This is a genomic window from Pseudoflavonifractor phocaeensis, assembly GCF_038439875.1.
Lineage (GTDB): Bacteria > Bacillota > Clostridia > Oscillospirales > Oscillospiraceae > Vermiculatibacterium.
This window is the reverse complement of sequence record NZ_JBCDMT010000001.1, coordinates 54,836-503,999: the sequence shown is the minus strand read 5'-3', so window position 1 is coordinate 503,999 and position 449,164 is coordinate 54,836. Positions and strand designations below refer to the sequence as shown.

Annotated in this window: 426 protein-coding genes and 1 other RNA gene (2 of these 427 cut by a window edge); 160 read left to right on the top strand and 267 right to left on the bottom strand. The window is 63.4% G+C overall.

Going from position 1 to position 449,164, the window contains the following annotated elements; genetic code table 11:
* The 8 genes from rimO to AAEU42_RS02405 form a co-directional block, all read right to left on the bottom strand.
* On the bottom strand, positions 1–1,063 hold the 5' portion of the coding sequence (rimO, locus tag AAEU42_RS02440; RefSeq protein WP_342231934.1) for a 30S ribosomal protein S12 methylthiotransferase RimO. The gene continues 257 nt to the left of window position 1, outside the view; the window shows 1,063 of its 1,320 coding nt (coding positions 1–1,063); it begins with the start codon at positions 1,061–1,063; its stop codon lies beyond the left edge, outside the window.
* A 77-nt stretch (positions 1,064–1,140) separates the two neighbouring features.
* A complete protein-coding gene (locus AAEU42_RS02435) occupies positions 1,141–1,785 on the bottom strand; it encodes a regulatory protein RecX (RefSeq protein WP_342231933.1) in 645 nt (214 codons plus the stop codon).
* Positions 1,772–2,944 (bottom strand): recombinase RecA, encoded by a 1,173-nt coding sequence (gene recA, locus AAEU42_RS02430; RefSeq protein ID WP_342231932.1) that lies wholly within the window; start codon positions 2,942–2,944, stop codon positions 1,772–1,774. The genes AAEU42_RS02435 and recA overlap by 14 nt, the downstream gene beginning before the upstream one ends.
* 45 nt (positions 2,945–2,989) lie before the next feature.
* Positions 2,990–3,853 (bottom strand): peptide chain release factor N(5)-glutamine methyltransferase, encoded by an 864-nt coding sequence (gene prmC / locus AAEU42_RS02425; RefSeq protein ID WP_342231931.1) that lies wholly within the window; start codon positions 3,851–3,853, stop codon positions 2,990–2,992.
* Between the two features lie 36 nt (positions 3,854–3,889).
* Complete coding sequence (locus AAEU42_RS02420) at positions 3,890–4,873, bottom strand: DUF1385 domain-containing protein (RefSeq protein WP_342231930.1); 984 nt, start codon at positions 4,871–4,873, stop codon at positions 3,890–3,892.
* A 91-nt stretch (positions 4,874–4,964) separates the two neighbouring features.
* Positions 4,965–6,386: a sensor histidine kinase gene (locus AAEU42_RS02415; RefSeq protein WP_342231989.1), complete on the bottom strand. Its 1,422-nt coding sequence runs from the start codon at positions 6,384–6,386 to the stop codon at positions 4,965–4,967.
* Positions 6,387–6,450: 64 nt separating this feature from the next.
* Complete coding sequence (locus AAEU42_RS02410) at positions 6,451–7,140, bottom strand: response regulator transcription factor (RefSeq protein ID WP_342231929.1); 690 nt, start codon at positions 7,138–7,140, stop codon at positions 6,451–6,453.
* Positions 7,141–7,158: 18 nt separating this feature from the next.
* Positions 7,159–8,529: a hypothetical protein gene (locus AAEU42_RS02405; RefSeq protein WP_342231928.1), complete on the bottom strand. Its 1,371-nt coding sequence runs from the start codon at positions 8,527–8,529 to the stop codon at positions 7,159–7,161.
* 154 nt (positions 8,530–8,683) lie between these two features.
* On the opposite strand from AAEU42_RS02405, the gene AAEU42_RS02400 reads away from it, so the two are divergent.
* Positions 8,684–8,884 (top strand): hypothetical protein, encoded by a 201-nt coding sequence (locus AAEU42_RS02400; protein WP_342231927.1) that lies wholly within the window; start codon positions 8,684–8,686, stop codon positions 8,882–8,884.
* 50 nt (positions 8,885–8,934) lie between these two features.
* Here the strand turns inward: AAEU42_RS02400 and AAEU42_RS02395 are convergent, their stop codons facing one another.
* The 4 genes from AAEU42_RS02395 to AAEU42_RS02380 form a co-directional block, all read right to left on the bottom strand.
* Entirely contained in the window at positions 8,935–9,384 is a 450-nt protein-coding gene (locus AAEU42_RS02395) for a NanQ anomerase/TabA/YiaL family protein (protein WP_342231926.1), read from the bottom strand.
* A 254-nt stretch (positions 9,385–9,638) separates the two neighbouring features.
* Entirely contained in the window at positions 9,639–10,826 is a 1,188-nt protein-coding gene (locus AAEU42_RS02390) for a hypothetical protein (RefSeq protein WP_342231925.1), read from the bottom strand.
* Positions 10,827–10,890: 64 nt separating this feature from the next.
* Positions 10,891–12,159, bottom strand: coding sequence for an L-cysteine desulfidase family protein (locus tag AAEU42_RS02385; protein ID WP_342231924.1), 1,269 nt, complete (start codon positions 12,157–12,159; stop codon positions 10,891–10,893).
* A 19-nt stretch (positions 12,160–12,178) separates the two neighbouring features.
* Positions 12,179–13,195 (bottom strand): uroporphyrinogen decarboxylase family protein, encoded by a 1,017-nt coding sequence (locus AAEU42_RS02380; protein ID WP_342231923.1) that lies wholly within the window; start codon positions 13,193–13,195, stop codon positions 12,179–12,181.
* 146 nt (positions 13,196–13,341) lie between these two features.
* On the opposite strand from AAEU42_RS02380, the gene AAEU42_RS02375 reads away from it, so the two are divergent.
* Positions 13,342–14,310, top strand: a complete 969-nt coding sequence (locus tag AAEU42_RS02375; protein ID WP_342231922.1) for a LysR family transcriptional regulator — start codon at positions 13,342–13,344, stop codon at positions 14,308–14,310.
* 59 nt (positions 14,311–14,369) lie between these two features.
* On the opposite strand, the gene AAEU42_RS02370 is transcribed toward AAEU42_RS02375, so the two are convergent.
* From AAEU42_RS02370 to AAEU42_RS02355, 4 genes are all read right to left on the bottom strand, one after another.
* Positions 14,370–15,461: a glycerol dehydrogenase gene (locus tag AAEU42_RS02370; protein ID WP_342231921.1), complete on the bottom strand. Its 1,092-nt coding sequence runs from the start codon at positions 15,459–15,461 to the stop codon at positions 14,370–14,372.
* Positions 15,462–15,579: 118 nt separating this feature from the next.
* Positions 15,580–18,807 carry a peptidase gene (locus AAEU42_RS02365; RefSeq protein WP_342231920.1) on the bottom strand — a complete coding sequence of 1,076 codons (3,228 nt, stop codon included), beginning with the start codon at positions 18,805–18,807 and terminating at the stop codon, positions 15,580–15,582.
* Positions 18,794–21,205, bottom strand: coding sequence for an efflux RND transporter permease subunit (locus AAEU42_RS02360; RefSeq protein WP_425288192.1), 2,412 nt, complete (start codon positions 21,203–21,205; stop codon positions 18,794–18,796). The genes AAEU42_RS02365 and AAEU42_RS02360 overlap by 14 nt, the downstream gene beginning before the upstream one ends.
* Positions 21,206–21,240: 35 nt before the next feature.
* Positions 21,241–21,828, bottom strand: a complete 588-nt coding sequence (locus AAEU42_RS02355) for a TetR/AcrR family transcriptional regulator (protein WP_342231918.1) — start codon at positions 21,826–21,828, stop codon at positions 21,241–21,243.
* Between the two features lie 194 nt (positions 21,829–22,022).
* Between AAEU42_RS02355 and AAEU42_RS02350 the strand changes: the two genes are divergently transcribed.
* From AAEU42_RS02350 to AAEU42_RS02340, 3 genes are read left to right on the top strand one after another with little or no spacing between them, the layout of a single operon-like run.
* Positions 22,023–22,436: a DUF3842 family protein gene (locus tag AAEU42_RS02350; protein WP_342231917.1), complete on the top strand. Its 414-nt coding sequence runs from the start codon at positions 22,023–22,025 to the stop codon at positions 22,434–22,436.
* Entirely contained in the window at positions 22,433–23,536 is a 1,104-nt protein-coding gene (locus AAEU42_RS02345) for a uridine kinase family protein (protein WP_342231916.1), read from the top strand. Before AAEU42_RS02350 ends, AAEU42_RS02345 begins: the two co-directional genes overlap by 4 nt.
* Entirely contained in the window at positions 23,533–24,144 is a 612-nt protein-coding gene (locus AAEU42_RS02340; RefSeq protein WP_342231915.1) for a sugar O-acetyltransferase, read from the top strand. Before AAEU42_RS02345 ends, AAEU42_RS02340 begins: the two co-directional genes overlap by 4 nt.
* A 168-nt stretch (positions 24,145–24,312) precedes the next feature.
* On the opposite strand, the gene AAEU42_RS02335 is transcribed toward AAEU42_RS02340, so the two are convergent.
* The gene (locus AAEU42_RS02335; protein ID WP_342231914.1) at positions 24,313–24,858 is read right to left on the bottom strand and encodes a DUF6199 family natural product biosynthesis protein; all 546 of its coding nucleotides are present in this window, start codon (positions 24,856–24,858) and stop codon (positions 24,313–24,315) included.
* Positions 24,859–25,083: 225 nt separating this feature from the next.
* Between AAEU42_RS02335 and AAEU42_RS02330 the strand changes: the two genes are divergently transcribed.
* A complete protein-coding gene (locus AAEU42_RS02330; protein WP_342231913.1) occupies positions 25,084–25,629 on the top strand; it encodes an ECF transporter S component in 546 nt (181 codons plus the stop codon).
* A gap of 221 nt (positions 25,630–25,850) precedes the next feature.
* Here AAEU42_RS02330 and AAEU42_RS02325 read toward each other — a convergent pair whose 3' ends face one another.
* Genes AAEU42_RS02325 through AAEU42_RS02310 form a run of 4 tightly spaced genes read right to left on the bottom strand, consistent with a single transcriptional unit; the run spans position 25,851 to position 28,994 of the window.
* On the bottom strand, positions 25,851–27,734 hold the full coding sequence (locus tag AAEU42_RS02325; RefSeq protein ID WP_342231912.1) for a heavy metal translocating P-type ATPase: 1,884 nt from the start codon (positions 27,732–27,734) through the stop codon (positions 25,851–25,853).
* A 13-nt stretch (positions 27,735–27,747) separates the two neighbouring features.
* Complete coding sequence (locus tag AAEU42_RS02320) at positions 27,748–28,368, bottom strand: class I SAM-dependent methyltransferase (protein WP_342231911.1); 621 nt, start codon at positions 28,366–28,368, stop codon at positions 27,748–27,750.
* Positions 28,368–28,586, bottom strand: a complete 219-nt coding sequence (locus tag AAEU42_RS02315) for a cation transporter (RefSeq protein ID WP_342231910.1) — start codon at positions 28,584–28,586, stop codon at positions 28,368–28,370. Before AAEU42_RS02315 ends, AAEU42_RS02320 begins: the two co-directional genes overlap by 1 nt.
* 39 nt (positions 28,587–28,625) lie before the next feature.
* The gene (locus AAEU42_RS02310) at positions 28,626–28,994 is read right to left on the bottom strand and encodes an ArsR/SmtB family transcription factor (RefSeq protein WP_342231909.1); all 369 of its coding nucleotides are present in this window, start codon (positions 28,992–28,994) and stop codon (positions 28,626–28,628) included.
* Positions 28,995–29,219: 225 nt separating this feature from the next.
* Between AAEU42_RS02310 and AAEU42_RS02305 the strand changes: the two genes are divergently transcribed.
* Together AAEU42_RS02305 and AAEU42_RS02300 are read left to right on the top strand one after the other, a co-directional pair.
* Positions 29,220–30,164 (top strand): L-lactate dehydrogenase, encoded by a 945-nt coding sequence (locus AAEU42_RS02305; RefSeq protein WP_342231908.1) that lies wholly within the window; start codon positions 29,220–29,222, stop codon positions 30,162–30,164.
* Between the two features lie 124 nt (positions 30,165–30,288).
* Positions 30,289–31,116: an SDR family NAD(P)-dependent oxidoreductase gene (locus AAEU42_RS02300; protein WP_342231907.1), complete on the top strand. Its 828-nt coding sequence runs from the start codon at positions 30,289–30,291 to the stop codon at positions 31,114–31,116.
* A 228-nt stretch (positions 31,117–31,344) separates the two neighbouring features.
* Here AAEU42_RS02300 and udp read toward each other — a convergent pair whose 3' ends face one another.
* A complete protein-coding gene (gene udp / locus AAEU42_RS02295) occupies positions 31,345–32,109 on the bottom strand; it encodes a uridine phosphorylase (RefSeq protein ID WP_342231906.1) in 765 nt (254 codons plus the stop codon).
* 166 nt (positions 32,110–32,275) lie between these two features.
* On the opposite strand from udp, the gene AAEU42_RS02290 reads away from it, so the two are divergent.
* A complete protein-coding gene (locus AAEU42_RS02290; RefSeq protein ID WP_342231905.1) occupies positions 32,276–32,947 on the top strand; it encodes a hypothetical protein in 672 nt (223 codons plus the stop codon).
* Positions 32,948–32,992: 45 nt separating this feature from the next.
* Here AAEU42_RS02290 and AAEU42_RS02285 read toward each other — a convergent pair whose 3' ends face one another.
* The 3 genes from AAEU42_RS02285 to AAEU42_RS02275 form a co-directional block, all read right to left on the bottom strand.
* Positions 32,993–33,646, bottom strand: a complete 654-nt coding sequence (locus tag AAEU42_RS02285) for a helix-turn-helix transcriptional regulator (RefSeq protein ID WP_342231904.1) — start codon at positions 33,644–33,646, stop codon at positions 32,993–32,995.
* Between the two features lie 153 nt (positions 33,647–33,799).
* Positions 33,800–35,185: a sodium-dependent transporter gene (locus tag AAEU42_RS02280; RefSeq protein WP_342231903.1), complete on the bottom strand. Its 1,386-nt coding sequence runs from the start codon at positions 35,183–35,185 to the stop codon at positions 33,800–33,802.
* Positions 35,186–35,290: 105 nt separating this feature from the next.
* Complete coding sequence (locus tag AAEU42_RS02275) at positions 35,291–36,685, bottom strand: tryptophanase (protein ID WP_342231902.1); 1,395 nt, start codon at positions 36,683–36,685, stop codon at positions 35,291–35,293.
* A gap of 413 nt (positions 36,686–37,098) precedes the next feature.
* Between AAEU42_RS02275 and AAEU42_RS02270 the strand changes: the two genes are divergently transcribed.
* Positions 37,099–39,237: a sodium-translocating pyrophosphatase gene (locus AAEU42_RS02270; protein WP_425288190.1), complete on the top strand. Its 2,139-nt coding sequence runs from the start codon at positions 37,099–37,101 to the stop codon at positions 39,235–39,237.
* A 77-nt stretch (positions 39,238–39,314) separates the two neighbouring features.
* Here the strand turns inward: AAEU42_RS02270 and AAEU42_RS02265 are convergent, their stop codons facing one another.
* Positions 39,315–40,004 (bottom strand): GntR family transcriptional regulator, encoded by a 690-nt coding sequence (locus AAEU42_RS02265; protein WP_342231900.1) that lies wholly within the window; start codon positions 40,002–40,004, stop codon positions 39,315–39,317.
* Positions 40,005–40,224: 220 nt separating this feature from the next.
* Here AAEU42_RS02265 and dpaL point away from each other — a divergent pair, with 220 nt between their 5' ends.
* Positions 40,225–41,439, top strand: a complete 1,215-nt coding sequence (gene dpaL / locus AAEU42_RS02260) for a diaminopropionate ammonia-lyase (protein ID WP_342231899.1) — start codon at positions 40,225–40,227, stop codon at positions 41,437–41,439.
* Between the two features lie 44 nt (positions 41,440–41,483).
* On the top strand, positions 41,484–42,869 hold the full coding sequence (locus tag AAEU42_RS02255; protein ID WP_342231898.1) for an alanine/glycine:cation symporter family protein: 1,386 nt from the start codon (positions 41,484–41,486) through the stop codon (positions 42,867–42,869).
* An 89-nt stretch (positions 42,870–42,958) separates the two neighbouring features.
* On the opposite strand, the gene abc-f is transcribed toward AAEU42_RS02255, so the two are convergent.
* Positions 42,959–44,443, bottom strand: coding sequence for a ribosomal protection-like ABC-F family protein (abc-f, locus tag AAEU42_RS02250; protein WP_342231897.1), 1,485 nt, complete (start codon positions 44,441–44,443; stop codon positions 42,959–42,961).
* A 407-nt stretch (positions 44,444–44,850) separates the two neighbouring features.
* Here abc-f and AAEU42_RS02245 point away from each other — a divergent pair, with 407 nt between their 5' ends.
* Genes AAEU42_RS02245 through AAEU42_RS02235 form a run of 3 tightly spaced genes read left to right on the top strand, consistent with a single transcriptional unit; the run spans position 44,851 to position 47,399 of the window.
* Entirely contained in the window at positions 44,851–45,786 is a 936-nt protein-coding gene (locus AAEU42_RS02245) for a metal ABC transporter substrate-binding protein (RefSeq protein ID WP_342231896.1), read from the top strand.
* Complete coding sequence (locus AAEU42_RS02240) at positions 45,783–46,550, top strand: metal ABC transporter ATP-binding protein (RefSeq protein WP_342231895.1); 768 nt, start codon at positions 45,783–45,785, stop codon at positions 46,548–46,550. The genes AAEU42_RS02245 and AAEU42_RS02240 overlap by 4 nt, the downstream gene beginning before the upstream one ends.
* The gene (locus tag AAEU42_RS02235) at positions 46,551–47,399 is read left to right on the top strand and encodes a metal ABC transporter permease (RefSeq protein ID WP_342231894.1); all 849 of its coding nucleotides are present in this window, start codon (positions 46,551–46,553) and stop codon (positions 47,397–47,399) included.
* Positions 47,400–47,437: 38 nt separating this feature from the next.
* Here the strand turns inward: AAEU42_RS02235 and AAEU42_RS02230 are convergent, their stop codons facing one another.
* The 10 genes from AAEU42_RS02230 to AAEU42_RS02185 all read right to left on the bottom strand — a co-directional run bounded on the left by AAEU42_RS02230 (position 47,438) and on the right by AAEU42_RS02185 (position 59,218).
* The gene (locus tag AAEU42_RS02230) at positions 47,438–48,157 is read right to left on the bottom strand and encodes a response regulator (protein ID WP_342231893.1); all 720 of its coding nucleotides are present in this window, start codon (positions 48,155–48,157) and stop codon (positions 47,438–47,440) included.
* Positions 48,150–50,834, bottom strand: a complete 2,685-nt coding sequence (locus AAEU42_RS02225; protein WP_342231892.1) for a DUF4118 domain-containing protein — start codon at positions 50,832–50,834, stop codon at positions 48,150–48,152. The genes AAEU42_RS02230 and AAEU42_RS02225 overlap by 8 nt, the downstream gene beginning before the upstream one ends.
* A 106-nt stretch (positions 50,835–50,940) precedes the next feature.
* Complete coding sequence (locus AAEU42_RS02220; protein ID WP_342231891.1) at positions 50,941–51,831, bottom strand: hypothetical protein; 891 nt, start codon at positions 51,829–51,831, stop codon at positions 50,941–50,943.
* 1 nt (position 51,832) lies between these two features.
* Positions 51,833–52,432, bottom strand: a complete 600-nt coding sequence (gene kdpC / locus AAEU42_RS02215) for a potassium-transporting ATPase subunit KdpC (RefSeq protein WP_342231890.1) — start codon at positions 52,430–52,432, stop codon at positions 51,833–51,835.
* A gap of 143 nt (positions 52,433–52,575) precedes the next feature.
* Positions 52,576–52,791, bottom strand: a complete 216-nt coding sequence (locus AAEU42_RS02210) for a hypothetical protein (protein WP_342231889.1) — start codon at positions 52,789–52,791, stop codon at positions 52,576–52,578.
* 19 nt (positions 52,792–52,810) lie between these two features.
* On the bottom strand, positions 52,811–54,889 hold the full coding sequence (gene kdpB, locus AAEU42_RS02205; protein WP_342231888.1) for a potassium-transporting ATPase subunit KdpB: 2,079 nt from the start codon (positions 54,887–54,889) through the stop codon (positions 52,811–52,813).
* A gap of 19 nt (positions 54,890–54,908) precedes the next feature.
* On the bottom strand, positions 54,909–56,705 hold the full coding sequence (kdpA, locus tag AAEU42_RS02200; RefSeq protein WP_342231988.1) for a potassium-transporting ATPase subunit KdpA: 1,797 nt from the start codon (positions 56,703–56,705) through the stop codon (positions 54,909–54,911).
* Positions 56,706–56,983: 278 nt separating this feature from the next.
* Positions 56,984–57,295, bottom strand: a complete 312-nt coding sequence (locus AAEU42_RS02195) for a heavy metal-binding domain-containing protein (RefSeq protein WP_342231887.1) — start codon at positions 57,293–57,295, stop codon at positions 56,984–56,986.
* A complete protein-coding gene (locus AAEU42_RS02190; RefSeq protein WP_342231886.1) occupies positions 57,276–57,500 on the bottom strand; it encodes a hypothetical protein in 225 nt (74 codons plus the stop codon). Before AAEU42_RS02190 ends, AAEU42_RS02195 begins: the two co-directional genes overlap by 20 nt.
* A gap of 89 nt (positions 57,501–57,589) precedes the next feature.
* Positions 57,590–59,218, bottom strand: coding sequence for an N-acetylmuramoyl-L-alanine amidase (locus tag AAEU42_RS02185; protein ID WP_342231885.1), 1,629 nt, complete (start codon positions 59,216–59,218; stop codon positions 57,590–57,592).
* A gap of 230 nt (positions 59,219–59,448) precedes the next feature.
* Between AAEU42_RS02185 and AAEU42_RS02180 the strand changes: the two genes are divergently transcribed.
* Positions 59,449–61,677, top strand: a complete 2,229-nt coding sequence (locus tag AAEU42_RS02180; RefSeq protein ID WP_342231987.1) for a hydratase — start codon at positions 59,449–59,451, stop codon at positions 61,675–61,677.
* 36 nt (positions 61,678–61,713) lie between these two features.
* Here the strand turns inward: AAEU42_RS02180 and AAEU42_RS02175 are convergent, their stop codons facing one another.
* The 3 genes from AAEU42_RS02175 to AAEU42_RS02165 all read right to left on the bottom strand — a co-directional run bounded on the left by AAEU42_RS02175 (position 61,714) and on the right by AAEU42_RS02165 (position 64,764).
* On the bottom strand, positions 61,714–62,211 hold the full coding sequence (locus tag AAEU42_RS02175; protein ID WP_342231884.1) for a GNAT family N-acetyltransferase: 498 nt from the start codon (positions 62,209–62,211) through the stop codon (positions 61,714–61,716).
* A 33-nt stretch (positions 62,212–62,244) separates the two neighbouring features.
* Positions 62,245–63,912 (bottom strand): formate--tetrahydrofolate ligase, encoded by a 1,668-nt coding sequence (locus AAEU42_RS02170; protein WP_342231883.1) that lies wholly within the window; start codon positions 63,910–63,912, stop codon positions 62,245–62,247.
* An 81-nt stretch (positions 63,913–63,993) separates the two neighbouring features.
* Positions 63,994–64,764, bottom strand: coding sequence for an SDR family NAD(P)-dependent oxidoreductase (locus AAEU42_RS02165; protein WP_342231882.1), 771 nt, complete (start codon positions 64,762–64,764; stop codon positions 63,994–63,996).
* Positions 64,765–64,929: 165 nt separating this feature from the next.
* On the opposite strand from AAEU42_RS02165, the gene AAEU42_RS02160 reads away from it, so the two are divergent.
* The 3 genes from AAEU42_RS02160 to AAEU42_RS02150 are packed head-to-tail and all read left to right on the top strand — an operon-like array spanning position 64,930 to position 66,848.
* Positions 64,930–65,946 carry an FAD:protein FMN transferase gene (locus tag AAEU42_RS02160; protein ID WP_342231881.1) on the top strand — a complete coding sequence of 339 codons (1,017 nt, stop codon included), beginning with the start codon at positions 64,930–64,932 and terminating at the stop codon, positions 65,944–65,946.
* 1 nt (position 65,947) lies between these two features.
* Positions 65,948–66,349: a NusG domain II-containing protein gene (locus AAEU42_RS02155; RefSeq protein ID WP_342231880.1), complete on the top strand. Its 402-nt coding sequence runs from the start codon at positions 65,948–65,950 to the stop codon at positions 66,347–66,349.
* A gap of 4 nt (positions 66,350–66,353) precedes the next feature.
* The gene (locus AAEU42_RS02150) at positions 66,354–66,848 is read left to right on the top strand and encodes a Gx transporter family protein (protein ID WP_342231879.1); all 495 of its coding nucleotides are present in this window, start codon (positions 66,354–66,356) and stop codon (positions 66,846–66,848) included.
* A 56-nt stretch (positions 66,849–66,904) separates the two neighbouring features.
* Here the strand turns inward: AAEU42_RS02150 and ftsZ are convergent, their stop codons facing one another.
* The 20 genes from ftsZ to mutY all read right to left on the bottom strand — a co-directional run bounded on the left by ftsZ (position 66,905) and on the right by mutY (position 88,958).
* Positions 66,905–68,011, bottom strand: a complete 1,107-nt coding sequence (gene ftsZ, locus AAEU42_RS02145; protein WP_342231878.1) for a cell division protein FtsZ — start codon at positions 68,009–68,011, stop codon at positions 66,905–66,907.
* A gap of 47 nt (positions 68,012–68,058) precedes the next feature.
* Positions 68,059–68,445: a small basic family protein gene (locus tag AAEU42_RS02140; RefSeq protein WP_342231877.1), complete on the bottom strand. Its 387-nt coding sequence runs from the start codon at positions 68,443–68,445 to the stop codon at positions 68,059–68,061.
* Positions 68,446–69,171 (bottom strand): DUF881 domain-containing protein, encoded by a 726-nt coding sequence (locus AAEU42_RS02135; protein WP_342231876.1) that lies wholly within the window; start codon positions 69,169–69,171, stop codon positions 68,446–68,448.
* A gap of 13 nt (positions 69,172–69,184) precedes the next feature.
* On the bottom strand, positions 69,185–70,114 hold the full coding sequence (locus AAEU42_RS02130) for a cell division protein FtsQ/DivIB (RefSeq protein WP_342231875.1): 930 nt from the start codon (positions 70,112–70,114) through the stop codon (positions 69,185–69,187).
* 70 nt (positions 70,115–70,184) lie between these two features.
* On the bottom strand, positions 70,185–71,453 hold the full coding sequence (gene murA / locus AAEU42_RS02125; protein WP_342231874.1) for a UDP-N-acetylglucosamine 1-carboxyvinyltransferase: 1,269 nt from the start codon (positions 71,451–71,453) through the stop codon (positions 70,185–70,187).
* 110 nt (positions 71,454–71,563) lie between these two features.
* Positions 71,564–72,685: an undecaprenyldiphospho-muramoylpentapeptide beta-N-acetylglucosaminyltransferase gene (gene murG / locus AAEU42_RS02120; protein ID WP_342231873.1), complete on the bottom strand. Its 1,122-nt coding sequence runs from the start codon at positions 72,683–72,685 to the stop codon at positions 71,564–71,566.
* Positions 72,686–72,780: 95 nt separating this feature from the next.
* Positions 72,781–73,968: a putative lipid II flippase FtsW gene (gene ftsW, locus AAEU42_RS02115; RefSeq protein WP_342231872.1), complete on the bottom strand. Its 1,188-nt coding sequence runs from the start codon at positions 73,966–73,968 to the stop codon at positions 72,781–72,783.
* A gap of 60 nt (positions 73,969–74,028) precedes the next feature.
* Positions 74,029–75,039: a phospho-N-acetylmuramoyl-pentapeptide-transferase gene (gene mraY, locus AAEU42_RS02110; protein ID WP_342231871.1), complete on the bottom strand. Its 1,011-nt coding sequence runs from the start codon at positions 75,037–75,039 to the stop codon at positions 74,029–74,031.
* Between the two features lie 69 nt (positions 75,040–75,108).
* Positions 75,109–76,542: a UDP-N-acetylmuramoyl-L-alanyl-D-glutamate--2,6-diaminopimelate ligase gene (locus AAEU42_RS02105; RefSeq protein ID WP_342231870.1), complete on the bottom strand. Its 1,434-nt coding sequence runs from the start codon at positions 76,540–76,542 to the stop codon at positions 75,109–75,111.
* Between the two features lie 213 nt (positions 76,543–76,755).
* A complete protein-coding gene (locus AAEU42_RS02100) occupies positions 76,756–79,161 on the bottom strand; it encodes a penicillin-binding transpeptidase domain-containing protein (protein WP_342231869.1) in 2,406 nt (801 codons plus the stop codon).
* 265 nt (positions 79,162–79,426) lie between these two features.
* Positions 79,427–79,966, bottom strand: coding sequence for a hypothetical protein (locus AAEU42_RS02095; protein WP_342231868.1), 540 nt, complete (start codon positions 79,964–79,966; stop codon positions 79,427–79,429).
* A 156-nt stretch (positions 79,967–80,122) separates the two neighbouring features.
* A complete protein-coding gene (gene rsmH, locus AAEU42_RS02090) occupies positions 80,123–81,061 on the bottom strand; it encodes a 16S rRNA (cytosine(1402)-N(4))-methyltransferase RsmH (protein ID WP_342231867.1) in 939 nt (312 codons plus the stop codon).
* Positions 81,061–81,477, bottom strand: a complete 417-nt coding sequence (gene mraZ, locus AAEU42_RS02085) for a division/cell wall cluster transcriptional repressor MraZ (protein WP_342231866.1) — start codon at positions 81,475–81,477, stop codon at positions 81,061–81,063. Before mraZ ends, rsmH begins: the two co-directional genes overlap by 1 nt.
* Positions 81,478–81,807: 330 nt before the next feature.
* On the bottom strand, positions 81,808–82,326 hold the full coding sequence (locus AAEU42_RS02080) for an ATP synthase subunit B family protein (RefSeq protein WP_342231865.1): 519 nt from the start codon (positions 82,324–82,326) through the stop codon (positions 81,808–81,810).
* Entirely contained in the window at positions 82,326–82,823 is a 498-nt protein-coding gene (gene coaD, locus AAEU42_RS02075; protein ID WP_342231864.1) for a pantetheine-phosphate adenylyltransferase, read from the bottom strand. Before coaD ends, AAEU42_RS02080 begins: the two co-directional genes overlap by 1 nt.
* 36 nt (positions 82,824–82,859) lie before the next feature.
* Positions 82,860–83,411: a 16S rRNA (guanine(966)-N(2))-methyltransferase RsmD gene (gene rsmD / locus AAEU42_RS02070; RefSeq protein ID WP_342231863.1), complete on the bottom strand. Its 552-nt coding sequence runs from the start codon at positions 83,409–83,411 to the stop codon at positions 82,860–82,862.
* Between the two features lie 732 nt (positions 83,412–84,143).
* Positions 84,144–85,967, bottom strand: a complete 1,824-nt coding sequence (gene uvrC / locus AAEU42_RS02065) for an excinuclease ABC subunit UvrC (RefSeq protein WP_342231862.1) — start codon at positions 85,965–85,967, stop codon at positions 84,144–84,146.
* A 117-nt stretch (positions 85,968–86,084) separates the two neighbouring features.
* Positions 86,085–86,540 carry a hypothetical protein gene (locus AAEU42_RS02060; protein WP_342231861.1) on the bottom strand — a complete coding sequence of 152 codons (456 nt, stop codon included), beginning with the start codon at positions 86,538–86,540 and terminating at the stop codon, positions 86,085–86,087.
* A gap of 105 nt (positions 86,541–86,645) precedes the next feature.
* Positions 86,646–87,230, bottom strand: a complete 585-nt coding sequence (locus AAEU42_RS02055) for a thymidine kinase (RefSeq protein ID WP_342231860.1) — start codon at positions 87,228–87,230, stop codon at positions 86,646–86,648.
* Positions 87,231–87,932: 702 nt separating this feature from the next.
* Positions 87,933–88,958, bottom strand: a complete 1,026-nt coding sequence (gene mutY, locus AAEU42_RS02050; protein WP_342231859.1) for an A/G-specific adenine glycosylase — start codon at positions 88,956–88,958, stop codon at positions 87,933–87,935.
* 136 nt (positions 88,959–89,094) lie between these two features.
* Between mutY and AAEU42_RS02045 the strand changes: the two genes are divergently transcribed.
* The 3 genes from AAEU42_RS02045 (at position 89,095) to AAEU42_RS02035 (ending at position 92,361) form a co-directional block, all read left to right on the top strand.
* Positions 89,095–90,534 carry a DUF975 family protein gene (locus tag AAEU42_RS02045; RefSeq protein ID WP_342231858.1) on the top strand — a complete coding sequence of 480 codons (1,440 nt, stop codon included), beginning with the start codon at positions 89,095–89,097 and terminating at the stop codon, positions 90,532–90,534.
* A gap of 101 nt (positions 90,535–90,635) precedes the next feature.
* Complete coding sequence (locus AAEU42_RS02040) at positions 90,636–91,118, top strand: sigma-70 family RNA polymerase sigma factor (RefSeq protein WP_342231857.1); 483 nt, start codon at positions 90,636–90,638, stop codon at positions 91,116–91,118.
* Entirely contained in the window at positions 91,102–92,361 is a 1,260-nt protein-coding gene (locus AAEU42_RS02035; protein WP_342231856.1) for a DUF4179 domain-containing protein, read from the top strand. Before AAEU42_RS02040 ends, AAEU42_RS02035 begins: the two co-directional genes overlap by 17 nt.
* A 70-nt stretch (positions 92,362–92,431) precedes the next feature.
* On the opposite strand, the gene AAEU42_RS02030 is transcribed toward AAEU42_RS02035, so the two are convergent.
* The 5 genes from AAEU42_RS02030 to AAEU42_RS02010 form a co-directional block, all read right to left on the bottom strand.
* Complete coding sequence (locus AAEU42_RS02030; RefSeq protein ID WP_342231855.1) at positions 92,432–92,860, bottom strand: hypothetical protein; 429 nt, start codon at positions 92,858–92,860, stop codon at positions 92,432–92,434.
* Positions 92,861–93,092: 232 nt separating this feature from the next.
* Positions 93,093–93,842 (bottom strand): NYN domain-containing protein, encoded by a 750-nt coding sequence (locus tag AAEU42_RS02025; protein ID WP_342231854.1) that lies wholly within the window; start codon positions 93,840–93,842, stop codon positions 93,093–93,095.
* 13 nt (positions 93,843–93,855) lie between these two features.
* Entirely contained in the window at positions 93,856–94,662 is an 807-nt protein-coding gene (locus AAEU42_RS02020; RefSeq protein ID WP_342231853.1) for a M55 family metallopeptidase, read from the bottom strand.
* Positions 94,659–95,411: an NTP transferase domain-containing protein gene (locus tag AAEU42_RS02015; protein ID WP_342231852.1), complete on the bottom strand. Its 753-nt coding sequence runs from the start codon at positions 95,409–95,411 to the stop codon at positions 94,659–94,661. The genes AAEU42_RS02020 and AAEU42_RS02015 overlap by 4 nt, the downstream gene beginning before the upstream one ends.
* A gap of 138 nt (positions 95,412–95,549) precedes the next feature.
* Positions 95,550–97,004 (bottom strand): GntR family transcriptional regulator, encoded by a 1,455-nt coding sequence (locus AAEU42_RS02010; protein WP_342231851.1) that lies wholly within the window; start codon positions 97,002–97,004, stop codon positions 95,550–95,552.
* A gap of 206 nt (positions 97,005–97,210) precedes the next feature.
* Here AAEU42_RS02010 and AAEU42_RS02005 point away from each other — a divergent pair, with 206 nt between their 5' ends.
* Positions 97,211–99,607 carry a response regulator gene (locus AAEU42_RS02005; RefSeq protein WP_342231850.1) on the top strand — a complete coding sequence of 799 codons (2,397 nt, stop codon included), beginning with the start codon at positions 97,211–97,213 and terminating at the stop codon, positions 99,605–99,607.
* Positions 99,608–99,675: 68 nt separating this feature from the next.
* Here the strand turns inward: AAEU42_RS02005 and hpf are convergent, their stop codons facing one another.
* From hpf to AAEU42_RS01950, 11 genes are all read right to left on the bottom strand, one after another.
* Positions 99,676–100,212, bottom strand: coding sequence for a ribosome hibernation-promoting factor, HPF/YfiA family (gene hpf, locus AAEU42_RS02000; protein WP_342231849.1), 537 nt, complete (start codon positions 100,210–100,212; stop codon positions 99,676–99,678).
* Positions 100,213–100,605: 393 nt separating this feature from the next.
* Positions 100,606–101,448 (bottom strand): fumarate hydratase, encoded by an 843-nt coding sequence (locus tag AAEU42_RS01995; protein ID WP_342231848.1) that lies wholly within the window; start codon positions 101,446–101,448, stop codon positions 100,606–100,608.
* A 187-nt stretch (positions 101,449–101,635) separates the two neighbouring features.
* Positions 101,636–102,958: a S1C family serine protease gene (locus AAEU42_RS01990; protein WP_342231847.1), complete on the bottom strand. Its 1,323-nt coding sequence runs from the start codon at positions 102,956–102,958 to the stop codon at positions 101,636–101,638.
* A gap of 258 nt (positions 102,959–103,216) precedes the next feature.
* Positions 103,217–104,665 (bottom strand): HAMP domain-containing sensor histidine kinase, encoded by a 1,449-nt coding sequence (locus AAEU42_RS01985; RefSeq protein WP_342231846.1) that lies wholly within the window; start codon positions 104,663–104,665, stop codon positions 103,217–103,219.
* Positions 104,662–105,354 (bottom strand): response regulator transcription factor, encoded by a 693-nt coding sequence (locus tag AAEU42_RS01980; protein ID WP_342231845.1) that lies wholly within the window; start codon positions 105,352–105,354, stop codon positions 104,662–104,664. Before AAEU42_RS01980 ends, AAEU42_RS01985 begins: the two co-directional genes overlap by 4 nt.
* A gap of 78 nt (positions 105,355–105,432) precedes the next feature.
* Positions 105,433–106,590, bottom strand: a complete 1,158-nt coding sequence (locus AAEU42_RS01975) for a cation diffusion facilitator family transporter (protein ID WP_342231844.1) — start codon at positions 106,588–106,590, stop codon at positions 105,433–105,435.
* A gap of 178 nt (positions 106,591–106,768) precedes the next feature.
* Positions 106,769–107,533: a 4Fe-4S binding protein gene (locus AAEU42_RS01970; RefSeq protein WP_342231843.1), complete on the bottom strand. Its 765-nt coding sequence runs from the start codon at positions 107,531–107,533 to the stop codon at positions 106,769–106,771.
* Positions 107,534–107,718: 185 nt separating this feature from the next.
* The gene (locus AAEU42_RS01965) at positions 107,719–109,047 is read right to left on the bottom strand and encodes an APC family permease (RefSeq protein WP_342231842.1); all 1,329 of its coding nucleotides are present in this window, start codon (positions 109,045–109,047) and stop codon (positions 107,719–107,721) included.
* Between the two features lie 47 nt (positions 109,048–109,094).
* The gene (locus AAEU42_RS01960) at positions 109,095–110,264 is read right to left on the bottom strand and encodes a MalY/PatB family protein (RefSeq protein ID WP_342231841.1); all 1,170 of its coding nucleotides are present in this window, start codon (positions 110,262–110,264) and stop codon (positions 109,095–109,097) included.
* A gap of 132 nt (positions 110,265–110,396) precedes the next feature.
* Positions 110,397–110,852: a MarR family winged helix-turn-helix transcriptional regulator gene (locus tag AAEU42_RS01955; RefSeq protein WP_342231840.1), complete on the bottom strand. Its 456-nt coding sequence runs from the start codon at positions 110,850–110,852 to the stop codon at positions 110,397–110,399.
* Between the two features lie 110 nt (positions 110,853–110,962).
* Positions 110,963–111,736, bottom strand: coding sequence for a sensor histidine kinase (locus AAEU42_RS01950; RefSeq protein ID WP_342231839.1), 774 nt, complete (start codon positions 111,734–111,736; stop codon positions 110,963–110,965).
* 246 nt (positions 111,737–111,982) lie between these two features.
* On the opposite strand from AAEU42_RS01950, the gene gap reads away from it, so the two are divergent.
* The gene (gene gap, locus AAEU42_RS01945) at positions 111,983–112,996 is read left to right on the top strand and encodes a type I glyceraldehyde-3-phosphate dehydrogenase (RefSeq protein WP_342231838.1); all 1,014 of its coding nucleotides are present in this window, start codon (positions 111,983–111,985) and stop codon (positions 112,994–112,996) included.
* A gap of 758 nt (positions 112,997–113,754) precedes the next feature.
* Positions 113,755–114,360 carry a pentapeptide repeat-containing protein gene (locus AAEU42_RS01940; RefSeq protein ID WP_342231837.1) on the top strand — a complete coding sequence of 202 codons (606 nt, stop codon included), beginning with the start codon at positions 113,755–113,757 and terminating at the stop codon, positions 114,358–114,360.
* A 2-nt stretch (positions 114,361–114,362) separates the two neighbouring features.
* Here the strand turns inward: AAEU42_RS01940 and AAEU42_RS01935 are convergent, their stop codons facing one another.
* Together AAEU42_RS01935 and AAEU42_RS01930 are read right to left on the bottom strand one after the other, a co-directional pair.
* A complete protein-coding gene (locus AAEU42_RS01935; protein ID WP_342231836.1) occupies positions 114,363–115,106 on the bottom strand; it encodes a helix-turn-helix domain-containing protein in 744 nt (247 codons plus the stop codon).
* 66 nt (positions 115,107–115,172) lie between these two features.
* Positions 115,173–116,642 (bottom strand): AAA family ATPase, encoded by a 1,470-nt coding sequence (locus tag AAEU42_RS01930; protein ID WP_342231835.1) that lies wholly within the window; start codon positions 116,640–116,642, stop codon positions 115,173–115,175.
* 158 nt (positions 116,643–116,800) lie between these two features.
* Here AAEU42_RS01930 and AAEU42_RS01925 point away from each other — a divergent pair, with 158 nt between their 5' ends.
* The 9 genes from AAEU42_RS01925 to rpiB all read left to right on the top strand — a co-directional run bounded on the left by AAEU42_RS01925 (position 116,801) and on the right by rpiB (position 128,762).
* The gene (locus AAEU42_RS01925; protein ID WP_342231834.1) at positions 116,801–117,931 is read left to right on the top strand and encodes a cysteine desulfurase family protein; all 1,131 of its coding nucleotides are present in this window, start codon (positions 116,801–116,803) and stop codon (positions 117,929–117,931) included.
* A 48-nt stretch (positions 117,932–117,979) separates the two neighbouring features.
* Complete coding sequence (locus tag AAEU42_RS01920; protein ID WP_342231833.1) at positions 117,980–119,344, top strand: MATE family efflux transporter; 1,365 nt, start codon at positions 117,980–117,982, stop codon at positions 119,342–119,344.
* Positions 119,345–119,958: 614 nt separating this feature from the next.
* Positions 119,959–121,020, top strand: coding sequence for a heat-inducible transcriptional repressor HrcA (gene hrcA, locus AAEU42_RS01915; protein WP_425288189.1), 1,062 nt, complete (start codon positions 119,959–119,961; stop codon positions 121,018–121,020).
* Between the two features lie 37 nt (positions 121,021–121,057).
* Positions 121,058–121,624 (top strand): nucleotide exchange factor GrpE, encoded by a 567-nt coding sequence (gene grpE, locus AAEU42_RS01910; RefSeq protein ID WP_342231831.1) that lies wholly within the window; start codon positions 121,058–121,060, stop codon positions 121,622–121,624.
* 233 nt (positions 121,625–121,857) lie between these two features.
* Entirely contained in the window at positions 121,858–123,723 is a 1,866-nt protein-coding gene (dnaK, locus tag AAEU42_RS01905; protein WP_342231830.1) for a molecular chaperone DnaK, read from the top strand.
* Positions 123,724–123,788: 65 nt separating this feature from the next.
* Entirely contained in the window at positions 123,789–124,958 is a 1,170-nt protein-coding gene (gene dnaJ / locus AAEU42_RS01900) for a molecular chaperone DnaJ (RefSeq protein ID WP_342231829.1), read from the top strand.
* Positions 124,959–125,017: 59 nt separating this feature from the next.
* Positions 125,018–127,273 (top strand): phospholipid carrier-dependent glycosyltransferase, encoded by a 2,256-nt coding sequence (locus AAEU42_RS01895; protein ID WP_342231828.1) that lies wholly within the window; start codon positions 125,018–125,020, stop codon positions 127,271–127,273.
* Positions 127,274–127,498: 225 nt separating this feature from the next.
* Positions 127,499–128,302: a histidinol-phosphatase HisJ family protein gene (locus AAEU42_RS01890; protein ID WP_342231827.1), complete on the top strand. Its 804-nt coding sequence runs from the start codon at positions 127,499–127,501 to the stop codon at positions 128,300–128,302.
* Between the two features lie 25 nt (positions 128,303–128,327).
* Entirely contained in the window at positions 128,328–128,762 is a 435-nt protein-coding gene (gene rpiB / locus AAEU42_RS01885; RefSeq protein WP_342231826.1) for a ribose 5-phosphate isomerase B, read from the top strand.
* 73 nt (positions 128,763–128,835) lie between these two features.
* On the opposite strand, the gene AAEU42_RS01880 is transcribed toward rpiB, so the two are convergent.
* The 4 genes from AAEU42_RS01880 to AAEU42_RS01865 all read right to left on the bottom strand — a co-directional run bounded on the left by AAEU42_RS01880 (position 128,836) and on the right by AAEU42_RS01865 (position 133,515).
* Complete coding sequence (locus AAEU42_RS01880; RefSeq protein ID WP_342231825.1) at positions 128,836–129,873, bottom strand: Ig-like domain-containing protein; 1,038 nt, start codon at positions 129,871–129,873, stop codon at positions 128,836–128,838.
* Positions 129,874–130,065: 192 nt separating this feature from the next.
* Positions 130,066–130,776 (bottom strand): polysaccharide deacetylase family protein, encoded by a 711-nt coding sequence (locus AAEU42_RS01875; protein ID WP_342231824.1) that lies wholly within the window; start codon positions 130,774–130,776, stop codon positions 130,066–130,068.
* Between the two features lie 108 nt (positions 130,777–130,884).
* On the bottom strand, positions 130,885–131,565 hold the full coding sequence (locus AAEU42_RS01870; protein ID WP_342231823.1) for a DUF2461 domain-containing protein: 681 nt from the start codon (positions 131,563–131,565) through the stop codon (positions 130,885–130,887).
* A 27-nt stretch (positions 131,566–131,592) separates the two neighbouring features.
* Positions 131,593–133,515, bottom strand: a complete 1,923-nt coding sequence (locus AAEU42_RS01865; RefSeq protein WP_342231822.1) for a VanW family protein — start codon at positions 133,513–133,515, stop codon at positions 131,593–131,595.
* 199 nt (positions 133,516–133,714) lie between these two features.
* On the opposite strand from AAEU42_RS01865, the gene AAEU42_RS01860 reads away from it, so the two are divergent.
* Positions 133,715–134,947 carry a 5-bromo-4-chloroindolyl phosphate hydrolysis family protein gene (locus AAEU42_RS01860; RefSeq protein ID WP_342231821.1) on the top strand — a complete coding sequence of 411 codons (1,233 nt, stop codon included), beginning with the start codon at positions 133,715–133,717 and terminating at the stop codon, positions 134,945–134,947.
* A gap of 707 nt (positions 134,948–135,654) precedes the next feature.
* On the opposite strand, the gene AAEU42_RS01855 is transcribed toward AAEU42_RS01860, so the two are convergent.
* The 3 genes from AAEU42_RS01855 to AAEU42_RS01845 are packed head-to-tail and all read right to left on the bottom strand — an operon-like array spanning position 135,655 to position 137,485.
* Positions 135,655–136,269: an ABC-2 transporter permease gene (locus AAEU42_RS01855; RefSeq protein ID WP_342231820.1), complete on the bottom strand. Its 615-nt coding sequence runs from the start codon at positions 136,267–136,269 to the stop codon at positions 135,655–135,657.
* Positions 136,266–137,105 (bottom strand): ABC transporter ATP-binding protein, encoded by an 840-nt coding sequence (locus AAEU42_RS01850; RefSeq protein ID WP_342231819.1) that lies wholly within the window; start codon positions 137,103–137,105, stop codon positions 136,266–136,268. Before AAEU42_RS01850 ends, AAEU42_RS01855 begins: the two co-directional genes overlap by 4 nt.
* A gap of 5 nt (positions 137,106–137,110) precedes the next feature.
* Positions 137,111–137,485 (bottom strand): GntR family transcriptional regulator, encoded by a 375-nt coding sequence (locus AAEU42_RS01845; RefSeq protein ID WP_342231818.1) that lies wholly within the window; start codon positions 137,483–137,485, stop codon positions 137,111–137,113.
* A gap of 253 nt (positions 137,486–137,738) precedes the next feature.
* Between AAEU42_RS01845 and AAEU42_RS01840 the strand changes: the two genes are divergently transcribed.
* Positions 137,739–138,035 carry a Dabb family protein gene (locus AAEU42_RS01840; protein WP_342231817.1) on the top strand — a complete coding sequence of 99 codons (297 nt, stop codon included), beginning with the start codon at positions 137,739–137,741 and terminating at the stop codon, positions 138,033–138,035.
* A 70-nt stretch (positions 138,036–138,105) separates the two neighbouring features.
* On the opposite strand, the gene AAEU42_RS01835 is transcribed toward AAEU42_RS01840, so the two are convergent.
* Entirely contained in the window at positions 138,106–139,275 is a 1,170-nt protein-coding gene (locus AAEU42_RS01835; protein ID WP_342231816.1) for a phosphoglycerate dehydrogenase, read from the bottom strand.
* A 14-nt stretch (positions 139,276–139,289) separates the two neighbouring features.
* The gene (serC, locus tag AAEU42_RS01830; protein WP_342231815.1) at positions 139,290–140,375 is read right to left on the bottom strand and encodes a 3-phosphoserine/phosphohydroxythreonine transaminase; all 1,086 of its coding nucleotides are present in this window, start codon (positions 140,373–140,375) and stop codon (positions 139,290–139,292) included.
* Positions 140,376–140,593: 218 nt separating this feature from the next.
* Here serC and AAEU42_RS01825 point away from each other — a divergent pair, with 218 nt between their 5' ends.
* The 3 genes from AAEU42_RS01825 to AAEU42_RS01815 all read left to right on the top strand — a co-directional run bounded on the left by AAEU42_RS01825 (position 140,594) and on the right by AAEU42_RS01815 (position 142,753).
* The gene (locus tag AAEU42_RS01825; protein WP_342231814.1) at positions 140,594–140,938 is read left to right on the top strand and encodes a DRTGG domain-containing protein; all 345 of its coding nucleotides are present in this window, start codon (positions 140,594–140,596) and stop codon (positions 140,936–140,938) included.
* A gap of 2 nt (positions 140,939–140,940) precedes the next feature.
* The gene (locus AAEU42_RS01820) at positions 140,941–141,360 is read left to right on the top strand and encodes an ATP-binding protein (RefSeq protein ID WP_342231813.1); all 420 of its coding nucleotides are present in this window, start codon (positions 140,941–140,943) and stop codon (positions 141,358–141,360) included.
* Between the two features lie 70 nt (positions 141,361–141,430).
* Positions 141,431–142,753: a [Fe-Fe] hydrogenase large subunit C-terminal domain-containing protein gene (locus AAEU42_RS01815; protein ID WP_342231812.1), complete on the top strand. Its 1,323-nt coding sequence runs from the start codon at positions 141,431–141,433 to the stop codon at positions 142,751–142,753.
* A 91-nt stretch (positions 142,754–142,844) separates the two neighbouring features.
* Here AAEU42_RS01815 and rpsR read toward each other — a convergent pair whose 3' ends face one another.
* The 3 genes from rpsR to rpsF are packed head-to-tail and all read right to left on the bottom strand — an operon-like array spanning position 142,845 to position 143,893.
* Positions 142,845–143,084 carry a 30S ribosomal protein S18 gene (rpsR, locus tag AAEU42_RS01810; protein WP_342231811.1) on the bottom strand — a complete coding sequence of 80 codons (240 nt, stop codon included), beginning with the start codon at positions 143,082–143,084 and terminating at the stop codon, positions 142,845–142,847.
* A 36-nt stretch (positions 143,085–143,120) separates the two neighbouring features.
* Positions 143,121–143,579 (bottom strand): single-stranded DNA-binding protein, encoded by a 459-nt coding sequence (locus AAEU42_RS01805; RefSeq protein WP_342231810.1) that lies wholly within the window; start codon positions 143,577–143,579, stop codon positions 143,121–143,123.
* A gap of 14 nt (positions 143,580–143,593) precedes the next feature.
* A complete protein-coding gene (rpsF, locus tag AAEU42_RS01800; protein WP_342231809.1) occupies positions 143,594–143,893 on the bottom strand; it encodes a 30S ribosomal protein S6 in 300 nt (99 codons plus the stop codon).
* A 188-nt stretch (positions 143,894–144,081) separates the two neighbouring features.
* On the opposite strand from rpsF, the gene AAEU42_RS01795 reads away from it, so the two are divergent.
* The gene (locus tag AAEU42_RS01795; protein WP_342231808.1) at positions 144,082–145,422 is read left to right on the top strand and encodes an esterase/lipase family protein; all 1,341 of its coding nucleotides are present in this window, start codon (positions 144,082–144,084) and stop codon (positions 145,420–145,422) included.
* Between the two features lie 103 nt (positions 145,423–145,525).
* On the opposite strand, the gene AAEU42_RS01790 is transcribed toward AAEU42_RS01795, so the two are convergent.
* On the bottom strand, positions 145,526–145,930 hold the full coding sequence (locus tag AAEU42_RS01790) for a helix-turn-helix domain-containing protein (RefSeq protein ID WP_342231807.1): 405 nt from the start codon (positions 145,928–145,930) through the stop codon (positions 145,526–145,528).
* 583 nt (positions 145,931–146,513) lie between these two features.
* Between AAEU42_RS01790 and AAEU42_RS01785 the strand changes: the two genes are divergently transcribed.
* From AAEU42_RS01785 to AAEU42_RS01765, 5 genes are all read left to right on the top strand, one after another.
* The gene (locus AAEU42_RS01785; RefSeq protein ID WP_342231806.1) at positions 146,514–147,737 is read left to right on the top strand and encodes a mandelate racemase/muconate lactonizing enzyme family protein; all 1,224 of its coding nucleotides are present in this window, start codon (positions 146,514–146,516) and stop codon (positions 147,735–147,737) included.
* A 57-nt stretch (positions 147,738–147,794) separates the two neighbouring features.
* Entirely contained in the window at positions 147,795–149,216 is a 1,422-nt protein-coding gene (locus AAEU42_RS01780) for an APC family permease (protein ID WP_342231805.1), read from the top strand.
* Positions 149,217–149,254: 38 nt separating this feature from the next.
* The gene (locus AAEU42_RS01775) at positions 149,255–150,460 is read left to right on the top strand and encodes a mandelate racemase/muconate lactonizing enzyme family protein (protein WP_342231804.1); all 1,206 of its coding nucleotides are present in this window, start codon (positions 149,255–149,257) and stop codon (positions 150,458–150,460) included.
* 51 nt (positions 150,461–150,511) lie between these two features.
* Positions 150,512–151,702: a mandelate racemase/muconate lactonizing enzyme family protein gene (locus AAEU42_RS01770; RefSeq protein WP_342231803.1), complete on the top strand. Its 1,191-nt coding sequence runs from the start codon at positions 150,512–150,514 to the stop codon at positions 151,700–151,702.
* A gap of 235 nt (positions 151,703–151,937) precedes the next feature.
* On the top strand, positions 151,938–153,158 hold the full coding sequence (locus tag AAEU42_RS01765) for a DUF401 family protein (protein WP_342231802.1): 1,221 nt from the start codon (positions 151,938–151,940) through the stop codon (positions 153,156–153,158).
* Between the two features lie 71 nt (positions 153,159–153,229).
* Here the strand turns inward: AAEU42_RS01765 and AAEU42_RS01760 are convergent, their stop codons facing one another.
* From AAEU42_RS01760 to AAEU42_RS01750, 3 genes are read right to left on the bottom strand one after another with little or no spacing between them, the layout of a single operon-like run.
* Positions 153,230–153,694 carry a hypothetical protein gene (locus tag AAEU42_RS01760; protein ID WP_342231801.1) on the bottom strand — a complete coding sequence of 155 codons (465 nt, stop codon included), beginning with the start codon at positions 153,692–153,694 and terminating at the stop codon, positions 153,230–153,232.
* Between the two features lie 8 nt (positions 153,695–153,702).
* A complete protein-coding gene (gene galU / locus AAEU42_RS01755; RefSeq protein ID WP_342231800.1) occupies positions 153,703–154,572 on the bottom strand; it encodes a UTP--glucose-1-phosphate uridylyltransferase GalU in 870 nt (289 codons plus the stop codon).
* A gap of 31 nt (positions 154,573–154,603) precedes the next feature.
* Positions 154,604–155,131, bottom strand: coding sequence for a QueT transporter family protein (locus tag AAEU42_RS01750; protein WP_342231799.1), 528 nt, complete (start codon positions 155,129–155,131; stop codon positions 154,604–154,606).
* A 359-nt stretch (positions 155,132–155,490) separates the two neighbouring features.
* Here AAEU42_RS01750 and AAEU42_RS01745 point away from each other — a divergent pair, with 359 nt between their 5' ends.
* Positions 155,491–156,681 carry a mandelate racemase/muconate lactonizing enzyme family protein gene (locus AAEU42_RS01745; protein WP_342231798.1) on the top strand — a complete coding sequence of 397 codons (1,191 nt, stop codon included), beginning with the start codon at positions 155,491–155,493 and terminating at the stop codon, positions 156,679–156,681.
* A gap of 63 nt (positions 156,682–156,744) precedes the next feature.
* Complete coding sequence (locus AAEU42_RS01740; RefSeq protein WP_342231797.1) at positions 156,745–157,935, top strand: mandelate racemase/muconate lactonizing enzyme family protein; 1,191 nt, start codon at positions 156,745–156,747, stop codon at positions 157,933–157,935.
* 83 nt (positions 157,936–158,018) lie between these two features.
* On the opposite strand, the gene AAEU42_RS01735 is transcribed toward AAEU42_RS01740, so the two are convergent.
* The 8 genes from AAEU42_RS01735 to AAEU42_RS01700 form a co-directional block, all read right to left on the bottom strand.
* On the bottom strand, positions 158,019–158,960 hold the full coding sequence (locus AAEU42_RS01735; protein WP_342231796.1) for an AEC family transporter: 942 nt from the start codon (positions 158,958–158,960) through the stop codon (positions 158,019–158,021).
* An 85-nt stretch (positions 158,961–159,045) separates the two neighbouring features.
* Positions 159,046–160,326, bottom strand: a complete 1,281-nt coding sequence (locus tag AAEU42_RS01730) for a TRAP transporter large permease (protein WP_342231795.1) — start codon at positions 160,324–160,326, stop codon at positions 159,046–159,048.
* Positions 160,327–160,328: 2 nt separating this feature from the next.
* A complete protein-coding gene (locus AAEU42_RS01725) occupies positions 160,329–160,883 on the bottom strand; it encodes a TRAP transporter small permease (RefSeq protein ID WP_342231794.1) in 555 nt (184 codons plus the stop codon).
* A gap of 85 nt (positions 160,884–160,968) precedes the next feature.
* Positions 160,969–162,174: a TRAP transporter substrate-binding protein gene (locus tag AAEU42_RS01720; protein WP_342231793.1), complete on the bottom strand. Its 1,206-nt coding sequence runs from the start codon at positions 162,172–162,174 to the stop codon at positions 160,969–160,971.
* Between the two features lie 64 nt (positions 162,175–162,238).
* A complete protein-coding gene (locus AAEU42_RS01715) occupies positions 162,239–163,450 on the bottom strand; it encodes a TRAP transporter substrate-binding protein (protein WP_342231792.1) in 1,212 nt (403 codons plus the stop codon).
* 31 nt (positions 163,451–163,481) lie between these two features.
* Positions 163,482–164,690: a mandelate racemase/muconate lactonizing enzyme family protein gene (locus tag AAEU42_RS01710; RefSeq protein WP_342231791.1), complete on the bottom strand. Its 1,209-nt coding sequence runs from the start codon at positions 164,688–164,690 to the stop codon at positions 163,482–163,484.
* 48 nt (positions 164,691–164,738) lie between these two features.
* Positions 164,739–165,512, bottom strand: coding sequence for a FadR/GntR family transcriptional regulator (locus AAEU42_RS01705; RefSeq protein ID WP_342231790.1), 774 nt, complete (start codon positions 165,510–165,512; stop codon positions 164,739–164,741).
* Positions 165,513–165,552: 40 nt separating this feature from the next.
* Complete coding sequence (locus tag AAEU42_RS01700) at positions 165,553–166,752, bottom strand: mandelate racemase/muconate lactonizing enzyme family protein (RefSeq protein WP_342231789.1); 1,200 nt, start codon at positions 166,750–166,752, stop codon at positions 165,553–165,555.
* Between the two features lie 560 nt (positions 166,753–167,312).
* Here AAEU42_RS01700 and AAEU42_RS01695 point away from each other — a divergent pair.
* From AAEU42_RS01695 to AAEU42_RS01685, 3 genes are all read left to right on the top strand, one after another.
* The gene (locus AAEU42_RS01695; RefSeq protein ID WP_342231788.1) at positions 167,313–168,053 is read left to right on the top strand and encodes a FadR/GntR family transcriptional regulator; all 741 of its coding nucleotides are present in this window, start codon (positions 167,313–167,315) and stop codon (positions 168,051–168,053) included.
* A gap of 131 nt (positions 168,054–168,184) precedes the next feature.
* The gene (locus AAEU42_RS01690; RefSeq protein WP_342231787.1) at positions 168,185–168,589 is read left to right on the top strand and encodes a hypothetical protein; all 405 of its coding nucleotides are present in this window, start codon (positions 168,185–168,187) and stop codon (positions 168,587–168,589) included.
* Between the two features lies 1 nt (position 168,590).
* Positions 168,591–168,797 carry a helix-turn-helix transcriptional regulator gene (locus tag AAEU42_RS01685; protein ID WP_342231786.1) on the top strand — a complete coding sequence of 69 codons (207 nt, stop codon included), beginning with the start codon at positions 168,591–168,593 and terminating at the stop codon, positions 168,795–168,797.
* 47 nt (positions 168,798–168,844) lie between these two features.
* Here the strand turns inward: AAEU42_RS01685 and AAEU42_RS01680 are convergent, their stop codons facing one another.
* From AAEU42_RS01680 to AAEU42_RS01660, 5 genes are all read right to left on the bottom strand, one after another.
* Positions 168,845–169,960, bottom strand: a complete 1,116-nt coding sequence (locus tag AAEU42_RS01680) for a 4-hydroxybutyrate dehydrogenase (RefSeq protein ID WP_342231785.1) — start codon at positions 169,958–169,960, stop codon at positions 168,845–168,847.
* Between the two features lie 18 nt (positions 169,961–169,978).
* On the bottom strand, positions 169,979–171,256 hold the full coding sequence (locus AAEU42_RS01675) for an L-cysteine desulfidase family protein (RefSeq protein WP_342231784.1): 1,278 nt from the start codon (positions 171,254–171,256) through the stop codon (positions 169,979–169,981).
* 29 nt (positions 171,257–171,285) lie between these two features.
* Positions 171,286–172,470 (bottom strand): M20 metallopeptidase family protein, encoded by a 1,185-nt coding sequence (locus AAEU42_RS01670; protein ID WP_342231783.1) that lies wholly within the window; start codon positions 172,468–172,470, stop codon positions 171,286–171,288.
* Between the two features lie 103 nt (positions 172,471–172,573).
* Positions 172,574–173,980: a YfcC family protein gene (locus AAEU42_RS01665; RefSeq protein WP_342231782.1), complete on the bottom strand. Its 1,407-nt coding sequence runs from the start codon at positions 173,978–173,980 to the stop codon at positions 172,574–172,576.
* 92 nt (positions 173,981–174,072) lie between these two features.
* Positions 174,073–175,167 (bottom strand): M24 family metallopeptidase, encoded by a 1,095-nt coding sequence (locus tag AAEU42_RS01660; RefSeq protein ID WP_342231781.1) that lies wholly within the window; start codon positions 175,165–175,167, stop codon positions 174,073–174,075.
* Positions 175,168–175,495: 328 nt separating this feature from the next.
* On the opposite strand from AAEU42_RS01660, the gene AAEU42_RS01655 reads away from it, so the two are divergent.
* The 7 genes from AAEU42_RS01655 (at position 175,496) to AAEU42_RS01625 (ending at position 181,964) form a co-directional block, all read left to right on the top strand.
* Positions 175,496–176,008 (top strand): L-2-amino-thiazoline-4-carboxylic acid hydrolase, encoded by a 513-nt coding sequence (locus tag AAEU42_RS01655; protein WP_342231780.1) that lies wholly within the window; start codon positions 175,496–175,498, stop codon positions 176,006–176,008.
* 135 nt (positions 176,009–176,143) lie between these two features.
* Positions 176,144–176,881, top strand: coding sequence for a GntR family transcriptional regulator (locus AAEU42_RS01650; protein ID WP_342231779.1), 738 nt, complete (start codon positions 176,144–176,146; stop codon positions 176,879–176,881).
* Between the two features lie 442 nt (positions 176,882–177,323).
* A complete protein-coding gene (locus AAEU42_RS01645; protein WP_342231778.1) occupies positions 177,324–178,496 on the top strand; it encodes an ABC transporter substrate-binding protein in 1,173 nt (390 codons plus the stop codon).
* Between the two features lie 101 nt (positions 178,497–178,597).
* Complete coding sequence (locus tag AAEU42_RS01640; RefSeq protein WP_342231777.1) at positions 178,598–179,476, top strand: branched-chain amino acid ABC transporter permease; 879 nt, start codon at positions 178,598–178,600, stop codon at positions 179,474–179,476.
* Between the two features lie 15 nt (positions 179,477–179,491).
* Positions 179,492–180,508, top strand: coding sequence for a branched-chain amino acid ABC transporter permease (locus AAEU42_RS01635; protein WP_342231776.1), 1,017 nt, complete (start codon positions 179,492–179,494; stop codon positions 180,506–180,508).
* Complete coding sequence (locus AAEU42_RS01630) at positions 180,489–181,250, top strand: ABC transporter ATP-binding protein (protein ID WP_342231775.1); 762 nt, start codon at positions 180,489–180,491, stop codon at positions 181,248–181,250. Before AAEU42_RS01635 ends, AAEU42_RS01630 begins: the two co-directional genes overlap by 20 nt.
* A gap of 3 nt (positions 181,251–181,253) precedes the next feature.
* Positions 181,254–181,964 (top strand): ABC transporter ATP-binding protein, encoded by a 711-nt coding sequence (locus AAEU42_RS01625; RefSeq protein ID WP_342231774.1) that lies wholly within the window; start codon positions 181,254–181,256, stop codon positions 181,962–181,964.
* Between the two features lie 141 nt (positions 181,965–182,105).
* Here the strand turns inward: AAEU42_RS01625 and AAEU42_RS01620 are convergent, their stop codons facing one another.
* Both AAEU42_RS01620 and AAEU42_RS01615 read right to left on the bottom strand, forming a co-directional pair.
* Entirely contained in the window at positions 182,106–182,807 is a 702-nt protein-coding gene (locus tag AAEU42_RS01620) for a peptidoglycan DD-metalloendopeptidase family protein (protein WP_342231773.1), read from the bottom strand.
* A 115-nt stretch (positions 182,808–182,922) separates the two neighbouring features.
* Positions 182,923–183,267, bottom strand: coding sequence for a helix-turn-helix domain-containing protein (locus tag AAEU42_RS01615; protein WP_342231772.1), 345 nt, complete (start codon positions 183,265–183,267; stop codon positions 182,923–182,925).
* A gap of 261 nt (positions 183,268–183,528) precedes the next feature.
* Here AAEU42_RS01615 and AAEU42_RS01610 point away from each other — a divergent pair, with 261 nt between their 5' ends.
* The 5 genes from AAEU42_RS01610 (at position 183,529) to AAEU42_RS01590 (ending at position 189,467) form a co-directional block, all read left to right on the top strand.
* A complete protein-coding gene (locus AAEU42_RS01610) occupies positions 183,529–183,786 on the top strand; it encodes an AbrB/MazE/SpoVT family DNA-binding domain-containing protein (protein WP_342231771.1) in 258 nt (85 codons plus the stop codon).
* Between the two features lie 98 nt (positions 183,787–183,884).
* The gene (locus AAEU42_RS01605; protein ID WP_342231770.1) at positions 183,885–185,597 is read left to right on the top strand and encodes an efflux RND transporter periplasmic adaptor subunit; all 1,713 of its coding nucleotides are present in this window, start codon (positions 183,885–183,887) and stop codon (positions 185,595–185,597) included.
* Positions 185,598–185,600: 3 nt separating this feature from the next.
* Positions 185,601–186,350: an ABC transporter ATP-binding protein gene (locus AAEU42_RS01600; RefSeq protein WP_342231769.1), complete on the top strand. Its 750-nt coding sequence runs from the start codon at positions 185,601–185,603 to the stop codon at positions 186,348–186,350.
* Complete coding sequence (locus AAEU42_RS01595; protein WP_342231768.1) at positions 186,347–187,576, top strand: ABC transporter permease; 1,230 nt, start codon at positions 186,347–186,349, stop codon at positions 187,574–187,576. The genes AAEU42_RS01600 and AAEU42_RS01595 overlap by 4 nt, the downstream gene beginning before the upstream one ends.
* A 16-nt stretch (positions 187,577–187,592) precedes the next feature.
* Positions 187,593–189,467 carry an S-layer homology domain-containing protein gene (locus AAEU42_RS01590; protein ID WP_342231767.1) on the top strand — a complete coding sequence of 625 codons (1,875 nt, stop codon included), beginning with the start codon at positions 187,593–187,595 and terminating at the stop codon, positions 189,465–189,467.
* A gap of 56 nt (positions 189,468–189,523) precedes the next feature.
* Here AAEU42_RS01590 and AAEU42_RS01585 read toward each other — a convergent pair whose 3' ends face one another.
* The 4 genes from AAEU42_RS01585 to AAEU42_RS01570 form a co-directional block, all read right to left on the bottom strand.
* Positions 189,524–189,790, bottom strand: coding sequence for a translation initiation factor 2 (locus tag AAEU42_RS01585; protein ID WP_342231766.1), 267 nt, complete (start codon positions 189,788–189,790; stop codon positions 189,524–189,526).
* A 244-nt stretch (positions 189,791–190,034) separates the two neighbouring features.
* On the bottom strand, positions 190,035–190,577 hold the full coding sequence (locus AAEU42_RS01580) for a stage V sporulation T C-terminal domain-containing protein (RefSeq protein WP_342231765.1): 543 nt from the start codon (positions 190,575–190,577) through the stop codon (positions 190,035–190,037).
* A 138-nt stretch (positions 190,578–190,715) separates the two neighbouring features.
* Positions 190,716–191,459 (bottom strand): phosphatase, encoded by a 744-nt coding sequence (locus AAEU42_RS01575; RefSeq protein WP_342231764.1) that lies wholly within the window; start codon positions 191,457–191,459, stop codon positions 190,716–190,718.
* Between the two features lie 69 nt (positions 191,460–191,528).
* Positions 191,529–192,191, bottom strand: coding sequence for a Crp/Fnr family transcriptional regulator (locus tag AAEU42_RS01570; protein WP_342231763.1), 663 nt, complete (start codon positions 192,189–192,191; stop codon positions 191,529–191,531).
* 99 nt (positions 192,192–192,290) lie between these two features.
* Here AAEU42_RS01570 and AAEU42_RS01565 point away from each other — a divergent pair, with 99 nt between their 5' ends.
* Positions 192,291–192,986: an ATP-binding protein gene (locus AAEU42_RS01565; protein WP_342231762.1), complete on the top strand. Its 696-nt coding sequence runs from the start codon at positions 192,291–192,293 to the stop codon at positions 192,984–192,986.
* 142 nt (positions 192,987–193,128) lie between these two features.
* Here AAEU42_RS01565 and AAEU42_RS01560 read toward each other — a convergent pair whose 3' ends face one another.
* Positions 193,129–196,671, bottom strand: a complete 3,543-nt coding sequence (locus AAEU42_RS01560) for a M56 family metallopeptidase (protein WP_342231761.1) — start codon at positions 196,669–196,671, stop codon at positions 193,129–193,131.
* A complete protein-coding gene (locus AAEU42_RS01555) occupies positions 196,668–197,045 on the bottom strand; it encodes a BlaI/MecI/CopY family transcriptional regulator (RefSeq protein ID WP_342231760.1) in 378 nt (125 codons plus the stop codon). The genes AAEU42_RS01560 and AAEU42_RS01555 overlap by 4 nt, the downstream gene beginning before the upstream one ends.
* A 347-nt stretch (positions 197,046–197,392) precedes the next feature.
* Here AAEU42_RS01555 and AAEU42_RS01550 point away from each other — a divergent pair, with 347 nt between their 5' ends.
* From AAEU42_RS01550 to AAEU42_RS01535, 4 genes are all read left to right on the top strand, one after another.
* Positions 197,393–198,580, top strand: a complete 1,188-nt coding sequence (locus AAEU42_RS01550; RefSeq protein ID WP_483145450.1) for a collagen-like domain-containing protein — start codon at positions 197,393–197,395, stop codon at positions 198,578–198,580.
* 131 nt (positions 198,581–198,711) lie between these two features.
* Positions 198,712–199,143, top strand: coding sequence for an RrF2 family transcriptional regulator (locus AAEU42_RS01545; RefSeq protein ID WP_342231758.1), 432 nt, complete (start codon positions 198,712–198,714; stop codon positions 199,141–199,143).
* 3 nt (positions 199,144–199,146) lie between these two features.
* Entirely contained in the window at positions 199,147–200,574 is a 1,428-nt protein-coding gene (locus tag AAEU42_RS01540; RefSeq protein WP_342231757.1) for a redoxin family protein, read from the top strand.
* 91 nt (positions 200,575–200,665) lie between these two features.
* Entirely contained in the window at positions 200,666–201,532 is an 867-nt protein-coding gene (locus AAEU42_RS01535; RefSeq protein ID WP_342231756.1) for a DNA/RNA non-specific endonuclease, read from the top strand.
* 47 nt (positions 201,533–201,579) lie between these two features.
* On the opposite strand, the gene AAEU42_RS01530 is transcribed toward AAEU42_RS01535, so the two are convergent.
* The 18 genes from AAEU42_RS01530 to lpdD form a co-directional block, all read right to left on the bottom strand.
* Positions 201,580–202,218, bottom strand: a complete 639-nt coding sequence (locus AAEU42_RS01530) for a YczE/YyaS/YitT family protein (protein WP_342231755.1) — start codon at positions 202,216–202,218, stop codon at positions 201,580–201,582.
* A gap of 230 nt (positions 202,219–202,448) precedes the next feature.
* Positions 202,449–204,263, bottom strand: a complete 1,815-nt coding sequence (recQ, locus tag AAEU42_RS01525) for a DNA helicase RecQ (RefSeq protein WP_342231754.1) — start codon at positions 204,261–204,263, stop codon at positions 202,449–202,451.
* Positions 204,264–204,366: 103 nt separating this feature from the next.
* A complete protein-coding gene (locus tag AAEU42_RS01520; protein ID WP_342231753.1) occupies positions 204,367–205,257 on the bottom strand; it encodes a DMT family transporter in 891 nt (296 codons plus the stop codon).
* A 13-nt stretch (positions 205,258–205,270) separates the two neighbouring features.
* Positions 205,271–205,690 carry an aconitase X swivel domain-containing protein gene (locus AAEU42_RS01515; protein WP_342231752.1) on the bottom strand — a complete coding sequence of 140 codons (420 nt, stop codon included), beginning with the start codon at positions 205,688–205,690 and terminating at the stop codon, positions 205,271–205,273.
* A 2-nt stretch (positions 205,691–205,692) separates the two neighbouring features.
* On the bottom strand, positions 205,693–206,907 hold the full coding sequence (locus AAEU42_RS01510; protein WP_342231751.1) for an aconitase X: 1,215 nt from the start codon (positions 206,905–206,907) through the stop codon (positions 205,693–205,695).
* 32 nt (positions 206,908–206,939) lie between these two features.
* On the bottom strand, positions 206,940–207,611 hold the full coding sequence (locus tag AAEU42_RS01505) for an RraA family protein (RefSeq protein ID WP_342231750.1): 672 nt from the start codon (positions 207,609–207,611) through the stop codon (positions 206,940–206,942).
* An 18-nt stretch (positions 207,612–207,629) separates the two neighbouring features.
* Positions 207,630–208,244 (bottom strand): RraA family protein, encoded by a 615-nt coding sequence (locus AAEU42_RS01500; RefSeq protein ID WP_342231749.1) that lies wholly within the window; start codon positions 208,242–208,244, stop codon positions 207,630–207,632.
* Positions 208,245–208,257: 13 nt separating this feature from the next.
* The gene (locus AAEU42_RS01495; protein WP_342231748.1) at positions 208,258–209,613 is read right to left on the bottom strand and encodes a UbiD family decarboxylase; all 1,356 of its coding nucleotides are present in this window, start codon (positions 209,611–209,613) and stop codon (positions 208,258–208,260) included.
* 6 nt (positions 209,614–209,619) lie between these two features.
* The gene (locus tag AAEU42_RS01490) at positions 209,620–211,524 is read right to left on the bottom strand and encodes a TRAP transporter permease (protein WP_342231747.1); all 1,905 of its coding nucleotides are present in this window, start codon (positions 211,522–211,524) and stop codon (positions 209,620–209,622) included.
* An 87-nt stretch (positions 211,525–211,611) separates the two neighbouring features.
* Complete coding sequence (locus AAEU42_RS01485; protein ID WP_342231746.1) at positions 211,612–212,649, bottom strand: TAXI family TRAP transporter solute-binding subunit; 1,038 nt, start codon at positions 212,647–212,649, stop codon at positions 211,612–211,614.
* Positions 212,650–212,685: 36 nt separating this feature from the next.
* Positions 212,686–213,708, bottom strand: coding sequence for a TAXI family TRAP transporter solute-binding subunit (locus AAEU42_RS01480; RefSeq protein ID WP_342231745.1), 1,023 nt, complete (start codon positions 213,706–213,708; stop codon positions 212,686–212,688).
* 29 nt (positions 213,709–213,737) lie between these two features.
* Positions 213,738–215,696 carry a TRAP transporter permease gene (locus tag AAEU42_RS01475; RefSeq protein WP_342231744.1) on the bottom strand — a complete coding sequence of 653 codons (1,959 nt, stop codon included), beginning with the start codon at positions 215,694–215,696 and terminating at the stop codon, positions 213,738–213,740.
* A gap of 56 nt (positions 215,697–215,752) precedes the next feature.
* Positions 215,753–216,418 carry an RraA family protein gene (locus AAEU42_RS01470; protein ID WP_342231743.1) on the bottom strand — a complete coding sequence of 222 codons (666 nt, stop codon included), beginning with the start codon at positions 216,416–216,418 and terminating at the stop codon, positions 215,753–215,755.
* 17 nt (positions 216,419–216,435) lie between these two features.
* A complete protein-coding gene (locus AAEU42_RS01465) occupies positions 216,436–218,061 on the bottom strand; it encodes an FAD-binding protein (RefSeq protein WP_342231742.1) in 1,626 nt (541 codons plus the stop codon).
* A 30-nt stretch (positions 218,062–218,091) separates the two neighbouring features.
* Positions 218,092–219,294: a 4Fe-4S binding protein gene (locus AAEU42_RS01460; protein ID WP_342231741.1), complete on the bottom strand. Its 1,203-nt coding sequence runs from the start codon at positions 219,292–219,294 to the stop codon at positions 218,092–218,094.
* Between the two features lie 323 nt (positions 219,295–219,617).
* Entirely contained in the window at positions 219,618–220,280 is a 663-nt protein-coding gene (locus tag AAEU42_RS01455; RefSeq protein ID WP_342231740.1) for a GntR family transcriptional regulator, read from the bottom strand.
* A gap of 36 nt (positions 220,281–220,316) precedes the next feature.
* Complete coding sequence (locus tag AAEU42_RS01450; protein ID WP_342231739.1) at positions 220,317–220,898, bottom strand: UbiX family flavin prenyltransferase; 582 nt, start codon at positions 220,896–220,898, stop codon at positions 220,317–220,319.
* Positions 220,898–221,254 (bottom strand): prenylated flavin chaperone LpdD, encoded by a 357-nt coding sequence (gene lpdD / locus AAEU42_RS01445; protein ID WP_342231738.1) that lies wholly within the window; start codon positions 221,252–221,254, stop codon positions 220,898–220,900. Before lpdD ends, AAEU42_RS01450 begins: the two co-directional genes overlap by 1 nt.
* Before the next feature lie 214 nt (positions 221,255–221,468).
* Between lpdD and AAEU42_RS01440 the strand changes: the two genes are divergently transcribed.
* Entirely contained in the window at positions 221,469–222,146 is a 678-nt protein-coding gene (locus tag AAEU42_RS01440) for a hypothetical protein (protein ID WP_342231737.1), read from the top strand.
* Between the two features lie 46 nt (positions 222,147–222,192).
* On the opposite strand, the gene AAEU42_RS01435 is transcribed toward AAEU42_RS01440, so the two are convergent.
* The 13 genes from AAEU42_RS01435 to AAEU42_RS01375 all read right to left on the bottom strand — a co-directional run bounded on the left by AAEU42_RS01435 (position 222,193) and on the right by AAEU42_RS01375 (position 234,308).
* Positions 222,193–222,819, bottom strand: a complete 627-nt coding sequence (locus AAEU42_RS01435; RefSeq protein WP_342231986.1) for a bifunctional 4-hydroxy-2-oxoglutarate aldolase/2-dehydro-3-deoxy-phosphogluconate aldolase — start codon at positions 222,817–222,819, stop codon at positions 222,193–222,195.
* Positions 222,820–222,838: 19 nt separating this feature from the next.
* Positions 222,839–223,792, bottom strand: coding sequence for a sugar kinase (locus AAEU42_RS01430; RefSeq protein ID WP_342231736.1), 954 nt, complete (start codon positions 223,790–223,792; stop codon positions 222,839–222,841).
* A gap of 123 nt (positions 223,793–223,915) precedes the next feature.
* Complete coding sequence (locus AAEU42_RS01425; RefSeq protein WP_342231735.1) at positions 223,916–224,716, bottom strand: gluconate 5-dehydrogenase; 801 nt, start codon at positions 224,714–224,716, stop codon at positions 223,916–223,918.
* Positions 224,717–224,874: 158 nt separating this feature from the next.
* On the bottom strand, positions 224,875–225,717 hold the full coding sequence (kduI, locus tag AAEU42_RS01420; protein WP_342231734.1) for a 5-dehydro-4-deoxy-D-glucuronate isomerase: 843 nt from the start codon (positions 225,715–225,717) through the stop codon (positions 224,875–224,877).
* 55 nt (positions 225,718–225,772) lie between these two features.
* Positions 225,773–226,132, bottom strand: coding sequence for a VOC family protein (locus AAEU42_RS01415; RefSeq protein WP_342231733.1), 360 nt, complete (start codon positions 226,130–226,132; stop codon positions 225,773–225,775).
* Positions 226,133–226,210: 78 nt separating this feature from the next.
* The gene (fabG, locus tag AAEU42_RS01410) at positions 226,211–226,972 is read right to left on the bottom strand and encodes a 3-oxoacyl-ACP reductase FabG (protein ID WP_342231732.1); all 762 of its coding nucleotides are present in this window, start codon (positions 226,970–226,972) and stop codon (positions 226,211–226,213) included.
* A 14-nt stretch (positions 226,973–226,986) separates the two neighbouring features.
* Positions 226,987–228,000, bottom strand: coding sequence for a zinc-dependent alcohol dehydrogenase (locus tag AAEU42_RS01405; protein ID WP_342231731.1), 1,014 nt, complete (start codon positions 227,998–228,000; stop codon positions 226,987–226,989).
* 98 nt (positions 228,001–228,098) lie between these two features.
* Positions 228,099–229,073, bottom strand: a complete 975-nt coding sequence (locus AAEU42_RS01400; protein ID WP_342231730.1) for a C-terminal binding protein — start codon at positions 229,071–229,073, stop codon at positions 228,099–228,101.
* 69 nt (positions 229,074–229,142) lie between these two features.
* Entirely contained in the window at positions 229,143–230,486 is a 1,344-nt protein-coding gene (locus AAEU42_RS01395; RefSeq protein WP_342231729.1) for a TRAP transporter large permease, read from the bottom strand.
* Positions 230,487–230,503: 17 nt separating this feature from the next.
* Entirely contained in the window at positions 230,504–231,025 is a 522-nt protein-coding gene (locus AAEU42_RS01390) for a TRAP transporter small permease (RefSeq protein ID WP_342231728.1), read from the bottom strand.
* A 119-nt stretch (positions 231,026–231,144) separates the two neighbouring features.
* Positions 231,145–232,215, bottom strand: a complete 1,071-nt coding sequence (locus tag AAEU42_RS01385) for a TRAP transporter substrate-binding protein (protein ID WP_342231727.1) — start codon at positions 232,213–232,215, stop codon at positions 231,145–231,147.
* 126 nt (positions 232,216–232,341) lie between these two features.
* The gene (locus AAEU42_RS01380; RefSeq protein WP_342231726.1) at positions 232,342–233,358 is read right to left on the bottom strand and encodes a LacI family DNA-binding transcriptional regulator; all 1,017 of its coding nucleotides are present in this window, start codon (positions 233,356–233,358) and stop codon (positions 232,342–232,344) included.
* 269 nt (positions 233,359–233,627) lie between these two features.
* On the bottom strand, positions 233,628–234,308 hold the full coding sequence (locus AAEU42_RS01375; RefSeq protein WP_342231725.1) for a FadR/GntR family transcriptional regulator: 681 nt from the start codon (positions 234,306–234,308) through the stop codon (positions 233,628–233,630).
* Between the two features lie 132 nt (positions 234,309–234,440).
* Between AAEU42_RS01375 and AAEU42_RS01370 the strand changes: the two genes are divergently transcribed.
* From AAEU42_RS01370 to AAEU42_RS01345, 6 genes are all read left to right on the top strand, one after another.
* Positions 234,441–235,643: an ATP-binding protein gene (locus tag AAEU42_RS01370; protein WP_342231724.1), complete on the top strand. Its 1,203-nt coding sequence runs from the start codon at positions 234,441–234,443 to the stop codon at positions 235,641–235,643.
* Positions 235,644–235,675: 32 nt separating this feature from the next.
* On the top strand, positions 235,676–237,136 hold the full coding sequence (locus AAEU42_RS01365; RefSeq protein ID WP_342231723.1) for a sigma-54 interaction domain-containing protein: 1,461 nt from the start codon (positions 235,676–235,678) through the stop codon (positions 237,134–237,136).
* A 349-nt stretch (positions 237,137–237,485) separates the two neighbouring features.
* Complete coding sequence (locus AAEU42_RS01360) at positions 237,486–238,877, top strand: hypothetical protein (protein WP_342231722.1); 1,392 nt, start codon at positions 237,486–237,488, stop codon at positions 238,875–238,877.
* A 125-nt stretch (positions 238,878–239,002) separates the two neighbouring features.
* Positions 239,003–240,454 (top strand): 4-hydroxyphenylacetate 3-hydroxylase family protein, encoded by a 1,452-nt coding sequence (locus tag AAEU42_RS01355; RefSeq protein WP_342231721.1) that lies wholly within the window; start codon positions 239,003–239,005, stop codon positions 240,452–240,454.
* A 139-nt stretch (positions 240,455–240,593) separates the two neighbouring features.
* A complete protein-coding gene (locus AAEU42_RS01350; protein WP_342231720.1) occupies positions 240,594–240,884 on the top strand; it encodes a NifU family protein in 291 nt (96 codons plus the stop codon).
* Between the two features lie 71 nt (positions 240,885–240,955).
* Positions 240,956–242,260, top strand: coding sequence for an acetyl-CoA hydrolase/transferase family protein (locus tag AAEU42_RS01345; protein ID WP_342231719.1), 1,305 nt, complete (start codon positions 240,956–240,958; stop codon positions 242,258–242,260).
* 70 nt (positions 242,261–242,330) lie between these two features.
* Here the strand turns inward: AAEU42_RS01345 and AAEU42_RS01340 are convergent, their stop codons facing one another.
* Complete coding sequence (locus AAEU42_RS01340; protein ID WP_342231718.1) at positions 242,331–244,670, bottom strand: SpoIIE family protein phosphatase; 2,340 nt, start codon at positions 244,668–244,670, stop codon at positions 242,331–242,333.
* Positions 244,671–244,882: 212 nt separating this feature from the next.
* Here AAEU42_RS01340 and dusB point away from each other — a divergent pair, with 212 nt between their 5' ends.
* The 4 genes from dusB to AAEU42_RS01320 all read left to right on the top strand — a co-directional run bounded on the left by dusB (position 244,883) and on the right by AAEU42_RS01320 (position 250,210).
* On the top strand, positions 244,883–245,866 hold the full coding sequence (gene dusB, locus AAEU42_RS01335) for a tRNA dihydrouridine synthase DusB (protein WP_342231717.1): 984 nt from the start codon (positions 244,883–244,885) through the stop codon (positions 245,864–245,866).
* A 313-nt stretch (positions 245,867–246,179) separates the two neighbouring features.
* Positions 246,180–246,740: an RNA polymerase sigma factor gene (locus AAEU42_RS01330; protein WP_342231716.1), complete on the top strand. Its 561-nt coding sequence runs from the start codon at positions 246,180–246,182 to the stop codon at positions 246,738–246,740.
* 143 nt (positions 246,741–246,883) lie between these two features.
* Entirely contained in the window at positions 246,884–247,963 is a 1,080-nt protein-coding gene (locus tag AAEU42_RS01325; protein ID WP_342231715.1) for a zf-HC2 domain-containing protein, read from the top strand.
* Positions 247,964–248,131: 168 nt separating this feature from the next.
* The gene (locus AAEU42_RS01320) at positions 248,132–250,210 is read left to right on the top strand and encodes an elongation factor G (RefSeq protein WP_342231714.1); all 2,079 of its coding nucleotides are present in this window, start codon (positions 248,132–248,134) and stop codon (positions 250,208–250,210) included.
* Positions 250,211–250,298: 88 nt separating this feature from the next.
* On the opposite strand, the gene AAEU42_RS01315 is transcribed toward AAEU42_RS01320, so the two are convergent.
* On the bottom strand, positions 250,299–251,504 hold the full coding sequence (locus tag AAEU42_RS01315; protein ID WP_342231713.1) for an S-layer homology domain-containing protein: 1,206 nt from the start codon (positions 251,502–251,504) through the stop codon (positions 250,299–250,301).
* Positions 251,505–251,718: 214 nt separating this feature from the next.
* On the opposite strand from AAEU42_RS01315, the gene AAEU42_RS01310 reads away from it, so the two are divergent.
* The 5 genes from AAEU42_RS01310 to infB all read left to right on the top strand — a co-directional run bounded on the left by AAEU42_RS01310 (position 251,719) and on the right by infB (position 256,762).
* Complete coding sequence (locus AAEU42_RS01310; RefSeq protein WP_342231712.1) at positions 251,719–252,174, top strand: ribosome maturation factor RimP; 456 nt, start codon at positions 251,719–251,721, stop codon at positions 252,172–252,174.
* Between the two features lie 22 nt (positions 252,175–252,196).
* Positions 252,197–253,366, top strand: a complete 1,170-nt coding sequence (nusA, locus tag AAEU42_RS01305; protein ID WP_342231711.1) for a transcription termination factor NusA — start codon at positions 252,197–252,199, stop codon at positions 253,364–253,366.
* 218 nt (positions 253,367–253,584) lie between these two features.
* A complete protein-coding gene (rnpM, locus tag AAEU42_RS01300; RefSeq protein WP_342231710.1) occupies positions 253,585–253,860 on the top strand; it encodes an RNase P modulator RnpM in 276 nt (91 codons plus the stop codon).
* Positions 253,853–254,311: a L7Ae/L30e/S12e/Gadd45 family ribosomal protein gene (locus AAEU42_RS01295; RefSeq protein ID WP_342231985.1), complete on the top strand. Its 459-nt coding sequence runs from the start codon at positions 253,853–253,855 to the stop codon at positions 254,309–254,311. Before rnpM ends, AAEU42_RS01295 begins: the two co-directional genes overlap by 8 nt.
* An 87-nt stretch (positions 254,312–254,398) precedes the next feature.
* Positions 254,399–256,762 (top strand): translation initiation factor IF-2, encoded by a 2,364-nt coding sequence (gene infB / locus AAEU42_RS01290; RefSeq protein WP_342231709.1) that lies wholly within the window; start codon positions 254,399–254,401, stop codon positions 256,760–256,762.
* A gap of 259 nt (positions 256,763–257,021) precedes the next feature.
* On the opposite strand, the gene AAEU42_RS01285 is transcribed toward infB, so the two are convergent.
* On the bottom strand, positions 257,022–257,276 hold the full coding sequence (locus AAEU42_RS01285; protein WP_342231708.1) for a hypothetical protein: 255 nt from the start codon (positions 257,274–257,276) through the stop codon (positions 257,022–257,024).
* Positions 257,277–257,347: 71 nt separating this feature from the next.
* On the opposite strand from AAEU42_RS01285, the gene AAEU42_RS01280 reads away from it, so the two are divergent.
* The 6 genes from AAEU42_RS01280 to AAEU42_RS01255 all read left to right on the top strand — a co-directional run bounded on the left by AAEU42_RS01280 (position 257,348) and on the right by AAEU42_RS01255 (position 262,894).
* A complete protein-coding gene (locus AAEU42_RS01280; protein WP_342231707.1) occupies positions 257,348–257,560 on the top strand; it encodes a helix-turn-helix domain-containing protein in 213 nt (70 codons plus the stop codon).
* Between the two features lie 749 nt (positions 257,561–258,309).
* Positions 258,310–258,648, top strand: a complete 339-nt coding sequence (gene rbfA / locus AAEU42_RS01275; protein WP_342231706.1) for a 30S ribosome-binding factor RbfA — start codon at positions 258,310–258,312, stop codon at positions 258,646–258,648.
* Between the two features lie 13 nt (positions 258,649–258,661).
* Positions 258,662–259,612 carry a DHH family phosphoesterase gene (locus tag AAEU42_RS01270; RefSeq protein WP_342231705.1) on the top strand — a complete coding sequence of 317 codons (951 nt, stop codon included), beginning with the start codon at positions 258,662–258,664 and terminating at the stop codon, positions 259,610–259,612.
* A gap of 65 nt (positions 259,613–259,677) precedes the next feature.
* A complete protein-coding gene (gene truB / locus AAEU42_RS01265) occupies positions 259,678–260,553 on the top strand; it encodes a tRNA pseudouridine(55) synthase TruB (protein ID WP_342231704.1) in 876 nt (291 codons plus the stop codon).
* Positions 260,554–260,556: 3 nt separating this feature from the next.
* The gene (gene ribF / locus AAEU42_RS01260; RefSeq protein ID WP_342231703.1) at positions 260,557–261,462 is read left to right on the top strand and encodes a riboflavin biosynthesis protein RibF; all 906 of its coding nucleotides are present in this window, start codon (positions 260,557–260,559) and stop codon (positions 261,460–261,462) included.
* Positions 261,463–261,577: 115 nt separating this feature from the next.
* Positions 261,578–262,894 carry a DUF1576 domain-containing protein gene (locus AAEU42_RS01255; RefSeq protein WP_342231702.1) on the top strand — a complete coding sequence of 439 codons (1,317 nt, stop codon included), beginning with the start codon at positions 261,578–261,580 and terminating at the stop codon, positions 262,892–262,894.
* 37 nt (positions 262,895–262,931) lie between these two features.
* On the opposite strand, the gene AAEU42_RS01250 is transcribed toward AAEU42_RS01255, so the two are convergent.
* From AAEU42_RS01250 to AAEU42_RS01240, 3 genes are read right to left on the bottom strand one after another with little or no spacing between them, the layout of a single operon-like run.
* On the bottom strand, positions 262,932–263,483 hold the full coding sequence (locus AAEU42_RS01250; RefSeq protein WP_342231701.1) for an ATP-binding cassette domain-containing protein: 552 nt from the start codon (positions 263,481–263,483) through the stop codon (positions 262,932–262,934).
* Positions 263,480–264,226 carry an ABC transporter permease gene (locus AAEU42_RS01245; protein ID WP_342231700.1) on the bottom strand — a complete coding sequence of 249 codons (747 nt, stop codon included), beginning with the start codon at positions 264,224–264,226 and terminating at the stop codon, positions 263,480–263,482. Before AAEU42_RS01245 ends, AAEU42_RS01250 begins: the two co-directional genes overlap by 4 nt.
* A gap of 3 nt (positions 264,227–264,229) precedes the next feature.
* Complete coding sequence (locus AAEU42_RS01240) at positions 264,230–265,276, bottom strand: ABC transporter substrate-binding protein (protein WP_342231699.1); 1,047 nt, start codon at positions 265,274–265,276, stop codon at positions 264,230–264,232.
* 122 nt (positions 265,277–265,398) lie between these two features.
* Between AAEU42_RS01240 and AAEU42_RS01235 the strand changes: the two genes are divergently transcribed.
* Entirely contained in the window at positions 265,399–265,677 is a 279-nt protein-coding gene (locus tag AAEU42_RS01235) for a hypothetical protein (protein WP_342231698.1), read from the top strand.
* 110 nt (positions 265,678–265,787) lie between these two features.
* On the top strand, positions 265,788–266,861 hold the full coding sequence (locus AAEU42_RS01230; protein ID WP_342231697.1) for an LCP family protein: 1,074 nt from the start codon (positions 265,788–265,790) through the stop codon (positions 266,859–266,861).
* Positions 266,862–266,947: 86 nt separating this feature from the next.
* On the opposite strand, the gene AAEU42_RS01225 is transcribed toward AAEU42_RS01230, so the two are convergent.
* Both AAEU42_RS01225 and aroF read right to left on the bottom strand, forming a co-directional pair.
* Positions 266,948–267,808, bottom strand: coding sequence for a prephenate dehydrogenase (locus tag AAEU42_RS01225; protein WP_342231696.1), 861 nt, complete (start codon positions 267,806–267,808; stop codon positions 266,948–266,950).
* Between the two features lie 161 nt (positions 267,809–267,969).
* Positions 267,970–268,986: a 3-deoxy-7-phosphoheptulonate synthase gene (gene aroF, locus AAEU42_RS01220; RefSeq protein WP_342231695.1), complete on the bottom strand. Its 1,017-nt coding sequence runs from the start codon at positions 268,984–268,986 to the stop codon at positions 267,970–267,972.
* Positions 268,987–269,282: 296 nt separating this feature from the next.
* Here aroF and AAEU42_RS01215 point away from each other — a divergent pair, with 296 nt between their 5' ends.
* Together AAEU42_RS01215 and AAEU42_RS01210 are read left to right on the top strand one after the other, a co-directional pair.
* Positions 269,283–269,702, top strand: a complete 420-nt coding sequence (locus AAEU42_RS01215; protein ID WP_342231694.1) for an RrF2 family transcriptional regulator — start codon at positions 269,283–269,285, stop codon at positions 269,700–269,702.
* A 172-nt stretch (positions 269,703–269,874) separates the two neighbouring features.
* Complete coding sequence (locus AAEU42_RS01210; protein WP_342231693.1) at positions 269,875–272,577, top strand: S-layer homology domain-containing protein; 2,703 nt, start codon at positions 269,875–269,877, stop codon at positions 272,575–272,577.
* 49 nt (positions 272,578–272,626) lie between these two features.
* On the opposite strand, the gene cysK is transcribed toward AAEU42_RS01210, so the two are convergent.
* From cysK to AAEU42_RS01195, 3 genes are all read right to left on the bottom strand, one after another.
* Positions 272,627–273,544, bottom strand: coding sequence for a cysteine synthase A (gene cysK, locus AAEU42_RS01205; protein WP_342231692.1), 918 nt, complete (start codon positions 273,542–273,544; stop codon positions 272,627–272,629).
* A gap of 69 nt (positions 273,545–273,613) precedes the next feature.
* Positions 273,614–274,135 (bottom strand): spore maturation protein, encoded by a 522-nt coding sequence (locus AAEU42_RS01200; protein WP_342231691.1) that lies wholly within the window; start codon positions 274,133–274,135, stop codon positions 273,614–273,616.
* Positions 274,136–274,137: 2 nt separating this feature from the next.
* Positions 274,138–274,716, bottom strand: coding sequence for a nucleoside recognition domain-containing protein (locus AAEU42_RS01195; protein ID WP_342231690.1), 579 nt, complete (start codon positions 274,714–274,716; stop codon positions 274,138–274,140).
* 214 nt (positions 274,717–274,930) lie between these two features.
* Here AAEU42_RS01195 and AAEU42_RS01190 point away from each other — a divergent pair, with 214 nt between their 5' ends.
* On the top strand, positions 274,931–275,185 hold the full coding sequence (locus AAEU42_RS01190) for an AbrB/MazE/SpoVT family DNA-binding domain-containing protein (RefSeq protein ID WP_342231689.1): 255 nt from the start codon (positions 274,931–274,933) through the stop codon (positions 275,183–275,185).
* Between the two features lie 170 nt (positions 275,186–275,355).
* Here AAEU42_RS01190 and rsmI read toward each other — a convergent pair whose 3' ends face one another.
* The 30 genes from rsmI to AAEU42_RS01040 form a co-directional block, all read right to left on the bottom strand.
* A complete protein-coding gene (gene rsmI / locus AAEU42_RS01185; RefSeq protein ID WP_342231688.1) occupies positions 275,356–276,183 on the bottom strand; it encodes a 16S rRNA (cytidine(1402)-2'-O)-methyltransferase in 828 nt (275 codons plus the stop codon).
* A gap of 16 nt (positions 276,184–276,199) precedes the next feature.
* Complete coding sequence (locus AAEU42_RS01180; RefSeq protein ID WP_342231687.1) at positions 276,200–276,826, bottom strand: methyltransferase; 627 nt, start codon at positions 276,824–276,826, stop codon at positions 276,200–276,202.
* Entirely contained in the window at positions 276,823–277,422 is a 600-nt protein-coding gene (locus AAEU42_RS01175) for an NUDIX domain-containing protein (protein ID WP_342231686.1), read from the bottom strand. Before AAEU42_RS01175 ends, AAEU42_RS01180 begins: the two co-directional genes overlap by 4 nt.
* On the bottom strand, positions 277,419–278,045 hold the full coding sequence (locus AAEU42_RS01170) for a CatA-like O-acetyltransferase (RefSeq protein ID WP_342231685.1): 627 nt from the start codon (positions 278,043–278,045) through the stop codon (positions 277,419–277,421). The genes AAEU42_RS01175 and AAEU42_RS01170 overlap by 4 nt, the downstream gene beginning before the upstream one ends.
* Before the next feature lie 13 nt (positions 278,046–278,058).
* Entirely contained in the window at positions 278,059–278,868 is an 810-nt protein-coding gene (locus AAEU42_RS01165) for a hypothetical protein (RefSeq protein WP_342231684.1), read from the bottom strand.
* Positions 278,869–278,985: 117 nt separating this feature from the next.
* Positions 278,986–280,269: a glycosyltransferase family 2 protein gene (locus AAEU42_RS01160; protein ID WP_342231683.1), complete on the bottom strand. Its 1,284-nt coding sequence runs from the start codon at positions 280,267–280,269 to the stop codon at positions 278,986–278,988.
* A 273-nt stretch (positions 280,270–280,542) separates the two neighbouring features.
* The gene (locus tag AAEU42_RS01155) at positions 280,543–281,217 is read right to left on the bottom strand and encodes a CHAP domain-containing protein (RefSeq protein WP_342231682.1); all 675 of its coding nucleotides are present in this window, start codon (positions 281,215–281,217) and stop codon (positions 280,543–280,545) included.
* A 12-nt stretch (positions 281,218–281,229) separates the two neighbouring features.
* Positions 281,230–281,715 (bottom strand): hypothetical protein, encoded by a 486-nt coding sequence (locus tag AAEU42_RS01150; RefSeq protein ID WP_342231681.1) that lies wholly within the window; start codon positions 281,713–281,715, stop codon positions 281,230–281,232.
* 149 nt (positions 281,716–281,864) lie between these two features.
* Positions 281,865–282,323, bottom strand: a complete 459-nt coding sequence (locus AAEU42_RS01145; protein ID WP_342231680.1) for a phage holin family protein — start codon at positions 282,321–282,323, stop codon at positions 281,865–281,867.
* A gap of 76 nt (positions 282,324–282,399) precedes the next feature.
* Positions 282,400–289,575, bottom strand: coding sequence for a sbcc family protein (locus AAEU42_RS01140; RefSeq protein ID WP_342231679.1), 7,176 nt, complete (start codon positions 289,573–289,575; stop codon positions 282,400–282,402).
* A gap of 449 nt (positions 289,576–290,024) precedes the next feature.
* Positions 290,025–291,440: a hypothetical protein gene (locus AAEU42_RS01135; RefSeq protein WP_342231678.1), complete on the bottom strand. Its 1,416-nt coding sequence runs from the start codon at positions 291,438–291,440 to the stop codon at positions 290,025–290,027.
* 14 nt (positions 291,441–291,454) lie between these two features.
* The gene (locus AAEU42_RS01130; RefSeq protein ID WP_342231677.1) at positions 291,455–291,757 is read right to left on the bottom strand and encodes a hypothetical protein; all 303 of its coding nucleotides are present in this window, start codon (positions 291,755–291,757) and stop codon (positions 291,455–291,457) included.
* Positions 291,758–291,760: 3 nt separating this feature from the next.
* Entirely contained in the window at positions 291,761–293,584 is a 1,824-nt protein-coding gene (locus AAEU42_RS01125) for a hypothetical protein (RefSeq protein WP_342231676.1), read from the bottom strand.
* On the bottom strand, positions 293,584–293,967 hold the full coding sequence (locus AAEU42_RS01120; RefSeq protein ID WP_342231675.1) for a hypothetical protein: 384 nt from the start codon (positions 293,965–293,967) through the stop codon (positions 293,584–293,586). The genes AAEU42_RS01125 and AAEU42_RS01120 overlap by 1 nt, the downstream gene beginning before the upstream one ends.
* A gap of 26 nt (positions 293,968–293,993) precedes the next feature.
* Positions 293,994–294,494 carry a hypothetical protein gene (locus AAEU42_RS01115; RefSeq protein WP_342231674.1) on the bottom strand — a complete coding sequence of 167 codons (501 nt, stop codon included), beginning with the start codon at positions 294,492–294,494 and terminating at the stop codon, positions 293,994–293,996.
* A 409-nt stretch (positions 294,495–294,903) separates the two neighbouring features.
* Complete coding sequence (locus tag AAEU42_RS01110; RefSeq protein WP_342231673.1) at positions 294,904–295,080, bottom strand: hypothetical protein; 177 nt, start codon at positions 295,078–295,080, stop codon at positions 294,904–294,906.
* Positions 295,081–295,092: 12 nt separating this feature from the next.
* Positions 295,093–295,548 (bottom strand): hypothetical protein, encoded by a 456-nt coding sequence (locus AAEU42_RS01105; protein ID WP_342231672.1) that lies wholly within the window; start codon positions 295,546–295,548, stop codon positions 295,093–295,095.
* A gap of 26 nt (positions 295,549–295,574) precedes the next feature.
* Positions 295,575–295,889 carry a hypothetical protein gene (locus AAEU42_RS01100; RefSeq protein WP_342231671.1) on the bottom strand — a complete coding sequence of 105 codons (315 nt, stop codon included), beginning with the start codon at positions 295,887–295,889 and terminating at the stop codon, positions 295,575–295,577.
* 73 nt (positions 295,890–295,962) lie between these two features.
* Positions 295,963–296,334, bottom strand: coding sequence for a hypothetical protein (locus tag AAEU42_RS01095; RefSeq protein ID WP_342231670.1), 372 nt, complete (start codon positions 296,332–296,334; stop codon positions 295,963–295,965).
* Positions 296,335–296,339: 5 nt separating this feature from the next.
* On the bottom strand, positions 296,340–296,672 hold the full coding sequence (locus AAEU42_RS01090) for a hypothetical protein (RefSeq protein ID WP_342231669.1): 333 nt from the start codon (positions 296,670–296,672) through the stop codon (positions 296,340–296,342).
* A 1-nt stretch (position 296,673) separates the two neighbouring features.
* Complete coding sequence (locus AAEU42_RS01085) at positions 296,674–297,375, bottom strand: hypothetical protein (RefSeq protein WP_342231668.1); 702 nt, start codon at positions 297,373–297,375, stop codon at positions 296,674–296,676.
* An 18-nt stretch (positions 297,376–297,393) separates the two neighbouring features.
* Positions 297,394–298,425: a hypothetical protein gene (locus tag AAEU42_RS01080; protein WP_342231667.1), complete on the bottom strand. Its 1,032-nt coding sequence runs from the start codon at positions 298,423–298,425 to the stop codon at positions 297,394–297,396.
* Between the two features lie 114 nt (positions 298,426–298,539).
* Positions 298,540–298,902 carry a hypothetical protein gene (locus tag AAEU42_RS01075; protein ID WP_342231666.1) on the bottom strand — a complete coding sequence of 121 codons (363 nt, stop codon included), beginning with the start codon at positions 298,900–298,902 and terminating at the stop codon, positions 298,540–298,542.
* 15 nt (positions 298,903–298,917) lie between these two features.
* The gene (locus tag AAEU42_RS01070; protein ID WP_342231665.1) at positions 298,918–299,973 is read right to left on the bottom strand and encodes a N4-gp56 family major capsid protein; all 1,056 of its coding nucleotides are present in this window, start codon (positions 299,971–299,973) and stop codon (positions 298,918–298,920) included.
* A 31-nt stretch (positions 299,974–300,004) separates the two neighbouring features.
* A complete protein-coding gene (locus tag AAEU42_RS01065; protein ID WP_342231664.1) occupies positions 300,005–300,982 on the bottom strand; it encodes a dihydrolipoyllysine-residue succinyltransferase component of 2-oxoglutarate dehydrogenase complex in 978 nt (325 codons plus the stop codon).
* Between the two features lie 127 nt (positions 300,983–301,109).
* Complete coding sequence (locus AAEU42_RS01060) at positions 301,110–301,421, bottom strand: ribosomal-processing cysteine protease Prp (RefSeq protein ID WP_342231663.1); 312 nt, start codon at positions 301,419–301,421, stop codon at positions 301,110–301,112.
* On the bottom strand, positions 301,418–303,301 hold the full coding sequence (locus AAEU42_RS01055; protein WP_342231662.1) for a portal protein: 1,884 nt from the start codon (positions 303,299–303,301) through the stop codon (positions 301,418–301,420). Before AAEU42_RS01055 ends, AAEU42_RS01060 begins: the two co-directional genes overlap by 4 nt.
* A gap of 215 nt (positions 303,302–303,516) precedes the next feature.
* Positions 303,517–304,959 (bottom strand): terminase large subunit domain-containing protein, encoded by a 1,443-nt coding sequence (locus AAEU42_RS01050; protein ID WP_342231661.1) that lies wholly within the window; start codon positions 304,957–304,959, stop codon positions 303,517–303,519.
* Positions 304,949–305,479, bottom strand: coding sequence for a hypothetical protein (locus AAEU42_RS01045; protein ID WP_342231660.1), 531 nt, complete (start codon positions 305,477–305,479; stop codon positions 304,949–304,951). The genes AAEU42_RS01050 and AAEU42_RS01045 overlap by 11 nt, the downstream gene beginning before the upstream one ends.
* Positions 305,480–305,685: 206 nt before the next feature.
* Positions 305,686–305,844: a hypothetical protein gene (locus AAEU42_RS01040; RefSeq protein ID WP_342231659.1), complete on the bottom strand. Its 159-nt coding sequence runs from the start codon at positions 305,842–305,844 to the stop codon at positions 305,686–305,688.
* Positions 305,845–306,076: 232 nt separating this feature from the next.
* Between AAEU42_RS01040 and AAEU42_RS01035 the strand changes: the two genes are divergently transcribed.
* The 4 genes from AAEU42_RS01035 (at position 306,077) to AAEU42_RS01020 (ending at position 307,996) form a co-directional block, all read left to right on the top strand.
* Positions 306,077–306,934 (top strand): LPD29 domain-containing protein, encoded by an 858-nt coding sequence (locus AAEU42_RS01035; protein ID WP_342231658.1) that lies wholly within the window; start codon positions 306,077–306,079, stop codon positions 306,932–306,934.
* Between the two features lie 290 nt (positions 306,935–307,224).
* Positions 307,225–307,416: a hypothetical protein gene (locus AAEU42_RS01030; protein ID WP_342231657.1), complete on the top strand. Its 192-nt coding sequence runs from the start codon at positions 307,225–307,227 to the stop codon at positions 307,414–307,416.
* Between the two features lie 40 nt (positions 307,417–307,456).
* An RNA gene (locus AAEU42_RS01025) (hammerhead ribozyme type II) lies at positions 307,457–307,521 on the top strand.
* 13 nt (positions 307,522–307,534) lie between these two features.
* Positions 307,535–307,996: a hypothetical protein gene (locus AAEU42_RS01020; protein WP_342231656.1), complete on the top strand. Its 462-nt coding sequence runs from the start codon at positions 307,535–307,537 to the stop codon at positions 307,994–307,996.
* A gap of 457 nt (positions 307,997–308,453) precedes the next feature.
* Here AAEU42_RS01020 and AAEU42_RS01015 read toward each other — a convergent pair whose 3' ends face one another.
* Genes AAEU42_RS01015 through AAEU42_RS01005 form a run of 3 tightly spaced genes read right to left on the bottom strand, consistent with a single transcriptional unit; the run spans position 308,454 to position 309,112 of the window.
* Complete coding sequence (locus AAEU42_RS01015) at positions 308,454–308,651, bottom strand: hypothetical protein (RefSeq protein WP_342231655.1); 198 nt, start codon at positions 308,649–308,651, stop codon at positions 308,454–308,456.
* The gene (locus tag AAEU42_RS01010; RefSeq protein ID WP_342231654.1) at positions 308,644–308,838 is read right to left on the bottom strand and encodes a DUF551 domain-containing protein; all 195 of its coding nucleotides are present in this window, start codon (positions 308,836–308,838) and stop codon (positions 308,644–308,646) included. Before AAEU42_RS01010 ends, AAEU42_RS01015 begins: the two co-directional genes overlap by 8 nt.
* Positions 308,831–309,112, bottom strand: coding sequence for a hypothetical protein (locus AAEU42_RS01005; RefSeq protein ID WP_342231653.1), 282 nt, complete (start codon positions 309,110–309,112; stop codon positions 308,831–308,833). The genes AAEU42_RS01010 and AAEU42_RS01005 overlap by 8 nt, the downstream gene beginning before the upstream one ends.
* Before the next feature lie 204 nt (positions 309,113–309,316).
* On the opposite strand from AAEU42_RS01005, the gene AAEU42_RS01000 reads away from it, so the two are divergent.
* A complete protein-coding gene (locus tag AAEU42_RS01000) occupies positions 309,317–309,472 on the top strand; it encodes a hypothetical protein (RefSeq protein WP_342231652.1) in 156 nt (51 codons plus the stop codon).
* A gap of 206 nt (positions 309,473–309,678) precedes the next feature.
* Here the strand turns inward: AAEU42_RS01000 and AAEU42_RS00995 are convergent, their stop codons facing one another.
* The 15 genes from AAEU42_RS00995 to AAEU42_RS00925 all read right to left on the bottom strand — a co-directional run bounded on the left by AAEU42_RS00995 (position 309,679) and on the right by AAEU42_RS00925 (position 318,053).
* On the bottom strand, positions 309,679–310,716 hold the full coding sequence (locus tag AAEU42_RS00995) for a phosphoadenosine phosphosulfate reductase domain-containing protein (RefSeq protein ID WP_342231651.1): 1,038 nt from the start codon (positions 310,714–310,716) through the stop codon (positions 309,679–309,681).
* A gap of 83 nt (positions 310,717–310,799) precedes the next feature.
* A complete protein-coding gene (locus tag AAEU42_RS00990; protein WP_342231650.1) occupies positions 310,800–311,183 on the bottom strand; it encodes a hypothetical protein in 384 nt (127 codons plus the stop codon).
* Entirely contained in the window at positions 311,167–311,544 is a 378-nt protein-coding gene (locus AAEU42_RS00985) for a hypothetical protein (RefSeq protein WP_342231649.1), read from the bottom strand. Before AAEU42_RS00985 ends, AAEU42_RS00990 begins: the two co-directional genes overlap by 17 nt.
* Before the next feature lie 202 nt (positions 311,545–311,746).
* A complete protein-coding gene (locus tag AAEU42_RS00980; RefSeq protein WP_342231648.1) occupies positions 311,747–312,139 on the bottom strand; it encodes a hypothetical protein in 393 nt (130 codons plus the stop codon).
* Between the two features lie 289 nt (positions 312,140–312,428).
* Entirely contained in the window at positions 312,429–312,758 is a 330-nt protein-coding gene (locus AAEU42_RS00975) for a hypothetical protein (RefSeq protein WP_342231647.1), read from the bottom strand.
* Positions 312,759–312,805: 47 nt separating this feature from the next.
* Entirely contained in the window at positions 312,806–313,855 is a 1,050-nt protein-coding gene (locus AAEU42_RS00970) for a recombinase RecT (protein WP_342231646.1), read from the bottom strand.
* Complete coding sequence (locus AAEU42_RS00965; RefSeq protein ID WP_342231645.1) at positions 313,852–314,703, bottom strand: DUF1351 domain-containing protein; 852 nt, start codon at positions 314,701–314,703, stop codon at positions 313,852–313,854. The genes AAEU42_RS00970 and AAEU42_RS00965 overlap by 4 nt, the downstream gene beginning before the upstream one ends.
* A 7-nt stretch (positions 314,704–314,710) precedes the next feature.
* Positions 314,711–314,962 (bottom strand): hypothetical protein, encoded by a 252-nt coding sequence (locus AAEU42_RS00960; RefSeq protein ID WP_342231644.1) that lies wholly within the window; start codon positions 314,960–314,962, stop codon positions 314,711–314,713.
* The gene (locus tag AAEU42_RS00955) at positions 314,963–315,655 is read right to left on the bottom strand and encodes a lambda-exonuclease family protein (protein WP_342231984.1); all 693 of its coding nucleotides are present in this window, start codon (positions 315,653–315,655) and stop codon (positions 314,963–314,965) included.
* Positions 315,655–316,371, bottom strand: coding sequence for a hypothetical protein (locus AAEU42_RS00950; protein WP_342231643.1), 717 nt, complete (start codon positions 316,369–316,371; stop codon positions 315,655–315,657). The genes AAEU42_RS00955 and AAEU42_RS00950 overlap by 1 nt, the downstream gene beginning before the upstream one ends.
* Before the next feature lie 14 nt (positions 316,372–316,385).
* A complete protein-coding gene (locus AAEU42_RS00945; protein ID WP_342231642.1) occupies positions 316,386–316,532 on the bottom strand; it encodes a hypothetical protein in 147 nt (48 codons plus the stop codon).
* A 3-nt stretch (positions 316,533–316,535) separates the two neighbouring features.
* On the bottom strand, positions 316,536–317,066 hold the full coding sequence (locus AAEU42_RS00940) for a hypothetical protein (protein WP_342231641.1): 531 nt from the start codon (positions 317,064–317,066) through the stop codon (positions 316,536–316,538).
* Positions 317,060–317,563, bottom strand: a complete 504-nt coding sequence (locus tag AAEU42_RS00935) for a helix-turn-helix transcriptional regulator (protein WP_342231640.1) — start codon at positions 317,561–317,563, stop codon at positions 317,060–317,062. The genes AAEU42_RS00940 and AAEU42_RS00935 overlap by 7 nt, the downstream gene beginning before the upstream one ends.
* On the bottom strand, positions 317,560–317,724 hold the full coding sequence (locus AAEU42_RS00930; RefSeq protein ID WP_342231639.1) for a hypothetical protein: 165 nt from the start codon (positions 317,722–317,724) through the stop codon (positions 317,560–317,562). The genes AAEU42_RS00935 and AAEU42_RS00930 overlap by 4 nt, the downstream gene beginning before the upstream one ends.
* Positions 317,721–318,053: a hypothetical protein gene (locus AAEU42_RS00925; RefSeq protein WP_342231638.1), complete on the bottom strand. Its 333-nt coding sequence runs from the start codon at positions 318,051–318,053 to the stop codon at positions 317,721–317,723. Before AAEU42_RS00925 ends, AAEU42_RS00930 begins: the two co-directional genes overlap by 4 nt.
* 368 nt (positions 318,054–318,421) lie before the next feature.
* On the opposite strand from AAEU42_RS00925, the gene AAEU42_RS00920 reads away from it, so the two are divergent.
* Positions 318,422–318,853, top strand: coding sequence for a hypothetical protein (locus AAEU42_RS00920; protein WP_342231637.1), 432 nt, complete (start codon positions 318,422–318,424; stop codon positions 318,851–318,853).
* On the opposite strand, the gene AAEU42_RS00915 is transcribed toward AAEU42_RS00920, so the two are convergent.
* The gene (locus tag AAEU42_RS00915) at positions 318,828–319,001 is read right to left on the bottom strand and encodes a hypothetical protein (protein ID WP_342231636.1); all 174 of its coding nucleotides are present in this window, start codon (positions 318,999–319,001) and stop codon (positions 318,828–318,830) included. The two genes, AAEU42_RS00920 and AAEU42_RS00915, sit on opposite strands and share 26 nt — an antisense overlap.
* A 4-nt stretch (positions 319,002–319,005) precedes the next feature.
* Positions 319,006–319,239 (bottom strand): DUF739 domain-containing protein, encoded by a 234-nt coding sequence (locus AAEU42_RS00910; RefSeq protein WP_342231635.1) that lies wholly within the window; start codon positions 319,237–319,239, stop codon positions 319,006–319,008.
* A gap of 169 nt (positions 319,240–319,408) precedes the next feature.
* Here AAEU42_RS00910 and AAEU42_RS00905 point away from each other — a divergent pair, with 169 nt between their 5' ends.
* The 4 genes from AAEU42_RS00905 (at position 319,409) to AAEU42_RS00890 (ending at position 322,401) form a co-directional block, all read left to right on the top strand.
* Positions 319,409–320,050: a LexA family protein gene (locus AAEU42_RS00905; RefSeq protein ID WP_342231634.1), complete on the top strand. Its 642-nt coding sequence runs from the start codon at positions 319,409–319,411 to the stop codon at positions 320,048–320,050.
* Positions 320,051–320,068: 18 nt separating this feature from the next.
* Positions 320,069–320,680, top strand: a complete 612-nt coding sequence (locus AAEU42_RS00900) for a hypothetical protein (protein ID WP_342231633.1) — start codon at positions 320,069–320,071, stop codon at positions 320,678–320,680.
* A 9-nt stretch (positions 320,681–320,689) separates the two neighbouring features.
* Complete coding sequence (locus AAEU42_RS00895; RefSeq protein WP_342231632.1) at positions 320,690–321,193, top strand: Ada metal-binding domain-containing protein; 504 nt, start codon at positions 320,690–320,692, stop codon at positions 321,191–321,193.
* 137 nt (positions 321,194–321,330) lie between these two features.
* Positions 321,331–322,401 (top strand): tyrosine-type recombinase/integrase, encoded by a 1,071-nt coding sequence (locus tag AAEU42_RS00890; RefSeq protein WP_342231631.1) that lies wholly within the window; start codon positions 321,331–321,333, stop codon positions 322,399–322,401.
* 257 nt (positions 322,402–322,658) lie between these two features.
* Here AAEU42_RS00890 and AAEU42_RS00885 read toward each other — a convergent pair whose 3' ends face one another.
* Positions 322,659–323,231 carry an RNA polymerase sigma factor gene (locus tag AAEU42_RS00885; RefSeq protein WP_342231630.1) on the bottom strand — a complete coding sequence of 191 codons (573 nt, stop codon included), beginning with the start codon at positions 323,229–323,231 and terminating at the stop codon, positions 322,659–322,661.
* A 378-nt stretch (positions 323,232–323,609) separates the two neighbouring features.
* On the opposite strand from AAEU42_RS00885, the gene AAEU42_RS00880 reads away from it, so the two are divergent.
* Positions 323,610–323,798, top strand: coding sequence for a ferredoxin (locus tag AAEU42_RS00880; RefSeq protein ID WP_342231629.1), 189 nt, complete (start codon positions 323,610–323,612; stop codon positions 323,796–323,798).
* A gap of 288 nt (positions 323,799–324,086) precedes the next feature.
* On the opposite strand, the gene argS is transcribed toward AAEU42_RS00880, so the two are convergent.
* From argS to murI, 3 genes are all read right to left on the bottom strand, one after another.
* Complete coding sequence (gene argS / locus AAEU42_RS00875) at positions 324,087–325,838, bottom strand: arginine--tRNA ligase (protein WP_342231628.1); 1,752 nt, start codon at positions 325,836–325,838, stop codon at positions 324,087–324,089.
* A 38-nt stretch (positions 325,839–325,876) separates the two neighbouring features.
* The gene (locus tag AAEU42_RS00870) at positions 325,877–326,323 is read right to left on the bottom strand and encodes a YwiB family protein (protein WP_342231627.1); all 447 of its coding nucleotides are present in this window, start codon (positions 326,321–326,323) and stop codon (positions 325,877–325,879) included.
* A gap of 216 nt (positions 326,324–326,539) precedes the next feature.
* Positions 326,540–327,352 (bottom strand): glutamate racemase, encoded by an 813-nt coding sequence (gene murI / locus AAEU42_RS00865; RefSeq protein WP_342231626.1) that lies wholly within the window; start codon positions 327,350–327,352, stop codon positions 326,540–326,542.
* A gap of 205 nt (positions 327,353–327,557) precedes the next feature.
* On the opposite strand from murI, the gene AAEU42_RS00860 reads away from it, so the two are divergent.
* Positions 327,558–327,974, top strand: coding sequence for a hypothetical protein (locus AAEU42_RS00860; protein ID WP_342231625.1), 417 nt, complete (start codon positions 327,558–327,560; stop codon positions 327,972–327,974).
* Between the two features lie 67 nt (positions 327,975–328,041).
* On the opposite strand, the gene AAEU42_RS00855 is transcribed toward AAEU42_RS00860, so the two are convergent.
* Genes AAEU42_RS00855 through AAEU42_RS00845 form a run of 3 tightly spaced genes read right to left on the bottom strand, consistent with a single transcriptional unit; the run spans position 328,042 to position 331,944 of the window.
* The gene (locus tag AAEU42_RS00855; RefSeq protein WP_342231624.1) at positions 328,042–328,542 is read right to left on the bottom strand and encodes a 4Fe-4S dicluster domain-containing protein; all 501 of its coding nucleotides are present in this window, start codon (positions 328,540–328,542) and stop codon (positions 328,042–328,044) included.
* Between the two features lie 2 nt (positions 328,543–328,544).
* Positions 328,545–330,680 carry a molybdopterin-containing oxidoreductase family protein gene (locus AAEU42_RS00850; protein WP_342231623.1) on the bottom strand — a complete coding sequence of 712 codons (2,136 nt, stop codon included), beginning with the start codon at positions 330,678–330,680 and terminating at the stop codon, positions 328,545–328,547.
* Positions 330,652–331,944: an NAD(P)/FAD-dependent oxidoreductase gene (locus tag AAEU42_RS00845; protein WP_342231622.1), complete on the bottom strand. Its 1,293-nt coding sequence runs from the start codon at positions 331,942–331,944 to the stop codon at positions 330,652–330,654. Before AAEU42_RS00845 ends, AAEU42_RS00850 begins: the two co-directional genes overlap by 29 nt.
* An 88-nt stretch (positions 331,945–332,032) precedes the next feature.
* On the opposite strand from AAEU42_RS00845, the gene AAEU42_RS00840 reads away from it, so the two are divergent.
* Positions 332,033–333,229, top strand: coding sequence for a sugar diacid recognition domain-containing protein (locus tag AAEU42_RS00840; protein WP_342231621.1), 1,197 nt, complete (start codon positions 332,033–332,035; stop codon positions 333,227–333,229).
* A gap of 6 nt (positions 333,230–333,235) precedes the next feature.
* On the opposite strand, the gene AAEU42_RS00835 is transcribed toward AAEU42_RS00840, so the two are convergent.
* The 9 genes from AAEU42_RS00835 to AAEU42_RS00795 all read right to left on the bottom strand — a co-directional run bounded on the left by AAEU42_RS00835 (position 333,236) and on the right by AAEU42_RS00795 (position 342,388).
* A complete protein-coding gene (locus tag AAEU42_RS00835; protein ID WP_342231620.1) occupies positions 333,236–334,639 on the bottom strand; it encodes an MmgE/PrpD family protein in 1,404 nt (467 codons plus the stop codon).
* 21 nt (positions 334,640–334,660) lie between these two features.
* Positions 334,661–335,434, bottom strand: coding sequence for an aspartate dehydrogenase domain-containing protein (locus AAEU42_RS00830; RefSeq protein ID WP_342231619.1), 774 nt, complete (start codon positions 335,432–335,434; stop codon positions 334,661–334,663).
* Between the two features lie 10 nt (positions 335,435–335,444).
* On the bottom strand, positions 335,445–336,062 hold the full coding sequence (locus tag AAEU42_RS00825; RefSeq protein WP_342231618.1) for a nuclear transport factor 2 family protein: 618 nt from the start codon (positions 336,060–336,062) through the stop codon (positions 335,445–335,447).
* A 13-nt stretch (positions 336,063–336,075) separates the two neighbouring features.
* Complete coding sequence (locus tag AAEU42_RS00820; RefSeq protein ID WP_342231617.1) at positions 336,076–337,356, bottom strand: TRAP transporter large permease; 1,281 nt, start codon at positions 337,354–337,356, stop codon at positions 336,076–336,078.
* Positions 337,357–337,375: 19 nt separating this feature from the next.
* Positions 337,376–337,885, bottom strand: coding sequence for a TRAP transporter small permease (locus AAEU42_RS00815; protein WP_342231616.1), 510 nt, complete (start codon positions 337,883–337,885; stop codon positions 337,376–337,378).
* Positions 337,886–337,987: 102 nt separating this feature from the next.
* Positions 337,988–339,109 (bottom strand): TRAP transporter substrate-binding protein, encoded by a 1,122-nt coding sequence (dctP, locus tag AAEU42_RS00810; protein WP_342231615.1) that lies wholly within the window; start codon positions 339,107–339,109, stop codon positions 337,988–337,990.
* Positions 339,110–339,160: 51 nt separating this feature from the next.
* Positions 339,161–339,880, bottom strand: coding sequence for a maleate cis-trans isomerase family protein (locus AAEU42_RS00805; protein WP_342231614.1), 720 nt, complete (start codon positions 339,878–339,880; stop codon positions 339,161–339,163).
* Positions 339,881–339,903: 23 nt separating this feature from the next.
* A complete protein-coding gene (locus AAEU42_RS00800; protein ID WP_342231613.1) occupies positions 339,904–340,974 on the bottom strand; it encodes an NAD/NADP octopine/nopaline dehydrogenase family protein in 1,071 nt (356 codons plus the stop codon).
* 4 nt (positions 340,975–340,978) lie between these two features.
* Positions 340,979–342,388, bottom strand: a complete 1,410-nt coding sequence (locus AAEU42_RS00795; RefSeq protein WP_342231612.1) for an MmgE/PrpD family protein — start codon at positions 342,386–342,388, stop codon at positions 340,979–340,981.
* Positions 342,389–342,756: 368 nt separating this feature from the next.
* On the opposite strand from AAEU42_RS00795, the gene AAEU42_RS00790 reads away from it, so the two are divergent.
* Positions 342,757–342,960 (top strand): alpha/beta-type small acid-soluble spore protein, encoded by a 204-nt coding sequence (locus AAEU42_RS00790; protein WP_342231611.1) that lies wholly within the window; start codon positions 342,757–342,759, stop codon positions 342,958–342,960.
* Positions 342,961–343,016: 56 nt separating this feature from the next.
* Here AAEU42_RS00790 and AAEU42_RS00785 read toward each other — a convergent pair whose 3' ends face one another.
* Together AAEU42_RS00785 and AAEU42_RS00780 are read right to left on the bottom strand one after the other, a co-directional pair.
* Positions 343,017–344,186, bottom strand: coding sequence for a MalY/PatB family protein (locus AAEU42_RS00785; RefSeq protein WP_342231610.1), 1,170 nt, complete (start codon positions 344,184–344,186; stop codon positions 343,017–343,019).
* Between the two features lie 73 nt (positions 344,187–344,259).
* Positions 344,260–345,648, bottom strand: coding sequence for a Na+/H+ antiporter NhaC family protein (locus AAEU42_RS00780; protein ID WP_342231609.1), 1,389 nt, complete (start codon positions 345,646–345,648; stop codon positions 344,260–344,262).
* Between the two features lie 249 nt (positions 345,649–345,897).
* Between AAEU42_RS00780 and AAEU42_RS00775 the strand changes: the two genes are divergently transcribed.
* The 10 genes from AAEU42_RS00775 to AAEU42_RS00730 all read left to right on the top strand — a co-directional run bounded on the left by AAEU42_RS00775 (position 345,898) and on the right by AAEU42_RS00730 (position 358,667).
* Complete coding sequence (locus AAEU42_RS00775) at positions 345,898–346,575, top strand: Crp/Fnr family transcriptional regulator (RefSeq protein ID WP_342231608.1); 678 nt, start codon at positions 345,898–345,900, stop codon at positions 346,573–346,575.
* Between the two features lie 13 nt (positions 346,576–346,588).
* Positions 346,589–347,869, top strand: coding sequence for an NAD(P)/FAD-dependent oxidoreductase (locus AAEU42_RS00770; protein WP_342231607.1), 1,281 nt, complete (start codon positions 346,589–346,591; stop codon positions 347,867–347,869).
* Positions 347,862–349,985: a molybdopterin-containing oxidoreductase family protein gene (locus AAEU42_RS00765; protein ID WP_342231606.1), complete on the top strand. Its 2,124-nt coding sequence runs from the start codon at positions 347,862–347,864 to the stop codon at positions 349,983–349,985. Before AAEU42_RS00770 ends, AAEU42_RS00765 begins: the two co-directional genes overlap by 8 nt.
* Before the next feature lie 2 nt (positions 349,986–349,987).
* Positions 349,988–350,506 carry a 4Fe-4S dicluster domain-containing protein gene (locus AAEU42_RS00760; protein WP_342231605.1) on the top strand — a complete coding sequence of 173 codons (519 nt, stop codon included), beginning with the start codon at positions 349,988–349,990 and terminating at the stop codon, positions 350,504–350,506.
* 71 nt (positions 350,507–350,577) lie between these two features.
* Positions 350,578–351,939 (top strand): Na+/H+ antiporter NhaC family protein, encoded by a 1,362-nt coding sequence (locus tag AAEU42_RS00755; RefSeq protein ID WP_342231604.1) that lies wholly within the window; start codon positions 350,578–350,580, stop codon positions 351,937–351,939.
* 143 nt (positions 351,940–352,082) lie between these two features.
* On the top strand, positions 352,083–352,613 hold the full coding sequence (locus AAEU42_RS00750; protein WP_342231603.1) for an inorganic diphosphatase: 531 nt from the start codon (positions 352,083–352,085) through the stop codon (positions 352,611–352,613).
* 101 nt (positions 352,614–352,714) lie between these two features.
* A complete protein-coding gene (gene glf / locus AAEU42_RS00745) occupies positions 352,715–353,881 on the top strand; it encodes a UDP-galactopyranose mutase (protein WP_342231602.1) in 1,167 nt (388 codons plus the stop codon).
* Positions 353,882–353,889: 8 nt separating this feature from the next.
* A complete protein-coding gene (locus AAEU42_RS00740; RefSeq protein ID WP_342231601.1) occupies positions 353,890–354,918 on the top strand; it encodes a glycosyltransferase family 2 protein in 1,029 nt (342 codons plus the stop codon).
* 180 nt (positions 354,919–355,098) lie between these two features.
* Positions 355,099–356,937, top strand: coding sequence for an NAD(P)-binding protein (locus tag AAEU42_RS00735; protein ID WP_342231600.1), 1,839 nt, complete (start codon positions 355,099–355,101; stop codon positions 356,935–356,937).
* Entirely contained in the window at positions 356,931–358,667 is a 1,737-nt protein-coding gene (locus AAEU42_RS00730; protein WP_342231599.1) for a [FeFe] hydrogenase, group A, read from the top strand. The genes AAEU42_RS00735 and AAEU42_RS00730 overlap by 7 nt, the downstream gene beginning before the upstream one ends.
* 133 nt (positions 358,668–358,800) lie before the next feature.
* On the opposite strand, the gene AAEU42_RS00725 is transcribed toward AAEU42_RS00730, so the two are convergent.
* The 6 genes from AAEU42_RS00725 to AAEU42_RS00700 all read right to left on the bottom strand — a co-directional run bounded on the left by AAEU42_RS00725 (position 358,801) and on the right by AAEU42_RS00700 (position 364,602).
* A complete protein-coding gene (locus tag AAEU42_RS00725) occupies positions 358,801–359,385 on the bottom strand; it encodes a helix-turn-helix domain-containing protein (protein WP_342231598.1) in 585 nt (194 codons plus the stop codon).
* A gap of 117 nt (positions 359,386–359,502) precedes the next feature.
* Positions 359,503–360,441: an AEC family transporter gene (locus AAEU42_RS00720; RefSeq protein ID WP_342231597.1), complete on the bottom strand. Its 939-nt coding sequence runs from the start codon at positions 360,439–360,441 to the stop codon at positions 359,503–359,505.
* A 33-nt stretch (positions 360,442–360,474) separates the two neighbouring features.
* Positions 360,475–361,695: an aconitase X gene (locus AAEU42_RS00715; protein ID WP_342231596.1), complete on the bottom strand. Its 1,221-nt coding sequence runs from the start codon at positions 361,693–361,695 to the stop codon at positions 360,475–360,477.
* Positions 361,682–362,116, bottom strand: a complete 435-nt coding sequence (locus AAEU42_RS00710) for an aconitase X swivel domain-containing protein (protein ID WP_342231595.1) — start codon at positions 362,114–362,116, stop codon at positions 361,682–361,684. Before AAEU42_RS00710 ends, AAEU42_RS00715 begins: the two co-directional genes overlap by 14 nt.
* Positions 362,117–362,142: 26 nt before the next feature.
* The gene (locus AAEU42_RS00705; protein ID WP_342231594.1) at positions 362,143–363,288 is read right to left on the bottom strand and encodes a 2-methylaconitate cis-trans isomerase PrpF family protein; all 1,146 of its coding nucleotides are present in this window, start codon (positions 363,286–363,288) and stop codon (positions 362,143–362,145) included.
* A 102-nt stretch (positions 363,289–363,390) separates the two neighbouring features.
* A complete protein-coding gene (locus AAEU42_RS00700) occupies positions 363,391–364,602 on the bottom strand; it encodes a CaiB/BaiF CoA transferase family protein (protein ID WP_342231593.1) in 1,212 nt (403 codons plus the stop codon).
* Positions 364,603–364,845: 243 nt separating this feature from the next.
* On the opposite strand from AAEU42_RS00700, the gene AAEU42_RS00695 reads away from it, so the two are divergent.
* Positions 364,846–366,807: a sigma 54-interacting transcriptional regulator gene (locus tag AAEU42_RS00695; RefSeq protein WP_342231592.1), complete on the top strand. Its 1,962-nt coding sequence runs from the start codon at positions 364,846–364,848 to the stop codon at positions 366,805–366,807.
* A gap of 55 nt (positions 366,808–366,862) precedes the next feature.
* On the opposite strand, the gene AAEU42_RS00690 is transcribed toward AAEU42_RS00695, so the two are convergent.
* Positions 366,863–367,633 (bottom strand): N-acyl homoserine lactonase family protein, encoded by a 771-nt coding sequence (locus AAEU42_RS00690; protein ID WP_342231591.1) that lies wholly within the window; start codon positions 367,631–367,633, stop codon positions 366,863–366,865.
* A gap of 137 nt (positions 367,634–367,770) precedes the next feature.
* Here AAEU42_RS00690 and AAEU42_RS00685 point away from each other — a divergent pair, with 137 nt between their 5' ends.
* From AAEU42_RS00685 to AAEU42_RS00665, 5 genes are all read left to right on the top strand, one after another.
* Entirely contained in the window at positions 367,771–368,019 is a 249-nt protein-coding gene (locus tag AAEU42_RS00685) for a hypothetical protein (protein ID WP_342231590.1), read from the top strand.
* A 41-nt stretch (positions 368,020–368,060) separates the two neighbouring features.
* A complete protein-coding gene (locus tag AAEU42_RS00680) occupies positions 368,061–368,282 on the top strand; it encodes a hypothetical protein (protein ID WP_342231589.1) in 222 nt (73 codons plus the stop codon).
* Complete coding sequence (locus AAEU42_RS00675; RefSeq protein WP_342231588.1) at positions 368,279–369,763, top strand: sodium:solute symporter family protein; 1,485 nt, start codon at positions 368,279–368,281, stop codon at positions 369,761–369,763. The genes AAEU42_RS00680 and AAEU42_RS00675 overlap by 4 nt, the downstream gene beginning before the upstream one ends.
* A 90-nt stretch (positions 369,764–369,853) precedes the next feature.
* Positions 369,854–370,546, top strand: a complete 693-nt coding sequence (locus AAEU42_RS00670) for an iron-sulfur cluster assembly scaffold protein (RefSeq protein WP_342231587.1) — start codon at positions 369,854–369,856, stop codon at positions 370,544–370,546.
* Between the two features lie 11 nt (positions 370,547–370,557).
* A complete protein-coding gene (locus tag AAEU42_RS00665; protein WP_425288187.1) occupies positions 370,558–371,565 on the top strand; it encodes a GGGtGRT protein in 1,008 nt (335 codons plus the stop codon).
* Between the two features lie 67 nt (positions 371,566–371,632).
* Here the strand turns inward: AAEU42_RS00665 and AAEU42_RS00660 are convergent, their stop codons facing one another.
* The 8 genes from AAEU42_RS00660 to AAEU42_RS00625 all read right to left on the bottom strand — a co-directional run bounded on the left by AAEU42_RS00660 (position 371,633) and on the right by AAEU42_RS00625 (position 378,623).
* Positions 371,633–372,130: a LeuD/DmdB family oxidoreductase small subunit gene (locus tag AAEU42_RS00660; protein WP_342231585.1), complete on the bottom strand. Its 498-nt coding sequence runs from the start codon at positions 372,128–372,130 to the stop codon at positions 371,633–371,635.
* A gap of 15 nt (positions 372,131–372,145) precedes the next feature.
* Entirely contained in the window at positions 372,146–373,405 is a 1,260-nt protein-coding gene (locus AAEU42_RS00655) for a 3-isopropylmalate dehydratase large subunit (RefSeq protein WP_342231584.1), read from the bottom strand.
* 357 nt (positions 373,406–373,762) lie between these two features.
* Positions 373,763–374,890: a helix-turn-helix domain-containing protein gene (locus AAEU42_RS00650; protein WP_342231583.1), complete on the bottom strand. Its 1,128-nt coding sequence runs from the start codon at positions 374,888–374,890 to the stop codon at positions 373,763–373,765.
* Positions 374,891–374,996: 106 nt separating this feature from the next.
* On the bottom strand, positions 374,997–375,572 hold the full coding sequence (locus AAEU42_RS00645) for an NUDIX hydrolase (RefSeq protein ID WP_342231582.1): 576 nt from the start codon (positions 375,570–375,572) through the stop codon (positions 374,997–374,999).
* 33 nt (positions 375,573–375,605) lie between these two features.
* Entirely contained in the window at positions 375,606–376,103 is a 498-nt protein-coding gene (locus AAEU42_RS00640; RefSeq protein ID WP_342231581.1) for a dihydrofolate reductase, read from the bottom strand.
* A 2-nt stretch (positions 376,104–376,105) separates the two neighbouring features.
* Complete coding sequence (locus AAEU42_RS00635) at positions 376,106–376,564, bottom strand: 2-thiouracil desulfurase family protein (RefSeq protein WP_342231580.1); 459 nt, start codon at positions 376,562–376,564, stop codon at positions 376,106–376,108.
* A gap of 4 nt (positions 376,565–376,568) precedes the next feature.
* Positions 376,569–377,399 (bottom strand): thymidylate synthase, encoded by an 831-nt coding sequence (gene thyA / locus AAEU42_RS00630; protein ID WP_342231579.1) that lies wholly within the window; start codon positions 377,397–377,399, stop codon positions 376,569–376,571.
* A gap of 156 nt (positions 377,400–377,555) precedes the next feature.
* Positions 377,556–378,623, bottom strand: a complete 1,068-nt coding sequence (locus tag AAEU42_RS00625) for a branched-chain amino acid aminotransferase (protein ID WP_342231578.1) — start codon at positions 378,621–378,623, stop codon at positions 377,556–377,558.
* Between the two features lie 317 nt (positions 378,624–378,940).
* Here AAEU42_RS00625 and AAEU42_RS00620 point away from each other — a divergent pair, with 317 nt between their 5' ends.
* Positions 378,941–380,200 carry an HlyC/CorC family transporter gene (locus AAEU42_RS00620; RefSeq protein ID WP_342231577.1) on the top strand — a complete coding sequence of 420 codons (1,260 nt, stop codon included), beginning with the start codon at positions 378,941–378,943 and terminating at the stop codon, positions 380,198–380,200.
* A 4-nt stretch (positions 380,201–380,204) separates the two neighbouring features.
* Positions 380,205–381,314, top strand: a complete 1,110-nt coding sequence (fliB, locus tag AAEU42_RS00615; RefSeq protein ID WP_342231576.1) for a flagellin lysine-N-methylase — start codon at positions 380,205–380,207, stop codon at positions 381,312–381,314.
* A gap of 286 nt (positions 381,315–381,600) precedes the next feature.
* On the opposite strand, the gene AAEU42_RS00610 is transcribed toward fliB, so the two are convergent.
* The 3 genes from AAEU42_RS00610 to AAEU42_RS00600 form a co-directional block, all read right to left on the bottom strand.
* Complete coding sequence (locus tag AAEU42_RS00610) at positions 381,601–381,771, bottom strand: hypothetical protein (RefSeq protein WP_342231575.1); 171 nt, start codon at positions 381,769–381,771, stop codon at positions 381,601–381,603.
* 117 nt (positions 381,772–381,888) lie between these two features.
* On the bottom strand, positions 381,889–383,649 hold the full coding sequence (gene thrS, locus AAEU42_RS00605; RefSeq protein ID WP_342231574.1) for a threonine--tRNA ligase: 1,761 nt from the start codon (positions 383,647–383,649) through the stop codon (positions 381,889–381,891).
* A gap of 344 nt (positions 383,650–383,993) precedes the next feature.
* Positions 383,994–384,239 carry a hypothetical protein gene (locus AAEU42_RS00600; protein ID WP_342231573.1) on the bottom strand — a complete coding sequence of 82 codons (246 nt, stop codon included), beginning with the start codon at positions 384,237–384,239 and terminating at the stop codon, positions 383,994–383,996.
* Between the two features lie 149 nt (positions 384,240–384,388).
* Between AAEU42_RS00600 and AAEU42_RS00595 the strand changes: the two genes are divergently transcribed.
* Positions 384,389–384,715 (top strand): helix-turn-helix domain-containing protein, encoded by a 327-nt coding sequence (locus AAEU42_RS00595; protein ID WP_342231572.1) that lies wholly within the window; start codon positions 384,389–384,391, stop codon positions 384,713–384,715.
* A 59-nt stretch (positions 384,716–384,774) separates the two neighbouring features.
* Here AAEU42_RS00595 and AAEU42_RS00590 read toward each other — a convergent pair whose 3' ends face one another.
* Positions 384,775–387,009, bottom strand: a complete 2,235-nt coding sequence (locus AAEU42_RS00590; protein WP_342231571.1) for a hypothetical protein — start codon at positions 387,007–387,009, stop codon at positions 384,775–384,777.
* Positions 387,010–387,034: 25 nt separating this feature from the next.
* Positions 387,035–387,817, bottom strand: coding sequence for a 23S rRNA (guanosine(2251)-2'-O)-methyltransferase RlmB (rlmB, locus tag AAEU42_RS00585; protein WP_342231570.1), 783 nt, complete (start codon positions 387,815–387,817; stop codon positions 387,035–387,037).
* 154 nt (positions 387,818–387,971) lie between these two features.
* Here rlmB and AAEU42_RS00580 point away from each other — a divergent pair, with 154 nt between their 5' ends.
* Both AAEU42_RS00580 and ftsH (AAEU42_RS00575) read left to right on the top strand, forming a co-directional pair.
* The gene (locus AAEU42_RS00580) at positions 387,972–389,807 is read left to right on the top strand and encodes an S-layer homology domain-containing protein (protein ID WP_342231569.1); all 1,836 of its coding nucleotides are present in this window, start codon (positions 387,972–387,974) and stop codon (positions 389,805–389,807) included.
* A 137-nt stretch (positions 389,808–389,944) separates the two neighbouring features.
* Positions 389,945–392,242, top strand: coding sequence for an ATP-dependent zinc metalloprotease FtsH (ftsH, locus tag AAEU42_RS00575; protein WP_342231568.1), 2,298 nt, complete (start codon positions 389,945–389,947; stop codon positions 392,240–392,242).
* A gap of 50 nt (positions 392,243–392,292) precedes the next feature.
* On the opposite strand, the gene AAEU42_RS00570 is transcribed toward ftsH (AAEU42_RS00575), so the two are convergent.
* The 16 genes from AAEU42_RS00570 to AAEU42_RS00495 all read right to left on the bottom strand — a co-directional run bounded on the left by AAEU42_RS00570 (position 392,293) and on the right by AAEU42_RS00495 (position 406,154).
* Positions 392,293–392,706: a hypothetical protein gene (locus AAEU42_RS00570; protein WP_342231567.1), complete on the bottom strand. Its 414-nt coding sequence runs from the start codon at positions 392,704–392,706 to the stop codon at positions 392,293–392,295.
* Between the two features lies 1 nt (position 392,707).
* Positions 392,708–393,769, bottom strand: a complete 1,062-nt coding sequence (locus AAEU42_RS00565) for a type IV pilus twitching motility protein PilT (protein ID WP_342231566.1) — start codon at positions 393,767–393,769, stop codon at positions 392,708–392,710.
* Between the two features lie 12 nt (positions 393,770–393,781).
* Positions 393,782–394,177, bottom strand: a complete 396-nt coding sequence (locus tag AAEU42_RS00560; protein WP_342231565.1) for a hypothetical protein — start codon at positions 394,175–394,177, stop codon at positions 393,782–393,784.
* Complete coding sequence (locus AAEU42_RS00555) at positions 394,170–394,496, bottom strand: hypothetical protein (RefSeq protein ID WP_342231564.1); 327 nt, start codon at positions 394,494–394,496, stop codon at positions 394,170–394,172. The genes AAEU42_RS00560 and AAEU42_RS00555 overlap by 8 nt, the downstream gene beginning before the upstream one ends.
* A complete protein-coding gene (locus AAEU42_RS00550) occupies positions 394,493–394,957 on the bottom strand; it encodes a DUF4860 domain-containing protein (RefSeq protein ID WP_342231563.1) in 465 nt (154 codons plus the stop codon). The genes AAEU42_RS00555 and AAEU42_RS00550 overlap by 4 nt, the downstream gene beginning before the upstream one ends.
* A 28-nt stretch (positions 394,958–394,985) precedes the next feature.
* Positions 394,986–395,297 carry a hypothetical protein gene (locus AAEU42_RS00545; protein WP_342231562.1) on the bottom strand — a complete coding sequence of 104 codons (312 nt, stop codon included), beginning with the start codon at positions 395,295–395,297 and terminating at the stop codon, positions 394,986–394,988.
* 4 nt (positions 395,298–395,301) lie between these two features.
* Positions 395,302–396,294: a type II secretion system F family protein gene (locus AAEU42_RS00540; protein WP_342231561.1), complete on the bottom strand. Its 993-nt coding sequence runs from the start codon at positions 396,292–396,294 to the stop codon at positions 395,302–395,304.
* Between the two features lie 84 nt (positions 396,295–396,378).
* Positions 396,379–397,275 (bottom strand): transglutaminase-like domain-containing protein, encoded by an 897-nt coding sequence (locus AAEU42_RS00535; protein WP_342231560.1) that lies wholly within the window; start codon positions 397,273–397,275, stop codon positions 396,379–396,381.
* Positions 397,272–398,018, bottom strand: a complete 747-nt coding sequence (locus AAEU42_RS00530; protein WP_342231559.1) for a sortase — start codon at positions 398,016–398,018, stop codon at positions 397,272–397,274. The genes AAEU42_RS00535 and AAEU42_RS00530 overlap by 4 nt, the downstream gene beginning before the upstream one ends.
* Before the next feature lies 1 nt (position 398,019).
* On the bottom strand, positions 398,020–399,231 hold the full coding sequence (locus AAEU42_RS00525; protein ID WP_342231558.1) for an AfsR/SARP family transcriptional regulator: 1,212 nt from the start codon (positions 399,229–399,231) through the stop codon (positions 398,020–398,022).
* Between the two features lie 299 nt (positions 399,232–399,530).
* Positions 399,531–400,448, bottom strand: coding sequence for a magnesium transporter CorA family protein (locus tag AAEU42_RS00520; protein ID WP_342231557.1), 918 nt, complete (start codon positions 400,446–400,448; stop codon positions 399,531–399,533).
* A gap of 205 nt (positions 400,449–400,653) precedes the next feature.
* The gene (gene groL / locus AAEU42_RS00515; RefSeq protein ID WP_342231556.1) at positions 400,654–402,279 is read right to left on the bottom strand and encodes a chaperonin GroEL; all 1,626 of its coding nucleotides are present in this window, start codon (positions 402,277–402,279) and stop codon (positions 400,654–400,656) included.
* Positions 402,280–402,431: 152 nt separating this feature from the next.
* On the bottom strand, positions 402,432–402,716 hold the full coding sequence (locus AAEU42_RS00510) for a co-chaperone GroES (protein WP_342231555.1): 285 nt from the start codon (positions 402,714–402,716) through the stop codon (positions 402,432–402,434).
* A gap of 210 nt (positions 402,717–402,926) precedes the next feature.
* A complete protein-coding gene (locus AAEU42_RS00505; protein ID WP_342231554.1) occupies positions 402,927–403,886 on the bottom strand; it encodes a diacylglycerol/lipid kinase family protein in 960 nt (319 codons plus the stop codon).
* A gap of 4 nt (positions 403,887–403,890) precedes the next feature.
* A complete protein-coding gene (locus AAEU42_RS00500) occupies positions 403,891–405,018 on the bottom strand; it encodes a WG repeat-containing protein (RefSeq protein WP_342231553.1) in 1,128 nt (375 codons plus the stop codon).
* Between the two features lie 2 nt (positions 405,019–405,020).
* Positions 405,021–406,154 carry a THUMP domain-containing class I SAM-dependent RNA methyltransferase gene (locus tag AAEU42_RS00495; protein ID WP_342231552.1) on the bottom strand — a complete coding sequence of 378 codons (1,134 nt, stop codon included), beginning with the start codon at positions 406,152–406,154 and terminating at the stop codon, positions 405,021–405,023.
* Between the two features lie 173 nt (positions 406,155–406,327).
* Between AAEU42_RS00495 and AAEU42_RS00490 the strand changes: the two genes are divergently transcribed.
* The 16 genes from AAEU42_RS00490 (at position 406,328) to AAEU42_RS00415 (ending at position 424,441) form a co-directional block, all read left to right on the top strand.
* Positions 406,328–406,768 (top strand): NfeD family protein, encoded by a 441-nt coding sequence (locus AAEU42_RS00490; RefSeq protein WP_342231551.1) that lies wholly within the window; start codon positions 406,328–406,330, stop codon positions 406,766–406,768.
* A gap of 47 nt (positions 406,769–406,815) precedes the next feature.
* The gene (locus tag AAEU42_RS00485) at positions 406,816–407,769 is read left to right on the top strand and encodes an SPFH domain-containing protein (RefSeq protein ID WP_342231550.1); all 954 of its coding nucleotides are present in this window, start codon (positions 406,816–406,818) and stop codon (positions 407,767–407,769) included.
* A 174-nt stretch (positions 407,770–407,943) separates the two neighbouring features.
* On the top strand, positions 407,944–409,938 hold the full coding sequence (locus AAEU42_RS00480; RefSeq protein WP_342231549.1) for a DHH family phosphoesterase: 1,995 nt from the start codon (positions 407,944–407,946) through the stop codon (positions 409,936–409,938).
* A 47-nt stretch (positions 409,939–409,985) separates the two neighbouring features.
* Entirely contained in the window at positions 409,986–410,435 is a 450-nt protein-coding gene (gene rplI / locus AAEU42_RS00475; RefSeq protein WP_342231548.1) for a 50S ribosomal protein L9, read from the top strand.
* A 49-nt stretch (positions 410,436–410,484) separates the two neighbouring features.
* Positions 410,485–411,828 carry a replicative DNA helicase gene (gene dnaB, locus AAEU42_RS00470; RefSeq protein ID WP_342231547.1) on the top strand — a complete coding sequence of 448 codons (1,344 nt, stop codon included), beginning with the start codon at positions 410,485–410,487 and terminating at the stop codon, positions 411,826–411,828.
* A 75-nt stretch (positions 411,829–411,903) separates the two neighbouring features.
* Complete coding sequence (gene tilS, locus AAEU42_RS00465) at positions 411,904–413,280, top strand: tRNA lysidine(34) synthetase TilS (RefSeq protein WP_342231546.1); 1,377 nt, start codon at positions 411,904–411,906, stop codon at positions 413,278–413,280.
* Complete coding sequence (gene hpt, locus AAEU42_RS00460; RefSeq protein ID WP_342231545.1) at positions 413,277–413,834, top strand: hypoxanthine phosphoribosyltransferase; 558 nt, start codon at positions 413,277–413,279, stop codon at positions 413,832–413,834. Before tilS ends, hpt begins: the two co-directional genes overlap by 4 nt.
* Positions 413,835–413,864: 30 nt before the next feature.
* On the top strand, positions 413,865–415,715 hold the full coding sequence (gene ftsH / locus AAEU42_RS00455; protein ID WP_342231544.1) for an ATP-dependent zinc metalloprotease FtsH: 1,851 nt from the start codon (positions 413,865–413,867) through the stop codon (positions 415,713–415,715).
* 40 nt (positions 415,716–415,755) lie between these two features.
* Positions 415,756–416,877 (top strand): hypothetical protein, encoded by a 1,122-nt coding sequence (locus tag AAEU42_RS00450; RefSeq protein WP_342231543.1) that lies wholly within the window; start codon positions 415,756–415,758, stop codon positions 416,875–416,877.
* Positions 416,878–416,889: 12 nt separating this feature from the next.
* On the top strand, positions 416,890–418,038 hold the full coding sequence (locus tag AAEU42_RS00445; protein ID WP_342231542.1) for an aminotransferase class V-fold PLP-dependent enzyme: 1,149 nt from the start codon (positions 416,890–416,892) through the stop codon (positions 418,036–418,038).
* A 28-nt stretch (positions 418,039–418,066) separates the two neighbouring features.
* Complete coding sequence (locus tag AAEU42_RS00440) at positions 418,067–418,540, top strand: methylglyoxal synthase (protein WP_342231541.1); 474 nt, start codon at positions 418,067–418,069, stop codon at positions 418,538–418,540.
* A 495-nt stretch (positions 418,541–419,035) separates the two neighbouring features.
* Entirely contained in the window at positions 419,036–420,148 is a 1,113-nt protein-coding gene (locus AAEU42_RS00435; RefSeq protein ID WP_342231540.1) for a hypothetical protein, read from the top strand.
* Between the two features lie 33 nt (positions 420,149–420,181).
* Entirely contained in the window at positions 420,182–421,069 is an 888-nt protein-coding gene (locus AAEU42_RS00430) for a nitrilase family protein (RefSeq protein WP_342231539.1), read from the top strand.
* A gap of 245 nt (positions 421,070–421,314) precedes the next feature.
* Positions 421,315–421,503: a helix-turn-helix domain-containing protein gene (locus AAEU42_RS00425; protein WP_342231538.1), complete on the top strand. Its 189-nt coding sequence runs from the start codon at positions 421,315–421,317 to the stop codon at positions 421,501–421,503.
* A gap of 99 nt (positions 421,504–421,602) precedes the next feature.
* Positions 421,603–422,991 carry a sodium:solute symporter family protein gene (locus AAEU42_RS00420; protein ID WP_342231537.1) on the top strand — a complete coding sequence of 463 codons (1,389 nt, stop codon included), beginning with the start codon at positions 421,603–421,605 and terminating at the stop codon, positions 422,989–422,991.
* Positions 422,992–423,001: 10 nt separating this feature from the next.
* The gene (locus tag AAEU42_RS00415) at positions 423,002–424,441 is read left to right on the top strand and encodes an SLC5/6 family protein (RefSeq protein WP_342231536.1); all 1,440 of its coding nucleotides are present in this window, start codon (positions 423,002–423,004) and stop codon (positions 424,439–424,441) included.
* Positions 424,442–424,530: 89 nt separating this feature from the next.
* On the opposite strand, the gene AAEU42_RS00410 is transcribed toward AAEU42_RS00415, so the two are convergent.
* The 4 genes from AAEU42_RS00410 to AAEU42_RS00395 form a co-directional block, all read right to left on the bottom strand.
* Positions 424,531–424,929, bottom strand: coding sequence for an RNHCP domain-containing protein (locus AAEU42_RS00410; RefSeq protein ID WP_342231535.1), 399 nt, complete (start codon positions 424,927–424,929; stop codon positions 424,531–424,533).
* A gap of 299 nt (positions 424,930–425,228) precedes the next feature.
* Entirely contained in the window at positions 425,229–426,464 is a 1,236-nt protein-coding gene (locus AAEU42_RS00405) for a glycerate kinase type-2 family protein (protein WP_342231534.1), read from the bottom strand.
* 71 nt (positions 426,465–426,535) lie between these two features.
* Positions 426,536–428,395, bottom strand: coding sequence for an FtsX-like permease family protein (locus tag AAEU42_RS00400; protein ID WP_342231533.1), 1,860 nt, complete (start codon positions 428,393–428,395; stop codon positions 426,536–426,538).
* Positions 428,385–429,155, bottom strand: coding sequence for an ABC transporter ATP-binding protein (locus AAEU42_RS00395; protein WP_342231532.1), 771 nt, complete (start codon positions 429,153–429,155; stop codon positions 428,385–428,387). Before AAEU42_RS00395 ends, AAEU42_RS00400 begins: the two co-directional genes overlap by 11 nt.
* Positions 429,156–429,506: 351 nt before the next feature.
* Here AAEU42_RS00395 and AAEU42_RS00390 point away from each other — a divergent pair, with 351 nt between their 5' ends.
* Positions 429,507–430,742 carry a DUF401 family protein gene (locus AAEU42_RS00390; RefSeq protein WP_342231531.1) on the top strand — a complete coding sequence of 412 codons (1,236 nt, stop codon included), beginning with the start codon at positions 429,507–429,509 and terminating at the stop codon, positions 430,740–430,742.
* Positions 430,743–430,784: 42 nt separating this feature from the next.
* On the opposite strand, the gene AAEU42_RS00385 is transcribed toward AAEU42_RS00390, so the two are convergent.
* On the bottom strand, positions 430,785–431,690 hold the full coding sequence (locus AAEU42_RS00385) for a LysR family transcriptional regulator (RefSeq protein WP_342231530.1): 906 nt from the start codon (positions 431,688–431,690) through the stop codon (positions 430,785–430,787).
* A gap of 306 nt (positions 431,691–431,996) precedes the next feature.
* Between AAEU42_RS00385 and AAEU42_RS00380 the strand changes: the two genes are divergently transcribed.
* From AAEU42_RS00380 to AAEU42_RS00340, 9 genes are all read left to right on the top strand, one after another.
* Positions 431,997–433,106 (top strand): DctP family TRAP transporter solute-binding subunit, encoded by a 1,110-nt coding sequence (locus tag AAEU42_RS00380; protein ID WP_342231529.1) that lies wholly within the window; start codon positions 431,997–431,999, stop codon positions 433,104–433,106.
* Between the two features lie 85 nt (positions 433,107–433,191).
* Complete coding sequence (locus tag AAEU42_RS00375; protein ID WP_342231528.1) at positions 433,192–433,767, top strand: TRAP transporter small permease; 576 nt, start codon at positions 433,192–433,194, stop codon at positions 433,765–433,767.
* Complete coding sequence (locus AAEU42_RS00370; RefSeq protein ID WP_342231527.1) at positions 433,767–435,041, top strand: TRAP transporter large permease; 1,275 nt, start codon at positions 433,767–433,769, stop codon at positions 435,039–435,041. Before AAEU42_RS00375 ends, AAEU42_RS00370 begins: the two co-directional genes overlap by 1 nt.
* A 28-nt stretch (positions 435,042–435,069) precedes the next feature.
* Positions 435,070–436,248 (top strand): mandelate racemase/muconate lactonizing enzyme family protein, encoded by a 1,179-nt coding sequence (locus tag AAEU42_RS00365; protein ID WP_342231526.1) that lies wholly within the window; start codon positions 435,070–435,072, stop codon positions 436,246–436,248.
* Between the two features lie 26 nt (positions 436,249–436,274).
* On the top strand, positions 436,275–437,477 hold the full coding sequence (locus AAEU42_RS00360) for a mandelate racemase/muconate lactonizing enzyme family protein (protein ID WP_342231525.1): 1,203 nt from the start codon (positions 436,275–436,277) through the stop codon (positions 437,475–437,477).
* Positions 437,478–437,580: 103 nt separating this feature from the next.
* Positions 437,581–438,855: a nickel-dependent lactate racemase gene (gene larA, locus AAEU42_RS00355; RefSeq protein WP_342231524.1), complete on the top strand. Its 1,275-nt coding sequence runs from the start codon at positions 437,581–437,583 to the stop codon at positions 438,853–438,855.
* A gap of 13 nt (positions 438,856–438,868) precedes the next feature.
* Positions 438,869–439,198, top strand: coding sequence for a UxaA family hydrolase (locus AAEU42_RS00350; protein WP_342231523.1), 330 nt, complete (start codon positions 438,869–438,871; stop codon positions 439,196–439,198).
* Positions 439,188–440,357 carry a UxaA family hydrolase gene (locus AAEU42_RS00345; protein ID WP_342231522.1) on the top strand — a complete coding sequence of 390 codons (1,170 nt, stop codon included), beginning with the start codon at positions 439,188–439,190 and terminating at the stop codon, positions 440,355–440,357. Before AAEU42_RS00350 ends, AAEU42_RS00345 begins: the two co-directional genes overlap by 11 nt.
* 40 nt (positions 440,358–440,397) lie before the next feature.
* Complete coding sequence (locus AAEU42_RS00340) at positions 440,398–441,321, top strand: AEC family transporter (protein ID WP_342231521.1); 924 nt, start codon at positions 440,398–440,400, stop codon at positions 441,319–441,321.
* Between the two features lie 50 nt (positions 441,322–441,371).
* Here the strand turns inward: AAEU42_RS00340 and asnB are convergent, their stop codons facing one another.
* A complete protein-coding gene (asnB, locus tag AAEU42_RS00335; protein ID WP_342231520.1) occupies positions 441,372–443,213 on the bottom strand; it encodes an asparagine synthase (glutamine-hydrolyzing) in 1,842 nt (613 codons plus the stop codon).
* A 181-nt stretch (positions 443,214–443,394) separates the two neighbouring features.
* On the opposite strand from asnB, the gene AAEU42_RS00330 reads away from it, so the two are divergent.
* The 5 genes from AAEU42_RS00330 to AAEU42_RS00310 all read left to right on the top strand — a co-directional run.
* Positions 443,395–444,267, top strand: a complete 873-nt coding sequence (locus AAEU42_RS00330) for an EamA family transporter (RefSeq protein WP_342231519.1) — start codon at positions 443,395–443,397, stop codon at positions 444,265–444,267.
* Between the two features lie 16 nt (positions 444,268–444,283).
* Complete coding sequence (locus AAEU42_RS00325; RefSeq protein ID WP_342231518.1) at positions 444,284–446,443, top strand: Tex family protein; 2,160 nt, start codon at positions 444,284–444,286, stop codon at positions 446,441–446,443.
* Between the two features lie 133 nt (positions 446,444–446,576).
* Positions 446,577–447,245: a hypothetical protein gene (locus AAEU42_RS00320; RefSeq protein WP_342231517.1), complete on the top strand. Its 669-nt coding sequence runs from the start codon at positions 446,577–446,579 to the stop codon at positions 447,243–447,245.
* Between the two features lie 121 nt (positions 447,246–447,366).
* Complete coding sequence (locus AAEU42_RS00315; protein ID WP_342231516.1) at positions 447,367–448,812, top strand: MerR family transcriptional regulator; 1,446 nt, start codon at positions 447,367–447,369, stop codon at positions 448,810–448,812.
* Between the two features lie 50 nt (positions 448,813–448,862).
* Positions 448,863–449,164: the 5' end (the start) of an alanine racemase gene (locus tag AAEU42_RS00310; protein WP_342231515.1), read on the top strand. The gene runs 919 nt beyond the window's last position; 302 of the gene's 1,221 nt are visible here — the first part of the coding sequence; its start codon is at positions 448,863–448,865; its stop codon lies off the right edge, out of view.

Below are 449,164 nucleotides of genomic sequence, written 5' to 3'. Positions count from 1 at the left end.
CCCGCTGGGCGGCCACCTCCTCAGGCACCTGGTCCGGCATGGCCGCCGCCCGGGTGCCCTCCTCCCGGGAGTATTGGAACACCCCGGCCCGCTCGATGCCGGTCTCGGTGACGAACCGGCACAGCGCCTCGAAGGCCTCCTCGGTCTCGCCGGGCAGGCCGCAGATCAGGGAGGTGCGGACCACGAGGCCGGGGATGCGTTGGCGCAGCCGGTCCAACAGCTGGGTGAGGGTCTCCCGGGTCCCCCAGCGGCCCATGGCCTTCAGGATCTTGTCGTCGCAGTGCTGGAGGGGGATGTCCAGGTATTTGACGATCTTAGGCTCCTGGGCGATGACGTCGATGAGGGCGTCGTCCAGGTGGTCGGGATAGAGATAGTGGAGGCGGATCCAGTGGAAATCCAGCTTGCACAGCTCCCGCAGCAGCTGGGGGAGCCGCCGCTCCCCGTAGAGGTCCTTCCCATAGGGTCCGATGTCCTGGGCAATGAGGATCAGCTCCTTCGTCCCGGCGTCGGACAGGGCCTTGGCCTCTTTCAGGATGGCCTCCATGGGGCGGCTGCGGTAGCGGCCCCGAAGATAGGGGATGATGCAGAAGGCACAGAAATTATCGCAGCCCTCGGCGATCTTCAAAAAGGCGGTATAGCCGGGGGTAGTGATGAGCCGCTCCCCCTCCTCCGTGGTGGCGGAGATATCCCCGAAATCCTGGGGCCGCTCCCCCCGGGCCACGGCCTCCACCGCGGCGACGATGTGGTCGTAGCTGCCGGTGCCCATGAGCCCGTCCACCTCGGGGAGCTGGTCGAGCATCTCCTCCCGGTAGCGCTGGGACAGACATCCGCACACCAGCAGCTTCCCCAGCTCCCCCGCCTGTTTCAGCTCGGCCAGCTCCAGGATATTCTCGATGGCCTCGCTCTTGGCGGCGTCGATGAAGCCGCAGGTGTTGAGCACGGCCACGTCGGCCCCCCGGGGCTCCCCGGTGACCGTGTGCCCGGCGGCCCGGCAGAGGGCCATCATCTGTTCGGTGTTGATGAGGTTCTTGGAACAACCAAGGGAGATAAATGCGATTTTCAAGGTGAATTCTCCTTACCTGTTGATAAATCCCGCTCCACACAAAGGGGCGGCAGGCCGGTCCCCGGCCCGCCCGGGATCTACTCTTCTTCGATCTCCGCCCCGTACCGGCGCAGGCCCTCTTTGATCTCGTCCCACCGGTAGCCCCTCCGCGCCAGGGCGTCGGAGGCCCGCTTCAGCTCTTTTTCATCCGGGCTGCGCCCCTTGAAGCGGCCCCGCAGGAAAGCGTCCACCCCCTCCTCGGGGGGCTCGGCCTCTTCCAGAGCGGCATCCCACAGGGTCCGGGGAATCCCCCGGCGAAAGAGCTCATCCTTCACCTTTCGGTCCCCATAGCCCCTGGCGGAATAGTGCCGGGCCACCATTTTGGCATACTCGGCGTCGTTGAGATAACCCAGCCCCTCCAGCCAGTCGGCGGTCTCTTCCGCCTGTTCCTGGGTGGCCAGAGGGGGCTTCTCCCGGTCTCTGGGCCGGGCGGTGAGCTTTTGTATCAGCTCCCGCCGGGACATGGGCTTGGCGGCGATCAGGTCCAGGGCCCTGGAGCGCACGGCGCTGGCGCCGGCGGACTCCATCAGCCGGTCATAGCACTCGTCCGACAGCTCCATCCCGGCATAAAGGGAAAAGGAGACCACTTCCCGCTCACTGACCCGCAGCAGAGCCCCGTCGTCCAGCCACACCAGCCACCGGTCCCGGACCCGCTTGGAGGGCTCTAATTTACTGATCCGCATCCTCAAAATCCTCGGCGGACACGTCTACCGCCCGGCTGGCGGCGGCCCGGGCCGCCGGAGCGGCTGCCGGGGCAGCAGCAGGAGCCGCGGCCTGCGCGGCGGCCTTGGCGGCCGCCTTGCCCTGGCTGGGCTGGAGCTTGTAGGCGTTGGCCCGGATGTCCTCCTCCAGCTGCCCGGCCACCTCCGGATTGTCCTTCAAATACTGGCGGGCGGCGTCCCGGCCCTGGCCAATACGCAGCTCCCCCATGGAGAACCAGGAGCCGGACTTCTGCACCAGTCCCAGCTGGACGCCCAGGTCTACCAGCTCCCCCTCTCTGGCGATGCCCTCGCCGAACATAATGTCGAATTCCGCCTGGCGGAAGGGGGGGGCCACCTTGTTCTTGACCACCTTGGCCCGCACGTGGTTGCCCACCACCTCGGTGCCGTTCTTCAAGGACTCCACCCGCCGGATGTCGATGCGGACGGAGGCGTAAAATTTCAGCGCCCGGCCGCCGGTGGTGACCTCGGGATTGCCGTACATGACCCCCACCTTTTCCCGCAGCTGGTTGATGAAGATGACGATGCAGTTGGTCTTGGAGATGGAGCCGGCCAGCTTGCGGAGGGCCTGGCTCATGAGCCGGGCCAGCAGGCCCACGTGGCTGTCGCCCATGTCCCCCTCGATCTCGGCCCGGGGGGTCAGGGCGGCCACGGAGTCCACCACCACCACGTCGATGGCGCCGGAACGGACCAGGGCCTCACAAATTTCAAGCCCCTGCTCGCCGGTGTCGGGCTGGGAGATGAGCATGGAGTCGATGTCCACCCCCAGGGCCTTGGCGTACACGGGATCCAGGGCGTGCTCCGCGTCGATGAAGGCCACCTCGCCCCCCCGCTTCTGGGCCTCGGCGGCGATGTGGAGGGCCAGGGTGGTCTTGCCGGAGGACTCGGGGCCGTAGATCTCCACGATGCGCCCCTTGGGCACGCCGCCGATGCCCAGTGCGGCATCCAGGGCCAGGGAGCCGGTGGGGATGGCCTCCACCACCACGTGGGCGTTCTCCCCCAGGCGCATGACCGCGCCCTTGCCGAAGTCCTTCTCGATCTGGGCCAGCGCAGTGTCCAGCGCCTTCTTCTTGTCCGAGGCCGGGGCGGCGGTAGCCACCGTCATCTTTTTCTTATCTGCCATAGTTCTGTTCTCCTCTCGCGTCGGCGGGGCGTGCCCCGGTCCATATTATTCGTTGATGGTGCCGGCCACCACCCGCCAGATGCCCTGGGTGTCCTGGTAGCTCCGGATATCCTCAAAGCCGTTCTGGCCCAAGATAATCTCCACCTCGGGGGCCTGGCCCATGCCCACCTCAAACAGGAGGGTCCCCCCCAGCCGGAGGGCCCCCTTCCACTTGGAGGCCACGGCCCGGTAGAAGTCCAGGCCGTCCTCGCCCCCGTCCAGGGCGGCGTGGGGCTCATAGTCCCGCACAGAGCCCTCCAGCCCCGGGATGTCGGCGGAGGGGATGTAGGGGGGATTGCAGGCAATCACGTCAAAGTCCCACAGGGCGGGCAGGGGCGGCAGCTTGGCATCGGCGTGGACACAGGTGACCCGGGCGTTCAGATCGCACCGGCGGATGTTCTGCTTGCACACCCGCAGGGCCCCTTCCGAGTTGTCGGCCAGCACCGCCCGGCACTCGGGCACGTTGGCGGCCACCGCCAGGCCCACGCAGCCGCTCCCGGCGCACAGGTCCAGCACCCGGCAGCCCTCCCCCGCGGCCCGGGCGCGCAGGATGGCCTGTTCGGCCAGCACCTCGGTGTCCATCCGGGGGATCAGCACCTCCCGGGAGATGTCCAGGGGCAGGCCGTAGAACTCCCACTCCCCGATGATGTAGGCCACCGGCTCCCCCGCCAGGCGGCGGGCGGTGAGCTGGGCCACCTTCTCCTCCACCTGGTCGGAGGCATAGAGGGGCATGTCCCGGAAAAACTGCTCCCGGCTCTTGTCCGCCGCGTAACAGACGATCTCCCGGGCCTCCAGCTGGGCCCCCGGGATGCCCGCCGCCTTCAGCCTGCGCCGGGTATCCAGATAGAGATTATTGTAGGTGCTCGCCACACAAATCACTCTCCGCGTTCTCTCTTTATCTCCCGCTCACCAGCGGTCCGCGCCCTCCTGCTCGGGCAGCACTTCCTGTAGGGCCCGGATGCCCACCTCGATCATGGTGTCGTCCGGCTCGAAGGTGGTCCAGCGCTGGATGCCCATGCCGGGGGCCCGGACGGCCCGGCACACCGCCCCCTCGTGGCCGCCCACGTAGCGGTTGATCTCGTAGGTGATGGCCACCACCAGAGGCAGCATCAGCAGGTGGAGCCCCATCCGGGCGAAGGTGTTCTCCACACGGATGAAGGAGAACACCAGGCTGGACAGGATGATGGACACGAAAATGATGACAAACAAAAAACTTGTGCCGCAGCGGGGGTGGTGCTTGGGCTGGGCCCGCACGTTCTCCACCGTCAGGGGGAGGCCCGCCTCATAGCAGAAGATGGTCTTGTGCTCCGCCCCATGGTATTGGAAGGTGCGGCGGATATCCTTCATGTGGGAACACAAAATCAGGTAGCCCAGGAAGATGACCACCCGCAAAAGCCCCTCCACCAGGTTCCGCCCCCACAGGGGGAAGCCGGGAATGAAGTGGAGGACGGCGCCCCCCAGGGCGGTGGGCAGCAGGAAAAAGAGGAACACGGAAAAGGCCATGCCCAAAACCATGGAAAAGGTGATGAGCAGGCTGGAGAATTTCTCGTTCCCCAGCTTCCGGTCCAGCCATTGTTCGAATTTGGAGGGCTCGGAGGTCTCCTCGTCGTCCTCGGGAAAGAACTCGGCGGAGTACATCAGGGCGGTGACCCCGTTGTACATGGAGGAGCAGAAGTTTACCACGCCCCGGATGAAGGGCCAGGCCACAAAGGGATGGCGGGTCTTGAGGACCTTCCGGGGCTCGGTCTTGACCTCCAGCTCCCCGTCGGGCTTGCGCACCACTACGGATTTTTTGTCGGGGCCCATCATCATAATGCCCTCGATGAGGGCCTGTCCCCCGATCATGGTCTTGAATCCGCCGGCGGCGGCGAGCAGCAGTCTATGTAACATGGAATTTCTCCTTCTAAGGCGGCCCTGCCGCCGCAAACATTGTAACAGACCCGCGTCCCGTTTGCAAGGGGCGCGGGTCAAAAATTAGAACTTATGTTCCAATCGCCGGCTGACTGCCCACCGGCAGGCGGATGGTGACGATACACCCGCCCCCCTCGGCGTTGCCGATGATGAGCTGTCCCCCGTGGCGGGTGACGATCTCGTCGCACACCGCCAGCCCGATGCCAGAGCCCCGGGCCTTGGAGGAGCCCTTGTAAAACTTGGACTTCACGTGGGGCAGTTCCCCCTCGGGGATGCCGGGGCCGTAGTCCCGCAGGGTGATGACCGCCCAGTCCTCCTCCCGGCGGATGGCGGCGTCGATGCGCCCGCCGCTGCCGCCGTGCTTGGCGGCGTTGTCCATGACGTTGCAGAACACCTGCCTAAGCCGCTCGGGGTCGGCGTTCACCGGGGGGAACTCCTCGTCGGAGTCCTCATAGGTCAGCTCCAGCCCGTCCTTGCGGAAAAACTCCCGGTAGGTGTACACCGCGTCCTCGAACTCCGCCTTCAGGTCCACCGGCTCGATGGACAGGGTGAACCGGCCGTCCTCGATCCGGGAGAACTCCAGCAGCTCCTCCACCATGTTGGTCAGCCGCCGCGCCTCCGAGACGATGATCCCCATGCCCTTCTTCACGTCGGAGGCATCCCGCACCTCGCCGTTCATGATGGTCTCGGCCCAGCCGTTGATGGCGGTGAGGGGGGTGCGCAGCTCATGGGAGACCGAGGAGATGAACTCCGACTTCATCTTCTCCGACTCGTTGATCTTGGCCGACATATCGTTGATGGCGTCGGTGAGGTCGCCGATCTCGTCGTCGTGCTGCTTGTCGATCTGGATGCCGTAGCTCCCGGCGGCGATGCGCTTGGTGATCTCGGTGATGCCCGCCACCGGCTCCACGATGGATTTGACAAAGTAGAGGTTGGAGAAATAGACCAAGGCTAAAATGGCCAGCCCCACCGCCAGGGAGATGACCACGATGACCGCCAGTTGCCGGTCCACCAGCCGCAGGGAGGTGACGTACCGGATGGCGGCCACGGGACGGCCGTCGATGGTCAGGGGGGCGGAAACGGCCATGATGTGCTCCCCGGTGGAGGGGTCCTCCCCCGTCCAGGGGGTGACCTGGGGGTTCTCCCAGTCCAGGGCCCCGGCGATATCCGGGGTGCCGGGGGAGCTGAAGGCCGCCAGGCCGAAAGTGGAAAAGCGGATGGAGCCCATGGCGTCCAAAAACTGCATCTCCATCTCGTCCTTGCCCTCGAAGTTGTTGTTGACATAGGTGAGCACGTGCTGGTAATACTCGCTCTTGGTGCGGTAGTCGCTGAAAAACTCCACCGCGTACTCCGCCTTCACCTGCAGGCCGCTGGACATGGTGGCGTAGTAATACCCCCCCATAGCCACGGAAAAGGCGGTGATGGCCAGCAGGATCACAAACAGCACCACGCCGATGGAGTTGGTCATCCAGCGCTTGCGGATGCCTTTCATTTTTGCCACGCTCTCACCTTCTCTTCCCGCCGCTTCCTGTCTCGCCGGCCCCCGGCGTCACGCCTCAGAAGCCCCACTTATACCCGTACCCCCACACCGTGGTGATGTAGGTGGGGTTGGTGGGGTCGTCCTCGATCTTGATCCGCAGCCTGCGGATGTTCACGTCCACGATCTTCAGCTCGCCGAAGTAGTCCTTCCCCCAGACCGCGTCCAGGATCTCCTCCCGGCTCAGGGCCTTCCCGGCATTGTCCATGAAGAGCTTGACGATGGAGTACTCCACCTGGGTCAGCTTCACCCGCTGCCCGTTCTTTTCCAGGGTCCGGTTCCGGGTGTTCAGCAGGAAGGGCGGCTGGCTGATCTCCCCGTTGTCCGCGGGGGCGTCCCCGCTGCCCGCCCGGCGGCACAGCGCGTCGATGCGGGCGGTGAGCTCCGCCGGGGAAAAGGGCTTGGTCACATAGTCGTCGGCCCCCGTCATCAGCCCCGTCACCTTGTCCATCTCCTGGGTCCGGGCGGTGAGCATGATGATGCCGATGCGGTTGTTGCTGGCCCGGATCCGGCGGCAGACCTCGAAGCCGTCCATGCCGGGCAGCATGATGTCCAGGAGGGCCACGCTCACGTCCGGGTTCTTTTTGAGCTGCTCCAGGGCCTCCTCGCCGGTGCCCGCCTCAATGGCCTCGTACCCGGCCCGCTTGAGGTTGATGACCACAAAGGAGCGGATGTTGGTCTCATCCTCCAAAACCAGAACTTTTTTCACGCGGATTCTCCTTTCCCGTCAGCTGTTTCCAAGCCAATCGGTCTTGATGATGGCAAAGCGTTCCCGCACCTCGTCCTCCGTCAGGCCGCAGTCCCAGCCGTCCCGGAACTCGGCCGCGTAGATGGTGTTGGCGTCGTTGGCCCCCGCCAGTCCCTCGGCGGGAAAGAGGACGAACCGCCCGGGCAGGCTGGCCCGGCTCACACGGTTGGTCCCGGTGAGCTTGTAGATGGTAAGGAAGGGCTTGGGCTCCACGGCCTCGTCCCCCTCCCAGTAGGAGAAGGTCACCGCCCGTTCTCCGCCGCCGGGCAGGTCGGAACGGGCCAGGGTCAGGTTGTTCCCCAGGGTCTCGGGCAGGATGAAATACCAGCCGTCCCGGTCGTTGTGGTAGGTGGTGAACACCGGGTGGGCCTCCCCCTGGGCGTCGAACTGCCGCCAGTGGATGAGCCAGAAGTTGGGGGTGGCCGTGGTGATCTTATAGTCCACCAGGGGGGTGGGCTGGGGCAGCTCCATGATGCCGTCGTTGTTGATGTCGGTGCCGGTGACCTGGGTGTAGAACTGGACGGTCTCCCGGCTCTCCCCCATGTCCGGGTCCAGGGTGATGTTTTCCAGCTTCCCGTCCCGGCAGGTGAAGATGTCGGTGATGGTGCCGTTCCCGCCGTAGGTGGAGACGGCGAAAAGGGCGGGCACCCAGTCCATCAGATAACCCGCCTGCACCCCGCCGTCGGCCACGGCGGTGATGCCCCCGGAGAGGGGGGCGGTGTCGGTCTTCCCCAGCACCCCGTGGAAGTCGTAGAGCTCCGCCTGGGGCGGGCCGTCCGTGGGGGTGCGGAAGACCACCAGCTCCTGCTGGTTGTCCTGGTCCAGGTCGTAGAGCTTATAGCTGTTGTAGTCGGTGCGCAGCAGCTCCTCCACCTCGCCCGGGCCGATGGAGTAGGCGGCCAGGGAGTGGACCTGCTCGCTCATCTGCCAGCTGACCACGATCTCCTTGTAGGGCTCGTCGTCCATCTGCACGTAGTCCACGCAGTTGATGGCCGTGCCCGCCCCCTCGATGACGGTCAGCACCTCGTATTCTTCCCCCACCTGGCGGAAAATGTAGATCTTCAGGGGTTTTTCATCGCTGGAAAAACGGAAAAAGGCGATGGCCTCCTTCTGGCCGTCCCCGTCAAGGTCCTGGAGCTGGACGGTCTGGATCAGCTCGCCGGACAGGGGGGCGGCATACTCGCCTCCGGCGGCGATGACCTCGCTGAGCCGGACCTTGAGGGCCTCGTAATCCTTGGGGGGCTGGGGCACGGCATAGAGCTCGTCGGCGCCCCGGAAGAAGCAGCCCGACAGGGACAAAGAGAGCGCCAGGGCCAGCGCGGCCGTCCGGATCCCGCCTCTCTTTTTCATCCAAACCCACCCCTTTCTAACTATTTCATAAATTCATGGAATTTCCCAGATGCGGCCTTGCAAAACCGCATGAAATATTTTATCATAGATGTGAGGAAAATGGTATGCTTTCTTCTGAATTTTTCAAAACCCGATCTTCGGGAAGGAGGCTCTCATGCGAAAAGCTCCTACGGAACGTCCCGCCTTTCTCATCCAGATCCTTGACCGCCAGAACGACACCTGGCAGGGCGAACTGACCTGGATCAACTCCGGCGAGAAGGCTCCCTTCCGCAGTATGCTGGAGCTGGTGCGTCTCATTGACAGCGCTCTGGCCGAGTCCCCCCTCCCCTTCAGGGAGACCGCTGAAAAAGAATGAAAAGCGGCCCGCGTATATACGCGGGCCGCTTTTTTCTTCTGCCCCGGCGTTTACAGCTTTACCTTCACCACGCACTTCCGGGCTGGGGCGGGGTCGCCGGGAGCCACGCTGGGGGCGTGGGCGTCCCCGGGAAAGGCCACCACGAAGCGCCCTTCCCCCATAGGTACCTTCACCGTCTCCCCCTCGTAGAACCACACGTCCCCCTCGGGCCGGGCCTCGACCTCCCGGATCATGGCCTCCAGAGGGGCGATGCCCATCAGTTCCTCCCCGGACAGGAGATACTGGATGTCGGCATAGGCCCGGTGGGCTTCGGGGTGGACCTCCTCGGGCCGCTTGGTGGTGTACTCCTGCACCATGGCGTAGAGGTCGTCTCCGTCGATGTCGATCCGGCCCGGGGCCAGCTGGGAGAAATCGGTCTCCGCCAGGAACCGAAGGCCCCTGGCCAGGTTAGGATGAAGGCCCTCATACTGCTTGATATGCTCCAGCGTGTCGTAGATCATGGCTCAACTCTCCTTTTCTCAGGTACCCCTATTATACCGCCCCGCGCCCGCCCCCGTAAACCCCCGTTTTTACGGCCCATCCCCCCTTCTTCCGCCCTTTCCCCAGGGAATGTACGGGATATGGATACCAAGGCCGCCGGGGCTTCGCCCCCGGGTTTTCGGCCGCTTTGCTCCGACTGGACGGAAAACCGCTGGGCGGCAGGCTTACAAGCCTGCCGCCCAGCGGTTTGTTAATCGGTGAACTTTGCCTGGGATCACTCCTGGCCGGAGGCCTCTTTTTCAGCCTTGTCCTTTTTGTGGACCCGGTAGATGGAGATGAACATGGGAATGACGATAGCGAAGAGGGCGATATTGCCCAGCATGACGTAGCCCTTCTGCACGATGGCGATGAGGCCCACGCCGGAGATGAACCAGCACACCAGGAGGAAGGTCATGGACAGGATGAAGAACTTGGCCCGGTGGCTCAGCTTTTCCGTCTTCCAAACGGTGGCCCACCGGTTGGAGAAGTTGAAGGTGAAGCTGGGGGCGGTGGAGATCACGGAGAAAACCACGACCACCCAGTACACGCCGGTGAGAATGGGAGAGAGGTACTGCTGGCAGATGGTGAGGATGGGGGCGGAGTCCTTCACCACGTCGGGCATGAAGGGCAGCACGATGGAGCCGGTCATGACAAAGAGGGAGGTGACCAGAAGGCCGATCATGATGCCGGAACCGATGGCGTCCTTTTTGTTCCGGATCCGGTCCGCGTAGTTGCTCAGGGAAGAACCCCAGCTGGAGGTGGTGAAGCAGTAGGACAGGAACATGGAGAAATGGGCCGTGGTGGTGGTAATGCCCCAGTTGGGCCCCTCCTGGAAGTTGCCGATCTGGGAGGCCAGCACGTCGCCCCGGATGGCAAAGACGGCGATCATGATGGCCACCAGGCAGGCGATGAGGGAGATGGTCATGATGGTGTTGAACTTCCGCAGGAAGCCAGCGCCGTTGACGGTCAGGATTGCGAAGAGAAGCACGCCCCCGATGCTGGCGATGAAGTTGGGAATGCCGAACAGGGAGTTCATGAGCTGGGCGAAGAGGGCGATGGTGGCCGCCGTGGTGACCAGACCCATGAGCATGGTGTAGATGTCGAAGAAGATGGTGACCGCCTTCTTCAGCACCGGGTTGGAGTCGGGCTTGTGGACTCCGTAGAGGGCCAGATAGTAGGCGTTGTAGTTATTGACCTTGTAGGCCCGGATGAAATTCAGGCCCGTGGCGCAGAAGAAGGACATGATGGCGCAGAACATGACCAGCCAAACCAGGGCCCAGCCGCCGCCCAGGGTGACGATGTACTGGGAGGCGTAAACGCCGGAGGCCATGTTGGCCCCGCAGTAAGTACCGAACATCAGCGCGCCCAGGCCGAACCAGATGGAAAATGTTTTCGCGAACCCGGATTTCTCTTTCGTTTCCATAATTTCTCCTTTCTCCGCTGGGACAGAGCTTATCCACTCGGACACAGGACAGACACGGGGAGATTTACTGGGTCATGATTTTAAGGATGGTGCGGTCGGTGCCCTGCATACCCTCCCGGGCCAGCACGCCCACGTTGGTGACGGTGCTGTTCAGGTCGGGACCCAGGATGCCGTCGCCGCCCTGGAAATTGTGGCCGCTGAGGTACATCTGGTAGCCCAGGATGCCCGCGTCCACGCTCTCGGCGATTTTGGCCGCGCAGGAGGGCTTGGCCCCGTCGCAGATGGTGCCCGACAGGATGGCCACGGCGTTGACGATGGTGTGGGCGATGGCGTCGTGGCCGGCGCCCTGGAGGTAGGCGATGGCCGCCCCGGCGCCCACCCCGGCGCTGATGGCGCCGCAGTAGGCGGACAGCACGCCGATGCCCGCCTTCTGGTAGCAGGTCACCAGGTCGCTCACCAGCAGGGCCCGGTAGAGCTGCTCCTGGCTGGCGCCCAGATGCTTGGCGTAGCGGATGACGGGCAGGGAGGCGGTGATGCCCTGGTTCCCGGAGCCGGAGAGGATGACCACCGGCATCTCGCAGCCGCTCATCCGGGCGTCGGAGCCCGCGGCGGCCCAGGCCCGGGCCTCAATTTTGATGTCGTCGCCGTAATTGCCCAGCAGGGTGGAGCCGATGTTGGCCCCCCAGTTGTTCTTCAGGCCCTCCTCGGCGATGGCGCTGTTGTACTGGATTTGCCGGTCCAGCAGCTCCCGGACCAGGGAGAGGTCCACCTCGTTGGCGAAGTCCAGGATGTTCTGGAGGGTCAGCAGGCTCTTGTCCGCGCCGCCGGCGGCGGGACCCGCCAGGGGCTTTTCCAGCAGGACCTGGCCGTCCTTCTCCAGATACACCACGTTGCTGTGGTGGTCGGCGATGCGGACCGCGGCGCTGTGGTCCCCGGCCCAGCCGGTGAGCTTGATGTCCAGCAGGTGGGGGGTGTCGGGACAGGTGATGTCGATGGGGGTGGTGCCGGCATAGGCGGCGATGGCGGCGTGGAGGCTCTGGGGCACCGAGGAGATGACCTGGAGCTCCTTGTCGGCGTCGCCGGCCACGATGCCCACGGCGATGGCGGCCTTGATGCCCTTGAGCCCGCCGGTGTTGGGGACCACCACGCTCTTCACGTTCTTGAGGATGTTGCCGGAGACCTCGGCCAGCACCTTCTCCGGCGCCGCGCCAAGCACCTGGTGGAGCTTGGCGGCGGCGTAGGCGATGGCGATGGGCTCGGTGCACCCCGTGGCGGGTACCAGCTCCTCCTCCAGAATGGCCAGAAAGGCCGCCTGGACGTCGGGATTCAGCATAGCTTTGGACACTCCTTCATCATTTGGCTTTGGCGGCGTATTCCTCGGCGGCCTCCCGGACCCAGTTGAGGCGGGAGTCGTCGATGTCGTTAGGGACCGTGCAGTCGGCGCCGATCATGACACCGATCTGGCCGCACTCGTCGAGAATCTTCCAGGTGGCCGCCTTGACCTCTTCCTTGGTGCCCTTGTAGATGACGGTGTCCTGGGCGAAGCCGCCGAAGACGGGCTTGCCGCCCAGAAGGCGCTTGCCGGCGCTGAGGGACACGCCCTCGGCGAAAACGGCGATGTTGTAGGCGGCGGCGTCAAAGTCCAGGAAGAGAGCCAGGTTGTTGGCCCGGCCGTGGTAGCCGCAGATGTGCAGGAGGTTGATCTTGCTGAGCTTGTTGGCCTTGGCCATGACCTCCCGCTCGGCGGGGGCCACGTAGGTGCGGTAGAAGTCGTCAGTGAAAAAGCCGTTCTGGTTGCTGACGCTGAAGTAGATGCCGTCCACGCCGCCCTGCTTGATGAGCATCTCGTTGATGGCGGCGATGTCGTCACCGATGTTCCGGATGGCGGCGGCCACGGCCTCGGGGTCCTCGGCCATGTAGCCCAGCAGGCGGGACTCGTCGGTCTCACCGGGGACGCCGCCGCCCCCCAGGCTGTTGCGTAGCACCATGGAGGGGGAGAAGCCGGTGGCGTAGACGGGGGCGTCGGAATCGGCATAGAAGGCCCGCACCCGGGTGGTCAGCTCCAGGGTCTTTTTGGCGAAATCGGAATCCAGGGAAGGGGCGTGGACGCTGCGCAGGTCGGCGGCGCACTTGACGCCGGAGACGTCCACAGGCATGATCATCAGGGTGTCGTTCATGATCTTGATAACGTCGGGATCAAATTTTTCCCGGGCCAGCTTGTGGCCGATGATGTTGCGCTCGAAGGCCTCGCTGTTCTCCATGCCCCGGCCCCACTCATTGGGAGGGCAGAAGTGGTGGAAAAAGGCGACGGGGACACGATCCACGGGCTTGCTCTCCAGGAAGTTCATGAATCTTTCACGCTTCGTCATTTTTAAGATAACCCCTTTCTCATTTTGAGATTTTCTATTTGACATTACTGCCACATTCAGGGTATCATAGAGAAAAAGTTTTGTATAATATATAAAAATATTCCGCATATGAAAAAAAGCTATAACGGCCGAATGGGGGAAAAGCCTTGAAACTGCAAACGCTGGAATACTTTGTCGTCCTGGCGGAATCCCATTCCATCAACGAAGCCGCCCAAAAGCTTTACGTGGCCCAGCCCAGTCTGACCAAGGCCCTGAAACTGTTTGAAAATGAGATCGGCGTCCCCCTCTTTGCCCGAAACAGGTCCGGGATCGCCCTGACCGAGGCCGGAAAAAAGATTCTGCCGGAGGCCAAGCAGATCTTGGCCTATTATAACGGCTGGCTGGGGCTCTCCAAGGAGCGCGACCTCCAGACGGTGGACATCTACATCCACGCCTCCTTCCCCAATTTTCTTCTGCCCGACATCGTCCTGCGGTTCAAGAAGCTGTACCCGGACGTCAACATCAACTGTGTCGTCACGGCGATCCCGGAGCGCTATATCACCCCGGACCTGGAGAAACCGGCTCTCGCCATGTTTATCTGCGGAAAGAGCGAGCAGCTCCAGAAGTACACCGCCGCCCAGGGGAACCCGCCCGTCGTCCTGTTCCACGGCGAGTACGGCTGTCTCGTCAATAAAAACAGCCGTCTGGCCCAGCGGAGCTCGGTGACGCCGGAGGATCTGAAATCCTTTTATCTCGTCCTGCCGGAGCTCAGGATGCCCCCCGACTGCTCCCCGGCTTTCCTCACCCCCATATTGAACGACATCATCTCCACCGTCTCCCCCCACCAGGTCCTCCAGGTCGAGTCCGTGGACAGCGTGATCAACCTGGTCCACAATCACCCGGAGGCCTACGCCCTCTCCTACTACCCTGCCCTGAACCGGTACGAGGGGGTCGCCAATCGGGAGCTGATCTACATCCCCCTTCAAAGCCCCATCACCCACGGCGATTTTCTCTTGTTCTACTCCAAGAAGGCCTGCGACCAGTACCCCGCCCTCCGGGAGCTGGTCAGGTCCATCCAGGAGGCGGCCGACCGCTTTCTGGAGGAGACCACCCGCCGGACGCCTCCCCACACATAAAAAAGACCGGGCGGATCGAAATGATCCGCCCGGTCTTTTTTTATGTGATTGAAGCGCGCTCAGCCCTTACGGCCGATCTCGTCCACCTTCATGATGGCCTCGTAGACCTCCTCCGGGGTGATGTCCGCCCGGACGTTCTTGGTGGACTGGGTGGGGACGCAGGCGGCCTCGGCCACCTTGCGGATCTCCTCCTCCTTCACCTCGGTGACCCCCAGGTCGGCCAGCTTGGTGGGCAGGCCCACGGCCTTGCAGAAGCCGAACACCTCGTCCCACTCGCTCTGGGGGGCCTTCTCCAGCAGGAGCTGGACCAGCAGGCCGTAGGCCACCTTTTCCCCGTGATACATGCCGTGGGCGGCGGGGACGTAGGCGAAGCCGTCGTTGACGGCATGGGCGGCGGCCAGGCCGCCGCTCTCAAAGCCCACGCCGGAGAGGTAGATGCTGGCCTCCACCACGTTCTCCAGATGCTCATCGGCCTCCTGGCGCTTCACCGCCTCCAGGGCGGCCACGCCGTCCTGGATCAGCAGGTCGTAGCACAGCTTGCTCATCATGTAGGCGGTGTTGGAGCACAGGCCCCGGGCCATGTTCTTGGCGCCCGAGCGCTTGCAGGCCCGGGTCTCGAACCAGGTGGCCAGGGCGTCGCCCATGCCGGCCACCAGCAGCCGGGCGGGGGCGTGGGCGATGATGTCGGTGTCCACCAGCACCAGGTCGGGGTTCTTCTTGGTCAGCAGGGCCTTGACCACCACGCCCTCCTCATTGTAGATGACGGCCACGCCGGAGCAGGGGGCGTCGTTGGAGGCCACGGTGGGGATGATGACCACCGGCTTGCCCCCCAGGTTTTCGGCGGCGGCCTTGGCGGTGTCGATGACCTTGCCGCCGCCGGCCCCCACCATCACGTCGCAGCCCGCCTTCTCGAACTCCTCCATCACCCGGCTGATCTCCGCCTTGGAGCACTCGCCGTTGAAGTCGCAGAAAATATACTCCTTTTCCACGCTCTTCAAAGACTCCTCCATGATCTCCCCCACCCGCTTACGGGTGTTGGCCGTGCAGAGGAGGAAAAACTTGTTCCCCATCTTCTTCACGTTGAGCCCCAGCTTGCCGAGCTCCCCCTTCCCCTGGCTGTACTTACAGGGGGCTTTGATCCCGATAGACATGACCGACACTCCTTCACTTTTAAATTATGTAAACTAAATTTTCCCTGTTTTGATACGCAGTGATTTTATCATCTTCACGGCCGGAGTGTCAAGAAAAGAGGCCCGTTCCAAGGCGGTATTACACGGCGGCCGTCTCCTCTTCCGCCGTCTTCCGCCTTTTGCGCCCTTTCCTCCCCTTTCGGATGAGGAGCGCCGCCGCCAGCGCCGCAATCCCGCCGGCCGCCGCCAGCAGTCCCGCCGGAGCACCCGCGGGGGCCAGGATGGCCACCTGCCCGCTGGAAGGGGCGTCGAACACCAGATAGCTCCCGTCCCGGACGGCGTTCTCCACCGGGACCAGGGCCCCGTCCCGCCACAGGGCGGCCACGGCCTTGTCTCCGCCGGTCTCGGCCAGCACCCGGACCCGGAGCGTGCCCTCCACCGCCCGCTCAGAGTCGGTGACCGCGTAGCTCCAGCTGGCGGCCAGGGTCTTCCCCCGGCCCGCCGTCTCCGGCGCCCAGTCCCCCAGGGCGATGGCCGCCGCCGGGGAAAAGCTCCCCTCCGCCAGCATGGCAGGCTTGTTTCCCCCCGAGGAGATGGTGCTCTCCCAAGGGGTGTAGACCGCCTCTATGATCCGGCTGCGGCGCAGCCCGGCGGTTGAAAACTCCTCCCAGGCGGCGTAGCAGCCGTCCCGCTTGGGCACCTCGGGCACGTCCCCGGCGGAGATGCTGCCCCCATAGGAAAAGGGCACCTCCTTCACCACCTGACCCTCCGCGCGGAAGGTGAGGACAAAGCGGCGGAACACCTCAGAAAGCCCCTCCAGGGCGGAAAATTCCTCGTAAGGAAGGCCCTGGGCCCGGCCGGCCAGGTCGGTGCCGTCCACCGCCCCCAGGCCCTCCCGCACCGAGTAGTTTCCCGACAGCTCCCCGTCGGCCCACCCGGCAATGGCGCCCAGCTTCTCGCCCACGGCGTCCAGCGTCACCATGGCCCGGCAGTCGGAGAGGTCCCTGCCCTCCCCGGCGATGCCCCCCACGCCGTCCTCCCCGGTGAGGAGGCACAGCGCGCCGCTGCGGCGGATGATGCCCCGGGAGAGGCCCGCCACGCCGCCGCAGCTGGAGCCGGATTCCACCGTCACATCGCCGGTGTTGAGACTGTCCAGCACCGCCCCCATGTCGGAGCGGCCCACGATGCCCCCGGCGCACTCGTTCTTAGCGGTGACCGCCCCGGTGTTCTCACAGGCGCGCACCGCCGCCCGCACCACCGCGGTGACGTCGGCCAGCACGCCGGCCTCGTCACTATCCCAGTCCAGCTCGTCCTCCGGGTCGTCGGAGAGCTGGATGGAGATGATGCCCACGATGCCGCCCACGTTGGCGTCGCCGGTGATCTCCCCCAGGTTTTGGGCCGAGAGGACCAGCCCGTCCTCCCCGCTCTCCTGGTCGGAGCGGTCGTCCACCGTATACTCGGGAGACTCGGTAAGGCCGTTGGCCGCCAGCCGCACCGCCTCCAGCTGGCGGATGATGGCGTCGGTGGTGGTGTGGATGGACTCATTGGAGGACCGGGCCCCGCTGGTGAGCTTGTCGATCTGTCCGCTGATGGCGTCCAGATGGGCGTCGACGTCGTCCAGGGTGGCGGTGCCCACCGTGTCGATCTGGTCGGCCCAGTTTTTCAAGGTGTCCTCGATGGCGTCCATGTCGCCGTTGATGCTCTTCAGCTGCCCGGAAACCTGGTCGCTCAGGGTCTTGAAGGTCGTGTTCAGCCCCCGCAGATCCTCCGACACGCCGTCGGCGGCCCTGTCGATCTTTTTCCGGGCGGCCTGGGCGTCCGAGCTGGCGTCGCCGTAGGCGTCGTTCAGCGCTTCAGCCAGGTCCGCCAGATCCCTCCCGATGGCGTCGATGGCGGAGCCCATCCGCTTCAGATGGCTCCCCAGGTCCATGCCTTTGAGCTTCTGGGCAGCCGTCTCCAGCTGGGAGAGCTTCTCCAGCAGGCCGTCGTCCCCCTGGAGGATCGCGGCGGCGGTATTGAGAAAGCTGTCGACCTTCCCCAGGTCGGAGGACAGCCCGTCCATGGCGCCGCGGATGGCGCTGACACTGCTCTGGATGGCGCCGGTGTACCACTCCAGCTGGTCTGCGGCCTCCCCCAGCCCGCCGTCCAGAGCGTCGGCCAGGGCGTCCAGCCCGGCGCGGAGCTGGTCCATGTGCTCTGTCAGGTCGTCCAGCTGGCCGTTGGCGTCGTCGGAAAACCGCCGGAAGCTGTCGTTGACGGCGTCGGCGCCGTCGTTGATGGACTGCACCCGGTCATAGACGCTGTCCAACGCAGCCCGGGCGTCGCCGCTCCCCTGCTCCCGCCCGGCGGAGGCGGCGCCCCGCAGGGCGTCCAGCTCGCCGGAAATGGCCTCCAGGTCGTCCACCCTGGCCCCCGCCGTGTCGGACATCTGCCCCGACAGGGTGGTGAGGAGCCCGGAGAGGCCGGAGAGAGCGGAATTCAGTGCCTTTACCGGGTCCTGGCCGTAGACGATGTCGGTGTCCGGCGTGAACCGGCCAGCCACGCCGCCCACGCCCTTGCGGCCCAAAATCTCTCCGTAGTTGGAGCAGCCCGACAGGTTCCCGGAGTGGAGCCCCGCCACGCCCCCCACGTTGTAGCCGGTGTGGGGGTACCCCACCTGGGCGCGGTTCTCGCACCCGGCGACAGCCCCCGTGCTCTTCCCCACCACGCCGCCGGTGTTCATGACAGGGTCGGTCAAACTCTCGCTGGCGGGAGCGGTGTTCACCTCTCCCCGATTGGAGCAGGCAAAAAGCAGCCCGGTGTTCCGCCCGCACACCCCGCCGGTATTTTCCACGCCGGTGACGGTGACGTCGGCCCCACACCGCTCCACGGTGCCGGTGTTGACGCCCACGACTCCCCCCACGTCGCTCTCCCCGGTGACGGAGCCGGAGACGGAGCAGCCCCAGATGACCCCGGCGTTCTCCCCGCACAGCAGCCCCACGGAGGACTTGCTCCCGCCGGGGGCTGCGACGCCCTCCACGGTGAGATTTTTGACCGTCCCCGCCGCCCCGATCTCCCGGAACAGCCCCATCCGGGAGCCCTTCCCGGTGAGCCGCAGGCCGGTAATGGCGTGGCCGTTCCCCTCAAAGGTCCCCTGAAAGACGGGGATGGGGGAAAAGGGCACGGCGGTGAGGTCGATGTCGGCGGTGAGCACCACCGTCTTCCCCTCGGTCCAGGTGTCCAGGGCGCATTTTCCCGCCAGGGCCACCAGATCGTGGGGGGTGGCGATCTCCACCGTGTCCCCCGCCCCCAGGGCGGGGCTCGGCAGCAGCCCCAGACACAGCAGCAGGGCCAGAGCGGCGGCGCATATCCGTTTACTCGTCTTCATGGTCCCGCTCCTTTCCCTGATATTTGCTCTCGATCAGGGCATCCACGCTGCCGTGGATCACCCCTTTGAACTCGCCGTCCACAAAGCCCTCGATATGGCCCCGCACGTGGCCGTCCAGCCGCATGGTCCCCTGGTCGAACCGCTTGTTGCGGCTGCGGTTCAGGGTGAGGGCGGTGCGCTCGATCAGGCTGTCCCCCAGCAGCAGGAATTGGGGCAGCACGGTCATCACCAGGATAATGGAGATGAGGGTGCCCCGGCCCAGGGCCAGCCCCACCGAGGAGATGGTGGAGTCGGTGGACAGCTTGCCGATGAGGAAGCCCGCCACCGTCATGATGGAGCCGGAGGTAAACACTGTGGGGAAGGACTGGTCCAGGGCGGTGACGATGGCCTCCCGCCGGTCCCCCATGAGGCCCTTGAGCTCCAGATAGCGGTTTGTGATGACGATGGCGTAGTCGATGGTGGCACCCATCTGGATGGAGCTGACCACCAGGTAGGCCAGGAAGAACATATTGGTCCCCTGGAGGTAGGGGAAGGAAAAGTTGATCCAGATGGAGCCCTGGATGGTCAGCACCAGCAGCACGGGCAGCCCCGCCGACTTGAAGGTGAACAGCAGGATCACCATGACGAAGAGGGCGGTGAGCACCGAGATCTTCAGATTGTCCCCGGAGAAGGACTCGGACAGGTCCCGGGCGTTGGTGGAGTTGCCCACCAGGATCACGTCCTCCCCGTAATACCGGCTGGCGATGGCCCGCAGCTCATCCAGGAGGGCGAAGGGCTCCTCCCCCTCCTCGGGGGTGTCGGCGGTGAACACCAGCCGGGACCAGTTCTCCCCCTCCAGCTGGGCCAGGCCCGCGTCCAGCTGGTCCCGCAGGTCCTCCACCTTCTCCTCCTGCTCGCCGGAGAGGTTCACCACCCCCTTGTCCTTCTGCTCCAGGAGGAAGTTGAATACCTTGATGACGGGGACGGAGTAGTCGTCGGGGTTTTGGAAGATGGCCCCATACTCCTCCTGGGACAGGCCGTAGGCCTGATAGAGGAGCCGGGCCAGCTCCACGTCCACTCCGGCCAGCTCGGCGAACTGCCGGGGGTTCATCCGGTCGGTGATCATCCGCCCGTCGTCGGCCTCCACGTTGGCAAGGCCCGTGGCCGTGCGGATATCGGGCAGGGCCTCGGCCTGCCGGAGGATGGCCCCCTCTTTCTCATAGTCCCCCTTGGGCACCAGCATGGCGATGGTGTTGCTCTGGCCGAAGGTGGCCGCGATCTTGTCCGCAGCGATCCGGTAGTCGGGCAGGTTGGCCCCGTTGATGGAGTTGGTGGAAAAGACATAGGCGCAGTTGTTGGAGAAAAACACGCAGGCCACGGTGACGGCGATGAAGATGGGGGGCAGGATGAAGCGGACCTTCACCATGGCCCTGCCCCAGAGGGTGATGTGGGGCATCAGGTCGCTGTGGCGGGTGCGCTCAATGGGCTTGTTGAAGAGCATCAGCAGCCCCGGCATCAGGCAGAACACCGCGATCATGGAACAGATGATGCCCTTGGCCAGCACGATGCCCATATCGAAGCCGATGCGCAGCTGCATCAGCATCAGGGCCACCAGCCCGGAGATGGTGGTCAGGGAGGAGGATGATATCTCCACGATGGCCTTGGAGAGGGCGGCGATGTCCGCCTCCCGGGCGTCCAGGCCGTTGTCCCGCTCCTCCATGTACCGGTGGCAGAAGATGATGGCGTAGTCGATGGCCAGCGCCAGCTGTAAGACCACGGCGATGGCGTTGGTGATGAAGGAGATGGTGCCGAACCAGTAGTTGGTGCCCATGTTCATCACGGCGGCCACGGCAAAAACGATGATGTACACCGGCACCTCCATATAGCTCTTGGAGGTGAACAGCAGCACCGCCACGATGACGGCGGCGGCGATGACCAGGATGACCCCCATCTCCTTCTGGAGCTGGGCGGAGGTGTCCAGTCCCACCTCGGTGGAGATGGAGGCGTCGTAGCCCGAGACCTGCTCCCGCACCTCGTCCATGGCGGCGATGGCCGCCGGGTCGCCGGCCTCGCCGTCAAAGGTCACGTCAAAGAGGGCGGAGGCGTTTTGATAGTGGTCCTCCGTATCGTCAAAGGCCACCTCGGTGACCCCGTCGATGAGCTCCAGAGTGTCGGCCACATTGCGGGCCTGGTCGTAAGTGATGTTGGAGAGCATCACCCGGGCGGTGCCGTAGGTGACGAACTCCTCGTCCATGATGGTCAGCCCCCGCCGGGTCTCGGTGGTGTCCGGCAGGTAGGTGGTGATATCGTCGTTGACCTTCACCTTGCTGATGGAGCTGGCGCAGAACACCGCAACGATGATGAACACCAGAAAAAAAGCCTTGCGTTTGTCCACGATGAACCGGGAGAGCTTGACCATCACGCTCTCCGACTTCTTCTCTTCCTCCAGATCCGTCACCCGCGTTCCTCCTCCTGTCTGGGCAGGAGCCGCTCCACCTGTTTCACCAGCTCGGCCTCGTCCATGGTCATCCCGTTTTCCAGCCACCAGCGCACCACCGTCAGCAGGGCGCCCGCGTAGAACTGCCCGGCCAGCTCAGGGTCCAGGGTCTCCCCGGCGGTGACCCCCTCCTCCCGGAACCGGCGGGTCAGCCACTCGGCGGCGGTGTCTTCCACCATCCTCAGCTCGTGGCCGCCCCCCGCCAGGCCGGAGAGGTAGATCTGCCGGTGCTCCTTCAAAAAGCGCAGGGCGCTGTGGAATTCCGCCAGCAGGAAGGCCCGCAGATCCACCTGCCCCGCCAGGGCGGCCTGCTCTTCCTCAAAGCCCCGCTGGAGCTCCTGGAGCACATAGCGGAACAGGGCGTTCTTATCCTCAAAGTGGGCGTAAAATGTGGTGCGGTGGACCATGGCCCGCTCACAGATGTCCACCACGGAGATCTCCCGGTAGGGCCGCTCGGCCATCAGTCCCAGCAGGGCCTCCGACATATGCTGTTTGCTTCTGCGCTGCCGCAGGTCCTCCCGGGGCGTTTCCGTCACCTTTGACACGCTCCATCACATCCTTTCTGGATACAGGTTACCACGCCTGCCGCCATCCGTCAAGATACGCAACACGTGTTTTGTAACTGCTTTTTTGACGGAACTTGTGATCTTTCACCAAAAACGCATGTTCCATGATCCAGTCTTGCCCATCGGCCGGGCTTGGGATATAATAGCGTCACTGAACAAAGGAGGACACACACATGCGCATCGTCGTCATCGACGGCCAGGGGGGCGGCCTGGGGGCCACCCTGGTGGCCCGTCTGAAAGCCCGGCTGGGGGGCGCCGTCCAGCTCTGGGGGGTGGGCACCAACGCCCTGGCCACCTCCGCCATGCTCAAGGCGGGGGCAGACCGGGGGGCCACCGGGGAGAACGCCGTCTGCTGGAACGCCGCCCACGCCGACCTGATCCTGGGGCCCATCGGCCTGCTGGCCGCCAACTCCCTGCTGGGGGAGGTTAGCCCCGCCATCGCCGCCGCCGTTTCCGCCGCCACCGCCCGCCGCATCCTCATCCCCGTGTCCAGCTGCGGTATCCTGGTGGCGGGGGCCGCCGGGTGCAGGCTGGAGGACGCCCTCCAAAACGCTGTGGAACTGGCCGCCGCGGAGGTGGGGGCATGAGCGCCGCCGTGAAGCGGGTCCTGGCCCTCCACGCCCAGCGCTACCCCAAGATGGAGGCCCGGGACTACGTGAAGCTCCTCTACCAAAGCGAGTTCGGACCCGGCCACCTGGCCGGGCAGGAGGCGGAGGTCCTGGAGCGGCTGTCCGGTGAGCTCTCCCAGGCGGAGAACGAGGGTTACGCCCCCGCCTACACCGCCGAGGCCATCGGGAGCGGCCTATGCCGTTTCCACCTGGACCCCCGGCGGCTGGCCCAGGCCGACCTCCCCCTGCTGGCCAAGTGCTTCGCTCACTCCGCCCGCCCCCGGGGCACCTCCGCAGGGCTGTGGGAAAAGCTGGGCATCCTGGCGGGCATGGCCTGGGCCGGGGAACTGCCCCTGGACCGGGCCCAGCTGGAGGTCTTTCTCACCTGCTATGACGCCGCGGGATGCCCGCCCCTCCACCACAGCGAGACCTATCACGACGCCTACCATCCCCACTACCGGGTGGTGGACCGGGACCTGGCCTGCTATGCCCCCGCCCTTCAGGCGGTGGACCAGGCCCTCCGGACCGCCGGGGGCCCGGTCATCGTTGCGGTGGACGGCCGCTGCGCCAGCGGCAAGACCACCTTCGCCCGGCGGCTGAGCCAGCTCTTCCCCGACTGCAGCGTATTCCATATGGACGACTACTTCCTGCCCCCGGAAAAACGCACCCCGGAGCGGCTGTCCGCCCCCGGCGGCAATGTGGACTACGAGCGGGCGGCGGAAGAGCTCTTCGCCCCCCTGAGCCGTGGGGAGGCCGTGGAGCTGCGCTCCTTCGACTGCGCCAGTGGGGAGCTGCGGCCCCCGGTCACCGTCCCCTTCCGCCGGCTCAGCATCGTGGAGGGCAGCTATTCCCTCCACCCCGCCCTGGCGGGCTATTCCCAGGTCCACCTCTTCTTCACCTGCTCGCCCCAGGTCCAGCTCTCCCGGCTGGAGCGCCGGGAGGGACCGGAGAGCCTGGCCCGGTTCCGGGAAAAATGGATCCCCCTGGAGGAGGCCTACTTTGAGGGCCTCCACATCCCCGACCAGTGCGACGCGGCGGTGGACACCTCACGCCTCCCCGCCGGGCAGGAGGCCCTATGACGGAAAAGGAGCGGATGCTGGCGGGGAAGCTCTACCGGGCAGATGACCCGGAACTGACGGCCGACCATGCCCGAAAATGGCGGCTCACCCGGGCCATCAACACCGCCATGGAGCGGGAGGCCCTGCCGCCCCTCTTCCGGGAGCTCATCGGAGAACTGGGGGCGGGCACGTGGATCGAGCCCCCTTTTTTCTGCGACTATGGAAGCCACATCCGCATCGGGAAGCACTGCTACTTCAACTGCGGCTGTATCCTGCTGGACGTGTGCCCCATCACCATCGGGGACGACTGTTACTTCGCCCCCCGGGTGTGCGTCTACACCGCCGCACACCCCATCGACGCCGGAGTGCGCAACACCGACCTGGAATACGGCAGGCCGGTGACCATCGGTTCCTCGGTCTGGATCGGCGGAAACACCGTCATCAACCCCGGCGTCACCATCGGCAGCAACGTTGTCATCGGCTCGGGCAGCGTGGTGACCCACGACATCCCCTCCGGAGTGGTGGCCGCCGGGAATCCCTGCCGGATCCTTCGGGACATCACGGAAGCGGACCGGCGGTACTGGGAAGCCCAGGCGGCGGAATACCGTGCGGAACAGGCGGAAATCTAAGCGGGCGGCATTGGGGATCAGCACGCCCCAATAGAGCCCTTGGTTCATAACAGCAGGAGGGGGCGGGCCAAATGGCCCGCCCCCTCCTATTTCCCTTTTATTTTACGCGCCATGTCAGGCTTGTCCGGCGGCCCACGGAGAACCCCCGCCGCGCCGGAAGGCCGGACTTCACAGGAACAAAAGCGCCGCCCCCGCCACAATACCGACGCCGCCTCCGATCCGCCCCAGGACCAGGGCCGCGTCAGAAGGCTCCACATCTTTGTAGCGCCAGCCGTAGCTCAAATACCAGACGGAACGGGGCGAGGCCACGTTCCAGATCCCCAAAGCGATCAAGAGCAGGCCGAACAGGGCCATCCCGCCCCCGCCGGAGGCCTTGGGAACCTCCTGGGCCAGCGCCTCCGTCAGGACCTCTCCCGGCACCCGGGAGCCGCTCTCATAGAGGTCGTTCCAACCGGCCGTAGAGCCGTTCGTATGCCGCGCTTCAAAGTAAGAGGCCCCGTCGGGATAGGTGATCCTGATCTCGTCCCCCTCCACCGTATACCGGCAGACCTGGCCGCCACCGGAGATGGTACCGGCCTCCCGGTCCACCGTAAAGGTATTTTCGCCGACGGTGACTTCATAGGTGCCGGCCGGCTCACCGGAACAGCCGGCCAGCAGCAGGAGCAGGCCGAGCAGCAGCGGCACGAGACATTTGCAAACGCCCCGTTTTGTCATGCCAGATCCCCCCTTTGATAGGGGCATTATATCAGTTTTAGGGCCCTGTGGCAATTACAGCCGCCCGACTTGACTTTTTTCCGGCCATTTGGTAAAATTCTCAAGAACAAAAAGCCGCCATGAAGGCGGCGGGCATTCTATATTTTACGACAAACGCCACGAAGGCAGCGGCTCCCAGAAGGGGGCCCTGTTTTTGCGGCGTTTTTTGCCGGAAGGAGTTTTTCAATGAAGCAATTTTCCACCCGCCGCCTGGCCATGGCGGCCCTCTGCGTGGCCCTGGGGGTCATTCTCCCCATCACCGTCCACTCCATCCCCCGGGCGGGGCAGATCCTTCTGCCTATGCACCTCCCCGTCCTGCTGTGCGGCCTGGCCTGCGGCTGGCCCTTCGGGCTGGCCTGCGGGATTTTGACCCCCCTGCTCTCCAGCCTCGTCACCGGGATGCCCCCGGCGGCCATGCTCCCCGCCATGGTCTGCGAGCTGGCGGCCTACGGCCTCATCTCGGGCGTCCTTTCCCAGGTGATCCACACTGGGAAGCGGCCCGCCGACCTCTACATCCAGCTCATCGGGGCCATGCTCATCGGCCGGGTGGTCTACGGCGTGATGAACGCCCTGGTGTTCTCCGCCGGGAGCTATTCCATGGCCGTCTTTGTCTCCGCCGCCTTTGTCACCGCCCTGCCCGGCATCATCATCCAGCTGGTGGCCCTGCCCCCGCTGGTGCTGCTGCTGGAGAAGGCCCGGCTGCTGGAGAGCCCCTACGCCGTGGCGGCGTGAGGGGCTTTAGGGGAAGGCTGGGGGGACTTTGGAAGGTTCCCCTCATCCGTCAGCGGCGAAGCCGCTGACACCTTCTACCCACAGGGCATGAGCTGTCCGTAAGCGGCACAGCCGCTAACGGACAGCCAACCCCGGGGGAAGGCTTTCAGGCGTGATCGTAAGACGTTTCCTTGTTGGAACGGCAAAAAGGCCCCCGTCCACGAAGGACGGGGGCCTTTCCTTTATTCCTTGGTTTTCAGCGCCCGGGTGGCGTTGAGGATGGCGATGACGCTCACCCCCACGTCGGCAAAGACGGCCTCCCACATATTGGCCACACCGAACAGCCCCATGATGAGGAACACGGCCTTCACCGCCAGGGCAAAGACGATGTTCTGCCGGGCGATGACCAGGGTCCGCCGGGCGATGGAGATGGCGGCGGCAATCTTGGAGGGCTTGTCGTCCATCAGCACCACGTCGGCGGCCTCAATGGCGGCGTCGCTCCCCAGGGCGCCCATGGCGATACCCACGTCGGAGCGGGAGAGGACGGGGGCGTCGTTGATGCCGTCCCCCACGAAGGCCAGGGTGCCCTTGGGCGCTTTCTGGCCCAGAAGGGCCTCCACCCGCTCCACCTTTCCGGCGGGGAGAAGCTGGGCGTGGACTTCATCCAGCCCCAGTTCCTTTCCCACCGCCTCCCCCACGGCCTGGGCGTCGCCGGTGAGCATGACCGTTCTGCGGACCCCGGCGGCCTTCAGGGCGGCGACGGCGGCCTTGGCGTCGGGTTTGACCTCGTCTGAGATAACGATATGGCCCAGGTATTCCCCCTCCGCGGCCACGTGGACGGTGGTGCCCACGTGGTGGCAGGGGTGCCAGGAGACCCCCATCTCCTCCATCAGCTTATCGTTGCCCACATAGACGGTCCTGACGTCTCCGCCCTCCCCCGCGGCGGGACCGATCTCGGCTTTGACGCCCCGGCCTGCGATCTCCGCCACGTGGGTGACCCGGCTTTCGTCCATGTCCATGCCGTAGGCGTCCCGGAGGGAGCGGGCGATGGGGTGGCTGGAATAGCTCTCGGCCAGGGCGGCCAGCTCCAGCAGTTGGGGCTCGGAGCACCGGTCGGGGTGGATGGCGGTGACGTTGAAGACCCCCCGGGTGAGGGTGCCGGTCTTGTCAAAGACCACGATATCGGTCCGGGCCAGGGCCTCCAGGTAGTTGCTCCCCTTCACCAGCACCCCCTGCTTGGAGGCGCCGCCGATGCCGCCGAAGAAGGTGAGGGGCACCGAGATCACCAGGGCGCAGGGGCAGGAGATGACGAGGAAGATGAGGGCCTGCTCGATCCACTTGCTCCAGTCCCCGCCGGTAACCAGAGGCGGGATCACCGCCAACAGGACGGCCCCAATGACCACCACGGGGGTATACCACCGGGCAAAGCGGGTGATGAACTGCTCCGCCTTGGCCTTCTTGCTGCTGGAGTTCTCCACCAGATCCAGGATCTTGGAGACGGTGGAGTCCCCGAACTCCTTGGTGGTGCGCACCCGCAGCAAGCCGGTGAGATTGACGCAGCCGGAGATCACATCATCCCCCGGCTGGACGTCACGGGGCAGGGATTCGCCGGTGAGGGCGGCGGTGTTGAGGGCGGAGGTCCCCTCCAGGATCACGCCGTCCAGGGGCACCCGCTCGCCGGGCTTGATGAGGATGGTCTCCCCCACGGACACGTCCTCGGGGTCCACCTTCTCCTCCCTGCCCTCCCGCTCCACGTTGGCGTAGTCCGGGCGGATGTCCATGAGGGCGGCGATGGACTGGCGGGAGCGGCCCACCGCCCAGCCCTGGAAGAACTCGCCCACCTGGTAAAAGAGCATGACGAACACGCTCTCCGGGTACTCCCCGATGGCCAGGGCCCCCACGGTGGCCAGGGCCATGAGGAAATTCTCGTCAAAAACCTGGCCGTGGGCGATGTTGCGCGCCGCCCGCCAGAGGATATCCCAGCCGATGACGAAATAGGGGATCAGAAAGATCAGAAGCCTTCCCCAGCCGGGGAGCGCCGCCGCCCGGGTCACCAGCTCCGCCGCCACGAAGAGCACGGCGGCGGAGACGATCCTGGCCAGCATCTTTTTTTGTTTTGGGGTCATGGGTATCCCTCCTCTATATAGTAGCGGGCTTGGTCAGGACCGCCAGTCCCACCGGAAGCCGCCCCTCGATTCGGGTGGGGGCGGCTTCCGGCAGCCCGCAGCGGCGGAGAAATGTCTCATAACCGCCCAGCGTAAATTGGACCTTGGGAGAAAACCCCGCCAGCCGGTAGAGCCGGATCAGGAACCGGAACCCCGGCCCCGCCTCCCCCTGCAGGTAGGTGGGCAGGATCAGCTTCCCCCCGGGGCGCACCACCCGCCACAGCTCCGCCACCGCCTGCTCCGGCCGGGACAGCAAGTGGAGGACGTTGGCGGCGATCACGGCATCGAAGGCGCCGTCCCGGTCCGGCAGGCACAGCAGGTCCCGGACCTCAAAAGCCAGGTTGGTCCGGCCCAGGCGCTTGGCTTTGAGGAAGGCCCGATCCAGCATAGCCTCGGACAGGTCGGTGCACAGCACCTTCCCCGCCCGCTCCGCCGCCGCCAGGGAAAATTTCCCCGTGCCGGCGGCGCAGTCCAGCACCCGGGCGCCGGGGGATATCTCCGCCGCCACCCGCCGGACCGCCTCCGCGTTGGCCCTCCGGTTGCATCGCCCCGCCAGATCATAGAGTCCCGCGATCCGGTCCCAGAACGTGGCCATCACATTTCGATGACGCAGTCCGGCTCCACCCGCTTACAGGCCTTCACCACCTCCGCCATGATGGCGTCGAACCGGGCGTCGTCGGCCTCGATGGTGAGCTTCTGCTGGATGAAGCTGACGGTGGCGGCGGTCACGCCGTCGATCTTGTTGATGGCGTCCTCCATCTTGGCGGCACAGTTGGCACAGTCCAGATCGGTCAGTTTGTAGCGCTTTTTCATAGTAGTTCCCTCCAACGATTCAATATAGGGTGTCCCCGTTTACTCGCTCACATGCTCCATGCCCTGGTCCAGGATCGTACGCACATGGCTGTCCGCCAGGGAATAGAAAACGGTCTTTCCGTCCCGGCGGCCCTTCACCAGCTTGGACTGCTTCAGGGAGCGGAGTTGGTGGGAGATGGCGGACTGAGTCATGCCCAAAAGCTGGGCGATATCACACACGCACATCTCCGATTCAAACAGGACATACAGGATCTTGATGCGGGTGGAGTCGGCAAAGATGCGGAACAGGTCGGCCAGGTCGTAGAGGGTCTCCTCGTCGGGCATGTTCTCGTTCACCTGGGCCACGATCTCCTCATGGACATGGATGTACTCACAGCGCTCCGGCTCCATCAGCTCGTCTTCCGTCATGGTATCTCCTCCTTTTCTGAACATATGAGCTATTGTTCATATGTTGTATTATACACTTCCTTTTCCCTGTTGTCAAGAGGGGACCAAACTATTTTCAGCCGCTTTTTGTTTTGTGAAAAATTTTCCTTTTCAAATTCATAGTATTGTGCTATGATTTAAGGGATGAATGGCGGCATCTTCCGCCGGACATACTGAAAACACTGTCTTTGAAAGGAGTTTCATCCTATGGTCAACATTCAAAAGGCCGCCGTCATCGGCTGCGGGTTCGTGGGCTCCTCCACCGCCTTCGCCATGATGCACACCGGCGTTTTTTCCGAATTGGTCCTCATCGACGTCAACCGGGACAAGGCCCAGGGGGAGGCCATGGACCTGTCCCACGGCCTCCCCTTCGCCCGGCCCATGAAGATTTACGCAGGAGACTACTCCGACCTCAGGGAGTGCGCCCTCATCGTCATCACCGCCGGGGCCGCCCAGAAGCCCGACGAGACCCGGCTGGACCTGGTCCACAAAAACGTGGGCATTTTCCGCTCCATCATCCCGGAGATCGTCAAGTATAACAAGGAGGCCGTTTTGCTGGTGGTCTCCAACCCGGTGGACATCCTCACCTACGCCGCTCAAAAGCTCTCCGGCCTGCCTTCCCGGCAGGTATTGGGCTCCGGCACCGTGCTGGACACCGCCCGGCTGAAGTATCTGGTGGGGGAGCACCTGGGGGTGGACAGCCGGAGCGTCCACGCCTTCATCATCGGCGAGCACGGGGACAGCGAGCTGGCCGTGTGGAGCGGGGCCAACGTGTCGGGGGTGGATCTGGACCACTTCTGTGAGCTGTGCGGCCACACCCGGCACCGGGAGAACATGGAGCGCATCTACACCGACGTGCGGGATTCCGCCTACGAGATCATCGAGAAAAAGGGCGCCACCTACTACGGCATCGCCGCCGCGGTGGCCCGCATCGCCCAGTGCATCGTCCGGGACGAGCACTCGGTGCTGCCCGTATCCACCAATCTCCACGGGCTCTATGGGGTGGGCGACCTGTGCATGAGCGTGCCCACGGTGGTGGGCCGCCGGGGCGCGGAGAAGGTGCTGGAGATCGAAATGAACGACGAGGAGCGCGCGGAGTTCCGCCGCTCCGCCGCCACCCTGGAAGAGGTGGCCCGGACCCTCCAGCTGTAAATTGTGTTAAAAATTTCACACTTTTGTTGACAAAGCCTCCGGTACAGCGTAGACTTTCCATCATAGTTTGCGCTGTGCCGGGATAGAAGGGCACAAAATCAAAACAGGGAAAGGAAGCGTACATATGAAGACATTTGCCGGAAGATTTGAGGGCAAGACCATGCTGGTGACCGGCGGCACCTCCGGGATCGGCAAGGCCGTCTGCCTGCGGGCGGGGGCCGAGGGGGCCTACGTCATCGTGGCCGGCCGGAACGCCGAGCGGGGCGGCGCCGTGGTGGACGAGATCGTCAAGGGGGGCGGCAGGGCCATCTTCCTGGCCGCCGACGTGACGAAAGAGGAGGACATCAAGGCCCTCTTCGCCGCCATCGACGCCAAGGTGGGCGACCTGGACATCGCCATCAACAACGCCGGCGTGGTAGGCAACGGCGAGCGCATCGACGAGATGCCCACCGAGGAGTGGCACCGGGTCATCTCCACCAATCTGGACGGCATCTTCTTCTGCTGCCGGGAGGAGGCCAAGCGGATGATTGCCCGGGGGCAGGGCGGCTCCATCGTCAACGTGGGTTCGGTCACCGGCCTCACCGGTTTCTACCGGGCCACCGCCTATGTGGCCTCCAAGCACGCCGTCAACGGCCTGACCAAGGCCATGGCCAGCGACCTGGCCCCCTTCGGCATCCGGGTTAACTCCGTGAACCCCGCCAACACCACCACCCCCATGACCGACGCCTCCGCCGTAGCGGTGAAGGAGAAGATCCAGGCGGCCATGGCGGCGGGCAAGACCCTGGAGGAGGCCAAGGCCGACACTATGATCGGCGGCAAGACCCAGGCCCTCCTCAAGCGCAACTCCACCCCGGAAGAGCAGGCCGCGGCCATCCTCTTCCTGGCCTCTGAGGACGCGGGGTATGTCACCGGTGTGCCCTTCGCCACCGACGCCGGCTGGACGGCGTACTGAGTTTCTCCTATACATTAATACAAAAACCCCCGGCGGCCCTTTCGGGCCGCCGGGGGTTCTCTTTTGGGGCGTTCACTAGTGGGATGGTGATAAAGGGAGGCTGTCCTTGGCGGTAGGTTCCCCTCATCCGCCCCAGCGTGCGCGCTGGGGCACCTTCCCCCAGGGGAAGGCTTTTAAGGGGTGCCAACGGGGACATAGACGTTACGGGCGGGGGGCCTTTCCGGCTTTTTAGGCCTTGTCCTGCTGGATGAGGAGCTTGACGGCCTCGATGCCCACCTCGATGGCGGCGGCAAGGTCGTGGCTCTCCTTCTGGTCCAGGCCGGCGGCCTCCCGCTCCTGGTTCCAGATCACGTGGAAGCAGGAGCCGCAGCGCACGTCCAGGGCGGCGGCGCAGCAGAAGAGGGCGGCGGACTCCATCTCGGAGGCCAGGACCCCCAGGCGCTTCCACGCCTCCCACTTGGCCAGCAGCTCGTAGCTGACGGGCATCCGCTTGGGGTCGTGCTGGCCGTAGAAGGAGTCCTTGCACTGGACCACCCCGGCGTGCCAGGGTTTGCCCAGGTTCTTGGCCGCCTGGACCAGGGCGGACTGCACCTGGTAGTCGGACACCGCCGGGAACTCGATGGGGGCGTACTCTCGGGAGGCCCCCTCATGCCGGACGGCGCCGGTGGCGATGACCACGTCGTCGGCCTGGACCTTCAGGTTGATGCCCCCGCAGGTGCCCACCCGGATAAAGGTGTCCGCCCCGATATTGTGGAGCTCCTCCATGGCGATGACGGCGGAGGGCCCGCCGATGCCGGTGGAGCAGACCGAGACCTTCGACCCCAGAAGGGTGCCGGTGTAGATGGTGTATTCCCGGTTGGAGTGAACCAGATGGGGATCGTCAAAATAGGCGGCGATCTTCTCGCACCGGCCGGGGTCGCCGGGGAGGAAGCAATAGCGGCCCACGTCGCCCTTTTTACACTGGATATGGAACTGCAGCTCGTGTTCCTGCATTTGTGTCACCTCATTTATTTTTTGGAGAACTGTAAAATGATTATACTCCTTTTTCCTCCCCTTTGCAAGTTTCCTACAAAGGACGGGCGCGGTCTGTAACCTTTTGTTGTTGTTTTTTCCTCTCCCATCGGCTAAAATGTATACTGCCCAAAGGAAGGAAGATCCTATGAAAAAGACCGTGCCCCTTTGTCTGCTCTCCCTGGTCCTGGGTTCTGCCCTGGGCCTGGGCGTGGGTCAGGCTCTCCCCGCCGCCCTGCCCCTCCAGACGGCGGCCGCCGTGCTCAACATCGCCCCCACCCCGCTGCCCGCCGGAGCCGCCCCCCTGGACACCAGGGACAACGGCCCTCTGCTGGAACAGGGCCAGGCCGTTCTGGATGCCCTGAAACAATCCGATTACGCCGCTCTAGCCCAGCTGGCCCATCCGGAGCTGGGGGTCCGCTTCACCCCCTATTCCACCGTGGACATCGAGAGTGACCTGGTGCTCTCCCCGGAACGGCTGGCCGCCGCCGGAGGGGACAGCCGCTCCTACACCTGGGGCGTGGTGGACGGCAGGGGCAGCCCCCTGGTGGCCACCATTGCGGAATACTTTGCCAGCTATGTCTTTAACGCCGACTACACCCAGGCCCCCATGATTGGGGTCGACCAGGTGCTTGAGACGGGCAACGCCCTGGAAAACGCCCCGGACGCCTATCCCGGCGACCGGTTCGTGGACTACTATTTCCCCGGCCTGGACCCGGTGAACGAGGGCTTCGACTGGTGCTCTCTGAAGCTGGTATTCCGGGAATACCAGGGGACCTGGCGCCTGGTGGGCGCCATCCACAGCCAGTGGACCATCTGAACCAAAGCCGCCCGGCAGACCAATGTCTGCCGGGCGGCTTTTCCTTTACTCCTTCTCGGCGGAGTTCAGCTTGTTCAGATAGCGGTAGATGGTGGTCTCGGTGGTGTGCAGGCACTCGGCCAGCTCGGCGATGGCCCCTTTGACCAGGAAGATGCCCTTTTGGTCCAGACTGCGGACGATCTCCAGCTTTTCCTGCTGGGAGAGGCGGATGGGGTCCAGCTGGTACTTGTCCAGCTCGTCCCGGATCGTGTGGGAGACCATCCCCTCCACCGAGATGTCGAAGCTGTTATAAAAGGAGGTGCCGGGCTCGGCGTCGTAGGGGTGCTGGCCGGAAACCATGACGTTCAGCAGGTCCCGCAGCTCCACCAGCCGGTCCACATTTTGGTTTACCGTGAGGACCGCCATCAGCTCATGGGCGTCGTTGCGGAGGAACAGGGTGGCGGACTTGAGCTTGTTCTTTCGTTTGGACAAAGCCCGGTAGTTGACGATAAAGTCGTTCCGCTCGTAGCGCCGCTCCTCCAAAAAGCCGCGCTCCAGGGAACGCATTTCACTGCCCACCACCATCTCCTCGTCAAAGGGATTGACCACATGGTAAACCGAACGGGTCTCCACCTCATAGAGGATAACCTCCGTGTCCGGCCCCATCATTTCGGCGATAAATTGGGTCAGCGGCAAAAAGCGGTCCATATTCTCCGACATAGGCTCTGTCTCCTCCCAACGGGCGTTCCATATCCACGCGGAATTTTTACTAATTATACTATAAATGGATGGAAAAGTCTAGGGGATCAAAAAGAGGCCGGCGGCCCGCGCGTAACGCGCGGGCCGCCGGCCGGAGAGAGGAAGAGCGATGGCTCAGGCAGAAATCAGGTTGACGACCAGCTGTACAAAGACCGCGGCAATGACCACTGGCACGATGTACTTGACCAGGACGACATACAGGCGGTTGAACTTGATGCCCTCACCCAGGTTGATCTCATCCACAAGGACTTTGGGCTTGATGACCCAGCCCACCAGGATGATCATCATCAGGGCGCCCAGGGGCAGCAGGATGGCCGAGACCAGCACGTCGTTGGTGAAGTCGAAGATGCTGCGGCCGAAGATCGACACGCCGGACAGCAGGCCGAAGGAGAGCATCATCAGCACGCCCACGGCAAAGACGATAAGGGCCACGATGATGGTGGCTTTCTTCCGCTCGATCTTCAGCTCGTCCGTGAAGAAGCCCACGATGGCCTCCATGATGCAGATGGTGGAGGTGAGGCAGGCGAAGAAGAGCAGCAGGAAGAAGATGGTGGAAAACAGCATGCCGAACTTCATCTGGGCGAAGATGGTGGGCAGGGTGATGAAGACCAGCGGGGGGCCCATGCCGGCCTCGATGCCGAAGGAGGCGCAGGCGGGGAAAATGATGAAGCCGAAGAGGATGGCGGCCATGGTATCGCCCAGGCCCACCATGATGGTGCTGCTGCCTAGGCTCTTTTTCCGGTCCAGGTAGCTGCCGTAGATCACCAGGTTGCCGGCGCCCACCCCCAGGGTGAACAGCGCTTGTCCCACGCCGGCCACAATGGTTTCGCCGTTGAGGTTCTCGATCTTGGGCATGAGGTAGAATTCCAGCCCCGCACCGGCGCCGGGGAGCAGGACGGAGCGGATGGCCAGGAAAATAATCATGACGAACAGGACGGGGAGCAGGACGTTGCATACCTTTTCAATGCCGCCCTTCACCCCCCGCACAACGACGAAGGTGGTGATGATCAGCATAAACGCCAGCCAGAAGATGACCTGGACAGGGTCGGCGATGAACTCGCCGAAGACCCCGCCCACCTGGGCGGCATCCATCCCGACAAAGGCACCGGTGACGGACTTGATCAGGTAGGCCGCGGTCCAGCCGGCGATCCCGCCGTAGAAGCCCAGGGTCAGGGTCAGGGCGATGACGCCGATGATGCCCAGCAGGTACCACTTGGTGCCCGGAAGGAGCTGTTTGAGGGCGCTGGTATAGCTGGTGCCGGTCTTCCGGCCGATGGCGAACTCCGTCATCAGCACCGGTGCGCCGATCACGAGCAGGGCGATGATGTACACGACAATGAACGCTGCGCCGCCGTAGCGGCCGACCATGTAGGGGAACTTCCAGACATTTCCCAAGCCGATGGCTCCGCCCATAGAGGCCAGGACGAAGGCGATGCGGCTGCCGAATTGCTCCCGTTGACCAGGAGGCGTCACTTTGGCTGTGGATACTTCTTTTGACATGGGTTCCCTCCCTTTCCCGACGTCCGCCCCTGACGGAGGGGGCACCCTTCCGTCAGGAGGGACACCATTACACACAGGTCCGTTCTTACCTGGGGACGGCTTCGATCAGAGCAGCTCGAAACCGGCGGTGAAGTGGCGCAGAGCGGTGATGGGGCCTTCGTAGATCATCTTCATGCCCTTGTACTCGTCCCGGTGGGCATAGATGTACTCCATGGCGTTGACGATGCAGTCCAGGTGGTTGTTGGTGTACACCCGGCGGGAGACCGAGATCCGCATGAGCTCCAGCTCAGGCCAGATGGGGTTGCCCTCGGCGTCCTTGCCGCCAAAGGCGCAGGCGCCCATCTCCACGGCCCGGATGCCGGCCTCCTCATAGAGGGCCACCACCAACCGCTGGGCCGGGAACTCGTACTGGGGGATCTGGGGGAAGAACCGGCGGGCGTCCACATAGATGCCGTGGCCGCCGGCGGGCTCCACGATGGGGATCCCCTTCTCCCGCAGCCGGTCGCCGAGATACTTGACCTGGGCGATGCGGGTGTCCAGGTAGGCGTCGGTGGTGGCCTCCCGCAGGCCCACGGCCAGGGCCTCCATGTCACGGCCGGACTGGCCGCCGTAAGTAATGAAGCCCTCGTGGACGATGGCCTGGACGTTAGAATAGAGGTAGAAGTCGTGGTTCCGGGTGACGATCAGGCCGCCGATGTTCACAAGGCCGTCCTTCTTGGAGCTCATGGTGGCGGTCTCGCAGTAGGAGAACATCTCCCGGGTGATCTCCCGGATATCCTTGTCGGCGTAGCCGGGCTCCCGGTGCTTGATGAACCAGGCGTTCTCCGCCAGGCGGGCGCTGTCGATGACCAGGGGGATCTTGTGGGCCTTGGCGAACTCGCTGACGGCGCGGATGTTGGCCATGGACACGGGCTGGCCGCCGTTGTTGTTGCAGGTCACGGTGATGATGATGACCGAGATGGCGTCCTCGCCGTGGTCGTCCAGGATCTTCTGTACCTTCTTAAGGTCGATGTCCCCCTTGAAGTCCTCGGCGGGGCTGGAGGCGTCCAGGCCGGCGTCGATGACGCAGTCCACGGGGATAGCGCCCAGGATCTCGGCGTTGCCGTGGAAGGTGTCAAAGTGCATGTTGCCCACGGCGTACTTGCCGGGCTTGGCGTAGTACTGGGCCATAATGAAGTCGGCGCCGCGGCCCTGGTGGGTGGGCTGGACGTAGGGCATCCCAAAGACTTCCTGGGCGGAGGCCTCCAGCTTGTAGAAGCTCTTGGCCCCGGCGTAGCTCTCGTCACCCAGCATCATGGCCGACCACTGCTCGGTGCTCATGGCGGTGGTGCCGGAGTCAGTGATGCAGTCCACATACACGTCCTCAGCCTTCAGGCGGAAGGCGTTGTACTGGGCCAGCTTCAGGGCCTCTTCCCGCTGGGCGCGGGTGGTTTTCTTGATGGGTTCCACGACTTTGATGCGGAAATTCTCAGCGGTTTGAAAATCTCTGATCTCCGGCATAGTAAATACTCCCTTTCACTTGTTTCATTTTTGCAAGGTTTATTTTTTATTACCTTGTGTAATTTATAATAACATTAGGTCATATATTTTTTCAATATGTAAATATTCTAAAAATAGCCGTTCCTTTTTGTGTGAATTGACGTTACTATATGTAATTATTTCTTACAATACTGTTTTTCCGGACCCTGTTTTCTCCGCTCCGCCAGGGTTCGGCAGAGCCCGCCATACCGGCGGTCAAATTGCACATTCCCAGACATTTCCCCCGCCGTGTTTTGGGTATTTCGTCAAAAAGCGTAAGGGAAAAGGGTTAAAATCGGGTAAGACCTTGCAAAATGTGCACTGAGTTGATAAAATTGCGTCGTTGTCTATTGGACGGGGCGATGCCCCGAAACGCAAAAGGAGTTGGAAAGAAATTGCAAGTTGAAAATCTGTTCTGGATCGGCTTCATCGGCTCTGTCGTGGCCCTGGTCTTCGCCTTTGTTCAGCGCAACAAAGTCATGAAGTTTTCCGAGGGCACCGAGCTGATGCAGAAGATCGCGTCCTCCATCCGCGAGGGCGCCAACGCTTACCTCAAGCGCCAGTATTCCACCGTAATCAAGATCTTTGCCGTGGTCTTTGTGATCCTGCTGATCCTGTCCGCCACCCACATGCTGGATAACTTCTTCATCCCCTTCGCCTTCCTCACCGGCGGCATCTACTCCGCCCTGGCCGGCTTCATCGGGATGAAGATCGCCACCGCCTCCAACGCCCGGACGGCCAACGCCGCCCATGAGAGCCTGAACCGGGGCCTGAACGTGGCCTTCTCCTCCGGCTCCGTCATGGGCTTCACCGTGGTGGGCCTGGGCCTGCTGGACGTGACCGTGTGGTTCCACATCCTCAAGTACGCCGCCGGCTATGACGCCGCCCAGATCGCCCAGACCATGGTCATGTTCGGCATGGGCGCCTCCTTCATGGCCCTCTTCGCCCGTGTGGGCGGCGGCATCTTCACCAAGGCCGCCGACGTGGGCGCCGACCTGGTGGGCAAGGTGGAGGCCGGCATCCCCGAGGACGACCCCCGCAACCCCGCCACCATCGCCGACAACGTGGGCGACAACGTGGGCGACGTGGCCGGCATGGGCGCCGACCTCTACGAGTCCTACGTAGGCTCCATCCTGGCTACCTTCGCTCTGGGCGCCACCGCCTTCTTTGACGAGGGCATGGGCTGGAACGCCATGCTGCTCCCCCTGGCCGTGGCCGTGGTGGGCGTGCTGTGTTCCCTGCTGGGCACCTTCCTGGTGCGCACCCAGGAGAACGCCGACCAGCGCTCCCTGCTGAAGACCCTCCGTAAGGGCACTTACACCGCCGCCGTCCTGGCCGCCGTGGTGGCCGCCCCCATCACCTATGTGCTCATGGGCTCCTGGGGCGCTTACGTGGCCATCCTGGCCGGCCTGATCGCCGGCTGTGCCATTGGCTACTTCACCGAATATTTCACTTCCGACACCTATAAGCCCACCCAGACCTTGGCCGACTCCACCGAGACCGGCGCCGCCACCACCATCATCGGCGGCCTGTCCCTGGGCATGCAGTCCACCGCGGCCCCCATCGTCATCATCGGCATCGCCATCATCGTGGCCTTCCTGGCCGCCGGCGGCTCCCTGCACACCGCCAGCGCCGCCTATGAGGCCAGCTTCTCCAAGGGCCTCTACGGCATCGGCATCGCCGCCGTGGGCATGCTCTCCACCCTGGGCATCACCCTGGCCACCGACGCTTACGGCCCCGTGGCCGACAACGCCGGCGGCATCGCTGAGATGAGCGGCCTGGGCGAGGAGGTCCGCACCCGCACCGACGCCCTGGACTCCCTGGGCAACACCACCGCCGCCACCGGCAAGGGCTTCGCCATCGGCTCCGCCGCCCTCACCGCCCTGGCCCTGCTGGTCAGCTACGTGGACGTGGTGAACGCCAAGACCGCCGGCATGGCCGGCGCCGCCATCGACCTGAAGCTCACCAACCCCGCCGTCCTGGTGGGCATCTTCGTGGGCGCCATGCTCACCTTCGTCTTTGCCTCTCTGACCATGTCCGGCGTGCAGCGGGCCGCCCAGTCCATCGTGGTGGAGGTCCGCCGCCAGTTCCGGGAGATCGCCGGCATCATGGAGGGCACCACCGACCCCGACTACGCCTCCTGCGTGGACCTGTGCACCCGGGGCGCCCTCCACGAGATGATCGCCCCCTCCCTGCTGGCCATCATCGTCCCCGTCATCACCGGCTTGATCCTCGGGCCTGAGGCTGTGGTGGGCCTGCTGGGCGGCGTCACCGTCACCGGCTTCGCCGTGGCCGTGTTCATGTCCAACGCCGGCGGCGCCTGGGACAACGCCAAGAAGTATATCGAAAGCGGCAAGCACGGCGGCAAGGGCTCCGACTGCCACAAGGCCGCCGTCATCGGCGACACCGTGGGCGATCCCTTCAAGGACACCTCCGGCCCCTCCTTGAACATCCTCATCAAGCTGTGCTCCACCGTCTCCATCGTCTTCTCCACCCTGGTCATCAATTTCAACCTGACCTCCTTCATGGGCTGAGAGACATTTTAAAACAAGAAAAAGCGCCGTGTCCAAATTGGACACGGCGCTTTTTTACGCGCTGCCGTATAACGATGCTAGATTTGTTCTTCCCGCTCCCGGCGGAGCAGACCCTCGATCACCAGGCGGAAGTTGAGCATCCAGTTCTCCTCCGTGGCCCGGACGGCCCCCGCCCGGTCTCCGGCGGCCAGGGCGGCGATGATGCACCGGTGGCCCTCCACCGACTGGCCCCGGAAGTCCTCCCGTTTAAAGAACTGGGTCTCGGTCCGGTCCACATGAAGGCCCAGGTCGTCGATATAGGCCGCCAGATAGTGGTTCTCCGCCAGTGAGATCAGCTCCTGGTGGAAGAGACGGTCGGCCTCCTGGACCTGGGCAAGGCTCCCCTCGGCGATGGCCCGCCCCAGGGCCTCGTTGCGCTCCTCCAGCCTTCGGATGACCTCCGGGGTCACCCGGTCGAAGGCCAGCTCCACCGCAAAACCGTGAAGGTTGGACAGCAGAGGATAGATCTGCCGCATCTCCTCCAGGTTGATGGGGGCCACCCGGGTGCCCCGGCCGGGGAGGATCTCCACCAGCTTTTTTTCCGAGAGGACCTGCAGGGCCTCCCGCACCGGGGTGCGGCTCACATGAAAATATTTGGAGAGCTCCTCGTCATAGATCCGCTCCCCCGGCTCCAGGGTCCCGTCCACCATCCAGGCGGACAAGGTCTGGAGCACCCGCTCCTTGGCGTTGAGGCGCTCAATGGGGGCACTCTCTTGTGGTATCGGCATATTGGTCTGCTCCTTAATCTCTGGAAATATTGTTTTTTCAATCATAGCACACCCAAGCGCCATCGTGCAACCATCGAAGGGGGAAAAAGGCCGACACAAAAATGCACAAAAAATTTTAGTTGTGCAAAGCCTTTTTGTTTTTGTTGACGGCATCCAAAAACCATGCTATATTGTGATTGCGATATGCGATATATTGCATATCAGTTTGAGGAGGGATTTGATGGACGAGTGTTTCAAAGCGGTCCACCGCCCCAGGCGGACCCAGGGGCTCAGCGACGTTTCCGCCTTCGGTCTTGAGGCGGCGAAGCAGGCGCGCGCCTTTCACGCCAGCTTCCCGGAGTACGGCGTCACTCCCCTGGCGGACCTGTCCGGCCTGGCCGGGGCGCTGGGCCTGGGGGGCGTATACGTCAAGGACGAGAGCTACCGTTTCGGCCTGAACGCCTTCAAGGTGCTGGGCGGGAGCTTTGCCATCGGCAGCTACATCGCCGGGCGGCTGGGGGTAGCGCTGAAGGACCTGCCCTATGAGAAAATGGTGAGCGACGCCGTGCGGGAAAAGCTGGGGGAGATCACCTTTGTCACCGCCACCGACGGCAACCACGGCCGGGGCGTGGCCTGGACGGCCAACCGGCTGCGGCAGAAAGCGGTGGTCTACATGCCCAAGGGCTCCGCCCTGGAGCGGCTGGAGAACATCCGGGCCCTGGGCGCCGAGGCCTCCATCACCGATTTGAACTACGACGACGCGGTGCGCCTGGCCAATCAAGGCGCGGAACAGTACGGCTGGGTCATGGTCCAGGACACCGCCTGGGAGGGCTATGAGGACATCCCCGCCTGGATCATGCAGGGCTACACCACCATGGCCCTGGAGGCGGTGGAACAGCTGCGGGAGCATCAGGTAGAGCGGCCCACCCACGTGTTCCTGCAGGCGGGCGTGGGCGCCATGTCCGGCGGCGTCACCGGCTTCCTCAGTGACTATTACGGGGAGAAGGACCGGCCCATCATCACCATCGTGGAGCCCAACAAGGCCGACTGCCTCTACCGCACCGCCCGGGCCAACGACGGCCGGCTCCGCTTTGTCTCCGACGGCATGGATACCATTATGGCCGGCCTGGCCTGCGGAGAGCCCTGCACCATCGGCTGGAAGGTCCTGGCCGACCACGCCGACCATTTCGTCTCCTGCCCCGACTACACCGCCGCCAAGGGCATGCGGGTGCTGGGCAACCCCCTGGCGGGAGATCCCCGGGTAGTCTCCGGGGAGAGCGGCGCCGCCACGCTGGGCCTGGTGGCCGAGGTCATGCAGAACAGGAGCCTGGACTGGCTGCGGGAGGAGCTTCAGCTGGACGGAAATTCCAGAGTCCTGTGCATCTCCACCGAGGGAGACACCGACCGCGCCGGGTACCGCCGGATCGTGTGGGACGGCGCCTACCCCAGCTTTTGACCCATTGAGAGAAGAGAAAAGAGAATGTGTAAGGAGGAAAAAAGATGTTTGACTGGCTGGTAAACGTGACCGAGTTCCTTTGGGGGACCCCGTTGATGATTCTGATGATCGGCGTGGGCCTCTACCTCACCATCCGCACCGGATTCTTCCAGTTCACCGGAATCAAGACCATCTGGAAAAAGACCTTTGGGGAGCTGTTCCGCAAGGACAAGCCGGCGGACGCCGGTGAGGGGATGCTCCGCCCCTTCCAGGCCCTCTCCACCGTGCTGGCCGGCACCGTGGGCAGCGGCAACATCGCGGGCGTGGCCGCCGCCATCGCCGTGGGCGGCCCCGGCGCCGTGTTCTGGATGTGGATCATCGCCCTGGTGGGCATGATGACCAAGATGGCCGAGGTCACCCTCTCCGTGGCTTACCGCAAGAAGGGTGAGAACGGCGAGTTCTACGGCGGACCCATGCACTACATCAAGGAGGGCCTGGGTGGCGGCCTGGGCAAATTCCTGGGAGGCTTCTACGCCGTGGCCCTGTTCATCCTGGTGGTCACCGACGCCTGCTTCGTGCAGACCAACACCCTGGCCACCTCCGCACAGGACGTGTTCCATATTCCCCTGCTGGTCAGCGGCGTGGTGCTGGTGGCCCTGAGCCTGTTCATCATCCTCCGGGGCGGCGTGAAGAAGATCGGCGCCTTCTGCGGCAAGGTGGTGCCCCCCATGTGCGTCCTCTACATCGTGGGCACCCTGGTGGTCATCGTGGCCAACTTCCGCAGCATTCCCGAGGCCTTCGGCATGATCTTCCGCTATGCCTTTGCCCCCGCCCCCGCCGTGGGCGGCTTCCTGGGCTCCACCATCTCCCTGGCCGTGGCCCGCGGCGCCTCCCGGGGCATCTTCTCCAATGAGGCCGGCGAGGGCACCGCCGCCACCGTCCACGCCACCGCTCAGACCGACCACCCCGTCCACCAGGGCATGTACGGCATCGTGGAGGTGTTCATCGACACCGTCCTGATCTGCACCCTCACCGCCCTGGCCATCATCACCAGCGGCGTGTGGAGCAGCGGCGAGACGGGCGTTATCCTCACCTTCGCCGCCTTCCGCAGCGTGTGGGGCGAGTGGGGCACCTGGATCCTCTGCATCGCCGTCATCCTGTTCACCTACTCCAGCTATCTGGGCTTCTTTGTGGAGTACCGCACCAGCGTGGAATACCTCTTCGGGGAGAAGAGTGTGAAGTATCTCCAGTGGTTCTTCTTCGTGCCCCCTATCCTGGCCGTGACCATGCCTATCGAGGCCATCTGGTCCCTGGCGGATATGGCGGTGGGCTTCATCGTCATTCCCAATATGATCGCCCTCCTGCTCCTCAGCGGCAAGTTCGTCAAGCTCTTCCGGGAGTATACCGGAAAGGGCCGTCTGCCCGACAGGGCGGAAACAGCGGAGAAATAAAACTGCGCAAAAGCGCCGTGCCCCTTTTCGGGGCACGGCGCTTTTTGATGGGGACCTTTCCAGTCCCCGGCGGCAACATGCCGCCGGGCTCAGCCCAGTTCCACCGTCCGGGTGGCCACTTTCTCCCGAAAGGCCCGGTCGTGTTCCACGAAGATCAGGGTGGGCCGATATTCCAGGATCAGCTCCTCCACCTGCTGGCGGGACCAGAGATCGATATAATTGAGGGGTTCGTCCCAAACGTAGAGGTGGGCACTTTGGCAGAGGCTCCGGGCCAAAAGGACCTTCTTTTTCTGCCCCGCGCTGTATCCCGACAGGTCCTTTTCAAACTGGCGGCGCTCCAGCCCCAGCTTGCGGAGGATGGCCCGGCAGAGGACCGGGTCCACCTCCCACATCTCCATGGCTTCTTCCAGGCTCCCCCGGAGGAAGGAGGTGTCCTGGGGCAGATAGGAGACGGTGAGGCGGGCGGGACGCAGCACCTCCCCCGTGTGGTCCAGCTCCTCGCCCAGCAGGAGCTTTAAAAGGCTGGTCTTTCCACAGCCGTTTGGACCGGTGAGGGCCACCCGCTCGCCGGGGGCCAGGGTGAAAGAGACGGGCGGGCACACCGGTCTGCCGCCGTAGACGGGGGCGGCCTCCCGCAGCTCCAGAAGGCGGGGGCCCTGGAAAGTCAGGGGGCGGAGCTTCAGGGGCTCGGCCTCCTCCACGTTCCGGAGAAGGTTCTCCTTCTCCTCGGCGGCGGAGAGGCGGCGGGCTTCGATGGCCTTGGAGCGGCGCATCATTTTGGCCGCCATATGGCCCACGCGGCCCTTGTCCGCCTTCAGCCCGGAGTCTGTGGCCCCGGCGTTCTTGGTCTTTTCCACCTTCTCCGACCAGTCCCCCGTCCGGCGGGCGGCGTCCCTGAGCTGGCCGATCTCCCGTTTGAGCTGGGCGTCCCGCTGGGCCTCCCAGGCCGTGCGGCGCTGTGTGTCGGCCCACCAGGCGGAATAATTGCCCGCCTGGACCCGGACGCCGGTCTTTTCCAGGGCCAGGATGTGGTCCACGCATCCGTCCAGGAAGGCCCGGTCGTGGGAAACCAGGAGGAAGCCCCGCTGGCGCTTGAGGTAGGCCGCCACTGTTTGGCGGCCCGCCTCGTCCAGGTGGTTGGTGGGCTCGTCGATGAGGGGAAATGCCCCCTCGTCCAGAAAGAGGACGGAGAGGAGGGCCCGGGTCTGCTCCCCGCCGGACAGGCTGGAGAAGGGGCGGTAGAGGGCCTCGATCTCCACGTCCAGAAGGGAGAGCTCTCGGATGATCTCCCAGTCCTCCGCCGCGGGGCACAGCTCCCCCAGCACCTCCAGGGTCATCCGGTCCGGGCGGCGGACCGGGGCGGGAAAATAGCGGGCGGACACTCCGGTGCGGACGGCCCGCCCTCCGGAGAGCTCCCCGGCGAGGAGGCGCAGCAGGGTGGTCTTTCCCCGGCCGTTGCGGCCCACCAGCCCCAGCCGCCAGGAGGTGTCCAGGCGGAGGGTCAGGTCCTCAAACACGTTGTCGTAATTGCCCTCATAGGCAAAGGTCAGATGGTTGATCTCGATCATAGACATAGGCGGTTCTCCTTTCAGGCGCAAGTCCCCATGACAGGGGCATGTCCGCCCGTGCCACGGAGGATCCAAAACAAAAGGGGCCGCGAGAAAGCATGCCTTCTCACAGCCCCGCCCTGAAAGGGCGCAGCTGGAAGGAGCGCGTGATTTCCCGCGGGACGGCATGAAAAGAGATGGGGACGGCGTCCCCTCTTTTCCTTCCGTCGTTCAGCGAGAAATATTGCGCAAGCCTTCCAGCTCCCTTCCCATTCGATTGGCCCCATTATAGCAGACGCCGGGGGAGTCGTCAACCGGCGGACTCCCCCGCTGGGGAAAAGGCTCCAGGGGGACATATGAGCGTTCCTTCATTTTACAAACCAGGTGGAATCGGGTATAATGTGCTTTGCAATTCGGAAAAAGCGAGGTATCCCATGAAAAAACGTTCCCTGTCCGCCCTGCTGGCGGCCCTGTTCCTTCTGCTCACCTCCTGTTCCGCCCCCCAGAGGGAGCAGGACGATACCCTCCACATTTTGGCCACCACCTACCCGGTGTACCTCTTCACCACCGCCGTCACCCAGGGGGCGGAGGGGGTGGAGGTCTCCCTGCTGGTCAACTCCCAGACCTCCTGCCTCCATGACTATACCCTCACCACCACCGACATGAAGGCCATCGAGGGGGCCGACGTGATCGTGATGAACGGGGTGGGGCTGGAGGACTTCATGTCCGATGCCCTGGCCCAGTCCAAGGCCACCGTCATCGACGCCTCCGAGGGGGTCGCCCTTCTGCCCACCCTGGAGCACGCGGGACACGACGGCCACGACCACGAGGAGGAGTACGACCCCCACATCTGGATGGACCCGGACCGGGCCGCCCAGATGGTGGAGAGCATCGGCAAAGGCCTCTCCGCGCTCAACGGGGCCCAGGCCCAGACCTATCAGGGCAACGCCTCTGACCAGGCGCTCCTGCTGCGCGGCCTAAAGTCCACCCTACGGGAGGGCATCACCCCCCAGCTTCCCCACCGGGAGCTCATCACCTTCCACGACGGCTTCCAGTATTTCGCCGACGCCTTCGGCTTCACCATCCTCAAGGCCATCGAAGAGGAGGAGGGCAGCGAGGCCAGCGCCCAGGAGATTAAGGAGATCGTCTCCCTCATCGGGGAGTACAGCCTCCCCGCCATCTTCACCGAGGTCAACGGCTCTGAGGCCACCGCCCAGGCCATCGCCCGGGAGACCGGGGTGGAGGCGTGCCAGCTCTCCATGGTCATGAGCGGGACAGACAGCTCCCTGGCCGCCTATACCGACGCCATCCGTGATAATGTGAAAACCATCGTCAACGCGCTGGGCGAGGGGCAGGTGAGGATGGATTGAGCGTACGCAAGCATGAAAACTGCGCCTCCGGCTGCGCCGGGCTGTGCTGCCTGCGGGTGGACGGCATGGGGGTGTCCCTGGGGGACACCCAGCTTCTCCACGACGTGTCCTTCCACCTCCACTGCGGGGAGATCGTGGCCCTCATCGGCCCCAACGGGGCGGGCAAGTCCTCCCTCTTCAAGGCCATCCTGGGCCAGTTTCCCCATACCGGCGCCATCAATTTTCAGCGCTCCGACGGGAAAAAGTCCCGTCCCATCATCGGCTACGTGCCCCAGTCCCCCGCCTTCGATCGGGGGGACCCGGTGAGCGTGCTGGACTTCTTCGCCGCCGCCGTGGCCGACTGGCCGGTGTTCCTGCCCATCCCCGCCAAGCTCCGGGCCCGGGTGCGGGATTGCCTGGCCCGGACCCACGCCGAGGGGCTGATGGACAAGCGGGTGGGGGCCCTCTCGGGGGGCGAGGTCCAGCGGGTGCTGATGGCTCTGGCCCTGGAGCCCCTGCCCCACATCCTCATCCTGGACGAGCCCCTGTCCGGGGTGGACATCGACGGGGAGAAGCAGCTTTTGGACATGCTGGACGAGATCCGGCAGACCTACGACCTCTCCATCCTCCTCTCCACCCACGATTTCGCCACTCTGGAGCAGTTCGCCGACAAGGTCATCCTTCTGAAAAACACCGTTTTGAAGGTGGGCCCTCCCGCCGAGGTCCTCTCCAGCCCCGAGTTCCAGGACGTGTTCCATCTGCGGATGGGAAAGGGGGGACGGTAAATGGAGTGGTGGTATTCCCTGGTGGGCCTGCTCCCCTTCGAGTGGGCCCAGCCCGGCGGCATGTTCTTTATGAAGAACGCCCTGCTGGCGGTGCTGGTCATCTCCCCCCTCTTCGGCCTGCTGTCCACCATGGTGGTGCAGAGCCGCATGTCCTTCTTCTCCGACGCTCTGGGGCACTCCGCTTTCACGGGCATCGCCATCGGCACCCTCTGCGGCCTGGCCGAGCCTATGTGGGCGGCCGTCATTTTTGCCCTGGTGTTCTCCCTCCTCTTCACCTACGTCCGCCGCCGCTCCAGCATGGCCAGCGACACGGTGATCGGGGTCTTTTCCTCCACGGCGGTGGCCCTGGGCATCTTCATCGCCACCCTGGGGGGCGGGTCCTTCACCAAGTTCAACGCCCTGCTCATCGGCGACATTTTGAGCGTGGAGCCCGTCAAGATCGCCCTGCTGGCGGGCATCCTGGCCGTGATCGCGGTGCTGTGGGTGTGCGCCTACAACACCCTCCTGCTCTCCGCCCTTCACCCCGCCCTGGCGGACAGCCGGGGTATCCGGGTCTTTTGGCAGGAGGCCATTTTGAACGCCGCCATCGCCGTGGTGGTGACGGTGTCCATGACCTGGGTGGGCCTGCTGGTCATCAACTCCCTGCTGGTCCTCCCCGCCGCCGCCGCCCGGAACCTGGCCCGGAACACCCGGCAGTACCACCTTTTCTCCGTCCTAGGGGCGGTGGTGTGCGGCATCGCCGGGCTGATGACCTCCTACTACATCGGCTCCTCCGCCGGGGCGTCCATCACCCTCTATCTGGCGGGGTTCTTCGTCCTCTCCCTCCTGTTCCAGAAAAAACGGCTCTAACCATAAAAAGAGCGGACAGCATAAGCTGTCCGCTCTTTTTATTCCTCCAAATGCTCCTGGCTCTGGCGGAGCATCCGGTAGCCCACCCCGATATGGGTCTGGATATACTGGGGGTGGCTGGGGTCGGCCTCCAGCTTCTTGCGGAGAGTGGCCATGAAAACCCGCAGGGACGGAGTGTCGGAGGCGCTGGGACTGCCCCAAACCTCGTTCAGGATATAGTTGTGGGTCAGCACCTTGCCGGTGTTTTTTGCCAGAAGGCACAGCAGCTTATACTCGATGGGGGTCAGGTGGATCTCCTCCCCGTCCCGGTAGGCGCAGCCCCCGGCGTAGTCGATCCGCAGTCCGCCGTTTTCGTAGACGCTGGACGCCTGGCTGGTCTTTTCCGAATCGAACCGCACCCGGCGGAGGGCCACCCGGAGCCGGGCCAGCAGCTCGTCCACGGAGAAGGGCTTGGTGAGGTAGTCGTCCGCCCCGGCGTCCAGGGCCGCCACCTTGTCCCCATCCTCGCTGCGGGCCGAGACCACGATAATGGGCAGGTTGCTCCAGGAGCGGACCTTTTTGATAATGTCCACCCCGTCCATATCGGGCAGGCCCAGGTCTAGCAGCATCACGTCGGGCCGGTAGGACAGAGCGTCCAGCACGGCCCCCGCCCCGGTCTTGGCCCGGTGGTACTGGTAATTCTGGGTCTCCAGAGTGGTGGCAATCAGATTGCCCACCGCCGTGTCGTCCTCCACCACCAATATTTGCGGCTTATTCATACGCATTCACCTCAGATGCCCGCAGCGTAAAGCAGAATTTCGCCCCGTGGGGCGGCTGGTCCTCCACCCAGATGGAGCCGCCGTGGGCCGTAACGATGGACTTGCACAGGGCCAGCCCCAGTCCAAGGCTCCGGCGGCCGTCCCCCCGGACGTTGTCCACCGTGTAGAACATGTCGAAGAGCTTGTCTTTGGCCCCGTCGGTGATGCCGGGGCCGTCGTCGGCGATCTCCACCTGCACCAGCTCTCCCATCCGGTGGGCCGAAAGGGTGATCCGGGAGCCCTCCGGGGTATACTGAACGGCGTTGTCGACGATGTTGATGACCACCTGGACCACCAGACGGGCGTCCATGTCCGCCATCAGCAGGTCGTCGTCCAGCTGGGCGGCGATGGTGTGGCGGGCGGCAGCCCGGTCCAGATGGGCCAGTGCCTCCCCGAACACCTCCTCCAGCAGCTCGGGCTGAATGTTCAGCTTCATGGCGCCGTTTTCCATCCGGGTGATGGAGAGAAGGTTCTCCACCAAATTGATGAGCCACATGGAGTCGTCATAGATGGAGGTGTAGAGCCGCCGCTTGGTGTCCTCCTTCAGGCTGTCCCCGCTCTCCATCAAAATGCCCGCGTTGCCGGAAATGCTGGTGAGGGGGGTGCGCAGGTCATGGGAGATGGCCCGCAGCAGGTTGGCCCGCAGGGCCTCCTGCCGGGCCTGCTCCTCCACCGCCTGCTTGGCCCGGACCATGCTCTCCTTCTCCAGGGCCAGGCCGCACTCGTCCAGGATGGCCACCATCAGGTTTTTCTCGAAGGCGTCGGGCTTCCGGTCCGGTTGGATGGAGACGCCCGCCACCGCCAAAACCTGGTCCGCCCCCCGGACAGCCAGATAGAGGCACTGGGCGCTGGGGAGGGTGTTGGTGGTGGCCCCCGCATGCTTGTTGTTTTTCAGAACCCACTCCGCCACCGCCCGCTCCTCCGGGGCCAGGCAGTCCGCCATATCGCTCTCCCCGGAGATGGGAAAGACCAGGGGCTCCCCCAGAGCTTCCCCCTCCTCCACCGGGTAGAGCAGTAGATCCCGCTCCATCAGCTTGCCAAGCTGGGTGGCTGTGACGGTGAGGATGGCCCGGGCTCCTTCCGCCTTTTGGAGTTTTTGGCTGGTCTCCAGCAGGACTTCGGTGCGGTAGGCCTTGTGGGCACTCTGGGCGGCCTGGCGCTTGATCCGGGTGGTGAGGGAGCTGCTCAGCAGGGCCACGATGAACATGACGCCGAAGGTGGCCACGTAGCTGGGGTCGCTCATGAGGGTGAAGTAGGGGTGAGTAAAGAAGAAATTGAAGATGAGCACCGACAGCAGGGAGGCCAGCAGGCTGTACGCCCGGCCCCCGGTGACCATGGAGATGCCTAGCACCCCCAGGATATAGACCATGATGACGTTGGCGGTGGTAAAGCCCAGCCCCATGAACCCGTAGCCCACCGCTGTGCAGAGGGCCAGAATGGCCAAGGTCTTGAGCAGGTCGGCCCACGAAAAACGCTCCCGGGGCAAATGGCTTCGGGGCGGACGCCTCCGCCCGGCGGCCTGGTCGGGGATGATATAGATATCCAGGTCGGGGGCCAGCTCCCCCAGTCGGTCCACCAGGTTCTTGCCTCCCGCCAGAAGGCCCTTTTTCTGCGGGCTTCGGCCCAGGACGATCTTGGAGACGCCGCCCACCCGGGCGTACTCGGCGATCTGGAAGGCGGGGTCGTCCCCGTACACGGTGGTGATCCGGGCCCCCAGCTCCTCCGCCAGCCGCAGGTTGGCCCGGAGCTTGGCCCGCTCCTCCTCGCTCTGGTCCGGGAAGTCGGGAGGCTCCACAAAGAGTGCGGTAAAGGCCCCGTGGAAGGCCTCCGCCATCCGGGCGGCGGTCCGGATAACCTTGGCGTTGCTGGGGGCCCCGGACAGGCAGATAAGGATGTGCTCCCCCGCCTTGGGCCGGGGGGCGCTGTCCGGCCCGGGGACCCGCTCCAAACGGTCCGCCGTCCGGCGCAGGGCGATCTCCCGCAGGGCGGCCAGGTTCTTTTCCGTGAAGAAATGCCCCATGGCCCGGGACGCCTGGGCCCCCTGGTAAACCTTTCCGTCCCGCAGCCGCTCCAGCAGATCGGCGGGCTCCAGGTCCACCACCTCCACCTGGTCGGCGGAATCAAAGACCTGGTCCGGGATGCGCTCGGCCACCGTGACGCCGGTGATGGAGGCAACCACGTCGTTCAAGCTCTCCAAATGTTGGACGTTGACGGTGGTATAGACGTTGATGCCCGCCCGCAGCAGCTCCTGCACATCCTGGAACCGCTTCACATGGCGGCAACCCGGGGCGTTGGTGTGGGCCAGCTCATCCACCAGGAGGAGCTGGGGGCGGCGGAGGAGGGCGGCATCCAGGTCAAACTCCTTGAGCTCGATTCCCTTATAGGGGACGACCTTCCGGGGCAGCTGCTCAAGCCCCTCCAGAAGGGCCATGGTCTCGGGGCGGGTATGGGGCTCGATGTACCCCGCCACCACGTCCGCCCCCGCCTTTTGGGCCTGATGAGCCGCCTCCAGCATGGCGTAGGTCTTGCCCACCCCGGCGGCGTAGCCAAAGAAGATCTTCAGCTTTCCCGCGGGCTTCGCCTCCGCGCGCCGGATACTCCGCAGCAGCGCCTCGGAATCTGGCCTTTGATCCTCCACGCCGTACCGCCTCCCCCGCTCGTTTGGGTCTAGTATACCACACGGGCCGTCAGCTTGACATTGGCTTTTTTTCTATGGCATTAAGATCGTATAAAGGCGCCGGTGGTCAGCCGGCGCTTTCTTTGGTGTTCAGGGGAAACAGGAGCTTCAAAAACAGCTTTTCCGCCGGGCCGCCCCGGGCAAAATCAAAACGGCACTCCCGGCCCAGCGGGTCCGTTACACGGAAGCAGGCATCCCCACGCTCCACCTGGAACCCCAGATCCTCCAGCACCATGCGCAGGGCCAGCTCCCACTCCAGAAGAAATACCGCCTCCCCCGAGTAGTAGCTCTCCCAGAGCCAGTCGAATTCCATGGGCTGCTGGCCGTCCTCCAAGAAAGTCCTCCACAGGGCGGCCTTATGGCCGGCGGTGAGGGCGGAAAGGCAGGCAGGAGCTTCCACGGTTTCCCAGGCCAGGTAGGAAAACAAGCTCCCCCCGGTGGGGGCCAGCAGGCCGCAGGCGGCCAAAAGTGCCTCACAGTGCCGCTTCACCACGCCGCAGGGGGCCAAAAAGGGCCCGGAGGCGGCAATCTCCGCAATCTGGGCGGCCGTTTCGGCATCCGGGAGACGCGCCTGAAGGCCCAGCCCCTCAAGTCTCTGAATGGGGCGGCCCGACACCGAGCGGAGCCGGACCAGGACGGCCTCCCCCTCCCGCCGGGCAGTCAGCTCGGCGGTCTCCCGGGCCTGGGTGGTTCCGAAAAACCGAAGGGGCAGGCTGTCCGCCAGCCCGGCGGCGGCGGGGCCCGCCGCCGCCATGACGTCCCGCCAGGGATAGGCCACATCCCGGTAGAGGAAGGTGAGGACGGCGCTCCCTGGCAGGGCCAGCACGGCGGGGGCCGTGTCGAACAGCCCGCTCAGATCCCGCAGCAGCCTCAGAAGCCGGGCCAGGGGCGGGGCGCCGCTCTGGTCCCGTCCCACGGGCAGGGCCTCCTCAGAGATCAGCCGGAAGGGATAGAGCATTTCACGCCTCCAGGATGCCGTCCAGCATCAGGTTCACCTTCAGCACGTTGACCCGGGGCTCTCCGAAAATGCCCAGCAGGCGGCCGGTGGTGCAGGCCTCAATGGCCGAACGCACCTCCTCCTCCGGGATCGACCGGGCCTGGGCGACGCGGTGGACCTGATACTCCGCCGCCTCGGGGGAGATCTCCGGGTCCAGCCCGCTGCCCGACACCGTCACCAGATCCACCGGGACGGGCACGCCGGCCATGACCGGATCGGCCTCCTGAAGGGCGGAGACCCGCTCCTGGATGAGGGCGTCCAGCTCCTTTCCCGCGGGGGTCTTGTTGGAGGCCCAGGCGTACATTACCGGCTGGCCGTCCTCATCGGTGAAGGAGCTCACGTCCAGATTCATGGGGCGGCCCCACAGGTGGGCGGGGTCGGTAAACTGCTGGGCCAGCAGCTCGGAGCCGTAGGTCTTGCCGTCCACCTCGATGACGCTTCCGTTGGCCTGCCGGGGGAACAAGGCCTGCCCCACACCGGTGACCAGGACGGTATACAAAAACCCGCACAGGAACATCATGACCAGCAGCGTCCCGCCGGCCTGCAGTATTGCTTTTTTCATCGTCGCATCTCCTCACAGCTATATCAGGGAAGGAACCTGGCGCACCGCAGGGCCACGAGCCCCAGCGTCACCGCGCCCAGGAGCAGAAGGGTCAAAATATCGCTTTTTGTAATCGGGATCTTCTTTTTCATCGTGTCCTCCTTTCAGTACCAGCCCAGCAGGAGGCCCAGGGGAAGGACACAGCTCAGGGTGAGCAGGCAGACCGCCGCCAGCATGCCCGCCCCCGTCAGGAGGAGAGCGGCGGCCAGGGTCAGCACCGGATGACCGGCCAGCCCGGCGGCCAGCAGGTCCCCGGCGCGGAGCCGGGGGCGGGTCCGTTCCGTCCGCCAGACGAGGGCGGGCGCTTGCGCGCATGTCATGGAAATACCTTCTTTCCAATCAGAGCAGCCCCAGCAGCGGGGCTACGATCAGGTCGATGAGCTTGATGGCCGCAAAGGGCACCACGATGCCGCCCAGACCGTAGACCAGCAGGTTGTGGCTTAGCAGCCTGCCCGCCGGGACCTCCCGGTACTTCACGCCCTTCAGGGCCAGGGGGATGAGGGCCACGATGATGAGGGCGTTGTAGATAAGGGCGGAGAGGATGGCGCTCTGGGGGCTGGCCAGGCCCATGATGTTCAGCCTGGACAGGCCGGGGTACAGACCCATGAACAGGGCCGGGATGATGGCGAAGTACTTGGCGATGTCGTTGGCGATGGAGAAGGTGGTGAGGCTGCCCCGGGTCATGAGGAGCTGTTTGCCGATGCGGACGATCTCGATGAGCTTGGTGGGGCTGGAGTCCAGGTCCACCATGTTGCCCGCCTCCTTGGCGGCCTGGGTGCCCGAGTTCATGGCCACGGCCACATCGGCCTGGGCCAGGGCGGGGGCGTCGTTGGTGCCGTCGCCGGTCATGGCCACCAGGTGGCCCTCGGACTGGAACTTGCGGATCATGTCCAGCTTGGCCTCGGGGGTGGCCTCGGCCAGGAAGTCATCCACCCCGGCCTCCGCGGCGATGGCGGCGGCGGTCACCGGGTTGTCCCCGGTAATCATGATGGTCTTGATTCCCATGGTCCTGAGGTCGGCGAACTTCTCCTTCACCCCGTCCTTAATGATGTCCTTCAAGTGGATGACCCCCAGGACCTGGTGGTTTTTTGCCACCACCAGAGGGGTGCCGCCCTGGCGGGCCACTTCATCCACCAGCTTGGCGCACTGGGGAGGATAGGGGTTCCCGCTCTCCTCCACATAGGCGCGCACCGCGTCGGCGGCCCCCTTGCGGATCTCTCCCCCATCATAGTCCACCCCGGACATCCGGGTCTGGGCGGTAAAGGGGATGAAGGTCATATGCTGGCCGGACACCTCCCGGCCCCGAAGGCCGAACTTCTCCTTGGCCAGCACCACGATGGAGCGCCCCTCGGGGGTTTCATCGGGCAGGGAGGAGAGCTGGGCCGCATCGGCCAGCTCCTCCTCGGCGCAGCCGCCCATGGGCAGGAAGGCCACGGCCTGCCGGTTACCCAGGGTGATGGTGCCCGTCTTGTCCAGCAGCAGGATATCCACGTCGCCGGCGGCCTCGATGGCCCGGCCGCTCATGGCCAGGACGTTGGCCTGGTTGAGGCGGCTCATTCCGGCGATGCCGATGGCTGAGAGGAGGGCGCCGATGGTGGTGGGGGCCAGGCAGATGAGCAGGGCCGTCAGGGAGACCACCGACGTGGGATTGGCGACGGCCAGCTGGTCCGCGGAAAACTGGGAGTAGGCGTACAGGGAGGCCGTGACCAGCACGAAGATGATGGACAGAGCCACCAGCAATATCTGGAGAGCGATCTCGTTGGGGGTCTTTTTCCGGTTGGCCCCCTCCACCATGGCGATCATCTGATCCAGGAAGCTGTGGCCGCTCTCCTGGGTCACCAGGATGACCAGAGAGTCGGACAGGACTGTAGTGCCGCCGGTGACGGCGCTCCGGTCGCCCCCCGCCTCCCGGATGACGGGGGCGGACTCGCCGGTGATGGCGCTCTCGTCTACGCTGGCGGCGCCCTCCACCACCTCGCCGTCGGCGGCGATCTGCTCCCCGGCGGAGACCAGAAAATAATCCCCCTTCTTCAGCGCGGCCCCGGGGACGTCCTCCGTCCGGGTCCGGTCGTCCGGGTCGGCCAGAAGATGGGCCGTCACGTCCCGCTTGGCCGAGCGCAGGGCGTCGGCCTGGGCCTTGCCCCGTCCCTCGGCGATGGCCTCGGCGAAGTTGGAGAAGAGGCAGGTCAGCCACAGGATGATCGAGATGGCCAGGATAAAGCCGCTGGAAACGAAGCCGTCGTCAAAGACTCCTGCCAGGGAAAGGGCGAAGAGCCCGGCGGTCAGAATGGCCGAGAGATAGACCAGGAACATGACCGGGTTTTTGACCTGGTCGGCAGGGGCGAGCTTCCGGAAGGAATCCCCGACCGCTCTTCCCACCAGGTCCTTTTTCATAAAGGCGTTTTTATTTTGAACCATGATAGACACCTTCCTTTCGTCAGCCTAAGCCCAGCATTTGGGTAAACTCCGCGATGGGGCCCAGGGACAAAGCGGGGAAAAAGCTCAGCGCGCCCACAATGAGGACGATAAGGATGAGCAGGAACACGAACATTGCGTTGCAGGTGGACAGGGTGCCGGAGCTCTCCGCCACCTTCTTCTTGGCGGCCATGCCGCCCGCGATGGCCAGGGTGGCCAGCATGGGCACGAACCGGACAAACAGCATCACAAGGCCCAGGCTGGTGTTGAGGAAGGGAGTGTCGCAGCCCATGCCCGCAAAGGCGGAGCCGTTGTTGCCGCCGGCGGAGGCATAATTATAGAGCACCTCGCTCAGGCCGTGGGCGCCGGGGTTGTTGATCGCCTCCGCCGTGGAGGGGAGCAGCGCGGCCACGCCGCTGCCCACCAGGATGGCGATGGGGGTGGCCAGACATACCAGCACGGCCATGCGCATCTCCCGGGGACCGATCTTCTTCCCAAGATACTCCGGGGTCCGGCCCACCATCAGCCCCGCGATAAACACGGTCAAAATGACAAAGCCGATCATACCGTAGAGGCCGCAGCCCACGCCGCCGAACACCACCTCGCCCAGCATCATCAGGAGCATGGGGATCATGCCGCCGATGGGGGTGTAGCTGTCGTGCATGGAGTTCACCGAGCCGTTGGAGGCCGCCGTGGTCCAGCTGGCCCATGTGCTGGAGGTGACCACGCCGAAGCGGGTCTCCTTGCCCTCCATGTTGCCAAGGGTGGTATCCACCAGGCCGTTCTGCTCCAGGGCGGGGGTGGCCGCGGCCTCGCTGAAGTGGACCACCGCTATAGCCCCCATTAGCAGGAGGAACATGGCCAGGAAGATGGCGATGCCCTGGCGCTTGTCCTTGACGCTCCGCCCAAAGGTGAAGCAGAGCCCCACGGGGATCACCAGCAGGAATACCATCTCAATGAGATTGGTGATGAGATTGGGGTTTTCAAAGGGGTGGGCGGAGTTGGTGCCCAGCACGCCGCCGCCGTTGGTGCCCAGCTGCTTCATGGCCACCTGGCTGGCCTGGGGGTAGAGGGGCATCACCTGTTTGGTGATGATTTGGGCCCCCTCCACCACCGCGCCGTCCAGGGTGACAGTGTTGGCGTCCAGGTCGATCTGCGCGCCGGTGAGGACGTTGCCCTCGGCATCGGCGGCGATGGGCTCTACCAGGTCCACAGTTTGATTGCCGCCCAAGGACTGGGGGACCCCCAGCCCCACAAGGGCCACCGAGGCCACTAGGCAGATGGGGAGCAGAATGTACAGCGTGGTCCGAATCAGGTCCGTCCAGAAGTTTCCGATGCCCTTGACCTCCTTGCGGACAAGCCCCCGGATGATGGCGAAGAGCACCGCGATGCCGCAGGCGGCGGAGACGAAGTTCTGCACCGTCAATCCCATGGCCTGGGAGAAGTTGGAGAGGGCAACCTCCCCGGAATAGGTCTGCCAGTTGGTGTTGGTGACGAAGCTGACGGCGGTATTGAAGGCCAAATGCCAGCTCAGCCCGTCAAAGCCTTGGGGATTCCAGGGCAGGAACCCCTGGAGCATCAGGATCAGAAACAGGACGACGAGGCCGAAAACGTTGAACGCCACGGCGCACAGGGCGTATTTTTTCCACCCCATGTCCTCCTCCCGGTCCACCCGCAGGAGCTTGTAAAGCCCCTTTTCGCAGGGGGTGAGGATCCGGGACAGAAAGACCCGTTCCCCGTTCATGACCTTGCTCATATATTTGCCAAGGGGAATGGCCAGGGCCACCAGGATGACCAGATAAAGGCCGTATTGCAGCATGGATTCCACCGCTCTCACTCCTCCTTCAACAGCATCCATCCCAGATACCCCAGGACAGCTACTACTAAAATTCCGATTCCAGCCAAAACAAACTGCATATCGCAAACCTCCTTTGCAGTCCCTATGGTAGCGCGGATCAGGTAAGGGTGCCATTTGGGAACAGCGCCGGAGCATTAAGGTTGTATAAAAGAGCCGGGGGACGCCATGTCCCCCGGCTCTTTCTCTGCCCCAATGAAAAGTCCCGGGGCGGTGATACACCGCCCCGGGACTTCGTTTTCTTATTTAAATTTTACGGCGGTGCCGTAGGCCATGACCTCGGCGGCCCCCTGCATCACGGAGGCGGAGGCGTAGCGCATGCACACCACCGCGTCGGCTCCCTGGCTCTCGGCGTCCTCCACCATGCGTTTGGTGGCCAGAGCCCGGGCCTCGTTCATCATCTCGGTGTAGGCCTTCAGCTCGCCGCCCACCAGGGTCTTGAAGCTCTGGGTGATGTCCTTACCCAGGTTTTTGGACTGGATGGTGCTCCCCCGCACCAGGCCCAGGACCTCGTATTCCTTGCCGGGGATATGCTCAGTAGTTGTCAAGATCATCTTCTTCACCGCTCCTTATCTCTTTGATCCGCTCCAGCAGATTGTAGACGGCCACAGCCCCCAAGCCCAGGGTAATGACGCCGCCGATGGCCTTGAAGGCGAAGGGCACGCCGGGCACCAGCAGGATCATGGACAGGTAGAACAGCAGCCACAGGCATACCAGGACCGTGACGACGACGGGAGCCACCAGTTTTCCCTTTTTCATACCGGCCCCCCTTTCCCCTTTAAAATAACCCCATCCGAAATAAATGTCAATAGACATTTCGATAATTATCTAAATAATTTACCAAGTCATCACGCCGCCGGAGGAAGGACCACGTCGTCACTCCCGGGCGCGGGCGAGGCCTGGGAAGATGCGGAGGCTTTGGGGCTGGGCGAGGGGTTGTCCGTCTTGGCCGGGAGGGTGGAGAGATAGTCTGCGATGCCCTTCGCGATGCCCTGGGCCAGCTTCTCCTGATAGTCCGGGTCGATCAGCTTCATCAGCTCCTCGTGGCAGGTCATGAACCCGGTCTCCACAAGGCAGGCGGGCATGGTTGTCTCCCGCAGGACCACGTAGTCGTTGGTCAGCAGGCCCCGGTCGATGGACCCGGCGGAGGACACAAGTCCCTTTTGGACCGCCCGGGCCAGTTTTTCCCCCTCCACGCTGTCCGGGTAGTAATAGGTGAACGTCCCCTGGAAGGAGTAGTTGGAGGCGCTGGCGTTGGCGTGGATGGAGACGAAAATGTCGGCGCCTATGTCGTTGGCCACGCCGGCCCGGTCATAGAGGTCCATGTACACGTCCTCGGTGCGGGTCATGACCACGTTATAGCCCTTTTCCTTCAAGAGCTCCTCCACCCGCAGGGTGATGGGGAAGGTGATGTCCTTCTCCTTGATCTCCTCGTAGAAGGCCCCGGAGGCGGAGCCGCCGTGGCCCGCGTCCAGCACCACGGTGAAGGCCGTGGGGTCCAAAGGCTCGGCGGGCGGATCGTGGGGGGCGGAGCCACCCTCCGGAGGTTTGACCGAGATCACCACCGCCATCAGGTTGGCGTCCCCGGTGACGGTGACGTTGTCCTTGTAGGTACAGCCCTTGGCCAGGTCCAGCACCACCCGGGTGGTGTGGGCGTAGTCGGGATAGAGGTCATTGGTGTGCTGGGCATAGCGGACCGTCGGGATCACCGGGTTTTCGATCTTCTGGGAGCCGTCCTTTCCGCTGCCGATGGTGACCCCCAGCAGGTCGATGGCCACCCGGTCTCCCAAGTCGGTGACCCGGTACTGGGGGGCATGGTTCAGGTAGAGGGTGACGGTCTCGGCCTTGTCGTCCGGCGTGACCCGCAGAAGCATGCCCAGGTCGGGCTTTCCGGGGGTCACGGAGGGGGTGGGCTCCGGCGTGGGCGTGACGCTGGGCTCCGGCTCGGGGATCTCGGCAGTGACCATGGCGGTAAAAGTGTCGTTGTCCCAGTCCACGGTGGCGTGGAGCTGCTCGGAGACGAAGCGGAGGGGCACCATGGTGGACTCCGTCCCCCCCTGCTTCACCACGCCCGCGGGGACCCCACCGGGGAGCTGGACGCTCTGGCCGTTGACCACCGCCGTGGCCGAGCCCAGGGTGAGAACGATGGTGTCGGCCTCGTTGAACACCAACACCTGCCGGTTGTCCGCCATCCAGAGGACGGTGGCCCCCAGCGCTTCGGCGATGGCCCGCACCGGCACCAGGGTCCGGCCGTCCACGCCGTCCACCGTCTGCACCACGCCGGGCACGCCCATGTCCAGCGTCCTCCCGTTGAGGGTGACCCGCACCTGGTCTACCGTGGTCTCGGCGTTGTAGCGGCCCTTGCCCTCGTCATAAAACTGGACCGGCACCGTTCCGGCCGGACCGGCGGCAAAGGCGGCGGGCATCAGGGCGGCCGTCAGGGCCAGCGCGCACACAAAAGCAATCCATTTTCTCATATGTTAAAAGCTCCTCGCTCCATTCGACAAAATCAACTCTATTCTAGCCTATCCCGGCGGGGCCGTCAATGGAAGGCAAACAATCCGTGAAAAGATAAATTTTCCACCCCCATACCAGCGGGAAAAAAAGTCCCTTCCCTCCCAAAGCCCCCGCTCCCGCTCTTGCCTTTTCCCGTGAAATTTGATATTATGATTTGCAATCGAAATTTGACAGAGGAGAGAGCGCCATGATGGTAACGGTGGCCCGGGAGGGCGTCTACTATAAAAACGGACAATTTGTCCCCGGGCGGAGCGATCCGGCGGGGGCGGCCGAAGAGCGGAAGGGGACGATGGCCTACGCCATCCTCTCCGCCCACAACACCAGCGGCGACATGGACCGGCTCAAACTGAAATTTGACGCCATGGCCTCCCACGACATCACCTACGTGGGCATCATCCAGACCGCCCGGGCCTCCGGGCTGCGGGCCTTCCCCATCCCCTACGTGCTCACCAACTGCCACAACTCCCTGTGCGCCGTGGGCGGCACCATCAACGAGGACGACCACCTCTTCGGCCTCTCCGCCGCCAAGAAGTACGGCGGCGAGTTCGTTCCCGCCCACCAGGCGGTCATCCACTCCTACATGCGCGAGCGCTACGCCGCCCCTGGAAAGATGATCCTGGGCTCTGACTCCCACACCCGCTACGGCGCCTACGGCACCATGGCCATCGGCGAGGGCGGCCCGGAGCTGGCCCGCCAGCTCCTCCAGAAGACCTACGACCTCGCCTATCCCCCCGTCATCGCCGTCCACCTCACCGGGGCCCCCCGGCCCGGCGTGGGGCCCCAGGACGTGGCCCTGGCCCTGGTGGGGGCCACCTTCAAGGACGGGATCGTGAAAAATGCCGTGCTGGAGTTCTTCGGCCCCGGCGTGGCCTCTCTCTCCATGGACTACCGCTCCGGCATCGACGTGATGACCACCGAGACCGCCTGCCTCTCCTCCGTGTGGAGCACCGACGAGGTGACGAAGGCCCACCTGAAGACCCTGGGCCGGGGGAAGGAGTTCCAGGCCCAGGCCCCCGCCGAGGGCGCGTATTACGACGCCCTGGTGGAAATCCGCCTGGACGAGGTGGAGCCCATGATAGCCCTGCCCTTCCACCCCTCCAACGCCTTCACCATCAAGGAGTTCAAGGCCAACCTGGACGACCTTCTCCACCAGGTGGACGAGGACACCCGCCGCCAGCTGGAGCTGACGAGGCCCGTGCCCTCCCTCCGGGAGAAGATCGTGGACGGGGACTTCGTGGCCGACCAGGGGGTCATCGCCGGCTGCTCCGGCGGCACCTACCAAAACCTCCTCCGGGCCGCCGAGCTCTTGAAGGGCCGGAGCACCGGCTCCGGGGCCTTCTGGCTGTCCTGCTACCCCGGCTCCATGCCCATCATGCAGGAGCTGACCCGGAAGGGCTGCATCTCAGACCTGATGGCCGCCGGGGCCAGCGTGCGCTCCTGCTTCTGCGGCCCCTGCTTCGGGGCGGGGGACGTGCCCGCCAACGGGGCCTTCTCCATCCGCCACTCCACCCGGAACTTCCCCAACCGGGAGGGCAGCAAACCCGGGGACGGCCAGGTGTCCTACGTGGCGCTGATGGACGCCCGGTCCATCGCCGCCACCGCCCTGAACGGCGGCGTCCTCACCGGGGCCGACGAACTGCCCGAGGAGCTGTTGGTCCCCGACCGGGCCGACGAGCCCTACCGCTACGACGACAGCGCCTACAAAGCCCGGGTCTACTACGGCGTGGGCCGGCCCCTCCCCGACGAGGAGCTGAAGTTTGGCCCCAACATTGCCGACTGGCCCCAGCAGATCCCCCTGCCGGAAAACCTGCTCCTCACCTGCTGCGCCGCCATCTACGACCCGGTGACCACCACCGACGAGCTCATCCCCTCCGGGGAGACCTCCTCCTACCGCTCCAACCCCATCAAGCTCTCCCAGTTCGCCCTGTCCCGGAAGGACCCCCAGTACGTCCCCCGGGCCCAGGCCATCCAGGCCGAGGAGGAAAAGCGCCGCCGGGGCGAGCCCACCGACGCGCTGATGGGCCGGGAGGCGGTGAGCACCGGCCTGGGCTCCTTCATCATGGCCCTCAAGCCCGGGGACGGCTCCGCCCGGGAGCAGGCCGCCTCCTGCCAGCGGGTGCTGGGGGGCTGCGCCAACCTGGCCGCCGAGTACGCCACCAAGCGCTACCGCTCCAACGTGATGAACTGGGGCATGCTCCCCTTCATCGCCGAGGACGTGAAGGACTGGAACCTCCAGCCCGGGGACCGGCTGTATATCCCCGGCATCAAGGCCCTGCTGGAGGGGGACGGGGAGGAGATTTCCGCCACGCTCATCCAGAACGGGACCGAGAAGCCCGTCACCCTGTGGCTGCCGGGGATGACCCGGGAGGAGCGGGACATCGTGCTGGCCGGGTGCCTCATCAATTATTACGCCAAATAAAAAATGGGACGCTGCCCTCTGGCAGCGTCCCGTTTTTTAAATCAGCTTTTCGTAGGCCAGCTTTTTATCCCCGTCGAACAGGATGGTGCCGCAGTACTGGAAGCCGTTCTTCTCCAGCAGGTGCCGCATCCGCCTGTTGTCGGTCTGGGTGTCGATCTTGAAGCTGTGTACGCCTCGGTCCAGGGCCAGCTCTTCCACCAGCCGGAACACCTGGGAGGCCAGCCCCCTGCCCTTCACGGCGTTGTCCAGGGCCAGCCGGTGGACCACCACGTAGGGCTGTTCGCTGAGCCACCGGCCCTCGATGCCGCCGTAGGCGGGCTCCCCGTCGAAGTCGGCGCAGAGATAGCCCACGCTCCGGCCGTCCTCCATACACAGGTAGCCCCGCCCCGCCGCCGCGTCCGCCCGGATGACCGCCTCGTCCGGGTAGCCGTCCTGCCACTGGTCCACGCCGTTTTCCCGCAGAAAGGTCCGGGCCTGCTCGATGAGCTCCATGCTCCGGGGGATGTCCTTTTCCTTTGCTTTCACCAATTCCATTTTGTGTTCCCTCTTCCGTGTATCCGCCGCCGGTCAGAACAGACCGGTAATCCTTCCGTTCTCGTCCACGTCAATATTCTCCGCTGCCGGCACCTTGGGCAGTCCCGGCATGGTCATGATGTCCCCGGTGAGGGCCACCACGAACCCTGCCCCCGCGGACACCTTCACCTTGCGGACGGTGACGGTAAAGCCCCGGGGCGCGCCCAGGAGGGCCGGGTCATCCGAGAGGGAATACTGGGTCTTAGCCATGCATACCGGGAAACCGCCGAAGCCCAGGCTCTCCAGCTTCTCCAGTTCCTTCGCCGCCGCCGGGGCAAAGGAAACACCGTCCGCGCCGTAGACCTTCCTCGCCACCGCCTCGATTTTCTCCTTGAGGGGCAGTTCGTCGGGATAGGCGAAGGTGAAGCGGTTCTCCCCCTCCTCCATCACCCGGAGGACCTCCCGGCCCAACTCCTCGCCGCCCGCGCCGCCCTTGGCCCAGACCTGGGACAGGGCCACCTTGACGCCATAGGTGTCACAGGCCTTGCGAATGAGGGCGATCTCGGCCTCGGTATCGCAGTCGAACTGGTTGATGGCCACCACGGCGGGCAGGCCATAGACCTGGGTGATATTCTCTACGTGCTTCAGGAGGTTGGGAAGCCCCTTTTCCAGGGCTTCGAGATTTTCACGGGTCAGCTCGGCCTTAGGACAGCCCCCGTGGTGCTTCAAGGCCCGAACAGTGGCCACGATGACCACGGCGTCGGGCCTCAGCCCCGCCGCCCGGCACTTGATGTCCAAAAACTTCTCCGCCCCCAGGTCGGCGCCGAAGCCCGCCTCGGTGACCACGCAGTCGGCCAGCCGCAGGGCGGCGTCGGTGGCGGAGACCGAGTTGCAGCCGTGGGCGATGTTGGCGAAGGGCCCGCCGTGGATGAGGGCGGGGGTGCCCTCCAAGGTCTGGACCAGATTGGGCTTGACGGCGTCCTTCAGCAGGGCCGCCATAGCCCCCTCCGCCTTCAGATCGTGGGCGGTGACGGGGGCCCCGGCGCGGGTATAGGCCACCACCATGCGGCCCAGCCGCTCCTTCAAATCCGTCAGGCTGGTGGCGAGGCAGAAGACCGCCATGACCTCGCTGGCCACGGTAATATCGAAGCCGTCCTCCCTGGGCACGCCCTGCATCCGGCCCCCCAGGCCGTCGATGACGTTTCTAAGCTGCCGGTCGTTCATGTCCACGCAGCGCTTCCAGGTGATATTCTTTACGTCGATGTCCAAGGCGTTGCCCTGCTGGATGTGGTTGTCCAGCATCGCCGCCAGCAGGTTGTTGGCCGCCCCGATGGCGTGGAAATCCCCGGTGAAGTGGAGGTTGATGTCCTCCATGGGGATGACCTGGGCGTACCCGCCCCCGGCGGCACCCCCCTTGACGCCGAACACGGGGCCCAGGGAGGGCTCCCGCAGGGCGAGGCAGGTCTTCTGCCCCAGCCGGCTCAGGGCGTCGGCCAGGCCCACGGAGGTGGTGGTCTTCCCCTCCCCCGCCGGGGTGGGGTTGATGGCGGTGACCAGGATGAGCTTCCCCTTCCGGGGCTTGTCCCGGTAGGCGGAGGGCTCCACCTTGGCCTTGTCCCGGCCGTAGGGGATCAGGTCCTCCGGGGTGAGGGACAGCTTGGCGGCGATCTCTGGAATGGGGCGGAGGTGGGCGCTCTGGGCGATCTCGATGTCGGTGGGCATGGGCGTCGCTTCCTTTCTCTGTGTACTGTTCTTCCTAAGTAAGCGGGCCGGCGGAGGCCGGCCCGGGGGATCGGTGAGACGTCACACCCGGCGCAGGCCCTCCCAGGCCGCCATGGTGACACAGGAGGGCAGCACCTTTGCCCCAAGCCGCTGGACCAGGGCGATGGGGCCGCAGGTGGCCACCGCCAGGCCCAGGCCGTTCATGGTGAGGGCCCAGGCCGCCACGGCCTCGGGCCGCTGGGCCAGAAGGGTGAAGTGGCGCACGGCGTCGGCGTTCTTGGTCCGGCGGGCCACCTCCATGAACTCGGTCTTGATCCAGCCGGGGCACACGGCGGTGACCTTGATCCCCCGGTCGGCCACCTCCCAGCGCAGGGCCCTGGTATAGCGGGTGAGGAAGGCCTTGGTGGCGGCGTAGATATTGAGGCCGGGAAGAGGCTGGAAGGAGGCCGAGGAGCAGATCTCCAGGATGCGGCTCCCCCGGTCCATGTGGGGGAGGCACACCTTCGTCACGTCCACCGCCGCGCGGCAGTTGAGGGCGATCATGTCGTCGTTCTCCTCCAGGGTCATGTCCTCCGCCCTTCCGAACTTGCCGAAGCCGGCGGCGCATACCAGGATGTCCACCTGGGGCCGCTCCTCCTCCAGGGCCGCCTGGAGCTTCCCGGCGCTGGCCCGGTCCGTCAGGTCCAGGGGAAAGACCCGCCCTCTGCACCGAAGCTCCGCCGCCAGGTCCCGCAGCCGCTCCTCCCGCCGGGCGATGAGCCACAGCTCATCCAGGTCCATGGTCTTGTCGATGTGCCGGGCGAAGGCCCGGCCCAGACCGGAAGAAGCCCCGGTCACGATCCCGATGCGCATGAAACCGCCTCCTTTTTCCAATAGTATGTCTGATATCTGGCATTTTACCACCGGTGGGAAAAAGGCACAAGTGGTAACATACCCAAACCGGGTCGGGCCGGGATTGCCTTTCTCCGGTTTTTAGGGTAGAATAACATATTATGATCAGGAAAAGGTGGTTCTGCCTTGAAACGACCGCTCGCCCTCTCTCTGGCTCTTTTGCTCCTCCTGTCCGGCTGTACGTCCCAGCCGGAGGAATACAGCCGGGATACCTTCGCCATGGACACCATCATGTCCCTCTCGGCATACGGCCCCAAAGCCCAGGACGGGGTCGAGGCCGCCATTGGGGAGATCAACCGGCTCCAAAAACTTCTTTCCGTCACCGATGAGGACAGCGAGGTCTGGAAGCTGAACCACGGCAACGGGGCCCCCCTGTCCGTCAGCGAGGACACCAGGACCCTGCTGGACGCCGCCGCCCAAATGGGGGAGCGCAGCGGCGGGGCCCTGGACGTGACCCTCTACCCGGTAACCCGGGCCTGGGGCTTCACCACCGGCAGCTACCAGGTGCCCGACCCCGCCGTCCTCCAGGAGCTCCTCACCCACGTGGATTACCGGGCCATCCTCCGGGAGGGGGACACCGTCACCCTCCCCCAGGGGACCGAGATCGACTTCGGCGCCCTGGCCAAGGGCTACGCCGGGGAGCGGTGCGCCCTGCTCATGAAGGACATGGGCATCACCTCCGCCCTGCTGTCCCTGGGAGGCAACATCCAGACCGTGGGGGCCAAGCCGGACGGCTCCCCCTGGCGGGTGCTGGTGCAGGACCCCAAGGGGGACGGCGGGGACTACGTGGGCACCCTGGAGCTGGTGGACCAGGCGGCGGTGACCTCCGGGGGGTATCAGCGCTACTTTGAGGAGGACGGGGTGCGCTACTGGCACATCATCGACCCCGCCACCGGCGCCCCTGCCCGCAGCGGGCTCCAGTCCGTCACCATCGTGGGGACCAGCGGGACGGCCTGCGACGGGCTGTCCACCGCCCTTTTTGTGCTGGGCAGGGACGGGGCCGTCAATTACTGGCGGCAGTACGGCGGCTTTGAGGCCGTGCTGGTGGACGACAGTGACACCGTCTGGATCACCGCCGGTCTGGCGGACAAGTTTACCCTGAACAACGACGCCGGCTATACCCTGCGTATCGTGGAGGAATGAGATGGATCAAAAGAAAACCCTGTCCAGCCGGGTCTGGCTGATTCTGCTGGGGGCCGTTCTGGCCCTCTCCGCCCTGGCCGCCCTGTTTTTGTTTCTGCGGGCCCCCAAGGGCTCCATCGCAAATCTCTATCTCAACGGAGAGTGCATCGAGAGCATCGACCTGTCGGCGGTCACGGAGACCTACACCATCCCCATCACCGGCAAGGGCGGCATCACCGACGTGGTGGAGGTGGCCCCCGGCAAGATCCGGGTGAAGGAGGCCGACTGCCCCGACCAGGTCTGTGTCCACCAGGGGTGGATCGAGACGGGGGTGGCCCCCATCGTGTGCCTGCCCAACACCCTGGTCATTCAAATAGAAGACGCCCCCGGCAGTGAGCCGGGGGTGGACGCGGTCGTGAGGTGAGCGGATGAAAGCGAAACGGCTGACCCTCTGCGCCCTCCTCACGGCCATTGCCCTCACCATCTTTGTGGCCGAGGCCCAGATCCCCCCCATCGTCCCCGTCCCCGGCATGAAGCTGGGCCTTGCCAACGTGGTGACGGTATACGCCATGTTCGCCCTGGGGCCGGGGGACACCCTGATGATCCTGCTGTGCCGCATCTTCCTGGGCAGCCTCTTCGCCGGGGGCTCCACCTTCTTTTACTCCCTGGCGGGGGGCCTACTGTGCTATCTGGCCATGCTCCTCCTGCGGAGGGTGCTGACGGAAAAGCAGCTCTGGGTCTGCGGGGCCATCGGGGCCATCTTCCATAACATCGGCCAGATGGGGGCCGCCATCCTCATCGCCCGGACCCCCCAGCTCATCCTCTACCTGCCTGTCCTCCTGATCACCGGCATCGCCGCGGGGGCCTTTACCGGCCTTGCGGCCCAGCTGTTGCTGGAGCGGGTGGGAAAACGCCTGAAGTAAGCCCCTTCAAACACATAAAAAGACGCCGCCCTTGCACGCAAGGGCGGCGCTGTTTTTTACCGGTCCCGGTTGTTGAAGATATTGAAAATATCCTCCCAGGTCTTGTCCTCTTCCTCATCGCCGGAGGCGGTCTCGGACTTTTTCTTATCGTCCTCCACCTTTTCCCCGGCCTTGGTAAAGGGCTTGTCGGTCCCCGCCTTCTGGGCGTTCTCGTCATAGCCGGTGGCAATGACGGTGACCTGGATCTCATCCTCCAGGCTGTCGTCGAAGGCGGCGCCGAAGATGATGAGGGCCTCGGGATGGGCGGCCTGACGCACCAGCTCGGCGGCGGTCTCCACCTCTTCCAGGCCGATGTCCATAGAGCCGGTGATGTTGACCAGCACGCCCCGGGCCCCGTTGATGGAGGTCTCCAGCAGGGGGCTGGAAATGGCCATCTTGGCGGCCTCCTCGGCCTTGGCCTTGCCCGCGGCCCGGCCCACACCCATGTGGGCCATGCCGGCGGACTGCATCACGGCGGTGACGTCGGCAAAGTCCAGGTTGATGAAGCCGGTGTTCTTGATCAGGTCGGAGATGGACTGAACGGCCTGCCGCAGCACGTCGTCGGCGATCTCGAAGGCGTTGGCGAAGGTGATCTTCTGGTCGGTGGCGAACTTCAGCCGCTCGTTGGGGATGATGACCAGGGAATCCACCTTGGTCTTCAGCTCCTCGATGCCGGCCTCGGCCTGCTGCATGCGGCGGCGGCCCTCAAAGTTGAAGGGCTTGGTGACCACGCCCACGGTGAGGAGCCCCGCCTCCTTGGCGATATCGGCCACGATGGGGGCCGCGCCGGTGCCGGTGCCGCCGCCCATGCCGGCGGTGATGAACACCATATCGGTGTCCTCCAGGGCCTTGGCGATCTGGCCCCGGCTCTCCTCGGCGGACTTGCGGCCCACCTCGGGATCGGAACCGGCGCCCTGGCCGCAGGTGAGTTTCTCCCCGATCTGGATCTTCTGGTTGGCGCTGGAAATCCCAAGGGCCTGTTTATCCGTATTGACGGCGATGAAATCCACGCTCTTCACGCCCGATTTCACCATACGGTTGACTACATTGTTGCCGCCGCCCCCTACGCCGATGACCTTGATGTTGACGACAGACTCCGGGCCGGTATCCAATCCGAAAGGCATAGCTGCTCCTCCTACTGTAACATTCTTATGTAACGGGCAAAACGGCTTCATTTTGTGTCGAATTCCCCAGTGTTTTCTATATCTTGTTTTATTTTATCCTTCTTTGGCTTGGAGGTCAATAGTTCTCTGCGGATTTCCGCAAAGTTTTGGAACATTCTCGTGCCAAACACCACCACGGCCGCCAAATAGATGGGGATCCCCATCCGATTGCCCAGCCAGGTGAGGAAAACGGCAATGGCGGCGTTGCCGATGGTGCCCGACAAAAAGATGGGCAGATGGAACTCCCCCTTGAGCCGGGAGCGGAAGCCCCCCAGGGCGGAATCCAGCGCGGCCAGCAGGCCCACCCCCACGTAGAGGGTCATACCGGCGGGAAAGTGGAGGGGGATCAAAAATCCCAGCAGCAGCCCGGCGGTGAGGCCGATCAGCTCCAGCATTTACCCCACCCCCTCTTCCGCGGCGGGGAAGCTCTCCGCCGGCTTGGCGTACTGGAATTCCACCGCCCCCTGGTATTTGGGGATGGTGAGCTCCTCGCTGGCGGTCACCCGCACGTCGATCTTCCACTGGCCCAGGATGTCCACCACGCCGTTGCGCATGGTGAGGGCGTTGTAGAGGGTGCCCGAGTCCCCGATGGCCATGATGACGTAGGGGGCGGCGTGCCGCCGCCCGTTCACCGTCACCACGGCGCCGGTGCAGCGGATCTCGCTGGCGGCCAGAAGCCGCTCCCCGTTGAGGGAGATCGCCTCCGCCCCCGCCGAGCGCAGCTCGTTCACCACCGAGAGGAGGTCCGAGTCATGGATGATGTAGTCGGCCTCGTCCCCCGTGGCGTTGACGGCGGTGGAGTCGGTCATGATGACGGTGACGCCCGGACCGGTGACATCCACCAGACCGGCGGTCATCTCCAGCTTGTCCAGCTCCGCCTTCAAGGCCTCGCCCTGGGCGCTACCCTCGCTGGCCTGTTTCCGGTAGAGGGCCAGCTCTTCCTGGGTCTGTTCCAGCTGTTTCTGAAGGCCCTCGGACTTGTCCATCTCCTGGTTATAGAGCTCCTGAAGGGTCTCCAGCCGGCTGGCGTTGGCGGCGTCGGTCTGGGTGTTGGCCCACACGCTTTGCAGCTGGGAGGCCAGGAGAAAGCCCACCACGGCGCACACCAGGGCCACCGACATGCTCCCCCGGTTCTTAGTCTTGGATGCTGGGGGGCTCTGGCACGACGCTGGGCTCTGGGGCATCGGCTCCCGGCTCCGGGGCGTCTGACTGCTGGGGTTGTCCATCCTGGCTCCCTCCTTCCTGATCCTGCTGTGCCGGTGCGTCCCAACCGTCCTCGGGCATCCACCGGCTGGTGAGCAGCCGGGCCTGCTTGCCCTCGTAGGTCAGATCCAGCGTCCCGGCCACTACCTCCCCCCGCTGCTGGAAGGATTCCATCACCCGCTGGAGGCGGAAGGCCTGTTCGTTGAAGTTCCCCGTCAGGGGCATGGCCACCGTCAGATCCCCGCCGTAGCCGAAGTAGATGGCGTTGTTGGAGGTCAGATCGATGAACCCGGTCACATTCCCCGTCATGCCCCGCTCCGAGAGGGCAGTGAGCAGGCTCCTGAGGCTGTCCCGCTTGGTCTGCTCCTCCAGCGGCACCGTCAGGCGCACCCCCACGCTGGGGGTGACGGGGTGAAGGCCAAGGACCTGGGGGAAATCCGCCTTCAGCGAGGCGTCCCCCTGGTCCAGCAGCTTGCCGCCGGCGTTCATGAGCCACCAGTTCCCCTCCGCCTGGACGGCGGCCACGGCGGAGGTCTCGGTGACCCGCAGCTCCAGGGTGTCGGGGAGGACCCGGACCGGGGCCACCTTCTCCACGTAGGGCAGACGCCTGATGATGCTCTGGGCCGTCTGGGGCTTGTTCACCAGGAAGAGGTTGTCCCCCGTGTTCACCCCGGAGGCGGCCACAATCTCCTCGGCGGTATAGCGGCTGTTGCCCGTCACCGTCACCTGGTTCACCCGGAAAAAAGCCACACAGCCCGCCAGGATGGCGGCGAAGATCAGAAGAAAGGACAGCAGCTTATAGAGGAAGCCGAAGCGTCCCCTCCTGCGCCGGTGTCGATTCCGTTTGTTCCTCGCCGCCATTTTTTGGCCTCCGTTACTTCCTTTGCCGGGTATTTAAAGGGTATTATAGCATTTCAAAGTGAATAAATCGTTAAGATTCGCTTACAGTTTCCTCATTTCGGGCAATCCGTGCCCCCAGGGCGGCCAGACCGCCGGACAGGTCGGCATAGCCCCGGTCGATGTGCTCCAGGCCGGAGACCACCGTCTCCCCCTCCGCCCCCAGGCCGGCCACCACCAGGGCGGCCCCGCCCCGGAGGTCGGCGGCGGTGACCCGCGCGCCGAAGAGCCTGGGCACGCCGTATACCACGGCCACCCGGCCCTCCGCCCGGATGTCCGCCCCCATGCGGGTCAGCTCATCCACGTGGCGGTAGCGGCTGTCGAACATATTCTCGGCAAAGACCGTGGCCCCCTCTGCCTTGCACAGGGCGGCCATGACGATGGCCTGGGCGTCGGTGGGAAAGCCGGGATAGGGGGCCGTGCGCACCGGCCGGACCGCCTTCAGCCGCTTGGGCGCCGTGAGTGAGATGGCCGTGGGAGAGCTTTTCACCCGGCACCCCGCCTCCGCCAGGACGGCGGTGACGGTGGACAGGTGCCGCCAGTCCACTCCGGTGACCTCCGCCTCTCCGCCCGCGCAGGCGGCCGCGGAGAGATAAGTACAGGCCACGATGCGGTCGGCGATGACGGTGTGCTCCCCGCCGTGGAGGGGCCTTCCCCCCCGGACGGTGACCACCGAGCTCCCCGCCCCCCGGATGTCGGCCCCCATGGTGTTCAAAAAATTCTGGAGATCGGTGATCTCCGGCTCCCGGGCCGCGTTGGTGATGGTGGTGACCCCCTGGGCCGCCACCGCCGCCAGCATGGCGTTCTCGGTGGCCCCCACGCTAGGCAGGGAGAGGGTCAGGTCGGCCCCCTTCAGTTCCCCCCGGCAGGAGAGCCGGCTCCCCCGCTCCTCGATCTCCGCACCCAGGGCCCGCAGCGCGGTCAGGTGGAGATCGATGGGCCGGGGCCCCAGCTCACAGCCGCCGGGATAGGACAGCTCCGCCCGGCCCATGCGGCCCAGGATGGGCCCCAGAAAGACCACCGAGGAGCGCATCTGGCGCATGAGGGCGTCGGGCACGTCCGCGGCGGCGGGAGCGGAGGCGTCCACCGTCACCGTGTCCCCCTCCCGGCGCACCCGGCAGCCCAGGTGGCGGAGGATGGCCAGGGTGCCCTCCACGTCGGTGAGCCGGGGGCAGTTGTGGATGACGCACTCTCCTGGGACCAAAAAGGCGGCCGCCAGGATGGGCAGGACACTGTTCTTGGCCCCGTGGACCTTGACAGTCCCACCCAGGGGGCGGCCCCCCTCAATGCTGAAAACGCTCATAATTCGTCCTCCCTATGGATGGATTCCATTCAGGCCATCCTATGCGGAAGGGCGAAATCGGGTACAAAACCGGCGGGGCCGCGGCGAGGCGGGAGGGGTGTTCTCCCCCGTTACCGCAGAATCCCCATCAGAGTGTCGAAGATCTTCTCGTTGGCGTCGGGGACCGCCATGGCCGACAGGGCCCGGGCCATCCCGGCGCGGCGGCTCTGGTCCCGGAGGAGGGCCGAGGCCTCCTCGTAAAGGCGTTTGCCCGAGCACTCTTTCTCCGGCAGCAGCACCGCCCCGCCCGCTTCGGAGAGGACCCTGGCGTTTTTGGTCTGGTGGTCCGCCGTCACGTTGGGGGAGGGCACCAGGATGGAAGGCTTGGCGATGGCCGCCAGCTCGGAGATGGTGGAGGCGCCGGAGCGGCACAGCACCAGGTCCGCCGCAGCCATCACGAGAGGCATATCATAGATATACTCCCGCACCTCCACCCCGGGGTGGCAGTCCTTGGGTACGTCGGAGTCGGAGAGGATCTTCGTGATGGAGGAAAAGTCCCGCCCCGCCCCGTGGATATGTCGGAAGGGCTGGCCCTCCTGACATTCCAGGCGGATGAACTCGGCCATATAGCCGTTCATCACCTCCGCCCCCAGGCTGCCCCAGTAGGACAGGAGGAGGGGCCGGTCGTCGTCGAAGCCCAGCTTCTCGCGGGCCTCGGCCCGGGTGCAACGGAAGAAGTCCCCCCGGACGGGGGTGCCGGTGACCACCACCTTGGAGGGGTCCTCATAGTGGTCCCTGCTCTCGGCAAAGCCCACCATCACCACGTCGGCCACCTTGGACAGGGCCTTGGTGGTGAGACCGGGAACGGCGTTGGACTCGTGGACGGCGGTGGGGACGCCCCGCTTGGCCGCCGCCTTCACTACGGGGAAGCTGGCGTAGCCCCCGGTGCCCACCACCAGGTCGGGCTGGAACTCGTCCAGGATGGCCTTGGCCTGCTTATCGGAGCGGCCCATGTTGAAGAGGGTCTTCAGATTATGGCCGATGGCGGCGGGGGTGACGGAGCGGCGGAAGTTGGTGATGGTCACCGTCTTCAGCTCAAACCCCTCCTTGGGGACCAGCCGGGTCTCCATGCCGCCGTCAGCCCCCACGAAGAGGATCCGGCAGCCGCTCTCCCGCTCCTGAAACATGCGGGCCAGGGCCACGGCGGGGTTGATATGCCCGGCGGTGCCGCCGCAGGTGAATAAAACGTTCACACATATACCTCCTTTGACGTCGCTTCCTCTCCTCCTCTCGGGAGGCAGGGGGCGCGCTTTCGGGCCGCAAAAGCATCCGCCCAACGCGGCGCGCCCTAGCCCTGTTTGGGCGCCGGGATCTGCCGGGAGACCCCCAGGACGATGCCCATCTCGATGAGCTGGATCATCAGCGCCGTGCCCCCGTAGCTGAAAAAGGGCAGGGAAATGCCGGTGGTGGGCAGCAGGTTGGTGACCACGGAGATGTTCAAAAAGACCTGCACCGCCATGAGGGTGGTGATTCCCACCACCAGCAGGGAACCGAATCGGTCCCTGGCGTGGATGGCGATCCAGTAGCCCCGGACGATCAGGAGGGCGAAGAGGAGCAGGATGAGCCCCGCGCCGATGAGGCCCAGCTCCTCGCAGACGATGGAGAAGATGAAGTCGTTCTCCGGCTCGGGGAGGAAGAGCTGCTTCTGGCGGCTCTGGCCGAAGCCCACGCCGAAGAGGCCGCCGGAGCCGATGGCGTAAAGGGACTGGATGATCTGGTAGCCGCCGTCCCTCGGGTGGGCCCAGGGGTCCCGCCAGATGGCGATACGGCCGGTCTGGTAGTCCTTGCCCGACATGATGAGCAGCAGCAATCCCACCACCCCGGCGCCCCCGGCGGCGAACCAGCCCAGCCTCACCCCGCCGGCAAAGAGGATGGCGGCGGCGGGGACCAGAATGAGGATGGTGCCCGACATATGGGGCTCCAGAGCCATGAGGGCGATGATGCCCAGCAGCAGCAGCCCGTAGGGCACAAGCTCGATGAAGCCCAGCTCATCCAGCTTGTTCAGGGCGACCCCGGTATAGGTCCGGGTATTGAACTGTTTCTTTTTCTCCGTAGTCCGTTTGGACATTCGGGCGGAGAAATAGAGGATCACGCCCAGCTTGGCGACCTCCGAGGGTTGGAAGGCGGGGATCGGGCCAAACCCCCTGATCCACCGCTTCACGTTGTCGCTGCGGTTGGTATGGATGCCGGGGATCAGCACCACCACCAGCAGCACCAGGGCGGCGATGAGGATAAACACCGACATCCAGCGGAAGGCCTGGTAGTTGATCTTGGAGGTGATATACATGATGACAAGGCCCAGGACGGCGAAGATCCCCTGCCGGGCGAAATAGTAGGTGGGAGCTTTCCCCTCGCTGACAGCGGTGGCGTAGGAGGCGGAAAACACCATGATGACGCCGATGACGGTGAGCATCACCACCAGCATGAGGAAGGGCAGATCCATGGGGCCCCGGGAGAGCTGCTCTTCCATGGTCATATCACGCTTTGATTTTCCCACAGGGCTCACCGCCTTTCAGCATAGAATCTCAGTCTGCGCTCAGATCAGGTACCGTCCGGCCACGCCCAGGAAGGCCAGGACGCAGAAGAGGGCGGACACGGCGGAAAATACCGCCACCACCTTCTTCTCCTTCCATCCGCACATCTCGAAATGGTGGTGGAGGGGGGCCATCTTGAAGATGCGTTTGCCGTGGGTGGCCTTGAAATAGACCACCTGGATAATGTCGGAGAGGGTCTCGGCGATATAGACGATGCCCACCAGGATCAGGATGAGGGGCATGTCGGTGGAGAAGGCCAGGCCGCAGACCGCCCCGCCCAGGAAGAGGGAGCCGGTGTCCCCCATAAAGACCTTGGCGGGGTAGTGATTATAGAGGAGGAAGCCCAGCAACCCCCCCAGCAGGGCGGCGGAGAACAGGGTCAGCTCATCCTTGCCCCAGAGGGCGGTCACTACGATGAAAAACAGCGCCACCGGCACGGTCACCGAGGAGGACAGGCCATCCACCCCGTCGGTGATGTTCACGGCGTTGACGGTACCCACCATGACGAAGGCGGCAAAGACCATGTAGACCGGCCAGGGCAGGGGGATGGTGGTCTGGGCGAAGGGGATATAGAGGTTGGGAGACAGGTAGCCCTCGTACCGCAGCAGCACCGTCATCAAAATGGCGGCGGCCAGCTGAAGGAGAAACTTCCACCCGGCGGTGAGGCCGGTATTCTGCCGGTGGACCACCTTCATATAGTCGTCAATGAACCCGATGATGCCAAAGACCAGGGCGAAGAGGAATACGTACACCGCCCCCCGGTCCCCCCGGAGAAAATAACCCCAGCCCAGGCCCACCACGGTGACGGCCATGGCGATGATAAACATGAGCCCGCCCATGGTGGGGGTGCCCTGTTTGGCCATATGCCAGGTGGGGCCGTCCTCTTTGATGGACTGGCCCGCCTTCAGCCGCCTGAGGGCGGGGATAAGGATCCTGCCCAGGATGGCGGTCAGGACAAAACTCACCGCCAGGGCGATCAGGATCTCTGTGATCATCGACAGTTCCGACTTCATCTTTTGAACCTCCAGCTCTTTTCTCAGCGGGAAACCCGCTCGCGCACAAGCGGGTATTTTACCACACAATCACTGAGATAGCAAGAATTTAGCCACCTCTTCCCTCTCGTCCAGATGGCGTTTTTCCCCGTTCACTTCCTGATAGGTCTCGTGGCCCTTTCCCGCCAGCACCAGGGTGTCCCCCTCCCGGAGGAGGGCCAGGGCGGCCCGGATGGCCTTCCGCCGGTCCGGCTCCACCAGCCGGGGGGTATCCATGCCCTCCATCCCCTTCAGGATATCGTCGATAATGGCCTGGGGCTCCTCGGTGCGGGGGTTGTCGGAGGTCACCACGGCCAGGTCGGACATACTGGCGGCGATGGCCCCCATGAGGGGCCGCTTGCCCCGGTCCCGGTCCCCCCCGCAGCCAAAGAGGCAGATCAGCCGTCCGGGGGTGAAGTCCCGGAGGGCGGCCAGAGCGTTTTCCAGGGCGTCCGGGGTATGGGCGTAGTCGATGAGGACGGTGCCGGGACCGGGGGTGGGCACCACCTCCATCCGTCCCTTCACGCCGGGGGCATGGGCCAGGGCGGCGGCGGCCTTGCTCAGGGGGATGCCCAAAGCCTGGGCGCAGGACAGGGCGCACAGCGCGTTGTAGACGGTGAACCCGCCGGGGATGCCCAGCCGGACCCGGCAGATCTCCTCCCGGGTCACCGCCTCGAACTCCACCCGGTCGGGAAAGAGCCGCAGGTTCTTGGCGGTGAGGTCCGCCTCGTCCTTGCGCTCGGAGTAGGTAAATACCTGACAGGGGGCGGAGGCGGCGTAGCTTTGCCCCGCCTCGTCGTCCAGGTTCAGCACCGCCCTGCCGCTCTGGAGGAACAGCCGTCCCTTGGCCTGGCGGTAGGCCTCCATGGTCTTGTGGAAATCCAGGTGGTCCTGGGTCAGGTTGGTAAAGGCCCCCACCGCAAAGCGGATGCCGTCCACCCGGTGGAGGCAAAGGGCATGGGAGGAGACCTCCATCACCACGTGGGTGCATCCGGCGTCCGCCATCCGCCGCAGCCATTGCTGGACCTCCCAGCTCTCGGGGGTGGTCCGGTCCGCGGGGAAGGATTCTTCCCCGATCTCGTTTTCGTTGGTGCCGATGAGCCCCGCCTTGGTGTGGAGCACCTCTTCCAGCATGGCCTTGAGAAGGCTGGTGGTGGTGGTCTTGCCGTTGGTTCCGGTGACACCGATGACGGTCAGCTCCTCCGCCGGATGGCCGAACCAGTTGGCGGAGACGGCGGCCAGGGCGGCTCTGCCGTCGGGGACCCGGAGGGTCCCCTCCTCCCCGCTCTCACACAATACGGCGGCGGCCCCCTTTTCCAACGCCTGCCGGATATACCTGTGCCCGTCGGTCTTGTAGCCCTTCAGAGCCACGAAGAGCTCCCCGGGCCGGATGGTGCGGGTGTCGTAAGAGATGCCTTTGATTTCAACGTCCTCCGGCAGGGGGCCGGCATAGCCCGTGCCGTTTAACAGCGCGTGTAAACGCATCCTACTCACCCCTTTGTCGTCGCGAAACCTGCCCCAGACTCACCTGGGAATCTATCCCGCAAACCCCTCTCCCCATGCCTTCCCCCCGGGGGAAGGTGGCCCCGCAGGGCCGGATGAGGGGAACTGCTCAAATCCAGACTGCTTCCGTCTGTAAAACGTGCGTTCATTGGCCATCCCTTGGCCCACTGCGTCCCCCCACAAAGGGCCCCCCGCTTAATCCACCAGGGTATTGTCGGCGAACAGACACTCCACCACGGTGCCCCGCTCCACGCTGGTGCCCACGTTAATGGACTGGCTGGCCACCACGGCCTGGTCGGACATATAGCTGCTGGAGCCGCCGATCTTCAGGTAGAGCCCATACTGGGCCAAGGTCTGCTGGGCGCCGGCGGAGGTCTTGCCCCGGACGTCGGGGACGGTCACCAGGTCGGTGGGCTTGTCGGCCCCCAGGTAGAGGACCACCTCGCTGCCGCTGGGAATGACGGCCCCGCCCACCGGGATCTGGGCGGTGACGGTGTCCCCCTCCCCCACGGTGCGGACGGTGAAGCCCGCCCCCGCGGCGGCCTCCTGGCCCACCTGGGCGGTCTGCCCCACCAGGTTGGGCACGGTGACGTCGATCTTGGCCTTCTCGGCCTCGGTATAGCTCTTTTCCACCCCCATGTAGTCCAGGACGTTGGAGAGGAGCTCCCCCGCCATCATGGCGGCCATGTTGCCGCCGCTGATGTAATAGCCCTTGGCGGTCAGGTTGTTGCCGGGGGAGGCGGGCTTGGGGTTGTCGTACATCAGCAGGACGATGACCTGGGGATCGTCGGCGGGGGCGAACCCCAGGAAGGAGACGATGGTGTGGTCGATGCCCCGCCGGCTGTCCAGAGTCTCGGAGGAGCCGGTCTTGCCGCCGATGCGGTAGCCGGGGACGTAGGCCCGCTTGCCGGTGCCGCCGTCCACCACTTTCTCCAGGATGGCCCGGCAGCGGTCGGAGGTCTCCTGGCTGATGACCTGCCGCACCTCGGTGGGCTCGGTCTGGCGAACCACGTTGCCCTCCGGGTCGGTGATGGAGCGCATGACATAGGGCTCCATCAGGTGCCCGCCGTTGATGACGGCGGAGGCGGCGGTGATGAGCTGAATAGGAGTGACCTGGAGGCCCTGGCCGAAGGAGGCGGTGGCCAGATTGGTGATGCCGTTGGCGCTGGTAAACTTATCCCGGGGCCAGACCAGGTTGGGGACGGGGCTGAGCTGAGACTCCCCCTGCATATCGATGCCGGTGGCCCCCAGGAAGCCGAAGTCCTCCAGATAGTCGTAGAACTTCTCCGCCCCAAGGGCCTGGCCGATGGCGATGAAGGCGGGGTTGCAGGAATTCGCCACCGCCTCAGCCAAGGTCTGGCTGCCGTGACCCGGCTCTTTCTTGGAACAGCTGATCCGCCGGTCCGCCACGATGGCGTAGCCGGGGCAGTAGTAGGTGGATTTCTCGTTGACGACCCCCTCCTCCAAGGCCGCGGCCAGGACCATGGACTTGAAGGTGGAGCCGGGCTCGTAGGTGTCGTTGATGGCCTTGTTGCGCCACTGCTGGTTCTGGGCGCTGCCCAGGGCGGTGAGATAGGCCTCCTCGCTGGAGTTGGGGTCGTTTTTCACCGTCTCCAGATAGGTGTTCAGCACCGGATCGGTGACGGTCCAGGGATCATTGAGGTCGTAGGTGGGGGAGTTGGCCCAGGCCAGGATGGCCCCGGTCTTGGGGTTCATGGCGATGGCGAAGCCGCCGTTCTGCACGTCGAACATCTCGATGCCCTTTTCCAGGATCCGCTCGCAGTAATACTGGATGGTGGTGTCCAGGGTCAAGTTCAGGTTATTCCCGTCGGTGGCGTCATAGTAGTCCTGGAAGGAATATTTCATCTCGGTGCCCTTGCCGTTCTTGGCGGTGACCACCCGCCCAGTCTCGCCGGCCAGCTCATCCTCGTAGAGGGCTTCCATGCCGTAGGCGCCGGTATTATCCAGGTTGGGATTCACCCAGCCGATGACCTGGGCGGCCAGGGAGCCGTAAGGGTAGTAGCGTTTAGTGGTGGGGTTTGGCACGATGGAGTTGGAGAGATGCTGGTCTTTGATGAGCTGCCGGACCTGGTCGGCCACCTCGGTCTCCACCCGGGCGGCGGCGATCTCGTAGTAGCTGCCCGTCTTGCCCAGCTGCTTGAGGAGCTTTTCCTCGTCCTTCCCCAGGATCTCCGCCAGGGCGGCGGCCACCTTTTCGGCCTCTGGGCGGGGATAGTCCGCCTTCTCCGGGTGCTCCCCATACTTTTTATCCCAGTTTTCCTGGAGAGTCTTGAAGTCGTTGGGGGAGATGATGATATCGTACACCGTGGCGCTGGTGGCCAGCACCTTGCCGTTGGCGTCGGTGATCTGCCCTCGGTTGGCGGCCACCGCGTTGTCCATGGTTTGCTGGTCGATGGCCTTTTGCTGGTACATGTCGTGATCCTTGATCTGGATGGCGTAGAGCTTCCCGAACAGGGGAAGGAAGGCCGCCACCCCGAACAGCCCCAGCAGGACCAGGGTGCGGAGAAGGACCGTGCGGTTGGCCCGCCGGTCCGGCGTCTTTTTGACCGGCTCCCGGTTTTTTCTGTCTCTGTGATCCATCTTCCGCTCCCCTTTCACAATCACGCCGGCCGGCGCCCGGACATTCATCCCCACCCGGCACAGGGCCAGACACGCGCCGGCAAAAGCGATAACGCCGCCAGCGCGTGTCTGGCCGTAAGTCGGGCGTACCCGCCCCCTGTGGATCAACGCTGAAGGGCGTAAGAAAAATCCTTTTCTTACGCCCTCCTCTCTTTGAGCCGCGGTAGGGTCAGCGGCCCGCTTTTCTCTCTTTCAGGGTCCTCAGCGCAATATATGACGCTCCACCTTAGAAATATGCCAACACGTTTTGGATGATCTCCTGGACTCCGTCCACGAAGCCGCCGGTGACCTCTTCGCCCCGGTCATAGACCACCACGCTGTCCGGCTCGGTCAGGTCCACATAGACCATCTGGCTGGACTGGGGGCGGCTCATGGAGCCGTCGGCGGTCACGGCGCTCTCGATGGCGCCCAGGTCATAGGCCAGCTCATAGCGGGCCCGCAGGGTGGCTTCCTCGCTGCGCAGCCGGGTCATCTCGCTGTCCAGGCTCACCACCGAACTGGAGATGGTGGAAAGCTGGACAAAGCTCATGAGGATGAGCACCGCAAGGGCCGCCACGGCGGCAAAGCCGCTGACCGCGAAGAGGGATACATAGCCGGCCTCCCGGACCTTGACCTTGGGACGGGCCACGGTCTGGCGGCGGGGACGCACCTGGGGGCGGGGCTGGAGGACTTCCTCCCGCTCCAGTACCCGGGCGGCAGAGCCGTCATAGGCATAGCTGATGTTCCGATAGGGGTCATAGGGTCTGCGCTTCGCGGCACTGGCCATCTTTGCGTCACTCCGTTCTCTCGTCGTGGCAAACTTCGTATCGCCCCACCTTCGCAAGGCGAAGGGGCTCGTTCGCTCCGTTGCCCCTCCGCCCCAGCCCGGACCCGCTTCGCCGGGCTCTTGGCTGGTTTTGGGGGATCTTCACACACACATTTTTTACAGCTTTTCCGCGATCCTCAGCTTGGCGCTGCGGGCGCGGGGGTTTTCCGCCAGCTCCGCCTCGCCGGGGAGGATAGGCTTTTTGTTCACCAGCCGGATGGCCGGAGTCTTGCCGCACACGCACACCGGGAAGTCCGGGGGGCAGGTGCAGCCCTTGGCCAGGGCGGCGTAGCCCGTTTTCACGATCCGGTCCTCCAGGGAGTGGAAAGTGATGATGCACAGCCTTCCCCCCGGAGCCAGCCGGGGCACCGCCTGCCCGATGACCCGCTCGGCCGCCGTCAGCTCGTCATTGACGGCGATGCGCACGGCCTGGAAGGTCCGCTTGGCGGGGTGCTGCTTCTCCCGCAGGGCTTGCGGCGGCATGGCGGAACGGATCACGTCCACCAGCTGGAGGGTGGTCTCGATGGGGGCTTGTCCCCTGGCCCGGACGATGGCCGCCGCGATGGCGGGGGCATACCGCTCCTCCCCATATTGGTAGAGGATGCGCCGCAGCTCCTCTTGGGGCCACTCGTTCACCACCGCCCGGGCCGTCAGGGGTTGGGTCTGGTCCATGCGCATGTCCAGCGGGGCGTCGTGCATGTAGGAGAAGCCCCGGCTCGGATCGTCCAGCTGAGGGGAAGAAACGCCGAAGTCAAAGAGCATTCCGTGGACGGCGGGGGCGCCCGCGTCCGTGAGAAGCTCGTCCAAATCATTGAAGTTGCCGTGGATCAGCCGCACCCGGTCCATCCAGGGTCCCAGCTTGTCCACCGCGGCGTCCAGCGCCGCCTGGTCCCGGTCGATGCAGTAGAGCCGGCCGGTGGTGAGCCGTTTGGCGATCTCGGCGGAATGGCCCGCCCGGCCCAGGGTGCCGTCCACGTAGACGCCGTCCGGGCGGATGTTCAGGCCCTCGATGCACTCGTCCAGCAGCACCGGGCGGTGGGAAAACGTCTCACTCATCAGAAGCCCAGCGCCTCCATGCACTCCGACATCTTCTCCGGGGTCATCTCTTCCTCCTCCTGGGCATTCCAGGCCTCAGCGGACCAGATCTCGGCCCGGTCGTTGACGCCGATGATGACGGTCTCCTTGTCCAGGTTGGCGTACTTGCGCAGCTTCTGGGGGATGACGATGCGGCCCTGGCTGTCCAGCTCGCACTTGGCGGCGTTGGCGAAGAGGGGGCGCATGGCCTTGGATTGGCTCATGGGGAGGGAGGCAAACTTTTCCGTGAAGCGGTCCCAGGTCTCCTGGGGGTAGATGGCGAGGCACGCGTCCACGCCCATGGCCAGGTAAAAGGTGACCCCCAGCTCCTCCCGGAGCTTGGCGGGAATGAACAGCCGGCCCTTGGCATCAATGGAATGCTCGTATGTGCCGGTCATGTCCTCTCCCCCCACTTTTATGGGCTTTCATGGTTTTTTACTCCACTTTGCTCCACTTACGTTTTCTAGTATAAAGGCTGTGTAACAAAATTGCAATAGTTAATTGTCATTTTTTTCGTCGAAACTTTAGTTTTTTTCCTTGGAATATACGGGTTTTTACTACGAAAACATTTGTTCGTTTTCAATTTGTAACCACCTTTTCAGGGCAAAAACACATTTTACGGTAAGGTTTTCGCCTTTACAAAACTAGATATAGTATTTTGGCAAACTTTGGGACAAAAAAAGCGCCCCGCAATACCTCTCGGTATTGCGGGGCGCTGAGGCTCTGGTTCAGTTCTCCTCCGCCGCGGCGTCAAAGATCTGGCTCTGACCGGCGGAGCCGCCGGACATGCCGGCCGCCGCCGCCCGGAAACGGGTGCGGGACTTCTTGATCTCGTCATAGGCCTCGGCCACAGCCTCCTCGGTGCGGCGCAGGGCGTCCTCACAGTACTCATTGGCGGCCTTTTTCAGCTCCCGGGACCGGTCCTCGGCCTGGCGGAGCATCTCGGTGCCCTTCTGCTTGGCCTGGGCCAGCAGCTCGTCCTCGGCCAACATCTGCTTGGCCTTCTCCTCCGCCTGCTGGATGATGAGGTCCCCCTCCCGCTTGGCGGAAGCCAGGTAATCGTTGCGGGCGGCCAGCAGCTTCTTGGCCTCGGCCAGCTCCATGGGGAACTGGCCCCGGATCTCGTCGATCAGGTCCAGGGCCTTGTCCCGCTCCAGCATACATTTGTCGGAAGAGAGCGGGACGTTCTTCGCCTCGTCGATCATTTCAAAAAGCATATCCAGCAGTTCGTTTACCCCGGTCGCCATCACAGATTCCTCCTGCTCTTCATTTTTTCATTCACATCCCCAATGATCTCCCGGGGGACAAAATCGGTCAGCTCGGCCCCATAGGCCGCCATTTCCTTCACTACACTGGAGCTGATATAGGTGTATTTTGCGCTGGAGGGCAGGAACATGGTGTCCAGGCGGGGATTCAGCTTGCGGTTGATCATGGCCATCTGGAGCTCCTGCTCATAGTCGGACATGGCCCGCAGCCCCTTCACCAGTGTGCAGGCCCTCTTCTGCCGGGCATACTCCGCCACCAGTATGGAGGACTGGTCCACCTCCACGTTGGGGATCTTGGCCACCACCCGGCGGATCAGTTCCACCCGCTCGTCGGGGGTAAAAAAACCGGAATCCTTCTTTTCGGAATTCACCATGACGCAGACGATCAGCTTATCAAAGCACATGGCGGCCCGTTTGATCACGTTCAGGTGGCCCAGGGTGATGGGGTCGAAGCTGCCGGGATAGATGGCGGTCTTCATACGTAACCACGTCCTTCCCGCCCCGGCCCCAAAAACTTACAGCCCGGCCTGACGGCGGTAAAGTGTCAATTTGATCTTTCCGTACCGGTACTCACGGCCCCGCTCATAGGGGCCGGAGAGGTCGGGCAGCACCTTTTCCAAGGCGCTTTCACAGACGATTATACCATTTTCCGTCATAATGTCAATCGCGGCCATACGCTCCAAAGCCTGATCCAGCAGGTCGGAGGCATAGGGAGGGTCCAAAAAGGCCAAACCAAATTTCTCCCGGCAGGAGGTCAGAAAGGACATGGCGTCCCCCTGAGTCACCCGGGCACGGTCGGCAAAACCGGTGAGGGAGGCGTTCTCCTTAATGATCCTGGCGGCTTCCTTGGAGGCGTCCACAAACACGCACCGCTCCGCCCCACGGGAGAGGGCCTCGATGCCCAGCTGTCCGGTGCCGGCGAAGAGGTCCAGCACCCGGCGGCCTTCCACGTCGAACTGGACGATATTGAAAATGGACTCCTTCACCTTGTCGGTGGTGGGGCGGGTATCCAGGCCGGGGAGCTCCTTGAGCTTGCGGCCCCGGGCCGTGCCGGTGATGACTCTCATGGCGATGTTCCTTTCTCTTTTGCGTGATTGCACGTCGGGACGTGCGTAAATCTAGGGACATTTCTTTTCCCGAAGAAAAGAAATGTCCCCCAGACCCCCAAAGAAAAGTCTTAGGTGCAAACCTGCTCGCAGGTTCCCTTTTTAGTAGAAGGGCTACTGCCCGAAGCTAGGGGGGGAAAAGCGCGGGAGCGTCTGTGCGACACGTTATTCCTCTTGCGCCGCTACCGCTGACATGTTCTTGACAGAAGGATGGTCTTTAGCCTTCCCTTTGGGGGAAGGTGGCAGCCCGAAGGGCTGACGGATGAGGGGAACTGGGGATATGGGAAAGGCCCTGCAAAACGATAGGTTCCCCTCATCAGTCTCGCTACGCTCGACAGCTTCCCCCAGGGGAAGCCTAAGACCTACTCAACCCCGGACCCGTTACAGAGTAAGGGGCCGGGGTCATCCCACCCTCTTGTGGACAGCTCGGGGAGGGTTCCAAAGGAGGGGGCCCAGGGGAAGATTTGTTGGCCCTTAGCGAGGTACGAGCTTAGGGCCAGCTAATGCAGCGTAGCTGTTGAGTCGAAACTCTCCCCCTGGTGCTTTCTTTCTAGACCCGCTTAGCAAGCAAAGCGAGCTTTAGCGGGCCTTGATGCATGGGCCGCGAAGCGGCATCGTTGGGGGGTGTGGGGGGCTATTCTTACCAGAAAGAATAGTCCCCCACGTTCCCCCGTCTCCCTGGAGGCGGAACCCCTACTTTTTCTCCGAAAAGTAGTCGTACACGACCTTCCCGGTGGCCTTCCCCACCGCCTCCTCCAGCTCGGCCAGGGAGGCGGCCTTGATATTCTTCACGCTTTTGAACCGTTTTAACAGCGCCGTTTTCCGGGCCGGGCCGATCCCGGGCACCTTGTCCAGCTCCGAGCCTTTCAGGTGGGCCGACTGCTGCTGGCGGTGGAACTCGATGGCGAAGCGGTGGGTCTCCTCCTGGATCTGCCCCACCAGGGCGAAGACGGCGGGCACCCGCTGGATGCCGATCTCCCGCCCGTCAGGGGTCACCAGGGCCCGGGTGCGGTGGCGGTCGTCCTTCACCATGCCGAACACCGGGATGTGAAGCCCCAGCTTTTCTTCCACCCCCACGGCCACCCGGGCATGCTCCTCGCCGCCGTCGATGAAGAGGGCGTCGGGCAGGTCTGCGAACTTCTCGTCCCCGTCCAGGTAGCGCTGGAAGCGCCGGGTCAACACCTGCTCCATGGAGGCGTAGTCGTCGGGACCGTCCATGTCCTTGAGCTTGAAGCGCCGGTAGTCCCGCTTGAGGGGCTTGCCCCCCACGTAGACCACCATGGAGGCCACGATGTCGCTGGCGCCCTGGTTGGAGATGTCATAGGACTCGATGCGGTTGGGGGGCGCGGGCATGTCCAGCATCTTCCCCAGCAGCTCCAGCAGCTTGGACTGCCGCTCGGCCCGGGAGGTGGCCCGCTCCACCTCCTCCACGGCGTTCTTGTTGGCCAGGCGGATGAGGTCCACCTTGGCCCCCCGCTGGGGGGTGACCATCTCCACCCGCCGCCCCGCCGCCTCGGAGAGCATCCGGGTGAGGGACACCTCGTCCTCCAGCTCACAGGGGAGCAGGATTTGTTTGGGCAGGCGGGCCCGTCCCCCATAGTACTGCCGCACCAGGGCGGAGACCGCCTCCCCCTCCTCCCCCTCCATGGGGGTCTCGATGAGGTCCATATCCTTGGCGGCCAGGTCCCCCTCCACGTAGTGGAGGACCACGAAGCAGCTCTTGGCCTCCCCCCGGTGGTAGCCCACCACGTCGGTGTCCGCCAGAGAGCCCGCCACCACCTTCTGCCGCTTGCCCAGCAGCTCGATGGCCCGGATGCGGTCCCGCAGCTCCGCCGCCTTCTCGAACCGCAGGTCCTCGGCGGCCTGCTCCATCTCGGCGGCCAGGTCGGCCTGGACCTCCTTGAACTGGCCCTCCAGCAGGCGGACGGCCTGGTCCATGGCCTCCCGGTAGCGGCTCTGGTCCATCTCGGGGCGGCAGTAGCCGTCGCACAGGCCCATGTGGTAGTTGAGGCAGGGGCGCTCCTTGCCCACGTCCCGGGGGAACTTCTTGTGGCAGGAGGGCAGGCGCAGGGCGGCGCGAAGGGCGTCCACGATGGCCCAGGTGGCCCCCCGGCTGCCGTAGGGGCCGAAGTACCGGGCCCCGTCCTCCGCCACCCGGTTGGAGAGAGAGAAGTGGGGGTAGTCCGATTTCACGTCCAGGCGGATGTAGGGGTAGCCCTTGTCGTCCTTCAGGAGGATGTTGTAGTGGGGCTGGTGGCGCTTGATGAGGGAGTTTTCCAGCACCAGGGCCTCGAACTCCGAGTCGGCCACGATGACGTCGAAGTGGTCGATGGAGGCCACCATGGCCCGGGTCTTCTCCGTGTGGGAGGCCAGGTTGGCGAAGTACTGGGACACCCGGTTTTTCAGGGCCTTGGCCTTGCCCACGTAGATGACGGTGTTGTGCTTGTCCTGCATGATGTACACGCCCGGCTTCAGCGGCAGGGCGTGGGCTTTTTCTTTCAGCTCGTCGAAGGTCACTCTCTCACCTCCCTCACTTCACCTCATGGGGCTTTTCTTCGGCCAAATTTGAATTTACCATGCGTCTTATACCAACAAGGCGTACTTAAATCAGTCCGGCAAACGATAAATTAGTGGCTATCCCTTATACTGTTTCCAAATATCCGCAGGTATATAGTAAGAGGGGGAAGTGATAATTGTTCCGTCCTCTAAAACAATCATCATGTTCTCCATTTTCTCATCAATGGAGATGTCTACAATATCAAAATGTGTAAAATTGCCTGCATAATAGAAATTGATTGTCTGATAATCGGCGTACCACTTAATCTCTGCCTGCACGCCATCTCCGCAAGTTGGCTCGTCATATTCAATGGCAAAGGTGCCAACAAAACTGGTGGAGGATAGAGTTTTTTTGAAATTACCGGAAATAGTAATATCTTGTATTTTATAAAGGAACTTGTCATTCTCCTCATAAATATTAACTTGCACTGTCTTATCAACGGTTTTGTTGATGCCAATAAAATTCGCCCATACAATTACAACAGCAAGTACGCAAACAGCAGAAATAAAAATCAATTTCAACTTTTGGGGCATATACCCTTCCTCCTCCTTTCCATTTCTTCAAATTTCTACTTGCTGAGTACGCCTTCTCCGCCTAAGACGTACTAAACTCTCGATTTTTCACGGTCCTTCCCGGCCTCAGCCCAGGGGCTTGTGGTCGGGGCCCAGGTCACCGGCCTTCCAGTGCTTGCGGCACAGGCCGATGTACTGGTCGTTGGCCCCCAGGACCACCTGGGCGCCCTCCTTCAGGACCCGGCCCGTGTCGTCGAAGCGAGCGTTGCAGGTGGCCTTCTTGCCACACCAGCAGATGGTCTTGATCTCCTCGATGATGTCCGCCGTGGCCAGCAGTTCCGCCGAGCCGGGGAACAGGTCGCCCCGGAAGTCGGCCCGGAGGCCATAGCACATCACCGGCACGTTCAGGTCGTCCACCAGGTGGGTGAGCCAGCGGACCTCCTCCCGGCTCAAGAACTGGGCCTCGTCCACGATGACGCAGGCGTATTTCTGGATGTCAGGCTCCGGCATGGCCTGGAGATCGCTGAAATAGATGCAGGGGTGGGACAGGCCCGCCCGGCTGGCCACGAAACGGGCCCCGTCCCGCTGATCCACCGAGGGCTTCACCAGGAGGGTGTCTTGGCCGCGCTCCTCGTAGTTGTAGCGCACCATCAGGGCGTTGGCCGTCTTGCTGGAGCCCATGACTCCATAACGGAAATACAGCTTTGCCATCTCTTTTTCCACCTTTGTTTTTGTATATCTTTGGAGGCTCACGACGTTGAAGCATATGTCCCACACGCTGGAGAGAAGGGGAAGGGGACATTCTTTTCATGGAGAATAGCCCCCCGAGAAAGCTCCCGGGAGAGGGTTTCTGCCCTTCCCCCTTTCGTTGGAAACCTCCCCAGGCTGTCCAAAAGGGCGTAGTAAACCCCGTCCCCTCACTCCGCAACGAATTTGGGATTCGGCAGGTCTTAGGCTTCCCTTGGGGGAAGCTGGCGAGCGAAGCGAGACTGATGAGGGGAACTTGTCGGTTTGGCAGGACCGTTTCTGTTATCCACAGTTCCCCTCATCCGTCAGCCCTTCGGGCTGCCACCTTCCCCCGAGGGGAAGGCTAAGACCAACCGTCTGTCGAGAACATGTCAGCGGCAACGGCGCTGGGGGGGGGATTAAGGGCCAATGAAACAGCGTTCTCAAGCACAGAGACCCGGCCAGCACAGCTGGCCGGCCTGCGCTCGTGCCGCTCGGCAGCTTTGCAACATTGTCCCGCTTGCGCCAGAGAGATCTGCCCGGCATAGCCGGGCAGCCTCCGCTACAAATGCGCCACCGGCGCATTTGCTTCACGCTGCGGTGCCACTGGCAAGTTTTCTTCACGCTGCGGTTTTCCTCGGGAAAAGAAACCTCCCCCAGAAGAACGCACGTTTGACGTGCAAACATTCAACGCCCAAGCATTTCCTCCACGATATGTGAAAAGCTCTGAAAGGCGTTGGGCACGGCGTAGACCTTCGCCAGCTCGGCCCTGTCCGCCCAGACCCAGCCCTCGGGGAGGGCCTCCGTCTCCGCCTCCACGGTATAGGCCTTCATCAGCCACTCGATATGGGTGAAGATGTGCTTCCCCCCCCCGGCGAACTCTGTCCGCCCCGAGACGGGGCAGGGCTCGGAAGAAGGGGCGTTGGGATACTCCCACAGCCCCGCCAGCAGACCCTTGGAGGGACGGCGGCGGAGGGCCACACGCTTATCCCGGAAAATCAGCCAGACCGTCCGCTCCTCCACCCGGCGCTCCCGCTTGGGAGCCTTCACCGGGATCTCCCCCGTCAGGTCCAGGCGGCGGGCGGCGCAGAGCCCCCCCGCCGGGCACTGCTCACACAGGGGCGCGCCGTTGGGCAGGCACACCGTGGCCCCCAGCTCCATCAGCGCCTGGTTGTAATCCCCCGGTGCGTTTTGGGGCATGGTATCCATAAGGGCCTGGCGGATGGCGCTCTTCGTCTCGGGCCTCGTCACGTCCCGCCGGTCGCCGGTGACCCGGGAGACCACCCGCAGGACGTTGCCGTCCACCGCCGGGACAGGGATACCGAAGGCGATGGAGGCGATGGCCCCAGCGGTGTAGTCCCCCACTCCCGCCAGGGAGCGGATGGCGGCGTACTCGCCGGGGAACACGCCGCCGAAGTCCTCCATAATCTGTTTCGCCGCCTTTTGAAGGTTCCGGGCCCGGCTGTAATAGCCCAGGCCCTGCCACAGCTTCATGAGGGCGTCGGCCGGGCACTGGGCCAGGTCGGCCACTGTGGGCAGGGCCTCCAGGAAGCGGCGGTAGTAGTCCAGCACCGCCGCCACCCGGGTCTGCTGAAGCATGATCTCAGACACCCACACGTGGTAGGGCGTGGGGTCGCTGCGCCAGGGGAGAACCCGGGCGTGTTCCCGGTACCATATGAGGAGAGGGATGGGAAGTGCCTCCAGCTCGTTCATATCCTTCCCCCTCTTTCTACAAAGTCTGTTCTATTATACTTTGTCCCGGCCAAAATTTCAACGGTGGTTGCGCAAAGGGGAAAAATCAGGTAAACTAAAAGGCGATTTTTCATCTTGAGACAGAGGACGTGTTGCTATGTGGGATCGGAAGGCCCTCAAGCGCCAGGCCAGAGCCAGCCTGAAACGCAATTACTGGGCCGCCATCATCGTCTGCTTTCTCGTCTGCTTTGTGGCGGGCGAGTTCACCGAGTCCATGGACTTCATCCACCGCAACGCCGACTCGGTCACCAACGGCGCCCTTCTCATGGCCGTGGGCGGCGTGGCCGGGGAGTCCCCTCCGCCGGGAGACACCGCGGGACTGGTGCTGGCCATCCTCTTTGACGCCGCCACCACCTCCCAGGACTGGCTGTTCCGAATGCTGGCGGGGGGGCTCTTCCTGCTGGCGGCCCTGGTGATGCTCACCTTCCGCTTCCTGGTGGGCGGCCCCCTGCGGGTGGGGGCCCGGCGGTTCTTCCTGCGCAACCAAACGGAGAAGGCGGACTTCGGCGAGCTCTTCGCCCCCATCCGGGAGAAGCGGTGGCTCCACACCGTGTGGGTCATGTTCTGCCGGGACGCCTTCGTGTGGGCCCTTTACCTTCTCGTCATCCCCGGCATCATCGCCGACTACACCTACCGCATGGTGCCCTATCTGCTGGCCGAGCGGTCCGACCTGAGCCGGAAAGAGGTCTTTCTCCTCTCCAAACAGATGATGAAGGGCAACCGGTGGCGGATGTTTCTCTTTGACCTGACCCTCATCCCCTGGCGGATCCTCTCCTGCTTCACCCTGGGTCTCAGCGGCATTTTCTGGGCCAACTCCTATATCCTCTCGGCGGAGGCCCAGGCCTATATGGCCCTCCGCGCCGCCCTGCCGGAAAACGCCTTCCCCGTTCAGCTGGAGGCCGTGCCCGCCTTCCAGCCCATGGGCCGGGAGATCGTCCTCCCCTCCCTGCCCAAGTTCCCCATCCGGGAAAAATACCCTCTGCCCGACTATATCCTCTTTTTCTTCACCTTCTCCGGCATCGGCTGGATCTGGGAGGTGGGCTTCCACCTGGTCCAGACCGGCCAGCTGGTGAACCGGGGCACCATGCTGGGACCCTGGCTGCCCATCTACGGTACCGGCGGGGTGCTGGTGCTCCTGCTCCTGCGGAAATGGTTCCACCGGCCGGGGCTCACCTTCCTTCTCTCCACCGTGCTGTGCACCGCCATCGAGTACGCCACCAGCTGGGTGCTGGAGGCGGCCACCGGCCTGCGTTGGTGGGATTACAGCGGTTACTTCCTCAACCTGAACGGCCGGGTGTGCCTGGAGGGGGCCCTGGTCTTCGGCGTGGGCTGCTGCGCCGCCATCTACCTGATCGCCCCCATGCTGGGCCAGTGGTATGACCGGATCCCCCCCAAGACCGCCGGGGCGGTATGCGTGGTGCTCCTCACCCTCTTCGCCGCGGACGGGGTCCGCTCTGTGGTGGACCCCAACACCGGGGAGGGGGTCACCGGCTCGGCCGCCCCCCGGAAAGAGACCGCTATCCACCAAACCCTGTGACCAAGCTTGGGCCGCCCTCCCGGCGGCCCAAACTTTTTTCTGCCCCCGTGATAAAAAGAGCTCCCCCGGGCGTCTAACGGGCGAAGAGAGGAGGAAGGTCCATGACGGAAACGGAATACTGCGCCCGGGCAGAAGCGCTGAAGCCCAGGCTCTACCGAACCGCCCTTCTGTATCTGGGCGGGGAATCCGCGGCGGTGGACGCGGTGGATGAGGCGGTCTACAAAGGCCTGCTGGCCCACGGGCGTCTGCGTCAGGAGGATTTCTTCTCCACCTGGATGGGCCGCATCCTCATCAACGTCTGCACCGACGAGCTGCGGCGGCGAAAGCGGGAGCTGGCGGTGGAGGCCCTGCCCGAGACGGCGGCGGAGGAATTTGATGCCCTCCCCCTGAAAGAGGCCATCCAACGCCTGCCCGCCGAGCTCAGGCAGGTGGTGGTCCTGCGGTACTTCACCGGCCTCACTCTGGCCCAGACGGCCAGGGCCCTGGGCATCCCCCAGGGGACGGCGGCCAGCCGCCAGCGGCGGGCGCTGGCCCTTTTGAAATTAGAGCTGACGGAGGAGGAGACATATGAACCGAACGGATGAACTGGAAGAGCTCATGGCCCTGACCCCTCCCCCCGCCCTGGAGGACACCCTCCGGCGGGCCAGGCGCCGCCGGGCCGGGCGCAGAGGGAAGATCCTCGGCATCCCCGCGGCGTCTTTGGCGGGGATCGCGGCGGCTTTCGTACTGCTGGTGAACACCTCCATCCCCTTTGCCCTGGCCTGCGGACAGGTGCCCCTCCTGCGGGGGCTGACGGCGGCGGCGGCCCAGGACCCCAGCTTGAAGGCGGCCCTGGAGAGCAGCTACTACCAAATCCTGGACCAGGAGTACACGGAAAACGGCATCACCCTGAGGCTCTACTGCGCGGTGGCCGACGAGCACCGGGTGAACGTGTTCCTCACCGTCAGCGAGGGCCACGGGTGGCTGTACCGGGTCTTTCCCGGAGACGGCTCCCAGCTCGGCTATTCCGCCAAGCTGGACGACCTGGACGCCCGGCCGGGCGAGCTGCAATACTTTACGGTGGACTTTGCCGGGGGGACCACCCCCCAGGAGCTGACCTTCCTCTACCAGGTCACGCCCGACGACCAGCCGGACGGAGAAGTCCTCGCCCAGTTCCGGGTCTCCCTGTCCCTGGAGCGTCCCTTCCTGGAGAGCAGGCGGACCGTGGAAGTGGGGAAAACCTTTGACCTGGACGGCCAGACCATCACCCTGGACCGGTTCGTCCTCAATCCGACCCACGCCCAGCTGGACTTCAGCGACCACGAGGGGAACACCGCCTGGCTCACGGGGCTGGACTTCTACCTGGAGGACGAGCGGGGGACCCGGTACGACGGGATCCTCAACGGCATCTCTTCCTTCCACGAGGCGGGAGAGGACACGCCCTTTACCGGCCATTATCGGCTGGAGAGCGCCTATTTCGGCAGCGGAGAACACCTCAAGCTCCACATCACCGGGGCCAGGTGGCTGGATCAGGGCCGGGACGTGATGACCCTAGACATCCCGGCCCACCGGGCGGAAAACCTGCCGGGCTATGTGCTGGACTGGTCCGCCGTCCGGGAGGGCGGCGGGTGGCGGCTGGAGTTCACCCTGGAAAAGACCGGCGGCCCCATCCCCTTCTTCTCCACAGAGGGATACGACAGCTCGGGCTGCGGCTTCTGGACCGACCAGGAGGACGAAAACATCGAGCACATCTACGTCCTCCTGGAAAACTGCGGCGACCAGTTCCTGACCCTGCCCCTCTGGTATAGCCGCGGGACGCCCTGCGACACGGTGCTGGAGCTTTTTTAAGCGGGCTGTTTCCCCGCGCAGGGCAAAAAACCGGCGTACCCGTAACGGGTACGCCGGTTTTTATTTGCGGTCACATGCTCTGGGCAAACTCCTTGTTCTTGTAAGCCCCTACGGTGTAGAGGACGGGGATGACCAGGCCCAGCAGGTTGCCGAAGATAGTGGCCCCGTCGGCGCGGCCCAGCAGGTTACCCACCAGGCCGATGGCCCCCAGGACCACCACGATCATGCCCAGGACAAAGCAGGTGCCGGCCTTCTCCGGCTTGTCGCAGTTCTGCACGCCCAGGATGCCCATGATGAGGCCGAATACCCCCTGGGCCAGGGAGATGATGGCGGCCACGATAAAGACCACGCCCAAGACGGCGCCCATGGGGGCCCCGGTGGCGGCCAGCAGGCCGCCGCCCGCCAGGGTCATCAAAGTGCCGATCAGGCCCAGGGCGGACAGGACGATGTAAATAATGCCGGTGACCTTCAAAAGGCCTCTTCCAGGTGCTTGTGTCATTCTCATTCTTCCTTTCTCTCTGGGCCTTGTTTGATAAATGGCAACATACCCAACGGCGAGGGATTTTTTCGTTGGGCAAGCCGATTTTTCGCAGGAATCCCGGGTGGATTTCAAGGAAAATCGGGGCGGCACAGCGGGAAAAGACCCGCCGTTTGGGTATGTTGATATTTTTCAAGCAAGGCCTGCTCTCTATTTTTTCACAGGCCGACACACACGGCCTTTGAAAACAAGGTCACCGCTGCCGCTTGTCCCGGACGTAGATGTGCTTGACGTGGGGGGCGCTGGTGGGGCGGGCGTCGATCTCAAAGCGGTCGATGGACTTCACCATCGTCGTCAGCTTGTCAAAGCCGTAGTTCCGGGGGTCAAAGTCCGGCTGCTTCTTGGGCAGCACGTTGCCCAGCTCCCCCATGAAGGCCCAGCCGTCCTCGTCGGACACATCCTGGATGCTGGCGGCGATGAGCCGCACGATCTTCTGGGGCACCGCCTTCCGGGCGGCGGGAGCGGGGGCGGGGGCCTCCTTCTCCTCGGGCTTCTCCTCGCCCTTGCCCCGGATGACCTCCACGTAAATGAACTTGTCACAGGCCACGATGAAGGGGGCGGGGGTCTTTTTCTCCCCGATGCCGTAGACCTTCATCCCCGCCTCCCGAAGCCGCAGGGCCAGCCGGGTAAAGTCGGAGTCGCTGGATACCAGCACGAAGCCGTCCACCCGCCCGGAGTACAGCACGTCCATGGCGTCGATGATCATGGCCGAGTCGGTAGAGTTCTTCCCGGTGGTGTAGCCGTACTGCTGGATGGGGATGATGGCGTTCTCCAGCAGCAGGGGCTTCCAGGAGTCCATGTTGTTCATGGTCCAGTCCCCGTAGATACGCTTGATGGTGGGGGTGCCGTATTTGACGCACTCCCCCAGGATCTCCTTGAGGGCGGTGCGGGGGGCGTTGTCGGCGTCGATGAGGACGGCCAGGCGCAGTTCGTTAGCCTCCATAGTCCTTCCTTTCTTAGTCGCTGAGGACAAAATGGCTGAAGCGGAGCATCTCGAACCAGTCGTCGGAGGCGAAGCACACGTTCTTCTCGTCCTCCAGGCTGGCGCCGGGATAAAAGCTCTTGGAATAGGCCGTGGTATGCTCCTTGAAGCGGACGGTCATCTCAAAGAAGTCGGGCAGCGTCACCAGGCAGTTCTTGGCGTTCTTCACGCCCTTCTTCGCCCCCTCCTTGATGGCCTTCACGGCGGCGTCGGGGTGCATGGAGACCACCGCCCCCCCTCTCCCCTCGTTCACCGGCACGGTGACGATGCCGGGGATGAACTCCTCGGCGAAGTCGCACAGGGCCTTGTCCCCGGAGAGGAACACAACGGGCACGCCGTAGTAGCCGGCGGTGTAGGCGTTCATCATGAACTCGCTCATGCGGATGCCGTTGAGGGTGACGAACTCGTTTCTGAGGTTCATGGTGTGGCTGAGGGGGTTGCCCCCGCTGGAGGCCCAGGCGTGGTAGCCGGTGAACAGCACCGCGCCGTAGTCCCCGCAGTCCAGCCCGCTCATCATACTGAGGGGGTCCCCCGTCCACCCCCGCATCATCCGGGCGCACTCGGGGAGGGCGGCGGGGTCGATGTTCCGGGCGGAGTCGTGGGCGTCCTTGACAAAGATCTGGCCCGCGCCCCCGGCGGCGGCCCCGTCACAGGCGGCCCGGACCTCCCGGGTCATCTGCTTTTGAAAGGGGGTATAGTCCCGGGGGGTGGAGCGCTCGGTCTCCGCCCAGTCGGCGATGCCGCAGGTGCCCTCGATGTCGGCGCTGATAAAAACGTTCATGCCTTATCCTCCCGCTTTTTCAAAAATTCCTCTACCTGCTGGAGCTGCTCCACGGTGTTGACCCCCAGCATCTCCTCCGGGGTGCAGGCGGCGCAGACGCCCACCTTCTCCCCCTCCTTGAGCAGCCACACGGGGGCGTCCGTCAGGTAGTATTCCCCCTGGGCGTTGTTGGGCCGCAGGGTGGTGAGGGCCCGCCACAGCTCTTGGGATTTAAAGACGTAGACCCCGGCGTTGAGCTCCTTTACCTGCCGCTCTTCCTCGCTGCAGTCCTTGTCCTCCACGATGCGGGAAAAGCCCCCCTGGGCGTCCCGGATGATCCGGCCGTAGGGCAGGGGCCGGTCGGCCAATCCCGCCATCAGCGTACAGGCGTTGCCCTCGGCCAGGTGGGCGGCCAGCAACTTCTCGTAGGCCTTCCGGCCCAGAAGCGGCATATCCCCGTAGCAGATCAGCACGTGGCCCTCGAAGCCCTCCAGGGCGCACTGGGCGCACTGGACGGCGTGCCCGGTCCCCAGTTGGGGGCACTGGTGGACATGGGGATAGCCGGGAAAGGCGGAGAGGACCTTCTCCCCCTCGTATCCCACCACCAATATAGTATCCTCCCTGGGCAGGAAAGAGATGTCGTCCAGCACATAGGACAGCAGAGGCTTCCCGTTGGCCAGGCGCAGGACCTTGGGCAGGTCCACTCCGTCGGCCCGCAGACGGGTGCCTTTTCCCGCGGCCAGAACGACCGCTTTCAGCGCTTCACTCATGTGGTATGTCCCCTTTGTTTCGATGTTGGTTCTGATGCTTTAGTATAGCACATGCCGGGACGTTTGCAAACGGAAATCCGGCGAGAAACGCCCGGCCGGGGCGGGAAAAGGGCACGAATCACAGCGTGTGCCCTTTTTTCACAGCTCTTCCGCCAGCACAAGGCGGACCGAGGGTGTGAGCCGCAGCTCCTCCGGCCGGAAGCCGCAGCGCAGCAGGTGGCGGTGCGCCGCCTGGAACTGCCGGGCGGCCAGGGCCTTGACGATCTTCGCCCAGCCGTCCCCGTCCCCCCGGCCCAAGGCGTCAATGGTATCCCGGGTGAACCGCTCCATCACCCGGTCCTGTGCCTCCGACCCGCCGGAGCTCGCCTTCAGGGGATACCCCCAAAGGAAGAGGCCATAGATCCGGCCGTAGATCTCCCGCACGCCCTGGAGCGGGCTGCGGGTGGCGGCGCAGATCAGGTAAAGCCATGGGGACAGCTCACAGCGCCCCTCGCGCCGGCACTCCTCCAGACTGCCGATGAGCTCCGCCCGCGCCTCCGGCGTGAGCCCCGCCAGCAGGGCCCGGGTCACCCCCTCGCAGGAGTAGACGGCGATCTCATAGGCCTGGACGAAGTAGGCCAGGTTGCGCCGGACGGTGGGGCTCTCAAAGTTGGGGGCGTCGCAGCGCTGACCGACGCCGAAGGCCCGGATGCCCCGGCCGTTGATGGGCCGGACGGCGCCCACCTGCTCCAGCAGGGCCACGGTGCGGCGCATGGTACTCACCGACACCTGGTAGGCCCGGGCCATTTTTTCAAGGGAGGGCAGGAACTCCTCCCCGCTGTACGTTCCCAGATAGATATCATACAATAGGCGGGAGGCAAGGCTGTAACAGATCTGGGGGCGCTCCCGGTAGATGCGCCAGACAAAGGGCACTTGGCCTGCGGACGGCACCACGTGCCGCCCCACATAGGCCATCGCCTGCCCCAGCGACTCCCGCTGGTGCTCCAGCAGGGCATCGCGCACCCCCGCCCAGTCCTCCGCCCTCCGGCAGGCCACGGCCCGCTCGACGGGCTTTCGGATGGCCTCCCTGTCGCGGATGCCCTTTTCCCCGATGGACAGCAGGCCCATGAACAGAGCGATCTCCCAAAACAGGTTCATGGCCAGGGGATTGTCCAGCTTTTGCAGGACATAACAGAAAAAATAGATGAAGTCGTCCACTCCGGCCCGCTCCACATAGCGGGACAGGTGGTCCAGATCCTCTCCGGAGGTGCGGCGCAGCCCCTCCGTCAGCAGAGGGACCAGGATGAGCTCCAGGGTCCCGCACAGGTCGGGCATGGCCGCCTGCCGCTGGAAAAAAAACCGCCCCAAGGCCTCCGCCTCTCCCCGGGGCGTCTGCTGGAAGGTCACTTTGATGGACGTCCCGTTGCGCATGGAGAGGTATCCCTCATCCCGCAGGCGGCGCAGAGCGGTCTTTACCGTCTGGGCCGAGACGCTGAATTGGCGGCAGAGGGTGTCTATGGTGGGCAGGGTGTCGCCCCGGCGGTAATAGCCGAATTGGATCCGCAGGGAGAAAAAGTCGTAGATCAGATTGGAAAACTGTGGCGCGTTCCGCACGGCGGCCCCACCCCCTTTTTGTTTATTTTATCATTTTGCCCTGGAAAATTCCAGATGCGCGTTGAGTTTTCGGCCCGGCAGGTCTATAATCAAAAGAAACTAACATGAACAAGGTCCGGGAGGAGATACGGCGCAGGCGACGGATGGGGTGGGAGACCGCCATGCCCGATGCCCCGGAGCCCCCCGTCGGGAAGAGAGGGAGAACCATGACACAGCAGGAAAACACGCCCCGGATGACCCCAGCCGACTATGAATACACCACGCTGATGCGCCTGCTGGGCGTCAGCGTAAGCAAGCATCTGCTGGACGAGCATTTCACCCTGGTCTGGGCCAACGAATACTATTATGAGTTTACCGGCTGGACCAAGGAGGAGTACGAGGCCAAGTTCCACAACCGGCCGGACCTCTACTATAAGGACGACCCCAAGGGGTGGCAGGAGCTCTCGGATGCCGTCACCCAGGCCCTCTCCGCGGGCAGAAGCGGCTACAAGATCTTCTCCCGGTTCCGGCGGAAAAACGGCGACTTCATCTGGGTCCAGTTCTCCACCCAGTTCGCCGACGAGTACATCGACGGCTACCAGGTGGCCTACACGGCGCTTACCAACATCGACGACATGGTGCGGATGCAGCGGGAGCAGTCGGTGACATATGAAAGCCTGCCCGGCTTCGTGGCCAAGTACCGCATCGACCGGGATCTCAATATGACCCTGCTGGACGGCAACGCCCGGTTCCTGGAGTATTTCGGCGACGGCGGCGGGGAGGGAGATCCGCGCCGGGAAAACATCCTGGAAACCCGCGAATTTCTCTTGGAGCGGCGGGAGGCCATCCTCGCCGGCCAGCCCGTCCACTTCGTCATGCAGGCCAAGAGCCGCTCCGGCCAGCTCCTATGGCTCCAGGTCAACGCCTCCTGCGTGGACTGGCAGGAGGGCTGCCCCATCTACCTGTGCATCTTCATCGACATCACCGACGTCACCGAGCTGCGGGAGATGCAGAAGCGGCTGACCCAGCAGGCCGAGGCCCTCAAGGACGCCCTGGCCGTGGCCGAGCAGGCCAACCGGGCCAAATCCGACTTCCTCTCCCGCATGAGCCACGAGATCCGCACCCCCATGAACGCCATTACCGGCATGACCACCATCGCCGCGGCCTATCTGGACGACCGGGCCAGGGTGGCCGACTGCCTGAAAAAGATCGGCTATGCCTCCAAGCACCTGATGACCCTCATCAACGACGTGCTGGACATGTCCAAGATCGACGCGGGAAAGATGCAGATCGCCCACGAGGCCTTTGACCTGCAGAGCGTGGTGGAATCCCTCACCTCCATCCTCTACCCCCAGGCCCAGGCCAAGGGGCTCACCTTCACGGTGCCTCTGGTGGAGCTCACGGACACCCTTTTGGTGGGGGACGCCCTGCGGCTCAACCAGGTGCTCTTGAACCTGCTCTCCAACGCCTTCAAATTCACCCCGGAGGGGGGCTCGGTGCGGATGGAGATCCGCCAGCTCTGGCAGAAGCGCGGCCGGGTGCGCCTGCGCTTCACCGTCAGCGATACCGGGATGGGCATGGAGCAAAGCTTTATGGACCGCCTGTTCACCCCCTTCGAGCAGGAGCGCACCGCCGCCGGACAGACCTTCGGAGGCACCGGCCTGGGCATGCCCATCACCAAAAATCTGGTGACCCTGATGGGGGGCGCCATCTCGGTGAAAAGCGAGCCGGGCCGCGGCAGCACCTTCACGGTGGAGCTGGATTTCGATCAGCAGGAGGATGGGGCCGGCTCCCGGCAGAAGCGGCAGCCCGCGTTGGAATCCCTGAAGGTGCTGATCGCCGACGACGACCAGGACAGCTGTGTCCACACCTCCCTGCTGCTGCAAAAAATGGGGATCCTGGCCCAGTGGGTGCTCACCGGAGCCGCCTGCGTCGAGGAGGTCCGCTCCGCCCACCGGGCTGGGGAGGACTACGACGTGTGCCTTATTGATTGGAGGATGCCGGATCTGGACGGCGTGGAGGTCACCCGGCGCGTCCGGGAGCTGGTGGGGCCGGACACCACCATCATTATTATCACCGCCTATGACTGGACCGCCATCGAGCCCAAGGCCCGGGCCGCCGGGGCCAACGCCTTCCTCTCCAAGCCCATCTTTGCCTCCTCCCTCTACAACGCCCTGCTCTCCGTGGCGGGGGCGGACACCGCCTCTGCCGGCCCGGCGGCGGCGCGGCCGGATCTGGCGGGGCGTCACGTCCTGCTGGTGGAGGACAACGATCTCAACCGGGAGATCTCCACAGAGCTGCTCCAGATGGCCGGGATCACGGTGGACTGCGCCGGGGACGGGCAGCAGGCCCTAGACCTGTTCCTGGCCCAGGGGGAGCGCTACGACCTGATCCTCATGGACGTGCAGATGCCCGTGATGGACGGCTATCAGGCCACCCGGGCCATCCGGGCCTCCGGCCGCCCCGGAGCCCGGACGGTCCCCATCGTGGCCATGACCGCCGACGCCTTTCACGAGGATGTGGTGCGGGCCTCCGAGGCCGGGATGAACTCCCACCTGGCAAAACCCATCGACCCGGAGCTTCTCTATCAGACTCTAGCCGCGGCGGTGGCGGGGACGCTCTGAGGAGGAAATCAAAAAGCGGGGGCATATCCAAAGGATATGCCCCCGCTTTTTTGTCGGGATCATTGGGTTCAGGTGTCGTCCTCGATGAGGCCGTAGCCGCCGCTTTCTCTGCGGTAGACCACGGAGAAGGCGCCGCCGGCGTCCTCGTTCTTGAAGGCGAAGAAGGTGTGCCCCACCAGGTTCATCTGGAGGACGGCCTCTTCCACCGTCATGGGCTTGATGGGGAAGCGCTTGGTGCGGACCACGTCGTAGACCTCCTCCGGCTCCTCGGGGACAAAGGAGGTCTCGTCGGCGGTGCGGACAAAGGCGTCCTTCTTCAGGCGCTTTTCCAGCTTGGCTTTATTTTTCCGCAGCTGCCGCTCGATATCGGCCACAGCGGCGTCGATGGACGCGAACATATCAGCGGTGCTCTCGGAGACGCGGATGATAGTGCCGCCGGAGCGCACCGTCACCTCGGCGTTGTTGCGCCCCTTCTCCACGCTGAACACCACGGAGGTATCGGCCTCCGTCTGGAAGTAGCGATCCAGCTTGCCCACCTTTTTTTCGGCATACTCATGGACCTTCTTGGGCAGAGTGACCTTCTTGTCGGTGAACGTGAACTTCATACACTGTCAGCTCCTTTCGCCTGGGGGACCGCCTTCCCGCCGGCAGAACGCCGGGCGGCAGCCCCTCACTGGCTTCTTCCGGGGGAGCCGGGAAACCTCCGGCTCCTCTTGTTTTGATTATACCACAAGTTCACTAAAAATCCACCCTTTTTTCCGGCGGTTTTATGCGCTTGGGCAAATCCTGGAGGTCGTGTATGAACATGTGGTGTGTTCCATTTTTCAAGCGGAGCCCAGTCTTTGTTCGAATATTGGCGAAGTGCCCAGCGGCGAGGGATTTTGGCCGCCGGCAAACGATTTTTTCGCGGGAATCCTGACGGATTGCAAGGAAAAATCATACGGTCCAGGGGCCGAAAGGCCCACCGATCGGGTATGTCGGCAATCTTCAAACAAGGCCTAGAGCACCGCCTCGGCGTGCCGGGTCACGTGGCAGCCCAGGCTGACGGCGCAGGGCAGACCGGCAATATGGGTGGGATAGCTCAGGATGTGGACCGCCAGCGCCGTGGTGCTCCCCCCAAGCCCCTGGGGGCCGATGCCCAGGGTGTTGATCCGCTCCAGCGCCTCCCGCTCCATCCCGGCGTAAAAGGGGTCCCCGACCGCGGCGTCCACCGGCAGGAGCAGGGCACGCTTGGCCAGCTCCGCCGCCTTCTCGGCGGTCCCCCCCAGGCCCACGCCCACGATGATGGGGGGGCAGGGATTGGACCCGGCGGCGTCCACCGTGTCCACCAGGAACCGGAGGATGTCCTCCCGGCCGGCGGAGGGTTTGAACATTCTGAGGGCCGTCATATTCTCGCTTCCGAAGCCCTTGGGGGCCACGGTGAGCTTCAATGCCTCCCCCGGCACCAGCCGCAGGTGGAGGATGGCGGGGGCATTGTCACCGGTGTTCTCCCGCCGCAGAGGGTCGGCCACCACCGAGCAGCGCAGGTGCCCCTCGGTGTATCCCCGGGCCACCCCCGCGTTGACCGCCTCCTCCAGGCTCCCCCCCACGATGTGGAGGTCCTGTCCCAATTCGGCGAAGATCACCGCCATGCCCGTATCCTGGCAGATGGGAAGCCCTTTCTCCCCGGCGAAGCGGAAGTTCTCCACGATATCCCCCAGGATGCCCCGCCCCACCGGGGAGGCCTCCGTTCCCTCCGCCCGCTCCAGCGCGGAGCGCAGGTCACCGGGGAGCCGTGTGTTGGCCTCCACGCACAGCCGGGCCACCGCCGCCGTGATCTCATCGGTATGGATCTCTCTCATCCTGGGCCTCCCTCCGTCAAACGCCAATTTTCGACAAAAACAGAATTTGACAATTTTTAGAAAATATGCTATAAAAAGTATTGTAGGCCGACAGCCGTCTGCTCCGGCCCGTCAGTATCCGTGTTCATTCCATTCTCCCCGTATCGCGTTGGGCGTCCCTCACAGAGGGACGCCCCTTTTTTTCGCTTTAATATTCAAACGCGTGCCGGTCCATGAGCTTGACCTCCACCATCCGGGTGCCCCGGCCGGTCCAGACTTCCAGGGTCATGGTGTCCCCCACCTGGAGGCCCTCCTTGGCTTTCTCCAGATCGTCGATGGTGCTGACCAGCACCCCATTGGCCCGGACGATGACGTTGCCAGAGCGGATCCCCTGGGCATAGGCGTCCGACTTGCGCTCCACGTTTTCCACATAGGCCCCGGCGGGCTGACCCTCGTATGCCGTCTGGTTCCTTACCGTCACCCCCAGGGCGGGGCGGCCGGGGTAGTAGCCCTTGTCGATGATCTGGTCCACCACCGGCTTGGCCGAGGCGGTGGGGATGGCAAAGCCCAGCCCCTCGATGGTGTCCCAGTAAGACATCATCTTCATGTTGGTGATCCCAACCACCTGGCCCCCCGCGTTTACCAGGGCGCCGCCCGAGTTGCCCGAGTTGAGGGCGGCGGTGGTCTGGACCAGGGTCATATCCTTCCCGTCCACCGTCACGGTGCGGTCGATGGCCGAGATGATGCCGTCGGTCATGGTGCCCCGCAGCTCCTCCCCCAATGGGTTGCCGATGGCGTAGGCGGTATCCCCCACCCGCAGGGCGGTGGAATCCCCGAACTCGGCCACGGGGAGGTCCCGGGCCTCCACCTTGAGGACCGCCAGGTCCATGTCCTCGTCCATCCCCACCAGAAGGGCCTTTCTCCGCACGTCGTCCGAAAAGACCACGTCCACCCGGCTGCTGCCCTCCACCACGTGGGCGTTGGTGATGATGTATCCGTCCGGGGACATGATGACGCCGGTACCCAGGGCGGTGCCCGAGGTCAGCGTGGCCCGGACCCCCACCACGCTGGGGCTAACCTTTTCATAGACGGCCTGGGGGGACAGGATCTCCCCCGCCGTGTCGGAGATGGCGAGGACGGTGCCGTCCCCCACCAGGGCCCGCTCCACGGTGGTCAGGGCGGGCTCTCCGCCCCAGTCCTCCCCCTCGGCCCCCGGCTCGCTGTATCCCCAGCCGGGCAGGGTCCAGTCCAGCCGCTCCAGGGCCACCGCGGCGCCGGTCAGGAGGAGGATCCCGGCCAGGAAAAGGGCGAAGATCCCCATATGTCTTTTCGGTTGGGGCCGCCTGGGCGGCTTCCGCCAGGCGGAGGGTGTCTGCCGGGGCCCGCTCTGCCCCGGTTCGGGCCGGGGGGCGGGCGAGACCTCTCCCGGCACCTCGCCATAGGGTCCCGGGGCGTCGCCCGGCTCCCACCGGCCCCGTCCCTCCTCCGGGCTTTGGGGCCATCCGGCGGGCTCATAATAATTGTGGCGCATGGGCAATCTCCTTTCGCCGGGCCCCCTGGCTTACGCGATGGTCAGTGTGAAGGTGAATTCCGTCACGCCGTTTTCACTGGTAACGGTGATGTTTTTCCCATCCGGCTCCCGCCGGGCGGGAGCCCTTTTCTTTTTACATCCTCGGTCAGCAAAGCCTCCCTGCGGAAACGCTCCGCCTGCGGCTTCGCGTTTCACGGTGCTTGCGCACCGCCCCATCTCCGATGGGGCCCGGAAAACACCACCCCCGTTTCAAGCAGGTCAGGCAATGGTCAGCGTGAAGGTAAACTCCGTCACGCCGTTTTCGCTGGTGACGGTGATGTTTTCCTTGTGGTTATTGATAATGGTCTTGACGATATAGAGCCCCAGGCCCACGCCCTCCCGGTCCTCGCTGCGGGAGCGGTCGGTCTTGTGGAATCGGTCAAAGACCTGGTTCAGCTCATCGGGGGGGATGGTCTCCCCCCTGTCCCGCACTGAGACGTAGGCCTTCTCTCCCTTGACCTGGATGCCCAGGCCCAGGGCGGTGCCGGGGGCGGCAAATTTGATGGCGTTGTCCAGCAGGTTGTAGCACACCTGTGTGATGGCGTCGGGATCGCCCCACACCATGACCGGCCCCTCGGGCAGGGCGGTCTCCACATCCAGGCCCCGGCCGTTGATCTTCCCCTCCAGGCTCACCAGGACCCGGATGAGGACTTCGGCCACGTCGAACCGCTCCTGGGCGGTGACGTTCTCGCTGGACTGGAGCTTGGACAGGTCCAGCATCCGCCGCACCAGCCGGGACAGCCTCCGGGTCTCGGAGGAGATGGTCTTGAGGGCCTCGGCCTCCTTCTCCCTGGGGATGGTGCCGTCCAGGATGCCATCGGCAAAGCCGGCGATGGTGGTCATAGGGGTCTTGAGCTCATGGGAGACGTTGGCGATGAACTCGCTGCGCTGGGCCTCGCTCTTGGCCAGGGAGTCGGCCATGACGTTGAAGGCCTCCGCCAGCTCTCCCACCTCGTCCTTCCGGTCCTCGCAGCCCTCCACCCGGGCGTCGAACTCTCCCCGGCCGAACTTGCGCACGGCGTCGGCCATATCCTTGAGGGGCTTGGTCTGCCGCAGGGAGGTCACGGAGCTGGCCATGGCGGCCAGCAGAAAGACCACCGCCGCCGACAGGATGAAAATGGAGGAGAAATCCTTCCACATCCGGGTCAGGCTGGAGGTGTCGCTGGCCACCAGCACCACCCCCTGCTGGAAGGTCAGGCCGGTGATATAGGAGTTTTGCAGGATGGGGCTGGCCGCCACATAGCACCGGTCGGAGAGCAGCCCGCCCAGGCTGCTCAGCCCGGCGAACCGCCCCTGCCCGGTGATCTCCTCCAGAATGTCGGAGGGGATATAGCCGCTCAGGAGGCTGCCCACGTTCCCGCTGCCCGCGGAGGCGGCAAAGACGATCTCCCCGCTGTTCTGGGCCAGGATCACGGTGGAGCCGGAGATCCTGGCCAGGGAGGAGATATAGATCTGATAGGCGGGCTCCTGGATGCTGCTGCTGATCCCGGAGGAGAGGAAGGTGCTGGTAAAGGAGGCGATGTAGTCGGCGTTGCGCTCCATGGAGTCCTTTTTGTCCTCGATGGTGTACTGGTAGCTCAGGGCGGTGAAGGCCCCGCCCAGCAGGGCGAAGGCCAGCAGGATGACCCCCGCCATCATGGCGAACTGGCGGCCGTAGACGCTTTTCATTGCGCCCCGACCTCAAATTTATAGCCCACGCCCCAGACCGTTTTCAGGCTCCACTGGTCGCTGACGTCCTCCAGCTTCTCCCGCAGGCGCTTGATGTGCACGTCCACCGTGCGGGAGTCCCCGAAGTAGTCGAAGCCCCACACCTCGTCCAGAAGCTGGTTGCGGGTGAACACCCGGTTGGGGGCGGAGGCCAGGTGGTAGAGGAGCTCCAGCTCCTTGGGGGGCGTATCCACCCGCTTGCCATCCACCAGCAGCTCGTAGGCGTCCAGATTGATGACCAGCTTGTCGAAGGTGAGCTTCTTCTCGCCGCTCCCCCCCTCCTCGCCGCCCGTGCGGCGGAGGACGGCGTGGATGCGGGCCAGGACCTCCTTGGTCTCAAAGGGCTTGACCACATAGTCGTCCGCCCCCTGCTCCAGGCCCGTCACCTTGTCCCCGGTCTCCCCTTTGGCGGTGAGCATGATGACGGGGGTCTTGCTCTCCGCCCGGATCTTTTTCAGCACGGACCAGCCGTCCATCACGGGCAGCATGATATCCAGCAGCACAAGGTCGGGGCCGAAGGAGCGGAACAACTCCACCGCCTTCCCCCCGTCCGGGGCGATCTGGGTCTCGTAGCCCTCTTTCTCCAGGTACAGGTGCAGGAGCTCGGCGATGTTCTCCTCGTCTTCCACGATCAAGATCTTTTGTGGCATGGTTTTTCCCCCTTTATATGGGTCATTCTGCTTTATTATATCGAATTCGAACTTGTTTCGGTGAATGAACTGTGAATTTTAATCGATGTAGGGGTGGTCCACCTGGATCACGGTGAGATAGCGGGGGTCCCGCTCCTGGGCCAGCCGGGCCATCTCCCGGCGGACCTCCTCGTCGGAGAGGGGGCAGGACCGGGGCACCACCAGGTCGAAGATCAGGTTGGTGTGGGTGGGGCCCTCGGTCATGCGGAAATCATGGAGGGTAATGTCCCCGTCGATCTCCTGGGCCAGGGCCAGCATTTCCTCTTTCCGGGCGTTGACCCGGGCGTCGTTGGTGACGATGGGGTCCATGTGGATGGTGGCCTGGATGCGGTATTTCTTGGCCAGCTCCCGCTCGATGTTGTCGATGACGTCGTGGGTCTCCCCCATGTCGGCGTCGATGGATACCTCGGCGTGGAGGGAGGCCATGATATTGCCGGGGCCGTAGTCGTGGACCACCAGGTCGTGGACCCCCGCGATCTCCCGGTGGGCCAGGACGGTGGACAGGATGCCCCGCACCAGCTCCGGGTCGGGGGGCTGGCCCAGCAGGGGGCTGATGGTGTCCTTGGCCGACTCCCAACCCGCCCGCAGGACGAAAGCGGCCACCAGCACCCCCACCCAGCCGTCGATGGACACGCCGGAGAAATGGCCCACCACCAGGCCCAGCAGCACCGCGCCGGTGGCTACGCAGTCGGACAGGGCGTCGGCGGCGGTGGCGGCCATGGCGGAGGAGTTGATGCGGCGGCCCAGATTCCTGTTGAAAAAGTACATCCACAGCTTCACCCCGATGGAGGCGGCCAGGATCGCCGCGGAGAGGAGGGAAAAGGCCACCTCCTCCGGGTGGAGGATCTTTCCCACGGCGCTCTTGAACAGCTCCACCCCCACCAGCATGATGGCCACGGATACCGCCAGCCCCGCCAGATACTCGATACGCCCATGGCCGAAGGGGTGGTCGTCATCCGCCTTCTGCCCCGCCAGGCGGAAGCCCACCAGAGTAACCAGAGAGGAGGCGGCGTCAGACAGGTTGTTGAAGGCGTCGGCGGTGACCGACACCGAGGCGGTGATGACCCCGGCGATGAACTTCCCCAGAGAGAGCAGCAGGTTCAGCAGGATGCCCACGATCCCGGACATGGTGCCGTACCGCTCCCGCACGGCGGGGTCCTTTACGTTCTGGTAGTCCTTCACAAACCGTCTCAGCAAAAACTCGAACAAGAAACTTCCTCCTGACGATCATTCTATTCCATATTAATGTTATATTATCCCACACCCGGCCCCCACCGTCAAGGGGACCGGACGGCCCGCCCTCCGGCGGCATGAGAAAAAGCGGGCGGCCCGTGGGCCGCCCGCTTTTTCTCTCCATGTCAGGGACCGGGAGCCCTCACAGGAATTGTTCGGGCTTCCTGGGCTTGCTGGCGCAGGCCATGAGCATGGTCTTGGACCCCAGCAGGGCCGCCGCCGGCAGGGCTCTGGCCCCCTCCGGGCAGACCGCCACACAGCGCATACAACTGATACACCTGGCCTCGTCGGTCCCGGAGGGGTCCTCAACCGGGATGGCCCCCACGGGACAGGAGGCGGCGCAGGTGCCGCACTTGGTACAGCTCCGGCCCGCTTTGGGGTGGAAGGGCAGGCCCTTGTACTCCTTGTACTCCGGGCTGCCGGGCACCTGGAGGGGGGCAAAGCTGTCCCCGGCGGCCAGCTTTGCCGCCACGGACGCCCCGAAGGCCTCGGCGGCGCGGGTATCCTCCCCGTCGGGCCGGCCGGCGGCGATGGAGCGGACGATGGAGTGTTCCGCGATGAAGGCCCCGGCGGCCACCACCTGGAAGCCGCCCTGTTCCAGAGCGTTTTTCAGCTCCAGCAGAGCGTCCTCATAGGCCCGGTTGCCGTAGACCGCCACCGCCACGGCGGGATTGCCCTTCCCCTTCAGCGCGGCCAGCCGCTCCAGGGCCGCCGCCGGGACGCGCCCGCCAAAGACCGGCACAGCCGCCGCCAGCACGGCCCCCTCGGGCAGGTCCTCGGGCGTCACCGGGGCGGACAGGTCCACCTCCCGGACCTCCAGGCCGCTCCCCTTGGCGATGGACCGGGCCACCTTGGCGGTGCCTCCGGTGGGGCTGAATATGGCGTTGATCCACTGGTTTACCTTCATGAGAATCGCTCCCTTTATCTATATTTCCGGTACCGCCCGGCGCATGGATGGATCAGTAAGGTCATTCCCCGGGAGGGGAAAAGGCATTTTTCTTTCAGCTCCCGCGCTTTTTCCCGGCGTTGGGGGCACGAAAGCGGCCGGAAGCGCGCCGGGCACTGGGCATGCAGGCGCCCGGAAGCTCCGTTTTAGTTTTCCGTATAGCTGGGGTTCAAAGTCACGTGCTTCTGGCGCAGGAGCATCAGCACCACGGCCACCGCCAGCATCACAAGGTTGCCGATGATCTGGGTAGCGGAGGTGGAAACCAGCAGCAGCACCACCGCCAGCACCGTGATCACCAGGCTGACGACGCAGATGCCATTCAGCGCTCCTTTGGAGACATGGAACCGGGACCGTCCCCACAGCTCCTCCATCCTGGAGGGCAACCGCATGGCGGAAACGATGATAATGGCCTTGCAGACCTGGGCGATAATGACGGTGCTGTTGGCCACGGTGGTCAGGTCCAGCCCCACCAGGATGGGCACCACACCCACCAGGTAGAAGGCCAGCAGAATCCAGTGGGGCGTGCCGAGCCGCTTGCTGCAGGCGGCGAAGCCCTTGGGGAGCCAGCCGTCCTCACAGGCCTTGAGGGCCGGGTAGGTCATCATGCCGATGGAAAAGTTTAGGGTGGTAAGGAGGGCGAACATGGCGCCCCCCACCACGAAGAAAGTATACACCGCCCTGGGCATAAACACAACCGCGGAAACGGAGAGGGGCTGGTTGGCCACCTGATCCACCGGCAGGACCCCGGCGGCAATGGTGGACATGACGGCATAGAGCACCACGATGGCGGAGGTGGAGACGATAATGACGATGGGAATGTCCTTGGTGGGGTTTTGGGCCTGGCCGCTGTAATTCACCACATAGTTGGCCCCGCCGGCGGCGAAGGTGAGGTAGACGCTGGCGATCAGGAAGCCGGAAACGCCGCCGGTCATGAATTGGCTGGGCTCAAAGTAGCCCGGCTCCACGGCCCCCACACCGAACACCACATAGGCCGCGATACCCAGTGCCAGCACGACGCTCATGACGTTCTGGAGCCGGGCCGCCTGCTTGACGCCCATAAAGTGCATCCCGAAAAGGACGGTGAGCACCACAACGCCGATGACCTTGACGTTGACGCCGGGGATCAGGGACAAAAAGTAGTCGGCGAAGGACAGGGTGTACATGGAGATGGCGAAGAGCATGCACAGGTTCACGTAGGTGTACACCCCCGCCAGCTTCCGGCCGGAGAGAACGGCGATCTGGGAGTACTGGCCGCCCAGGAAGTTTGCCGTGCCGCCGATGAATATCTGCGGGATGGTGGTAATGATGGTGAGCAGGCCCGCCAGCAGATAGGCGAAGGTGACACTCCGGCCGGTGAAGCCGATGGCAATGCCGGTCATGGTCATGATGCCCACGCCGATGATCTGGCCGATGGCCATGGAGAAGAGGTCCGTGCGGGAGAGCTTCCGGGAATCTACATTGGTTTTCGCTGCCATAGTGGGTTCCTCCTTTTTCTCTTTTCTCTCATTCTCTCTTTTCTGATTTACAAGGCCGTCTCGATCCGCCGCAGGGCCTCCTCCAGGGTGGCCCGGGTACAGCCGATGTTCAGCCGCAGGTGCCCCTCCCCGCCGGGGCCGAACCAGGGGCCGGGGACGCAGATGACCTCCTGGCCCATGAGGATCTTCTCCTGGATGGCCCCGTCGTCCAGCCCGGCGGAGGACAGGTCCAGCCAGCACAGGAAGGTCCCCTCCGGGCGGGTGAAGGCGACGCCGTGGGCCCCGGCCCACCGCTCCACCACGCCGGCGTTCCCCTCCAGGTAGGCCAACACCTGCTCCAGCCACTCTGCCCCCTCGGGGGAGTATGCGGCCCGCACCGCCTCCAGGCCGAAGGTGCTGCTGCCCGGCATGGAAAAGCTGTCCGCCGTCTCGTCATAGCGCTTCTTCATCTCCGGGTCCGGAAGAATGATGTTGGCGATCCGCAGCCCCGCCACGTTGAAGGTCTTGCTGGGGGCGGTGCACAGCATACAAGGGGCGTCGCTGGCCAGGGGGAAGGGGGTGTGCTGATGGCCGGAGAACACGATGTCGCTGTGGATCTCGTCGGCGATGACCACCACTCCGTTCCGCCTGCAGATCTCACCCAGCCTGGCCAGCTCTTCCCCCTTCCACACCCGGCCCACCGGGTTGTGGGGACTGCAGAGGATCATCACCTTGGCTCTGGGATCGGCGGCCTGCCGCTCCAGGAGCTCATAATCCATGGAGTACCGCCCCCCCTCGCACACCAAGGCGTTGTTCACCACCTCCCGGCCGGTTTTGGCGATGAGCCCGGCAAAGGGCTCATACACCGGCTGCTGGATGATGACCTGGTCCCCCGGCGCGCTGAACGCCCGGATGCCCATGTTGATGGCGGCCACCACCGTGGGCAGGATGGAGACCCCCTCCGGCCGCACCTCCAGGCCGAACCGGGTCTGGTACCACCAGCCCAGGGCCTCAAAATAGTCCGCCTTTGCCCCGCAGTAGCCGAAGATCTCTCCCTCCGCCCGACGCCGGATGGCCTCCACCAGGCCGGCCGGACAGGGGAAATCCATGTCGGCGATCCACATGGGGATCATGTCCCCGCTTACCTGGATGGGCAGGTAGCCCTTCAGCCCCTCCGGCCGCCACTTCAGGTCGTTGGTGCCCCGCCGGTCTATGGGCCGGTCAAAATCATAGGTCACACTCTCTCCTCCTTATTTTAGATTCTAAAGTATATTGAGAAAAAAATTACTTTAGATACTAAAGAGAATATAGAAAAAATACCGACCCTTGTCAAGGCAGGGGCCAGCATTTCTCTCTTTTTGACAAAAAACTCATTCGTGAGTTGTGAACATCGCCCGCTTATTTTGCTCATAGCGGATGAAAAGGGCCAGATCTTCGTCGGAGAAGTCCCCAAGCCACTGGCTGACCTGGCGGTACTGGCTCTGATCGTAGCGCACATGCTCCGCGCAGAGCTTCTTCCCCTTTTCCGTGAGGGCCACCGTGGTCTGCCGCCGGTCCTTCGGGTCCTTAGCCCGGACCACGTACCCCTTATTCTCCAGCCGGGTGGCCGTCTGGGTCACCGCCCCCTGGGTCACGTTGAGCCGCCGGGCCATCTCGCTCATGGTGGGATGGCCCTCCAGCCCCACCGCCACGATAAAATGGGCCTCCCGCATGTACAGGGTGTCGCCGGGGGCGTACTCCCGGGGCCGCTCCCAGAAGCCCATCTGTGCGATCGCCGACTTTCGGCTGGCGCTCAGCAGCTCTTCCACCAGTTGAATCCGATCCACACCATCGCCCTCTCTCACCGCTGTTTTTCAGATTGTAGCACGGCGGGGGTCCGCCGTCAAATGGTCCGGCCCGCAAAAAGGCCCGGCGAAACCGCCGGGCCTTGCGAAATTTAATCCAACGTTTCGGGCATAAATACCGTATAGGGCAGGACCCTGGAAAGCTCCACCAGCGCCGTGGAAAAGCCGCCGGTCAAATCGTAGCCCATGCGGGGCGATCTGACGATGTCCTCTTTTTGATTGCGGATGGGCAGGGAGAGCACCGCCCGGACGCCCCCCTCTTCCCGATTCTCCAGCACCAGCGCGCCGCCGTGAAGGGCCGCCGTCCGCCGGGCCGCGGCCAGCCCCAGGCCCAGGCCCCCCGCCTCTTTGAGATAGGGGTCCTCCCCGGCCTCTTCCCGCTTGCTCAGGCCGGGGCCGTCGTCCCGCACCGCCAGGATGGCCAGGGCGCCCTTCCGGCTCAGCTTCAGCCCCACGTGTCCGCCCGGCCCCGCCGCCTCAATGGCATTGGAAATCAGATTCAGCAGTGCCAGCTCCACCAGGCCGCCGTCCGCCGCCGTCAGGAGGGTCTCCTCCCCCAGCTCGCAGCGGAACTCCACTCCGGCCTGCCCGGCCAAAGCCTCCACCCTGCGGCCCAGCTCCAGGCACAGTCCCGCCAGGTCCAGGGTCATCGGCCGGAAGGTGGGCGCCTTCTCCTGGGTCAGCTCCAGGTGGGCGATGGTGCGCAGAAGGCGGTAGAGGCTCTGGTTCATCATGGCCAGATAGTCCATCTCTTTCTTTCCGCCCTGCTCCCGGACAAGCGGGGTCAACAACTGAGACGCGGCCAGCAGGTTGCCCACCTGCTCGCGCAGCTCCTGGACCAGCTTATCGCCAGCTTGATCTTCCATGGCGCACCCCCCTGTCCGTCCTAGGTTGTACCGATTTCACTATTGGCAGTATAGCAAAATCTGGGCCCTCCAACAAGGCCTTTTTGTCGCAGTGGGTCGCTTGTTGTCGAATATATAAAATTTGTGATACAAATTCTCTGAAATTTTCTCCGCAAAACAGCATTTTTCCACTTCCAAATTGCTGTAAAGTAGTCTATAATTTGTAGTTGGCAGGTTCGTTAAATCAATCACAAAGGAGTAATGAACATGAGCATCAAGGTTGGCATCAACGGCTTTGGCCGGATCGGCCGCCTGGTCTTCCGGGCCGGCATCAATTCCTCCGACATCGAGTTCGTGGGCATCAACGATCCCTTCATGACCCCCGACTATATGGCCTACATGCTGAAGTACGATACCATGCACGGCCGCTTTGACGGGGAGGTCAGCTTCACCGACCACTCCATCATCGTCAACGGCAAAGAGGTCCAGTTCTTTGCCCAGAAGGATCCCAAGGACATCCCCTGGGGCAAGGTCGGGGCCGAATACGTGGTGGAGTCCACCGGCGTGTTCCTGACCAAGGAGAAGGCCCAGGCCCACATCGACGCCGGCGCCAAGAAAGTGGTCATGTCCGCTCCCTCCAAGGACGACACCCCCATGTTCGTGTGCGGCGTCAACCTGGATAAGTACACCCCCGACATGCAGTTCGTGTCCAACGCCTCCTGCACCACGAACTGCCTGGCCCCCATCGCCAAGGTCCTCCACGACAACTTCGGCATTGCCGACGGTCTGATGACCACCGTCCACTCCACCACCGCCACCCAGAAGACCGTGGACGGCCCCTCCGCCAAGGATTGGCGCGGCGGCCGCGCCGCCGCCGGCAACATCATCCCCTCCTCCACCGGCGCCGCCAAGGCCGTGGGCAAGGTCATTCCCGAGCTCAACGGCAAGCTCACCGGCATGTCCATGCGGGTGCCCACCCTGGACGTGTCCGTGGTGGATCTGACTGTCAACCTGGCTAAGCCCGCCAAGTACGACGAGATCTGCGCCGCCATGAAGAAGGCCGCCGAGGGCGAGTTGAAGGGCATCCTGGACTACACCGACGAGGATGTGGTCTCCAGCGATTTCCTGGGCGATCCCCACACCTCCATTTTTGACGCCAAGGCCGGCATTGCCCTGACCGATACCTTCGTGAAGGTCGTGTCCTGGTACGATAACGAGTGGGGCTATTCCAACAAGGTGCTGGATCTCATTCGTCATATGTTTTCTGTGGATCACAAGTAAGATTTGCTTCGACAAAAGGAGCACCTGTCGTCCGAGTGACGGCAGGTGCTCCTTTTCTTTTGGCTGATTGCACGTCGGGACGTGCGTAAATCTGGGGGACGTTTCTTTTCCCGAGGAAAAGAAACGTCCCCCAGACCCCCAAAGAAAAGTCTTGGGTGCTGACCTGGTCGCAGATTCCCTTTTCAGTAGCAGGTATACTGCTCGTTGTTTGGGGGAAAAGCACGGAAGCGTCTGTGCGATACGTGGTCCCTCTTGCGCCGCTCGGCCGCTGACGTGTGCTTGACAGAAGGTTGGTCTTTAGCCTTCCCCCTGGGGGAAGGTGGCAGCCCGGAGGGCTGACGGATGAGGGGAACTGCGGATAACGGGAAAGGCCCTGCTAAAGAGATAAGTTCCCCTCATCAGTCTCGCTGCGCTCGACAGCTTCCCCCAGGGGAAGCCTAAGATCCACCGAACCCCGTAGCTGCTACAAAGTGCGGCCCCGGGGTTTTCCTGTATTCTTGTGGACAGCTTGGAAAATGAACCCAAACAAGGGGGCCGGAGCCTCCTTGGCTGGTCGTTGAGAGGGGGTCTTGGGGGAGAGAGAATCGGAACTGTAGCATAGGCCGCCCGGCTATGCCGGGCGGGTCACTCTTTCAATAGAGCACAGCAGGGGGACCGTCTTTTCCACGTGGAAAAGACGGTCCCCCTGGCCTCCCACCTTCCAAGGCGGACAAACCTATGTTATACTAGACCCCACAACTACCCAAGGAGACGATACCATGCTTCACCAAGCCCTGTCCGCCGCCCGGGAAGAGGACGACAACATCGACGATCAAATCTTCCAAAACGAGGTCCTGGAAAACGCCGACCTGACCGGCCTGGACTGGACCGCCGTCACTTTCCAAAAGTGCCGGTTCGTCAAGTGCCTCTTCGCCGGGTCCTCCTTTTATCAGGTCCGGTTCGAGAATTGCGACTTCTCCAACTGCTCCTTCCTGGGCACCCGCTGGAAGGACTGCACCCTTACCGGCTGCAAGGGGGACGGGGCCGACCTCCGGGAGAGCCACTGGCGGGGCTGTGCCCTGGCGGACACCTCCCTGCGCTACGCCAACTGCGCCCAGTCCATGTGGGACGGCTGCGCCCTCAAGGACTGCGTGCTGCGGGAGTCCTTCTGGACCGGCTGTAAGCTGAAAAAGCTGACGGCGGAGGGGGTAGACCTCTCCGGCGTCAGCTTCTTCCACACGCCCCTGTCCGGGCTGGACTTCTCCACCTGCGGCATCGAGGGGCTCACGGTCTCCGAATCCCTCTCCGAGCTGCGGGGGCTCACCATCGGCGCCCATCAGGCCATCGACCTCATCAAGCTCCTGGGGGTCAAGGTCACACTGTGACGTCACGCCCCCAGCAGGTCCTCCCAGTCCCAGCTGTTGTCCCACACGTTGCTCACCCGGACCAGGGCCTGGGTGTAGGTCCGGCCGCCCGCCTCAAAAACGGCGGTGAGGGTGGCCCCGGAGGAGCCGAAGGGGACCGACAGTGTGGCGGAGTAGGCGCTCCCCTCCCCCTGGCGCTTGGCCTGGACCGTCTTGGCCTCGCCGCCCGTCCCCGAGCCCTGGACGGAGACGGTCATCCCCTCCATCTGCTGGGCGGCCACGAGGACCACGGTAAAGGTGACATACTCCCCCAGCCGGGACACCTCATAGTCATAGGAGGCCACCAGGGGCGCGGCGGGGTCCAGGCCGGAGGCGCCGCGCTCCAGCTCGGCCACCCGGCCTTCCAGCCGGGTCAGCTCGTCGTGGAGCTGTCCGTAATTGCGGCCCATGGAGATGGTATAGGCCCCGCAGCCCAGCACGAGGGCCAGCAGGGCGAGGACGGGGAGCAGCCGGGACTTTCCCGGCTTTTTCTTCGGCTCCGCCGGGGCCGCCTCCCCGGTCCGGGGCGGCTCCTCCACCTGGAGCAGCTCGTTGAGGCTGATGCCGAAGAGTTTGGATAGGGCGATCAATTTGTCGGTGTCGGGTACCGCCCCGTCGGCCTCCCACTTGGAGACCGCCTGCCGGGAGACCCCCAGCTTTTCCCCCAGTGCCTCCTGGGAGAGGTCCAGGGCCGTGCGGTGGGCCTGGATGCGCTGTCCTAACGTCATGGCCTTCGCCTCCTTTTCCGCTTTCAGCATAGCGGCAGGGTGGGGGGATTGTCAACGCCCGGGGCCTTACACCTTGTCAACCGGGGGTTGCCCCTCTTGGGCCGCAGGGGATTCCGGCTCCTCCTCGTCCCCGGCGGCCCGCTTCAGGTCAGCCTGGGTGAGGGCCATGAGGGCGGCCTTGTCCACCGTCTCCAGCCCCGCCACCCGGTCGGACTGGCAGGAGACCGCCCGCTCGAAGAAGTTGCGCACGTCCCGGGCGTTGCCGAAGTTCTCGTCCCGGTTTTCGTACATCTCGTCCAGAAAGTCCTTGGCGTAGGCCCCGGCGGCCTCGTCCAGCGTGTAGCCGTTCTTTTCGCACATGGACTGGAAAATTTGGTACATCTGGCCGCCGTCGTAGTCCTCGAAATAGAAGTATTTGTTGAAGCGGCTCTCCAGGCCGGGGTTGGAGTGGATGAACTCCCCCATCAGGTCGGTGTAGCCCGCCACGATGACGATGAGGTCGTCCCGGTGGTCCTCCATGTTCTTCAAAAGCACCTCCACCGCCTCCTGGCCGAAGTCGTTCTGGCCGGTGTGGCTGGTGAGGGCGTAGGCCTCGTCGATGAAGAGCACGCCGCCGATGGCCTTGGTGATGACCTCCTGGGTTTTGAGGGCGGTCTGGCCCACGAAGCCCGCCACCAGCCCGGAGCGGTCCACCTCCACGAGCTGGCCCTTGGACAAAACGCCGATGGCGTGGTAAAGCTTGGCCAGCAGACGGGCCACGGTGGTCTTGCCGGTGCCGGGGTTGCCCAGGAACACCAGGTGGAGGGACAGGGGCGGCACGGGGAGGCCCTCCCCCTCCCGCAGGCGGCGGACCTTCACCAGGTTCACGAGGCTCTTCACGTCGGCCTTCACCTTGTCCAGCCCGCACAGCTCGTCCAGCTGGGCCATCAGTTCCTCCAGGGTGGGCTCCGGCTCCTTTTTCTCCTCTTCCTCCTGGACCTCCTCCGCCGGGGCGGGGGCGGCAGGGGCGGGGCGGGAGGTCACGAAGTCCTTGGCGTCCAGCGGGGCCTTGCCCCCCTCCAGGCCGTCCTTGTCGCACAGGGCGGACAGGGCGTCGGCGCAGCGGTTGACGAAGCCGGCCTCCCCCTCGCTGACCACCCCGTCCACGGCGGCGAAGAGAAGGGCCATCAGGGTGAAGAGGTCCACGAACCGCCGGGCCAGGCCGGTGTTCGCCACCTTGTCCCAGGCCCGCATGCGGCCGAAAAAGTCCGGGGTCTTGAAGCCGGGGTAACCCGTCACGCTGGTGCCCAGCTCCCAATAGAGGATGGAGGGCACCGGGTTGCCCCGGAGGTAGATGGCGTTATAGTACTCCACATAGCCGGGGGTCAGGGCGGCCCCGTCGGCCTTCCAGGTCCCCAGGGCGCAGGACTGGAAGAACGCGTCCAGCTCGTGGGTCAGCCGCACCCGGAGGGCGGCGTCCGGGACGGCGCGGATGAAGGCGGAGACGCCCTCCTCGTACTGCTTGTGGACCTCCGCCGGGGAGAGGGGTGTTTTCATAGGTGGTCACCTCTGATTTAAAGTATTTCCATTATAACCGCTGGGCGGGCATTTGGCAAACGCTCCTTCCGCCTCTTGACTTTCCCCAATCTTCGCATTAGAATAATTAAGCTGCTTCATTATTATAAAGGTGCTTTAACAAAAAGGAGTTGACCCATATGCCCATCTATTTGGACCATGCCGCCACCACCCCGGTGTGTCCCGCCGCAGTTCAGGCCGCCGTGGAGGCCATGACGGAGGGCTGCGGCAACCCCTCCTCGGTCTACCCCCTGGGGAAGGCCGCCGCCCAGCGGCGGGAGGCCGACCGGGCCGTGGTGGCCGGGGCTCTGGGGTGCCTGCCGGAGGAGTTCTTCTTCACTTCCTGCGGCACCGAGGGGGACAACTGGGCCATCTCCGCCGCCGTGGAGCTGAACCGGCGGAAGGGAAACCACGTGGTCACCACCGCCATCGAGCACTCCGCCGTGCTGGAGCCTATGAAGGCCCTCCAGGCCAAGGGCTTTGAGGTCACCTTTTTAAAGCCGGACAAGACCGGCCGCATCGACCCTCAGGCCGTGGCGGAGGCTGTCCGACCCGACACCATCCTGGTGTCCATGATGCTGGTCAACAACGAGGTGGGTTCCCTCCTGCCCGTCCGGGCCGCCGCGGACGCCATCCGGGCCGCGGGCTCCCCCGCCCTTCTGCACACCGACGCCGTCCAGGGCTTTTTGAAGGTGCCCTTCACCCCCAGGGAGCTGGGGACGGACTTCGTCACCATCTGCGGCCACAAGGTCCGGGCCCCCAAGGGCATCGGCGGGCTCTACATCAAAAAGGAGCTTATCCCCAAAATAAAGCCCCTCCTGCTGGGGGGCGGCCAGGAGCGGGGGCTGCGGCCCGGCACCGAGCCCACCGCCCAGATCGCCGCCTTCGCCGCCGCCGTGGCGGCCTGGACCCCCGGAACTTCCGAGGCCATCCGGGGGGTGAAGGACTACGCCGCGGAAAGGCTCTCCGCCATCGACGGCGTGGAACTCATCGACCGGGGGGACGCCCCCCACATTCTGCCCATCTCCCTGCCCGCCTTCTCCGGCCAATCCCTGGTGGAGGCCCTGGGGAGCCAGGGGATGTACGTCTCCTCCGGCTCGGCCTGCCACCGCGGGAGGCCCAGCCACGTGTTCGCCGCCATGCCGCTGAACCCCAAGGTAAAGCTGGGGGCCCTGCGGGTCTCCTTCGGGCCGGAGTCCACCCGGGAAGAGGTGGACACCCTGGCGGGGCTGCTGGAGCATATCTGCAAAAACAAGACGCTGCTTTTTTGACGGGCGGGACACCGCACGAGGTAAGGAGGTAATTGGTTGTTTTCTTACATGAGGAGGGGCAAGGCCTTTTACAAGGACGTCGTGACCCTGGCCATCCCCATCATCCTGCAAAATCTGATCACCAACTCTCTGGGCCTGCTGGACACCTTCATGGTGGGTATGCTGGGGGAGGCCCCCATGGCCGCCGTGACCCTGGCCAACATCCCCATCTTCGTGGTGCTGCTGATGGTCTTCGGGATGCAGTCGGGGGCGTCGGTGCTCATCAGCCAGTTCTACGGCAAGGGGGACTATGACGCCATCAGCCGGGTCATGGGCATCGGCTTTTACGTCTCCGGCGCCGTAAACCTGGTCTTTGGCTGTATCATGTGCTTCTTCCCGGTCCAGTTCATGGGCCTCTTCGGCAGCGACGCCGGGGTCATCGCCCTGGCCGCCGAGTACGCCCGGATGGTCGCCTTCTCCTTCTTCTTTGACGGACTGGCCCAGGTGTACATCGCCGCCCACCGCAGCATGGCCAACCCCAAGCTGGGCCTGTACATCCTGGTGGTGTCCATGGTGAGCAACACCTTCCTCAACTGGGTGTTCATCTTCGGCAAGCTGGGGGCCCCCGCCATGGGGGTACAGGGGGCCGCCCTGGCCACCCTCATTTCCCGGATGCTGGAGTGCGCCATCGCCGTGGGCCATATCTGCCTCAACAAGAGCTTCCGGGTCAAGCCCAGCCAGCTTTTCCGTCCCGGCGGGGAGATGCTCTCCCGGTACTTCCGCTATGCCACCCCCGTGGTGCTCAACGAGACCCTCTGGGGCCTGGGCACTGCCATCTACCCCACCATCATGGGCCACATGGAGGGCTCCCAAGCCATCCTGGCGGCCTTCGGCATCTCGGGCAACATCGAGAAGGTGGCCACGGTGGTGGTCTTTGCCATTGCCGGCACCGCCGCCATCATCGTGGGCCGGGAGATTGGCGCAGGGCGGCGGGACACGGTGTATGAGGTGGGCCTCACCCTGGACACCCTGGCTTTTCTCGCCGGGCTGATCGTGGGGCTGGTATTGATCGTCCTGACCTTCACCTTCTTCAGCCCGGTGCTCTACCCCATGTTCCACCTGTCGCCGGAGGCCTCCTCCATCGCCACCATGATGTCGGTGGTCACCTTCTCCTTCCTGTCCCTGCGCTCCTTCAACTCCACCAACACAGTGGGGGTGCTCCGGGGCGGCGGGGACGTGCGCACCGCCTCCATCATCGACCTGAGCCCCCTGTGGTTCGTGTCCATTCCCCTGGCCGCCCTGGCCGGGCTGGTGTTCCACTGGGGCATCCTGGTGGTGTACCTGTGCATCTCTCTGGAGAACGTGGTGAAGTTCTTCTTCGGGATGGCCCGGCTGAAGTCGGGGGCGTGGATCCGGGATGTAACCGCGGCGTAAGGACCGTTTTTTCGGGAAAAGCCCGGTTGATTTTCAGCGACTGCACGTCAAACGTGCGTAAATCTGAGGGACATTTCTTTTCCCGAGGAAAAGTCTTGGATACTGACCTGGTCGCAGATTCCCTTTCTAGTAGACAGTCTACTGCCCGAAGCTAGGGGGGAAAAGCACGGGTGCGTCTGTGCGACCCGTGGTCCCTCTCGCGCCGCTCGGCCGCTGACGTGTTCTTGACACAGCCTGGTCTTTTAGCCTTCCCCTCGGGGGAAGGTGGCAGCCCGAAGGGCTGACGGATGAGGGGAACTCGGGATAATGGGAAAGGCCCTGCCAAACGACAAGTTCCCCTCATCAGTCTGCTTCGCAGACAGCTTCCCCCAGGGGAAGCCTAATTGATAGGCCTTCACCCGGCCACGGGCGTCCACTATCGCCGTTGGCAATCCCACCGTCTTACCGCTAACCCCCGCCCCTTTCCTTGCCACGGAAAGGGGCGGTTTTTTTGCCGCATTTTCCTGAAATCATTCACATTTTATTTACAACCCCAACTATTGACTTTCCCGGTCCATGGTGGTACATTATCTTTAGCACTCAGGAGAATAGAGTGCTAAAATCTTTTTTGTGAGGTGAGCGGCTTGGACTTAAGCGAACGAAAAAAGAAGATCCTCCGGGCCGTCATCGAAAGCTACGTCCAGAACGCCGAGCCGGTGGGCTCCAAGGCGGTGGCCGAATGGGCCCGGCTGGACGTATCCTCGGCCACCATCCGCAACGAGATGGCCGATCTGGAGGAGCAGGGCTACCTGGAGCAGCCCCACACATCCGCCGGACGGGTGCCCTCCCCCAAGGGCTACCGGCTCTACGTCAACGAGTTGATGGGAGACTACAAGCTCTCCATCCAGGAGACCCAGCGGATCAACGAGGCCCTCCACCTGAAAATGAAGGCCCTGGACCGGGTCATCGACGAGGCGGGCCGGGTGGTGGCCAAGCTCACCCAGTACCCCGCTTTCGCCCTGGCCACCGGGCCGGAGAAAATGACCATCCGGCGCTTTGATCTGCTGCTGGTGGAGCAAAACGCTTTCATCGCGGTGGTGATGACCGATTCCAACGTGGTGCGCAACAAGCTCTTCCGGCTCTCGGAGGACCTGAGCGAATCCCAGCTTCAAATGCTGGGCACCCTTCTGAACACCGGTTTCACCGGCCTGACCCTCTCCGAGCTCACCCCCGAGCTGGCCCGGGTGGCCCGCCACGCCACGCGTGAGGCCTACGACCTCATCGAGCTGGTGGTACGCTTTGGAGCCGAGGTCCTGGACGAGCTGACCAAGCGGCCGGTCCACACCGCGGGCATCGCCAACCTGCTGGAGCACCCGGAGTACCAAAGCCTGGAAAAGGCCCAGCCCTTGATGAGCTTCCTTTCCGACGAGGAGTTCGGCCCCTTCCCCATCCGGGTCGACCCCGGCAGCCCCACCGATATCGTCATCGGCCCGGAGAACGTGGCCGAGGCGCTGAAAGATTCCAGCGTGGTCATGGCAAGCTATGACCTGGGCGACGGGATGAAGGGCCTGATCGGCGTGGTGGGCCCCACCCGGATGGATTACGCCAAAATCTCCGCACGGCTGTCCTATTTCGCCAGAGGGCTGACCTGGCTCATCGGCCAAGGCGGGCTTCCCCCCGGCGATCCTGAGCAGTGACGCCGCTTTATCACGAGAATACCAAGGAGGGAATCTCTTGAGTAAGAAAGAGAACAAAAAGCAGGCCCCCGAGGCCGGGGACCAGACCTTGGACGAGGCCGTCCAGACCCCTGAGGCCGAGATCCAGGCCGATACCCCCGGCGCCGAAGGGCCCGATCCCCTGCTGGAGGAGCTGGAGACCCTGAAGGCCAATCTGGCCGATCAGGAGGACAAATTTCTCCGGCTGGCCGCCGAGTACGACAACTTCCGCCGACGTAGCCAGAAGGAAAAAGAGGCCATCTACTCGGACGCCAAGGCCGACGCGGTGAAGGCCCTCCTCCCCGTCTACGACAATCTGGAGCGGGCATTGAAGCAGGACACCCGTGACGAGGCCTACGCCAAGGGCGTGGAGATGACCATGACCGGCCTGAAAAAGGCGCTGGAGTCCCTGGGGGTCCAGGAGATCCCCGCCCTGGGACAGAGCTTCGACCCCACCTTTCACAACGCCGTGATGCACGTGGAGGATGAGGAATACGGCGAAAACGTGGTCGTGGACGTCTTTCAGGCCGGGTTCACCCTGGGCGAAAAGGTGATCCGCTTCGCCATGGTGAAGGTGGCCAACTGATCCCCCGCCGGAAGGCTCCCCTCATCAGTCAGCCCGCGGCTGACAGCTTCAACGACTTTGGCTTGCATCAAGCAGCCCTAAGCGATCGCTAAGGCCCGCTGGACCCCAGGGGAAGCCCTTAAGCCTTCCCCTGGGGGAAGGTGGCACAGCGAAGCTGTGACGGATGAGGGGAACCTTTCGATTTTCATATACTTTTGTATAAAACAATTTACTTTGTTATTGGAGGAATTTATATGTCTAAGATCATCGGTATTGACCTGGGTACCACCAACTCCTGCGTGGCGGTCATGGAGGGCGGCGAGGCCGTCGTCATCCCCAACGCCGAAGGCAACCGCACCACCCCTTCCGTCGTAGCCTTCTCCAAGGAGGGCGAGCGGATGGTGGGCCAGGTGGCCAAGCGCCAGGCCGTCACCAACCCCGACCGCACCGTGGCCTCCATCAAGCGTGAGATGGGCTCCGACTACAAGGTCACCGTTGACGGCAAGAGCTACACCCCCCAGGAGATCTCCGCCATGGTGCTCCAAAAGCTGAAAAGCGACGCCGAGGCCTACCTGGGCGAGAGCGTCTCCGAGGCCGTCATCACCGTCCCCGCCTACTTCACCGACGCCCAGCGCCAAGCCACCAAGGACGCCGGCCGCATCGCCGGGCTGGACGTGAAGCGCATCATCAACGAGCCCACCGCCGCGGCCCTGGCCTACGGCATCGACAAGGAGTCCGACCAGAAGATCATGGTCTACGACCTGGGCGGCGGCACCTTCGACGTGTCCATCCTGGAGATCGGCGACGGGGTCATCCAAGTGCTGGCCACCGCGGGCAACAACCGCCTGGGCGGCGACGACTTCGACACCGCCGTGATGAACTGGATGGTGGCCGAGTTCAAGAAGGACTCCGGCATTGACCTCTCCGGCGACAAGGTGGCCATGCAGCGTTTGAAGGAAGCCGCCGAGAAGGCCAAGATCGAGCTCTCCGGCGTCACCTCCTCCAACATCAACCTGCCCTATATCACCGCCGACGCCAGCGGCCCCAAGCACCTGGACCTGACCCTCACCCGGGCCAAGTTCAACGAGCTGACCGCCCACCTGGTGGACGCCACCTCCGGCCCCGTGAAGCAGGCCATGTCCGACGCGGGCCTCTCCTCCGGCGACCTGTCCAAGGTCCTGCTGGTGGGCGGCTCCAGCCGCATCCCCGCCGTCCAGGACATGGTGAAGAAGCTCACCGGCAAGGAGGGCTTCAAGGGCATCAACCCCGACGAGTGCGTGGCCATGGGCGCCGCCCTCCAGGGCGGCGTGCTGGTGGGCGACGTGAAGGGCCTGCTGCTGCTGGACGTCACCCCCCTGTCTCTCGGCATCGAGACCATGGGCGGCGTGTTCACCAAGCTCATCGAGCGCAACACCACCATCCCCGCCAAGAAGAGCCAGATCTTCACCACCGCCGCCGACAACCAGACCAGCGTGGAGGTCAACGTGCTCCAGGGCGAGCGTGAGATGGCCCAGTACAACAAGTCCCTGGGCCGGTTCAACCTGGACGGCATCGCCCCCGCCCGCCGGGGCGTGCCCCAGATCGAGGTGGCCTTCGACATCGACGCCAACGGCATCGTCAACGTCACCGCCAAGGACATGGGCACCGGCAAGGAGCAGCACATCACCATCACCTCCTCCACCAACATGTCCAAGGACGACATCGAGAAGGCCGTCAAGGAGGCCGAGCAGTTCGCCGCCGAGGACGCCAAGAAGAAGGAAGAGGTGGAGGTCCGCAACCAGGGCGAGCAGATGGTCTACCAGACCGAAAAGACTCTGGAGGAGCTCAAGGACAAGATCGACGCCGCCGACAAGTCCACCCTGGACGGCGCGCTGAACAAGCTCAAGGAGGCCCTGAAGGGCACTGATACGGGCGCCATCAAGACCGCCACCGAGGAGCTGTCCAAGGCCTTCTATCCCATCACCGAGAAGCTCTATAACCAGGCCGGCGGCCAGGCTGGCGCCCAGCCCGGCCCCGACATGGGCGGCGCCGGGTTCACCGGCGGCCCCCAGTCCGGCCCCGCCGATGACGGCGTGGTGGACGCCGACTATACCGTTGTGGACGACGACGACAAGAAATAATCCCGTGAGGAAAAAACGGGCGGGTCCCGGACCCGCCCGTTTCTCCCGTAAAGAGGTGAGCATACATGCCTGAACAGAAAAGAGATTATTACGAAGTCCTGGGCGTCTCCCGCGGGGCTTCCGACGACGAGCTGAAGAAGGCCTACCGGAAGCTGGCCAAGCAGTACCACCCCGACCTGAACCCCGACGACAAGGTGGCCGAGACCAAGTTCAAGGAGATCAACGAGGCCTACGAGGTCCTGTCCGACAAGGATAAGCGCTCCCGCTACGACCAGTTCGGCCACGCGGGGGTGGACCCCAACTTCGGCGCGGGGGGCCCCGGCGGCTATGGCGGGGGCTTCGGCGGCTTCGACATGGGGGACATCGACCTGGGCGATATCTTCGGCTCCTTCTTCGGCGGGGGCTTCGGCGGCGGGGCCCAGCGGGCCAACCCCAACGCCCCCAAGAAGGGGGACACCCTCCGGGCCGCCGTCACCATCACCTTTGAGGAGGCGGCCTTCGGCTGCGAGAAGGAGATCGTCCTCACCCGCTCGGAGACCTGCGACACCTGCAAGGGCTCCGGCTGCGCCGCGGGCACCACGGCGGAGGTTTGTCCCGACTGCCACGGCACGGGCACCATCCGCATCCAGCGGGGAGGCGGGGCCTTCACCTTCGCCACCTCCGCCCCCTGCTCCCGCTGCCAGGGCAGCGGCAAGATCATCCACCAGCCCTGCCACGACTGCCACGGCTCCGGCCAGGTGCGCAAGCAGCGGAAGATCACCGTCTCCATCCCCGCGGGCATCGACAACGGCCAGGCCATCTCACTGCGGGGCCAGGGCGGGGCCGGAAAGAACGGCGGCCCGGCGGGGGATCTGCTGATCTCGGTCACCGTCAAGCCCAGCGACAAGTTCCGCCGGGACGGCACGGCGGTCTACCTGGAACAGAACGTCACCTTCGCCCAGGCGGCCCTGGGGGCTAAGCTCACCATCCCCACCATCGACGGGGACGTGGAGTACACCATGCCCGAGGGCACCCAGCCCGGCACCACCTTCCGGCTGCGGGGCAAGGGCATCCCCTCCGTCAACGGCCGGGGCCGGGGCGACCAGTTCGTCACTGTCCGGGTCCGGGTCCCCACCGCCCTCAGCCATGAGCAGAAGGAGGCCCTGAAGGCCTACGCCGCCGCCATGGGGGAGGCCGAGGCCGCCGGGGAGACCGGGGGCAAAGGATTTTTTGACAAACGCAAGAAAAAGAAATAAAATAGAGGGCGGCCCTTTCCGGGGTCGCTCTTATTTTATCTTTCCGGGAGTTCACGCCTATGAGATACATCACCCCCTCCATCCTCTTTGCCCTGGCCGTCCTGGGCTGCGTCTTTCTCTTCCTCCTGCGTTACGTCCGGGGGGCCCGGGGCGGCCTGGCCCCGGCGGAGAAATCCGCCCAGCCCCGCCGGCTCACCTTTGCCGGTAGGTGCCACCCCATGGAGCGGAAGGACCGGCTGCCCCTCCTGCTCATCACCCTGGTCTACGCCGCCACCGCCTTCTTCCAGCTGGGGGACACCACCGCCCCCCAGAGCGTCTATGAGTTCGCCGGGGGCGCCCCCCTCACCATCGAGATCATGGGCGACCCGGTGTACGCCGCCGGCATCCGCTACTACTCCGGCCTGGGCACGGGGGCCTACAACGTGGAGATCTCCGCCGACGGCGGCCACTGGTCCACCCTGTGGCAGCGCAGGGAGGATGGAGCCGATCCGGACAAGGTCACCGGCTGGTACTGGGCCAACGCCGAGGGCTATGACCCCAGCTACGCCCTGACCCAGAAATACAACCAGCTGTATAAGTGGATCGACGTCACCGTGGAAAATCCCCAGAACGTCCGCTTTATTCGAATCACCGGGAAAGCGGAGAAGGCCAACCTTCAGCTGTCCAAATTCTGCCTTTTGGATCAAAGCGGCCGCCCGGTTCCCTTCAACTGGGCCCTGGCCGACGGCTCCGCCGCCGCTCCGGAGGTCCGGGACCTCTTCTCGGTGGACGCCACGGTGCCCGCCAAGTCCACCTGGCACAACTCCACCTACTTTGACGAGATCTACCACGCCCGCACCGCCAAGGAGCATATCGACGGGGTCTACCCCTACGAGGTGACCCATCCCCCCCTGGGCAAGCTGATCTTGGGCCTGGGCATCCGTCTCTTCGGTATGACCCCCTTCGGCTGGCGGTTCATGGGGACCCTCTTCGGGGTAGGAATGCTCCCCATCCTCTATGTGTTCCTGAAAAACCTCTTCGGCAAGACCCCGGTGGCCGCCTGCGGCACCGCCCTCTTCGCCTTTGACTTCATGCACCTGACCCAGACCCGCATCGCCACCATCGACACCTACGGGGTCTTTTTCATCCTGTGCATGTACCTCTTTATGTACCGCTACCTCACCCTCCCCGCGGGGACTTCCTTCAAGAAGGGGGCCCTGCCCCTCTTCCTCTCCGGGCTCATGTGGGGCCTGGGGGCCTCGGCCAAGTGGACGGTGATCTACGCCGCCCTGGGGCTGGCCGTGGTCTACTTCATGGGCTTTTACCAGAAGCTCCGGGACTGGCCCCCGGAACAAAAGGGGGAGCTGGCCGGCTGGTGCGTCAAGACCCTGCTGTTCTCCGTCTTGTGCTTTATCATCATCCCCTTCGCCATCTATACCGCCTCCTACCTCCCCTACGCCCAGGCCAAGGGGGTGGACCTGTCCCTCGCCAACACCCTGGCCGGGGCGAAGGAGAGCCTGCCGGTCCTCTTCCAGAACGTCTGGGGCCACCTCACCGGGGGAGAGGAATTCAAGGCCGCCGTCATCCCCACCGACAGCCTCACCGGCATCATGGCCAACAACCAGTGGTATATGCTCACCTATCACGAGGGGGTCTCCCAGGCCCATCCCTACTCCTCCCGGTGGTTCCAGTGGATCGTGGATGCCCGGCCCATCCTCTACTATATGGACAACTCCGTCCCCGGCTTCACTACCCGCTTCGCCGCCTTCGGCAATCCCGTGGTCTGCTGGGCGGGGCTGGGGGCCATCCTGGTCTGTGCCGCCCACTCCTTCCGCCGCCTGTGGTCCAAGGCCGCCTTCCTGGCCGCCCTGGGCGGGGCGGCCACCCTCCTCACCTACCGCTCGGAGCAGGGGGAGAACGGGGTCTTCTACGCCGAACTGCCCCCCGAGGTTCTCATCCGCAACTGGATCATCCTGGCCGCCTGCCTCCTGGCCTATCTGGCTCTGGCCGGCCTTCTGCTGTACGCCGCCCCGGGCCATTCCGGGAAGGCCGCCTTCATCCTGGTGGCCTTCCTCTCCCAGCTGGCCCCCTGGTGGCTCATCGGCCGCACCACCTTCGAGTACCACTATTTCCCCTCTACCCTCTTCCTCACCTTCGCCATCTCCTACCTCTTCGACGGACTGGTGGAGCGGGGCGTGGACTGGAAAAAGCCGGTCTACGGCCTCACAGGGCTGTCGGCGGGCCTGTACGCCCTCTTTTACCCCGTCCTCATCGGCCTGACCATCCCCACCTGGTATGAGCCCTTGGTCAAGTGGATCGAGAGCTGGCCCTTCTAGGTGCGGACAGTTTACCCGCAGGGTATGAGCTGTCCGTAGGCGGCGCAGCCGCCAACGGGCAGCCGATCTGCGGAAAATGCGTCGCTTCGCTCCACAGCCGCGCCTTCCGGGGGAGTCCGCTCCTTTTGGCCGCGGGAAACCGGCTGCGCCGAACCAGCCCCCGGATACCCCCTCCACCCTGCGGGGTGGAGGAAAGATTGGACGACTTCAGGAGGTCCCATTATCATGTTTCTAGCCGACTACCACACCCACTCCCTCTGCTCTCCCGACAGCTCCGCCCCCCTGGTCCAGATGGCCCAGGCGGCTCTGGATGCCGGAATGGACGAGTTGTGCCTCACCGACCACTGCGACCTGCTCAGCGCCGACGGCAAGCTGGACCTCTCCTTCCGCTGGGAGGGGGTCGAGGAACAGCTGGCCCAGGCACGGGCCCAATTTGCCGGACGGCTCCCCATCCGAATGGGCCTGGAGCTGGGTGAGCCCTGGGAGGCCCCCCAGGAGGCCGCCCGGATCGTCAGCCACCCGGAGTTGGACTTTGTCATCGGCTCGGTGCACAATCAGGGGCGGGCCGCCGGAGGCGTGGACTTTTACTATATCGATTACCGCGGTGAGGAGGCCTGCTACACCGCCCTGGACGACTACTTCTCCTGCATGGAGGCCCTGGCCGCTCTGGACTGCTACGACGTGCTGGGCCACGTCATCTACCCGCTCCGGTACATGAACGGCCGGGACGGCAACCACGTGACCCTGGACCGGTACACCGAGCGCATCCGCTCCATCTTCCGCACGGTCATCGCAAAGGGCAAGGGCATCGAGGTCAACACCTGCCGGGGCCGGAGCGTGGAGGACTGGCGGAGCATCCTGGCCCTCTACCGCTCCTGCGGAGGCACCCTCGTCACCCTGGGCAGCGACGCCCACAGCCCCGGGGACGTGGCCAAGGGCCTCCCCGCCGCCGCCCGACTCCTGGGGGAGATGGGTTTTGATTCCATCGCCGTCTACGAACGCCGCCAGCCCAAACTGGTCAAACTATAAGAAACGATAGAAGGAGGACATCATCATGATCGCACTGGGTTCCGACCACGGAGGCTTCGCCCTCAAGCAGCATATCATCGGTTATCTGGAGGCCAACAACATCCCCTACAAGGACTTCGGCTGTGACAACACCGACTCCTGCGACTACCCCGACTTCGGCGCCGCCGCCGCCCAGGCGGTGGCCTCCGGCGCGTGCGAGAAGGGCATCGTCATCTGCACCACCGGCATCGGCATCTCCATCGCCGCCAACAAGGTCAAGGGCATCCGCTGCGCCCTGTGCTCCGAGCCCCTCTCCGCCGAGATGACCCGCCGCCACAACGACGCCAATATGCTGGCCCTTGGGGGCGGCATGATCGGCCCCAACCTGGCCGAGCGCATCGTGGAGGTCTTTCTGAACACCGCCTTCGAGGGCGGCCGCCATCAGCGGCGGGTGGATAAGATCTCCGGGCTGGAAAAATAAACCTTATCCCCAAACCGGTCTAAAAAGGGCCCCGCGTCATGAGACGCGGGGCCCTTTTGTCTGTCTGTTCAGCTCAGCCGGAGCAGCGCACGATGCACTTGACGCTCACTCCGTCGATGGTGGCGGTGACGCTGCAGGTACCCTTTCCCACGCCGGTGACCGTGCCGTCAGAGGAAACGGAGGCCACGTTGGGGTTGCTGGAGCTCCAGGAGGCCGCCGCGCTGGTCCCCTGGGGGATCAGCCGGAAGGTCTCCCCGACCTTCAGGGTGAAGTCCTCCCGGTTCAGGGTAAAAGAGGCGGTCCCGCCGCCGGAGGGGGCGGTGGAGGCGCTGGGCGCGGCGCTGGCCGGGGTGTCTCCGGTTTTCTTGAAGTTGCACCGGACAATGCACTTCTGCTCCCCCACGCCGTCCAGCGTAGCGGTAAGGGTGACGGTTCCCTCGGACACGGCGGTGACCACGCCGTTCCAGGAGACCGAGGCCACGTTGGGATCGCTGGACTTCCACGTGATGTCCCCGCTGGTCCCCGCCGGAGTATATGTAGCCTTCATCTGGAAAACCTGCCCCACCGCGTCAAAGGTGAAATCCTCCCGGTTGAGGGTGAAGCCGGTGGGGCTGCCCGCCGCCGGAGTGACCTGAGGGGTCACGGCGGGAGGGGTCTCCGGGGGAAGGCTCTCCACCGGACTGGTCTCAACGCTCTGACTCTCCTCCGGGGGCTGACTGTCCTGGGGCTGGACGCTCTGGGTCACCTCCGGGTTGGGTGAGTTCTCCGGCCCGGCCGGATTCTTGTCCAGCATGGATTTGACGATGGAGATGACGATACATACCGCCGCCACGATCAGGGCCAGGGAGATGATGGTGCCGATGATCCGCCCGATGGAGGGGCCGCCGTATCCGCCGCCCCCGCCGCCGCGCCGGCTTCCTCCAGCCAATCGTTTTCCCCCCTTGGCCCGCGGGGCCTCTTCGTAATCCTCGTCGTAGTCGCTGTCGGGATCGTCCCAGCGCCCGGTGCCGTCCTCGTTGCAGAAGGGACAATGTTTATAGGTGACGGAGTACATCTCTCCGCAATACTCACATTTGATCAGTTCATTTTTCGAACCGGCCTGCCTTGCCATGTCCTTCCCCCCGTTTCCGCGTTTTTCCCTATTATTGTACACGCTGGGAGGAAAATCGTCAACGGCCCCAGGGCAACTGTCACTATTTTGTAATTGCGCGCGGGCACATCCGAAAAGCCGGGATATCCGCGCCTTTCCACAAAAATTCTGTCAAAAAGGCGGGGCCGGGGGCGTTCAGAGGCACCCCGCGGCTCACGGATAAAAGTGCCGGCAGATCTCCCCGGAGGAGGGCGTCACCTTCCGCTCCTCACACAGCTCGTCTATGGTGAGAAAGAGAAACCCCTTCTCGTGCAGGGCGTCCACGATGCGCAGGGCCGCCTCCACCGAGGTGGGGTAGATGTCGTGGAGCAGGATGATGTCCCCGTCGGAGGCCCGGGAGACCACGTGCTCCACAATGCGGTCCACGTTTTTATCGTTCCAGTCCTCCGGGTCGATGGACCACAGGATGATGGGGCTTCCCGCCCGCTTGATCACCCCGTTGTCCGTCATGCCGTAAGGGGGGCGGAGGATAAAGTCGTTGTGGCCCAGGGTTTCCTTCAAAAGGTTCCTCGTCCGGTCCACCTGGGCGGAAAAATCGGCGGCGTTGAGGCCGGTAAGTTTCACGTGGTCGTAGGTATGGATGCCGATCTGGTGCCCCTCCCGATCCATCCGCTGCACCACGTCCTCATTACCGGGAACCAGCTCCCCGATGAGGAAAAAGGTGGCGTGGACCCCCCGCCGGGCCAGTCCGTCCAACAGGTCTGTGGTGGTGGAGCGCCGGGGGCCGTCGTCAAAGGTCAGGGCGATGAGCTTGGGCTCCTCCACCCCCTCCGCCAGCCCGTCCGCCCGCACCGTATCCAGCGAAAAGCAGCGCTCCATCCCCAGCCCCGCCCAGGGGAGCGTCAGGGCCAGCAGGAGCGCCACCGCTTGTTTTTTCCAGTCAAAACACAAGCCCGCCCCACCGCCTTTCTGTCCATTGATAAGAACAGTATGCGCAGTGGGACGGGCTTTTCCTCTGTCAAAAAATGTTGTTCACGCCTGCCGGGGGTCCGGGTCCCCGTCCAGGGTGGAGATATAGCGGAACAGGGGCAGTAGCTTCTCCCACTCCCCGATGATATGCGCCGGAAGCTGGGGCGAAAACAGAAGCTCATCATGGGGCCGGTCACAGCTCAGAGAGAAGCCTCCCTTTTTGTTGTACCAGGGGTCCAGCAGGGCGCTGGGGGCCTCCTTCCGGCGTTTGAAGTCCTCCCCGTTGAGGGTAAATGTATCCTGTTTTTTGAGCTGGCGGGCGAACTTCTCCATGGTCTTGGGGTCCTTGTCCATCCGGGCCCGGAATTTGGCCATAGTAGCCGCCCGGGCCATCCAGTAGCCCAGGCCGAAGCTGTACTCCTCCGGGCCCAGCTCAAACCAGAACACGGGCTGGAGGGACCACTCCTCCGCGGGCTGCTCCAGAGAGAGCCAGAGGTGATCCTTATAAGGCCCCCGTCCATGGAGCCTCCGGGCGTCCCGGTAGATACGGGAGACCCGGCACATCAGCCCCAGCTCCTCGTGGGGTTCGGCAAAACCCTCGTAGAGGTCCCGGGCCAGCGCCTTCATGGGCTCGTAAAACGTGGTGAGATACTCCTCCTTGTGGGCCTCGAACCAGCTGCGCTCGTTATTGAAGCGGATACCCCACATGAAGTCGACCGTCTCTTTTGTAAAGCCTTGAAACATGGTGATCTCTCTCCTTTTGCGGCTGGCTCACACACCCGGCGGGGGCAGGGGGGCGTCCGGGTCCGGGGTGGGCGTGGGGGCCGCGGAGGGCTCCGCCGCCGGGGCCTGGCTCTCCACGGGCGGCTGCGCCGTCTCCTCGGGGGGACGGCTCTCCACCACCGGGGGCGTCACCGCTCCGGTCTCCGCCGGGGAGCTTGTCTGCGCCGGGTCCCCGCTCACCACGGGGGCGCCGCTCTCCGTGGGGGCAGTGCTTTCGGCGGGGTCCGCCACGTCCGGAGTGGGTGTCACCGGCGTCAGGGTCTTGAGGCCCGTGGCCGGGTCGATCCCCCACAGGGCCGCGTCGGCGGGGTTGTAGAAGATGACGGCGTCACGCAGCTTATAGTTGGTCTTGTAGAGATAGTTGGTGGAGATCACGTTCCCCGAGGCGTCCACCAACTGCTGATAGGTCTCGATGGACACGGCGTTGTAGGCGGTGCGCTCGGGGTCCTTCTGCGTGGTGCCCTGGGCGACGGCGGGGTTGGCCTCGTAGGTGGTCTGGGCGTACTGGGTGACCACCCGGTTGGTGGAGTAGGGCTCCCCGTGGATGCCGGTGGCGTCGGTGCCGTAGACGGCCACCCGGACATAGTTGTCGCTGTCCACGTAGGCCTCGATCTTCACCGGGTAGTCGGTGTTGTTCTTGAACTGGAAATCCAGGCTGCCGGAGGTGCCCGCGTCACCGTAGACCGTGGCGTCCAGGCCGCCCTTGATATAATTGGGCTCGTAGCGGTGGGCGTGGCGCTCCACAGTCTCCAGATTGGCCTTCAGGGTGGACCAGTAGAGGGTGGAGGAGGCCTGGCAGATGCCGCCCGCGGTGGTATCCACCGTCTTGCCGTTGACATAGGCCCCCGCCTTTCCGTAGCCGTTGGAGGTGGAATAGGGGCTGCACACGGCGTTGAAGGAGAAGGTATCCCCGGGGAAAACCACCTGGCCGTTGAGGAAAGAACAGGCCAGGGCGATATTCTTCTTCCGGTCCGCGGTGCCGGTAAACTTGGTGGCGGCGGCCCCCAGGGTGTCCCGGAAGAGGCTGGCGGTCAGCGCCTCGGTGGAGAGGCCAGGCTCGGTCAGGGTGAGCGGGATCCGGCACTTGCTCCCCTCGGCGGCCTGATCCAGGGCGGCCCGGGCCGCCTCCACGTCAAAGTCCGCCCCGGTGACCGAGGGGACGATCTCCCCGCTGTCCTTGTCCAGATAAGCGTCGGCGGCCTCGGCGTACACCTCCCGGTGAATGGCCTCGAAGTCGGGCTCGGCGGGGGGCGCCTGGACCAGAGAGATGTTCACCGTCTCCGGCCCCGTGCCGATGAGGGCGGCGGTGACCCCGGTGCGGACGGCGTCGGCGTCCACCGCGGTCCCGGTGACGCCCTTTTCAAAGAGGATGGCCTCGTCGGTGACCTCATAGGTGGTCTCGTTCCCGTCGATGCCCAGCTCCCTTGTCAGCTCCGCCAGGGTGTCGTCCATCCGCTTCTGGCCCGCCTCGGTATACCGCAGGGAGGGTCCAAAGTCCGCGTTCCCCCGGGAAAACAGCGCCGCCACATAGCGTCCGCCGTTGGTGAGAAAATTTCCCCTGTCGTTGACGTGGGTCAGCGACTCGGCCAGGTCGCTGGGCTCCATCAGCCCTTCTGCGTCCAGCTCCAGCCGCGTCCCGCTCTGGGGCTCATAGAGCTCCACGGTCTTGCCCACCCACTTCAGCGGAAGCTCCGCGGTCAACTTCTCCTCCGCCTGGGCGTAGGTCAGCCCGGACACGTCCACCCCCAGCACGGAGGTGTGGGGCCACAGCTTGGCCCCGCTGGCGAAGGCGCACAGGCCGACATAGGCCACGGCCAGGACGCCCACCGCAAAGGCGGCGATCACAAGGGCCAGCTTTTTCCCCCCGGCGGAACCGGGGGCCACCCGCTTGCCTGTCTCTTTCTCTCCCATTCCAACATCACTCCATAACTACACACCTGTAAGGTGCGACACACAATATATGGTTTGATTATATGTGTTTTTTACTCAAAAAGCAATAACAGAACGGTTACATACGGCCTCTGCCTCTCCTGTTTCCGCTTTACAAAGGCTTGAAATCGTTGTATGATATGTAGTAAATGTGAAAGTATGATGTTTTGGGAGGCGCAGCATGTCAAATAAGCAAAATTCCAACATCCCCTGGTGGGTCATTGTGCTGGGCTTCATCTTCTTTTGGCCCATCGGCATGGTCCTTCTTTTCATGAACCTGGGGGGCGTCCAGATCCCCACGGATAAGATCAAACAGGATTTCCAGAGCGGCCGGACCTCCACCGGCGCCGGTCCGTACGCCCCCAGCGGCTCCGCGGGCCAGCAGCAGCGGCGGCAGACCCCGCCCACCGCCTCCTCCTTTCAGGCGGGGGCCGTTCCCCCGGGGGACGTCCGCTCGGGCACCGGCACCGCCCAGCCCCGCCAGGGCCAGGGGACCGGCCAGCAGCGGCAGGCCAGGGATCCGGGCCGGGTCTATCAGCAGGCCCCCCGTCCCGTCCACCGTGGCAAAAAGCCTATGGGGGGCACCTTACTCACCATTTTCGGCGCCATTTGTTCCCTGTCCTTTTTTATCGCCGCCATGGGGGTGGCCTTCGGCACCGGCTTCGTGAGCGGCGGCGCCATCGTGGGCTTTTTCACCGTGTTCGGCTTCCTCTGCGCCAGCCTCTTCATGACGGGCACCGGCATCTCCATGACCCGCCGGGCCCGCCGCCAGCGGCTCTACCTGGGGGCCATCGGCCAGCGCACCTCTATCTTCATCTCCGACCTGGCGGGTGCCGCCGGGGTCTCGGAGCGCAAATGTATCTCCGACCTTCAAAAGATGCTCTCTGACGGCATCCTCCCCATGGGCTATATCGACCGGGCCACCGGCCGGCTGGTCCTCACCGACCAGGGCTACGAGCGGCCCGCCGCCCCCCAGCCGGAGCCGGAACCGGAGAGGCCCACGGACAGTGACGACGATATTCTCCGCCAGATCAAGGAGATCAACGACGCCATCCCCGGCGAGGAGATGAGCCGGAAGATCGACCGGGTTGGGGAGATCACCGGCAAGATCCTGGACTATCAGCGGCAGAACCCCGCCAAGGCCGGCCAGCTGCGGCAGTTTTTGAACTACTATCTTCCCACCACCCTCAAGCTCCTCAAGACTTACGCCCAGCTGGACGCCCAGGGGGTGGAGGGGGAGAACATCACCGCCGCCAAGGCCCGCATCGAAAATATGATGGATAAGGTAGTGGAAGGCTTCGAAAAGCAGCTCGACCAGCTTTTCCAGTCCGATGCCATGGACATTGCCACCGACGTGGCGGTGCTGGAGCGGATGCTGGACAAGGATGGGCTGGGGACCGGCATGACCATGTAAATGAGTGCGTAGAACGCCCCGGCGGTGATCCGCCGGGGCGTTCTTTTGTTTGTCTGTTGGCGAATCGCACGTCGGGACACCGCAGCGTTAAGAAAATGCGCCGGTGGCTCATTTGTAGCGTAGGCCGGGTGGCTGTGCCACCCGGGGCCGTATTCTTGGGCGCAGCGCTTCGGTGTAGTGTTCGTTGATTGCACGTCTAACGTGTGTAAATCTGGGGGGACATTTCTTTTCCCGAGGAAAAGAAATGTCCCCCCAGACCCCCAAAGAAAAGTCTCTGGCACAGCTCTGCTCGCAGATTCCCGTTTCAGTAGGAGGTCTACTGCTCGAAGTAGGGGGATAAGCACGGGTGCGTCTGTGCGACACGTGGTCCTTCTTGCGCCGCTCGGCCGCTGACGTGTGCTTGACAGAAGGTTGGTCTTTAGCCTTCCCCTTGGGGGAAGGTGGCAGCCCGAAGGGCTGACGGATGAGGGGAACTGGGGGCACGGGAAAGGCCCTGCCAACCGATAAGTTCCCCTCATCAGTCTGCTTCGCAGACAGCTTCCCCCAGGGGAAGCCTAATTTTCTCCTAACTAAGGTGCGCCTATGAGTTGTAACTGCTGGCTGTACAGCAAGCAGTCAGCGGCGGTCCCCTTCCTGTTCTCCCATAGGCTGGAACACTTTGCAAAAAGATGGGGGCCCTTCCCCGCTCCGGGAAAGGCCCCCGCCCCTTACAGTTCCTTGTGCTCCATGACCTTGATGGAGATCATCCGGGACACCCACATCCCCAAAAGCCCCACCCCCAGCACGGGCAGAACCAGCCACCTCAGACTGAACCCGCCGCTCCCGTAAGAGGACATCCCGGCGATGGCCCCGCCGGCCCCGATGGCGGCGCTGCACGCCACCACGATCACCAGGATGACGGTCCGGCTCTTGTTCCCGCCGAACCGGTAGGACACCGGCATCAGCACGTCGATGTAGAGGAGGGCGCCGCCCCCGTAAATCAGGCACAGCTCAATGCTCGCCTTCTCCCCCGACAGCAGGGACGCCGCCAGCATAAACAGCGTGATGGCGCCGCACATCAGCAGGGCCAGGGCGTACCGCCCGTCCACCTGCTCCCGGCGGCCGTTGGGGGTCGCGGCGGCATAGGCCTGCCAGTGGTTGACCTCGTCGTAGTTGAACAGCCCGACGAAGGCGGACATGCAGAAAATCGTGGCGTACAGGGCCAGGAAAGTGACCTGGAAATCGGTGAACACCACCAGGATGGCAAAGGCGGCCAAAACGAAACCGAAAAACTTCAGGTTGGGCACCATGAGATAAAAGTCCCGCTTCATAAATCCCTTCACGTCCGGTCCCCCCTCGTAGTAAAGATCATCAAATCCTCCAAGCTGGGCGCGTCCAGCGCCAGGTCCGGGTACGCCCGCTGGAAGGCGGGCCGGTCTTTCACCAGCGCTTGACAGCCAAACTCCCCCGTCCGGCTCCCCACCAGGAACCTGCCGTCAACCCGTTCCAGGTCGGCCCGGGCACAGGAGAGCTTGCCGTAGCTGGCCAGCAGCTCGTCCTTGGCCCCCGAGATGGTCACCTTCCCCTTGTGGAGGTAGACCACGTAGTCGCAGATCTTTTCCAGATCACTGGTGATATGGCTGGACAGGAGGATGGCGTGGTCCTCGTCGGAGAGGAAGGCCATGAACTCGTCCAAAATCTCATCCCGGACCACCGGGTCCAGTCCGGAGGTGGCCTCGTCCAGCACCAGCAGCTTGGGCCGGTGGGACAGGGCGGCGGCGATGGAGAGCTTCATCTTCATGCCCCGGGACAGTTCCTTCACCTTCTTGTCCGCAGGCAGCTCAAATTTCTCCAGATAGTGGGTGAAGAGCGCCCCGTCCCACTTGGCGAACACCCCGCTGAGGAAGCTCCCTACCTGCTTGACCTTCAGCGCGTCGGCGAAGGGGCACTCGTCGGGGACATAGCCCACCTCGGTGAGCCCCTCACCCTCAAGCACCTGGACCTCCCCGGCGTCGTGGGATAACACCCCCAGCAGACATTTGATGGCGGTGGACTTGCCCGCCCCGTTCTCCCCGATCAGCCCCAAAATGGTGCCTCCGGGAATGGCGAAGGACACGTCCTCCAAGGCAAAGGAACCGAAATCCTTGGTGAGATGGTCGATCTTCACAGCGTATTCCATATCTGTCACTCCTCCGTATAGATGATGTCCAGGGCTCGGGCCACCTCAGTCTGGGAAATCCCCCCCGCTTTGGCCGCCTCCACCGCTTTCATGAGATACTCCTCTACCTGCCGCAGGGCGTTCTCCCGCACCAGCTCCAAGTTCCGGGGAGCCACGAAGCAGCCCTTCCCCGGCACACTGGTGATGAAGCCTTCCCGCTCCAACTCCTCATAGGCCCGTTTGGTGGTGATGACCGAGATGCGCAGGTCCTTGGCCAGTGCCCGCATGGAGGGCAGTGCCTCTCCCTCCGACAGGGCCCCGCTGAGGATCAGGCCCTTCACCTGCTGGGTGATCTGGTCATAGATGGGAGCCTCGCCGGTGTTTCGAATGATGATGTCCATGTCCCACCTCCGCGTTGTCTGTATCTATTAGATATATACAGTATAGTCACATGATACACACTTGTCAAGAGGATTTGAAAAAATTTCTCAAAAAAATGGAGCGCTCTCCGCCGCCCCTGTCCCGGTCCGGCCAAATCGGACGCTTTATTTTTATTTCCCCTGTTCTTTCGACACGTTTCCATGTATAATACATTTATTACCCGGTCAAACGAATCCGTTCCCATTGCTTTGACCCTTAGGAGGCCCCCTCGACATGATCCGACGCATCCTGTTCTGGAAATACGGCCCCGCCGTCTCCGACAAAAACAACCTGGTGGAGACGCTGCGGTTTCGCTTCCAGGAATTGAAAGCCGCCTGTCCCGGCCTGCTGGAGGTCCAGGTGGAACCGACCCTGCCGGGCAGCACCCACGATATCGCCCTGCTGTGCACCTTTTCCGACCGGGCGGCCCTGGACGCCTACCAGTTCAACCCCAGGCATCTCTCCCTGCGGGCGGAGATCTCCTATCAGCTGCGGGACCGGGTGTGCGCCGACGTGGAGCTCCCCGGCTGACCTTTCCCGGCACAAAAAAGAACCGGGCGGACCTTCCCAGGTCCGCCCGGTCTTTTACGATTCCATTGGATCAGTGGGTCAGATAGCGTACCCGCAGCACGCCCTCGATGCCGCGAATGGCGTCCAGCTCCGCATCGGAGACCTGGGTGGCGATATCCACCACGGTATAGGCGTACTCGCCCTTGGACTTATTGGTCATGTTCTCCACGTTCACCTTCTGGTCGGAGAGCACCTTGGTGATGCTGGCGATGGTGCCGGGGATATTGCGGTGGATGACGCAGATGCGGGCGGTGCCGCTCCACTCCTGGACCAGGGTGGGCAGATTCACCGAGTTCATGATGTTGCCGTTTTCCAGGTAATCCTGAAGCTCCTGGGCCGCCATGACGGCGCAGTTGTCCTCGCTCTCGGGGGTGGAGGCCCCCAGGTGGGGCAGGCAGACCACGCCCTCGGCCTGGACCAGACGGTTGGTGGGGAAGTCGGTGACATACCGGGCCACCTTGCCGCCGGCGATGGCGGCCAGGATGGCGTCGTCGTTCACCAGCTCTCCCCGGGCCAGGTTGATGATCCGCACCCCGTCCTTCATCTGGGCCAGGGCGGCGGTGTCGATGGTGTCCTTGGTGGCGTCGTTGTAGGGCACGTGGATGGTGAGGTAATCGGCGTGCTGGTAGACCTCCTGGGCGGACTTCACCACGTGGATATGCCGGTCCAGCCGCAGGGCGTTGGCCACCGACAGGTAGGGATCGTAGCCGTAGACCTCCATCCCCATGGACAGGGCCACGTTGCCCACCAGGGCCCCGATGGCCCCCAGGCCGATGATGCCCAGGGTCTTTTTATAGATCTCGGGGCCCACGAAGGCGGCCTTCCCCTTCTCCACCACCTCGGACACCTCCACGCCAGAGGCCGCCTGGTTCTTCACCCACTGAAGGCCCCCGGCGATGTCCCGGGAGGCAATCAGCATGGCGCACAGCACCAGCTCCTTCACCGCGTTGGCGTTGGCGCCGGGGGTGTTGAACACCACGATGCCCGCCTCCGAGCAGCGGCCGATGGGGATATTGTTGGTGCCCGCCCCCGCACGGGCGATGGCCCGGAGCTCGGTGGGGAACTCATAGTCGTGGAGTTTGGCGGAGCGGACCAGGATGCCGTCCTCGTCGTCAAAGTCGTCCGCCACGGCGAACCGGTCCCGGGGCAGCTCGGCAAGGCCCAGGGCGGAGATCTTATTCATGGTCTTGATATGAAACATGGTCCTCTCCTCTCTCAGTTGGCCTTGTCAAAGGCCTGGATGAAGTCCACCAGCTTCTCCACGCCCTCCACGGGCATGGCGTTGTAGATGGACGCCCGCATGCCGCCCACGTTGCGGTGGCCCTTCAGATTGGTGAATCCGGCGGCAGTGGCCTCGGCCACGAATTTGGCGTCCAGGGCCTCGTCCCCCGTGCGGAACACCACGTTCATGTCGGAGCGGGAGCCGGGCTCCACGGCGCAGGTGAAGAGCCGGGAGGCGTCAATGGCGTCGTAGAGCAGCTTGGCCTTGCCGTGCTTGATCTTCTCCATCCCGGCCACGCCGCCCTGGCTCTCCAGCCAGTCCAGCACCAGGCCCAGGATATAGATGCACCAGCAGGGGGGGGTGTTGTTCATGGAGTCCTTGTCGATCATGAGCTTGTACCCCAACATTTGCGGCGTGTAGGGCAGCTCCTTCCCCGCCAGCTCCTCCTTGACGATGACCACGGTGAGCCCCGCGGGGGCCATGTTCTTCTGGGCCCCGGCAAAGATCACGCCGTATTTGGACACGTCCACCGGCCGGGAGAGGATGTTGGAGGACATGTCGCACACCAGGGGCACGGCCCCCGTCTCCGGGACGTACTGCCACTCGGTGCCGTAGATGGTATTGTTGGCGCAGTAATAGAAGTAGGCCGCCTCGGGGTCCAGCTTGAGCTGCTCCTGGGCGGGAATGTAGGTGTGGTTCTTGTCCTCGCTGGTGGCGGCCACCGAGATGGCGCCGTACTTCTGGGCCTCCTTGCAGGCCAGCTTGGAGAAGTTGCCGGTGACGGCGTAGTCCGCCTTTCCGGTGGTCCCGATCAGGTTCAGGGGCACGGCGGAGAACTGGGTGGAGGCGCCGCCCTGGAGGAAGAGGACCTTGTAGCCCTCGGGGATGTTGAGGGCCGCGCGGAATTTGGCCTGAGTATCGTCGAAGATCTTCTGGAAGACCTTAGATCGATGGCTCATCTCCATCACTGACATACCGGAGCCCTGGTAGTTGGTGATCTCGGCGCCGGCCCGCTGCAATACTTCCAAAGGAAGCATGGACGGCCCCGCGGAGAAGTTGAAGACCCGCTGGTTTTCCATAGTAATGACCTCCTAATCGATTCAAGCCAAAGTCTCTTTAGCTTGTTAAAGTTCATTATATCCGTCCGCCTGCCAGTCTGTCAATGCGGGAGACGTCAAAAACCGACGCCTCCAGGGAAAAATCTTTGTGAAAAATAGAACAATTTCCTTTACATCCCCCTGCCGGTGTGGTACAATAGAGTTGCAAAACCATAGAGTTTAGTTTTGGAGGCTTGGGTATGAAACTTTCTGAAGTCAGAGACATCCTGAAGGCCGAGGTGCTGTTTGGCGAGGATAAGCTGGACCGGGAGGTCACTTCCGCCTGCGGCAGTGATTTTATGAGCGACGTGTTGGCCTACGTGAAGAACCAGGCGCTTTTGCTGACGGGCCTGGTCAACCCCCAGGTGGTGCGCACCGCCGACATGATGGATATGAAGTGCATCGCCTTCGTCCGGGGCAAGCACCCCGACGAGAACGTGCTGGAACTGGCCAAGGAGCGGGACATGGTGGTCATGTCCACCCCCATGCGCATGTACGACGCCTGCGGCAAGCTGTACGCCAAGGGTCTGGGAGGGGAGGAATAACCATGGAGCCTGTGAAACTGGTCTACCCCGTGGAGGGCGGCGACCTCATCGAGGCGGGCGAGGCCTCCAGCAAGATGAAGCTGACCCTCAAAAAACTGGGGCTTCCCCCCGACGTGATCCGCCGGGCCTCCATCTGCATGTACGAGGGCGAGATCAACATGGTCATCCACGCCGACGGCGGCCGGGCCGAGGTGGACGTGGGGATGGACGAGATCGTCATCCGCATGATCGACCAGGGCCCCGGCATCCCAGACGTGAACAAGGCCATGGAGGAGGGCTACTCCACCGCCGGCGACATGGCCCGGGACCTGGGCTTCGGCGCGGGCATGGGCCTGCCCAACATGAAGCGCTATTCCGACGAGATGACCATAGACACCGAGGTGGGCAAGGGCACCACCGTCACCATCCAGATCAAGATCTGACCCTTCTCACCCCGCGCAGGGGGGCGGCACAGCCGCCCCCCTATTCCAATTCTCCGGGAGGTGTCTTCCCTTGGAACACTCGGTCACCATCGAATACGCCCGCTGCCGGGGCTGTACCACTTGCATGAAGAGCTGTCCCACCGAGGCCATCCGGGTCCGGCGGGGCAAGGCCACCATTCTCCAGGAGCGGTGTGTGGACTGCGGCTCCTGTATCCGGGCCTGTCCCCACAAGGCCATCAAGGCTGTAAGCGATCCCCTGTCCTGTCTGGAGCAGTTCCGCTATAACGTGGCCCTGCCCGACCCCGCCCTCTACGGCCAGTTCCAACACCTGGACGACCTCAACCTGGTGCTGGAGGGCTTGACACGGCTGGGCTTCGACGCCGTTTTTGAGACCGCCAAAGGGGCCGGGCTCCTCTCTGATTACGCCCGCAAGCACCCCGACGACGCCGGGACGCCCAGGCCCGTGATCTCCTCGGCCTGTCCGGCGGTGCTGCGGCTCATCCGCATCCGCTTCCCCCGCCTGCTGGAGCATATCACCTCCACCATCACCCCCGTGGAGCTGGCCGCCATCCTGGCCCGGCGGGAGGCGGTGGAAAAGACCGGCCTCTTCCCCGAGGAGATCGGCATTTTCGCCATCTCCCCCTGTTCCGCCCAGGTCACCGCCGCCCACACCCCGGACGATCTGCAGCAGCCGGTGCTGGACGGGGCCTTCTCCATCCGGGACCTGTACCTGCGCCTGCTGACCCCCATGAAGCAGATCGGCTCCCCCAGAAATCTCTCCACCGCCGGCAAGGCGGGGACCCGCTGGGCCTTCTGCGGCGGGGAGGCCGTGGCCCGGGGCTCCGGGGAGCGCTTCCTGGCCGTGGACGGCATGGACAGCGTCATCCGGGTTTTGGAGGCGGTGGAGGACAACCGCATCCCCGATGTGGATTTTGTGGAGCTGTGCGCCTGCACCCAGGGCTGCGTGGGGGGCTGCCTCACCGTGGAGGACCCCTTCGTGTCCACCATGCGGATCCGCCATCTCATGCGGGACCTGCCCGACATCCGCAGCGACTTCGACGCCGAGGTGGCGGACCCCACTCTCATCCAGGCGGACAAGGAGCTGGAATTCGCCCCCGTCTTTCTCCTGGACGAGGACCGGACCGCCGCCATGGAGAAGATGGCCGCCATCCATGAGCTGGAGCGCCAGCTCCCCGGGCTGCTGTGCGGCTCCTGCGGCGCCCCCTCCTGCCACGCCTTCGCCGAGGACGTGGTGCTGGGGCGGGCGGACGCCTCCGACTGCATCTTCCAGGTCCGGGCCCGGATGCGGGCCATGACCGGCACCGAGGACCCGGACGACTACCTGCCCACCCCCTTCCGCCGGAGGAAGGCCGCGGCGGTTGAGGAGAAATGACCCTCTACATATCCCGGCCTCACCGGCCCGCCGGCAAACAAAAAACGCCTTGGACTTTCGTCCAAGGCGTTTTGGTTTGCGGCGGGTCTGATCAGTCCGTCACGTAAGGCAGCAGGGCGATCTGACGGGCGCGCTTGACGGCGTCGGTCAGCTGGCGCTGGTGCATGGCACAGGTGCCGGTGGTCCGGCGGGGCAGGATCTTGCTCCGCTCGGAGAGGAAGCGGCGCAGCTTGGTCGCGTCCTTATAATCGATGTGCTCCACCTTGTCCACACAGAAGGTGCAGACCTTGCGGCGCTTACGGCCGCGGGGGCGCTCTCTATCCATAGGCATAACAGGTAACCTCCTTCAAATCAAATGGGGCCGTTCTCAGAACGGCAGGTCGCCGTCGTCGTCGGCCAGCTCGGCGAACTGGTCGCCTCCGGAGGGAGCGGCATAGCCGCCGGAGGGCTGCTGAGCCGGGGCGGAGAAAGAGGAGGGGGCGTAGCCGCCGCCCTCGCCGCCGGGCTTGGAATCGCCGAAATAGACGTTGTCAGCCACCACCTCGGCGGCGGTGCGCTTATTGCCGTCCCGGTCCGTATAGGGGCGGATCTGGAGGCGGCCCTCCACCACGGCCATCCGGCCCTTGGTGAAGTAGCGGCTCACGAACTCCGCGGTCTGACGCCAGGCGACCACACTGATGAAGTCGGTCTCCTTCTCGCCGGTCTGCTTGTTCTTGAAGTCACGGTCACAGGCCAGACGAAGGGTGGCCACCGTGACGCCGCTGGGGGTGGTTCTCAGCTCAGGGTCGGCCACCAGCCGGCCCATGAGGGTAATGCGGTTGAGCATATCTCAGCTCCCCCTTAGTCCTCGTCCTTGCAGACGATGATGGAGCGGATGACGCCGTCCGTGATCCGGAAGATACGGTCCAGCTCGGCGGGGAAAGCGGGGGCGGACGTAAAGGTCAGCATCACGTAGTAGCCCTCGGTCTGGTCGTTGATGGGATAGGCCAGGTGACGCTTGCCCCACTCGTCGACCTCGACCTGAGTGGCGTTGCTCTCGGCCAGGGCCTTGAACTTCTCCACCAGGGCGGCGGTGTCTTCCTCGTTCTTGCGGGGATCGATGATATACAGTGCCTCGTAATTCGCGCTCAGTTTTGCCATTTTTCTTGCACCTCCTTATGGACGTATGGCCCCCGGCCTCGTGCCGGGAGCAAGGAGCTCTGTCTTGAGACAGGCTATATTATTATATATGTTTTTGACCCTTTGTCAAGGAAAAAATACCGATATGGTCCCGTGTCTACCTTTTTCTCCCCGCTTCTGCTATAATGGTCCAAACGGGAGGGATCATGATGGAAGTTTTCAAACGGGTCTTACGGGTGGCAGCCCTGCTGGCGCTGGGCAACAGCCTTATCCTCTTCGGGCGGGTCTGGCCCCTCCCCTTTCCCTGGGGGCTTTTGTGCATCGCGGGACTCCTGGTCTTTTTCATCTGCTTCAATATCCGGCCCCGGAAGGGGGACCCCTCCCTCTCCCTGCGTCTGCGCTCCATGCTGGGGGGTTATGAGCTCCTCCTCTGCGCCGTCTGGGTCCTGCTTTTGGAGACCGCCGGCCTCATTTGGGCGGGGCTCACCGGGCGGATGGATTTCCCAAACATCGCCGTGTGCCTTCTCCTCTTCCTCCCCATGGCCGCCATCCTGCTTTTGAACGGCTTTTTCCGCGTCCTCGTCACCTGCGGCCGCCTGCGGCTCGTCTGGCGGCTGGCCCTCCTCTTTTTGTGGTGGGTGCCCCTGGTGAACCTGATTGTCCTGGGCAAGGCCCTGTCCCTGGCCCGGGCGGAATACCGCTTCGCCCTGGCCCGCCAGCACTTGGAGACCCTCCACGCCGAGAACCAGGACTGCGCCACCCGCTATCCCCTGGTGCTGGTCCACGGCATCTTCTTCCGGGACTGGCAGTATATCAACTACTGGGGCCGCATCCCCCAGGCCCTCCAGAAGTGCGGGGCCACGGTCTACTACGGCTCCCAGCAGTCCTCCGCCCCGGTGGCCCGGAGCGCCGGGGAGCTGAAGGCCCGGGTGGAGGCGGTCCTGGCCGAGACGGGGGCGGAGAAGGTGAACCTCATCGCCCACTCCAAGGGCGGGCTGGACAGCCGTTATGCCATCTCCAGGCTGGGCCTGGGCCCCCGCGTAGCCTCCCTCACCACCATCAACACCCCCCACCGGGGCTGTATCTTCGCCCAGCATTTGCTGGAGACCCTGCCCCGGTGGCTCATCGGATGGATGGAAAAGCGCTACAACGGCCTTTTCCACGCCCTGGGGGACGCCCAGCCCGACTTCCTGGGGGGCGTCAACGACCTGACCCACGACGCCTGCCTGGGCTTCAACGAGAGCGTGCCCGACGTCGAAGGGGTCCTCTACCAGAGCGTCACCTCAACCATGAAAAGCCCCCGCAGCGCCGCCTTCCCCCTGGACTTCACCTGGCGGCTGGTGAACAAATATGACAAGGAGGCCAACGACGGCCTGGTGGCCGAGAGCTCCGCCCGCTGGGGGAACTATTTGAGGACCCTCACGGTCCCCGGCCGCCGGGGCATCTCCCACGGGGACGTGATCGACCTGATGCGGGAGGATATCGAGGGCTTCGACGTGCGGGAATTCTATACGGAACTGGTCAAAGATCTGAAGGAAAAGGGACTGTAACTACATACCGCAAAAGAGGGCCGGAAGGGAAATTCCCCTTCCGGCCCTCTTTTATTTTTGGAATAAAGCCGAATTTCCTCCCGCCGTCCGGAACCAGGGCGGGTCACTTTTTCTCCTGCAGCTCCGCCAGCCGTTTGATCTGCTCCAGCGCGTAATCCTGAAACTCAGGCCGCAGGGTTTGAAAGATGCCGATGGCCTCCTTCAGCTTTCCGTCTTCCTCCGGATCAGTGTCAAACATCTCTCCCTCGCCTGTGTTCAGCCAGTGCTCGTTGACCTTATACAGCTCACGGATATGCCGCAGGAGAAGCTCCTTGGGCTGGACCCGGCCGTATTCGATGTTGCTGATCACATCACGGCTGACGCCCAGCCGTTCCCCAAACTCACGCTGTGAAAGTTTGAGCGCCTCCCGCACGGCCTTGATTCGGTCGTCCAACCCCATCACCTCCTTTGCCCCGGACTGCCCCTGAACGCGGCGGGCCGTCCGGCGGCCGCCCGAAATCTCGGGCATGGACCGGAGGCCGCGAAGGCAGCACAGGGTTCTTTTGATTATTATAGCACAGCAAAAACACCGATACCACATTATTTTGTCTACCGAGGTGTTGACAACTCATTTCCAAAGGATTATATTGTGTATATAACACATCACAAGAAAGGAACTTGTGGCTATGGCGCAAAAAGGAAGCGATCCGGGAAAAGTCGATACGTTATGCGCCTTTTTCTCCAGTTTGGATGAACGCGCGCAGGACAGCGCCCTCATGCTTTTGCGCTCCCTCAGCTTCGCCCAGGCCGCCCTATGTGCGCCAAAGCCTTTGGAGCCGCCGAGGGGACCGGCGGCAGGTCATTCCAGCGATACATAGCCGCCGGTCCTGCCCCAAAGAAAAAAGACCTCCGCCCCAGTCAGGTCTTTTGTGGACAAACCGCGCATAGAAATGAATCGCTAGCTTATCCCTCCTCTGATACGCTCCTGAGGCAGACCACGCCGGCTCCGGTGCGCGGGGCAAGCTCTCTTCCCCATCGCCCCCCGCCCCGGCGGCGGGAGGATCAAAACAGCGGCCAAACCCATTCATCATATTATTAAGGAGGAAATTGGCATGAAGATCACGAAGGTAGACGTTTTCCTGCAGAAAGCTCCCGTGGAAAAGCCCGGCTGGCGTCCCATCCTCTGCCGGGTCTACACCGACGAGGGGATCTACGGAGACGGCGAGGCCGCTCTGGCCTACGGCGTGGCCGCCCCCGCGGCGTTCGGCATGATCAAGGATCTGGCCGCTCTCATCATCGGCATGGACCCGCTGGACAACGAAGTCATCTGGGATAAGCTCTACAAGTGCACCTTCTGGGGTCAGAACGGCGGCCCGGTGGTCTTCGCCGGGATCTCCGCCCTGGACATCGCCCTGTGGGACATCAAGGGCAAGGCCTTCAACGTGCCCATTTACAAGCTGCTGGGCGGCAAGCGCCGGGACAACCTGCGCACCTACGCCAGCCAGCTCACCTACGGCTGGGGCCCCGGCACCAACCACAAGTGCTGCAAGCCCGAGGAGTACGCCGAGAACTGCCGCATCGCCGTGGCCGAGGGCTACGACTGCGTGAAGCTGGACTTCTTCAACTACGACGTGGACGGTACGGTCTGGAACGGCCCCGGCAACGCCGAAAAGGGCGAGCCCATGGCCGGTGAGGTTCAGACCCGCCTGCTTTCCCCCTACTACGTCAAGGTGGTGGAGGACCGGGTGGCCGCCTGCCGGGAGGCCATCGGCCCGGGCGTGGACATCATCATGGAGAACCACTCCTTCCCCGACGCCCAATCCGCCGTCCAGCTGGGCCGGGCCCTGGAGAAATACAACATCTTCTACTTCGAGGAGCCCAACACCCCCAACGTCAAGACGGCCAAGTTCATTTCCGATAAGCTCAACATGCCCATCTCCCACGGTGAGCGGGTCTACTCCCGCTGGCAGTACGCCCCCTATTTCGAGGAGATGGCCATCCAGGTCATCCAGCCCGACCTGGGCAACTGCGGCGGTCTGACCGAGGGCAAGAAGATCTGCGACATGGCCTATGTCTATGACGTCTCCGTCCAGGCCCACGTCTGCGCCTCTCCCCTGTCCACCTCCGCCGCCCTCCAGCTGGAGGCCGTCATCCCCAACTTCGTCATCCACGAGCATCACCAGATCAACCTGGAGGAGTACAACAAGCGCCTGTGCACCGTGGACTGGCAGCCGGTGAACGGCAGGTTCAAGGTACCCGAAGGGCCCGGCCTGGGCTGCGAGATCTCCGAATACGCCATGACCGAAGGCGTCGACGTCAAAGTCACCGTGGAATAAAGCACGGACCAGAGAGAGCAAAGCATCCATAAAAAGAGATCATAAGGAGGTCTCCCCATGGCAATCAAGGTCATCCGTGAACCTGAGCCGAAGCCTGGCATCCTCGGCAAGCCCGAACTCTACGCCCTCGCCATCGGCCAGGTCATCGGCGCCGGCGTCATCACCCTGATCGTCCCCGCCATCAAGATGACCGGCTACTCCGCGTGGCTGGCCTACTTCGTCGCCATCATCATGGGCTTTATCATGGTTCTGCCCACCGTCTTCGTCTCCTCCACCGTGCGCATGGGCGGCGGCAACTACTCCATGCTCTGCGGCCTGGCCGGGCCCAACATTGCCGGCATCTACGCCTTCTCCTATCTGACCCAATGCCTGTCCCTGTCCCTGTTCGGCGCCTCCGCCGCCGCCTATCTGGGCGACGTCATCCCCGCCCTGGGCGGCAACGTGCCCCGCGTCATCGTGGGCGCCGCCCTGCTGACCTTCTTCTATGTGGTCAACCTCATGGGCATCGACATCATGGCCAAGGCCCAAAAGCTGATGACCTGGCTGCTCATCGCCGCCCTGATCCTCTTCGCCGTCTTCGGCATCGCCAAGATGAAACTGCCCATCTTTGACTTCTCCGACCCCAACTTCCTCATCAACGGCTGGGGCATCACCTTCGAGAACAACCAGATTTCCGGCGGCTTCACCGGCGCAGTGCTGCTGTTCGTGTACTCCTGCCAGGGCTACTACATGACCACCGCCTACGGCGGCGACTCCAAGAACGCCCGCCGGGACATCCCTATCGTTCTGCTGCTGGCCGTCCCCACCCTCATCGTCCTCTACGTGGGCGTGGCCATGGCCGGCGTGGGCGTCATGAGTGTGGAGGAGTACGGCAACTCCACCACCCTGGTCTTTGCCGCCCAGCGCATCTTCCCCACCGCCCTGTTCTACGTCTTCATCATCGGCGGCCCCATTATGGCCCTGCTGTCCACCCTGAACTCCTCCTTCGCCTATAACGCCATCACCATCGGCCAGTCCTGCGACGACGGCTGGCTGCCCGTGGCCTTCGGCAAGCGCAACAACAAGGGCGCCCGCACCTGGATCCTCACCTTCATGTACCTCGTGGGCCTGATCCCCATCGTCTTTGGGCTGTCCATCACCGTCATCACCAACATGGTGCAGCTCATCGGCGCCTGTTTCGCCTTCCTCAACTTCATCGCCTACATCAAGCTGCCCAAGCTGTATCCCCAGGCCTGGCAGAAGTCCCGCTTCCACATCCCCAACGGCCTTTACTACTTCATCTGCTGCGCCTCCATGGCCGGCTTCGTCATCACCCTGTGGAAGTCCTGCCTGTCCATGAACCCGGGGCTGGCCGCCGCCAACGTGGCCGCCATCGTGATCCTGGCCGTCATCGGCATCCTCCGGGGCAGAAAGGGCAATATCGAGATCCACACCTCCATTTGGGCCGGGGACGAGGAGCCCGTCGAGACTCAGCCCTGACCCCCGATCCATCCCCTGAAAATGAAAGGAGCGAGAACATGAAAATTACGAGCGTAGAATGTTATCTGGCCGCGGGCGGCCTGGGCGGCTTTGTCACCGTCAAAGTCAACACCGACGAGGGTATCAGCGGCTTCGGCGAGGCAGGCCTGGCCTACGGCAAGTGTTCTGAGGCGGCCTGGGGCCAGTGCCAGGATTTCGCCAAGCTGGTCATCGGCATGGACCCCTTCGACACGGAGAAGATCTGGGAACACCTCCACCGCCACACCTTCTGGGGCATGGGCGGCGGGGTGGTGGTCACCTCCGCCATGGCCGCCATCGACACCGCCTGCTGGGACATCAAGGGCAAGGCCCTGAACCTGCCCGTCTACAAGCTCATCGGCGGCAAGACCAACAAGAAGCTGCGGGCCTATGCCTCCCAGCTCCAGTTCGGCTGGCGGAAGATCATCGAGAAAAATGACGCGCTGGACCTGCTGTACGATCCCCAGGAGTACTACGACGTGGTAAAGGACGCCGTAAGCGAGGGCTACGACGCCGTCAAGATCGACCCCGTCTTCGCCCCCCTGGACCGCCGGCCCATGCCCGAGGTCTTTGCCACCCAGGGCAACCAGGTCCGGGGCTGCTACCGGGAGCACGATCTGAAGCGCTCGGTGGAGCGCATCGCCGCCGCCCGTGAGGCGGGCGGGGACGACATGGACATCATCGTGGAGATCCACTCCCTGCTGGACGCCAACACCGCCGCCATCCTGGGCAAAGCCCTGGAACCCTACCGCATCATGTACTATGAGGAACCCACCATGCCCTGCAACCCCGGCGTCTTTAACCACATCAAGAGCCGCTGCTCCCTGCCTCTCGCCACCGGCGAGCGCAGCTATACCCGCTGGGGCTTCCGGCAGTTCTTCGAGGACCGGACCCTGGACGTGATCCAGCCCGACCTGGCCAACACCGGCGGCATCACCGAGACTAAGAAGATCTGCGATATGGCCCAGGTCTATGACGTGGGTGTCCAGATCCACGTCTGCGGCGGCCCCATCGCCACCGCCGCCGCCCTCCAGGTGGAGGCGGCCATCCCCAACTTCGTCATCCATGAGGAGCACAACGCCAACCTGCTGGAAGTGTTCAAGAAGGCCGGCAAGTACTATCACCACCCGGTGGACGGCTTCTACACCGTCCCCGAGCTGCCCGGCATCGGCCAGGAGATGAGCGAGGAGGCCATGGCCACCGCCAAGAAGGTCGTCATCCAGTAAAAAGTCCTCCGGCGGATGCCGGAGCTATGGTTTGAAAGGAAGCGAGCTTACATGAAAATTACCAGTGTGGAATGTTACCTGGGCGATTTTATCACCGTCAAGGTCAACACCGACGAGGGCATCAGCGGCTTCGGCGAGGCGGGCCTCGCCTACGGCAACTGCTGGGAGGCCGCCTTCGGCCAGTGCCAGGATTTTGCCAAGCTCATCCTCGGTATGGACCCCTTCAACACCGAGGAGATCTGGGAGCATCTCCACCGCCACACCTTCTGGGGCATGGGCGGGGGCGTGGTGGTCACCTCCGCCATGGCGGCCATCGACACCGCCTGCTGGGACATCAAGGGCAAGGCCCTGGGCCTGCCTGTCTACAAGCTGCTGGGCGGCAAGACCAACGACAAGCTGCGGGCCTACGCCTCCCAGCTCCAGTTCGGCTGGCGGGACCTGATCCAGAAAAACGACTCCCTGGACCTGCTGTATGATCCCCAGGATTATTACGACGTGGTGAAAGAGGCCATGGGCGAGGGCTATGACGCCGTCAAGATCGATCCCGTCTTCGCCCCCCTGGAGCCCAGGCCCTTCCCCCAGCTCATGGGCACCCAGGGCAACCAGATCCGGGGCTGCTACCGAGAGCACGACCTGAAGCGCTCGGTGGAGCGCATCGCCGCCGCCCGTGAGGCGGGCGGGGACGACCTGGACATCATCGTGGAAATCCACTCCCTGCTGGACGCCAACACCGCCGCCATCCTGGGCAAGGCTTTGGAGCCCTACCGCATCATGTACTACGAGGAGCCCACCATGCCCTGCAACCCCTCTGTCTTCAAGCACATCAAGCAGCGCTGCACCCTGCCTCTGGCCACCGGCGAGCGCAGCTACACCCGCTGGGGCTTCCGCCAGTTCTTCGAGGACCGGACCCTGGACGTGATCCAGCCCGACCTGTGCAACACCGGCGGCATCACCGAGACCAAGAAGATCTGCGACATGGCCCAGGTCTACGACGTGGGCGTCCAGATCCATGTCTGCGGCGGCCCCATCGCCACCGCCGCCGCCCTCCAGGTGGAGACCGTCATCCCCAACTTCGTCATCCATGAGGAGCACAACGCCAACCTGACCTCCAAGTTCAGGAAGGCCGGGAAGTACTTCTACGAGCCCAAGGACGGCTTCTACACCGTCCCCGAGCTGCCCGGCATCGGCCAGGAGATGAGCGAGGAAGCCATGGCCGCCGCCCGCAAGGTCGTCATCCAGTAACCTCCCCCTCTTCGATCCCCGCTCCCGCCTTTCTCCGATCTTCTCCCAAGACAGCCTCTCCCCGCCTCGGGCTGGGAGAGGCTGTCTTTTCTTTCCCGCGGCGCTTACTCTGAAAAAGTTGAGTGATTCATTTTTTCACTGGTATATTTACACAACGCGTCGTTTCTGGTACAATCACAATTAAGCATCTTAATTGTCCGGCGGTCTGGCACACCTTGATACGGAGTGGATGAATATGGATCTTTTGAAATTGCTGGCAGTATTTCTCGTCATCATCGCGGTGATGTGGCTGAAAAAGCCCCTGTCCGTGGCGGTGATCGCCGCCACCCTGGCCACCTGGCTCCTCTACTGGATGCCCGCCCAGACGGTGGGCCGGGCGGTGGTGGAGGGCGCCCTCAGCTGGGACACCATCCAACTGCTGCTGGTGCTCTACCTCATCACCTTCCTCCAGCGGATGCTGGAAAAGCGCCACTGCCTCTCCGACGCCAAGGACGCCCTGGACGGCCTCTTCAACAGCCGGCGCGTCGACGCGTCGGTGGCCCCCACCCTGCTGGGGATGCTGCCCGCGGTGGGCACCGTGCTCATCTGCGGCGACATCGTGCGGGAGAGTACCGACGGCTATCTCAAGGTGGAGGAGCAGGCCTGCGTCACCTCCTACTACCGCCACGTCTCCGAGCTCTTCTTCCCCACCTACACCGCCATCCTCATCGCCATCGGCCTGTCCGAGGGGCGGGTCTCCGTGCCCGCCTTCACTCTGGCCATGCTCCCCATGATGGCCGCCTTGATGGCCATGGGCTGGCTCTTCTATCTGCGGAAGCTGCCCAAGGACGCCGGGTTTACCGCCCAGGAACCCAAGGCCTTCTATTGGAAGCTCTTCGGCAAATCCCTGTGGACCATCGCCTTTACGGTGGTCCTCATCGTGGCCTTCAACATCCCGGTCTACCTCTCCGTCCTCATCTGCATCGTCCTCAACGCCCTGGTGGGGAAGTTCAAGTGGGCCGAGCTGAAGCCCTTCTTCGCCTCCGCCTTCGAGGCCAAGCTGATGGTCTCCACCCTCCTCATCATGGTCTTTAAGGAGGTGCTGGCCGCTACCGGGGTCATCGCCGCCCTGCCCGGCTTCTTCTCCTCCCTGCCTATCCCCACCTTCCTGGTGTTCGCCCTCATTTTCTTCTTCGGCAGCATCGTCAGCGGCTCCCAGGCCATCATCGTGCTGTGCATGCCCATGGCCATGGCCACCCTGCCCCTGGGCCCCGGCGGCCTGCCCCTCTTCGTCCTGCTGATGTGCATGGCCTACGCCGCCATGCAGGTCTCACCCGTCCACGTGTGCCTGGCGGTGTGCGCCGAGGACTACGGCATTTCTCTGGGCGCCCTCATCCGCAAAACCCTCCCCATGGTCCTCTCCTTCTGCCTGGTGGCCTTCGGTTACTATGGCCTGCTCTCCCTCTTCGGGCTGTGACAGGCGGACCTCACAATACATACGAAAGCCCCCTGATGTAGATTTCCTACATCAGGGGGCTTTTTCAATGTTCAGGAATCGCTCCAGGTGCCCCGGTCGATCTCCAGGGTCCAGGAGGCGGCGGCGTCCTCCGCCCCCGCCAGCTTGATCCGGCTTTTGCCCTCCGGCAGGTCCAGGGTCACGGTGCCCTGGACCGGTCCGTCCCCGGCGGAGCACTCCACCAGGGTCTCCGCGTTCCCCTCAGGGTCGGCAAAAACCAGCTTGGCCTTTCCGTTGGTCACCTCGAAGGTGTAGGTCAGCGCGGCCTGTTCCCCGCCCTGGGACCGGCAGTTCCACAGCTCATAGGTCCCGGACAGCTTGCCCACGCTGCCGGAGCGGACGCCGTTGACGGTGGTCTGGACAAAGCTGACGGCGGAATAGCTGTTGGCCGAGCCGCCCAGGGCGGATACGTCGTCATAGCTGCCGTCGTGGTCGCACCCGGCCAGGATGAAGCATAGAGCTCCGGCGCACAGGAGGGGCAGAATGCGCCTTTTCACGCCCCCGCTCACAGCGACCCGGCCTTGTCCAGGATGAACTGCTTCAGCCACTCCCCCGTCTCCGGGTGGTCCAGGGCAAAGTCCAGGGTGGCCTCCAGGAAGCCCTTTAGATTGCCGGTGTCGTAGCGGCGGCCCTCAAAATCCACCGCCACCATCTTGTCCAGGCCGCACAGGGTCTTGAGGCCGTCGGTGAGCTGGATCTCCCCGCCGTAGCCGGGGGCCTGGTGCTCCAGAATGTCGAAAATGCCAGATTTCAGCACGTAGCGGCCCAGGATGGCGTAGTTGGAGAACATCTCCTCCACCGTGGGCTTCTCGTTCATGTCGGAGACGGCGAAGACCCGCTCCTCCAGGGGGGAGATCTTCACGGAGGAATACTTGGAGATGGCCTCGGTGGCCACCTGCTGCACCCCCACGGCGGAGGCGTCGTACTTCTCGGCGGCGGCGATGAGCTGGCCGATGACCGGGGTCTTGGCCCTCATGATGTCGTCCCCCAGCAGCACGGCGAAGGGCTCGTCCCCCACGAAGCGCTTGGCCCGCCAAATGGCGTGGCCCAGGCCCTTGGTCTCCTTCTGGCGGACGTAGAAGACGTTGGCCAGGTCGGCGGCCCGCCTGACCTCCTCCAGCTCCTTCTCCTTGCCCCCCTCTTCCAGCCGGCGCTCCAGCTCGGGGTAGTAGTCGAAGTAGTCGTCCATGGCCGACTTGGCCCGGTTGGTGACGATGAGGATGTCCTCGATCCCCGCGGCTACCGCCTCCTCCACGATGTACTGGAGCACGGGCTTGTCCACCAGGGGAAGCATCTCCTTGGGCACGGTCTTGGTGGCGGGGAGCATCCGGGTCCCCAGCCCGGCGGCGGGGATGACGGCCTTGCGCACTTTCATGGGTGTCAGCCTCCTTACGGTCGAAACAAACTTACACGGCGGGCAGCCGCCGTTCCGGGATAGCGCCCCGCAGGAATTTCACCCGGGGCAGAAGCTTGAGCAGGATGGTCCCCAGCACGTAGCAGGCCAGGGCCTCCCCAATGACAAAGGTGACGGCGTTAAAGCCGCAGGCCGCCCAAAAGGCGGCGTTGATTGTCCCTGTCTCGGCCCAGGCCCACATGGGACACAGCACCACCATGTTCACCAGGATGGGGGGCACCGCCGCCAGATACCACTTGGGCATCTTCATGGTCAGCCAGGCCGCCACGGCGGTGGCCAGGGTGCCGAAGACAATATCCACCGGGCCGTAGGGGGAGAGCAGGTTGGTGATGAGACAGCCCACCGCCAGCCCCGGCGCCGTGGCCGGGAAGAGGAAGGGCAGGACGGTGAGGGCCTCCGCGAAGCGGACCTGCACCACGTTGAAGGTGAGGCCGAAGATGTTGCCGAAGTAGCCCATCACGGCGTAGAGGGCGGCCACCATGGCCGCCAGGGTCAGGTCTTTGACGGAAAATCTGCGCATGAAAAAATACCTCCATTTTTTGTTTAGAGTACGCGCGCCGCGCACAGCGGCAGGGGTCCCTTTCCCCGGGGGCATGGCGCAAGCGCCCCCGGACGGCATTCTCCCTACCGGTTGGACTGGGTGGGGAACCAGTCGAAGGAATTATACCATACGTCCCTGAAAAAGAAAAGGCCGGTTTTCCCGTCTGTTCCCGGCCCTTTCCCCGTCCCATTGACTTTTTTCACAAAATGGGCCCACCCGTTTTTCCGCTTTCTCCAAACTTGCGGAAATGCGTTGACTTTTCCCTCCCGCACTCGTACAATATCTACATAGCGAACAACTAATCAACTCGTTCAATAATAGTCAGGAGCGTGGTGCGTATGAAGATCACTAAAGTAGAGGTATTCCGCCTGCCCACCGCCAACAACAAGCAAAACAGCCCCATCGGCTGCCGCATCCACACCGACAGCGGCCTTCGGGGGGACGGCGAGGCCGGGATGGCCTACGGCGTGGGCGGCACCGCCGCCTTCGGCATGGTCTGCGACCTGGCCGGGCTCATCATCGGCATGGACCCTCTCCAGACCGAGCTTATTTGGGAGACCATGTACAAAAAGACCTTCTGGGGCCAGAACGGCGGCCCGGTGGTCTTCTCAGGCATCGCCGCCATCGACGTGGCCCTCTGGGACATCAAGGGCAAGCACTTCGGCGTGCCCTGCTATCAGCTTTTGGGCGGCAAGGTCCGCGACAAGCTGCGCACCTATGCCAGCCAGCTCCAGTTCGGCTGGGGCCAGGTGGGGGTCAGCGACCATGTGTGGGCGGTCACCGACGAGGACTACGCCAACAATGTGCGGCTGGCTGTGGCCGAGGGCTTTGACGCCGTGAAGATCGACTTCTTCGACCGGGACGAGGAGGGCAAGCCTCTGGACTTCCTGGACACCACCGGCTTCCTCACCCCCAGACAGCTCAAGATGGTGGAAGGGCGCATGAAAGCCGCCCGGGAGGCCGCCGGGGACGAGGTGGACATCATCATGGAGAACCACTCCTACCCCGACGCCCTGGGCGCCGTCCAACTGGCCAATCTGGCGGAGAAGTACCATGTCCTGGCCTTTGAGGAGCCCAACACTCCCTCCACCCAGACCATGGAGTACATTGCCAAATACACCAGCATCCCCATCGCCAACGGCGAGCGGCTCTACTCCCGCTGGCAGTACGCCGACTATTTCAAAAAGAACCTCCTCCAGCTGGCCCAGCCGGACATCGGCAACTGCGGCGGCATCAGCGAGGTGAAGAAGATCTGCGACATGGCCCACGCCTTTGACGCGGGCGTCCAGGTCCATGTGGCGGGCAGCCCCCTGGCCACCAACGCGGCCCTCCATGTGGAGTGCACCATCCCCAACTTCATCATCCATGAGCACCACACCTGCAACCGCATGGATACCTGCCTGGGGCTGACCAAATACAACCTCCAGCCTGAGGGCGGCTTCTTCACCGTCCCCGACCTCCCCGGTATCGGCAATGAGTTCCTTCAGGAGGCCATCGACAGGGCCCTCCTCTATCAGGTCATCGAGTGATCCCTTCCCCTGCCCCGGCTTTTCCCAGGTCCATATACCCGCCCAGTGAAAAGGAGGAAAACTATGAAAATCACCAGCGTTGACGTGATCCGCACCAATCCCCCCGCCGAAGGCATCGTGGTCGCCTGGTCCCCCGTCTTTGTCCGCATCAACACCGACGCGGGCATCTGCGGCTACGGCGAGGCCGGCGTGGCTTACAGCTCCGGCCCCGACGCCGCCGCCGGCATGATCGCAGACTTCGCCAAGTACATTATCGGCATGGACCCCACCCACACCGAGGAGATTTGGAACCGGCTCCACCGGGACACCTTCTGGGGCATGGGCGGCGGCACCATCGTCATGTCCGCCATCAGCGCCATCGACATCGCCTGCTGGGACATCAAGGGCAAGAAGCTGAACGCACCCGTCCACGAGCTGCTGGGCGGCAAGATGAACACCAGGCTGCGGGCCTACGCCAGCCAGATCCAGACCGGCTGGGGCCCCGAGGCCGTCTCCCTGGCCGACCCCGCCGACTACGCCCAGGCCGCCCGGGACGCCATGGCCGACGGCTACGACTGCGTGAAGGTGGACCCCGTGGGCTTTAACAAAAACGCCGTGTGGATGGAAAAGAGCTGGAACACCAGGGGCCTCCTCACCGACGAGATGCTGGACGTGGCCTACCAGCGGGTGGCCGCCATCCGGGAGGCCGGCGGGCCCGACCTGGGCATCATCATCGAGCTCCACGCCCTCACCGACACCAACTCCGCCATCCAGCTGGGCAAGCGGCTGGAGCCCCTCAACTGCTTCTATTACGAGGAGCCCACCCAGCCCTTGAACCCGGACCTCTTCGCCGTCATCGCCCAGAATATCTCCATCCCCCTGGCCGCAGGCGAGCGCATTTACAGCCGTTGGGGCTACCGTCCCTTCTTCGAGAACCGCTCCCTGTCGGTCATCCAGCCCGACCTGTGCAACTGCGGCGGCCTGAGTGAGGGCAAGAAAATCTGCGACATGGCCCATGTGTATGACGTAGGGGTGCAAATCCACATCTGTGGCGGCCCCATCTCCACCGCGGCGGCCCTCCAGCTGGAGGCGGTCATCCCCAACTTCCTCATCCATGAGCAGCACCACAACGCCCTCCTCAAGGAAAACATCGACATGTGCACCTACGATTATCAGCCCAAGAACGGCTATTTTGAGGTCCCCGACCTGCCCGGCATCGGCAACGAGGTCACCGAGGAGACCATCCGCAGTTCCAAGGTGATTACGGTCAAATAAAATTGCCTCCCACATCTCTCTTCTAAAAGCAGGACGCCCGAGACGAAAGTCCCGGGCGTCCTGCTTTTCCTTTTTTACGGGGGTCACCCCAGCCAGCGCACCATCCAGCCCATCACCAGCGGCATGGTGAACATGCTGGCCACGGTGGTGACCAGCAGCCCGCCGGAGGCGTACTCCGCGTCCGTGCCGTACTCCTTGGCCTGGATGCACACCGTAATCATGGACGGTAGCATGGCCATGATGCCCACCATCATGATGTGCATGTCGTCGACGGGCAGCAGCCAGTGGATGAGCCAGAAGACGCAGATGGGGGCCAGCACCAGCTTTACCGGCAGCATCCCATAGAGCTGCCAGCGCTTCAAGAGCTTTGCCGCCCCCCGCCGGGCGATGTCCGCCCCAATGTAGAAGAGCCCCAGGGGCTTGCTCATATCCCCGATTCCCGCCAGGGTGGCCTGGATGGGAGCCGGGAACTTGAGCCCCAGCAGGAGCATGGCCATGGCGATTACCATACAGACGTTGGTGGGAGAGGCCAGCACCTTCCAGTCCCGCTTCTCTCCCCGCCCCGCCGGGTTGAGCAGGATGGGGGCTACGCCGAAGAGCATCACCGTATCCATAATCATGTAGGTGGCCATGAAGAGGGCGGTGTCGTCCGGGAAAAGGATAAAGAGCAGCGGGTAGCCCACGAAGGCGCTGTTGGGCAGGCCGCACACCGCCAGGTGGACGTTGAGGGTGGGCTGTTTCAGCCCCATGGCCTTTCCCGACAGAAACGCAAAGAGCATGTGGACGCCGAACATGAGCACGATGGCCAGCAGGACCCAGCCCATGTGCAGGAGCTGCTCTGGAGTCCCCGCCACGGGCAACTTGGCCAGCAGCATGGCGGGCAGCACCAGCCGCATGATGAGGGATGGGACGGCGTCGATCACCTCGTCCTTCACCAGTTTGGTCCGCGCGAAGGCGTAGCCGATGACCAGCAGCGTGAAAAAGCTGACCATCTGCTCTTGTAAAATTGCCAGTTCCGTTTCCAACTTTTCACCTCCCAAAACAAGCGGAGGGCGGGCCGACACGCTCGGCCCGCCCTCTGTAAAACTACTGCTCAGGGGAAGGAAACATTCATCGGAATAGCGTCAATATCCCGAGGGATACCTGTGGGATATACGTGACGACCAACAGCGCCACGAACATTGCTATGATAAGCGGCATGGCCTTCTTGGCGATCTTCTCCATGGGGATGCCCGTCATGCCGGAAGCCACGAACAGGTTGCCGGCCACGGGCGGGGTGACGAAGCCGATGGCCAGGTTGATGGTCATGATGAGGCCGAAGTGGATGGGGTCCACGCCGAAGGGTTTCAAGGCCTGGAGCAGGATGGGCGAGAAGATGATGTTTGCGGAGGTGGTGTCCATCACCATGCCCACGAAGACCAGGAACACGTTGACGATGAGCAGGACCACGATCTTGTTGTCCGTCAGGGAGAACAGGAAGCTGCTCAGCGCTCCGGGCACGCCCATCAGGGCCAGCACGCCGCCCAGGGCGGCCGCGGGGGCGAAGGTGAGCATGATGCCGCCCACGAAGGTGGTGTTCTTGTAGAAGATCTTCCAGATGTCCGCGAACTTCAGCTCTTTGTAGATGAACAGGCCCACGAACAGGCTGTAGAAGATGGCGACCACGGCCGCCTCGGTGGGGGTGAACACGCCGCCGTAGATGCCGCCCAGGATGATGACGGGCAGGAACAGCGCCCACTTGGCGTCCCACAGGGCCTTGCCCAGCTCACGCCAGCTGAAGGCGCCCTGGCCGTGATAGCCCTGCTTGTGGGAGATGACAAGGTTGGTGAGAATGAGCAGAGCGCCCACCACCAAGGCGGGGCCAAGGCCCGCCAGGAACAGGTCGCCGATGGAGGTGTTGGTGGCGACACCGTAGACCACCAGCGGGATGCTGGGGGGCACGATGATGCCCAGGCCGCCGGCCACGGCGGACAGGCCGGTGGCGTAGGTGCGGTCATACTTGGCCTTCACCATGTAGGGAATCAGGATACCGCCCATGGCGGCGGTAGTGGCCGGGCCGGAGCCGGAGATGGCGCCGAAGAACATACAGGCCACCACGGTGGCGGTGCCCAGGCCGCCGGTGGTGTGGCCGATGAGCTTGTTGGCCACGTTGACCAGCCGCTTGGACAACCCGCCCGTCTCCATCAGGGAGCCCGCCAGCATGAAGCAGGGGATGGCCACCAGGGGGAGGGACTCAAAGCCCGAGTACATCTGCTGGGCGATGAAGGATAGGGAAGTGATGTTGAAGCCGCCGATGACCGTGGCAATCATGCCGAAGCCAAGAGCAATGCCTACCGGTACGCCGATGGCCAGGAGCACGACGGCTACCAACGCCAATACTGCGATTGCCATACTCACTCACCTTCCTTTCCGTCGGTCTCTTCCACCAGCATGGCCTGCATGGCGGCCAGCTCGGCCGCCGCTTTCTTCTCGCCGGTGGGGTCGTCCTGGTAATCCTTCACCCGCTGGATACAGTCCTGAATGAGGCGGATGACCATGACAATGAACAAAATGGGCAGCCAGATATAGATGGCGAATTTCGGGATGCCGGTGACCGCCGCGGCGGTGCCGTTGTTATAAAGCTGCATGACCAGGGGCATGATGCCGAAAAGCATGATGCCGTTAAAGGCCATAAAAATGCAGTTGTCGATGATTTCCAAAATCATGCGGCCCTTCGGCTTGAAGCGGGAAATCAGGATGTCCAGCCGCAGGTGCTGCCGGGTGCGGACGGCGCCCGCAGCGCCGAAGTAGATGGACAGGATGAACAGCATCAGGCAGACCTCTTCCGCCCACTTGATGGAATTGCTCAGCACATAGCGCCCGATGACGTTGGCAAACAGGATGCACACCATGGCCAGGGAACACACCGTGCCGATGTACACTTCGAAATTGTTCAGCACTTTCTTCATACGCTACCTCCTCCAACGGCAGCCAGGTCCAGCAGGTCAGACACGCCAGACCCGGCCCAGCCGTTTCAATGCTCTCTCGGGGAAATTACATACCGCTGACGACGCCCTCGATGGCGGTGCGGACGGAATCCCAGTACTCCTGGCCCATCACGCCGCCGGCCTGATCCCACATGGTCATGGCCTTTTCCTTGAAAGCCTCCTGGGACTCGGGGGTCAGCTCAGTGATTTCAAAGCCCGCGCTGGCCAGGTAATCCAGCATCTGCTCCTCACAGTTGATGAGGTCCTTGCCGGACTGCTCCTGGGACTTGGCGGCGGCATCCTGGATGGCCTGCTGCATGTCCGCGGGAAGGCTCTGATAAAACTCGTAGTTCATAGCCGTGGCACCGGCGGTATACAGGTGATTCGTCAGGGTCATGTACTTCTGGACTTCCACGTAGTTCTGCTCAAAGATATTGGAAACAGGGTTCTCCTGGCCGTCCACGGTCTTCTGCTGGAGGGCTGTAAACAACTCGGAGAAGGCGATAGGGGTAGGAGAACAGCCCAGGGCCTCGAACATGGCCATATGCAGGTTGTTGTTCTGCACCCGGATCTTCAGGCCTTTCATATCGTCCAGGGTCGTGATGGGCCGCTTGTCGTTGGTAATGTGGCGCATGCCGATGGCGCCCATGTTCAGCACCAGAAGCCCGGTATCGTCCAGACACTTCTGAATCATCAGGTCACGGGCGGGGCTGCCCTCGGCGCAGACGGCGATTCCGGCCTCCAGATCGGGGACCAGGAAGCCAACGTCCAGGGGGGTGAAGGCCTTGGTATACTCGAAGTAAGCGCCCACGTTGTAAGAGGCAATCTCAAAGTTCTTGGCCTGCAGACCGCCCAGAATCTGGTCGGCGGTGCCGCCCAGGGTGCTGTTAAAGAAAAGCTGAATCTCCACCCGGTCACCCATGGCCTTTTTCAGCTCGATGAAGAAGCGCTTATCGCCCCGCAGAGAGGGGGACTCATCACAGGAGCGGTTCACGCAGGCATAGCGCAGGACAACCTTGTCGGGGTTTTCGGACTTGTCCTGGATGTGGTCCCAAATCTCCAGATCCTCGTCGGTAAACCACTGGGAGCCCAAGGAGACAGCGAAGGCCGTCAGGTCTACGATATTGCCGTCGGCATCCCGGCCGTCCTCCGTCACTGCGGCCCCGCTTCCACCGCCCTTATTGTCCTTCCCTCCGCCCCCGCCGCAGCCGGTCAGGGCAACGGAGAGCATCATGGTACAGGCCAGAAGCATTGCAAGTGTTCTCTTTTTCATATCGCACCTCTTTCTTCCGGCAACGGGAAGCCCGCTCCCCTTCACCGAATTTCTAAGCACATCGTTACATCTTACTGACAACATCTTCAATGGCGGTGCGGACGGAGTTCCAGTAATCCTCGCCCATTACGCCGCCGGCCTCATCCCACATGGACATGGCCCGGTTCTTGAATTCTTCCTGGGCCTCAGGGGTCAGCTCGTTGACCTGCATGCCGGCACTCTTCATGTAGTCCAGCATAGCGGCCTCGCAGTTGAGCAGGTCCTTGCCGGACTGCTCCTGGGCCACGACGCAGGCGTCGTCGATGATATCGCGCACATCCTGGGGCAGGCTCTGATACCACTCCTCATTGACCACGGTAGCCGCCGCGGTGTAGAGGTGGTTGGACAGCGTCATGTACTTCTGGACCTCCACGTAGTTCTGCTCAAAAATATTGGAGATAGGGTTCTCCTGGCCGTCCACGGTCTTCTGCTGGAGGGCAGTGAACAGTTCGGAGAAGGCGATGGGGGTGGGGGAGCAGCCCAGCGCCTCGAACATGGCCATATGCAGGTTGTTGTTCTGCACCCGGATTTTCAGGCCCTTCATGTCCTCCAAGGTCTCGATGGGCCGCTTATCGTCGGTGATGTGGCGCATCCCGATGGCGCCCATCATGAGCACGCGCAGACCGCAGTCGTCGATGCAGCGCTGGACCATCAGGTCACGGGCCTCACTGCCGGGGGCGCAGACCGCGATGCCGGCCTCCAGGTCCGGAATCAGGAAGCCAATGTCCAGGGGCGTAAAGGCTTTGGTATACTCATAAAAAGCGCCCACGTTGTAGCTGTACCCCTCAAAGCTCTTGGCCTGCAGGCCGCCCAAAATCTGATCGGCGGTGCCGCCCAGGGTGCTGTTGAAATAGAACTGGAACTCGATGCGGTCGCCCAGCGCCTTTTTCAGCTCAATAAAGAAGCGTTTGTCGCCCCGCAGGGTGGGGGCCTCATCCATGGAACGGTTGACCAAGCCCTGACGCCACACGATTTTATCGGGGTTGTCGGACTTGTCCTGAATGTGCTCCCAAATCTCCAGATCCTCGTCAGTAAACCACTGGGCACCCAAGGAAACAGCGTAGGCGGTCCGGTCTACAATATTGCCGTCGGCGTCCCGGCCGTCCTCGGTGACAGCGGTATTGCTTCCGCCACCGCCGCCGTTGCCGCCTTTATCCTTTCCACTGCCGCAGCCGGTCAGGACAAGGGACAGCATCATCGTACAGGCCAGGAGCATTGCAAGCGTTCTCTTCTTCATAATGGTATCTCTCCCACTTCTCAGTTCACGCTTACGCGTAAGGATTGGTGGTAATGGTGATCTTCTCCACGGCCTCGGCCATAGCCTTGTCGGTGAGCTCCTGGCCGATGCCCGGGCGCTCGGGGACCTCGAAGTAGCCGTTGACGGGCTGATAGTCCCACTTGCACAGGTCGATGTTCTCCTGGAGCACGGCGGCCTCGTGATGCTCGTGAATGACGAAGTTGGGGATGACGGCTTCCAGCTGGAGGGCGGCGGCGGTGGAGATGGGGCCGCCGCAGATGTGGATCTGGACGCCCACGTCATAGGTATGGGCCATATCGCAGATCTTCTTGCCCTCGCTCAGGCCGCCGCAGTTGCACAGGTCGGGCTGGATGATGCCCAGGGAGTTCTGCTCGAAGAAGGGACGGTAGCCCCAACGGCTGTACACCCGCTCGCCGGTGGCCATGGGGATATCCACGTTGTCGCCGATCTGCTTGAACAGGGTGTGGTTGAGGGGCTGAGTGGCCTCCTCGTAGTAGAAGCAGCGGTACTTCTCCAGCTCCCGGCCCAGCTGGATGGCGGTGTTCCGGTCGGTGAGGGCGTGGAGCTCAATGATGATGTCCAGCCCCGGCCCGCCGGCCTCCCGGATGGCCGCCACGCGGTCCACGGCCAGCTTGAGCTGCTCATACTGGAACAGACCGCGGCTGTCCCAGCCGTCGGGCATCCATCTGCCGTCGGGATCAAAGCCCACGGGGTCGACCTTGACGGCGGTATAGCCCTCGGCCATAGCCTTGCGGGCGGCCTCGGCGTACTCCTCCGGCTTGGACAGGCTGTGGCACTCCTTGCCCCAGTCGAACTGAATCTGGCTGGCGTAGGCGCGCAGCTTGCTGTTGGTCTTGCCGCCCAGCAGTTGGTAGACGGGCACGCCCAGCTTCTTGCCCTTGATATCCCACAGGGCGATATCGATGGCGCTGATGGCGGCAAAGATGACGCCGCCGCCGCCCATGCCCCAGAAGGTCATGCGGTGGAGCTTGTTCCAGACGGCCTCGATGTTCATGGGGTCCATGCCGATGATGAGCTCGCCGAAGTCCACGCAGCAGCTATAAGCCGCGCGGTTGGTATTGCCGTAGCACAGGCCGGCCTCGCCGAAGCCGGAGATGCCCTCGTCGGTGTTGATGCGCACACAGATGGGGTGCCAGGGAGTCCCCGCGACGCTGGGGCGGCCGTTGAGTTTAAATACGTCTACGCTCGTGATTTTCATAAATAGTTCCTCCTCAAACAATTTTCCAAATCATCAGGCTCACGCCTGTTATGGACGCTGTAAATTTTTTAGGTTCTGCATCTGCCTGCCGTACTCCTCGCCGCTGACGTGGTGGTCGATGTGCATCAGATAGGCGTTGCAGCAGGCCTGGGCGTCCCCCTGCTTGATGGTGTCCAGGATGTACTGGTGGAAGGTCCTTCCGTCGGGCACGTAGTCCTGTTCCGGATTGGCCCGGATACGGGAGGGAATGATCATCTCCAGGTGCTTGGCCACGGCCCCCTGGGCGGCGTTGAAGGCCAGGGTATACATGCTGTTGTGGGCGGCCCGGCACAGGCTGTAATGGAAATCCAGATCTATCTGCACCCGCCGCCGCAGGACCTCTCCCTCCGGAACGCCTCCCTCACGGATGACCTCCAAATAGTTGTCACAGGCTTTCTGCATCGCCTGGAAGTCTTCCTCTCCCGCGTACCGGCAGGCCAGCCGGGCGCACTCGATCTCCAGCAGCTTTCTGAACTCGCACACGTCCTCCAGCATCTCGTCCGTCACATAGAGGTCGCTGACGGCGTCCAGGTAGGAGTGGAGAGAAAACTTTTTGGCGAAGGTCCCGTCCCCCGCCCGGATGGTCACCAGGCCGTTGGCGCTGAGCTTTTGAAGGGCCATGCGGACGGTCAGGCGGCTGACGCCGAACATCTCCGCCAGCTCCGCCTCCGTGGGCAGGCGTTCTCCCGGCTCCCACGTGCCGTTCATCAACAGCTGGCGCAGCTTCTGTTCCACCTTGTCGTTGAGCGTCTCCCGCTTGATCTTCAGGCTCCTGGTTTCCATTCGTTCACCTTTTTCCGCGCTGTGTCCGCGCTGTATTGTATTACTGAACGGTGACCACCTCACTGTTGGCAATGGCTTCCTCTGTCAGCTCCTGCCCGATACCCGGCCGCTCCGGGACCTCAAAATATCCGTCCTTGGTCACATAGTCGTATTTGCAAAGGTCGATATTGTCCTGGATGAGCGCGCTGGCGTGCAGCTCGTGGATGACGAAGTTGGGGATGACCGCCTCCAGCTGGAGGGCGGCGGCGGTGGAGATGGGGCCGCCGCAGATATGGACCTGGACCCCGATGTCGTATACGTGGGCCATATCGCAGATTTTCTTGCCCTCCGTCAGGCCGCCGGTGTTGCACAGGTCGGGCTGGATGATGGCGATGGAGCGGTCCTCCAGGAAGGGCCGGTAGCCCCAGCGGGTATACACCCGCTCGCCGGTGGCCAGGGGGATGGGCACCTTGGCGTTGATCTCCTTGAAGAGCTCGGCGTCCAAGGGCTGGGTGGGCTCCTCATAATAGAAGCACCCCAGCTCGGCCAGCTCCCGTCCCAGCTGGACGGCGGTGGTGGTGTCGGTGAGGGCGTGGAGCTCGATGATGATGTCCAGGTCCGGCCCGGCCTCCCGCATGGCGGCCACCCGGGCCACCGCCAGCTTGAGCTGCTCCTTCTGGAGAATCCCCCGGCTGCTCCAGCCCATCCACACGCCGTGGGGGTCAAAGCCGATGGGGTCCACCTTGACGGCGGTGAAGCCGTCGGCCATGGCCTTTCGGGCCGCCTGGGCGTACTCCTCCGGCTCCACCAGGGAGTGGGAGACCTTGCCCCAGTCGAACTGGAGCTGGCTGGCATAGGCCCGGAGCTTGGAATTGGTCTTTCCCCCCATCAGCTTGTAGACCGGGGCGTTGAAAACCTTGCCCTTGATGTCCCACAGTGCGATGTCGATGCCGCTGATGCCCGCCATGATGACCCCGCCGTTGCCCATGCCCCAGAAGGTCATGCGGTGGAGCTTGTTCCAGATGGCCTCGCTGTCCAGCGGGTCCATGCCGATGATGCATTTGGCGAAATCCACGCCCATGCCGAACCCGGCCTGCTGGGCGTTGCCGTAAGCCACGCCGATCTCACCGTAGCCGCTGATCCCCTCGTCGGTGTTGATCCTCACACAGACCGGGTGCCAGGGCACATTCCCCACGGCCACCTCGGCGGCCTGGGAAGGGGTTGCAAAGGTTTTGATGATGTCCACACTGGTAATTTTCACAGCCTTGTCTCCCTCCATTTGAAACGAGCTCCGAAACAGTCCTTGCCGTTCTGTTCGTTTATCGCCTTGCATCCGCTTCGCTTAATAGGTTGTTCGCTATCTATATAATAAACATCTTGATATCGTCGGTCAATGCATAATTTCACTGTTTTTCTACAAATTTTTTAGGCGTTTTGCACATTGTGCATCCTAATAAATCCCATATTTTTTGAATCCTGGAACTTCCAATCACTTTATAAATTCCATCCTGCGATAATCCGGCATCCTTGTTACCTCCTGCAAAATCACCCTCCGCACCATATTTTCAGGACACGTTCCGCAAAATCTGATCCCTTTGTCCGGGCCATTTTTCTCCCTGCCACGGCCCTCGATCCTGTTTCTCGTTCCGGAAGGGATCTCAGCGTCCGGGCAGGACGGTATTATTTGTCACAAGAAAATATTGGGAAAACTAGTGACATCTTGCCAGATATCGGCTATACTAAAATCAATATCAGAACTTCTGAAGCAATTAGGTGACAAAAATGGAACAAGAACAGCAAAAACGCCCTGCCGGGCGCAAAATGAAAATCAGCAGGGTATCCATCGTGGATCAGGTATGCGATTCCATTAAGCAGGATATTGCCGACGGCATCTGGAAGGCCGGGGACAGGCTCCCTTCCGAGGCTGAGTTTGCCGAGACCTTCGGGGTCAACCGTCTCAGTGTCCGCATGGCCCTCCAAAAGCTCAGCACCCTGGGCATCATTGAGACCCGGGTTGGGGAGGGTTCCTTTGTCTGCTCTTTTTCCCTCAAGCCCGTCCTCAGCGAAATTTCCATCTTCTACGAGGGCGCCGACCAATATCACGACATCCAGCAGCTGCGCAACCTCCTGGAGTATGAGTGCATGCGTCTGGCCGCTCACACCGCCTCCGAGCAGGAAAAGGCGGAGCTGAAGGAGGCCCTGGACCACTATTACGAGCTGAATCTCAATTACTTCGAGCTGGGCCCGGACAACGAGGAGGCCCTGGAGCTGGCGGTGGACGCCGACTTCAACTTCCACTATAAGGTCGTCAAAATGAGCCATAACAGGCTCTACAAGGACATCTACTTTATGGTCCAGCAGCTTATCCGGGGTCACATCAACCAGCTGGTAAGCGGCCGCACCCGCCGCCGGAAAGAGGCGGGGCTCCCCCCCTTCGGAGACGACGACACCCACAAGAAGATCTACGACTGCATCATCAACTGCGACGAGGACGCCCTCCGCCGGGCCATGGACGAGATGCTGGGCATCATCCCGGTCAAGGGCATGGACATTTTCGACTAAATAAAAAGCGGCCCGCGGAATGATTCCGCGGGCCGTTTTTTTATGTTTTCCCTGTTGACAGGCCAATCAATACGTGATATATTTATCACACACCAAGAGACAAATACATCACTTTTGAGAGGAGCTTTTCTATGACCCGTCCCCTGCTCAGCCTTACCCGCAACCGCCAGATTGGGGCCCTGTGCTGGACCCTGGTCCTGCTGGCCCAGCTGTGCGCCTTTTTCTTCCCCGTCCGGAACCTGCCCCTCCCCCTTCGGATTGCCGTCATGGCCCTTCTACTGGGAATCGTGGCGGTGACCGTAGTCACTACTTTAGGCTTTTGGACGGAGAAGGGGGATGAGAGGGCCGAGGAGAACGACAGGAAGGCCAACGCCGCCCTTTTCACCTGCTTTTTCCTGGCTATGGGCGCGCTCGTGCTCACCCTGCGGCCCGGCGCCGCCCTCACCCTCACCCGGGAGGCGGTGGTCCTCCTCTTCTCCGCCGTGTGCCTGGGCAGGGACGTCCTCTTCCTCCTCTATGAAAGGTTCGGCCGCTGATATGCTGGAGACGAGGATCAAAGAATTGCGGGCAGAGCGGAATATGGACCAGATGGAGCTGGCCGCCCTGGTGGGGGTCCGGCGGGAGACCATCGGGCGGCTGGAGAAGGGGCTTTACAACCCCTCTTTGAAGCTGGCTATGGACATCGCCCAGGTCTTCGGCCTGACGGTGGAGGAGGTCTTCACCTTCCGGGAGGAGAAGCCGTAAAAAATGGAAAAAGGCCCGTGGGAGTGTGTCCCACGGGCTTTTTTCGTTTAGTAGAGTTCCTTGTAGATTTTGAGGACCCGCTCCTCATCCAGCGGCACGAAATTGTTGGCCATCAGCCGCCCCTGACTGACGATGACGCTGTGGGCGAACTCCGGCAGGTCGGCCTCGGTGACGCCGTAGTCCCGGAGGGGCTTCTTGGGCAGGATTTGGTTCAAAAGCTCCTCCAGCTTGTCGTACACTACGTCCACGCCGCAGCCCAGCAGACCGGCCAGGTAGGCGTTCATCACCGCGATCTCCCCGTCACTCTTGAGCTCCATATAGTTCTTCAGCACCCCGGTGAACATGGCGTAGTTGCTCTCCCCGTGGGCCACGTGGTACTTGCCCCCCAGGGGGTAGCTGGTGGCGTGGACCGCCGCGCACCCGGCGGTGCCGAAGGCCAGCCCGGCGTAGTTGGAGGCGATGAGGAAATCCTTCAGCAGGGGGAGCCGGGCCTCTTTGCCCTCCTTGGCGATGGTCTGGTAGCCCCGGATAATCATCTCGATGGCCTTGTAGCCGAAGAGCTTGGTATAAGGAGTGGCCTTGGGGGACAGGGAGGACTCCACGGCGTGGACCAGGGCGTCGATGGAGCTGGTGGCGAAAACCCCGAAGGGCAGGCCCTCCAGCAGCTCGGGGATAAGCACGGCGTGGTCGGCGTACATGGCGGGGCCCACCAGGCCCAGCTTGGTGCCCAGGCGGGTGCGGGCCATGATGGCGATGTTGGTCACCTCGCTGCCCGTGCCGCAGGTGGTGGGGATGATGACCAGCTCCCGGTGCTTTGTCAGGTCGGGGGCCGCGTCGTAGAGGGCGTCCACCCCCTCGCCGTCGGAGACGGCCAGCACCTTGGCGATGTCGATGACGGTGCCGCCGCCGATGGCGATGATGCGCTTACAGCCGGTCTTGGCGGCGTCGGCCAGGATAGCGTCCACCATTACGTCGGTGGGCTCGCCGGAGCCGTATTTTTCCTGATAGATGGTGTGGACCTTCAGGCCCATCTGGCCGAAGTAGGGCTCGTAGATGTAGGCGTTGGTGAGGATCAAATCCCCCTCGCCCAGCTGGAATTCCGACGCGAAGGCCTTGCAGGTGTCGAAGCTGTGGAGCGTCGGCTTGAAAATGATCTCCGTCATGGCGGTTCCCTCCCTTTCTTATCTGCCGATCATCATGTTCAGAATTTCGATGTCCGTCTCGTGCATCCCCTTGCGGCCCAGACGTCCCACGTTGCGGATGGTGTCCTCAATATTGTCGGTGAGGATGCCCTCTCCCCCCTGGAAGCCGTCGCCCCGGAAGGCCATCTTGCCCCCCAGGATGGCGGCGTCCAGCGCCGCGGCAATCTTGGCGCCGCAGGAGGGCTTGGCCCCGTCGCACACGATGCCCGCCACGTTGCCCAGGGTGTTGGTGATGGTCTGTTCGATTTGGGCCCGGGTGCCCCCCTGGAGGTAGGTGATGGCGGCGCCCGCGCCGGTGCCGGCGCTCACCGCCCCGCAGAAGGCGGACAGCCGGCCGATGCCGCTTTTCAGATGGGCGGCCATCAGGTTGCTGATGCACAGGGCCCGGTAGAGCTTGTCCTCGGGGACGTTCAGAGCCTTGGCGTACTGCACCACGGGTACAGAGACGGTGATGCCCTGGTTGCCGCTGCCGGAGTTGGCCACCACGGCCAGGTCACAGCCGCTCATCCGGGCGTCGGAGCCCGCGGCGGCCCAGGCCTTGGCCTTCACCTCCACCCGCTCGTCGCCGTAGAGCTCCAGAAGGTTCTTGCCCACGTTGGCGCCGTAGGGGTTGGTGAGGCCCTCCTGGGCGATGGCCATATTGCAGGCGATCTGGTGGTCCAGCAGTTCCTTCACGTCCTCGAGCTTCACCTCCTCGGCAAAGTCCAGTATGCCGCCCACGCTCATGAAGTCCCGCTTGTGGTCGGCGGCGCCGTCGTCCAGGCCGTAGGCCTGAGCCAGCACGTCCACGCCGTTCTTGACGATGTGGACGATGTTGGTGTGCTTGTCCGCGATCTCCACGCTGACGGTGTCCTCCCCGGCCCGGGCCTCCAGGCAGATGTACAGGTTGGCCACGCCCTCGGCCAGCTCCACGGTACACATCCCACCAGCCACCAGGGCCCGGGAGCGCTCAATCTGCTCGGCGGTGATGGGCACCAGCACCTCCAGCTGCCGCTCGGGGTCGCCCCCCAGGACGCCCAGGATGGCCGCCACCTCCACGCCCTTCTGGCCGCCGGAGTTGGGAACCGTAACCCCCTTCACGTTCTTGATGATGTTGCCGCTGCACCGGACCACCAGCCGCTCCGGCTCCCGGCCCAAGTGCTTCCGGGCCACGGCCCCCGCGTAGGCGATGGCGATGGGCTCGGTGCAGCCCAGGGCGGTGACCAGCTCCTCCTCCAACACCTGGATGTAGCCGTCATAACATTTCTTGTCCAACATAATCCGTTTTCCCCTTTGTCTCTATAAAATTATAGGCCCATCTCTTCCAGCCAGCGGGTGGCGCAGTGGGCCATCACGGCCGCCCCCCGATAGAATACCGTCTCGTTGTGCTTGACCTTGGGGTTATGCTGGCCGTAGGGCCAGACGGTCTCCTCGTCCGGGCCCGCGCCCAGGAAGAAGTACCCCGCCGGCACCCGCTGGGCCACGCAGGCGAAGTCCTCGGAGCCCACCTTGATAAACGGCTCTTTCACATAACCCTCCCCGAAAAGCTCGTCGGCGTAGCGGCGGACCTTCTCGTAGAGCGCCGGGTCGCACCGCAGGGCCTCCAGCCCCGCGTCCCGGAAGGTGAGCTTGGCCTCCCCCCGGTAGGCCCGGGCGATGCCCTCCACCACCTGGGCCATCCGCTCCTTGAGCAGGGAGCGCTGGCCCTCGTCGTAGGTGCGCAGGGTCCCCCGCATCCGGGCGGTGTCGGGGATGATGTTGTAGTTGTGCTCCCCGCCGGCGTCCACCGAGGTAACCGAGATGACGTTGGTCTGGGTAGGGGTGGCCTCCCGGCTGATGAGGCTTTGGAAGGCCAGCTCCAGGTGGGCCAGGATGTGGATGGGGTCGATGGCGTCGGCGGGCCGGGCGGCATGGCCGCCCTTGCCGGTGATTTGGACGTCAAAGCTGTCGTTGGAGGCGAAGGCGGGACCGCAGCCCGCCGTCAGGTAATTGAGGGGCATCGTGGCGTCGATGTGGAGGGCCAGAGCGGCGTCCACCCCCTCCAGGGCCCCGTCGGCGATCATCTCCCGGGCCCCGATGCCTACCTCCTCGCCGTACTGGAACATGAGGACCACCCGGCCGGGCAGGTCCTTTTCATTTTCTTTGAGCATCCGGGCGGCGCACAGCAGCATGGCCACGTGGGTGTCGTGGCCGCAGGTGTGGGCCTTGTCGGGATAGGGGGAGGCGAAATCCAGGCCGCTGTCCTCCCCCATGGGGAGGGCGTCCATGTCCGCCCGCAGGAGGATGGTGGGACCCGCCTCCCGGCCCAGGCGGGCCAGCAGACCGCATTTGCCGCAGCGGCGGTAGGGGATGTCCAGCTCTTTGAGCCGTCCCGCCACGTAGGCGGAGGTCACGGGGAGGTCGTCGGCCAGCTCCGGGTTTTGATGCAGATAGCGGCGGTCGGCCTGGAGCTGGGGCTCCAGCTCCTTGGCGCGTTCCAGATAAGAGCGCAAATTCGCCGCCTCCTTTCTATAGTGATAATTGAGAAAAGGAGGCCGGGCGTCCTGAGGACTGCCCGGCCTCCGGGCCTTGCAGGGATGTGAGAGAAATTCTGTCTTAGAAGGGCCCCAGCTTGATGGTGGCGGCGATGAAGAGCATGATGAAGCCGATCACCATGTAGGAGGCGTAGTGCCGGATGGCACGGCGCATGTACTGGGGATAGGTGATGCCAGAGATGGCGCAGGCGCCCATGATGGAGGCGTTCATCGGCAGCAGCAGGTTGGAGAAGCCGTCGCCGTAGAGGAAGGCCATGACCACGGTCTGCTGGGTCAGGCCCAGCACGTCGCCCAGGGGGCTCATGATGGGGATGGTGGCGGCGGCCTGGCCGCTGGAGGAGATGATGAAGCAGTTCAGCACGGACTGCACCAGCAGCATGGCCATGGCGCCGATCTGGGTGGGCAGGCCCACCACCAGGGAGGACAGGGCGTGGACGATGGTGTCGGTGATGTTGGCGTCGGCCAGGATGACGCTGATGCCCTTGGAGAAGCCGGTGACCAGAGCGCCCACCAGCACCACCTTGGCGCCGTCCACGAAGGTAGAGGCAATCTTGTTGGCGTCGTACCCGGCGGTGAGGCCGATGACCACGGCCATGATGATGAAGATGGCGGGGAACCGGGTCTTGAAGTCCCAGCCGGCCAGGGCGGCGTAGACGATGGTGCAGATGCCCAGCAGGAACTCCACGAGGCACAGCTTCCGGCGGGTGGTCAGCTCCACGATCTCGGCCTCCTGCTCGCTGGCGTTGCGCTCCAGGTCATAGCAGTAGCTCTTGGTGGGGTCCTTCTTCACCATCCAGGCGTACCGGACGGTCCAGAAGGCGGCGGCGGCAAAGAGCAGCACGGCGCCCAGGATCCGGAACCAAAGACCGGAGGACAGGACGGGCAGGCCCACAAGGCTCTGGGCGGTGCCGGTGGAGAAGGCGGAGAAGAGGCCGGTGCAGTAGCCGGTGGAGGAGGCGATGGTGACGATGCACAACCCCGTCATGGCGTCAAAGCCCATGGAACGGGCGATGAGGATGCCCAGGGGCAGGAAGGCCAGCATGGACTCGCCGTTGCCGGTGATGGCGGGCAGCATAAAGAAGGGCAGCATCAGCAGGGGGATGAAGAAAATGCCGCCCCGGCCCTTCAAGGTCTTCATGAACTTGCCGATGAGGGCCCGGGTGGACTGGGTGGACTCGATGACGTGGAAGGAGCCGCCGATGATGAGCACCATCCAGGCGATCCAGCCGGCCTCGCTCAGGCCCCGGGGGATGGCCACGAAGACGTCAAACAGGTTGGCGGGGTTGGACTCCACCACGTGGTAGGAGTTGGGGTCCACCACCATGCGGCCGGTCAGGGCGTCCTCCACCCGGACATACTCGCCGGCGGGGACCACCCAGGTCATGACGGCGGCCACGCAGATCAGCAAAAAGATGATGACCAGCGAGTGGGGGAACGCGCGTTTTTTCTTGGTTTCCAGGGTTTCCATGTAATTCCCTCTCTTTCTTGTCTCTTTACATGCTCTCTCGTACATGTAAAGGTATTGTGCAAAAACCGGGGGGTTCCCGGAGGATGCCGAAGCTAGAATACCCGCAGCTCCCGGGGGACGCTGTGCAGGATCTCAAGGCCGTTTTCCGTGATGAGAGCCTGGTCCTCGATGCGCACCCCGAACTTTCCGGGCAGATAGATGCCGGGCTCGATGGAGAAGGCCATGCCGGGGGCGATGACGGTGTGTTCCCCCTCCTGGGCGGAGGGACCCTCGTGGCCGTCGATGCCGATGCCATGGCCGGTGCGGTGGGTGAAGAACTCCCCGTAGCCCTTGGAGGCGATATACCCCCGGGCGGCCCGGTCCACCTCCTGGAGCTCATTGCCCAGCCGGGCGGCCTCCCGGCCCTTATACTGGGCCTCCAGCACGATGTCATAGACCTTCCTGAACTCATCGGAGGGCTCCCCGAAGTGGACGGTGCGGGTCATGTCGGTGTTGTAGTTTTTCCAGTTGCCGCCGAAGTCCACCAGCAGGCATTGGCCCTCCTCGATCACGGTGTCCGCCGTGGCGTGGTGGGGCACCGCCGCCTCCGCTCCCACGGCCACGATGCCGCTGGGGAGCTTGAGGCCCAGGCTGGTCATCTCGAAGGCCAGCTGGCCCATGAACTGGCCCTCGGTCTTCCCGAGCCACCAGCGGCCCCGGTCCAGCACCGCCTCAAGCGCCTGACTGGCCAGACGGCAGGCGGTGCGCATACACTCCCGCTCCGCCTCATCCTTATAGATCCGAAGGGGGTCTGTCAGGCCGCCGCCCAGCTCCAGCCGGGCGCCCTTCAGCGCCTCCAGCAGGGGGAGCACGAAGTGGGCGGGCAGCTCCTTGCTCACCGCCACCCGGCCGGTTGGGTACCCCTGGGCGGCCAGCTGGTCCGCCAGCAGCGCCACGGCGTCCTCGCCGTCGCCCCAGAGGAGGGCCCCCTCCTGGATGGGCAGCTGGCGCAGATAGAGCCGGTTGGCCACGAAGAAGGGCTTGCGGCCCGGAGAGAGCACCAGCAGAAGCAGACGCTCGTCGGCCTTCACACCGTACCCGGCCAGATATTTTAAGGTAGAGCCGGGGCCCACCAGGAACAGCTCCACGCCCTGGCGCTCCATTTCCGCCAGGACTTTGCCGATCCGGGCCTCGAACTGTATCTGCACGGACCTTCCTCCTCTCACTCTTTCCGAATTATTTCAGGAGCGGCGGCGGGCGGGCCCATGTGACCTGTTTCGCCGCGCTTCTCTCAACGCTGCTATTATAGCATCCCCTTCCCCAGATTTAAATACCATTCTCAAAATAAAATACGATTTATACTATTTTCACAATATTTGTATAAAAAATATATTACATCTGCATATTGTATTTTTTATCGGCATCAAGTATCCTATTGTGCAGGGAATGCCGTTTCCCGCCCAAGTGCCAAATCATTTCGACAACCTTTTATGACTACATATTAAATATAGAGGAACGATTGGGAAGGAGATCATTATGGCTGAGATCAAAAATACGCCTACCATTCAGGACGAGGAAGTCGTCGCCCTGCGCAACGCCTTCGCCCACCGGGCCCGCTGGCTCAAGCTGCTGCTGGACGAGGCCAAGGCCCGGGGGGCCGACTGGGAGAGCATCGGCCGGGACGCCGTGCGCAAGTGCGGCCGTGAGAACGGCACCCGCTTCAAGGCCGAGATGAAGGGCCCCGGCCTCACCGACCTGCCCTGCTTCGTGGGGGCCAAGTGGGCCCGCAAGGTCTTTGAGATCGAGGTCCTGGAGGAGAACGAGGACCACTACTACATGAACTTCCACCACTGCCCCCTGGTCTCCGGCTGGCAGATGGAGGGCGTGGACGGCGAGGAGCTCAAGTGCCTGTGCGACATCGCCATGGACGGCGACCGGGGCGTGGCCGAGGCCATCGGCGCCGATTTCGTCCTGGGCAAGACCATCGCGGACGGCGACGACGTGTGCGAGCTGCGCTTCTCCCGCCGGAAGAGCGAAGAGAACAACTGATTCCACCCGCTCCGCCGGTCCACACCGGCGGAGCCTTTTTCTCACTGTGCGCCCTGTTGTATTTTTCCCGACACTTTGCTATAATGACAAAAGATTAAAATACGATTTTGTTCCGCCCTGCGGGTTTCTGTCCCCATGGTGCAGAAAGGAGCTCCTATGCTCTCCGATGATAAATCCGGGCTTCACATCCAAGTTTATAATTACGTTCTGGACCAGATCTTCCAGCAAAAGCTCTCCTATGGCCAGAAGATCTCCGAAGAGGAAATCGCCCAAAACCTGAATGTCAGCCGCACCCCCATCCGGGAGGCCCTTCGGAAACTGGAGTCGGACGGGCTGGTGGAGATCCTGCCCAAACGCTTCGCTCAGATCGTCACCCTCACGGAGGACGACATGCGCCAGCTGGGCACCGTCAAGCTGCAGCTGGACTTCCTGGCCGCCCAGCTGGCCGTCCACCACGGCTCCAATTCCGACTTCGCCGCCCTGGAGCGGACCAACGAATCCATGGCGGACGCCCTGGCCAGGGACGACCACTACCAGCTGCTCCGCCAGGACGCGGAGTTCCATCAGGCGTATATCCGCATCTCGGGAAACGCCCTGCTGGTGCGTTTCCACCACCAGCTCCAGACCCGCATCTCCCTCTTCCAGTCCATCAGCCTGCGGGAAAAGCCCGACATGATGTCCCACAGCCTGGAGGACCACCAGGCCATCATCGACGCCCTCTACTCCCGGGACGTCAACAATCTGCTCCATGTCATCGTCCCTCACATCGTCCGCTTCTATAACATCGACGCCAGCGTTTACTCCCTCATGCTGGCGGATTTCTCCAACGGCCGCAATCCCATTCCCTCCTCCACCACCCAGTTGACCCACTGATCGATCCTTGTAGAGATTTTTCACATCTGAAACGCCGCGGCGCGGCCATTCCATTGTCTGTTTTGACGGTGGAATGGCCGCGCTTTTTCTTTTTGCCGCAAACCGTCCCGTGATTTCACACAAAAGCGGTCCCTCTGTTTACACGAAAACCACCAATTCGTTCAAAATACCATGTGCACTTTTCACATATTTGAATACGAAATATTATTCATAGCTCCAAAATTGCATTTTATATTAAAAATAGTATTTCTAATTCAATAATTGGATGCTATAATCTGGTTGTCGATACGAATCGCATTTTGGGTATTTAGCAGAAACGGCTGCCAGCCCGGCCCCACGGCAGGGGTCCGGGACGGAATCCACGGCAACGCGTCAACCACGTCACAGCGGCTTTCCTTGAGATGGAAAAGGTTCAATGAAAGACAACAGGAGGAAATTCATCATGGAAATGAAAAAGATCGCGTCCCTGGCACTGTCTCTCTCCCTTTGCGCCGGCCTGCTGGCCGGCTGCGGCGACAGCGGCAACGGCGGCGGCAACGGCGGCGCCGCAGGCGGCGACGGAGACAAGCCCGAGTCCTACAAGGTGGCCTTTATCGGCTCCTTCACCGGCAACCAGGCCCAGTACGGCGAGTCCCAGCGGGCCTCCATCGAGATGTACCTGGAGAAGTTCAACGCCGACGGCGGCGTGGACGGCGTGCCCGTGGTGGTGGACTGGTACGACGACAAGTCCGACCCCAAAGAGACCGTGACCGTGGGCAACAAGATCCTGGGTGACGACAGCGTCATCGCCGCCATCGGTCCCTTCTCCTCCACCAGCGCCATGGCCATCGCCCCCATGTTCGAGGAGGCCGGCATCACCCTCTACTCCCCCTCCTCCTCCCACCCCGACTTCACCAACATGGGCGAGTACATGTTCCGCGGCACCCCCACCCAGGAGTATTACGTGCAGGAGTACGCCAAGTACATCTCCGATGTGATGGGCTGCAAGAAGATCGGCATGATCTACGTCAACAGCGACTACGGCGTGGTCATCCACGACCTGTTCATCCCCGAGATCCAGAAGTACGGCGGCGAGCTGGTGGTGGCCGAGAACTACATCGTGGGCCAGACCAAGGACTTCAGCCCCCTGATCTCCAAGATCAAGACCCAGGACATCGACTGCCTGTACATCGTGGGCCACTACGCCGAGGGCGCCCAGATCATCAGCCAGGCCAAGAAGCTCCAGCTGGACGTGCCCTACATCGGCACCGCCTCCCTCATGAAGCAGGAGCTCATCGACATCTGCGGCGACGCCGCCGACGGCTTCCTCCTCCTCAATAACTTCACCCCCGACAACGACGCCCCCGGCTTCCAGGAGTGGCTGGCCGAGTTTGAGGAGCGCAACCCCAACATCAGCGTGGACGCCCACGTGGTCAACACCTACGACACCATCGACATGATCTGCCAGGCCATTCAGAACGTGGGCGCCGACCGGGCCGCCGTCCGGGATTGGATCAACGCCCAGGCCGAGTTCCCGGGCATCGGCGGCACCTTCTCCATGGCGGAGAACGGCGACGCCATCAAGCCCCTCTTCCCCATGATCGTGAAGGACGGTCACTTCGTCTCCAACGCCTAACATGCCGGAATAAGTGCCCTCCCGAACCTGGGACCGCCTGACGGCATCCCGGCGTCCGGGAGGGCGCTTTATCCCATTCCAAGAGGAGGTTTCGACCTGCCATGCTCATCCAACAGATCATCAACGGCCTGACCATCGGCAGCACCTATGCCCTTGTGGCCATCGGCTTCACCATGGTGTTCGGCGTTCTGCAGCTGACCAACTTCGCCAACGGCTCCTTTTACATGTTCGGCGCCTACATCACCCTGACGTTCCTCACCATCTTTGAGAACAACTTCATCCTGGCCACCCTGTGCTCGGTGGTCATCATGGGCCTTTTGGGCGCCTGTATGGACAAGTTCGCCCTCAAGCCCATCCGCACCCGCAAGGCGGCCCCCATCGCCGCCCTTATCTCCACCGTGGGCATCGCCACCTGCATGGACAACCTGGTGCAGGTCATCTTCGGCTCGGCCACCAAGCCCTTCCCCGACGCCCTGGGCCTGCCCAGCTTCAACGTGGGCGGCGTCATCATCAGCGGCCTGCAGATCCTCATTTTCTGCGTCACCATCATCATCATGGTCATCCTGTTCTTCCTGGTGAACAAGACCAAGGTGGGCCAGGCCATGCGGGCCACTTCCCAGAACGCCTCGGCTGCCCGGCTCATGGGCATCAACGTGGACTCCATCATCACCCTCACCTTCTTCATCGGCTCCGCCTTGGCGGCGGTGGCCGGCTCCCTCATCGGCATGTACTACCAGGCCATCGACACCACCCTGGCCATGTCCGTGAGCATGAAGACCTTTGCCGCCGCCGTGCTGGGCGGCATCGGCGTCCTCCCCGGCGCCGTGGTGGGCGGCCTGCTCATCGGCCTTGTGGAGACCATCGTGGCCAGCTACATCAGCTCCGGCTACCGGGACGCCATCGCCTTCGCCATTCTGATCATCGTGCTCGTCTTTAAGCCCTCCGGGCTGATGGGCAAAGATCAGATCACCAAGGTCTAAGGAGGGATCGCTCAAATGAAAAAATTTCTGGATTTTTGGGCCATGAACTCCAAGAAGATCTACCTGGTGCTGCTGGCGCTGGCGCTGATCTTCCCCTGGGTCTTCAACAAGCCCTACATCATGAACGTGGCTGTGCTGTGCTTCCTCTACACCACCCTCAGCCTCAGCCTGAACCTGGTCACCGGCTATATGGGCCAGCTCTCCCTGGGCCACGCCGCCTTCTACGGCGTGGGCGCCTACGCCGGCGCCATCTGCGCCACCCGGCTGGGCTGCGACTTCCTCCTCACCATCGTCATCAGCGCCGGAGTGGCCGCCCTGGTGGGCCTGATCCTCAGCCTGCCCATCCTGCGGCTCAAGGGCCGGTACCTGGCCATCGTCACCCTGGCCTTCTGTGAGATCACCCGCCTGGTGGAGCTCAACTGGGTGGAGGTCACCGGCGGGCCCATGGGCATCTCCAGCATCCCCGCCCCCCATATCCTGGGCTTCACGCTGAAGTCCACCCGCAGCAAGTATTACCTCATCGTGGCCATCACCCTGGTGACCATCTTCATCGTCCACAGCCTGATGAACTCCCGCACCGGCCGCAGCATCTCCGCCATCAAGGGCGACGAGATCGCCGCCTCCGCCATGGGCATCAACGTCTTTAAGTACAAGGTCATCTGCTTCACCATCGCCTCCGCCCTGGCGGGCGTGGCCGGCGCCTTCTACGCCACCTACATGCGCTACGTGGACCCCACCAGCTTCGCCTTCGACCAGTCGGTGCAGATCTTGGGCATGACCATCCTGGGCGGCCTGGGCAGCATCCCCGGCAGCGTCATCGGCGCCTTCGTCCTCACCGCCATCCCCGAGATGCTCCGGGGCCTCATGGAGTTCCGCCAGGTCATTTACGGCCTCATCCTGGCCATCATGGTGGTCTTCAAGCCCTCCGGACTGCTGGGCAACATCAACTTCAAGCATATCCGCCAGCGTATCCTGTTTGCCCGGGAAAACGCGAAGAAAGGAGGTGGGGACCGTGGCCCTGCTGAGAGCTGAACACATCACCCAGCGCTTCGGCGGCGTGGTGGCCATCGACGACGTGACCCTGGAGATGAACCCCGGCGAGATCGTGGGCATCATCGGCCCCAACGGCGCCGGTAAAACCACCTATTTCAACGTCATCACCGGCATGTATAACCCCACCGAGGGCAAGGTTCTATTCCACGACAAGGAGATCACCGGCCGCAAGCCCTACGAGATCACCAGCCTGGGCCTGGCCCGCACCTTCCAGAACATCCGCCTCTTCGCCAACATGACCGTCATCGAGAACGTCATGGTGGGCATGCAGTGCAAGACCAGCGCCGGGGTGCTGGACGGCATCTTCCACACCCCCAAGCACCGCAAGGAGGAGAAGCTGGTGGAGGAAAAGGCCGCCCACTACCTGGAGCTCACCGGCCTTCTGGACCACAAGTACGACTACGCCACCTCCCTGCCCTACGGCAAGCAGCGCAAGCTGGAGATCGCCCGGGCCATGGCCGCCGAGCCGGAGATCCTCCTGCTGGACGAGCCCGCCGCCGGCATGAACGGCCAGGAGACCGAGGAGCTGGCCGAGTTTATCCACAGCCTGAAGGACATGGGCTACACCATCCTGCTCATCGAGCACGACATGAAGTTCGTCATGAGCCTGTGCGACAACATCTACGTGCTGGACCACGGCTCCCTTATCGCCCAGGGGCCCCCGGCGGAAATCAAGCAGAACCCCCGGGTCATCGAGGCCTATCTGGGGAAGGAGGAATAAGCCATGGCGTTTTTAAGTGTGAAAGACCTCTACGTCAACTACGGCGCCATCAAGGCCATTCAGGGCATCAGCCTGGAGGTGGAGCAGGGGGAGATTGTCACCCTCATCGGCTCCAACGGCGCCGGCAAGACCTCCACCATGAACACCATCGCGGGCCTTGTGAAGGCCGCCTCCGGCTCCATCCTCTTCAAGGGGGAGGAGATCGCCAACAAAAAACCCAAGGAGATCGTCTCCCTGGGCCTCTCCCTCTCTCCCGAGGGCCGGCAGGTCTTCCCCCAGATGTCCGTCAAGGAAAATCTGGAGCTGGGGGCCTATACCCGCTCCAAGGAGGACAAGGAGGAGGGCCTGGCCAACGCCTACCGCCTCTTCCCCAAACTGGAGGAGCGGAAGAGCCAGGCCGCGGGCACCCTCTCCGGCGGCGAGCAGCAAATGCTGGCCGTGGCCCGTGCCCTCATGTCCAAGCCCGACCTTCTCATGCTGGACGAGCCCAGCCTGGGCCTGGCTCCCCTCATCATCCGGGACATCTTCAACCTGATCCGCCAGGTCAACCAGGAAACCGGCACCACCGTCCTGCTGGTGGAGCAGAACGCCAAGATGGCCCTGGAGATCTCCCACCGGGGCTACGTCCTGGAGACGGGCACCATCGCCCTCACCGACACGGCCGCCAACCTCCTCAAGAGCGACAAGGTCCGCGAGGCCTACCTGGGCGGCTGAGTCTCCCACTGACCGCCTTTCTCCCCCTTTGCTTTGACACAACAGGAAAGCCCCGGCCGCAGACGCGGCCGGGGCTTTCTTTTTTCTTGACATTTCCGCCGTTTGGGCGTAGGATAACATTTAGATTTTCGTCTAAGTGTTTTACCGCTGGGGCAGATAGCTCACAGGGTCCACCGACACGCCGTCCTTGGTCATGGACAGGTGCAGGTGGGAGGCCTCGGCGCTCTCGCCCAGGGCGGTGCCGCCCACCGAGCCGATGATGTCCCCGGTGCGCACCGTGTCCCCGATCTCCACGTTGGGCACCGCGGCCAGGTTGGCGCAGGTGCTCATCACCCCGTCGGCGTGGAGGATGGTCACGGTGGTGCCCATCATGTCGTCCTGGCCCACGTCGGCCACCGTGCCCCCCGCGGGGGCCATGACCTGGGCGCCGGGGTCGGCGGCGATGTCGATGCCGTCATGGGCCCGCCAGTCCCCCATGGTCTGGTCATAGGCCAGGGCCTCCACCGTGTAGCCCCGCAGCACCTCGCCCTTCACGGGCCAGGTGAACACCGAGGCGGTGGCTGTAGCCGGGGCCGAGGGGACCGGGGCGGCCGTGGGCGCCGGTGTAGGGGCCGGCGCGGCCGACGGCTTCGCCGTCGGCGCGGGGGTGGCGGTGGACGGCGCCGCGGGGCGCACCGTGGGGGTGGGCGTCACCACCACAGTGGCCGGTCCGGCCACCGGCTGGTCACTTCCGTCCAGCCCGGAGAAGAGATAATAGCCCGAGACTCCCAGCGCCGCGACGCACAGGAGCAGGACTATGTAGAAGCCCTTCCCCGCCATAAAGTCGCTGACGCGGTCTTTCATTGGTCTTTTCATGTGTGTTTTGCACCTCCAGAGCCTATTTTGGGCATATCTGGAGTGCGTTATACATGCAATTCAAAAAAACTGTGGTTTCCCCCGGCCGGTTGCTCCGTGCCGCTTATTTCCCCTTTTCTCTGGCCTCCATCAGCGTCCGCAGAAGCAGCACGCACTCCTCCCGCTCCCGCTGGTCCAGCCTGCGGAACAGCTCCAGCAGCTCCCACTCCCGCTGATCCAGCTTCCAAAGCGCCTCCTGCCCTTCCGTCTCCTCCAGGCCCAAGAAGCGGTTGGCCGAGACGCCGTACAGCTTCAGCAGGGCCCCCAGGGCGCGCAGGTCCGGCTCCGACAGGCCGTTTTCATACCGGGACAGGGCCTTATTGCTGATCCCCGTCAGCTCCATGACCCGCATCTGCGTCAGCCCGCACCTCTCTCTGGCCAGCCGCAGCGCAAAACCGAAATTCTCCATTCTCAAAAACGCCTCCACTCAGGCCGAATATCTCTCGTTACTGGATATTGTAATAGTCAAATCCGCTATTTGGCCATTTTTCCCAATAACAAAGAATAAATATGTTGACTTCTCAATATTTAAGATTTAGAATCAACCTTGTATTTCCCTTCCTCTTTCTGGCGTTCACAAATTCTTCATTTGACTTTACCCCCCGGCGGAGGTATGATAGCCAGGTATCTAAAGTAGGAAAAGTAAAACTTATAAAACGAGGTGATCCGCGTGTGTACGCAAGACCGGGGTGCCGGGGGACAGGCGGCCCCCCTGGAAGGGGCCTACATCACCACCGTCAAGCTGGGACCCAAGGGCCAAATCGTCATTCCGAAGGAGATCCGGGAGCGCAGCGGCATTCGGCCCGGCGACAGTCTGCTCCTCTTCTCCCCAAAAGGCCCGGGCTTTATGGTCCAGCCTTTGCTGAGCAGCCGGGAGTTCCTTTCCAAGCTGCTGGACCAGCTCCCGACCACAGAGGAGCCATCTTAAGCGAAAATTAACCTTTCGTTTACAGTTCTTTCGCTTTCCCGTGCTATACTTCGTATCTGAAGTGAACCAAAAAAGGGACATATGTAAGGAGAATCCAAATGGCTGAACAAAGTACCGTTCCCGGGACCGGCACCGCCGTCCCCGCCAAAGAGACCCCGAAATTCAAAGCGCCCAAGAAAAAGAACAAGTGGGTCAAACGGATCATCATCCTGGCCGTGGTCGCGGCCGTCATCGTCTTTGCCCTCTCCCGGTGCATGGCCACCGGCAAGCAGGTGTTGGCCAGCGGCTACATCCCCGCCACGGCCGAGCAGCGGAACATGACCGTCACCGTCACCGGCCCCGGCACCATCAAGCCCAACGACTCCTACAAGGCCACCACCCTGGTCAAGGGAGAGGTCCTCACCGCCCCCTTCGAGGAGGGCCAGACGGTACATAAGGACGACGTACTCTTCACCATCGACGCCAGCGACGTGGAGAACGCCATCAAGCAGGCCCGCACCAGCGTGGAGCAGGCCCAGCTCACCGTCCAGTCCGCCCAGCTCAACTACGACAGCCTTCTGCGCACCCGCAGCGACAATGACCGGGACCGCCAGGTGAAGGCCAACGCCACCGGCGTCATCAACAAGGTCTACGTGGATCCCGGCGACAACGTGGCCGCCGGCACCGTGGTGGCCGACATCCTGGACCGGGACAACATGAAGCTCCAGGTGCCCTTCCATTCCGTGGAGGCCGCCTCCTTCTACGTGGGCCAGTCCGCCACCGTCACCGTGGGCGGCACCGCCGAGACCCTGTACGGCACCATCACCGAGATCGCCGCCACCGACTCCGTGGGACTGGGCGGCACCCTGGTGCGCAACGTCACCATCGTGGTCCAGAACCCCGGTGCCCTGTCCAACACCTCCACCGGCACCGCCACGGTGGGGACTGCCGCCTCCGCCTCCTCCGCCACCTTTGAGTACAACGCCAGCAAGCAGCTGGTGGCCAAATACACCGGTGAGCTCCAGACCTTGAACATCAAAGAGGGCGACCGGGTCACCGACGGCCAGGTGGTGGGCGAGTTCAAGGACAAGGATATGCAGGACCAGATCGACGCCGCCGCCATCTCCCTGCAAAACGCCAAGCTCACCCTGAAGAACGCCCAGGACAGCCTCCAGCGCACGGAGGACAGCCTGGACGACTACACCATCACCTCCCCCATTGACGGCAAGGTCATCGAAAAGAATTACAAGGCCGGGGACAACGTGGACCCCTCCACCGCCTCCACCTCCGGCGCCTCTACTTACATGGCCGTCATCTACGATATGTCCCGCCTCACCTTCGACATCAACGTGGATGAGCTGGACGTGGTAAAGCTCAAGGTGGGGCAGAAGGTCCGCTTCACCGCCGACGCCCTGGAAAACCAGCAGTTTACCGGCGTGCTGGAGAAGATCAACATCAACGGCACCACCGTCAACGGCTCCACCACCTACCCCGTCACCGTGGCGGTGGATGGGGACGGCGAGACCCTGGCCGACTCCGGCCTCTATCCCGGCATGAACGTCTCCGCCAGCATCATTGTGGAAGAGGCGGGTTCCGTTCTGTCCGTGCCCGTGGACGCGGTGGCCCGGGACAACACTGTATTGGTGGCCGGTCCCGGCGCTCTGGACGAATCGGGCAGCATTGTCGACCCCACCAAGCTGGAGAAGCGGGAGGTCACCATCGGCCGCAACGACTCCGACTACGTGGAGATCCTCTCCGGGCTGGAGGCGGGGGAGACCGTCTACATCCAGAACACCGCCTCCAACGCCATGGCCATGATGATGGGAGGCTAAGCCTTGGAACACCTCATTGAACTCAGAGACGTCTACAAGATCTACCAGATGGGCGAGGAGACGGTCCACGCCCTGGACGGGGTGAGCCTCACCATCGACGAGGGGGAATTCGTGGCCATCGTGGGCTCTTCCGGCTCGGGCAAGTCCACCGCCATGAACATCATCGGCTGCCTGGACGTGCCCACCTCGGGCACCTACCATCTGGGGGGCATCGACGTCTCTACCATGGAGGACGACCAGCAGGCGGAGATCCGCAACAAGATGCTGGGCTTCATCTTCCAGCAGTACAATCTGATCCCCAAGCTCTCGGTCCAGGAAAACGTGGAGCTGCCCCTCCTTTACGCCGGCATCTCCGCCGAGGAGCGCCACCAGCGGGCCCTCAACTCCCTGGAGCGTGTGGGTCTGGCGGACAAGAAAAAGAACCTGCCCTCCCAGCTCTCCGGCGGCCAGCAGCAGCGGGTGTCCATCGCCCGGGCCCTGGCGGGCAACCCCTCGGTCATCCTGGCCGACGAGCCCACCGGCGCCCTGGACTCCCGCACCGGCCGGGACGTGCTGGCCTTCCTCCAAAGGCTCAACGCCGAGGGTGACACGGTGGTCCTCATCACCCACGACAACTCCATCGCCGTCAAGGCCAAGCGCATCGTGCGCCTCCAGGACGGCAAGATCATCTACGACGGTGACTCCCATGACCCCAAGGCCGTGGTCAGCGCCGAGGAGTTCCAGGATCTTCAGGGAGAGGAGGCGGCCACATGAATTTCGGCCAATCCTTCCGCCTGGCCATCAAATCCCTGCTCACCAGCAAGATGCGGGCGCTGCTGACCATGCTGGGCATCATTATCGGCGTGGCCGCCGTCATCGTCATCACCTCCCTGGGCAACGGCATGCAGAAGCTCATGAACGACCAGTTCGAGTCCTTGGGCGCCAACCTGATCCAGGTCCAGATCTGGGGCCGGGGTGGAGGCATGTCCTCCCGCACCGTGGAACCCGACGACATGTACGCCCTGGCGGACAAATACCCCCAGTACATCTCCGGGGTCTCCCCCTACGTTATGGTCCAGGGAACCGTGCGCCACGGCAGTGACGAGTTCAAGCGCACCAGCGTATACGGCTCCAGCGAGATCCTCTACGACACCGGGCGCAATATGCTGATGACCGGCCAAAAGCTCTCCCAGGGCCGCTTCCTCACCTACGTGGACGTGACCCGGAACCAGAACGTGTGCGTCATCGGCAGTTATCTGGCCGAGACCGCCTTCCACGGGGACGCCATGGGCAAGACCCTTACCATCAAGGGCAGCCCCTTCACCGTGGTGGGGGTGCTGGAGGAGTATTCCGACTCCAGCGAAGGCAGCAACGACGACCTTATTTTCATTCCCTACGAAAACGCTATGCGCATCAACGGCAGCGGCTACGTGAGCCTCTACCTCTTCACCTCCACCACCAAGGACACCGCCTCCACCGCCAAGGGCATCATCGAAAATGCCCTGTTCAAGGTCTACCAGGACTCCGACGCCTATATGGCCATGTCCTCGGCGGAGATGATGGAGGCCATGAACACCATGCTCAACACCATGATCACCGTCCTGGTCATCATTGCGGCCATCGCCCTGCTGGTGGGCGGCATCGGCATCATGAACATCATGCTGGTCTCGGTCACCGAGCGCACCCGGGAGATCGGCATCCGTAAATCTCTGGGCGCCAAATGCCGGGACATCCGCAGCCAGTTCATCATCGAGGCGGGCACCACCTCGGCCATCGGCGGCGTGCTGGGCATCATCCTGGGCGTCATTATGGCCAACGTCTTCACCGTCATCATGGCGGCGGTCATGGGCGGCGACAGCGCCAACTTCAGCGCCACCCCCACCCTGTCCGGCGTGATGGTCTCCTTCGGCGTCTCGGTGGCCATCGGCATCCTCTTCGGCTACCTCCCCGCCAACAAGGCCGCCAAGCTCAATCCCATCGACGCCCTGCGCTACGATTAAAGGAGATAAGGAAACGATGAAGAAACGACTTTTTTCCGGCCTTCTGGCCGCGGCCCTGACTCTGTGCCTCCTCCCCGCCGCCCACGGCGCCCTGGTGGGCACCGACGAGATGTCCCAGGTCCTTTCCGCCCTGGACATCATGACCGGCAACGAAAACGGCGATTTGATGCTCTCCCGCAGCGTCACCCGCTCGGAGTTCACCAAGCTGGTGGTGGCCGCCTCCCCCATGGGAGAAAACGTGGGGGCTTCCACCACCGTCTCCCCCTACCCGGACGTGCCCTATACCCACTGGGCCGCCCCCTACGTGGAGGCCGCCGTCAACGCCGGATACGTGGAGGGCTACCTGGACGGCACCTTCCACCCTGACGAGAACATCACCCTGGCCATGGGCGTCACTATGGCCACCCGGCTTCTGGGCTACACCGACGCCGACTTCTCCGGCGCCTGGCCCTCCGGCCAGATGACCCTGTACCGCAACCTGAACTTGGACGAGGGCATCTCCATCGGGCAGAATTCCACCATGACCCGGCAGGACGCCATGTATCTCTTTTATAACCTCCTCACCGCCAAGACCAAGGAGGGCAAGGTGTACCTCACCACCCTGGGCCATTCCCTCACCGCCACCGGCGAGATCGACCGGGTAGCCCTCATCAACTCCGCCATGGACGGCCCCGTGGTCATGACCGGCAGCTGGCAGAGCAAGGTGAACTTCGACGTGTCCACCGCCACCGTCTACCGCGCCGGTAATCTCTCCACCCTCTCCGCCCTCCAGCCCAACGACGTCATCTACTACTCCAAGTCCATGCACACCCTGTGGGCCTATACCAACAAGGTCACCGGCCTTTACCAGGAGGTCTCCCCCAACGCCTCCAGCCCCACCTCCGTGACGGTGGCGGGCAAAACCTACCCCATCGAGACCTCCGCCGCCGCCTATGACCTGTCCAACCTGGGCAGCTACAAGACCGGCGATACCGTCACCCTTCTGCTGGGCCGGGACGGCGGCGTGGCCGCCGTGGCCAGCTCCAACACCGTCACCGGCACGGTCTACGGCGTGGTCTCCCTGGTGGCCGACAACTCCTATACCGACGTCAACGGCAACGCCTATACCGCCAAGAGCGTCACAATCTCCGCCACCGACGGCAACACCTACACCTATCCCGTGGAGGCCAAGTCCTCCTTCAAGGCGGGCAACCTGGTCCAGGTCACCGCCTCCGGCTCCACCGCCCAGGTCACCCGGCTGAACCAGGCCTCCCTCTCCGGCAAGGTCAATTCCTCCGCCACCAAGCTGGGCAATACCGCCTTGGCCGATGGCATCCAGATCCTTGACGTGAACAAGAACGGCCTCTCCGTCAAGCTCTATCCCAGCCGCCTGGCGGGGATGAGCCTGGACAACGACGACGTGAAGTTCTACCGCAAGAACACCGCCGGGGAAATCGACATTCTCATTCTGAACGACGCCACCGGCGATCTCTACTCTTATGGCGTACTTACCTCCTCTTCGGAGAAAGATGAGGAAATTGCCGGGCAGTCTTTCATGAGCGGCACCTACCAGTACGACGTGGGCGGCCAAACCTATGAATATACCATCCAAAACGGCGTTCTGAACCTCTCCGTGGGCCCCGTGAAAATCGAGGGGAGTTTGAAATTCCCCGACAAAATTTCCAAACTGGACTCGGTGAAGCTCCTCTCCGTGGACGTCTCCACCGCCATCACCAACAACAACGACTCCTTCCCCGTGTGGACCAACGTGGCGGTCTACGAGCTGGAAAACAACTCCTACCGCCTCTCCAGCCTGGAGCGGGTCCGCACCGGCTACACCCTCACCGGCTACTATGACAAGTCCATCGCCGACGGGGGCTGCATCCGAATCATCGTGGCCCGTCCTTCCTGATCTTCCTGAAAGAAAAGCGTCCCGGTCCTTCTGGACCGGGGCGCTTCTTTTTCATTTCACAGCAGCAGGGCCACGCTCCACAGCACCGTGGACAGAAGGGCCCCCATGGCCACATAGCCCGGGGCGGGGATTTTTTTGTACCAGGGGGCGTGGTTCTTTTTCACAAAGCCGTCGGCCACCCGCCGGGCCTCCTCCACCACCTGCTCGGCGGTGACCCCCGGTGAGCCGATGGCCCCCTCCCGAACGATAAAAATGGCCTCCTCAAAAAAACGGCGGTCCGGGGATTTGACCACGATGACCCGCCGGCTGATCCCTTTGATCACTGCGCGCTCCCTCCTTTTCTCTTTTCCAGAGTATGGGCCGTATGCCTCCAAAATATACAGGGCATACCTGTCCCCGCCCCGGCGTACACTGAAAAAGCGGAGGGAGTGGAAATGGACGAGAAAAGGCCCTGGGCACCCCTGGCTGTCCTGTTCGCGGTCAACATCCTGCTGATCCTCCTGTTTCAGGCCGCGGCGTGAAAAAGCGCCCGCCCCCTCGGAAGGGGACGGGCGCTTTTTCCTGCCCTCAGCTCTCCATGTGCCGGCCCAGAAAGCCGGACATGGTCTGCAGGAGCTTGTACTCGGTCTCGCCGGAGTTCAGCTCACCCTCCGCCCCCGCAAAGAGGACGCAGCCCAGCACGTCGCCCTCCGCCAGGATGGGCGCGGCGCAGGAGACGAAAAACTTTCCGTTCTCCTCGCTCACCGGGATGGGGGTGTCGCCGGCCTGGAACTGATAGATCTTCCGCCCCTCCAGCACGCTCTCCAGCCGCTCGCTGAGGCGCTTGTCCATCAGGTCCCGCCGGGGGGCGCCCGCCACTGCGATGCAGGCGTCCCGATCGGTGATGACGGCCACCTGGCCGGTGGTCTTGTTCAGGGTCTCGCATACCTGGCTGGCGAAGTCGGCCAGCCCGCCCATCAGGGAATATTTCTTGAAGATGACCTCGCCGTCTTTGTCCGTGTATATCTCCAGCGGGTCGCCCTCGCGGATACGCATGGTACGCCGGATCTCCTTAGGGATGACCACTCTCCCCAGGTCGTCGATCCGCCGCACGATTCCGGTCGCTTTCATATCTCTCTGCCTCCTGCGGTTCATTCGATTGACGTTTCTTAGTATCCGCAGGTTTCTTTTCCCTATTCAGCCATCGCTTCCGGAATCATTTGGTAACCCAAAAACCGCCGGAGCCGCAATCGCTCCAGCGGTTTTTTATCACTCCAGCCCCAATTTTTCGTGCTTTTGGGCCAGGAAGGCCAGAAAGGTTTCGTGATCCAGGTTCATAACCAGCGCCTCGGGGAAATCCATTTCGTTCACAAGTTCCAATACGCCCCCCAGCGCCCCCACCGCGGAGGGGTCATGGGCGTCGCTGCCCAGGATCACAGGCACTTGGTACTGCCGGCACAGGGAGAGCATCTCCCGGTAGTTGTCCCTGCACCGCTCCCCCTTGGTGGGGTGGGTCAGGGAGCTGTTGTTCAGCTCCAGCAGGGTGTGGTGCTCCCCCGCCGCGGGGACGATCTCCCGGTAGTCCAAGTCCACCGCCCGGGCGTCGGGGTGGACGATGGCGTCCACCCAGGGATTTTGGATGACGGCCAGCATGTCCTCGGTGTTCCGCCCCACCGTCCCCAGGTCGTAGCACAGGCTGTGGACCCCGGCGATGCGGTAGTCCAGACAGGAGAGGACCCGCTCCTCCAGGGAGAGGCCGCCGCCGTTCAAAATATTGATCTCCGAGCCCAGGAGCAGCCGGACACCGAAAAGGTTCCGGGGCACCACCTCCAGATTGCGGAAGTAGATGGGGTCGCAGGTCCCCGGGATGCCGGGGGCGTGGTCGCTGATGCCCAGGAGCCGAAGCCCCCGCTCCGCCGCGGCCTGGGCGTTTTCCCGGATGGTCCCGTAGGCGTGGCCGCTGGCCAGGGTATGGGTGTGGATGTCCAGTTGAAGCTGTTTTTCCTCGATCATCGTATCTTTGCTCCTCGTTTCTTATTCCGGGTTATTGTACCCCCTTTCGGCCCTCTTTTCAAGGGCGGCTCAAAGGGCGGCCTTCAGCGAGAAGCGGTTTTTCTCCACCTCCAGCAGTCCCTCCCGCCGCATTTTGCCCAGCTCACCGGAGAGGGCGCTGCGGTCCACGCTGAGGTAGTCGGCCAGCTGTTGGCGGTCAAAGGGGATGGTAAACTCCCGGCTCCCCGCCCGCGCCGCCTGGTAGGAGAGGTAGGAGAGGAGCCTGCCCCGGATGGTCTTGGAGGAGGTGTGGAAAATGCGGCGGGAGAGGTTCAGGTTTTTTTGCGCGGAGATGGACAGCAGATTCCGCAGCAGCCTGCCTTGGTGCCCGCAGGCGGCGGAACAGGGCTGGAACAGCCGGTCCACGTGGAGAAACAAAATTTCCGCCTCCTCCGCCGCCACGGCGCTGACCATCATGGGCTCCCCGGCCAAACAGGCGTATGTCTCAGCAAAGACCGCCCCGGGGCCCACGCTGTCCAGCACGCTCTTGTTGCCCCAGACGTCGTCGTTTTCGATCTGGACCCGGCCGGAGAGCACCAGTCCCAGGGCTGGGGCGGGTTTGCCGGCGGCCAGGATGACCGCCCCTTTGGGAAAGGACCACCGCCGGGCCCCCAGACAGTCCAGCATGGCGGGGAGCTCATCCACCCCGGCCCCCTGGAACAGGGGGGAACGGGCTAAAATTTCCAGTTCCATGTTTCCTCCTTTGTTGTTTTAACAACAGACTTATGAGAGGCATTGTAGTATTCTAAGCCTGGAAAGTCAAGGACTAAGCCCATGAAGGAGGATCATTCCATGATACGCAAGATCATTCACATCGACGAGGAGGCGTGCAACGGCTGCGGCGCCTGCGCCGACGCCTGCCACGAGGGGGCCATCGGCATGGTGGACGGAAAGGCCCGGCTTTTGCGGGATGACTACTGCGACGGCCTGGGGGACTGCCTGCCCGCCTGCCCCACCGGGGCCATCACCTTTGTGGAGCGGGAGGCCGGCGCCTACGACGCCGCGGCCGTGAAGGCCCGCCAGGGGGCTTCGGAAGCGCCCCTGCCCTGCGGCTGCCCCGGCAGCCAGTCCAGGGCCATCCGGCGGGAGGCCGCCCCGGCCCGGCCCGCTACGGACGGAGGCTCCCAGCTGCGCCAGTGGCCGGTGCAGATCAAGCTGGCCCCGGTGAGGGCCCCCTATTTCGACGGCGCCCACCTGCTCATCGCCGCCGACTGCGCCGCCTACGCCTACGGCAGCTTCCACGCCGATTTCATCCAGGGGCGGGTGACTCTGATCGGCTGTCCCAAGCTGGACGGCTGCGATTATTCGGAAAAGCTGACGGAAATCCTGCGGCAAAACGAGATCAAGAGCCTGACCGTGGCCCGGATGGAAGTGCCCTGCTGCGGCGGGATCGAGCAGGCCGTCGTGGCCGCCCTGCGAAACAGCGGGAGGATGATCCCCTGGCAGGTGGTGACCATTGGGACGGACGGGCGGATTTTGGAACGGTAAGCGGGGCGTTTGGCGAAGGCGGTTTTGGGGGGAGACGTTCCCCTCATCCGTCACCGGCCTTGCCGGCGACACCTTCCCCCAGGGGAAGGCTGAAGGGGCCCCCTGCGGAGTTGTCCGCCGGGGGCCCCTTCTCTTTTCCTTGTTAACCGGTGCCTATGCCGGAGCAGTGCCACTGGCCGTCGTCCCCCAGGTACATAGCACCCCGGCGGCTGTACTCAAAGGCCCCTGCGGGGGCGTCGGTTCCCTCGTACTCCACGGTGTTGCCCGCCATCATCCACATCAAGGCCCGGTCGTTCTCCGGGACAAAGACCGTGGTGTAGGCGAAAGCAAAATGCTCGTAGTCCAAGATTTCCTCGGGAAACCAATCCTCAGGCATCTCCTCCACCACCTCCGCCCTGCTTCTCACATAGGTACAGGCGTACACACCGCCGGGAGAGACTTCCAGCATGGCCCCTTCGTGGGCGTCCACCCAGGCTTGAGCCGCTTCCAAGCGGCTCTGCCCGGCGTTGGGGATGGAGATGTCCCCCGTCCGGGCGTTCCACTCCGCCTCGTCGTACCAGTCCCGCAGGTAGCGGTAGATGTCGGTGGCAAACACGTCATCCACGGCCACCAGTTCCGCACGGTACCATACCGGCTCGGCGTCGGCATGCCTGCTCATCACAAGGTCGCTGCCGTCCCAGAACTGGAGCATGTGGTACCAGTCCGGGTCGGTCAGGATCAGCCGGTCCCCCATCGGGATCTGAGGGGCACTGTCCAGGCGGCTCCAGTGGTAGTAGGCCGGGTCGGTAAAGCCCCGCTGGCGGTTCCGCCCGCTGCCAAAGTCGGTGGATACGGTGTAGGCCCCGCCCCCCGCCGGTGAGGCGGGGGTGAGGACCAGATGGATTTCACTGTGGGCATCCATCAGCAGGTTCAGGTCGTTTTGGATATCCAGAGCGGCGTACCCCGCCGCTCCCGCATTCAGGCCCAACTCCTCCGCACGCTGGGCCACCAACTCCTGGAAGCCCACGGAGTCCGGGGACATGTCGTTGATCATGTCGTGCCAGAGATACACCGGCCCGCTGTTGGCGTTCACGTGGAAGAAGAGCCAGTCACACCCCGGATAGCCGGGGGAGACCCAGTCGTCCTCGGTAAGGTATTTCCCCCCGGCCAGCACCACCCGCTCGGGGGTGGTGGTATGGCACTCGAAGTTGAAGGAATACCCCTGGATGGTCAGCTCCCCCACCGTAAAAACATAGGGTCCGGAGACGCTTTCGATCCGCCAGTCGTCGTAGCTCTCCTGGAGGTCGGCATACCCCTCCCGGCCGGCCCGCAGCCAGGTGCCGTCTCCCTGGGGCTCCAGCAAGGACAGCACATAGTCCTTGGCTGCCGCCACCACCTCCGCCGGAGCCGCTACCCCCTCCATCACGTGGTCGGAGCAGGTCCGGGTGTCCTTGTAGACCAGCAGGTTTTCCCCGTCGTAGTAGAAGTAGCGCCAGAAGGTCCTGGGGTCGCCCGCCCCGCTGTGGGGCTCCAGAGTACCCGTCACCGTGAGGCATTTGGCGTTGGCGTCCCACACGCTGTAATCCCAATAGCCGATCTCCGGCCAGGCCTTGGCCAGCAGGTCGGGCAGGTCGGCCTCGTACACCACGCCGTCCCGCTGGAAGAAAATTTGATCGCCGGAGACCAGTTCGTTGGTCCCGTCTCCGTCCAGGTCCAAAATCAAGCTCTCCTCCCAGGAGGTACACCGGGCCAGGAGGATGGGGGTGTCGTCCTCGCCGGCAAAATAGTAATAGTCGTAGACGGTACCGTACTCATTTGTGCCGACCTGTCCGAAGTAGGCCACATAGAAACCGTCATGGCCGAACAGGTCGTTGTAGAAGAACATGCGGCAGTCCTCATCCAGCCCGGAGAGGAATACGTTCCGGGTGCCGTCCTCCGCCACCACGGCGGCATGGATGTTCCCGTCGGTGGCCCGGTAGATCTGGACGTTGCGGCCACCGATGTCCCAATTCTCCAGCCGGTCCTTATAATGGTCGGAGAAGTCCCCCACGTGGGGCTCCACCGTCACCGCCGGGGCCTGGTAGGGTTCCAGATTCTTCAGGGAGATGGTGTATTCAGGCTTGCCCTTGGGCAGGGGCGTGGGAATAACAGGCTTCTCCGAAGTCTGGTTGGAGACGAAATGGTAGCCGCCGCCGTCCTGTTCGGCCAGGGTCAGGCACTTCCAGCCGCCGCCCATGTAGTCGTCGTCATAGTAGAGGCGGAGGGTATCCCCCTCCCGCTCCCCAACGGAGAAGGTCACCCGGCTGCGGTAATTGGTGTCGCCGTGGGCCCAGTAATAGGCGTCCTGTTCAGGCAGGTAGGTGAAGGAGTCCAGGCCGATTTTGTTGGTCTGGGCCAGGGTGAGGCCCATATTTTCCGTCAGCAGGGCGTCCATCTCGGCGGTGGTCAGCCGATAGGCCATGCACTCCAGCTCGGTCTGGCCATAAACCAGCATATTTTCCTCGGCGCTGGAGGCGGAGCCCTCACAGTAAAAGAGCTCGAAAAGGTCGATGTCCTCCGGCTTTTCATAAAGGGAGGAGAGGAATTGATTGTGGAGATTCAGATCCCCGGCGCTCACGTCCCCGCCGTTGAAAAACTCCTCGTTGAAAAAGGCCAGCTCGTCGCCGGTGAGGGCCCGGGGGCCCTCCACTTTAGAGCCGGTGAAGGCGCAGGCGCTCACCGCCGCCACCAGGGCTGCGGCCGTCACCAGGGCCACCGCCGCTCCCCGCCGGTTTTCCGTGATGCGGATGATCCGCTCCTTAAGCTGGCGCTTCCCCGCCGTCATGGTGGTGGCGGACAGCAGGGGATTGGCCGGGCCCCGGCGCACCGGGATGAGGGAGAGAAGGGTCTGGCCGTAGGCCAGGCGCTCGCCGTCTCCCAGACGGCGGAGGGCCCCCTCGTCGCAGGCCAGCTCACAGTCCGTCTTGGAGCACCACGCCGCCGCCCACACCAGGGGATCGAACCAGTAGAGGCTCAGGCAGACGCCCCGCAGAAGGGACCAGAGGGGGTCCAGGTGCCGGGCGTGGGTCTCCTCATGGGACAGCACGTGGCGCAGGCTGGCCGGATTGGCCGCGGCGGCGGGGGTCAGGTAGACGGCGGGCCGGAACAGGCCGAAGAGGCAGGGCGAGGGCAGGCCCTCACACAGGTAGACCGGGCAGGCCCGCGCCTGGGTGGGGAAGGGCTTCCGGTTCTTCCGCAAAAAAATCCAGAAGCGGAGGTTCGTCAGCAGGAAGAAGCAGGCCATGGCGGCGGCGCCCGCCTTCCAGATCCAGACGAGGATCTCCCCCGCCGTCGTTTTCTCCGCGTATTTCGTCACCGTGACCCCGTTGCCGTCCAAAACCACATACCCGGAGCTCTCTTCCACGGGGATCTGGTCCCCCGGCTCCAGGTCGTAGGCCATGGGGTACTCCGAGATGGAGGCCCGCTCCACCGGGCGGACATACACCGGCCGCTCCTCCATCCGCCGTACCACCGCAGACTGGACCGGTTCCGAGACGGTGAGGATGGAAAAGTCCACGGCGGGCAGGCTCACCGGGACCAGGAGCCGGACCAGCACCACCGCCCACAGCGCGTACTGCGCCCGGCGGGAGATCATATTCCGAAACAGCCGCCGCAGGACCAGCAGCACCAGGATCAGCACCGACGAGGTAATTAAAATCTCTTTCATGACGTCTCCTCCTTCGCCCGCTCCAAAATTGCAGCCAGTTCGGCAATATCCTCCTCCGTCAGCGCCCGGCTGCCCACCATGGCGCTCATCATCACGCCCAGGCTGCCGCCGTAGACCTTATCCAGGAAATTCTCCGTCTCGGTCCGGGCGGCATCCTCCCTGGCCAGGGCGGCAAAGTAGCGCTTGGCCCGGGGCCCTTCCTCATAGTAGACCGCCCCCTTGGCCTCCAGGCGGGAGAGCATGGTGATGACGGTGTGCTTGCTCCAGCCCGTCTCCTCCCGCAGCGCCCCCGTCAGCTCCGTAATGGTCATGGGGGAGTGCTCCCACAGCCGGTTCATCAGCTTCCACTCCCCGTCGGACAGATTGATCTTCATACCATCGCTCCTTCCGGTACACATTCGTCTACCTATACCATAGCAGGAAGGTACACAGTTGTCAACCTCAAATTGGTTACAAAGCGGCCACATCTTTTTTACGACAGTGACACGGTTCCCGCCGCCCCGGGACAAGACCCGCTCTGAAACGGGCCGGTGCCCAGGCGCATACACTGTACGGGGAGTCTTTCCCGCTTCCCATCTGTGCAGAGCGTAAAGGAGCGATGCGATCTATGAACGTATACAAACCCAAAATCAGCTGTTGCGAGCCGGCACCCTGCTGTCCCTCGCCCTGCTGTATCCCCGGCCCTACCGGCCCCCAGGGAATTCCCGGCCCCGTCGGCCCCATGGGACGGCCGGGCCGTCCCGGCGCGACAGGCGCGACGGGAGCCACGGGAGCCACCGGCCCGGCCGGCGGCCCCACAGGGCCTTCCGGGGCCACAGGCGCCACGGGCGCCACGGGAGCGACCGGCACCAGAGGCGCCACCGGAGCCACGGGGGCCGTTGGGGCAACAGGAGCCGCCGGCCCCCGCGGGGCCACAGGTTCTACCGGAGCCACCGGGGCAACAGGAGCCACCGGTGCCGCCGAGACCATCACCATCCGGTCCACCGCCACCGGCAACCCCGGCACTCCCGCCGAGGTGGTAGACGTCACCGGCGGCCCCGACCACGTGCTCGATTTCATCATCCCGAGAGGGGTGACCGGCCCGGCCGGAGCCACTGGGGCCACTGGGGCCACGGGCGCTGACGGGGCCACCGGAGCCACGGGCGCCACCGGCCCAACTGGGGCGGCAGGCGCCACAGGGGCCACCGGTCCAACCGGAGCGGTGGGGGCCACGGGCGCCGACGGAGCCACGGGCGCCACCGGTGAGACCGGGCCCCAGGGCGATCCCGGCCCCGAGGGGCCCCAGGGTCTTGAGGGACCCGAGGGCCCTGTCGGAGCCACCGGCGAGACCGGCCCCACCGGGGCGGCCGCCACCATCCAGATCGGCACCGTCACCACCGGCGATCCCGGCACTCCAGCTGAGGTCACCAACGCCGGGGATGAGAACGCCGCCATATTTGATTTCGTCATCCCCAGAGGGGCGGACGGCGGCGGCGGGACTCCCGAGGTTCTGGCCACCGTGGACGGCGCGGCCCAGCCCACCCTGGCGGGCGGAGCCCTCATTTTCAATGACAACCCCCTGGTCTCCGGCACCACCATCAGCCACGCCGCCGGAAGCTCCGACGTGGTGATCAGCCAGCCGGGCATCTATCAGGCCGCCTTCACCGGCACCTTCAGCGCCGACACGGGCACCGCCATCCCCGCCACCCTGCTGGCCAACCTGACCCTGAACGGCGTCAACGTGGTGGGCGGCATCGCCCGCCACACGTTCACCGCCACCGGCGAGGCCTCCGAGCTCACCATCCACGTCCCCTTCGAGGTGGCCGCCGTCCCCGCCAACGTCTCCGTCACCACCAGCGACACCGGCTTTACCGCCCAAGACCTGACCCTCACCGTGGTCCGGCTGGGCGGCGGCGGCATCGCGACCTGATCAAAGCCCCTAAAGGCGGCCCGGATATTCCGGGCCGCCTTTTTGCAGAAAAGCCTTGACATCCATATCTGTATCAAGTATAGTTACAGTGCAATCTGTAATCAATCAAAATACAGATAGGAGGGCGGCAAATGGACAGTTCTTTCTGTGTGGCGGTCCACGCCTTGATCTACCTGCACCACAAGGCCGAACTGCTGTCCAGCGAGGCGCTGGCCGAAAACATCTGCACCAACCCCGCCAGGGTGCGCAAGGTCCTCTCCCCCCTGAAAAAGGCGGGGATGGTGGAGACACGGGAGGGCAGCGAGGGTGGCTACCGCTTCGCGGGCGATGCCGGGACCCTGACCCTGGAACAGGTGGCGGACGCCCTGGGCATCCGCTTCGTGGAGGCTGGCTGGCGCAGCGGCGGCCAGGACATGGACTGCATGGTGGCCACCGGCATGGCCGGGCTGATGGACGAGCTGTACGACGATCTGGACCAACGCTGCCGCCAAAGACTGGCCCAGATCACCATAGCCGATCTGGAGCGCAGGATTTTTTACCGGGATGTTCCCGAAAGGAGTTAAAACATGGGCTTTACACTTGAGACCAGCGTACCTGTCTTTACCGTCTTTCTCCAGGGGCTTTTGAGCTTCTTCTCCCCCTGTGTCCTCCCTTTGGTCCCCCTCTACGTCAGCTACCTGGCGGGGGGCGCCAAGACGGTGGACAAGGACGGGAACATCCAATATCCCAGGGGCAAGGTGATGCTGAACACCCTCTTTTTTGTCATCGGCGTCAGCTTCACCTTCTTCCTGCTGGGCTTCGGCTTCACCACCCTGGGGCGGTTTTTCAGCTCCAACCAGCGGCTGTTTACCACCGTGGCGGGCATCATCATGGTCCTCTTCGGCCTGTACCAGTTCGGCCTGTTCGGCCAGTCCGCCGCCATTGAGCGGGAGCACCGGCTCCCCTTCCGGCTGGACAAGTGGGCCATGAACCCGGTGACCGCCCTGGTGCTGGGCTTCACCTTTTCCTTCGCCTGGACCCCCTGCGTAGGGCCCACCCTGGGCAGTGTCCTGCTGATGGCCTCTTCCGCCGGAAGCTCCGGGGCCGGGTTTCTCCTCATCGGGGTGTACACCCTGGGCTTCGTCATCCCCTTCCTGGCGGTGGGGCTCTTTACCGGCGCGGTGCTGGGTTTCTTCAAGCGGCACCAAAAGGTGGTGCGCTACACCGTCAAGGTGGGAGCCGCCCTGCTGATCCTCATGGGCATCATGACCCTCACCGGCTTCATGAACGGCATCACCAGCTACCTCTCCACCACCGGGGGCGGGGTCCCCCAGCCCAAGGTGACCCAGAGCGCCGCCCCCAGCTCCCCCGCCCCCTCGGCGGCGCCGGAGGAGAGCGTTTCCCCCACCCCCGACCCGGCCCCCGCCCAGCCTCCCGAGGCGGCGGCTTCCCCCGAGGCAAGCCCCACCCAGGTCCCGGCGGGCGCCGGGAGCGCCTCCCCCACCCAGAGCCCGGAGGAGACCCCCTCCGAGAGCCCCGGGGAGAGCGAGCCGCCCGACATTCCCGCCCCCGACTTTACCCTGGTGGACCAAAACGGCAACACCCACACCCTCTCCGACTATAAGGGCAGGACGGTCTTTCTCAACTTCTGGGCCACCTGGTGCGGCCCCTGCCAGCGGGAGATGCCCGAGATCCAGGCCCTCTATGAGCGCTACGGGAACAACGAGGGGGACCTTGTGGTGCTGGGGGTGGCCAACCCCAAGACCGACGAGTACCCCCGCAACCAGGACAAGTCCCAGGAGGAGGTGGAGCAGTTCCTCTCCGACAACGGCTACACCTTCCCGGTGGTGATGGACCTGACGGGCGACGTGTTTTACAGCTATGGGATTCAGGCATTCCCCACCACCTTCATGATCGACACGGAGGGCAACGTCTTTGGCTATGTCATGTCCTCCCTCACCGCCGACATGATGGAGAGCATCGTCCAGCAGACCATGTCCGGCCAGCGGGCCTGAACGGATTCCCCTCCTGGGAAAAATCTGATATAATGAGATGGCAGAGCCGGACCGGCTCTGCCATCTCTTTTGACGCAAGGAGTTTCACCCTATGAAAAAGCCCCCCGTTTTGGCCGCCCTGCTCCTCTTCTGCCTGCTCCTCACCGGCTGCGAGAGCGCCCCCGCCCGCTCCTTTTCCCCGGAAGAGGTGCCGGCCTTCGACACGGAGCCCTACGTGATCCTCAACGACAACCTTCCCGACTTCCCCGAGGAGGACAAGACCACCAACTCCTTCGAGGCGTACAGCCCTCTGGACTACCTGAACCGGTGCGGCCCGGCCTACGCCAACGTGGGGCTGGAGACCATGCCCACCGAGGAGCGGGGGGCCATCGGCATGGTCAAGCCCACGGGCTGGCAGACGGTAAAATACGACTGCGTGGACGGCAAATACCTCTACAACCGCTGCCACCTCATCGGCTACCAGCTGACGGCGGAGAACGCCAACGCGGAAAACCTCATCACCGGAACCCGCTACCTCAACGTGACGGGGATGCTCCCCTTTGAAAACCAGGTGGCGGACTACGTCCAGGAGACGGGCAACCACGTGCTCTACCGGGTGACCCCCATCTTCCAGGGTACCGAGCAGGTGGCCCGGGGTGTCCAGATGGAGGCCTGGTCCGTGGAGGACGGCGGCCGGGGCGTCTGCTTCAACGTCTACGCCTACAACGTCCAGCCCGGGGTGGAGATCGACTACGCCACCGGAGACAGCTGGCTGTCCGGGGACGCCCCCCAGGAGTCCCCGGCGGAGGAAACCCCAGCCCAGACCACATATATCCTCAATACCAAAAGCCGGAAATTCCACCTTCCGGACTGCGGCGGCGTGACCTCCATGAGCGAGTCCAACAAGAGCAGCTATACCGGCCCCCGGCAGGACCTCATCGACCAGGGCTATTCCCCCTGCGGTCAGTGCAACCCGTGACCGCCCCGCCAAAAAGCTCCCGCGCCTGAAAGGCGCGGGAGCTTTTTTCATGTTTCCTTTTGTCGAAAGAGGAGCCGGGTGAACACGCTGACCAGCCGCCCTACCACCAGGGCGGAGAAGATGGTCCCCTCCCGGACGCCGTTGAGCCGGTGAAAGGCCGCCAGGGCCACCAGGGCGGCGGCCACGGAAATGGCGCTGTCCACCGCCACCTTCACATGGCCGAACTCCCGCCCCGTCGTCTGGGACAGGGCCCGCACAAAGGCCTCCGCCGGGAGCATGATGACGTCGGCCTTCACCTCCAGGGTGATGCCCAGGGCCATCACCGTACAGCCGATGACCAGATAGACCACAGAGGGCAGATAAGGCCCGCCGTACCGGGTGGGGATCAGGGCCAGGCCCCTGTCGATGCACGCGCTGAAAAAGAGGGTGGCGGGGATCTGGAGGGCCTGAAGCCAGGTGAACTTCCGCCGCAGCAGGGCCTCCCCCGCCAGGAAGGCCATATTGAAGAGGAAGGTGTACACCCCCATGGTGGGCGGGGTGATCAGGCTGAGGACCAGCGGGATGCTGGAGATGGGCGAGGTCCCCAGTCCGGCCCGGGTGATAAAGGCGATCCCCACCGCCGCAACCATGGCCCCCGCCAAAAACATGAGGTAACGGCCCAGCAAACGGCCACGTTCCCGTTCCATTCCCATCCTCCTCCCCGGATCGCTCAAGTTCATAAGTCCAGTTTATATGCGGGGAAAAAGGATGTCAAGCAAAATTCACATTATTTTTTATTTTCCCTAAATATTTTTTGTTATATATGGTGGTCCTGTCCAGCAGAGCTCCATTCCGGGCAAGCTCACCAGGAACATACGGACAACCCCATCTCAAAAAAGAAAGGGCTTTCCGCCCTTTGGCACGGAAAGCCCTCGGTCTATTCCTCCGACCCACTTTCCGCCGCGTCCTCGATGGCCAGCAGAAAGGCCGTTCCATATTTCCGGGCCTTCACCTCGCCCACGCCGGAGACCCGGAGGAAATCCGCCAGACTGCGGGGCCGCTTGAGGGCCATATCGGTGAGGGTGGCGTTGGAGAAGATCATAAAGGGCGGCACCCCCTCCTTCTGGGCCAGGCGGTAGCGCAGATCCTTCAAACTCTGAAGCAGGCCGCTCTCCGCCTGCCGGGCCTCCTCCGCCGGTGCGCTCCGGGCGGGCATCTCCAGGCTCTTGCCCCGGAAAAGGATGTCCCCGGAGGCCTGGGTCAGGCGGAGGGCGCCGTGGTCCGGGTCCTTTTCCAGATACCCCTTGTCCTTCAAAAAGTCGATGTATCCCCCGATCTGGGCGGTGGAGAGTTCCCTCATCAGGCCGTAAGTGGACAGGCCGTCCAGCCCCAGCTCCAGCACCCGCTTGGCCCGCCCGCCCTTGAGGACCTGGGTGATAAGGCCCGCCCCCACCGAATAGCCCAGCCGGTCATTGACCCGGACCACGCAGGAGAGGACCATCTGGGCCTGCCGGGTGATGTCCGTCACCACGTAGTCGGCCCGGCAGTTGCCGCAGTCGCCGCAGCGCTCGGCGTGCTCCTGGCCGAAATAGTCCAGGATACAGCCCCGCAGGCAGCCCGTGGTCTTGCAGTAGCCGATCATGGCGTCCAGCCGCCGGTAGTCCCGGCGCAGGGCCTCCTCCTGTTCGGCCTCGGAGAGTTCCTCGTTGGTATGGCCGTTCTCTATGAGAAATTTGGCCGTCTCGATATCTTTGGCCGAATAGAGCAGGATGCACTCCGCCCGCTCCCCGTCCCGGCCCGCCCGGCCCGCCTCCTGGTAGTATGCCTCCAGGCTCTTGGGCATGTTGTAGTGGATGACGAAGCTGACGTTGGACTTGTCGATGCCCATACCGAAGGCGTTGGTGGCCACCATGATGGGGCAGCGGTCGAAGCGGAAGTCGTCCTGGTTTTGCCGCCGCTCGTCCTCCTCCAGCCCCGCGTGGTACCGGGTGGCGGGGAGGCCCCGGTCCCGCAGCTCGTCGCAGACCTTCTCCACGGCGGAGCGGGTGGCGCAGTAGACGATGCCGCTCTTTCCCACCCGCTGGGAGAGGAGGTCCCGGAGGGCGGCGGACTTACTGCGGGGGCGGTAGACCTCAAAGTAGAGGTTGGGCCGGTCGTAGCCGGTGACCAGGGTCAGGGGGTCCTGAAGGCCCAGCAGGCGCACGATGTCCTCCCGCACCTGGCCGGTGGCGGTGGCGGTGAAGGCGGCCAGCCGGGGCCGCCGGGGGAGCTGTACCAAAAACTCCGGGATCTTCAGGTAGCTGGGCCGGAAGTCCTGGCCCCACTGGGACACGCAGTGGGCCTCGTCCACCGCCACCAGGGAGATGTCCAAAGACCGGGCCATATTGAGAAAGCCCTCGGCCGCCAGCCGCTCGGGGGCCACGTAGATGAGCTTGAACTCCCCCGCCCAGGCCCGGCGGTACACCGCGCGCATCTGCTCGCCGGTGAGGGAGCTGTTGACGAAGGCGGCCTTCACCCCCGCCTCGGTGAGGGCCATCACCTGGTCCTTCATGAGGGAGATGAGAGGGGACACCACCAGCGTCACCCCCGGCAGGAGGAGGGCGGGAAGCTGATAACACACCGACTTCCCCCCGCCGGTGGGCATGACCCCCAGCACGTCCCGGCCCTGGAGGATGCCCTCCACCAGCTCCCCCTGGCCGGGGCGGAACCCCTCGTGGCCAAAATATTGTTTGAGCGCGCCCTGCTTGTCCATCCTGATCCCTCTATCCTCTCTGTCTCCCCTCCATTATAAACGAACAGCCGGAGCGATATCAAGGGCTGATATCGCTCCGGCTGTCTGCTGCCCGGCATCTGATTCACGTTCTGGTCAGAATAATGGCCCCCAGGACCGTGGCCGCGGCCCCAAGGCCGGTCTGCCAGGTCACCTTTTCCTGCCTGCCCAGCAGGAGCCCGCTGAAGATCAGGGTGAACAGCGGCTCCAGCGCGGTGAGGGAATTCGCGATGGACAGCGGGATGAGTTCCAGGGCGTGAAAGAGGAAGAAGAGGGCGAAGCTGGTGCAGACGCCCGACATGGCGTAGTTGCCGTCCAGGCGCTTGAGGGCCTTCGCCATGTCTCCGCCCCGCCCGCGCAGCAGGAGGAACACGGTGAGCACGGCGGCGGCGCTCAGCGAGCCCACCGTCACCCCCAGTGCGGAGTTGGGGATGTGCTGGACCCCCAGCTTCCGGCAGATGTTTCCCGCCGCCAGGAAGAGGCTGGCCACCACACCGATGGCCACGCCGCCCATGGACACCGCGCCGGCCCGCTTCCCCTCCCGGCGCACCGCGTCCAGGGAGATGATGACCACGCCCCCCAGGACCACGGCGATCCCCAGCCATTGGACGGGACGCACCACCTCTTTGAGGAGGAACACCCCGCCCAGCAGGGCAAAGACCGGCGTGGAGGCCTTCACCACCCCGGCCCGGGCCGCCCCGATCCGGGCAATGGAGCAGAACAGGAGCCCCCGGCCGATAAGGCTGTTGAACACGCCCCCCAGGACCAGGCAGAGCATCCCCACGGCGTTGAGCTCGGGTAGGGTGGAAAAGAGGAGGGTGCCCAGAAGCAGCAGCAGATTCAGCGCGCTGTTGACGATCAAGGTCGTATAGAGCCCCGTCAGGGTATCCAGCCGCCCGGTCTGCTGGCCGCGCCGGGCAAAGACCATTCCGATGCTCCATCCGGCGGCATTGATCAGCGCGAAAAATCCTCCCATGCCGCCGCCCCCGTCAGGCCCGCATGGCTTTGGGAACCACCCGCGCCGTGCCCTCCGTAGCGTTGAGATAGATGTAGTCCCCCGTCTGGATCTGGGAGATGTCGATCCGGTCCACCATGGGGAGGCCGGAGACGATGGCGCCGATGACCACGATGGACTCGGCCTCCCGGTTGACGATCCCCAGGGGGCCCACGCCGTTTTTCACCAGATCATAGAGCATATAGGACCCGCCGGTGGAACCCTTGGACATGGGGAAAACCAGGATCTTCCCCTTGAGGCAGGCCCCCTCGATCTCGTGCTTGCGCTCGATGACATAGCCGGTCTTGGGGTCGATGGTGCCCATGAAGGAGATGGCGTCGTTGGTCACCAGCGCCTCCCCCTCCACCTGGCCCTCTACGATGCACCGGCCCTGAAGCAGTTTTTCCTGACTCACGGTTACTCCCCCCACTTTCCGTCGATGGCCGTCTGGATGCACTCCCAGGTATTGAGCAGCACCGGCTGCAGCTTCCAAAGCCCCGGCGCGTAATGGGCCATCTTGCCGGAGTTGGTGGCCACCGTCTTGTAGCCCCGCTGGGTCAGTGTGGCGCAGAGCACCGGGCAGGTGTCGCAGACGATCTCGCCGCCGGCATCCTCGATGTCCTTGACAAAGCCCATCCGGTCCGCCAAGTCCCGCACCATGCGGGAGGTGCATACCCAAAGGGCGCTTTTGAGCTTTTTGCCCCGGACCAGGTTCGCGATCTCCTCAAACTCCACGATGGACACGTGGGGACAGCCCAGAACCACGAAATCCACGTTTCCCTTCAGGCTGAACTTGGCGCACACCTTGTCGTAGGCCGCCTGGTCGAAGATCACCGGCTCCACGTCGTCGCCGATGACGGCCTGACGGGTGGGGGCCTCCGGGGTAAAGCCCACCACGTGGTAGAGGGCCACGGCCCCGGCGGAGGCCAGGGCGGCCCCCAGGGCCTTGAAGTTCTCCAGGGTGGGGCGGCGGGTGATCCCCTCGATGACGGGCACGTCCTTCCCCGCCAGCTTGCCGCCGAAGTAGCCCAGCACGGCGAAGTCCTTGTCGGTCTTCAGCTCCATCTCCACCCGGATGAGATGGGTGCCCTTCCGGTTCTCGTCCAGGTGGTAGCCGTAGGCCGGCACCCGGCCGGTGATGGCGGCGGCCAGGGCGGTGGGTCCGCCCTCCCGGTTGGTGCGCGCGCCGATGACCGAGTTAACAAAGGCCACGGCGGAGGACTCGCCCCAGGCCACGTGCTCCCCGAACATGGGCAGGTTGCCGTTCAGGTAGGGGGTGCAGCTGTTGGTGGGGATGGCCCCCATCCGCTCATAGGCCTCACTCAGCTCCAGCTGCTTGCGGGCAAATTCCTCCGGGAAGCCGATCTTTTCCCAGTCCTGGGCGTCGATGCCGATGGTGTTCAGGGTCAGGGGCACCCGGAAGGTGGCGTCCTTGCTGGCGTCCTCCACATAGCCCAGCCCCGCGTTGCCCGCCACCCGGTAGCTCACGCCGGGGGAGTGGACGTTTTTGATCTCGATCATATGGTCGGCGCCGTAGATCTCCCCCAGCGCCACCAGTACCTTCATGGACCGTTTGACGGTCTCGCCGTAGGCGCCGTCCAGCATTTTCTGCTCTTCCGCGGTCAAACGCATACTGTTTTCCTCCTGTCTCTCCCGCGGGCGGCTCAGCTGTCCTCGCGCGTTTGAAGATTGTGATAATGGACCTGTTCCCGGGCCTGGCGCAGGGTCATCCCCTTGGCCACGTTCTCCTCGATCTTCGCTTCCTTGGCGGCGATCTCATTGGCCACCTCCAGAACTTGGGCGGCCCGCTCCTGGGGGACCACCACCACGCCGGTGGCGTCGCCCACCATCAGATCGCCCGGGGCCACCCGCACGCCGGAGACGGACACGGGGACGTTGATGGCGTCCACCTCCACCCGGTCCTTCCCGGTGACCATGTAGCAGCCCTTGCTGAAAATGTTGTAGCCCAGCTTGTGGATGGTGGGGATGTCCCGGCAGACGCCGTCGATCACGGTGCCCCCCACCCCCATCCGGGTGGCGGTGATGCTCATGAGGTCGCCCCACACCGTGGCGTAGGTCCGGCCGCCGTTGTCGATGACCACCACCTCGCCGGGCTTCACGTCGTCGAGAAAGTCGCCCACCGTGCCGTGGACGGTGCCGCAGGGCACATAGCGGACCGTAAAGGCCCGTCCGCACAGGGTGGAGTCCGGGTTCACAGGTTTGATGCCCAGAAGGCCGCAGGGGATGCCCAGCCGGTCCATGGCGTCCGACAGGCAGCAGGTGTCCAGAAGACGGAACGCCTCTACCATCTCGTCTGTAATAAGCTCGTTAGCCATCCGATCTTCTTCCTTTCCTCAGAGGATTTTTTCAAACTGATAGATCTCGGCGGTGGTCCTGCCCTGCTTGAGCTCCTCCACCACCCGGTCCTCCTTGGCGGCGATGGCCTCGGCCTTGGCCAGGATCTCCCCGATCTTCTCCTGTTCCACCACCGCCACGCCGTCCCGGCTGCCCACGATGAGGTCGCCGGGACAGACCCGCACCCCGCCGCAGAGGATGGGCACGTCCGTCACACCCACGGTCTCCTTCACGGTGCCGTTGGGGTTGAAGCCCCGGGTAAAGACGGGGAAACCAAGGGCCTGGATGTCGTCGGCGTCCCGGCAGGTGCCGTCGATGACCAGCCCCTTGATGCCCCGCTGCATACAGGCAAAGCACATGATCTCCCCGATGTGTCCCCCGCCGGTAAAACCCCCGGCGTCGATGACCAGCACGGAGCCCGCCGGGGCCTCCGCAATGGCCTTGTGGATGGCCAGGTTGTCCCCGGGGTGGCAGCGGACCGTATAGGCTGGGCCCGCCACACGGGAGGTTGGGTCCACCGGCTTGATGGCGGGGTCCATGCTGCCCCGGCGGTCGTTGGCGTCGCAGATGTTCCCCAGGGGCAGGCGGTTATAACGCTCAATGATGTCGCTCATGCTGTCTCTCTCCTCACATGCCGCCCAGCAGGCGGTCCAGATCCACCTCGTCCGTTCCCGGCACCTCCACCGTTTCGGGGAAGTCCTTCAGGGGCTTGGTGGCGTCGATGCCCACCTTGGTAACCACATAGCCGTTGTAGGCGGTGGGGTCCAGGGGGTGGCCCTTGGCGTTTTTGATCATGAAGGCGTCCTGCTCCGGGTGGTGCCGGGTGGCGATGGCCAGGATCACGGCGCTGTCGCTGAAGATGTTCACGTCGTCGTCCACCACCACCACGTACTTGATGAAGGGGTCGGAGGCCAGCACGGCGCCGATGACGTTTTTGGCCTCACCCTCGTGGCGCTTGTGGATGGAGACGTAGCAGCTCATCCGGCAGCAGCCGGAGGGGGCCATAAAGACGTCCTTCACCGTGGGGCAGGCCATGCGGACGGTCTTGTAAATGACGCTGAGCCGGCCGGTGCCGCCCAGAAGCTGGTGGTCCAGGTGGCCGGAGAAGCAGTCCAGGTAGATGGGCATCTTCCGCATGGTAATGGCGGTGACGGTGACCACGTGGTACATGTGGGGCCCGCCGTACATGGTGGTGAACTCCCCGAAGGGGGCCTCCATCTGCCGCTCGGTGGCGCTGACGTAGCCCTCCAGGACGATCTCGGCGTCCGCCGGCACCTCCAGGTCGCAGGTCTTGCACTTGACAAGCTCCAGGGGCGCGCCCATGAGGGCGCCCGCCACGCCGTACTCGTCCACACCCACGGGCACGAAGCTCAGGCAGCCCAGATAGAAGGCGGGATGGTGGCCGATGGTGATGGCGATGGGCATGTCCTTGCCCTGGGCCTCATACTTGCCGTAGATGTAGTTGACGTGGCTGGCTTCCGACATGTGGATGCCCAGCTTGTTCTTGCCGTGGAGCTGGTGGCGGTAGACGCCAATATTGCGGATGCCGGTGTCCGGGTCCTTGGTCACCGAGGCGCCGCAGGTCACGTAAGGGCCGGCGTCCAAGGCGTTATGGGTGAGGATGGGGAACTTGGTCAGGTCGATGTCGTCCCCGGTGAGGACCACCTCCTGCACGGGGCCGTCCGGCACCATGACGGGCTCGATGCGCTTATCCTCCCGCTCCCGGTAGACCGCGTTGAGCTCCGGCTCCTCACAGCCCAGGGCCAGGGCCAGCCGCTTGCGGCTGGCGAAGAGGTTGCTCACCACGGGATAGGCCCCGTCCCCCACGTTTTCAAAGAGACACGCCGGATAGCGCTCCTCCTTCTCCAGCTTGGCCAGCACCGCCGAGGCCTGGAACTTGGGGTCCAGGTGCTCCTTGATGCGGGCCAGCTCGCCGTGGGCCTCGGCCTCTTTCAAAAAACTGCGCAGATCTTTGTTGGACATAGCCGTTTATACCTCCTTCTGCTCGGCCGGCTCTTCCGCCGCCGCTTTTTTCGCCGGGGGACTGCCCTTGAGGAACCTCCCCAGCACCAACCCAACCGCGAGGATGGCCACACCCGCCGCGTCGGTGACCATGCCGGGGATCATCATGCACACGGCCCCGCCCAGGAACAGGAGCCGGGGGATGGGATGGAGCCAGCCTTTGCAGTACCCCTCCGAGGCAAAGGTGAAGAAGAACACGCCGATGACCGCGGTGGCCAGGGCCAGAACGGTCTCCAGGATATTTCCGCCGCCCTGCAGGAGCAGGACGGGGTTAAACGCGAAGATATAGGGGATGATGTAGGCCACCAACCCCATGCGGAAGGCGGTCCACCCTGTTTTGAATGGATCCGTATGGGCCACGGCGGAGGCGGAATAGGCCGCCAGAGCCACCGGGGGCGTGATGGCGCCCACGCAGGAGAAGTAGAACACGAAGAAGTGGGCGGCCATGGGGGCGATACCGATGCCGGTGAGGGCGGGCACCGTGAGCGCCGCCATGATGATGTACACCGCCGTGGGGGGCAGGCCCATGCCCATGATGATGGCCGCCACCATGGTGAGGAAGAGGGCCAGGATGGGGCTGTTGCCCGCGATCTGCATCAGGAGGCTGGAGAACTTGACCCCCAGCCCGGTGGCGGAGACCACGCCCACGATGATGCCGGCGCAGGCGCAGGCGGCGGCGATGGACAGCGTGTCCTTCGAGCCCGCCACCAGGGCGTCCTTGATGCCGGTGAGGTTCATCCGGGTGCTCTTTTTGATCATGGCCAGGACCACGATGAGAATGACGCACCAGAAGGCCGACTTCAGCGCGCTCCAGCCGTTGACGATGAGGACGATGAGCAGTACGATGGGGATGAGCAGCTGGCCCCGGTCCAGGAAGGCGGCCTTCCAGTCGGGCAGGTCCTCCCGCTTCAGGCCGGTAAGGCCGTTTTTAGCGGCGGTGATGTCGGCATAGATTACCAGGCTCAGATAGAAGAGCAGCGCGGGCACCACGGCCGCCAGCACCACGTTTCCATAGGGCTCGGACAGGTAGTCGGCGATGAGGAAGGCCGCGGCCCCCATCACCGGCGGGGTGAACATGGAGCCGGTGGCCGCCACCGCCAGGATGGAGGCCCCCTCCACCATGGGGTACTTGGCCGAGCGCAGCAGGGGCAGGGTGAAGGAGCCCGTGGTCACCACGTTCGCCACGGGGGAGCCGGAGATGATCCCCATGAGGGCGTTGGACAAGATGGTGGCCTGGGCGGGGCCGCTGCGCTTCCGGCCGGTGGCCGCAAGGGACAGGTCCACGAAGAGCTGGCCCGCCCCCGACTTGGCCAGGAAGGAGCCGAAGAGGACGAATACGATGATATAGGTGGCCGAGGTGCCCATGGCCATGCCGAAAATGCCCTCCGACGTGGTGTAGATGAAGGAGGCGAGGCTGCTGATGGAAAAGCCCTTATGCTTCAGCGCCCCGGGCATGTACGGCCCCAGGAAGGCATAGGCCAGCGCGATGATGGCGATGATGGGCATGGCCATGCCCATGGAACGGCGGGTGGCCTCCAGCACCAGCATGATGCCCAGCACGCACAGGGCGATCTCCCAGATCGCCGGGTCGGCAATGCGCAGGGCGTTTCGCTCCCAGGTGAAGGTGACGTACAGGGTGGACGCCGCCGCCAGCAGGGCCAGCAGCAGGTCCACCACCCCCACCTCCCGGCTCTTGCGCATGGGATAGAGCAGGAAGATGGCCACGATCATGAAAAACCAGTGGACGCTCCGCTGGGTCATGGCGGACAAAAGGCCAAAGCCAGAGGTATACAGGGCAAAGAAAGAACTGGCGATGAGCAGAATGCTGGCCACCCGCTGGGCGATCAGCGGCAGTTTGGATTTGGACTCCATAATTCACCATCCTTTGGAATGACATGGGGCGCGGAGGGCAAATGCCCGCCCGCGCCCCATGTGCGGGGTTGGGGTGCCGGACCCTTCTCAGTCCAGCAGGCCCTTTTCTCTGAAGTACTTCTCAGCGCCGGGATGCAGGGGGATGGAGGTCTGGGTGGCGGCCTTCTCCAGGGTCAGGCCCTTGGCGGAGGGCTGGGAACCCTGGATCTTCTCCAGGTTCTCATCGGTGAAGAAGAGGGCGCACAGGTCATAGACCGTATCCTCGGGCATATCGGAGCTGACGATGACCACGTTGGGGGTGCCGATGGTGAGCACGTCCTCCCCCAGGCTGTACATGTCGGCGGGAACGGTGACGGGCACGAAGTAGGTGTACTCCTCCAGAAGGGCGGCCTGCTCCTCGGCGGTGAGGGTGAGCAGGCGGAAGTCGGTCTGGCTGGCCACCAGGGTGGACACGGCGGAGGTGGGGATGCCGCCGTAGACGATGGCGGCGTCCACGTGGCCGTCGGTCATCATGGTCACGCCCTCGTCATAGCTGACGTAGGTGGGGGTGATCTCGGAGTAGGCCACGCCCTCCATCTCCAGGCAGGCGGACAGGCAGGTGATGGCGCCGCCGCCGGCAGGGCCCACGGCCACCTTTTTGCCCTTCAGGTCAGCAAAGGTATGGACGTCGGAGTTCCCGGGCAGGACCACCTGCATCACGCCCACGGACAGCCCGCCGAAGAGGCAGCTGATGTTGTCCATCTGGGCCCCCTCGTAGGGGTCGATGCCGTTCTGGGCGTTGTAGGCCAGGTAGCCGATGGTGATGGACAGCTCGCAGTCACCGTTGTTGGTGAGCTTGCAGTTCTCCACGCCGCCGCCGGTGGTCTGCACCGTGGCGGAGATGCCCAGGTCGGAGGTGGAGACGATGTCGGACATAACGGCGCCGATGGGATACCAGGCGCCGCCGGAGGCGGCGGTGCCGATGGCGATGTCGGTGACGGCGGGGGCGGGAGCCGCGGAGGCGGGGGTGGAGGGCTCGCCGCCGGCAGAGGCGGAGGGCTGGGGCTTGTCATTCCCGCAGGCGCTCAGCGCCAGGGAGAGGGTCAGGGTCAATGCGAGGAGGGCCGAGATTTTCCTGTGTTTCACAATAGACAGCTCCTTTTTCATTTCAAATTTTGGGGTTTAATCCAGTTTCAGGCCTTTTTCCTCATAGAAACGCTTGGCGCCGGGGTGCAGCGGGACAAGGGAGTCCTTGTATCCCTCGAAGTCCATGCCCGCAAGGGAGGCGTGGATGGAGTGGAGGTACTCCAGATGCTCGTAGATGGCCTTGGTGATCTGATAGACCGTCTCCTCGTCCATGTCGGAGCGGCAGACCAGGATATCCTGGACGCCCAGGGAGGTGATGTCCTCATCCAGCCCGGCATAAGTGCCGCCGGGGATGACGGCGGCGTCATAGTAGGGCAGGTCCTCCGAGATCTTTTCCAGCACCTCGGGATCCATGCTGATGATATTGATGGGGTTGGTGACCGCCACGGTGGAGATGGCCTCCAGGGGAGGCGCGCCGTGGGGGACGTTCACGTCGATACGGCCGTCGGTGAGGGCCTCGCCGCCGTCGGCGTAGGACATGTAGCTGACGTTCATGTCATCCATGTTCATATCCCAATAGGGCAGGATCTCCTCAAAAATGAGGGCTCCCCCACCGCCGGCGGGGCCGATGGAGACCCGTTTGCCCTTCAGATCGGTCATCTTGGTGATGTTCTGATTGGCCAGGGAGTTGAACTGGATGATGCTGTACTGAAGGGTGCAGATGCCCATGATGTCATAGGACTGGTCGAAGGGCTCGGTGCCCTCCAGGGCCCGCAGGCCGGAGTAGTAGTTGGTGATGCCCAGCTCGGATTCCCCGGTGCCCACCTTGATGGCGTTGGCGGTGGAGCCCTGGGAGACCACGTTGTTCACCGTCAGCCCGTCCACGTTCTGGGAGAGGACCTCCGCCAGGCCGGAGCCCACGATGTAGTAGGTCCCGCCCAGGCTGGCCGTCACCAGGGAAAAGACCTGATCTCCCGGCGCCGGTGCGGCCACCTGGGAGGGCGCTCCGGATACCTCCGGTCCGGCGGACTGTGCCGCCGGTTTGTCGCCGCAGGCGGTGAGGAACAGCATACTGCCTGCCAGCAGGATGGAGCAAGCGCGCAATTTCCCGTTTTTCATTGTGAAACCTCCTCAATGAAATCTCGCGGCTATGCCGCGGCCAGAGGTGGACTTCCATCGCCGGATTTTTTGCGCTGATACAGGTTCAGGGCCAGCCACAGCCCCAGGAAAAGCGCCGTGGCGATCAGATCGGCCAGGTTCCCGGTGTCCAGGAAGATCATGGCGCTGAACACCGCGAAGGCCAGGCGCAGGGGGAGGGCAAGATGCTTCCTGCCCAGGAAGCCGGCCACCGCGAAGGTCATGCTGACGACGGCCACCACGGAGAAGGTCACGTCGATCAACGACGGGAGAACGGGGGTCCCCACCAGCATGATGCTGGGCTTATAGACCACCAGATAGGGCACGATGTAGCCCGCCAGCCCCAGCATGAAAGCCGTCCAGCCCGTCTTCATGGGGTCGGCTCCGGCGATGCCGGCCCCGGCGTAGGCCGACAGGGCCACAGGCGGGGTGATGGTGGAGATGCAGGCGAAGAAGAAAATGAAGAAATGCGCGGCCAGGGGCGCCACGCCCAGGGAGATGAGGGCGGGACTGGTGAGCACGGAGAGGATCACGTAGGCCGCCGAGGTGGGCAGGCCCATGCCCATGATGATGGCCGCCAGCATGGTCAGCGCCAGCATGACGAGCAGATGGCCGCCGGAGAGCTGGATCAGGATGGAGGAAAAGCGCAGGCCCAGACCGGTGAGTGAGATGACCCCCGAGATGATGCCCGCGCAGGCGCAGGCGATGGCCACGGCCGAGGCGCCGTACACACCGTTGCGGATGGCCCGGACGATGCTCTTCCAGCCCATGCGGGTGTTTTTCCGGAGGGCGGCGGTGGCGATGAGGAGCAGGATGCTCCAGAACACCGACTTGCCCGGGGAGTACCCGCTCACCAGCAGGGCGATGAGGACCACCAGAGGGATCAGCATGTGGCCCCTGGCCTTCAGCGCCCCTTTGACGGAGGGGAGCTCCTCGGCCGGCAGGCCCTTGAGCCCGGTCTTTTTGGCCTCCATGTCCAGGCACAGGAAGAGGTAGAAGTAATACAGCAGGGCGGGCACGATGGCGGAGATGGCAACCACGCCGTAGGGCACGTCGCAGTTGGTGGCGATCATAAAGGCGGCCGCCCCCATGATGGGGGGCATGAACTGCCCGCCGCAGGAGGCCACCGCCTCTACCGCGCCGGCAAAATGATCCTTATACCCGCCCTTTTTCATCAGGGGAATGGTGAAGGTGCCCGTGGTGACCACGTTGGCCACCGCCGCCCCGGAGATCATGCCGAAGAGGCAGCTGCTCACCACCGAGGCCTTGGCCGGCCCGCCCCGGTACCGCCCCACCAGGCCGAAGGCCACGTCGGTGAAGAGCTCACCGCCCCCCGACTCCTGCAGGAAGGAGCCGAAGAGGATAAAGAGCACCACGTAGGAGGCCGACACGCCGATGGGCATGCCGAAGATGCCGTCGGTGCTGGCGAAGAGGGTGCGGATGACCTGGTTGAGGGTGAAATCCTTGCTGGCGAACAGTCCCGTGATGTGTCCGCCCAAAAACGCGTAGAGAAGGAACAGCAGGGAAATGATCACAAGGGGCATGCCGATGGCCCGCCGGGTCAGCTCCAGCACCAGCAGAACCAGGACCACGCCCACCACCGTATCCACCGTGTTGATGAAGCCGAAGTTGCGGGCGATGCGGTCCCAGGAGAGGAACAGGTAGATACAGCATCCCGCTGTCAGGAGCGCGCAGATGATGTCGTAGACGGGGACTTTGTCCGTGTGCCGGGACGGGTTGAACCCGTAAAGTAAAAAGCCTAAAAACCCAATGTACATCCAGTGGAACGCACGCAGCTGGATCTCAGTCATCACGCCGAAACCCGCGTTGTAAAGCTGGAACACGACCCCGATGACGCAGGCCGCCGTGGCGACCTTTTCCAGTACACCCGTCAGGTTTCGCTTGGTCACGACGGCCTGCTTCTCAGGCTCGCCGTCCGTTGTTTCTGCTTTCCTGCGGAACAATTTCATCCGTGGGGTCCTCCTTTTCTCTGCCCGCACTCCGGAGACCCGTCTACCGCGCTCTTCTATTTGAGCATTTTTTCATATTGGAAGGCGTCGTCCATTTCCGTCATGGTCTTGCCCTCCCGGATCATGGCCACCATGGCCTCCTCTTTTTGAAAGAGGGACTCGGCCTTTTCCAGGACCTCTTCCACCCGCTCGGCCGGGACCACCACCACGCCGCTCTTGTCGCCCATGATGATGTCTCCGGGGCGCACCTGCACCCCGCCGAACTGGACCATCACGTTGGTGGCCTCCTCCTGGACCCGGCCCCGGGCCGTGGCCACCACGGTGCCCCGGGCGTAGACGGAGAAGCCCACTTCCACGCACTCGTCCAGATCCCGGCAGGCGCCGTCGATGACCACGCCGGAGATCCCTTTCAGCTTGGCTCCGGTGGCCAGGACGCCGCCCCAGCAGGAGGTGTCGATCCGGCCGCCGTTGTCCACCACGATCACGTCCCCGGATTGGGCCGCGTCGATGGCCTTGACCCCCAGGTGGTACTTTCCCTTGGTCTCCCCCGCCGCCGTCATCTTCAGGGTGACGGCGGGGCCCAGGACCCTGTCCATGGTGTGCCACATGGGGCGGATGCCATAGGTGGCGCCCCGGATGCCCAGGGCGTCCATGGCGTCGGAGACATTGGTGGTGGAGAGCGCCTCAAACCTGCGGCGGCGCTCCGCGTCAAAATTGGACATAAGGTATTCCCTCTTTTCTATTCCTTGCAGAGGACCGGCTCCCCGGCGGGGCCCTTTTGATAGACCATCCTCCGCCGCCAGGCGGGGTCGGTCTCCGGGCAGTCCTCCCGGTAGTGGGTCCCCCGGCTCTCGGTCCGGGCCAGCTGCGCCGTGGCGAAGAGCCTCCCCAGGAGCAGCCGGTTGTAAAGCGGTACGGAGATGCCGGGGCGGAGGTGGGCGTCCACAAAGTCCAGGACCTTTTTCAGCCCTTCCTCCCGCCGCACCACCGTCAGCTCCCGGTAATAGAGCTCCTCGCTCTCCTTCACCAGCGAACGCTCCCAGGGGAGGACCTCCAGCTCCAGCCCCTCCAGAGCGTCCCCGGCGAAGCTGGGCCTGGCCTGGGCCGCGGCATCTGCCGCCGCCCGGCCCGCCCGGTATCCGAAGACCTGGGTGTCCGTCAGGTTGTTGCCCCCCGGCCGGTCGGAGCCGTGGACGCCGCCGGTGATCTCTCCGGCGGCGTAGAGGCCCTCCACACCGGTGAAGCCGTTCGCGTCGATGAGGATGCCGCCGTTGAAGTTCTGCACCGCCATGGTCAGCTCCAGGGGCTCGCCGGCGCAGTCGATGCCAGCCTTCAGCAGCGTGTGATAGGTGATGGGGGCCTTCTCCAGCAGCTCTTCCCTGGACACGTGGGTCACGTCGAAGAAAACGCCGCCGTTGGGGCCGCCCCGGCCCGCCGCCAACTCCTGGAACACGGCGATGTCCACGTACTTCGCGTCGGTGCGCACCGAGAAGGGGTAGGACATGGCCTTGAGCTCCAGCGCCCGTTCGGGGGTGACCCCGTCCCGGCAGTACCGGCCCAGGAATTCCTCCCCATCCCGGTTGGTCAGCTTGGGGAGGAAGCGCCACATGTGGCTGTGGATGATGAACTGGAATCCGGGCTTGGCCACAGCGGGACCGATCTGGAAAAACTCCATGTTCACAAACCGGCAGCCCGCCTCGTAGGCCATGGCCCAGCCGTCCCCGGTCTGGCTGGGGGGCGTGACGTTCACGGAGAAGATGCTCCCCGCCCCGCCGGTGGCCAGGACCACCGCCCCGGCCCGAAAGAGGGTGGGCTTTCCCCGGCAGATCCCGGCGGCGCCCGTCACCCGCCTGTTCCCGTCCTGGAGGAGCTTCACGATCTGAGTGTCCTCCAGGATGGTCACGTTGCGCTCCTGAGCCGCTGCCTTGAGGCAGACGGTGATCTGCCGCCCGGTGCTCCCGCCGCAGGTGAGGCTGCGGGCCTTGGTACAGCCGGAGAGCTTCTGCTGCTGGGGGTGGTCCCCCTCCCGGATGAACCGGACCCCCAGGTCCATCAGCTCCCCCACCCGGTCGGCCGACTCCTGGGCCAGGACCCGGCACAGCGCCGGGTCCCCCAGGCCGCCGCCGGTCTCCAGGGTGTCCATGAGGTAGACCTCCGGGTCGTCCCCGTCTTTCTCGTAGTCGAAGGGGGCGTTGATGCCCAGGGCCTCGGAGGCCACCATGTTGGTGCTGCCGCCGGCCTCAAAGCTGCCGGTGACGACCAGCATCACCTCCAGCTCGGGGTGGGCCCGTTTGGCCTCGTAGGCGGCCCGGCTGCCGGCGGCGCCGCCGCCCACCACCAGGACGTCGCAGCGTATCTCTCTCATTTCCTCACCCTCCCGGCGGTCGTTTGAAAATCAGACCCGATGCTGGGCGGAAGTCATGCTCACGGCGTTGACCGGGCAGACCTCCATGCACATGCCGCAGCCGTCGCACTTGTGCTGGTCGATGACGGCGCCGCACTTGGTGAGGGTGATGGCGTCGTAGAAGCAGCTGCGCTTGCACACACCGCACTTGGTGCACTTCTCATAATCCACCTTGCCGTACACGCCCTCGGGAGCCCGCTCCACCTCGGCGGTCTTCAGCACGTTGGGCAGGGCCATGCCGCGGATGTCGTCCAGGGAACTGTAGCCCCTGGCGTCCAGCCATTGGCTGATGTTCTCGTTCCACTTCTTGGCCACGTCGTAGCCCTGGAGCATGATGCCCACGCCGGACTGCACCAGATGGGCGCCCACCATGGTATACTTGATGATGTCGCGCCAATCCCACACGCCCAGACCGGCGATGATGGGCACGCTGAGCTTCTTGGCGGCGATGGCCACGTTCTTCAGGCCGTAGCCGATGAAGTAGGGGCCGCCCCAGCCGCCCTGGGCGCCGGGGCCCACGGGACGGGCCTGGTCGATGTCCAGATCGAAGCCGGAGAAACGGGCGGAGAGGTTGATGCACTGGGCACCGGCCTCCTGGCAGGCCAGGGCCACGCTGGACTGGTCCACGGTCTGGGGGGAGACCTTGACGCTGAAGGGCTTCTTCAGCAGCTTGGCGCAGGTGCGGACCACGTCGGCGGTCATATCCACGGCGCCGGCGCCCATCTTCACACCCATGTCGGCGGCGAAGGGGCAGGAGACGTTGAGCTCCACCCAGTCGGCGTTGGTCTCGTTGACCAGGCCCACCATCTCTTCCCACTCGTCCAGGGTGACGCCGGAGAGGCTGGCCATGACGATGCCCTTATCGCCCACGGCGTCCTTGGCTTTGTTCACGTCCTCCATGTACTCCTGATATCCGAAGTGGGAGCACTCCTCCAGGGAGTTCAGCGTGAAGGCGTGGGGCAGCTTCTCGGGGTAGCCGGGATAGTTCTTGTAGTCATAGAGCTTGAAGCGAGGACGGGGGAAGCTGCGGCCCAGACGGCCCTTCTCCCCGAACAGGGACTTGACGATCACGCCGCCGGAGCCGCCCTCGATGCCCTTTTTCACACCGATCCAATCCATGGAGGGAGACGCGGAACCCACGATCACGGGGTTGGGGAATGTGACACCGTTCACCGTAACTCTCAAATCTGCCATTTTATTTTACCTCCTTCAAATATTGACCCTTTTGCTTTAGATTGGATACCACTTGTATACAATTTTGGCTCTAAAAAATTGCTTGTAAAGTTGGATTGTCCTTTTGCCTCATTTGTATTTTCGTTGTATACAATCTTTTATGCTCAAATCATACCGTCTCATTCGACAAAAAGCAACACCTTTTTGTCTCTATTTGACAAGATTGTTGTTTCAACTAATTTCATTCCCGGCGATTTGTTCAATCCGCAAAGGATTGTTTTTTCTTTGGTACAAACAAAAAAGCAGGCGCCCCGGAGCGGGGCGCCTGTGGAAAAACGAGGCGGTCAGTAGACGACGGACTGGCTGCGGCAGACGGCCAGGGTGCTCGACTTGATGTTGCGCAGATGCAGGCGCAGGGCATCGGTGGCCGCGTCCAGATCCCTGTCGCTCAAGGCGTTCAGGATATCCAGATGTTCCTGTCTGGACTTGGACAGGCGCATGGGGGTCATGGAGGAGATGCGGCGCAGCCGCTCCAGCTGGGCCTCCAGGGTGCGGTGGAACTTCACCATGCGGGAATTTCCGGAATACTTCATAATCAGCTCATGAAGCTCCCGGTCGGAGCCGTAAAACTCCTCCTTGGTGGAGGGCTCCTCGCTCTTTTTGTCGTCCAGGTAGCGAAGCCGCCCTTCGATGTACCGCAGCTCCTCCTCCGTGATGCGGTGGATGGCCGACTTGAGGGCGGTGAGCTCAAACATCTCCCGCAGCTGGAAGATCTCCTCCACGTCCTGCACCGTCAGATTGGTCACAAAGGTGCCCCGGGAGGGAAAATGGTGGACCAGCCCCTCCGACTCCAGCTGCTTGAAGGCCTCCCGGATGGGCGTGCGGCTGATCCCCAGCTGGTCGGAGACCTCCTGTTCCACGATGACCTGCCCCGGCTTGAGCTCGTAAGACATGATGGCGTTCAGCAAATACTCATACGCCACATTTTTCAGCGCGTTTTTTGCCATATTTTCGCACCAACCTTTTCTCTCTTTCCCGCCATCCTACCGGCACTCTTCCGCCTCTCCCCACCGCCGGCCAGCGGCATGGTCCAACCCGAACTGGTCCAGCACCCGCATGACCTGGTAATCGATTAGATCGTCCACCGTCCTGGGCCGGTGGTAAAAGCTGGGCATAGGGGGCGCCACCCGGACCCCCATACGGCTGAGCTTGAGCATATTCTCCAGGTGGACGGGGCTCAGTGGGGTCTCCCGGGGGCACACCACCAGAAGGCGCCCCTCCTTGAGGGTCACCCCCGCGGCCCGGGCCACCAGGTCCTCGTCATAGCCGTTGGCGATGGCGCTCAGGGTCTTCATGCTGCACGGCAGGACCACCATACCCATGGTCCGGAAAGACCCGCTGGAGATGGCCGCCCCCAGGGCATGGGCGTCATAGCTTTTGTCCGCCAGAGCCCGCACCGCTTCCGGGGTATAGTCCGTCTCCACCCGGATGGTCTCCTCCGCCCAACGGCTGACCACCAGATGGGTCTCCACCCCCTCCATGCCCCTCAAAACCTCCAGCAGCCGGATCCCATAGATGGCCCCCGTGGCCCCGGTGAGGGCTACGACCAATCGCTTGGGCTCCATCACGCCTCCCCCCTTTCCAGCGTTTCGATCAGCCGGCCGGTCAGCCGGCGGCACAGCGTGAGCACAAGGGCAATCTCCTCCGGCGTGATCCGGTCCAGATGGATCCCGCAGCCCAAGGTGACGTTCCCCAGCTTTCCGGACCCGGCCAGCCGGCAGACCGCCTCTTGGACCACCACGCCCTCCTTATGGCCGGGAAAGACGGTGACCTGGGGCTCCTCTCCCCGGGACCAAATCCCCACCGCCCCCAGGTGGGGCCGGTCTCCGCCGTAGAGCCAGAACATCCCGTCCCCGTTCTGGAGCAGGCACCGCAGGGTGACCTTGACCCGTCCCTGCTCCTCATTCCAGGTAAACTCCATAGGCTCCTCCTGCATACCGATTGTATACTATAAGTTTATAGTATCGCTTTCCCCTTCTTTTGTCAAGATATTCCTTTCCCTTTTTCGTTGTGGAAAATGAGGGAAATCCGTGGTATAATAGCCGTAAACCTCTTTTATCCTTCCTTTATTGAAAGCACTCCCACGGGGGCCCTGCGCCTGTGGTACAACATCAGGAAAAAAGGAGCGGGCTTTTATGACCTATGAAGAACTCTACGCCGCCCAGGCCACCCTCTTTGACGCCCCTTGGCTCAAGGGCTGCTCCTTCGCCAACGAGTGGCGCAACGAATGGCGGCGGGTGCTCCGCTCCACCGCCCGGAGCCCCCAGAGCTACCCCCCCGCCCGGGACGAGGCGGTCTTTCCCCTGGAGCACACCTTTCAAGAAACCTCGGTGATTTTCCACTTTGACCAGGACAAGCTGTGGGACTGGTTCCAGCGGGACGGCAAACTGGACCAGCGGCGGGTCTTTCTCCCCCGGGAGCTGACCCGGAACATCGAGGGCAACGTGGGCATTCGGGACTCCCGGCTCACCTGGGACGACGCCCTGGAGGAGCCCACCGTCTCCCCCGACGGGAAGGAGATCTTCGTCGCCTCCCTCCCCGGCTTCCCGCCCCCTCTGCGGGTAGTCTACGGCAACCGTCGGGTGGAGGGGCGCTTTACCGGCCTCAAGAAGCGGAAGCTGCCCATCTTCCTCATCCAGGCAGACTTCGTCCCCGCCTTCCTGGGGGACTCCTTCGAGGTGGCCCTCTACCTCTTCTGGATGGATGTGTGCATCATGATGGAGAACCGGGTCAAGCTGAAGGACAAGGACCTCCAGCCCTTGCTGCACATCTTCCGGGAGACCTCCATGCTCACCATCAAGGGGCTGAAATAAGACGGCGGGATACACAAATGTGTATCCCGCCGTCTTTTTCTGTGGTTCAGCGCACGGAGTCCCTCAGCTGGGCGGCCTCCCGGGCTAGCTTTTCGATCTCGTCGAATTTCCCGGCCTCCAGAAGGTCCATGGGCACGATCCAGGTGCCGCCGCAGCACAGGACGTTCTTCTGGGTCAGATAGTCCTTGGCGTTGCCGGGCTTCACCCCGCCGGTGGGCATGAACTTCATGCCCGCGTAGGGCCCCGCCATGGCCTTGAGCATATTGACGCCCCCCACCACCTCGGCGGGGAACAGCTTCACCAGCTCCAGGCCCTCCCGCATACACGCCTCCACCTCGGAGGGGGTTGCGGTGCCGGGGATGACGGGCACGCCGTGCTGGATGCTCCAGCGCACCGTCTCCAGGTTGAGCCCCGGGCTGATAACGGCCTTGGACCCGGCCTCCACCGCCTGCTGGGCGGTCTCGGGGGTCAGGACGGTGCCGGCACAGACGAACATCTCGGGCACCGCCTCGGCGATGGCCCGGATGGACCCGGCGGCAGCCTCAGAGCGGAAGGTGATCTCCGCCGCGGGCAGACCGCCGTTGGCCAGAGCTCTGGCCAGGGGGACGGCGTGCTCCACACAGTCCATCTTGATGACGGGCACGATGCCCACCTTGTAGAGAATTTCCTGCATCTCCACGGAAATCACTCCCTTATTTCTGCTTGTTTTCCGCCATGAACTTCTCGAGCTCCTCCCGGGTGGGAAGGCCCTCGTTGTCGCTGACGTGCATGATTTGGATGGTGCCGATGGCGCTGCCCCGGCGGACCGCCTCCTCCAGGGAGAGGCCCTCCATCAGCGCGCTCTCCACGCCGGCGGCGAAGCCGTCCCCCGCCCCCACCGTGTCCACAATCTTCTTGGGGGGATAGGCCGGGGTGTGGAAGGAGCCGTCCTTGGTGAAGGTCTCGGCCCCGTCGGCGCCGGTCTTGACGATGACGGTCTTGGCGCCCAGGTCCAGATAGAACCTGCCGATAACCTGGGGGTCCTTGCTGCCGCAGAGGGTCAGGCCCTCGTTCTCCCCGGGGAGAACGTAGTCGGCCAGGGCGGCCATCTTGTTGATTTCCTCCACCATCTTCTCCTTACTGGGCCACAGCTGGGGCCGCAGGTTGGGGTCATAGAAGATGGGGATGCCCGCCTTCCGCGCCTCGGCCATCAGGTAGTAGGTGGTGGCCAGGGCGGTCTCGGAGGTGGCGGGGAGGATGCCGCTCAAATGGATGGCGTCCCACTGCTTCAGGTCCACGTCCTTCACGTCCTCGGGGGAGATGGTGGAGGCGGCGGACCCGGCCCGGAAATAGTAGATGTCCGGGTCGCCCTCGCTGGTCTTGCTCTTGAGCATGAAGCCGGTGCGGTGGGCGGGGTCGATCTGGGTCAGGGCGGTGTCGATGCCGTTTTCATTCATGCAGTTGATGATCTGGCGGCCGAAAGGGTCCTCCCCCACCTTGGTGAGGTAGCCCGCCTTGTGGCCCAGCCTCGTCAGGCCCACGGCCACGTTGAACTCGGCTCCTGCCACGGAGGTGGAGAAGTGCTTGACCTTCTCCAGCTTGGCCTCCTCCTGGGCGATGAAGAGGCCCATGGGCTCCCCCACCGTCAAAATGCGTTTAGAAATCATTCCGATCCACTCCTTGGTTCCAATGCACCTTCCGTCACCGGGCACCAACGTCCGTTCCAGGACACGCCGCCGAGGCGATACGGAAGTTTCTTTTGCTTCCTTTTCTTTTCAAAGAAAAGGAAGTTAGGGCTGCTTGCCGATGTAGGCCAGGATGCCGCCGTCCACGTAGAGGACGTGGCCGTTGACGAAGTCGGAGGCCTCGGAGGCCAGGAACACGGCGGGACCCATCAGGTCGTCGGTGGTGCCCCAGCGGGCGGCGGGGGTCTTGGCGATGATGAACTGGTCGAAGGGGTGGCGGCTGCCGTCGGGCTGACGCTCCCGGAGGGGGGCGGTCTGGGGGGTGGCGATGTAGCCGGGGCCGATGCCGTTGCACTGGATGTTAGCCTCGCCGTACTCGGAGCAGATGTTCCGGGTGAGCATCTTCAGCCCGCCCTTGGCGGCGGCGTAGGCGGAGACGGTCTCCCGGCCCAGCTCGCTCATCATGGAGCAGATGTTGATGATCTTACCCGCGCCCTTCTTCAGCATGCCGGGGATGACGGCCTTGGAGACGATGAAGGGGGCGTTCAGGTCCACGTCGATGACCTTGCGGAACTCGTCGGCGGACATCTCCAGCATGGGGATGCGCTTGATGATGCCGGCGTTGTTCACCAGGATGTCGATAACGCCGACCTCCTTCTCGATCTGGGCCACCATGGCCTGGACCGCCGCCTCGTCGGTGACGTCGCAGACGTAGCCGTGGGCGGGGATGCCCGCCTCCTTGTAGGCGGCCATGCCCTTCTGCATCAGCTCTTCGTTGATGTCGTTGAAAACGATGGTGGCGCCCATGGAGGCGTAGGCGGAAGCGATGGCGAAGCCGATGCCGTAGGAGGCGCCGGTGATGAGGGCGACCTTGCCGTCCAGGCGGAAACTCTTGTCAGTGATCATATTGCATTTCCTTTCGTTACCGGGCACAAAGGCGCGCGATAGCAGCTCCCTCGTGTTCTATGGAAGTTCTTTTGCCTACTTTTCCCTCAAGGGACATACTCCACTACGATTTTGCTTTGCAAAATCAAGTGTCGTTACAGTCTTTCAAGAAAAGCAGGTTACCGCAGGTCGGGGACGTTGATGTTGTCCATGTCGTCGAAGGCCTGGTTCTCGCCGCCCATGGCCCAGATGAAGGTGTAATTGCTGGTGCCGCAGCCGCAGTGGATGGACCAGGAGGGGGAGATGACGGCGTCGAAATTCCGCATCACCAGGTGCCGGGTCTGCTGGGGCTGGCCCATGAAGTGCATCACCGCCCCGTCCTCGGGGATGGCGTAATAGGTGTAGATCTCCATGCGCCGCTCGTGGGTGTGGCAGGGCATGGAATTCCAGACATTGCCCGGCTCCAGCTTGGTCAGGCCCATGGACAGCTGGCAGGTCTCCAGCACGTCGGGGTGGATGAACTGGTTGATGACCCGCTTGTTGGAGGCGGCGGCGTCCCCGCAGGGGCGCTTGTTGGCGTCCTTCATGGAGATGAAGGTGGTCTTGCACACCTTGTGGGCGGGGGCGGAGACCAGATAGAACCGGGCGGGGTTCTTGGGGTCCTTGCTCTGGAAGGTGACGGACTTGGTCTCCTTGGTGATGTAGAGGCAGTCCTCAAAGTCCAGCTCGAAGGTCTGGCCGTCGGCCACGACGACGCCGGGGCCGCCCAGGTTGAAGGTGCCCGCCTCCCGGCGCTCCAGGAAATACTGGGTGCCGAAGTTGGCCCACACATCGATGCCCTGGTCGATGGACAAGGTCTGGTTCACGGGCATGATGCCCAGCACCACCATGCGGTCCACGTGGGAGTAGGTGGCGGTGACGGCGTCGGGCCGGTACATATCCTCAATGAGGAATTCCCTGCGCAGCTCCTCGGTGGTGTAGCGCTGCATATCCTTGGGGCCGGTGGAATAACGAATATCCATGCTGTTCACTCCTTTGCTCCGGGGGCCTCCGGCCCCCGGCCTGTGTGGCGCCGTCTCAGCGCTGCTTGAGGTGGAAGGCGAAGCCCGCGATCTCCTCTTTGAAGTAAATGGCCATCAGCCGCCCGTCGGGGCCGTAGCTGGCGGTGCTCTCGTCGCAGAAAACGCCCTTCTCCTCCAGGTAGGCCTTGGCCTTGACGGCGTCGTCGGTGTAGATGGCCACGTGGCCCAGACGGCCCAGGAAGGGCATCTTCATGACCTCAAACTCGTCCTTGCCCACGAAGTAGGACCCGTCGGTCTCCCGGCTCTCAAAGCCGAAGAGGGCGCACAGGGTGTCCACGGTCCGCTTGGCCTCGGCGGCGTCCGCCTGGTTGATGCCGATGTGGGCCAGCGCGAAGCCCAATTCTTTTACATCCATATCGTACAACTCCCTTTTCGGGCCGCGCCTCCCGGCGGAGCCCGGTCAAACATTTCTTTGTCCGCCCGAATCAGCGGGTCATTTCGCCAGGTAGCCGCCGTCCACGGGGATGACGGCGCCGTTGATGTAGTTGGAGGCGGGGCTGGCCAGGAATACGGCCAGTCCGGCCATGTCCTCAGGGGTGCCCCACCGGCCGGCGGGGATCCGGCCCAGGATCTCCTTGTTGCGGCCCTCGTCGTGGATAAGGGCCGTGTTCATCTCGGTGGCCATATAGCCGGGGGCGATGGCGTTGACCTGGATGTTCTTGCCCGCCCACTCGTTGGACAGGGCCTTGGTCAGCTGGGCCACGCCGCCCTTGCTGGCGGCGTAGGCGGGGACCGTAAAGCCACCGAAGAAGGAGAGCATGGAGGCCAGGTTGATGATCTTGCCGCCCCCCTGGGCGATCATCTTCCGCCCCGCCAGCTGGCAGAGCACGAAGACCGCGTTCAGGTTCACGTTGATCACCGTGTCCCAGTCCTCCAGGGTAAAGTCCTCACAGTGGTTCCGGCGCTGGACGCCGGCGTTGTTGAGGAGGATGTCGATGCCGCCGCCCAGCAGTTCCACGGCCTTGTCAAAGACGGCGGGGATGCCCTGGCGGTCGTTGAGGTCGCCCTGGAGGCCGGTGACGTCCAGGCCCTTGGCACGCAGGTCCTCGGCGGCCTTCAGCACGGCGTCGCTGGAGCCCAGGATGACCACCTTGGCCCCGGCCTGGGCCAGGCCCTCGGCCATGCCCAGGCCCAGGCCCCGGCCGCCGCCGGTGACCAGGGCCCGCTTGCCGGTCAGATCAAACAGATTCGTCATTTATGATCTCCTCCTCAGTCAAACTGGAACATGACCTTCACCGCGCCGGAGCCCTTCGTGGTGCACAGGTCAAAGCCCTTCTGGGCCTCGGCAGCGGGAAGGACGTGGGTGATGACCTTCTCATAGTTGGGGTCGGCGCCCACGATCTGGGCGGCCAGGGCGAAGTCCTTCAGCCGGTAGACCCGGGTGAACTGGATGTCGCACTCCTTGGCCATACCCAGGAAGTAGGGCATGGAGGCGGGCTTGGAATAGGAGGCCACCACCAGGATGTGGCCCTTCACCTTCACCGCCTCCAGCAGGACGCTGGCCACGGGCTGGACGCCGGCGCAGTCGAAGACCCAATCGTAGCCGTCGCCGCCGGTGCGGGACTTGCAGTAGTCCCCCATGGGCCCCACCTTGGTGGGGTCCTGGACCTCGAAGCCCATATCCTGGGCCAGCTTGGCCCGGGCGGGGTCGGTCTCCATCATCACCAGGTCTTGGCAGCCAAAGACCCGCAGGGTCAGGGCGATGACCATGCCGATGGTGCCGCAGCCAAAGACGATGGCATTGTCACCGGGGGTGTAGCCCCGCTCCCGCAGGGCGTGGACGGCCACGGCGGCGGGCTCCACAAAGGCGCCCAGCTTGTTGGAGACGTTGTCGGCCAGGGGGATGATGCTCTCCTTGGGCACCTGGACGTACTCGGCGAAGCCGCCGTCACAGTCGATGCCCAGCAGGCCCAGGGTGTTGCACACGTGGCCGTTGCCTTCCTTGCAGGGGGTGCAGTGGCCGCAGGAGAGCAGGGGGTAAACGGTGACCCGGGTGCCCTTGGCGATGCCGGGGACGCCGTCGGACTCCAGGGTGCCGGAGAACTCGTGGCCCATGACCAGAGGGGCCTTGGCCCGGGGGTGGGAGCCCTCGTAGATGTGCAGATCGGTGCCGCAGATGCCCGCGTGGGACACCTTCACCAGGGCGTAGCCCTCCTTGACCTGGGGCATGGGGATATCTTTGACCGCCAGCTTGCTGGGGCCCTCATAAATAATAGCCTGCATATGCTTCTGCCTCCAAATATTGGGTGATGAATCGGATGGAATGGGGGGAATGCCGCATGGCGGGCCTTGACCCGCCAGACGGCATTCCGCGTTTGTTCTCAGACTTTGGGGTGGTTCACAGGGTAGTGGACCGGCTCGCCCTTCATGAAGCGGACGGTCTCCTCGGCGCACTTGCGGTTGAGCTCCACGGCGGACTCCTCGGAGTACCAGCCCATGTGGGGAGTCACTACCACGTTCTCGTGCTTGAAGAGGGGGCTGTCCTTGGACAGGGGCTCGGCGCACACCACGTCGATGCCGGCGCCGGCCAGCTTGCCGGAGGAGAGGGCCGCCTCCAGGGCGTCCTCGTCCACCAGACCGCCCCGGGCCACGTTGATGAAGTAGGCGCCGTCCTTCATTTTGGCAAAGGCGGCGGCGTTCATCATGCCCTTGGTCTCGGGGGTCAGACCGCAGTGGAGGGAGAGGATGTCGGCCTCGGAGAGCACCTCGTCCACCGTCTCCTTGTACTCGATAAAGTCGGCGGTGTGGAAGCCGGGCTGGCCGTAGGCGGCGTCAAAGGCGATCACCTTGCAGCCCAGGGCCTTCACCCGCTCGGCAAAGGCGGTGCCGATGCGGCCGGCGCCGATGAGGCCCACGGTGCGGGTGGAGAGGCGGTGGACAGGCACGGCCTCGATGTAGTTCCACACCCCGGCCTTGGTCATGTTGCCGATCATATAGCTCTTGCGGGTGAGGGACATCATGAGGGCCAAGGCCTGGTCGGCCACCTCGTTGGTGCCGTAGTCGGGCACGTTGCAGATCTGGACGCCGTAGGCGGTGGCGTCCTCCAGGTTCACGTTGTCCACGCCCACGCCGTAGCGCACCACGAACTTGAGGGTGGGGATGGCCTCGAAAATCTTCTTGTCCATCCGGGCGTACTGGTTGAGAAAGCACACCGCCCCCTGGCACTGCTCGATGACCTCTTCCTGGGTCTGGCAGTGGAGCCACTTGAAATCGTAGCCCGCGGCGTCGAAAACGGCCTTTTCGGTGTCCACGTCCTTGTGGTCGCAGTCACAGATGATGATCTTCGGATTATCCATACAAGACGATTCCTTTCGTCAGTCAGAGATTGAATTGAGGAGTATAAAAAGAGGAGAGGAGGGGCGGACTCAGCCGCCCACAAAGAACATGTTGAAGCCGGCGGGCAGGGTGATCAGCTTCAGGGCGTTGGGGATAGCCAGGGACAGGAAGGGCACATAGGTCACCAGCAACAGGGCCACCAGCACCACGCCGAAGAAGGGAAGCAGCGTCTTGATGACCTGGTCGATCTTCACGTCGGCGATCTTGCAGCCGGCGAAGAGGATGGCGCCCACCGGCGGGGTCAGGGTGCCCACGCAGAGGTTCATGACCATCATCAGGCCGAAGTGCACGGGGTGCATGCCGAAGGACTGGACGATGGGCAGGAAGATGGGGGTGAAGATCAGCACCGCGGGGGTGGGGTCCATGAAGGTGCCCACCAGCAGCAGGATGATGTTCATGATGATGAGGATGATGATGGGGTTGTTGCTGATGCCCAGCATGGCGTCGGAGATCATCTGGGGGATCTTGGCGTAGGACATGACCCAGCTCATGATGGAGGACACGCACACCAGGAACTCAACGACGGCGGTGGTCTTCACGCTGGCCAGCAGGATCTTGGGCAGGTCCTTCATCTTGATGCTGCGGTAGACCGCCGACAGCACCAGGGAGTAGACCACGGCAATGGCGGAGCCCTCAGTGGCGGTGAACACGCCGCCCAGGATGCCGCCGATGACAATGACGATCAGCAGCAGGCTGGGGATGCCGGCCCACAGGGTCTTGAGGACCTGACGGAAGGGGTACTTCTCGGTGGAGACATAGCCCCGCTTGTGGGCCATGAAGCCGGTGAGGATCATACAGCCCACGCCCCAGAGGATGCCGGGGACGTAGCCGGCCATGAAGAGGGCGGCGATGGAGACGGAGCCGGCCACGGTGGAGTAGACGATCATGATGTTGCTGGGCGGGATCATCATGCCGGTCGGGCCGGAGGCGATGTTGACGGCGGCGGAGAACTCACGGGCGTAGCCCTCCTCCTCCTCCATGGGGCCCAGGATGCCGCCCATGGCGGAGGCCGCGGCCACGCCGGAGCCGGAGATGGCGCCGAAGAGCATGTTGGCCACGATGTTGGTCTGGGCCAGGGAGCCGGGAAGCTTGTGGGCCAATATCTGGGCGCATCCGATCAATCGTTTGGCGATGCCGCCGTTATTCATGATGTTGCCCGCCAGCACGAAGAAGGGGATGGCCAGCAGGGAGAAGGAGTTGGCGCCGGTAAAGGTCCGCTTGGCGGCGGTCATCATGGCCTGCTGGAAGGGGAGGACCACCATGACGGCGGCGGCGGCGCCGGCGCCGATGGAAAGGCCGATGGGAAAGCCCAGGGCCAGCATGATGACGATGGACACCACCATGACGAGGGCGGCGATTGCTGCTTGTTCCATAATTCAGTCTCCTCCTCTCACATGGTGCTGCCGGCGTCTTTGTCAACGCTGGTCACGCCGGACTTGTAGTTGTGGAACGCCAGGAAAATGTTGTAGATGGCGTAGAACAGGATGAACACGCCGGAGATGGGGATGGCGGAGTAGATGACGCCCATGGGGATCTGAAGGGCGGCGTCCATGGTGCCCATCTGCTGGGCGGTAACCGCCTGGCCGCCGTACATCAGCACCACGGCGGCGAACAGGATCAGCACCACATTGATGAGCAGCTCCACCACCAGCAGGGGCACGCCGTGGAGCTTATCCTTGATGGTGGTGATGTCCAGATGCTCTCTCAGGCCGAACACGTAGGCGGAGCCATACATGATCATCCACACGAAGAGGTACTGGGCCAGGGTCTCGGAGATGGCGCTGGGCTTGCTGAAGAAGTAGCGGGTGACGACCTGATAGGTCACCAGCACGGTCATGACGGCCAGGATGATGATGCACAGCCATTCTATGACCTTGTCCACTCCCCGCTTTACAGCGGTAAACGCTTGCATACAAGGTCCTCCTTTTCTCTTGCTTGCGGTTTTCTGTTTTTTATCAGAAGAGGCCCGCAGGAGCCTGCGGGCCTCTTGCTGTCACGTAAGAGTATTGGAACTATTTAAGGGGGAATCGATTACCGCAGGGACAGGATGGCCTCGTAGACGGACTTGGTCATGTCGGTGCGGTTGGCGATCTCCTCGATCTGGCCCTGGCAGCGGTCCTGGAAGGGCTTGATGTCGATCTCGGTGACGGTGACGCCGTGCTCGGTCTCGCACTCGGTGAAGTACTGGTCGCGCAGCTCCTCAGCCAGGGTGAACATGGTCTCCACGGACTCGGTGGACAGCTTCTTCAGAGCCTCCTGGTCCTCGGCGGACATCTTGCCCAGCACGTCGTTGTTGATGATCAGCTCGTCGGGGATCATCAGGTGGTTGGTGAGGGTGTAGTAGGGGGCGACCTCGTACTGGAGGAGGTCGGTGTAGGTGATGATGTTGTTCTCAGCGCCGTCGAGGGTACCGGCCTGGATGGCGGAGTACACGTCGCCCTGAGCCATGGCGGTGCCCACGCCGCCCATGTTATTGAGCATCTGGATCATGGTGTCGGACTGCATGACGCGGATCTTCTTGCCGGCCAGCTCCTCGGGAGTGGTAATCAGCTCCTTGGTGTACAGGCAGCGGGGCCCGAGGCTGTAAGCGGCCAGGACGGTGAAGCCGTTGTCCTGGGTGCTGGCGAACAGGTCGTCCAGCTTGCCGGACTGGAACAGCTTCTTCTGATGCTCGATGGAGTCATAGATGTAGGGGGTGCCGATGATGGCGAAGTCGGGATTCACGCCCTCCACGATGGAGTTGGCCACGATGGCCATGTCGATGGCGCCCTGCTGCACCAGCTCCAGGGACTCCTGCTGGGAGCCCAGCTGCTCAGAGGGATAGACCTCCAGGGAATAGCGGCCCTCGGTGGCGTCGTAGAGCTTGTCGGACAGCTCGAGGACGGTCTTGGCCTCGGGGTTCTCAAGGGTCTGGTTGAAGGAGAGCTTCAGGACGGTCTGGCCGACCTTGGCGCCGTCAGTGGAGGGAGCAGCACTCTCAGCAGCGGGAGTGGACTCCACGGGAGCCTTGGACTCGGTGGTGTCGCCGCCGCCGCAGGCGGCCAGGGACAGGGTCATGGCGCCGGCCAGGAGCATAGCAAGGGCAGATTTCTTAGTAGACATGTTCTTTTTTTCCTCCTCGAAAAAAATCTTTATTGCGATCCGGCATCTCTGCCGGGAGCAACCATCCTTACCGGGGTGAAACCGTTTTTTGAAACCGGTTTGTGAGCCCCGTCGAAAAAAGGGGCGTCAATCGCCCGTAACGGTGGAGCCTCGAATCTCCAAGCGGTTGGGCAGCTCCTCGTAGACCGGGAGCTGGGGGCCCTTTCCGGCGATACGCTCCAGAAGGAGCTCCGCCGAGTGGCGGCCCACCATCCAGGAATCCTGGGAGATAGTGGTGATCCCCGGCGGGATCAGGTCCGCCCATCCCCAGTCGTCGAAGCCGCAGACGCCGAATCCGGATCCGATCTGAATGTTGGTGGATCGGATCGCCTGCAAAAGGTTCAGCATGGCCACGCCGTTGACGGCGAAGGCGGCCAGCCGTTGGCCGGGATACCGGCTCCGGAAGTTGTCCAGCTGCCGGATACAGTCGTTCTTGTCCTCCACCCGGAACTGATAGAGCCGCTCGGCGCCGTTCTGGCCGAAGCTGTCCCGAAGGGCGTCGCAGTAGCCCTGGAAACGGAGGATCCGGGGGGCCACGTGCTCATTTCCCTGGGTGAAAAAGCCCACCTGCTCATAGCCCAGGCTCTTTAAGTAAGTGATGCACTGATAGGTAATATGGTAGCTCTCCGTGGCCACCGTGTCCAGGAGCCCCGGCGCCGACAGGCACCGGTCCGCCAGGACCAGGGGCACGCCCCGCTCATGGAGGGAGATAAGGTATTCGTCGTTCTGTCCGGTGGTGTTGACGATGAGCCCGTCCACCTGGTTTTCCAGGAGGTCCCGAATGGCGGTGCGCTCCCGCTCCGGATCGTCCCCGCTGTCCACCAGAAGAAGCTGGTAGCCCGCCGACAGGCACACGCTGTTGATGCCTTTGACAATGAGGGCGGAGAAGGGGCTGGAGATGTCGCTCACCAGGCATCCCAGAAGCCGGCTGTTCTGCGCCTTCAAGCTCTGGGCCATACGGTTGGGGCGGTAGTGGAGCCGGTCGATGACCAGTCCGATCCGCTCCCGGGTCTCGTCCGAGAGGGCGTCGTAGCGCCCGTTGAGATAACGGGAAACCGTGGTCTTGGAGACGCCCGCCTGTTGAGCCACCTGGTCAATGGTCACGCGCTTTTCCCGCCCAGGCCGAGTGGCTGGCATACTCTCACATCCCTTATCAAGTGGTTCCCTGTTTTCGAATTCATCCTACCTCAATGAAACCGGTTTGTCAACGGAATTTTCTTTATTGAAAAGTATTTTGTGAATATGTGCTGTTTTTCCCTCTGTTGTTTTGTGCAGTTTACCATTTGTCTATTTTTAGTTGATAATTTCTTAACAAAATCATCGGATGAATTTTGTCGGAAAAACGCCTCTTCCCACCGCTAAGACCGCGCCCCTCACTCCTCGGGCGCCTGGATATAGCGGCGGTTCTCCGCCAGATGGAGGATCATGGTGTACCGGGCCCCCTGGGGGTCGTGGCGGCGGATGGCGTTGACCAGCTCCCGGTGGCAGCGCAGGGTGTTCTCCTTGAGCTCGTTGCGGGTCAGGTCGATGTTCAGGCTGGCCGAGGAGTGGATCACGGGCACCAGGGTGCCCACCACCTGGTTATGGCTGGCCAGCGCGATGCAGCGGTGGAACTCCACGTCCTCCTGCTGATAGGGCCGCTCCCCCCGGATGAAGCGCTCCACCTTGGCGCACTGCCCCTCCAGCCGCCTGATCTCCTGCTCGGTGGCCCGGTCGGCGGCCATGGCGGCGATCTCCGGCTCCAGGATGAGCCGCACGTCCAAAAGGTCCAGTGCCAGACGCCGGTCCTGCTTGGCGAAGGTGAGGCCCAGAGGGTCGTCGGCCACGCCGGGCCGGGGAGCCAGGAAGGTCCCGGAGCCCTGACGCACCACCAGGATGTTTCGGGACACCAGACCCTTGATGGCCTCCCGAACGGTCCCCCGGCCCACGCCCAGCCGGCGGGCCAGCTCCATCTCCGTGTCCAGACGGTCCCCGGGCTGAAGCTCATTTTCCTTGATGATCTGGATGATCCGCTCCTCCACCGCCGCGGAGAGGGATTTGATGTCGTTTCCCATGACCGCACCTCTTTCCTTTTTGTTTGAAATTTATTCTAACCTCTTTTTCTCCCGGGCGCAAGTAGTCGTTTTTCGTTGACAGCGGCGGCGGGACCTTTTAGAATAAGAAGAGACATGGAGGAGGACTGCCATATGGAGCTGGACACCTTATATTACAGGCTCAAGAGCCTGACCGCCTACCGGGGGCTGCTGAAGGAGCCGGTGCTGGCGGCGGCGCTGGACCTGCTGGCCCGTCTGACCGGCCGCCAGGGCCCGGAGGCCCTGGACGCCTGGGCCGAGCTGGTCTCCAGCCTGGGGCGGGCTGGGAGCGACGGGCTGGGGGCCTGGCTCTCTGACCAACTGCGGTACAGCGACGAGGCCTGGCCCCACCGGGCCGAGGTGAGGCTGGAGGCCCCCTTCTGGGCGGACGCCGCCCGGCGCGACGTGGAGACCCTGGCTGCCCTGGCCGCCCTGGACCCCGCCGGCCTCCGGGACACTCTGGCCGCCCTCCTCCCCCCCGAGGGCCGCGGGGCGGCGGAGAGCCTGCCCCTCTGGACCGCCGGCCCCGCCATCACCTTTGAGGGTCTGACGGAGTGGTACCGGTCCCACGGCGCCGGGCTCTTTGCCCGCTACCGGGCCTTTTTGTGGGAGGACGGCCGGCTCCTGCCGGTGGCCCGGCCCGATACGCCGGGGCCCGAGGAGCTCATGGGCTACCGGCTCCAGCGCTCCCAGGTGGAGGCCAACACCCGGGCCATGCTCTCTGGCCGCCGGGTGAACAACGTCCTTCTTTACGGGGACAGCGGCACCGGAAAGTCCGCCACCGTCAAGTCCCTCCTCTCCCTTCCCGGAGCGGAGGACCTGCGGCTGGTGGAGATCGAAAAGGGCAGCGTCCACCAGATGCCCCAGCTCATACGCTCTCTGGGCCACCGGCGGCAGAAGTTCATCCTCTTCATCGACGACCTGGCCTTCGACCAGGACGACCGGACCTACGGGGTGCTGAAAACCATCCTGGAGGGCGGGCTGGAGCCACGGCCCGCTAACGTAGCCATCTACGCCACCTCCAACCGCCGCAATCTGGTGCGCCAGACCTTCTCCGACCGGGCGGGGGACGAGGTGGACCGGGACGAGACCATCCAGGAAAAGACCGCCCTGGCCGACCGCTTCGGCCTGCGCATCCCCTACCTGGGCCTTGCCAAGGCCGAGTATCTGGAGTTGGTGGAGGTGCTGGCCCGCCGGGCGGGCATCGGCTTGCCCAAGGAGGAGCTCTTCGCCATGGCCGTCCAGTGGGACGTCCGCCACCCCGGCCGCTCCCCCCGCACCGCCCAGCAGTTCATCGCCAGCCTGGGGACCCTGTAGGGCTCCTTATTATGTAAGGAAGGAGGCGCGCTATGCCAAGCCGCCAGCCAAGCTATTACCGCCGCACCGATGGGAAAGGCATGTTCGGCAGCCTTCAGGAGGCCTATGACCGCCTGGACGTCATCATTGAAAGCTCCTACGACGGCATCTATATCACCGACGGGAACGCCGTCACCATCCGGGTCAACCGGGCCTATCTGGAAATCTCCGGCCTCCAGGAGGAGGAGGTCATGGGCCAGAACATGTGGGACTTGGAGAAGGCCGGTGTCATCGACCGCTCGGGCACCCTCATCGCCCTGTCCACCCGGAAGCCCGCCTCTCTGGAGCAGACCTTCCGCTCCGGCCGCAAGGCCCTCATCACCTCCACCCCCGTTTTCGGCGACGGGGACCGGATCGTCATGGTGGTTACCAACGTCCGGGATATGACCGACTTCTATGAGCTGCAGGAGAAATATGAGGCCGCCGAGGCCCTGACCCAGAAATACTACTCCGAGATCCAGTTCGTCCGCCGCCAAGTGTTGGACTCCGCCGAGCTCATCGCCGCCGACCAGCGGATGCTGGAGGTGCTGGCCATGGTGGACCGGGTAGCCGCCATGGACGCCACTGTCCTGCTGCTGGGGGAGACCGGCGTGGGCAAGGAGCAGATCGCCAAATATATCTATAAGGCCAGCCCCCGGCACGGGGAGCGCTTCCTCACCGTCAACTGCGGCGCCATCCCCCCCAACCTCATCGAGTCCGAGCTCTTCGGCTACGATAAGGGGGCCTTCACCGGTGCCAACAAGGAGGGCAAGCTGGGCCTGTTCGAGCTGGCGGACAAGGGCACCGTCTTTCTGGACGAGATCGGCGAGCTCCCCCTGGACATGCAGGTCAAGCTGCTGCGGGTCCTCCAGGAGCAGCAGGTGGTCCGGGTGGGCGGCAGCGAGCCCGTCTCCATCAACGTGCGCATCCTGGCCGCCACCAACCGGGACCTGGAGGAGATGGTCCGGCAGAAGACCTTCCGGGAGGACCTTTACTACCGGCTCAACGTGGTCCCCATCACCATCCCGCCCCTCCGGGACCGGCGGGACGACATCCTCCCCTTTACCAGGGCCTTCCTGGATGAGCTCAACAAGAAATACAACCTGAACAAACAGTTCACCCCCGCCGCCCTCCAGGCCCTTCTGGACTACGACTGGCCCGGCAACGTCCGGGAGCTTCGGAACCTGGTGGAGCGGATGGTCATCATGAGCCGGGACGACCTCATCCGCCCCTCCGACCTCCCCTTCCGGGGCAGCTGGACCCCCGGGGGCCTTCCCGAGGCCGACCTGGACCAGCCCATGGACCTGCGGCAGGAGATGGAGACTCTGGAGCTGAAGGCCATCAACCGGGCTTACGCCAAGTACGGGAACGTCCGCCAGGCCGCCGCCAGCCTGATGATGGACCCCTCTACCTTTGTCCGAAAACGCAGGAAATACACCCAGCGGGCGCTGGAGGAGGAAATCAGCCAAATGTAACCGTTGCAGTTTCGCACCACGTTGCAATTTTGCAACATTTATCAAATCCGCAAATACCCTTTCTGTGGTCGTGATCGGGGCCGCTTTTGTTGCACTATTGCAACAAAAGCGGCCCCTTTCTTTTTTCTTTGCCCCCGCAAACTATTTTTTACAATTTTTGCTTTCCGTTCCAGCCCAGTGGTTTCCGTCTTTCCCAATCAATTTGTTGTACAAGTTGGCACGTTCCTTGCATATAAAATAGACGTGTCAAAGCCGCGGGACGGTGGGAGACGTCGGCCCTTTGCTGGGCAGCCGCGGACAAAGGAGTTACGCAAAGCCCCAACAACTGGAGAAAGGTGGTCTTCAACCAATGGCAAACGAGAAAATTTCGCACAGCCGCTACCGCAAGTACGGCGAAGTCCAGCCCTGCTGGAAAGTCGGCGTCTTTAAGATCCGGCTTCCCTTCGTCCACTACGCATGGTCTGTCCCTGAGATGCTGCAAGCCCTGTTTATGTGCGCGACCTGTCTGGGCGCCATCCCTGTCCTCACCGAGGTCCTCGGTGTGGAGTACGGCGTGGCCCTGTCCATGGTCATCATCAACGGCTTCTTCTACAACATGCACGTCCTTCTGGGCGACCCCGTGGTTCCCGGCTGGATCACCCCGGCCATCCCCATCGTCACCGCGTTCCTGACCGACGGCTACGCCATCGGCCCTGACCGCACCCACGCCCTGATCGCCCTGCAGATGGAAGTCGGTATCATCTTCCTGGTGTTCGGCATCACCGGCATCGGCTCCAAGGTCATCGACATCGTGCCCAACTCCGTGAAGGCCGGTGTGCTGATGGGCGGCGGCCTTGCCTCCGTCATCGGCGAGTTCAAAGAGGGCGGCCGGTTCCACATCTATCCCGTCGCCGTCACCATCGGCCTGCTGGTGGCTTACTTCTGCCTGTTCAGCCCCCAGTTCGCCTACTTCCGCAAGAAGAACAAGGTCGTCAACCTGCTTGGTAAGTTCGGCATGCTTCCCGCCATCATCATCGCCGTCATCGTTGGCCCCATCGCCGGCGAGATCGCCATCCCCACCGTGGAGTGGTGGCCCCTGTTCAAGATCCCCGAGTTCGGCAACATCTTTCAGCAGTTGACCCCCTTCGGCATTGGCTTCCCCAGCGCGGCTACCTTTATCGCCGCCATCCCCACGGCTATCGTGGTGTACATCATCGCCTTCGGTGACTTCGTCACCTCCGAGGCCCTGCTCCACCACGCCGACGTGGCCCGTCCCGACGAGGTCCTGGAGTTCGACGCCAACCGCTCCAACCTCATCAGCGGCATCCGTAACGTGGCCATGTCCCTGTGCTGCCCCTACACCCAGATGTGCGGCCCCCTGTGGGCGGCTGTCACCGCCGCTGTGGCTCAGCGGTACGAGGAAGGCCCCCAGGCCATGGAATCTTTCTATTCCGGCGCCGGCACCTTCCGTTGGTCCACCTTTGTGGCCGTGTCCCTCATGCCCATCTCCTCCCTGCTCCAGCCCGTGCTGCCTGTCGCCCTGTCTCTGACCGTGCTGGTCCAGGGCTTCATCTGCACCCGTCTGGCTATGGAGATGTGCGAGGGCGACATTGACCGCGGCATCTGCGGCGTCATGGGCGCCGTGCTGGCCATCCAGGGCGCTGCCTGGGGCCTGGCCGTCGGTCTGATCCTCCACTTCCTGCTGTACTTCTACTCCGGCAAGAAGGCCGCGGCAGAGGAGCCCGTTGGCATCCAGGATTAATCCCTGCGCCAACTTTTCTCCCAAAGTTGAGATCCGGCGGACGCCGGAACAAATACAGAAACTCAATATCGTGATGTAAGCAAGTGCAAACTTTTTATCGTGAAGTAAAGAAAGGATGATCGAAAATGGCACTCATGACTGGTGAGCAGTACATCGAAAGTATCCGCAAGATCAAAATGGAGATCTACATGTTCGGCAAGAAAGTGGAGAATCCTGTCGACGATCCCATCCTCCGCCCCTCTCTGAACTCCGTTCGTATGACCTACGATCTGGCTCAGATGCCCGAGTATCAGGATCTTATGACCGCCATCTCCCCCTACACCGGCAAGCGGGTCAACCGTTTCACCCACATCCATCAGTCCACTGAGGACCTGATGAACAAGGTCAAGATGCAGCGTCTGTGCGGCCAGAAGACCGCCGCCTGCTTCCAGCGCTGCGTGGGCATGGACGCTTTCAACGCCGTGTTCTCCACCACTTACGAGTGCGACAAGGCCCATGGCACCAACTATCATGAGAACTTCCGCAAGTTCATGACCTACTGCCAGGACAACGACCTGACCGTGGACGGCGCCATGACCGATACCAAGGGTGACCGCTCCCTGGCCCCCCACGCCCAGGCCGATCCCGACCTGTTCCTGCACGTGGTCGAGCGCCGTCCCGACGGCGTGGTGGTCCGCGGTGCCAAGGCTCACCAGACCGGCATCCTCAACAGTCACGAAGTCATCGTGATGCCCACCCAGTCCATGGGGCCCGATGACAAGGACTACGCCATTTCCTTCGCCGTGCCCCTGGACACCAAGGGCCTGTACATGATCATCGGCCGTCAGAGCTGCGACACCCGCAAGCGCGAGGGCAGCGAGATGGACGTGGGCAACAGCGAGTTCGGCGGCGTCGAGGCTCTGACCATTTTCGACAACGTTTTCGTGCCCAACGACCGCATCTTCCTCAACGGCGAGACCGAGTTCGCCGGCATGCTGGTGGAGCGCTTCGCCGGTTATCACCGCCAGAGCTACGGCGGCTGTAAGGTCGGCGTGGGCGACGTCCTCATCGGCGCCGCCGCCGTTGCCGCCGACTACAACGGCGCCAACAAGGCCAGCCACGTGAAGGATAAGCTCATCGAGATGACCCACCTCAACGAGACCCTGTTCTGCTGCGGCATTGCCTGCTCCGCCATGGGCCAGCCCACCGAGAGCGGCAACTACCTCATCGACCTTCTGCTGGCCAACGTCTGTAAGCAGAACGTCACCCGCTTCCCCTATGAGATCGTCCGTCTGGCCGAGGACATTGCCGGCGGCCTGATGGTCACCGCCCCCTCCGAGGCCGATTTCCGGGATCCCAAGCTGGGCCCCGTCATCGACAAGTATCTGCGCGGCGTCGCCTCCGTCACCACCGAGAACCGTCTGCGCATCCTGCGCCTGATCGAGAACCTGTCCCTGGGCACCGCCGCCGTCGGCTACCGCACCGAGTCCATGCACGGCGCCGGCTCTCCCCAGGCTCAGCGCATCATGATCTCCCGTCAGGGCAACCTGGCCCACAAGAAGGAGCTGGCCAAGGCCATCGCCCACATCAAGGAGTAATCATTTTCAGGCGGCCATCGCCTAAGAGTGAACTGAACTAAATCGCTTCGGGCCGCTTTCTGCAAATAAAATACATTTGCGGAGGGCGGCCCGAGGCATTATAATGGAGCCATCGACAAACGAAACGGAGTGAATCCACATGGCAACGACAATGGAAGACATCGAGAAGGTATTGGACCAGAACGTGCGGCCCCATCTGCGGGACCACGGCGGTGAGATCAAGTCCCTGAGCTTTGAGGATGGGATCTACCGCTTCCAGTTCCTTGGCCACTGTTCCAACTGCCCCTCCGCCTATCTCACCACCGAAGAGGTGGTGGCCGAGGAGCTGAAGGGTGCCCTTCCCGACATCAAGGACGTGGTGCTGGTGCAGCAGGTCAGCGAGGAGCTGCTGGCTCAGGCCCGTGCCCTGATGGGCCGCAACCATCCGTAAGGACGTTGCCAACCGCTCCAACTTCTGCTATAATGCCAGAGTAAAATAATAGGAAAGGGGCCCAACGTATTATGGATTGGAAAACCTACTACAAGGAGCATACCACCACCGCCGAGGAGGCTGTCAAGCTGATCAAGTCCGGTGACCGGGTCGTCATCGAGCACGCCTGCGGCGAGCCCATCTACCTGGTGGACAAGATGGTGGAGAACGCCGACGCCTACAAGGACGTGGAGATCGTCCACATGGTAGCCATGGGCAAGGGCGCTTACTGCGCCCCTGAGATGGCCGAGCACTTCCATCATAATTCCCTCTTCGTGGGCGCTTCCACCCGGAAGGCCGTGGAGAGCGGTCAGGGCGACTTCACCCCCTGCTTCTTCTTTGAAATCCCCCGCCTGTTCCACAGCACCCTGCCCGTGGACGTGGCCCTCATCAACGTCACCCCTCCCGACGAGGACGGCAACGTCTCCATGGGCGTGTCCTGCGACTACACCGCCGAGGCTGTGAAGTGCGCCAAGACCGTCATCGCCCAGGTCAACCCCTCCATGCCCTTTACTTACGGCGCCACCGTCATTCCCGCCACCGACATCGACGCTTTCGTGGAGCATGATGAGCCCCTCATCGAGCTGGGCGCCCCCAAGATCGGCGACACCGAGCGGGCCATCGGCGAGCACTGCGCCTCCCTGATCCCCGACGGCGCCACCCTCCAGCTGGGCATCGGCGCCATCCCCGACGCCGTCCTGCTGTTCCTGAAGGACAAGAAGGATCTGGGCATCCACTCCGAGATGTTCTCCGACGGCGTGGTGGAGCTGGTGGACGCCGGCGTCATCACCAACGCCAAAAAGACCCTGAAGCCCGGCAAGTTCGTGGTCACCTTCCTCATGGGCACCAAGCGGCTCTACGACTTCGTCAACAAGAACCCCAACGTGGAGATGCAGCCGGTGGACTACGTCAACAACCCCTTCGTCATCGCTCAGAACGATAACCTGATCTCCATCAACTCCTGCGTGCAGGTGGACCTGATGGGCCAGGTGGCCTCCGAGTCCGTGGGCCTGCGCCAGATCTCCGGCACCGGCGGCCAGGTCGACTTCGTCCGCGGCGCCTCCGCCTCCAAGGGCGGCGTGTCCATCATGGCCTGCCCCTCCACCGCCGCCAAGGGCACCGTCTCCAAGATCGTTCCCTTCCTGGATCACGGCGCCGCCGTCACCACCTGCCGTAACGACGTGGACTACGTCATCACCGAGTTCGGCATCGCCCACCTGAAGGGCGAGACCCTGCGCAACCGCGCCAAGAACCTCATCAAGATCACCCATCCCGACTTCCGGGCCGGCCTGATCGAGGAGTTCGAGAAGCGCTTCCACTGCAAGTACGAGGACTGATCCCCTCACCCCGCGGCATTTCTAATAAAAAGGCCCGGCGTCCGTTGGACGCCGGGCCTTTTTCATTCTCTCACCGTCTGCCGATCCGGATGACCACCGCCGTGCGGTCGTCGGCGGCCCCCACCCGTTTCTCGCTCTCGGCCATAATGTCCCGGGCCAGCTCCTTGGGACTCACCCCGTCAAACTGGGCCAGCATGTCCCGCACCCACTGGTCGTCAGAGGCGTCGGCCACGCCGTCGCTGAGGAGGAGGACGCAGTCTCCTGGGCCCAGGGCCAGGCCGGTGACGTCGGGCCCCACCCCGTCCCCGTCCACCAGACCGGCGGGGAGGGCGGCGCCGGTGATCCGGCTCACCACGCCGGAACGCTTCACATAGGTGGGGGCGGCCCCGTACTTGCACACCTCTCCCCCGCCGGTAAAGAGGTCCAGCCGCAGCAGATCCACCGTGGTGAAGGCCCCCGTCTCCTCGTTGCGGAGGGCCAGGGCGGAGTTCACCGTCCGCAGGGCGGCGGCGGCCTCCAGCCCCGCCCGGAGGAACTCCTCCAGGAGCCGCACAGCCAGGGCGCTCTCCCGCTGGGCGGCGGCCCCGCTGCCCATGCCGTCACAGAGGAGGACGAAGAGGCTGCCGTCGGAGCGTTTGAACCAGGTTCCCGTGTCCCCGCTCTCGGTCTGCCCTTCCTTCCGCCGGGCGGCCAGGCCGGCCACCGCCATCAGGGGTTCCGCCTGGAGGAAGGTCACCCGGTCCGCCGTATCCTCCTCCGCCAACCGGAGGGGCAGGCCCATCAGGTCGGAGAGCTTGCGCAGCTCCGCCGCCTCCCGCAGGACCTCCAGTCCGTCCCCGGCCACCTCGGCACGGAGATGGCCCAGCTCGTCATAGTAGACCGCCGTCTCCCCCTCCAGCCCCAGGGCGGTGAGGTGCTGGCGCAGCCGTTTTTCCCGAAGGGGGTCGGGGGTCAGCTCGGCGGAGAGCTCCACGGCGGCGGTGGAGAGGACGTCGGCCAGGGCCTCGTACTGCCGGCACACCGCTCCCCGGTTTTCCCGGACCCGGTTCTGGTACTGCCGCCGGTAGAGGAGGGCGGTGACCTCCTCATTGGCGGTCCGCAGGAAGGCTGGGAACTGGAGGCACCGGCTGGCGAACCAGCCGGGGAAATCCCCCGCCTCCCCCCGCCCCCGCTCCAGCATGGTGGGCAAGGCGTCGTTGAGGGCGTTATAGGTGCTGACATAGTCGTGCTCCCAGCAGGTGTTCCGCAGGGCGCACCGCTGGCAGACCCGCTCGGCGGTGCGGTCAAAGACCGAGGAGACGTCGCCGTCGTTGGGCCCCTGGGGCGGGAAGGCCGAGCGCAGGCCCTCGCACACCGTCCGAAAGGCCCCGGCGGTGGCCGAGAGCTTGTCCCGCACATAGGCCGCCGCCCGGCGGGCGGTGTCCTGCTTCCCCTCCCGGGTCAGTAGGGCGGAGAGCCTGCGCGTCAGCTTTTGGGGCAGCAGGAGAAAGAGGACGGAGGCGATGAACACCTCGTAGAGGCTGGACACCCGCTGGGCAGCGTCCCAGGTCCACAGCACCGCCACGGCGTTGGTGACCACATAGGTGAGGGCCCCAAAAAGCCGCCCCTGCTTCCACCCCGCCCCGGTGAGGAGGCCGGAAAAGCCGTAGGCCATGGTATAGAAGGGGGCGCCTCCGGCGGCCAGGTCCATGCCCAGGCCCGCGGCCACCCCGGTGGCGGCCCCCAGGCCCAGCCCCCCCTCGTGGGCCACCGCCATGACCAGCAGGGCGGCCGCCAGCCGCCCGATGGACAGGTCCCCCCAGAAGGTGATGCCCGCCAGGGCCACCAGAAGGGTGCCCAGGAGGAGGAACAGGCTCACCGTCTGCCGGGTGGTCAGGGCGCTGTCCTCCCGCTTCTGGGTCCAGGGGGAGAAGGCCGTGCGGTAGAAGTAAGCCGACGCCCCCGCCAGCAGGATCTCCGTGGCGAAAAAGACCACCTGGGCCGGCCGCCAGCGGGCGTCCGACAGGTAGACAAAACCAGTGACGGCGTCCATTGCCGCCGCCACCAAAGGCATGAACCAGGTCTTTTGATAAAGCCGCACATCATAAAAGGCAAAGGCCACCGAAAACACCAGCACACAGGCGGCGGCGTAGCGCAGCCCCTCCACGAAGCCCCGGAAGGTGAGATACCCCAGGCAGGCCCCCAGCAGGGCGCACAGCCCGTCCATCCCCGAGCCGGAGCAGGCCACCAGCCCGATCCCAAAGGGGGCGTACCCGCCGAAGATCTCCCCTCCGGCCAGCACCGCCCCCAGCATGAAGCGCATGAGGCACTCCGCCCCCCGGGCCAGGGCCGGGGCCCGAAGCACCACCCGGCCGGTCTGTCCCAGTTCCTCCCCCACCTGGGCCGCCTTGGTTTTCCATTTTACCGCCATCACAGTCTCCTCCTATGTACAGGGTTTCCATATTTACCCATTTCGATGACAGTATACTCCAGATATTGGAAATTGTTTGCCGAAATAGGGGGAGGGGAACGGATGGGACGGGGAAGCCGGGCAGATCCGGCGGAGGGGCTCCGCCTTTCCGATTGTCAAATGTCCGCAATCGTGCTAAAATGGAGCAAATTACGGAAACAGGAGACACTGACGTGAACATCGGCAATGTTACCATCCCCTCCCCCCTGGCCCTGGCCCCCATGGCCGGGGTCACCGATCTGGCCTTCCGGACCATCTGCCGGGAGCTGGGGGCGGGTTATACCGTCACCGAGATGGTGTCGGCCAAGGCCCTGTGCTATCAGGACCAGAAGAGCCTCCCTCTCCTGAGCCTGGGCCGGGGGGAGCACCCCGCCGCCGTCCAGCTCTTTGGAAGCGACGAGGAGAGCATGGAGCGGGCCGCCGCCAAAGCCCTCCGCCTTTCGGGGGCGGACATCATCGACATCAACATGGGCTGTCCCGTGCCCAAGGTGTGCAACAACGGGGACGGCTCCGGTCTGGCCCGGGACCCGGAGCGCGCCGCCCGGGTCACCGCCGCCGCCGTCCGGGGGGCGGCGGGTGCCCCCGTCACCGTAAAGATCCGGCTGGGCTGGGACAAGGGCCACATCAACTGCGTGGAGCTGGCCAGGCGGCTGGAGGACGCGGGGGCCTCCGCCATCGCCGTCCACGGCCGCACCAAGGTGCAGATGTACTCCGGCCGCGCCGACTGGGAGGGCATCCGGCAGGTCAAAGAGGCCGTCTCCATCCCGGTCATCGCCAACGGGGACATTTTCGCCCCGGAGGACGCCGTAAAAATTCTCCAGCGCACCGGCTGCGACATGGCCATGATCGGCCGGGGGGCCTTCGGCAACCCCTGGCTCTTCCAGCAGTGCGCCGCCGCCCTGGCAGGCACCCCCATTCCGCCCCGCCCCCCGCTGGCCCAGCGGTGCGACACGGCCGTCCGCCAGATCGAGCTGGCGGCGGAGCACAAGGGCGAGCACATTGCCTGCCTGGAGGCCCGCAAGCACTACGCCTGGTACCTCAAGGGCGTCCCCTACGCGGGGTATTATAAGGAACAGCTCTGCAAGGTGGAGACCCTGGAACAGGTCTACCGCATCACCGAGGGCATCAAGCGGGACTTAAAGGACCCGGAGGACTGACGCCGCCTCTTTGCCCCCTCCAAACCTCCCCCACCCAGGCGCGCCAATGAGTTGCAAACGCTGGCTGTACAGCAGTACCCAGCGGCAGCGGCACTAAGAGGAGACGGAGTTGACAGACGTGAGCGCCGGTCGTTAGAAGTCATCAGTTTTATATTTACTCGGCGCTTTTCTTTGGCATCCAAAACTGTTTCTTTTGGCAAGACAAAAGAAATGGGTTTGGGCCCCGCAGGGCGCCCCCCTGCTCCCGTCCCCGCCGGAAGGCGGGAATTTCCCCCCCAAAAACCATCCCAACCCAAAAGGCAGGTGAGAACCGGTGACAGAACAAGCCCTCATCCAGGCCGCCCAGTCGGGCGACCAGGACGCCTTCGCCCAGCTGGTGGAGGCCAACCAGGCCATGGTGTACAACCTGGCCTACCGCATGACGGGCAGTCCCGACGATGCCGCCGATCTCACCCAGGAGGCCTTCCTCAACGCCTGGCGGGGCCTGGCCCGGTTCGGCGGCCAGAGCGCCTTTTCCACCTGGCTCTACCGCCTCACCTCCAACGCCTGCATCGACTTCCTCCGCCGGGAGAAGCGGCGGGGGACCCTGTCCATGACGGTGGAGAGCGGCGACGAGGAGCGGCAGGCCGAGGTCCCCGACGACCGCTGGTCCCCGGAGCGGCAGTTGGAGCGGCAGGAGGCCCGGGAAGCGGTGCAGAAAGGGCTGGACGCCCTCTCCCCCGACCACCGGCAGGTCCTTCTGCTGCGGGAGCTGGAGGGGCTCAGCTACCAGGAGATCGCCCAGTGTTTGGACCTGGAGGAGGGGACCGTCAAATCCCGCATCGCCCGGGCCCGGCTGTCCCTGCGGGATTTTCTGAAAAAAAATAATTTTTAAGTTTTTCCTCCCATGTGCCTGGCCCGCCGTGGCGGGAGCCGTCACATTTTTGTAAATCCTCTGATATGATTTATAAAAAGCGGGAACTTTTCCGGCCGACCGCCGTCCAAAGGCTGGAACCAAACGAGAGAGGAGGGTGACCCGTGTCAAACTGCGACGAATATCTGGAGCTGATCAGCGCCCGGCTGGACGGGGCGCTCTCCCCCGAGGAGAATACCCGGCTGGAGGAGCATCTGGCCGGCTGTCCGGACTGCCGCGCCCTGGCGGAGGAGCTCTCCGCCCTTCACGCCGCCGTGGCCGCCCTGCCCCCTGTGGCGCCTCCCCCGGATCTGGCCGGGCGCGTCATGGAAGCCGTGCGGGCGGACAACACAATCCCTTTTGTCCCCGGTGAGGCCAAGGCCCGGGCCAGGCGCCGGAACCAATGGCTGGCCACCGCGGCCGTGCTGGCCGTGATCCTGGTGGGCGCGGGAGCCCTCCGCCCCTGGATGGCGGGCGGCAACACCTCCGCCCCCTCGGCGGACACGGCGATGGCCATGACCGCCGCCGGCCGCTCCGGGGCCGCCGCGCCGGCGGATGCCGGCGAGGGCACTCCGGAAAGCGCCGAGCAGAGTGTCCAGGCGTTCAGCGCGCTGGAAGACAATGGGGCTGAGTCCGCCGTTCCGGAGGAAACCGCCGCCCCCGTCCAGGCGGACGCCACCTGCGGCGGCGGAGCCGGCTCCGCCGCCTACAAGGCGGTCTCCCCTACTCCGGTCCCCACCCCCGCCATGCAATTCCGCAGCGCCCCCATTCCCGTCGAAAGCCTCAGCCCCGAGTTGGGTGTGGCTCCCGCCAACGGCCTTCCGGGCGCCTCCAATGACATGGCCCAGGCCGACCAAGACGCCCTCCCCCCGGAGGATTCCGCCGAGCCTGCCGTCCAGCCGGAGCAGCGTCAGGCCGTCACCTTTTACAGCTTCCCCGACGTTCAGAAAGAGGTCCTGGACCTCTGTGCCGCCGAGCTTTTCCCCGACGCCCTCTCCGACCCGGCCCCCGTCTACGACCGCACCGCCCGGACCCTTACCCTCACCCTGCCGGAGGGGGAGACAGCCGTCCTCACCTGCGGTGAGACCCAGACGGACCACATCTATCCCGTGACCTGCCTGCAGGGGGAGGCCCTCACTTCTTATCTGGCGGACCTGACTGCCGGGACGGTCACTCCGGCGGAGGCCGACCCAAATACGCCATAAAAAGCAGCGGTTAAAACCGCTGCTTTTTTCTTTGCCTCTCCGCTGTGCATTTTTCTCAAATTTCAGTTGTCAGAGCGGCCGGTTTGCGTTATAATCAACAAGAACAGTGTTTTCGTTTCCCGGCTCCCCACTGTGAGCTGCATCCCAAAACGTAAGGAGAGGAATCAAATGAGCTATTCCGCGCAAAACATCCGCAACGTCTGCCTGCTGGGGCACGGTGGCAACGGAAAGACGTCCCTGGCGGAAAGTATGCTTTATCTCGCCGGCGGCTCCATCCGCCTGGGCTCCGTGCCCGACGGCAACACCGTCAGCGATTACGACCCCGAAGAGATCAAGCGCCAGATCTCCATCTCCACCTCCATCCTCCCCGTGGAGTACAACGGCTGTAAGATCAACGTACTGGACACCCCGGGCTACTTCGACTTCTCCGGCGAGGTGATGGAGGCCCTCCAGGCCGCCGACGCCGCCATCATCGTCTGCTCGGCCAAGTCGGGCATGAGCGTGGGCGCCGAGAAGGCGTGGAAATTCTGCGCCGAGCGGAAGATCCCCCGCATCCTCTACGTGTCCAAGACCGACGAGGAGAACTCCGACTACAACGCCGCCTTCGCCACCCTCCGGGACCGCTTCGGCAAGAACATCGCCCCCCTGGTGGCCCCCATTTGGGACGCGGATAAAAAGGTCATCGGCATCATCGACGTCCTCCATAAGCGGGCCTTTGAGGCCGGTCCCAAGGGGGAGCGGCTGGAGATCGACGTGCCCGAGGACAAAAAGGCCGTCCTGGACGAGCTCTACGACTCCCTGAAGGAGTCGGTGGCCGAGACCAGTGAGGCCATGATGGACAAATACTTCGGCGGCGAGGACTTCACCTACGCCGAGATGGTCCAGGGCCTTCGGGCCGGCGTGCGGGACCTGTCCCTGTTCCCGGTGCTGTGCGGCTCCGCCCTGTCCGGCCTGGGCACCCGGATGCTGCTGGATGCCATCATCGAGCTGCTGCCCAACCCCGTGGAGGGCCGCCCCCTGATGGGCGAGAACGCCGACGGGGAGTTGGACGAGTTCGTGGCCGCCCCCGGCGCCCTGCCCACCGCCTTCGTGTGGAAGACCGTCTCCGACCAGTACGGCAAGTACTCCTACCTCAAGGTCCTCTCCGGCAGCCTGAAGCCCGATATGCCCATCGTGAACGCCCGCACCGGCGAGCCGGAAAAGCTGGGCCGTCTCTATCAGATGCGGGGCAAGAAGGCTGAGGAGGTCAAGGAGCTGCAGTGCGGCGACATCGGCGCCGTCACCAAGATGGATAAGCTCAAGACCGGCGACACCCTCTGCGACCCCCGCAAGGTGGTGAAGCTGGAGCCCATCCCCTTCCCCGAGCCCTGCTACTCCGTGGCCATCTCTCCCAAGACCAAGGGCCAGGAGGACAAGATCGCCGCCGGCCTCACCCGCCTGGAGGAGGAGGACCAGACCTTCCACTGGGTCAACAACGCCGAGACCCGGCAGATGGTGGTTTCCGGCACCGGCGACATGCAGATGGACGTGATCCTCTCCCGGCTGAAGAACCGCTTCGGCGTGGACGCCGAGCTCTCCGAGCCCCGGGTGGCCTACCGGGAGAAGATCCGCAAAAAGGTGGAGGTCCAAGGCCGCCACAAGAAGCAGACCGGCGGCCACGGCCAGTTCGGCGACGTGTGGATGCGCTTCGAGCCCGGCGAGAGCGAGGAGCTGGAGTTCTGCGAGGCCGTGGTGGGCGGCGCCGTGCCCAAAAACTACTTCCCCGCCGTGGAAAAGGGGATGCGGGAGGCGGTCCAGCACGGCGTGCTGGCGGGCTATCCCGTGGTCAACCTGAAGGCCACCCTCTTCGACGGGTCCTACCACCCGGTGGACTCCTCCGAAATGGCCTTCAAGACCGCCACCCAGCTGGCCTACAAGGCCGGTATGCCCGACGCCTCCCCCACCCTGCTGGAGCCCATCGGGGAGCTGAAGGTCACCGTGCCCGACAGCTACATGGGCGACGTCATCGGCGACCTGAACAAGCGCCGGGGCCGCGTGCTGGGCATGGACCCCGCCGGGGACGGCGACCAGGTCATCTCCGCCGAGGTCCCCATGGCCGAGATGGGCCGCTACGCCATCGACCTCAGGTCCATGACCCAGGGCCGGGGCTCCTTCACCTTCCACTTCGTGCGCTACGAGGAGGCGCCCCCCGCCGCCCAGGAAAAGGCCATCGCCGCCGCCAAAGCCATGGCGGAGCTGGACGACTGATCACCCATCAATAAAAAACCGTCCGGGATCGAAGGAAACTTCGATCCCGGACGGTTTCTCTTTTCGAAAGCGTCCCTTTCCCGCGCGCTTAAACGCCCAGATAGGAAAAGTGCATATAGTCCTTGTTGGTGGGCCAGGCGTTGCCCCCCCAGGAATAGCCGTAGGCGTTGAAGGTCCGCACCACGCTGCCGTTTTCCGGGATGGACCAGGGGTCCTCCCCCGGCTTCCAGTACTTCCCCGCCCCCACGGCCCCGCTGGCGTAGACCTGGTAGTTTTCCCCGGCGTTGATATCCACCGCCGTGCCGCAGTTGTGCTCCCCCTTGGCGCTGTCCCCCCGCCAGTCGTAGCCGCCGATCTCGTAGATGGGGAACTGCTCGGGGTCCATGTAGATCTCCGTAAAGATGGCGGTCATGTCGTCCACGATGGCCTCGTGGACGGTAAAGGTCAGGTGTCCCGTGGTCTTGATGCCGGTGGCCTTGTCCAGCTTCCACACCGGCACGGTCACCTGGGCCATGTGCCCGGCCGCCTCCTCCTCATTGTCATATCGCCTGCGCTCCGCCGTCCCGTAGAGGCGGACGAGCTTGGCGTCGTTCTCCCCCAGCGCCCGGAGGGCCGGATCGCCGGAGGGGGCGGCGGGGGCCTCTCCCTCCGCGGGGATCGGTTCCTCCGGCTCCTCCAGGGTTCCGGCGTGCTCCTCCGCCCAGGCGTCCAGGAATTGGGCCAGCCGGTCCAGCAGCACCGTCCCCTCCGCCCGGGTGAGGGGGTTCTCTCCCCGGAAGGAGCCGTCCTCGTAGCCCCCCAGCAGGCCCCGGCCCGCCATCTGGGCCACGGCGGCCCGGCAGGGCTCCGGCACACTGTCCCAGTCGGTGAATGCCGGCTGGGCCCCTTCCAGGTCGGAGACCCCGCCCACGCCGGACAGGGCGGCGTACAGCAGGACGGCCGCCTCCTGCCGGGTCAGGGGAGCGTCCAGGTCACCGGCGTCCAGGCCCTCCAGCACCCCGGCTCCCTCCGCCGCCGCCCGGGCGCCGGAGGCCCAGTGGCCGCCCTCCGCCTCGGGGGGCGTCTGGGCCAGGGCGTCGGGCCAGAAGGCCCGGCCCAGCATGGTCAGATAGTGCCCCCAGGTCAGGGCGTCGTCGGGCCGGACCGTGCCGTCCTCGTAGCCGGAGAGCCACCCCCGGCTCCCCGCCCGCTCCAGAGCCTCCCCGGCCCAGTGGCCCCCGGCGTCGCTCCAGACGGCCCCCGCGGAGCCCGCCAGCAGGCCGGCGGTCAATACCAGCGCCAGCAGCCGTCGCATATCCCCCACCCCTCTCACGCTCTTTTCTTCTATTATATCTGCTTTTTCGACAGGAACAAGAGAAACTTTTCCCCGGCGCAACCATTGATTTTCGCAAATAATCTTGCATTGGAAGCATTTTCGTGGTATACTCCCTATGATAGTAGTGTAAGTATGGTGAGAGTGAGGTTTGTTCCTCACTCTTTTTGATTGGAAAGAGGGGTTTGAAGTCCGAATGGCGAAAGTGACCGAAGTGGTTCAGGCGTTGGCCCAGCCCATTGTGGAGGAGAACGGCTGCACCCTCTGGGACGTGGAGTACGTCAAGGAGGCCGGGGTCTGGTACCTGCGGCTCTATATCGACAAAGCCGGCGGCGTGTCCATCGACGACTGCGTGGCCATCGACCACGCCGTGGACCCGGTGCTGGACGCGGCCGACCCCATTCCGGGCAGCTACACCTTTGAGGTCTCCTCCGCCGGGGCGGACCGGGCCCTCAAAAAGCCGGAGCACTTCGCCGCCTGCCTGGGCAGCGAGGTGGAGGTACGCCTCTACCGGGCCGAGGAGGGCCGGAAGGAGTGGGTGGGCACCCTCACCGCCTACGCCGACGGGGACGTGAGCATCTCCGCCCCTGCCGGGGAGAAAACCTTTTTGAAAAAAGACATAGCGCAGGTACGGCTGTACGTGCGCGTTTGATGGATAAAGGAGACTAAGTATCATGCCGAAGAAAAATCAGAAGGCCCAGAAGACCAACGAGCTGGACGCCCCCGAGTTCTTCACCGCCATCGAGCTCATTGAGAAGGAAAAGGGCATCCCCAAGGGCTATATGATGGAGAAGATCACCCTGGCCCTGGTCTCCGCCTACAAGAAGGACCACGAGGACGCCGGGGACAACATCGTGGTGGACGCCGACCCCGAAAAGGGCACCGTGCGCATGTATATCAAAAAAGACGTGGTGGAGACCGTGGACAATCCCGCCACCGAGATCAGCCTGGAAGAGGCCCAGGCCAAGCTGCCCCGGGCCATGCTGGGGGACGTGGTCTCCATCGAGGTCAAGACCCGGGACTTCGGCCGCATCGCCGCCCAGACCGCCCGGCAGGTCATCATCCAGGGGATGCGGGAGGCCGAGCGGGGCATGATCTTCGACGAGTTCACCTCCAAGGAGCACGAGATCCTCACCGGCCTCGTCACCCGCATCGACCCCCGCACCGGGGGCGCCTCCCTGCGCATCTCCTCGGGCAGCGAGTTTACCGAGGCCTATCTGGCCCCCAGTGAGCAGGTCCGGGGAGAGAGCTACGTGGAGGGGATGCGCCTCAAGGTCTACGTGGTGGAGGTCCGCCGCTCCACCCGGGGCCCCCAGGTCCTCATCTCCCGCACCCACCCCGGTCTCGTCAAGCGGCTCTTCGAGCTGGAGGTGCCCGAGATCTACGACGGCACCGTGGAGGTCAAGTCCATCGCCCGGGAGGCGGGCAGCCGCACCAAGCTGGCGGTGTGGTCCGCCGACCCCAACGTGGACCCCATCGGCGCCTGCGTGGGCCCCAAGGGCCAGCGGGTGAACAACATCGTGGCCGAGCTCAAGGGCGAGAAGGTGGATATCATCAAGTGGTCCGAGGACCCGGCGGAGTATGTGGCCGCCGCCCTGGCCCCCGCCGACGTGATCTCGGTCACCACCCTGGACGACGGCAAGAACTGCCGGGTGGTAGTCCCCGACGACCAGCTCTCCCTGGCCATCGGCAAGGAGGGGCAGAACGCCCGCCTGGCCGCCAAGCTCACCGGCTACAAGATCGACATCAAGCCCGAGAGCGCCCCCGAGGACCCCGAGCCGGAGGAGGACCTCATCCTGGACGAGGAGCCCGAGGAGGCCGAAGAGGCCGCTTCTGAAGAATAAGGCTTCCCTTGGGGTCTAGTGGCCCTTAGCGATCGCTTAGGGCCACTTGATGCATGCGAAGTCGTTGAAGCTGGCGAGCGCAGCGAGACTGATGAGGGGAGCTTATCGGATGCGCAGAGCCTTTCCCATATCGCGCCATTCCCCTCATCCGCCCCCTCCGGGGGCACCTTCCCCCGAGGGGAAGGCCAATACAGATCATTTGAAGGGAGGTTTCCCCCATGCCGAAAAAAATTCCCCTGCGCCAGTGTGTGGGCTGCCGGGAACACAGGCCCAAACCTGAGCTGATCCGGGTGGTCCGCTCTCCGGAAGGGGAGGTCTCCCTGGATTTCAAAGGCAAGAAGCCCGGCCGGGGCGCTTACGTGTGTCCCGACCCCGCCTGCCTGAAGCGGGCCCGCAAATCCCGGGCCCTGGAGCGGGCCTTCTCCGCCCCCCTGCCCGACGAGGTGTGGGCGGCGCTGGAAGCCCAGATGGAAGCGGGTGACAAAGATGGATAACTCCCTGCTGGGCCTCATCGGCCTGGCCCGGAAAGCGGGCCGGGTGGAGGTGGGCGAGGAGCCGGTCTCCATCGCCGCCCGCACCCATAACGCTAAGCTCATCCTTCTGGCCTCCGACGCCGCCGAGAACACCATCCGCCGGGCCAAGAGCCTGGGGGAGATCGGCAACTGCCCCTGTCTGGTGTCCCCCTTCTCCAAGCCGGAGCTGGGCGGGGCCGTGGGCCGGGCCAGCTGCGCGGTGATGGCCCTTACCGAGGTGGGCTTCGCCGCCTCCACGGCCAAGAAGCTGGCCCAGGCCGACCCCGAGCAGTACGGCGAAGCCGCGGGGCGGCTGGACCACAAGGCGGAAAAGACCTACCGCCGCCAGAAGGAGCGCAAAAGCAAGGAAAAGGCCATTGAGGCCAGGCAGCACAAGCCCTGGGCGCCCCCGCCCAAGGAACGCAGATCATGAACGTTGGAAGAGAATTAGGAACCGGGCTTGTTCCAATCAGAAAGGGGGAGAACCCTCTCCCCTTTTCTCGTTGGCACAAGCCCCCACATGGAGGTGGCTCATTTGCTGAATAACAAGTATCGTGTCCATGAAGTAGCCAAAGATTTCGGAAAGAACTCCAAGGAGATCGCGGATATCCTCACCCAGTACGCCACGGCCCCCAAGAACCACATGCAGGCCCTTGAGGACCGGGAGCTCTCCCTCATCTTTGAGTATCTGACCCAGCACCATCAGGTGGAGAGCATCGAGAGCGTCTTTGCCGACGTCTATCACGAGCCCAAGCCCGCTCCGGCTCCCGCCCCCAGCGCCCCCGCGGCGCCCAAGGCGGCCGCCCCCGCCCAGGGCAAGCCCCAGCAGCAGGGGGCCAGGCCCCAGCAGGGCGGTCAGGCTCAGCCCGCCGCCCAGGTCCAGCGCCCCGCCACCCGTGTCCCCGAGAAAAAGCTGGTGGACACCCGCAAGGGCGGCGCCGTGAACCTGGAGAAATACGACGAGCGGCTGGAGAAGATCGCCTCCACCAAGACCACCCAGATGCAGGCGGGCAAGCAGAAGTTCCAGGGCCGCAACAATAACCAGCGCCGGGGCGGCGGCTTCCAGGGCAACAAGCGCCGCCAGGAGGAGCAGGACCGGATGCGCCGGCTCCAGCTGGAGATCGCCAAAAAGACCCCCCTGAAGGTCATGATCCCCGACGAGATCGCCGTCAACGAACTGGCCTCCCGGATGAAAAAGACCGGTGCCGAGGTGGTCAAGACCCTCATGAAGAACGGCATCATGGCCTCCATGTCCGACGTCATTGATTTCGACACCGCCGCCATCATCGCTGAGGAGATGGGCTGCAAGGTGGAGAAGGAAGTCATCGTCACCATCGAGGAGAAGCTCATCGACACCGCCGAGGACAAGGCCGAGGACCTCATCGACCGCGCCCCCGTGGTGGTGGTCATGGGCCACGTGGATCACGGCAAGACCTCTTTGCTCGACTATATCCGCAGCGCCCACGTGGTGGACCGGGAGGCCGGCGGAATCACCCAGCACATCGGCGCCTATCAGGTGGAGGTGAAGGGCAAGCCCATTACCTTCCTGGACACGCCGGGCCACGAGGCCTTTACCGCCATGCGGGCCCGGGGCGCCATGATCACCGACGTGGCCATCCTGGTGGTGGCCGCCGACGACGGCATCATGCCCCAGACCATCGAGTCCATCAACCACGCCAAGGCCGCCGAGATCCCCATCATCGTGGCCATCAACAAGATGGATAAGCCCGAGGCCAACCCCGAGCGCATCAAGCAGCAGCTCACCGAGTATGAGCTGGTGGCCGAGGACTGGGGCGGCGAGACCATCATCTGCCCCATCTCCGCCAAGACCGGCGAGGGCGTGGATAACCTGTTGGAGATGGTCACTCTCACCGCCGAGATGCGGGAGCTGAAGGCCAACCCCAACCGCTCCGCCCACGGCGCCGTCATCGAGGCCCGGCTGGACAAGGGCCGGGGCCCCGTGGCCACCCTCCTGGTGCAGAACGGCACCCTCAACCAGGGCGACGTCATCATCGCCGGCACCGCCGTGGGCCGTGTCCGGGCCATGCAGAACGCCCAGGGCGAGACCCTGGAGCACGCCGGCCCCTCCGTCCCCGTGGAGATCATCGGCATGGCCGAGGTGCCCCAGGCGGGCGACGACTTCCACGCCGTGGCCGACGAGCGCATGGCCCGTGAGCTGGCCGAGCAGCGCAAGCACGACCAGAAGATGGCCTCTTCCAGCGCCCTGGGCAAGGTCACCCTGGAGGATCTGTTCAGCCAGATCCAGCAGGGTGAGGTCAAGAACCTGAACGTCATCGTCAAGGCCGACGTCCAGGGCTCCGCCGAGGCGGTGAAGGCCTCCCTGGAGAAGATCTCCAACGAGGAGGTCCGGGTGCGGGTCATCCACTGCGCCGTGGGCGCCATCAACGAAAGCGACGTGATGCTGGCCTCCACCTCCGGCGCCATCATCGTGGGCTTCAACGTCCGGCCCGACTCCAACGCCAAGATCTCCGCCGCCCGGGACCACGTGGATATGCGGATGTACCGGGTCATCTACGACTGCATCGACGAGATCGAGGCGGCCATGAAGGGGATGCTCTCCCCCAAGTTCAAGGAAGTGGAGCTGGGCACCGTGGAGGTCCGGGAGGTCTACAAGATCACCGGGGCCGGCATCATTGCCGGCTGCTACGTCACCTCCGGCCGGGTCACCCGCAACGCCCAAATCCGTCTGGTGCGGGACGGCATCGTGGTCCACGAGGGGGCCATCGCCTCTCTGCGGCGGTTTAAGGACGACCAGAAGGAAGTGGCCCAGGGCTACGAGTGCGGCATCGGCATCGAGAAGTATTCCGACATCAAGGTCGGCGATATCATCGAGGCCTTTGAGATGCAGCAGATCGAGGTGTGATACCTCCCCCGCAGGAGAGCCCCGGGTGGCACAGCCACCCGGCCTACGCTGCAAATGCGCCACTGGCGCATTTGCTTCACGCTGCGGTGCAGCAGATCGAGGTGTGATACCTCCCCCGCAGGAGAGCCCCGGGTGGCATAGCCACCCGGCCTACGCTACAAATGCGCCACTGGCGCATTTGCTTCACGCTGCGGTGCAGCAGATCGAGGTTTAAAGCAAAGCCGTAGGGGCGGGCGTATCGCCCGCCCCTTTCTGCTTTCTATCGGAGGGCAAGGCCCACTTTGAGGCCGCAGGCGAACGCGGCGTCCATGTCCTCTCCCGCCGCCACGGACAGCTCTTCCAACATATTCTCCAGTTCTTCCCGAAGCTCAGGATGGGCGGCGCAGAGCTGGTCCAGCCGCCGTTCCGCCTGGAATTGGTTTTCCCGCCGGATGCTACGGGAGCGAACGCCATAACTGCCTTCCATGAGATTATCGTAGGCGTAGTCGCAGAGGACACGGGTCAAATCGTCCATATAAAACACCTCGTTTAGCTTTTTGTTAATTCAATTATATAACAATAAGTTAATTTGTCAAGGGGGTCAATATGCTAAACAAAAAAGAGTTTGGCCTGCGCTTGCGGGAGGTAAGAAAGGCCAGCGGCGAGAACCAAAACGTCTTGGCCGCAATCCTTCAGGTTTCCACACCCCAAATCAGCGATATGGAAAACGGCAAGAAAACCACCACCCTTGAAAAATTAGTGCTGATTTGTGAACACTATGGAGTGTCCTCCGATTATCTCTTGGGACTTACAGATTAACGTCATCTTTTGACTGCGCGGGCCACCCGCGTGGGTGCGTTTGGGGGACCATCTTTTCCAGTTTCAAGAAGAGAGACCTGCCCGGCATAGCCGGGCAGCCTCCGCTAAAAATGTGCCACAGGCACATTTTCTTAACGCTGCGGCCCCCAGCCCCCAGAAAAGACGCTTGGGGGAGAGTTTCGATTCTCTCCCCCAAAACCCCTTCTCAACGACCAGCCAAGGGGGCCTTGGCCCCCTTGTTTGGATTCATCCCCCGGGGCTGTTCTTACGGACGTAGGATGACCCCGGCCCCTTACTCCGTAACGGGTCCGGGGTTCGGCAGATCTTAGGCTTCCCCTGGGGGAAGCTGTCGAGCGTAGCGAGACTGATGAGGGGAACTTATCGCTTTAGCAGAGCCTTTCGTGTTTTCCGCCGTTCCCCTCATCCGTCAGCCCTTCGGGCTGCCACCTTCCCCCGAGGGGAAGGCTAAAGACCAGCCTTCAGTCAAGAACAGGTCAGCGGCCGAGCGGCGCAAGGGGGACCACGGGTCGCACAGACGCTCCCGTGCTTTTCCCCCTATCAATGAGCAGTAGACCTCCTACTGAAAAGGGAAACTGCGTGCAAGGCTGCACCAAAAGACTTTTCTTTGGGGGCCTGGGGCGGCGTTTCTTTTCCTCGGGAAAAGAAATGTCCCCCAGATTTACGCACGTCCCGACGTGCAATCACTCAAAATCAAACGGTACAACGTACCAAAGAACAGGAGAACCGCTATGCCAAGTAACCGTATCGGCCGCATCAACGAGGAGATCCAGCGCACCCTGTCCGAGCTGATCCGCTCGGTGAAGGACCCCCGGGTCCACGGCCTCATCTCCATCACTGCGGTGGAGACCACCCCCGATCTGAAATACGCCAAGGTCCACGTCAGCGTCCTGGACAAGAGCGACGTGGACCAGGTCATCAAGGGCCTCAAGTCCGCCGCCGGCTATCTCCGCCGGGAGCTGGGGGCCGCCCTCTCCCTGCGCGCCACCCCGGAGCTCACCTTCCTGCGGGACGACTCCATCGACAAGGGCGCCCACATCCTGGAGATCATCGAAAGTCTCGACAAATAAGGAGGGCCTCCCTATGGCCATGACTGTCCAAGAAACCGCCCGCTGGCTCCAATCCCGGGACGGCTACCTCATCCTCACCCACAAACGGCCCGACGGGGACACCCTGGGCTGCGCCGTGGGGCTGTGCCGCGCCCTGCGCAAGCTGGGCAAGGCCGCCTGGGTCCTCCCCAACGAGGACGCCACCTCCCTCTTCGACCCCTATCTGGAGGGCGTGCTGGCCCCGGCGGACTACGTACCGGAAACCCTGGTGTCCGTGGACATCGCCAGTGAGGGCCTCTTTACCGGCAGTGAGGCCTGTTACAAGGGCAAGGTGGACCTGTCCATCGACCACCACCCCTCCAACGAGGGCTTTGCCGCCCTCAACTATGTGGACCCAAGCAGGGCGGCCTGCGGGGAAATTCTCTACGACGTCATCACCCAGTGGTTCCCGGTGTCGGAGGAGATCGCCCTGCCCCTCTATGTGGCGGTGGCCACCGACACGGGCTGCTTCATGTACTCCAACACCTCCCCCAACACCCACCGGGTGGCGGCGGCGCTGATGGAGACCGGCATCGACGCCGCCTGGGTCAACAAACGCCACTTCCGCACCAAGAGCTACACCCGCCTGCGGATCGAGGCCCGGATCATGGAGACCCTGGAGCTGCGGGACAACGGGCAGACCGCCCTGGCCGCCATCTCCCTGGCCGATTTGAAAGAGCTGAACGCCCGGGAGGAGGACGTGGAGGACATCGCCGCCTTCGTGGGCCAGCTGGAAGGGGTCCACACCGCCGTCACCATCCGGGAGATCCAGCCCGGCGAGTGCAAGCTCTCGGTGCGCACGGGGGCCGACCTGAACGCCTCCACCGTCTGTGCCCTGCTGGGGGGCGGCGGCCACGCCGCGGCCTCCGGCTGTACTGTGATGGGGGGCATCGCCGACGCCAAGCGGGCCATCGTCGCCGCCATTGAGCAGGTGCGGGCCTCCTAACCCCCTCCGCCGGACAGCTCCCCTGTGAGAGTCCCCGCTACATACTAGAAACGTGAGGTAACGCCATGCCCAGCGGCATCATCATCATCGACAAGCCCCAGGACTGGACCAGTATGGACGTGTGCGCCAAGCTGCGGGGGGCCTTCCATGAAAAACGGATCGGCCACGCCGGTACCCTGGACCCCATGGCCACCGGGGTCCTGCCCGTCTTTGTGGGCCGGGCCACCCGGGCGGTGCAGTTTGCCGAGACCGGGGAAAAGGAATACCTGGCGGGGCTCCGGCTGGGCCTGGTGACCAACACCCAGGACACCTCCGGGGACGCCTTGGAGACAAACCCCGCCGACGTGAGCCAGGAAGCCCTGGAGGCCGCCCTGGCCCCCTTCCGGGGGGAGCTCCAGCAGGTGCCGCCCATGTACTCGGCGGTGAAAATCAACGGCAAAAAGCTCTACGAGCTGGCCCGGAAGGGGGTGGAGGTGGAGCGGAAGGCCCGGACCGTCACCATCTACAGCCTGACCCTGGAGCCAGGCCTTTCTCCCGAGGGGGACTTCCTCCTCCGGGTGCGCTGCTCCAAGGGCACTTATATCCGCACCCTCTGCCACGACATCGGCCGGGCCCTGGGCTGCGGGGGGTGCATGTCCTCCCTTGTCCGCACCCAGGCCTGCGGCTTTTCCCTGGAAGCAGACGCCCTGCCCCTGGCCCAGGTCATCGACGCCCCCGACCCCGCCGCCCTTCTGCGCCCCGTGGACCAGCTCTTCCGGGACCGGCCCGCCCTGACGGTGGACGCCAAACAGGAAGAGCGGCTCCGCCACGGCGCCTCCCCCGCACGCAAGGGGGCGGCGCCCGGGGAGTACCGGGTCTACGGCCTCCGGGGAGATTTTCTCCTCCTGGGCCGGGTGGAGGCCGGAAAACTCACCACCATCAAGAACTTTTTCGAGGTGTAGCCTTTGAATACGAAAGATACGGGCAGGGTCATCGCCCTGGGCTTCTTTGACGGAGTCCACACCGGCCATGGCGCCCTGCTCTCCCTCTGTGCCCAGCGGGCCAAAGAGCTGGGGGCGGTCCCCTCCGCCTTCACCTTCGACACCCACCCCTCCGCCCTTATTCTCAAATCCCCCGTCCCGCTCCTCACCACTCCCGCCGACCGGGCCGATTTGATGCGCCGCTATTACGGCATCCAGGACGTCATCATCGGCCATTATGACGAGCGGATGATGAAAACCCCCTGGCAGGACTTCGTCACCGGCCTTCTGGTGGGGGAGCATAAGGCCGTCCACCTGGTGGCGGGCCACGACTTCCACTTCGGCTACAAGGGGGAGGGCAATCCCCAAAAGCTGAAGGCGCTGTGTGAGGAGCTGGGCATCGGCTGTGACATAGTGCCCAAGGTGGAACAGGAGGGCATCACCGTCTCCTCCACCTACATCCGCACCCTCATCGCCCAGGGGGAGATGGCCCGTGCCGTCCGCTTCCTGGGCCACCCCCACACCCTCACCGACACGGTGTCCCACGGCAAGAAGCTGGGCTCCACCCTGGGGTTCCCCACGGTGAACCTCCACTTCCCCTCCGGCGTGCTGGTGCCCGCCCACGGGGTGTACGTCACCCGGGTGGTCTTTGCCAACGGGGAGAGCCGCCCGGCGGTGACCAACGTGGGGGTCCGCCCCACGGTGGACGACGGGGACGCGGTGACGGTGGAGGGCTTCATCCTCCACTTTGACGGCGATCTCTACGGCCAGACCATCCGCGTGGAGTTCTATGACTACTTGCGCGGCGAGCGAAAATTTGATACACTGGAAGAGCTTCGGGCGGAGGTCATGCGCAACGCCCGGCAGACCGAGGACTTTTTTACCGCCTGACCAGGACCCGCGGTAAGGAGGGCCCGCGGCCGTCCCGGCTGCCGTCCGATATTGAAGCCATGGCCTTTCAGGGCCGTATACCGCACAGGGACCCAAAAACTGGGGGAATACGACGATGCGATATAAGAAGATATACCCGGCCGCCATCTTTTACTGCACTGCGCTGATCTTTCTGGCCTTCGTGCTGGACACGCCGGGAAATATCTGGACCGGCATGCAGCGGATCATCCTGATGGAGGACTCCCTCATCACCGACTACATCGAGCTGGCGGGGATCGGGGCGGCCTTCGTCAACTCCGCTCTGGTCATTCTGGCCAGCCTTCTGATCCTGTGGCTGGTGCAGGACCCGCTGAACGGCTATACCATCGTCACCCTGGGACTGATGGGCGGGTTCTCTCTTTTCGGAAAAAACATCTTCAATATCTGGCCCATCATTCTGGGCTCCTTCCTCTACGCCCGGTTCCGCCGGGAGCCCTTCGTGAAATACTCCAACGTCTCCCTACTGGCCACCTCCCTGTCCCCGGTGGTGAGCTTCGTGTGCTTCTCCGGAGACTGGACCAGCTTCGTCACGGGCATCCTGCTGGGGGTGTGCATCGGTTTTGTCCTCCCCTCCCTGTCGGCCTACACCTACCGCATCCAAAACGGTATGAACCTCTACAACATGGGCTTCGCCTGCGGCCTGGTGGCCATGATCATGGTCCCCGTCATGAGCTCCATGGGCCACGCCCCCACCACCGCCTATTATTGGGCCAAGGGCTATAACACCACCCTGGGCATCTTCATGGCGGGGCTGTGCCTCATCTTCATCATCGCCGGGCTCTTCTTCTGCAACCGGCCCCCCTGGGCCGCCTGGGCCGGCTACCGGCACCTCCTGAAGGCCACCGGCCGGGCGCCCAGTGACTTCCTGCGTACTTACGGCGCCGCCCCCGTCCTGATCAACATGGGGGTCAACGGCCTTATCGGCGTTGTTTACATCCTGGCCATCGGCGGGGACCTGAACGGCCCCACCCTGGGCGGCATCTTTACCATCATCGGCTTTTCCGCCTATGGCAAGCACTGGCGGAACATCACCCCCGTCATGCTGGGCGTGCTCATCGGCGGACTGACCATGCAGTGGAACATCAACGACTCCTCCGTCCAGCTGGCCGGCCTGTTCTGCACCACCCTGGCCCCCATTTCGGGCTACTTCGGCTGGCCCTTCGGGGTGCTGGCCGGGTTCCTCCACGCCTCGGTGGTACTCCACGCGGGGACCCCGGTGGAGGGGATCAACCTCTATAACAACGGCTATTCCGGCGGACTGGTGGCCATCGTCCTCTACCCCGTCATCACCGCGGTGGTGCGGCACCGCCGTCCCACCCTCCAGGACGAGGACTACTTCGACACCTTCGAGCACGACGAGCCCATCACCCCCGCCTCAACCGAGACGAAATAAAAAAGGAGCCCACGCCGCTGGCGTGGGCTCCTTTTTATCACAGTTCCACGGTCCGGTCGCACAGGGCGGCCAGCTCCGGGATGTGCCCGGTGAGGATGACGGGCTTTCCCAGCAGGCGGATTCTCTCCAAGACTCGCTTTGCCCGGTCCAGATCCACCCCGGCGAAGGGTTCGTCCAGCAGGCAGACCTCCCCCTCCAGTGCCAGGGCCCGGGCCAGGGACGCCCGCCGGGCCATGCCTCCGGACAGCTCCCCGGGCAGCAGATGGGCCGCCTGGGTCAGCTCGGCCAGCTCCAGCCAGCAGCCGGCCTCCTCCCGCCTTCCCTTGGGCAGGACGGCCTCCACCTGCCGCCAGACGCTGAGGCCGGGAAACAGCCGGTCCTCCTGGAAGAGAATGACAGGCCGCCCCGGCAGGGAGACCTGGCCCGTCTCCGGGCTGAGGAGCCCCGCCAGCACCCGCAGCAGGGTGGTCTTTCCCTCTCCCGAAGGGCCGGAGAGAAAGGTCAGCCCCTCCTCCGGGGCGAAAAAATCGTACCGGTCCAGCACCAGCCGGTCTCCGTAGCGGACCGTGATCCCTCTGGCCTCGATCATGCGCCCCGTCCCCCTCTCCAGCGCCGGAGGGCCCATCTCAGCAGGCCCTCCACCGTCACGCTCATCAGGATGATGACCACCGTCCAGGCCACCAGGCCCGGGGTGTCCAGGTAGGCCTTGGCGGCCTGGAGGGCCGTCCCCGCCGCCCACTTGGGCTGGCACAGCACCTCGGCGGCCACCCCGGACTTCCAGGCCAGGCCCAGGGAGGTCTCCCATCCGGCGGCCAAGGCGGGGAGGGCGGCGGGGAGATAGACCAGCCGGAGGGTCTTCCACCGGCCCAGCCGGTAGGCCCCGGCCAGCTCCACCAGGAGGGGGTCAGCGGCGGCAATGCCCTGCCGGGCCGACCGCCAGGCCACCGGCAGGGCCATGAGGGCGGACACCACCACCGGCACCTGGGCGGTGGGCAGGCAGAAATAGAGGAGCAGGATAAAGGAGACCACGGGTACAGTCCGAATGGCCCGGAGGGCGGGAGAGAGCAGCACGTCCCCCCACCGGCAGGCGGCGGTGAGGGCACCCAGCCCGGTGCCCAGAAGGGCCCCCAGCAGAAAGCCCGCCAGCACCCGCAGCAGGGTGGCCGCGGCGGAGCGCCAGAAGGCCCCCGTCACCGCCAGCTCCCCCAGGGAGCGGACAACCGCCTCCACCGTGGGCAGGAACAGCTCCTTCCCCAGCAGATGGGCCGCCGCCTCCCACACCGCCAGCCAAAAGGCCAGGGGAAGGACCACCCGGAGTAATTTCCCTTTCATAGATTACGACTTGGCGTGATAGTAGAAGGCCCCGTCGGGAATGGAGCCGCCGATGGAGGCGGGGTCGGCGGCGAAGAGGACCTCATAATAGCCCTGGATGCCGTCGATCATGTCGTCCCCGGTGATAAAGCACAGATTGGCGTCAGGGAGGGCCTTCTTGGCCACGGCGGCCTTGGGGACGATGCCGTAGGTCTCCGCCAGGGCGGCGGCGTCATCCCGGTTGGCCTCGTCGGACATATAGGCGATGGAGGTGCCGTACTCCGTCAGGAAGGTGTCCACCGCCTCGGGGTGGGCCTGGGCAAACTCGGCCCGGGCCACCACGCAGCCCATGGTCAGCACCCCGTCGGCCCCGGCCTTCTCCCATTCCTCGGTCAGGCTCACCGCCTTGCGCACGTCCTGATTCTGGATCAGCACGCTGGTGGCGGCGGGCACCGGGAGCATGGCCAGGTCGATCTCCCCGGCGGTCATGCCGGCGGCCACCTCGTCGCCGGTGGCCTTCCACTCAATGGTCACGTCCTCCCCCGGCTCCAGGCCGTTCTGGCGCAGGAGATAGTTGAGGGCGTATTCCGGGTTGGCCCCCTGGCCGGTGGCGTACACCGTCTTCCCCGCCAGGTCGGCCAGGGAGTTTACCGTGTCCCCCCGCTCCAGGATATAGAGGACGCCCAGGGTGTTGAGGGCCAGGAGCTGGATGTCCACGTCCGGCTTATGATAGAGGATGGAGGCCATGTTGGTGGGCACGGCGGCAATGTCCACCTCTCCGCTGGTGAGGGCGGCCACCGCCTGGGCGGGCTCAGCCAGGACGGAGAAGGTATAGTCGTTGACGGTCTCCCCGGCGTCGCTCTGAGCCATCAGCCTGGCGGCGCCCAGGCCCGTGGGGCCCTTGAGCATGGCCACGTTCACGGCCGTCCCCTCCGGGGCGGGGGTGGCGGTGACCTCCGGGGACGCCGTCGTCTCCGGGGTGGGGGTGGGCTGGGCCTCCTTGGGGCCGCAAGCCGCCAGCAAAGACAGGCCCAGGGTGAGGGCCAGCAGTTTATTCCATTTCACGTTCATCTTCCATCCTTCCTTTCCGAATTCCAGTCTAGTCTACCCAATTCCCGGGGGCCTGTCAAGAAGCTGTCGCCCTTTTCGGACCCGCGCATAGAATAGGATAACAGAGAAAGGAGGTATTTTTCATGGTAAGGCGCGACAACCGTACATACCGCACCGCTCAGCGGGCCCACGCCAGGGTGCTGGACGCCCAGCGGGAGCTGGAGGCAGAAGCCGAGCCCATGCGCCGCTACACCTACCCCATCCCCCAGCCGGCGCCCGGCCTCTGCCCCGCTTCGGAAGAGGACCTGCCCACGGCCATGACCCAAGTGCTGGAGCAGCTGGCCTGTCAAAATCAACTGCTGATGGATCTGCTGGGGGCGGTGAATTCCCTCACCGCCGCCCTGCTGTGCCGGAACTCCTGACGACAGGATGTAACGTTTTTCTTATTTTTCCCCTCTCCCCTTGCGCCGGTGGTAAAATTTATGTATACTGGGCATACTGATTTGAAACACCGGAAAGGGGAACCATGCCCGTGGCATCCAGACAAAACCGCAAACAGCCCTCTCCTCTTCGGCGGCTGGGGAGAGGGCTTTACCGGGCCCTTGTGGTCCTCTCCGCCATCATCGTGGTCCTCTTCTGCGCCTATAAGCTGGCCGCCAAACGGCCCAGCACCGCCCAGATCCCGGCCCAGCCCTCCGCCGCCGTCGTCACGGACAACCCGGACACCGAGGAGGATGAGAGCAAGGGCCTCCAGCGCAAGGAGAGCACCTGGACCTTCCTGCTGGCCGCGGAGGACCAGGTCAGCGGCAGCGCGGACACCATCATGGTATGCACCTACGACACGGCCAACCAGAAGATGGGCCTGGTCTCCGTCCCCCGGGACACCCTGGTGGACCGGGAGGGCTGGGAATACCACAAGCTCAACGCCGCCTACTCCAACGGCAACGCATACGCCCTGCCCGGCGGCGGCATCGGCGAGCTGAAGGACGCCGTCAGCGAGGTGCTGGGCATCCCCATCGACCACTATATCCTCATCGACACCAAGATTTTCGTGGCCATTGTGGACGCGGTGGACGGCGTGGACTTCAACGTGCCCGTCCACATGAGCTATGACGCCCCCGACCAGGACCTGCACATCCACTTCGAGCCGGGAATGCAGCACCTCACCGGCAAACAAGCTCTGGCCGTGGTCCGCTGCCGGAAGAACTCCGACGGGCCGGGCACCTATCCCAACAATATTTACGACGCCTACCCCGACGCGGACATCGGCCGCACCCGGACCCAGCAGGAGATGATCAAGACCATCGCCAAGAAGGTCCTCTCCAATCCCCAGAAGGTGGGCAGTTATATCGAGATCTTCTCCCAGTATGTAAAGACCGACCTGTCCCTGGCCAACATGCTTTGGTTCGTGGAGCCCGCCCTGGGCTTTGACTTCGCCGATCTGACCACCGCCACCCTGCCGGGGGACGGCACCGTCACCTTCGAGGGGGTCCGGGACTGCTACGCCCTGGACATCGAGGCCAGCTTAGAGATCATCAATTCCTGTCTCAACCCCTATACCACCGATGTGACCCGGGACATGGTCCGCATGGTGCAGGGAAAATAACCATAAGACCGCCCGCCGGCAGGATCCGGCGGGCGGTCTCTTTCTGTTCCCGGGAGGGCCCCCGGGTCTCTTGGGCCGGGCCCCGTTCAGCCCAGCAGGTCCGGCCCCGGCAGGTCCATCTTCCGCTTCCGGTCCGCGGACCAGGCCAGCTTCCCCGCCAGGGCCTCCCGGTCCCCGGAGGCGATGGCCTCCCGGTAGGCGCTGAGATTTCCAATGAGGGTGTCCAGGCATCCCACCAGCGCCGGGGCGTTGAGGGAAAAGAGCTGGGTCCACAGCCTCACATCCAGGGCCGCCACCCGGGTGCAGCCCCGGAAGGAGCTGCCCTCGTAGCCCTTGCAGGCAAAGAGGCTGGGGTCGTCACAGACCGATACGGCGATGATGTGCATCATCTGACTGGTGTAGGCCAGGATGGCGTCGTGCTGGCCTGGGGTGGTCCGCACCACGTCCTGGCAGCCGATGTGCCGGGCCAGCCGCTCCAGCAACTCCAGGTGTTCCTCCGTGCTGTCCTCCCGTGGGGTCAGGATCAGGTGGGAGCCCTGGAACATCTCGGCAAAGGCGTGCTCCACGCCGGAGAACTCGGTGCCCGCCATGGGGTGGCAGCCGATGAAGTCCACCTGGGGGGGCAGGCACTTGGCCCCCTCCATGACGGCGGACTTCACGCCGCACACGTCGGTGACCAGGCACCCGGCTTTGAAGCTGTCCCGGTGCTCCTCCAGGAAGTCCAGGATGCCCTGGGGGTGGAGGGCCAGCATCACCACGTCCGCCCCCTCCACCGCCTCCCGGGCCCGGTTGGTGACCGCGTCGGCCACCCCGTGCTCCCGGGCGAAGCGGAGGGTGGGCTCGGACACGTCCACGCCCACGATCTCAAAATCCTCAAAGCCCTTGAGGGCCAGGGCCATGGAGCCGCCGATCAAACCTAGACCGACGATGACAAACCTTTTTGACATATAAAGCGCCTCTCTTTTCTTCTCGCCTTCCCAGCGACTCTAGGCGCGTCAGCGCCCGCGCCGAATGGCGCGTTTGATCAAATCAACGGGGCCCCCGCGGGACGGAGTCCCGTGGGGGTTGGCCGATCAGGCCCAGGCCCACGATGACGAACCGCTTCATCTCAAATCGTCCTCCCCACGCACTCCGCCACCCGGCCCACCCGGTCCATCAGGTCCTTGAACTGGGCGGGGGTGATGGACTGCTGCCCGTCGCACAGGGCGTGGACGGGGTCGTTGTGCACCTCGATGATGAGGCCGTCCGCCCCGGCGGCGATGGCCGCCAGGCTCATCCGCTCCACCATCCAGGCCTGGCCGCTGGCGTGGGAGGGGTCCACCATCACCGGCAGGTGGGACTGCCGCTTCACCGCCAGCACGGCGGACAGGTCCAGGGTGTTGCGGGTGAAGGTCTCAAAGGTGCGGATGCCCCGCTCACAGAGGATGACATTTGGGTTGCCCCCGGCCAGGATGTACTCCGCCGACATGAGCCACTCCTCGATGGTGGCGGAGAGCCCCCGCTTGAGGAGGATAGGCTTGGTGGTCTTCCCCAGCCGCTTCAGAAGGTCGAAGTTCTGCATGTTCCGGGCCCCGATCTGGATGACGTCCACATGCTCCACAAAGTAGTCGATATCATCAGTGGACATCAGCTCGGTGACCACGGGCAGGCCGGTGGCGATCCGGGCCTTTTCCAGCAGGTCCAGCCCGCCGTACCCCATGCCCTGGAAGGCATAGGGAGAGGTGCGGGGCTTGAAGGCGCCACCCCGGAGGGCTTGGGCCCCGTCAGCCTTCACGTCCCGGGCGACGGCGGTGATCTGCTCCTCACTCTCCACCGAGCAGGGCCCCGCCACCACCAGCAGCCGCTCCCCGCCCACGGATACGCCGGGGGCGATCTCCACCACGCTGTCGTCGGGGTGGTATTTCCGGTTGGCCTTCTTGTAGGGCTCGCTGACCCGCATGACCCGCTCCACACCGGGAAGGGCCTGCATCTTCTCGATGTCGATGCCCTGGGCGTTGCCCTCGGCCCCCAGGATGGTGGTCTCGGAGCCCCGGGAGATCATCACGTTGACCCCGCCCCGCTCCATCTCCTTGATGGCGCTGTTCAATTCCTCCTGGCTGAAGCCCGGCTTCATAATGACGACCATACTATGTTCTCCTTTCTCAGATCAAGAAAAAACGCGGCAGCCCCAATCGGGCTGCCGCGTCTACGATTCAGTGACGGCAGGGCCGGTCATGGGCATGACAAAAAACCGCTATCGCAATAGCGGTAATAATAGCAATACCCATGCCGGTTCTGGTTGACCATGGAGGCGTCACCTGCTTTCTGTCCGTTACTTTAGCACTTTTTGGCGCTAAAGTCAAGTTCTTTTTGCTTGAAATTTCACAGAATTATGATATGATATCAATACGATAGGAAAACAAGGTGTCGGGAGGGACCGTCATGAAAATATCCACCAAGGGCCGGTACGCCCTGCGGCTGATGCTGGACATTGCCCTCACGGGCTCCGGCCAGCCGGTCCCCCTGCGGGATGTCGCCGAGCGGCAGGAGATCTCAGACAAATATCTGGAACAGATCGTCACCCAGCTGGGCCGGGCCGGCCTGGTCCGCAGCGTCCGGGGGGCCGGAGGGGGCTACCTGCTGACCCGTCCGCCCGCCGAGTACACCGTGGGTGAGATCCTGCGGGTTTTGGAGGGCAGCCTGGCCCCGGTGAGCTGCGCCACGGACGGAAGCTGCTGCGCGCGGATGGATCGCTGCGTCACCGTGGAGGTGTGGGCCAAGATACAGGAGGCCGTGGCCGGGGTGGTGGACCACATCACGCTGGCCGATCTGGTGACACGGTACCACGAGAAGTGCGACTGAATAGAAGAGAGACGGATTTGTTACAAAATCCGTCCCTCTTCTATTTTTTCCTTGCTTTTTGTTACCATGGATACTATACTAACAATAAAGGAAGCAATTTCCATCGTGTGGAGCATGCTCCACACGCCGTTTTCTGGAAAACGGCGATTTTTGAGAGAAAGGCGTGCTGTCCATGAACCGGTTCCTCTGTGTTCCCCTGGCGCTTGCTCTGACCCTCTCCCTGTCCGCCCCCGCCGGGGCGGCGGAGGCGGACGCCTCCTATTCCGACACCTCCGGCCACTGGGCCGAGGCCGCCGTCGGGCGGTGGAGCGCCAAAGGCGTCATCCAAGGCGATCACGGAGCCTTCCGGCCCGACGACCCCCTCACCCGCGGGGAGCTGGCCGCCATCCTGGACCGGGTGATGGGCTACCGGGAGACGGGGGAGAACACCTTCTCCGATTTAGGCGAAAACTGGTACACCAACTCCATCCTCCATCTCTCCGCCGCGGGGATCATGGAGGGCAGCGGCGGACGGGTGCGCCCCGGCGACCCCCTCTCCCGCCAGGAAACCGCTGTGCTTCTGGCCAGGGCCTTCCAAGTGGAGGACGGGCAAGCGCCGCTCCCCTTCTCCGACAAGGCCGACGTGGCCGACTGGGCCTTGGGGGCGGTGTCCGCCCTCACCGCCGCCGGGCAGCTCCAGGGCTGCAGCGGCGTGTTTGACCCGGAGGGGGACGTCACCCGGGCCAGCCTGGTAACCATGCTGGACAACATGGTCTCCGATCTGGTGACCCAGGCCGGGGACTACTCCCGGGATGCGGAAAGCAGCCTGGTGGTGGCCGCCGACAAAGCCGTTTTGAAGGATATGGAGGTCAAGGGCGACCTCATCATCGCCGACGCCGTGGGCGACGGCGATGTGACGCTGGAGAACGTGCGGGTGGACGGCCGCCTCATCATCCGGGGCGGCGGTGAGCACTCCATCCACATCGCCGGGGACGCCTCCCGGTACGGCACCGTCATCGTCACCAAGACCGCCTCCGGCAAGGTGCGGCTGGTGAACGAGAGCGGCGCCCCCATTCCCATGGTCAACGTGGCCGACGGCCGGGACGGTGTCACCCTGGAGGGGGACTTCACCGGCGTGGTCGTGGCCAGTGATGTGGCGGTGGTGGCCGCCTCCGGCTCCATCGAGAGCCTCACCGTGGCGGTAGAGAACGCCCAGGTCACCCTAGGTGGAGACGCCAAGGTGGAAAAGCTGGATGTGCCCAAGGATACCGCGGGCGCCACCCTCACCGTGGAAAAAGGGGCCAGCGTCGGCACCCTCACCCTGGGCGGGGCCGCCACGGTGCAGAACTCCGGCACCATCAAGAAAGCCGAAGTGGCCGCCAGCGACGTGGTCTTGGGCGGGCAGAAGCCCTCCACTGTCTTTGTGGAAAAGGGCGTGGAACAGCCCAAGGACGATAAGGGCAACGAAATCAAGGACAGCTCGTCCAGCGGCGGTGGAGGTGGGGGCGGTGGTCCTTCCTCCCCCAGCGTCACACCTATTAATTCAGTAAATATAAAGCTATCTGTGCCCAAAGCTCTAAAGCCGGCTAGTAACGCAGTGGCAACTGGAACCGGCTACATAGTTGCAGAAACAGCGTGGTCTCCCTCACTAAATGACAACCGATTCGCCCTTGATACAGATTATACCGCAACAGTAACCATTGAACCCGCTAATTCCTCCTATCAGTTTTCCTCCCCCAGCATTTCTATCACAAATGGGGAGCTTGCGCAGACAACTGTTGAAAACAGCAAAATCACTTTATCAGTTTCTTTCCCAAAAACCGCCTCATCGATTGAAATTGAAATTATTCAATCTCCTGACTCCGAGTACAGTACAGATACCCAAAGTAGCATCGGTGTTCGTTGCGATGCGCATACTCTGGTTAATGGTATCGAAGATTTAAGCTACATTATTTACTACCAATGGTACCAATGTGATGACATTGAAAAGAGCGGGGCTGCCCCTGTTAAATGGCAATGGGGAAATTGTCCAGGAGTGACTTTAAGTGCAGAAATACCTGGCACTTACTATTTCTTTTGCCGTTTATCCACTGATGGGTTACAGCTTGATTCTCCTGTTATAACCCTCACGGTTACGGAATATGAGGAACCAGAACCTACGCCTCCTATTGATTATGGACCCCTTGCCACTTTTGCTGATTATACTGTAAAAGCAATCCCCATTAGTTACGGGAGTTGCTTAAATATTAGCTGGACCCTCGATTCCAGGTCTTCAAATGTCTCCCAAGTAAATATAGATTTATGTGATAGTAATGAACAAGTTCTTCTCAGCACCAGCTCCGGTGGAGCTAATTATCAACTATATCAGGGGGACTTAGATTTTTGTGCTGGGTTCCCACCATTTGGATCTTTTTTTAATTGTGTTTATGATTTACCCACAAAAACACTTTCTATCTCCTGCATAGACGATGTTGAGAGTGTACATCTAAGTATCACTGGAATGGATGGGGAAACCACAGGAAATGAGATGGTCATTCCTTGTAATATACATTTTTCGTCTCAGGAAACCTCTTTTGCAGATGATTTGCTTGCTTATTTCAACCCTGAAAATAATACGCTTGGCGTCAATGGTTTAACAGACGCTTCTGAGTATTGGTTCTATTTGTACGCCTATCAATATCCAGCAAAAAATGATATGTGGCTTATGGATAATATCGTGAGTTCGTCCAAAAATATTGTAATAGATTCTGCGACAGCAGCCAAAGTAGAAAAATATCAGTCCAAGGCTTATGTCGTCCTTTTGTCACCATCTTGTGTCCAAACGGCAGAGCATGAATTTCAAATCAACTTGGATTATCAATGTCTCCCCTTAAGTATTTGGAGCCCTGATACCTAACTCATTTCAAAAAGGGCCCCGCCGGGTGACCGGCGGGGCCCTTTTCCGCTTATTTTGAGAACAGCTCGGTGGACAGGTACCGCTCCCCGGTGTCGGGGAGGACCGCCACGATGGTTTTTCCGGCGTACTCCGCCCGCCGGGACAGCTCCCGGGCGGCCCAGGCCACCGCGCCGGAGGAGATGCCGCACAGCAGCCCCTCGGTCCGCACCAGCTCCCGGCCCGCGGCGATGGCCGCGTCACCGGGGACCCGGACCACCTCGTCCACCAGGGCGGGGTCATAATTGCCGGGAATGAAGTTGGCCCCGATGCCCTGGATCTTATGGGACCCCGCCGCACCGCCCGAGAGGAGGGGGGACTCGGCGGGCTCCACCGCCACGACCCTCACCCCGGGCTTGCGCTCCTTCAGGTACCGGCCCGCGCCGATGAGGGTGCCGCCGGTGCCCACGCCGGCCACCAGCACGTCCACCGCGCCGTCTGTGTCCCGCCAGATCTCGGGGCCGGTGGTCTCATAGTGGGCTTTGGGGTTGGCGGGGTTGCCGAACTGGTCGGGGATCCAGGCGCCGGGGAGGGCCGCGGCCAGCCGCTCCGCCTCCGCCACCGCGCCGGACATGCCCGCCGCCGCGGGGGTCAACACCAGCTCCGCCCCCAGGGCGGAGAGGAGATTGCGCCGCTCCACGGACATGGACTCGGGCATGGTGAGGATGACCCGATAGCCCCGGAGGGCCCCGATGTAGGCCAGGCCCACCCCAGTGTTGCCGCTGGTGGGCTCCACGATGACGCCGCCGGGCGCCAGCTTTCCCGCCCGCTCCGCCTCGTCGATCATGTACAGCGCCGCCCGGTCCTTGGCGGAGGACAGAGGATTCATACACTCCAGCTTCGCTAGCACCCCACCGCCGGGGGCGAAGCGCTCCAGCCGCAGAAGCGGCGTGTTTCCGATCAGGTCCGTGAGAATGGAAGCAATTTTCATATGAATTCCTCTCTTTTCAGTAGGATTTACATATTGTAATCCCACTGGGGCGGTTTTGTCAATCCTTTCTCATCCAAAACACAGCCGCACCGCCCAGGAGGCCGCCAGGAAAGCGGCCACGTCGGCGCAGAGGGCGGCGGGGACGGCGTACCGGGTCTTGGACACCCCGGCGGCGCCGAAGTAGACGGCGATGGTGTAGAAGGTGGTCTCGGTGGAGCCCAGCATGACGGCGGCGGTGCGGCCGACGGTGGAGTCGGCTCCGTAGGTGGAGATAAGCTCCGCCCCCACTCCCAGGGCGGCGTTGCCGCTCACCGGCCGCACCAGCAGCAGCCCTACCGTCTCCGGCGGCACGCCCAGCCGGGTGAGAAAGGGGGCAAGGGCCTGCCCCGCCAGCTCCAGCACCCCGGAGGCCCGGAGCATATAGACCGCCGTCATCAGCCCCACCATGGCGGGGACGATCTTGATGAGGACCCCCAGCCCCTCCCCCGCCCCCTGCACCAGCGCGTCGTACACATCCACCCGCCGGGCCATGCCCCAGCAGGCCACAAAGGCGATGGTGAGGGGGACCACCATATTGAACAGCAGCTCCATGCTCATTTCCTCCAGACTTTTCCCATGATCTTGGCCGCCAGCACCCCCACCGTCACTGAGACGGCCGAGGCCAGCCACACCGCCGGCAGGATGTCGAAGGGGGCGGCGCACCCCGCCGCCAGCCGCACGCTGGCCACCGTGGTGGGAATGAGCTGTATGGAGGCGGTGTTGCACACCACCAGCATACAAAGGCTGTCTGAGGCCACCCCCGGCGTCTTTTTCGCCATCCGCCGGGCGGCCTGGATCCCCAGGGGGGTGGCGGCGTTGCCCAGCCCCAGGAGGTTGGCGGAGACGTTGGCGGACACGGCGTCCATGGTCTCCCTGTCCTTTTTGAAGTCGGGATAGAGCCGGCAGAGGATGGGCCGCAGGAGCTTGGAGAGCTTATCCGCCAAACCGGACCGCTTCATGATCTCCATGACCCCCATCCACAGGCAAAGCACCCCCGCCATGGTGAGGCACAGTTCAATGGCGGCGGCGGCCCCCTCCACGGCGGCTGCGGCCACTGCCGGACCGTTGCCCAGCATGAGCCCGCACACCACGGAGACCACCACCATCCCCGTCCAGATAATCGACATGGCCATCATATCCACTCCTCTCGTCCCTCCACTCTATGCGCCCCGGGGCCAAGCTATGTGCCCCGCCGGCGGGCTTCGACAGATTTCCACATTTTAGAAAATTCATCTAAAATTTTCTGCCTGATTTTCCATTTTCTGATTGACATTCTTATACAGCATGTTATAATTTCACTATAGTAAGTTGTAATTTGTCCATTTTACATAGAAGGAGACAAAATATATGAAATCCACTGGTATTGTTAGGAAAGTCGACGAATTAGGCCGGATCGTACTGCCCATCGAACTGCGCCGCACACTGGATATTGAGGAGAAGGATTCCTTGGAAATCTACGTGGACGGCTCTTCCATCGTGCTTCGGAAGTACCAGCCCGCCTGTGTTTTTTGTGACGACGCCACCGACGTGGTCAATTTCAGGGGGAAGATTGTCTGCCAGAACTGCCTGAAGGAATTGGCCGGTCTCGAATCGGCTCTATGATAAAAAGTCCGGGCACCCCGACGGGTGCCCGGACTTTTTATCATAAAATTGTCGAATTTTGTCTCATTTTATTACAATCTGTAATATTCTAACGAAGCTTTGTACGCCACAGTCGAAAAAGAAAGAAAAACAGCTTCCAATTTGCAACGTTTAACTGCAAAACCTTTATCCTATCTCAGCGCGGCGGCATAGAGCTCATTCCTGCTCAGATCCAGCTCTTTGGCCGCCTGCCGGGCGGCGTCTTTCAGAGAGGCTCCCCCCTCCCGGAGCTCCGCCACCCGGGCCAGGCCGTCGTCCAGCGTGGCCCCCGCCTCTTCAGGCGCGGGTGCGCCTTCCACCACCAACACGAACTCCCCCCGGGGGCTCTCGGCGCCATAGCGGGCCGCGGCCCCGGCCAAGGTGGTGCGGAAGATCTCCTCGTGAAGCTTGGTCAGCTCCCGGCACAGGGCGATCCGCCGTTCTCCCCCAAAGGCCTCCGCCAGGTCGTCCAGGGTGGCGGTCAGCTTGTGGGGGGCCTCGTAGAAGATCATGGTCCGCTCTTCCCCCTTGAGGCCCTCCAGGTGGGCCCGGCGGTTTTTCTTGTTCATGGGGAGGAACCCCTCGAAGGTGAACCGCCCCGTGGGCAGGCCGGACACCGCCAGGGCGGTGACAAGGGCGCAGGGGCCGGGGATGGCCGTCACCGTCACACCCTGGGCGGCGCACAGGGCCACCAGGTCCTCCCCCGGATCGCTGACGGCGGGGGTCCCGGCGTCGGTGACCAGCGCTCCGTTCTCCCCCGCCAGCAGGCGGGAGAGGACCTGCTCCCCAGCCCCCTCGGTGTTGTGGCGGTAGTAGCTCATGAGGGGCTTCCTCAGCCCCAGGTGGTTCAGCAGCTTCAGGGTCACCCGGGTGTCCTCGGCGGCAATGAAGTCCACCTCCTCCAGGGTCTTGGCGATCCTGTGGGAGATGTCCCCCAGGTTGCCGATGGGAGTGGGGACCAGATAGAGAATTCCGGCCATGTGGCGGCCTCCTTTTTCAAACCAGATCGGGCAGCAGGGCCAATCCCGGCCTGCCCCCCTTCACCCCCTCGGCCAATACGGCGTAGGGGGCCTTGTCCGGTGCGTGGCGGCAGAATCGGAGCCGTTTGGGCTCCAGCCCCGCCCCCCGCAGCGCGGCGAGCAGGTCCGCCAGCCGCTCGGGCCGGTGGACCAGGTCAAAGCGGCCCCTGTGCCGCAGGGCCCCGGCGGCCGCCCGGCAGAGCTGGGGCAGGGTGCAGCCCTCCATCCGCCCGGGGCCGCCCTCTGCCCCGGAACCGGAGGGATGCCAGGGCGGGTTGGAGAGCACCAAATCCTGCCCCGCCGGCAGCTCCGTCTCCCGCAGGTCCCCGGTGAGGATCTCTCCCGTCAGGCCGTTTTCCGAAAGGTTTTGCCGGGCCAGGGCGGCGGCTTCGGCGTCCAGCTCCACCCCCGTCAGGGTAAGCCCCGGCGCCCGGCGGGCGCACAGCAGGAGCAGCAACCCCGCACCGCAGCCCAGGTCCAGGACCTTTTCCCCCTCCCTCAGGGCGCAGAACTCCCCCAGGGCCAGACTGTCCGCCCCCAGGGGAAAGCAACCCTCCGTCCAGTGGTAGACATAGGGCCCCAGCCGTTCCTCCCCGCCCCTCACAGCGCCGCCACCAAAGCCTGGACCACCCGGGCGGTGAGGCCCCAGATAGGGCGGCCCTCCCACATCCACAGCGGCACCTCAAACCGGCCCTCCCGCCAGGGATATCCCTGGGGAAAGCCGATCTTCTCATAGGGGAAATCCGCCGGCGGCACGGTCTGGAGCCGGCAGGTGTAGCGCTCCGGCGGCGTCCGCCGGAAAAAGTCCAGGGGGACGGTAAAGGTCTCCTTCACCTCGGCCCCGCTGGGCCGCATGGCCTCCCGCCAGCCGGGGGCCAGCCGGACCAAAAAGGGATCCGTGAAAAAGCCCGCCTGGTGCCCCTGGCGGCCCAGGGGGCGGCCCAGCTCCACCAGGGGGACGGACAGGCCCAGCTCCTCCTCCAGTTCCCGCAGGGCGGCCTCCTGGGGGGTCTCCCCCAACTCCACCCCGCCGCCGGGGAAGCAGACCTCCCCCGGCTGGGTCTGGAGGGCGTCGGAGCGCACCTCAAAGAGGAGGGAGAGCTCTCCCTCCTCCACCACGGGCACCGCCAGGGCATAGCCCCCGCCCTTTTCGCCCCGGCCGGCCGCCGCCAGGCGGCTTGTCAGTTCCCCGTATGTCATAGCGCCTCCAAAAGATCGGTGAGGGCCTCAAACATCCGCCCGGCGTGGACCCCGTCCAGCAGGCGGTGGTTCAGCTCCAGGGACACCAGAAGGGTGTCCCGTCCGGCAGTGTCGGTGGTGTACCTCCCCCAGCTCACCCGGGGGACGGAGTCCCAGGGCACCAGGTCCCGCTCGTTGGTGAGGGCGGTGACGGGAAACCAGGGCAGGCAGGTGAAGTAGACCAGTTCATCCTCCGCCCAGGGGCCCTGGGTGATAAAGGCGTCCTGGGCCTCGCTGGCCGCCCTGGCCCGGCGGCAGAACTCCTCCATGTCGTCCCCCGCCTCCAGGGTGACGATATAGAAGTCCTCGCTCCCCGGCCTCAGGTCGGTAAAGCTGGGCACCAAGGCGTCGTGGCGGACGATCTTCCCATCCCGGTCCTTGTAGTGGAAGGCCTCCACCCGCTCCATGGCCTTGGTCACGGCGTAGACCATGGCCCGGTAGAAGGAGACGCCCCGCTCCCTCGTCCAGCGGCGGAGCCTGGTCACGTCCACGGGAAAGGTGACGGTCCAGAAGGGCCAGGACATCCCTTTGAAGAATCCGTAGCGGTCCCGGCGGGGCCAGTTGTCCAACCCGATCTCAGTCATGTCCCTCTCCCCCTCACAGCAGGATCAGCCCATATTTTCGGGCCATCTCCTCCAAAAAGTCCCCCTCCAGGTCCCCGGTGCCGTCCCAGAAGGCCCGTCCCTGATAATACCGCAGTGCTTTTTCCAGCAGCTCCGGCACGTCGGACCACAGGCACAGCGCGTCCCGGATGGCGTATTGGGCCTCCAAAAAGGCCCACAGGTCGTCCTCGTCCAGAATGGCGATCTTCAGCGCCCCCTGGGGCCGCTGCTCCTCGCTCTCCAGGATCTCCTCCACCAGCCCCGGCCCGCACCGCAGGGTCTCCCCCACGTCCACGTCGGGGGTGAGGAACCGGGCCTCCGTGCCGCTGGCGCAGGGGATCACGTCCGGGTCGGCCAGTGCCCGGCCCAGCTCCCAATCCACCGTGGGCCGGGGCAGGTCCCCGGGCCACAGCAGGGGCACGGTGGCGTAGGGGGCCAGCCGGGCCATCTGCCCGGCCAGGGCCTCCGGATCGTCCCCCTCCAGGCCGAAGGCGGCGCATCCCATGCCCTCCATGACGATGAGGGCGGCCAACACGTCGGCACCCGCGGCGGTGCGCCCCTCCCGGTCGCACCGGAAGGTGCACCACACCGGCCTCCCGGCCGCCAGCAGGGCGCACCGGCCGTCGGCCAGGCTCTCCAGCCCGCCGCACCACACCGGCCCGTCCGTCCCGGCCAGGGCGGTCGAACAGTGGGACACCGCCTCCTCGAACCGCTCCGGGTCCGGGGGGCCGCCAAATTTCATGGAGCCAAACCGCCGCTTCGGGCTGGGCCCGGCTCCGGCGGTCAGCGGCAGGGGAACTTCCATCCATATCCCTCCAAGTTTTTTGATCGTCAGTAGTATATCACGAAAAAGCCCGAAAACGCAACCGGCCCCAAAGGAAAAGCCCGGTGGTCAAAAACCACCGGGCTTGAGGTGTGTCCGCTACACCGCCGTGTCGATCTGGGCCATGGATTTGTGGGTGATGGGCTTCCACTCCACCTTCTGGAAAAGAGCGGCCACGGAGATGGGTATGTAGGTCAGCATGAACAGGGGGAACAGGGCGAGATACTTCAGCTTCTGCCACCCGGTGGCCCGGATGTGCCGCCACTCGCTGAGCACCGTGAGCAGGCCATAGAAAAACATGCCCAGGTAGAAGTTGAGGAAGCCGCTGGCCAGGAAATTCCCCGTCAGGTCCAGCACCCGGTTGACCACATAGGCGGGGGCCGACAGGCAGACCAGCAGCACCATAAGGTTCAGCGCGCCGCCCAGCACGGACAGCAGCACCCCGGGGGTCACCGTGAGCAGGATGTCGTAGCACCCCAGCCCCCGCCGGCCGCCCCTGAAGATGCCCCGGATGAGGGACAACCCGTACCGGCCGTCCACCTGGTAGAAGCCCTTGGACCACCGCATCCGCTGGTCCCAGGACTGGCGGAAGGAGGTGGGCTGCTCGTCGTAGATCATGGCCCCGTCGCAGTAGCCGATCCGGCGGCCCTCCACGGCGCACTCGGCGGAGAACTGGATGTCCTCGGTGAGCAGGTGGTAGGGCCAGCCCCCCTTTTCCCGGATGATCCGGGCGGAGATCAAAAACCCGGTGCCGGACACGGCGCAGTTGGTGCCCAGGGTCATCCGGGCGGAGTTGACGAAGCGGGCCTCCCGCAGGAACCAGATGGAATACCCCGCGGTGATCCAGTTCTGGCCGAAGTTCTTGGAGTTTCGGTAGCTGGTCACGGCGTCGAAGTTCCCCCGGTCGAAGGTGCGGTTCATCTCGGAGACGAAGTTGGGATCCACGATGTTGTCGGCGTCAAAGATAAAGTAGCCCTCGTACCGCCCGGCCAGGCCGTCGGCCTCCAGCTGCTTGAGCAGGTAGTCCAGGGCGTAGCCCTTGCCCACCTCCGTGTGGTTGAAGCGGCGGTATACATTGGCCCCCGCCGCCTGGGCGGCCCCGGCGGTATCGTCGGTGCAGTTGTCGGCCACCACGTAGATATCCAGCAGCTCCGCCGGGTAATTCTGCCGCTTCAGGCTGCCGATGAGCTCTCCGATGACCCCCTCCTCGTTCCGGGCCGAAATGAGGACGGCATACCGGTGGAGGGCCTTGGGCTGGTACTTATCCCGCCAGCGCCGCCGGAACAGTCCCACGACCAGATACCCCACCTGGTAGAGATAGAGCAGGGTGATGGTCACTCCGATCACAAGATTGAAGTCCTGCACAAAGTGAATGAGCCGCATCCCGGTCCCCTCCCGTCATTCTTGATTTTTCCTATTGCTGCCTTTATCTTAGCATGTCATTTCCGGTTTACAAGGGGCGGGAAGGAGATTTAAGGGAACGTTAAGAAACTCTTTACCTTTTGTACAATAATTATTATATACAGCAATGTAATTTACGCTTTTTAATACATATCAAAACTTTTTTGCAATCGTCATATTGTACAATAATCAGCCGTTAGTAACAAAGCTGTCCCCCATCCTTGGACCTTCCGAAGGACGGGGGACAGCTTTAGTTTATCTAACGGCGGGCTTGTCCAGCAGGCCCAGCCGGTCCATCCACACCAGGGCTTGGAGGTTGGCTTCCCACACCCCCACCGCCCCGTGTTCGTCCATTTTGATAAGGCCGTTGTTGATGGCCTTCGTGGCCGCCTCCCGGGCCCACTCCGGCATCTCGGCCACATACCGATACAGCTTCATACCTTCCTCCTCTTCCGTATAAGCGGGCCGTGCCGCCCCGCCCACGTATCTGAGCGCCCGCCTGCGGCGCATCACCGCCCCGCCGTTGGCCTCGTTGGTGGTCCCGGTGTTCCCGTCGATGGTGGTGACGTACCCAGGCTCCACGCTCTCACAGATACCAATGTGGTTCATCACGGCGGGATTGCCGTCGAAATTGAAAAACACCAAGTCGCCGGGGCGGATCTCTGCCTTCTCAACCGCCTGCCCCTGACGCCGGTACCAGTTATACAGTGTGGTACAGGAGGCGGTCTTGCCTCCCCCATAGAACAGCTCCGGCGCACCCGCTTCCCGGAAGAGCCACCAGATGAAGGCACAGCACCAGGGGTAGGCACCCCCGCTCACCTCCCGGCCATAGTAGGCCGTGTTGTACTTCACCCGGTTACTCCCCGCCGGGGCCTCTTTTACCCCCAGCTGGCTCCGGGCCAGCTCCAGGATCTTGTTGATATCGGTCATGTCTGTACCTCCTCAGTTTGCATACAGCTTGACCCCCCACACCTGGATTCTGCCTGATGCCGTCATGTCGGCGTAGGTGCCATGAAGATACAAACGGATTGTTTTATCTGTACCAACGAACGTAGATAGTGCGTCAATCGCCTTGAAGCTATCCCCTTCTGTTTTCATCGCCGGGAATCTTAAAGTGCCCGATGCACTCTCTGTCGCCCCAATTTTTGACGACGATGTGCCGCAGATATTACGTCCATAAGATGTAGAGTTCAAGGTCAAATAGCCGTAACTCGTTCCCGCCGCAGTAGCAGTGACCGAAATCCGGCCCTCAGCCACCACCAAAAGCAAATCGTACTTATTAATAGTGCCAGAAATTACGATATCTAGGTTATCGGCTGTACTGTCATTTCTCGCTATGCCCGAGAGGTTAAAGGTCCTGTCTACCAACAGGTCCGCTTGTGTGCCCGCTCCAGAGGGCGGGATCGAATACACAGGGATTTTAGCCACAGAGGGCCACCCCCTCCCCCCGGATCAGCCCTTGCGGGCCGAACAGAGTTACAGATTGATGGACAGCCCTCCGCCGCTCTTTTTGTGCAGAGTGACAAGTATAATTACTTGCACCCCCCCCCCGTACCATTTTCTGGTAATTGTGCACTTTACCCATTTTGGCCGTCCCCTTTCAAATCCCCGTCATTCTTATCCTTGAGCGCTTGAAGCATATTCTTGAAGTTCTGGGGATAGGGCACCCCCATAAGCCCCAGATTTTCCAGGATGCTCAACGCCTCGTTGGCGATGAAGAAGAAGCACACCGCCGGGCGCACGTAGGTCACACCCAGCGCCGAATCCAGCATCGCCGCCACAAACACCAGGCACAGCACCCCGCCCTTCCGGCACAGCCCTTTGAAGCCCGCACGGCTCTCCAGGGCCCCGCTTTCGCTCTTGTTGGACTTTTGGAAGACGGCGGCCACCACGAGGCCAGTTATGTAGTCCACGGACATACAGCCAATCAACACCTGGAGCGCCACGTCCCAGCCGCCCAAAGCCTGAGTGACCGCCCCAAAGACAAAGGACAGCGCCGCCAGCACTCCATTTTTCACGTTCGCAAGGTTTTCCATCTCATTCCCTCCAATTTAAATTGTCCTCCTGTTTCCACAAGCATACCAGGGGCAAAGTGGGATTGCGACGCCACTTTTATCCCCAGGGATTACTTTCCGACTTCCAGCCCTTATTTGTGCTCTGCCACAGCGCCGCCCGCTCCCGGCTCGTGAGGCCGGTCAAGAGCTTGATCGCCGCCTCTGCTTCGGCCTGACTGGTGCTGTCGTTGCCGTCCTCGCTGACGACCTCGCAGGCCAGCTTGTAAAGCAGGTATTCCTCCGGCGTGATCCCGGCCTTGTCCAGCTCCTCCAGCTTTTCGGTCAGGGCCTTCTCCCCGGTCACGTAGCCGTAAAGCCGGTCCTCCGCCCGCTCCCGCTGTTCCTCACTGGCCCGGCGGTATACCTGCGTCCCGCTTATGGCCCGCTCCACTTTGTCGTACTGCTCCTTCTGCTCCGGCGACAAATAGCGGCTCTCAAGATCTTGAACGCTCTCCACGCCCTGGTCATTCTTCATCCGTTTCTCCATAGCGCTCTTGATCTTCTCCTCCGGGAAACTGCCGCTCTGGACCATATCGGCGTAGATTTCCTCATAGGCCCCGGCGTCCCCCCGGTAGGCGGCGTAAAGCACGTTGTAATAATCTGCGGAGTGCTTTTCTGGGTCCTCTGTCAGCTTGAGGGCCTGATATTCCCCCAGATACTTCCCGCTGATCTTCACGCTGACCTGCCGGTAGACGGCATTAAACAGATTCATGATATTTTCGTAGGGGACCCCCACCGCCTTGCTGATGTCGTCCAGATACCCGTCCAGTTCCAGCCGGGCGGCGTTCCAGCCGATCTCCTCCCCGGCGGCGGCGTTCTTCACCAGCCGCCCCACCAGCTCGGACAGGCCGGAGAAGGACTGCAAGGTATCCGTGAGGGCCGTCACCGTCACCGCATCCATGCCGTAGTATGGGTCCCCAAACATCTGACTGCTCAGGAGTTCCCAGGCATCGGCCCCGAAGGGGACCTCGGCAAACAGCCCGCTCACCATGTCTTTCCCCATCGCCTTGAGGAGAGATTCGACGCTCATCTCCCCCTCCTCGTCCTCGTACTTGTCCTTCTTGCCCCGGAATAGGGCCCAGGCCATCGTCATGCCGGCAAATACGGCAAGCTGGGCAAGCTGGCTCGTCACCGCCCGGCCCAGGTTTTTCCGGGCCGTCTTCACCTGGGCCGGACTGCCGCTCCGGCGTTTCGCCGCATATTCCGCCGCCGCATCATACAGGATATTGAAGTTCTGAAAGGGCTGGGTCTTGAACATAGCGAGGTTCGCCATCAGGGAATCGTCGCTCCGCAGGAGTTGGGGACGTTGCATGGTGGTATAGTTGGGCTGGGTCTCCTCGATGACCCGGTTATACACCTCCGCCACTGCCCGGTAATAGGCGTCCGTCCCTCGGTTCAGCGTCTTGTCGTTGTACCGCACGTAGTATTCCGACGCCTTCCAGAGCTTCCGGGTGGTCAGCAGATCCACCCCCTGGACCCAGTTCAGCACCGCCGGGAGCTGTCGGTTCTGGCTCTTCATGTCGCCCAGCTCCTTGGTGGAAAAGCCCTGGCTTCTGTACCACTGGAGGGGGGTATACTTGGCGATGAGATCCAGGTCCACCGGGCCATTGTCCGCCATCGCCCGGACCAGTGGCGTCCAGCCCAGCACCGCCGCCGCCGTGGGGTAGCTGGCCGCCTGCTTCATCGCCACGGACAGATTCAGCGTCAGCACCGCTCCGGCGTAGTTGCTCCGCACCCGCCCCAGCGCCTTGGCCCAGTTGTTTTTCGGGGCCGTGCCGCCCTGGAGGTCGGCCATCATCTTCTCCACGTAGTTGAAGCCCGTTTCGCCCCACTTGCGCTTGATCGCTTTCTGGACACTGCTCTCGAAGGCGTTCCGGCTTCCGTCCTCGTTGAAGCTCCCAGTGGTCACGCCCCAGATCTTGTTGAAGTTGCGCACCGGGACCGCCATCCCCACGTACTTCCCGTGCTGGCGGATGCTCTGCTCCACCACGGCGTCCACGTCCCGCAGGAGAATGGGATTTGCGGCGTTCACCCGCTCCTTCAGAAAGCCCATCCCCTCGATGGAGCCGTCGAACTTGATGCTCTCAAAGTCGCTCTTGGTGAAGCTGGTGTCGGTCTGAATGGGAAAATAGTTCTCCACCTGGGCCAGGGAGTACCCCTTGAGCTTTTCGGACACCTGATTGATGGCCTCCCGGCTCATGCCGTTGTAATAGTCGTGGGCCCTCCGAGCAAAGGCCCGTTCCTGAGCCGTCATTCCCGCCGTGATGCTCCGCACCTGGGAGGGTGTCAGTTTGACGGTGGTCCCCCTGGCGTAGGCTTCCGCCAGATTCCCCTTCCGATAGAGCGCCATGTCGGGCACGGTGATCCCGCCGTCCCGGATGTGCCGGAGGTTTTGGTCGTTCAGGCTGTGGAGATAGAGGGCCGTCCGCATAGCTGGGGTGATCTCCACCGTGACAGGTCCGCCCTTCGCCATGCCGGTAATTTGGATGGTCTCGGCCTTGGCCCCGGAGAAGGTCTTGCGGAAGGGCTTGTCCTCCGCAAAACTTTGGAAGGGCTTTTCCGCCCGCATCTGGTAATCCAGCATCGCCCGCTGGCCGTCGGCCAAGGCGTTTGTCACACGGAGGAGGGGGTCTGCTTCCACATACCCCGTCAGACGCTTCATTTCCCGCACCGGGGAAAGGGTCTCGGTCACGATGAACTTGTCCATCACGCCGCCCTTGCTCCCCCGTGCGGCCTCCACGTCCGAAATGACCGCCTCGCCCATGTGGTAAATGTCCCGCCGGTCCTCCTCGTCAATCAGCCTGTCCTTGGTCCGCATCTCGTTCTCAATGTTCAGCAGGATTTCCGTCAGCTCGGCCACCTGGGCCGGGGACAGAGTGTCAACGGAGACTTTTTCCAGCCTGGCGATCTTGGCCTCCGTGGCCGGGTCCGAAATAAAGTCCGGGTCGGTGCGCTTCTGGGTCTCATACCACGCCTTCAAGTCAGACAGCTTCGTGATGGTCTGGCCCGTCATGCTCTTTGCCGTGGTGTCCAGCTCTCCGATGTATTGGTTCAGAAGCGCCCGGTTGGCCTCGGGCATCTTCTTGTTTTGCAGACGCTTGGCAATCTCCAGCAGACGGGACCTGGCCTTGGAATCCGCTCGTCTCTCCCGCTGTCCCTGCCGGATCTCGGCGTAGTGCTCCTTGATCCGGGTCACCCGCTCCTCTCCCCTGGACCGCTCCCGGCTGACCGCATCCTGTACCCGCTCCCGGCCCTGACGCCGGATCTCCTCGATGCGGGCGTTTTTCTCCTTCCGAAGCCGCTCCAGCTTCTTGTTGTCGTGGATCTTCTGTGCCGTGAGTTTTTGTTCCTGCCGGTCCGCAAAGGTGGGGGCCTGCTGGGGCAGTTCATAGAACCGCTCGATGAGGTCGGCTGCCAGGTATTCCACCGCTCCCTCCGCCTCCGGGCCTGTGAAGGCGCTCTCATATACCGGCTCCAGGCCGTCCAGCACGTCGGCAATCTGGAGAAGTTGGTCGGCGGGGTTGGCCTGCCGGGTCTCGTCGAAGAACTCCGGCCACTTGGCGGACAGCTCTTTGTAAACCGTGTCCACGGCCTGCCCATCGGCCACCGAGAGTTTAAGCCGCCCGGCGTTGTCCTTCTTGAACTGCTGATAGCCCCCCGCCATGTCCAAATCGGCCCACATGCTCCGGGGCACGTTGAGTTTCACTTCCCGCAGATACGAGCGCAGGCTGTTGTAATCGTCATAGAGGGGATTCCCCTGCCGCACCGCCTCCCGGAGCACGTCCGCCGCCACGTCCACGGCCTCCCGCCGCAGGCTTTCATATGTCAGCTCCGCCCCATGCCCGTCCACACCGGCGGCCATATGGTCGTACATGGCCTGAAGCCGCCCGGACAACGCCCCGCCGTCATACCCGGATGCGTACTCCGACAAAACGGCCTTTGCCGCACTCTGCACCGCCTTGGTGTCCGTCTTGGGGGCGGGGGTCCGCTTCATCTGGGCTCTGAGGTATTCGTTCAGCTCCCGAAGCCGGTCCGCCTCCGCCTCCGGGGTGGTGTCTTTCAGGGAAAACTTAGTGTTGCCTTCCTCCCCGGTTTGGGATATAATATCCTCAGCAGAGGAAGCTCGGGTGTCCATAGTGGGTTCGGTAAAACCGTCCGCCGCTATTGCCTGACGACTTCCTCTGATTTCTTTTATATCATAGAGATAGGATTTCCCGTCCGCATCATTTCGGACCACCAGCTGGGCAGAATATGGGGTATAGTGATTGATGGACCCATTCTGATTGAATACCGGGACAGCAAAGCGAGTGTCGTAGTAATACCACCCATTTTGAGCCCGCTTTCCATGCTTCCCGCCTGTGTCTGCTCCAAACTGCGGATTGTCCGCAATCAAGATCATGTCGCCAAGGACACCCGCCGCCTTAAACTTTGCTTTTTTCAGGCGGGAAAAAAGGGTTTCAGTATATTCAGAGCGGGTATACTCTCCGGGCAGGTCTTTCCCGATATATACCGCCTGAGCGTCGCTCAAGACCGTGGAAAACACCTCATCAGAAACCAACCCTTTGAGATACGCTTCCACCGCCTTTCGGTCACTGTCGAACTTCCCTTCCAAGACGGCAATGGCCCCATCCTCGTCGAATTTGATGCTGTATTTCGTCCCGCCGTCGGTCTCCTGACCGGCGGCGTTGTTTTGTTCGTTCAGCTCCGCCGCCTGCCGCTGGGCCTCCCGGAAGGCGTCTCTCCACAGCTTTTCCGCCCGCTCCAGGGTAGGCTCCGCCCGGCCCAGCTTTTCCTTGATGGTCTGAACCAAATTTTTCAGCGTATCAAAAAATTTACGGGCCACGGTTCGGTCGTCGTGGATCAGCTGTTTGACGCTCCCCTCATCGGTGAGCAGTTTCCCGGAAAAGCCTGCGGCGATCTCGTCCATGACCTCCTCGTTGGAAAGCTGGAGCCTCCCGTCGCTGGCTTCGTAGTAGCGGCTGAACATCTCCTGGACGGCGTTCTCCCCATAAAAGCGCAGAGCATAATCCCGGAAACTCTTATAAGCCTCCGGGGCAAGCTCCTGGATTCGGTGGGTCAGCTCGTGCCGAATTACAACCGTCACATCGGCGTCCGCCGCCAAATGGACCACTCCGTCCCGCAGGTAGCCGTCGGCGTCGCTCCGCCCCTGGGCCGTGCCCGCCGTGGCGTCGATGACGACCTTTGCCCCCAGGGCACGGGAGAGCTCGTGCAATTCCTGGGCCTGCCGGGCGGGAAGCTGGGCGCTGTACTCGTTCTGGATCAGCCCGGCTTCCTGGTTGTACACCGTCACCAGCCCCGCACCGCCCTTCCCCCGCTCCAAGCTCACCTTGGCGTCATTCTGTCCGGCGGTCCAGGCGGCGAACTTCTGGGCACTGGTAAGGTCGCCCGAGAACTCGGAGCGCACCTGTCCCATGGGCTTCCCGTCCATTCCGGCGTTGTAGTAGTGGAAGAAGCCGCCGGTATAACGGGTCACGTCCCCGTCTGGAAGCAGGGCCGCCTGATACGCCTTCTTGCCGCTCTCCCCCAGCGCCACCCCGCCGAGCACTTGGGAGCGGGTCACGGCGCTCTTCGCCGCAAGCCCCGCCGTGCCCTTCTCCGTGCTGGCCGTCCCCTCGCCCTGGGCGGGGGCCGTTGTGTCCGTGCCGGGCCTTGCAAAGGTCTCCACGGCCTCCTTGACGGCTTTCCGCCGCTGGCTCTGGCTCATGGTGTCCTCCAGCGCCAGACCGGCCTCCCTGGTCAAGGTCTCCACGGCGGCGGTATCGGTCAAGACACGCTCGGCCACGGTATTGCTCACCCTGCCGTCCTGGGCCAACTGCTCAACGGCGGAGCGCAGGGTTTCGTTGCTCCTCGCTTGCTCCATGCGCCCGCCCACGTAGCCGATGGCCTGGGCCCCTGTGCCGAACACGCCGCCGGAAATAGCCCCGCCCAGCCCGGCAAGACCCACGTTTACCACGCCGATTTGGTAGAAGGCCGCCTTCTTGGCCTCCTCTTCGCTCATCCCTTCGGCCATGAGCTGGCCGACCAGCTGTTCAAAGTCGGAGATGCCGGTTCCGTCATAGATGCAGTAGTTGACGGCGTTCTCGATGACCTCCGCCGACATTTCCCCCAGGGCCTCGGAGCCCATCTGTTTCACCAGCTCCACCACGAATTGCCGGAGGTTGGCGGGAGCCGTGCGGGCCAACCGGAAGATATTGTCGATGGGCAGTTTTTCCGTCACGTACTCCGTGGCCCCCACCAGCGTGGAGGAGAGGGCCGCCTGTCCCGGCGTGGCCCCGGCCTGAAGGTCGGAAAGGGTCTGTCCCCCGGCGGCGCTGGCCGACATGAGGATGAGGGCCGCCGGTTCCCCGAAGGGCATCTGGGCCAAGTTCTGGAGGATGGAAAGGCCCGTGTCGGCCAGGAACCCGGCGGCTTCTCCGCCCCCCTCTCCCAGGTGGGCCTCGCCCCACTCCACGGCGGCGGCGTGGACCCCGGCGGCGGTGTTCTGGACCCCGTGGGCCCCGCTGAACCACTGGGAGTTGGGATCGGTGGGCTCATATTCCCCGGTGACAAGGTTTTTCCCCGCCTGTCCCAGGTTTGCGGCGAAGGCGGCGGGCTGGAGATAAGAGTTGACGGCGTTACCCACGGCGGCGGCCCAGGGGTGCTCCTGGGCAAGGGCCTGTTCCTCTCCGGCCCGGACCCCCTTCTCCCTGGCGTTGGCCTCCCAGGATACGATCTCCAGGTAGTCCCAGGCCCGTTCATAATCCTGCCGCCCTATGTAGCTGAAAAAGGTGTCTCTCTCGTCCGGGGTCAAATAGGCGAGGCCGGGAGACTGGGAGAAGTCCCCATTCCGCAGGGCCAGTGCCGCCCTCTTGGCCTTCCCCTCCGCCGTGGGAAGAAGGGTCTCCCCGGTAAAATCGGCCCGCTCTCCCGCCTCCACGCTGGGCTGAAAGTTCTCCCGCCGGGCCATCGTCTCATAAAAATCCCGGTCCGCAAGCCGCCGGGCATGATAGCTCTTGTTCTCCATCGCCCCCCGGAGGTTGGTCTTTTTTCCAGCCTCTTCGGCCAGCTCGTCGGCCTCCTGGGTGAGGGACCGGGCGGCGGCGGATTCCCCGCCCATCTGCACGGCGGCCTCCCGCTTGTTCTGCGCTTCCAGCTTGAGCCGGTTGGTTCTCTGCCCAGAGGTCTCCACAATTCGGGCGGCTTTCCGCTCCGGCTTTTCGCTCTCTTTCCGCACGGTTTTCCCACCGTCAGGCACTTTCACTTTTTCCGCAGCAGGGGGCGTGTCCTCCCGCTGTGACCGCTGGAAGTCCCTGGCCGGGATTGTTTTCCCGAGAACCGGTGTCTTGGTCTTTCCCGTATCCGTCTCTCTGGTCGTGCGGCGCACATTCCAAGCCTCTCCAACGGCCTTTTGTGGGGCAGGCAAGGACGCCGCCGCTCCCGTCCCCCGGCTGGACCCCGACCGATGATTCAACGAGGTTGTTCCAAGCGCCGTCGCCCCCATATCGGCATCCGCCTTTCGGGCTTTCGCCAGCGCCCGGTCATACAGTGTCCTCCGTCCAGCCACCGACAAGTCAACAGCCCCGGAAGGAACGGCTGCGCCGCCGCCCTTTACGGCGCTGTCAAATTCCTGCGCCCTGCGCCGTGCCCTCTCCTGGATGCTTTCGATGCTCATTTATATCCTCCTCACAGCAGGCCGAACTTATCCAACAGCCACTTGTAATCATCCTCAGAAATACCGCCGCCCTGATATTCCCGGTTGATCTTCTCCAGCTGATCTTCCCTGGACGCATAGTATTTCTGCAAGTCGGTATAAAGCCCCTTGGCCACTGCGGATACCTTGCCGGGATCGTATTCGTAGTCGCCCTGATACTCTCCATAAAGCCCCGTGGAACTGGAAAATCCGTACTTTTTATAATTGTTGGCAATGAAGCTCTGCGGGTGTCCGCTGGCCCTTGCGGCGGCAAACAGGCCGTCGTAATCCGGCTCTCCCGAGGTCTTGGAAGTCCCGCCTTTTCCCTTGTTGTACAGGCCGGCCAATTCCGCCCCCTGGACCTTGGACAAATAGCCTGTGTTCACACCCTGCTCCTTCAATTTGGAAAAATCCCCATACTGGGCGTACCAATCGGCCAGCTCACGGGCGGCGGCATCCTCATCCATCTTCTTACTTTTGGCGTACTCATCCACAAGATTCTGGGTCTGCTCCGGCGTCAGATTCCACAAGGCGGCAAACCCGGAATAATCCCCGGCGGCGGCCAGCCAAGCCGCCCGGTCAGCATCCTTGTTATACTGTGCGTCCCCTCGGTTATCTGCGTATTCTTGGTTATAGCGTTGGTCGTTGACTTCATCACGCCCATGCTGGTAGGCCGTTTCGGAATTGTACCTCTCATCGGCCAACTGATCCCGGCCCGCCCCGTAGGCAAAGCTCCTGTCCGTGTTGAACTGCCCCAGCAGGTCGGCATACCGCCCATAATCGGTCCCATCCAGGCCCAGAAGCATCTCCAGGTTGGAGCGCAGGGTGTCCCCCTCGCTCTGGTACATCTCATAGGCAAGCTGTCGGAGCTCCGGCACCTTGTCGGCCAGCTTCCCCATATAGTAGTCGTTGGCCTGTCCAGCGGCGGAGGCGGCGTAGGAGGAGGCAAGCCCCCCGGTTCGGGCGGCCACCTCCCCAAGGGTGTCCTGCATCGCCCTCTGGCCCTCTCTGGTGTAGGTCTTCTTGTACTGCTGATAGGTGGGGTCATTCTCCGGGTCGTAGTCGAAAGCCTCCCGCCCCAAGATCCGCTTGGTGAGGGCGTCGATCTGATCCTGGTACCTGCTCACAAAGGAGGGGGCGGACTGATAGGAGAACCCCGACCCGCCGCCGGAGGACCCGCCGCCGGAACCCTTGGAGTAGTAACCCGTTTTCCCCTTGATGTACTCGATGTCCTCATCGGCGTGTTCAGCGGCGTAGCCATATTTGTTTCGGGCCTGGTTGGCGGAATCGTTGGCCTCACGCATCCCGGACACGTCCCCAGCCTCCCGGGCCTCCTGGTACTTGCTCCCGTAGTCGGAGAGGATCTTATCCAGCTCTTCGTCGCCGCCCTCGTATTTCGTATATGCCACCTCGTCGCAACCTCCTATCTATTTTCCAGTGCGGTCACCCGGTTTTCCAGGGCGGACACTCTGTTTCCCAGCCCGTTTACCTGTCCCCGCAGAGAGGAAAGGTCGGTCGCCAAAGAGCCAAGCCGCCCCTGGGCCACGGTGATTTCCTTCCCCTGCTTTTCCACCGTGGCCGCCAGCTCTTGGGCGTCCTTCCTCATCTGCGTAATGGCGTAGTCAATGGCCTCCTGCATCCCGGAGACATAGTTCGTCAGCGCCCGCAGGGACTTCACCGGGTCCTTCTGATCCACCTGCGGGGGCTGGGTACTGAAAACGGCCACCGATCACACCTCGCTTCCCGTATCGAACTCCCGCACCAGGCTCTTCACCACGCACGCCCCCCTGCCCGACAGCCGCACGGTAAAGCTGTCACACCGGGTGGGCAGGATAGGAACCGTCATAGTCCCCGCCCGGCTGTCCGGGGTAAGGTACACCTGCCGGAAGGGCCCGCCGTCGGCGCTGACCTCCACCTTAAGCCACGCCCCCGGCTCCAGCTCCAAGCGCAGATACAGCCGGGAATAGCCCTTGCGGTTGTGAACGGTCTCGTCGAAGGGGTAAAGGGTGGCGCTCCAGGCCACCCGCTCCTCTCCTCCCCGGCCCGTGCTGTAAACCTGTCCGTCCCCGACGTCCAGGAAATACAGCGCCCCGTCCAGGCCGGCAAAGTCGGCGGCGTGGGTATCGTCCTCCCGGAGCCAGATGCCCCGCAGGGTGTCATAGACCCACAGCCCCCATTCCCCCGTGGCCTCGTCGGCCATGGAGATGTAGTACCGCTCCCCATCGGTGCCCGCCACAGCGTCCCGGAACCGCCGGGTCCCGAAGTTCTCCGTCAGCAGTTCCGGGGTCCCGCCGGTATAGATGTACACCCCATTCCGCCCGTGGTAAAAGAGGGCTTCGTTGATGGTGACAAGGCTCTTCTCGCTCCCCCGGCGCACCCCCTGAATCTGATAGGTGTACAGCTCGTAGTTTTTAGGGTTGGTGCCAATGATCTTGTGTACGCAATCCTCTTTGAAAAAGAGCACGTTGGAGCCGGAGGCGACGCACCCGGTAAAGGGCCCGTCGGAGCCAACGGCCACGGCGTAGCCGTCGGTGGACAGCCCGTCATAGACCTTGAAGTTGGTGGGGTCCCCCAGGGCGGAGGCCCAGATGGTGGAGCCCTCCGCCCCCCAAAGCCGGTTGTCACACTCGCATATGACCTCCAGCTCGGGCACCGTCCTGGCCACCAACGCCTCCCCCGCCTCGGTCCCCGCCGTGAAGGTGTTTTCATAGAAGGTCAAACTCCGCTCCTCCAGGGAGCGGACAATGGAAGTCTTATTGTTGGCCTCCAGCGCCCCGGAACACCCGCTGATCTCCACGGCGTCCCCCACCTTGAAGATCTCGCTGAGTTTGGGGTAAGTATGGAGGACGGCGGCGTGGGACATATAGCTCACCGTGTACACCACGCTCCCCGTCTCAATGGAAGCCGAGACCCCAGTCACCACCCGGTATTCCTTGGGCTTGTCCGCCACCAGAAGAATGTCCCCGGCCTTCACCTTGGAGATCTCGGTGGAGGCCCCGCCCTGGGTGGTGACCGCCCCGGTAGAGCGGTCCACGCTGGCGGAGGTGTACACCGTCAAGCTCTCCCCCGCCCCCAGCTCCAGCCTTCCGGCCTCCCCCTCCTCGTCGTTCCAGGTCTGGGCCGCCACGGTGAGGGTGTCGGTGGTGAAGCTCAGATTCCCGCCGTATACCGGGCACTTGGCCTCCAGGGGTTTGAGCTCTTCGGCCTCGGTGTCCAGATACACCTTGTCCGGGAAAATCACGATCTTGGTATTGAGGGCGGCAAAGCTCTTCTCCCCGGCGGCCACCTGCCCCACCACCTTCCCGTCGTAGCGCAGGTCGGTCCCGTCCACCACCAGCAGTTTTCCCTTTCCATAGAGGGCCGTGGGGGCGATATACCCCTCCTCCGCCTTCCGGGGCGGGCGCTGGGACAGGGCGGGATACCGGGCGGAGGAAAGCCCCTCACTCTCCCTCAGCTCCCCAGGGCTTCCCCCCTGCCCGTAGCGCACCGAGCCGAACCGCACAATCTGCTGTTGGCGCTTGGAGCCGGAGTGGGGCAGATACGGCAAATCCATTAAAACCGCCCCTTCCATCCGCCGCCGCTCAAGGGCCTGTGATCCCTCCGCCACTTCCGGCGGAACTCTCCCATAGCGGCGTTGAACAGCTCCATATCGTTGTTGTAGCCCGCATACTCCCTGTCGTGATAATCGATCATAGCGAAGAGGTAGAGGTCGTACAGCCGGTCATAGGGCGGGTCTACCAACAGCGGCTTGTCCCCCTCCTCCGGCCATACACGGGGCGGCGTGGGGCTCTCTCCCTCCTCCGTAAGCGGGGAGGCCGTCACCTCCTGATAGATCTTTCCATCCAGATCCATAAGCCACCGGGCCTTGTCGGCGTCGTCGTAGGGATTGACCTTCACCCGGTCCACCCGCTCAATGATTTCGTTGACAGTAGGCATCCGCCCTCCTCCTTTCTTCTCCCGCTTTATGTATTCGTTCTGATCCCCCAAACACGGAGCACCCCAGCTCCGCTCCCTGTCCCAAGCTGACCTGTGAGCAATCGGGCCTGAAGCAGTCCGTTCATGGGATATCCCGTCCCGCCATTTCCAGGCAGTTGATAAAAGGCGCTCTCGCCTGAATGACTACTGGCGATGAATATTACGCCCCGCCAAATTTGCTGGCTCGTCACCCCGGCGTTGTAGGCGGCGTTCACTGCTACCGACAGAATAGCATTACCGCCAACCACCAAATATCCGTGCGTATAGGCTGAGGTAAACTCAGACCCGTTCGTCCACAAAGCCGTCAGCTCCAAATCCATTTCCAGTTTCAGCAGATCATACCGGCGGGCCATATTCTCGGGAAACGCAGTTCCAGCGCTGGACCAGTTTTCGTTTGTTTTCAGCGTCTTTGAAAATACTTCCTCCGCAACCAGCTCCCAAGGTATCGCCCCTCCGCCGGAAATGGCATGTACAGGCAACTTACCCATGCGCCCACCCCCCTTCAGGGGACGTCAGGCAAACCGAAGGTAGTATATGTCGTATGTGAGACCTTCTCGTACCGCAACGATTGGTTCTGGGTCCGACCTGATTCCCGCTTCGGTCAAGGTCTCCCAGGTCGACCAGACCTTCATGCACGCACAGCCGTTTGACTGAAAGTCGTTTCTTGTCGCAAGAATTAGATCCCCGGTTTGAGGTACAATCCCAGCCGCCGCAATTCTGTCCGCTATAAGTTGGTTCTGCCAAGTTACTACTAGGGTCCACTTCGCCAATACTGAGCCTCCGCCGCCCAGCTTGGCCACGCTGGCGGCCCCCATTACCGGCGCCTCCTTGTGCAAGACGCCCAAGGCTTACAGAGCGCCCCCCCCCGGTAATTTCTGTAAATTACAAGCTTTTTGTTCATTTTGCTACCTCCGCTTCCGGCGTCACCGCCGCCACCAGTTCGGTGTACTCCTCGTCGCTGAGACGGCCCAGCGCATAGGTCAAATCGAACTTAAGCGCAAGTTCGGTCGTGTCTCGCCCCAACCGCTGATAGGTGCCGATCAGGGTCTTGTAGATGATGTACGTACTGTTCATACCGTTTTCCCCCTAAACGTTAAATTTCGCTCCATAGATTCGGATGATGCCGCTTGCATCAACATTGGTCCCGTCCCCTCCGGCTTTGAGCTCCAGGACTACTTTCGTATCCGACACCATTACGCAGTTCCCGCTACTCGTGGCTTTGGTATGGAATGACCCGTTCAGAGCCCGAATTAAAAGGAATCGCTTTGTCGCAGTGGTGGCCGCTCCACTTTTAGTTACTAAAGCCGGGCCGGAACCACCAAGCAAAATTTGGCCAGGATTTACCACAGCGCCGCTTATGGTTACGGTGGTATCAATGAATAAGAGGTCATATCCCTCTCCAGAATACGCAATGTCCTGATAGGCCACATGCACAGCGCTGGCGTCCTTTTTTCCGCCGCTCATGCTGACATTTTCCTCCGTGAGCTTTTCCCACATAAGTCCCCCGCCGCCGGAAATGGGGTCAACAGGTATCTTACCCATGCGCCCACCCCCTCTCGGGGAATCGCTTACAGGAAGGCCACGTAGAAATAGCGCAAGTCTTTGACATTCCAGCTGTAGCCGTTCTGAGGACCTTGCAGCCGCAAGGTATCTCCGTCAATTTCCACGGTTTCGCCATTCGATTCTTTATGAAGAGCCTCACGGGTAACAAGCGCATAAGCCATTGTGTACCCATACTGTTCCTTAACCAGGAGGACCATCTGCGGTTGTACCCCAAGCTCAACAACACGGGAATAGGCGCTTTGTGTGATGTGGTCTCCGAAGTAATAACCACACGTGACTTTATGCTCCGCCGCCCCCGGCGCAACAGGGATCTTAGCCATGCCAAGACCCCCTTTTGTGCAAGATGGCAAGTGTTACTACTTGCCACCCCCCCCCCGTCCCATTTTCTGGTAATTATGCACTTTGACCATTTTTTGCTCCTTCCCCGCTGAGGCCCAGCTCCACGAGGCTGAGCCGGTATTCATGATCGGCCACCAGTTCCGCCGTGGCCTCCTCCAGGGTCATTTCCGCCGGGGCGGGCTCCGGCTCCGGGCCGGGGACGGACACCGGCTGGCTGGTGATAATCAGCGTGTTCCCCGCCATCTCGTGCCGGGCGTACCCGCTCACGTCGATCTCACGCAGAAGGAAGCCGTCGTCGGTATAGAGCCCAACCGTATCCCCCAGCTCCCCCGGCCCGCCGTCCGGCAGACAGAACCGCAGGGGGTCCCCCTCCAGCGTGGGGGTACCTGTACAGCGGTAACGCTGGCCATTTGTCTCGATGTACACGTAAATTACCCCTCTCTCAGTCTCACATAGAAAATGTCAAATGCCACGGTGGCGGAAAACCTCCCATGGACAACGGGAAATTGGTAGCGGGTGGAAGAGCCATCCAGCATAATCCATGTCCCACTGCCGCCATCTTGGGATAGACACGTGCTGGCGTTTCCCAATGGTTCGCCATCCTCCATCGCCACTACCATGTCTCCAACCCGGGGCGTGATCCCCGCCCCTTCCACCATGTCTAAAACACCCATTCTTGCTGTCCCAGTCATGGTTTTCTTTCCCAAATTGATAAGCGCAGAGTTGCCGCCCATGCCCTTATACACCACATCCGCCTTCCCCATGCTACCTTACCCCCTTGATCTTCACCTGGAAGGAGATCTCCGGCTTGGCGTCCCGGCAGGTCAGCTTCACGCCCCCCGCCACCGTCTCCGCCTCGCAGGCCAGGCACCCATACGCCTTTTCGTAGAGTTTCCGGGCGCTGGCGTCCGCAGTGTCCACCGGGAACACCCCGATATGCTCATCCTCCGCCGTCACCTCGGCCACGCTCACCGTCTGCTCCCACGGCCCGCTCCCGGTCCACGAAGCCACATCCACCGTCACCGTTACAGGGGCCACCAGAGAAGCCTTTTCGGCGGCGGCGGCGTCAGCATAGGCAAATACGTCCTGCGCCTTTCCACTAGGGTCGTACACCGCCTTTGTCATATCTCCGGGGTTTGTGGGATCACGACCCTTCGGAATTTCAAAATCAAAGACCGGGGCGGCGTCCGGGCTACCCTCCCGCCGGGTGACGGTTGCGGGACGGTCGGAGGCCACCGTATCCACCGTCCCAACCTGAATGTTTGGCGTCACGCCGTCGGCACCGGGCGGGCCCTGTTCTCCTTTGGGCCCCTGGATACCCTGGGGGCCTTGGATGCCCTGATCCCCCTTTTCGCCCTGAATCCCCTGGGGGCCCTGGGCCCCGGTCTCACCCTGCGGGCCCTGGGGGCCCATCTCTCCCCGCTCCCCCTTGGGCCCCACTACCTGCCCTAAATCAAACGTAGGCAACCTTCACACTTCCTTTCCTCAAATGTCCAGGCAGAGGTGCCCCGAACCGTTGATGTAATAGTTCGGCTGTTCCTCGCCGGTATATGCGCACAGGAGATGCCCGGCGGCGTCCACGTTGAAGGCCACCATCCCGGCGGTGGAGACCGCTACCCCATTGATCCCCCGCTCTCCTTGTGGGCCCTGGGGCCCTGCCTCTCCCTGCGGGCCTCTGGGTCCAGCCGGTCCAGGGGCCCCAGCTGGGCCTTGCAAGCCCCGCTGTCCCTGTTTCCCTTCCGGCCCGAGCTCTCCCTGGGGGCCCTGCTCTCCTTGAATTCCACGCTGTCCAGCGGCCCCCTGCGGGCCCGCCGCTCCCTGGTCCCCCTGTTCACCCTTGGCGGCAATCTTGATCCAGAAGTTCCCCCGCTCTCCGCCGCTCTCGGCCACATCCAGAACCGGGTCCACCCCCTGGCATGGGGCAACACAGAGATAGGAGCTTCCACGCCGGGAGACCTTATTCTCTCGTACATAGGTCTTATCCCCGTCCCACGGCTCCCACACCCTGGCGGCCTCAAGATCCCTCACGGCCCCGCCCACAAGCTCGGTGACCTGGGGCATGATGCCCTCGATCTCCGCCTGGAGCTGAAGGGCCTGTCCGGCGGTGGGCTCCGCCGGGGAGTAAAAGCCGTCGTTTGGCCGAACCTCCAGCCGGTCGGTGACGGAGTAGGCCACCCGTCCCGGCGTCCCCTCTGCCCCCGGCTCGTATCCCTCCAGGGTAAAAGAGCACCATCCGGGCACCGCCATAGGCTCGGAGGGAATGGGCGTCTCGAAGGTCAGCGGGTCAGGTGTGCCCCCTGCCTCAACAGCCTTCGTTACCGGCGTATAGAGGATCACTGCCACCGGGTTTTCCCCGGCGGCATCCCGCCAGATGATGCGTTTTGCGTACCCCTCCCAGGTCTTGTCCAGCGTCAGCCGCAGGGTGGTGACGTTCCCCTCCCCCTGCACTCCGGCGTTCTTGCTGTCCTTGCGAACAAACTCGCCGGCCACAATGACATTGATTTCACGAACTGCCAATCTCTCACCCCCTCAAATAAAGAAAAGGGAGGGCAAGGGCGCTTGGTGCGTCCCGCCCTCCCATGGCCGTGTCATAGGATTCCACCTGTGTCCCGCGGCTGATATGAAGTTGGTTCAGCTCATGCCAAGGGCCTTCGCCTTGTCGGCGTACTCCCCGGACAGCCCTTCGATCAGCTCGGCGGTGGCCGTGTCCTGGTCCATGCTCTCCTGGAGGACCTTTGCCACGAACCGGGGCACCATGACCTCCACGCCCCGCCGGATGCGGTAGCCCTTCCCGTTGACGGCCACAAACACGTCGGAGGCGTATTTGCCGCTGTCCTTGAACAGCTTCACGGGAATCTTCTCCTCATACCACTCCGCCGTTCCGGGCCGGGGGGCGGCGGGCTCCTTCTTGGTGGGCTCCTTCTTGGCGACCTCCTTCTCGACAGCCGCCTGGGCCTTTTCCTGGTCTTTCAACGTCTCATCCGTCTTAGACATGAAATCTCCTCCTTCTCAGTTCGCCACGCCGTCGCTGAACGTGGAAGCCGTCTCGATGCGCACCATGAACTGCTCCACCAGCCGCTCGGCGGTGAGAATAGCCTTCCACCCGGCGGTGGCCCTCTGGTTCAGGGGGTCGGCGGTCCCGGCGGAGCCCAACTGTTTGACGATGTGCTGGAGGCCGCCGCCCTCCACCTCGGTCACGCCGTAGGCGTTGGCCCCCAGGATGAGGGTGGAGTACACGTCCCGGCTCCCGGCGCTCCCGGCGGCGGTGTCCTTTCCGGCGTTGGCCCACTTCTTGGCCTCGGTGGTCTCCACGAAGCGGATGCCCGCCACCTTGCCGATCTCCCCCTCGTAGAGCTCGGTGGTGTCCTGGTACTGGTGGGGGTACTTCCAGTCCGGGTCCTCGGTGAGGTCGAAGGAACAGTCCGGGTGGATGATGCCCACCCAGGAGCCGTCAATCTGGACGGCGTTCTGGGTCTTGAGGAACCGGGCCGCCAGCTTGCACGCCTTCACGCTGAGGTAATGGTTTTTGGTGGCATCGGCGTCGCCGCCCACCAGCTGATCCCGACTGGTGACCTGCCCCTCGGCGTACTGCACGTTGGTGCCGCCGTTCAGGACTTCCCGCACCACCGTGTCCAGGGTGGCCCCGGCCTGATCGCCCAAAATCTGGGTGGCCTGGACCAGGTTATTGTCGATGGCCGTCAGCAACAGCACGTCGGACAGCTCCACGAAGTCGCCGTACTGGTGGATTTCGGCGGTGATGGCGCTGACGGACAGCTTGCTCCCCTGGGGGGTCACGCCCTCCGTGAGGGGATTCAGCGCCTTGGGCAGGGGATCATACTTGCGAAACTCGATGATCTTGCCCCCGTTCTTGGGAATGGGGTGCTTCTGTCCAAACTGGTCGTGGATCAGCTTGGGCTTGGCGCTGTCGATGAGATAGTCGGAGTAATAGGTCTTCATCTCGTCGGACAGGCCGGAATCGGTGGTGACGTTGGTCTGGCCGTCAAAGAGCCGGAGATTCACCGGCAGGTAAGCCGGGACCGGCGCAAAACGCTTGTTGTCTTTCATACTTTCTCCCTTCTCTGCCTCCGGGAAGAACTCAAAACTCGATCCGCTCTCCCCTGGCAACTCGTCTGGCGATCTCCGCCCTGTCCTTCCGGGTCAGCTTGGAGACGTCGGTTTTCATGAGCACACCGCCCTGGGGGACCCCTCCCTCCACGGGCCGGGCCCCCTTGGCCCGGATGCCGTCCACGACCTTCTTCTCGGTTTCCTGGGCGGTCTTTTGGACCATCTGCCCGGTGATGAGGTCCATGTGAAGGACCTCATACGCCTTTTGCATGGGGATGCCGGAGCGCAGGAGCTTCAAGAACTGAGGGTCCTTCACCTCGGCGTTCAGATCAAACTCCGGGTAAGCCTCCCGCACCTTCTCGGCGTCGGCCATCCAGGTATCCAACTGCCGCCGGGATGCCTCTTCCCTCTGCTGGCGGCGCTGGGCCTCCTTCAAGCTCTCGTTCTCCCTCTGCATCCGGGCGAAGTCCTTGTACTGCTCCACGCTCATCCCCGCCTCCTCGGCGGCGGCGGTCCAATAGGCGTCGTCGGCCTCGATGGCCTTCGCCAGCTTGGCCGGGTCCCCATCGTCCACGTGATACCGCTGGGCCAGCAGGTCCAAAATGGGCTTATGGGCGTTCATCTGCTCCTGGAGGGTCTTCACGTCCCGGAACCGGGCGTCAATGATGCGCTGGGTTTCCTCGGTGTATAGGTCCTTAAACTCCCCCTCCACCAGTGCCTTGAACCGGGCTTTCCGCTCCTCCGGGGTCTCTTCGGCGGGCTTGGCCTCCTTGGCGGCCTCACCCTCCGTCTGTTTCTGGTCCCCGGCGTCGGGACCCCTCTCCTCCCCCTCCGGGGCGGCCTGTTTTCCATAGACCACCTTCGGAGCGGGCTCACCGCCCGTCTTTCCCCGGCGGGTGGGACCGGGAAGCGCCTGGGAACCGCCCTCACTGGGGCCAGCCGGGGCCGGGGCCGCCGCCCCGCCGTCAAACAGATCCAGCCGGACCTCCAGAGTTTTACAAGTAAACATAGAGTTTCCTCCTTTTGTGTCCCCGCCTGAGACGGGCATTTCCCGGAGGAAACGCATCGTCTCAGGAAGGAGGACACCATAAGCATAGCAAGCCCTTTTTGCGCTTGCGACGTCACTTTTCAAAGTTTCAGAAAAAATTTTCGCTTTTTTTCACCTGGACATGCTCGGGGTACTGCCGTGCGATCTCCTCCAGCCCAACGGCGGCCATCTGGAAGGCCGCCGCTACCGCCCCGCCCCCCTCGGCTTCCAGCCGTACCTCTCCCGGCTCCAACCGCTCCTCCAGGCGTTCCGCCCCCACTCCCCGCAGGTAGTTTGCCAGGGCGTACACAATAGCGGAGCACCCGGCACATACCACGTCATGGCCGGGGTCATAGTCGGCGTGACCGTCCATCTCCACCCGCCACCGCTCCCCCCGGCGGCTGAATACGGCCCGTGTCATACCCCGCCTCCCGTATCCATGTCCGGCGTGGACCGTGCGGCCAGTCTTTCCATGAAGGGGGTGACCGCCCTTTTCTCCGCCTGAGCCGCCCGGGCGTTGACCCCGCCCCCGGCGGGCGATCCGCCCGCCTGCGGCCTCCCGGCGGCAGGCTCTTCCACCCCCATGTCCATGCCGGTCAGCTCTTGGAGCAGTCCGGCCATCTGGTCGACCTGCTGGCCCATCTGCTGGCAGAGGTTGAGCAAGGTCTGCCCCTGCTGGACCTGCTCCATCACGTCGTCCTTCCCCTCAAACTCCATCATCTGAAGGGCCCCAAGCGCCTCCTGGGCCCGCTCCGGGTTAAAGAAGCCCAGCCCGTACAGCTCCTTCGCCATCTCGTTCTGGCTGATGCGGGAGAAGGGGGAGCGCTTGGCCGCCTTCACCTTCACGTCAAAGACGGGCCGCCGGAACAGGGGCGTTCCCACGGAATCCGCCCCCACCTCCGCCTCCCGTATCTGGGCGTTGGAAAAGTCGGTGAAGTCATAGTTCCCGTCCTTCCCCGTGATGCGGAAGCTCCTGGCCTCGTCGTAGAACTGCCGCATGAGCTCGATGCACAGATAGTCGATGCGGGTATAGGCCCGGAAGGAGGCGGCGATCATGTCCCGGCTGGACTTGTTGCCCGCCTCCTGCAAGGCGGAAATGGCGGAAGCCGCCGTCACCCCGCCCCCGGTAGATCCCTGGGACACGTCCCGGTTGGCGGAGGTCTCCTTCAGCTCTTCCTGCTTCATCTGGAGCATGGTCACGACAATGGAATCCATCTGGGGCATCTGCACCGGCTGGATCTTCCGCTCATCCAGGCTCCCGGCCACGTGAACCATGGGATTCCGGCTGTCCAAGAACTCCTCCTCATTGATCCCGGCGTCCTCGCTGATGAAGTACCTGGGCCGGGCGGCCAAATCGGCGTACTGGAGCACGGCGGCGGACAACTTGTCGATGTAGAGCTGGGGGTCCTTGGTAATGGCGATGAGCCCAAACCCCGCCGGGCTTCCCTCCTCGGGGAACAGGGTGTCGAATACGAAGGGGTATTCCCCGTGATCGTACCAACCCCGCTCCCGGTAAACGAGCTCCCCCGTCTCCGGGTCCCGGTAATCCTCGGAGGAGAACAGCACCGTGTCTCCCACGAACTGGACGTACTGGAGGAGCTTGCGCCCATTGGCGGCGGGGGCTTTGTAATACCAGTCCACCACCACCGACTTCTCCGAGGTGTCCACGCTGTCGTCGTACACGTAGTGGGCCACGTCCACGCTGTCCCCGCCCAGCTTCCCTTTCAGCTCCGGGTGAGCCTCCTCCAGCAGGTCGTTGTCCTCCAAATGGACGTGGAACACGTTCCGGCTGTCCTGAATGTCGTTGATCCCCGGCTCCCAGAAGAGGTTTAAGAGGTCCACCGGCTTGATGTCGATATCCCCCAGCCCGTTTTCCAGCGTGGCGTTCCAGAAGACCCCGTACACCCCCGCCCCGTGCTTGAGCTTCTTCCACCAGCAGTTGGAGTAAGTGTCCTCAAACTCGTTGCGCTCCAGCACCACCGGCAGGATGGAGCCGATGGCGGAAGCGCTCTCCTTGTCCCCCGGCTCCCTGGGCAGGACGGTGGCCTCGGGGTAGTTGTCCATAGCGTCGGCGTGCTTGTTCATCAGGGAATTGAACAGCCAGGCGGAAGCGGGCTCCGGCTCCGGGTTCTGTTGGCCGCTCGTCCGCCTCAGCAGTTCCCAGTGTCGGAGCTTGTACCACCGCTCGTCCTCCACCACCCGCCGTTCCAGGTTGGCCTTCCCGTCCTTGTACTTCCGAAGCACGGCGGCGGCCTTCCGCACCTCCTCGGTGCCAATGCGGGCGGACTGGTCTATCAGCAACGCCGGACCCTCGTCGCCCCAAGCTCCGTACCCCTCGCTTCCGGGCAAGCCCGAAAGCTCACTCACTCCGCTGGGTCTCCTCCCCCCAACAAGGGCTTCGTCCTTGCCTGGGACCCCATTTTTCTTTTCAAACAAACCCAAAGTAAACCCTCCTGTCAGCTTCTAAGCCTTCCCCTGGGGGAAGGTGCCGCCCGCAGGCGGCGGATGAGGGGAACCTACCCCCTCCTGAACCACTCATACCGCCCCAGCTCGGGCTCGTCCACCCCCAGCGGGTCATACACCACCAGCGGCTTTGCCTTCCTGGTCCTGGGGGCAATGGGGTTTGCCATACACACGTAACGCAGTTCGTCGTAAATGTGATCCTCCCCATCGGTGTCCACGTCCTCCACATCTGTTTGGTCATAGACGAGATTGGGCAGGGTGCGGATAAAGTGCCTGCACGTCTCGAACACGTACAGCATGGGAATCCCCCCGTCGTCGAAGGCCAGCCGGTGGTGGACCTGCATCTTGCCGCTGATGCGCTCATGGTCCCCCCGGTCCCAGTAGACCCCTTCCCGCTCCATGAGGGCGGCCACGCTCTCCATCCCCCCGTCGTTGAAAATGGCGGGGTCGGCCACCCCGTGGATGCGCCGCCCCTTGAGGTTGGGGTCCTGGGCCTCGATCTCCCGAATGCGCCGGGCCACCTGCCCCGGCTCCCACTTCACGCCGGTGTTGGCCTTGCCGGTACACCCGTACAGCTCCCGGATGCGGTAGAGCCGCCGGTCTTGGTCCACGGCGTACCATCCCACGGAGAAGGGCCTTGAATACCCCCAGTCGAAGCCCCTCCAGACGGCCCAGCTCTCCGGCACCTTGAACGGGGCGATCACGTGGGTGTTCACCCTGTCCACGTATCGGGCGGGGTCGTTCTTCCACTCGGTAAAGACCTGCCCCTCGAAGCTGTCCCAGTTGCCGTAGAGCAGGGCGTCCCGCTCCGCCGGGGCCATCAGCGACAGATTGTCGATGTAATTTGGGTCGTTCTCCAACAGCTTTTTGTTGTCGAACAGCGACGCCCGGACGCATACCCGGCTCCGAAACCGCCGTTCGGTGTGCCCATCGGGAAAGCGGACCGAAAAGCCCTCCCAGATGGTTTTCTCGGGCGGCCCGGCGGTAATGAACCGTTCCTTGACCCACCCGTGCCCGATGCCGCCGGGGTTGGCGGTGGAGCGCATATACACCCGTGTACCCGGCCCGTTGGGCCGGTTGCGGCTGAACAGGTAGGAATACTCATCCCAGGTGAAGTGCGTCAGCTCGTCAAAGGCGATGAAGTCATAGGCGTGGCCCTGATACTGCACCCGGTCCTTGGCGTACTGCATGGACCCGAACCGAATCTTGGCCCCGCTGGGAAAGGTCCAGGCGTGGGCACTGGCGTTGTACTTGGCCCCTGGGAACGCCTTGGGGTACAGGGCCAGCGACTTGTCGATGAGCTCGGAGAGCTGGGGAAAGGTCTTGCGCAGAATCAGCGCCTTGTAATGGGGAATCTTGACCTGCCGAAGCGCCTCGGCCACCAGGGCGTCGGACTTGCCGCCCCCCGCCGCCCCGCCGTACAGCCCTTCATACTCCCCCCGCCGCATAAATGCGATCTGCTTCGGCTGGGGCGACCAAAGAACGTTACTCGCCATTTTCCACGCCCTCCCCGTTCTCCCGTACCTCCGGCGGGACCACCGGCTCCACATCCACGGGGGCCAGTTCCACCACGCCCGTGCCCTCGCTCTCTCCGCCGCCCTCCGGCTTGTAGCTCCACTTTTCCCGCCGCCGGTTGGCCAGCCAGAACATGATGGCGGTGGTATCCGCCGGAACGTGGACCTCGTCCAGCACTTCCACAAGCTCTTCCGTCTCGGCCCGCCGCTTGCCGGTCTTCGGGTCATATTCCACCCGTTTGACCTTGTAGTGCTTGGTAATCGTGGCGTTATAGCCGTGGCACTTTTTCAGCAGGTCGTTTTCTACCTCGATGTCTACGACCTCTTTTCCGCGCGCAAGGGCCGCCGACAGCGCCGGATACCGTGTCTTATAGTCCCGAAAAGTGGAATCCGCCACTCCCAGGTTGTGGGCGATCTGCTCCAAGCTCAACCCATCCCGTGCCCAAGCCTCCACCAAAACCAGTTTTGGAAGCACGTGCGTCTCATATTTGCTTTTCGGCAACGCCCCCGCCCCCCTTTTGTGAAAATGAAGTTTCCTTTTTTCAGGATAGCGGGCCTGTTTTTAAAAAGCGACATCACTTCCCGCATGAGCGAACAAAAAAAGAAAGGCAGGCCCCCACGCCCACCTTCCCCCTCTCCTATCCCCCCTACCCCCCTTCCCTCTCCCCCTTCCTCCCACACAAAGCGGTAAAAAAAGAGGGCCCGGTATTACTCCGGGTCCTCTTGATTCGGCAGAGGGTCATATTTTTCCAGGTATTGCTCCATGCAGGCTTTAAAAACTGCGTTCGGGTTTGTCCCCCTGGCCTTCGTGGCCGCCTTGAAGCGCTCGGCCTCTTCCACCTTGACCTTGCACCCCAAAACTGTCATGTTTTCCTTGTCCCACTTGTTGCGGGCCGTTTTTTTGGCTTTGGATACGGGCAATCTCACCCCTCCCCTCTTTGGTTTTATTGTATCACAGCCCGCAGAAGTTAAACAGTATCCATATTGTACAAAAGATACGGTTTAACTTTGTACATGTTGCCCCTTGCAAGATACTGTATAACCGTATATAATGCAATCAGACCAAGGGAAAACCCCAAAAAGCAAAGGAGGCTTTACCATGAAATACTTTGAGAACTGCGCCACCCTGGACGACCTGAAAAAGGCATACCGCTCCGCCGCCATGAAGCACCACCCGGACGTGGGCGGCGACCTGAAAACCATGCAGGCCATCAATGCCGAGTATGACCGCCTCTTCCCCCTCTTCAAGCTGGCCTATAACCAGACCGCCGTCGAGCCTACCCACGAGACCGCCGAGAGCACCCGCAACGAGTTTTACACCCGGAACGGGTGGAAGGGTAGCCGCTACAACATGAACATGTCGACCAAGGACATCAGCATCAAAATCCGGGAATACGTGAAAACGGCTTACCCCGATTGCAAATTCAGTATCACCACGCATTATGCCAGCATGTGCAGTGAGATCCGGGTCTCCCTCATGTCCGGCCCCTATGAGGCCCTTAAGGACGGCCAGACTTACCACAGCGTAAACCAATACCACGTGGAACGTGATCCGCTCCTCACCGACTGGGCCAAGGCGGTGCTGTCCGATGTGAATGACTGTATCAAGTCCTACCACTGGAACGACAGCGACAGCCAGATCGACTATTTCGACGTGAATTTCTACTATGACTTGGGCGTTGGAAAATGGGACAAGCCCTATACCGTGAAGGCCGCTCCCAACCGCCTTCCTCAGCCTGAGCCCGTTTCCCCCTCCTCCGGGGCCATCGTGGTAAAGATCAATCAGGATTTTAACGGCATTGAGGTTTTCTTTCCGGCCCGCCCCGCCCAGAACGTGCGGGACGCCCTGAAGGTCCACGGCTGGCGCTGGCACGGGAAAAAACAATGCTGGTACAACAAGAACACGGAAGAAAATCTCTCCATCCTCCGATCCATCACCGAGGCCCCCGGGGCCTGAAGATCAACCACAATCCCGCCCCGGAGGTCACGAGGGGAGCCGCACGGCGGCAGAAAGGAGCACGGACCATGACAGAGATTTGCTTTGACGGCGAGTTGAGTTTGACATGCGGCGGAAGTTCTTACATTCAGGGAGCAAAAGTTATCGTACCGCAAGACCCTACGATGAATCAAATCGTTACCGCCATCCGGGACGCTGGTTATATCTCTTTTAAGCTCCCGGGAATGCGGCGGCTGGTAAGAATCTAGAATCACACCCGCCCCGGAGGTCACGAGGGCAAAGGAGGAAGCATGAAGCAGTACAGAATTAGAGGGACGTGGTACACGGTAAAGGCCCGTTGCATTAGACAGGCCCTCCTGAAACTGGTGGACGCTGATGGCAATTTTACCTATAAATCGCACTGGTACACGAAAAGCCGCCGCAAATCATGGGCTGAATTTGAGACCAGCTACGGCTATAAAGGAATTTTGGAAGAGGTATAAATCCCCGCCCGCCCCTGAGGTCACGAGGGCACACCACAACAGCCGAAACGCCCTCCAGGGCGTCGGCGGGGAATGGCCTCCCCGCCCTGACGATGGCAGGCCGAAAGGAGTATCCCCCATGAGCTATGAAAACTGGTTCGACCCCGAAAGCTCCCGCTCCGATTCCCACAAGAATTTCACGTATTATATCCACGTCCAGGACCCGACCACACTGCTCCCGAAAGAAGTGGCCTACCGGGACGACGTGGCGGCCCGAGACATCGAATCGGCCCGTCAGCTCATAGCCGACTTGACCGAATACCGAAAGGCCCTGGCCGCCCGGTATGCCCAGCTCGCCACCATGCCTTACACCCTCCGCCTGGAGCTGATCCGGGAAAATCGCTATTACCAGAACAACAAAAAATGGTACTGGCTCCGCATCGTCCGCCGGTACGAGGACGGCACCGAGGCCAAAGAGCTGGAAGAGCGTTACCCCGGCCCGCAACGACATAAAGCGTTCGCCCGGTTTCGTTCCCTCCAGAAGGAGCGCCCAGGCATCGAGATCCATCAGGACACCGACAAACGACCATGGGAGCATTGATCCATTCAACCGCAGAAGGGAGAAATACTATGAAAGACCAATGGCGACTTGTTTGGGACCTGGACTGCGGCGGTCTCGCCCGCACGTGGTCCGAGCTTACCCCCACCGCCCACCGACGTATCCGCCGACTGGTGGGAAACGGCCATGATTCGGGGCGGCTTTCCCCCTCCGACTTGAAAAACAGATAGCAACACCGCCCCCAGGACCATTTAAAGTCCTGGGGGCGGTTCTCTTTCAAAGTGGGGCGTTTTTTATTTTCCCCATCGTGCTTTTTTCCGTTCATTCACCAACTCATATCCCATCAGGTAAGCGGCTTCAAGGGGATGCTTGTTACACCACTCTTCGGTACAGCGGTCAGGCCCAAGCGGACACACGTTGCAAGGGCCCGGACACATAAATCTCACCTGTGCGCTCCTGATATCATCAAAGACTGCTCCCGTCTTAGGATCTCGGAATTTCATGTACTGGCCTCCTTATTCCGTTCTTTGTGGCGGCGGATGAGCTCAGAAAGAGCCTTTGTATCTTTCTCGTCCATTTTACCGCTCCAGCCGCAAGAACAACGCAGAATATCTCCTGCGCCTCTATTGCCGCACATGTTCCCACATTTCGGGCAGATTCCGTCCATAAATACGAGGGGCTTGTCCATCTTATCCATTGTCATCCTCCTTCGGCGGCTCCGGTAAGTCCATCCAGTAGGTGACACGTTTCGTCCTGGTGCCATACACCTTCCACCAGTTGTTTATGTCCCGCATCCCACACTCCACTTTACCATCAGCCCGGCATACAATTACCGGTGCAAAACATTCTGGCAGCCGATCTTTGACGCTGATCCACTCACCCATCGTTCTGTTCCTCCTCTCCCTCCGGCAGGTCCATACGGGCGCCGCAGTTGGGGCAGTAGTTGTGCATTATCCTTGCCTGACTGCCACACAAGGAGCACCGATTACACCAGATAATGCTTTCGGTTCTAAGCCACCGCCCATGCACCACCGGCGCGGCGTCAACGGTTGGTGCTATGTTAAGCAGATGTACCGCTTTGCTCCCATCAGGAGCAGAAAGCCACTTCGTCCGCTTAAGGTCCTTTTTTAACGCCTCCCGGCTGATCAGATCATCCATGCCGGGCCTCCCATTCCGGGCAGTCATCCACACTTTTGTCTCCACATACTACGTTTTCCAGATACCATGCGCAGCACGCCGGAACATCGCTCTTGCTCATTTGTTCTACAACAAGGCAATTATCACATTTCATCTATCTTTCCTCCCCCGGCTCAAGCCAGACAATTTTGTTATTTGGGGCACACTAGCTGTGAGGTGATGAACATGTCCTACGTCAACCCGGCTCTGCGGCCCAAGTTTGAAACCCTGCCTATCGATCTGAAAAACGAGATCCTCGCCCGTGACGTCACTCTAAGCAATCTCAACGACCTGATCCACGTTCTCCAGGAGATCGTCGACGAGGCCGAGGCCGCCCCTTAATTGGGGCGGTTTTCTTTTGCCAAAGATACCTCTGTCCCACAGAACGGGCACGTCTTCAGCTTCTTACCCATGGGCGGCCTCCTCGTAATCTTGACAATCTTCTTCATCCTCGCAGCAGATTCGGCAACTGCAAATATCTTCTCCCAACGCACCGGACGCTCCCTCGTGGGTAGATTCAAAATACTTGCAGGAAATACAGCGCTCGTTCATTCTCCGCCCTCCCCGGCCCCCTGGAGGCCGCATATCTGTTCCCCAAAATACTCCTTGATCCGCTCAATCCGCCTTGGATCGGCAGAGTGTATTTCAATGAGATATTGATCCGGGTCCCGTTTGCGATCAACGTCATGCCGGGCTCTAAACTGCCGGTAGGCCCTGGCATACTCGTAGGCCGGGCCGAAGATGGTCTTTGCCGCCGCCGCCAAGCCTGGGTCGATCCACTCCGCAACCCGCAGTTCCTGCTCAAACCGGGAGCCGAAGGGACAGCAGGCGCACCCCGTCCGAGTGAAGCCATATTTGACGTACAAATCAGAGTGTATGACGCCCCGTCGCTCACAATAGACACGTTTGTCGGCGTCCGTAAGGTAAAACAACGGGCGGAACTGTGCGGCCTCTCCTGGCATGGACGGCTCGGAAAAGCAACTGCTGTACACCGTCGCCCTGGCCCCGCCCTCCGCTTGGCGGACACCCACGATATTGAGATCCGCCCCGATCTCCCGGATATAATCGTGGGCCACGTCCTTCTTGGCCCCCTTGCAACAGCCGTCGGAAATGCGGAACGTGGGCGGGTTGGCGGTCATGAACTCCTTGAGCAGGCGGTTGGCACTGATGTTGAGCTGGCTGCCATCGCCCCACTCGTTGCACCACCAGCGCAGGGCCGCTTTGCATTTGGGATAGCGGGCGTAAAGGACGTCGAAGGGCTCGTCCGCCCATTGAAATCCGTGGGCCTGAAGGCGGCTGATGTACCCTGAGATACGCTTGCTGAGGAATGGCAGGCCGCAGTTTTTGCATCCCAGCGGAACAGGGACCTTCGCCCTGCGGCGCTCGATGGTGATGTCGTACTTGGTCTCCAGAGCGGCCAGGTGGCGCTTGGTGGCGGCATACTCCAGGCCCGTGTCGAACCAGACGTAATGTATGGCGGCATGTGGATAATTCTTCCTCGGCTCCAACGCCTCGATCATGTCCAGCATTACGTCGCTGTCCGAGCCGCCGGATATGGAGACCGCAACGTTCTTTGACCGGAACATCAAATTTGCGTGCAGTTTACGTAGAGAATCCCGGATAGCCTTGTCGGATTCCCCGGCAAACAGGTCAAGCATCTGCTCTATTCTCAACCTTTCCGCCTCCCTACCGCCCCGTTGGCCGCCAGCCCCCGCTTTTTCCGCCACTTCGTGACGGCCCCACGGGTCATTCCAAAGGCCAGGGCAAGCTCCCGATCACTCAGCCCTTCCCTGTACAGCTTCAGCGCCCCCTCGCCGTCCAGCTTCGACCGCCTGACGTTCTTCAGCGCCGCCGCCCGCCGCCGCTCCTTGTCCAGCCGGGCGGCCCGCTCCGTGATCGGCGGAGACTGCCTGCGGCCCAGCCCGCCCTCATGCCGCACGGGACAGCCCTTCCCCATCGGGCCGGGGTGGTGCATCCCCGTGATTCCGTAGTAGTCACACCACCAGCCCTCATAGCAAAAGGTGTAGTCGCAACCCTTACACGCTTTCGCCATCGGTGCTTCCCCGCTTTTCCACCCGCAGGCGGAAGCCGCCCGCCTCCGGCGCTTCCGACGCCATCAGCCGGTATTTCCCCAGCAGTTCCGCCACTTGGGGCATGGGCAGGTCCAACTCCCAAGCCTCCGGCCCAACTTGAACCCCGAGCTTGAGACCCACGGCAATACACAAGGCGTCACAGCTCTGAACGACCTCGTGAACGCCCTTTCTGGCTTTTCGTGCGATCTCCCGCTGACTGGCGATTTCCTGGTTGGCGGCGGTGACCTTTTCCCGCAGGCGCTTTGCCTCCTCGGCCTCTCTCCTGCACCCGGCCAGCTCCCGCTCCAGCCGCTTGATCTTGTCCACGTTCCTCTCCGGCATGTTCTTCCTCGCTTTCTCTTTTCCAGAGCGGTCCGGCCATGGGGCACTCCTCCCACCCCGGCACCCGCTCACAATATCGTTTCGTCCAGGCGTCCCGGCTGTCGGCGTCGGCAAAGTCCACCTTGGCCCCCTGGCACCGAACCTTAAGCCCCTCCCCCCAGAAGAAGAAGGGACAGCACCACGTCTTTCCCATGATGCCACCTCAGCCCAGGGTGAGGCCGTTGGCTACCAGCAGTTGGAACCACACCCCGCTGTCCAGCCCCGCCTCCCTGGCCTCGGTGATGGTGGCAGGGACCCCGACCGCCTGCCTGCGCTTCACCAGCCCGCTCCACGTTCGCCGCAGGCGTTCCATGTCGTCCCGTTCCACCCGGCACGGTTCCGCCGGAGGCGGGCAAAGGGCGGTGATTTCGCCCACGTCCGGCCAGTAGTGCTTCCGCCGGAAATAGGCCGCCACCGCCTCCCGCACCGTCGAGGCCTCATAGGGCTTTAACGTGTCGTACCAAGCCCTCAAAAGCCCCTGGTCTTTTAGGTGCTTGTCCCCTTCCCGGTAGCGGCTCAGGAGCCTCCAGATCTCGTTCATCTCTTGTTTATTCAAAACGTCGTCACCGCCTTCGTATCCCTCGCCCCGGCCTGACGCCCAGGGCTCACTCGCTACGGGGTTCCTCCTCCCCCCAACAAGGGCTTTGCCCTTGCCGGGGACCCCTTTTACCCCTCTCTCCGGGGCCGGGGGCGGCTCCCTTCCCCTTTCGCACCCCCCCTCCCCCTGGAGAAGAACCAGTCTTCGTCTATGCCTTCCTGGTACGGTAGGGTAGGGTATGGTTAGGTTAGGTACGGTAGGCGTGGAATCTCCATGGATCTTCCGTGGAATTTCTGTGGAAGTTCCATCACTTTTTCCGCTCCCGGTCCTTCCGCCGGTTCCGCAGAAAGGCCCCGTTGCGCTCGTCCCAGGCGTGGATCACCAGCGCCCCAACCTCCATCTGGTCCAATAGCCCAACGCTTACCAAAATGCCCACCAGATCAGCGGGCTTTTTCTTCCAGCGCATGATCTCCGCCAGCTCTTGGGGCGGAAGAAAGGTGATGTCCCCGTCCTCATTGCCGCACTGGGCCGCCCATGCGTACAGGCGGCCCAGCTTCCCCACGGCGGCGTCCACGTCCAGCTTGGCCTCCTTGGCGAACTGGAGGACTTTAGGGTTTGTGTAGATATTGCAGTCCATTGAGAACCAGGAGTTCATCGGCTCTTCCTCCAGTCACGGCCCACAGGTCAAAACGCCCCGTCCGGCAGCTCCTCCGGGCTCTCCTCGGCGTCGGCGTACCCAACCCCAGCGACGGGGCCCTCGTCGTCGCAAAGTCCGCTAAGCTCCGCCTCCGCCTGCGGCGAAAGCTCTGCCCGCTCCCTTGCTCCTCCTCCCCCCACAGAGGCGTCCGCCTCAGTAGGGACCCCTTTTTCCCCCTCCTGGAGCGTCACAGGCTCATCATCCGGCGTATCCAGGTAATCCGGCGTCCCATCCCTGGAAATCACCGCACCGTCGCTTGCAAGGGCCTTCTGAATGTCGATGGACGTGATGCCCCACTTGCTGATCAGCTGACGGAGCATGGTCTTCCCCGCCATAGCGTCAAAGTCCTTATACCAGAAGGACGAATACTTCCACGCATCCTCTTTGGGGAAGTTCCCAGCCTCAAAGTCGGCAAAGGAGACCCGGCTTTTATTCGGGTCGGCGCTCTCCACACTGTCCAAATGGAACGCCTGGGAATAGCGGTCAGCGTGGGAAAGCATCTGGGACTTGGACCAGTAAAGCACCTTGCGGAAGCCGTTGGTCAACTCGAAGTAGGCGTAGTAGCCCACCACGGGCCGGTTCTCCCGCTCCCCATCGTCCTCCAAAAATTCCAGGACGGGCCGCCGGGTATATCGGTCCCGCCCCTTGTACTCGCCCTCCACCACGGGGAAGGCGTCAATATCGAGATATTGGCCGCTCCGCTCGGCCAACTGAATATAGCCCTTGTAACCCACCTGGAACTGGGCGACACTGCACCCCCGCTTCTTGTCCCAGTAGGGCACCAGATAATACTGGCCCAGCTGGGGCGAGGGGGACAGGTTGAGGGCCTCCCCCTGGAGTGCTGCGGAGAGCACCGTCCCGGCGTCGCACTCCTGAAGGGCGGGATTGACGGAAACGGCGGAAGTGATCGCCGCCACGAACCGCCGGGCCCGGTCCGGGTCCCCCAGAGTGTCGTTTACAAGCCGCTGATAGGCCGGGGTCTGGATCGCCACGGAAAACCGGGGCCTCCGATTCTGCAAGCTGTTGTTGGCTCTCATTTGTAAATCCTCCGATATGTAATGTTGTTGTTTCTCATGAAGGCACTCAGCGCCGCCGCCTGGGCCTTGGTGACGGAGCACTCAAACGCCAGATAATACACCGTTTCCTGTTCCTGCTCCGTCGGCTCCTCCGGGGCCGGTCCCGCCCCGCAGGCATCGGCCTGGGCCAGCCCCCCCAGCGCTTCCACCCGCCGCCGCTTCTCCTCCATCTCCCGGAACTTCTGCGCCTGTTCCTTGAGGTGGTGGCGGTGGGCCAAGGCGGCGGACACATCCAGAGCTTCCAGATACTTGACCTTCACCTCGTCCTGGTATTCCGCCTCTACGGTGCCCAACACCTTGAGGTCGGCCCGGATCTTCGACAAAGCGCTGGAAACCTCCTCCTTGATCTTCTTCATCGACGTACCGGCATTGAGCCATTCGTCCTTCCAAACGGCGGACAGGGGCACCAATCCCATAAGGTCCCCCACCTCCTCCCGGAAGAAGGCGTCGATCTCCCCATATTTGGCCTCCCTCCGGCGGTCCTCGTGCTCCTTGAGCTGTCCGTCAATGGCGGAGATAGGGGCTTCGATCATTCCCACCAGCTCCTTGACCTTGGCCTCAAAGTCGTTATAGGGGGCGAGACAAACCTTCTTGACCTCTTTCCGCTTGGCCTCCAACGCCTCCCGGAGCTTGTTCAGGTCGGCCCGGTCCTGCTTGGCGGCCTTGATTGCCCCCTCAGTCACCACCAAGCCGCTGTAATACCGCAACCGCTCCTGGAGAACGGATTTCATCTCCTCAAAATTGAACCCCAGGACAGCGGGCACCACCTCCGCCACGTCCGGGCTCATCACAAATTCCAAAGTGTCCATAACGCCCTCACAGCCTCCCGGCCAGCGTATCCGCCAGAATTGCGATCCGTTCCGCCCGCCCCTGCAAATCTTCCATGACGTCGAACAGCCCGATAAGCTCCCGGTCGTTTCCATCTTCCTTCGCAAAACGCCCCTCCAGCACGGACAGGGCGCTCACCAGATACGCCTCCGCCCTCATCAGCGGGTCCTTCACCCGCTCCGTCATTTGGGACAGGGTAACCTTATTGACCTCATTACAACAGCAAACCGCTTCATTCATTTAAATTTCTCCTTTCAACCTCGGCCTCTCGCCGGGCAACTGTATTTTCAAATTGGGCCGCCGCCGCTCCTGGACGCAGGTCCAGAAGGCGGTATCCTCCCGCTCCACCCTCTCCAGGTCTCCCAGAACGTCCGCCCGGTCGATGCGGTAGTGCCGGACCTCTTTTCTGTCGTCCCCGTCTGCAGTGGTAAACTTGAGCTGGGCCAGCAGTTCCACGAACTCCCACCCGGCGGCCAGCATTTGGTGGCACACCTGGACGTAATACTCATCAGGAACCCGGTCCTTCCATTTGTCCCACCCGGCGGCGTTCATGATCTCCGTGGTTTTGATCTCCAGCCCGCCCCGCCGCCCCGTGGCCTTCTCCACCAGTTCCCCGTCCGGGGTGCAGGCGATAAAGGGCTTCTCCGGGTGATGGAACACCTTGAAGGGCACGAAGGACACCTCGTACTCCGGGTGATCCAGCTCAAAGAAGGCCCGCAGAAGGGGCTCGGCGTCGTTGCCGTACCTGACATAGGGTTTCTCCCCAATGTCCTCCGGCACTACGAGCCCCATCTTCTCCTCCCAGAGCTGTTCGTTGCTCTTCCAGTGGGACACCCCCAGGACGGCGGGGGCGTCGGACGCCCCCAGCCAGTCCCGGCGATGCGCCAGCCAAGCCTCCCGGCCGGCAAAAAGCTCGTACTCAGGGTACGCCATCACATCATCACGACCACATAGCCGACTTCGATCTCCTTTGCCAGCTTCTTCTCAAAGTAATCGGCAATCCGGCGCTTGGCCTCCAGCCGCCACCTGCCGCCGTCGGCCTCGAACAGTCCCACGCCCGCATTCTCGTTCAGCCGCAGGATGAACTCACTCTCCGGCTGCTCGATCTCGGTAAAGGTGCGATAGGGGCACAGGGTGACACGGGGTTTGACCGGGACCATCTGCTTGAGCTGAACCCCCGCCCGGGCCTCCACAGACTGGCTCACGCCGTTGTCCACGGTCGTAACGCCCTCTTCCTTGTGGATACGGGAGAGCAAATCGAGAAGATACGCAGTGTCCTCGTTGGGCACGAAAGCACTCCGAAGCTGGATGATCGCCTCCTCCTGCTCCCGCCAGCCCTCCCGGAAGTCGGGGGCGTCACAGACGGCGCAGTACAGGCGATCCCTGCCCATAACGGTGTCCAAGGTGCTGAACACATTGACACGCCGGGGGTCGGACACCCGGATAAAGACCGGGAAATTCTCCATCATCTCCAGCTCCGTGCGCACCAGCTTCACGATGCTGTCCAGGCCGTTGACCTCCAATTCGTTGGGCCGGTCCACGTTGACGGGAATCCGAACCAGCTCGTGGTCGGAATAGGTATCCCCGTGGATCTCGTAGGTCTTGTTTTCCTTGAGGGACACAAGATACTGGAAGGCTTCTTTCAACATAAGTAACAATCCTTTCAAAATAGAGTTTCTTGTCTGGGCTCGTCCTGCCGGACCTCTACGGCCCGAATATCTCCATACCGCTCACAGTAGGCGGCCAGCTCTTCCTTCACCCCGGCGATATCCCGCTGGGGGCTGTCCACCCTCACAACAATGTAAAGCACGGCTTACCCCATGGCCGCTTTCTGCTGATTGAACTTGAGGACCTTGGGCTCCTCCTGCTCTGTCCCGTCCAAATGAATCTGTCCGGGGATCTGCGGGGCCATCTCGGCCACCACCATTTCCCCGGTGCCCGGAAGGGCGGCAACGCACAAATTGATGCTTACCGGCTCCGTGGGCACCAGCGTGGGCTTAGCCGTGGCAAACACGGCGATGCTGTGCCGGTCGGCGCTGGGAATCATATCCAAGGTGACAGTGATCTTTCGCTTGGCCGTGGCCCTGGTGTTGACGTCCAGAATATTGTCCAGCACCTTCCCCATCTCGTAGTCGATCCGCTCCATGATGGCCCCCTTCGCCATCTCCATAATGCTTGCCCTGCACATTTCTCCCATTTGCATATCGTTTTCCTCCTTTTCTTGAAGCTCCTCCCGGCATCTGTCACACAGGCCGTCCGGGGAAGTCTCGTAGATTTCTCCCCGGCACCTCTGGCACCACTCCGCCGGGGCCATATCCTGTTTGTCCCGCATCGGATTCAGCATTTCCGGCCCTCCCGGACAGACAGCGCCCGCTTCCGGGCCCCGTACTCCCCCACCAGCCGCTTGAGGGCTGCGTCATACCAGCTCTGCCAGGAGGAGTAGCCGCATACGGCCAGGAGATCACCGGGCAGGGCTTCCTCAAACGCCCGGCTCACCCGGTAGCACTTGCGGTAAAACCTCCGGCCCCGCCGCTGTTCTCTGGTCTCGGCCTCCGGCTCTTCCCCGCCGTCCGACCGGCAGGCTTCTGCCCGCCCGTCACAGGCGGGAACCCCGCCCGCCAGCTCCAGCTCGTCCCGCCCGTACAACTCGAACCTGGAGGCTTGCAAAACCTCCTCCAGGGCGAAAAGCTGTTCCCTCGTCGGCAGACACAGCCCCTTTTCATACCGGCTCACCTGGGGAGTGTCCATCCGGCGGTCCACCGCCTTCAGCCACCGGGCCACCTGGCCCTGGGTCATACCCATCTCCAGCCGCCGCCGCTGTACCTGTTCTCCCAGGCTCACAACAGAGCGCCCCCCTTCCTGGCCATCCAGCCGCCCGCCAGGACGGAGCCAAAAGCCAAGGCCATCCACCCCAGCGCCGCCCCCTGCTCCACCGCACCGGCAACGTCCATCGGCACCAGCAGGAGAAACACCGGCCAGAGCATCCCGCAGACCCGCTTCATACCAGGGCCTCCGTGAGTTTGCGCAGGGCCCCCAGCTTTTCGTCCAAGATCCGGGTAATCCCATCCACGGCGATTTCCTCAACCTCCCGCAGTCGGTAGGTGGGCAAATCCCCCTGCTTGTATTTCATCAGCAGGCCGGGGGAAATATTGTAGGCCCAGCTCCCCCCTGCGCATTTGACGGCAAACCCAAAGGGGGCCCGCCCCTCTTGGAGCGCCCGGTAAATTGTGGGCGTGGACCAGCCGATATACCGGGCCGCCAAGTCTACCGGCACGTTCTCAAACGCTCTGATCTCCTCGTCGCCGGGCACCGGCAACGTACTTTTCTTCATTTTGAAGTCCTCCTTCCTTCCGCCGCCCGCCCTTGACAGACCGGGCGGCACACCTTAGAATGGAGGGCGGAATGGTGCTCAACTGTTCCACCCTCGGCCCCGTTCGGTGTGTCAGCACCGGGCGGGGCTTCCTTTATTCGATTTGTACATGTTTCGTCACGACCTTGCACCGCAGGCAGTACATGTGCTTTACGTGCCCCGGCTGTGTGGTTTTGCCCCTCCGCTTGGTCGCCGGGGCGATTTCCCCGCAGACGGCGCACCGAAAAAGCCGTTTCTGCGGGGCGGTCTTCCACTTGGGCACCGCCTCACCGCCTTCCTCTTGCCCTTCCCCGTCAATCGTGTTACATTGTCGGGGAGGGGGTCTTTTTATGTCTGATTTTTCCGAACACGAGTATAGAATTTTGAATTTTGTTGATGAGAGAAAACGTTGCTATTACCTCGATGTAATAAATCAATTTGACCCCTCGAAACAATGCAACGAGACCAAACGACTTTTAAACCATCTGTTGTCCAAGGGTACTCTCTGTTACCTCTCTCAGGCATTTCCTATGGAAAATGCCCGAATTGGAATTACCCCATTTGGAACTTCCTTACTGGAAGCCCATCGGGAGCGGCTTTCAATGGAACAGCGCCATGCCGAGGAAATGGCCCAGCAAGCCGCCAAGAAAAAGGCCGAAAAGAAATCGGACAGAAGATTCCAGCTTACGAATACGTTGCTCGGTGCCTTGGTCGGCGCTGGGCTTACTCTCGTGGTCGAACATTTCTCTGAAATCCTTACTTTTCTCCGGGGGCTTCATTGACTTCACTCTTCTTTCTGCGAATCGCTTCCAACGCCTCTTTGCGCTTCGCCAGGTATTCATCCAGTGTCGGGTACGCCCCTTGCCGTCCTTGCAGGGCCGATACAAGGACGGCAATTTCCTTTTCCGTCCCCTCGATTACAATTTTCATCCGCTCACCCCCTTTTTTCGCTTGGTGCGCAATGCGCACCAAGCGAGGCAAAAAAAATTTCGTACGGGTTATCAATTCCAAGATACGTAATCATTTCCGCCATCTCGTCACTGTCAAACACGCCCTTTTTCATCTTGGTATAAAAGGTTTTTTCAGTCATACCAAGATGTTTTGCCACCCGGCGTTGCGAAAGCCCACGCTCCGCAATCACTCCACGCAGCTTGTCCGTATCAACCATCGCCCTATGCCCTCCCTTCGTTGTTGTATCGTTTGGTGCATCTTACGCACCAAACTATACCACCGCTCAAGTTACGTGTCAAGAGATTTTTTGCTTCTTTTTTCAAAAAGTTGTTGCGCATTAAGTAATTTATGTTATAATAAGTTCATCATGAAAGGAGGTGTTTCCCGTGAGCATCGGAGAAAACATCCGCCGCAGAAGGAAAGAACTTGATATGACGCTGGAGGAAGTGGCGGCTCTCGTTGGAATCAGCCGTCAAACCATGAGCCGTTATGAAACCGGGATCATTGGTAATATCCCCTCTGATAAAATAGAATCCCTGGCCAAAGCCCTTCGCACGACCCCCGCTTACATCATGGGCTGGGAGGAGCACACCGGCAAACAAATCCCCTCCGCCGCCAATATCCTCCCCATGCCCCGCTTCGTGAAAAAGCCCCGCCTGGGCACTATCGCCTGCGGAAGGCCCATCCTGGCCGTGGAAGAGGTGGACGAGTTTGACGACGTACCCGAGGGCGTGGACTGCGACTTCACCCTCAAGTGCAAGGGCGACAGCATGATAAACGCCCGCATCTTCGACGGCGATATTGTATACGTGAAGGAGCAGCCCGAGGTGGAGAACGGCCAGATCGCCGCCGTCATTATCGACGACGAGGCCACCCTGAAAAAGGTCTACTACACCCCCGGCTCCGACCGCATCACCCTCCGGGCCTGCAATCCTCTATACGCCGATATGGTCTATGAGGGCGAGACCTTGGACCAGATCCGCATCCTTGGCCGTGCCGTGGCCTTCACCAGCACCATCCGGGAATAAATAATGGGGGAATGAGACATGAACCAACTCATACGGAAAACCCATTTGAAAATTATTAAGCATCCTGTTTCAATACTATTTTTAATCCTTATCAGCTTAAGTGCCGCCCTTACTCTATTTTCTTTTTTTGCACATCACAATCTGGATTTTACTATTCTTTTTTGTAGTCTTCTCATTTCCGTTGTCTTATGGCCCAGATTATTTTCCGCCTTGCTTTTTGTAGTTGCTCCATCATTACACGATGCTAATAATGAAAAAACTCGTGAGTTATTGCCACCTGAAATATTTATTCCCCATAGCATGTCAACTTTTATAGAATCGCTTTCCACGAAAAAGTTTATCTGTACCCAAAGCCTTCTTTTTATTTTTGATAAAAGGCACTTCGATATAATACAAAGAAAAGATATTGCTTGGATTTATATAGCTACAAAACAAATAAACTTCACACAAAATGCTGAAAACGTCGTTATCATTTACGATATTTCCAGGCAACGGCACAAACTACGTGCTGAATCCATATCGGAAGCAAAAACTATTGCTTCTACTCTTTTTGCTCTGCATCCAGACGCCCTTTCCGGCTACACGAAAGCAAATCAACAATTATTTGATACCCTTTCACATCTCGTTTGAGGTATTGTCATGAGTGAAAAGTTTGAGGTGCGTCCCAAACGGAAGGATTTCAAATTAACTGAAGCGGACATTGAGAGAGAGCTTTATGAAGACTTTAAACTTGATAAAATTGAACTTGGGTCTCCAGAAGCATATGCCTGCATGGAAAAGCTCTACATTTCCACAGAGTTAGACAATCGTCTTTGGGACACCAGACTATGCAATGTACATCAATATATAAAACAGCGTAATATTCTTATTTTCATTTCAGTTGTCCTCGCCGCCCTCTGCCTCTTCTTCGCCCTCCGCCCCTCTCTGGCCCCCAGCGTTCCCGCCTCCACCCCCGCCGTCACCACCACCCAGGCCGTCACCCGCACCTCTGGACAATACGTCGCCAGCGTGAACAGCAACAAATTTCACCGCACATCTTGTCGTCATGCCCAGGACATTCTCAACGAAAACCGTGTCTACTACGACACTGTGACGGAAGCCGAGGACGACGGCAAGGAGCCCTGCTCCGTCTGCCGCCCCTAGAATAAAAAAGACCGCCCCGAGATCCTACCCTCGAAGCGGTCATGCACAGGCCCCAAGCTATCACACCAAGGCACCTTTGCGCCCTTTAATCCTATCACATCGGGGCGTCTGGTGCAAGTGAAAAGGAGGAATCCACCATGCGCCGGCCAAACGGTACAGGAACCATCGTAAAATTACCAGGAAATCGCCGTAAGCCCTATGTCGTCAAGGTTTCAGAAAAAGATAGACACGGCCATATAGTTCAACGGCCACTTGGGTACTATGCTTTAGGCGATGAGGCCCAGGCCGCCCTCGACGATTACAATGACCGCCGGAGAGCAGGGACCGCCCCGCTCCCTGATAAACTCTCCATGACCGTGCAAATGGTCTACGATGGATGGTCCGGGCGGGAATACGCAAAACTCGAAAAGGCCGGACGCTCCTCGTCCCTGCAAAGCCACAAGGCAGCGTGGAACAAGCGGGTTTCCCGGTTCTCCTCCCGCAAGATGCGTGAAGTTGCCCTGGACGAATGGCAAAGCATCCTGGACGAAGATGAAGATAAGGGGCTCTCCCAGAGCACCATAAACAATGACGCCGCCCTAATTCGTGCCCTCTACGCCTATTCAATGGAACGGGATATTGTCGGCAAGGACTACTCCAAATATCTAGACGTCCCTTCGGTTGACCCCAAGAACCCGAAGGGTGCCCTCTCCGACATCCAACTTGCCAAGCTGGAAAAAATGGCAAAAGACGGCTTTCCATGGGCCGACACTGTTCTCATGCTCTGCTACACGGGATACCGCATCACAGAATTTTTGTCTCTCTCCCCCTTTCAGTACCACCCGGAAAGCGGGGGCTATTTTTCAGCCGGTATCAAAACAGGTGCGGGCCGGAACCGCATCCTCCCCATTCACCCCAAAATCAAGCCCTATTTCACCCGCCGTCTGGCGCAAGGGAAAGCCACCATCATCACAAACGACCATGGCGAACCAGTTCCGACATGGTGGTATCGGGAACGTGCTTTTCCCCCCATCATGGAAGCCCTTGATTTGCCGGAAGCCACACCGCACTGGTGCCGTCATACCTTCAACACCCGGCTCTTGACAGCAGGGGTGGACGAGATCACCCGAAAACTCCTTATGGGTCACTCCCTCAAGAAGGACACAAACGCCGGGTATGCCCATCCCCCTGTTGAATGGCTTGCTGAAGCAGTTCAAAAACTTGCTTAATCATAATCACCAATTATCAGCCGTTAGTAACGTATTAGTAACACGTTAGTAACAAAAATGCCTTCAATCCATTGCGCCGCAATAATAATGAATTAAGGGAACGTTAAGAAACTCTTTATTCTTTGCACAAAAACAGAGGGTTGGCTCGGGACATATCTGGTTTTCTTTTTATATCCCAAACTTTTCCGCGGGGCGGCAAAAAACAAACCCGCCCGGGGGCAAACATCCCCAGGGCGGGTTTTTGCGTAGGAGCCTCCTCACCGGACCGCGGCCTTTTCGCCCCGTTTGGCCTCGATGAGCCTCAGCGCCTTTTTCCGCGCCCGGCTCAGGGCCACCCGAACGGTGCCCGGCTTTTCGCCCCGCTGCTGCGCCATCTCCGTGGGCGTCATCCCCAAAATATACCGGTCCGACAGAAGGGACTGGGTCTCCTCATCCAGGTCCTTCCACACCGTGTACAGCTCACCGATCTCCTCCATCCGGATCAGCCTGCTCTCCACGCCGTCCTCCGGGTCGGGCTGGTCCCATGTCTCGTCCAGGGGCACGGCGGCGTGCCGGGCCCCGCCACGGTTGTGGTTTTTGGCCGCGTTCACCGCCGTTCGGACGATATACGAGGCCATACGGGAGGAGTCCAGCTCCCGCAGCTGGGCGGTGCGGCGGATCAGCCTCATCCATGTGGTTTGGACCACATCCTGCCAGCTGTTGTCGGCATCGGTCAGACTGTCACGGACCTTTGAAATGACCAGTTTGTGGTATCTCGTATAGAGCTCTTCCATAAAAGCCCGGTCGCTGTCGTCCTCAATGGCGAGGATATAGCCTGGAAACAAAAACATCTCTATCGGCCTCCGCCTCTTCAAATATTGTGGAATCCCACTGGCCGGGGAACACGGCAGACAACAGCAAAGGCGCAGGCCGGGGAACCGGCCTGCGTCCTTGCTGTATTTGAGAGAGAGAAAGAGAAGGGGGAAAGGTGATACGATCTATGTAAAAGGCTCCTGCCTGATGATGTTATGATAATACAGGCGAGGAAAGATTTGGTGAACGGGCTGTGAACTGACGATAAAGGTTTTCTTAACGATCGGAGAAAACCCGTCCGGTCATCGACAAAAGATATTTTCCCCTCTTCTCCCGCCGTCCCCGTCTCTCTCGTTTCCGGGTGTACGGCACATAAAGCCGGAAAGGCGCGGAATACTGTCTGGGAGGTGATATGGATGAAAGTTTCCATCGAGCGGAACGACTGCATCGGCTGCGGGCTGTGTGAGGCCACCTGTCCCGAGGTCTTCCGCATCGCGGACGATGGCCGGTCTGAGGCCTACCAGCAGCCCGGCCCCGACCAGGAGGCGGCCGCGAAAACGGCGGCGGAAAGCTGCCCCGTTAGCGTCATCTACGTGGAGGAATAAGAGTGAAAAGGGCCCGTTCCGGCGGAACGGGCCCACAGGCTGCGATAAATTCCAACTGGAATTTTTCGCAGCCTGCTCAATGCCGTTACTTTCCTGGGGCTTTGCCCCAGGAAAGTCCTCGCTTCGCTCACCGAACGCCTGCTGATACAGGCTTTTCGGGGCATTTGATCCCATACGAGGCGGGCGCCGCCCCCTCGTGCTCCCCCGCCGCAGACCGGGCGAGATCCCTAATGTACAGGTTTTTCCGCAAGCTGAGGGCCCGTTCCGGCGGAACGGGCCCTTTTTGTGTTACATCTTCACCGGCGCGGTGACGCCGATAAGGGCCAGGCCGTTGGCCAGCACAGAGCGGGTGGTGTCGGCCAGCTTGAGCCGGGCCTTGGCCACCTGGGGCTCCTCCCCCTTGATGCGGTGGGCGTTGTAGAAGCGGTGGAAGTCCCCCGCCAGGGAGATGAGATACCGGTTGATCTGGGCCGGGTCGTAGTCCCGCCCGGCGATCTTGATCTCCTCGGGGAACCGGGCCAGGGCCTTCACCAGGGCCAGTTCCTCCGGGCTGCTTAGCAGCCCCGCGTCCACCTCCCCGGCGGTGGGCACCGCCACGTGCTCCTCCTCGGCCATCTTGGCGCACAGGGAACAGATGCGGGCGTGGGCGTACTGGACGTAATACACCGGGTTGTCGCTGTCCTGCCGCACCGCCAGGTCCAGATCGAAGTCCAGGGGGCTGGTGGGCTTGGAGTTATTGAAGAAGAACCGGGCGGCGTCCACGCTGATCTCGTCCAGCAGGTCGGCCAGGGCGATGGCCTTGCCCGAGCGCTTGGACATCCGCACCGGCTTGCCGTCCTGGAGGAGGTTCACAAGCTGCATCAGCACGATGACCAGCCGGTGGGAGCCGTCCAGCCCCAGGCCGTCCAGGGCCGCCTGGAGCCGGGCCACGTGGCCGTGGTGGTCGGCGCCCCAGATGTTGATGGCGGTATCGTACCCCCGGTCCTTGAGCTTGTTGCTGTGGTAGGCGATGTCGGCGGCGAAGTAGGTGTAGAAGCCGTTGGCCCGGCGCAGCACGTCGTCCTTCAGCTCCAGCTTGTCCACCTGCTCCTGGGTCTTCCCCTCCCGCATGAACTTCTCTTTCAGAAGCCGGGTGGTGTCCAGCCACAGGGCGCCGTCCTTCTCGTAGGTCCAGCCTTTCCCGGTGAGCTCGGCCACCGTGGCGGCCACGGCGCCGGAGTCGTGGAGGGTGGACTCCAGGAACCACTGGTCGTACTCGATGCCGTATTTCAGCAGATCGGCCTTCATCTTGGGGATGTTCACCCCCAGGCCGTACTCCGCCATCCGCTCCAGCCGCTCCTCCTCGGGAAGGTCCTTCCAGCCCTCGCCGTGGGCGTCGTAGATGGCCTGGGCCAGGGCCTTGATGTCCTCGCCGTGGTAGCCCTCCTCGGGGAAGGGCACGTTCTCCTCCCCCAGGATGAGCTGCATGTACCGGGCGTCGATGGAGGTGGCGAACTTGTGGATCTGGTTGCCCGCGTCGTTGACGTAGAACTCCCGCCACACGTCATAGCCCAGCCGCTCCAGGATGGAGGCCAGGGTGTCCCCCAGCACGCCGCCCCGGGCGTTGCCCATGTGCATGGGGCCGGTGGGGTTGGCGGAGACGAACTCCACCATCACCTTCCGCCCCTTCCCCTCGTCGCTTTTGCCGTAGGTCATACCCTCCGTCTCCACGTCGGCGAGGACCTGGGCAAACCAGTTCTTCCCCAGGGTGAAGTTCAAAAAGCCGGGCCCGGCGATCTCCGCCTTGTCGAAGAAGCTGCCGCCCAAATCCAGGTGGTCCAGCAGCGCCTGGGCGATGTCCCGGGGGGGCTTGCCCAGAGCCTTGGCGGCGGCCATGGCGAAGGAGGAGGCGTAGTCCCCGTGGCTGACGTCCTTGGGGATGTCCACCTTGGCGGCGACGGCGGCCCCGGCGGGCAGCACCCCCGCGGCGGCGGCCTTCTCGTAGGCGCTCTGGGTGAGGGCCGCCACCTGCTCCCGGGCGGCAAGTATCAGATTGGACATGGTGTGATTCTCCTTCTCTCTTTGGTTGGGCCAGGCATTCACTGGGCGATGTCCCCCGGCGTTTTCTCCCGGACGCTGATCTGAAAGACATTCATCCCGGCCACCCGGTGGTCGATCTCAATGTTGTAGTCGATCTCGATGTCGCCGCCCTGGTCTCCGATGGCGGAGCGCATCTTCCGGGTGTTGATGCCCACGGCCAGACTGCCGTAGGGGGTATCGTACATGGACAGGTGGCGGCGGCCCTCCTGAAAGACCATCTGGGAGTTGAACTGCCCCACCCGCATCAGGGTCACGCAGTCCTTCTCGATCTGAAAGGTGGTGAGGGTCCCCTTCATACCGGTGACCTCACTCTCCTGATAGCTCAGGGTATAGCCGTCCGGTTCCCGCTGGAGAAGGCCCTCGGTGACCAGTTCCATGGTCTCCCCCTCGGCCCCCTCGAAGGCCTGCTGGCCCCGGATGGAGATAATGACATTATTCTCAGACATAAAATGCGACCTCGTCTCAAAAAATGAAGCGCAGATATTATACATGGGTTTTCGGGCTGTGTAAAGGGCGGATTTCGATAGGTGCCCCCGCAGGGAAACCCCAGAGCATACGCGCGTCCGTAGGGGCGGATACCATCCGCCCGCCCCCGTCCTCCGCGGAGCAAGGCTCTCCCCGGAGGGGGAGCTGTCAGGCGAAGCCTGACTGAGAGGGGGCCGTCAATACTTCTCGATCTCCACCCGCTCCACGTCCCCGTCCACGCCGCCCCCCAGAAAGACGGAGGCCAGCCGGGCGAAGTCCTCGGTGGAGTCGCTGACGAAGTAGCGGCTCCCACCCCGGACCCGGTCCGCCAGCAGGCCTCGCTCCGCCAGGGTCCCGGCAGCGGCGGCGGCGCAGGCGGCCCCGGTATCGATGAGGGCCACCTCCGGCCCCATGGTCTTGGCCACCACCTCGGCCAGGAGGGGGTAGTGGGTGCAGCCCAGCACCAGGGTGTCCACCCCCGCCTCCCGCAGGGAGGACAGGTATTCCTCCGCCACCAGCTCCACCACCCGGTCCCCCACCCGGAAGCGGCCGTTCTCCACCAGTGGGACGAAGAGGGGACAGGCTTTGGCAAAGACCTCCGCCGCCGGGGCGATGGCCCCGATCTCCCGCTCGTAGGCCCCCGAGCGGATGGAGGCCGCCGTGCCGATAAGGCCGATCCGCCCGTTCCGGGTGGCCTCCGCCGCGGCCCGTGCCGCCGGGGCCACCACGCCGAAGAGAGGCAGGGGGTTTTCCGCCGTCAGCTCGGCCAGGGCGTTGGCGGACACAGTCCCGCAGGCCACCACAACGGCCTTCAGATCAAAGGAGCGCAGGAAGGCCACATCCTGCCGGGCATAGCGCAGGATGGTCTCCCGGCCCCGGCCCCCATAGGGCACCCGGCCGGTGTCCCCGAAGTAGACCAGATCCTCCCCCGACAGCAGGCGCCGCAGCTCCCGCAGGGCGGTGAGCCCCCCCATGCCGGAGTCGAACACGCCGATGGCCCGCTGATCCATACCCCTCTCCCCCTCTGAACGAAATCATGAAAAATGAATCTTTACTATGATATGCCGTTTCCTGAGGAAAGGCAAGGGAAATTTCCCGCTCTTTTCCCTGAAAAAAGGCCCTCACTCCCGTTTGACATTTCTATTTACATCATTATAATATAGAGACGGAGAGGGCCGTGCCCTCTATCCCATCACGGCGAGGAGGTATCTTCCCATGAAGTTAGAGCTGACAGCCAAACAGTTCCGGCGCCTATTGGATATGGCTTATATCGGCAACTGGATCCTGAACTCCACCAGGGGCGACGACCGGTTCGCCGACTACGACGAAGTGGAGAGCCTTCTGTTTCAGAAAGCCAAGGAGCTTGGCATGGACGCCCTCACGGAATATTGGGAGGGCGCCGCGGTCCCATCCCAGGCCTTCGCCGAGGGCGGCATCCACGAGGCGATCATGGAGTATGAAAACAACGTCTTCTTCGACATCCTGGCCGAGGATCTGGCCAGGCGGGACATGGAGGACGTGCCCATCGACGAACACAACTACCCCGAGCTGGCTTCCCGCATCGACGCCTATATCGCCGAATTCGAGGAGCACGGCACGGATAACATCCTGGTGGACACCGGAAGCTCCTGAACAGGCCGAAAAAAAGAGGCGGCTCCAGTTTTCTGACTGGAGCCGCCTCTTTTTGTTTATGACTATCTCAGCCCTGCAGCAGCCGCTGATATTTCCGTTCCTCCTTTTCGGCCTGCAGCACATCCACCTCTACATATTGGAGGGCCCCGGTCTGGCAGACCTTCACGCAGGCGGGCAGCAGGCCGCATTGGGTACGTACCCAGCACTTGTCGCACTTGGTGATTTTGTCATCCACGTCGTACCGGGGCACGCCGAAGGGGCACGCCAGGGCGCAGGAGTGGCAGCCGATGCACAAGTTTGGGTTTGCCACTACCGCCCCCGTAGCCTTGTCCTTGGTGAGGGCCCCTGTGGGGCATCCCACCACGCAGGCCGGGTCGGCGCAGTGCATACAGCTGATGGATGCATACCGGATACGCGCTTCCGGAAAAGCTCCTGTCTCCGCCCGGCAGATCCGGCGGTTGGGGGCGCCGGCATTCCCATCAATCAGGGTATCGTTTTGATCCATACAGGCCACGGCACAGGCACCGCATCCCACGCATTTGTCAATATCCAGAATGATATCCTTCATACTCACACCCCCTGTCCGCCCCGGGCTGGCGCTTTTTCCACCTTGCACACCGCAGATTTATACCCTGGATACCCCGAAATAGGGTCCACATACTCCATGGGAAAGAGGGTGTTTACATCGGCCTTGGCGTTGCCGTGGAAGATGTGCACCACGCCAGGAAGGGCTGCCTCAGTGAGGTTGGCCATAACTGCAAGGCTGCCTTCCGGGGTGGAGAGCACCACTTCGTCCCCTTGAACAATGCCCCGCTTTTTCGCATCCGCGGGGTTCATGTCACAGGCCGCCCGCATGGGAAAGACCGTTTGAGACCAGCCTACATGGTACATCCGTGTGTGGACCAGCATGGGCTGGCGGGAACCGGTGTTGAGCACCAGATCGAATTCGTCCCCCACCCTGGGTTCCCGGCCCGGTGGATGGTAGAGTGGCAGCGGGTCATGGCCGGGGTGATCGGAAAAGCGCTCCAGTACGCTGGAGGCAAATTCAAATTTGCCCGAAGGGGTAGGGAACCCATCTTTTTTGAAATAGTCCAGGGGCTTGCCCGCCATCATCTCAGGGGTAGCCCTGAAGGTGTCGGGGTAGGCACGCAGCGCCTGAGCGGTCAGGCCGGTAGGCTCCAGAATATAGTCGAGGCAGGTGTCCAGGCCGTGATTCATCAGCGGGTCGTCGATCCCAAGCCGAGAGGACAAAAGACACATGATGTCCACGTCGGATTTAGAGTCATAGAGAGGCTCGATGGCGGGCTCCGTAACGATAAAGGTACCGTTTCCATAAAATCTGAGCTCGCTGCGCTCCACCGAGGAGCAGGCGGGCAAAACGATGTCGGCATACTTCAAGGTTTCCGTGTCGAAGAGATCAACCAGAGCGATAAAATCCAGTTCCTTCATTGCCTCGGCAAAGGCGGCCGGGTCGGGGTACATCCGGTGGTTGAAGCCCACGCCGAACATGGCCTTCAGGGGATAGGGCTTCCCTGTTCGGATCTGCCGGGGGATGCCCATGCCGGTGGCGTCGTCGTCACACACCGCCCCCCAGATGGGATACTGATCCACCCCCACCCGCTGGGGTAGGTCGCTCCAAGCCACGGGATAGGAAAACTCCCTCATCCGGCTCTTGATTCCTGGAGGCACAGCCTGACCGCCGGGCTTGCCATAGTTGCCGGTGAGAGCGGCTAGAGAAAAGATGGCCCGGTAGTTCTGCACACCGTTGGTATGGTGCACCACAGGAGAGGCACTGGCCATAATGGCGGCCGACTTGGACTGGGCATAGAGAAGAGCTGCCGCCCGTAACTCCGCGGCAGGGACACCCGTCAGTTCTTCCACCCGTTCCGGCGTGAATTGGGCAGCATAGGTCCTATATTCCTCAAAACCTTTGGTATATTGTGAAATAAACCCCCGGTCTTCCAGTCCCTCCATCAGGATAGTGTTGGCCATCCCCAGAGCCACAGCCCCATCGGTGCCGGGCCGGGGGCGCAGGTGGACCGCCGCCCGCTGGGTGGTGGGGGTGATACGGGGGTCCACCACAATCATCTTCATCCCCCGGTCCAGGTTGGCCTGGAGGCCCTTGGCGTTGATGACGCCGGTATAGAAGGGGTTGGAGCTCCACACCAGCAGGCAGTCTGTCCGCCCCATATCTGGGCCGTCCATACATCCGGCCACCAAACACTTGGCCATGTGCATAGCCTCGAAGCAGGCGCCGGTCTCCGTGATGTAGTTAGGGCTTCCGAACAGCAGGCACAGGCGGCTGAGCCAAGGACGATAGTACTTGGAGTAGCCAGAAGTAAACATTACGGATTCCGGCCCATATTCCCGCTTCGCCTTGTTCAGCTCCCGGGCCACAGTGTCCAGGGCCTCATCCCAGGTAATGGGAATGAACTTTCCCTCTCCCCGCTCACCCACCCGCTTCAGGGGCGTCTTGAGTCGTTTTTCCGAGTAGACATACTGTCGGGTGGCGGCCCCCTTCCCGCACAGGTTGCCGCCGCTGCCTGGGTGATCCTCGTTGCCTTCGGCCTTGATGATGCGCCCATCTTTGATAGAGAGCTTCAACCCGCACTGCTGGGGGTCGCAGATCCCGCAGATGGTCTTCTTCAACGTGATCCCGGTCTCTAGACAGGGGATCTTAGCCTTGAGCAGCTGTTGTTGTGTCATACCAAGACTTCCTTTCTTCCACTTTTTCCAGTACCTCCAACTGGGCCAGCAAAGCAGTGAGCCCGTCTGCGGGCCCCGGCCCGGCCGACTTCTCCCCCTGGATATACTGCTTGAGCATGGTGTTTTTCAGCACTCCACAATCCCCGTAAAGGTCCAGGGAATTATAGCCGGTCAGGCGGTCCGCCGTGTAGAAGAACTGTTCCAGGCAGTCCTCGGTGAACCGCTCCTCCACTCGGTCATAGCTCCGCACCTCCCCCAGCCCCACGAAGTCCATGCCCATGAAGTGGGTAATATTGTGCAGCAAATTGCCCTCATACCCGCTGGGCAGGCCACACATGTGCCTGCCCGCCGTCCGCCCCTGCATCCGGGCGTTGGCCAGCAGGCCGATGATCTGATTTTGGCCTGTGGCCAGGTTCCGTCCCTGGGCCACATCTCCGGCGGCATAAATGTACGGGATATTGGTCTGCATGGTCTCGCTGACCAGCACCCCGCGGTCCACCTGGAGCTCAGTCCGGTCCACAAAGCTCATATTGCTCCGAACCCCTATACACATGGCCAGGTACTCTGCTTCCACGGGTGCCTCCCTGCCGGTAAAATAGGCGGCGATCCCGTTCTCCCGGGCCTCGATCCGCTCCAGTCCGGCCCCCATTAGGAGTTCCACGCCCTGGTTTGTCAGCCTTCTCTCTATGGCGGCGGCGCACTTTGGGGAGGCAGCTAGGGGAAAGATATAGGGGGCCAGGTCGGCCAGCACCACGCCGCAGCCCATACGGTGGAACATCTCCACCACCTTGATGCCCACCATGGAGGCCCCCACCACCAGCACTTTTTTGGGGGCCTCCTCCCCCGCTCGGCGGAGCTGGACGGCATCCTCCACCGTGCGTACAGTAAGCACCCGGTCCAGCTCTGCCCCTGGGATGGGGGGACGGAGAGCTGAGGCGCCAGAGGCGATGAGGCACAGGTCGAATGGATGGCTCTCTCCCCCCGCCTCCAGCCGCTTTTCGACCGCCTTGAGCGCCATCACCGGGCAGTCATACCGGAAGTCCACGCCAAACCGGCCATAAAAGGCGTCCCCGTAAGGGAACATGTACTCAAAGGGAATGCGCCGGGAGGCGTAATATGTGGTGAGCATGGGGTTGGCGATCTCGTTTCTGTTATCCGCGAACAGCCTGATCTCGTCATAATACCCGTGCTTTCGAAGAGCGATTACACATTCCGCCGCCGCGCATCCGTTGCCGATAATGGCAATTCGTTTGACATCGGTCATGGCAGCTTCCTCCTGTCTGTTTTCATTCCGTCCTGGCGGAATCTATGATATAATTGTGTCGAAATCCATCGAAGGGGGATAACGCCGCATGGTACTTGATCAGGCCCTGGCCGAAAAGGTAATTAAAAAACTGGAAAATGTCCAGCCCTATCATGTGGTGGTCATCGACCACGAGGGCATCATCGTGGGTGCCACCGACGAACGCATCCTGGGTAAGCGCCACTGGGACGCCATTCATCGAATGGATGAGTACCGCCGCCTGCTCAGCTCCCCCTCCGGGGGCAAGAGCCGGAACACCGTGAAAGAGGGCGGGAACGGCCGCTGTCTCTTTGTGAAAAATGAATTGGTGGGAGCCATCGGCCTCACCGGCCTCACAGAGCAAGTCATCCCCTATCTCGAGATGACTCGAACTATTGCCGAACTGGTCTTGGAATGGGAAGCCGAACAGCGCCAAGAAAGCATTCGGAAGGCCACCGACCATCAGGTGCTCCGGCGGCTCATCTCCCCCCACAAGGACCGGGCCAAACTGAGCGAGGCCCTGGCCCTCCACGGTATCGACCTCAGCCGTCCCAGGACCGTGGTGCTCATCAAATTCTCCCCCATCCAACGGGAAGGAGTGGTGAAACAGGAGGGAAGGAACCAAGAGAGCATTTTTCAAGATGCCATGCGCAACATGCTCTCCTCTCTTCGAAGCCGCTTCTCCTTTGAGTATGACCTGCTCCTGCCCGAGCCCGAGCACCGGCTCGTCATGATCCTGTGCGCAGACCGCAGCCGGGACCCCATAGGTAACGAGTCCAAGCTGGTCCAGCTGTGCGAGGCGGTGGAGGAGGACTCCCGGGTCAATTACGGTATCGCCCTCAAAGCCGTGGTGGGCAGGCGCTGCTGCTGTTTGGAGGACTACGACGGGCAGTACCAGCAGATGATGCTGAAGTTCGAGCTGGGGGAATTTCTCTTCCCCCGGACCCCCGTCCTGCTGGGCAACTCCATCGTCCTGGGCAACATTGCCGCCTTTGTACCTGAGCGGGAAAAACGAAGCATCGCTGAACACGTGTTGGGAAGCTTGTTGCGCTCGAACCAGAAAGATCTCTATTTGGAGACCCTCGAGGTGTTGTTCGCCTGCGATATGAACAGCACCGAAGCCTCCCAAAAGCTCTTCATACACCGCAATACCCTGCAGCACCGATTGAAAAAAATCGAGGAGCTGACAGGGTATAGCGTATATCACATTGATGACATCCTCACCCTGAGATTGGGATATCTCTTTTACCGCTCTTTCAATTCCTAAGCCCGCTCAGTCCGCGGAGAGGCACTCGGCCAGCCGGGCCACGTCGTCCAGGTGCTCCAGGTCCCTGCACAGGGCGATGAAGCGCTCGGTCTTCTCTTGGGACAGCCCCGCCACCTTGGCGCCGATACGGAAGGTCTTCTCGCAGTCGTCCCAGTCGAAGGGGTTGCGGGGGTGGCCCTTGGGGAACTGCAGCTCCCCCTTCAAAACGGAGCCGTCCTTCAAGGTGATGGTCATCTCCACCTTGGGGAAGGAGCCGCCGGTGAAGATATTGAAGCAGTGCTTCAGCGGCAGGACGGTCTCCTTGTCCAGGTGGATCCGTCCGGCCAGGTCCAGCAGGTCGGCGTCGGCCAGACGGCCCTCGTCGAACCAGCCGGGGCCGGGCTCTCCCCGCAGCAGGAAGGCGGACAGGCAGTAGGGGATGGAGAACTGGCCGTCCTTGACACTGTTGTAGCCCTCCGGGCGGTAGCCGTCCCGGAACTGGAAACCGGGGGTGATGTCAATGGCCTCAATGTCGGCGGCGGCAAAGCCGTGCTCCTTCTGCAGCTTGTCCAGGCAGTCCAGGGGGGTCTGTATCCACATGTTGGCGGGCCAGTGCTTGAACAAAATCTCGTTGAACATATATTCGGTGCCCAGGTTCCGGTCCAGCCAGCCGGGGTTGTCCCCCCGCTGCATCATGAAGGCGTAGCCGCCCTCGATGTCGAAAATATTGTACATGTTGTCCAGCTCGTCCCGCTTGGCCATCCGGGCCAGCATGGTGCCGTTCATGCCGGTGAAGCCGAACTGGAGATGGTAGAAGTCGGACATCTGCTTGTGGATGATGGTGTCGATGACGGGGGTCTCGCAGGCGGTGGCCCCCATCAGCAGGTTGAACTGCTCCTCGTCGCACCCTAGCAGCTTGCCCGCGGGCATGGAACAGGCCCAAATCTGCCAGGAGCACAACCCCCAGCCGTTCTTCACGATGTCGAAGTCCGGGTCGGGCTGGATGTGGCCGGAGACCCGCTGATAGACCTCGAACCCGCTGATGATGGCGGTGAGATAGTCCTTCCCGGGCAGCCCCAGCGCCTCGGCCACGGCCATACCCACGGGGACGAAGCCCGCGGTGGGGTGGCCGGTCCAGGAGCAGTCCTCCCAATCCAGGGTGTCCGCCCCGGTGGAGTTGACGAAGATGGCGCCGTTCATGGGCTGCTTGCCCGGCCGGCCCCAGGTGGTGGCCATGAGTTCGGCCCGCTCCCCCACCGTGTCCCGGGCGGTGCTCAGCGCCGCCTTGACGCAGGGGGAGGGGGCGGCGGCCAGGGTGGCGCCCACGCAGTGTATGGTCAGTTTCTTCGCCCGGTCGATGACCGCGGCGGGAATATCCTCGTATTGGATGCCGGCGATGAATTTCGCCAGGCCCTCGGTGTAGTTGGTCAAATGTGACACCTCTTTCAAAAGTTAGAAGGTAATGGGAGAGACGAGCCGTTTCAGAAGGGCCAGGGCGCTCCAGGCGGCCAGGGCCGGGCCGTAGACCGCCCCGCTCTGCTCCACCCGCAGCCGGGCGGAGCCGTACTCCCCCTCCACGGCGAAGCCGAAGCCGGAGCGCTCGTCCGGCCCCACGGGCTCCACCCGCATCCGGGTCTCGTCCAGGCTGCCGCACACCAGAGCCGCCGTCACGGCCACGTTCAGGTGGTCCGGCGACAGGAGGAAGCCCTCCCGCGCGCTGCCCTCGAACCGGTCGGGCAGCTCAGAAAGCCCCTGTGGACACCGCCCGGTGTCCCGGGGGTATTTGTATTTTGTCATGGTCCCCCGCGCCGGCCCCATGAGAGCCAGGGCGGAGGCCGCGTCGAAGCCGCCGATGACCCCGGACGCCAGATATACCTTGGAGCCGTGCTCCCGGGCGAGGCAGGCGCAGCGGTCATAGAACCCCTCGTCGTAGAAAGCCCCCACCGACAGGCAGATCAAGCTCCGCCCGGCGGAGAGGATGGCCGGGGCGTGTTCCGTCACGGCCTGGGCGTTGGCCGCCTCGATGACGTAGTCCGGCGCCAGGGCGAGGAGCTCCTCCAGCCCGGCGCAAGCCGTACCGCCCCACGCCCCGGCCAGGCGGGCGGACCGCTCCGTCCCCCGGCCCAGGACGCCCACCAGGGCGCAGTCCGGGACCTTGCCGTCGCAGAGGGCCCGGGCGATGATCTCTCCCAGCCGCCCCGAGCCCAGAAGGCCGATCCGTGTCATGGCGGACACCTCACAATCCCAGGAATTCGCTGCTTTCGGCGTACATCGCCGCCACCGTCTCGGGCCGGTCCTCGCCAATCATGTCGGGGTTGGGATGCCCGCCGTACTTGATTTGGCGGTACATCATATTGGCGTAGGAGGGCCGGTAGGGAGCCAGGTCCTCGGGGGCGGTGGTAAAGCTGCCGTTGGCGTAGGCGGAGTGCATCGTGTCCTTTTCGTAGACGCCCCCCAGGTGGAGAATCTTCCACACGCCGTCCCGCTTTTCCAGGCGGAAGTGGATGCGGGTGTGGGTGGTCATATCCACCAGGTCCCCGTCCAGCTCACAGCGAATCTGGATGACGGCGATGCACTCGGCGCAGGCCCGGTTCCCGTTGAGCCACACCAGGGTGTTGAAAATCTTGTGCCGGGGCGGGATGCCCGCCCGCTTTTTGGACCCCTCCACAAAGTCGTCGATTTTGGCGGTGGTCCAGGAGGTGCAGACGGTGGCGTCGTCGTGGTAGCACGCGCGCATCTGGTCCCAGTGCTCGTAGTCCCGGCAGTAGCGCTCGAACTCCACCAGCTCCCGGATGTTTTCCTTATCCAGCAGCTCTTCCAGGGTGTTCTGGCCCATCTTGCAGTCAAAAATCATGGGGAAGCCCTCCTTATCGGCTCATCAAATTGGGCAGGAACATGGTGATTTGCGGGAAGCAGGAGATGATAAGGGCCACCACGACGAGGATGACCAGATAGGGGATGGTGGCTTTGGAGACCTCCGACATACTCTTGCCCGTGATGCGCATGGTGGTGAAGAGGTTGAAGCCGAAGGGCGGGGTCAGCATGCCGATCTGGCTGTTCAGGATGGTCATGATGCCGAAGTGGACCGCCGGGATGCCCAGGCTGGCCAAAGTGGGCAGCAGGATGGGGGCCAGGATGATGACCAGGGGCGTGGTCTGGATGAAGCAGCCCAGGAAGAACAGCACGAAGAACATGATGAAGACGAAGACGAAGCGGTTGGGGATGAACTTGGCGGTGAGCTCCACCAGCAGCTGGGGCAGGTTCAGGTTGGTGACCACCCACGTCATGGGGGTGGCGAAGCCCATCAGCACCGACATGGCCGCCGCCTCTACCGTAGCCTTGCCGAAAATGGCGGGGAGCTCGGGAATCTTCAGGGTCTTGTAGTAGAAGAGCTCCAGCACCACGATATAGACGATGGACAGGGCCGCCGCCTCGGTGGGGGTGGCGATGCCGCCGTAAATGCTGCCCAGGATGATGACGGGGAAGAAAACGGCGGGCAGGTCCTTGACAAAATCCTTGAACCCGTATTCAAAGGTCTTTTTCCGGAACTCGGCGTTGGGGATGCCCTTTTTCTTGCAGGTAAAGCACACGTACACGGCCCAGGCGCCCGCCAGCAGCAGGCCGGGGATCAGGCCGGCGGCAAAGGTGTCGGCCACCGAAACCCCCATCACCACGCTCAGGGTGACCATGGGGATGCTGGGCGGGATGAGGATGCCTAGGGAGCCGGCGGAGTTGACCACGCCGATGGCCATGTCGGAGGGGTAGCCCTCCTCCAGCATATAGGGAATCATCAGCGCGCCCACGGCCACGATACAGGCCATGCTGGAGCCGGTGATGGCGGCAAAGAAGGCGCTGGCCATGATGGCGGCGATGCCCAGGCCGCCGGGGAGACGGCCGAAGGCCTTGCGCATCACGTTCACCAGGCTCCGGGCGGTGCCGCCGTTGGAGGCGATGGAGCCGGAGATGATGAAGAAGGGCACGGCCAAGATGGTGTAGGAGTTCAGGCCGCTGAACGCCTGCTGGATGATGGCGGTGGGGTTGGTGCCCATGATGAACTGGGAGCCGAAGATGGTGACGGCCAGCATGACGAAGGCGATGGGAAAGCCCAGCATCAGCAGGATCATAAAGCCCATGATGATAACACTCATAGTTGTCTCTCCCCTCCCCTTACTGTTTTGCGGCGGGCTTTGCTTCCGCCCTGGGTTCTGTCAAGGTAAAGATGGTGGAAATCAGGAACCGGATGGTCATGCCCGCGAAACTGACCATGATGAAGGCGTAGAAGAAGGAAATGGGCATGGAGAGGACCGAGGTGGTCATCTTCAGTTTGAGCATCTTCACGAAAATCTCATAAGAGAGGTAGGCGGAATAGCCGGAGACCACGGTAGCCAATACGCCGATGGCCAGGTCGATGATTTTCACAATGGGGGCGGGCAGGCTTTTATAGACCGACACCCGGGACAGCCCGCCCTCGCTGATGCCGATACTGGTGCCCACGAACACCACACACAGGTAGGAGTACTGGGCGATCTCCTCCAGCCAGGAAAAGCTCTGAAGGCCCATCCAGCGAATGATGATTTGGATGAAGATGAGCACGGTCAGGGCCATGAAGACTCCGCCCATCAGCAGCTTTTCCACCTTGTCGAATCCGGAGATCACCTTGCTGATTTTTTCACGCATGTCGATCCTCCTCAGCGCGCGGGGCCGGAGGGCGGCGTCCGGGACCGGGCCGGACGCCGCCGCTCCGGGGCCGCGCCGCAATGATTACAGCGGGGGCTTGGTTCAGCGGTACTTCTCGTTATACTTTTCGCAGATGCCGTAGGCGAAATCGAAGAACTCGGCGCCGCAGTCGTCCTTATACTTGTCCCACAGGGGCTTGGCGACTTCCACGAAGGTGGCCTTCTCCTCGGCGGTCAGGTCGTTGGTGATTTTGAAGTCGGGGGCCTCCTCGGCGGCCCGCTCAATTTCCTCGTCCACGTGGGTCTCGCACATGGCGAAGCCGTACTCGTCCATCAGCTGGCCGCACTCGATGAAGATGGCCTGGTCCTCGGCGGGGATGGAGTTCCACACGTCCTCGCTCACCAACATGACGGCGTTTTGGAAGATGGTGTTCAGCACCGTGTAGTAGCGGTTGATTTCACAGAAGCGCTGGTCCAGGTTGTTGGAGATGGTGGAGTCCTCGCCGTCGATGAGGTTCTGGGACAGAGAGGTGTAGACCTCCTTGAAGGGGATGGAGGTGGCGGTGGCGCCGAAGGCGTTGAAGGTGTCGATGATGATGGGGTTGCCCAGAGTACGGACCTTCATGCCCTTGAGGTCGGCGGTGGTGCGCACCTCGTGCTTGGTGTTGCCCACCCCCCGGCCCACGCCGTAGCCGAAGCCCAGCGCCTGACAGCCGGTCTGCTCCTTGATGGCGTCGAAGAGGGCGGTGCGGAACTCCTCGTCCAGGGCGAAGTCGTTGTAGACTTCAAAGCTCTCAATCATGAAGGGGAAGGCGAAGATATTGCACTCGGGCACCACGTTGCCCAGGGTGGTGGTGCTGACCGGGAGCATATCCAGGGTGCCGGTCAGCACCTGCTGGAGGCAGGTCTCCTCCGTGCCCAGCTGGCCGTTGGGGTAGATTTCCAGCTTGTAGCGGCCGTCGGTCTTCTCGTAGAGGATGCGGCTGAACTCCTGATAGATGATGTAGTTGATGGTGGTGGTGGTGTTCTGGGTTGCCACCTTCAAGACCCGGGTATTCTCGGTGACGGGCTGGTCGCTGTTGTCCTCAGGGGCGGCATCGGGGGCCTGGGAGACCTCGGCGGCCACGCTGTTTTCCGGGGCCTTGCTCTCCTCGGAATTCCCGCCGCAGGCGGTCAGGCCAAAGATCATTGCCAGTGCAAGGACGAAACTCAGGGTTCTTTTCATGTTTGATACGCTCCTTCTCTTTTTTAAGTTGTGGGCGGATGGAGGGTCTTCTCACTGAAATAATTGGCCGAGCTTCCGTTTACTCTCCTCGCTGTGGTGTCCAAAAAACGTGCCGATCTCCCAGACGGAGGCCTGGTTGCTGGTGACCAACGGCGCGCCCAGCGCCTCCTCCAGGGGCGGGATGACGTCCAGGATGCAAAGGCCGGTGCAGCTGACGAACAGCGCCTCGCTGGTGGGCTTCCAGGCTTTTTTCGCCAGGTCGTAAATCTCCTGTGGCTCCGTCTTGGGAATGAGCCGGGGGTCCTCGTGGCCCAGGCCCACAATTTCATCCACGGTGTAGCCCAGGTGCTCCAAAAAGAGCCGCTCCTTCTCGTTCACCTCGTCAGGGTAGGGGGTCACGATGGTGAGGCGCCGGGCCTTCAGCTTCTCCAGGGCCCGGAGCACCGCCGTGGTGGTGGTGGAGGCGTACCGGGCGCCGGTGGCCTCTTTGAGCTCCTCCCCCAGCCGCTGGTCGTAGCCGTCCCCGCCGATGAGGCTGCCGGTGGTACAGCCGAAGAAGACCATATCCGGGCGGTAGCTCTGGAAAATCTTCACCGCCTCCACCGTCCGGCGGCTCATGGCCGTGATGCCCTCCACCGTGACCTTCTCATAGGCCACTGGGATGCTGGCGATGCCGATGTCCGGGTGGAGATTGCGGTGGAGCTGGGTGTTGACGTTGACGCCGGGCGTGGGGGCCACCACCGCCAGGCGCCCCAAAGTTCCATAGGGCATTTTTCCGCTTCACCTCCTTATGTTTACGAGCCCCGCTGGGTCTGGAAAAACTCCAGCACTTCCTTTCCCCGCAGAGCGCCCAGGCCCAGGTTTTTCAGGGTCCGGCCCTCGGCGTAGTAGTCGGTCTGGTTCACGGCGGAGGCCACGGTGACCATAGCCTTGAACACCGGCACGTCGATGCCCAGCGCCTCCGCCACCGAGATGAACAGGCACACCAGGGTGGGGGTATCCTCGGAGATGTAGCGGTTGGTCACCTGGTCGGGGCCGGCCAGCTGCTTGAAGTTGTCGTACTCGTGGACCTCGGGGTCCAGGTACTTTTTGTAAGTCACGGAGGAGGAGGGGCCGTATTTGAGCCCCAGGGTATCCATGACGGCCTTCTTCTCCAGCCACATGGCGTCGGCCAGGTTCATGGCGCTGCGGCACACCCCCTGCTGGAAGACGTAGTAGGGCTCCTTGGCGTTCTCGATGGCCCCGGCGTTGAGGAGGGTGAGGACGATATGTCCCACCAGATTGGGGCCGTTGAGGGCACACTCCAGGATGCTCCCCGCCGGCTCCAGCTCGTAGAGCTCCGCCATGGCGTCGATGAGCTTTCCCGTGTCGCTGTACGGCATGGCCGCCGCCTTCTTTTTGGAGTAGGGGAGGCCGATGCGGCACAGTCCCGGCTCCACCAGCCGGCAGGGGAAGAGGTTCCCGCAGGTCTCCCCCACCACCACGCCGGTGAGGCCCTTGGCGTCAAACACCCGGCGGTAGATGAGCGAGCCCAGGCCGCCGCTGCTGAGGAGCACCACACTGTCCGGCCGCAGGAAGGGGGCAATCATCTCCGCCGCTTCCCGATCCCGGTTGGCAATGGTGCAGCACAGCACCACATCCACGCCGTCCAGGGCCTTGCCCACGTCGGTGGTGACCATGGCGATTTTGGCCTTTCCCTCCCCCATGCTGCCGGTGAGGGCAATCTCCCCCAGCCGGGCCGTCTCCTCCAGAATTTCGCTGTACGCCTCGCTGTCGCACAGGTGGACCTCATGCCCTCTCAGAGAGAGCTCGGCGGCCAGGGTGTGGCCGGTGGAGCCGCCCCCCACGATTCCAACTTTTTTCATTATCTCATACCTCCAGACATTCTGCCAACTCGGTTAAATCTTCCAAATTCTCCAGATCCTCGCACAGCTGGATAAACCGCTGCGTCTTCTCCTCCCCCAGCCCGGCGATTTGCGCGCCGATGCGGAAGCTGTTCTCGCACTCGGCCCAATCGAAGGGGTTGCGGGGGTGGCCCTTGGGGAACTGCAGCTCCCCTTTCAAAACGGAGCCGTCCTTCAAGGTGATGGTCATCTCCACCTTCGGGAAGGAGCCGCCGGTGAAGGTGTTGAAGCATTGACGCAGCTGCATCACATGCTCCCGGTCCATATGTACCCGCCCCGCCAAATCCAGCAGCGCCGGATCGGACAGGCTCTCCGCCGAAAACCAGCCGGGGCCGGGCGCCCCCCGCAGAAGATAGGCGGACAGACAGTAGGGGATGGAGAACTGGCCGTGCTTGACGCTGTGGTAGCCCTTGGGGTCGTAACCGTCCCGGGCCTGGAAGCCGGGGGTGATGTCAATGGCCTCGATGTCGGCGGCGGTGAAGCCGTGCTCCCTGCGCAGCTTGTCCAGACAGTCCAGGGGGGTCTGCACCCACATGTTGGCGGGCCAGTGCTTGAACAAAATCTCGTTGAACATGTACTCGGTGCCCAGGTTTCGGTCCAGCCAGCCCTCGTTCTCGAAGCCCCGGGTCATGAAGGCGTAGCCCCCCTCCACGTCCAAAATATCGTAGAGGTTGTCCAGTTCGCCCCGCTTGGCCATCCGGGCCAGCATGGTGCCGTTCATACTGGTGAAGCCGAATTGGAGATGGTAGAAGTCGGACATCTGCTTGTGGATGATGGTGTCCACCACGGTGGTGGCGCAGCCGGTGGCGCCGATGAGGAGGTTGAACTGCTCCGGGTTGCATCCCATCAGCTTGCCCGCCGGCATGGAGGCGGCGAAAATCTGCCAGGTGGCCAGCCCCCAGCCCTGCTTGCCCAGGTTCCAGTCCTGGGGCGGCTGGATATAGCCCGCGATGCGCTGGTAGACCTCAAAGCCGCCCACCACCGCGGTGAGATAATCCTTCCCCGGCTTTTTCATGGCCTCCGCCATGGACAGCGACACCGGGATGAAGCCCGCTGTGGGGTGGCCGGTCCAGGAGCAATCCTCCCAGTCCAGGGTATCCGCTCCGGTGGAGTTGACGAAGACGGCGCCCAGCAGCGGGGCCTTCCCGTGCCGGCCCCAGACCGTGGCCTGGGCCTCGCCCCCCTCGCCCATGGTGTCCCTGGCGGTGCTCACGGCCCGGGTCACGCAGGGCATGTCCCTGGCCGCCAGAGTGACCCCCACCGTGTGCATGGTCAGCTTCTTGGCCCTATCGATAACGTCCGCCGGAATGTCCTCATATTGGAGGCCGGAGAGAAAGGCCGACAGCTCATTTGTGTGATTCGTCAATTTCAGCACCCCGTCATCATATTTTTTGTTTATTTCTGCTTCTATTAATATCATAACCTCAAAAAATGCCGGTTTCATGGGGCATCCGAAACGTCTTTGCGCCGATTTCTGATGTTTCTATTGTTCATATGACCAACGCTCACAAGCCGCTCCATCTCTTTTGCACAAATTTCACTCATCCGGCACTTCGTCAGGGTAAAAGAGCGACAAAAAAACGAACCGCACCCGGTTCATTTTCTGCTGCGGCCTAAACAGGCCCCACCTAAATTTGACAAAAAGAAGAACGCATAGAACCCCGCACCTGGGCCAAACTATGCTCGGATTCTCGATCCAACCGAATCTCAGAGAGATAATAAAAAATGAGGAGATGCGAAGTTATGTCTAATTCCAACAATTCCAATCAGCCTGTCGTGCCCAGCGCCCGCGAGGCCCTCAACAAGTTCAAGATGGAGGCCGCTCAGGAAGTGGGCGTCAACCTGAAGCAGGGCTATAACGGCGACCTGACCAGCCGTGAGGCCGGTTCCGTGGGCGGCCAGATGGTCAAGAAAATGATCGAGGCCTACGAGAACGGCATGAAGTAAGCATTCCCCTTTTTCGCGAAAAAACGCCCGTCACGCAGTGCGTGACGGGCGTTTTTTCATCCGGCGGCCCTCGCTTTGGCGGCCGCCTCGATCCGTTTCAGACCAGCCTCCAGCGTGGCCCGGGCGCAGCCGAAGTTCAGCCGGGCGAACTGGCCGGTGGGCTCCTTGTAGGCCGTGCCGCCGGACAGCCGCACACCGGCGGCGGTGAAGAAGCCCTCCAGCTCCTCCCGGGGCAGGCCCAGGCCGGCGCAGTCCAGCCAGAGAAGGAAGGTGGCCTCGGGGACCACGGGGGTGATGCCGGGGATGTGCTTTTGAACATAGTCCACGGCGAAATCCCGGTTGGCCTGGAGATAGTCCCGCACCTGGTCGGCGTAGGCGTCCCCGCTGTTGTAGGCCGCCTCCATGGCCACCAGGCCCAGGATGCCGGTGTTGATGCTGTTGCGCTCCTTCACCGTTTCGAACCGGGCGCGGATGTCCCCGTCGGGGATGATGATGACCGACGCCACCAGCCCTGCCACGCTGAAGGTCTTGCTGGGGGAGGTGCAGGTGATGGTCCGCCGGACCAGCTCGGGGGACAGGGAGGCGATGGGGATGTGCTTTCTGCCGTCAAAAACGATGTCGGCGTGGATCTCGTCGGAGAGGATGAGCAGGTCGTTCTCAGCGCAGATGGCCCCGATCTTCTCCAGTTCCTCCCGGGTGAGACAGCGCGCGGTGGGGTTCTGGGGGTTGCAGAAGAGAAAAATTTTGGCCTCCTTAGCCTTTTGGGCGAAGTCGTCGAAGTCGAACTCATACCGCCCCTCCACCAGCTTCATGGGATTTTCCACCACCCGCCGGCCGCTGAGCTGGGCCATCTCAAAGAAGGGGGTGTAGATGGGGGTGTTGATGAGCACCGCGTCTCCGGGCTGGGTAAAGGCCTGGACGGCGGTGGCCAGGGCGCAGTCGATGCCAGCCAGGAAGGTCACCCACTCCTCCTTCACCTCAAAGCCGTGCCGGACCCGCTGCCACCGGGCCGCCGCGGCGGCGCAGCCCTCGGGGGGCAGGGTGTAGCCGTAGATCCCGTGGCGGACGCACTCCTCCAGGGCCTCGTTTACCTGGGGCAGGGTGCGGAAGTCGGTGTCCGCCACCCAGAAGGGGAGCAGCGCCTCCTCCCCCTCCCCGATGAACCGCCTGTCCCACTTGGCGCTGTTATGGCCGCGGCGGTCGATCACTTCATCAAAATCGTACATAAAATCCCTCCTGTGACGGGGAAAAGCCGCCGGAGCGGCGGCTTTTCCCTTCCTTTTTCTCTCGTCTTGGATCTTAAAGCATGAAGCCCAGCACCAGGTAGAGCACCAGAGCGCCCCCCGCGAAGCACAGGGAGTAGGGCAGCTGGGTCTTTACGTGGGACACCACGTCGCAGCCGGTGGAGGAGCAGGACATGATGGTGGTGTCGGAAATGGGGGAGGTGTGGTCGCCGAACACGGCGCCGCCGGCGATGGCGCCCACAATCATGGGGATGTTGACGTTGAGGGCCAGGGCCATGGGCAGCAGGATGGGCATCATGATGGCGATGGTGCCCGCGCTGGAGCCGGTGGAGAAGGAGATGACGCAGGTGAAGAGGAAGGCGATGGCGGTGAACACCGCGGGGTTGATGAACCGGATCAAGGCCTCGGAGAGATAGGCGGCGGTGCCCAGCTCACCCAGCAGATTGCTCAGGGCATAGGCAAACACCATGATGGCCACGATGTCCATCATATTGCCGCAACCCTGGAAAAAGGCGCCGATGTTGTCCATGACGCTGCCCAGCTTCTCCACGGCCATGGCCACGATGAGATAGAGGGCCCCCGCCGCGATGCCGAAAATGAGGCCGGTCTCGGCGTCGCCGCCCATGAGGCTGCCGTGTCCGCTGTAAAAGAGATAGGCCACGGTGACCACGATCATCACCACCATGGGGATGAGGAGGAACTTCGCCTTGTCCGGGTCGCCGTCGGCGCAGGACTCGTCGGCGTCAGGCCCCACGCAGGGGTCGGAGGCCATATAGGCCGCCTCGGCCTTCTTCATGGGGCCGAAGTCCTTGCGCAGCAGGATAAAGGCGGCCACGCCCACCACGGCGAAGATGCAGTAGAAGTTGAAGCCGATGCCCCGCACCATCTGGGCGGTGGGATTCTCGATGCCCTGGGCCTCAATGAAGCTGGCGATGTAGGGGCCGTAGGCGGCGATGGGGATCAGGATGGACATGGGGGTGGCGGTGGAGTGGACGATCCAGGCCGTCTTTTCCGGGGAGATGCCGAAGGCCCGGGTCAGGGGCCGGGAGATGGAGCCGGTGATCATGACGCTCAGGGTGCCGTCGATAAAGACCAGCACGCCGATGAGCCAGGTGAACAGCTCGGCGCCCACACGGGACTTGACCACGCTGCGCTTCTTGATCATCAGCGCGGTGAAGCCCTTCAGGCCCCCCGCCTTCTCGATGAGGTAGAACATCCCGCCCAGGGTCAGCAGGATGATGATGATGGACGTGCTGGAAGAGCTGGAGAACACGCCTACGATCATGTTCTTCGTCCCCTCCAGCATACCCATCAGGCTGTACCCGGAGAGCATGAAGTTGCCCACCAGCAGAGAAGCGAACAACGCCAGGAACACGTTCTTCGTCGCCAGGGCCAGGACGATCGCCAGGATGGATGGAATGACGCTCAAAAAGCCAAATTCCATTTTTAGAACACCTCCTACAAATTTTGAACAGGCTTGTTTTACCACAAGTCGCAAACGAAAAAATAGAAAGTAGTTTACATTTCAAAGACAAAACCACCGTTTATTTGATTTTATTCGACACCCCTTTTGTGTAAGTTGCCCTCATTTTCTCCGCAAAAACCCAAAAAGAGCCTTCAAATTGTAAGCTACTATATATTTTTTCCTGGAAGTGGTATGCTATAACGAAATCAACGGAAGGCGGCGATGGCGATGTTGGCCAACAAAGACTTTTCCCCCTGGATCCGCTATGACCTACACCAGTGGAGCTCCCTGCTGGACGAGCGGTACCTCATCCGGGTCAAGGGCAAAACGGTCATCTACAACCAGGAGGAGGACATCTCCCAGATCTATATCGTCAAAAGCGGGCGGGTGCGGCTGAGTTATTTCACCAGCGAGGGCGCCGAGAAGATCTATATCTTCGCCCTGCCCGGGGCCATGTTCGGGGAGGAGACCTGCTTCGAGCCGGAGGCCCAGTTCCTCCACGCCGCCACCATCGTGGACTGCGAGCTGTACTGCATCCCCCAGGATGAGTTCCTCCGCCGCCTCAGCCAGGACATCGGCCTCAACGCCCAGGTCCTCTCCTCCATGTCCCACAAGATCCACCTGCTGATGGAGCACATCCGCCGGCTGTGCTTCCTGGAGGCCAAGAACCGGGTGGCCGCCGTCTTTGTGGATTTGGCCGCCGTCTTCGGCGTCCGGGTCAAGGAGGGCATCCGGGTCGAGCTGCCCGTCATCCAGCAAGGCATCGGCAACCTGATCAACACCTCCCGCCTCACGGTGAACAAGGCCATCAGCGAGTTCGAGGCGGAGGGCTTTCTGGAGAAGAAGCGGGGCCGCTGGTACATCTATGATTTAGAGGCCCTCAAGGGTCTGAGCGATATCAACTGACAGGAGGAAATCCATGAAAAAGATTGCCATCCTGGGCTTCGGCTGCGCCGGCTACCACTGCGCCAAGACCCTTCGGGAAGAGGGATATGACGGCGCCATCCATGTCTTTTCCGACACCAGCCTGCCCCCCTACAACCCCATGCTCACCACCTATTATGCCGGCCACCGGCTGCCCTGGGAGGGGCTCTTCCCCTTCGGCTCCCTGAAGGAGATCGCCCGCTCCCTGGGCCTCACCCTACATACCAGCAAGCCGGTGGAGCGGCTGGACCACACGGCCCGGGAGGTGGTCCTCGCCGACGGCAGCCGCCACGGCTTCGACGCCGCCCTCATCGCCACCGGCGCCCGGGTCTTTATTCCGCCTCTGCCCCATCTCCCGAAAGAAAACGTCTACGTCATGCGCACCCCCGCCGACGCCGAGGCCCTCCGGGCCCGGCTGGACCGGGGGGACGTGAGGCGGGCCGTGGTGGTGGGGGCCTCCATGGTGGGCATCAAGGTGGCCGAGCTCTTCCAGCGCGCCGGTGCCCGCTGCATCCTGGCCGATATGGCCCCCTCCCTCTTCCCTCTGGCCGCCGTCCCCGAGGTTGGTACCGAGCTGGGCCGGCGGGTGACGGAAAAGGGCGTGGAGCTCAAGCTGGGCGTGGGCCTGACCGCCATCGACGAGACCCCGGAGGGCCTGAAGGTCGCCTTCGGCAGCGACGTTTTGGACGCCGACGTGGCCGTATTGGCCATCGGCACCCGGCCCAACCTGGATTTTCTGGACAAAGACGCCCCCCTGGTGGACCGGGGGGTCCTGGTGAACGAGCGGATGGAGACCTCCGTCTCCGGTATCTACGCCGCCGGGGACTGCGCCAGCGGCTACAACATCCAAAGCGGCAGCCATCAGGTCATCGGGCTGTGGGCCAACGCCGGATACCAGGGCATCACCGCCGCCGGAGCCATGCTGGGCCGGCGGGTCAACTACCCCGGCAACCTGCTGCACAACATCACCCACTTCATGGACATGGACTTCATCGGCTTCGGGGACATCCGGGCCCAGGGAGAGGTCCTGCGCTATGAAAACGACGGCTTTTTCCTCTACGCCGTCCGCCGGGACGGCAAGCTGGTGCTGGTCAACATCGTGGACAACCACATCATCAGCGGCGTCATCAAAAACTACATGACCCGCAAATTCCTGGGGAGCAATGAGCCCATCAGCCCCATGCAGAAGGTCATTCTTCTGCGCAATGGCCTCACCGCCCCCGTCATCGAGCTGCTTGAAAACGCGCCCCTGGAAGGAGGACATTCCCATGGATGAAAAAGAGCGCCTGCTGCGCGCGAAGATCCCCGGCCCGGAGACCGGCATCGAGGTGAGGCACACCCTGTGCGACATCTGCTGCCCCTCCTTTCACTGCGGCATCGACGCCTATGTGAAGGACGGAAAGATCATCAAGGTGGAGGGCACCGCCGACCACCCGGTGAACCACGGCCTGCTGTGCCCCAAGGGCCTGTCCAACCGGCAGTACCTCTACCGGGAGGACAGGATCAAGACTCCCCTGCGCCGGGTGGGGGCCCGAGGCGAGGGAAAATTTGAGCCCATCACCTGGGACGAGGCCTACGCCGAGATCGCCCAAAAGCTGAACGCCATCAAAGCCGAGAGCGGACCGGAGAGCGTCCTCTTCTACTCGGGCTACTCCAAGTGGTACCGCCCCTTCCTCCACCGCTTCACCTACTCCTTCGGCTCCCCCAACTTCCTCACCGAGTCCAGCTCCTGCATGACCTCCACCTTCCTCAACTGGTGGGTCACCACCGGAAACCCCATGTGTTCCTCCGACGTGCTGAATTCCGGGGTCTTTCTGGGCTGGGCCTTCAACCCCTATTATTCCCGCCACCTGGCCGCCCTCAACGTGGAAAAGCGGAAGGCGGAGGGGATGAAGATCATCATCGTGGACCCCCGGATCACCCCCGCCTCCCTCCGGCTGGCGGACATCCACCTCCGCCCCCGGGTGGGCACCGACGGGGCGGTGGCCCTGGGCCTGGCCCACATTTTCATCCGGGACGGCAGGATCGACAAGCCCTACATCGAGAAATACGTCCACGGCTTTGAGCAGTACGCCGCCTATGTCAAGGACTTCACCCCCCAGCGGGTGGAGGCCCTCACCGGCGTCCCCGCCGGGCAGCTGGAGGAGGCCGCCGCCATGATCGCGGACAACCTCCCCCTGTCCATCAACGAGAGCGCCGCCCCCATCGGACACCACAAAAACGGCTTCCAGGCCTACCGGGCCATCATGTCCCTCTCCGCCATCCTGGGCTGCTTCGACCGCCCCGGCGGCCAGGTCCCCGTTCAGTTCAGCTACAACTATATGCCCGGCGGCTTCCGCACCCGGGAGGACGACTTCATTATGGCCCACCACCACCGGGTGACCGCCCCCGCCGTGGGGGCGGAGCGGTTCCCCGTGTGGAACGACTTCATCCACGAGGCCCAGGCCAACGACCTCTCCCGCCAGATCGAGACGGGCAGGCCCTACCCCGTCCGGGCCATGCTGGGCGTGGGCATGAACTACCGCATCTCCCCCGAGGATGAGCGGCTCAAACAAAACCTCATGAAGCTGGACTTCCTGGTGAACACCGAGCTTTTCCTCACCGACACCTGCAAGTTCTGCGACATCGTCCTCCCCGCCTGCACCTCCTTTGAGCGGGGAGAGCTGAAGGCCTACGGCGGCGGCCACCTCTTCGCCACCAAGCCAGTGGTGGAGCCCCTGGGCGAGGCCCGCAGCGACGCGCGCATCCTCTGCGAGCTGGCCCAGGCCATGGACCTGGACGACGAGCTCCTCCGCCAGGGCCCCGACGCCTGCTGGCGCTGGATCCTCCAGGACCTTCCCATCACCCTGGAAGAGCTGCGGGCCTCCGACAAGCCGGTGAAGCTCCCCGGCGTGGAGCCCTACGTCCCCGGCACCATGCTGGAACAAGGCCTGGACACCGCCTCCGGCAAATTTGAGCTGTGGTCCGAGGCCATCGCCAAATACCCCCAGCTGGACCCCCTGCCGGCCTACACGCCCCCCTTCGACACACCCTCCGACCCGGACTGGCCCTTCCACCTGTGCTCCTCCCCCCGCATCACCAACGCCCTCCACTCCCGCCTCCACAAGGTGCCCTGGGCCCGGTCCCTCCGGCCCGCGCCGGCGGCGGACCTGAATCCCGACGACGCCGCGGCCCTGGGCATCGCCCAGGGGGACGACATCGAGCTCTCCTCCCCCCGGGGGGCCATCGTGGTGAAGGCCAACCTCTCTTATAAGGTAGACCCCGGCATGGTCTATTTCTACCACGGCTACTCCGAGGCGGACGCCAACCTCCTCACCGACAACGAAGCCCTGGACCCCTACTCCGGTTTCCCCGCCTACCGGGACACCCGGGTCCAAATCAGGAGGATCTGACCATGGAAAAGATGATCTTTGACTTTGATCCCTCCAAGTGCACCTCCTGCCAGGCCTGCGTCATGGCCTGCATGGACCAGAACGACATCGACGCCGCCCATAAGCAGCACCCCTTCCGCAACGCCGCCGCCCTGGAGACCCGGGAGGGAGGGCGGGAGAAGTTCTCCTTCCTCTCGGTGGCCTGCATGCACTGCGAGGATGCCCCCTGCGTCCTGGGCTGCCCCTCCGCCTGCCTCTACAAGGACCCAGAGAGCGGCTTCACCCTTTACGACAACACCAACTGCATCGGCTGCCACTCCTGCGCCATGGCCTGCCCCTTCGGGGCCCCCTCCTTCGACGGCGAGGGGAAGATGGTCAAGTGCGACGGCTGCGTGGAGCGGCTGCGCCGGGGCATGGTCCCCGCCTGCGTCCGGGTCTGCCCCACCGGGGCCCTGACCTGCCGCCCGGAGAGCGAATACCACGAAGAACAGAGCGAGCGTTCCCTGCGCGCCCTGGCCCGCCACCTGCTGGAGGAGGGCTGAGGCGTATCACATAGCTTGGGAGGCGGCACTTCTGAGCGCAACGAACCGAGAGAGAATAGGGAGGTATTGTAATGAGTGAAAACAAGCGACTGGAATTCCACCTGGGTACCTTCGGCAAGCTGGTCCCCCTGCTGGTGGCCGTGGTCTTTATCATCTGGGCCGCCGTCAAGGGCTCCAACGTCAGCGGCTACATGGTGGCCTTCTTCATGGCCATCATCTTCGGCGTCATCCTGGTCAAGGATGAGAAGGCCTATGGCCAGGCCATCATCACCGGGCTCACAAAGCCCATGTTCCCCGTCATCGCCCTGGCCGTCATCCTGGCCGCCATCTCCGGCAAGCTGATCTCGGGCAGCGGCATGGTCCAGACCATCGCCGCCTACGCCGTGAACGCCGGCTTCACCGGCAGGCTCTTCGCGGCGGCCACCTTCCTCATCACCTGCCTGCTGGCCTTCTCCACCGGCACCTCCGTGGGCACCTACATGGTGGTCATCCCCATCCTCTTCCCCGTGGGGGTCATGACCGGCGTGACCCCGGTGTACATGCTGGGCGCCATCGTCTCGGGCGCCGCCTTCGGCGATAACCTGGCCCCCATCTCCGACACCACCATCGCCTCCTCCGCCACCCAGGGCGCCGAGCTGGGCAAGGTGGTGCGCACCCGGATCAAATACTCCATTCCCGCCGCCGTCATCGCCCTCGCCTGCTTCCTCCTCTTCACCAAGACCGAGACCAACTCCGCCATGCTGGAGGCCGCCCAGGTGGAGCCCCGGGCCCTGTCCCTCATCATGCTGGTGGTGCCCGTGGTCATCATCGCCCTGTGCCTGATGAAGAAGCACCTCATCACCGCCCTGGCCTGGGGCGTCATCGCCGGCGTGGCGGCCGGCCTGATCAGCGGCATCTACCACGTGGCCGATCTGTTGTCCTTCCCCGGCGGCTTTAAGGTTGCCGGCGCCCTGCCCGACTCCATCTCCGGCTGCATGGGCACCGTGGCCATGCTCATCGCCGTGTTCGCCCTGCTGGGCGTCATGGAGCAGAGCGGCCTCTTCGAGGACGTGGGCCGGGGCCTGTCCAAGCTGGCCAAGGGCCCCGCCAGCACCGAGGCCACCATCGTGGGCTGCGTGGGCATCCTCAGCATGATCACCGGCGTCATCTCCGTGGCCATCGTGGCCATGGGCGACCTGGTGAAGGAGCTGGGCGAGAAGGCCGGGCTGGACCCCTACCGCCGGGCCAACCTGATGGACTGCGCCGGATGCGTCTTCTGCTTCCTGGCCCCCTGGACGGTCCACTGCGTCATCCCCGCCCAGAAGGCCGCCGAGTTCGGCGAGGCCTTCGCCGTGGCCCCCGCCGCCATCCCCTTCGTCAACTTCTACTCCATCGCCATGCTGGTCATCCTGGTGGTGGCCATCGTCACCGGCTACGGAAGAAAGAGCAAATGACCGAAACTGCCGCCAACCAGACACAAGCGCCAGGGTTCTCACCCTGGCGCTTGTGTTTCCTTCTCCCTTGTATTTCCACCCAAAAGCGGCTATAATGAAATTGTATGTGACCGCCAGACCAGAATACGGAAGGAGTTTTTCCGATGAGTAATATTTGGCACGACATCGACCCCAAGCGGATCTCCCCCGAGGATTTCATCGCCGTGGTGGAGATCCCCCAGGGCAGCAAGAAAAAGTACGAGCTGGACAAGGAGACCGGCCTCATCATCCTGGACCGCATCCTCTACACCTCCACCCACTACCCCGCCAACTACGGCTTCATCCCCCGCACCTACGGCGACGACGGCGACCCCCTGGACGTGCTGGTGCTGTGCTCCGAGGTGCTGGATCCCCTGACCCTGGTGCGCTGCTACCCCATCGGCTACATCTCCATGCTGGACGACGGCAAGAACGACGAGAAGATCATTGCCATCCCCTTCGCCGACCCCACCTATAAAAACTACAAGGACATCTCCGAACTGCCCGACCACATCTTCGACGAGATGGCCCACTTCTTCACCGTCTACAAGACTCTGGAGGGCAAGGAGACCATGGCCGGGGACGTCCAGGGCCGGGAGGGCGCCATCGAGGTCATCCGAAACGCCATCCTCCATTACAAGGACAAATTCTGTTGATCTCCTTTTCTTTGCGGAAACTTAAGAGAAAATTCCTTTTTTCCAAGGCCGCTGTATGATAAACTATTTCTAACAGCGAAGAGAAGAAAAGGAGAAGGATCATGGCACATTATGATACGCTCGTCATCGGCGCCGGCTTCGCCGGGGCGGTGACCGCCGGAGAGCTGGCCCGCCGGGGCGGCAGGAACGTGCTGGTGCTGGAGCGCCGGGACCACTTGGGCGGCAACGCCTACGACTGTCTGGACGCCCACGGCGTCCTCATCCACCAGTACGGCCCCCATATCTTCCACACCGCCGACCGGCGGGTCTACGACTACTTATCCCAGTACACCGCCTGGACCGGCTACCAGCACAAGGTGGTGGCCAGCATCCCCGGGCCGGAGGGCCGCATGGAGCTGCCCGTCCCCTTCAACCTGGTCTCCCTGGAGGCGGCCTTCGGCCCTGATAAGGCCAAGGCGCTGGAGGAAAAGCTCATCGCCGCTTACGGCGCCGAAAAGAAGGTCACCATCCTGGAGCTGCGCCAGAGCCCCGACCCTGAGATCGCCGCCCTGGCCGAATATGTCTACGACCACGTCTTTGTGAGATACACCATGAAGCAGTGGGGCCAGAAGCCGGAGGAGATCGACCCCAACACCACGGCCCGGGTCCCCGTGTTCCTCTCCCGGGACTGCCGCTACTTCCAGGACCCCTACCAGGGGATGCCCGCCAAGGGCTACACCCCCATTTTCCAGCGCCTTCTGGACCATCCCAACATCACGGTGGAGCTGGGGCAGGACGCCGCCGCCCGCCTCACCCTGGGCGACCAGCTCCTGCTGGACGGGGAGCCCTTCGCCGGAGAGGTCATCTACACCGGCGCCGCCGACGAGCTCTTCGGCTGCCGCTTCGGCCGCCTGCCCTACCGCACCCTGGACTTCCGGTTCGAGACTTACGACAGGGATTTCTATCAGAGCCACGGCACGGTGAACTACACCATGGATGAGGACTTCACCCGCATCACCGAGTTCAAGCGCCTTACCGGCCAAGAGCTTCCGGGAAAGACCACCATTATGAAGGAGTTCTCCAGGGCCTACACCGGGACTGCCGGCGAGGTGCCCTATTACGCCATCATCAACGACGCCAACAACGCCCTCTACGGCCAATACGCCGCTCTGGCGGAACGGTATCCCTCCCTCCACCTCCTGGGCCGGCTGGCGGAATACAAATACTACAACATGGACGCCATCGTGGGCCGCGCCCTGGCCCTGACGGACAAACTGCTGGGAGGCTGAAGCCCGATATGGAAAAAATACTGACCTTTGCCGTCCCCTGCTATAACTCCGCCGCCTACATGGACCATTGCGTGGAGACCCTCCTCACCGGCGGGGACGACGTGGAGATCATTTTGGTGGATGACGGCTCCGTCAAGGACGACACCCCCGCTATCTGCGACCGGTATGCTGAGCGGTACCCCGATATCGTCAAGGTCATCCACCAGGAGAACGGGGGCCACGGCGAGGGTGTCAACCAGGGCCTTCGGAACGCCACGGGCCTCTATTACAAGGTGGTGGACTCCGACGACTGGCTGGACGTGGACGCCCTGCAACAAGTTCTGGCCAAGCTCCGGGAGTGTGCCCGGTGGCCGGAGCCCCTTGACATGCTCATTGCCAACTACGTCTACGAGCACGTGGAGGACAACACCCAGCGGGTCATGCGCTACCGCAACGTCTTCCCCGAGGGGAAGGTGTTCACCTGGGACGACATGGGCCGCTTCCGCCCCTCCCAATACCTGCTGATGCACTCGGTCATCTACCGCACCCAGCTTCTGCGGGACTGCGGGCTGGAGCTGCCCAAGCACACCTTCTACGTGGACAACATCTTCGTCTACCAGCCCCTTCCCTACGTCAAGTCCATCTACTACATGGACCTGGACCTCTACCGCTACTTCATCGGCCGGGCGGACCAGAGCGTCAATGAGAAGGTGATGGTGGGCCGGGTGGACCAGCAGGTGCGGGTCACCAAGCTGATGATCGAGGCCCACGACCTGTGGAAGGTGAAGCGGGACTACCCCCGTCTGGGCCGGTACATGCTCAGCTACCTGTCCATGATGATGACCATCTCCTCCATCTTCCTCAACATCTCCGGCACGCCGGAGTCCCTGGGGATGAAGACCGAGCTGTGGGAGTACCTGCGCACCGTGGACCAGGCCCTCTACCACCGGCTCAAGTACCGGGCCCTCTCCGCCGTGGGTGTCTTCCCCGGCTACCAGGGGCGGAAGCTCTCCGTCTCCCTCTACCACGTGGCCCAGCATATCTATAAATTCAATTAAATGGAAGCCAAAGGCCCGCCGGAGCGCTCCGGCGGGCACTTTTTTTGTCTTTTTCCAAAAAACCTAAAAAAAGTTCTTGCTATATATAAAATTTTTAGTACAATGGAAATAGCCAGAGACCATGGGGCAGATGATGGGCGGGGACCGGTTCGGGCCGCCAGAAGGAGTGGTAACAAGCAAATGAGCAGACTGGACGTCAAGACCCCCAGCCGGGCCCAGGACGTGGTGGACCAGCTCTACCGCGACATGGAGCGCCGCATCGCCGCCAGCCCCCCGGGACTGTGCCCGGTGGACATGGCCCTCAATTTCCTAAGCCTCTGCCAGGCCCAGACCTGCGGCAAGTGCGTGCCCTGCCGCGTAGGGCTCCAACAGCTGGCCAACATGATCCGCGAGGTGTTGGACGGCGAGCCGGACGAGCGCATTTTGGCCCGCATCGAGGAGACCGCCCAGGTGGTGGCCGCCACGGCGGACTGCGCCATCGGCATCGACGCAGCCCAGCTGGTCCTCACGGGCCTGAGAGGCTTCCGGGAGGACTACGAGGAGCACGTGCGCCACCACCGGTGCCTGGGCAGCGTGGGCAACCCCGTGCCCTGCGTAGCCATGTGCCCCGCCGGGGTGGACATCCCGGGCTATGTGGCCCTCATCAAGGCGGGGCGGTACGCCGACGCGGTGCGCCTCATCCGCAAGGACAATCCCCTCCCCACCGCCTGCGCCTACATCTGCGAGCACCCCTGCGAGGCACGCTGCCGTCGGAACATGGTGGATGACGCCATCAGCATCCGGGGGCTCAAGCGCTACGCCGTGGACCAGGCGGGGGAGGTCCCCCAGCCCGCTCCGGCGGCGGCCACCGGCAAAAAGGTGGCCGTGGTGGGCGGCGGCCCCGGCGGGCTGTCCGCGGCCTACTACCTGGCCCTCATGGGCCACAGCGTCACCGTCTATGAGCGCCGCAAGGCCCTGGGCGGCATGATGCGCTACGGCATCCCCAGCTACCGCTTCCCCCGGGAGCTTTTGGACGGGGAGATCAACTCCATCCTCTCCCTGGGCGTCACGGTACATACCGGGGTGGACGTGGGGACCGAAGTGTCCTTCGACACCCTGAAAAACGACTTTGACTGCGTGTATCTGGCCATCGGGGCCCACACCGACAAGAAGACCGGCATCCCCGGGGAGGACAGCGCCAACGTCATCTCCGCCGTGGAGCTGCTGCGGGCCATCGGGGACAACGACCTGCCCGACTTCTCCGGGCTGCGGGTGGTGGTCATCGGCGGCGGCAACGTGGCCATGGACGTGACCCGCAGCGCCATCCGCCTGGGGGCCAAGACCGTCACCTGCGTCTACCGCCGCCGTCAGGCCGACATGACCGCCCTGGCCGAGGAGGTGGAGGGCGCCGTGGCCGAGGGGGCCGAGCTTTTGACCCTCCAGGCCCCCGTCCGCATCGAGGCCGACGGCGACGGCAAGGCCGCCGCCTTGTGGACCCAGCCCCAAATCCCCGGTGAGCTGGACGGCCACGGCCGGCCCAAGCCGGTGAACGCCGACGTGCCTGAGCGGCGCATCGAGGCCGACCTCATCATCGTGGCCATCGGCCAGGGGGTGGAGAGCCGGGGCTTCGAGCAGGGCGGCATCAAGGTCCAGCGGGGGGGCACCCTGCTGGCCGACCCCAGCACCCACCTGCCCGACCAGGGCGGCGTCTTCGCCGGGGGCGACTGCGTCACCGGCCCCGCCACCGTCATCCGGGCTATCGCCGCGGGCAAGGCCGCGGCGGCCAACATCGACGAGTACCTGGGCTTCCACCACGCCATCACCACCGACGTGCAGGTGCCTCTCCCCGGCTTCGCCGACCTGCGGCCCAAGGGCCGGGTCAACCCCACGGAGCGGGAGGCGGCGGAGCGTAAGGGCGACTTCGCCTGCGTGGAGTGCGCCATGACCGACCAGGAGGCCCGGCAGGAGGCCGGGCGGTGCCTGCGGTGCGACCACTTCGGCTACGGCATCTTCAAAGGAGGGCGGATCAGAACATGGTAAACATCGTAATCGACGGCAAGCGGCTTGCCGTGGCGGACGGCACCACCATTATGGAGGCCGCCCAGCGGGCGGGCACTCCCATCCCACATCTGTGCTACCTCAAGGATCTCAACGAGATCGCCGCCTGCCGCATGTGCGTGGTGGAGGTGGAGGGGGCCGAGCGGATGGTCACCGCCTGCAACAACCAGGTCTTTGAGGGCATGGTGGTCCACACCAACACCCCCGCCGTCCGGCAGGCCCGGAAGACCAACCTGCGCCTCATCCTCTCCCAGCACGACTCCAACTGCACCGTGTGCATCCGCAGCGGCAACTGCGAGCTGCAAAAGCTGGCCCAGGACATGAACATCCACTACCAGCCCTACCCCGTCCAGCCCGAGCGGGCCCGGGTGGACCTGTCCGTCCCCGTGGTGCGGGAGGCCAGCAAGTGCATCAAGTGCATGCGCTGCGTCCAGGTCTGCGACAAGATCCAGGATATGCACATCTGGGACGTGTCGGGCACCGGCTCCCGGACCACCGTGGACGTATCCCTGCGCCGGAAGCTGGGGGACACCGACTGCACCTTCTGCGGCCAGTGCGTCACCCACTGCCCCACCGGGGCCCTCACCGTCCGGGACGACACCGGCCGGGTGCTGAAGGCCCTGGCCGACCCCGAGCTCACCACCGTCATCCAGGTGGCCCCCGCCGTGCGGGTGGCCTGGGCCGAGAGCTTCGGCCTCTCCCCCGAGGTGGGCACCGCCGGGCGGATGGTGGCCGCCCTCAAGCGCATGGGCTTCAACTACGTCTTTGACACCAACTTCACCGCCGACCTCACCATCATGGAGGAGGGCAGCGAGTTCCTGGAGCGCTTCACCCACCGTGACGGCTACTCCTGGCCCATGTACACCTCCTGCTGCCCCGGCTGGGTGCGGTTTTTGAAGTCCCAGTTCCCCGGCCAGGTGGCGGGGCTGTCCACCGCCAAGTCCCCCCAGCAGATGTTCGGGGCGGTGGCCAAGAGCTATCTGGCCCAAAAGCTGGGGCTGGACCCCCACAAGATCTTCGTGGTGTCCATCATGCCCTGCTCGGCCAAAAAGGCGGAATGCGCCCTGCCCTCCATGAAGGACGCCTGCGGCGACCCGGACGTGGACGTGGTCCTCACCACCCGGGAGATGGACCGGCTGCTGCGCAGCGACTGCGTCCTCCCCGGCGACCTCCCCGAGGAGAAGTTTGACTCCCCCTTGGGCACCGGCACCGGCGCGGCGGTCATCTTCGGGGCCACCGGCGGCGTGATGGACGCTGCCCTTCGCAGCGCCTACTATCTGGTCACCGGCTCCAACCCGGACGCCGACGCCTTCACCGCAGTCCGGGGCAGCAAGCCCTGGAAGGAGGCCGTTTTCACCGTCCCCGGCGCCGGGGACGTGAAGGTGGCGGTGGTCAGCGGCCTTGGTAACGCCCGGGCCCTCGTGGAGGCGGTGGAGGCCGGCGAGGTCTCCTACGACTTCGTGGAGGTCATGGCCTGTCCCGGCGGCTGCGCCGGGGGCGGCGGCCAGCCCATCCACGGCGGCGTGGAGCTGGCGGAGCCCCGGGGCAAGCGCCTCTGGGAGCTGGACGCCAAGGCGGACATCCGCTTCTCCCATGAGAACCCGGAGGTCCAGGCCCTCTACGCCGAATACCTGGGCCAGCCCTTGGGCGAGAAGTCCCACCACCTCCTGCACACCGACCACGAGGCCTGGCGGATGCCCAGCCAGCGATAAATCAACGGCAAAAGGCCGGGGGATGTACGAAAGCGTACATCCCCCGGCCTTTTTGTCTCCTATGGGCTTTCCCACCTTGGGGAGATGGCCCCCAAGCCCCGCCGGAGCGGGCCGGGGTTCCTTCCCTCAGACACTACTTCACCCGGAACAGCCCGTGCCGGTTGCAGCAGGCGTAGAGGACGCTCCCCACCCCACGCTTGGTGAACCGGGCCTCGGGGACCTGCTCGGGCCAGAGCTTCACGATCTCCACCCCCCGGTCGGTGGCCTGGGCGAAAAAGGTGAGGAAATGCCCCTTCTCCATGGGGTGGTCTGCCCGCACATACCACTCCCCGTCCACCTCGGACAGGGTAATGGCGTGGGCGCCGTCCGCCTCCTCCGCCTCCAGGGGCGGCAGGGCCACCCCGCAGCAGTGGAAGGCCCCCTCCCCCATGGCGTGGATCACGTTTCCGCACACCGGGCAGAGGTAGAACTTGCCCCGCTTGGGGTTGGCAGAGCGGTTGGCGTTGGTGATCTGCTCCCCGGACAAAAGCTCCGCCACGCTCACCCCAAGGGCCTGGGCCAGCGGCTCCAGCAGGCTCAGGTCGGGCAGTCCCCGGCCCGTCTCCCACTTGCTCACCGCCTTATCGCTGACCCCCAGCCGGTCCGCCAGCTGTTTTTGGGTATATCCTTTCTTCTCCCGGAGGACCTTCACGGCCGTCCCGGTCACATAATTGCTCATTTTATTCGGCTCCTTTCTCTCCATGGTCCCAGCATACCCCAGATGGAGAGAAAGGGCAACCTACGCTTGGTAGAGCGGCACAAGGGGGGCCTTCCGTCCACACCCCTGAGGCCCCTTTTAGATCAGGGCCAACTGTTTGAGCCAGAATATCCACAAAAACAGGGTGAGCATGGAACACAAGGTGGTCCCCACCACCACCTGGCCCGCCAGGACGCCGTCGGCCCCGGCCTGCTGGGCCATGCTGAAGGAGGACACCGCCGTGGAGGAGGCGCTCATGACCAGCAGGGCCCCCAGGTCCACCCCCCGAAAGCCCCACAGCACGGCAAGGCCCGTCACGAGGGCGGGAAACAGGATCAGCTTGCCCACCAGGCACACCGCCATCCTTCCCCCGCTCCCCCGCAGCTGGGAGAAATGGAACATCCCGCCCAGCACCAGCAGGGCCAGGGGCGTGGCGATGGCCGACAGGTCCCGGAGGGCCACCACCACCAGCTCCGGCAGGCGGATCCGGGCCAGACGCAGGGCCAGGGCCAGGGCGGCGGCGATCAGCAGAGGATTCCGGCACAGTTCCCGCCCGATCTTTCCAGGCCGGATGCTCTGCCCGCGAAACACCTCCAGCGCAATGGCACAGAGGACGTTATACAGCGGCACGACCACGGCGATCAGCATGCTGGCGTGGTCCAGATCCTCCCCTCCGTAGAGGGACTGCAGCACCGGCAGCCCCAACAGGAGGCAGTTGCCCCGGAAGATGCCCTGGACCATCACGCCCCGCCGGGTGTTTTCCTTTTCAAACACCGGCACCAGGACCATAAGCAGCAGGAATACGGCCACGTTGACCAGGACGCCGAAGGCCAGCAGCTTGGCGGCGGAGCCCCCCTCCACCCGGGCCGTGTAGATGTTGCAGAACAGGAGTGCGGAGAGGAGCACATGGTAGACCAGGGTGTTCAGCTTTCGCAGAAAGCCGTCGTCCATCATGCCGATCTTCCGCAGAAAATAGCCCAGGGCCAAAAAGAAGAACACAGGAAACAGGGCGGAAAAGGAGAGATATAGGTTATTCATCTCCCCGCCTCCCCAAAGAGCATGCCCGCCCGGTCAATCCTCCCAGCGGCCGGTGACGGCCGCCCGGACACATTTCTCCTCGTTTCCGTACCACACGTCCAGTCCGTTGCCCCCGGGCGCGTAAAAGGCCATCTTGGGGGAGTGGGTGACCATGGTCTTAAAGCCCAGCACTTCGGGATTTCCCAGCACGACGCACAAATCCTGGGTCAGCACCGCGCCGGCGTCCTCGATGGTCTTTTGGTACCCCAGCTCCTTGGCCATGGCCTTCACCGCCATGTTGGTGTGGATCCACATGGTCACCCCGTCCTTGACCTTCTTGCCCTGAAGCAGGCCGGCCAGCTGGGCCACCTGATTCAAGCTGCAGTGGGGACAGCCCAGCGCCACGAAGTCCACGTCCCTGCTCTTCCCCGAGGTCAGATTGTCGTAGCCCTGGGCCAGCTCCTTTTCACCCAGCTCCACCACCTCGTACCGCTTTCCCCGGAACACTGTCTCCAGGTCGGGGGCCTCCGGGGTCAGCCCTATGGCGTGGAAGAGGGCCACGCCTCCCGCCGAGGCCAGGGCGGAGCCGAAGTAGACCAGCTCCTCCGTGGAGGGACGGCCCAGCCCCTCAAAGACGGGGATCTTCTCCCCCACCATCTTCCCCACATAGTTGCCCAGGGCCCCGTAGTCGGTGATCCCGTGGAGGGGGACGGTGACCCGGAACAGGATGTCACCCCTCCGGTTTTCGTCCAGGTGGAGGCCGTAGCACGGCGTGAAGCCCGTGATCCCGGCGGCCCACGCGCTGGGTCCCCCCTCCCGGTTGTCCCGGGCCCCCAGCACGGAGTTCGTGAACACCACGGCGGAGGACTCGGCCCAGGCGATGTGCTCGCCGAACCGGGGCAGGAAGCTGTAATAATAAGGCACACAGGAGGAGGTGCCGAAGCACCCCATGGCCTCGTAAGCCTTCTCGATCCGCATCTGGGGCTCCACCCAATCGGCGGGCAGGCCCAGGTCCCGGCTGCGGTCCACCCCGATCACGTTCATGGTGGTGGGCACGACCACCCGGGCCCCCTTGGCCGCCATGTCCTCCGCCCACTTCATCCCGGCGATGCCGTGGGATTTGAGGGACAGCCCGGCGCAGTGGGCGCTCTTGATGGGGATAAGCTCCTCCGCCCCGTAGATCTCACCCAGGGCACAGAGCATCTCCATGGCCACCTGGACCGGCTCGCCCCGGCCGCCGTCCAGCATCCCTTTTTGCTCGTCAGTCAGCCTCATGCGGCAGCTCCCCTTTCTTGGTGACGGTCACCGTCCCCCGGATGGCGTCCACCTTCACCCAGTCGCCGTCCTCGATGATGGAAAACGGGTCGGTCTCCAGGTGGTCCACCACGGGGATCTTCCCCATGATGGCGCCCACGGCGATGATGGTCTCTGTATTCAGGTTGATGATGGCCGCGGGGGCCGTCCCCTCGCAGGCCACCTGATATACCACATAGGAGCCGCCGGTGCTCCCCTTCCCGTGGGGGAACAGAAGGACCTTCCCCCGGAAGGACTTCCCCTCCAGCTGATGGTTGTGCTCGGTGATCACGCCGTTGGGCACGTCCACGCCGAAATTGAAGCCGATGGGCTGGCGGCAGACCAGGGCCTCCCCCTCGCCCACGCCCTTGCTGATGGGGCGGCAAGCTACTGTCTGGGACATTGCCGACACTTCCTTTCTCCGCCCGGTCACAGGCGGTCGTTTTTCACATAGCAGGTCCCTTCCATGATGCGGCGGGCCGTGCGCTCATAGGCCAGCCGGAGGAAGGCGGTCCCCTCGGGGTCCGCGGCCTGGGCGTCCACTTCAATCACGCCGCCGGGGTGGCCGATGCGGAGCATGTTCCGGCCCTTGGCCTCCTCGGAGAGCTGCTTGTAGACCAGCGTCCCCGGGATGCGGGCCGCCGCGCCGGTGCAGACCGTACCGGTGCCGGGATAGGTCTTGTGCATGTGGAGCATGAAGCTCAGGCGGCTGACCAGGTCGATCTCCTCCGCCTTCACCTTGTGGCCGTCGATGGCCACGGTGTAATCCGCACTCTTGCTGACGATGGCGAAGAAGGGGACATAGGCGCTTTTCTCCGTGGCCTCCCGAATCGTGGCGGCCATGCCGATTTTTACTGTGCAGGCGGCCCGGATGGCCTCCATTTTGTCGGTAAGGGCCTTATCCTTCTCGATTTCGGCGCAGGTCTCGGTGCCCTTCAGCCCCAGGCTGGCGGCCTCGATGAACACCACCACGTTGCCCGCGTCCACGATGGAAACCTCGAAGTCGCCGTACCCCTCGGCGTGGATCACGTCGGCGGGGTTCCCCGTGGGCAGAATCTTCCCGGTGGTGGAGCCCGCCGTATCGCCGAAGTCCAGCATGATCCGGGCCCCGGTACCGGGGACGCCGTCCAACTTACAGTCTCCCATGACCTGGGCCTTGCCGTCCTTGACGGGGACGTCGGCCACCAGGATGCAGTTGGTGTTGACCTGGTGGATGCGCACCCGGGTGACCGGCTCGGTGATGGGGACCATCCCCTCGTCGATGGCGAAGGGGCCCACGGCGGCGGAGATGTTGCCGCAGTTGCCGCCGTAGTCCACCAGGTCCGTGTCGAAGCTGACCTGGGCGAAGGTGTAGTCCACGTCGGCATCCTCCCGGGTGGGGGGGCCGATGATGGCCAGCTTGCTGGTCAGCACGTCCGCCCCGCCCAGGCCGTCGATCTCCCGGATGTCCGGCGTGCCGAAAATACCGCGGATCACCCGATCCCGCTGGGCCGGGTCCCGGGGCAGCTCGTTTTCCTTGATGAAAATGCCCTTGCTGGTCCCGCCCCGGTGGATCACAACTTTGTAAGGCGTCATTTGGGGATGCATATGGTCATCGATCCTTTCCTGTTCCAAATTTTGTTGTACATGTATGCGGCTGGCTCTTCCGGGATATTTCCGCCTCCCTGGGGAATGGCCTCAGATCACACCGGCGGCTGTGAGGCGGCAGAGGTCTTCGGCGGATAAGCCCAGCAGGCCGCCGTAGACCGCCTCGTTGTCCTCCCCCAGCAGGGGGGCCGGCTTGCGGGGACAGGCCTTGGTCCGCGTCAGCTTTTGGGGCGCCGCCGTGATTTGGAGCCGCCCGATGCCGGGCTGGTCGATCTCCGGGAACATCTCCCGGGCCCCGGCGATCTGCGGGTCTCTCACCAGCCGGTCGATGGTGTTCACCGCGCTGGCCGGACAGCCCGCGGAATTGAGCTTATCGTCGATCTCATCGATGGTGTACCGCCGGGTCCACTCCGACACCACCTCCCGCACCTGTTCGTGGTTGGCCACCCGGTCCTTGATCTCCCGGAAGCGGGGGTCCTCCTTCAGCTCCGGACGCCCCATGACCTCGCAGAGGATGCTGAAGAGCTTGTTGTTGCCGGCGGCGATGATCACGTCCCCGTCCTTGGCCGGGAAGGAGTCGTAAGGATAGGTGGACTCATAGCGGTTCCCGATGCGCTCGGGCACCCGGCCCGTGGCCTGATAGATCATGGTGATGTTCTCCATGGCGGAGGCCACCGAGTCCACCAGCGCCACGTCCACCATCTCTCCCAGCCCGGTTTTCTGCCGGTTCACCAGCGCCGCCAGCACCCCGACAGCCAGGTTCAGTCCCCCCAGCACGTCGCCCATGGGGGTGCCCACCCGGGTGGCCGGGCCTCCGGGCCAACCGGTGGTGCTCATCAGCCCGCCCATGGCCTGGCCCACGATGTCATACCCGGCCCGCTTGCTGAGGGGGCCGGTGTGGCCGAAGCCGGAGACCGCGCCGTAGATGATGCCGGGGTTGGCCGCCTTGAGCGCCTCATACCCCAGCCCCAGCTTTTCCATGGTGCCGGGGCGGTAGTTCTCAATGACCACGTCCGCCTTTTTCACCAGCTCCAGGAACAGCTTTTTCCCCTCCGGGTCCTTCAGGTTTAGGGTGCAGCCCATCTTGCTGCGGTTGAAATTGGCGTAGTAGACGCTGTTGTCGTTGATGAAGGGCCCCATCTTGCGGGTGTCGTCCCCGCCGTTGGGGTTTTCCACCTTGATGACCGTGGCCCCCATGTCCGCCAGCAGCATCCCGCAGTAGGGGCCCGCCAGCACCCGTGTCAGGTCCAGCACCACGCATCCGTCCAGCAGTCCAGCCGTCTTTGCTTCCTTTGCTTCCATCGTTCTGCCTCATCCTCTCGTTCGTTGGCGATGCCGCGGGCCGGCGGCCCGCCCGGAATGGGTACGCTCTGTTCTCTGCCTAGATTAAAAGCAAACGGCATGCCAGCTTTTCTCCCTGCCGGATTTTGTCGAATTAAGTCCGCTCCTCCCTCCGATTTCACCTCCAGCCCGAATTGACAACCCATTTTCGATGTGATAAGCTGTTTCAAAATAGCGCAAAATTGAAACAAGCGGGTGATATTTATGGATTTGGCAACCTCCCGAAAGGCCCTGATGACCAGCGAAAAGATCACGGTGGCGCTCATCGCCACCTACCCCGCCATGTCCAGGGCCATGGCCCAGCTGGTGGAGGGGACCAACATCCAGCTGTTGGACATCTACGCCTCCTTCGAGCAGGCCGCCGAGGAGGCCAAGCGCATCGAGGCGGAGGTGGACGTGATCCTCACCCGGGGCGGCACCGGCCGTTTCGTCAAAAATGCCGCCTCCATCCCGGTCATCTCCATCCCCATCACCCCCTTCGACCTCACCCTGTCGGTCTCCGACCTCCCCGCCGAGTACAAGCGGGTCGCCTTCTGCAACTACCAGCGGGCCATCTTCGGCACCGAGCAGATCGGCGAGCTGTTTGGCAAAAAGATCTTCCAATATCTGTTTACCAACCAGGCCGAGCTCCGGCAGGCGGCCAATGAGGCCAAGGCGGACGGCTGTCAGGTCTTTATCGGCGGCGCGGAGGGCATTTCCTACGCAAGGGAGCTGGGCATGGAGGGCATCGAGATCGTCTCCGGCCGGGAGGCCATCTACCAGGCCCTCACCGAGGCCATCGCCATCATCCAGGTCAAGCGGGAGGAGCGCAAGCAGTCCACCCGGCTGAAGATTGCCTTCGACTCCCTGGCCGAGGGGATCTGCATCACAGACGAGCGGGGCACCATCTCGGTCTTTAACCCCGCCGCCGCCGGCATCTTTAAGCTGAACCACCAGCAGTTGGTGGGGGAAAACATCCACGACATCTCCATCGGAGACCGCGCCCTGACGGCGCTCCACCAGCAGAAGCCGGAGCTCAACCAGCTGGAGCGGGCCTGGAACATCACCCTGAGCACCAACCACATCCCCATCTACATGGACCAAAATTTCATCGGCCTGGTCAGCACCTTTCAGGACGTGACCAAGATCCAGCAGTTGGAGGGCCAGATCCGCCGCCAGCTGAACCAAAAGGGCTTTCAGGCCAAATATACCTTCGACAGCATCATCGGCTCCACCCACGCCATGGAGACGGCCAAAAAGCTGGCCGCCCTCTACGCCCAGACCGACTCCTCCGTCCTCATCGAGGGGGAATCCGGCACCGGCAAAGAGCTCTTCGCCCACAGCATCCACAGCGCCAGCCCCCGGTCGGTGGGGCCCTTCGTCACCGTCAACTGCGCCGCCATCCCCGAGCAACTGCTGGAGAGTGAGCTCTTCGGCTACGCCCCCGGGGCCTTCACCGGCGCCCGGAGGGAGGGCAAGCAGGGGCTCTTCGAGCTGGCCCACAACGGCACCATCTTCCTGGATGAAATCGGCGAGATGCCCAAGTACCTCCAGTCCCGGCTCCTGCGGGTCCTCCAGGAAAAGGAGGTCATGCGGGTGGGGGATGACAAGATCATCTCGGTGAACTGCCGGGTCATCTCCGCCACCAACAAGGACCTGGGGACGCTGGTCTCCAAGGGAGAGTTCCGGGAGGACCTCTACTACCGGCTGAACATCTTCAACGTGAAGGTGCCCCCCCTGCGGGACAGGCGGGAGGATATCCCCCTCCTGTGCGAGCACTTTCTGGAGGGGATGGGCATCTCCTCCCACGCCATCGGGATCAAAAAGAGCGTGGACGAGCAGCTCAAGCGCCTGCGGGGCTACCGCTGGCCGGGAAACGTCCGGGAGCTGTCCAGCGTCTGCGCCCGCATCGCCCTGCTCCAGACCGCGGGCCAGGGGGAGGAGGCCCGCCAATACCTCCGAATGGTCATCGACAGCTACGTGTCTGCCGCACGGGACACGGTGAGCCTGGACATCGAGGCCAACCTTCCCCTGAAGGGGGCCATGGAGGAGGCGGAGCAGCAGTATATCAGCGCCATCCTGGAGCGCTGCGGCAACAACCGCACGCTGGCCTCCAAGCAGCTTGGGATCGGGCGCACCACTTTGTGGCGGCGGTACGCCGAGGGCGAGGAGGAGCGCGGGATCTGAGAAAACAAAGAGAGAGCCGGGCCAAACAGCCCGGCTCTCTTTTTGGCAATGGCGCTCAGCGCGGCGGATAGACGCTGTGCTCCAGGGCCCTGGCGTCGTGGCCCGGAAGGATGTGGGCCGCGTCCGCCAGGGGGAGGAGGCGTCGGATGGTGTCGTAGTACTCCCGCAGGTCCACGTGGATGCCCGAGGGCGTGGGCAGCCCATGGGTCAGGTTCTCCTCCCAATTCTCGATCAGGCCCACGCAGTCGCTGGCGATCAGGTAGGGACCGTCCTCGGTCTGGATGCGGACACACTGGAAGCCCGGGGTGTGTCCGGGCGCGAAGAGCAGGTCGATCCCCTCCTGGAGCCGGAAGTCTCCGTCCACCACCTCCAAACGGTCCATCGCCTTGGCCCAGGGGGGCGTCATCCCCAGCTGGGGCGACTCGTAATAGGTGTATTGGGTGGGGACCGGGGCCAGGGCGAACTCCACCTCCCGCCGCTGGACATAGATACGGGCGTTGGGAAACCGGTGGTTGTTGAAGCAGTGGTCCCAGTGGAGATGGGTGTTGACGATGACCGTCACCTCTTCCGGTTCCACCCCCAGATCCCGCAGGGCCCGGACGGGCTCCATCTCCGGGGTCTGGGTGAGGGGGTGGTGGTATTGGGCGGCCCACGCCTCGCCGCAGCAGCCGGTATCCACCAGCATGCAGGTGTCCCTGCCCTGGACCAGGTACATGAGGATGGGGGCGGCCAGTTTGGTCCCCGCGTCTTTTTGATAGGAGAAGTTGGATTTTTCAGCGGCGCCAAAGATACCGGCGCAGATGGGACGGATCGTATAGGTCTCCATAGGTCTTGCTCCTTTCATATTTCAGGCTGCTTTCTTTGCGTGCAAATTCGGTGCCAGCTTTTTATTTTGGGAAATCTGGTGCGGCCCCTCGCTCTGGTTCCCCCTCATGTTTCAAATATAAAAAATCGGAAAAGAAAATGAAACGCTTTTTTCTTTTCTTAGATTTTGTTTTCTTTTTTACCAGGATAATATTGGAAATTTTATTTTTGAAAAGTCGAATTTTGTCAGAAATAGCGGGCGTCAAAAATTTTGCGGATCGTTTTCGCCCAGGTTGGCATCAATTTTGCGGTAATACTAGACGAGAATACCCGGGAAGTAATTTCTCACAAGCAATCCTGATGCCGGCAGGCGGTGTTTCGGGCGGTCGGCCGCCGTTCGGAACGTGACTCCTCTCTCAGGAGAGAAAGGTGAAAGGTAGGAAAGCTCTATGAAAAAGAAGCGTGTCCAATGGCTGTTCCTGTTTTACTCCATCGTGTGTCACCTACCCTATTTCATTCCCGCGTTGAATCGGATCGAACCCAAACTGGCGGGCGTACCCTTTACGGTATACTCCGCTTTCCTGTGGATGCTGCTGTGCTGCTGCCTGCTGATGTGGCTGAGCAAAAATGTCTGGGACAGCTATGACGGCGGAGAGGAGGCGGGCAAATGAGCACTCATACCATCGTCAGCATCATCGCCCTGCTGGCCTATACCGCTCTGATGCTCTACGTGGGCATCGGCAAGGCCTACGATAAGGACGTAGTCTCCACGTCCCGGGGCTTCTTCATCGGCGGCGGCACAGGTTACTTCGTGCTGTTCTTCACCACTGCGGCCACCTGGTTCTCCACCTGGATCTACATGGGGGCCCCCGGCTCCTTCTATAAAAACGGCATCGGCTGGATCGCCGGCGCCACCTGGCAGCTGCTCATCATGTTCCTCATGGGCGTCTTCGGCACCCGCCTGTGGCGGATGGCCAAGAGCTATGAGTACGTAACGCCGGGCGACCTGCTGGACGGCTATTACCAGAGCTCCGGCCTGCGCAAGACCATCTCCCTTGGACAGCTCATCTTCTGCTTCCCCTACATGATGGCCCAGGTCAGCGGCGTCGGCCTGGCGGTGAGCACCCTGACCGCCGGGTTTATCCCCTCCTGGCTGGGCTGCCTTTACGCCGCCGTGGTGGTGGGCCTGTACGTCTACTTCGGCGGCTTCAAATCCCAGGCCTGGGTGGACACCATGCAGGGCATCATGTTCACTATTATCCTCTGGATCACCGTGGCCATCATGATCTGGCAGAACGGCGGCGGTGTGGCCGGCCTCTTCGCCGGCGTGGAGCGGGCCGGCGGCGACCTGCTGCGCTATCTGACGGGTGAGGGCTATTGGACCTGGAAAATGTACCTGTCCTTCTTCCTCATCCAGGCCATCGGCGGCTATTTCGCCCCCTACGTGTGGCAGCGGGCCTACGCCGCCAAGAGCGGCAAGACCATCCTGAAGATCGCCGGCACCCTGGGCTTCTTCTACGTTTTCGCCATCATGCTCCCCGTTATGCTGGTGGGCTTCGGCGGGATCTCCCTGGGCGTGGAGGCGGCCAACGCGGACAGCATCATGGTCACCACCATGACCCAGTTCGCCCCCTATGTGGCTATTTTCGTGGTGGTCGGCATCCTGGCGGCCGGCATGTCCACCATCTCCTCCATCCTGGTCACCACCTCTTCCCTGGTCACGGTGGACTTCATCCAGCAGGCCAAGCCCGACATGGACCCCAAGAAGGTGCGGGATATCTCCCGGACCCTCATCCTGATCATCCTGGCGGCGGCCCTGGCCCTGTCCCTCGTCAACGTCAGCGGGATCGTGATCCTGGTGAACACGGCCCTGGCGGGCTTCATGCAGGCCATCTGGCCGGTATTCGGCGTCTTTTTCTGGAAGCGGTCCACCAAGGAGGGCGCCATCGCCGGCTTTGTGGCCGGGATCATCATCACCCTGGCCCTGACGGCGACCGGGATCAACTTCCTGGGCTTTGCCCCGGGCTTCTGGGGCTTTGTGGCCAACGGCGCGCTGTTCTTCGGCGTCAGCCTGTGCACCAAGCCGGTGCCCGAGAGCCATCGGAAGGCCTTCCTCTCCCCGCTGGAAAAACATAAGACCCTGGGGGAGTGATCCAGCGCGGCGGGGGCGCACGCCCGGCAGGGCGCGCCCCCGCTTTCTATTTTACCCCAGAGCGCAATACACGGAAAGGAACGTGGAAGTATGGAAACGACCCAGGCGTTGGACCGCATGCGCGCCGTCAAGCCCTGCACCGCCCACGGCATGTCCCCCATCCCGCAGGAGGGGACCTTCGGCGAAGTCAAGGAGATCCGTCAGCTCTCCGGCTTCAGCCACAGCGTGGGCACCTGCGCCCTCAAGCAGGGGGCCTGCAAGCTGACGCTGAACGTCAAGGAAGGCATTATCCAGGAGGCGCTGGTGGAGACCATCGGCTGTTCCGGCATGACCCACTCCGCCGCCATGGCCGCCGAGATCCTGCCGGGAAAGACCCTGCTGGAGGCCATGAACACCGATCTGGTTTGCGACGCCATCAATGTGGCCATGCGGGAGATGTTCTTGATGCTGGCCTACGGCCGCTCCCAGTCCGCCTTCACCGAAGGGGGGCTGGCCGTGGGCGCGGGGCTGGAGGATCTGGGGGCCGGGACCCGCAGCCAGGTGGGCACTAGCTACGGCACGCTGGAGAAGGGCCCCCGCTACCTGGAGCTCACCGAGGGCTGCGTCCAACGGCTGGCTTTGGACGGGGAGGGCCGCATCATCGGCTACCAGTTCGTCCACCTGGGCAAGTTCATGGATCAGCTTGCCGCCGGGGCGGAGCCCGCCCAAGCCCTGGAGCGGGCCACCGGCCGCTACGGCCGGTATGACGAGGGCGTCACGTTCCTCGACCCCAGAAAGGAATAGGAGGGATGGCTATGTCGGACATCCGATTTGAAAACTACGACCGCCGGATCGGCCGGATCACGGCCTTTCTCCGGGAAAATGATATTGGCTCCCTGGAGGAGGCCCGGGCGCTCTGCGAAGGGGCCGGGCTGGACCTCTTCTCCCTGGTGCGCAGCATCCAGGGCATCTGCTTTGACGACGCCCCCTGGGCCTACGTGGTGGGCGCCGCCGCCGCCCTCCGCCGGGGGGACCCTGCGGCCAGCGTCATCGCCAACACCCTGGGGGAGGGCCTCCAGTCCTTCTGCCTGCCCGGCTCGGTCTCCGACCAGCGGCAGATCGGCCTGGGCCATGGGAAGCTGGCCTCCATGGTCCTCAGCGACAACACCCGCTGCTTCGCTTTTCTGGCCGGGCACGAGTCCTTCGCGGCGGCCGAGGGGGCCATCGGCATCGCCCGCTCGGCCAACCAGGTGCGCTCCGTCCCTCTGAAAATCATCCTCAACGGCCTGGGCAAGGACGCTGCCGAGATCATCGCCCGGGTCAACGGCTTCACCTACGTCCGCACCGCCTTTGATTTTACCACCGACGCCCTCTCCATCGTCGGAGAGACCGCCTATTCCGGCGGGGAGCGGGGGGCCGTGCGCTGCTTCGGGGCCAACGAGATGCGGGAGGGCGTGGCCATCATGATCCACGAAGGGGTGGACGTGTCCATCTCGGGCAACGGCACCAATATGATCAAATTCCAGCACCCGGTGGCCGGCACCTATAAAAAATACTGCAACGACCACGGCCTTCCCTACTTCGCCTGCGCCTCCGGGGGCGGCATCGGCCGCACCATGAACAACGACGACATCTCCGCCGGTCCCGCCTCTTACGGCTACACCGATATGATGGCCCGCATGTACGCCGACGCCACCTTCGCCGGCTCCTCCTCCGTCCCCGCGCACGTGGAGATGACGGGCTACATCGGCATGGGCAACAACCCCATGGTGGGCGCCACGGTAGCCTCAGCGGTGGCGGTGGCCAAGGCACTCTCCCGGTAACGCCGCGGCGCGGCAAAAGGGAGGCCCCCTTCAAGGGGGCCTCCCTTTTACCGCACTTTTGAAGAGCTTACGCCTTTCCCAGCTTTTGCTTCAGCGACTCCACCAGCCCTCCACAGGCCACCAGCTCCAAAATGTGGGGCGGGATCTTGTCGCAGGGGTAGCGCTCCCCCGTGGTCTTGTTGAGGATGCTCCCCTCCCGGGTGTCCACCTCCAGCTCGTCGAATTTGGAGATCTTCTCCGTGTCAGGGCACTCAATGGCCAGGATCCCCAAATTGATGCAGTTGCGGTAGAAGATGCGGGCGTAGGATTTGGCAATGATGGTGCGGATGCCAAGGATGCTCAGGGTCAGCGGGGCGGTCTCCCGGCTGGAGCCGGAGCCCAGATTGTTCTCCGCCACCAGGATGTCCCCGGGCCGGACGGTGGAGGCGAAATCCGGGTCCACCGGGCTCATGGCGTGCTTGGCCGCCTCCTCCATGGCCAGTTCCATATAGGCCGGCGGAGAGATGATGTCCGTATTGATGTTGCTGCCGTATTTCAGGGCTCTGCCCGTAATGATCTCAGCCATATTTCTTCTCCTCTCTCACAGCATGGTCCTGGGGTCCGTCAGCCGCCCGGTGACGGCGCTGGCCGCCACCGACAGCGGGGAAGCCAGGTAGACGTCCCCGTACTTGCTGCCCATACGCCCGATAAAGTTCCGGTTGGTGGCCGAGACGCAGACCTCTCCCGCCCCAATGGCCCCCGAATGGACCCCCAGGCAGGCCCCGCAGCTGGAGGCCAGGATGGTGGCCCCCGCCTCGGAGAGGGTGGTCAGGATGCCGTCCCGGTCGCAGGCTTCCCACACCTCGCGGGAGGCCGGGGAGACCAGCAGCCGGATGCCCTTGGCGATCTTTTTCCCCTTCAAAAGCCGGGCGGCGGCCTTCAGGTCGTGGTACCGACCTCCGGTACAGGAGCCGATATAGGCCTGGTGGATGGCCACATCCCCCACGTTGGCGATCTCGGTGACGTTGTCCACCTCGTGGGGGCAGGCGCACAGGGGGGCCAGCTCTCCGGCGGAGAAAGAAAGGTCCTCCAGGTAGTCCGCCCCGGGGTCGCTGCGGAAGGCCTCACCCTCCGGGATGCCCCTCTCCCGCAGGTAGGCCCTGGTGATCTCGTCGCAGGCGATGACGCCGTTTTTCGCCCCGGCCTCCACCGCCATGTTGGTCATGCACAGCCGCTCGTCCATAGGCATGGCCTCAAAGGTGGTCCCGCAGAACTCCAGCGCCCGGTAGGTGGCGCCGCTGTGGCCCACCGTCCCGATGGTCCGCAGGGCCACGTCCTTGGCCATCACGCCCTCGGGCAGCGTCCCGTCGAAGCGGACCCGGATGCTCTGGGGCACCTTGAGCCAGATCTCCCCCGTCACCAGCACCCCCAGCATCTCGGTGGAGCCGATGCCGGTGGAGAAGGCCCCCAGGGCCCCGTACATGCAGGTGTGGGAGTCGGTCCCCACCACCAGCTCCCCCGGGGACACCCGCCCCTTTTCCACCATCACCTGGTGGCAGGGGCCCGCGAACTCATAGTAGTGCTCCACCCCATTGGCGCAGGCCCACTCCCGGGTGAACTTCACGATCTCCGCCTGGGTGGCGTTGGCCGGCGGGGTGTAGTGGTCGGAGATAATGGTGACCCGCTCCGGGTCCCACACCTTCGCCCCCAGCAGCTCCATTTTTTCCGCAATCTCAATGCGGGGGCCCAGAATGTCGTCCATCATGGCCTTGTCTACCTTGGCCTGGATGATCTCCCCTCCGTGGACCTCCTGCTTCCCCGCCGCCCGGGCGAGCAGCTTTTCGCTGATGGTCATCGGCATAGCGTTTCCTCCTTTTTTACAGCGCCCGGCGCCGCTGAGGACACCGGACATTCATTACCAGACAGGGTACTGATATAAAGAGCAAACTCCATGCCAATTTTCACGCCAGGCCGGTGAGGGCCTTTGCCGGTCTGACCCGGCCGCAACTGTTCCAATGCCGCCGAATATGAAACGAGGCTTCCAGCCGGAACCGCCCCAGTGGAAAAAAAGAAGAGGAGGGGCCCACGGCATGCGGCCCCCTCCTCTTTGCTTTTCGCTTTCAAAACAGCATCAAAAGACCTTTGACCGGGCCGAAGGGATGCCGCCGGAGGCGTCCGCCGGCAAAGCCCTGTCCCCGCACCCTGGGTCCAGGCGCTCTTATTCCGTGGGTGCCGGAGCTTCCGGCGCCGCCCGCTGCAAAGTCAGGCAGGACAGGAGAAGCCACGCCGCCGCCAAGGCCAGGGCAAAAAGCAGGGTCCCCCCGGTGCCCCAGCCCACGGCAAAAAACCGGCCGGTCCCGATGGCCTCGGCCCGGTAGTCCCAGTAACGGCCGGAGCCGTCCGACCACATGGCCTCCCAGACCCGCAGGCCGGTCATGCCCCAGCACAGGGCCGTCATGACCCAGACGGGAGGGATCCACTTCCGGTATCCTCTTTTCAGCAGAGGCAGGGCGGCCAGAAGGGCCAGAACCAGCAGCCACAGGAGATAGAAGCCGTCCTGGGCGTGAAGCAGGCGGGGCACCCGGGGCCCCACCTCCCGCCACAGGGCGGGCAGCCAGTAGAGCCCCGCCAGCAGGGGCACCAGCGCGGGGAGCAGACGCCGCCAGGATGGACGCCCCCAGTCCAGCCGGAGGATTTTTCCCGCGCCGCCCAACTGCCCGCCAAAGCCCTTTTCCCATACAAGACACTGGGTGGCGGCGGTGAGGGCGAGGGCCAGCAGCACTACGGCCACCGCCACTTCCGGCAGGTGGGTCACGCCCCACCAGAGCAGTCTTGTCCCGGCCCGATCCTGGTTCCAGATATTCATGGTAACGGACATGGCCCCCAGAGAGGCCACCAGACCCAGGGCAATGGACAGGTTCACCCCCAGATTGACCACCGCCTCCCCCAGGAGGAACCAGCGGCTTTGATAGGCGTAGTACTTCTGAAGGTACACCCCGTAGGCCAGGCACCCCAGGTAGCCCAGGTAGCACAGGAGGGCGGGCATAAACAGGTCCAGCAGGAAAAAAAGCACCCCGCCGCCCAGGGCGAAAGCAAAGGAAAGCAAGTTCTGCCAGTCCGTTTTCGTCAGGGTGCGGACGGGCCGCTCCTCATTCAAGAGGTCATCCACCGTCACCCCCAGGGCCTTTGCCAGGGGCACCAGCACCGGTACGTCCGGGTAGCCCCCGCCGCTTTCCCAGCGGGAGACCGTCTTGTCGCTGACCCCCACCTGCTCGGCCAGCTCCCGCTGGGTCAGGTTCCTGGCCCGCCGGTAGTTTTTCAGCCGTTCGCCAAAATCTTGTTCCATGGCCCTTCCCTCCTTTGTGCCCCCAACATACCATGGAATCCACTCTATGGGGAACCCCACAGGGCGAGAATCCGCTCTCGGGTCCCGAGAGCGGATAAAAACAGCGCTATTTTGCCCTTTGTCCCAGCAATTCTCTGCCCCGGGCCAAGAGCTTGGTATAGACCTCATCCATCTGCCACTCATTGGTCAGCTCCAGCAGCCGGTCCGCCGGGAGCCAGCCCACCTTGGTGTTCTCCCCCTCCCGGACAGTGAGGGGGCCCTCCCGGTCGGCGGTGAGGAGGTAGGAGACATTCAAATGCTGATGGGCGCAGACATACTCCCCCCGCTTCACGTGGCCCCACACCGGCAGGATCTCCAGCGAGGCGATCTGTGTGGACAATGGGCGGATATGGGCGGCCCCCGTCTCCTCCCTGGCCTCCCGGAGGGCCACCGACAGCAGGTCCCCTTCCCCGTCGGCGTGGCCGCCGGTCCAGGCCCACACCTTGAAGATGTTGTGGTGGGCCATGAGCACCCACGCCCCGTCGGCGCTGAGGATGAAACCGGAGGCGGTCATGTGGGCGATCTTGTTTTCCCGGGTCAGGATGGTATCGGGATATTGGTTGACATAAGATAACATCATATCCTTGTCGGCCGCCTCTGCCTCCGACCGGGGGACGTAGGCGGCGATGTCGTCAACATACATAGGATGGCTCCTTTCCGGCGCGGCGCCCGGATCTCAGTCCCGGCCCCGGGGCGGGGCGGTCCGCGCATAGGTCACGTATTGGAAGGCCACGTCCTTCTCCTCCAGAGGGGGCTCCGTCCCGGCAACCGACCAGTCCGGCGCGGCGTCCAGATCGGGGAACCAGGCGTCGGCGGGGAAGGTCCTGAGGATCTTGGTCACGTACACCGTATCGCAAAAATCCAATAACGCCCTGTAAATACTCTCCCCGCCGATTACAACGCTGTCGTCGGGAGCGGCGGCCAGAAGGGTCTCCTGATCGGCAAAGACCTCCGCCCCCTCCACCCGGAAGCCGGGGGAGCGGGAGAGGATCAGGTTGCGGCGGCCGGGCAGGGGGCGGCCGCCGGGGAAGGTGGAGAGGGTCTTTCGGCCCAGGATCACAGGATGGCCCAGGGTCAGCTCTTTGAACCGCTTCAGATCGGCGGAGATGGGACACAGCAGCCGTCCCTCCCGGCCGATGGCCCAGGCTTGATCCACGGCGACGATGGCTTTCATACTCACCCCTCCAGGTTTACATAATTTAAAAAGTCCCCGAAGTGCTCCTCGTCGAACACGGGGATGCCGGCCCCCTTCAGGGCGGCCGCCGTCACCCCGTCGCCGGGGATCCGGGTGTGGGTGAAGGTGCCGTCGTAGACGGTGCCGCTGCCGCAGGAGGGGCTGCGGGCCTTCATCAGGGCGCACCGGCAGTCCAGCCTGCGGGCCAGCCGGACCGCCGCTTCCCCGCCCCGGCGGTAGGCCTCCGTCACGTCGCCGCCGGCCTGGGTCACCACCCGCTCCCCCCGGCGCTCGGCGGGCGGGCGGGGCGTGGGCAGGCCCCCCAGCTGCTCGGGGCAGAGGGGGACCGGATGGAGGTCGGGGCGGTCCTCCAGCAGCTTGGACAGGGGCCGGAAGTCGGTGCCGTCCCCGCTGTAACGGCAGGGGACATCCATGAGGCAGGCGGAAACCAAAATGTTCATGGCCTTACACCGCCACCTCGATCTTATCGTCCAGCTCGTGGCACTGGTAGCCCTCCAGCCGGAAGCTGTTCTTGGTAAAGGCGTAGAAATCGGTGACATCCGGGTCCATCCACAGCTTGGGGGCGAGGTAGGGCTCCCGCTTCAAAAGCTCCTCCACCACGGGGACGTGGCGGTCGTAGATGTGGGCGTCGGCGATGACGTGGACCAGCTCCCCGGGGACCAGGCCGGAGACCTGGGCCAGCATCATCAGGAGGGCGGCGTATTGCATCACGTTCCAGCCGTTGGCGGTGAGCATATCCTGGCTGCGCTGGTTCAGGATACCGTTGAGCACGTTCCCCGATACGTTGAAGGTCATGGAGTAGGCGCAGGGGTAGAGGGCCATCTCGCTCAGGTCGTGGTGGTTGTAGAGGCTCGTCAGGATGCGGCGGGAGACCGGGTCGTTTTTCAGGCTCCACAGCACCCGGTCCACCTGGTCCATCTCCCCCTCGGGGTAGCGGTGCTTCACCCCCAGCTGGTAGCCGTAGGCCTTGCCGATGGAGCCCTTCTCGTCCGCCCAGGCGTCCCAGACGTGGCTGGACAGTTCATGGATGTCGTTGGACTTCTTCTGCCAGATCCACAGCAGCTCATCCACGGCGCTTTTCAAATACTGGCGGCGGACGGTGAGAATGGGAAACTCCTCCCGCAGGTCGTAGCGGTTGACCACGCCGAAGAGCTTCACCGTGTGGGCCGGGGTGCCGTCGGTCCACTTGGGCCGGACGGGCAGATCAGTGTCCCACACGCCGTGGGAGAGAATGTCACGGCAGTTCTGGAGGAAAAGTTGGTCGGCGCGGCTCATAAGAGTGCCCCCTTTTTCGTGTTTTTTCTATCATAGCATGGAATGGAGAGGCGGGCAAGAGCCATCAGAGAAGCGGAGGCGGTGAAAAACCGCCCCCTTCAGGCCGAAAACAGAACAAAAACGCCGCCGGGCCTTTCGGCCCGGCGGCGTTCTCGTTCAGCAGACCTTCACGGTCCAGCCGTAGGGATCGGGGATGGTCCCCCACTGGATGCCGGTGATGGTATCGTAGAGCTTGTGGGTCAGCGCGCCGATCTCTCCGCCGTTGACCACCACGTGCCTGCCCTCCCAGCCCATCTCGCCGATGGGGGAGATCACGGCGGCGGTGCCGGTGCCCCAGGCCTCCTCCAGCTTGCCCGCCTCGGCGGCGTCGAAGAGCTCCTGGGCGGTGATGAGCCGCTCCTCACAGGGGACGCCCCAGCTCTTCAAAAGCTCCAGGCAGGACTTCCGGGTGATGCCGGGGAGGACGGAGCCGGTGAGGGTGGGGGTGATGACGGTGCCGTCTACCTGGAACATCACGTTCATGGAGCCCACCTCTTCGATATACTTGCGGTGGACCCCGTCCAGCCAGAGGACCTGGGCGTAGCCCTGCTCCTCGGCCCGCTCGCTGGCCCGGATGGAGGCGGCGTAGTTGCCGCCGCACTTGGTGAAGCCGGTGCCGCCCTTGACGGCCCGGACGTCCTCGTCCTCCACGTAGATCCTCACGGGGTTGATGCCCTCGGCGTAATAGGCCCCCACGGGGGAGCAGATGATGGCGAAGAGATAAGTGTGGGAGGCGTGGACCCCCAGGGAGGGGTCGGTGGCAAAGACGAAGGGGCGGATATAGAGGGAGGTCCCCGGCTCAGAGGGCACCCAGTCGGCCTCCAGCCGCACCAGCTGGGTGATGGCGTCCACCACGGTCTGGGGGTCGATGGCGGGGATGCACAGCCGCTCGCAGGAGGACTTGAGCCGCAGGGCGTTCTCCATGGGGCGGAAGAGCTGCACGCCGCCGTCGGGGGAGCGGTAGGCCTTCAGGCCCTCGAACACCTCCTGGGCATAGTGGAGCACCATGGCGCAGGGCTCCATGGGGATGGGCCCATAGGGGACGATGCGGCCATCGTGCCAGCCCTTCCCGGTCTCATAGTTCATCAGGAACATATGGTCGGTGAAGGTCTTGCCGAAGACCAGGGTCTTGGGGTCGGGCTTGGGCTTGCTCGCCGGGGCCCGGGTGATGGGAAATTCCTGCATTTGAACGGCCTCCTCGCACTTTTTTGTTGTCTGCTATTATACTCCCCCCACCGCCCCGCCGCAAGTAGATAATTTACCAAATTGCAGTGTCAAAGTATCTTTGCCCTTGCTTTTTTGCCGGAGCTGTGGTATCATGGCAACAATTTATCAGAAAAAAGGAACGGTGAGCCCGCGTGGACGAACCTCCGCCCAGTCCCAATTACATAAGAAAACAATCCTTTGGACAGTCTTACTTGAGAGAGTAGGACTGTCCTTTTGCACGCTTTTCCCATCCATACATCCACATTGAATTTGAAACGGAGTGTGATTTGCCCTTTATGGACAGTTCCAGTATGACCATGATCTTCGCCATCCTCATCCTTATCGTTTGCAGCGCCTTTTTCTCCGCCACCGAGACCGCCTTTACCTCCCTCAACCGGGTCCGGATGAAGGCCAAGGCGGAAAACGGAAACGGCCGGGCCGCCCTGGCCCTGGCCCTGGAGGAGGACTACGACAAGCTGCTGACCACCATCCTCATCGGCAACAACATCGTCAACATCACCGCCACCACCGTCTCCGCCTCCCTGTTCATCAAGCTGCTGGGGAGCTACGGCCCCACGGTGTCCACGGTGGTGCTGACCATCGTGATCCTGGTCTTCGGCGAGGTGTCTCCCAAGTCCCTGGCCAAGGAGCGCTCCGAGCGCTTCGCCATGTTCGCCGCCCCCATCATGCGGGTGCTGATGGTCCTCCTCACCCCCCTGGCCTGGCTGTTCGCCCAGCTCAAGCGTCTGCTGTCCAAGGTCTTTCGCTCCCAGGAGGAGGAAGGCATCACCGAGGAGGAACTGGTGACCATGGTGGACCAGGCCGAGAGCGAGGGCGGGCTGGACCGGCACGAGAGTGAGCTCATCCGCTCCGCCATCGAGTTCGGCGATATGCAGGTGGATGAGATCCTCACCCCCCGGGTGGACATCGTGGCGGTGGAGGACACCGACACCATGGAGGACGTGGCCAAGGCCTTCGCCGAGAGCGGCTTTTCCCGCCTGCCGGTGTACCACGAGGACATCGACGACATCGTGGGGGTCATCCATGAAAAGGACTTTCACGCCGCCCGCTACCACGGGCAGAGCGACCTGTCCGCCATCACCGCGCCCGTGCTGTACACCACAGGGAACACCAAAATCTCCGACCTGCTGCGTATCCTTCAAAAAAAGAAGGCCCATATGGTAGTAGTGGTGGACGAGTACGGCGGCACCGAGGGGCTTTGCACCTTGGAGGACATCGTGGAGGAGCTGGTGGGCGAGATCTGGGACGAACACGACGAGGTCATTGAGGAGTTCCAGAAGCAGGCCGACGGCAGTTACCTCATCTCCTGCAACGCCGCCCTCACCGACCTCTACGACCTCTTCGCCCTCAAGGGCAGCTGCGAGGCCAACACCGTCTCCGGCTGGGTCATGGAGCAGATCGGCCGGGTGCCCGAGGAGGGGGACCGGTTCCAGTCCGACGGGCTGGACGTGACCGTGACCAAGGTGGACCACCGGCGGGTGCTGGAGATCAAGGTCGTGGTGCTGGATGACGGCGCCGGCGACGGCGAGGCGTAAGGCCATGCTGATCCGAAAGCCCTCCTACTACGACGGCTTTGCCTGTCTGGCCGGGGCCTGCCCGGACACCTGCTGCGCCGCCTGGGAGGCGGTGGTGGACGAGAAGAGCCTGGCCCGCTACCAGGCCCTTCCGGGGACCATCGGCCGGACCGTCCGGGACGCCCTCACCGTGGACGGCGACGGAGATGCCTGTTTCCGGCTGGCGGAAGGCCGGTGCGCCCTTCTCCGGGGGGATGGGCTGTGCGCCCTCCAAGCGGAATTGGGAGAGGAGGCCCTGTGCCAGGTGTGCCGGGAGCACCCCCGGTTCATCGAGTCCTTCGGAGCCTTCCGGGAGGCCAGCCTGGCGGCCTCCTGTCCCGAGGCGGCCAGGCTGACGCTGGCCTGGGACGGGCGGTTCACCGAGGCCGTCACCGATGAGCCGGAGGAGGACTGCGAGGACGTGGACGGGGCCCTGCTGGCGGCCCTCCTCCCCTGCCGGGAGCGGCTCTTCGGCCTGCTGCGGGACCGGAGCCACCCCGTGGGGGCGCGGATGGCGGCGGCCCTGGGGTACGCCGGGGCTTTGCAGGAGCGGCTGGACCTGGGGGACGTGGCGGGCTTGTCTCAGACGGCCCCGCCCCCGGCTCCCCCCGCCGGGACGGCCGGGGAACGGCTGGAGACCGCCCGGGCCCTGTTCCGGGTCCTGGGGACGCTGGAGATCCTCTCTCCCGAATGGAAGGCCCTGCTGGACGAGGCCGCCGGGGCGCTCGCCGACATGAGCGAGGACACCTACGCCGTGCGGCGGCGGGACTTTGTCCGGGCCAGGTTGGGGCGGGAGGCGGAGTACGAAAACTTCGCCGTCTACCTCCTCTACCGCTGGTTTTTGAAAGCGGATTTTGACGGCGACGTGTACGGGAAGGTCAGCTTCGCCGCCCTGTCACTGCTGGCCCTCCAAGAGTTGGGGGCACTGACCCTGGCGCGGGAGGGGCGGTTCACACAGGACGGCCAGCTCCGGCTGGTGGGGCTGTGGTGCAAGGAACAGGAACACTGTGACGAGAATTTAGCCGCCTTGGCCCAGGCGGCGTATGACGAGCCGCTGTTCGGCCCGGAAACCCTGGGGCGGGCGCTGAATATATAAGTGAGCCTTCCCCTCGGGGTTGGCTGTCCGTTAGCGGCTGCGCCGCTTACGGACAGCTCATGCCCTGCGGGTAGAAGGTGGCAGCGGCGAAGCCGCTGACGGATGAGGGGCCATAGCGTGAAGAAAACTTGCCGGTGGCAAGTTTTTAGCGGTGGCCGGCCAGCTATGCTGGCCGGGGACGTGTGAGGAGAACATTCCCCTCATCAGTCTCGCTCCGCTCGCCAGCTTCCCCCAGGGGAAGCCTAAAACCTTCCCGCCCCTCAAAGCCTTCCCCCAGGGGAAGCCTTTATTTTCCGCTTATCAACTCCGGATTCAAGCAGACGAAGAGCCCCGCTCCCGGCAGAACCGCCATCAGGGAGATGGGACCCACGTATTCCTCCAGCGCCCAGGACAGCACGATGGAGGCCAGCACCGCCCCGACGCCCAGGGCCAGACGCACGCCCTTCGGCAGTCTCATACGCCGCCCCTCCCCTCCGGTTTCTTGTTGGAAGGGATCATACACCCGCTATGACGGCAAATCTTGTCGAAAAAGGGCCCTCCGGCTGTCGCCGGAGGGCCCTTTTCAGCGCTGTGCTTATTTGATGGTCTTGCTGTCCACTTCCTCCTTGAGGAGCCCGGCGAAGGCGTCCAGGGACATGGCCCCCAGGTCCTCGCCGGTGCGGTGGCGCACGGAGACGGTCTGGTTCTCGATATCCCGGTCGCCCACCACCAGCATATAGGGGGTCTTCTGGAGCTGGGCCTCCCGGATCTTCTTGCCGATCTTCTCGTTGCGGATGTCGGTCTCCACCCGGAAGCCCAGGGCGTCCAGCTTGGCGGCCAGCTCGGCGGCGTAATCGTCGGCCCGGTCGGTGATGGTGAGCACCTTCACCTGCACGGGGGACAGCCACGCCGGGAAGGCCCCGGCGAAGTGCTCGGTGATAACGCCGATGAACCGCTCGATGGAGCCCAGCACCACCCGGTGTATCATGACGGGGCGGTGCTTCTGGCCGTCCTCCCCCACATACTCCAGCTCGAAGCGCTCGGGGAGCTGGCTGTCCAGCTGGATGGTGCCGCACTGCCAGGTCCGGCCCAGGGAGTCGGCCAGGTGGAAGTCCAGCTTGGGGCCGTAGAAAGCGCCGTCACCCTCGTTAATGACAAAGTCCTTGCCCATGTCGGTGATGGCGGCCTTCAGAATGTCCTGGTTGCGCTCCCACTCCTCCACGGTGCCGATATGGTCCTCGGGCATGGTGGAAAGCTCGATGGTGTAGCTCAGGCCGAAGGTGGAGTACACCTCGTCGAAGAGGCGCACCGTCTCCTGAATGACGTCCTGCATCTGCTCCCGGGTCATGAAGACGTGGGCGTCGTCCTGGTTGAAGCAGCGCACCCGGAACAGGCCGTGGAGGGCGCCGGAGAGCTCGTGGCGGTGCACGAGGCCAATCTCCCCCACCCGCAGGGGCAGCTCCTTATAGGAGTGGGGCTCGCTGGCGTAGACCAGCATGCCGCCGGGGCAGTTCATGGGCTTGACGGCAAAGTCCACGTCATCAATGACGGTGGTGTACATGTTGTTCTTGTAGTGGTCCCAGTGGCCGGAGCGCTCCCAGAGCTGGCGGTTGAGCATGATGGGGGTGGAGATCTCCACGTAGCCGTACTTCTTGTGCACCTGCCGCCAATAGTCCAGCAGGGTGTTTTTCAGCACCATGCCCTTGGGCAGGAAGAAGGGAAAGCCGGGGCCCTCGTCCCGGAGCATGAACAAGCCCAGCTCCTTGCCCAGCTTGCGGTGGTCCCGCTTCTTGGCCTCCTCGATCCGGGCCATATACTCGTCCAGCTCCTCCTTCTTGGGGAAGGCGATGCCGTAGATGCGCTGGAGGGTCTGGCGGCTGGAGTCACCCCGCCAATAGGCGGCGTTGCAGGCGGTGAGCTTGATGGCGTTGCCCTTGACGCGGCCGGTGGAGTCCACGTGGGGGCCGGCGCACAGGTCGGTGAACTCCCCCTGCTTATAGAAGGAGATAACGGCGTCCTCGGGCAGGTCATCGATGAGCTCCACCTTATAGGGCTCGCCCTTCTCCTCCATCAGCTTCCGGGCCTCGGCCCGGGGCAGCTCGAAGCGCTCCAGCTTCAGCTTTTCCTTGCAGATCTTCCGCATCTCCCCCTCGATCTGCTCCAGCATCTCGGGGGTGAAGGGGAAGGGGGAGTCCATGTCGTAATAGAAGCCCTCGTCGATGGCGGGGCCGATGGCCAGCTTCACCTCGGGCCACAGGCGCTTCACCGCCTGGGCCAGGATGTGGGAGCAGGTGTGCCAATAGGTCTTGCGGTATTCCGGGTTTTCAAAGGTATACTGGTTGTTTTCTTCTGCCATGATGATTTCCTCCTGTTGTTGGGGCGGTAAACAAAAAATCCCACCCCTGAAAAAGTTCAGGGGTGGGATACGAAGTCGTATTCCACGGTTCCACCCTGCTTGCGGCCCTCCCAAAAAGAGCGCCGCCGCTCGTTGAACAGCTGTAACGGGCTTGCCCGGCCTGCTTGCTCACAGGCGGCTCAGGAGCGGTCTCCCCGCCGCGTCACGTGGGGCGCTCCCACCAAAACGCGCCCCTCTCTGTCCGCCGCTGTGCGGTTCGGTCTCCGTCGTTGCCGATATACGACAGGATGATATCACGAATCGCATACGGTGTCAAGGGCCCCCGCCGGAGGAAACGAAGCCCGTCAGGCCAGTGCGTCCAGCAAGGCCTGGCGGTGGGCCTGTGCGGTCCCTTCCCCCACAGGCTCGGAGAGCAGATAACTCCGGGCCTCCCGCCACTCCTGGGAGGAAAAATCCTCCGGCGGCGTCTGCCGCACCGCCCGGAGCAGCGCGGCCCGGCGCTGGGGCCGTCCCAGATCGGAGAGGTACTCACACCCGGCTAAAGCGGCGAGACGCTCCAGAAGATCCTCTGTTTCGTGCCCGGTCTCCATCGAACGCCCCCTTTCCCCATTTTCCAGTTGATAAATCAACTATAATAAGAAAGATTCACAATGTCAAGTTTAAATTACAACTACTAATTGATTCTTATTTTCGTTCAAACATGGATATGATAGTTCCAAAGCAATGGGAGGCATGGAATTTGGAACTGGATTACCGCACCATCGGCAGCCGGATCGCCCGGCGGAGGAAAAATTTAGGCCTGACACAGGCCAAGGTGGCGGAGCGGTGCGAAATCAGCGACCAGTACCTCTCCAACATCGAGCGGGCGGTGTCCATCCCCTCCACTGAAGTGGTGATGCGGCTGGCCCTGGCCCTGAACACCACCCCCGACGCGTTTCTCGTGGGCACAGCCCGGCGGGAGGAGGGGCTCTGGCAGGACGTGGCCGAGGGCCTGCGGCCGCTGAACACCCGCCAGCTGAGGCTGGTGGAGCAGTTCATCCGCTGGGTGAGTGAGCAGGAATTATAGAAAAGGGGCCTCCGTATCACGGAGGCCCCTTTTTTGATCGAAGGGAATCTCCCGGCCCCTCAATACCGGTCCACCCAGCCCGAGATGAGGGGGGTGGGCACCAGCCACATAAGGAGATAGATCAGCAGGTTGACGGGGGTCAGGGAGGCGTAGGCCTGGACAAAGGTGAGATAAAAGGCCAGCAGAACTCCCACCACGGAACCCAGGCAGGCCAGCGCCGCCGACAGCCGCACCGCCGCGCGCAGGCGGCGCCCACCCACCACGGCCTCGGCATAGGGGGCGATGCCCTCCCGGCACAGGACGGCGGTAAGGGTGTCCGAGTGCTCCCGCTCCTCCTCGGACAGGGCCCGGCGGCGGTCCACCGGCGGGAATTCCATCTTCTCCACCGGCAGTTTGAACCGTTGGCGGAGCATGGCCGGGATCAGGTTGAAATCCCGGGTGGCCAGTACCGGGGTGATCCGGTTGTGGATGAGGGAGTCCAAGGCGGGAGGCACCGCGCCGGAGAGGTGGTAATTGAGGGCGAAAATCCCCGCCAGCTCCCCGTCGATGGCGCAGAAGACCGCGTTTTTGATGTTGAGGCCCTGGGGCATGGCCACCTCCATGAGGGCCATGAAGGAGGCGGAGCCCACCAGCACCAGCTCCCCCCGGATCACCTCGGAGACCCCGCCGCCCTCGTAGGCGGTGAACTCGCTCCCCCGGCGGTAGACGGTGCCCTGGCTGCGGAGGAGGTCGTGGAAGATCTTCTCCAGCCCGCTGCCGGAATCCCGGATAACGGTGGCCGTATCGGCCACCACCTTGTCCACGGGAAAGTCTCCGAAGACCTTTACCCCGTTGAGGGATACCGAGCCGGGGGGAAAGAGATCCACGTCGGTGAGCAGCAGGTTGGACCCGCCCGTGGTGTTGGTGACCCCCTCCCACCCGGCCAGGGCGGCCCCCGACTTGGCCAGCCGGGCCGACAGCCTCCGCCAGGGCAGGCCGAAGCAGAGGGTGGCCGACAGGGAGGCGGAGGCGGAGAGGGTGGCGGAGAGGCACCAGAGGAGGTCCTCGGGCCGGCTGCGGCCCAGGGAGGCGATCAGAGAGAACAGGACGCAGCCCAGCAGGAGCACGGGGGCGGCCACCCGGTAGATGCGCTCGGCGCCGTCCTCGGCCTGGATCTGGCTGCCGAACCCGGAGACCGGCCCCGACCACTTGGCGTAGGTGTCCCGGCCGTTCCAGACCCCCTCGTCCCGGGTGACCAGGTAGGGCTCCGAGGCCGAGGCCGCCGTGCGGCAGGTCAAGCGCTGGCCCCGCCGCTTGTGGAAATTCCCCAGCATGACGCACCACAGGGCCAGCACCGCCACCACGCAGTAAGGCTGGCGGGGCAGTTCCCCGCCGGAGAGGGCGGGGAGGGTGACCGCATCGGCCAGCACCGCCACGTTGGCCAGAGACATGAGGCTGTCCATGCCCATTCGGAACTGGAAGGGCCGGACCAGCCCCTTGAAAAAGGCGTCCGCCCCCAGCAGCAGGGCCCCGCCCTGAAGGGCCGCCAGGGTGTAGCACCGCAGGACGGCGCTCTCGGCCAGAATGTTGGGCACCAAAAGGGGCAGGCCCTCGGCCAGGGTCAGATACAATAGGGGCAGCAGGAGGAGAAAGACCAGCACCACCCGGGCCCGCATGGCCTTGAGGCCCTTGGCGTACCGCTTGGCCAGCTCCGACGGGGCCAGATCGGGGGCGGGGGGCAGGGCCCGGCGGGGCCTGCGCTCCCGGACGGGGGCCTCTTCCTCCTCGTCCACGCCGGGGATGAGCTCCTCGGCCCGGCGGAGGTCGGCGTCCTCCTCGGCCCCCTCCTCCTCGTACATATGCCCGGCAAACTCGTCCGCCTTGCGGCGCAGCTTGTCGATGCCCGCCGCCAGGGGGCTCTCCGGCTCCGGGGGCGGGAATTCCAGCACCTTGGTGGCGTCGGGGTCCTCCTCCGCCGCAGGCGCCTCCTCAGGTTCCTCCGGGAGGTCCTCCGGCTCCTCTTCGGGCGGTTCCGGGGCCGGGGCGGCCGCCCTGGGGCCGGGGAACTCGGTCACCACGCCGGGCTTTTTCCCCGGGGGAGGGGTATCCGGCTGGCGGGGCAGGATGGGGAAGGGGATGGTGTCCTCCCGCCAGTTCTGGGGCTTTGGGTCCTGGGGCCCTTCGGGCTCCGGGGGGGGCGGGGGGGCCTTTTCCCCCTCCTTCCCGGCGCCCAGGCTGCCGAATTCGGCCAGGATCTCCTCCAGGGAGTAGCCGCCGTCCTGATTCAGTTCGTCGTCATCCCTGCGTTTTGACATGAGATCACCCGTTCAAATCTTGATGTTAGCCGAGCCGCTGGCGCACCGCCTCATAGAGGAGGATGGCCGCCGCCGCGGAGGCGTTGAGAGAATTGAGTTTGCCCTTCATGGGGATGGAGACCAGCACGTCGCAGGTCTCGCTGACCAGCCGGCCCATGCCGTCCCCCTCGCTGCCGATAACGATGGCCGCGGGGCCCTTCAAATCGGCCTGATAGAGGCTGGTCCTGGCCCCGGCGGCGGTGCCGAAGACCCACACCCCCGCCTCCTTCAGCTCCTTGAGACAGGCGGTGAGGTTGGCCACCCGGGCCACCGGCACGTGGGACACCGCCCCGGCGGAGGTCTTGGCCACGATGGCGGTGAGCCCGGCGGAGCGGCGCTTGGGGATGATGACCCCGTGGGCCCCGGCGCACTCGGCGGTGCGGATCACCGCCCCCAGGTTGTGGGGGTCGGACAGCTCGTCGCATACCACGATCAGGGGGGGCTCCCCCTTGTCGGCGGCGGCCTTCAGGATATCGTCCACGCTGGCGTATTCCCGGACGGCGGCCACGGCGATGACCCCCTGGTGGGAGTGGGTCACGCTCATGTAGTCCAGCTTCCGCCGGTCGCAGTCCACCACGGCGATGCCCCTGTCCTTGGCCGCCGAGGCGATGTGGCCCAGAGAGGCATCGGTCTCCCCCCGGGCGATATATACTTTGTCGATGGGCGTACCGGCCCGCAGGGCCTCGGTGACGGCGTTGCGGCCTTCGATGATGCCGTCGGCCTCCCCGTCCCCGGCCCGCTTGGGCAGGGGCTTGCGCCTTTCTTCCATGCTTGTCCCGCCTTTCGTCCGCGCTTGCCGCGCAATCAAATTTAGTATACCATAACTCTCAGGCAAGAAAAAGAAAAAGTTTGCGTTATATTTCTCCCTCCATTATAATGGGAACATCATAAATTGTGCGCTTTCGCGCAAGGGAGGAAAGCATATGAAACGCGCGCTGTCCCTGCTGCTGTCTCTGGTTCTGCTGGTTGGGGTCTTGCCCACAGCCGGAGCGATCCCATTGCCGCCCCCCGACTGGGCCCTCAGCGCCTATCAACGGCTGCAGGAGGAGCCCAATTACAGCTCCGCTCCCCTCTTCAACTCCGGCCCCATCACCCGGGCTGAATTTCTGAACCTTGTGATGGATACCCTCCAACTGCTTCTCAGTCCTGACTACCTGGCCTCTATCCCGCCTGTGGAAGACGACTACTTCATGGACAACCCCCGCGGAGCCTCCTCGTCCTACTACCCTGACGGCGTATACAAGGCCGCCGCCTGCGGGATCGCGGAGGGGCGGATGGGAGAGGACGGATTGCGCTATCTGGATCCCCTCAATCCCCTCACCCGGCAGGAGTGCGCGAAGATCCTCTGCTCCGCCCTGGACTTTGCCATCGACTCCGGCTATCCCGTCACCGCCGCCGAGGCCCCTGCCCCCTACGCCGACCAGGCCTCCATCGCAGCCTGGGCCGCCCCCTACACGGGGCGGATCGCCGGCTACGGCCTAATGGTGGGCGACCAGAGCGGGAACTTTGCCCCCCTGGCGCAGCTGGACTGGCCCTCCGCCGTGGTGCTGGCCGCCCGAACGCTGGATCTCCTCACGGAATCCGCCCCGGGCTTGATCCTCCAGTCTGCCCTGGACTGGGAGGTCCTGAGCAGCTTGGGCGGATACAGCACCAGGGGCCTGCGCCGGTATACCGCCCAGCCCTGGACGGGATATGACTACGATCTGCGGGTCGCCGTGGACGAGGCCGGCACGGTGACCTCGGTGGTGGCCCTCTACGACGACCAGCTCGCCGTGGAGCGGTTCGATGCCGCCGGGAACGTCACATTTTCCAAAAGCCTGCCCATGGAGCTCCCCCTCTTCGGCGCCTTCCTGGCGGGCTCCGACGGGCGCTATTACCTGGCCTTCGGCGAGGCCAACTTGGAGGAGAACGATGAAAAGGAAGTATGGCGCATCGTTCAATATGACGCCGGCTGGAACCGGCTGGGCGCCGCCTCCGTCACCGGCGGGAGCAGCCTTTCCACCTTCCCCTTCGACTGCACCCTTGCCCGCATGGCCCTCAGCGACAGCGGGGAATTGACCCTCCACGCCGCCCGGGAGCGGTATGCCTCCGGCGACGGGCTTAACCACCAGTCCAATTTCACCATCACCGTGGACACCGCCGATATGAGCGTGAAGTCCGTCAGCACGCCCTTCCCCAACAACCATGTGGGGCACTCCTTCGGCCAGTTCGTTCAGTACGATGGGGATATCCCCGTCACCGTGGACCACGGGGACGCCTATCCCCGCTCCTTCTATCTCCAGAAGGACGGGCAGGGTGCCACCCTTCTAGCTTTGGCAGGGACTACCGGGGAAAACGTGACGCACGCGATCGGCTCCGGCTTTGAGGTCAGTGACCGCGGATACCTCTTTCTGGGCTGTTCCGCGCCCCAGAAGGACTTTGCCGCCGAGGGAAAAGCCCCCTGGAATGTATTCCTCTCCTATGCGGACAAGGACCTGTCCTCTGCCACACTCACCTGGCTCACCCAAAGCGAGAATACCATCGACACTGCCAGGCTTGTAAAACTGAATGAGAACAGCTTTGCGGCCCTTTGGCTCCAGGATGGCTGTCTCCACTACCAAAAGCTGGACGGAGCTGGTACTCCAGTGGGCCAAGAGCAGATCCGCCCCGACCTCACCGCCTTTCCTCCCACCCAGCCCGCCGTCCACAACGGGACAATCTATTGGATCCAGTATTTCGCCGGCCACCCCCGGCTGTTCACCCTTACCCCGGAGGCCTGACAAAAAGCCGGGCCGCGCCAAATTGGCGCGGCCCGGCTTTCCTTTATTCATAGAAAGTTTACGCTCCGTTTCCTTGTAATTTCGCTTTCGTTATGTTATGATGCAAGTTGAATTTACAGGCAAAGGGGGCTTATTTTATGCCCGACAACAATCAAAACAACCATAACGGCGGCCCGAAGAAAAATCCCAAAAATACGATGGCCCTCATGTCCATCGTCCTCTGGGCCCTGGTCATCACCGTATTCCTCAACTACGCCACCTCCATGGCCCGGCAGGCCAACACCCAGGAGGTCTATTACAGCGAGTTCCGCCAGATGGTGGCCGACGACAAGGTAGCCAAGGTGGTCATGTCCAACGACAAGTTCGTCATCTACCCCAAGGTGGACGAGTCGGGCAAGTACGCCACCCCGGGCAACGAGCCCCAGGGCCAGTGGGTCGACCCCATGGCCCAGGCCCAGGCCGCCCTGGAGGAGGCCGAGGCCGCCCGGGCTCAGGCCGCCGCCCTCCCCCTTCCCCCGCTGGAGGACGAGGCGGCCAAGGCCAGGTATGAGGATGAGCAGAAGAAGGCCCAGGCCCAGTACGACGACGCCAAGTCCAAGTATGAGGAGGCCCAGAAGGAACAGGACCGGGCCAGTACCTATTTCTGCGCCCCCATCAACGACAGCGGCCTGATCCAGCTGATGGAGGACCACGGGGTGGAACTCTTCGGCGTGAATTACCAGGAGCCCCTCTCCCCCATCGTCTCCTTCCTGGCCACCTTCATCCTCCCCACCCTGCTGATGGTGGGCCTGATGTACCTGCTGTTCCGGTCCATGTCCAACAAGATGGGCGGCATGGGCGGTCTAGGCGGCGTGGGCAAGGCCAACGCCAAGGTCTACGTAGAGAAAAAGACCGGCGTCACCTTCAAGGACGTGGCCGGTCAGGACGAGGCCAAGGAATCTCTGGAAGAGATCATCGACTTCCTCCACAACCCCGGCAAATACACCGAGATCGGCGCCAAGCTGCCCAAGGGCGCCCTTCTGGTGGGCTCCCCCGGCACCGGCAAGACCCTGCTGGCCAAGGCCGTGGCCGGCGAGGCCAATGTGCCCTTCTTCTCCATCTCCGGCTCCGACTTCGTGGAGATGTTCGTGGGCGTGGGCGCCAGCCGGGTCCGGGACCTCTTCAAAGAGGCCGCCAAGATGGCCCCCTGCATCATCTTCATCGATGAGATCGACACCATCGGCAAGTCCCGGGACAACCGCATGGGCGGCAACGACGAGCGAGAGCAGACCCTCAATCAGCTCCTGGCCGAGCTGGACGGCTTCGACCCCACCAAGGGCGTCATCGTCCTGGCCGCCACCAACCGGCCCGAGGTGCTGGACAAGGCCCTGCTGCGGCCCGGCCGGTTTGACCGGCGGATCACCGTGGACCGGCCCAACCTGGCCGGGCGGCTGGCCACCCTCCAGGTCCACACCCGGAACATCCGCCTGTCCGACGACGTGAACCTCAACAAGATCGCCCAGGCCACCGCCGGCTGCGTGGGCGCGGACCTGGCCAACCTGGTGAACGAGGCCGCCCTCCGGGCGGTGCGCCACGGCCGGAAGGCCGTCAACCAGGAGGACCTGCTGGCCTCCTTCGAGCTGGTGATCGCGGGCAGTGAGAAAAAGGGCACCGTCCTCACCGAGCAGGAGAAGAAGATCACCGCCTACCACGAGGTGGGCCACGCCCTGGTGGCCGCCCGGCAGAAGAACGCCCAGCCGGTGAGCAAGATCACCATTGTCCCCCACACCCTGGGGGCCCTGGGCTATACCATGCAGCTGCCCGAGGAGGAGAAGTTCCTCATGACCAAGGAGGACCTCCTCACCGAGATCCGCACCCTGCTGGGCGGGCGGAGCGCCGAGGAGGTGGTCTTTGGGACCCAAACCTCCGGCGCTTCCAACGACATCGAGCGGGCCACCGACCTGGCCCGGAAGATGGTGACCATGTTCGGCATGAGCGGCTCCCTGGGCGTCATGGGCGTGGCCACCGTGCAAAACCAGTTCCTGGACGGCTCCATGGGCCTCAACTGCGCCCAGGACACCGCCGCCCTGGTGGACCGGGAGGTCAAGGACATCCTGGAGCAGTGCCACGCCGAGGCCAGGAAGCTCCTGGAAAACGACCGGGAGATGCTGGACAAGGTGGCGGGCTACCTCCTTCAGAAGGAGACCATCACCGGCCAGGAGATGATGGCCATCCTGGAGGGCAGGGACCCGGAGACCGTGGACAACTACGGCCTGCCCCACAAGGCCTCCGCCCCCCAGGCTCCCGCCGTCCCCGCCGGGGACGAGCCCCCCGCCGTTCACGTCCACATGGTGAGCCAGCCGGTGGAGCGCCCCCAGGACGACGGCGAGGCGCCGGAAGAGCCCGCGCCCCCCGCGGACCAGCCCCAGGACAGGGACAGCCCCCGGGACGAATAATAGAAAAAAAGCGCGCGCCCAGCAGGGCGCGCGCTTTTTTGATCCCTTTTCTATTGCTCCAGGGCCCCGGCCACGATGGACAAAAAGCCCAGGTCGTTTTCAAAGGCGGTCTTGGTCCCGTCGCCCCAGTGGACGAACCCCTGCCAGGTGGCGTTCCGGCGGGTGGTGATTTGAAGGTCGAAGGTCAACCGTTCCCCCCGTGCCCCCTCCACCGCCTCCAGCGGCATGCCGTCAGGGGGGAGCTGGGTGGTGCGCTCGGCCTTCTCCCGGTCGGGCCGGAAGGTGCGGATGGCCTGAAAGGCCTGGGGATAGTCCTGGACCTCCAGAAGCCGCTCGATCTTCAAAAGCAGGTCCCCCAGGTCGGCGAAGGAAAAGGGCTCCCTCACCCTGCGGCTGAATACCCTGCCCCCGGTGCCCCCGTCCACGCAGATACGGAACAGCCCGTCCCGCTCTTTTGCCGTCATATCAAATCGCTCCTTTCAGGCTGCGTTTCACGCTCTCCGGATTGGAGGCGTATCGGAGGGCGGTCTCCTCGGAGATCAGGCCCCCCTGGACCAGCTTGACGATGCTCTGATCCATGGACATCATGCCCTGGGCGGCCCCCGTCTCAATGACGCTGGCCAGCTGGTGGGTCTTGTCCTCCCGGATCATGTTGCGCACGGCGTTGGTGGCCGTCATCACCTCGAAGGCGGGCCGCTGGGTGCCGTCCACCCCGGGCAGAAGCAGCTGGGAGACCACCCCCTCCAGCACCAGGGCCAGCTGGGTGCGGATCTGCCGCTGCTGCTGGGGCGGGAAAGAGTCCACGATGCGGTCCACCGTGTTGACCGCCCCCACGGTGTGGAGGGTGGAAATGACCAGATGGCCGGTCTCCGCCGCCGTCACGGCGGCCTGGATGGTCTCGGCGTCCCGCATCTCCCCCAGGATGATCACGTTGGGGGCCTCCCGCAAAGCCGCCCGGAGGGCGGCGGCGTAGGATTCGGTATCGGTGTGGAGCTCCCGCTGGGTCACCACGCTGAGTTTGTGCTGGTGGAGGTACTCGATGGGGTCCTCCACCGTGATGACGTGGGCCTGGCGGGTGTTGTTGATGATATCCACCAGACAGGCCAGGGTGGTGGTCTTGCCGCTCCCCGCCGGGCCGGTGAAGAGGACCATGCCGTGGGCGTAGGAGGCGAACCGGGTCACCTCCTCCGGGATGTGGAGGCTCTGCCAGTCGGGCAGCTGAAAGGCCACCACCCGGATCACCAGGGCCAGGGAATTGCGCTGGCGCAGGGCGTTTACCCGGAACCGGGAGAGGCCGGGTACGGCGAAGGAGAAATCGTCGTCTCCCGTGCCGGTGAGGCCCGCCATGTCCCGTCCCGCCATCCGGTAGAGCTGGGCGGCCAGGGCGCCGGTATCCTGGGCGGTAAAGCGCTCCCCCTCCCGCCGGAGGACCCCCTGCACCTTATAGGTCACGGGCAGGCCGGCGATCACCAGGATGTCGGAGGCCTCCTCCCGCACCGCCCGGTGCAGTATCTCGTTCAAATCCATATGTTCCTCCTGTCACTGCCCCGGAAGCCCGGCGCCGTCCCACACGGGCAGGGGCGCCTCTTCCACAGTGGACGAATTGGTGACGGTCCGCCACTCCAGCCGCTCCACCCCGCCCTCCGGCGTCCTGCCCAGACGGATGTGAAGGGACTGGACCTCGGTCATGGGGAAGTCGGCCTCATACTCGGCCTGTGTCCCCGCCGCGAAAGCCTCCTGGGCCATACAGGCCTGGGCGTCGGCGGCGTAATAGGCCGTGACGGCGGCGGCGTTGGCCCGGCTCAGGCGCTCGTCGGCCTGGGCGGTGAGCAGGGTGAGGGCGGAGAACACCGCCAGCACCAGCACCAGCAGGACCGTGAGCACGGTGACCAGGCCGATCCCGGCGGGGACGCCGTTTTCCTGTGTTTTATCCAACCCGGCGCACCCCCTCGATGGTGTAGACCGTCTCTCCGTTCCAGGTGACGGTCACGTCGGCCTCGCCGTCCTCCTCTTCGATCTCCACCGCGTAGCCCTCGCCGGCCAGCGCACCGGCCCCGGGGTTCTCCCCGGCGGCCTTCCAGGTCTCGGCGGCGGACTGGGCCAGATAGACCGCCCGGGTCAGCCGTTGGCTCCCGGCGCTGATCCCCTGGGCCCGGACCAGCAGCAGCACGCAGACCACGGCGCACACGGCAAAGACACACAGATCCAAAATCAGCTCCAAAAGGCGGACACGGCCGCCGGTCCTGCCCCTCATGCCGCCGCCTCCCCGCACCGCAGGGCCACGCTGGCCGAGTAGGTCTCCCCGCCGGTCCCGGTCAGGGTGAGGTCGAGAAGGGCCCCCTCCCGCCGGACCGCCAGCTCCTCCATGGGGAAGAGGGCGTCCCCGTCCGCAGGGGAAAAGCCCCCGTCCACGGCGGCGTAGAGCTCCCGGAACTGGCCGCCGGAGCAGTAGAGGAGCAGCTCGTAGCCCTCCTCCTGGGCGATCTTCAAAGCGGTATGGCCCTCAAAATCGGTGACGGACACCGCCACCGCCCGGTCCCCCCGGCGAAGCTGGTTGGTGACGTAGGACAGGGCGGCGCGGCAGACGTAGTTTTCGTCCGAGCGCTCCACGCACTGGCGGTACACCCCGCCCGTGAGCAGGGTGACGGCCAGGGCCAGCACGGCAAAGACCCCGCACAGCGCCAGGCTGGGCAGCTCCATTTTGTCCCGTCCCATGTCTCTCCCCCTCTCCGGTCCCGTTCTCCTACTGCCTCTGGATCACTGTGATATCCGGAGACAGGTTGTCGGCCACATAGCGGTAGTCCACCATCCAGCGCTCCTGGTCCACCCGGAGGCCGTAGCGCTCCTCCAGTTCCTCCAGGCTGACGGGATAGGCCCCCTCGATGGCGTAGCACTGGACCGCCGAGCGGCGGACCGCCTTTTCGATGAGCTCCCGGCTCTGCCCGCTGGCCCCGGGCAGGATCCCCCGGTCCACCATCAGCACCGCCCCGGCCAATCCGGCCAGCAGGAGCCCCGCCGCCGGAAGCCACCGGCGGACTTGTTTTCCCCGGTCCACGGCCTCAGCCTCCCAGGGCGGAGAGCATCCCCACCAGGGGGAGCATCACCGACAGCAGGATGGCGGCCACCGCGCCGCACAGGAAGAGGACCAGGGCATACTCAAACCTTCCCAGATTGGCCGTCAGCTTTTCCTGGGCCTGGGCCGAGCAGCGGCGGGCGATCTCCTCCATGGCCTCGGGGAGGCCGCCGGAGCGGAGTCCCGCCGCCAGAAGGCCCCCCAGGAAGCTGTCCAGGAGCCCCGTGGACACCACCGCCCGGTCAAAGTCCTCCCCCCGGAGCATGGCGGCCTGACAGGCGGCCGCCGGGCCCTGGAGGGGGGTGCCCGCCATTATGGCCACACACCGCTCCATGGCCTCGTCCAGGGAGGTGCCGCTCTGGAGGAGCATGGCCAGGGCCGAGGCAAAGCGGGCCCGGGCGGCGGACAGCCCCGCCGCTCCCCGGCCGAAGAGGGCCATGCCCCGCCCGGTCCGAAGCCACACCAGCAGGAAGAGGGCCAGGGCCACGCAGGCCACAGAGCCGGCCAGAATGGCCAGCCGTCCCCCCTCGCCGGGGCCGGACACCCCAAGCTGGGCGAAGACGCTGTTGAAAATGGGCAGGACCTTCCAGCCCAGGAAGAAAAAGATCCCGCCGATGAGGGCGATCATGGTGAGGGGATAGGTCACCGCCTGCCGGAGGGCGGAGCTGGTCTCGCTCTCCCGCTGGTCATAGGCGGCCAGGGCTTCCAACACCTGGTCCAGCCGCCCGGAGGTCTGGCCCACCTCCAGCTGGCGCAGGTATTCGCCGGGGAAGCGGCCGGTCTGGGCAAAGGCCCGGGCCACGGACTGCCCCTCCTCCAGGGCATGGCCCAGCTGGGCCAGAGTCTCCCCCAGGGCAGGGGTGGCGGGCCGCTGGGACAGCAGGGCCACGCTGTCCTGCCAGCTCAGCCCCGCCCTGCACAGCCGGGCCAGTTCCCAGCTGAGGACGGAGCGCTCCTCACAGGAGAGTTCTTTTGGCATGGGGCGGCCTCCTTTCCCGGATCCGGAACAGGGAAACGCGGCGGGCGGGCTGGGCCCGCCCGCCGCGTTCCGGTGTGTCCCAAATCAGTAGGCGTACTTCTGCTGATAGTTGGCGGAATTGGTGACGTATTTCATGATGGAGTCGCTGCGCTTTCCGCTGGAGGTAAAGGTGGGGTCCATCAGGGTCCAGGAGGTGCCGTCAAAATAAATGACCTCCACCCAGCCGGTCTCCTCGGAGTAGACGTTGATCCAGGCGTGATAGGTGGTGCCCGCGTAGCCCACCACCAGCTTGCAGGGGATGTTCTGGCTTCTCAGCATGGCGGCCATGACGGCGGCGTAGTCGAAGCAGATGCCCTTTTTCGCCGCCAGCACCTCGTCCACCTTGGGCAGGTAGCCGCTCTGGACGGAGGCGGCCCGGTCATAGTCGTAGGTGAAATTGTCCACCACGTAGTCAAAGACCACCCTCACCTTGGACAGGGTGTCCGTCTGCCCCGCCATCAGCTCCGCGGCCTTCTGGGCCACGGCGGAGTCGGGGGTGAAGTTGACGAACTGGTTGGAGTAGAGGAAGGGGGCCATGCTGTCCCGGAGGGTCACGCTCAGGGTGCAGGTATAGGCCTGGGCATAGCGGTTCTCCGTGGTGTTCTCCAGCACCTTCACGGTGTACTTCCCGTCCCCCTCGGTCAGGGGGAAGGTCTCGCTGAGGCCGGTGTTGTTGAGGTCGTAGGTGTAATCCGCGCCGCCCTCTTTGGTGATCTGCACCTTGATCCTCACGTTCTTTCCGCCGGTGTAGCGGACAAAGAGATATCCCTCCGCCAGGTTGGAGGCGTCCACCGCCGCCTTGTCGTTGGAATAGACCGTCACGCCCTGCTGGGCGGACTTCTTCATCGGGATGGCCCGGTAGTCGGCGCCCAGCACCGGCGCCGCGCAGGCCAGCGTCAGCGCCGCCGCCAGGAACAGCGTGAGGGCGGATTTCTTCTTCATTTGGTTCCAGCCTCCTTTTCCGGCAGGCCCCCCGTCTCCCCCGCCGGCAGGATCTCATCCAGGCAGCCCCGGATGATCAGCCGGTGGTCGGACACTCCGATGGGGGTACAGGTGGTCAGGGTGAGACAGCTCTCTCCGGTGGTGGCGATGGGGCTCCAGTCGTCGCTCTCCACCACCGTGGCGCTCTCAAAGCAGTATCGGTAAATATGATCCTTGTCCGAGAGATAGAGATAATCCCCCTCGGCCAGGGTGTCCAGATAGTAAAAGGGCATGTTGTCGGTGATCTTGCCGTTTCTCAGGCCGTTGCGGTGCCCCGCGATGGACACGTTCCGGTTCCCCTCCCCGGGGAGCTGGGCGTAATCGTAGAGGCCCACCCCCTTGAGCAGGGTGCCGGCGTCGGTGCCGCCCAGGATCGGGACGTCCACCGCCAGCTTCGGGATGACCAGGCGGAGCGCCCCGTCCGTGTACTCCCGCCGCTCCTGGGTGATGGCCCATTTGCCCACAGGCAGACCGTCCACCACGTCCCCGGCCTGGTAAGCCGTCTCCTCCGGCTCCGGCGGGGACTCCAGGGCCGGGTCGTCCAAAGCCGCCTCCGGGGTGGCCTGGGGCGTGGGCTCCGCGGTCGGCGCGGGGGTGGGGACGGGGCCGGGGGCCGGGCGGAAGGCCAGCGCCGCCGCCAGGGCCAGCAGGACCGCCGCCAGGAGGAGCAGTCCCCCCGCCGTCCACCTTCTGCCGTTTTTCATCTCAGGCCAGCTCCCGCACTTTATAGGAGAGCTTGAGCCGGATGGCCCGGTACCGGGCCCGGAAGGCGGCCAGGATTCGCTCCATCACCATGACGCTGTCCTCGAAGTTGGCCCCGGGCAGCAGCACCACGTATTGGGCGGCGCTGTACCGGGCCACCACGTCGCCCCGCCGCAGGCTGTCCACCAGGATCCCCTGGAGCCGGTCCATGGTGCCGGTCAGGGCGTCCAGCGGGGGCAGGGTGCCGTCGGGGTTGGTGACGGTGATCAGGGCCACGTGGATACACACCCCGCTTCTGGAGCTGCGGCGGGCCTCCAGGCGGTAGATCTCGCGGAAAAAGCCGTACTCGCAGACGAAGGCGCCTGCCCGCTCGGCGGTCTCGCTGAGCTGCTGCTGGATGACCTCCAGGTCGGTCTCCATGGCCTGCTGGCTGTTCATGACCTCCCGGTAGATGGTCTGAAGCTCCTCGGAAGGGCGCACCCCCAGGCTACGGTAGAGGAGCTCGGTGGCGGTTTCGTATTGGCTGAGGGCGGCGGCGTCCTTCCCCTGGCGGATCAGGGAGCGGATGAGGATCACATAGACCCCCTCGTCCAGCGAATCCATCTGGACCGCCTGGTGGGCCAGAAGCTCCATCTCGCCGTATTCCCCCCGCTGTTCCAGCAGGGCGGCGCAGGTCTTTACCGTCTCCAAATATAGGTTATGGAGCCGCACGGCGGTGGGGATCACCCACATCTGGCGGCCCATTTTTGCCATAAATTCCCCCTGGTAAAGGGTCAGCGCCTCTTCTCCGGCGGACAGGCGCTCCTCCTCTTCCAGCCCCGTGTTGGCGCACCGGGCACAGCAGGCCTCGAAGCGGTCCACGTCCACCAGGCACTCCACCTGGGTGTTCCAGGTGTAGCCGCCCCGGCTGGAGAGGATGGGGTCGGTCCCCTCGGGGAAGAGGGGCTCCAGCATCCGGCGGATGCGGTAGAGAAGGGTCTTTAAGGCGTTGGCGGGATTGGCGTCGCTGTTGTCGTCCCACAGCAGGTCGATGAGCTCGCTCTGGGTCACCATGTGGCCCCGGTGGGTAATCAGATACCCCAGCACGCCGAATAACTTCCGGGAGTGGCTGTTCTCATCGCTGATCCTGGCCTCGCCCCGGCCGACGGAAAAACTGCCCAGCATGGTCACGTTCACCGCGATCTGCGGTTCCGCCTTCACTTGCGCCTTCGTCATGCCTCGTTCCATCCCCTTCCCACGCCGGTTATATGCGGCACTCTTTTCATGCCGGCTTAGATACAGCATTAATTATATAACATCTCTAGGAATTTGAACAGCCCTTTTCGGAAATATTTTCTTGGGGATGTTACCAAAGTTGAAAAACTCTGAACACCTTCCCGGAGCGGGGAAACGGGCCTTCCGGGGCCCCTGCGTTCCCTCACAGCGTTTTCCGTCGTTTCCGCTGCCCGCCCTTCTCTTGCTGCCATCCGTCAGTTTTTCATATCACAAAATTCCGTTCTGTAATGTTTTCATCCTCACAGCAGTTTTTTCTTCTTGAAAAGAACGATCTCAACGCAGACGATAAGGACCGCCACGACGAAAACGCCGGGATAACCAAAGGCCCATCTCAGCTCCGGCATATAGATAAAATTCATTCCGTACCAACCCACCAGCAGTGTCAGCGGAAGGAATATGGCCGAGACGACGGTGAGCAGATTCATCGTTTTGGTCTGTTTCACTTGGATTTGCGTTTGATGCATTTCCCGGATTTGAAGGACATACTCACGCAGGGCCTCCACGTGGCTGTGAAGCCGCTCCGCCCGGTCCGAAAAGTATCCGTACACAAGGCACTCCTCGTCAGAGAGCATTTGATTGGTGTTGGAGCGGATCGTGACGCCCAGGTTAATCATCTGGTAATAATAGGAGTGCAGGGCCATTAGATCCTTCCGGTAGGGGATCAGCATCTTATAAAAATGGTCCGGGATCTTTTCCAGCAGACCCTCTTCGAGGGCGGAGAGGGCGTCTTCCGTTTTTTGCAGGAAAATCACGTCGCCGTCGATCCATGAATTCAGGAGATAGCAAAAAAATCCGGGGATGGAAAGCTCCTCCGGAAACTGGTTTTCTTTCATGCGGCCGACGAGGTGCGCCAACTGGTCGACATCGCCGACCAGATAGAGCCTCGTCTCCGAGAGGTAAAAGCCAAAGCGGACTCTGCCCTCCACCCTGTCCTTCAGGACCGGCAGGGAAAGGGTCCCCAGAATGCACGAGCCAAACAGTTCTGCCTTGCAGTATTCCATCTGGGTCATATTATGCAGGAGCGTCTTTTTATGCGGTATCCCCGCGGCTTCCGTTTTGAACTCCTCTTCCGTCATAAGAGAAACCAATTTCTGACCCTCTTTGGCGTCATTCTTCTCCAGTTTCCGCAGCATCGTGTTCAGCAAAAATTCTTTCATATGTACTGCCTCCGTGCGCTTTTTCATTCATAGGGTTCTGCCCTATCATACCGCCGCGGCGCCGATCTGTCTACGAGAAGTCCGGGCTAGGGGGCCGCCACGTCCCTGCCGCTTCAAATTTGCCGCCTTCCTCCCCACCCCCGGGCCGGTAATACGGGCAAAAAAGGCCCGCCGGTTTCCCGGCGGGCCTTCGAAATGCTTTTGCTTAGTACATGCCGCCCATGTCGGGAGCGGCGGGAGCGGGAGCGGGGGGCTCGGGCTTGTCGGCCACCAGGGCCTCGGTGGTCAGCAGCACGGCGGCGATGGAGGCGGCGTTCTCCAGGGCGGAGCGGGTCACCTTGGTGGGGTCCACGATACCGGCCTTGAGCATGTCGCAGTAATCCTCGTGGAGGGCGTCATAGCCGTAACCGGCCTTGCCGGAGCTCTTGACCTTCTCCAGCACCACGGAGCCGTCCACACCGGCGTTGGCGGCGATCTGGCGGATGGGCTCGGTGAGGGCGGCGGCCACGATGGACACGCCGGTCTTCTCGTCGCCCTCGGCGCCCTTGAGCAGCTTCTCCACGGCGGGGATGGCGTCCACGTAGGCGGTGCCGCCGCCGGCCACGATGCCCTCTTCCACGGCGGCGCGGGTGGCGTTCAGGGCGTCCTCGATGCGGAGCTTCTTCTCCTTCATCTCGGTCTCGGTGGCGGCGCCCACACGGAGGACGGCCACGCCGCCGGCCATCTTGGCCAGCCGCTCCTGGAGCTTCTCACGGTCGTAGTCGGAGGTGGTCTCGGCGATCTGGGACTTGATCTGGCCCACCCGGGCCTTGATGTCGGCGCTCTTGCCCACGCCGCCGACGATGATGGTGTTCTCCTTGTTGACCTTCACCTGCTTGGCCCGGCCCATCATATCCATGGTGGCGGCCTTCAGCTCCAGGCCCACTTCCTCGCTGATGACGGTACCGCCGGTGAGGACGGCGATGTCCTGGAGCATCTCCTTGCGGCGGTCGCCGTAGCCGGGGGCCTTGACGCACACCACGTTCAGGGTGCCGCGCAGCTTGTTGACGATGAGGGTGTTCAGAGCCTCGCCCTCCACGTCCTCGGCGATGATGAGCATCTTCTTGCCGGACTGCACCACCTGCTCCAGCAGGGGCAGCAGGTCCTGGACGGAGGAGACCTTCTTATCGGTGATGAGGATGATGGGATCGTCCAGGACGGCCTCCATCTTCTCGGTGTCGGTGACCATATAGGGGGTGACGTAGCCCCGGTCGAACTGCATGCCCTCAACCACCTCGGAGTAGGTCTCGGCGGTCTTGGACTCCTCCACGGTGATGACGCCGTCAGAGCCCACCTTCTCCATGGCCTCGGCGATGAGCTGACCGATGGTCTCGTCGCCGGAGGAGATGGCGCCCACGCGGGCGATGTCCTCGGTGCCCTTGACCTTCTTGGAGTTCTTCTTGATCTCGGCGATGGCGGCGTCGGCGGCGGCCTTGATGCCCTTCTTCATGACCATGGGGTTGGCGCCGGCGGCCAGGTTCTTCAGGCCCTCCCGGACGATGGCCTGGGTCAGCAGGGTGGCGGTGGTGGTGCCGTCGCCGGCCACGTCGTTGGTCTTGGTGGCGACTTCCTTCACCAGCTGGGCGCCCATGTTCTCCATGGGGTCGGCCAGCTCGATCTCCTTGGCGATGGTCACGCCGTCGTTGGTGATGAGGGGAGAGCCGTACTTCTTATCCAGCACCACGTTGCGGCCCTTGGGGCCCATGGTGATCTTCACGGTGTCGGCCAGCTGGTCCACGCCCCGCTGGAGCGCGCGGCGGGCATCCTCGCCGTAGGAAATGATCTTAGACATAATGGCATTACCTCCAAATTTTTATCGTTTGGCTTCCCCTGGGGGAAGCTGGCTGGCCAACGGCCAGACTGATGAGGGGAACGCGGCGCAAAATCCTGTCCGGCACAACCGGCCGGCCCCGCTCACCCTGCGGAAGCTTTACTAGGTGCGGCTTACTCCACCACGGCCAGAATGTCGCCCTGGCGCACGATGGTGTACTCTTCCCCGTCCACCTTGACCTCGGTGCCGGAGTACTTGCTGGTAATGACCTTCTGGCCCTTCTTGACGGTCATCTTGACTTCCTTGCCGTCCACCAGGCCGCCGGGGCCCACCTCGATGACCTCGGCCACCTCCGGCTTCTCCTTGGCGCTGCCGGTGAGGATCAGGCCGCCCTTGGTCTTTTCCTCAGCCTCCATCATCTTGATGATCACGCGGTCTCCCAAAGGCATCAGTTTCATTTTGGGTTCCTCCTTATATCATTTTTTCTTATTTAACGAAGTCAGCGTGTTAGCACTCATTTCACTGGAGTGCTAACACGCTTATTATAATAGCCTCGCTTGCCAAATTTGGCAAGTCTTATTTTCCCTATTTTCAAAAAAAATAGCTCAAAAATAGGATCTGTTCAAAAATATATCCGCCAATCTATTTCTCACTTTTATTTTCTTGCTTTATCTCCCGTTTTCAGAAACAGCCCCAACCAAATTGTTAGCAGTCTGTGAACTTTCACGCCAAAAGACGTCCCGGGGGTAGAAGAAGTTCACCTTCTTCTCCGACAGCCGCAGGGTAAAAGAGGTGTCCCGCAGGACTTCCCCGTCCACCACCACGGTGATTTTCTCCCCAGCCGAAAAGGTGACGGCGTCCCCATGCCAGGCCTGAATGAGCTCGGGACACTCCCGGTAGCGGCCCGCGGCGTACCTGCCCACATACCGGCCGAAGGCCAGCCGCCCGATGTCCCCCACCAGGAGCATGTCAAGCACCCCGTCGTCGGGCTGGGCCTCGGGCACCGGGCAGAAGCCGCCACCGTAGTACCTGCCGTTGCAGACGCAGAGGATGGCCACGGGGCCGCTGTAATGGATGGGGCCCATATCCACCGTCATGGGCCGGGTGATACCCTTGGCCACCTCGGCCACCAGGGAGAGGATGTAGGCCAGAGACCCGCCCACCACGGGCAGGCGCTTAAAGCGGTGAACCTCGGCGGCCACCCGTGCGTCCACGCCCGCGCACACCACGTCCAGCCCCAGAAGGCCGTTGCAGTCCATCAGGTCCACCCCGGCCTGGGGCCCGTCCCGGAGGGCGGCCAGGTCGGTGAACCGCCCGCGCCCCTCCGGGCCGAACACACGCAGAAAATCATTGCCGGTGCCCATGGGCACGTTGGTCACCGCCGCCCAGTCCCGCCCCGCGGCGGCGTTCACCACTTCGTTCAGCGTCCCGTCCCCGCCGCAGGCGTAAAGGCGGACGGGCTCCCCCAGGGCCACGGCCCGTTCCGCCAGGGCCCGGGCGTCCCCCTCCCCGGCGGTATAGGCGGCCTCATACTCCCCCGGCGAAAAAACGGCGTCCACACGCTCCAAGAGCTTGTGGGCGCTGTTTTTCCGGCCTGCGGAGGGATTGATGATAAAGATATGCCTCATCCGCTCAGAAGAGGTCCACCCGCTGTTCCGGGCGGGCCAGACGGGAGGCCAGGGCGGCGGCCTCGGAACGGGTGACGGCGTCGTCGGGGCGGTAGGAGAGGGAACCGTCCACGCCGGTGAGGATCCCCTTGGCGTAGAGCCCCCAGATAGCCGGAGCGGCGGGGTCCGCGGCGGACACGTCCCCCACGGCGGCCTTCACTCTGGTCAGGCTGTTGCGCTCGGTCAGGCTCTTGGCCAGGCTGGTGGCGGCAAAGACCTGGGCCAGCTCCCGGCGGGTGATCTGCCGGGTGTAGCTGTCAAACTGGTCCGCCGTGATGATGCCGCTGGCCTGGCAGTAGCTCACCGCCGAGTTGTACCAGGGGTTGCTGACGTGGGAGGTGGTGTGGAAGTCGTCCCCCCGGTAGCGGCTCTCCATGTTGGCCGCCATCTGGATGGCCTCGGCCACGGTGACGGCCCGGCCCGGCTCGAAGGAGGTGCCGCCCGTGCCCGCCATGATGCCGGTGTTGTAGGCGATATCCACCCACAGGGAGAACCAGTCCTTCCCCTTCACGTCGGAGAAGGAGGGCAGTTTGCCCCGGGTGAGGGGGAACTGGCTCCCCTCCACCCCCAGGGCCGCCAGCTGGCCCGGGAGCTGATACAGGGGGACCACGGTCTTGCCTCCGTCCTGGGCGGTGAGGATCAGGGCGTCCAGCCCGCCGCTCTTGCCCACCTCCACGCTGTCGTAGATCAGAGGGTAGATCTGGTTGGTCTTTTTTCCGGCGGCGCTCTGGTAGGGCAGGACGCTGACCACCCCCCAGCCGCCCCCCTTCTGGGCGATGTACAGCCCATAGCCCGCGGGCATCAGGGTGTCGTACTCCGGCTCGATGAGATACTTTCCGTCGGGGCGGATGACCCCCAGCCGGCCGTTCAGGTTCACCGCGGCCATCCCCAAGGAGAAGGAGACCACGGAATTATACTGGAGGGGGATGGCCACGGTCCCGTCCGGGCCGGCGAAGCCCCACTTCCCGTCCTCCTCCGCCTGGGCAAAGCCCTCGCTGTATCCGTGGATCTGGAGGGCCGAAGCGCCCGGCAGGCAGGAGAGGAGCAGGCACACGCACAGCGCCAGTGCCGCCAGAGGTCTTGTCCGCTTCATCACTATCTCCCCTTTTTCTTTCCCAAATATTGAAACAGGTCGCATTTGAGCATCCCGTTGTAAAGTTTCCGCTTCTTGTCCGCCTGCCTGCCGAAGGTCCGCTCGAACTCCGTATGGGAGGACAGCAGGTAGAGGCTCCACCCGGCGGGCACCTCCTGCCAGGCCTGGCCGAAGGCGGCGTAAAGCCCTTCCGCCTCCCGGTGCTCCATGATGCGCTCGCCGTAAGGCGGGTTGGTCACCACCCGGCCAGTGGGCTCCGCCGGGTGAAACTGTCCGGCGTCCGCCACTTCGAAGCGGACGTCGCCCTCCACCCCCGCCTTCTCGGCGTTGCTCCGGGCGATGGCCACGGCCTGGGGATCGACGTCCCCGCCCCAGATATCATACACCCCGTCATACTCCTTGTCCATGGCCTCTCCGGCGGCGTCCAGCCAGGTCTGGGAGGGCAGCCACTTCCACCGCTGGGCGGAGAAGGAACGCTCCAGCCCCGGGGCCCGGTTCCGGGCAATGAGGGCGGCCTCGATGGCGATGGTGCCAGAGCCGCAGAAGGGGTCCCGGAAGGGGTCCTTCCCCCGGTAGCGGGAGAGGAGCACCATCCCGGCGGCCAAAGTCTCCCTGAGGGGAGCGGCCACCCCCACCGCCCGGTAGCCCCGCTTGTGGAGGCCGGGACCGGTGGTGTCCAGGAAGAGCTCCGCCACGTCCTTCATGATGGAGAACTGGATTTGATACACTGCCCCCGTCTCGGGCAGGGTCTCCAGCCCGTACTTCCCGCCCAGCCAGGCAGCCACCGCCTTCTTCACGATGGACTGGCAGGCGGGGACGGCGTGGAGGGCGGAGTCCAGGCAGTGGCCCTTCACCGGGAAGGCCCCCTCCTGGGGGATGAACCGCTCCCAGGGCAGGGCCCTGGTCCCCTCGAAGAGGGCGTCGAAGCTGTCGGCCGGGAAGCGGCCCAGTCGGATAAGCACCCGCTCGCCGGTGCGCAGGTTCAGGTTGGCCCGAGCGATGTCCCCGGCCTGGGCGGAGCACAGCACCCGGCCGTTTTCCGCCTGGACCTGTTCAAAATTCAGACGGCGCAGCTCGTCGGCGCACAGTCCCTCCAGACCGAAAAGGGTGGGGACGGCCAGGGTGAGATGTTCCAAGGGGGCTTCCTCCTTTTTGTTTAGACGAAAGGAACCATAATAATGTTCCCAAAAATCCACGCCAAACATGATTTCCTATCATTATACTAGTTTTGGCCCGGTTTGGCAAACATTTTACTTTCCTTTTCCGTACCTTTATGCTAGACTATCAAGTATGAAAGGAGTTGATCAGCATGCCCTGGCTTCCCAGCGTGGTCTGGTTGGGCCTCCTCATCCTCTTTGCTTTGGTAGAGGCCGCCACCGTGGGATTGATCTCCATCTGGTTTGCCGCTGGAGCCTTGGTGGCTCTGCTGTCCACTTTCTTCACGGACAGCGTGTGGATCCAGATTGGTATTTTCCTGGTGGTGTCCGCCGTTGCCCTGGCGCTGATGCGGCCCTTGGCCGGCAAATACATGACCCCCAAGAACGTGGCCACCAACGCCGACCGGGCCATCGGTAAAGAGGCCGTGGTCACCGAGGAGATCGACAATTTGAAGGGGCAGGGCGCCGTGGCCGTGTGCGGTGTCACCTGGACCGCCCGCAGCGATGACGACCACGTCATCCCCGCCGGCGAAACCGTCACCGTCCTGCGCATCGAAGGGGTCAAACTCTTCGTTGCCCCTGTGCAGAAATGAGGGCCGCCCCGCATATCGCGGCCCAAAGTTGGAAAGGAGTCGTCAACATGCCGTCCATTTCTTCCATTATGCTCATCGTACTGGTCATCCTGATCCTCCTGGTGCTGGCTCTCAACATCAAGGTGGTCCAGCAGTCCCGCGCCTACGTCATCGAGCGTCTGGGCGCCTTCCACTCCGTCTGGGGCGTGGGCGTCCACTTTAAGATCCCCTTCATTGAGCGGGTGGCCAAGGCCGTCTCCCTCAAGGAGCAGGTGGTGGACTTCGCCCCCCAGCCCGTCATCACCAAGGATAACGTCACCATGCAGATCGACACGGTGCTCTACTTCTCCATCACCGACCCCAAGCTCTACACCTACGGCGTGGAGCAGCCCATGTCCGCCATCGAGAACCTGACCGCCACCACCCTTCGTAACATCATCGGCGATCTGGAGCTGGACCAGACCCTCACCAGCCGGGACATCATCAACTCCAAGATGCGCTCCCTCCTGGACGAGGCCACCGACCCCTGGGGCATCAAGGTCAACCGGGTGGAGCTGAAAAACATCCTCCCGCCCCGGGAGATCCAGGACGCCATGGAGCGGCAGATGAAGGCCGAGCGGGAACGCCGGGAGTCCATCCTCCAGGCCGAGGGCCAGAAGGCCAGCCAGATCCTGGTGGCCGAGGGCGAGAAGCAGTCCGTCATCCTGAAGGCCGAGGCCGCCAAGGAGGCCGCCATCAAGAAGGCCGAGGGCGACAAGGAGGCCCGCATCATGGCCGCCGAGGCCGAGGCCACCGCCATCCTCCAGGTCCAGCAGGCCACCGCCGAGTCCCTCAAGCTCCTCAACCAGGCCGCCCCCAGCGACCAGGTGGTGAAGCTCAAGGCCCTGGAGGCCTTTACCAAGGCCGCCGACGGCAAGGCCACCAAGCTCATCATCCCCTCCGAGATCCAAGGGCTGGCCGGCCTGGCCGCCAGCGCCAAGGAGATCTTCGTGGACGACAAGGCCCAGCCCGAGCAGAAATAAGCCCGGATCGATATACAGGGTGGATATCCCGTCAGGGAATATCCACCCTGTATTTTGTCCTCCGCCTCCGCTCCGGCCTGACAAACATGCCCCTTGGCGGCTTGTTTTTCCCCCCTGCTTCTGATATAATAATTTCTCTACGGATCTCTATTTTTCACCGGGGAGGTGTCCGCCATGCACAGAAAAAGCCTGTCTCATATCCTGGAGCCCAGCTTCCGGCTCTATTTTATCTTTCTGGCCGCTTTTACTCTGGCCACCGCCGTCACCGGCGACTGGGGCCTGGCCATCGTGGAGGGCGTCCTGGTCCTCCTGCTCTTCCTCTATTTCCGCCGCAGCAGCAGCCTGCGCCGGAAGGAGATCTTGGGCTATATCGAAAACATCACCTACAACATGGACGTGGCCGCCAAGGACACCATGGTCAACGCCCCGCTGCCCATGGTCATCTTCCGCCCCGACACCGAGGAGATCATCTGGTCCAACGACCGCTTCCTCCAGCTCACCGGGGAGCGGGACCACCTCTTTGACCGGAAGATCACCGACGCGGTGCCCGACTTCGACCCCCGCTGGCTCATGGAGGGCAAGACCCAGTGCCCCGCCGAGGTGCGGGTGGAGGATAAGCGGTTCCTGGTCTTCGGCCATCTGGTGCGCACCGACGACAAGGACGAGCGGCGCTACCTGGCCACCACCTACTGGGTGGACGTCACCGCCTTCTCCGACCTCCGGGACGAGTTCTACGCCACCCGCCCCGTGGTGGCCATCCTGATTCTGGACAACTACGAGGAGGTCTTTAAGGGCGTCAGCGACAACGTCAAGACCGCCATGCTCTCCGACATCAACCGCCGGCTGGACGAGTGGGCCGCCCCCACCGACGGGCTGCTGTGCCGCTACGACCGGGACCACTACCTCTTCGTCTTTGACGAGCGCTACCTCCCCGCCTTCCTGGAGAAGAAATTCGACGTGCTGGACCAGATCCACGAGGTGGTCAACCCCAACGGCCTGCCCTCCACCCTCTCCATCGGCGTGGGCCGGGACGCGGACACCTATACGGACCTCTTCCAGTACGCCTCCCTGGCGGTGGAGATGGCCCTGTCCCGGGGCGGCGACCAAGCGGTGGTGAAGAACCGCTTCAACTTCGACTTCTACGGCGGCCGGGCCAAGGAGACGGAAAAGCACACCAAGGTGAAGAGCCGGGTCATGGCCAACGCCCTGTCCGAGCTCATCGGCGACGCCTCCCAGGTCTTTGTCATGGGCCACAAGTTCCCCGACCTGGACTGCATCGGCCCGGCGGCCGGCATCCTGGCCATCGCCCGGAAGCGGGGAGTCCCCGCCCACATCGTCCGGGACACCGATTCCAACCCGGCGGACAAGATGGTCGCCGAGCTCTCCTCCCTGCCGGAATATGAGGGCGTGTTCCTCACCGGCCCCGACGCCATGATCTCCGCCGACGCCAGCTCCCTGCTGGTGGTGGTGGACACCAACCGGCCCGAGCAGGTGTTGTCCCAGGATTTGCTGGAGTCCATCAACAAGGTGGCGGTCATCGACCACCACCGCCGGGCGGCCAGCTATATCGAGGGCGCCGCCCTCAACTTCCACGAGCCCTACGCCTCCTCCGCCTCCGAGCTGGTCACGGAGCTGCTTCAATACATCATGGAGCCCTCCGACCTCCTCCGGGGGGAAGCGGAAGCCCTGATGGCGGGCATCGTACTGGACAGCAAGAACTTCACCATCCGCACCGGCTCCCGCACCTTTGACGCGGCGGCCTACCTGCGCCGGGCAGGGGCGGACACCACCGAGGTCCGCCGGTTCTTCAAAAACGACCTGGGCCACACCATCTCCCGCTACGGCATCATCAAGGAGGCCAAGATGTACCGTGGGGACATGGCCATCGCAGCTCTGGACCACCCGGTGGACCGGGTCACCGCCGCCCAGGCCGCCGACGAGCTGCTGGGGGTGGCCGGGGTGAACGCCTCCTTCGTCCTCTTCCCCGACGGGGAGCGGGTCATCCTCTCGGCCCGGAGCCTGGGGGAGACCAACGTCCAGGTCATCCTGGAGCCCCTGGGGGGCGGCGGCAACGCCGCCGTGGCCGGGGCCCAGATCCCCGGCAAGACCGTGCTGGAGGTCCGGGACGAGCTGATGGCCTCCATCGACAAGTACTGCGAAGACGAGTAACGCCATAACCGATCCACTATTTTTATACTGCAAAGGAGTCAAGTGTCATGAAAGTGATTTTACAGCAGGACGTGAAGGGCCAGGGCAAGAAGGGCCAGCTCATCGAGGCCAGCGACGGCTACGCCCGCAACTTCCTCCTCCCCCGAAAGCTGGCCGTGGCCGCCACCGCCGAGAACCTGAACACCATGAAGCAGCAGGACAAGGCCAAGCGGGCCCAGGAGGCCGCCGAGCGGGCCGCCGCCCTGGAGATTGCCGAGAAGCTCAAGGGCTGCATGGTGAAAATCCCCGCCAAGGCTGGCTCCGGCGGGCGGCTCTTCGGCTCCGTCACCTCCAAGGAGGTGTCCGAGAACCTGAAGGCCCAGTGCGGCATCGACATCGCCAAGGCCAAGATCGTGCTTTCGGAGCCCATCAAGGCCTTCGGTACCTATCAGCTCAAGTGCAAGCTGGGCTATGAGGTCACCGGCACCGTCAACGTGGTGGTGACCGAGGAGAAGTAAGCCCCGCCCAACGGGCGGCATCCACAAGAGACGAAAGAGGTGACCGGACATGGACGAACTGCTCTCCCGCCAGATGCCCCACTCGGTGGAGGCGGAACAGGCGGTGCTGGGCTCCATCCTTATCGACGAGCGGTGCGTGCCCCAGGTGATCGAAGCGCTGAAGCCGGAGGATTTCTATCTCCGGCAGAACCGGGAGATCTATGAGACGGTCTGCTCTATGTTCAATTTTTCCGAGACCATCGACCCGGTGACCGTGCTGGACAAGATGCGCCAGGCCGGGGTCTACGACGAAAACACCTCCTATGACTACGTCCGCCAGCTCATGGTCATCACCCCCACGGCGGCCAACGTGATGGAGTACGTGAACATCGTCCGGGACAAGTCCCTCCTGCGGCGCATCGCCGAGACGGCGGGGGCCATCACCGGCCTCATCCAGGAGGGCACCGCCACCGCCCAGGAGGCCCTGGAGTCCGCCGAGCAGCGCATCTACGCCATCCGCCAGGGCCGCAGCGCCCAGGGCTTGGAGCACATCTCCTCCGTCATCCTGGGGGTCTACAACCGGCTCAACGAGCTGGCCGCCAGCGGGGACGCGGTGCCGGGGCTCTCCACCGGCCTTGTGGACGTGGACGCCGCCATCTCCGGCCTCAACAAGTCCGACCTCATCCTCCTGGCCGCCCGGCCCGGCATGGGCAAGACCTCCATGGCCCTGAACATCCTCCTTCACGCCGGCAAGTTTTCCGGCAAGACGGTGGTGTTCTTCTCCCTGGAGATGAGCCGGGAGCAGCTGGCCATGCGCCTGATCTCCGGCGAGTCCTTCGTGGACAACAAGAAGCTGGTGACGGGCCAGCTCTCCGAGGACGACTGGGGCAAGATCGCCGCCGCCTCGGCGGCCCTCAACCAGACCCAGATCCTCATCGACGACAACCCCATGCTCTCGGTGGCCGATATGAACGCCAAGTGCCGCCGTGTGGATAACCTGGGCCTGGTGGTCATAGACTATCTCCAGCTCATGACCTCCGCCGGCGGCCCCACCCGGGGCAGCGACAACCGCCAGCAGGTGGTCTCCGACATCTCCCGGAGCCTGAAGATCATGGCCAAGGAGCTCAACGTCCCCGTGCTGTGCCTCTCCCAGCTCTCCCGCGCCAACGAGGCCCGGGCCAACAAGCGGCCCATGCTCTCCGACCTGCGGGAATCGGGCGCCATCGAGCAGGACGCCGACATCGTCATGTTCCTCTATCGGGAGGGCTATTACGACGAGGAGACCGAGGACCACAACCTGGCCGAGTGCATCATCGCCAAAAACCGCCACGGCGAGACGGGGACGGTGGAGCTGCAATGGCTGCCCGAGTACACCACCTTCGCCTCCATCGACCGGCGGCACTCGGAATATTGAGTGTTCCGGGACTGAGCGCCCGGTTTTCCGTCCAGACTACATCCATCGGGGCGCCGCCCCGAGAAGGAGCCCCACATGCTGGAACAAGCCCTGGCTCTGACAAGGGAATACGCCATGCTCTCCCCCGGCTCCACGGTGCTGTGCGCCGTCTCCGGCGGGGCGGACTCCATGTGCCTGCTCCACTGGCTCTCCCGCCGGGAGGATATCTCTCTCCACGCCGCCCACTTCGACCACCGGCTCCGGGGTGCGGAATCCGACGCCGACGCCGCCTTCGTCCGGGACTGGTGCCGGGAGAACGGCATCCCCTTCCACCTGGGCTCCGCCGACGTGAGGGCCAGGGCAGGTGAGGCGGGCCGGGGCATCGAGGAGACCGCCCGGGACCTCCGCTACGCCTTCCTCCGCCGGACTGCCCAGGACATCGGCGGGGCGGTCATCGCCACCGCCCACAACGCCGACGACAACGCCGAGACCCTTTTGCTCCATCTGGTCCGGGGCACCGGGCTCCAAGGGCTGGCGGGCATCCCGCCCCGGCGGGACGACCTGGTGCGCCCCCTGCTCACCACCCCCCGGGAGGAGATCCTGGCCTACCTGGAAGAATTCCACGTCCCCTACCGGGAGGACAGCTCCAATGCCGACGAGGCTTTCTCCCGCAATAAATTAAGGGCTCAGGTCATGCCGGTGCTGAAGGAGCTCAACCCCCGGTTCCTGGAGGGCTGCTCCGCCGCCATCCGCTCCCTGCGGGCCGACAACGACTTTTTGAACGCCCAGGCCGCCCGGGTCTGCCAGAACGCCCGGTGGGCGGAGGACGACCTGGTCATCGAGGCCCGGTATATCGCCGAACTCCCCCCCGCCCTGGCCCCCCGGGCCGCCCGGCGGCTCATCGAGATGATGGGGGACGGCTCCACCGACTGCTCCGCCGCCCACCTCAACGGCATCGTGGAGCTGTGCCGGGGGGAGGATCCCTCCGCCGTCCTCTTTCTCCCCCGGGGCATGCTGGCCCAGCGGGTATACCGGGAGCTGCTCCTCACCACCCAGTCGGACCCCCTGCCCCCTCTGACCCCCACCCCCCTCAATTTCGAGGGGTTGACCATCCCCCCCAACAGCCGGTACGCGTGCCGGTGCCGGGCCGCCCTCTGCCCCGGCGCGCCGGAGCCCGGCGTGTGGTATCTGGCCCGGGACCGGCTCTCCCCCGGCGCCCTCCTCCGGCCCCGCCAGGTGGGGGATTCCCTCTCCCTCCCCGGCCGGGAGGGCACCAAGACGGTAAAGAAGTGGCTCATCGAGGCAAAAGTCCCCCGGCGGGAGCGAGAACAGCTCCCCGTCCTGGCCGACGCCTCCGGCGTGGCCGCCCTGGCGGGCTTCGGCCCCGAGGCGTCCCGTCTGGCCCAGCCGGGCCAGGAGGCCTGGGCCCTTTCCTTTGAGAGATTACAAAGAGAGAAGGATCACGAGACATGATGAAAGACGATATCGAGCGGATACTTATCTCCCAGGCCGAGCTGGAGCGGCGGGTGGCCGAGCTGGGCGCCCAGATCAGCGCCGACTACGCCGGAAAGGAGCCCATCCTGGTCAGCGTCCTGCGGGGCTCTTACATCTTTATGGCCGATCTGACCCGGCATATCGACACCTTCTGCCGGGTAGACTTCATGGCGGTCTCCTCCTACGGCTCGGGCACCGTCTCCTCCGGCCAGGTGAACATCATCAAGGACCTCTCCGACTCCATCGAGGGCCGGGATGTCATCGTGGTGGAGGATATCCTGGACAGCGGCAACACCCTGCACTACCTCTTCCAACTGTTGAAGGCCCGGCACCCGGCCTCCATCCGCCTGGCCACCCTCCTCGACAAGCCCTCCCGCCGCACCAAGCCCATCACCGCCGACTACGTGGGCTTCGAGGTCCCCGACGAGTTCGTGGTGGGCTACGGCCTGGACTTTGACGAGCGTTACCGCAACCTCCCCTATATCGGCATCCTCAAGCCCAGTGTCTACAAGGACAAATTGGGTCTGGAATAACACCCTTCTCCGAAAGGACGTGGTTTCCCCTTGAACAAGAAGATCAGCGCCAGGGACGTGGGCTTTTTGAGCCTGATCGTGGTGATCCTGCTGGTGGCCGTATTCGCCCTGCGGGGCATGGACGCGCCTCCCACCCCCTCCTACGCCGAGGTGCGCTCCCTCATCGAACACCAGCAGGTGGAGACGGTCACCGTGAAGGACAATACCCTCACCATGACCCTCAAGGAGCCCTGGAACGACTCCACCACCGTCACCACCAAGCTGTACAGCACCCAGATGTTCCACGAGGACTTCGACGAGATCTTGGCGGCACAGAAGCGCGCGGGCATCCTGGCGGATTACGACTACCCGCCCGACACAGTGCTGCCCTGGTGGATCTCCTTCCTGCCCTGGCTGTTGATTTTGGGGCTCTTCGCCATTCTGTGGTACAACATGATGATCCGCCAGGCGGGGGCCGGCGGCGGCGCCGGGGGCGAGAAGCCGGGCAAATTCAGCCACGCCCGCACCAAGACCGCCGAGGCCGAGGGGAAAAAGGTCACCTTTGCCGACGTGGCGGGGGCAGACGAGGAGAAGGCCGAGCTCCAGGAGGTGGTGGACTTCCTCAAGGATCCCAAGCGCTATCTGGACCTGGGGGCCCGCATCCCCAAGGGCATCCTCCTGGTGGGCCCTCCGGGCACCGGCAAGACCCTGCTGGCCAAGGCGGTGGCCGGGGAGGCGGGGGTCAACTTCCTCTCCATCTCCGGCTCTGACTTCGTGGAGCTCTACGTGGGCGTGGGCGCGTCCCGGGTACGGGACCTCTTCGACCAGGCCAAAAAGGACTCCCCCGCCATCGTCTTCATCGACGAGATCGACGCCGTGGGCCGCCAGCGGGGCGCGGGCCTGGGCGGCGGCCACGATGAGCGGGAGCAAACCCTGAACCAGCTCCTCGTCGAGATGGACGGCTTCGGCACCAACGAGGGGGTGGTGGTCCTGGCGGCCACCAACCGGGTGGACATCCTGGACCCCGCCCTCCTGCGGCCCGGCCGGTTCGACCGGCAGGTCTACGTGGGGGCTCCCGACGTGAAGGGCCGGGAGGAGATTCTCCTGGTCCACTCCCGCAATAAGCCCCTGGCCGACGACGTGGATCTCAAGACCTTGGCCAAGTCCACCGCCGGCTTCACCGGTGCGGACCTGGAAAACCTGATGAACGAGGCCGCCCTCCGGGCCGCCCGCCTCCGCCGCCCCTTCATCACCATGGAGGACCTTCAGGAGTCCGTCATCAAAGTGCTGGCCGGCCCGGAGAAGAAGAGCCGGGTGGTCATCCAGCGGGAACGGAAGCTCACCGCATACCACGAAGCGGGCCACGCCCTGGTTATCCACGCCCTGGACAGCCAGGACCCGGTGCACCAGATCACCATCGTCCCCCGGGGCATGGCCGGGGGCATGACCATTCACCTGCCCAAGGAGGACAAATCCTTCCAGTCCAAGAAGGAGCTCACCGACCGCATCGCCGTGTGCCTGGGCGGCCGGTGCGCCGAACAGCTGGTGCTGGGGGACGTGTCCACCGGCGCGGGGAGCGACCTTCAGCAGGCCAGCTCCATCGCCCGGAACATGGTCATGCGCTACGGCATGTCCGACCGGCTGGGCAACGTGGTCTTTGACTCCGGCCACGACGAGGTATTCATCGGCCGGAGCATGGCCCAGGCCAAGAGCTACTCTGAGGAGGTGGCAGCCGTCATCGACGAGGAGGTCAAGCGCCTTCTGGACCAGGCCTACGAGACCTGCGAGACCATTTTGAAGCGGGACCGGCCCTACCTGGATAAGGTGGCCCAATACCTGCTGGAGAACGAGAACATGGACGCCGCCACCTTCGAGGCCATGTTTGCCTCCGAAGAGGCCTGAGCGGCCTTCCCCCCACCGCCCCGGAAAGGAGGCCCCACCGATGAAAAAACGTCTGGCCGCGCTGCTGTGCGCCGTTGTCCTGCTCTGTGCCGCCGCCCTTCCACGGGCGGAGGCCGCCGCCTCCACCGTCTATCTGCTGGCCACCAACGACAAGATGTGTGACCTTCCCGGCGGCCTGCTCCCTGTGGCGGTGAGCGGAACCATCTACGTGCCCTACCTGGTTTTTGACAAGGCCACCACCGGGGTGGACCTGGGGGTCTACTACGGCCTGACCCAGGAGCGGGGCACCATCCTCACCCTCTATTCCCTGTCCGGCTATCTCACCTTTACGGTGAACATGGGCATCTGCGTGGACAACCAGGACACGCAGATGGACTTCCGGGCCGTCATCCGAAACGGCGTGGTCTACGTCCCCGCCGCCGCCGTGTGCAATTTCTTCGGCCTCACCTACTCCTTCCTGCCCACCACGGACCGGGGCACCCTCATCCGCATCACCAACAGCTCCTCCACCCTTTCCGACAGCGTGTTCCTCAGCTCGGCCAGCGGCGGCATGAACCACCGCTACAACAACATCATCAACGGTCAGGAACCCATGGCCACCCCCGCGGTGAACAACCCCGCCCCCACGGCGCCCCCCCAGCCCAGCAGCACGCCTGCCCCCGGCAGCACCACCAAGGAGGACGTGCATGTCTATCTGGCGGTGGACGCCTCCCAGGCGGGGGAGGGGCTTTTGTCCCTCTTTCCCTCCTCCACCCACGCGCTGTTTCTCTTCACCCCCGACAGCCTTGCCCCGCAGAGCGCTCTGATCCGCCAGGCGGTGGCGGCTGGCCACTCGGTGGGACTTATCGTGGACGGCAGCGCGGAGGATGCTCTGGAACAGCTGGAACGGGGCAATGAACTTTTGACCCACATCGCCCGGATCCGCACCCGCATCGTCTCGGCTCCGGAACGGCTCACCGCCTCCCTGACCGGAGCCGGCTGGTCCTGCTGGACGCCAAACGTCACCGGTTCCACCTCCGCCGACCTTCTGCGGGGCCTGGAGAGCAGGAAGTCCATGGGCCGGGTCACTCTGCCCGCCAACACCTCCGTCGTTTCCCGGGTCCTCAGCCAGCTGCGGGCCGACCGGTACACCCTCCGCCAACCCCTGGAGACCAATCTGTGAGGGGGCGGGCGCGTGCGTGAGGTTTATCTGGACAATGCCGCCACCTCCTTTCCCAAGGCCCCCGGCGTCGGAAAGGCCATGGCGGCCTACATCGACACCGTAGGCCGCAACATCGGCCGGGGCAGCTACGCCCCCGCCCAGGCGGCGGCGGGCGTGGCGTGGGAGGTCCGGGAGCGGTTGTGCCGTCTGCTGGGCGGCCCCGCCCCCCGGAACGTGATCTTCACGCCCGGGGCCACTTACGGCCTCAATTTTCTGCTCAAGGGCCTGCTGCGGCCCGGCGACAGGGTCCTCACCTCCCCCATGGAGCACAACGCCGTCCTGCGGCCCCTGGAACAGCTGAAGGGCCGGGGCGTCCAGGTGGAGCTTCTCCCCTGTGATGGGGAGGGCCTTCTCGATCTGGAAGCCCTCCCCCCCCTGCTGGAGGGGGCCCGGGCGGTGATCCTGACCCACGCCTCCAACGTGACCGGCGGGCTGATGCCGGCGGCCCAGGTGGGGGCCCTCTGCCAGGCCCGGGGCGTCTTTTTCCTGGTGGACGCCGCCCAGAGCGCCGGACACGTGCCCATCGACATGGCCGCCATGGGCATCGACGGCCTGGCCCTCCCCGGCCACAAGGGGCTTTTAGGCCCTCAGGGCATCGGGGCCCTCCTGGTCACCGACGCCATGGCCCAGGCACTGGACCCCCTGGTCTCCGGCGGCACCGGCAGCTTTTCCGAGTCTCTGGATATGCCCCCCTGCCTTCCCGACCGGCTGGAGCCCGGGACCCTGAACCTGCCCGGCGTCTATGGCCTGTCCGCCGCCCTGGACTTTCTGGAGGCCCAGGACGGCCTCATGGACCGCCAGCGGCGGCTGGGGGGCCACCTGTGGGCCCGGATGAAGGAGCTGGAGGAGGACGGCCTGTCCGTCCCCGGCCCGGAGCCGGGCGGCCGGGTGGGGGTTGTCAGCGTGGATTTCAGAGGCCGGGACAACGGCGAGGCCGCTTTCCTGCTGGAGCGGGACTACGGCGTCCAGACCCGCTGCGGCCTCCACTGCGCCCCCGCCGCCCACAGGACGCTGGGCACCTTCCCCGGCGGGCTGGTCCGCTTTTCCGTGGGACCCTTTACCACCTTTGAGGAATTGGACTACGTCCAGGGGGCGGTCTATGAACTGCTCACCCGGAGCTGATACCGAAACAGACAGGAGAGATGACCCCATGACAAACAAAGAAAAGGTCAAGCAGGTGCTCAACCCCCAAAAGCGCATCGCCCTCATCGCCCATGACAACATGAAGGACGAGATCATCGACTGGTGCCAGGACAACAAGGAGATCCTGGCCGGCCACTTCCTCTGCGGCACCGGCACCACCGCCCGGATGATCGCCCAGCGCACCGGCCTGCCTGTCTTTGGATACAACTCCGGCCCTCTGGGGGGGGACCAGGAGGTGGGGGCCCAGATCGTCCAGGGGAAGATCGACATGGTCATCTTCTTCTCCGACCCTCTCACCGCCCAGCCCCACGACCCCGACGTGAAGGCCCTCCTCCGCATCGCCCAGGTCTACGATATCCCCATCGCCAACAACCGGGCCACGGCGGATTTCCTTATCACCTCCCCCTTCCTGAACACCGAGTACACCCACTACATCATCGACTTCAAAAAGGCCGTCCGGGACCGGGCGGATACGCTGTAAGCGAAAAAAGCGCCGCCTCTCTTTGAGAGATGGCGCTTTTTGTTTGCCAAGATTTCACAGACGCCTTAACCAAAGCGGCGAAGCCATTAGGCTTCGCCGCTTTTTTCAACACCGCCCAGCCTCACCCACCCCACCATTTCAAGCGGCCTCTCCCAAGACTTCCAAGCTATGTTTTGCTTTATAATGCACAATCAAAAACACGCTTATCTTTACAATAATATATATTAATTTATAAAAAAGAATTGACAATGCATGTAAAATATAGTAACGTGTATTTATCGACAATACTTTACACAAATCGACATGTCCGATTATGCAATGTGCCGTTGAAAAAAGGGGGTTGGTAAATGCCAAATTCTTGGGTCAGTCAATCAAATTCAAATGAAAAATGGAGTGAGAGTGATGAGCAGCAGGAAAAGACCAACCGCGGCATTTATCGGTGTCCTTATTTTTGGTTTCGTACTCTATTTCGCAATGTCCGCACTACAGCCGAACTTGGGAAACAGCCTGTTCGACTACAACACCTGGCTTGATAAAATGCGGGGCAGCCCTCTGTGGAGCTTCCTTTGGATGCTCGGTGACGCCACCGAGCCCCACTTCCACAAATCCCTGCTCGGCGGCATCGGCGTATTGGCCGGCTCCGTCATTGCCTATTTGCTGGACCGGAAAGGTTCCCGCTTCCGCATGACCCCCATCTCTTACGGTTTCGGGCAGATCTGGCCGTGGATCTTCGCGGCGGCTTTCCTCAGCATGGGGATTGTGACCATCCTCTTCGGCGCGCTGCGCATTGAGGGAGATGCCTGGTCCGCCACCTTCGTCCCCTACGTCAGCGTCGCCTCCGCCGTCATCCTGCTCTACGGCGGCCGGATCGAGGTCCTGCTCACCGGAGCCATCCTGGGCGCCGTCTTTACCACACCGGCCACCATTTTTATCCGCAACGAGCTGCTCTTTCCCCACGGCCTCCCCGGCGTCATCGGCAGCGTCAGCGGCATGTGGATCGGCGGCATCTTCGTCTTCGAGATCTGCCGGTTCCTGCCGTGGATGAAGCGTCAACCGCTGACTGACCTCTCTCCCGCCCAGGTGGCGGGTGAGATCCCAATCTCCGAATATAAGCACCTCCATCCCAATCAATATTTCGTACGCAGGATGCTGGCCGACTACTCCGAGCCCATGTTCGTGGGCAACGAACTGGCCGGGGCCTGTCTGATCATCGGCAGCCTGATCAGCTGGCTTTTGAACCCCCTGCACCCCATTTATGGCACGGGACTGTTCCCGGCCTGTCTCCTCAGCCAGATCCTTACCGGAGCCATCGCCATGTACGTCTACTGGGACGGCTGGATGGACAATGATTTCTTCCCAACCTTTGTCCCCGTGGTCTCGGTGGCGCCCGCCATGGTACTGCTCTTCGGCGGCTCCATGCCGGTCATCCTCATTTCCGCCGTCCTGGGCGCCTTGAGCTGCCCGGCCCTGGCCCTCATGATCAACGAGAAGATCCCGCCCCATTGGCACGGCATGGTGGGTTTTACCGGCTCCATGGCAATCTGTTCCTTCGGCGCCACCGTATTCCTGCGCTATCTGTTTATGGCGTTCCCAGGCCTGCTGGGTTAAAGTTGTCCCAAAATCAAAAAGGAGGAGTCAAAAATGTTGGAACTCAACAAGATCGACAACCAGGAAAGCATGGTCAAGCTGGCCGCTGTCCAAATGGAGCCTCAGCTGGGCTGCAAGAAAGAGAACGTGGCCAAGAGTGTCCGCATGATCAACGAGGCGGCGGACCAGGGCGCAAACCTGATCACGCTGCCGGAGCTGTGCAACACAGGCTACATGTTCAACTCCCGCCAGGAGGTCTATGACTGCGCTGAGCCGGTGCCCGGCGGGTATACCTGCGGCGAGTGGGAAAAGGTGGCCCGGGAGCGGGGCGTGTACATCGTCGCCGGCATCACTGAGTTGGCCGAGGACGGTGTGCGCTGCTACAACAGCGCCGTTCTCATCGGCCCCGACGGCTATATCGGCAAGCACCGCAAGCTGCACCTGTGGTGCGATGACAAGATCTTCTTCGAGCCCGGCGATCTGGGCTACCAGGTCTTTGAGACCCCCATCGGCCGCATCGGCATGCTCATCTGCTTCGACATGTGGTATTTCGAAAACTTCCGCATCCTGGCGCTGAAGGGCGCCGATGTGGTCTGCTGCCCCACCAACTGGGTAGACATCCCTCCCGCTGAGCTGCGCACCATGGGCACCCACCTGGCTATGGTCAACGCCAACTGCAACAATATCTTCGTGGTCGCCGCGGACCGCATCGGGACGGAGCGGGGCTGCAAGTTCCCCGGCCGCAGCCTGATCGTCGGCCCTGACGGCTGGTTCCGCGCGGGCCTGGCCTCCGATAACCAGGAGGAGGTTCTGGTGGCGGAAGTCAACCTGATGGAGGCGCGCCGTCTGAACTGGAACGCCATGAACGTCATCTTCCGCGACCGCCGCACCGATCTCTATGACGCGGCGCTGGGCAGCGGGGAAAAGATCCTGCCCCGCTGACCGATACCGCCCTTTCCTTTCTCCAGGCTTTCTCCCCTTGTACGCAGCAGGAAAATACGGACGCACCGCTCCCACGGTGCGTCCGTATCCTCCCCCTCCATGGTGGGAATACTTCTTTACAGCTTCGTTTCAACTTTTTGATTGCCCTTGCTTTTTATGTTTTTTATTGTATAATATAGTCAAGAGTAATAAACATAGCGGCAAATGATGCCGGATATGTAAATTGAAACGGAGAGGATCATAACATGAGCGCCGATGTGAAGTTTTTGACCGTGGAAGATGTGAGCGAGATGCTGCAGGTTTCCCGCATCACGATCTACAATTTAAAAAAGAAAGGCCTGCCTTTTCTGAAGATCGGGAAAAACATCCGCTTCGATCAGCAGGAAGTGCTGGACTGGATCAAGTCCACGGGCCGAGGACAAACGGAAGGCTGATGCGCAGTGCGTCTTGCTTATCTTGCGCCAATTCTGCTTTATATTATTGCCATTCTCCTCATAAGCGCTTTTTTTACAAAAAAAGCGCTTACTTCTTATATGGAGTACGGTTTTTGCGGCCGTTCCCTGACCATTACCTTCGTGATCTTCACCTATCTTGGGACCTGGATCGGCGGCGGCACCATTGTTGGACTCGTGGGCAACGCCTATCTGGACGGGGCCAGCCAATACTGGATCTTTGGGATCTCCTGCGTGGCGGGCGTTTTGTTCGCCATGTTCTTCATCACCCGCATCAGGAGGCTTCAGGTCACAGGCATCGCCGATATGCTGTCGCTGCGTTTTCCGGAGTATAAGGAATTCATCCGTGTGCCCGCCACACTGGGATTGCTGATCCGCAATGTCACGGTGGTGGGCATGAATTTTGCGGCCATGTCCTATATGTTCACCTATTTTGCCGGGATCGACCACAATCTGGCCACCTTGCTGAGCTTATTCCTGGTGGTGGCTTATACTGTGGCCAGCGGCTTGTGGGGCGTGGTGGTCACAGACGTGCTCCAGGGCTTTATTCAAACCGCGGGCATGCTTTTTTTGTTCTTTTCCGCCCTAAAAAACAGCGGCGGCCTGGGCAGCACTCTGGATTTTTATGAACGTACGGACCAGCTGGCGGCCGTGTCCCTTATCCCCTCACAGGCCTCCGCCCCCACCATCCTCGGCTTCCTGTTCCTGTTTGGGCTTTTCTTTCTCATGGGGGACCAAAGCGACTGGGAGCGGATCTACTCCTGTAAAACAGACAAAACGGCCTTTTGGGGCTATCTGATCCCCCAGTCCATTACCCTGCTTCTGCTGCTTCTCCCCGCCTTTACCGGGGTGCTGCTGCGCACACTCACCAACGATGTGTCCGACGGGTATGTCCTCTATTGGTTCGTCTCTCAAATGCTCTCGCCGCAGATGACGATTTTCGTGATTCTGGTCATCATCTCCTCCGTGCTCTCCTCCGCCGACTCTTTCATGGTGGCTTCCGGGGTCATGTTCTCCGGCGACATTTTTCACCGGTTTATCAACCCGGAGGCGGGGGACCGCGAGCTCATTTTCTGGACACGGGTGGTGGCCATCCTGGCCGGCGGCATCGGCTACGCCTTCGCCATCAATATGCTGGACATCATGCAGCTGTGGAGCGTCGGAATCGGTATCGCCGCTGTCATCCTCTTGCCGGCCTACTTTTCCGCCTGGTTTTCCAGACGGGTCAATACCCAGGGCGCGCTGGCCGGGATGGGGACGGGAATCGTCTATTGCGGCGGCCTTGTGCTGACGGGCGCCTCCTTCTCTGTCGGCCGGGTCCTTTTGGGCTTTGGCCTCAATGTGCTGGCCACCGTCGTCATCTCCCTGTCCACCCCGCCCCCTGCCCCGGAGCACGTGGCGCGAACCTACTACTGGGCTCCCCATTTTCACCAGGCAGAAAATCCGCCGGACCCCTCCGGCCAGTCGTGAGGCGATTTTTATGGGCGCAGGTATCCTAGCCGTTCAGGCCGCCGTCCTCATCCTGCTCGTCATATTTCTCCGCCGCCGTGGGTTCCACACCGTTCCGTTTCAGGATTTTTTATTCGCGGGCGGAAAAGTGCCTCATACCGTACTGACGCTTACCAGCTTCGCCAACTGGATGTGGACCACTTCCATCCTCGGCGCCACGGAGGCGGGCATCACGTACGGCCTGCTGGGCTGCGTCTCCTACGCCGTCGGTGCCTCCTTCGGCTTCGCCATGACCCTTGGGCTCCTGCGCTATGGGCGCAGGCACTATGGACGGCCCTTTTTCCTCTCCGACCTGGCGAGGGACCGGCTGTCCCGGAGCAGTGAGTATTTTTTCCTGGGCATTGGTGTGCTCATGGCCGCGTACACGATGGTCCAACAGCTGGTGGGCGTCGCCAACGTATTTTCCATGCTGTGGAACTGTTCCTACAAGTTCTTTTCCGTCCTTTTGGTCTTGGGCGCGGCTCTGTTCGTCCTTCTGACCGGGATGCGGGGCGTGCTGCTTCATGACCTCATCGGCTGTTTTACCATTCTCTTGACCCTGGCCGCCCTCCTGTTTCTGATGATCTTCGGCGGAGAGGCCCATCTGTTCCAGGAGGGACTGGGCATGGCACTGACCGATTTCCGCACCAGTACCCGAGGCGGCGCCCTCTCCTCCTTTTTGGCCGGACTTTGCTTTTATATGCTGGTCATGATCATTCTGGGTGTCTCGGAGACTTTGCTCGACCCGGTCTTTGCCCTGCGGGTCAATCTGATGGAGGACGCGGACCAGGCAGTCTCGTCCGTCCGCATGGGTTGTATCTGGATCTGGACTCCGGTGGTGGTGATCACCTCCTGCGTCCTGTGCTGCGTCTGGCGGGCCCGCATGGGCGGCGACCTGCCGGAGGGCTTGAGCACCAACCTTATGGTCGAAGTCCTCTTTTCCGGGGTGAACAGCTTCGCGCTCAGGAGCCTTTTCTCCTGCCTCATGCTGGCCATCGCCTTTACCACCGTCACCAATTCCCTGATGGGCGTATTCGCCCTTATGTCGCTGCGGGGCCACTCTCTCGTCACAGGAGAGGAGGGAACGCCGGAATCCCACCGCCGGTTCGGCTCCCTCTTCCTGCTGATGTTCGCCCTCTTCTGTGGACTGATCGTCCTCTCTCTGGACAACATTTCCCTGTTTCGGATCAACATTGTCTGCGGCATTTTCTTCGCCGCTCCCTGTGGGATTTTGCTCTTTTTCCGGGGAATCCCCATCCGTGCCGGCCGGTTTCCCATCCTGGCCGCCATTGTGGGTGTGGTCGTTGGCGTCCTGGTCTGGATGCGCGTCGAGGACAGCCAGTACAGCCTTCTGTTCGGCGCGATGGCCTCCTTCCTCATCCCCGCCATCCTCATCGGCTTCTCTCAGCCGCTACGCCTGGAGCATGATTGACCCCTTTCATGAAAAGATAAAGAGCGGCCCCTGTCAAAAAGACAGGGGCCGCTCTTTATTTCTTCCATCCCGGCGGCACGCCGCCGGACTCAGGGCAGGGAATAGCCCATGGCATCCGCCATCCGCTCCAGCAACTCCAGGGGGAAGGGGGGCTGGGCCAGGGGCCGGGCGGCCAGGGACAGGAGCTGCACGGGGTTGTCGTCCCCCGCCACCCGGTTGGAGCTGAGGGCTCCGCAGCGGCGGCAGCGGTGGATGACGGCCCACTCGCCACCCTTGCGGACCCAGACGGCCACCGGTTCCATGACCCCGCCGCAGTCAGCGGCCCGGTCGCCGGGGGTGTCGTCCACGTGGAGGCTGGACAGGCAGTTGGGGCAGTGGTTCCTGTGCCGGCTTCCCGCACCCTCGGGGGTGACCAGACGGCCGCAGACCTTGCAGGTGAAGGTTTCGTGGCAGGGGTTGACGCGATAGTCGATACGGTGCTTTTTCATTTATGACCTCTCCTAAAATGAAGTAATTGTTTCATTCAGGGAGGCTGGGTCAGTTAAGGATTGACGCAAACCTCCCGGCTTTCGTCAATCTCCGAATCAGAGCAGTTCATTTGGAAACGCTTCAAAAAGCAGTTCCTCCTTCAAATAATATGCGGCCCGGCGGGCCCCCGGCATCTGGCGCCCGCCGCCGTGATTCCATGATAAAGGCTCCCCGCCCCCTTGTCAAGAGAGAGCTGGCCGCCCGCCGCAGGGAAAGGGCGGAAGATCACCAAGGATCTTCCGCCCTTTTGACCGCCGTCTCAGCGGCGGATGAGGACCACCGCCACATCGTTGACGTTGGTGCCTGTGCCGCCGGTCATGATGAGCCCGCCGCACTTGGCGAGGGCGTGATAGGCGTCGTTCCGGCCCAGGACCTCAAAAAGATCCACGCCCTGGCCGGCCAGGACCTCGGCGGTCCCCCCGTCCACATAGCCCCCGGCGGCGTCCGTGGGACCGTCGGTGCCGTCGCTCCCCACGGAGAACACGGCGGTGTCCCGGAGCCCCGCGATGCCCCGGGCCGCCGAGAGGGCCAACTCCTGATTGCGGCCCCCCAGGCCCTTGCCCGTCAGGTGGACCACCGTCTCCCCGCCGGCCAGGAAGGCCAGGGACTTGTCCGCCTCCTGATGGGACCGGGCCACGGCGGCCAGGAAAGCCCCCGCCTCCCTCGCCTCGCAGTCCAGGCAGTCGGTGAGGAGCACCGGCTCGTAGCCCAGGTCCTGGCAGGCGTCGGCGGCGGCCCGGCACAGCTCCCGCACGGAGCCGGTGACCACGCTCTCCACGTTGTCCAGGGCCTTGGGGGTCTCCCGTTCCAGCAGGGCAAAAGCCTCCTGAGAGAGCCGCAGGCCGTACCGCCGGGCGGCGGCAAGGGCCTCGCCGCAGGTGGAGGAGTCCGGGTAGGCGGGGCCGGAGGCGATCATGTCCAGGGGGTCCCCGATGATGTCGGAGAGGACCACGGCAAAGACCCGGGCCGGGGCGCAGTGCTGGGCGAAACGCCCGCCCTTCACACCGGAGAGGCGCTTGCGGATGGTGTTCATCTCCACGATATCCGCCCCGCTGGCCAAAAGCTGTTCCGTCACGTCCCGGAGCTCCTCCTCCGGCACCAGGGGCGACTCGAAGAGGGCGGAGCCGCCGCCGGAGAGAAGGAAGAGGACGGTGTCCACCGCCGTCAGGCCCTCCGTGAGCGTCAAAGCCTCCGCCGTGGCGGAGAGGGTGGCGGCGTCGGGCACCGGGTGGCCCGCCTCCCGGATAAGGAGGGGGCCGATGGGGCCCCAGGCGTGGCCGTGCTTGGTGATGACGATGCCGCCGCTCACCCGCTCCCCCAGGCAGTCCCAGGCCGCCCGGGCCATGGACCAGCCCGCCTTGCCCACGCTGACCAGCACCAGGCGGCCGGGGCCGAAGTCCCGGCCCGCCAGGGCACGGCGGACCGCCTCCCCGGGCATCACCCGGCGGATGGCCTCCCGTACGATGATATCGCAGTCTCCACGCAGGTCTTTCATCCCCACCGCTCCCTCGCTCCGGTTTCTTTATGGTGTCCATTGTAGCCGGAGCGGCGGGGAATGTCAAAGCGTTATTCTTCTCTTCCGCCGCCGCTTTTCACCGCCCGCCAGGCGCCCAGGCAGGTGGCGAGGAAGTAGCCGCCGTAGATCAGCAGCAGGAACCCGGCGGTGAGGAGGCTGGAGCGCACCGTGTCCACCTTGCCCAGCTCCGCGATGACCTGGTTGGCCGCCGTCATGCCCACCACGGCGTGGACCACGCCCAGGACCAGGGGCAGGAGGAAGGCCAGGGCCACCTGGCTCACCACCGCCCCCCGGCGCATCCGCTCCGGGGCCCCCAGTTTCTCCAAAAGCTGATAGCGCCGGACGTTGTCGGCGGCCAGGGAGAGCTGCTGGAGGGCCAGCACCGCCGCGGCGGTGAGGAGGAAGACCAGCCCCAGGTAGAGGCCGATATAGAGCACCAGAATCTTGGCCCCCATCAGGTCGTAATAGTTGTCCAGCTTGAAGTTGCCCTGGAGGTCCAGCCCGTCGTTGAAGCCGGGGACCGCCATGGCGGTCCGGACGGCGTCGTCTGCCGCGGTCTTGTCCCCCCGGTAGGTGATGTTCACCATCTGCCGCCGGGGACGGAGCTGGGCAAGCATTTCGTCCGGCGCCACGGCGATGCCGCTGGCGGCGGGGCCGTTGACCACGGCCTGGGGCGCCCGCACCGGCGCCGCAAGCGCCTCCAGCCCGGGCAGGCCCCGGTTCGCCATCAACTGATTGTAGGCGGTAAGGCCCATGACGGCGTAGGCGTCCCGCTCGCTGATCCCGGTCACCGACGGGTCGTTATAATAGACGGTGACGTCCTCCACCCGCTCGAAGGTCTCCTCCGGGTCCAGCCCGGCGGAGCGGAAGAGGCCGGCCACGTCGGCCTCTTCATAGGCACTCTCCCGGCCGTAGTTGAGCACCGTCAGGTCGTAGGGGGCCTGGTCGGTAACGGCGGTGGTGATGGTGTCGTTGAGGCCCACCGAGCAGGCAGTGACCCCGATGGCCAGCAGCAGAAGCAGGCAGATGAGGGTGTTGGACACGCAGTTGGTGTGGACCTTGCCGCTCCACTGCCGCAGGACGAACATGTTGAGGCCCTTGTAGTACCCGGCGTGGCCCTTGGTCAGCCGCAGCAGGAAGCCGGACAGGGAGCGGAAGATGAGAAAGGTGCCCGCGCTCCCCAGGGCCAGCATCCCGAACCACAGTGGGTCGATGCGCAGAAGGCCTCGGATAAGGAGGATGGCGTAGGCCGCCCCCAGAAGGGCGCAGCCCAGGAGGAAGAGGGCCGCCGACACCCCCAGGGGCCGCTGGGCCACCTCCTCGTTCTTCCGCTCCCCCCGCACCAGGTCGATGACCTTGGCCCGGGAGACCGACAGGCCGGTGAAGGCCATCACCACCAGGAAGATGGCCCCGAAGTAGAGGGCGGTCTTCCCCGCCGCCGCCCAGGAGATCTGGAAGGTGAACACCTCCGGCGGCGTGGCCAGAAACATGGCCACCGTCAGCTTGTCAAGGGCCCAGGAGCCCAGGATGCCCAGGGCCACGCCGGAGACCAGGGCGGCCAGGCCGATGACCAGGGTCTCCTCCACCAGCATCCGGGCCACCTGCCCCGCGGGCATCCCCAGCAGGTAGTAGGTGCCCAGCTCCCGCTTGCGCCGCTTCATCAAAAACTGGTTGGCGTAGAGGATGAGCCCCGCCAGCACCACCGCCACGAAGCCGGAGAACACCCCCACCAGGGTGAAGATGCTCTCCACGTTGGGGTTGTCCTTGCCGGCCAAAAAGGTCATGACGCTCTGGCCGTCCAGGGCGGAAAAAACGTAGAACAGGCACACCCCGAAGGTGAGGGTGAGGAAGTAGACGGCGTAGTCCTTCAGGCTGCGCCGGACGTTGCGCAGGGCCAGCTTAGAGAACATCGGTCCCGTCACCTCCCAGCTCGCTCACCACCGACAGGATGTCCCGGAAGAAGCTCCGCCGGTCCTCCCCCTCTCCCCGGCGTAGCTCCTTGTAGAGCTCGCCGTCCCGGAGGAAGAGGATGCGCCGGCACCAGGAGGCGGTGAAGGCGTCGTGGGTCACCAGCAGGATGGTGGCCCCCTCGGCCTCGTTGAGCTCCTCCAGCTGTCCCAGCAGCATCCGGGTGGACTTGGAGTCCAGGGCCCCGGTGGGCTCGTCGGCCAGGATGAGGGCCGGGCGGGTCACCATGGCCCGGGCGGCGGCCACCCGCTGCTGCTGGCCGCCGGACATCTGGTAGGGGAACTTCTCCAGCACGTCCTCCACCCCCAGCAGCCGGGCTGCCTCCCGGGCCTGGGCCTCCACCTCCCCGGCGGGGGCGCCGGTGATGGTGAGGGCCAGGGCGATGTTTTCCAGACCCGTCAGGGTGTCCAGCAGGTTGCAGTCCTGGAAGATGAAGCCCAGCCGCTCCCGGCGGAACCGGGCCAGAGCCTTGCCCCGGAGCTTGTCCAGCCGTGCGCCGTCAACGGTGATGGCCCCGGCGGAGGGGGTGTCGATGGTGGAGACACAGTTCAGCAGGGTGGTCTTGCCGCTGCCCGAGGGGCCCATGATGCCCACGAACTCCCCCGGCCAGACCTGGAAGTCCAGCCCCCGCAGGGCGTTGGTGCGGTTTCCCTTGCCGCCGTAGGTCTTTTGCAGTTTTTCCACTGTCAGGATGGGTTCCATGATTCGTCCTCCTTTATCTCGTTGAAGCCAGTCTACCAGAGAACCCTAAACCATTCTTTTCGGGAGAGTGAAGAAAACATAAAGGTTTTCTGACTTCGCCCCCTTGGGGATGAAATGCTCCCCGCTTTTATACTAAAAAATGTGGGAAAATGTCGTTTTAATTGATATCTTTTGGGCCCGGACCCATAACGAGATTCAAAAAAACCCGTGTTTTCAAGCCTTACCGGGTTCGGTCCAAAGGGCGGGCCGGAGGGCGTGTCCCTTGCCAAGCGGCGGAGCGGCCTTGTATAATGAGGAAAATCCATTTCCGGGAACGCCCCGGGCATTGTCCATTTTGACGAGGTGAGAAAGATGAGACAGCTTTTTTCCGTGGCCGCCGCCATTCTTTGTATCCCCATCCTGCTCAAGTGCGGGCTGACCATCGGCCCGGTCCTGCTGATCCTGGGCGTGGCCGCCGGCTTTTTGGGTGGTCTGGGCCCCCAGGCCGTTTTGACCGCCTTTACCGACGTCTTTACCCAGGCCTCCAGCCTGTCCTCCGTCCTCATCGTGGTGGAGATTGGCATGCTCAGCGTGCTGATGGCCCAGTACGGCCTGCTGGAGCGGATGGAGCGGGCCATGCGGAAGCTGATCCCCAGCGCCCGGATCAACATCATGCTCATCCCCGCCATGGTGGGCATCCTCCAGGCCCCCGGCGGAGCGGCGGTCTCCGCCCCTCCGGTGAACCGGCTGGGGGAGGAGATGGGGCTGACTCGGGCCCAGCGGTCCAACATCAACGTGGTCTGCCGCCACTTCCTGGTGGTCTTCGCCTCCTTCTCCGTCAACATGATCGTGGTCCAGAGCGTGGCCCCCCAGGTGGACATCGTCCGGCTGGGCCTGCTGAACTTCCCCTTTGTCCTCCTCATGCAGGCGGCGGGCTATTTTATCTTCCTTCGGAAGGCCAAGCCCCTGCCGCTGAAAAAGGTCAGTGTTCGGGCGTGGTGGGGAGCCCTGGGGGAATTCCTCATCGCCATGTCCCCCGTCTTTTCCATCATCCTTATCAACGCCCTGTTCGGCACGCCCTATGAGCTGGCCCTCCTGGTCTCCTTCCTCCTGGTGTTCCTGCTGGGGCGGGAGAAGAAGGAGTTCCCGCTCCGGCTGGTGAAGAGCTTCAGCCCCTCCCTGGCGGTGCTGATTGTGGGGGTCTACTTCTTCCAGCACATCGTGGAGCGCATGGACGACCTGCTGGCCCTGTTCGCCGCCCTCATCAACGGCCAGTCCAGCCTCATGTTCCTGACCATGGTGGCGGTGGTGGGCATCTGCTTCGGCCTGGCCACGGGACTGATGTACCTGCCGCTCGGGGTGCTGATCCCTATCGTGGTGGCCGCCCCCCACGCCAGCGAGATGGCCCTTCTGGTGGACCTCTTCTATGCCTTTATCTGGTGCTTCATCGGCTATATGTTCTCCCCCCTGCACCTGTGCCAGCTCCTCAGCGACAAGGAGACGGGGTGCACCGTGGGCGAGCGGTACAGGACCTATCTCCCGCTGATGATCGTTCTGCCCGTCTTGGTGGTGGCGCTGTATTTCCTCTATAAGCTCATTCTTCTCTAAATACAAAAAGCCGCCCCATCCGAAAGGATGGGGCGGCGCTCTTTATTCGTACGGATGCTCCCTGGACTCGGCCACCAGCATCGCGCGGAACGCGTCGGCCAGGGGCGGGAGCCGCTCCCCCGCCCGCCAGACCAGGTGGATCTCCCGAGTGAGGGGCACGTCGCTCTCGATCCCCACGGGGACCACGCTGTCGATGTTCAGGAAGGCCTTCGTGGGGATGATGGCGATCCCATCCCCCGCGGCCACCATACCCACCACGCCGTAGTCGCTGTACCCCTCCGCCACCACGTTGGGGCGGAAGCCGTAAGGCGCGCAGAGATCCTCCAGGATCTTGTTGGTGCCAAGCTTGCTGCGGATGTAGACGATCATCTTTTCATCCCGCAGCTCCTCCAGGCTGACCGTCTTTCGCTGGGCGAAGCGGTGTTCCCGACTCACGATGAGGCCGATGGGCTCCTTGTACAAGACCGCGCTGTCCAGCGGGCTGTATTCATCCTCTTTGGTGAAATTGCTGCAGATCCCCAGCTCGCTGCGCCGTTCCAGAACGTCCTGGAGGATGGCCGTTGTGTACTTATAGGCGATGGAAAACCGGGACTCCGGGTTCTGGTGCCGGAAGCGGAGCACCCGCTCGGGCAGATAGAGGGCGTACATGGAGTAGAGGACCGAGATAAAGACGGTGTTGCACTCCAGATCCACCAGGTGGTGGACCGCCGCCACCCCCTCGTCGATCTTCTCCACCGCGCACTTGACATAGTCGTAAAACAGAGAGCCGAATTTCGTCAGCCGGACGTTTCTGCCGTCCTTTTCAAACAGGTGGGCCCCCAGCTCGTATTCCAGATTGCGGACGGCCTTGGAAAGCGCGGGCTGGGAGATGTACAGCGCGTCGGCGGCGCGGGTATAATGCTGCATTTCCGCCACGGTCTTGAAGTAGATCAGAGATTGGAAATTCACAGAGCACACCTCACGTTTTCCTGATATTCCCTATTTTATTGTGTATTCTACACAAAAAACAGCCATCCCACTTACACCCTATACAATTAAGTTATGAATTTCCCATCAAAAGGACTTGGACGCCGGGGCGGAAGGCGGCTATACTGATATTCAGAAGCGAAAAGGCAGATTTCAACCGCTTTCGACAGCCGCCCAGTCAGCGAAGCTCATTATATGGTATGGGTTGGGAAAAAGCAATGGAGAAATTTTCCTGTTCGTGAAAAGGAAACGCAGCAAGAAATGAAAAGATGAAGGGAGCAAAACGACGTGAAAAAGAACTATCAGCGCATCGCAGCGGGGGTCCTTTCCCTGTCCATGATCTTCTCCTTGTCCGCTTGCGGCAGCAGCACGGAGCCCAAAACCAGCGAGGCGCCCGCTGCCAACTCGGACAATGGGGGCGCGCCTACCGGCGATCCCATCGTGATCCGGATCGCGTCCTCGTCCCCCACCGTGGAGTTTGAGGGCGACGGCACCACCTCCCTGGGCATCTCCACCAACTACTTCGTCAACGAGATCGCCAAGCGCACCGACGGGCGGATCACCGCTCAGGTCTTCCCGGACGGTCAGATCGCCTCCTCCACCCAGGAGTACATCGGCGGGCTGCAGAACGGCGCTTTCGACATCGGCATCCTCAACTGCGGCTCCTGGGGCGACTACACCTCCGCCTTCGCCGGTCTGAACATGCCCTATCTCTACCTGGACTACGACGAGGCTTACGCCGTGCTTGACTCCGAGGTGGGCAAGAGCTGGCAGGAGAAAGCCGAGGCGGACACCGGCTGCATCATCCTGGGCTGGTTCGACATCGGCTTCCGTCAGCTGACCTGCAACAACGAGGTCCACACCCCCGACGACCTGAAGGGCGTGAAGATCCGCGTCATGCCCGACCCCATCCAGACCGCCACCTGGGAGGCCCTGGGCTGCGCCGTGACCCCCGTGGCCTATTCCGAGCTCTATACCGCCCTTCAGCAGAAGATGGTGGACGCCCAGGAGAATCCCCCCAGCAACATCGTCTCCTCCAAGGTCTATGAGCTCCAGAACTACATGGTCATCACCAACCACAACTTCACCGCCACCATCCCCGCCGCCAGCCCCATCTTCTGGAACAAGCTGTCCGCCGAGGACCAGCAGCTCATCCGCGACATCATGGTGGAGGCCCAGAACAAGGGCCGGGAGAAGACCGCCGAGCTGGCCGAGGGCTTCATCAAGACGGTGGAGGACGACGCCGGGACCCAGATCATCCGCCTGACCACCGACGAGCTCAAGCAGTTCCAGGACAAGGCCAAGTCCGTGTGGCCCATGGTGGAAAAGCAGATGGGCACCGAGGCCTACAACCAGATGATCGAATTCGTGGAGCAGTACGAGGCCGGTCAGAAATAACGGCTCCCACCGTTTCTCTCCCCAGTGAAAGGCCCGCCCGCCTGCGGGCGGGCCTTTTGCACACTTTTTAAGGAGGTTTTTCCCCGTGAAAGATGGCAAATTTGACCTCAAAACCTTTCTCAACAACATCGAGCTGTACATCGGCACCATCTGCTTCTTTGTCCTGACCGTGATGCTGATGCTCCAGGTGGTCAGCCGGTACGTCCTCAAGCACTCCTTCACCTGGATGGAGGAGTTCGCCACCATCATGTTCGTCTGGATGATCTATCTGGGCGTCTCCGCCGCCGTCACCCACCGCAAGCACCTGCGCATCGACTTTGTGCTCAACATGGTCCCCTTCAAGGTCAAACGGGCCATGCTGATTTTCTCCAACGTGATCTTCGCCGGCTTCAACGTCTACGTCACCTACATCATGGCGGACGTGATCCGCCTGCTGGGCTCCAGCAAGACCACCATGCTCCAGCTTCCCCAGGCCCTTGTCTATTCCGTGATCCCCCTGTCCCTCATCATCACCTGTATCCGGCTGGTGCAGGACACCGCCAAGATGATGAAGGAGAACGAGGAGAACCTGGGCGCCTCCAAGCCCTCCATGGATCTGAACGCCTGTGAGCAGATCTATCAGGAGAAACTGGCGGCCAAAGCGAAAGGAGTGGAGAAGTAATGGCAACTGGTATCATGTTCCTGGTGATGTTCGGGCTCATGTTCCTGGGCGTCCCCATCGCCGTGGCGATCTTCCTGGCCCTGGTGGTGCTGATCGGGATGAACCCCGTCACCACGGCCAACTTCCTGGCCCAGACCCTCTATTCCGGCGTAGCCAACTTTACCATGCTGGCCCTGCCCTTCTTCATGGTGGCCGGCACCATCATGGAGACCGGCGGCCTGTCCAAGCGGCTGGTCAACGCCGCCAAATCCATGATCGGCGGCATCACCGGCTCCCTGGGCATGGTCACCATCATCGCCTGCATGTTCTTCGGGGCTGTCTCCGGCTCCGCCCCCGCCACTGTGGCCGCCATCGGCGCCATCATGATCCCCATGATGGTCCAGGACGGCTACAACAAGTATTACGCCACAGGCCTCACCTGCTGCGCCGGCGGCCTGGGCGTCATTGTGCCCCCCAGCTACCCCATGGTCCTCTACGGCGTGACGGTCAACCAGTCTGTGGGCGACCTGTTCATGGCCGGCCTGGGCCCCGCCCTGGTGGTGGGCGGCATCCTGATGGTCATCAACTACGTCTACTGCAAAAAGCACGGGCTGAAGGGCGACAACAAGTTCAACCTCAAGGCCATGGGCAAGAGCTTCTGGGACGCCAAGTGGGCCCTGGTCATGCCCGTTATCATCCTGGGCGGCATCTACGGCGGCTACTTCACCGCCACCGAGGCCGCCGTGGTGGCCGCCGTCTACGGCATCATCGTCGGTCTGTTCGTGTATAAAGAGCTCAAGTTCGTCAAGCTGTGGGAGATCTTCCGGGACAACACCGCCTTCATCGCCGGCACCATGTTCGTCATGGCCCCCGCCAAGGCCACGGGCCAGGTGTTCGCCTACCTGAACATCACCAAGATCATCTCCGACTTCCTCTTCAGCATCTCCACCAACTACTACGTCATCCTCTTCCTCATCTTCATCATCCTCTTCATCGTGGGCATGTTCGTCCAGACCACCCCGGCCATCGTCATCCTGGCCCCCACGCTGCTGGCCGTGGTGCAGCAGGTGGGCGTGGACCCCATCCACTTCGGCATCATCATGACCCTGGCCCTGGCCATCGCCTTCGTCACCCCGCCGGTGGCCCTCAACCTGTTTGTCGGCTCGTCCATGACGGGCATCAGTATCGACAAGATCACAAAGGCGGCCATCCCCTTCCTCATCGGCCTCATCGTCGCCTTCTTTGTGGTGGCCTTCTGTCCCCCCATCTCCCTGGCCATCCTGGGCCGGGGCTGAGAAACCAGCAATGTAAGGAGCATCTGATATGAAAATCACAAAAGTAGACGTCCTGCATCTGAAAACCAACCTGAAAAACGGCCACTGGCGCCCCATCGTCTGCCGCATCTACACCGACGAGGGCATCTACGGCGACGGCGAGGCCGCCCTGGCCTACGGCGAGGCCCAATCCGCCGCCTTCGGCATCGTTCAGAACTTCGCCAAGCTCATCATCGGCATGAACCCCCTGGACCACGAGATCATCTGGGACAAGCTCTACCGCTCCACCTTCTGGGGCCAGAACGGCGGCCCGGTCATCTTCGCCGGCATCTCCGCCATCGACATCGCCCTGTGGGACATCAAGGGCAAGTTCTACAACGCCCCCGTCTACCAGCTCTTGGGCGGCAAGCGCCGGGAGAAGCTGCGCACCTACGCCAGCCAGCTCCAGTTCGGCTGGGGCCCCGACGTCATCCCCCAGCGCACCCCGGAGGACTACGCCCGGGAGGCCAAGAAGGCTGTGGCCGAGGGCTACGACGCTATCAAGATCGACTTCTTCACCTTCAAGCCCGACGAGGGGAACTTCGGCGATACCGACCGCATCGGCCTGCTCAGCCCCGAGTACCTGCGGATGTACGAGGCCCGGGTGAAGGCGGTGCGGGAGGCCATCGGCCCTGACGTGGACATCATCATTGAGAACCACTCCTTCACCGACGCCCAGTCTTCCGCCCAGCTGGGCAACCTGGTGAAAAAGTACGGCATCTTCTACTTCGAGGAGCCCACCACCCCCACCCCCCAGCTGTCCAAGTTTGTCCATGATGAGACGGGCCTGCCCGTGGCCAACGGCGAACGCATCTACACCCGCTGGCAGTACATCGAGTACTTCAAGCAAAACGCCATCCAGGTCATCCAGCCCGACGTGGGCACCTGCGGCGGCATCACCGAGATCAAGAAGATCTGCGATATGGCCTACGTCTTCGACGTGGGGGTCCAGGTCCACGCCTGCGGCAGCCCCATCTCCACCGCCGCCGCCCTCCACCTGGAGTGCGCCATCCCCAACTTCGTCATCCACGAGCACCACACCTACGCCCTCAGCCCCTACAACCGGGAGCTGTGCATCCATGACTATCAGCCCGTGGACGGCAAGTACGCGCCCCCCGAGCTGCCCGGCCTGGGCCAGGAGCTGAGCGAGGCCGCCTTCCGCAACTGCGACAAGATCACCATCCAATAAACCGACGGGTCATTAGGAGGCTGTTTATGAAAATCACCAAGGTCGACGTATACGTGCTGGATGCCGGCGAGCAGCGCGGCGCCCGCTATCCCATCTGCTGCCGCATCCACACCGACGAGGGCATCTACGGCGACGGCGAGGCAGGCATCGCCTACGGCACCGGCTATACCGCCGCCTACGGCATGGTCATCGACATGGCCCGCCACATCATCGGCATGGACCCCATGAACACCGAGCTCATCTGGGAGACCATTTTGAAGGGCACCTTCTGGGGCCAGGGCGGCGGCGTGGTGGTCTTTTCCGGCATGTCGGCCATCGACATCGCCCTCATGGACATCAAGGGCAAGAAGCTGGGGGTGCCCATCTACCAGCTTTTGGGCGGCAAGTGCCGGGACGAGCTGCGCTGCTACGCCAGCCAGCTCCAGTTCGGCTGGACCACTAAGATCGGCCCCTGGGGCGCCACCAAGGAATACGTGGACATCGTCCGCCACGCCATCAGCGAGGGCTACGACGCGGTGAAGATCGACTTCACCACCTATGATGAGAACGGCAAGAAGATCCCCCACCTGGCCAAGGAGGGCTTCCCCGACCGCAGCCTCTATCGCCGCATTGAGGAGCGGATGGCCGCCATCCGGGAGGAGTTCCCCTACATCGACATCATCGTGGAGAACCACTGCCAGACCGACCTGAACTCCGCCATCCGCATCGGCGAGCTGTGCGACAAGTACGACATGATGGCCTATGAGGAGCCCGTCACCATGCTCAACCCCGATATGATGAAGGAGCTCCACCAGCGCGTCCGCACCCCCCTGGCCGCCGGAGAGCGCATCTACGCCCGCTGGGGCTACTACAACTTCTTCAAGGACAACTCCCTCCAGCTCATCCAGCCCGACGCCTGCAACTGCGGCGGCATCACCGAGCTGAAGAAGATCGCCGATATGGCCCACGTCTTTGACGCCCGGGTCCAGGTCCACGTGGCCGGCGCCGTCATCACCAACGCCGCCTCCATCCAGCTGGAGGCCGCCATCCCCAACTTCGGCATCCACGAGCACCACTTCCGCACCACCCAGGAGTGTATCAACAAGCTGGGCAAGTATGAGATGCAGCCGGTGAACGGAAAGTACCTCATCCCCGACCGCCCCGGCCTGGGCCAGGAGCTGTCCGACTTCGCCATCGAGACCGCCCTGATGCACGAGACCGTGGATCAGTACGTCCCCGCCGCGCAGTAAGCGTTTTCCCGCCGCGCGCCTGATCCCAACCGCGAACCGGTCTCCTTCCGCAAGGGGCCGGTTCGCGGCGTTCTGCGCCGGGACATGGATTGGAGCTGATACCTTGAAAGAAATCGCCATCCCCTATGAGCGGGGCACCCTGCCCCTCCACATCGAAGAGGCCGCCCTGGAGGCGGTCCTCACCGCCCGCGTCCACAGCTACCGTCCCCCGGCGGGGGAGGAGGAGTTGGTCCGCCAGGCCCTCGCCGCCCCCATCGGCACGCCTCCCCTGCGGGAGCTGGCCCGGGGGAAAGACAAGGTGGTTGTGGTCACCAGCGACCACACCCGGGCCGTCCCCAGCAAAATCACCCTCCCCCTCCTGCTGGAGGAGATCCGGTCGGGGAATCCCCGTGCCGACATCACCATCCTGATCGCCACCGGCCTCCACCGGCCCACCACCGAGGCCGAGCAGCGCAGCATGTTCGGCGACGCCATCGTGGACCACGAGCGCATCGCCGTCAACGACGCCTTCCGGCCGGAGGACTTCGTGTCCATGGGCCAGCTCCCCTCCGGGGCCGGCTTCCTGGTCAACCGCCTGGCGGTGGAGTGCGACCTGCTGATTACGGAGGGCTTCATCGAGCCCCACTTCTTCGCCGGCTTCTCCGGCGGGCGCAAGAGCATCCTCCCCGGCATCTGCAGCGAAAAGACGGTCAATGAGAACCATAGCTTCCGCGCCATTTCCAGCCCCTACGCCAAGACCGGCGTGCTGGAGCGCAACCCCATCCACGAGGACATGGTGGTGGCGGCCCGGCGGGTCAACACGGCCTTCATCCTCAACGTGGCCCTGGGGGAGCGCAAGGAGATCATCGCCGCCTTCGCCGGAGACGTGGAGGAGGCCCACGCCGCTGGCGTGGACTTCATCCGGGCCCAGTCCCAGTGCCCCGCCGTGAAGGGGGACATCGTCGTCACCTCCAACGGCGGCTACCCCCTGGACCAGAACCTCTACCAGTCCCCCAAGGCGGTGGCCACCGCCGAGGCCTGCTGCAAGCCCGGGGCGGTCATCATCATGTGCTGCTCCTGCGTGGACGGCATGGGGGGCACCCACTTTGAACAGCTCATCACCATGGGCACGCCCGAGGAGATCGAGGCCTACCTCTCCCGCATCCCGCCCCAGGAGACCATCCCCGAGCAGTGGTGCCCCCAGATCTACGCCCGCATCCTGAAAAAGCACCCCATCATCCTGGTGACCACCCACCTGGACCCCCAGCTGGTCCGCAAGGCCAACATGATCCCGGCCGCCAGCCCGGATGAGGCCCTGGCCCTGGCCCGCCGCATGAAGGGACAGGACGCCAGAGTGGTGGTCATCCCGGACGGCGTGGCCGTGCTGGCGGTCCCATAAAGGAGGAGACACAATGGAAGAAAAAATGATCGCCCTTCAGGTCCACGAGAAGGACAACGTGGCCACCATCTTCGCCAACGGGGTCCGGGACGGGGCCCAGGTGGAGCTGCGGGACAAAAAGGGCTCGGCGGAGCTTCTCCGGGTTATCGGTGACGTCCCCTACGGGCACAAGATCGCCGTCCGGGACATCCCCCTGGGGGAGCGCATCGTCAAATACGGCGAGGAGATCGGCGTGGCCACCCGGCCCATCCGAAAGGGCGAGTACGTCCACGTCCACAACCTGGACAGCATGCGGGGCCGGGGCGACCTGCCCCGGAGGGAGGAGACGGAACATGAGGCATGAGTTTATGGGCTATGTCCGCCCGGACGGCCAGGTGGGCTGCCGCAACCACGTGGCCGTCATCCCCAGCGTCACCTGCGCCGGGGACGTGGCCTCCGCCGTGGTCCGGCAGGTGGCCGGGTGCGTGGGCTACTTCCACCACCAGGGCTGCTGCCAGCTCCCCCCCGACCTGGACCGGGTGACCGAGACCCTCATCTCCCTGGGGTGCAGCCCCAACGTGGGGGCCGCCCTGGTCATCAGCCTGGGCTGCGAGGGGACCGACACCGAGCGTCTGATTGCCGAGCTGCGGGCCACCGGCAAGCCCGTGCGGGTGGTCCGCATCCAGGAGCTTGGCGGCGTGAGCTCGGCCATCAAGGCCGGCATCGACGCCGCCCAGGAGCTGGTCATGGAGATTTCCGGCCTCCAGCGCCAGCCGGTGGGCATCGACCGGCTGGTCATGGCCATCAAGTGCGGCGGCTCGGACACCACCTCCGGCATGGCCTCCAACTGCGTTATCGGCTACGTGGCCGACAAGCTGGTGGACCTGGGGGCCACCGTAGTCTTTGGAGAGACCACGGAATTTTTGGGCGGCGAGCACCTGCTGGCCCGCCGGGCCGTCACCCCGGAGGTGGGGAAGAAAATCTACGATATCGTGGACAAGATGGAGGCCCGGGCCCGCAGCCTGGGCTGCGACATGCGCCGGGGCCAGCCCACCCCCGGGAACATCGAGGGCGGGCTCTCCTCCATCGAAGAAAAGAGCCTGGGGGCCATCGTCAAGAGCGGCACCCGCCCCATCCAGGGCGTCATGGAATACCCCGAGCGGGCGGGGGACCGGAAGGGCCTTTGGATCAAGGACACCCCGGGGCGGGAGCCGGAGATTTTGACCGGCATGGCCGCCACCGGCGCCCAGTTCATGATGTTCTCCACCGGCCGGGGCGCCCCCCAGGGCTTCCCCACCATGCCGGTGCTGAAGATCTGCGGCAACCCCAACACCTACGAAAACATGCGCCACGACATGGATTTGAACGCCGGGCGCATCATCACCGGGGAGGCCAGCATCGAGGAGGTGGGGGAGGAGGCCTTCCGGGCCGCCCTGGCCCTCCTCTCCGGCCGGCAGACCAAGAACGAGACCCTGGGCTACCACAGCTCCATCGATATCTACACGATGGGCCCCGTCATCTGACCCGGCCCCTTCACAGGTCCGGCGAGGGAGGTGCGAGCCGTTGGACCATCTGGGCAGTCTCCTTTTGGTGATCGGGACCATGATGCTGATGATCGCCCTGGGCTTTCTGGCCGCCCGGCGGGGCATCCTGAGCGAGAGCGGCCGAAAGAGCGTCACCGACCTGGTCATCGACGTCATTTTCCCCTGTTACGTGCTCAATAGCTTCATCCACAACATCGGGCTTCTGGACGGGGCGGAAATGCTCTTCGTCCTGGCCGCGGGGGTGCTGGTCCAGGGCGGGCTCCTGCTGGTCAACTGCTTCCTCTACCGCGGGCAGCCCCCGGACCGGCGGGCCGTCCTCCGGTACGGCACGGCGGTGTCCAACTCCGCCTTCCTGGGCCTGCCCCTGGTGGGGAGCGTCTTTGGCGACCCCGGGCTGGTCTACGCCTCCATCTTCGTCATCGCCCTCAGGATCAACACCTTCGGCGTGGCGGTGAATTACTTCCACACGGGGCGGAAGGATTTCCGGGGCCAGCTCAAGGCCGTCCTCCTCCAGCCCTCCATCCTGGCCACGGCGGTGGGCATCGTCATCATGCTGACCCGGTGGAGGCCCCCGGAGTGGGGCGTCAGCGTCATCTCCTCCCTGGCCGCCTGCTCCACTCCCCTGTCCATGCTCACCATCGGGGCGGTCATCCACGCCTACTCCAAGGAGATGCGGCTGGACCTTTTGACGGTCCAATATACCCTGCTCCGGCTGATCCTCATCCCCGCGGCGCTGTTCCTCCTCTTCTCCGCCGCAGGGGCGGCCCCCCTGCTGCGGGGGACCGCCGTCCTGCTGGGGGCCATGCCGGCGGGGACCACCATGGTCCTCTTCGCCGACAAGTACGGCCAGGGCGCCAGCTTCGCGGGCAAGCTGGTACTGGTCACCACCCTCTTTTCCATGCTCACCCTGCCCGTTTGGAGCTACCTCTGCCTGACTCTTTGACACGAAAAACCGGCGGCAAATGCCGCCGGTTTTTCGCGCCCACAGGGCCCTTATCCGATCCCGAACTCCTCCATCCAGGCGTTGACCTGGATGAGATACCCAAGCATCTGCGGCCCGGCCATCAGCTGCCCGAACCAGGGCTTCCCGTAGTCCCCGGCGTCCCGCAGCAGCCCTTCCCGCAGGGCCTTGGCGTCCACCAGCGCTTGAATGGGCGCGTTCGGGTCGTCCAGCAGAGCCAGCACCCCCGCCCGGACCAGCTGCTCGTAAAGCGGGTTGTGGGTCTTGGGGTAGGGGGACTTGGGCCGCAGCCGCACGTCCTCGGGGAGGAGCCCCTCGGCGGCGTCCCGCAGCACCTGCTTGCGCCGCCCCCCCATGGCCTTCATCTCCCAGGGGATGTTCCACACGTACTCCACCAGATGGTGGTCGCAGAAGGGCACCCGCACCTCCAGCCCGGAGGCCATGCTCATCCGGTCCTTCCGGTCCAGCAGGGTGGCCATGAACCAGTTGAGGTTGAGCCACCCCACCTCCCGCCGCCGGGCGGCCTCCCCCGTTTCCCCGGCCAGCCGGGGGGTGGACGCCGTCCAGTCGGCGTAGGTCTGGTTGACATAATCTTCAATGTTTAGCCCGGTCCATACGGGGGCGAACACCTCCGACCGGGGGGAGAGGTCCACGCACCAGGGGAAGGTGGGGGCGTTCAAAAGGTCCTCCCGCTCGAACCAGGGGTAGCCCCCGAACACCTCGTCGGCGCACTCCCCGGACAGGGCCACGGTGTGGGTCTTCTTCACCTGGCGGCAGAAATAGAGGAGGGAGGCGTCCACGTCCGCCATCCCCGGCAGGTCCTTGTACCGGGCCGCCTCGGACAGCAGGGCCGCCAGCTCCGGGATGGGGCAGGTCAGCACCCTGTGCCGGGTGTGGAAGGCCTCCACCATCCGTTTCACCCAGGGGGAATCGTTGTCAGGCTGAAATAAAGAGGGGGTAAAATACTTATCGTTATCAGTATAATCAAAGGAGTAGGTCTCCAGGGGCGGCAGGCCCCGGCGGGCGTGATCCCTGGCGGCCACGGCGGTGATGACGCTGGAGTCCAGCCCCCCGGAGAGGAAGGTGCACAGGGGCACGTCGCTGACCAACTGCCGGGTGATGGCCCCGGTGACCAGCTCCCGCACCCGCTCCACCGTGGTGTCGTAGTCGTCGGTGTGGGGGCGGCTCTCCAGGGTCCAGTACCGGCCCTTTTTCAGCCCGTTGGCGTCGAAGGTGAGCCAGCACCCCGGCTCCAGGGCCTCCACTCCGGCAAAGACTCCCGATCCCGGCGTCCGGGCGGGCCCCAGGCCCAGCACCTCCCGCCAGGTGTCCCCGTCCGCCCTGGGCTCCAGCCCGGGGTACTGGAAAAGGGCCTTCAGTTCCGAGGCAAAAATGAACTCTGTTCCACGGTTGACATAAAAGAATGGCTTTACCCCAAACCGGTCCCGGCAGGCGAAAAATTTCCGCTTGAGCCCGTCCCAGAGGACAAAGGCGTAAATGCCCTCCAAATGCCGCCCCACGTCCTCGCCGTACTCCATGCAGGCGTAGAGGAGCACCTCGGTGTCGGTCCGGGTGGTGAACTGGTATCCCTGGGCCTTCAGGTCCCTGCGCAGCTGGGGGGTGTTGTAGAGCTCCCCGTTGTAGGTGAGCACGAACCGGGCCGTCCCCAGGGCCCGCTCCATGGGCTGCCTGCCGTTGTCCGGGTCGATGACCGCCAGCCGCCGGTGGACCAGTACCCCGGCCTCCCCCTGCCACTGCCCCTTGTCGTCGGGGCCCCGGTGGTTGAGCTTCTCCCCCATCCGCTCCCCCACCTCGCCCCAAACAGGCGTCGTATTGTCCCGGCTGAAATCGCAAAAACCGGCGATCCCGCACATAGTACCATCCCTTTCGCCGGTTTTTCCGGCCAGATTTGCCCGCCTTTGGACGGTATTAGTTTATGCGGCGGCCCCCTGTTTGACACTCCTTTCAATCTCTCCCGTCTCCATAGGCCCGTCCCCTTTTTCTGGACAGACCGCCCCCAAATAGAGTATAATTTGCGGGAAAGGACTGACCGCTATGTGGCTCGCCTGCGCCTTCGCCTCCGCCGGGTTCGCCGGCCTCACCGCCGTGCTGGCCAAGATCGGCGTAAGGGACGTCAACTCCCACCTGGCCACCGCCCTGCGGACGGTGGTGGTGGCCCTCTTCGCCTGGGGGATGGTCTTTCTCGTGGGCTCCCAGCACACTCTGGGCGCCGTCTCCCCCAAGACCTGGCTCTTTCTCATTCTCTCGGGCCTCGCCACCGGAGCCTCCTGGCTGTGTTACTTCCGGGCCCTCCAGCTGGGCAGCGTCAACCAGGTGGCCCCCATCGACAAGTCCAGCACCGTCCTCACCATGGCCCTGGCCTTCCTCTTCCTGGGGGAACCCTTGGGGCCGGCACAGGTTTCGGGAATGGTTCTGATGCTTGCGGGCACCCTCCTGATGCTGGAGCGCAAGGCCCCGGCCCCCGCCGAGGCCAAGCCCGCGGGGAAGGGCTGGCTCTTCTGGGCCCTCCTCTCCGCCCTCTTCGCCTCCCTCACCGCCATTTTGGGCAAGGTGGGCATCCAGGGGGTGGAGTCCAACCTGGGCACCGCCGTGCGCACCATGGTGGTGCTGGTCCTGGCCTGGGCCATCGTCCTGGCGGGCGGGAAGCACCGGGAGATCAGCGCCATCCAGCCCCGGAGCTGGCTCTTCCTCCTCCTCTCCGGCCTCGCCACCGGCGCTTCCTGGCTTTTCTACTACCGGGCCCTCCAATCAGGCCCCGCCAGCGTGGTGGCCCCTATCGACAAGCTGAGCATCCTCGTTACCATCGCCTTCTCCCGCCTCTTCCTGGGGGAGAAGCTGACCCACAAGGCCGCTTTGGGTCTAGCGCTTCTCACCGCCGGGACCCTGGCGCTGCTGCTGAAAATCTGACCGCAAGGAGTTATCTATGGACACCATCTCTCAAATCCTGGCCCGGGAGCTGAACCAGCCGGAACATTATGTCAACAACGTGGTGGCCCTCCTGGACGAGGGCAACACCATCCCCTTCATCGCCCGCTACCGCAAGGAGCTCCACGGCGCCATGGACGACACCGTCCTCCGGGACCTGGCCGACCGGCTCCAATACCTGCGGAACCTGGACAAGCGCCGGGAGGAGGTCAAGCACTCCATCGACGAGCAGGGCAAGCTGTCCGAGGAGCTTGCCGCCGCCATCGACGCCGCCGCCACCCTGGCGGAGGTGGAGGACCTCTACCGCCCCTACAAGCAAAAGCGCCGCACCCGGGCCACCATGGCCAGGGAAAAGGGCCTGGAGCCCCTGGCCGACCTCCTCCTGGCCCAGGCCCCCGACTGTCCTGAGCCTCTCATCGCCGCCCAGGATTATGTCAACCCGGAACTGGGGGTGGAGACGGCGGAGGATGCCCTGGCGGGGGCCTCCGACATCATCGCGGAGCGGGTCTCCGACGACGCCGACCTGCGCAAGCTCCTGCGCCAGCTCTATGAGAAAAAGGCCCTCCTGGTCTCCGACGCCAAGGACGCCGAGCCGGAGGACACGGTATACCGCCTCTATTACGACTTCCGCACCCCCCTCTCCCGGGCCCAGGGCCACCAGATTTTGGCCATCAACCGGGGGGAACGGGAGGAGGTTTTGAAGGTCAAGGTGGAGCTGGACCGGGACCTTGCCCTCCCCCTTATCAACCGCCGGATCATCCGCCCCGGCTCGGCTTCTATGGCCTTCCTCCGCGCCGCCGTGGAGGACGCCTGGGACCGGCTGCTGGAGCCCTCCATGGAGCGGGAAGCCCGCTCCGCCCTCACCGACCGGGCCAACGAGGGGGCCATCCACATGTTCGGGGTCAACCTGAAGCCCCTGCTCATGCAGCCGCCGGTGAAGGGCCGGGTCACCATGGGACTGGACCCCGGCTACCGCAACGGCTGCAAGGTGGCGGTGGTGGACCCCACCGGCAAGGTGCTGGACACGGCGGTGGTCTACCCCACCTTTAACGAGAACAAGAAGCGGGAGGCCATCGCCGCCCTTTCCAAGCTGGTGAAAAAGCACCGCGTGGAGCACATCGCCATCGGCAACGGCACCGCCTCCAAGGAGACCGAGCTGATGACCGCCGAGCTCATCAAGGAGCTGGGCGGCGGGGTCAGCTACATGGTGGTCAGCGAGGCGGGGGCCAGCGTCTACTCCGCCTCCAAGCTGGCCGCCGAGGAGTTCCCCCAGTACGACGTGAACCTGCGCTCGGCGGTGTCCATCGCCCGGCGGCTTCAGGACCCCCTGGCGGAGCTGGTGAAGATCGATCCCCAGGCCATCGGCGTGGGCCAGTACCAGCACGATATGCCCCAGGCCCGGCTGGACGAGACCCTCTCCGGCGTGGTGGAGGACTGCGTCAACGCCGTGGGGGCGGACTTGAACACCGCCTCCGCCCCCCTTCTGAGCCGGGTGGCGGGGCTCAACAACACCACGGCCAAGAACATCGTCAAATACCGGGAGGAGAACGGGGCCTTCACCGCCCGCAAGCAGCTTTTGAAGGTGCCCAAGCTGGGCCCCAAGGCCTTCCAGCAGTGCGCGGGCTTCCTCCGGGTGCCCGAGAGCAAGAACGTCCTGGACAACACCGGTGTCCACCCCGAGAGCTACGACGCCGCGTCCGGCCTTCTGGAGCTGTGCGGCTACACCCTCAAGGACGTGGAGGCCCGGGCCATCGACGATCTCCCCCAACGCCTCGCCGCCCACGGGGAGGCGCTGGCGGCGGAGGAGCTGGGGGTGGGCTTGCCCACCCTCCGGGACGTGGTGAAGGAGCTGATGAAGCCCGGCCGGGACCCCCGGGACGAGCTGCCCGCCCCCCATCTGCGCACCGACGTGATGGACATGAAGGATTTGAAGCCGGGGATGGAGCTCACCGGCACGGTGCGCAACGTCATCGACTTCGGGGCCTTTGTGGACATCGGGGTCCACCAGGACGGGCTGGTGCACATCTCCCAGCTCTCTGAGCGGCGGGTGAAGCACCCCGGGGAGGTGTGCGCCGTGGGGGATGTGGTCACCGTGTGGGTCCTGGAGGTGGACGAGAAGAAGAAACGCATCTCTTTGACGATGAAAAAGCCGAGTTAAGACACCGGGCATTTCTGTTTTCTGATAACCCATACATTGTTTTGCTTCCAAACTCTCGTACTCTGTCCTACCCTTGCTTTCCTGCCTTTTCAGCCCACGCCTGCCAACTGAAATAAAAATTGCCCTTCTCCATTTGGAAAGGAAGTATTTCGGCATGTGGAACGACATTTTCCTTGTAGTCCTGAGTATCATTTTCTTTCTCTTGTTTTTCCTGTGCATCAAAAGCAAACACAGAAAACCATTGTTTATCTTAATCGTGCTCTTGATTTCCTGCTACGGCTTTTTCGCGAATATTTATCCCGTGGAAAATCTATTTTACTCCTTTCCCACAGCGGAGCGCGCGGCCGACTACATCTGCTCAGGAGAACTGCTTGGAATTGTGGAGGGAACTGATTCCGCTCTGTTGGTCTATACGGACCCGCCCAACACGATCCACACTGTGATCCTCCCCCGAAGCGAAGGCGGCTATCACCTGGGCAGCAATTCCACGAGAAAGGAATTTGCCGAAAACCGCGATACAAAATATTTTGCCCAGCTTTTGGGGTGCCCTGGGAGGGAGGACCGGTATTGGTACATCTCCGGTCCATTGGAGGGCAGTTCCGTGACGATCGCAGACAGCTCCGGCTCCGCCTTCGTCACCAGCCTTAGAGATATTGGCTATTCCAGCATCGAGGAAAAAGAACTTTTTCACTTCATTTCCTTTGCCCTGCTGAACCCGACGAATGATGATACTTTCCATGTCACCATCACCGACACGGGAGAAACGACAGACCTCACGTTTGAAGATGTTTCCCCAGGCTGACGGGTGCGGCGGCGTATTTCTCCGTTCTTTCCATCAGAGTACAATTTTTGCCCCCATTTTATCGAAAAGTCTTGACTGTCGAGCCGCTTGACACCTTATACTGCCCCCAGGAGGTGGTTTCATGACCATCAAAGAACTGGAACAGGCCGTTGGGATGACCCGGGCCAACATCCGCTTTTACGAGCAGGAGGGCCTACTCTCCCCCGCCCGGGCGGCCAACGGCTACCGGGATTACAGTGAGGCCGACGCCGCCGCTTTGGAAAAGATCAAGCTCCTGCGTCAGCTCCATATGGACCTGGACACCATCCGCTCCCTCCAGCGGGGAGAGCTCCCCCTCACCGCCGCCCTGGAACGGCAGCTGCGCCAGCTGGAGGCCGACCAGGCGGCCCTGGACCGGGCCCGGGACGTGTGCGCCCAGCTTCGGGCCTCCGGGGCGGACTACGCCGCCCTGGACGCCGCCCCCTGGCTCAGGGAGCTGGAAAAGGCCCCGGCCTCGGAGCGGTTCGCCCCGCCGAAGGACGAGGCCCCTCCCCTGCCGGGCCACTCCTGGCGGAGGCTCTTCGCCCGGACCCTGGATCTGGCCCTTTACAGCCTGCCCTTTACCGTCGCCGAGGTCCTGATCCTCCGCTTTCCGCCCCATTTGACCACCAACTTCTTCTTTCAGCTCTTCGACAGCTATCTCGCCTTTGCCCTCATGTTTTTGCTGGAACCCCTCCTGCTCCACTTTTGGGGCACCACTCCCGGGAAGTTCGTCTTCGGCATTACCCTGCGGGACGCGGACGGTGAAAAGCTCTCCACCGCCGCCGCCCGGAAGCGGCTGGGGACCCTCTTCGCCCAGGGCATGGGCTACGGCCTCCCCTTCTACAACCTGTGGCGCTACTACAAAAGCTGGAAGGCCTGCGACATCGGGGAGCGCAGCCCTTGGGCCTGGAGCGCCGACGACGGCCGGGCCGAACGGCTGGAGATCCCGGAGAGCTCCTGGCGGTGCTTCGCCTTTGCGGGGGCATATGGCGCCTTACTGGCCCTGGTGCTCGTCATCACCCTTCAGGGCCAGCTCCCGCCCCACCGGGGGCCGCTGACCCCGGAGCAATTTGCGGATAACTACAATTTCTACTTGGATTACCTCTATGAAAACGCCCTTCATCTGACAGCGGAGGGCACCGAGAAAGCGCCGCCGGGCAACGCGATCGCCATTGAACCGTTCCCCGCCCAGGTAAAGCGGTGGAGCCCCATCCTCACCGGCGGGGAGGTCACCGGCTTCACCTACGAGCTGGAGCTCTCCACCGGCGGGTTCCTGGCCGCGGCCTTCGTCAGCTCCGCCCAGCCCATCGGCCTGCTGTCCTATGCCGGAGCCCTGCCCCAGGTGAACTGCCTAAATTTCCACCCGGACGAGTGGGTGGCCCAGCTCCCCACCGAACAGTGGAATTACGACCTCACCTACCGGGGCGTGCGCATCACCCAGACGGCCCGGTTTACCGGCGTCGAGGGCACCCCCGGCTCCTTCATCGAGGTCCCGGAGGGGCAGAAGGTCGGGCTGCGGCTGGAATTTACCGTTCAAAACGCGTAGGGCCCGGAAGCGGACGGCCGCTCCGAAGCCACAGCCCCAAGGAGGCGGACATGTTGGACCTAAAAGAGGTCATTTTAGAGCAGGCCCGGCGCTATGACAGCTTTTACCTCTATGACGAGCGCGGCATCGACGACGCCGTCCGCCGCCTGAAAACGGATCTGGGGGCCGCGGAGTTTCTCTACTCGCTGAAAGCCAACCCCCACCCGGCGGTGGCGGAGAGCCTCTTCGCCCATGGCCTGGGCGCCGACGCCGCCAGCCTGGCCGAGGTCGAGCAGGCCCATCGGAGCGGGCTGGGGCCGGAGCGGATCCACTACTCCGCCCCGGGAAAGCGGACCGTGGATCTGGAGGGGGC

What these genes read in the sequence shown, in the direction of transcription:
- AAEU42_RS02435 (WP_342231933.1), bottom strand. Translation starts at nt 1,785, where the DNA reads ATGCGGATCAGTAAATTAGAGCCCTCCAAGCGGGTCCGGGACCGGTGG.
- recA (WP_342231932.1), bottom strand. Translation starts at nt 2,944, where the DNA reads ATGGCAGATAAGAAAAAGATGACGGTGGCTACCGCCGCCCCGGCCTCG.
- AAEU42_RS02420 (WP_342231930.1), bottom strand. Translation starts at nt 4,873, where the DNA reads ATGTTACATAGACTGCTGCTCGCCGCCGCCGGCGGATTCAAGACCATG.
- AAEU42_RS02415 (WP_342231989.1), bottom strand. Translation starts at nt 6,386, where the DNA reads ATGAAAGGCATCCGCAAGCGCTGGATGACCAACTCCATCGGCGTGGTG.
- AAEU42_RS02405 (WP_342231928.1), bottom strand. Translation starts at nt 8,529, where the DNA reads ATGAAAAAGAGAGGCGGGATCCGGACGGCCGCGCTGGCCCTGGCGCTC.
- AAEU42_RS02400 (WP_342231927.1), top strand. Translation starts at nt 8,684, where the DNA reads ATGCGAAAAGCTCCTACGGAACGTCCCGCCTTTCTCATCCAGATCCTT.
- AAEU42_RS02395 (WP_342231926.1), bottom strand. Translation starts at nt 9,384, where the DNA reads ATGATCTACGACACGCTGGAGCATATCAAGCAGTATGAGGGCCTTCAT.
- AAEU42_RS02390 (WP_342231925.1), bottom strand. Translation starts at nt 10,826, where the DNA reads ATGGAAACGAAAGAGAAATCCGGGTTCGCGAAAACATTTTCCATCTGG.
- AAEU42_RS02385 (WP_342231924.1), bottom strand. Translation starts at nt 12,159, where the DNA reads ATGCTGAATCCCGACGTCCAGGCGGCCTTTCTGGCCATTCTGGAGGAG.
- AAEU42_RS02380 (WP_342231923.1), bottom strand. Translation starts at nt 13,195, where the DNA reads ATGACGAAGCGTGAAAGATTCATGAACTTCCTGGAGAGCAAGCCCGTG.
- AAEU42_RS02370 (WP_342231921.1), bottom strand. Translation starts at nt 15,461, where the DNA reads ATGTCTATCGGGATCAAAGCCCCCTGTAAGTACAGCCAGGGGAAGGGG.
- AAEU42_RS02365 (WP_342231920.1), bottom strand. Translation starts at nt 18,807, where the DNA reads ATGAAGACGAGTAAACGGATATGCGCCGCCGCTCTGGCCCTGCTGCTG.
- AAEU42_RS02360 (WP_425288192.1), bottom strand. Translation starts at nt 21,205, where the DNA reads ATGGTCAAGCTCTCCCGGTTCATCGTGGACAAACGCAAGGCTTTTTTT.
- AAEU42_RS02350 (WP_342231917.1), top strand. Translation starts at nt 22,023, where the DNA reads ATGCGCATCGTCGTCATCGACGGCCAGGGGGGCGGCCTGGGGGCCACC.
- AAEU42_RS02345 (WP_342231916.1), top strand. Translation starts at nt 22,433, where the DNA reads ATGAGCGCCGCCGTGAAGCGGGTCCTGGCCCTCCACGCCCAGCGCTAC.
- AAEU42_RS02340 (WP_342231915.1), top strand. Translation starts at nt 23,533, where the DNA reads ATGACGGAAAAGGAGCGGATGCTGGCGGGGAAGCTCTACCGGGCAGAT.
- AAEU42_RS02335 (WP_342231914.1), bottom strand. Translation starts at nt 24,858, where the DNA reads ATGACAAAACGGGGCGTTTGCAAATGTCTCGTGCCGCTGCTGCTCGGC.
- AAEU42_RS02330 (WP_342231913.1), top strand. Translation starts at nt 25,084, where the DNA reads ATGAAGCAATTTTCCACCCGCCGCCTGGCCATGGCGGCCCTCTGCGTG.
- AAEU42_RS02325 (WP_342231912.1), bottom strand. Translation starts at nt 27,734, where the DNA reads ATGACCCCAAAACAAAAAAAGATGCTGGCCAGGATCGTCTCCGCCGCC.
- AAEU42_RS02320 (WP_342231911.1), bottom strand. Translation starts at nt 28,368, where the DNA reads ATGGCCACGTTCTGGGACCGGATCGCGGGACTCTATGATCTGGCGGGG.
- AAEU42_RS02315 (WP_342231910.1), bottom strand. Translation starts at nt 28,586, where the DNA reads ATGAAAAAGCGCTACAAACTGACCGATCTGGACTGTGCCAACTGTGCC.
- AAEU42_RS02310 (WP_342231909.1), bottom strand. Translation starts at nt 28,994, where the DNA reads ATGACGGAAGACGAGCTGATGGAGCCGGAGCGCTGTGAGTACATCCAT.
- AAEU42_RS02305 (WP_342231908.1), top strand. Translation starts at nt 29,220, where the DNA reads ATGGTCAACATTCAAAAGGCCGCCGTCATCGGCTGCGGGTTCGTGGGC.
- AAEU42_RS02300 (WP_342231907.1), top strand. Translation starts at nt 30,289, where the DNA reads ATGAAGACATTTGCCGGAAGATTTGAGGGCAAGACCATGCTGGTGACC.
- udp (WP_342231906.1), bottom strand. Translation starts at nt 32,109, where the DNA reads ATGCAGGAACACGAGCTGCAGTTCCATATCCAGTGTAAAAAGGGCGAC.
- AAEU42_RS02290 (WP_342231905.1), top strand. Translation starts at nt 32,276, where the DNA reads ATGAAAAAGACCGTGCCCCTTTGTCTGCTCTCCCTGGTCCTGGGTTCT.
- AAEU42_RS02285 (WP_342231904.1), bottom strand. Translation starts at nt 33,646, where the DNA reads ATGTCGGAGAATATGGACCGCTTTTTGCCGCTGACCCAATTTATCGCC.
- AAEU42_RS02280 (WP_342231903.1), bottom strand. Translation starts at nt 35,185, where the DNA reads ATGTCAAAAGAAGTATCCACAGCCAAAGTGACGCCTCCTGGTCAACGG.
- AAEU42_RS02275 (WP_342231902.1), bottom strand. Translation starts at nt 36,685, where the DNA reads ATGCCGGAGATCAGAGATTTTCAAACCGCTGAGAATTTCCGCATCAAA.
- AAEU42_RS02265 (WP_342231900.1), bottom strand. Translation starts at nt 40,004, where the DNA reads ATGCCGATACCACAAGAGAGTGCCCCCATTGAGCGCCTCAACGCCAAG.
- dpaL (WP_342231899.1), top strand. Translation starts at nt 40,225, where the DNA reads ATGGACGAGTGTTTCAAAGCGGTCCACCGCCCCAGGCGGACCCAGGGG.
- AAEU42_RS02255 (WP_342231898.1), top strand. Translation starts at nt 41,484, where the DNA reads ATGTTTGACTGGCTGGTAAACGTGACCGAGTTCCTTTGGGGGACCCCG.
- abc-f (WP_342231897.1), bottom strand. Translation starts at nt 44,443, where the DNA reads ATGTCTATGATCGAGATCAACCATCTGACCTTTGCCTATGAGGGCAAT.
- AAEU42_RS02245 (WP_342231896.1), top strand. Translation starts at nt 44,851, where the DNA reads ATGAAAAAACGTTCCCTGTCCGCCCTGCTGGCGGCCCTGTTCCTTCTG.
- AAEU42_RS02235 (WP_342231894.1), top strand. Translation starts at nt 46,551, where the DNA reads ATGGAGTGGTGGTATTCCCTGGTGGGCCTGCTCCCCTTCGAGTGGGCC.
- AAEU42_RS02230 (WP_342231893.1), bottom strand. Translation starts at nt 48,157, where the DNA reads ATGAATAAGCCGCAAATATTGGTGGTGGAGGACGACACGGCGGTGGGC.
- AAEU42_RS02220 (WP_342231891.1), bottom strand. Translation starts at nt 51,831, where the DNA reads ATGCTCTATCCCTTCCGGCTGATCTCTGAGGAGGCCCTGCCCGTGGGA.
- kdpC (WP_342231890.1), bottom strand. Translation starts at nt 52,432, where the DNA reads ATGAAAAAAGCAATACTGCAGGCCGGCGGGACGCTGCTGGTCATGATG.
- AAEU42_RS02210 (WP_342231889.1), bottom strand. Translation starts at nt 52,791, where the DNA reads ATGACATGCGCGCAAGCGCCCGCCCTCGTCTGGCGGACGGAACGGACC.
- kdpB (WP_342231888.1), bottom strand. Translation starts at nt 54,889, where the DNA reads ATGGTTCAAAATAAAAACGCCTTTATGAAAAAGGACCTGGTGGGAAGA.
- kdpA (WP_342231988.1), bottom strand. Translation starts at nt 56,705, where the DNA reads ATGCTGCAATACGGCCTTTATCTGGTCATCCTGGTGGCCCTGGCCATT.
- AAEU42_RS02195 (WP_342231887.1), bottom strand. Translation starts at nt 57,295, where the DNA reads ATGATCTTGACAACTACTGAGCATATCCCCGGCAAGGAATACGAGGTC.
- AAEU42_RS02190 (WP_342231886.1), bottom strand. Translation starts at nt 57,500, where the DNA reads ATGAAAAAGGGAAAACTGGTGGCTCCCGTCGTCGTCACGGTCCTGGTA.
- AAEU42_RS02185 (WP_342231885.1), bottom strand. Translation starts at nt 59,218, where the DNA reads ATGAGAAAATGGATTGCTTTTGTGTGCGCGCTGGCCCTGACGGCCGCC.
- AAEU42_RS02180 (WP_342231987.1), top strand. Translation starts at nt 59,449, where the DNA reads ATGGTAACGGTGGCCCGGGAGGGCGTCTACTATAAAAACGGACAATTT.
- AAEU42_RS02175 (WP_342231884.1), bottom strand. Translation starts at nt 62,211, where the DNA reads ATGGAATTGGTGAAAGCAAAGGAAAAGGACATCCCCCGGAGCATGGAG.
- AAEU42_RS02170 (WP_342231883.1), bottom strand. Translation starts at nt 63,912, where the DNA reads ATGCCCACCGACATCGAGATCGCCCAGAGCGCCCACCTCCGCCCCATT.
- AAEU42_RS02165 (WP_342231882.1), bottom strand. Translation starts at nt 64,764, where the DNA reads ATGCGCATCGGGATCGTGACCGGGGCTTCTTCCGGTCTGGGCCGGGCC.
- AAEU42_RS02155 (WP_342231880.1), top strand. Translation starts at nt 65,948, where the DNA reads ATGGATCAAAAGAAAACCCTGTCCAGCCGGGTCTGGCTGATTCTGCTG.
- AAEU42_RS02150 (WP_342231879.1), top strand. Translation starts at nt 66,354, where the DNA reads ATGAAAGCGAAACGGCTGACCCTCTGCGCCCTCCTCACGGCCATTGCC.
- ftsZ (WP_342231878.1), bottom strand. Translation starts at nt 68,011, where the DNA reads ATGCCTTTCGGATTGGATACCGGCCCGGAGTCTGTCGTCAACATCAAG.
- AAEU42_RS02140 (WP_342231877.1), bottom strand. Translation starts at nt 68,445, where the DNA reads ATGCTGGAGCTGATCGGCCTCACCGCCGGGCTGCTGCTGGGATTTTTG.
- AAEU42_RS02135 (WP_342231876.1), bottom strand. Translation starts at nt 69,171, where the DNA reads ATGTCGGTGGCCCTGGTGTGCGCCGTGGTGGGCTTTCTCCTGGCCTCC.
- AAEU42_RS02130 (WP_342231875.1), bottom strand. Translation starts at nt 70,114, where the DNA reads ATGGCGGCGAGGAACAAACGGAATCGACACCGGCGCAGGAGGGGACGC.
- murA (WP_342231874.1), bottom strand. Translation starts at nt 71,453, where the DNA reads ATGAGCGTTTTCAGCATTGAGGGGGGCCGCCCCCTGGGTGGGACTGTC.
- ftsW (WP_342231872.1), bottom strand. Translation starts at nt 73,968, where the DNA reads ATGACCATGGAAGAGCAGCTCTCCCGGGGCCCCATGGATCTGCCCTTC.
- mraY (WP_342231871.1), bottom strand. Translation starts at nt 75,039, where the DNA reads ATGAAGTCGGAACTGTCGATGATCACAGAGATCCTGATCGCCCTGGCG.
- AAEU42_RS02105 (WP_342231870.1), bottom strand. Translation starts at nt 76,542, where the DNA reads ATGCGTTTACACGCGCTGTTAAACGGCACGGGCTATGCCGGCCCCCTG.
- AAEU42_RS02100 (WP_342231869.1), bottom strand. Translation starts at nt 79,161, where the DNA reads ATGGATCACAGAGACAGAAAAAACCGGGAGCCGGTCAAAAAGACGCCG.
- AAEU42_RS02095 (WP_342231868.1), bottom strand. Translation starts at nt 79,966, where the DNA reads ATGGCCAGTGCCGCGAAGCGCAGACCCTATGACCCCTATCGGAACATC.
- rsmH (WP_342231867.1), bottom strand. Translation starts at nt 81,061, where the DNA reads ATGAGTGAGACGTTTTCCCACCGCCCGGTGCTGCTGGACGAGTGCATC.
- mraZ (WP_342231866.1), bottom strand. Translation starts at nt 81,477, where the DNA reads ATGACCGGCACATACGAGCATTCCATTGATGCCAAGGGCCGGCTGTTC.
- AAEU42_RS02080 (WP_342231865.1), bottom strand. Translation starts at nt 82,326, where the DNA reads ATGGCGACCGGGGTAAACGAACTGCTGGATATGCTTTTTGAAATGATC.
- coaD (WP_342231864.1), bottom strand. Translation starts at nt 82,823, where the DNA reads ATGAAGACCGCCATCTATCCCGGCAGCTTCGACCCCATCACCCTGGGC.
- rsmD (WP_342231863.1), bottom strand. Translation starts at nt 83,411, where the DNA reads ATGAGAGTCATCACCGGCACGGCCCGGGGCCGCAAGCTCAAGGAGCTC.
- AAEU42_RS02060 (WP_342231861.1), bottom strand. Translation starts at nt 86,540, where the DNA reads ATGCCCCAAAAGTTGAAATTGATTTTTATTTCTGCTGTTTGCGTACTT.
- AAEU42_RS02055 (WP_342231860.1), bottom strand. Translation starts at nt 87,230, where the DNA reads ATGGCAAAGCTGTATTTCCGTTATGGAGTCATGGGCTCCAGCAAGACG.
- mutY (WP_342231859.1), bottom strand. Translation starts at nt 88,958, where the DNA reads ATGAACGAGCTGGAGGCACTTCCCATCCCTCTCCTCATATGGTACCGG.
- AAEU42_RS02045 (WP_342231858.1), top strand. Translation starts at nt 89,095, where the DNA reads ATGTGGGATCGGAAGGCCCTCAAGCGCCAGGCCAGAGCCAGCCTGAAA.
- AAEU42_RS02040 (WP_342231857.1), top strand. Translation starts at nt 90,636, where the DNA reads ATGACGGAAACGGAATACTGCGCCCGGGCAGAAGCGCTGAAGCCCAGG.
- AAEU42_RS02035 (WP_342231856.1), top strand. Translation starts at nt 91,102, where the DNA reads ATGAACCGAACGGATGAACTGGAAGAGCTCATGGCCCTGACCCCTCCC.
- AAEU42_RS02030 (WP_342231855.1), bottom strand. Translation starts at nt 92,860, where the DNA reads ATGACACAAGCACCTGGAAGAGGCCTTTTGAAGGTCACCGGCATTATT.
- AAEU42_RS02025 (WP_342231854.1), bottom strand. Translation starts at nt 93,842, where the DNA reads ATGGAGGCTAACGAACTGCGCCTGGCCGTCCTCATCGACGCCGACAAC.
- AAEU42_RS02020 (WP_342231853.1), bottom strand. Translation starts at nt 94,662, where the DNA reads ATGAACGTTTTTATCAGCGCCGACATCGAGGGCACCTGCGGCATCGCC.
- AAEU42_RS02015 (WP_342231852.1), bottom strand. Translation starts at nt 95,411, where the DNA reads ATGAGTGAAGCGCTGAAAGCGGTCGTTCTGGCCGCGGGAAAAGGCACC.
- AAEU42_RS02005 (WP_342231850.1), top strand. Translation starts at nt 97,211, where the DNA reads ATGACACAGCAGGAAAACACGCCCCGGATGACCCCAGCCGACTATGAA.
- hpf (WP_342231849.1), bottom strand. Translation starts at nt 100,212, where the DNA reads ATGAAGTTCACGTTCACCGACAAGAAGGTCACTCTGCCCAAGAAGGTC.
- AAEU42_RS01995 (WP_342231848.1), bottom strand. Translation starts at nt 101,448, where the DNA reads ATGAGAGAGATCCATACCGATGAGATCACGGCGGCGGTGGCCCGGCTG.
- AAEU42_RS01990 (WP_342231847.1), bottom strand. Translation starts at nt 102,958, where the DNA reads ATGCGCCACAATTATTATGAGCCCGCCGGATGGCCCCAAAGCCCGGAG.
- AAEU42_RS01985 (WP_342231846.1), bottom strand. Translation starts at nt 104,665, where the DNA reads ATGAAAAGCGTCTACGGCCGCCAGTTCGCCATGATGGCGGGGGTCATC.
- AAEU42_RS01980 (WP_342231845.1), bottom strand. Translation starts at nt 105,354, where the DNA reads ATGCCACAAAAGATCTTGATCGTGGAAGACGAGGAGAACATCGCCGAG.
- AAEU42_RS01970 (WP_342231843.1), bottom strand. Translation starts at nt 107,533, where the DNA reads ATGAAGGTAAACCAGTGGATCAACGCCATATTCAGCCCCACCGGAGGC.
- AAEU42_RS01965 (WP_342231842.1), bottom strand. Translation starts at nt 109,047, where the DNA reads ATGGCAGCGAAAACCAATGTAGATTCCCGGAAGCTCTCCCGCACGGAC.
- AAEU42_RS01950 (WP_342231839.1), bottom strand. Translation starts at nt 111,736, where the DNA reads ATGGAAGATCAAGCTGGCGATAAGCTGGTCCAGGAGCTGCGCGAGCAG.
- gap (WP_342231838.1), top strand. Translation starts at nt 111,983, where the DNA reads ATGAGCATCAAGGTTGGCATCAACGGCTTTGGCCGGATCGGCCGCCTG.
- AAEU42_RS01940 (WP_342231837.1), top strand. Translation starts at nt 113,755, where the DNA reads ATGCTTCACCAAGCCCTGTCCGCCGCCCGGGAAGAGGACGACAACATC.
- AAEU42_RS01935 (WP_342231836.1), bottom strand. Translation starts at nt 115,106, where the DNA reads ATGACGTTAGGACAGCGCATCCAGGCCCACCGCACGGCCCTGGACCTC.
- AAEU42_RS01930 (WP_342231835.1), bottom strand. Translation starts at nt 116,642, where the DNA reads ATGAAAACACCCCTCTCCCCGGCGGAGGTCCACAAGCAGTACGAGGAG.
- AAEU42_RS01925 (WP_342231834.1), top strand. Translation starts at nt 116,801, where the DNA reads ATGCCCATCTATTTGGACCATGCCGCCACCACCCCGGTGTGTCCCGCC.
- AAEU42_RS01920 (WP_342231833.1), top strand. Translation starts at nt 117,980, where the DNA reads ATGAGGAGGGGCAAGGCCTTTTACAAGGACGTCGTGACCCTGGCCATC.
- dnaK (WP_342231830.1), top strand. Translation starts at nt 121,858, where the DNA reads ATGTCTAAGATCATCGGTATTGACCTGGGTACCACCAACTCCTGCGTG.
- dnaJ (WP_342231829.1), top strand. Translation starts at nt 123,789, where the DNA reads ATGCCTGAACAGAAAAGAGATTATTACGAAGTCCTGGGCGTCTCCCGC.
- AAEU42_RS01895 (WP_342231828.1), top strand. Translation starts at nt 125,018, where the DNA reads ATGAGATACATCACCCCCTCCATCCTCTTTGCCCTGGCCGTCCTGGGC.
- AAEU42_RS01890 (WP_342231827.1), top strand. Translation starts at nt 127,499, where the DNA reads ATGTTTCTAGCCGACTACCACACCCACTCCCTCTGCTCTCCCGACAGC.
- rpiB (WP_342231826.1), top strand. Translation starts at nt 128,328, where the DNA reads ATGATCGCACTGGGTTCCGACCACGGAGGCTTCGCCCTCAAGCAGCAT.
- AAEU42_RS01880 (WP_342231825.1), bottom strand. Translation starts at nt 129,873, where the DNA reads ATGGCAAGGCAGGCCGGTTCGAAAAATGAACTGATCAAATGTGAGTAT.
- AAEU42_RS01870 (WP_342231823.1), bottom strand. Translation starts at nt 131,565, where the DNA reads ATGTTTCAAGGCTTTACAAAAGAGACGGTCGACTTCATGTGGGGTATC.
- AAEU42_RS01865 (WP_342231822.1), bottom strand. Translation starts at nt 133,515, where the DNA reads ATGGGAGAGAAAGAGACAGGCAAGCGGGTGGCCCCCGGTTCCGCCGGG.
- AAEU42_RS01860 (WP_342231821.1), top strand. Translation starts at nt 133,715, where the DNA reads ATGTCAAATAAGCAAAATTCCAACATCCCCTGGTGGGTCATTGTGCTG.
- AAEU42_RS01850 (WP_342231819.1), bottom strand. Translation starts at nt 137,105, where the DNA reads ATGGAATACGCTGTGAAGATCGACCATCTCACCAAGGATTTCGGTTCC.
- AAEU42_RS01845 (WP_342231818.1), bottom strand. Translation starts at nt 137,485, where the DNA reads ATGGACATCATCATTCGAAACACCGGCGAGGCTCCCATCTATGACCAG.
- AAEU42_RS01840 (WP_342231817.1), top strand. Translation starts at nt 137,739, where the DNA reads ATGATCCGACGCATCCTGTTCTGGAAATACGGCCCCGCCGTCTCCGAC.
- AAEU42_RS01835 (WP_342231816.1), bottom strand. Translation starts at nt 139,275, where the DNA reads ATGTTTCATATCAAGACCATGAATAAGATCTCCGCCCTGGGCCTTGCC.
- serC (WP_342231815.1), bottom strand. Translation starts at nt 140,375, where the DNA reads ATGGAAAACCAGCGGGTCTTCAACTTCTCCGCGGGGCCGTCCATGCTT.
- AAEU42_RS01825 (WP_342231814.1), top strand. Translation starts at nt 140,594, where the DNA reads ATGAAACTTTCTGAAGTCAGAGACATCCTGAAGGCCGAGGTGCTGTTT.
- AAEU42_RS01820 (WP_342231813.1), top strand. Translation starts at nt 140,941, where the DNA reads ATGGAGCCTGTGAAACTGGTCTACCCCGTGGAGGGCGGCGACCTCATC.
- rpsR (WP_342231811.1), bottom strand. Translation starts at nt 143,084, where the DNA reads ATGCCTATGGATAGAGAGCGCCCCCGCGGCCGTAAGCGCCGCAAGGTC.
- AAEU42_RS01805 (WP_342231810.1), bottom strand. Translation starts at nt 143,579, where the DNA reads ATGCTCAACCGCATTACCCTCATGGGCCGGCTGGTGGCCGACCCTGAG.
- rpsF (WP_342231809.1), bottom strand. Translation starts at nt 143,893, where the DNA reads ATGGCAAAACTGAGCGCGAATTACGAGGCACTGTATATCATCGATCCC.
- AAEU42_RS01795 (WP_342231808.1), top strand. Translation starts at nt 144,082, where the DNA reads ATGGAAGTTTTCAAACGGGTCTTACGGGTGGCAGCCCTGCTGGCGCTG.
- AAEU42_RS01790 (WP_342231807.1), bottom strand. Translation starts at nt 145,930, where the DNA reads ATGCCCGAGATTTCGGGCGGCCGCCGGACGGCCCGCCGCGTTCAGGGG.
- AAEU42_RS01785 (WP_342231806.1), top strand. Translation starts at nt 146,514, where the DNA reads ATGAAGATCACGAAGGTAGACGTTTTCCTGCAGAAAGCTCCCGTGGAA.
- AAEU42_RS01780 (WP_342231805.1), top strand. Translation starts at nt 147,795, where the DNA reads ATGGCAATCAAGGTCATCCGTGAACCTGAGCCGAAGCCTGGCATCCTC.
- AAEU42_RS01775 (WP_342231804.1), top strand. Translation starts at nt 149,255, where the DNA reads ATGAAAATTACGAGCGTAGAATGTTATCTGGCCGCGGGCGGCCTGGGC.
- AAEU42_RS01770 (WP_342231803.1), top strand. Translation starts at nt 150,512, where the DNA reads ATGAAAATTACCAGTGTGGAATGTTACCTGGGCGATTTTATCACCGTC.
- AAEU42_RS01765 (WP_342231802.1), top strand. Translation starts at nt 151,938, where the DNA reads ATGGATCTTTTGAAATTGCTGGCAGTATTTCTCGTCATCATCGCGGTG.
- galU (WP_342231800.1), bottom strand. Translation starts at nt 154,572, where the DNA reads ATGAAAGTGCGCAAGGCCGTCATCCCCGCCGCCGGGCTGGGGACCCGG.
- AAEU42_RS01750 (WP_342231799.1), bottom strand. Translation starts at nt 155,131, where the DNA reads ATGCGCAGATTTTCCGTCAAAGACCTGACCCTGGCGGCCATGGTGGCC.
- AAEU42_RS01745 (WP_342231798.1), top strand. Translation starts at nt 155,491, where the DNA reads ATGAAGATCACTAAAGTAGAGGTATTCCGCCTGCCCACCGCCAACAAC.
- AAEU42_RS01740 (WP_342231797.1), top strand. Translation starts at nt 156,745, where the DNA reads ATGAAAATCACCAGCGTTGACGTGATCCGCACCAATCCCCCCGCCGAA.
- AAEU42_RS01730 (WP_342231795.1), bottom strand. Translation starts at nt 160,326, where the DNA reads ATGGCAATCGCAGTATTGGCGTTGGTAGCCGTCGTGCTCCTGGCCATC.
- AAEU42_RS01725 (WP_342231794.1), bottom strand. Translation starts at nt 160,883, where the DNA reads ATGAAGAAAGTGCTGAACAATTTCGAAGTGTACATCGGCACGGTGTGT.
- AAEU42_RS01720 (WP_342231793.1), bottom strand. Translation starts at nt 162,174, where the DNA reads ATGAAAAAGAGAACACTTGCAATGCTTCTGGCCTGTACCATGATGCTC.
- AAEU42_RS01715 (WP_342231792.1), bottom strand. Translation starts at nt 163,450, where the DNA reads ATGAAGAAGAGAACGCTTGCAATGCTCCTGGCCTGTACGATGATGCTG.
- AAEU42_RS01710 (WP_342231791.1), bottom strand. Translation starts at nt 164,690, where the DNA reads ATGAAAATCACGAGCGTAGACGTATTTAAACTCAACGGCCGCCCCAGC.
- AAEU42_RS01705 (WP_342231790.1), bottom strand. Translation starts at nt 165,512, where the DNA reads ATGGAAACCAGGAGCCTGAAGATCAAGCGGGAGACGCTCAACGACAAG.
- AAEU42_RS01695 (WP_342231788.1), top strand. Translation starts at nt 167,313, where the DNA reads ATGAAAATCAGCAGGGTATCCATCGTGGATCAGGTATGCGATTCCATT.
- AAEU42_RS01690 (WP_342231787.1), top strand. Translation starts at nt 168,185, where the DNA reads ATGACCCGTCCCCTGCTCAGCCTTACCCGCAACCGCCAGATTGGGGCC.
- AAEU42_RS01685 (WP_342231786.1), top strand. Translation starts at nt 168,591, where the DNA reads ATGCTGGAGACGAGGATCAAAGAATTGCGGGCAGAGCGGAATATGGAC.
- AAEU42_RS01680 (WP_342231785.1), bottom strand. Translation starts at nt 169,960, where the DNA reads ATGACGGAGATCATTTTCAAGCCGACGCTCCACAGCTTCGACACCTGC.
- AAEU42_RS01675 (WP_342231784.1), bottom strand. Translation starts at nt 171,256, where the DNA reads ATGTTGGACAAGAAATGTTATGACGGCTACATCCAGGTGTTGGAGGAG.
- AAEU42_RS01665 (WP_342231782.1), bottom strand. Translation starts at nt 173,980, where the DNA reads ATGGAAACCCTGGAAACCAAGAAAAAACGCGCGTTCCCCCACTCGCTG.
- AAEU42_RS01655 (WP_342231780.1), top strand. Translation starts at nt 175,496, where the DNA reads ATGGCTGAGATCAAAAATACGCCTACCATTCAGGACGAGGAAGTCGTC.
- AAEU42_RS01650 (WP_342231779.1), top strand. Translation starts at nt 176,144, where the DNA reads ATGGTGCAGAAAGGAGCTCCTATGCTCTCCGATGATAAATCCGGGCTT.
- AAEU42_RS01645 (WP_342231778.1), top strand. Translation starts at nt 177,324, where the DNA reads ATGGAAATGAAAAAGATCGCGTCCCTGGCACTGTCTCTCTCCCTTTGC.
- AAEU42_RS01640 (WP_342231777.1), top strand. Translation starts at nt 178,598, where the DNA reads ATGCTCATCCAACAGATCATCAACGGCCTGACCATCGGCAGCACCTAT.
- AAEU42_RS01635 (WP_342231776.1), top strand. Translation starts at nt 179,492, where the DNA reads ATGAAAAAATTTCTGGATTTTTGGGCCATGAACTCCAAGAAGATCTAC.
- AAEU42_RS01625 (WP_342231774.1), top strand. Translation starts at nt 181,254, where the DNA reads ATGGCGTTTTTAAGTGTGAAAGACCTCTACGTCAACTACGGCGCCATC.
- AAEU42_RS01620 (WP_342231773.1), bottom strand. Translation starts at nt 182,807, where the DNA reads ATGAAAGACCGCGTCAGCGACTTTATGGCGGGGAAGGGCTTCTACATA.
- AAEU42_RS01615 (WP_342231772.1), bottom strand. Translation starts at nt 183,267, where the DNA reads ATGGAGAATTTCGGTTTTGCGCTGCGGCTGGCCAGAGAGAGGTGCGGG.
- AAEU42_RS01605 (WP_342231770.1), top strand. Translation starts at nt 183,885, where the DNA reads ATGGCTGAACAAAGTACCGTTCCCGGGACCGGCACCGCCGTCCCCGCC.
- AAEU42_RS01595 (WP_342231768.1), top strand. Translation starts at nt 186,347, where the DNA reads ATGAATTTCGGCCAATCCTTCCGCCTGGCCATCAAATCCCTGCTCACC.
- AAEU42_RS01590 (WP_342231767.1), top strand. Translation starts at nt 187,593, where the DNA reads ATGAAGAAACGACTTTTTTCCGGCCTTCTGGCCGCGGCCCTGACTCTG.
- AAEU42_RS01580 (WP_342231765.1), bottom strand. Translation starts at nt 190,577, where the DNA reads ATGAAAGCGACCGGAATCGTGCGGCGGATCGACGACCTGGGGAGAGTG.
- AAEU42_RS01575 (WP_342231764.1), bottom strand. Translation starts at nt 191,459, where the DNA reads ATGATCGAGGAAAAACAGCTTCAACTGGACATCCACACCCATACCCTG.
- AAEU42_RS01570 (WP_342231763.1), bottom strand. Translation starts at nt 192,191, where the DNA reads ATGGAACTGGAAATTTTAGCCCGTTCCCCCCTGTTCCAGGGGGCCGGG.
- AAEU42_RS01565 (WP_342231762.1), top strand. Translation starts at nt 192,291, where the DNA reads ATGATACGCAAGATCATTCACATCGACGAGGAGGCGTGCAACGGCTGC.
- AAEU42_RS01560 (WP_342231761.1), bottom strand. Translation starts at nt 196,671, where the DNA reads ATGAAAGAGATTTTAATTACCTCGTCGGTGCTGATCCTGGTGCTGCTG.
- AAEU42_RS01555 (WP_342231760.1), bottom strand. Translation starts at nt 197,045, where the DNA reads ATGAAGATCAATCTGTCCGACGGGGAGTGGAAGCTGATGAACCGGCTG.
- AAEU42_RS01550 (WP_483145450.1), top strand. Translation starts at nt 197,393, where the DNA reads ATGGGACGGCCGGGCCGTCCCGGCGCGACAGGCGCGACGGGAGCCACG.
- AAEU42_RS01545 (WP_342231758.1), top strand. Translation starts at nt 198,712, where the DNA reads ATGGACAGTTCTTTCTGTGTGGCGGTCCACGCCTTGATCTACCTGCAC.
- AAEU42_RS01540 (WP_342231757.1), top strand. Translation starts at nt 199,147, where the DNA reads ATGGGCTTTACACTTGAGACCAGCGTACCTGTCTTTACCGTCTTTCTC.
- AAEU42_RS01535 (WP_342231756.1), top strand. Translation starts at nt 200,666, where the DNA reads ATGAAAAAGCCCCCCGTTTTGGCCGCCCTGCTCCTCTTCTGCCTGCTC.
- AAEU42_RS01530 (WP_342231755.1), bottom strand. Translation starts at nt 202,218, where the DNA reads ATGGAACGGGAACGTGGCCGTTTGCTGGGCCGTTACCTCATGTTTTTG.
- recQ (WP_342231754.1), bottom strand. Translation starts at nt 204,263, where the DNA reads ATGGACAAGCAGGGCGCGCTCAAACAATATTTTGGCCACGAGGGGTTC.
- AAEU42_RS01520 (WP_342231753.1), bottom strand. Translation starts at nt 205,257, where the DNA reads ATGGGAGGATTTTTCGCGCTGATCAATGCCGCCGGATGGAGCATCGGA.
- AAEU42_RS01510 (WP_342231751.1), bottom strand. Translation starts at nt 206,907, where the DNA reads ATGCGTTTGACCGCGGAAGAGCAGAAAATGCTGGACGGCGCCTACGGC.
- AAEU42_RS01505 (WP_342231750.1), bottom strand. Translation starts at nt 207,611, where the DNA reads ATGGCTAACGAGCTTATTACAGACGAGATGGTAGAGGCGTTCCGTCTT.
- AAEU42_RS01500 (WP_342231749.1), bottom strand. Translation starts at nt 208,244, where the DNA reads ATGAGCGACATCATTGAGCGTTATAACCGCCTGCCCCTGGGGAACATC.
- AAEU42_RS01495 (WP_342231748.1), bottom strand. Translation starts at nt 209,613, where the DNA reads ATGTCCAACAAAGATCTGCGCAGTTTTTTGAAAGAGGCCGAGGCCCAC.
- AAEU42_RS01490 (WP_342231747.1), bottom strand. Translation starts at nt 211,524, where the DNA reads ATGGAGTCCAAATCCAAACTGCCGCTGATCGCCCAGCGGGTGGCCAGC.
- AAEU42_RS01480 (WP_342231745.1), bottom strand. Translation starts at nt 213,708, where the DNA reads ATGAAAAACGGGAAATTGCGCGCTTGCTCCATCCTGCTGGCAGGCAGT.
- AAEU42_RS01475 (WP_342231744.1), bottom strand. Translation starts at nt 215,696, where the DNA reads ATGAAATTGTTCCGCAGGAAAGCAGAAACAACGGACGGCGAGCCTGAG.
- AAEU42_RS01470 (WP_342231743.1), bottom strand. Translation starts at nt 216,418, where the DNA reads ATGTCCAATTTTGACGCGGAGCGCCGCCGCAGGTTTGAGGCGCTCTCC.
- AAEU42_RS01465 (WP_342231742.1), bottom strand. Translation starts at nt 218,061, where the DNA reads ATGAGAGAGATACGCTGCGACGTCCTGGTGGTGGGCGGCGGCGCCGCC.
- AAEU42_RS01460 (WP_342231741.1), bottom strand. Translation starts at nt 219,294, where the DNA reads ATGGCAGATTTGAGAGTTACGGTGAACGGTGTCACATTCCCCAACCCC.
- AAEU42_RS01455 (WP_342231740.1), bottom strand. Translation starts at nt 220,280, where the DNA reads ATGGCAAAAAACGCGCTGAAAAATGTGGCGTATGAGTATTTGCTGAAC.
- AAEU42_RS01450 (WP_342231739.1), bottom strand. Translation starts at nt 220,898, where the DNA reads ATGGAGCCCAAGCGATTGGTCGTAGCCCTCACCGGGGCCACGGGGGCC.
- lpdD (WP_342231738.1), bottom strand. Translation starts at nt 221,254, where the DNA reads ATGGAGTTTACCTGGAATGAGGAGCAGGGACGGGTCAAGGTCACCCTG.
- AAEU42_RS01440 (WP_342231737.1), top strand. Translation starts at nt 221,469, where the DNA reads ATGACCTATGAAGAACTCTACGCCGCCCAGGCCACCCTCTTTGACGCC.
- AAEU42_RS01435 (WP_342231986.1), bottom strand. Translation starts at nt 222,819, where the DNA reads ATGCAGGAAATTCTCTACAAGGTGGGCATCGTGCCCGTCATCAAGATG.
- AAEU42_RS01430 (WP_342231736.1), bottom strand. Translation starts at nt 223,792, where the DNA reads ATGATTTCTAAACGCATTTTGACGGTGGGGGAGCCCATGGGCCTCTTC.
- AAEU42_RS01425 (WP_342231735.1), bottom strand. Translation starts at nt 224,716, where the DNA reads ATGATCACTGACAAGAGTTTCCGCCTGGACGGCAAGGTCGCCCTCATC.
- kduI (WP_342231734.1), bottom strand. Translation starts at nt 225,717, where the DNA reads ATGGATATTCGTTATTCCACCGGCCCCAAGGATATGCAGCGCTACACC.
- AAEU42_RS01415 (WP_342231733.1), bottom strand. Translation starts at nt 226,132, where the DNA reads ATGGATGTAAAAGAATTGGGCTTCGCGCTGGCCCACATCGGCATCAAC.
- fabG (WP_342231732.1), bottom strand. Translation starts at nt 226,972, where the DNA reads ATGACGAATCTGTTTGATCTGACCGGCAAGCGGGCCCTGGTCACCGGC.
- AAEU42_RS01405 (WP_342231731.1), bottom strand. Translation starts at nt 228,000, where the DNA reads ATGCAGGCTATTATTTATGAGGGCCCCAGCAAGCTGGCGGTCAAAGAT.
- AAEU42_RS01400 (WP_342231730.1), bottom strand. Translation starts at nt 229,073, where the DNA reads ATGGATAATCCGAAGATCATCATCTGTGACTGCGACCACAAGGACGTG.
- AAEU42_RS01395 (WP_342231729.1), bottom strand. Translation starts at nt 230,486, where the DNA reads ATGGAACAAGCAGCAATCGCCGCCCTCGTCATGGTGGTGTCCATCGTC.
- AAEU42_RS01390 (WP_342231728.1), bottom strand. Translation starts at nt 231,025, where the DNA reads ATGCAAGCGTTTACCGCTGTAAAGCGGGGAGTGGACAAGGTCATAGAA.
- AAEU42_RS01385 (WP_342231727.1), bottom strand. Translation starts at nt 232,215, where the DNA reads ATGTCTACTAAGAAATCTGCCCTTGCTATGCTCCTGGCCGGCGCCATG.
- AAEU42_RS01375 (WP_342231725.1), bottom strand. Translation starts at nt 234,308, where the DNA reads ATGGGAAACGACATCAAATCCCTCTCCGCGGCGGTGGAGGAGCGGATC.
- AAEU42_RS01370 (WP_342231724.1), top strand. Translation starts at nt 234,441, where the DNA reads ATGGAGCTGGACACCTTATATTACAGGCTCAAGAGCCTGACCGCCTAC.
- AAEU42_RS01365 (WP_342231723.1), top strand. Translation starts at nt 235,676, where the DNA reads ATGCCAAGCCGCCAGCCAAGCTATTACCGCCGCACCGATGGGAAAGGC.
- AAEU42_RS01360 (WP_342231722.1), top strand. Translation starts at nt 237,486, where the DNA reads ATGGCAAACGAGAAAATTTCGCACAGCCGCTACCGCAAGTACGGCGAA.
- AAEU42_RS01355 (WP_342231721.1), top strand. Translation starts at nt 239,003, where the DNA reads ATGGCACTCATGACTGGTGAGCAGTACATCGAAAGTATCCGCAAGATC.
- AAEU42_RS01350 (WP_342231720.1), top strand. Translation starts at nt 240,594, where the DNA reads ATGGCAACGACAATGGAAGACATCGAGAAGGTATTGGACCAGAACGTG.
- AAEU42_RS01345 (WP_342231719.1), top strand. Translation starts at nt 240,956, where the DNA reads ATGGATTGGAAAACCTACTACAAGGAGCATACCACCACCGCCGAGGAG.
- AAEU42_RS01340 (WP_342231718.1), bottom strand. Translation starts at nt 244,670, where the DNA reads ATGGCGGTAAAATGGAAAACCAAGGCGGCCCAGGTGGGGGAGGAACTG.
- AAEU42_RS01320 (WP_342231714.1), top strand. Translation starts at nt 248,132, where the DNA reads ATGAGCTATTCCGCGCAAAACATCCGCAACGTCTGCCTGCTGGGGCAC.
- AAEU42_RS01315 (WP_342231713.1), bottom strand. Translation starts at nt 251,504, where the DNA reads ATGCGACGGCTGCTGGCGCTGGTATTGACCGCCGGCCTGCTGGCGGGC.
- AAEU42_RS01310 (WP_342231712.1), top strand. Translation starts at nt 251,719, where the DNA reads ATGGCGAAAGTGACCGAAGTGGTTCAGGCGTTGGCCCAGCCCATTGTG.
- nusA (WP_342231711.1), top strand. Translation starts at nt 252,197, where the DNA reads ATGCCGAAGAAAAATCAGAAGGCCCAGAAGACCAACGAGCTGGACGCC.
- rnpM (WP_342231710.1), top strand. Translation starts at nt 253,585, where the DNA reads ATGCCGAAAAAAATTCCCCTGCGCCAGTGTGTGGGCTGCCGGGAACAC.
- AAEU42_RS01295 (WP_342231985.1), top strand. Translation starts at nt 253,853, where the DNA reads ATGGATAACTCCCTGCTGGGCCTCATCGGCCTGGCCCGGAAAGCGGGC.
- infB (WP_342231709.1), top strand. Translation starts at nt 254,399, where the DNA reads ATGGAGGTGGCTCATTTGCTGAATAACAAGTATCGTGTCCATGAAGTA.
- AAEU42_RS01285 (WP_342231708.1), bottom strand. Translation starts at nt 257,276, where the DNA reads ATGGACGATTTGACCCGTGTCCTCTGCGACTACGCCTACGATAATCTC.
- AAEU42_RS01280 (WP_342231707.1), top strand. Translation starts at nt 257,348, where the DNA reads ATGCTAAACAAAAAAGAGTTTGGCCTGCGCTTGCGGGAGGTAAGAAAG.
- rbfA (WP_342231706.1), top strand. Translation starts at nt 258,310, where the DNA reads ATGCCAAGTAACCGTATCGGCCGCATCAACGAGGAGATCCAGCGCACC.
- AAEU42_RS01270 (WP_342231705.1), top strand. Translation starts at nt 258,662, where the DNA reads ATGGCCATGACTGTCCAAGAAACCGCCCGCTGGCTCCAATCCCGGGAC.
- truB (WP_342231704.1), top strand. Translation starts at nt 259,678, where the DNA reads ATGCCCAGCGGCATCATCATCATCGACAAGCCCCAGGACTGGACCAGT.
- AAEU42_RS01255 (WP_342231702.1), top strand. Translation starts at nt 261,578, where the DNA reads ATGCGATATAAGAAGATATACCCGGCCGCCATCTTTTACTGCACTGCG.
- AAEU42_RS01250 (WP_342231701.1), bottom strand. Translation starts at nt 263,483, where the DNA reads ATGATCGAGGCCAGAGGGATCACGGTCCGCTACGGAGACCGGCTGGTG.
- AAEU42_RS01245 (WP_342231700.1), bottom strand. Translation starts at nt 264,226, where the DNA reads ATGAAAGGGAAATTACTCCGGGTGGTCCTTCCCCTGGCCTTTTGGCTG.
- AAEU42_RS01240 (WP_342231699.1), bottom strand. Translation starts at nt 265,276, where the DNA reads ATGAACGTGAAATGGAATAAACTGCTGGCCCTCACCCTGGGCCTGTCT.
- AAEU42_RS01235 (WP_342231698.1), top strand. Translation starts at nt 265,399, where the DNA reads ATGGTAAGGCGCGACAACCGTACATACCGCACCGCTCAGCGGGCCCAC.
- AAEU42_RS01225 (WP_342231696.1), bottom strand. Translation starts at nt 267,808, where the DNA reads ATGTCAAAAAGGTTTGTCATCGTCGGTCTAGGTTTGATCGGCGGCTCC.
- aroF (WP_342231695.1), bottom strand. Translation starts at nt 268,986, where the DNA reads ATGGTCGTCATTATGAAGCCGGGCTTCAGCCAGGAGGAATTGAACAGC.
- AAEU42_RS01215 (WP_342231694.1), top strand. Translation starts at nt 269,283, where the DNA reads ATGAAAATATCCACCAAGGGCCGGTACGCCCTGCGGCTGATGCTGGAC.
- AAEU42_RS01210 (WP_342231693.1), top strand. Translation starts at nt 269,875, where the DNA reads ATGAACCGGTTCCTCTGTGTTCCCCTGGCGCTTGCTCTGACCCTCTCC.
- cysK (WP_342231692.1), bottom strand. Translation starts at nt 273,544, where the DNA reads ATGAAAATTGCTTCCATTCTCACGGACCTGATCGGAAACACGCCGCTT.
- AAEU42_RS01200 (WP_342231691.1), bottom strand. Translation starts at nt 274,135, where the DNA reads ATGGAGCTGCTGTTCAATATGGTGGTCCCCCTCACCATCGCCTTTGTG.
- AAEU42_RS01195 (WP_342231690.1), bottom strand. Translation starts at nt 274,716, where the DNA reads ATGGCCATGTCGATTATCTGGACGGGGATGGTGGTGGTCTCCGTGGTG.
- AAEU42_RS01190 (WP_342231689.1), top strand. Translation starts at nt 274,931, where the DNA reads ATGAAATCCACTGGTATTGTTAGGAAAGTCGACGAATTAGGCCGGATC.
- rsmI (WP_342231688.1), bottom strand. Translation starts at nt 276,183, where the DNA reads ATGGCCGGAATTCTCTATCTGGTCCCCACTCCCATCGGCAACCTGGGG.
- AAEU42_RS01175 (WP_342231686.1), bottom strand. Translation starts at nt 277,422, where the DNA reads ATGACATACGGGGAACTGACAAGCCGCCTGGCGGCGGCCGGCCGGGGC.
- AAEU42_RS01170 (WP_342231685.1), bottom strand. Translation starts at nt 278,045, where the DNA reads ATGACTGAGATCGGGTTGGACAACTGGCCCCGCCGGGACCGCTACGGA.
- AAEU42_RS01165 (WP_342231684.1), bottom strand. Translation starts at nt 278,868, where the DNA reads ATGGAAGTTCCCCTGCCGCTGACCGCCGGAGCCGGGCCCAGCCCGAAG.
- AAEU42_RS01160 (WP_342231683.1), bottom strand. Translation starts at nt 280,269, where the DNA reads ATGCGGCTCATTCACTTTGTGCAGGACTTCAATCTTGTGATCGGAGTG.
- AAEU42_RS01155 (WP_342231682.1), bottom strand. Translation starts at nt 281,217, where the DNA reads ATGACCGATATCAACAAGATCCTGGAGCTGGCCCGGAGCCAGCTGGGG.
- AAEU42_RS01145 (WP_342231680.1), bottom strand. Translation starts at nt 282,323, where the DNA reads ATGGAAAACCTTGCGAACGTGAAAAATGGAGTGCTGGCGGCGCTGTCC.
- AAEU42_RS01125 (WP_342231676.1), bottom strand. Translation starts at nt 293,584, where the DNA reads ATGGATTTGCCGTATCTGCCCCACTCCGGCTCCAAGCGCCAACAGCAG.
- AAEU42_RS01120 (WP_342231675.1), bottom strand. Translation starts at nt 293,967, where the DNA reads ATGCCTACTGTCAACGAAATCATTGAGCGGGTGGACCGGGTGAAGGTC.
- AAEU42_RS01115 (WP_342231674.1), bottom strand. Translation starts at nt 294,494, where the DNA reads ATGGGTAAGTTGCCTGTACATGCCATTTCCGGCGGAGGGGCGATACCT.
- AAEU42_RS01110 (WP_342231673.1), bottom strand. Translation starts at nt 295,080, where the DNA reads ATGAACAGTACGTACATCATCTACAAGACCCTGATCGGCACCTATCAG.
- AAEU42_RS01105 (WP_342231672.1), bottom strand. Translation starts at nt 295,548, where the DNA reads ATGGGTAAGATACCTGTTGACCCCATTTCCGGCGGCGGGGGACTTATG.
- AAEU42_RS01100 (WP_342231671.1), bottom strand. Translation starts at nt 295,889, where the DNA reads ATGGCTAAGATCCCTGTTGCGCCGGGGGCGGCGGAGCATAAAGTCACG.
- AAEU42_RS01090 (WP_342231669.1), bottom strand. Translation starts at nt 296,672, where the DNA reads ATGGGGAAGGCGGATGTGGTGTATAAGGGCATGGGCGGCAACTCTGCG.
- AAEU42_RS01075 (WP_342231666.1), bottom strand. Translation starts at nt 298,902, where the DNA reads ATGTCTAAGACGGATGAGACGTTGAAAGACCAGGAAAAGGCCCAGGCG.
- AAEU42_RS01070 (WP_342231665.1), bottom strand. Translation starts at nt 299,973, where the DNA reads ATGAAAGACAACAAGCGTTTTGCGCCGGTCCCGGCTTACCTGCCGGTG.
- AAEU42_RS01065 (WP_342231664.1), bottom strand. Translation starts at nt 300,982, where the DNA reads ATGTTTACTTGTAAAACTCTGGAGGTCCGGCTGGATCTGTTTGACGGC.
- AAEU42_RS01060 (WP_342231663.1), bottom strand. Translation starts at nt 301,421, where the DNA reads ATGACACGGGCCGTATTCAGCCGCCGGGGGGAGCGGTGGCGGGTGGAG.
- AAEU42_RS01050 (WP_342231661.1), bottom strand. Translation starts at nt 304,959, where the DNA reads ATGGCGAGTAACGTTCTTTGGTCGCCCCAGCCGAAGCAGATCGCATTT.
- AAEU42_RS01040 (WP_342231659.1), bottom strand. Translation starts at nt 305,844, where the DNA reads ATGACAGTTTTGGGGTGCAAGGTCAAGGTGGAAGAGGCCGAGCGCTTC.
- AAEU42_RS01035 (WP_342231658.1), top strand. Translation starts at nt 306,077, where the DNA reads ATGAAATACTTTGAGAACTGCGCCACCCTGGACGACCTGAAAAAGGCA.
- AAEU42_RS01030 (WP_342231657.1), top strand. Translation starts at nt 307,225, where the DNA reads ATGAAGCAGTACAGAATTAGAGGGACGTGGTACACGGTAAAGGCCCGT.
- AAEU42_RS01020 (WP_342231656.1), top strand. Translation starts at nt 307,535, where the DNA reads ATGAGCTATGAAAACTGGTTCGACCCCGAAAGCTCCCGCTCCGATTCC.
- AAEU42_RS01015 (WP_342231655.1), bottom strand. Translation starts at nt 308,651, where the DNA reads ATGGATAAGATGGACAAGCCCCTCGTATTTATGGACGGAATCTGCCCG.
- AAEU42_RS01010 (WP_342231654.1), bottom strand. Translation starts at nt 308,838, where the DNA reads ATGGGTGAGTGGATCAGCGTCAAAGATCGGCTGCCAGAATGTTTTGCA.
- AAEU42_RS01005 (WP_342231653.1), bottom strand. Translation starts at nt 309,112, where the DNA reads ATGGATGATCTGATCAGCCGGGAGGCGTTAAAAAAGGACCTTAAGCGG.
- AAEU42_RS01000 (WP_342231652.1), top strand. Translation starts at nt 309,317, where the DNA reads ATGTCCTACGTCAACCCGGCTCTGCGGCCCAAGTTTGAAACCCTGCCT.
- AAEU42_RS00995 (WP_342231651.1), bottom strand. Translation starts at nt 310,716, where the DNA reads ATGTTCCGGTCAAAGAACGTTGCGGTCTCCATATCCGGCGGCTCGGAC.
- AAEU42_RS00990 (WP_342231650.1), bottom strand. Translation starts at nt 311,183, where the DNA reads ATGGCGAAAGCGTGTAAGGGTTGCGACTACACCTTTTGCTATGAGGGC.
- AAEU42_RS00985 (WP_342231649.1), bottom strand. Translation starts at nt 311,544, where the DNA reads ATGCCGGAGAGGAACGTGGACAAGATCAAGCGGCTGGAGCGGGAGCTG.
- AAEU42_RS00975 (WP_342231647.1), bottom strand. Translation starts at nt 312,758, where the DNA reads ATGGACTGCAATATCTACACAAACCCTAAAGTCCTCCAGTTCGCCAAG.
- AAEU42_RS00970 (WP_342231646.1), bottom strand. Translation starts at nt 313,855, where the DNA reads ATGAGAGCCAACAACAGCTTGCAGAATCGGAGGCCCCGGTTTTCCGTG.
- AAEU42_RS00965 (WP_342231645.1), bottom strand. Translation starts at nt 314,703, where the DNA reads ATGGACACTTTGGAATTTGTGATGAGCCCGGACGTGGCGGAGGTGGTG.
- AAEU42_RS00960 (WP_342231644.1), bottom strand. Translation starts at nt 314,962, where the DNA reads ATGAATGAAGCGGTTTGCTGTTGTAATGAGGTCAATAAGGTTACCCTG.
- AAEU42_RS00955 (WP_342231984.1), bottom strand. Translation starts at nt 315,655, where the DNA reads ATGGCGTACCCTGAGTACGAGCTTTTTGCCGGCCGGGAGGCTTGGCTG.
- AAEU42_RS00950 (WP_342231643.1), bottom strand. Translation starts at nt 316,371, where the DNA reads ATGTTGAAAGAAGCCTTCCAGTATCTTGTGTCCCTCAAGGAAAACAAG.
- AAEU42_RS00940 (WP_342231641.1), bottom strand. Translation starts at nt 317,066, where the DNA reads ATGCTGAATCCGATGCGGGACAAACAGGATATGGCCCCGGCGGAGTGG.
- AAEU42_RS00930 (WP_342231639.1), bottom strand. Translation starts at nt 317,724, where the DNA reads ATGAAGCGGGTCTGCGGGATGCTCTGGCCGGTGTTTCTCCTGCTGGTG.
- AAEU42_RS00925 (WP_342231638.1), bottom strand. Translation starts at nt 318,053, where the DNA reads ATGAAGAAAAGTACGTTGCCGGTGCCCGGCGACGAGGAGATCAGAGCG.
- AAEU42_RS00920 (WP_342231637.1), top strand. Translation starts at nt 318,422, where the DNA reads ATGTCTGATTTTTCCGAACACGAGTATAGAATTTTGAATTTTGTTGAT.
- AAEU42_RS00915 (WP_342231636.1), bottom strand. Translation starts at nt 319,001, where the DNA reads ATGAAAATTGTAATCGAGGGGACGGAAAAGGAAATTGCCGTCCTTGTA.
- AAEU42_RS00910 (WP_342231635.1), bottom strand. Translation starts at nt 319,239, where the DNA reads ATGGTTGATACGGACAAGCTGCGTGGAGTGATTGCGGAGCGTGGGCTT.
- AAEU42_RS00900 (WP_342231633.1), top strand. Translation starts at nt 320,069, where the DNA reads ATGAACCAACTCATACGGAAAACCCATTTGAAAATTATTAAGCATCCT.
- AAEU42_RS00895 (WP_342231632.1), top strand. Translation starts at nt 320,690, where the DNA reads ATGAGTGAAAAGTTTGAGGTGCGTCCCAAACGGAAGGATTTCAAATTA.
- AAEU42_RS00890 (WP_342231631.1), top strand. Translation starts at nt 321,331, where the DNA reads ATGCGCCGGCCAAACGGTACAGGAACCATCGTAAAATTACCAGGAAAT.
- AAEU42_RS00885 (WP_342231630.1), bottom strand. Translation starts at nt 323,231, where the DNA reads ATGTTTTTGTTTCCAGGCTATATCCTCGCCATTGAGGACGACAGCGAC.
- AAEU42_RS00880 (WP_342231629.1), top strand. Translation starts at nt 323,610, where the DNA reads ATGAAAGTTTCCATCGAGCGGAACGACTGCATCGGCTGCGGGCTGTGT.
- argS (WP_342231628.1), bottom strand. Translation starts at nt 325,838, where the DNA reads ATGTCCAATCTGATACTTGCCGCCCGGGAGCAGGTGGCGGCCCTCACC.
- AAEU42_RS00870 (WP_342231627.1), bottom strand. Translation starts at nt 326,323, where the DNA reads ATGTCTGAGAATAATGTCATTATCTCCATCCGGGGCCAGCAGGCCTTC.
- murI (WP_342231626.1), bottom strand. Translation starts at nt 327,352, where the DNA reads ATGGATCAGCGGGCCATCGGCGTGTTCGACTCCGGCATGGGGGGGCTC.
- AAEU42_RS00860 (WP_342231625.1), top strand. Translation starts at nt 327,558, where the DNA reads ATGAAGTTAGAGCTGACAGCCAAACAGTTCCGGCGCCTATTGGATATG.
- AAEU42_RS00855 (WP_342231624.1), bottom strand. Translation starts at nt 328,542, where the DNA reads ATGAAGGATATCATTCTGGATATTGACAAATGCGTGGGATGCGGTGCC.
- AAEU42_RS00850 (WP_342231623.1), bottom strand. Translation starts at nt 330,680, where the DNA reads ATGACACAACAACAGCTGCTCAAGGCTAAGATCCCCTGTCTAGAGACC.
- AAEU42_RS00845 (WP_342231622.1), bottom strand. Translation starts at nt 331,944, where the DNA reads ATGACCGATGTCAAACGAATTGCCATTATCGGCAACGGATGCGCGGCG.
- AAEU42_RS00840 (WP_342231621.1), top strand. Translation starts at nt 332,033, where the DNA reads ATGGTACTTGATCAGGCCCTGGCCGAAAAGGTAATTAAAAAACTGGAA.
- AAEU42_RS00830 (WP_342231619.1), bottom strand. Translation starts at nt 335,434, where the DNA reads ATGACACGGATCGGCCTTCTGGGCTCGGGGCGGCTGGGAGAGATCATC.
- AAEU42_RS00825 (WP_342231618.1), bottom strand. Translation starts at nt 336,062, where the DNA reads ATGATTTTTGACTGCAAGATGGGCCAGAACACCCTGGAAGAGCTGCTG.
- AAEU42_RS00820 (WP_342231617.1), bottom strand. Translation starts at nt 337,356, where the DNA reads ATGAGTGTTATCATCATGGGCTTTATGATCCTGCTGATGCTGGGCTTT.
- AAEU42_RS00815 (WP_342231616.1), bottom strand. Translation starts at nt 337,885, where the DNA reads ATGCGTGAAAAAATCAGCAAGGTGATCTCCGGATTCGACAAGGTGGAA.
- dctP (WP_342231615.1), bottom strand. Translation starts at nt 339,109, where the DNA reads ATGAAAAGAACCCTGAGTTTCGTCCTTGCACTGGCAATGATCTTTGGC.
- AAEU42_RS00805 (WP_342231614.1), bottom strand. Translation starts at nt 339,880, where the DNA reads ATGCCCTATGGAACTTTGGGGCGCCTGGCGGTGGTGGCCCCCACGCCC.
- AAEU42_RS00800 (WP_342231613.1), bottom strand. Translation starts at nt 340,974, where the DNA reads ATGAAAAAAGTTGGAATCGTGGGGGGCGGCTCCACCGGCCACACCCTG.
- AAEU42_RS00790 (WP_342231611.1), top strand. Translation starts at nt 342,757, where the DNA reads ATGTCTAATTCCAACAATTCCAATCAGCCTGTCGTGCCCAGCGCCCGC.
- AAEU42_RS00785 (WP_342231610.1), bottom strand. Translation starts at nt 344,186, where the DNA reads ATGTACGATTTTGATGAAGTGATCGACCGCCGCGGCCATAACAGCGCC.
- AAEU42_RS00780 (WP_342231609.1), bottom strand. Translation starts at nt 345,648, where the DNA reads ATGGAATTTGGCTTTTTGAGCGTCATTCCATCCATCCTGGCGATCGTC.
- AAEU42_RS00775 (WP_342231608.1), top strand. Translation starts at nt 345,898, where the DNA reads ATGTTGGCCAACAAAGACTTTTCCCCCTGGATCCGCTATGACCTACAC.
- AAEU42_RS00770 (WP_342231607.1), top strand. Translation starts at nt 346,589, where the DNA reads ATGAAAAAGATTGCCATCCTGGGCTTCGGCTGCGCCGGCTACCACTGC.
- AAEU42_RS00765 (WP_342231606.1), top strand. Translation starts at nt 347,862, where the DNA reads ATGGATGAAAAAGAGCGCCTGCTGCGCGCGAAGATCCCCGGCCCGGAG.
- AAEU42_RS00760 (WP_342231605.1), top strand. Translation starts at nt 349,988, where the DNA reads ATGGAAAAGATGATCTTTGACTTTGATCCCTCCAAGTGCACCTCCTGC.
- AAEU42_RS00755 (WP_342231604.1), top strand. Translation starts at nt 350,578, where the DNA reads ATGAGTGAAAACAAGCGACTGGAATTCCACCTGGGTACCTTCGGCAAG.
- AAEU42_RS00750 (WP_342231603.1), top strand. Translation starts at nt 352,083, where the DNA reads ATGAGTAATATTTGGCACGACATCGACCCCAAGCGGATCTCCCCCGAG.
- glf (WP_342231602.1), top strand. Translation starts at nt 352,715, where the DNA reads ATGGCACATTATGATACGCTCGTCATCGGCGCCGGCTTCGCCGGGGCG.
- AAEU42_RS00740 (WP_342231601.1), top strand. Translation starts at nt 353,890, where the DNA reads ATGGAAAAAATACTGACCTTTGCCGTCCCCTGCTATAACTCCGCCGCC.
- AAEU42_RS00735 (WP_342231600.1), top strand. Translation starts at nt 355,099, where the DNA reads ATGAGCAGACTGGACGTCAAGACCCCCAGCCGGGCCCAGGACGTGGTG.
- AAEU42_RS00730 (WP_342231599.1), top strand. Translation starts at nt 356,931, where the DNA reads ATGGTAAACATCGTAATCGACGGCAAGCGGCTTGCCGTGGCGGACGGC.
- AAEU42_RS00725 (WP_342231598.1), bottom strand. Translation starts at nt 359,385, where the DNA reads ATGAGCAATTATGTGACCGGGACGGCCGTGAAGGTCCTCCGGGAGAAG.
- AAEU42_RS00720 (WP_342231597.1), bottom strand. Translation starts at nt 360,441, where the DNA reads ATGAATAACCTATATCTCTCCTTTTCCGCCCTGTTTCCTGTGTTCTTC.
- AAEU42_RS00715 (WP_342231596.1), bottom strand. Translation starts at nt 361,695, where the DNA reads ATGAGGCTGACTGACGAGCAAAAAGGGATGCTGGACGGCGGCCGGGGC.
- AAEU42_RS00710 (WP_342231595.1), bottom strand. Translation starts at nt 362,116, where the DNA reads ATGTCCCAGACAGTAGCTTGCCGCCCCATCAGCAAGGGCGTGGGCGAG.
- AAEU42_RS00705 (WP_342231594.1), bottom strand. Translation starts at nt 363,288, where the DNA reads ATGACGCCTTACAAAGTTGTGATCCACCGGGGCGGGACCAGCAAGGGC.
- AAEU42_RS00700 (WP_342231593.1), bottom strand. Translation starts at nt 364,602, where the DNA reads ATGGAAGCAAAGGAAGCAAAGACGGCTGGACTGCTGGACGGATGCGTG.
- AAEU42_RS00695 (WP_342231592.1), top strand. Translation starts at nt 364,846, where the DNA reads ATGGATTTGGCAACCTCCCGAAAGGCCCTGATGACCAGCGAAAAGATC.
- AAEU42_RS00690 (WP_342231591.1), bottom strand. Translation starts at nt 367,633, where the DNA reads ATGGAGACCTATACGATCCGTCCCATCTGCGCCGGTATCTTTGGCGCC.
- AAEU42_RS00685 (WP_342231590.1), top strand. Translation starts at nt 367,771, where the DNA reads ATGAAACGCTTTTTTCTTTTCTTAGATTTTGTTTTCTTTTTTACCAGG.
- AAEU42_RS00680 (WP_342231589.1), top strand. Translation starts at nt 368,061, where the DNA reads ATGAAAAAGAAGCGTGTCCAATGGCTGTTCCTGTTTTACTCCATCGTG.
- AAEU42_RS00675 (WP_342231588.1), top strand. Translation starts at nt 368,279, where the DNA reads ATGAGCACTCATACCATCGTCAGCATCATCGCCCTGCTGGCCTATACC.
- AAEU42_RS00670 (WP_342231587.1), top strand. Translation starts at nt 369,854, where the DNA reads ATGGAAACGACCCAGGCGTTGGACCGCATGCGCGCCGTCAAGCCCTGC.
- AAEU42_RS00665 (WP_425288187.1), top strand. Translation starts at nt 370,558, where the DNA reads ATGTCGGACATCCGATTTGAAAACTACGACCGCCGGATCGGCCGGATC.
- AAEU42_RS00660 (WP_342231585.1), bottom strand. Translation starts at nt 372,130, where the DNA reads ATGGCTGAGATCATTACGGGCAGAGCCCTGAAATACGGCAGCAACATC.
- AAEU42_RS00655 (WP_342231584.1), bottom strand. Translation starts at nt 373,405, where the DNA reads ATGCCGATGACCATCAGCGAAAAGCTGCTCGCCCGGGCGGCGGGGAAG.
- AAEU42_RS00650 (WP_342231583.1), bottom strand. Translation starts at nt 374,890, where the DNA reads ATGGAACAAGATTTTGGCGAACGGCTGAAAAACTACCGGCGGGCCAGG.
- AAEU42_RS00645 (WP_342231582.1), bottom strand. Translation starts at nt 375,572, where the DNA reads ATGTATGTTGACGACATCGCCGCCTACGTCCCCCGGTCGGAGGCAGAG.
- AAEU42_RS00640 (WP_342231581.1), bottom strand. Translation starts at nt 376,103, where the DNA reads ATGAAAGCCATCGTCGCCGTGGATCAAGCCTGGGCCATCGGCCGGGAG.
- AAEU42_RS00635 (WP_342231580.1), bottom strand. Translation starts at nt 376,564, where the DNA reads ATGAACATTTTGGTTTCCGCCTGCCTCATGGATGTCCCCTGCCGTTAC.
- thyA (WP_342231579.1), bottom strand. Translation starts at nt 377,399, where the DNA reads ATGAGCCGCGCCGACCAACTTTTCCTCCAGAACTGCCGTGACATTCTC.
- AAEU42_RS00625 (WP_342231578.1), bottom strand. Translation starts at nt 378,623, where the DNA reads ATGCAGGAATTTCCCATCACCCGGGCCCCGGCGAGCAAGCCCAAGCCC.
- AAEU42_RS00620 (WP_342231577.1), top strand. Translation starts at nt 378,941, where the DNA reads ATGGACAGTTCCAGTATGACCATGATCTTCGCCATCCTCATCCTTATC.
- fliB (WP_342231576.1), top strand. Translation starts at nt 380,205, where the DNA reads ATGCTGATCCGAAAGCCCTCCTACTACGACGGCTTTGCCTGTCTGGCC.
- AAEU42_RS00610 (WP_342231575.1), bottom strand. Translation starts at nt 381,771, where the DNA reads ATGAGACTGCCGAAGGGCGTGCGTCTGGCCCTGGGCGTCGGGGCGGTG.
- thrS (WP_342231574.1), bottom strand. Translation starts at nt 383,649, where the DNA reads ATGGCAGAAGAAAACAACCAGTATACCTTTGAAAACCCGGAATACCGC.
- AAEU42_RS00600 (WP_342231573.1), bottom strand. Translation starts at nt 384,239, where the DNA reads ATGGAGACCGGGCACGAAACAGAGGATCTTCTGGAGCGTCTCGCCGCT.
- AAEU42_RS00590 (WP_342231571.1), bottom strand. Translation starts at nt 387,009, where the DNA reads ATGTCAAAACGCAGGGATGACGACGAACTGAATCAGGACGGCGGCTAC.
- rlmB (WP_342231570.1), bottom strand. Translation starts at nt 387,817, where the DNA reads ATGGAAGAAAGGCGCAAGCCCCTGCCCAAGCGGGCCGGGGACGGGGAG.
- AAEU42_RS00580 (WP_342231569.1), top strand. Translation starts at nt 387,972, where the DNA reads ATGAAACGCGCGCTGTCCCTGCTGCTGTCTCTGGTTCTGCTGGTTGGG.
- ftsH (WP_342231568.1), top strand. Translation starts at nt 389,945, where the DNA reads ATGCCCGACAACAATCAAAACAACCATAACGGCGGCCCGAAGAAAAAT.
- AAEU42_RS00570 (WP_342231567.1), bottom strand. Translation starts at nt 392,706, where the DNA reads ATGACGGCAAAAGAGCGGGACGGGCTGTTCCGTATCTGCGTGGACGGG.
- AAEU42_RS00565 (WP_342231566.1), bottom strand. Translation starts at nt 393,769, where the DNA reads ATGGATTTGAACGAGATACTGCACCGGGCGGTGCGGGAGGAGGCCTCC.
- AAEU42_RS00555 (WP_342231564.1), bottom strand. Translation starts at nt 394,496, where the DNA reads ATGAGGGGCAGGACCGGCGGCCGTGTCCGCCTTTTGGAGCTGATTTTG.
- AAEU42_RS00550 (WP_342231563.1), bottom strand. Translation starts at nt 394,957, where the DNA reads ATGGGACGGGACAAAATGGAGCTGCCCAGCCTGGCGCTGTGCGGGGTC.
- AAEU42_RS00540 (WP_342231561.1), bottom strand. Translation starts at nt 396,294, where the DNA reads ATGCCAAAAGAACTCTCCTGTGAGGAGCGCTCCGTCCTCAGCTGGGAA.
- AAEU42_RS00535 (WP_342231560.1), bottom strand. Translation starts at nt 397,275, where the DNA reads ATGAAGAAGAAATCCGCCCTCACGCTGTTCCTGGCGGCGGCGCTGACG.
- AAEU42_RS00530 (WP_342231559.1), bottom strand. Translation starts at nt 398,018, where the DNA reads ATGAAAAACGGCAGAAGGTGGACGGCGGGGGGACTGCTCCTCCTGGCG.
- AAEU42_RS00525 (WP_342231558.1), bottom strand. Translation starts at nt 399,231, where the DNA reads ATGACGAAGGCGCAAGTGAAGGCGGAACCGCAGATCGCGGTGAACGTG.
- AAEU42_RS00520 (WP_342231557.1), bottom strand. Translation starts at nt 400,448, where the DNA reads ATGAAAGAATTTTTGCTGAACACGATGCTGCGGAAACTGGAGAAGAAT.
- groL (WP_342231556.1), bottom strand. Translation starts at nt 402,279, where the DNA reads ATGTCTAAGATCATTTCCTACGGCGAGGATGCCCGCCGCGCGCTCCAG.
- AAEU42_RS00510 (WP_342231555.1), bottom strand. Translation starts at nt 402,716, where the DNA reads ATGAAACTGATGCCTTTGGGAGACCGCGTGATCATCAAGATGATGGAG.
- AAEU42_RS00505 (WP_342231554.1), bottom strand. Translation starts at nt 403,886, where the DNA reads ATGAGGCATATCTTTATCATCAATCCCTCCGCAGGCCGGAAAAACAGC.
- AAEU42_RS00500 (WP_342231553.1), bottom strand. Translation starts at nt 405,018, where the DNA reads ATGAAGCGGACAAGACCTCTGGCGGCACTGGCGCTGTGCGTGTGCCTG.
- AAEU42_RS00490 (WP_342231551.1), top strand. Translation starts at nt 406,328, where the DNA reads ATGCCCTGGCTTCCCAGCGTGGTCTGGTTGGGCCTCCTCATCCTCTTT.
- AAEU42_RS00485 (WP_342231550.1), top strand. Translation starts at nt 406,816, where the DNA reads ATGCCGTCCATTTCTTCCATTATGCTCATCGTACTGGTCATCCTGATC.
- AAEU42_RS00480 (WP_342231549.1), top strand. Translation starts at nt 407,944, where the DNA reads ATGCACAGAAAAAGCCTGTCTCATATCCTGGAGCCCAGCTTCCGGCTC.
- rplI (WP_342231548.1), top strand. Translation starts at nt 409,986, where the DNA reads ATGAAAGTGATTTTACAGCAGGACGTGAAGGGCCAGGGCAAGAAGGGC.
- dnaB (WP_342231547.1), top strand. Translation starts at nt 410,485, where the DNA reads ATGGACGAACTGCTCTCCCGCCAGATGCCCCACTCGGTGGAGGCGGAA.
- tilS (WP_342231546.1), top strand. Translation starts at nt 411,904, where the DNA reads ATGCTGGAACAAGCCCTGGCTCTGACAAGGGAATACGCCATGCTCTCC.
- hpt (WP_342231545.1), top strand. Translation starts at nt 413,277, where the DNA reads ATGATGAAAGACGATATCGAGCGGATACTTATCTCCCAGGCCGAGCTG.
- AAEU42_RS00450 (WP_342231543.1), top strand. Translation starts at nt 415,756, where the DNA reads ATGAAAAAACGTCTGGCCGCGCTGCTGTGCGCCGTTGTCCTGCTCTGT.
- AAEU42_RS00440 (WP_342231541.1), top strand. Translation starts at nt 418,067, where the DNA reads ATGACAAACAAAGAAAAGGTCAAGCAGGTGCTCAACCCCCAAAAGCGC.
- AAEU42_RS00430 (WP_342231539.1), top strand. Translation starts at nt 420,182, where the DNA reads ATGTTGGAACTCAACAAGATCGACAACCAGGAAAGCATGGTCAAGCTG.
- AAEU42_RS00425 (WP_342231538.1), top strand. Translation starts at nt 421,315, where the DNA reads ATGAGCGCCGATGTGAAGTTTTTGACCGTGGAAGATGTGAGCGAGATG.
- AAEU42_RS00420 (WP_342231537.1), top strand. Translation starts at nt 421,603, where the DNA reads ATGGAGTACGGTTTTTGCGGCCGTTCCCTGACCATTACCTTCGTGATC.
- AAEU42_RS00415 (WP_342231536.1), top strand. Translation starts at nt 423,002, where the DNA reads ATGGGCGCAGGTATCCTAGCCGTTCAGGCCGCCGTCCTCATCCTGCTC.
- AAEU42_RS00410 (WP_342231535.1), bottom strand. Translation starts at nt 424,929, where the DNA reads ATGAAAAAGCACCGTATCGACTATCGCGTCAACCCCTGCCACGAAACC.
- AAEU42_RS00405 (WP_342231534.1), bottom strand. Translation starts at nt 426,464, where the DNA reads ATGAAAGACCTGCGTGGAGACTGCGATATCATCGTACGGGAGGCCATC.
- AAEU42_RS00400 (WP_342231533.1), bottom strand. Translation starts at nt 428,395, where the DNA reads ATGTTCTCTAAGCTGGCCCTGCGCAACGTCCGGCGCAGCCTGAAGGAC.
- AAEU42_RS00395 (WP_342231532.1), bottom strand. Translation starts at nt 429,155, where the DNA reads ATGGAACCCATCCTGACAGTGGAAAAACTGCAAAAGACCTACGGCGGC.
- AAEU42_RS00390 (WP_342231531.1), top strand. Translation starts at nt 429,507, where the DNA reads ATGAGACAGCTTTTTTCCGTGGCCGCCGCCATTCTTTGTATCCCCATC.
- AAEU42_RS00370 (WP_342231527.1), top strand. Translation starts at nt 433,767, where the DNA reads ATGGCAACTGGTATCATGTTCCTGGTGATGTTCGGGCTCATGTTCCTG.
- AAEU42_RS00365 (WP_342231526.1), top strand. Translation starts at nt 435,070, where the DNA reads ATGAAAATCACAAAAGTAGACGTCCTGCATCTGAAAACCAACCTGAAA.
- AAEU42_RS00360 (WP_342231525.1), top strand. Translation starts at nt 436,275, where the DNA reads ATGAAAATCACCAAGGTCGACGTATACGTGCTGGATGCCGGCGAGCAG.
- AAEU42_RS00350 (WP_342231523.1), top strand. Translation starts at nt 438,869, where the DNA reads ATGGAAGAAAAAATGATCGCCCTTCAGGTCCACGAGAAGGACAACGTG.
- AAEU42_RS00345 (WP_342231522.1), top strand. Translation starts at nt 439,188, where the DNA reads ATGAGGCATGAGTTTATGGGCTATGTCCGCCCGGACGGCCAGGTGGGC.
- asnB (WP_342231520.1), bottom strand. Translation starts at nt 443,213, where the DNA reads ATGTGCGGGATCGCCGGTTTTTGCGATTTCAGCCGGGACAATACGACG.
- AAEU42_RS00330 (WP_342231519.1), top strand. Translation starts at nt 443,395, where the DNA reads ATGTGGCTCGCCTGCGCCTTCGCCTCCGCCGGGTTCGCCGGCCTCACC.
- AAEU42_RS00325 (WP_342231518.1), top strand. Translation starts at nt 444,284, where the DNA reads ATGGACACCATCTCTCAAATCCTGGCCCGGGAGCTGAACCAGCCGGAA.
- AAEU42_RS00315 (WP_342231516.1), top strand. Translation starts at nt 447,367, where the DNA reads ATGACCATCAAAGAACTGGAACAGGCCGTTGGGATGACCCGGGCCAAC.